This is a genomic window from Pseudomonas sp. TWP3-2 (assembly GCF_049897765.1).
Lineage (GTDB): Bacteria > Pseudomonadota > Gammaproteobacteria > Pseudomonadales > Pseudomonadaceae > Aquipseudomonas.
Map to the genome: position 1 here is coordinate 74,722 of NZ_JAFCWW010000003.1, position 402,501 is coordinate 477,222.

364 protein-coding genes, 9 tRNA genes, 2 pseudogenes and 1 riboswitch are annotated in these 402,501 nt (G+C 59.4%); of the genes and pseudogenes, 243 read left to right on the top strand and 132 right to left on the bottom strand.

What is annotated here, in order from left to right:
* Window positions 1-169: 169 nt before the first annotated feature.
* From acs to argR, 7 genes are all read left to right on the top strand, one after another.
* On the top strand, window positions 170-2,125 hold the full coding sequence (gene acs, locus ACP7EE_RS05810; protein ID WP_420646403.1) for an acetate--CoA ligase: 1,956 nt from the start codon (window positions 170-172) through the stop codon (window positions 2,123-2,125).
* Between the two features lie 769 nt (window positions 2,126-2,894).
* Window positions 2,895-3,668, top strand: coding sequence for an ABC transporter substrate-binding protein (locus tag ACP7EE_RS05815; protein WP_426233893.1), 774 nt, complete (start codon window positions 2,895-2,897; stop codon window positions 3,666-3,668).
* A gap of 92 nt (window positions 3,669-3,760) precedes the next feature.
* On the top strand, window positions 3,761-4,450 hold the full coding sequence (locus ACP7EE_RS05820) for an ABC transporter permease (RefSeq protein WP_045057456.1): 690 nt from the start codon (window positions 3,761-3,763) through the stop codon (window positions 4,448-4,450).
* Entirely contained in the window at window positions 4,447-5,145 is a 699-nt protein-coding gene (locus ACP7EE_RS05825) for an ABC transporter permease (protein WP_420646405.1), read from the top strand. Before ACP7EE_RS05820 ends, ACP7EE_RS05825 begins: the two co-directional genes overlap by 4 nt.
* Window position 5,146: 1 nt before the next feature.
* Window positions 5,147-6,259 carry a succinylglutamate desuccinylase/aspartoacylase family protein gene (locus tag ACP7EE_RS05830; RefSeq protein ID WP_426233894.1) on the top strand — a complete coding sequence of 371 codons (1,113 nt, stop codon included), beginning with the start codon at window positions 5,147-5,149 and terminating at the stop codon, window positions 6,257-6,259.
* Window positions 6,260-6,282: 23 nt separating this feature from the next.
* On the top strand, window positions 6,283-7,047 hold the full coding sequence (locus ACP7EE_RS05835) for an ABC transporter ATP-binding protein (RefSeq protein ID WP_426202796.1): 765 nt from the start codon (window positions 6,283-6,285) through the stop codon (window positions 7,045-7,047).
* Between the two features lie 245 nt (window positions 7,048-7,292).
* On the top strand, window positions 7,293-8,273 hold the full coding sequence (gene argR, locus ACP7EE_RS05840; RefSeq protein WP_426233895.1) for a transcriptional regulator ArgR: 981 nt from the start codon (window positions 7,293-7,295) through the stop codon (window positions 8,271-8,273).
* On the opposite strand, the gene ACP7EE_RS05845 is transcribed toward argR, so the two are convergent.
* Window positions 8,274-16,019, bottom strand: a complete 7,746-nt coding sequence (locus ACP7EE_RS05845) for a dermonecrotic toxin domain-containing protein (protein ID WP_426233896.1) — start codon at window positions 16,017-16,019, stop codon at window positions 8,274-8,276.
* A 306-nt stretch (window positions 16,020-16,325) separates the two neighbouring features.
* Between ACP7EE_RS05845 and ACP7EE_RS05850 the strand changes: the two genes are divergently transcribed.
* The 7 genes from ACP7EE_RS05850 (at window position 16,326) to astE (ending at window position 24,277) form a co-directional block, all read left to right on the top strand.
* A complete protein-coding gene (locus ACP7EE_RS05850; protein ID WP_426233897.1) occupies window positions 16,326-17,546 on the top strand; it encodes an aspartate aminotransferase family protein in 1,221 nt (406 codons plus the stop codon).
* Between the two features lie 284 nt (window positions 17,547-17,830).
* Window positions 17,831-18,850: an arginine/ornithine succinyltransferase subunit alpha gene (aruF, locus tag ACP7EE_RS05855; RefSeq protein ID WP_042560545.1), complete on the top strand. Its 1,020-nt coding sequence runs from the start codon at window positions 17,831-17,833 to the stop codon at window positions 18,848-18,850.
* A gap of 52 nt (window positions 18,851-18,902) precedes the next feature.
* On the top strand, window positions 18,903-19,928 hold the full coding sequence (astA, locus tag ACP7EE_RS05860) for an arginine N-succinyltransferase (RefSeq protein ID WP_426202804.1): 1,026 nt from the start codon (window positions 18,903-18,905) through the stop codon (window positions 19,926-19,928).
* Window positions 19,925-21,394, top strand: coding sequence for a succinylglutamate-semialdehyde dehydrogenase (astD, locus tag ACP7EE_RS05865; RefSeq protein WP_426234089.1), 1,470 nt, complete (start codon window positions 19,925-19,927; stop codon window positions 21,392-21,394). The genes astA and astD overlap by 4 nt, the downstream gene beginning before the upstream one ends.
* 162 nt (window positions 21,395-21,556) lie before the next feature.
* A complete protein-coding gene (astB, locus tag ACP7EE_RS05870; RefSeq protein WP_426233898.1) occupies window positions 21,557-22,903 on the top strand; it encodes an N-succinylarginine dihydrolase in 1,347 nt (448 codons plus the stop codon).
* Window positions 22,904-22,963: 60 nt separating this feature from the next.
* Complete coding sequence (locus tag ACP7EE_RS05875; protein WP_420646414.1) at window positions 22,964-23,254, top strand: topoisomerase II; 291 nt, start codon at window positions 22,964-22,966, stop codon at window positions 23,252-23,254.
* A 12-nt stretch (window positions 23,255-23,266) separates the two neighbouring features.
* Entirely contained in the window at window positions 23,267-24,277 is a 1,011-nt protein-coding gene (gene astE / locus ACP7EE_RS05880; protein ID WP_426233899.1) for a succinylglutamate desuccinylase, read from the top strand.
* A 72-nt stretch (window positions 24,278-24,349) separates the two neighbouring features.
* On the opposite strand, the gene ACP7EE_RS05885 is transcribed toward astE, so the two are convergent.
* Window positions 24,350-24,859 carry a 6,7-dimethyl-8-ribityllumazine synthase gene (locus ACP7EE_RS05885; protein WP_426233900.1) on the bottom strand — a complete coding sequence of 170 codons (510 nt, stop codon included), beginning with the start codon at window positions 24,857-24,859 and terminating at the stop codon, window positions 24,350-24,352.
* Window positions 24,860-24,962: 103 nt separating this feature from the next.
* Window positions 24,963-25,134: riboswitch (FMN riboswitch) on the bottom strand.
* Between the two features lie 198 nt (window positions 25,135-25,332).
* Here ACP7EE_RS05885 and ltaE point away from each other — a divergent pair.
* The 8 genes from ltaE (at window position 25,333) to ACP7EE_RS05925 (ending at window position 31,442) form a co-directional block, all read left to right on the top strand.
* Window positions 25,333-26,337: a low-specificity L-threonine aldolase gene (ltaE, locus tag ACP7EE_RS05890; protein WP_426233901.1), complete on the top strand. Its 1,005-nt coding sequence runs from the start codon at window positions 25,333-25,335 to the stop codon at window positions 26,335-26,337.
* Window positions 26,338-26,483: 146 nt separating this feature from the next.
* On the top strand, window positions 26,484-29,102 hold the full coding sequence (alaS, locus tag ACP7EE_RS05895; protein WP_426233902.1) for an alanine--tRNA ligase: 2,619 nt from the start codon (window positions 26,484-26,486) through the stop codon (window positions 29,100-29,102).
* A 90-nt stretch (window positions 29,103-29,192) separates the two neighbouring features.
* Window positions 29,193-30,434 carry an aspartate kinase gene (locus ACP7EE_RS05900; protein ID WP_420646419.1) on the top strand — a complete coding sequence of 414 codons (1,242 nt, stop codon included), beginning with the start codon at window positions 29,193-29,195 and terminating at the stop codon, window positions 30,432-30,434.
* A 185-nt stretch (window positions 30,435-30,619) separates the two neighbouring features.
* Window positions 30,620-30,808, top strand: coding sequence for a carbon storage regulator CsrA (gene csrA / locus ACP7EE_RS05905; protein WP_002554426.1), 189 nt, complete (start codon window positions 30,620-30,622; stop codon window positions 30,806-30,808).
* Between the two features lie 62 nt (window positions 30,809-30,870).
* Window positions 30,871-30,961: transfer RNA gene (locus ACP7EE_RS05910), tRNA-Ser, on the top strand.
* Window positions 30,962-31,068: 107 nt separating this feature from the next.
* Window positions 31,069-31,145 (top strand) — tRNA-Arg (locus tag ACP7EE_RS05915).
* 72 nt (window positions 31,146-31,217) lie between these two features.
* Window positions 31,218-31,294 (top strand) — tRNA-Arg (locus ACP7EE_RS05920).
* A gap of 71 nt (window positions 31,295-31,365) precedes the next feature.
* A tRNA-Arg gene (locus ACP7EE_RS05925) sits at window positions 31,366-31,442 on the top strand.
* A gap of 19 nt (window positions 31,443-31,461) precedes the next feature.
* On the opposite strand, the gene ACP7EE_RS05930 is transcribed toward ACP7EE_RS05925, so the two are convergent.
* Window positions 31,462-31,980 (bottom strand): cell envelope protein SmpA, encoded by a 519-nt coding sequence (locus ACP7EE_RS05930; RefSeq protein WP_426233903.1) that lies wholly within the window; start codon window positions 31,978-31,980, stop codon window positions 31,462-31,464.
* A 321-nt stretch (window positions 31,981-32,301) separates the two neighbouring features.
* Here ACP7EE_RS05930 and mgtE point away from each other — a divergent pair, with 321 nt between their 5' ends.
* Window positions 32,302-33,744, top strand: a complete 1,443-nt coding sequence (gene mgtE, locus ACP7EE_RS05935) for a magnesium transporter (protein ID WP_426202817.1) — start codon at window positions 32,302-32,304, stop codon at window positions 33,742-33,744.
* A 123-nt stretch (window positions 33,745-33,867) separates the two neighbouring features.
* Here mgtE and ACP7EE_RS05940 read toward each other — a convergent pair whose 3' ends face one another.
* Together ACP7EE_RS05940 and ACP7EE_RS05945 are read right to left on the bottom strand one after the other, a co-directional pair.
* Entirely contained in the window at window positions 33,868-34,194 is a 327-nt protein-coding gene (locus ACP7EE_RS05940; protein ID WP_003178899.1) for an Arc family DNA-binding protein, read from the bottom strand.
* A gap of 12 nt (window positions 34,195-34,206) precedes the next feature.
* Window positions 34,207-34,500 (bottom strand): hypothetical protein, encoded by a 294-nt coding sequence (locus ACP7EE_RS05945; protein WP_420646423.1) that lies wholly within the window; start codon window positions 34,498-34,500, stop codon window positions 34,207-34,209.
* A gap of 82 nt (window positions 34,501-34,582) precedes the next feature.
* Here ACP7EE_RS05945 and phnN point away from each other — a divergent pair, with 82 nt between their 5' ends.
* Window positions 34,583-35,155 carry a phosphonate metabolism protein/1,5-bisphosphokinase (PRPP-forming) PhnN gene (gene phnN / locus ACP7EE_RS05950; RefSeq protein ID WP_426233904.1) on the top strand — a complete coding sequence of 191 codons (573 nt, stop codon included), beginning with the start codon at window positions 34,583-34,585 and terminating at the stop codon, window positions 35,153-35,155.
* Here the strand turns inward: phnN and ACP7EE_RS05955 are convergent.
* Entirely contained in the window at window positions 35,130-35,309 is a 180-nt protein-coding gene (locus tag ACP7EE_RS05955) for a PA3371 family protein (protein ID WP_426233905.1), read from the bottom strand. The two genes, phnN and ACP7EE_RS05955, sit on opposite strands and share 26 nt — an antisense overlap.
* A 21-nt stretch (window positions 35,310-35,330) precedes the next feature.
* Window positions 35,331-35,561, bottom strand: coding sequence for a hypothetical protein (locus ACP7EE_RS05960; protein WP_420646426.1), 231 nt, complete (start codon window positions 35,559-35,561; stop codon window positions 35,331-35,333).
* A 283-nt stretch (window positions 35,562-35,844) separates the two neighbouring features.
* On the opposite strand from ACP7EE_RS05960, the gene ACP7EE_RS05965 reads away from it, so the two are divergent.
* Window positions 35,845-35,921 (top strand) — tRNA-Arg (locus ACP7EE_RS05965).
* 72 nt (window positions 35,922-35,993) lie between these two features.
* Here the strand turns inward: ACP7EE_RS05965 and ACP7EE_RS05970 are convergent.
* The gene (locus tag ACP7EE_RS05970) at window positions 35,994-37,373 is read right to left on the bottom strand and encodes a lysozyme inhibitor LprI family protein (RefSeq protein ID WP_426233906.1); all 1,380 of its coding nucleotides are present in this window, start codon (window positions 37,371-37,373) and stop codon (window positions 35,994-35,996) included.
* A 222-nt stretch (window positions 37,374-37,595) separates the two neighbouring features.
* Between ACP7EE_RS05970 and ACP7EE_RS05975 the strand changes: the two genes are divergently transcribed.
* From ACP7EE_RS05975 to ACP7EE_RS05990, 4 genes are all read left to right on the top strand, one after another.
* Window positions 37,596-39,200 carry a response regulator gene (locus tag ACP7EE_RS05975; RefSeq protein WP_426202822.1) on the top strand — a complete coding sequence of 535 codons (1,605 nt, stop codon included), beginning with the start codon at window positions 37,596-37,598 and terminating at the stop codon, window positions 39,198-39,200.
* A complete protein-coding gene (locus ACP7EE_RS05980) occupies window positions 39,197-39,889 on the top strand; it encodes a sensor histidine kinase (protein ID WP_420646429.1) in 693 nt (230 codons plus the stop codon). The genes ACP7EE_RS05975 and ACP7EE_RS05980 overlap by 4 nt, the downstream gene beginning before the upstream one ends.
* A 202-nt stretch (window positions 39,890-40,091) precedes the next feature.
* A complete protein-coding gene (locus tag ACP7EE_RS05985; RefSeq protein WP_426234090.1) occupies window positions 40,092-41,333 on the top strand; it encodes a glutamine synthetase family protein in 1,242 nt (413 codons plus the stop codon).
* A 71-nt stretch (window positions 41,334-41,404) separates the two neighbouring features.
* Entirely contained in the window at window positions 41,405-42,772 is a 1,368-nt protein-coding gene (locus tag ACP7EE_RS05990; protein WP_420646430.1) for an MFS transporter, read from the top strand.
* Between the two features lie 64 nt (window positions 42,773-42,836).
* Here ACP7EE_RS05990 and ACP7EE_RS05995 read toward each other — a convergent pair whose 3' ends face one another.
* The 4 genes from ACP7EE_RS05995 to flgA form a co-directional block, all read right to left on the bottom strand.
* Window positions 42,837-43,571, bottom strand: coding sequence for a flagellar brake protein (locus ACP7EE_RS05995; protein WP_420646431.1), 735 nt, complete (start codon window positions 43,569-43,571; stop codon window positions 42,837-42,839).
* Window positions 43,572-43,663: 92 nt separating this feature from the next.
* A complete protein-coding gene (locus ACP7EE_RS06000; protein ID WP_420646432.1) occupies window positions 43,664-44,131 on the bottom strand; it encodes a flagella synthesis protein FlgN in 468 nt (155 codons plus the stop codon).
* Window positions 44,132-44,179: 48 nt separating this feature from the next.
* Window positions 44,180-44,506 carry a flagellar biosynthesis anti-sigma factor FlgM gene (flgM, locus tag ACP7EE_RS06005; protein ID WP_420646433.1) on the bottom strand — a complete coding sequence of 109 codons (327 nt, stop codon included), beginning with the start codon at window positions 44,504-44,506 and terminating at the stop codon, window positions 44,180-44,182.
* A 147-nt stretch (window positions 44,507-44,653) separates the two neighbouring features.
* The gene (gene flgA, locus ACP7EE_RS06010) at window positions 44,654-45,415 is read right to left on the bottom strand and encodes a flagellar basal body P-ring formation chaperone FlgA (RefSeq protein ID WP_426202831.1); all 762 of its coding nucleotides are present in this window, start codon (window positions 45,413-45,415) and stop codon (window positions 44,654-44,656) included.
* Window positions 45,416-45,497: 82 nt separating this feature from the next.
* On the opposite strand from flgA, the gene ACP7EE_RS06015 reads away from it, so the two are divergent.
* The 7 genes from ACP7EE_RS06015 (at window position 45,498) to ACP7EE_RS06045 (ending at window position 55,275) form a co-directional block, all read left to right on the top strand.
* Window positions 45,498-46,430 (top strand): chemotaxis protein CheV, encoded by a 933-nt coding sequence (locus ACP7EE_RS06015; RefSeq protein ID WP_420646435.1) that lies wholly within the window; start codon window positions 45,498-45,500, stop codon window positions 46,428-46,430.
* 46 nt (window positions 46,431-46,476) lie between these two features.
* Window positions 46,477-47,304, top strand: a complete 828-nt coding sequence (gene cheR, locus ACP7EE_RS06020; protein WP_426202833.1) for a protein-glutamate O-methyltransferase CheR — start codon at window positions 46,477-46,479, stop codon at window positions 47,302-47,304.
* Between the two features lie 235 nt (window positions 47,305-47,539).
* Entirely contained in the window at window positions 47,540-47,947 is a 408-nt protein-coding gene (flgB, locus tag ACP7EE_RS06025) for a flagellar basal body rod protein FlgB (protein ID WP_426233907.1), read from the top strand.
* A gap of 3 nt (window positions 47,948-47,950) precedes the next feature.
* A complete protein-coding gene (gene flgC, locus ACP7EE_RS06030) occupies window positions 47,951-48,394 on the top strand; it encodes a flagellar basal body rod protein FlgC (RefSeq protein WP_420646438.1) in 444 nt (147 codons plus the stop codon).
* A gap of 15 nt (window positions 48,395-48,409) precedes the next feature.
* A complete protein-coding gene (gene flgD, locus ACP7EE_RS06035) occupies window positions 48,410-49,138 on the top strand; it encodes a flagellar hook assembly protein FlgD (RefSeq protein WP_426202837.1) in 729 nt (242 codons plus the stop codon).
* A gap of 30 nt (window positions 49,139-49,168) precedes the next feature.
* Window positions 49,169-50,503 carry a flagellar hook protein FlgE gene (gene flgE, locus ACP7EE_RS06040; RefSeq protein ID WP_426202840.1) on the top strand — a complete coding sequence of 445 codons (1,335 nt, stop codon included), beginning with the start codon at window positions 49,169-49,171 and terminating at the stop codon, window positions 50,501-50,503.
* A gap of 251 nt (window positions 50,504-50,754) precedes the next feature.
* Window positions 50,755-55,275: a beta strand repeat-containing protein gene (locus ACP7EE_RS06045; RefSeq protein ID WP_426233908.1), complete on the top strand. Its 4,521-nt coding sequence runs from the start codon at window positions 50,755-50,757 to the stop codon at window positions 55,273-55,275.
* A gap of 157 nt (window positions 55,276-55,432) precedes the next feature.
* Here ACP7EE_RS06045 and ACP7EE_RS06050 read toward each other — a convergent pair whose 3' ends face one another.
* The gene (locus tag ACP7EE_RS06050) at window positions 55,433-58,327 is read right to left on the bottom strand and encodes a ribonucleoside-diphosphate reductase subunit alpha (RefSeq protein WP_426202846.1); all 2,895 of its coding nucleotides are present in this window, start codon (window positions 58,325-58,327) and stop codon (window positions 55,433-55,435) included.
* A 731-nt stretch (window positions 58,328-59,058) separates the two neighbouring features.
* On the opposite strand from ACP7EE_RS06050, the gene ACP7EE_RS06055 reads away from it, so the two are divergent.
* Both ACP7EE_RS06055 and ACP7EE_RS06060 read left to right on the top strand, forming a co-directional pair.
* Window positions 59,059-59,781 carry a response regulator gene (locus tag ACP7EE_RS06055; RefSeq protein WP_426202848.1) on the top strand — a complete coding sequence of 241 codons (723 nt, stop codon included), beginning with the start codon at window positions 59,059-59,061 and terminating at the stop codon, window positions 59,779-59,781.
* Window positions 59,778-61,388, top strand: a complete 1,611-nt coding sequence (locus ACP7EE_RS06060; RefSeq protein WP_426233909.1) for an ATP-binding protein — start codon at window positions 59,778-59,780, stop codon at window positions 61,386-61,388. Before ACP7EE_RS06055 ends, ACP7EE_RS06060 begins: the two co-directional genes overlap by 4 nt.
* Before the next feature lie 141 nt (window positions 61,389-61,529).
* Here the strand turns inward: ACP7EE_RS06060 and ACP7EE_RS06065 are convergent, their stop codons facing one another.
* Both ACP7EE_RS06065 and ACP7EE_RS06070 read right to left on the bottom strand, forming a co-directional pair.
* On the bottom strand, window positions 61,530-62,255 hold the full coding sequence (locus tag ACP7EE_RS06065) for a 4'-phosphopantetheinyl transferase family protein (RefSeq protein ID WP_426233910.1): 726 nt from the start codon (window positions 62,253-62,255) through the stop codon (window positions 61,530-61,532).
* Window positions 62,256-62,406: 151 nt separating this feature from the next.
* Window positions 62,407-63,198 (bottom strand): dienelactone hydrolase family protein, encoded by a 792-nt coding sequence (locus tag ACP7EE_RS06070; RefSeq protein WP_426233911.1) that lies wholly within the window; start codon window positions 63,196-63,198, stop codon window positions 62,407-62,409.
* Window positions 63,199-63,338: 140 nt separating this feature from the next.
* On the opposite strand from ACP7EE_RS06070, the gene ACP7EE_RS06075 reads away from it, so the two are divergent.
* From ACP7EE_RS06075 to ACP7EE_RS06085, 3 genes are all read left to right on the top strand, one after another.
* The gene (locus tag ACP7EE_RS06075; protein WP_426233912.1) at window positions 63,339-63,944 is read left to right on the top strand and encodes a hypothetical protein; all 606 of its coding nucleotides are present in this window, start codon (window positions 63,339-63,341) and stop codon (window positions 63,942-63,944) included.
* A gap of 190 nt (window positions 63,945-64,134) precedes the next feature.
* Window positions 64,135-64,812: a response regulator gene (locus ACP7EE_RS06080; protein ID WP_420646447.1), complete on the top strand. Its 678-nt coding sequence runs from the start codon at window positions 64,135-64,137 to the stop codon at window positions 64,810-64,812.
* Window positions 64,809-66,155, top strand: a complete 1,347-nt coding sequence (locus ACP7EE_RS06085) for an ATP-binding protein (protein WP_426202859.1) — start codon at window positions 64,809-64,811, stop codon at window positions 66,153-66,155. Before ACP7EE_RS06080 ends, ACP7EE_RS06085 begins: the two co-directional genes overlap by 4 nt.
* A gap of 9 nt (window positions 66,156-66,164) precedes the next feature.
* Here ACP7EE_RS06085 and ACP7EE_RS06090 read toward each other — a convergent pair whose 3' ends face one another.
* Window positions 66,165-67,163, bottom strand: a complete 999-nt coding sequence (locus ACP7EE_RS06090; RefSeq protein WP_426233913.1) for an AraC family transcriptional regulator — start codon at window positions 67,161-67,163, stop codon at window positions 66,165-66,167.
* A gap of 354 nt (window positions 67,164-67,517) precedes the next feature.
* On the opposite strand from ACP7EE_RS06090, the gene ACP7EE_RS06095 reads away from it, so the two are divergent.
* Window positions 67,518-68,852 carry a dicarboxylate/amino acid:cation symporter gene (locus tag ACP7EE_RS06095; protein WP_420646450.1) on the top strand — a complete coding sequence of 445 codons (1,335 nt, stop codon included), beginning with the start codon at window positions 67,518-67,520 and terminating at the stop codon, window positions 68,850-68,852.
* Window positions 68,853-69,113: 261 nt separating this feature from the next.
* A complete protein-coding gene (locus ACP7EE_RS06100) occupies window positions 69,114-70,295 on the top strand; it encodes a CaiB/BaiF CoA transferase family protein (protein ID WP_426233914.1) in 1,182 nt (393 codons plus the stop codon).
* 151 nt (window positions 70,296-70,446) lie between these two features.
* Here ACP7EE_RS06100 and ACP7EE_RS06105 read toward each other — a convergent pair whose 3' ends face one another.
* Both ACP7EE_RS06105 and ACP7EE_RS06110 read right to left on the bottom strand, forming a co-directional pair.
* Entirely contained in the window at window positions 70,447-70,941 is a 495-nt protein-coding gene (locus ACP7EE_RS06105) for a SprT family zinc-dependent metalloprotease (RefSeq protein WP_426233915.1), read from the bottom strand.
* A gap of 150 nt (window positions 70,942-71,091) precedes the next feature.
* On the bottom strand, window positions 71,092-71,694 hold the full coding sequence (locus tag ACP7EE_RS06110) for a Yip1 family protein (protein ID WP_426202868.1): 603 nt from the start codon (window positions 71,692-71,694) through the stop codon (window positions 71,092-71,094).
* A 279-nt stretch (window positions 71,695-71,973) separates the two neighbouring features.
* Here ACP7EE_RS06110 and ttcA point away from each other — a divergent pair, with 279 nt between their 5' ends.
* Entirely contained in the window at window positions 71,974-72,798 is an 825-nt protein-coding gene (gene ttcA, locus ACP7EE_RS06115; protein ID WP_008051493.1) for a tRNA 2-thiocytidine(32) synthetase TtcA, read from the top strand.
* Between the two features lie 68 nt (window positions 72,799-72,866).
* Window positions 72,867-73,541: a DNA-3-methyladenine glycosylase I gene (locus tag ACP7EE_RS06120; protein ID WP_426233916.1), complete on the top strand. Its 675-nt coding sequence runs from the start codon at window positions 72,867-72,869 to the stop codon at window positions 73,539-73,541.
* Window positions 73,542-73,655: 114 nt separating this feature from the next.
* On the opposite strand, the gene ACP7EE_RS06125 is transcribed toward ACP7EE_RS06120, so the two are convergent.
* Genes ACP7EE_RS06125 through arsC form a run of 3 tightly spaced genes read right to left on the bottom strand, consistent with a single transcriptional unit; the run spans window position 73,656 to window position 75,029 of the window.
* Window positions 73,656-74,081: a DUF2069 domain-containing protein gene (locus ACP7EE_RS06125; protein ID WP_426202873.1), complete on the bottom strand. Its 426-nt coding sequence runs from the start codon at window positions 74,079-74,081 to the stop codon at window positions 73,656-73,658.
* A 1-nt stretch (window position 74,082) separates the two neighbouring features.
* On the bottom strand, window positions 74,083-74,679 hold the full coding sequence (wrbA, locus tag ACP7EE_RS06130) for an NAD(P)H:quinone oxidoreductase (protein WP_426233917.1): 597 nt from the start codon (window positions 74,677-74,679) through the stop codon (window positions 74,083-74,085).
* Window positions 74,676-75,029, bottom strand: a complete 354-nt coding sequence (arsC, locus tag ACP7EE_RS06135) for an arsenate reductase (glutaredoxin) (protein ID WP_426202876.1) — start codon at window positions 75,027-75,029, stop codon at window positions 74,676-74,678. The genes wrbA and arsC overlap by 4 nt, the downstream gene beginning before the upstream one ends.
* Window positions 75,030-75,143: 114 nt before the next feature.
* Here arsC and ACP7EE_RS06140 point away from each other — a divergent pair, with 114 nt between their 5' ends.
* Window positions 75,144-75,611, top strand: coding sequence for a TlpA disulfide reductase family protein (locus tag ACP7EE_RS06140; protein WP_426202878.1), 468 nt, complete (start codon window positions 75,144-75,146; stop codon window positions 75,609-75,611).
* Between the two features lie 175 nt (window positions 75,612-75,786).
* Here the strand turns inward: ACP7EE_RS06140 and ACP7EE_RS06145 are convergent, their stop codons facing one another.
* The 4 genes from ACP7EE_RS06145 to ACP7EE_RS06160 form a co-directional block, all read right to left on the bottom strand.
* On the bottom strand, window positions 75,787-76,191 hold the full coding sequence (locus tag ACP7EE_RS06145; protein WP_426233918.1) for an META domain-containing protein: 405 nt from the start codon (window positions 76,189-76,191) through the stop codon (window positions 75,787-75,789).
* Window positions 76,191-76,625 (bottom strand): hypothetical protein, encoded by a 435-nt coding sequence (locus ACP7EE_RS06150; protein ID WP_420646461.1) that lies wholly within the window; start codon window positions 76,623-76,625, stop codon window positions 76,191-76,193. Before ACP7EE_RS06150 ends, ACP7EE_RS06145 begins: the two co-directional genes overlap by 1 nt.
* Before the next feature lie 94 nt (window positions 76,626-76,719).
* Complete coding sequence (locus tag ACP7EE_RS06155; RefSeq protein ID WP_426233919.1) at window positions 76,720-77,709, bottom strand: 2-hydroxyacid dehydrogenase; 990 nt, start codon at window positions 77,707-77,709, stop codon at window positions 76,720-76,722.
* Between the two features lie 82 nt (window positions 77,710-77,791).
* Window positions 77,792-80,545, bottom strand: coding sequence for a response regulator (locus tag ACP7EE_RS06160; protein ID WP_420646463.1), 2,754 nt, complete (start codon window positions 80,543-80,545; stop codon window positions 77,792-77,794).
* Between the two features lie 217 nt (window positions 80,546-80,762).
* On the opposite strand from ACP7EE_RS06160, the gene ACP7EE_RS06165 reads away from it, so the two are divergent.
* From ACP7EE_RS06165 to ACP7EE_RS06195, 7 genes are all read left to right on the top strand, one after another.
* Entirely contained in the window at window positions 80,763-81,485 is a 723-nt protein-coding gene (locus ACP7EE_RS06165) for a response regulator transcription factor (RefSeq protein WP_426233920.1), read from the top strand.
* Window positions 81,472-82,896 carry a histidine kinase sensor domain-containing protein gene (locus tag ACP7EE_RS06170; protein WP_426233921.1) on the top strand — a complete coding sequence of 475 codons (1,425 nt, stop codon included), beginning with the start codon at window positions 81,472-81,474 and terminating at the stop codon, window positions 82,894-82,896. Before ACP7EE_RS06165 ends, ACP7EE_RS06170 begins: the two co-directional genes overlap by 14 nt.
* A gap of 236 nt (window positions 82,897-83,132) precedes the next feature.
* On the top strand, window positions 83,133-84,035 hold the full coding sequence (cysM, locus tag ACP7EE_RS06175) for a cysteine synthase CysM (RefSeq protein ID WP_426234091.1): 903 nt from the start codon (window positions 83,133-83,135) through the stop codon (window positions 84,033-84,035).
* A complete protein-coding gene (gene rlmD, locus ACP7EE_RS06180; protein ID WP_426233922.1) occupies window positions 84,035-85,387 on the top strand; it encodes a 23S rRNA (uracil(1939)-C(5))-methyltransferase RlmD in 1,353 nt (450 codons plus the stop codon). Before cysM ends, rlmD begins: the two co-directional genes overlap by 1 nt.
* A gap of 123 nt (window positions 85,388-85,510) precedes the next feature.
* Entirely contained in the window at window positions 85,511-87,754 is a 2,244-nt protein-coding gene (gene relA / locus ACP7EE_RS06185) for a GTP diphosphokinase (RefSeq protein ID WP_420646467.1), read from the top strand.
* Between the two features lie 124 nt (window positions 87,755-87,878).
* Window positions 87,879-88,712: a nucleoside triphosphate pyrophosphohydrolase gene (gene mazG / locus ACP7EE_RS06190; protein WP_426233923.1), complete on the top strand. Its 834-nt coding sequence runs from the start codon at window positions 87,879-87,881 to the stop codon at window positions 88,710-88,712.
* A 25-nt stretch (window positions 88,713-88,737) separates the two neighbouring features.
* The gene (locus tag ACP7EE_RS06195; RefSeq protein WP_426233924.1) at window positions 88,738-89,280 is read left to right on the top strand and encodes a DUF2058 domain-containing protein; all 543 of its coding nucleotides are present in this window, start codon (window positions 88,738-88,740) and stop codon (window positions 89,278-89,280) included.
* Between the two features lie 61 nt (window positions 89,281-89,341).
* Here ACP7EE_RS06195 and ACP7EE_RS06200 read toward each other — a convergent pair whose 3' ends face one another.
* The 6 genes from ACP7EE_RS06200 to ACP7EE_RS06225 form a co-directional block, all read right to left on the bottom strand.
* The gene (locus ACP7EE_RS06200) at window positions 89,342-89,530 is read right to left on the bottom strand and encodes a hypothetical protein (protein WP_426202896.1); all 189 of its coding nucleotides are present in this window, start codon (window positions 89,528-89,530) and stop codon (window positions 89,342-89,344) included.
* 387 nt (window positions 89,531-89,917) lie between these two features.
* Window positions 89,918-91,138 (bottom strand): beta-ketoacyl-ACP synthase I, encoded by a 1,221-nt coding sequence (gene fabB, locus ACP7EE_RS06205; protein ID WP_420646470.1) that lies wholly within the window; start codon window positions 91,136-91,138, stop codon window positions 89,918-89,920.
* 11 nt (window positions 91,139-91,149) lie between these two features.
* Window positions 91,150-91,665, bottom strand: a complete 516-nt coding sequence (fabA, locus tag ACP7EE_RS06210) for a 3-hydroxyacyl-[acyl-carrier-protein] dehydratase FabA (protein WP_042560484.1) — start codon at window positions 91,663-91,665, stop codon at window positions 91,150-91,152.
* A 246-nt stretch (window positions 91,666-91,911) separates the two neighbouring features.
* Window positions 91,912-93,816: an ATP-binding protein gene (locus ACP7EE_RS06215; protein WP_420646471.1), complete on the bottom strand. Its 1,905-nt coding sequence runs from the start codon at window positions 93,814-93,816 to the stop codon at window positions 91,912-91,914.
* Window positions 93,813-94,733: an ABC transporter substrate-binding protein gene (locus ACP7EE_RS06220; RefSeq protein WP_426233925.1), complete on the bottom strand. Its 921-nt coding sequence runs from the start codon at window positions 94,731-94,733 to the stop codon at window positions 93,813-93,815. The genes ACP7EE_RS06215 and ACP7EE_RS06220 overlap by 4 nt, the downstream gene beginning before the upstream one ends.
* 13 nt (window positions 94,734-94,746) lie before the next feature.
* Window positions 94,747-96,870, bottom strand: a complete 2,124-nt coding sequence (locus ACP7EE_RS06225) for a TonB-dependent receptor plug domain-containing protein (RefSeq protein ID WP_426233926.1) — start codon at window positions 96,868-96,870, stop codon at window positions 94,747-94,749.
* Window positions 96,871-97,066: 196 nt separating this feature from the next.
* Between ACP7EE_RS06225 and ACP7EE_RS06230 the strand changes: the two genes are divergently transcribed.
* From ACP7EE_RS06230 to ACP7EE_RS06270, 9 genes are all read left to right on the top strand, one after another.
* Window positions 97,067-98,092 (top strand): NAD(P)H-dependent glycerol-3-phosphate dehydrogenase, encoded by a 1,026-nt coding sequence (locus tag ACP7EE_RS06230; RefSeq protein ID WP_426233927.1) that lies wholly within the window; start codon window positions 97,067-97,069, stop codon window positions 98,090-98,092.
* A gap of 32 nt (window positions 98,093-98,124) precedes the next feature.
* Complete coding sequence (locus ACP7EE_RS06235; protein WP_420646475.1) at window positions 98,125-98,472, top strand: DUF4389 domain-containing protein; 348 nt, start codon at window positions 98,125-98,127, stop codon at window positions 98,470-98,472.
* The gene (gene sixA, locus ACP7EE_RS06240; RefSeq protein WP_426233928.1) at window positions 98,469-98,921 is read left to right on the top strand and encodes a phosphohistidine phosphatase SixA; all 453 of its coding nucleotides are present in this window, start codon (window positions 98,469-98,471) and stop codon (window positions 98,919-98,921) included. Before ACP7EE_RS06235 ends, sixA begins: the two co-directional genes overlap by 4 nt.
* Before the next feature lie 87 nt (window positions 98,922-99,008).
* Window positions 99,009-100,664 carry an AMP-binding protein gene (locus tag ACP7EE_RS06245; RefSeq protein WP_426233929.1) on the top strand — a complete coding sequence of 552 codons (1,656 nt, stop codon included), beginning with the start codon at window positions 99,009-99,011 and terminating at the stop codon, window positions 100,662-100,664.
* Between the two features lie 31 nt (window positions 100,665-100,695).
* Window positions 100,696-101,139 carry a hotdog fold thioesterase gene (locus ACP7EE_RS06250; protein ID WP_426233930.1) on the top strand — a complete coding sequence of 148 codons (444 nt, stop codon included), beginning with the start codon at window positions 100,696-100,698 and terminating at the stop codon, window positions 101,137-101,139.
* A gap of 117 nt (window positions 101,140-101,256) precedes the next feature.
* Window positions 101,257-102,063, top strand: coding sequence for an alpha/beta fold hydrolase (locus tag ACP7EE_RS06255; protein WP_426202913.1), 807 nt, complete (start codon window positions 101,257-101,259; stop codon window positions 102,061-102,063).
* Entirely contained in the window at window positions 102,060-102,914 is an 855-nt protein-coding gene (locus ACP7EE_RS06260; protein ID WP_426233931.1) for an alpha/beta hydrolase, read from the top strand. The genes ACP7EE_RS06255 and ACP7EE_RS06260 overlap by 4 nt, the downstream gene beginning before the upstream one ends.
* Window positions 102,915-103,029: 115 nt before the next feature.
* Window positions 103,030-103,848, top strand: coding sequence for a DUF4892 domain-containing protein (locus ACP7EE_RS06265; protein WP_426233932.1), 819 nt, complete (start codon window positions 103,030-103,032; stop codon window positions 103,846-103,848).
* Between the two features lie 67 nt (window positions 103,849-103,915).
* A complete protein-coding gene (locus ACP7EE_RS06270) occupies window positions 103,916-104,962 on the top strand; it encodes an AI-2E family transporter (protein ID WP_420646482.1) in 1,047 nt (348 codons plus the stop codon).
* 549 nt (window positions 104,963-105,511) lie between these two features.
* On the opposite strand, the gene xopAW is transcribed toward ACP7EE_RS06270, so the two are convergent.
* The 3 genes from xopAW to ACP7EE_RS06285 all read right to left on the bottom strand — a co-directional run bounded on the left by xopAW (window position 105,512) and on the right by ACP7EE_RS06285 (window position 108,074).
* On the bottom strand, window positions 105,512-106,168 hold the full coding sequence (gene xopAW, locus ACP7EE_RS06275; RefSeq protein WP_426233933.1) for a XopAW family type III secretion system calcium-binding effector: 657 nt from the start codon (window positions 106,166-106,168) through the stop codon (window positions 105,512-105,514).
* Window positions 106,169-106,272: 104 nt separating this feature from the next.
* Window positions 106,273-107,325: a sensor histidine kinase gene (locus tag ACP7EE_RS06280; protein ID WP_426233934.1), complete on the bottom strand. Its 1,053-nt coding sequence runs from the start codon at window positions 107,323-107,325 to the stop codon at window positions 106,273-106,275.
* Window positions 107,325-108,074 (bottom strand): response regulator, encoded by a 750-nt coding sequence (locus ACP7EE_RS06285; RefSeq protein ID WP_420646485.1) that lies wholly within the window; start codon window positions 108,072-108,074, stop codon window positions 107,325-107,327. The genes ACP7EE_RS06280 and ACP7EE_RS06285 overlap by 1 nt, the downstream gene beginning before the upstream one ends.
* A gap of 295 nt (window positions 108,075-108,369) precedes the next feature.
* On the opposite strand from ACP7EE_RS06285, the gene pyrF reads away from it, so the two are divergent.
* Complete coding sequence (gene pyrF, locus ACP7EE_RS06290; protein ID WP_426233935.1) at window positions 108,370-109,068, top strand: orotidine-5'-phosphate decarboxylase; 699 nt, start codon at window positions 108,370-108,372, stop codon at window positions 109,066-109,068.
* A 69-nt stretch (window positions 109,069-109,137) separates the two neighbouring features.
* Here the strand turns inward: pyrF and ACP7EE_RS06295 are convergent, their stop codons facing one another.
* Window positions 109,138-110,142 carry an NADP-dependent oxidoreductase gene (locus tag ACP7EE_RS06295; protein WP_426233936.1) on the bottom strand — a complete coding sequence of 335 codons (1,005 nt, stop codon included), beginning with the start codon at window positions 110,140-110,142 and terminating at the stop codon, window positions 109,138-109,140.
* Between the two features lie 228 nt (window positions 110,143-110,370).
* On the opposite strand from ACP7EE_RS06295, the gene ACP7EE_RS06300 reads away from it, so the two are divergent.
* From ACP7EE_RS06300 to ACP7EE_RS06315, 4 genes and pseudogenes are all read left to right on the top strand, one after another.
* The gene (locus ACP7EE_RS06300; protein ID WP_426233937.1) at window positions 110,371-111,132 is read left to right on the top strand and encodes an SDR family oxidoreductase; all 762 of its coding nucleotides are present in this window, start codon (window positions 110,371-110,373) and stop codon (window positions 111,130-111,132) included.
* A gap of 200 nt (window positions 111,133-111,332) precedes the next feature.
* On the top strand, window positions 111,333-112,733 hold the full coding sequence (locus ACP7EE_RS06305) for a PLP-dependent aminotransferase family protein (protein ID WP_426233938.1): 1,401 nt from the start codon (window positions 111,333-111,335) through the stop codon (window positions 112,731-112,733).
* A 147-nt stretch (window positions 112,734-112,880) separates the two neighbouring features.
* Window positions 112,881-113,945, top strand: a pseudogene (locus ACP7EE_RS06310) (HAMP domain-containing protein); the annotation flags it as partial.
* Window positions 113,943-114,806 carry a methyl-accepting chemotaxis protein gene (locus tag ACP7EE_RS06315; RefSeq protein WP_426234092.1) on the top strand — a complete coding sequence of 288 codons (864 nt, stop codon included), beginning with the start codon at window positions 113,943-113,945 and terminating at the stop codon, window positions 114,804-114,806. The pseudogene ACP7EE_RS06310 and the gene ACP7EE_RS06315, both read left to right, overlap by 3 nt.
* 557 nt (window positions 114,807-115,363) lie before the next feature.
* Here the strand turns inward: ACP7EE_RS06315 and ACP7EE_RS06320 are convergent.
* Window positions 115,364-116,122 carry a hypothetical protein gene (locus tag ACP7EE_RS06320; RefSeq protein ID WP_420646490.1) on the bottom strand — a complete coding sequence of 253 codons (759 nt, stop codon included), beginning with the start codon at window positions 116,120-116,122 and terminating at the stop codon, window positions 115,364-115,366.
* Between the two features lie 395 nt (window positions 116,123-116,517).
* Here ACP7EE_RS06320 and ACP7EE_RS06325 point away from each other — a divergent pair.
* The 4 genes from ACP7EE_RS06325 (at window position 116,518) to ACP7EE_RS06340 (ending at window position 116,930) form a co-directional block, all read left to right on the top strand.
* A tRNA-Glu gene (locus ACP7EE_RS06325) sits at window positions 116,518-116,593 on the top strand.
* Window positions 116,594-116,595: 2 nt separating this feature from the next.
* Window positions 116,596-116,671: transfer RNA gene (locus tag ACP7EE_RS06330), tRNA-Gly, on the top strand.
* Between the two features lie 105 nt (window positions 116,672-116,776).
* A tRNA-Glu gene (locus tag ACP7EE_RS06335) sits at window positions 116,777-116,852 on the top strand.
* Between the two features lie 2 nt (window positions 116,853-116,854).
* Window positions 116,855-116,930 (top strand) — tRNA-Gly (locus tag ACP7EE_RS06340).
* Window positions 116,931-117,054: 124 nt separating this feature from the next.
* Here the strand turns inward: ACP7EE_RS06340 and ACP7EE_RS06345 are convergent.
* The 4 genes from ACP7EE_RS06345 to ACP7EE_RS06360 form a co-directional block, all read right to left on the bottom strand.
* Complete coding sequence (locus ACP7EE_RS06345) at window positions 117,055-118,794, bottom strand: dipeptidase (RefSeq protein WP_426233939.1); 1,740 nt, start codon at window positions 118,792-118,794, stop codon at window positions 117,055-117,057.
* Between the two features lie 195 nt (window positions 118,795-118,989).
* Window positions 118,990-119,628 carry a LysE family translocator gene (locus tag ACP7EE_RS06350; protein WP_420646492.1) on the bottom strand — a complete coding sequence of 213 codons (639 nt, stop codon included), beginning with the start codon at window positions 119,626-119,628 and terminating at the stop codon, window positions 118,990-118,992.
* A gap of 1 nt (window position 119,629) precedes the next feature.
* The gene (locus ACP7EE_RS06355; protein WP_426203292.1) at window positions 119,630-120,400 is read right to left on the bottom strand and encodes a 2OG-Fe(II) oxygenase; all 771 of its coding nucleotides are present in this window, start codon (window positions 120,398-120,400) and stop codon (window positions 119,630-119,632) included.
* A gap of 90 nt (window positions 120,401-120,490) precedes the next feature.
* Window positions 120,491-121,117 carry an alanyl-tRNA editing protein gene (locus ACP7EE_RS06360; RefSeq protein WP_426233940.1) on the bottom strand — a complete coding sequence of 209 codons (627 nt, stop codon included), beginning with the start codon at window positions 121,115-121,117 and terminating at the stop codon, window positions 120,491-120,493.
* 89 nt (window positions 121,118-121,206) lie between these two features.
* Between ACP7EE_RS06360 and ACP7EE_RS06365 the strand changes: the two genes are divergently transcribed.
* Window positions 121,207-122,205 carry a LysR substrate-binding domain-containing protein gene (locus ACP7EE_RS06365; protein WP_420646494.1) on the top strand — a complete coding sequence of 333 codons (999 nt, stop codon included), beginning with the start codon at window positions 121,207-121,209 and terminating at the stop codon, window positions 122,203-122,205.
* Window positions 122,206-122,265: 60 nt separating this feature from the next.
* On the opposite strand, the gene ACP7EE_RS06370 is transcribed toward ACP7EE_RS06365, so the two are convergent.
* On the bottom strand, window positions 122,266-122,673 hold the full coding sequence (locus tag ACP7EE_RS06370; RefSeq protein WP_426233941.1) for a PA2817 family protein: 408 nt from the start codon (window positions 122,671-122,673) through the stop codon (window positions 122,266-122,268).
* Window positions 122,674-122,747: 74 nt separating this feature from the next.
* On the bottom strand, window positions 122,748-125,195 hold the full coding sequence (locus ACP7EE_RS06375; RefSeq protein ID WP_426233942.1) for an acyl-CoA dehydrogenase: 2,448 nt from the start codon (window positions 125,193-125,195) through the stop codon (window positions 122,748-122,750).
* A gap of 246 nt (window positions 125,196-125,441) precedes the next feature.
* Here ACP7EE_RS06375 and ACP7EE_RS06380 point away from each other — a divergent pair, with 246 nt between their 5' ends.
* The 4 genes from ACP7EE_RS06380 (at window position 125,442) to ACP7EE_RS06395 (ending at window position 128,602) form a co-directional block, all read left to right on the top strand.
* Entirely contained in the window at window positions 125,442-126,101 is a 660-nt protein-coding gene (locus ACP7EE_RS06380; RefSeq protein ID WP_426233943.1) for a transglutaminase-like domain-containing protein, read from the top strand.
* Window positions 126,102-126,144: 43 nt separating this feature from the next.
* Window positions 126,145-126,768, top strand: a complete 624-nt coding sequence (locus ACP7EE_RS06385) for a glutathione S-transferase family protein (RefSeq protein WP_426233944.1) — start codon at window positions 126,145-126,147, stop codon at window positions 126,766-126,768.
* Between the two features lie 125 nt (window positions 126,769-126,893).
* Window positions 126,894-127,826 carry an ABC transporter ATP-binding protein gene (locus ACP7EE_RS06390; protein WP_426233945.1) on the top strand — a complete coding sequence of 311 codons (933 nt, stop codon included), beginning with the start codon at window positions 126,894-126,896 and terminating at the stop codon, window positions 127,824-127,826.
* Window positions 127,823-128,602, top strand: coding sequence for an ABC transporter permease (locus tag ACP7EE_RS06395; protein WP_426233946.1), 780 nt, complete (start codon window positions 127,823-127,825; stop codon window positions 128,600-128,602). The genes ACP7EE_RS06390 and ACP7EE_RS06395 overlap by 4 nt, the downstream gene beginning before the upstream one ends.
* 86 nt (window positions 128,603-128,688) lie before the next feature.
* Here ACP7EE_RS06395 and ACP7EE_RS06400 read toward each other — a convergent pair whose 3' ends face one another.
* The gene (locus ACP7EE_RS06400; RefSeq protein ID WP_426202943.1) at window positions 128,689-129,207 is read right to left on the bottom strand and encodes a DUF2062 domain-containing protein; all 519 of its coding nucleotides are present in this window, start codon (window positions 129,205-129,207) and stop codon (window positions 128,689-128,691) included.
* Between the two features lie 136 nt (window positions 129,208-129,343).
* Here ACP7EE_RS06400 and ACP7EE_RS06405 point away from each other — a divergent pair, with 136 nt between their 5' ends.
* The 12 genes from ACP7EE_RS06405 (at window position 129,344) to ACP7EE_RS06460 (ending at window position 140,786) form a co-directional block, all read left to right on the top strand.
* Entirely contained in the window at window positions 129,344-131,575 is a 2,232-nt protein-coding gene (locus ACP7EE_RS06405; protein ID WP_426233947.1) for a DNA internalization-related competence protein ComEC/Rec2, read from the top strand.
* An 83-nt stretch (window positions 131,576-131,658) separates the two neighbouring features.
* On the top strand, window positions 131,659-132,294 hold the full coding sequence (locus ACP7EE_RS06410) for a MotA/TolQ/ExbB proton channel family protein (RefSeq protein WP_163976130.1): 636 nt from the start codon (window positions 131,659-131,661) through the stop codon (window positions 132,292-132,294).
* The gene (locus ACP7EE_RS06415) at window positions 132,291-132,719 is read left to right on the top strand and encodes an ExbD/TolR family protein (RefSeq protein WP_426233948.1); all 429 of its coding nucleotides are present in this window, start codon (window positions 132,291-132,293) and stop codon (window positions 132,717-132,719) included. Before ACP7EE_RS06410 ends, ACP7EE_RS06415 begins: the two co-directional genes overlap by 4 nt.
* Window positions 132,719-133,729 (top strand): tetraacyldisaccharide 4'-kinase, encoded by a 1,011-nt coding sequence (lpxK, locus tag ACP7EE_RS06420; protein ID WP_426233949.1) that lies wholly within the window; start codon window positions 132,719-132,721, stop codon window positions 133,727-133,729. Before ACP7EE_RS06415 ends, lpxK begins: the two co-directional genes overlap by 1 nt.
* Window positions 133,730-133,754: 25 nt before the next feature.
* Entirely contained in the window at window positions 133,755-133,940 is a 186-nt protein-coding gene (locus ACP7EE_RS06425; RefSeq protein ID WP_003174668.1) for a Trm112 family protein, read from the top strand.
* Entirely contained in the window at window positions 133,937-134,701 is a 765-nt protein-coding gene (gene kdsB / locus ACP7EE_RS06430; protein WP_426233950.1) for a 3-deoxy-manno-octulosonate cytidylyltransferase, read from the top strand. The genes ACP7EE_RS06425 and kdsB overlap by 4 nt, the downstream gene beginning before the upstream one ends.
* Entirely contained in the window at window positions 134,701-135,165 is a 465-nt protein-coding gene (locus ACP7EE_RS06435; protein ID WP_426233951.1) for a low molecular weight protein-tyrosine-phosphatase, read from the top strand. The genes kdsB and ACP7EE_RS06435 overlap by 1 nt, the downstream gene beginning before the upstream one ends.
* Window positions 135,162-136,181 carry a UDP-N-acetylmuramate dehydrogenase gene (gene murB / locus ACP7EE_RS06440; RefSeq protein WP_426233952.1) on the top strand — a complete coding sequence of 340 codons (1,020 nt, stop codon included), beginning with the start codon at window positions 135,162-135,164 and terminating at the stop codon, window positions 136,179-136,181. The genes ACP7EE_RS06435 and murB overlap by 4 nt, the downstream gene beginning before the upstream one ends.
* Window positions 136,182-136,424: 243 nt before the next feature.
* Window positions 136,425-136,895: a (2Fe-2S)-binding protein gene (locus tag ACP7EE_RS06445; RefSeq protein WP_426233953.1), complete on the top strand. Its 471-nt coding sequence runs from the start codon at window positions 136,425-136,427 to the stop codon at window positions 136,893-136,895.
* Entirely contained in the window at window positions 136,892-139,213 is a 2,322-nt protein-coding gene (locus ACP7EE_RS06450; RefSeq protein ID WP_426233954.1) for a molybdopterin cofactor-binding domain-containing protein, read from the top strand. The genes ACP7EE_RS06445 and ACP7EE_RS06450 overlap by 4 nt, the downstream gene beginning before the upstream one ends.
* Entirely contained in the window at window positions 139,213-140,193 is a 981-nt protein-coding gene (locus ACP7EE_RS06455) for an XdhC family protein (protein ID WP_426202957.1), read from the top strand. The genes ACP7EE_RS06450 and ACP7EE_RS06455 overlap by 1 nt, the downstream gene beginning before the upstream one ends.
* Window positions 140,190-140,786 (top strand): nucleotidyltransferase family protein, encoded by a 597-nt coding sequence (locus ACP7EE_RS06460; RefSeq protein ID WP_426233955.1) that lies wholly within the window; start codon window positions 140,190-140,192, stop codon window positions 140,784-140,786. Before ACP7EE_RS06455 ends, ACP7EE_RS06460 begins: the two co-directional genes overlap by 4 nt.
* Before the next feature lie 229 nt (window positions 140,787-141,015).
* Here ACP7EE_RS06460 and rne read toward each other — a convergent pair whose 3' ends face one another.
* A complete protein-coding gene (rne, locus tag ACP7EE_RS06465; protein WP_426233956.1) occupies window positions 141,016-144,294 on the bottom strand; it encodes a ribonuclease E in 3,279 nt (1,092 codons plus the stop codon).
* A 696-nt stretch (window positions 144,295-144,990) separates the two neighbouring features.
* On the opposite strand from rne, the gene rluC reads away from it, so the two are divergent.
* Genes rluC through sppA form a run of 3 tightly spaced genes read left to right on the top strand, consistent with a single transcriptional unit; the run spans window position 144,991 to window position 147,610 of the window.
* Entirely contained in the window at window positions 144,991-145,950 is a 960-nt protein-coding gene (gene rluC / locus ACP7EE_RS06470) for a 23S rRNA pseudouridine(955/2504/2580) synthase RluC (protein WP_420646514.1), read from the top strand.
* Window positions 145,937-146,599, top strand: a complete 663-nt coding sequence (locus ACP7EE_RS06475) for an HAD-IA family hydrolase (protein ID WP_426233957.1) — start codon at window positions 145,937-145,939, stop codon at window positions 146,597-146,599. Before rluC ends, ACP7EE_RS06475 begins: the two co-directional genes overlap by 14 nt.
* Window positions 146,600-146,620: 21 nt before the next feature.
* On the top strand, window positions 146,621-147,610 hold the full coding sequence (gene sppA, locus ACP7EE_RS06480; RefSeq protein ID WP_426202965.1) for a signal peptide peptidase SppA: 990 nt from the start codon (window positions 146,621-146,623) through the stop codon (window positions 147,608-147,610).
* A 48-nt stretch (window positions 147,611-147,658) separates the two neighbouring features.
* On the opposite strand, the gene ACP7EE_RS06485 is transcribed toward sppA, so the two are convergent.
* Entirely contained in the window at window positions 147,659-148,237 is a 579-nt protein-coding gene (locus ACP7EE_RS06485; protein WP_426233958.1) for a Maf family protein, read from the bottom strand.
* 105 nt (window positions 148,238-148,342) lie between these two features.
* On the opposite strand from ACP7EE_RS06485, the gene ACP7EE_RS06490 reads away from it, so the two are divergent.
* From ACP7EE_RS06490 to ACP7EE_RS06580, 19 genes are all read left to right on the top strand, one after another.
* A complete protein-coding gene (locus ACP7EE_RS06490) occupies window positions 148,343-148,873 on the top strand; it encodes a YceD family protein (RefSeq protein ID WP_420646518.1) in 531 nt (176 codons plus the stop codon).
* A gap of 13 nt (window positions 148,874-148,886) precedes the next feature.
* Window positions 148,887-149,069: a 50S ribosomal protein L32 gene (gene rpmF, locus ACP7EE_RS06495; protein WP_008152339.1), complete on the top strand. Its 183-nt coding sequence runs from the start codon at window positions 148,887-148,889 to the stop codon at window positions 149,067-149,069.
* A gap of 4 nt (window positions 149,070-149,073) precedes the next feature.
* On the top strand, window positions 149,074-150,084 hold the full coding sequence (gene plsX / locus ACP7EE_RS06500; RefSeq protein WP_426233959.1) for a phosphate acyltransferase PlsX: 1,011 nt from the start codon (window positions 149,074-149,076) through the stop codon (window positions 150,082-150,084).
* Window positions 150,085-150,210: 126 nt separating this feature from the next.
* Window positions 150,211-151,149 carry an ACP S-malonyltransferase gene (fabD, locus tag ACP7EE_RS06505; protein WP_426233960.1) on the top strand — a complete coding sequence of 313 codons (939 nt, stop codon included), beginning with the start codon at window positions 150,211-150,213 and terminating at the stop codon, window positions 151,147-151,149.
* Window positions 151,150-151,165: 16 nt separating this feature from the next.
* Window positions 151,166-151,906, top strand: coding sequence for a 3-oxoacyl-ACP reductase FabG (gene fabG, locus ACP7EE_RS06510; protein ID WP_420646521.1), 741 nt, complete (start codon window positions 151,166-151,168; stop codon window positions 151,904-151,906).
* A gap of 196 nt (window positions 151,907-152,102) precedes the next feature.
* Window positions 152,103-152,339, top strand: a complete 237-nt coding sequence (gene acpP / locus ACP7EE_RS06515; RefSeq protein ID WP_003442511.1) for an acyl carrier protein — start codon at window positions 152,103-152,105, stop codon at window positions 152,337-152,339.
* A gap of 108 nt (window positions 152,340-152,447) precedes the next feature.
* Window positions 152,448-153,692: a beta-ketoacyl-ACP synthase II gene (gene fabF, locus ACP7EE_RS06520; RefSeq protein WP_426202970.1), complete on the top strand. Its 1,245-nt coding sequence runs from the start codon at window positions 152,448-152,450 to the stop codon at window positions 153,690-153,692.
* Window positions 153,692-154,507, top strand: coding sequence for an aminodeoxychorismate lyase (pabC, locus tag ACP7EE_RS06525; protein WP_426233961.1), 816 nt, complete (start codon window positions 153,692-153,694; stop codon window positions 154,505-154,507). Before fabF (ACP7EE_RS06520) ends, pabC begins: the two co-directional genes overlap by 1 nt.
* Before the next feature lie 3 nt (window positions 154,508-154,510).
* A complete protein-coding gene (gene mltG / locus ACP7EE_RS06530) occupies window positions 154,511-155,656 on the top strand; it encodes an endolytic transglycosylase MltG (protein WP_426233962.1) in 1,146 nt (381 codons plus the stop codon).
* Between the two features lie 19 nt (window positions 155,657-155,675).
* Window positions 155,676-156,308 (top strand): dTMP kinase, encoded by a 633-nt coding sequence (tmk, locus tag ACP7EE_RS06535; RefSeq protein WP_426233963.1) that lies wholly within the window; start codon window positions 155,676-155,678, stop codon window positions 156,306-156,308.
* Window positions 156,301-157,287, top strand: a complete 987-nt coding sequence (locus ACP7EE_RS06540; RefSeq protein ID WP_426202979.1) for a DNA polymerase III subunit delta' — start codon at window positions 156,301-156,303, stop codon at window positions 157,285-157,287. The genes tmk and ACP7EE_RS06540 overlap by 8 nt, the downstream gene beginning before the upstream one ends.
* Window positions 157,288-157,329: 42 nt before the next feature.
* Window positions 157,330-157,686, top strand: a complete 357-nt coding sequence (locus tag ACP7EE_RS06545) for a PilZ domain-containing protein (protein ID WP_420651193.1) — start codon at window positions 157,330-157,332, stop codon at window positions 157,684-157,686.
* 14 nt (window positions 157,687-157,700) lie between these two features.
* Window positions 157,701-158,486: a TatD family hydrolase gene (locus tag ACP7EE_RS06550; RefSeq protein ID WP_426233964.1), complete on the top strand. Its 786-nt coding sequence runs from the start codon at window positions 157,701-157,703 to the stop codon at window positions 158,484-158,486.
* A gap of 341 nt (window positions 158,487-158,827) precedes the next feature.
* A complete protein-coding gene (locus tag ACP7EE_RS06555) occupies window positions 158,828-159,466 on the top strand; it encodes a TetR/AcrR family transcriptional regulator (protein ID WP_007908276.1) in 639 nt (212 codons plus the stop codon).
* A 138-nt stretch (window positions 159,467-159,604) separates the two neighbouring features.
* Window positions 159,605-160,573, top strand: a complete 969-nt coding sequence (locus ACP7EE_RS06560) for a GTP 3',8-cyclase MoaA (RefSeq protein WP_426233965.1) — start codon at window positions 159,605-159,607, stop codon at window positions 160,571-160,573.
* A 125-nt stretch (window positions 160,574-160,698) separates the two neighbouring features.
* A complete protein-coding gene (locus ACP7EE_RS06565; RefSeq protein ID WP_420646530.1) occupies window positions 160,699-161,304 on the top strand; it encodes a DUF4823 domain-containing protein in 606 nt (201 codons plus the stop codon).
* A 15-nt stretch (window positions 161,305-161,319) separates the two neighbouring features.
* Window positions 161,320-161,880, top strand: a complete 561-nt coding sequence (locus tag ACP7EE_RS06570; protein ID WP_426233966.1) for a DUF1285 domain-containing protein — start codon at window positions 161,320-161,322, stop codon at window positions 161,878-161,880.
* Window positions 161,881-161,956: 76 nt separating this feature from the next.
* Entirely contained in the window at window positions 161,957-162,673 is a 717-nt protein-coding gene (locus tag ACP7EE_RS06575; protein WP_426233967.1) for a FadR/GntR family transcriptional regulator, read from the top strand.
* 30 nt (window positions 162,674-162,703) lie between these two features.
* A complete protein-coding gene (locus tag ACP7EE_RS06580) occupies window positions 162,704-163,579 on the top strand; it encodes an SMP-30/gluconolactonase/LRE family protein (protein ID WP_426233968.1) in 876 nt (291 codons plus the stop codon).
* A gap of 36 nt (window positions 163,580-163,615) precedes the next feature.
* Here ACP7EE_RS06580 and ACP7EE_RS06585 read toward each other — a convergent pair whose 3' ends face one another.
* Window positions 163,616-163,903 (bottom strand): hypothetical protein, encoded by a 288-nt coding sequence (locus ACP7EE_RS06585; RefSeq protein WP_426233969.1) that lies wholly within the window; start codon window positions 163,901-163,903, stop codon window positions 163,616-163,618.
* A 95-nt stretch (window positions 163,904-163,998) separates the two neighbouring features.
* Here ACP7EE_RS06585 and ACP7EE_RS06590 point away from each other — a divergent pair, with 95 nt between their 5' ends.
* From ACP7EE_RS06590 to ACP7EE_RS06620, 7 genes are all read left to right on the top strand, one after another.
* Window positions 163,999-165,003 carry a substrate-binding domain-containing protein gene (locus ACP7EE_RS06590; protein ID WP_426233970.1) on the top strand — a complete coding sequence of 335 codons (1,005 nt, stop codon included), beginning with the start codon at window positions 163,999-164,001 and terminating at the stop codon, window positions 165,001-165,003.
* Window positions 165,004-165,050: 47 nt separating this feature from the next.
* Window positions 165,051-166,595 (top strand): L-arabinose ABC transporter ATP-binding protein AraG, encoded by a 1,545-nt coding sequence (gene araG, locus ACP7EE_RS06595; RefSeq protein ID WP_426233971.1) that lies wholly within the window; start codon window positions 165,051-165,053, stop codon window positions 166,593-166,595.
* A gap of 12 nt (window positions 166,596-166,607) precedes the next feature.
* Window positions 166,608-167,576 carry an L-arabinose ABC transporter permease AraH gene (gene araH / locus ACP7EE_RS06600; protein ID WP_420646537.1) on the top strand — a complete coding sequence of 323 codons (969 nt, stop codon included), beginning with the start codon at window positions 166,608-166,610 and terminating at the stop codon, window positions 167,574-167,576.
* A 257-nt stretch (window positions 167,577-167,833) separates the two neighbouring features.
* Window positions 167,834-168,547, top strand: coding sequence for a GntR family transcriptional regulator (locus ACP7EE_RS06605; protein ID WP_426233972.1), 714 nt, complete (start codon window positions 167,834-167,836; stop codon window positions 168,545-168,547).
* A complete protein-coding gene (locus ACP7EE_RS06610) occupies window positions 168,544-169,542 on the top strand; it encodes an ADP-ribosylglycohydrolase family protein (RefSeq protein ID WP_426233973.1) in 999 nt (332 codons plus the stop codon). Before ACP7EE_RS06605 ends, ACP7EE_RS06610 begins: the two co-directional genes overlap by 4 nt.
* 66 nt (window positions 169,543-169,608) lie before the next feature.
* On the top strand, window positions 169,609-171,075 hold the full coding sequence (locus ACP7EE_RS06615; protein ID WP_426233974.1) for a purine-cytosine permease family protein: 1,467 nt from the start codon (window positions 169,609-169,611) through the stop codon (window positions 171,073-171,075).
* Window positions 171,068-171,997, top strand: a complete 930-nt coding sequence (locus ACP7EE_RS06620) for a PfkB family carbohydrate kinase (RefSeq protein WP_426233975.1) — start codon at window positions 171,068-171,070, stop codon at window positions 171,995-171,997. The genes ACP7EE_RS06615 and ACP7EE_RS06620 overlap by 8 nt, the downstream gene beginning before the upstream one ends.
* A gap of 149 nt (window positions 171,998-172,146) precedes the next feature.
* Here the strand turns inward: ACP7EE_RS06620 and ACP7EE_RS06625 are convergent, their stop codons facing one another.
* The 3 genes from ACP7EE_RS06625 to ACP7EE_RS06635 form a co-directional block, all read right to left on the bottom strand.
* Window positions 172,147-172,401, bottom strand: a complete 255-nt coding sequence (locus ACP7EE_RS06625) for a hypothetical protein (RefSeq protein ID WP_420646542.1) — start codon at window positions 172,399-172,401, stop codon at window positions 172,147-172,149.
* Between the two features lie 47 nt (window positions 172,402-172,448).
* Window positions 172,449-172,793 carry a hypothetical protein gene (locus ACP7EE_RS06630; protein ID WP_426233976.1) on the bottom strand — a complete coding sequence of 115 codons (345 nt, stop codon included), beginning with the start codon at window positions 172,791-172,793 and terminating at the stop codon, window positions 172,449-172,451.
* Between the two features lie 82 nt (window positions 172,794-172,875).
* Entirely contained in the window at window positions 172,876-173,544 is a 669-nt protein-coding gene (locus ACP7EE_RS06635; protein ID WP_426233977.1) for an HD domain-containing protein, read from the bottom strand.
* A 111-nt stretch (window positions 173,545-173,655) separates the two neighbouring features.
* Between ACP7EE_RS06635 and ACP7EE_RS06640 the strand changes: the two genes are divergently transcribed.
* The 11 genes from ACP7EE_RS06640 (at window position 173,656) to ACP7EE_RS06690 (ending at window position 182,321) form a co-directional block, all read left to right on the top strand.
* The gene (locus ACP7EE_RS06640) at window positions 173,656-174,138 is read left to right on the top strand and encodes a GNAT family N-acetyltransferase (protein ID WP_042562173.1); all 483 of its coding nucleotides are present in this window, start codon (window positions 173,656-173,658) and stop codon (window positions 174,136-174,138) included.
* Between the two features lie 157 nt (window positions 174,139-174,295).
* Complete coding sequence (locus ACP7EE_RS06645; RefSeq protein ID WP_426233978.1) at window positions 174,296-174,955, top strand: hypothetical protein; 660 nt, start codon at window positions 174,296-174,298, stop codon at window positions 174,953-174,955.
* Complete coding sequence (locus tag ACP7EE_RS06650; RefSeq protein WP_426233979.1) at window positions 174,952-175,446, top strand: PAAR domain-containing protein; 495 nt, start codon at window positions 174,952-174,954, stop codon at window positions 175,444-175,446. Before ACP7EE_RS06645 ends, ACP7EE_RS06650 begins: the two co-directional genes overlap by 4 nt.
* A gap of 5 nt (window positions 175,447-175,451) precedes the next feature.
* Window positions 175,452-176,189: an alpha/beta hydrolase gene (locus ACP7EE_RS06655; protein ID WP_426233980.1), complete on the top strand. Its 738-nt coding sequence runs from the start codon at window positions 175,452-175,454 to the stop codon at window positions 176,187-176,189.
* Entirely contained in the window at window positions 176,190-176,693 is a 504-nt protein-coding gene (locus ACP7EE_RS06660; protein ID WP_426233981.1) for a hypothetical protein, read from the top strand.
* A gap of 196 nt (window positions 176,694-176,889) precedes the next feature.
* Entirely contained in the window at window positions 176,890-177,390 is a 501-nt protein-coding gene (locus tag ACP7EE_RS06665; protein WP_426233982.1) for a hypothetical protein, read from the top strand.
* 66 nt (window positions 177,391-177,456) lie between these two features.
* On the top strand, window positions 177,457-178,383 hold the full coding sequence (locus ACP7EE_RS06670; protein ID WP_426233983.1) for a hypothetical protein: 927 nt from the start codon (window positions 177,457-177,459) through the stop codon (window positions 178,381-178,383).
* Between the two features lie 89 nt (window positions 178,384-178,472).
* Window positions 178,473-179,462 (top strand): 2-dehydro-3-deoxygalactonokinase, encoded by a 990-nt coding sequence (locus tag ACP7EE_RS06675; RefSeq protein WP_426233984.1) that lies wholly within the window; start codon window positions 178,473-178,475, stop codon window positions 179,460-179,462.
* A gap of 19 nt (window positions 179,463-179,481) precedes the next feature.
* Window positions 179,482-180,102 carry a 2-dehydro-3-deoxy-6-phosphogalactonate aldolase gene (locus ACP7EE_RS06680; RefSeq protein WP_420646552.1) on the top strand — a complete coding sequence of 207 codons (621 nt, stop codon included), beginning with the start codon at window positions 179,482-179,484 and terminating at the stop codon, window positions 180,100-180,102.
* Window positions 180,103-180,162: 60 nt separating this feature from the next.
* Window positions 180,163-181,311, top strand: a complete 1,149-nt coding sequence (gene dgoD, locus ACP7EE_RS06685) for a galactonate dehydratase (protein WP_426233985.1) — start codon at window positions 180,163-180,165, stop codon at window positions 181,309-181,311.
* A gap of 206 nt (window positions 181,312-181,517) precedes the next feature.
* Complete coding sequence (locus tag ACP7EE_RS06690; RefSeq protein ID WP_426233986.1) at window positions 181,518-182,321, top strand: IclR family transcriptional regulator; 804 nt, start codon at window positions 181,518-181,520, stop codon at window positions 182,319-182,321.
* Window positions 182,322-182,325: 4 nt separating this feature from the next.
* Here ACP7EE_RS06690 and ACP7EE_RS06695 read toward each other — a convergent pair whose 3' ends face one another.
* Entirely contained in the window at window positions 182,326-183,378 is a 1,053-nt protein-coding gene (locus ACP7EE_RS06695) for an NAD(P)-dependent alcohol dehydrogenase (RefSeq protein ID WP_426233987.1), read from the bottom strand.
* Window positions 183,379-183,568: 190 nt separating this feature from the next.
* Between ACP7EE_RS06695 and ACP7EE_RS06700 the strand changes: the two genes are divergently transcribed.
* Window positions 183,569-184,459: an AraC family transcriptional regulator N-terminal domain-containing protein gene (locus ACP7EE_RS06700; RefSeq protein ID WP_426233988.1), complete on the top strand. Its 891-nt coding sequence runs from the start codon at window positions 183,569-183,571 to the stop codon at window positions 184,457-184,459.
* A gap of 94 nt (window positions 184,460-184,553) precedes the next feature.
* On the opposite strand, the gene ACP7EE_RS06705 is transcribed toward ACP7EE_RS06700, so the two are convergent.
* On the bottom strand, window positions 184,554-186,218 hold the full coding sequence (locus ACP7EE_RS06705; RefSeq protein WP_426233989.1) for an electron transfer flavoprotein-ubiquinone oxidoreductase: 1,665 nt from the start codon (window positions 186,216-186,218) through the stop codon (window positions 184,554-184,556).
* A gap of 550 nt (window positions 186,219-186,768) precedes the next feature.
* On the opposite strand from ACP7EE_RS06705, the gene ACP7EE_RS06710 reads away from it, so the two are divergent.
* From ACP7EE_RS06710 to ACP7EE_RS06755, 10 genes are all read left to right on the top strand, one after another.
* Window positions 186,769-187,518: an electron transfer flavoprotein subunit beta/FixA family protein gene (locus ACP7EE_RS06710; RefSeq protein WP_024776877.1), complete on the top strand. Its 750-nt coding sequence runs from the start codon at window positions 186,769-186,771 to the stop codon at window positions 187,516-187,518.
* Between the two features lie 2 nt (window positions 187,519-187,520).
* A complete protein-coding gene (locus ACP7EE_RS06715; protein ID WP_426203032.1) occupies window positions 187,521-188,450 on the top strand; it encodes an electron transfer flavoprotein subunit alpha/FixB family protein in 930 nt (309 codons plus the stop codon).
* A gap of 80 nt (window positions 188,451-188,530) precedes the next feature.
* Entirely contained in the window at window positions 188,531-189,352 is an 822-nt protein-coding gene (locus ACP7EE_RS06720; RefSeq protein WP_426233990.1) for a substrate-binding periplasmic protein, read from the top strand.
* Between the two features lie 9 nt (window positions 189,353-189,361).
* Entirely contained in the window at window positions 189,362-189,718 is a 357-nt protein-coding gene (locus tag ACP7EE_RS06725; RefSeq protein ID WP_426203035.1) for a DUF4398 domain-containing protein, read from the top strand.
* The gene (locus tag ACP7EE_RS06730) at window positions 189,715-190,527 is read left to right on the top strand and encodes an OmpA family protein (RefSeq protein ID WP_420646561.1); all 813 of its coding nucleotides are present in this window, start codon (window positions 189,715-189,717) and stop codon (window positions 190,525-190,527) included. Before ACP7EE_RS06725 ends, ACP7EE_RS06730 begins: the two co-directional genes overlap by 4 nt.
* 202 nt (window positions 190,528-190,729) lie before the next feature.
* The gene (locus ACP7EE_RS06735) at window positions 190,730-192,169 is read left to right on the top strand and encodes a PLP-dependent aminotransferase family protein (protein WP_420646562.1); all 1,440 of its coding nucleotides are present in this window, start codon (window positions 190,730-190,732) and stop codon (window positions 192,167-192,169) included.
* Window positions 192,170-192,243: 74 nt separating this feature from the next.
* Complete coding sequence (locus ACP7EE_RS06740; RefSeq protein ID WP_426203043.1) at window positions 192,244-192,690, top strand: translation initiation factor 2; 447 nt, start codon at window positions 192,244-192,246, stop codon at window positions 192,688-192,690.
* A gap of 166 nt (window positions 192,691-192,856) precedes the next feature.
* Window positions 192,857-193,111 carry a YkgJ family cysteine cluster protein gene (locus ACP7EE_RS06745; protein ID WP_420646564.1) on the top strand — a complete coding sequence of 85 codons (255 nt, stop codon included), beginning with the start codon at window positions 192,857-192,859 and terminating at the stop codon, window positions 193,109-193,111.
* 41 nt (window positions 193,112-193,152) lie between these two features.
* Window positions 193,153-193,758 (top strand): START domain-containing protein, encoded by a 606-nt coding sequence (locus ACP7EE_RS06750; protein ID WP_426203046.1) that lies wholly within the window; start codon window positions 193,153-193,155, stop codon window positions 193,756-193,758.
* 315 nt (window positions 193,759-194,073) lie between these two features.
* The gene (locus ACP7EE_RS06755) at window positions 194,074-196,167 is read left to right on the top strand and encodes an LTA synthase family protein (RefSeq protein WP_420646566.1); all 2,094 of its coding nucleotides are present in this window, start codon (window positions 194,074-194,076) and stop codon (window positions 196,165-196,167) included.
* 62 nt (window positions 196,168-196,229) lie between these two features.
* Here the strand turns inward: ACP7EE_RS06755 and ACP7EE_RS06760 are convergent, their stop codons facing one another.
* On the bottom strand, window positions 196,230-196,388 hold the full coding sequence (locus tag ACP7EE_RS06760; RefSeq protein WP_191626519.1) for a DUF3309 family protein: 159 nt from the start codon (window positions 196,386-196,388) through the stop codon (window positions 196,230-196,232).
* A 268-nt stretch (window positions 196,389-196,656) separates the two neighbouring features.
* Between ACP7EE_RS06760 and ACP7EE_RS06765 the strand changes: the two genes are divergently transcribed.
* The 3 genes from ACP7EE_RS06765 to csrA (ACP7EE_RS06775) all read left to right on the top strand — a co-directional run bounded on the left by ACP7EE_RS06765 (window position 196,657) and on the right by csrA (ACP7EE_RS06775) (window position 198,206).
* Complete coding sequence (locus ACP7EE_RS06765; RefSeq protein ID WP_426233991.1) at window positions 196,657-197,472, top strand: SDR family oxidoreductase; 816 nt, start codon at window positions 196,657-196,659, stop codon at window positions 197,470-197,472.
* Between the two features lie 63 nt (window positions 197,473-197,535).
* Window positions 197,536-197,868 carry a YnfA family protein gene (locus ACP7EE_RS06770; protein ID WP_420646568.1) on the top strand — a complete coding sequence of 111 codons (333 nt, stop codon included), beginning with the start codon at window positions 197,536-197,538 and terminating at the stop codon, window positions 197,866-197,868.
* Between the two features lie 149 nt (window positions 197,869-198,017).
* Entirely contained in the window at window positions 198,018-198,206 is a 189-nt protein-coding gene (gene csrA / locus ACP7EE_RS06775; RefSeq protein ID WP_426203052.1) for a carbon storage regulator CsrA, read from the top strand.
* Between the two features lie 5 nt (window positions 198,207-198,211).
* On the opposite strand, the gene ACP7EE_RS06780 is transcribed toward csrA (ACP7EE_RS06775), so the two are convergent.
* The 5 genes from ACP7EE_RS06780 to mnmC form a co-directional block, all read right to left on the bottom strand.
* The gene (locus ACP7EE_RS06780; protein WP_205892131.1) at window positions 198,212-198,439 is read right to left on the bottom strand and encodes a YheU family protein; all 228 of its coding nucleotides are present in this window, start codon (window positions 198,437-198,439) and stop codon (window positions 198,212-198,214) included.
* Window positions 198,440-198,498: 59 nt separating this feature from the next.
* Window positions 198,499-199,689 (bottom strand): osmoprotectant NAGGN system M42 family peptidase, encoded by a 1,191-nt coding sequence (locus tag ACP7EE_RS06785; protein ID WP_426233992.1) that lies wholly within the window; start codon window positions 199,687-199,689, stop codon window positions 198,499-198,501.
* Between the two features lie 169 nt (window positions 199,690-199,858).
* A complete protein-coding gene (gene ngg / locus ACP7EE_RS06790) occupies window positions 199,859-201,607 on the bottom strand; it encodes an N-acetylglutaminylglutamine synthetase (protein WP_426233993.1) in 1,749 nt (582 codons plus the stop codon).
* A 3-nt stretch (window positions 201,608-201,610) separates the two neighbouring features.
* Window positions 201,611-203,383, bottom strand: a complete 1,773-nt coding sequence (locus ACP7EE_RS06795; RefSeq protein WP_420646573.1) for an N-acetylglutaminylglutamine amidotransferase — start codon at window positions 203,381-203,383, stop codon at window positions 201,611-201,613.
* Between the two features lie 158 nt (window positions 203,384-203,541).
* The gene (mnmC, locus tag ACP7EE_RS06800) at window positions 203,542-205,521 is read right to left on the bottom strand and encodes a bifunctional tRNA (5-methylaminomethyl-2-thiouridine)(34)-methyltransferase MnmD/FAD-dependent 5-carboxymethylaminomethyl-2-thiouridine(34) oxidoreductase MnmC (protein ID WP_426233994.1); all 1,980 of its coding nucleotides are present in this window, start codon (window positions 205,519-205,521) and stop codon (window positions 203,542-203,544) included.
* 349 nt (window positions 205,522-205,870) lie between these two features.
* Here mnmC and pap point away from each other — a divergent pair, with 349 nt between their 5' ends.
* Both pap and ACP7EE_RS06810 read left to right on the top strand, forming a co-directional pair.
* On the top strand, window positions 205,871-207,385 hold the full coding sequence (pap, locus tag ACP7EE_RS06805; RefSeq protein WP_426203064.1) for a polyphosphate:AMP phosphotransferase: 1,515 nt from the start codon (window positions 205,871-205,873) through the stop codon (window positions 207,383-207,385).
* A 103-nt stretch (window positions 207,386-207,488) separates the two neighbouring features.
* Window positions 207,489-208,673 (top strand): thiolase family protein, encoded by a 1,185-nt coding sequence (locus tag ACP7EE_RS06810; RefSeq protein WP_426233995.1) that lies wholly within the window; start codon window positions 207,489-207,491, stop codon window positions 208,671-208,673.
* Between the two features lie 137 nt (window positions 208,674-208,810).
* Here the strand turns inward: ACP7EE_RS06810 and ACP7EE_RS06815 are convergent, their stop codons facing one another.
* The gene (locus ACP7EE_RS06815; protein WP_426203069.1) at window positions 208,811-209,005 is read right to left on the bottom strand and encodes a DUF6316 family protein; all 195 of its coding nucleotides are present in this window, start codon (window positions 209,003-209,005) and stop codon (window positions 208,811-208,813) included.
* 207 nt (window positions 209,006-209,212) lie between these two features.
* On the opposite strand from ACP7EE_RS06815, the gene ACP7EE_RS06820 reads away from it, so the two are divergent.
* Window positions 209,213-210,172: a DMT family transporter gene (locus tag ACP7EE_RS06820; protein ID WP_426233996.1), complete on the top strand. Its 960-nt coding sequence runs from the start codon at window positions 209,213-209,215 to the stop codon at window positions 210,170-210,172.
* 105 nt (window positions 210,173-210,277) lie between these two features.
* On the opposite strand, the gene ACP7EE_RS06825 is transcribed toward ACP7EE_RS06820, so the two are convergent.
* Window positions 210,278-211,672 carry a class II fumarate hydratase gene (locus ACP7EE_RS06825; RefSeq protein ID WP_426233997.1) on the bottom strand — a complete coding sequence of 465 codons (1,395 nt, stop codon included), beginning with the start codon at window positions 211,670-211,672 and terminating at the stop codon, window positions 210,278-210,280.
* Window positions 211,673-211,865: 193 nt separating this feature from the next.
* Between ACP7EE_RS06825 and ACP7EE_RS06830 the strand changes: the two genes are divergently transcribed.
* From ACP7EE_RS06830 to ACP7EE_RS06850, 5 genes are all read left to right on the top strand, one after another.
* Window positions 211,866-212,387, top strand: coding sequence for a DUF2059 domain-containing protein (locus tag ACP7EE_RS06830; protein WP_064676461.1), 522 nt, complete (start codon window positions 211,866-211,868; stop codon window positions 212,385-212,387).
* A gap of 12 nt (window positions 212,388-212,399) precedes the next feature.
* Window positions 212,400-212,699, top strand: a complete 300-nt coding sequence (locus ACP7EE_RS06835; RefSeq protein WP_426233998.1) for a BolA family protein — start codon at window positions 212,400-212,402, stop codon at window positions 212,697-212,699.
* Window positions 212,700-212,973: 274 nt separating this feature from the next.
* Window positions 212,974-213,915: a rhodanese-related sulfurtransferase gene (locus ACP7EE_RS06840; protein ID WP_426233999.1), complete on the top strand. Its 942-nt coding sequence runs from the start codon at window positions 212,974-212,976 to the stop codon at window positions 213,913-213,915.
* Between the two features lie 36 nt (window positions 213,916-213,951).
* A complete protein-coding gene (locus ACP7EE_RS06845) occupies window positions 213,952-214,554 on the top strand; it encodes a DsbA family protein (RefSeq protein ID WP_426234093.1) in 603 nt (200 codons plus the stop codon).
* Window positions 214,547-216,364 (top strand): ABC transporter ATP-binding protein, encoded by a 1,818-nt coding sequence (locus tag ACP7EE_RS06850; protein WP_426234000.1) that lies wholly within the window; start codon window positions 214,547-214,549, stop codon window positions 216,362-216,364. The genes ACP7EE_RS06845 and ACP7EE_RS06850 overlap by 8 nt, the downstream gene beginning before the upstream one ends.
* A gap of 1 nt (window position 216,365) precedes the next feature.
* On the opposite strand, the gene ACP7EE_RS06855 is transcribed toward ACP7EE_RS06850, so the two are convergent.
* Window positions 216,366-220,763, bottom strand: a complete 4,398-nt coding sequence (locus ACP7EE_RS06855) for a hypothetical protein (RefSeq protein WP_426234001.1) — start codon at window positions 220,761-220,763, stop codon at window positions 216,366-216,368.
* A gap of 293 nt (window positions 220,764-221,056) precedes the next feature.
* Here ACP7EE_RS06855 and ACP7EE_RS06860 point away from each other — a divergent pair, with 293 nt between their 5' ends.
* Both ACP7EE_RS06860 and ACP7EE_RS06865 read left to right on the top strand, forming a co-directional pair.
* Window positions 221,057-223,516 (top strand): EAL domain-containing protein, encoded by a 2,460-nt coding sequence (locus ACP7EE_RS06860; RefSeq protein WP_426203083.1) that lies wholly within the window; start codon window positions 221,057-221,059, stop codon window positions 223,514-223,516.
* A 46-nt stretch (window positions 223,517-223,562) separates the two neighbouring features.
* Window positions 223,563-224,357 (top strand): TenA family transcriptional regulator, encoded by a 795-nt coding sequence (locus tag ACP7EE_RS06865; protein ID WP_420646585.1) that lies wholly within the window; start codon window positions 223,563-223,565, stop codon window positions 224,355-224,357.
* 55 nt (window positions 224,358-224,412) lie between these two features.
* Here ACP7EE_RS06865 and ACP7EE_RS06870 read toward each other — a convergent pair whose 3' ends face one another.
* The 5 genes from ACP7EE_RS06870 to ACP7EE_RS06890 form a co-directional block, all read right to left on the bottom strand.
* Window positions 224,413-225,339 (bottom strand): GGDEF domain-containing protein, encoded by a 927-nt coding sequence (locus ACP7EE_RS06870; protein ID WP_420646586.1) that lies wholly within the window; start codon window positions 225,337-225,339, stop codon window positions 224,413-224,415.
* 361 nt (window positions 225,340-225,700) lie between these two features.
* On the bottom strand, window positions 225,701-226,441 hold the full coding sequence (locus ACP7EE_RS06875; protein ID WP_420646587.1) for a YciK family oxidoreductase: 741 nt from the start codon (window positions 226,439-226,441) through the stop codon (window positions 225,701-225,703).
* Window positions 226,442-226,474: 33 nt separating this feature from the next.
* Window positions 226,475-227,146, bottom strand: a complete 672-nt coding sequence (gene mupP / locus ACP7EE_RS06880; protein ID WP_426234002.1) for an N-acetylmuramic acid 6-phosphate phosphatase MupP — start codon at window positions 227,144-227,146, stop codon at window positions 226,475-226,477.
* Window positions 227,147-227,150: 4 nt separating this feature from the next.
* Entirely contained in the window at window positions 227,151-227,849 is a 699-nt protein-coding gene (ubiG, locus tag ACP7EE_RS06885) for a bifunctional 2-polyprenyl-6-hydroxyphenol methylase/3-demethylubiquinol 3-O-methyltransferase UbiG (protein WP_420646589.1), read from the bottom strand.
* 57 nt (window positions 227,850-227,906) lie between these two features.
* Entirely contained in the window at window positions 227,907-229,241 is a 1,335-nt protein-coding gene (locus ACP7EE_RS06890; RefSeq protein WP_426234003.1) for a TRZ/ATZ family hydrolase, read from the bottom strand.
* Window positions 229,242-229,349: 108 nt separating this feature from the next.
* Between ACP7EE_RS06890 and mtnA the strand changes: the two genes are divergently transcribed.
* The 30 genes from mtnA (at window position 229,350) to ACP7EE_RS07040 (ending at window position 265,530) form a co-directional block, all read left to right on the top strand.
* Window positions 229,350-230,426 (top strand): S-methyl-5-thioribose-1-phosphate isomerase, encoded by a 1,077-nt coding sequence (gene mtnA, locus ACP7EE_RS06895; RefSeq protein ID WP_426234004.1) that lies wholly within the window; start codon window positions 229,350-229,352, stop codon window positions 230,424-230,426.
* 424 nt (window positions 230,427-230,850) lie between these two features.
* Window positions 230,851-233,640 carry a DNA gyrase subunit A gene (gene gyrA, locus ACP7EE_RS06900; protein WP_426203092.1) on the top strand — a complete coding sequence of 930 codons (2,790 nt, stop codon included), beginning with the start codon at window positions 230,851-230,853 and terminating at the stop codon, window positions 233,638-233,640.
* Between the two features lie 103 nt (window positions 233,641-233,743).
* Window positions 233,744-234,829: a 3-phosphoserine/phosphohydroxythreonine transaminase gene (serC, locus tag ACP7EE_RS06905; protein ID WP_426203093.1), complete on the top strand. Its 1,086-nt coding sequence runs from the start codon at window positions 233,744-233,746 to the stop codon at window positions 234,827-234,829.
* The gene (gene pheA / locus ACP7EE_RS06910) at window positions 234,829-235,923 is read left to right on the top strand and encodes a prephenate dehydratase (RefSeq protein ID WP_426234005.1); all 1,095 of its coding nucleotides are present in this window, start codon (window positions 234,829-234,831) and stop codon (window positions 235,921-235,923) included. Before serC ends, pheA begins: the two co-directional genes overlap by 1 nt.
* A 13-nt stretch (window positions 235,924-235,936) precedes the next feature.
* The gene (gene hisC / locus ACP7EE_RS06915) at window positions 235,937-237,049 is read left to right on the top strand and encodes a histidinol-phosphate transaminase (protein WP_426234006.1); all 1,113 of its coding nucleotides are present in this window, start codon (window positions 235,937-235,939) and stop codon (window positions 237,047-237,049) included.
* 28 nt (window positions 237,050-237,077) lie between these two features.
* Window positions 237,078-239,285 carry a bifunctional prephenate dehydrogenase/3-phosphoshikimate 1-carboxyvinyltransferase gene (locus ACP7EE_RS06920; RefSeq protein ID WP_426234094.1) on the top strand — a complete coding sequence of 736 codons (2,208 nt, stop codon included), beginning with the start codon at window positions 237,078-237,080 and terminating at the stop codon, window positions 239,283-239,285.
* Window positions 239,282-239,971, top strand: coding sequence for a (d)CMP kinase (gene cmk, locus ACP7EE_RS06925; protein ID WP_426203099.1), 690 nt, complete (start codon window positions 239,282-239,284; stop codon window positions 239,969-239,971). The genes ACP7EE_RS06920 and cmk overlap by 4 nt, the downstream gene beginning before the upstream one ends.
* A 119-nt stretch (window positions 239,972-240,090) precedes the next feature.
* A complete protein-coding gene (gene rpsA / locus ACP7EE_RS06930) occupies window positions 240,091-241,782 on the top strand; it encodes a 30S ribosomal protein S1 (RefSeq protein ID WP_420646596.1) in 1,692 nt (563 codons plus the stop codon).
* Between the two features lie 212 nt (window positions 241,783-241,994).
* Complete coding sequence (locus ACP7EE_RS06935) at window positions 241,995-242,273, top strand: hypothetical protein (protein WP_420646597.1); 279 nt, start codon at window positions 241,995-241,997, stop codon at window positions 242,271-242,273.
* A gap of 149 nt (window positions 242,274-242,422) precedes the next feature.
* The gene (ihfB, locus tag ACP7EE_RS06940; RefSeq protein ID WP_003189779.1) at window positions 242,423-242,719 is read left to right on the top strand and encodes an integration host factor subunit beta; all 297 of its coding nucleotides are present in this window, start codon (window positions 242,423-242,425) and stop codon (window positions 242,717-242,719) included.
* A 27-nt stretch (window positions 242,720-242,746) separates the two neighbouring features.
* Window positions 242,747-242,986: a lipopolysaccharide assembly protein LapA domain-containing protein gene (locus ACP7EE_RS06945; protein ID WP_426203101.1), complete on the top strand. Its 240-nt coding sequence runs from the start codon at window positions 242,747-242,749 to the stop codon at window positions 242,984-242,986.
* 230 nt (window positions 242,987-243,216) lie between these two features.
* Window positions 243,217-244,293: a dTDP-glucose 4,6-dehydratase gene (gene rfbB / locus ACP7EE_RS06950; RefSeq protein WP_426234007.1), complete on the top strand. Its 1,077-nt coding sequence runs from the start codon at window positions 243,217-243,219 to the stop codon at window positions 244,291-244,293.
* Entirely contained in the window at window positions 244,290-245,183 is an 894-nt protein-coding gene (gene rfbD / locus ACP7EE_RS06955) for a dTDP-4-dehydrorhamnose reductase (protein ID WP_426234008.1), read from the top strand. Before rfbB ends, rfbD begins: the two co-directional genes overlap by 4 nt.
* On the top strand, window positions 245,180-246,070 hold the full coding sequence (rfbA, locus tag ACP7EE_RS06960; protein ID WP_426234009.1) for a glucose-1-phosphate thymidylyltransferase RfbA: 891 nt from the start codon (window positions 245,180-245,182) through the stop codon (window positions 246,068-246,070). Before rfbD ends, rfbA begins: the two co-directional genes overlap by 4 nt.
* Window positions 246,071-246,126: 56 nt before the next feature.
* Window positions 246,127-247,047 carry a glycosyltransferase gene (locus tag ACP7EE_RS06965; protein WP_426234010.1) on the top strand — a complete coding sequence of 307 codons (921 nt, stop codon included), beginning with the start codon at window positions 246,127-246,129 and terminating at the stop codon, window positions 247,045-247,047.
* Between the two features lie 178 nt (window positions 247,048-247,225).
* Complete coding sequence (locus tag ACP7EE_RS06970) at window positions 247,226-248,212, top strand: glycosyltransferase family 2 protein (protein WP_426234011.1); 987 nt, start codon at window positions 247,226-247,228, stop codon at window positions 248,210-248,212.
* Between the two features lie 53 nt (window positions 248,213-248,265).
* Window positions 248,266-249,084: an ABC transporter permease gene (locus ACP7EE_RS06975; protein WP_426234012.1), complete on the top strand. Its 819-nt coding sequence runs from the start codon at window positions 248,266-248,268 to the stop codon at window positions 249,082-249,084.
* Window positions 249,074-250,399, top strand: a complete 1,326-nt coding sequence (locus tag ACP7EE_RS06980) for an ABC transporter ATP-binding protein (RefSeq protein ID WP_426234013.1) — start codon at window positions 249,074-249,076, stop codon at window positions 250,397-250,399. Before ACP7EE_RS06975 ends, ACP7EE_RS06980 begins: the two co-directional genes overlap by 11 nt.
* 79 nt (window positions 250,400-250,478) lie before the next feature.
* Window positions 250,479-251,699: a sulfotransferase family 2 domain-containing protein gene (locus ACP7EE_RS06985; protein WP_426234014.1), complete on the top strand. Its 1,221-nt coding sequence runs from the start codon at window positions 250,479-250,481 to the stop codon at window positions 251,697-251,699.
* Between the two features lies 1 nt (window position 251,700).
* Window positions 251,701-252,762 (top strand): glycosyltransferase family 2 protein, encoded by a 1,062-nt coding sequence (locus tag ACP7EE_RS06990; RefSeq protein ID WP_426234015.1) that lies wholly within the window; start codon window positions 251,701-251,703, stop codon window positions 252,760-252,762.
* A gap of 128 nt (window positions 252,763-252,890) precedes the next feature.
* On the top strand, window positions 252,891-253,358 hold the full coding sequence (locus ACP7EE_RS06995) for a hypothetical protein (protein WP_426234016.1): 468 nt from the start codon (window positions 252,891-252,893) through the stop codon (window positions 253,356-253,358).
* Window positions 253,351-254,514: an acyltransferase family protein gene (locus tag ACP7EE_RS07000; protein ID WP_426234017.1), complete on the top strand. Its 1,164-nt coding sequence runs from the start codon at window positions 253,351-253,353 to the stop codon at window positions 254,512-254,514. Before ACP7EE_RS06995 ends, ACP7EE_RS07000 begins: the two co-directional genes overlap by 8 nt.
* Window positions 254,515-254,523: 9 nt before the next feature.
* Window positions 254,524-256,737, top strand: a complete 2,214-nt coding sequence (locus ACP7EE_RS07005; protein WP_426234018.1) for a glycosyltransferase — start codon at window positions 254,524-254,526, stop codon at window positions 256,735-256,737.
* Window positions 256,738-256,832: 95 nt separating this feature from the next.
* Window positions 256,833-257,765 carry an NAD-dependent epimerase/dehydratase family protein gene (locus ACP7EE_RS07010; RefSeq protein ID WP_426234019.1) on the top strand — a complete coding sequence of 311 codons (933 nt, stop codon included), beginning with the start codon at window positions 256,833-256,835 and terminating at the stop codon, window positions 257,763-257,765.
* A gap of 48 nt (window positions 257,766-257,813) precedes the next feature.
* Complete coding sequence (locus tag ACP7EE_RS07015; protein ID WP_426234020.1) at window positions 257,814-259,160, top strand: glycosyltransferase; 1,347 nt, start codon at window positions 257,814-257,816, stop codon at window positions 259,158-259,160.
* Between the two features lie 170 nt (window positions 259,161-259,330).
* Window positions 259,331-259,924 carry an adenylyl-sulfate kinase gene (cysC, locus tag ACP7EE_RS07020; protein ID WP_426234021.1) on the top strand — a complete coding sequence of 198 codons (594 nt, stop codon included), beginning with the start codon at window positions 259,331-259,333 and terminating at the stop codon, window positions 259,922-259,924.
* Window positions 259,921-261,297, top strand: coding sequence for an FAD/NAD(P)-binding protein (locus tag ACP7EE_RS07025; RefSeq protein WP_426234022.1), 1,377 nt, complete (start codon window positions 259,921-259,923; stop codon window positions 261,295-261,297). Before cysC ends, ACP7EE_RS07025 begins: the two co-directional genes overlap by 4 nt.
* 166 nt (window positions 261,298-261,463) lie before the next feature.
* A complete protein-coding gene (locus ACP7EE_RS07030) occupies window positions 261,464-262,438 on the top strand; it encodes a UDP-glucose 4-epimerase family protein (protein ID WP_426234023.1) in 975 nt (324 codons plus the stop codon).
* The gene (locus ACP7EE_RS07035; RefSeq protein ID WP_426234024.1) at window positions 262,435-263,454 is read left to right on the top strand and encodes an MraY family glycosyltransferase; all 1,020 of its coding nucleotides are present in this window, start codon (window positions 262,435-262,437) and stop codon (window positions 263,452-263,454) included. Before ACP7EE_RS07030 ends, ACP7EE_RS07035 begins: the two co-directional genes overlap by 4 nt.
* A gap of 282 nt (window positions 263,455-263,736) precedes the next feature.
* Window positions 263,737-265,530: a glycosyltransferase gene (locus ACP7EE_RS07040; RefSeq protein ID WP_426234025.1), complete on the top strand. Its 1,794-nt coding sequence runs from the start codon at window positions 263,737-263,739 to the stop codon at window positions 265,528-265,530.
* Between the two features lie 5 nt (window positions 265,531-265,535).
* Here the strand turns inward: ACP7EE_RS07040 and ACP7EE_RS07045 are convergent, their stop codons facing one another.
* Window positions 265,536-266,300: an SGNH/GDSL hydrolase family protein gene (locus ACP7EE_RS07045; protein WP_426234026.1), complete on the bottom strand. Its 765-nt coding sequence runs from the start codon at window positions 266,298-266,300 to the stop codon at window positions 265,536-265,538.
* Between the two features lie 187 nt (window positions 266,301-266,487).
* On the opposite strand from ACP7EE_RS07045, the gene ACP7EE_RS07050 reads away from it, so the two are divergent.
* The 4 genes from ACP7EE_RS07050 to fabF (ACP7EE_RS07065) all read left to right on the top strand — a co-directional run bounded on the left by ACP7EE_RS07050 (window position 266,488) and on the right by fabF (ACP7EE_RS07065) (window position 271,245).
* Window positions 266,488-268,482 (top strand): polysaccharide biosynthesis protein, encoded by a 1,995-nt coding sequence (locus tag ACP7EE_RS07050; protein WP_426234027.1) that lies wholly within the window; start codon window positions 266,488-266,490, stop codon window positions 268,480-268,482.
* Between the two features lie 110 nt (window positions 268,483-268,592).
* Entirely contained in the window at window positions 268,593-268,928 is a 336-nt protein-coding gene (locus tag ACP7EE_RS07055) for a ComEA family DNA-binding protein (protein ID WP_426234028.1), read from the top strand.
* A gap of 214 nt (window positions 268,929-269,142) precedes the next feature.
* Window positions 269,143-269,937, top strand: coding sequence for an SDR family NAD(P)-dependent oxidoreductase (locus tag ACP7EE_RS07060; protein WP_426234029.1), 795 nt, complete (start codon window positions 269,143-269,145; stop codon window positions 269,935-269,937).
* 33 nt (window positions 269,938-269,970) lie between these two features.
* On the top strand, window positions 269,971-271,245 hold the full coding sequence (gene fabF, locus ACP7EE_RS07065) for a beta-ketoacyl-ACP synthase II (protein ID WP_426234030.1): 1,275 nt from the start codon (window positions 269,971-269,973) through the stop codon (window positions 271,243-271,245).
* On the opposite strand, the gene ACP7EE_RS07070 is transcribed toward fabF (ACP7EE_RS07065), so the two are convergent.
* From ACP7EE_RS07070 to eat, 3 genes are all read right to left on the bottom strand, one after another.
* A complete protein-coding gene (locus ACP7EE_RS07070; protein WP_426234031.1) occupies window positions 271,242-271,799 on the bottom strand; it encodes a TetR/AcrR family transcriptional regulator in 558 nt (185 codons plus the stop codon). The genes fabF (ACP7EE_RS07065) and ACP7EE_RS07070 overlap by 4 nt on opposite strands.
* 166 nt (window positions 271,800-271,965) lie before the next feature.
* Window positions 271,966-272,133: a DUF2897 family protein gene (locus ACP7EE_RS07075; RefSeq protein WP_426203139.1), complete on the bottom strand. Its 168-nt coding sequence runs from the start codon at window positions 272,131-272,133 to the stop codon at window positions 271,966-271,968.
* 130 nt (window positions 272,134-272,263) lie between these two features.
* Window positions 272,264-273,628 (bottom strand): ethanolamine permease, encoded by a 1,365-nt coding sequence (gene eat / locus ACP7EE_RS07080; RefSeq protein WP_426234032.1) that lies wholly within the window; start codon window positions 273,626-273,628, stop codon window positions 272,264-272,266.
* 414 nt (window positions 273,629-274,042) lie between these two features.
* On the opposite strand from eat, the gene kdpF reads away from it, so the two are divergent.
* From kdpF to ACP7EE_RS07110, 6 genes are all read left to right on the top strand, one after another.
* Window positions 274,043-274,132, top strand: coding sequence for a K(+)-transporting ATPase subunit F (kdpF, locus tag ACP7EE_RS07085; protein WP_007899818.1), 90 nt, complete (start codon window positions 274,043-274,045; stop codon window positions 274,130-274,132).
* Between the two features lie 8 nt (window positions 274,133-274,140).
* Window positions 274,141-275,835: a potassium-transporting ATPase subunit KdpA gene (gene kdpA / locus ACP7EE_RS07090; RefSeq protein ID WP_426203145.1), complete on the top strand. Its 1,695-nt coding sequence runs from the start codon at window positions 274,141-274,143 to the stop codon at window positions 275,833-275,835.
* Window positions 275,836-275,845: 10 nt separating this feature from the next.
* Window positions 275,846-277,912 (top strand): potassium-transporting ATPase subunit KdpB, encoded by a 2,067-nt coding sequence (gene kdpB, locus ACP7EE_RS07095; RefSeq protein WP_426203148.1) that lies wholly within the window; start codon window positions 275,846-275,848, stop codon window positions 277,910-277,912.
* A gap of 295 nt (window positions 277,913-278,207) precedes the next feature.
* The gene (gene kdpC, locus ACP7EE_RS07100) at window positions 278,208-278,753 is read left to right on the top strand and encodes a potassium-transporting ATPase subunit KdpC (protein WP_426203151.1); all 546 of its coding nucleotides are present in this window, start codon (window positions 278,208-278,210) and stop codon (window positions 278,751-278,753) included.
* A 29-nt stretch (window positions 278,754-278,782) separates the two neighbouring features.
* Window positions 278,783-281,434: a DUF4118 domain-containing protein gene (locus ACP7EE_RS07105; RefSeq protein ID WP_426234033.1), complete on the top strand. Its 2,652-nt coding sequence runs from the start codon at window positions 278,783-278,785 to the stop codon at window positions 281,432-281,434.
* Between the two features lie 48 nt (window positions 281,435-281,482).
* Entirely contained in the window at window positions 281,483-282,181 is a 699-nt protein-coding gene (locus tag ACP7EE_RS07110; RefSeq protein WP_426234034.1) for a response regulator, read from the top strand.
* A gap of 250 nt (window positions 282,182-282,431) precedes the next feature.
* On the opposite strand, the gene ACP7EE_RS07115 is transcribed toward ACP7EE_RS07110, so the two are convergent.
* The gene (locus tag ACP7EE_RS07115; protein WP_420646628.1) at window positions 282,432-283,478 is read right to left on the bottom strand and encodes a patatin-like phospholipase family protein; all 1,047 of its coding nucleotides are present in this window, start codon (window positions 283,476-283,478) and stop codon (window positions 282,432-282,434) included.
* A gap of 215 nt (window positions 283,479-283,693) precedes the next feature.
* On the opposite strand from ACP7EE_RS07115, the gene ACP7EE_RS07120 reads away from it, so the two are divergent.
* The 3 genes from ACP7EE_RS07120 (at window position 283,694) to ACP7EE_RS07130 (ending at window position 285,729) form a co-directional block, all read left to right on the top strand.
* A complete protein-coding gene (locus tag ACP7EE_RS07120; RefSeq protein WP_401269573.1) occupies window positions 283,694-283,972 on the top strand; it encodes a hypothetical protein in 279 nt (92 codons plus the stop codon).
* 77 nt (window positions 283,973-284,049) lie between these two features.
* Window positions 284,050-284,814, top strand: a complete 765-nt coding sequence (locus ACP7EE_RS07125; RefSeq protein ID WP_426234035.1) for a CHAD domain-containing protein — start codon at window positions 284,050-284,052, stop codon at window positions 284,812-284,814.
* 120 nt (window positions 284,815-284,934) lie between these two features.
* Window positions 284,935-285,729 carry an acyl-CoA thioesterase gene (locus ACP7EE_RS07130; protein ID WP_426234036.1) on the top strand — a complete coding sequence of 265 codons (795 nt, stop codon included), beginning with the start codon at window positions 284,935-284,937 and terminating at the stop codon, window positions 285,727-285,729.
* A 44-nt stretch (window positions 285,730-285,773) separates the two neighbouring features.
* Here ACP7EE_RS07130 and ACP7EE_RS07135 read toward each other — a convergent pair.
* From ACP7EE_RS07135 to ACP7EE_RS07145, 3 genes and pseudogenes are all read right to left on the bottom strand, one after another.
* Window positions 285,774-285,992: pseudogene (locus ACP7EE_RS07135) on the bottom strand (terminase); the annotation flags it as partial.
* Window positions 285,993-286,227: 235 nt separating this feature from the next.
* On the bottom strand, window positions 286,228-287,709 hold the full coding sequence (locus ACP7EE_RS07140) for a methyl-accepting chemotaxis protein (protein ID WP_426234037.1): 1,482 nt from the start codon (window positions 287,707-287,709) through the stop codon (window positions 286,228-286,230).
* A gap of 97 nt (window positions 287,710-287,806) precedes the next feature.
* A complete protein-coding gene (locus ACP7EE_RS07145; protein WP_426234038.1) occupies window positions 287,807-288,613 on the bottom strand; it encodes a TatD family hydrolase in 807 nt (268 codons plus the stop codon).
* A gap of 235 nt (window positions 288,614-288,848) precedes the next feature.
* Here ACP7EE_RS07145 and ACP7EE_RS07150 point away from each other — a divergent pair, with 235 nt between their 5' ends.
* The 3 genes from ACP7EE_RS07150 to ACP7EE_RS07160 all read left to right on the top strand — a co-directional run bounded on the left by ACP7EE_RS07150 (window position 288,849) and on the right by ACP7EE_RS07160 (window position 291,372).
* Window positions 288,849-290,270, top strand: coding sequence for a transglycosylase SLT domain-containing protein (locus ACP7EE_RS07150; protein ID WP_426234039.1), 1,422 nt, complete (start codon window positions 288,849-288,851; stop codon window positions 290,268-290,270).
* 107 nt (window positions 290,271-290,377) lie between these two features.
* On the top strand, window positions 290,378-290,812 hold the full coding sequence (locus ACP7EE_RS07155; RefSeq protein WP_420646634.1) for a DoxX family protein: 435 nt from the start codon (window positions 290,378-290,380) through the stop codon (window positions 290,810-290,812).
* A gap of 251 nt (window positions 290,813-291,063) precedes the next feature.
* Window positions 291,064-291,372 (top strand): class I SAM-dependent methyltransferase, encoded by a 309-nt coding sequence (locus ACP7EE_RS07160; protein WP_420646635.1) that lies wholly within the window; start codon window positions 291,064-291,066, stop codon window positions 291,370-291,372.
* A 3-nt stretch (window positions 291,373-291,375) separates the two neighbouring features.
* Here ACP7EE_RS07160 and greB read toward each other — a convergent pair whose 3' ends face one another.
* Genes greB through ACP7EE_RS07175 form a run of 3 tightly spaced genes read right to left on the bottom strand, consistent with a single transcriptional unit; the run spans window position 291,376 to window position 295,095 of the window.
* A complete protein-coding gene (greB, locus tag ACP7EE_RS07165; RefSeq protein ID WP_426234040.1) occupies window positions 291,376-291,873 on the bottom strand; it encodes a transcription elongation factor GreB in 498 nt (165 codons plus the stop codon).
* A 34-nt stretch (window positions 291,874-291,907) separates the two neighbouring features.
* A complete protein-coding gene (locus tag ACP7EE_RS07170) occupies window positions 291,908-294,412 on the bottom strand; it encodes an ABC transporter permease (RefSeq protein ID WP_426234041.1) in 2,505 nt (834 codons plus the stop codon).
* A complete protein-coding gene (locus ACP7EE_RS07175) occupies window positions 294,412-295,095 on the bottom strand; it encodes an ABC transporter ATP-binding protein (protein ID WP_420646638.1) in 684 nt (227 codons plus the stop codon). The genes ACP7EE_RS07170 and ACP7EE_RS07175 overlap by 1 nt, the downstream gene beginning before the upstream one ends.
* 10 nt (window positions 295,096-295,105) lie before the next feature.
* Here ACP7EE_RS07175 and ACP7EE_RS07180 point away from each other — a divergent pair, with 10 nt between their 5' ends.
* From ACP7EE_RS07180 to ACP7EE_RS07190, 3 genes are all read left to right on the top strand, one after another.
* Window positions 295,106-295,711: an arylesterase gene (locus ACP7EE_RS07180; RefSeq protein WP_426234042.1), complete on the top strand. Its 606-nt coding sequence runs from the start codon at window positions 295,106-295,108 to the stop codon at window positions 295,709-295,711.
* A 57-nt stretch (window positions 295,712-295,768) separates the two neighbouring features.
* Window positions 295,769-296,062: a hypothetical protein gene (locus ACP7EE_RS07185; RefSeq protein ID WP_420646640.1), complete on the top strand. Its 294-nt coding sequence runs from the start codon at window positions 295,769-295,771 to the stop codon at window positions 296,060-296,062.
* 137 nt (window positions 296,063-296,199) lie between these two features.
* A complete protein-coding gene (locus tag ACP7EE_RS07190; protein WP_420646641.1) occupies window positions 296,200-297,171 on the top strand; it encodes a L,D-transpeptidase family protein in 972 nt (323 codons plus the stop codon).
* 123 nt (window positions 297,172-297,294) lie between these two features.
* On the opposite strand, the gene oprI is transcribed toward ACP7EE_RS07190, so the two are convergent.
* Window positions 297,295-297,546 (bottom strand): outer membrane lipoprotei OprI, encoded by a 252-nt coding sequence (gene oprI, locus ACP7EE_RS07195; RefSeq protein ID WP_003199355.1) that lies wholly within the window; start codon window positions 297,544-297,546, stop codon window positions 297,295-297,297.
* Between the two features lie 638 nt (window positions 297,547-298,184).
* Between oprI and ACP7EE_RS07200 the strand changes: the two genes are divergently transcribed.
* Entirely contained in the window at window positions 298,185-298,466 is a 282-nt protein-coding gene (locus ACP7EE_RS07200; protein ID WP_420646642.1) for a GNAT family N-acetyltransferase, read from the top strand.
* Between the two features lie 69 nt (window positions 298,467-298,535).
* Here the strand turns inward: ACP7EE_RS07200 and ACP7EE_RS07205 are convergent, their stop codons facing one another.
* Together ACP7EE_RS07205 and ACP7EE_RS07210 are read right to left on the bottom strand one after the other, a co-directional pair.
* Window positions 298,536-299,612: a 3-deoxy-7-phosphoheptulonate synthase gene (locus ACP7EE_RS07205; RefSeq protein ID WP_042560279.1), complete on the bottom strand. Its 1,077-nt coding sequence runs from the start codon at window positions 299,610-299,612 to the stop codon at window positions 298,536-298,538.
* A gap of 141 nt (window positions 299,613-299,753) precedes the next feature.
* Window positions 299,754-300,197 (bottom strand): PilZ domain-containing protein, encoded by a 444-nt coding sequence (locus ACP7EE_RS07210; RefSeq protein WP_426203184.1) that lies wholly within the window; start codon window positions 300,195-300,197, stop codon window positions 299,754-299,756.
* Between ACP7EE_RS07210 and ACP7EE_RS07215 the strand changes: the two genes are divergently transcribed.
* The 5 genes from ACP7EE_RS07215 to cysB all read left to right on the top strand — a co-directional run bounded on the left by ACP7EE_RS07215 (window position 300,196) and on the right by cysB (window position 304,155).
* Entirely contained in the window at window positions 300,196-300,582 is a 387-nt protein-coding gene (locus ACP7EE_RS07215; protein WP_426234043.1) for a thioredoxin family protein, read from the top strand. The genes ACP7EE_RS07210 and ACP7EE_RS07215 overlap by 2 nt on opposite strands.
* Window positions 300,579-301,535 (top strand): putative 2-dehydropantoate 2-reductase, encoded by a 957-nt coding sequence (locus ACP7EE_RS07220; RefSeq protein WP_426234044.1) that lies wholly within the window; start codon window positions 300,579-300,581, stop codon window positions 301,533-301,535. The genes ACP7EE_RS07215 and ACP7EE_RS07220 overlap by 4 nt, the downstream gene beginning before the upstream one ends.
* A 23-nt stretch (window positions 301,536-301,558) precedes the next feature.
* On the top strand, window positions 301,559-302,464 hold the full coding sequence (locus tag ACP7EE_RS07225; protein ID WP_420646647.1) for a 5'-nucleotidase: 906 nt from the start codon (window positions 301,559-301,561) through the stop codon (window positions 302,462-302,464).
* Between the two features lie 99 nt (window positions 302,465-302,563).
* On the top strand, window positions 302,564-303,067 hold the full coding sequence (locus ACP7EE_RS07230) for a universal stress protein (RefSeq protein ID WP_426234045.1): 504 nt from the start codon (window positions 302,564-302,566) through the stop codon (window positions 303,065-303,067).
* 113 nt (window positions 303,068-303,180) lie between these two features.
* Window positions 303,181-304,155 (top strand): HTH-type transcriptional regulator CysB, encoded by a 975-nt coding sequence (gene cysB, locus ACP7EE_RS07235; protein WP_093224933.1) that lies wholly within the window; start codon window positions 303,181-303,183, stop codon window positions 304,153-304,155.
* Between the two features lie 8 nt (window positions 304,156-304,163).
* On the opposite strand, the gene ACP7EE_RS07240 is transcribed toward cysB, so the two are convergent.
* Together ACP7EE_RS07240 and ACP7EE_RS07245 are read right to left on the bottom strand one after the other, a co-directional pair.
* Window positions 304,164-304,646 (bottom strand): GreA/GreB family elongation factor, encoded by a 483-nt coding sequence (locus ACP7EE_RS07240; RefSeq protein ID WP_426234046.1) that lies wholly within the window; start codon window positions 304,644-304,646, stop codon window positions 304,164-304,166.
* A 2-nt stretch (window positions 304,647-304,648) separates the two neighbouring features.
* Window positions 304,649-305,062 (bottom strand): hypothetical protein, encoded by a 414-nt coding sequence (locus ACP7EE_RS07245; protein ID WP_426203197.1) that lies wholly within the window; start codon window positions 305,060-305,062, stop codon window positions 304,649-304,651.
* A 124-nt stretch (window positions 305,063-305,186) separates the two neighbouring features.
* On the opposite strand from ACP7EE_RS07245, the gene earP reads away from it, so the two are divergent.
* Entirely contained in the window at window positions 305,187-306,329 is a 1,143-nt protein-coding gene (earP, locus tag ACP7EE_RS07250) for an elongation factor P maturation arginine rhamnosyltransferase EarP (RefSeq protein ID WP_426234047.1), read from the top strand.
* A 48-nt stretch (window positions 306,330-306,377) separates the two neighbouring features.
* Window positions 306,378-306,947, top strand: coding sequence for an elongation factor P (locus ACP7EE_RS07255; RefSeq protein ID WP_223483792.1), 570 nt, complete (start codon window positions 306,378-306,380; stop codon window positions 306,945-306,947).
* 68 nt (window positions 306,948-307,015) lie between these two features.
* Here ACP7EE_RS07255 and ACP7EE_RS07260 read toward each other — a convergent pair whose 3' ends face one another.
* The 3 genes from ACP7EE_RS07260 to ACP7EE_RS07270 form a co-directional block, all read right to left on the bottom strand.
* Complete coding sequence (locus ACP7EE_RS07260; RefSeq protein WP_420646652.1) at window positions 307,016-307,435, bottom strand: organic hydroperoxide resistance protein; 420 nt, start codon at window positions 307,433-307,435, stop codon at window positions 307,016-307,018.
* A gap of 578 nt (window positions 307,436-308,013) precedes the next feature.
* Window positions 308,014-308,478, bottom strand: a complete 465-nt coding sequence (locus tag ACP7EE_RS07265) for a MarR family winged helix-turn-helix transcriptional regulator (RefSeq protein WP_426234048.1) — start codon at window positions 308,476-308,478, stop codon at window positions 308,014-308,016.
* Window positions 308,479-308,541: 63 nt separating this feature from the next.
* On the bottom strand, window positions 308,542-309,504 hold the full coding sequence (locus ACP7EE_RS07270; RefSeq protein ID WP_426203205.1) for a LysR family transcriptional regulator: 963 nt from the start codon (window positions 309,502-309,504) through the stop codon (window positions 308,542-308,544).
* A gap of 111 nt (window positions 309,505-309,615) precedes the next feature.
* Here ACP7EE_RS07270 and ACP7EE_RS07275 point away from each other — a divergent pair, with 111 nt between their 5' ends.
* On the top strand, window positions 309,616-310,365 hold the full coding sequence (locus ACP7EE_RS07275; protein WP_426234049.1) for a sulfite exporter TauE/SafE family protein: 750 nt from the start codon (window positions 309,616-309,618) through the stop codon (window positions 310,363-310,365).
* On the opposite strand, the gene ACP7EE_RS07280 is transcribed toward ACP7EE_RS07275, so the two are convergent.
* Window positions 310,355-311,209, bottom strand: coding sequence for a LysR substrate-binding domain-containing protein (locus ACP7EE_RS07280; RefSeq protein ID WP_025113145.1), 855 nt, complete (start codon window positions 311,207-311,209; stop codon window positions 310,355-310,357). The two genes, ACP7EE_RS07275 and ACP7EE_RS07280, sit on opposite strands and share 11 nt — an antisense overlap.
* Before the next feature lie 97 nt (window positions 311,210-311,306).
* Between ACP7EE_RS07280 and ACP7EE_RS07285 the strand changes: the two genes are divergently transcribed.
* Entirely contained in the window at window positions 311,307-311,522 is a 216-nt protein-coding gene (locus tag ACP7EE_RS07285; protein WP_420646656.1) for a DUF1127 domain-containing protein, read from the top strand.
* A gap of 64 nt (window positions 311,523-311,586) precedes the next feature.
* Window positions 311,587-312,813: a winged helix-turn-helix domain-containing protein gene (locus ACP7EE_RS07290; RefSeq protein WP_426234050.1), complete on the top strand. Its 1,227-nt coding sequence runs from the start codon at window positions 311,587-311,589 to the stop codon at window positions 312,811-312,813.
* Between the two features lie 130 nt (window positions 312,814-312,943).
* Here ACP7EE_RS07290 and ACP7EE_RS07295 read toward each other — a convergent pair whose 3' ends face one another.
* Window positions 312,944-314,290 carry a class II 3-deoxy-7-phosphoheptulonate synthase gene (locus ACP7EE_RS07295; protein ID WP_007964815.1) on the bottom strand — a complete coding sequence of 449 codons (1,347 nt, stop codon included), beginning with the start codon at window positions 314,288-314,290 and terminating at the stop codon, window positions 312,944-312,946.
* 152 nt (window positions 314,291-314,442) lie between these two features.
* Between ACP7EE_RS07295 and ACP7EE_RS07300 the strand changes: the two genes are divergently transcribed.
* Window positions 314,443-315,198, top strand: a complete 756-nt coding sequence (locus ACP7EE_RS07300; RefSeq protein ID WP_420646658.1) for a spermidine synthase — start codon at window positions 314,443-314,445, stop codon at window positions 315,196-315,198.
* A 109-nt stretch (window positions 315,199-315,307) separates the two neighbouring features.
* Here ACP7EE_RS07300 and ACP7EE_RS07305 read toward each other — a convergent pair whose 3' ends face one another.
* The gene (locus ACP7EE_RS07305; RefSeq protein ID WP_426234051.1) at window positions 315,308-316,099 is read right to left on the bottom strand and encodes a crotonase/enoyl-CoA hydratase family protein; all 792 of its coding nucleotides are present in this window, start codon (window positions 316,097-316,099) and stop codon (window positions 315,308-315,310) included.
* Window positions 316,100-316,520: 421 nt separating this feature from the next.
* Here ACP7EE_RS07305 and ACP7EE_RS07310 point away from each other — a divergent pair, with 421 nt between their 5' ends.
* Window positions 316,521-318,194: a DEAD/DEAH box helicase gene (locus tag ACP7EE_RS07310; RefSeq protein WP_420646660.1), complete on the top strand. Its 1,674-nt coding sequence runs from the start codon at window positions 316,521-316,523 to the stop codon at window positions 318,192-318,194.
* Between the two features lie 76 nt (window positions 318,195-318,270).
* Here the strand turns inward: ACP7EE_RS07310 and ACP7EE_RS07315 are convergent, their stop codons facing one another.
* Window positions 318,271-319,038: a DODA-type extradiol aromatic ring-opening family dioxygenase gene (locus ACP7EE_RS07315; RefSeq protein WP_426234052.1), complete on the bottom strand. Its 768-nt coding sequence runs from the start codon at window positions 319,036-319,038 to the stop codon at window positions 318,271-318,273.
* Window positions 319,039-319,140: 102 nt separating this feature from the next.
* Here ACP7EE_RS07315 and ACP7EE_RS07320 point away from each other — a divergent pair, with 102 nt between their 5' ends.
* Entirely contained in the window at window positions 319,141-319,797 is a 657-nt protein-coding gene (locus ACP7EE_RS07320; RefSeq protein ID WP_426234053.1) for a thiopurine S-methyltransferase, read from the top strand.
* A gap of 55 nt (window positions 319,798-319,852) precedes the next feature.
* On the opposite strand, the gene htpX is transcribed toward ACP7EE_RS07320, so the two are convergent.
* Together htpX and ACP7EE_RS07330 are read right to left on the bottom strand one after the other, a co-directional pair.
* Window positions 319,853-320,740: a protease HtpX gene (htpX, locus tag ACP7EE_RS07325; RefSeq protein ID WP_420646663.1), complete on the bottom strand. Its 888-nt coding sequence runs from the start codon at window positions 320,738-320,740 to the stop codon at window positions 319,853-319,855.
* A gap of 304 nt (window positions 320,741-321,044) precedes the next feature.
* Window positions 321,045-322,256 carry a pyridoxal phosphate-dependent aminotransferase gene (locus tag ACP7EE_RS07330; protein WP_420646664.1) on the bottom strand — a complete coding sequence of 404 codons (1,212 nt, stop codon included), beginning with the start codon at window positions 322,254-322,256 and terminating at the stop codon, window positions 321,045-321,047.
* Between the two features lie 224 nt (window positions 322,257-322,480).
* On the opposite strand from ACP7EE_RS07330, the gene msrB reads away from it, so the two are divergent.
* From msrB to ACP7EE_RS07345, 3 genes are all read left to right on the top strand, one after another.
* Entirely contained in the window at window positions 322,481-322,876 is a 396-nt protein-coding gene (gene msrB / locus ACP7EE_RS07335; protein WP_426203222.1) for a peptide-methionine (R)-S-oxide reductase MsrB, read from the top strand.
* Window positions 322,877-322,977: 101 nt separating this feature from the next.
* Window positions 322,978-323,463, top strand: a complete 486-nt coding sequence (locus tag ACP7EE_RS07340) for a glutathione peroxidase (protein WP_426203225.1) — start codon at window positions 322,978-322,980, stop codon at window positions 323,461-323,463.
* Entirely contained in the window at window positions 323,460-323,921 is a 462-nt protein-coding gene (locus ACP7EE_RS07345) for a MarR family winged helix-turn-helix transcriptional regulator (RefSeq protein WP_420646667.1), read from the top strand. Before ACP7EE_RS07340 ends, ACP7EE_RS07345 begins: the two co-directional genes overlap by 4 nt.
* On the opposite strand, the gene ACP7EE_RS07350 is transcribed toward ACP7EE_RS07345, so the two are convergent.
* The gene (locus ACP7EE_RS07350; RefSeq protein ID WP_426234054.1) at window positions 323,905-326,226 is read right to left on the bottom strand and encodes a response regulator; all 2,322 of its coding nucleotides are present in this window, start codon (window positions 326,224-326,226) and stop codon (window positions 323,905-323,907) included. The two genes, ACP7EE_RS07345 and ACP7EE_RS07350, sit on opposite strands and share 17 nt — an antisense overlap.
* Before the next feature lie 165 nt (window positions 326,227-326,391).
* On the opposite strand from ACP7EE_RS07350, the gene ACP7EE_RS07355 reads away from it, so the two are divergent.
* Together ACP7EE_RS07355 and ACP7EE_RS07360 are read left to right on the top strand one after the other, a co-directional pair.
* Window positions 326,392-327,282 (top strand): ATP-binding protein, encoded by an 891-nt coding sequence (locus ACP7EE_RS07355; RefSeq protein WP_420646669.1) that lies wholly within the window; start codon window positions 326,392-326,394, stop codon window positions 327,280-327,282.
* Window positions 327,279-327,761, top strand: a complete 483-nt coding sequence (locus ACP7EE_RS07360; protein ID WP_426234055.1) for a GAF domain-containing protein — start codon at window positions 327,279-327,281, stop codon at window positions 327,759-327,761. Before ACP7EE_RS07355 ends, ACP7EE_RS07360 begins: the two co-directional genes overlap by 4 nt.
* Here the strand turns inward: ACP7EE_RS07360 and ACP7EE_RS07365 are convergent, their stop codons facing one another.
* The 9 genes from ACP7EE_RS07365 to ACP7EE_RS07405 all read right to left on the bottom strand — a co-directional run bounded on the left by ACP7EE_RS07365 (window position 327,762) and on the right by ACP7EE_RS07405 (window position 341,039).
* A complete protein-coding gene (locus tag ACP7EE_RS07365) occupies window positions 327,762-330,707 on the bottom strand; it encodes an HD domain-containing phosphohydrolase (protein ID WP_426234056.1) in 2,946 nt (981 codons plus the stop codon). It abuts the gene before it with no gap.
* Between the two features lie 48 nt (window positions 330,708-330,755).
* Window positions 330,756-334,400 carry a transporter substrate-binding domain-containing protein gene (locus ACP7EE_RS07370; RefSeq protein WP_426234057.1) on the bottom strand — a complete coding sequence of 1,215 codons (3,645 nt, stop codon included), beginning with the start codon at window positions 334,398-334,400 and terminating at the stop codon, window positions 330,756-330,758.
* Between the two features lie 8 nt (window positions 334,401-334,408).
* On the bottom strand, window positions 334,409-335,035 hold the full coding sequence (locus ACP7EE_RS07375; RefSeq protein ID WP_426203239.1) for a response regulator: 627 nt from the start codon (window positions 335,033-335,035) through the stop codon (window positions 334,409-334,411).
* A 313-nt stretch (window positions 335,036-335,348) separates the two neighbouring features.
* Window positions 335,349-336,677, bottom strand: coding sequence for a deoxyguanosinetriphosphate triphosphohydrolase (locus tag ACP7EE_RS07380; protein ID WP_420651173.1), 1,329 nt, complete (start codon window positions 336,675-336,677; stop codon window positions 335,349-335,351).
* Between the two features lie 68 nt (window positions 336,678-336,745).
* Window positions 336,746-337,909, bottom strand: coding sequence for an EAL domain-containing protein (locus ACP7EE_RS07385; RefSeq protein ID WP_420650494.1), 1,164 nt, complete (start codon window positions 337,907-337,909; stop codon window positions 336,746-336,748).
* 123 nt (window positions 337,910-338,032) lie between these two features.
* Window positions 338,033-338,371, bottom strand: a complete 339-nt coding sequence (locus ACP7EE_RS07390) for a hypothetical protein (protein ID WP_420651172.1) — start codon at window positions 338,369-338,371, stop codon at window positions 338,033-338,035.
* A complete protein-coding gene (locus tag ACP7EE_RS07395; protein ID WP_420650496.1) occupies window positions 338,368-338,757 on the bottom strand; it encodes a phage holin family protein in 390 nt (129 codons plus the stop codon). The genes ACP7EE_RS07390 and ACP7EE_RS07395 overlap by 4 nt, the downstream gene beginning before the upstream one ends.
* A 2-nt stretch (window positions 338,758-338,759) precedes the next feature.
* Window positions 338,760-339,074: a DUF883 family protein gene (locus ACP7EE_RS07400; RefSeq protein ID WP_420650497.1), complete on the bottom strand. Its 315-nt coding sequence runs from the start codon at window positions 339,072-339,074 to the stop codon at window positions 338,760-338,762.
* A 252-nt stretch (window positions 339,075-339,326) separates the two neighbouring features.
* The gene (locus tag ACP7EE_RS07405; RefSeq protein ID WP_426234058.1) at window positions 339,327-341,039 is read right to left on the bottom strand and encodes a cation:proton antiporter; all 1,713 of its coding nucleotides are present in this window, start codon (window positions 341,037-341,039) and stop codon (window positions 339,327-339,329) included.
* 192 nt (window positions 341,040-341,231) lie between these two features.
* Here ACP7EE_RS07405 and ACP7EE_RS07410 point away from each other — a divergent pair, with 192 nt between their 5' ends.
* The 3 genes from ACP7EE_RS07410 to ACP7EE_RS07420 all read left to right on the top strand — a co-directional run bounded on the left by ACP7EE_RS07410 (window position 341,232) and on the right by ACP7EE_RS07420 (window position 342,929).
* Complete coding sequence (locus ACP7EE_RS07410) at window positions 341,232-341,468, top strand: glutaredoxin family protein (protein WP_426234059.1); 237 nt, start codon at window positions 341,232-341,234, stop codon at window positions 341,466-341,468.
* 172 nt (window positions 341,469-341,640) lie between these two features.
* Window positions 341,641-341,958 (top strand): transcriptional regulator, encoded by a 318-nt coding sequence (locus ACP7EE_RS07415; protein WP_420650500.1) that lies wholly within the window; start codon window positions 341,641-341,643, stop codon window positions 341,956-341,958.
* Window positions 341,959-342,038: 80 nt separating this feature from the next.
* Window positions 342,039-342,929 carry a pseudouridine synthase gene (locus ACP7EE_RS07420; protein WP_426234060.1) on the top strand — a complete coding sequence of 297 codons (891 nt, stop codon included), beginning with the start codon at window positions 342,039-342,041 and terminating at the stop codon, window positions 342,927-342,929.
* Window positions 342,930-343,003: 74 nt separating this feature from the next.
* Here the strand turns inward: ACP7EE_RS07420 and ACP7EE_RS07425 are convergent, their stop codons facing one another.
* A complete protein-coding gene (locus ACP7EE_RS07425; RefSeq protein ID WP_420650502.1) occupies window positions 343,004-343,225 on the bottom strand; it encodes a YgdI/YgdR family lipoprotein in 222 nt (73 codons plus the stop codon).
* Window positions 343,226-343,304: 79 nt separating this feature from the next.
* A complete protein-coding gene (gene mobA / locus ACP7EE_RS07430) occupies window positions 343,305-343,907 on the bottom strand; it encodes a molybdenum cofactor guanylyltransferase MobA (RefSeq protein WP_426234061.1) in 603 nt (200 codons plus the stop codon).
* Window positions 343,908-343,986: 79 nt separating this feature from the next.
* On the opposite strand from mobA, the gene moaB reads away from it, so the two are divergent.
* Both moaB and glp read left to right on the top strand, forming a co-directional pair.
* Window positions 343,987-344,526: a molybdenum cofactor biosynthesis protein B gene (moaB, locus tag ACP7EE_RS07435; RefSeq protein ID WP_420650504.1), complete on the top strand. Its 540-nt coding sequence runs from the start codon at window positions 343,987-343,989 to the stop codon at window positions 344,524-344,526.
* Window positions 344,510-345,736 (top strand): gephyrin-like molybdotransferase Glp, encoded by a 1,227-nt coding sequence (glp, locus tag ACP7EE_RS07440; protein ID WP_426234062.1) that lies wholly within the window; start codon window positions 344,510-344,512, stop codon window positions 345,734-345,736. The genes moaB and glp overlap by 17 nt, the downstream gene beginning before the upstream one ends.
* A gap of 57 nt (window positions 345,737-345,793) precedes the next feature.
* On the opposite strand, the gene ACP7EE_RS07445 is transcribed toward glp, so the two are convergent.
* Window positions 345,794-346,102, bottom strand: a complete 309-nt coding sequence (locus ACP7EE_RS07445) for a hypothetical protein (protein ID WP_426203255.1) — start codon at window positions 346,100-346,102, stop codon at window positions 345,794-345,796.
* Between the two features lie 313 nt (window positions 346,103-346,415).
* Between ACP7EE_RS07445 and yegS the strand changes: the two genes are divergently transcribed.
* Window positions 346,416-347,333 (top strand): lipid kinase YegS, encoded by a 918-nt coding sequence (gene yegS / locus ACP7EE_RS07450; protein WP_426203257.1) that lies wholly within the window; start codon window positions 346,416-346,418, stop codon window positions 347,331-347,333.
* Here yegS and ACP7EE_RS07455 read toward each other — a convergent pair.
* From ACP7EE_RS07455 to ACP7EE_RS07465, 3 genes are all read right to left on the bottom strand, one after another.
* Window positions 347,317-347,976, bottom strand: coding sequence for a response regulator (locus tag ACP7EE_RS07455; protein ID WP_420650507.1), 660 nt, complete (start codon window positions 347,974-347,976; stop codon window positions 347,317-347,319). The genes yegS and ACP7EE_RS07455 overlap by 17 nt on opposite strands.
* Window positions 347,973-348,866 carry a sensor histidine kinase gene (locus ACP7EE_RS07460; protein ID WP_420650552.1) on the bottom strand — a complete coding sequence of 298 codons (894 nt, stop codon included), beginning with the start codon at window positions 348,864-348,866 and terminating at the stop codon, window positions 347,973-347,975. The genes ACP7EE_RS07455 and ACP7EE_RS07460 overlap by 4 nt, the downstream gene beginning before the upstream one ends.
* Window positions 348,867-349,334: 468 nt before the next feature.
* Complete coding sequence (locus ACP7EE_RS07465; protein WP_426234063.1) at window positions 349,335-349,790, bottom strand: hypothetical protein; 456 nt, start codon at window positions 349,788-349,790, stop codon at window positions 349,335-349,337.
* A gap of 456 nt (window positions 349,791-350,246) precedes the next feature.
* Between ACP7EE_RS07465 and ACP7EE_RS07470 the strand changes: the two genes are divergently transcribed.
* Together ACP7EE_RS07470 and ACP7EE_RS07475 are read left to right on the top strand one after the other, a co-directional pair.
* Window positions 350,247-351,182, top strand: coding sequence for a chemotaxis protein CheV (locus ACP7EE_RS07470; RefSeq protein ID WP_420650509.1), 936 nt, complete (start codon window positions 350,247-350,249; stop codon window positions 351,180-351,182).
* 89 nt (window positions 351,183-351,271) lie between these two features.
* Window positions 351,272-352,078, top strand: a complete 807-nt coding sequence (locus ACP7EE_RS07475) for an MOSC domain-containing protein (RefSeq protein ID WP_426234064.1) — start codon at window positions 351,272-351,274, stop codon at window positions 352,076-352,078.
* 72 nt (window positions 352,079-352,150) lie between these two features.
* Here the strand turns inward: ACP7EE_RS07475 and ACP7EE_RS07480 are convergent, their stop codons facing one another.
* The 8 genes from ACP7EE_RS07480 to ACP7EE_RS07515 form a co-directional block, all read right to left on the bottom strand.
* A complete protein-coding gene (locus ACP7EE_RS07480) occupies window positions 352,151-352,435 on the bottom strand; it encodes a pyrimidine/purine nucleoside phosphorylase (RefSeq protein ID WP_426234065.1) in 285 nt (94 codons plus the stop codon).
* A gap of 81 nt (window positions 352,436-352,516) precedes the next feature.
* Window positions 352,517-353,059: an exonuclease domain-containing protein gene (locus ACP7EE_RS07485; protein ID WP_426234066.1), complete on the bottom strand. Its 543-nt coding sequence runs from the start codon at window positions 353,057-353,059 to the stop codon at window positions 352,517-352,519.
* 69 nt (window positions 353,060-353,128) lie between these two features.
* Window positions 353,129-355,090, bottom strand: a complete 1,962-nt coding sequence (locus tag ACP7EE_RS07490) for an acetyl/propionyl/methylcrotonyl-CoA carboxylase subunit alpha (protein WP_426234067.1) — start codon at window positions 355,088-355,090, stop codon at window positions 353,129-353,131.
* 68 nt (window positions 355,091-355,158) lie between these two features.
* On the bottom strand, window positions 355,159-355,956 hold the full coding sequence (locus tag ACP7EE_RS07495) for an enoyl-CoA hydratase/isomerase family protein (protein WP_426234068.1): 798 nt from the start codon (window positions 355,954-355,956) through the stop codon (window positions 355,159-355,161).
* Complete coding sequence (gene atuD / locus ACP7EE_RS07500) at window positions 355,953-357,110, bottom strand: citronellyl-CoA dehydrogenase (protein WP_426234069.1); 1,158 nt, start codon at window positions 357,108-357,110, stop codon at window positions 355,953-355,955. Before atuD ends, ACP7EE_RS07495 begins: the two co-directional genes overlap by 4 nt.
* Window positions 357,111-357,137: 27 nt before the next feature.
* Complete coding sequence (gene atuC, locus ACP7EE_RS07505) at window positions 357,138-358,754, bottom strand: geranyl-CoA carboxylase subunit beta (RefSeq protein ID WP_426234070.1); 1,617 nt, start codon at window positions 358,752-358,754, stop codon at window positions 357,138-357,140.
* A gap of 3 nt (window positions 358,755-358,757) precedes the next feature.
* Window positions 358,758-359,627 (bottom strand): SDR family oxidoreductase, encoded by an 870-nt coding sequence (locus ACP7EE_RS07510; protein WP_426234071.1) that lies wholly within the window; start codon window positions 359,625-359,627, stop codon window positions 358,758-358,760.
* A 12-nt stretch (window positions 359,628-359,639) separates the two neighbouring features.
* The gene (locus ACP7EE_RS07515; RefSeq protein WP_426234072.1) at window positions 359,640-361,430 is read right to left on the bottom strand and encodes an acyclic terpene utilization AtuA family protein; all 1,791 of its coding nucleotides are present in this window, start codon (window positions 361,428-361,430) and stop codon (window positions 359,640-359,642) included.
* A gap of 187 nt (window positions 361,431-361,617) precedes the next feature.
* Here ACP7EE_RS07515 and ACP7EE_RS07520 point away from each other — a divergent pair, with 187 nt between their 5' ends.
* The 3 genes from ACP7EE_RS07520 (at window position 361,618) to ACP7EE_RS07530 (ending at window position 364,231) form a co-directional block, all read left to right on the top strand.
* Window positions 361,618-362,241, top strand: a complete 624-nt coding sequence (locus ACP7EE_RS07520) for a TetR/AcrR family transcriptional regulator (RefSeq protein ID WP_426203279.1) — start codon at window positions 361,618-361,620, stop codon at window positions 362,239-362,241.
* 91 nt (window positions 362,242-362,332) lie between these two features.
* Window positions 362,333-363,130: a substrate-binding periplasmic protein gene (locus ACP7EE_RS07525; protein WP_426203282.1), complete on the top strand. Its 798-nt coding sequence runs from the start codon at window positions 362,333-362,335 to the stop codon at window positions 363,128-363,130.
* Window positions 363,131-363,217: 87 nt separating this feature from the next.
* Window positions 363,218-364,231, top strand: a complete 1,014-nt coding sequence (locus ACP7EE_RS07530; RefSeq protein WP_426234073.1) for a GNAT family N-acetyltransferase — start codon at window positions 363,218-363,220, stop codon at window positions 364,229-364,231.
* Between the two features lie 108 nt (window positions 364,232-364,339).
* Here ACP7EE_RS07530 and ACP7EE_RS07535 read toward each other — a convergent pair whose 3' ends face one another.
* Window positions 364,340-364,894: an RNA polymerase factor sigma-70 gene (locus ACP7EE_RS07535; protein ID WP_420650520.1), complete on the bottom strand. Its 555-nt coding sequence runs from the start codon at window positions 364,892-364,894 to the stop codon at window positions 364,340-364,342.
* A gap of 369 nt (window positions 364,895-365,263) precedes the next feature.
* Here ACP7EE_RS07535 and ACP7EE_RS07540 point away from each other — a divergent pair, with 369 nt between their 5' ends.
* Window positions 365,264-378,262 (top strand): non-ribosomal peptide synthetase, encoded by a 12,999-nt coding sequence (locus tag ACP7EE_RS07540; protein WP_426234074.1) that lies wholly within the window; start codon window positions 365,264-365,266, stop codon window positions 378,260-378,262.
* 143 nt (window positions 378,263-378,405) lie between these two features.
* Here the strand turns inward: ACP7EE_RS07540 and dsbG are convergent, their stop codons facing one another.
* From dsbG to dsbD, 3 genes are read right to left on the bottom strand one after another with little or no spacing between them, the layout of a single operon-like run.
* Window positions 378,406-379,176 carry a thiol:disulfide interchange protein DsbG gene (gene dsbG / locus ACP7EE_RS07545; RefSeq protein ID WP_426206839.1) on the bottom strand — a complete coding sequence of 257 codons (771 nt, stop codon included), beginning with the start codon at window positions 379,174-379,176 and terminating at the stop codon, window positions 378,406-378,408.
* On the bottom strand, window positions 379,152-380,024 hold the full coding sequence (locus tag ACP7EE_RS07550) for a prolipoprotein diacylglyceryl transferase family protein (protein ID WP_426206838.1): 873 nt from the start codon (window positions 380,022-380,024) through the stop codon (window positions 379,152-379,154). The genes dsbG and ACP7EE_RS07550 overlap by 25 nt, the downstream gene beginning before the upstream one ends.
* Window positions 380,024-381,757 (bottom strand): protein-disulfide reductase DsbD, encoded by a 1,734-nt coding sequence (gene dsbD / locus ACP7EE_RS07555; protein WP_426234075.1) that lies wholly within the window; start codon window positions 381,755-381,757, stop codon window positions 380,024-380,026. The genes ACP7EE_RS07550 and dsbD overlap by 1 nt, the downstream gene beginning before the upstream one ends.
* 153 nt (window positions 381,758-381,910) lie before the next feature.
* Here dsbD and ACP7EE_RS07560 point away from each other — a divergent pair, with 153 nt between their 5' ends.
* From ACP7EE_RS07560 to ACP7EE_RS07580, 5 genes are all read left to right on the top strand, one after another.
* The gene (locus ACP7EE_RS07560) at window positions 381,911-382,591 is read left to right on the top strand and encodes a response regulator (protein WP_420650526.1); all 681 of its coding nucleotides are present in this window, start codon (window positions 381,911-381,913) and stop codon (window positions 382,589-382,591) included.
* Window positions 382,591-383,913 (top strand): ATP-binding protein, encoded by a 1,323-nt coding sequence (locus ACP7EE_RS07565; RefSeq protein WP_426234076.1) that lies wholly within the window; start codon window positions 382,591-382,593, stop codon window positions 383,911-383,913. Before ACP7EE_RS07560 ends, ACP7EE_RS07565 begins: the two co-directional genes overlap by 1 nt.
* Window positions 383,914-384,037: 124 nt before the next feature.
* Window positions 384,038-384,523, top strand: a complete 486-nt coding sequence (locus ACP7EE_RS07570) for a GNAT family N-acetyltransferase (protein WP_420650528.1) — start codon at window positions 384,038-384,040, stop codon at window positions 384,521-384,523.
* 141 nt (window positions 384,524-384,664) lie between these two features.
* The gene (locus tag ACP7EE_RS07575) at window positions 384,665-386,077 is read left to right on the top strand and encodes an aspartate aminotransferase family protein (protein ID WP_426234077.1); all 1,413 of its coding nucleotides are present in this window, start codon (window positions 384,665-384,667) and stop codon (window positions 386,075-386,077) included.
* An 82-nt stretch (window positions 386,078-386,159) separates the two neighbouring features.
* A complete protein-coding gene (locus ACP7EE_RS07580) occupies window positions 386,160-386,384 on the top strand; it encodes an MbtH family protein (protein WP_426206833.1) in 225 nt (74 codons plus the stop codon).
* Window positions 386,385-386,448: 64 nt separating this feature from the next.
* On the opposite strand, the gene ACP7EE_RS07585 is transcribed toward ACP7EE_RS07580, so the two are convergent.
* From ACP7EE_RS07585 to soxR, 10 genes are all read right to left on the bottom strand, one after another.
* Window positions 386,449-387,354 (bottom strand): metal ABC transporter substrate-binding protein, encoded by a 906-nt coding sequence (locus tag ACP7EE_RS07585; protein ID WP_426234078.1) that lies wholly within the window; start codon window positions 387,352-387,354, stop codon window positions 386,449-386,451.
* A complete protein-coding gene (locus tag ACP7EE_RS07590) occupies window positions 387,355-388,254 on the bottom strand; it encodes a metal ABC transporter permease (protein ID WP_420650532.1) in 900 nt (299 codons plus the stop codon).
* Entirely contained in the window at window positions 388,254-388,997 is a 744-nt protein-coding gene (locus ACP7EE_RS07595) for a metal ABC transporter ATP-binding protein (RefSeq protein WP_426234079.1), read from the bottom strand. The genes ACP7EE_RS07590 and ACP7EE_RS07595 overlap by 1 nt, the downstream gene beginning before the upstream one ends.
* Window positions 388,994-389,923, bottom strand: a complete 930-nt coding sequence (locus ACP7EE_RS07600) for a metal ABC transporter substrate-binding protein (RefSeq protein ID WP_420650534.1) — start codon at window positions 389,921-389,923, stop codon at window positions 388,994-388,996. The genes ACP7EE_RS07595 and ACP7EE_RS07600 overlap by 4 nt, the downstream gene beginning before the upstream one ends.
* Window positions 389,924-389,958: 35 nt before the next feature.
* Window positions 389,959-390,534, bottom strand: coding sequence for a DUF6162 family protein (locus ACP7EE_RS07605; RefSeq protein WP_426234080.1), 576 nt, complete (start codon window positions 390,532-390,534; stop codon window positions 389,959-389,961).
* Window positions 390,531-390,872, bottom strand: a complete 342-nt coding sequence (locus ACP7EE_RS07610) for a hypothetical protein (RefSeq protein WP_426206828.1) — start codon at window positions 390,870-390,872, stop codon at window positions 390,531-390,533. The genes ACP7EE_RS07605 and ACP7EE_RS07610 overlap by 4 nt, the downstream gene beginning before the upstream one ends.
* Complete coding sequence (locus ACP7EE_RS07615) at window positions 390,869-391,411, bottom strand: thiamine pyrophosphate-binding protein (RefSeq protein WP_426206827.1); 543 nt, start codon at window positions 391,409-391,411, stop codon at window positions 390,869-390,871. The genes ACP7EE_RS07610 and ACP7EE_RS07615 overlap by 4 nt, the downstream gene beginning before the upstream one ends.
* Complete coding sequence (locus tag ACP7EE_RS07620) at window positions 391,408-392,610, bottom strand: PepSY-associated TM helix domain-containing protein (RefSeq protein WP_426206825.1); 1,203 nt, start codon at window positions 392,608-392,610, stop codon at window positions 391,408-391,410. The genes ACP7EE_RS07615 and ACP7EE_RS07620 overlap by 4 nt, the downstream gene beginning before the upstream one ends.
* 260 nt (window positions 392,611-392,870) lie before the next feature.
* The gene (locus ACP7EE_RS07625; RefSeq protein ID WP_426234081.1) at window positions 392,871-393,329 is read right to left on the bottom strand and encodes a VOC family protein; all 459 of its coding nucleotides are present in this window, start codon (window positions 393,327-393,329) and stop codon (window positions 392,871-392,873) included.
* 119 nt (window positions 393,330-393,448) lie between these two features.
* A complete protein-coding gene (gene soxR, locus ACP7EE_RS07630; RefSeq protein ID WP_420650540.1) occupies window positions 393,449-393,907 on the bottom strand; it encodes a redox-sensitive transcriptional activator SoxR in 459 nt (152 codons plus the stop codon).
* 93 nt (window positions 393,908-394,000) lie between these two features.
* On the opposite strand from soxR, the gene ACP7EE_RS07635 reads away from it, so the two are divergent.
* From ACP7EE_RS07635 to ACP7EE_RS07655, 5 genes are all read left to right on the top strand, one after another.
* Window positions 394,001-394,366, top strand: a complete 366-nt coding sequence (locus ACP7EE_RS07635) for an antibiotic biosynthesis monooxygenase (protein WP_426206821.1) — start codon at window positions 394,001-394,003, stop codon at window positions 394,364-394,366.
* A 121-nt stretch (window positions 394,367-394,487) separates the two neighbouring features.
* Complete coding sequence (locus ACP7EE_RS07640) at window positions 394,488-394,757, top strand: hypothetical protein (protein WP_420650542.1); 270 nt, start codon at window positions 394,488-394,490, stop codon at window positions 394,755-394,757.
* A 101-nt stretch (window positions 394,758-394,858) separates the two neighbouring features.
* Window positions 394,859-395,473, top strand: coding sequence for a LysE family translocator (locus ACP7EE_RS07645; protein WP_426234082.1), 615 nt, complete (start codon window positions 394,859-394,861; stop codon window positions 395,471-395,473).
* A 206-nt stretch (window positions 395,474-395,679) separates the two neighbouring features.
* Window positions 395,680-396,846, top strand: a complete 1,167-nt coding sequence (locus ACP7EE_RS07650; protein ID WP_426234083.1) for an aminotransferase class V-fold PLP-dependent enzyme — start codon at window positions 395,680-395,682, stop codon at window positions 396,844-396,846.
* Between the two features lie 57 nt (window positions 396,847-396,903).
* Window positions 396,904-398,712, top strand: coding sequence for an aminopeptidase P family protein (locus tag ACP7EE_RS07655; RefSeq protein ID WP_426234084.1), 1,809 nt, complete (start codon window positions 396,904-396,906; stop codon window positions 398,710-398,712).
* 61 nt (window positions 398,713-398,773) lie between these two features.
* On the opposite strand, the gene ACP7EE_RS07660 is transcribed toward ACP7EE_RS07655, so the two are convergent.
* Complete coding sequence (locus tag ACP7EE_RS07660) at window positions 398,774-399,364, bottom strand: 2-hydroxychromene-2-carboxylate isomerase (RefSeq protein ID WP_426234085.1); 591 nt, start codon at window positions 399,362-399,364, stop codon at window positions 398,774-398,776.
* A gap of 29 nt (window positions 399,365-399,393) precedes the next feature.
* Window positions 399,394-400,122: an SDR family oxidoreductase gene (locus ACP7EE_RS07665; RefSeq protein ID WP_426234086.1), complete on the bottom strand. Its 729-nt coding sequence runs from the start codon at window positions 400,120-400,122 to the stop codon at window positions 399,394-399,396.
* 93 nt (window positions 400,123-400,215) lie between these two features.
* Between ACP7EE_RS07665 and ACP7EE_RS07670 the strand changes: the two genes are divergently transcribed.
* Window positions 400,216-400,785: a TetR/AcrR family transcriptional regulator gene (locus tag ACP7EE_RS07670; protein ID WP_426234087.1), complete on the top strand. Its 570-nt coding sequence runs from the start codon at window positions 400,216-400,218 to the stop codon at window positions 400,783-400,785.
* A gap of 10 nt (window positions 400,786-400,795) precedes the next feature.
* Here ACP7EE_RS07670 and ACP7EE_RS07675 read toward each other — a convergent pair whose 3' ends face one another.
* Both ACP7EE_RS07675 and rhtA read right to left on the bottom strand, forming a co-directional pair.
* Window positions 400,796-401,077 carry a hypothetical protein gene (locus tag ACP7EE_RS07675; protein ID WP_426234088.1) on the bottom strand — a complete coding sequence of 94 codons (282 nt, stop codon included), beginning with the start codon at window positions 401,075-401,077 and terminating at the stop codon, window positions 400,796-400,798.
* A gap of 169 nt (window positions 401,078-401,246) precedes the next feature.
* On the bottom strand, window positions 401,247-402,134 hold the full coding sequence (rhtA, locus tag ACP7EE_RS07680) for a threonine/homoserine exporter RhtA (RefSeq protein ID WP_426206812.1): 888 nt from the start codon (window positions 402,132-402,134) through the stop codon (window positions 401,247-401,249).
* Window positions 402,135-402,501 lie beyond the last annotated feature (367 nt).

Genomic DNA, 402,501 nt, shown 5'->3' on the forward strand with positions numbered 1-402,501 from the left:
GTAAACAGAGCGGGTTTTGATAAACACCTTTGACAGTTTTCGTAACAATCCCCGCACGACCGGTTTGGGAGGCGCAGGGCTTGTTACTACCATCGTCGAATGGTTCTATGGCCCCGGCCCGGCTACAACAGGGTCATACAAAAACAACTATTACACCGAGGTAGGAAAGATGAGTGCGGCTTCCCTGTATCCCGTTCGTCCCGAGGTTCTGGCCAATACGCTGACCGACGAGGCGACCTACAAGGCCATGTACCAGCAGTCGGTCGTCAACCCTGACGGCTTCTGGCGCGAGCAAGCCAAGCGTCTTGACTGGATCAAGCCTTTCACCACGGTGAAGCAGACTTCGTTCGACGATCACCATGTCGACATCAAGTGGTTCGCCGACGGCACCCTGAACGTTTCCTACAACTGCCTCGACCGTCATCTGGCCGAGCGCGGCGACCAAGTCGCAATCATCTGGGAAGGCGACGACCCGGCCGAGAGCCGCAATATCACCTACCGCGAATTGCACGAACAAGTCTGCAAACTGGCCAACGCCTTGCGTGGTCAGGATGTGCATCGCGGCGACGTGGTGACCATTTACATGCCGATGATTCCCGAAGCCGTGGTCGCCATGCTGGCCTGCACCCGGATCGGCGCGATTCACTCGGTAGTGTTCGGCGGGTTCTCGCCGGAAGCGCTGGCCGGTCGCATCATCGACTGCAAATCCAAAGTGGTGATCACCGCTGACGAAGGCATCCGCGCCGGCAAGAAGATCCCGCTCAAGGCCAACGTCGACGACGCGCTGACCAACCCGGAAACCAGCAGCATCCAGAAAGTCATCGTGTGCAAACGCACCGGTGGCGACATCAAGTGGAACCAGCATCGCGATATCTGGTACGAAGACCTGATGAAAGTGGCCGGCACCGTGTGCGCGCCGAAAGAGATGGGCGCTGAAGAAGCGCTGTTCATCCTTTATACCTCCGGTTCGACCGGCAAGCCGAAGGGCGTGCAGCACACCACCGGCGGTTACTTGCTGTACGCGGCGATGACCCACGAGCGTGTGTTCGATTACCGTCCGGGCGAAGTCTACTGGTGCACCGCCGACGTCGGCTGGGTCACTGGCCACAGCTACATCGTCTACGGCCCGCTGGCCAATGGCGCGACTACGCTGCTGTTCGAAGGCGTGCCGAACTACCCGGACATCACTCGGGTGGCGAAGATCATCGACAAGCACAAGGTCAACATCCTCTACACCGCGCCGACCGCGATCCGCGCGATGATGGCTGCCGGCCAAGCCGCTGTTGAAGGCGCCGATGGCAGCAGCCTGCGTCTGCTCGGGTCGGTCGGCGAGCCGATCAACCCGGAAGCTTGGGACTGGTATTACAAGAACGTCGGCAAATCGCGTTGCCCGATTGTTGATACCTGGTGGCAGACCGAAACTGGCGGCAACATGATGAGCCCGCTGCCGGGCGCGCATGCGCTGAAACCGGGTTCGGCGGCACGTCCGTTCTTCGGCGTGGTACCGGCGCTGGTCGACAACCTTGGCAACATTATCGAAGGCGAGGCCGAGGGCAATCTGGTGATTCTCGATTCGTGGCCGGGCCAGGCGCGCACGCTGTATGGCGATCATGATCGCTTCGTCGATACCTACTTCAAGACTTTCCGTGGCATGTATTTCACCGGTGACGGCGCGCGTCGTGACGCCGATGGTTATTACTGGATCACCGGGCGTGTGGACGACGTGCTCAACGTGTCCGGCCACCGCATGGGGACGGCCGAGATCGAAAGCGCGATGGTGGCGCACCCGAAAGTCGCTGAGGCTGCGGTGGTTGGTGTGCCGCATGACATCAAAGGGCAGGGCATTTATGTGTATGTCACGTTGATTGGTGGCGAGGAGCCGAGCGAGCAACTGCGTCTGGAATTGAAAAACTGGGTGCGCAAAGAGATCGGGCCGATTGCTTCGCCGGACGTGATCCAGTGGGCGCCGGGGCTGCCGAAAACCCGTTCGGGCAAGATCATGCGCCGGATTCTGCGCAAGATTGCTACGGCGGAATATGACGGGTTGGGGGATATCTCGACTCTGGCCGATCCGGGTGTGGTGCAGCATTTGATTGATACGCACAAGACCATGAATGTTGCGTAAGCGCAGGGTCTGAACTGCTGAAAGCCCTGTTCGGTGTATGCCGGGCGGGGCTTTTTTGTATCTGGGTTTTTGTGTGGGCTGAGCCGGCCCCATCGCTGGCAAGCCAGCTCCCACAGGATCTATGTGTTCTCGAATATCTCCGGCATTCCCCAAATTTTGTGAGTTGTCGAATTATCCGGCACACCACAAAACCCTGTGGGAGCTGGCTTGCCAGCGATAGCAATCTGTCAGACACCGCAGCAGCCGGCTGTCAGAACCGATAACCCCCCAGCCAATAATTATCGGTTTCCCCTGTAAGCCATTTCCCGCTGTTACCCGGCATCCTTCAAGTAACCGAATGTGTAACCGCCCGCCCCGCGACGGGGCAATGGGAAACGTATCGCCCCATTCCAGAGCCTCAAAACACCCGGTGAAAAATAAGACATAACCCCGCGCTTGCCGGATTAGAAGGGTTTGCGAATAATAGGCCCGCAATTTGCAGCATAGATCGGTTTAATGTCTTTTGCTCCTGCATGAAATTGCAGGGCTGTCAATGAGCTCGAGCGGGTTTCTTGGTGCATCTGTAATTAGTTGTCGCATTGAAGAAATATCGGCTTCGGGCCTGTCGTTAGAATGCCGATCACTCGCTCATCGTGGCTCGTGTTGAAATCGCTTCAGATTTCAATGGGAAATTTCCCACAGATGCAGCCACCGATTTTCAGTACCACCCATTGCATATTGGGCTGTCGCTCACTCTGCCGTTTTTGCCCTTTACCGATGGAGTTCCAAGATGAAGAAACTTGTGCTGCTTGGCGCCCTGGCACTGTCCGTGCTGTCCCTGCCGACTTTCGCCGACGAAAAACCTGTAAAGATCGGTATTGAAGCGGCTTACCCTCCGTTCGCGTCCAAAGCACCGGACGGCAGCATCGTCGGTTTCGACTACGACATCGGCAACGCCATCTGCGAAGAGATGAAAGTGAAGTGCGTGTGGGTCGAGCAAGAGTTCGACGGTCTGATCCCGGCACTCAAAGTGCGCAAGATCGACGCGATCCTGTCGTCGATGTCGATCACCGAAGACCGCAAGAAGTCCGTCGACTTCACCAACAAGTACTACAACACCCCGGCCCGCCTCGTCATGAAGGAAGGCACTCAGGTCAGCGAAGGTCTGGCTGAACTGAAAGGCAAGAACATCGGCGTGCAGCGTGGTTCGATCCACGAGCGTTTCGCCCGCGAAGTCCTGGCCCCACTGGGTGCCGAGATCAAGCCGTACGGTTCGCAGAACGAAATCTACCTCGACGTGGCCGCTGGTCGTCTCGACGGCACCGTGGCTGACGCTACGCTGTTGAATGACGGCTTCCTGAAAACCGATTCCGGCAAAGGCTTCGCCTTCGTTGGTCCGGCGTTCACCGACGTCAAATACTTCGGCGACGGCGTAGGCATCGCGGTACGCAAGGGCGACGCCCTGAAAGAAAAGATCAACACGGCCATCGCGGCTCTGCGCGAAAACGGCAAGTACAAAGCAATCCAGGACAAGTACTTCGACTTCGATATTTACGGCAAGTAAACACGTCGCAGCGACAAGTCAGAAATGGCGCAAGCAACAGGATCTCTGCGGTTTGCGCCATTTTTTCATCCCAACTTTCGAGGACCTGAATCATGTTGAAAGGCTACGGGGCTGTCATCCTCGATGGCGCATGGCTGACGCTTCAGCTCGCCTTGTCGTCCATGGCTCTGGCCATCGTTCTCGGGCTGATCGGTGTCGCATTGCGCCTGTCGCCGGTGCGCTGGCTGGCGTGGCTGGGCGATCTGTATTCCACGGTGATCCGCGGGATTCCCGATCTGGTGCTGATCCTGCTGATCTTCTACGGCGGTCAGGATTTGCTCAACCGTGTGGCGCCGATGCTCGGTTATGACGACTACATCGACCTGAATCCGCTGGCGGCCGGTATCGGCACCCTCGGTTTCATCTTCGGTGCGTACTTGTCCGAGACCTTCCGTGGCGCGTTCATGGCGATTCCCAAAGGTCAGGCCGAAGCCGGCATGGCGTACGGCATGAGCAGTTTTCAGGTGTTTTTCCGGGTGCTGGTGCCGCAGATGATTCGTCTGGCGATTCCGGGCTTCACCAACAACTGGCTGGTACTGACCAAGGCCACCGCGCTGATTTCGGTGGTCGGTCTGCAAGACATGATGTTCAAGGCCAAGCAGGCGGCAGATGCCACTCGCGAGCCTTTCACCTTCTTCCTCGCAGTGGCGGCCATGTACCTGGTGATCACCAGTGTTTCGTTGCTGATTCTGCGTCAACTTGAGAAGCGCTACTCGGTAGGCGTAAGGGCGGCTGATCTATGATCTTCGACTACAACGTCATCTGGGAGGCTCTGCCGCTGTACTTCGGCGGTTTGTTGACCACCCTCAAATTGCTCGCGCTGTCGCTGTTTTTCGGTCTGCTGGCGGCACTGCCGCTGGGGCTGATGCGCGTATCGAAGAATGCCGCCGTGAACATGTCGGCCTGGCTCTTCACCTACGTGATTCGTGGCACGCCGATGCTGGTGCAGCTGTTTTTGATCTACTACGGTCTGGCCCAGTTCGAAGCGGTGCGTGAAAGCTTCCTCTGGCCGTGGCTGTCCAGCGCAACGTTCTGTGCGTGCCTGGCGTTCGCGATCAACACCAGCGCCTACACCGCTGAAATCATCGCCGGTAGCCTGAAAGCCACGCCGAACGGCGAGATCGAAGCCGCCAAGGCCATGGGCATGTCGCGCTACAAGATGTATAAGCGCATCCTGCTGCCGTCGGCCCTGCGCCGGGCCCTGCCGCAGTACAGCAACGAAGTGATCATGATGCTGCAGACCACCAGTCTGGCGTCCATCGTGACCCTGATCGACATCACCGGCGCGGCGCGTACGGTCAACGCGCAGTTCTATTTGCCGTTCGAGGCGTACATCACCGCTGGCGTGTTCTACCTGTGCCTGACGTTCATTCTGGTGCGCCTGTTCAAGTTGGCCGAGCGTCGCTGGCTGAGCTACCTGGCCCCGAGGAAGCACTGATATGGAACGCATCGACCACGTTTTGCCGTGGAGTCATCTGGGCAGCGAGCGCAAGATTTCGGTATTCCGCTTCGGCAAGGGCGAGCGCAAGGCCTATATTCAGGCCAGCCTGCACGCTGACGAATTACCCGGCATGCGTACTGCCTGGGAGCTGAAAAAGCGCCTCGGCGAACTCGAAGCCAAAGGCTTGCTCAACGGTGTCATCGAGTTGGTCCCGGTGGCCAACCCGATCGGCCTGAACCAGTTGCTGCAAGGCAATCACCAAGGGCGTTTCGAGGCCGGCAGCAGCAAGAATTTCAACCGTGACTTCGTCGAGCTCAGCGCGCCTGTCGCTGCTGCGCTGGAAGGGCGTCTGGGGGATGATCCGCACGCCAACATCCGTCTGATCCGTCAGGCCATGAGCGATCACCTCGCTGCATTGCCGGACGCGAGCAGCCAGTTGCAAGGCATGCAGCGAATCTTGCTCAGCCACGCGGCGACCGCTGATGTGGTGCTCGATCTGCATTGCGACTGTGAAGCCGCGCTGCACATGTACGCCTTGCCGCAGCACTGGCCGCAGTGGCGCTCGCTGGCCGCGCATCTGGATGTGAAGGTCGGTTTGCTCGCTGAAGACTCTGGCGGCAGTTCGTTCGATGAAGCCTGTTCGCTGCCGTGGTTGCGTTTGTCGCGGCTGTTCCCGGACGCGCAGATTCCGTTGGCGTGCCTGGCGACTACCATCGAACTGGGCGGTCAGGCCGATACTCGCCGCGATCAGGCTGAGTCGTGGGCTGAAGGCATTCTGGCGTTCCTCGCCGAGCAGGGCCTGATCACCGGTGAGTGGCCGCAAGCGGCGCACGAGCCTTGCGAAGGCATGCCGTTCGAAGGCACCGAAATGCTCTTCCCGCCGCATCCGGGCGTAGTGAGTTTTCTGCGTCAACCGGGTGAGTGGGTTGAGGCCGGTGACGAGATTTTTGAAGTGATCGATCCGCTGTCGGATCGGGTCAGCACGGTGTGTGCTGGTACCTCTGGAGTGCTGTTTGCCATTGAACGGCTGCGCTACGCCCAATCCGGTTTCTGGCTGGCCAAAGTAGCGGGGCGCGATGCGCTGCGCGACGGCCCTTTGCTCAACGACTGACTGCTTTTGTGAGAACCGACCGCATGTACAAACTTGAAGTCCAAGACCTGCATAAACGCTATGGCAGTCACGAAGTGCTCAAGGGCGTTTCCCTGAAAGCGGCCGCCGGCGATGTGATCAGCATCATCGGCTCCAGTGGCTCCGGTAAAAGTACTTTCCTGCGCTGCATCAATCTGCTCGAGCAGCCGCACGCGGGCAGGATTCTGCTCAACAACGAAGAGCTGAAACTGGTGGCGAACAAGGACGGCGCGCTGAAAGCCGCTGATCCGAAACAGCTGCAACGCATGCGTTCGCGCCTGTCGATGGTGTTCCAGCATTTCAACCTGTGGTCGCACATGACCGCGATTGAAAACATCATGGAAGCACCGGTGCACGTACTTGGCATGTCCAAGGCTGAAGCGCGCGACAAAGCTGAGCATTACCTGAACAAGGTTGGCGTGGCGCATCGTAAAGACGCTTATCCTGGGCACATGTCCGGTGGCGAGCAGCAGCGTGTGGCGATTGCCCGTGCGCTGGCGATGGAGCCGGAAGTGATGCTGTTCGACGAACCGACCTCGGCCCTCGACCCGGAACTGGTCGGCGACGTGCTGAAAGTCATGCAGGCGCTGGCGCAAGAAGGCCGCACCATGGTGGTGGTAACCCACGAAATGGGTTTCGCCCGTGAAGTGTCGAACCAGTTGGTGTTCCTGCACAAAGGCGTCGTCGAAGAAAGCGGCGACCCGCGCGAAGTGCTGGTCAATCCGCAATCGGAACGCCTGCAACAATTCCTCTCGGGCAGCCTCAAGTAATCAGGACTGCCGTTGTGCACCGGGATAGTGCATGCTTCGCGGCTTGGAAGCCGGCCCGATCCCTGTGGGAGCTGGCTTGCCAGCGATGGCGTCGTGTCAGATTGCATTTATGGGACAGACACACCGCTATCGCTGGCAAGCCAGCTCCCACAATTGATCTTTGCCAGTTTCGCGATTTGTGTTCATTTTCGGGCTAGCATTGGCCCTTGCCTTCATCACTGTTTTTCGCTTCGGATTGCCCGCCCATGACTGCCCATCGAATTGGTTTCCTGATTTGGCCCAGCACTAAAGCTATGACTTTGGCGCTGGCGGAGGAGGCCTTGCGCGTTGCTCAGCGGGTGCACCCGGACGTGGTTTACGAACTATCGTTCCTGCAAGCCGAAGCACCGCCCGAAGGTGCCTGGCAATTGCCCGGCGAACCTTGGGCGGGCAAGCTGGAAAACTTCCAGAAGCTGTTTCTGCTCGCCGATGAGCCGCCAACGTCTCTGGCGCCGCCACTCAGCAGCGCACTCAAGCAACTGGTGCGTGCCGGTTGTGTGATCGGTGGTCTGTCGGCGGGTGTTTATCCGTTGGCGCAACTCGGCTTGCTCGATGGATACCGCGCTGCCGTGCACTGGCGCTGGCAGGACGATTTCGCTGAGCGTTTCCCGAAAGTCATCGCCACCAGCCATTTGTTCGACTGGGATCGTGATCGCCTGACCGCGTGCGGCGGCATGTCGGTGCTCGACTTGCTGCTGGCGGTACTGGCCCGTGACCACGGCGCCGAACTGGCCGGCGCCGTTTCGGAAGAACTGGTGGTCGAGCGCATCCGCGAAGGCGGCGAGCGTCAGCGCATTCCGTTGCAGAACCGTCTCGGTTCCAGCCATCCGAAGCTCACCCAGGCGGTGTTGCTGATGGAAGCCAACATCGAAGAACCGCTGACCACCGACGAAATCGCGCAACACGTGTGCGTATCCCGTCGGCAACTGGAGCGGATCTTCAAGCAATACCTCAACCGCGTGCCGAGCCAGTACTACCTGGAACTGCGCCTGAACAAGGCCCGGCAGATGTTGATGCAGACCAGCAAGTCGATCATTCAGATCGGCCTGTCGTGTGGCTTCTCCTCGGGGCCGCATTTCTCCAGCGCCTATCGCAACTTCTTCGGTGCCACGCCGCGTGAAGATCGCAATCAGCGGCGCAGCAGCAGCCCGTTCGAACTGTCGTCGGTACCGCCCGAGCGCGGTTGATCAGTCCTCGATTTGCAGATCCGGCCGCATCTCCGGTGGTCGCTGGGTTGCGGCGATTCCGGCAACGTTCAGATCGTTTCCCGTCTCGTGGTAATAAGCACGGATCCGCGCCAGGCCTGCTTCGGAAAGCGGGTTGTTGCGCAAGTCGTAGCTGTCACTGACGGACGCGGGCACGTCCATGAGTTCCTCCGGTACTTCGGTGATCGCGTTGTCGGCCAGGTCAACCTCGTTCCAGTGTTGATTTCGCAGCATGCCTTTGGGGATCTCGGTGATGCCGGTGCCGCTCAAATCGAGGTCGGTCAGGCGTTGCAGGTTACTCAGGTCGGGGATGAGTCCCAAAGGGTTGTCACTCAGGTTAAGTGCTTCAAGTTTGTCCATGCCGGCCAGTGCAGCCACGGACGTTGGCGTCAGGGTGATCTGGCACTCGGGCAGGCTTAACGCCGTCAAACGTTTTATCGTGAAAATCGCCTCGGGCAGATCGCCCAGATTGAAATCGCGAATAGTCAGGCTGTCGAGGTCGGTGAAGGCTTCGAGAAAACGCCCGATGCGCGTCGAGTCGCCGTTTCCAATCAAGAACAGATCGGGTACGTAGGGAAAATTGCTGCTGAGCGTAGGCAATTCCCCGATGAAGTTGACTGTGGAGGTGAAGCCGTAGCCGTCGAGCATCGAGTCTTCCAGCGGAATGCGGCGCCAGCAGGTCAGCAGCGCTGCGCTGAATTGCTCGCGCAACTGCTCTTGCTGCAAACGTGCGTCTTCGCCGAGCACCTCTGCCGGAATGTCGCTGGCCCAGCGGGTGAGTGTTGCGGTCAGATGACTCAGCGCACCTTCCTGGCGCGCCACCTCGTTGCGGCCATCGGCCAAGGTGCCGGCCAGCCGATAGATCAACGTGCTCGCCTGTTCATTGTCCAGCGTCGGATACAGCGTTTGCACCCGTGCCCGATCCGCTTCCTCGGCCAGCACGCCGAGGTCTGTGCCGGTCTTGCGGTAGTAGTTCTTGACCCGCTCGCGGGTGGCGGCGCTCAGCGGATTATTGCCGAAGTCGTAACCGTTGCCGGCTTCCGCCGACAAGTTGAACAGCTCCTCGGGAATTTCGGTGATGCGGTTATTGCTGAGGACGACGATGTCCAGTTGTGGATGGTCGATCAGCCCGGCTGGAACCTCGGCAATCGCGGTGCCGGCCAGATCGAGAAAATCCAGCGCCGCGAGCGGACGCAAATCGGGTGCCATGCCCAGCGGGTTGTTGTACAGGTCAAGTTTGTTCAGCCGCGTCAGCAAGGAGAGCGTCGCGCTGCCCTCGGCGTCGAGCACCATTGCGCAGTTGCTCAAGACCAGTACTTGAAGATCTGTCATGCGCCTGAATGACAGCGGCATTTGTTGCAGGCCCAGATCGCGCAGTTCGAGGGTCTTCAGACCGCTGAAGCAGTTGAAGAAACCGTCACCGGCGCGCAGTTGGGCGTTGCCGGTAATCGACAGCGTGGTGACGTGGCTGAAGTCTGTGCTCAACGTGGGAAGTTCGCCGATGAATGCCAGATCAAGGCTCAGCGAGTTGGACCTGAACTCGGGGCGGTCAGCTATTCTCGCGCACCACAGCACCTCGAGGTTTTCGCGAAACTGCTGGCGTGCAACGAGCTCGACGATTTTTTCTTCGGCGCTGAGCAGGATGCTGCCGGAGGGGTGTTGTGCGGGGATATCACTGACCCACTGCGCGAGGTCTGCAGTCAGTTGCCGCCACTCTGCTTCCCACTCGGTAATTCGCAACCGGCCTGTGTCAAGGGTGCCCGGCAACAGGTACAGAAGCCGGTTGGCGTCTGCTGCATCGAGTGCAGGAAACAGCGCGCGAACCCGGCTGATATCTGCCAATGGCATGGCAATCCCGAAATTGTTGCGAGTGCGTGGGTAGTCGCTCTTGATCCGTTCGCGGGTTTGCGCAGTCAGCGGGTTGTCAGTCAGGCTGAATTGTTTAAGGGACGTGGCAGGCAACTCGAACAGGCTGTCGGGCAGTTCGCTGATGCTGTTGTGATCGAGGCTGGCAAACGTCAGGTTCGGCAGATCGATCAGGCCATCAGGCAAGCTGGAAATGCCACTGTCGATCATGCGCACATGGGTCAGCTCCGCCAACGTCTGCAAGTCCGGTGCGGCGCCCAGCGGGTTATGGCTGAGGTTGAGGAACTTGAGCCGCGTCAGCGCAGACAGCCGGGTCTGGGTCAGCGCGGTCAGCTTTACCTCACAATATTCCAGCACCAGGCGTTCCAGTGCCGGCATCCGCTCGCACGCCGCTGGCAGCTCGCCGAGATTGAACTCATGCAGTTCCAGATGACGCACCCCGCTAAAAGCTGCAAGGAAGGCGTCGATGCCGGTCAGCGTCAGGTTGCCATCCAGGGTCACGCCGGCGAGATGGCTGAAGTCTGCCGACAGCACGGGCAACTCGCCCAGGAAGGACACCTCCGTGATCAGTAAGTCGCCTCTGTGCGTGGGTTTTTCCGGATACCTGAAGCGCCATAGCTGTTCAATGCGCTCGGCGAACGATTGCCGGTTCGCCTGCATCAGCATCTGCTGGCGTGGACTCAGCGCCACGCCTGTGGTTGGGTGAATCGCCGGGCCTGCCGTGACCCATTGCGCAAGATCGGTAGTCAGTTGCTGCAACTCCGCCTGCCAGTGTCGGAGTTGCCGGCGGCCATGCTCCAGCGTGCCGGGCAAACTGTAAAACACGTCGCTGGCATCCTGAGCGTCGAGGCTTGGAAACAACTGTTGGGTGGCCTCGATATCGGCCAGATCGGCAAGCACTGCGAAGTCTTGACCGGTCTCACGGTTGTAAGTCTTGATGCGTTCGCGGGTGGCGGCGCTCAGTGGATTGCTCGACAGGTCGTAGCCATCGCCGGCCAGCGCCGACAGTTGGTAAAAGCCTTCGGGTAGCTCGGTGATCAGGTTGTCGCTGAGGATCGCAGTCGCCAGTTTCGGGTGACCGATCAGACCGGGCGGCGTTTCAGTGATGCCTGTGCGCGAAAGATCAATATAGGTCAACTCGCTCAGCGTCAGCAGGTCAGGCACCAGACCCAGCGGGTTACCGGGCAGTTCCAGTGATTCGAGTTTTGCCATTGCGCCCAGCGCCACCAGCGATTCGGCGGTGAAAATAACGCCGCAGTTGTCCAGCACCAGTGATTCGAGCATCGGCAGGCCGGCGAATGTCTGGGCGAGTTGATCGAGTTCGAAATTACGCAGAAACAGGCGTTTGATCCGTCCAAAGCTTTTGAGAAAGGGCGCGGTGCCGCGGATGCCTTTGTTGCCGGTGAGGGTCAGCGCGCTGATGTGGCTGAAATCCGCGCTCAGCACCGGCAGCTCCCCGATGAACGACATCTCGGCGGTGAGGATATCCGCTCGCGGTTGCGGATGGACAGTTGAACGATGGCGCCAAAGCCACTGCAGATTACCGGCGAAGGTCTCGCGCGCGGCTTGTTCGGTAAAGCGCTCGTCGGCTTCGAGGAGTATTCCGCTCACGGGGTCGCGGTCGGGAATGTCCTTGCTCCAGCGCCCCAGGTCGGCAGTCATTGTGGCAATTTCGCTTTCCCACGCCGTGAGCTGCAAGCGGCCCTGGATCAGTGAACCGGGCAAACGGTAGATCAGCCCGCTGGCCTGGCCGTCATCAATGTTGGGGAACAGCGCTCGGGTGCGCAGAATATCGGCTTGCTCGGCGCGTACTCCCAGATTGCCGCCGGTACGGGTGAAATAAGTCTTTACCTGTTCGCGCGTGGCAGCGGACAGCGGATTGCCGGAGAAGTCGTAGCCCGCGCCAGTAGCGGGCGAGAGGTCAAACAGCCCATCAGGCAAGGTGCGGATCTGGTTATCGGCCAGCCAGGCGCTGCGGATTTGCGGGTGATCGGTGAGCCCGGCAGGGACTTCGCCAATCCCGGTGCGGGACAGATTGAGGTAGGTCAGCGAAGGCAGGAAATTGAGATTGAAGCTGGTGCCCAGCGGATTGTCCTTCAGATCGAGTTCGACCAGCTCGTTGAGCGAAGTCAGCAGGCTCTGGTTTTCCGGTGTGAGCACCACCGCGCATTTGCGCAACCGCAACTGGCGCAGTGTGGACATTGTCCCCAGCGAACGCGGTAATGCATGCAGGTCGAAGTTTTGCAGATCCAGACGCGCCAGGCGCGGGAACCTCTGAATGAACGGTTCGATGCCGCCGGAAATTCCACTGCCGCTCAATTCCAGGCTGATGACATGGCTGAAGTCTGCCGTCAGCACGGGCAGGTCGCCCATGACCGGCTCGGTGAAACGCATGCGGAAGCCGAAGCGTTCCGCGGTTTCCCGGCGCCAGCAACTGAGCAGCGCGCGGGCGAACAGGTCGCGATCGCGCCCGGCCGCCGCCCGACGTGCGGGGGGCAGTGCCAGGCCGGTGGCGGGGTCGACCCGTACCTCTCTGATTCGCCATTGATCGAGGTCGGTTTCCAGTTGCGCGTATTCAAGACGCAGGCGCGCCAATGCGGCGATTGGATTGCCGGGCAGGCTTTGCAGGTGTTGCACCATGGCTTGCACGCCGTCCGGCGCGATGCCGGGGAATACGCCCCGAACGCGGGTCTCCAGCGGTTGTGGCAACTGCGGCCCGGCGGTGTGGCGCGGATAACCTTCGGCACCCAGCAGGCGCAGGGTGTCGATGACCGGCGCTGGCGCAGGTGCGATGTTCAGTGTCAGCCGCAGGTTATCGCGGGGCAGGGGATTGTTGCGAATCAGTTGCTGGAGTTTTTGCCCTTCGCCGATCTGCAGGTTCAAGGCTTGGCGCTGTGCATCGGGCAAGGCTTGCAACACGCTGGTGTAGAAATCGCTCGGAGCGTGCAGTTGCCGTCCCGCTTGATCGAACGCTTGCCAAAGATGATCGGCCTGGCGCACCAGCACTTTTTCGATTGGCGTGCCTCGCACGCCAGTGGTGTCGAGCAGGGTGCCGCTGAACGTTTGATCTCGGACCACCAGGCACACATCTGTCGACCAGCCGGGCAACAGCGGCAAGCTGTGCAACGCCAGGGTGTCGGAATCCGTGTTGTGCAGCGAGTCCAGTTCCAGACCTTCGTAGGCGCGGGTGATGCGCAATTCGTGCTCGGCCATCTGCGACAGTTGCTGTTGACGCGCGGGCCATTGTCCTTCGCCGATTTGCAACAGCTCCGCGCCGGTGGCGGTCTGCAGCAACTCTTCGGTGATACGCACGGGGAGTTGCGGTACATGCTCTGCGAGTTTTGTCTGCAGGGGCGAATTGTGCTGCTGCAGTGTCTGGTAGCGCTGCTCGAACAAGGCCGGGCGGCGCTGTGTGGCGAGCTGCGCAAGTCTGGCACGAAGCTGACGCGTGCGCGCATCGATGGCCAGCATCGTGCCGAACTCCTCCTCGAGCATGCTGTTGATTTCATCTTCGCTGAGGGACTGCAGCAGGGTGTTGAGCAGGTCGCCACGGGTGAGCCGGTCCTCGCGCAGTTCGGTCAGGGGCAGTTGTGCATTGCTGGACGACTGCCACAGGGTTTCTCCCTGGGCGCTGCTCAGGCGCAGCCTTTTAGTGTTCGGCCACAGACCCTGTTCGTTGAGCAATTGCAGCTGGATCAGCGGATCGGCTCGCAGGTAAATCGCCGGATCGTCACTGCCAATCTGCTGGATGAAGTTGTGCAGGTCCTGATCGATCCCGAAGCGCTGGATGCTGTCGGCCAGCAGCGGCGGCACGCGCTCCTGATTGACGTGCATTTTGCGCAGCCCGTCTTCGGTAAAGCCGCTGACCCGCAGAATGCGCTCGCGCCGCGTCGGGGTGAACGCGTCCATGCGGTGGCCGATGCGCCCCAGCGCAGTGGCGGCGTCCCATTCCAGCGGCTGCTCGAGTTCGGTATGAAATGCACCCTCACCGTTATGCCGCACGAGTGGCTGATAGGCCTCTGTGCGCGTCGGGTGTTCGATGCGCAGTTTGCCGGGCAACTCATGTTCGTTGACGGCGTAATGCGTCTGGTCGATGGGCATCAGACGTTTGCCCTGATGCGCGTGCAGACCCAGCGCGTCAGGTCTGGAGTCCGCCGCTGGCACACTTCGGCGGGCGTAGGGTTTCAGATCGGGTTTCCAGTACAGCGTCTTGCCGTTGCGTAACTGCACCGGCCTGAATCGATCGATAAACGCCACCACTTCTGCAGGCAAAACCCTTGGCAGCTCGGCCATGGCGATCCCCGCGCCGATCCCGAAAGCGCCGAGCTGGATCAGCGATTCCACTGCGGCGAAAAAGTGTTCGGTGGCTTGAGTGGTCTGGTCTTCAGCCCAATCGATCACGGCCTCGAAGACTTCGTCCAGAAGCTGATAAGCGATGTACGCCATCATCATTTCGCCGAGAAACGGCACGAAAGGCAGGACGACGAACGAGGCAATTTCAATCACCTCGGCAGCGACTTTGACAAATGCATCCCAGCGCGCCCAGCGGGTATTGCGGTCGACCATGGCGGTGGGAATCGCGATCACCGCGGCATCGTTGAGGATCTTGTTCAGCTTGCGTTGGTAAAGGTGCTCCCACAATTCGCCGCCGATGGGCGTCACGGTGAATTGCAGGTTGGGTTTCTCGACGGGCGCCTCGCGCCATGGCGGCAATTGGCTGCCGGCCTGTGGCGGGTGATATTTCACCTGGCTCAGACGCTGGTTGAGCTGGGTAAAGAAATGTCCGCGCTGCTCATGGGCGACGAAACGGCTGAAAAAACGTTGGTAATCCTTTAAGCGCAATTGCCGGATCAGCTCTTGCTCCATTGCGGCTGTGGAACTGTATTCCTTGATCGGGTGTTCGGGGTCTTCCGGGACGTACGCCACGACATTCACGGCTGCGCGAGCCTGTTCCGGATCCGCGGCGAAAATCACGATCCCGGTCAGCGCAACCGCTGCCACGGTGTGATCGTTGGCCAGGACGCTCAAGTCATGACACCGCAGTGGCCGCCCGCTCATTTGCACGTTGGATTTGCCATCGAGGAAGTCTTCGATGGAGCGCCGACTGGCATCGCTGATATCGCCGGTTATCCGCGCCATGCTCAGCGCTGTGCGCAGGGCGGCTTTCTGTGCAGTATCGACCTTGTGGCGCAACACCGCTGCCGCCACCGGGGTGGACAGTGCGAGGCTCTGTTCCAAATAGGTTTTATAGCGCGCGCCGATATCCAGTTCCCGACACAGGGCGGCAAAAGTCGCAATGCCGGGGGTGGTATTGAGCGGCGCCAGCGTCGTGAATTGCCCGGTAGCCGACGGTCGAGTGATGAACGAGGAGCCGCTGGCATAGGCATCGGTTGCGGTTTCTCCAGCCTCGAAGTTATGCAGGGCTGCATCCAGCAACGACACCGTCCAGGTGCGGGTGCCGGTGGTAATGCCTGCCACGGTCACCGGGAGATACAGCTGGAGGAAGGTTTGCTTGACGTCCAGTTCCAGTCCGAAGCGCGTTTTCAACGCCTCGGTCAGCAGTGGTTCGGCAAAGGCACTGGCGTTCTGCACGCGCTCGAGCATTTGATCGACGGCGTTTTGCGCGGTCATCTGGCTGGCGATGGCGCTTCTGAGCTCGGCTTGCTGCGTTAGCGGGGCTGACTTGAGTTGATCGCTGAGGGTTGGGCGGTGGTTCTTCAGCGCGGCGCGCCGTGTGGGTGAGGCTTTGCCCAGCCATTCGGGAATGGCGTTGACCAGCGGCTCATAGTGCGACGCGGGGTTGAGCGCATTCGCACCGGGGGTGGAGGTGATGGCGGGCGATTGCGCGGTCGGTGAAGGCATCGGTTGCGTCCTTGAACGTCGATAAAGACCTCAAGCAGACCAAAATGCAGCGCTCGCCAGGTGGTACATATGTATGACCGACAAACGCTTTGCAGTTGATAGCCTCATAGCGCTGCTGCATTTGTCGGCAGCAGTTTAAACTGCGCCTTTGCGACGCTATATGTCGCATTGCCGTAAACCCGGGAAAATCCGGGGTTTGCGCTATAAGAAGTTGTCGCCTGGCGGCAAGGCCAAGCTGAAAACTGTCCTTACAATCCTCACCAAGCTCGCCAGTTCCAGGCGAGCGTTCCTCTTCAGGAGACTCCGATGTCCGTTGAGCACGCTGCGGTACAACGCGCCGATTTCGACCAGGTTATGGTTCCCAACTACGCGCCTGCCGCTTTCATTCCTGTGCGTGGTGCCGGTTCCCGCGTCTGGGACCAGTCTGGCCGCGAGCTGATCGACTTCGCCGGCGGCATTGCGGTCAACGTATTGGGCCACGCACATCCTGCGCTGGTCGGTGCATTGACCGAGCAAGCGAACAAGCTGTGGCACGTGTCCAACGTGTTCACCAACGAACCGGCTCTGCGCCTGGCGCACAAGCTGATCGACGCCACGTTCGCCGAGCGCGTGTTCTTCTGCAACTCCGGCGCTGAAGCCAACGAGGCCGCGTTCAAACTGGCGCGTCGTGTTGCGTTCGACCGGTTCGGCACCGAGAAGTACGAAATCATCGCCGCGCTCAACAGCTTCCACGGCCGTACTCTGTTCACCGTCAATGTCGGTGGCCAGTCGAAGTACTCCGACGGTTTCGGTCCGAAAATCACTGGTATCACCCATGTGCCGTTCAACGATCTGGAAGCGCTGAAAGCGGCGATTTCCGACAAGACCTGCGCCGTGGTCCTGGAGCCGATTCAGGGTGAGGGCGGCGTACTGCCGGCCGAACTGGCTTACCTGCAAGGCGCCCGTGAACTGTGCGACGCGAACAACGCGCTGCTGGTGTTCGACGAAGTGCAAACCGGCATGGGCCGCAGCGGCAAGCTGTTCGCCTATCAGCATTACGGCGTGACCCCGGACATCCTGACCAGCGCCAAGAGCCTGGGCGGCGGTTTCCCGATCGCGGCCATGCTCACCACCGAAGCGCTGGCCAAGCACCTGGTCGTCGGCACCCACGGCACCACTTACGGCGGCAACCCGCTGGCGTGTGCGGTCGCAGAAGCGGTGATCGACGTGATCAACACCCCTGAGGTGTTGAACGGCGTTAACAGCAAGCACGATAAATTCAAGACTCGTCTTGAGCAGATCGGCGAGAAATACGGCCTGTTCACTCAGGTGCGTGGTCTCGGTCTGTTGCTCGGTTGCGTGCTCAGCGATGCCTGGAAAGGCAAGGCCAAAGACATCTTCAACGCCGCTGAAAAAGAAGGCCTGATGATTCTGCAAGCCGGCCCGGACGTGATCCGTTTCGCCCCGAGCCTGGTAGTTGAAGACGCCGATATCGATGCCGGTCTCGACCGCTTCGAACGTGCCGCAGCAAAACTGACACAAGCCTGATAGACCCTTCGGCGCCTGACCCTTCAGGCGCCGATCAAAATTTTTGTTTCGTGCCGAATCGATGTGGAATGAGCCCCCGTGGCGAGGGGATTTATCCCCGTTGGGTGGCGAAGCCGCCCCAAATCCAGTTGCCGCGCACTCAATTTCGCGCTGACTGGTTTCGGGGGCGCTGCGCACCCCAACGGGGATAAATCCCCTCACCACAAAAGCTTGTTCCCCTGCTTCCTGAGGGACGGCCCGGAATTTCATCTTCTGTGAATTTATAAGAGAAAAGGAGTGACACCATGCTGGTGATGCGCCCTGCGCAAATGGCTGATCTGGGCGAGGTACAGCGTCTGGCTGCGGACAGCCCGATTGGTGTCACTTCCTTGCCGGATGACGTGGAACGGCTGAGCGACAAGATCGCCGCGAGCGAAGCGTCGTTTTCCGCCGAAGTCAGCTTCAACGGTGAAGAGAGCTACTTCTTCGTCCTCGAAGACACCGCCACCGGGAAACTGGTCGGCTGCTCGGCCATCGTTGCCTCGGCCGGTTACTCCGAGCCGTTCTACAGCTTTCGCAACGAGACCTTCGTGCACGCCTCCCGCGAGCTGAAGATCCACAACAAGATCCACGTGCTTTCGCAGTGCCACGACCTGACCGGCAACAGCTTGCTGACCAGTTTCTACGTGCAGCGCGAGCTGGTCGGATCGCCGTGGTCGGAACTCAATTCCCGTGGTCGCTTGCTGTTCGTCGCCAGCCATCCGGAGCGGTTCGCTGATTCGGTGGTGACCGAGATCGTCGGTTACAGCGACGAGAACGGCGACTCGCCGTTCTGGGATGCGATTGGCCGTAATTTCTTCGACCTCAACTACGCCGCCGCCGAGCGCCTGTGTGGCCTGAAAAGCCGTACGTTCCTCGCCGAGCTGATGCCGCATTACCCGATCTACGTGCCGCTGCTGCCGGATTCCGCTCAAGAAGCGATGGGCCAGGTGCATCCGCGTGCGCAGATCACCTTCGACATCCTGATGCGCGAAGGCTTCGAGACCGATCACTACATCGACATTTTCGACGGCGGCCCGACCCTGCATGCGCGCGTTTCGGGGATCCGTTCGATCGCCCAGAGCCGCGTGGTGCCGGTGAAGATCGGTGAGCCGGTCAAAGGTGCCGGGCGCCAGTATCTGGTGGCCAACGCCCAGTTGCAGGATTACCGCGCCGTGTTGCTGGAGCTGGATTACGCGCCGGGCAAACCGGTGACCCTGGATCTGGAAGCGGCCGAAGCCCTGGGCGTCGGCGAAGGTGCCAGCGTGCGCCTGGTGGCGGTTTAACGCCTTAGCGAGTTTCACGGGTGGCCGCAGGCGGCCCGTTTGAGGAGATAGCATGATTGTTCGTCCCGTACGCAGCAGCGATTTATCCGCTCTGATCGACCTGGCCCGCAGCACCGGCACCGGCCTGACCACTTTGCCGGCCAACGAAGAACGTCTGGCCCATCGGGTCGGCTGGGCCGAGAAGACCTTTCGCGGCGAAGCCGGCCGTGGCGACGCGGACTACCTGTTCGTGCTCGAAGATGACGACGGCCGCGTGGTGGGGATTTCCGCCATTGCCGGCGCTGTCGGTCTGCGCGAGCCTTGGTACAACTTCCGTGTCGGCCTGACCGTCAGCGCCTCGCAAGAGCTGAACATCTACCGCGAGATTCCGACGCTGTTTCTGGCCAACGACCTGACCGGCAATTCGGAACTGTGCTCGCTGTTTTTGCACGCTGATTACCGCACCGGCCTCAACGGCCGCATGCTGGCCAAGGCGCGGATGCTGTTCATTGCTGAATTCCCGCAACTGTTCGGCAACAAGATCATCGCCGAAATGCGCGGTGTATCGGATGACGCCGGGCGCTCTCCGTTCTGGGAAAGTCTCGGTCGGCACTTCTTCAAAATGGAATTCAGCCAGGCCGATTACCTGACCGGCGTCGGCAACAAGGCGTTCATCGCCGAACTGATGCCGAAATTTCCGCTGTACACCTGCTTCCTCTCGCCGGACGCGCGCAACGTCATCGGCCAGGTGCATCCGGACACCGAGCCGGCACTGGCAATGCTCAAAAGCGAAGGTTTCAGCTATCAGGGCTACGTCGATATTTTCGACGCCGGCCCGGCAGTCGAGTGTGAAACCGCGAAGATCCGCGCGGTACGTGACAGCGAAGCGCTGGTGTTGGCGATCGGCACGCCCGGCGATGACGCCACGCCGTTCATCATCCACAACCGCAAACGCGAAGACTGCCGCATCACCGCCGCGCCGGCACGTCTGGCCGCCGGCACGCTGGTGGTCGATCCGCAGACCGCCAAACGTCTTCAACTCAACGCGGGCGATCAAGTGCGCGCCGTGGCGTTGTCCGCTGCTCGGGAGTCGAAATAATGAATTCGCTATACATCGCAGGTGAATGGCTGGCCGGTCAGGGCGAAGCGTTCCAGTCGCTGAACCCGGTGAGCCAGCAAGTTTTGTGGGCGGGCGAGGGCGCCACTGCCGCGCAGGTCGAGTCGGCCGTGCAAGCGGCGCGTCAGGCCTTTCCGGGCTGGGCACGCCGTACGCTGGAAGAGCGCATCAGCGTGCTCGAAGCGTTTGCCGCCGCGCTGAAAAATCACAGTGAAGAACTGGCCCGCACCATCGGTGAGGAAACCGGCAAACCGCTGTGGGAAGCCGCGACCGAAGTCACCAGCATGGTCAACAAGATCGCGATTTCGGTACAAAGCTACCGCGAACGTACCGGCGAGAAGAGCGGCCCGCTGGGCGACGCCACTGCCGTGCTGCGCCACAAACCACATGGTGTAGTTGCAGTGTTCGGCCCTTATAACTTCCCCGGCCACTTGCCGAATGGCCACATCGTGCCGGCGCTGCTGGCCGGTAACAGTGTGCTGTTCAAGCCAAGCGAGCTGACGCCGAAAGTCGCCGAGCTCACGGTCAAGTGCTGGATCGAAGCCGGTCTGCCGGCTGGCGTTCTGAACCTGCTGCAAGGCGCTCGCGAAACCGGCATTGCGCTGGCGGCGAACCCTGGGATCGACGGTCTGTTCTTCACCGGTTCCAGCCGCACCGGCAATCACCTGCATCAGCAATTCGCGGGTCGCCCGGACAAAATCCTGGCGCTGGAAATGGGTGGCAACAACCCGCTGGTGGTCGATCAGGTGGCTGACCTCGACGCGGCGGTTTACACGATTATTCAGTCGGCATTCATTTCTGCCGGTCAGCGCTGCACTTGCGCCCGGCGTCTGCTGGTACCGCAAGGCGCATGGGGCGACAGCCTGTTGAAGCGTCTGGTTGAAGTCAGTGCGACCATCGAAGTCGGCGCGTTCGATCAACAACCGGCACCGTTCATGGGCTCGGTGATTTCCTTGGGCGCGGCCAAAGCGCTGATGGATGCTCAGGCGCATCTGCTGGCCAACGGCGCGGTATCGCTGCTGGCAATGACTCAGCCGCAAGCGCAAGCCGCGCTGCTGACGCCGGGTATTGTTGATGTGACCGCAGTGGCTGAGCGTCCGGACGAAGAATTGTTCGGCCCGTTGCTGCAAGTGATTCGCTACGCCGATTTCGCAGCGGCGATCAGCGAAGCCAACGATACCGCTTACGGTCTGGCCGCAGGTTTGCTGTCGGATTCGGAAGATCGCTATCAGCAGTTCTGGCTGGAAAGCCGCGCCGGGATCGTCAACTGGAACAAACAACTGACGGGGGCTGCGAGCAGCGCACCGTTCGGCGGTGTCGGCGCTTCGGGCAACCATCGCGCCAGCGCCTACTACGCGGCGGATTACTGTGCGTACCCGGTGGCTTCGCTGGAAACCCCGAGCCTGGTGATGCCTGCCACATTGACGCCTGGCGTGAAGATGGGGTGATGCCAATCGCTGGCAAGCCAGCTCCCACAGGAATTGCGTCGTGCACAGAATCTGTGAACACCACTAACCCTGTGGGAGCTGGCTTGCCAGCGATAGCCTCACCGCAGTCTTACTGAACAGTTACTGAAGCCTATAACAACAGATTCTCGTGGAGCCTCGCTGATGAAATCCTATGAAGTCAATTTTGACGGTCTAGTGGGGCCGACCCATAACTACGGCGGTCTGTCCTACGGTAACGTTGCGTCCCAGAGCAACAGCCAGCAGTCTTCCAACCCGAAAGAAGCCGCGCTGCAAGGCCTGGCGAAAATGAAAGCGCTGATGGAAATGGGCTTTCAGCAGGGCGTTCTGGCGCCACAGGAACGTCCGGACGTGGCCGCTTTGCGCCGTCTGGGTTTCGGTGGCACTGACGCGCAAGTGATCGAACGCGCTGCCAAGGAAGCCATGCCGTTGCTGGTCGCCAGTTGCTCGGCGTCGAGCATGTGGGTGGCCAACGCCGCCACCGTCAGCCCGAGCGCCGACACTGCGGATGGCCGCGTGCATTTCACCGCCGCCAACCTCAACTGCAAATACCACCGCAGCATCGAACACCCGACTACCAGCCGCGTGCTCGGTGCAATGTTCGCCGATCAGCAGCACTTCGCCCATCACGCCGCATTGCCGGCAGTGGCGCAGTTCGGCGACGAGGGCGCGGCCAACCACACGCGTTTCTGCCGTGAATACGGTGAGGCCGGCGTCGAGTTTTTCGTCTTTGGTCGCAGTGCGTTCGACACCCGTTACCCGGCGCCGCAGAAATACCCGGCGCGGCAGACCCTCGAAGCGTCGCAAGCGGTTGCTCGTTTGCACGGTCTGAGCGAGGACGGCGTGGTCTTTGCCCAGCAGAATCCGGCAGTCATTGATCAGGGCGTGTTCCACAACGATGTGATCGCCGTCGGCAATGGCGAGGTGCTGTTCTATCACGAGGACGCGTTCCTCGACACCGAACAGATGCTTGCCGAGCTACAAGGAAAGCTCGCCAAAGTCGGTGGGAAATTTCAGTCAGTGTGTGTTCCGCGTTCCGCGGTAACCGTGGATGACGCGGTGCGTTCCTACTTGTTCAATAGCCAGCTTCTGTCGCGTCCTGACGGCTCGATGCTGTTGATTGTTCCGGAAGAATGCCGTGGCAACGAACGCGTGTGGAACTACCTGCAAGGTTTGACCAGCTCCGGCGGGCTGATCCGCGAAGTGAAAGTTTTCGATCTCAAGCAAAGCATGCAGAACGGCGGTGGCCCTGCTTGCCTGAGGTTGCGCGTGGCGCTCAACGAAACCGAGCTGGCGGCGGTCAATCCAGGCGTTATCATGACTGCGCCGTTGTATGGTTCCTTGACCGAATGGGTCGAGAAGCACTATCGCGACAGCCTGCGCGAAAGCGACCTGGCCGATCCGCAATTGCTGCTTGAATGCCGGACGGCACTGGATGAACTGACGCAAATCCTTAAACTGGGCTCGGTTTATCCATTCCAGATCAATTGATGGCCGGCGCGCCGCCTCGAAACGGCGCGCGGCTGCATCTCCCGAAGAGAGCGTAAAGACATGAGCGATACCCTGCAACTGATCCTTGAAGACACCGACGGCACGCAACTGGAAACGTCCTGCACCCGCGTCGCGGTACTGTGGCAAGGCAAAGAGCTGTGGATCCAGCAGGACGGCCGTGGCCAGTTGCTGATCGGCGTGGACGTCGAAGAAGGCGACGCCGAATATGCCAACCTGCTGCTGCGCCCATTGGCGACTAATCTGGTAAGTCTGCAACTGGAAATGGAACCGGCCGACGTCGGCGACGACGAAGACCATGTGCACGGCCCGGATTGCAACCACGACCATTAAGGAAAACGCTCTATGCTCGCCCTCGGCAAACTGCTTGAACTGACCCTCGCCGGCCGCGAACCGGCGGAGAAGACTCAACTGACTGTCGAAGGCGTGCGGATGCGCTGGTTGAGCGAAGGTGCGCTGGAAGTGCGGCCACCCGAAGCACGCGACAATGGCCTGGACCTGCTGCTGTCAGCCGGGATCCACGGCAACGAAACTGCACCGATCGAGCTGCTGGATCGGTTGCTGCATGGCATCGCTCGCGGCGACTTGAAGCCGCGCGCACGCATTCTGTTCCTGTTCGGCAATCCGGAAGCGATTCGCAAAGGCGAGCGTTTCATCGAGCAGGACGTCAATCGGCTGTTCAACGGCCGTCACGAACAAAGCAGCGGCTCCGAAGCGCTGCGTGCCTGTGAACTGGAAAGGCTGGCCGCGAGTTTCTTCAGTCTGCCTGATCGTCAGCGTCTGCATTACGACCTGCACACGGCGATCCGTGGTTCGAAGATCGAACAGTTCGCTTTGTATCCGTGGAAAGACGGGCGTCAGCATTCCCGCCGTGAACTGGCGCGGCTGCGTGCGGCGGGCATGGAGGCGGTGCTGTTGCAGAACAAACCGTCAATCGTGTTCAGTTCTTACACCTACGACAAGCTGGATGCCGAGGCTTTCACCCTGGAGCTGGGCAAGGCGCGGCCGTTCGGGCACAACGACGGCGTCAACGTGTCGCTGCTGGAGACCCGCCTGCAACAGATCATCGAAGGCAACGAGCCGCCGCTGGCCGAGGAAGGGCTGGACGGTTTGCAGCTGTTCAGCGTGGCGCGCGAGATCATCAAGCACAGCGACAGCTTCCGCTTGAATCTGCCGGCGGACGTCGAGAACTTTTCTGAACTGGAAGTGGGTTACGTACTGGCGGAAGACATCGCCCAGACCCGCTGGGTCATTGAAGAGCCGGGTGCGCGGATCATCTTCCCCAATCCCAAGGTCAAGAACGGCTTGCGCGCGGGCATCCTGATCGTGCCGAGCACCGACGAAAACCTCGCCTGATTCAATCTTTGGGCAAGCCTGTTCCCACAGTGGTTTGAGTGAAGTCCAAGACCTCACTCAACTTGGGTTTAATCAGACCGCTACAGCACGCGGCTCAGTGCGGCGCAACGCGCGCACTTTCATCAGCGTATCCGCGCACGTCTTCGCCGCTTCCTGACCCTTGTGCACGAAATGCTCGAAGAAGAACTTTTGATGTTCTTCGCCGGCATGGAAGTGGTGCGGGGTGAGGGACACCGAGAATACCGGCACTTCAGTTTCCAGCTGCACCTGCATCAGGCCGCTGACGACCGACTGGGCGACGAACTCGTGACGGTAGATTCCACCGTCCACCACCAAGGCTGCCGCAACGATACCGGCGTAACGACCGGTTTTCGCCAGCAGTTTGGCGTGCAGGGGCATTTCGAATGCGCCGCCAACTTCGAAAAAGTCGATGTCCGATTCCTGATAACCCTGAGCGAGCATTTCGCTGAGAAAGCCTTTACGGCTCTGATCAACGATTTCCTTGTGCCAGCAAGCCTGGATGAACGCTACGCGCTCGCCGTGAGAGTGTTTGCTTTTGCTGTCGATTGCGGTGGGTTGCATGTTCTGACTCCTGTTTTGTATGAAAAACAGGGCGATATGAATCGAAAGGGATTCAAGGGTGCGCACACTCGCACGAATGCGGCAGGCGGCCCTTTGGCGTTAATCCCGTTCTCTCTTCATCCGGACTATGACCGTCGGCCCCGGGATCACACCGGGTCTGCTGACCTTGCCGTCGAGCACAGCCATTGCCGTGTCCGTCGCCAAGCGCTCGCGGGCTATGCGCGTTGCGCGCAATTACCGCCGGTGGGGAATTGCACCCCGCCCTGAGAACGTTTGTGCCGCCCTTTGTCGGGCGGCGCAGCGTTTTTAACACAGATTCGCGGGCCGTGCATTGCGCCTTTGTGATGATTGCTATCGAGATTTTCGTTGTCGAGAAACGACTTTTCCTGAGCGTGGGCTTGATTAATCCGCGCCATGCCCGCAGTAATCCTCCTTGGTAAAGGGATTTCCCCTGCTGAATTGAGGCCAGGTTCATGAGCGTTATCGATCTTCGCAGCGACACCGTCACCCAACCGACCGCCGCCATGCTCGAGGCGATGACCGCTGCGGACACCGGCGACGACGTTTATGGCGAAGATCCGACGGTCAATCGTCTGGAAGCCGAACTGACAAAACGGCTGGGTTTCGCCGCTGCGCTGTTCGTCCCGACCGGCACCATGAGCAACCTGTTGGGCCTCATGGCGCACTGTGAGCGCGGCGACGAATACATCGTCGGTCAGCAGGCGCACACCTACAAATACGAGGGTGGTGGGGCGGCGGTGCTTGGCTCGATTCAGCCACAGCCACTGGAAGTGCAGGCCGACGGTTCGCTGGACCTGGATCAGGTGGCGGCGGCGATCAAGCCTGATGACTTCCATTTCGCCCGCACGCGGCTGTTGGCGCTGGAAAACACCATGCAGGGCAAAGTGCTGCCGCTGGAATATCTGCTCCGGGCGCGCAAATTCACTCGGGACAACGGCCTCCAGCTGCATCTGGACGGTGCGCGGTTGTACAACGCGGCGGTCAAGCTGGGCGTTGATGCGCGGGACATCACCCAGCATTTCGATTCGGTCTCGGTGTGCCTGTCCAAAGGTCTCGGTGCGCCGGTCGGTTCGGTGCTGTGTGGCTCGGCCGAGCTGATCGGCAAGGCCCGGCGCCTGCGCAAAATGGTCGGCGGCGGTATGCGTCAGGCGGGATTGTTGGCGGCGGCGGGGCTGTATGCGCTGGATCACAACGTCGAACGTCTGGCCGATGATCATGCCAACGCACAGTTTCTCGCAGACGGACTGCGCGAGGCCGGTTATGCCGTTGAACCCGTACAGACCAACATGGTTTACCTGCAGATCGGCGACCAGGCCGAAGCGTTCAAGCGGTTTGCCGCCGAGCGCGGGATCAAATTGAGCGCTGCCGGTCGTCTGCGCATGGTCACGCACATGGACGTCAGTCGCGCGCAAATCGAGCAAGTGATCGCGACATTCGTCGAGTTTTCGCGCAACTGACAGCGTTAGCCGTCCAATTGACCGTTTCTATCGTATAAACACGCTGTACCCCGCGCGCAGGGCCGATATAATGCGGCCCTTTGCCGTCGCTTCGTCTGTTGACGTTTCGCACAGGCCTTTGGCCGCAGCCTCCGTGGAAGAACCTAATGAAAAGCGCAGAAATCCGTGAAGCCTTCCTTCGCTTCTTCGAAGAACAAGGTCACACCCGTGTAGCCTCCAGCTCTTTGATTCCGGGCAACGACCCAACCCTGCTGTTCACTAACGCGGGGATGAACCAGTTCAAGGACTGCTTCCTGGGCCAGGAAAAACGTGCGTACACCCGTGCGACCAGCAGCCAGAAATGCGTGCGTGCCGGTGGCAAGAACAGTGACCTGGAAAACGTCGGTTATACCGCTCGTCACCACACGTTCTTCGAAATGCTCGGCAACTTCAGCTTTGGTGATTATTTCAAGCACGACGCAATCACCTACGCCTGGACTTTCCTGACCGGCGTTCTGCAACTGCCGAAAGAAAAACTCTGGGTCACCGTCTACGCCTCGGATGACGAAGCGTATGACATCTGGACCCAGAAAATCGGCGTGCCGGCCGAGCGCATGATCCGCATCGGCGACAACAAAGGCGCGCCATACGCGTCCGACAATTTCTGGACCATGGGCGATACCGGCCCGTGCGGCCCATGCACCGAGATTTTCTACGATCACGGCGACCACATCTGGGGCGGCCCACCGGGCTCGCCGGAAGAAGACGGCGACCGTTACATCGAGATCTGGAACAACGTGTTCATGCAATTCAACCGCACCGCCGATGGCGTGTTGCATCCGTTGCCAGCGCCGTCGGTGGATACCGGCATGGGCCTGGAGCGGATCAGTGCGGTGATGCAGCACGTCAATTCCAATTACGACATCGATCTGTTCAAGAACCTGCTGAAAGCTTCGGCCGAAGCCATCGGCTGCGAGAATGGCGATCAGTCGTCGCTCAAGGTTGTGTCCGACCACATTCGTTCGTGCGGTTTCCTGATCGCTGACGGCGTGTTGCCGTCCAACGAGGGTCGCGGCTACGTGCTGCGCCGGATCATCCGTCGCGCCTGCCGTCACGGTAACAAACTCGGCGCTACCGGCAGCTTCTTCTACAAGATCGTCGCGGCACTGGTTGCCGAGATGGGCGAAGCCTTCCCGGAACTGAAGAAGCAGCAGAGCAACATCGAGCGCGTACTCAAGGCCGAAGAAGAGCAGTTCTCCAAGACCCTGGAGCACGGCCTGAAGATTCTCGAGCAGGATCTGCTGGAACTCAAAGGCACCGTGGTGCCGGGCGACGTGGTGTTCAAACTCTACGACACCTACGGTTTCCCGATGGACCTGACCGCGGACATCGCCCGCGAGCGCAGCCTGACCGTCGACGAAGCCGGTTTCGAACGTGAAATGGAAGCCCAGCGCGTCCGTGCACGTTCGGCCAGCTCGTTTGGTCTGGACTACAACACGCTGGTCAAGGTCGACGTGGCCACCGAGTTCACTGGCTACAAGGCCACCAGCGGTTCGGCGAAAATTGTCGCCATCTATAAAGAAGGCCAGTCGGTCGACGTATTGAGTGAAGGCGAGGAGGGCGTGATCGTTCTCAACCAGACGCCTTTCTATGCTGAGTCCGGCGGCCAGATCGGCGACTGCGGTTTCCTTCAGGCCGGTAATGCACGGTTCGACGTCCGCGACACCACCAAGACTGGTGGCGCATTCCTGCACCACGGCGTGTTGGCCTCGGGCAGCCTGACCATCGGCGCGCCGGTTGAAACCCATGTCGATGCCGAAGTGCGTCACGCCACTGCGCTGAACCACTCGGCCACGCACTTGCTGCATGCTGCATTGCGTCAGGTGCTGGGCGAACACGTTCAGCAGAAAGGTTCGTTGGTCGACAGTCAGCGCCTGCGCTTCGACTTCAGCCATTTCGAGTCGATCAAGCCTGAGCAGATAAAGGCGCTGGAAGACATCGTCAACGCCGAGATTCGCAAGAACTCCGCTGTTGAAACCGAAGAAACCGACATCGAAACCGCCAAGCAGAAAGGCGCGATGGCGCTGTTCGGCGAGAAGTACGGCGACAACGTGCGCGTGCTGAGCATGGGCGGCGATTTCTCCGTCGAGCTGTGCGGCGGCATCCACGCCAACCGTACCGGCGACATCGGCCTGCTGAAAATCATCAGCGAAGGCGGTGTGGCTTCGGGCGTGCGTCGTATCGAAGCGGTGACCGGCGCTGCGGCGCTGGCCTACCTGAACGCAGCAGAAGAACAACTCAAGGAAGCGGCCACTCTCGTCAAGGGCAGCCGCGACAACCTGATCGACAAGCTGTCGGCTGTGCTGGAGCGCAACCGGCTGCTGGAGAAGCAACTCGAGCAGTTGCAAGCCAAGGCTGCCAGCGCTGCGGGCGACGATCTGTCGGCTTCGGCTCTGGATGTCAAAGGCGTGAAAGTGCTGGCCGTGCGTTTGGACGGTCAGGACGCCAAGGCGCTGCTGGCGCTGGTCGATCAACTGAAAAACAAACTCGGCCGCGCAGTGATCCTGCTCGGCAGTGTCCATGAGGAAAAGGTCGTTCTGGTTGCAGGTGTAACCAAAGACCTGACTGGCCAACTCAAAGCCGGTGATTTGATGAAGCAGGCTGCTGCGGCAGTGGGCGGCAAGGGCGGCGGTCGTCCGGACATGGCGCAGGGCGGTGGTATTGACGCCGGCGCACTGGATGGCGCACTGGCGCTGACCGTTCCATTCGTCGAGCAGGGTTTATAAGACGGCCCGTCGGCCCCGCTGTCTAGTGGCGGGACCGACGGCTGTTCGAGTGATTATTGGGCGCCCTTCATGGGCAGAGGCGGCTTTGAAATGGCTTTGATCGTACAGAAATTTGGAGGCACCTCGGTCGGTACTGTCGAGAGAATCGAGCAGGTCGCCGACAAGGTTAAGAAATTCCGCGATGCCGGCGATGACCTGGTGGTTGTGCTGTCTGCAATGAGCGGCGAGACCAACCGTCTGATCGATCTGGCCAAGCAAATCAGTGGCGACGAGCAACCGGTTCCGCGTGAACTGGACGTCATCGTTTCCACTGGCGAGCAGGTGACCATCGCACTGTTGGCCATGGCGCTGATCAAGCGCGGTGTGCCGGCGGTGTCGTACACCGGCAATCAGGTGCGGATCCTGACGGACAGCGCGCACAATAAAGCGCGTATCTTGCAGATCGATGACCAGAAGATTCGTGGTGACCTGAAGGCTGGCCGCGTTGTGGTTGTTGCTGGTTTCCAGGGCGTCGACGAGCACGGCAATATCACCACGTTGGGTCGTGGCGGCTCGGATACTACCGGTGTGGCGCTCGCCGCTGCGCTGAAGGCTGACGAGTGCCAGATCTACACCGACGTCGATGGTGTCTACACCACCGACCCGCGAGTGGTGTCCGTCGCTCAGCGTCTGGACAAGATTACCTTCGAAGAGATGCTGGAAATGGCCAGCCTCGGTTCCAAGGTGCTGCAGATCCGCGCGGTCGAATTCGCCGGCAAGTACAACGTCCCGCTGCGCGTACTGCACAGCTTCAAGGAGGGTCCGGGTACCCTCATTACTATTGATGAAGAGGAAACCATGGAACAGCCGATCATTTCCGGCATCGCTTTCAATCGCGATGAAGCCAAGCTGACCATCCGTGGTGTGCCAGACACCCCGGGCGTCGCATTCAAGATTCTCGGCCCGATCAGTGGCGCGAACATCGAAGTCGACATGATCGTGCAGAACGTTGCGCACGATAACACCACCGACTTCACGTTCACCGTGCACCGCAATGACTTCCAGGCCGCACAGACCGTGCTGGAAAACACCGCTCGCGAGATCGGTGCCCGTGAAGTGGTTGGCGACATCAAGATCGCCAAGGTCTCGATCGTCGGCGTCGGCATGCGTTCCCACGCAGGCGTGGCCAGCCGCATGTTCGAATCCCTGGCAAAAGAAAGCATCAATATCCAGATGATCTCGACTTCGGAAATCAAGGTTTCCGTAGTGATCGAAGAGAAATACCTGGAACTGGCTGTGCGCGCCCTGCACACGGCTTTCGAACTCGACGCTCCGGCCCGTCAGGGCGAGTGATGCGTTGTCTGAAGGGCGCGGTCTGACCGCGCCCATTATTTTTTGAATGGCGCGCCGCTGGATCTGTTCTTTTGCGCGCGCTGGTCAATACTCAGGCATGTAGGGCTGCGATCGCTCCGGTTGTAGGTCGGGTGCCTTTTTTTCCAGACTGTTGTCCCTGAACTGAATTGCGTGAGGATAAAGGTATGCTGATTCTGACCCGTCGGTGCGCGGAAAGCCTGATCATTGGTGATGGCGAAATCACCGTGACGGTGCTCGGCGTTAAAGGAAATCAAGTGCGTATCGGCGTCAACGCCCCGAAAGAGGTTGCCGTGCACCGTGAAGAAATTTACCTGCGTATAAAGAAAGAGAAGGACGAAGAACCAAGCCATTAATTTTTATCGTTTTTTATGTTTGCAAACGGGGAAAAGGTTGGTTAAGATACGCCCCGTGTTGCGGAGAGCTGGCCGAGTGGCCGAAGGCGCTCCCCTGCTAAGGGAGTACACCTCAAAAGGGTGTCGGGGGTTCGAATCCCCCGTTCTCCGCCATTATTTGCTTAGTACGTCGTAATCTGGCTTTTTCGGTAAGTTGTTGAAATTACAAGAAAAAGTGGTTGGAATAGAGATTAGACGGGCTATAATGCGGCGCAACAAATGCACTCGTAGCTCAGCTGGATAGAGTACTCGGCTACGAACCGAGCGGTCACAGGTTCGAATCCTGTCGAGTGCACCATTTAAGAGTTAATTGCAGCGATGCAAATGACTTGGCTTCAACCAGATGTGATCTGGTCTATCAAACACAAATGCACTCGTAGCTCAGCTGGATAGAGTACTCGGCTACGAACCGAGCGGTCACAGGTTCGAATCCTGTCGAGTGCACCATTTAAGAGTTAATTGCAGTAATGCGATCAACTTGGTTTCAACCAGTTGTGATCTGGTCTAAAAACACAAATGCACTCGTAGCTCAGCTGGATAGAGTACTCGGCTACGAACCGAGCGGTCACAGGTTCGAATCCTGTCGAGTGCACCATATACCGAAAAGCCCGCGTTTAACGCGGGCTTTTTGCTGTCCGGGATTTGGCTTTTCCGGACACGCAGCCTTTCTCATCAAAATCAATTTGTGCACTTCGGCCTTTCTTGAGGTCGTAGCGATAGGTCGTGGTCGAATTGCGAATGCCGACTTTGTCCGGTTTGCCGAGTGCGCTCTCTACATCCTGCTGACTCATGCCGACAACCACGCGCTGATTGATGATCGCTTCGCGCCGCTGTCGGGCGTCGATCAGATCTCCGCATTTGTCATGGTTGCGTCCGACAACGCCCAACTGTCGGGTTCTGCTATTCATACCGGATGTTTCTTCGTGGCGGGCTTCGGGTAGCAAGGTCACGGTAGAGCCGGGCGAATAGGGCCGAACTTCCTGTAGCGACAGCTGCTCGTCACTCGCGCAACTGAGGGTGGTGAACGTGATGCTGCCGTCAGGCGTTTCGCAGCGGTGCAGGGTGGCCGCATTCGCGGCGGCAGGCAGGCAGAGCAGGCTGGTCAGTACAAAACGAGCTGTTTTCAATGGCATTCGACGTCCTCCATGACGTTACGCGGTCAAGGTTAGTCGCTGCGCCGTCTGCCGCGAGTGTGCTTTCTTTTCAGGATGAGTCGTCGCACTTGCATGGATCAGCGCGGCGCTCAGGTTTGTCTCGCAAGCGCTTGTTTCAAGCTGGATTTTTTAACGTTTAAAACCGTCAGGCGGTGTATCATTGCGCCCGTCAGCCCCGCCGGGGCTTATGGAAAACCTCCATGGACTTACCCAGTAGTTGTTCAGTATCCCGTTTTTCCAATCATGAATTGACTGATTGATCCTTCCGGCGTGCCCCGCTGCTGGGAGTGGAGTTCGCCTATGTCTCAAATCGAAGTAAAGAAAACACAGGAAAGCCTGCAGGATCGCCTGGCTCAAGTCGTTGAGCTGCTGCAGCGCCAGCGGGTCGTCGAAGACCTGACGCATCGCCAGGAAGGCGCACATCATGACCGGGTCGAGAACCTGGTCCACCGGCAGAACCTCGTCGAGTTGCAACGCAAGCTCGATGATCTGCACTCCGCCGACGTCGCCTACATTCTTGAAGCCTTGCCGCTGGACGATCGTCTGACGCTCTGGCAACTGGTCAAGGCCGATCGTGACGGCGACATCCTTCTCGAAGTATCCGATTCCGTACGTGAAACGCTGATCGCCGACATGGACGATCACGAGCTCCTGGCTGCCGCCAAGGACATGGACGCCGACGAACTCGCTGACCTGGCTTCCGAGCTGCCGCGAGACGTCGTCCATGAGCTGATGGAGACCCTGGATAACCAACAACGTGAGCGCGTGCGGTCGGCCCTGTCCTACGACGAGGAGCAGGTCGGTGCGCTGATGGACTTCGAGATGGTGACCATCCGTGAGGACGTCAGTCTCGAAGTGGTTCTGCGTTACCTGCGCCGTCTCAAAGAGCTGCCGGGGCATACCGACAAACTGTTTGTGGTCGATTACGACGGCGTGCTCAAAGGCGTGCTGCCGATCAAGCGTCTGCTGGTCAACGACCCGGACAAGCAGGTGGCGGAAGTCATGGCCAGCGATCCGGTGAGTTTCCACCCGGATGAGGACGCCTACGACGCCGCTCAGGCGTTCGAGCGTTACGACTTGATCTCGGCCCCGGTGGTCGACAAGAACGGCAAGCTGATCGGCCGTCTGACCATCGATGAAATGGTCGACCTGATCCGTGAGGAGAGCGAAAGCGAAGTCCTCAACATGGCCGGTCTGCGCGAAGAGGAAGATATCTTCGCCTCCGTGTGGAAATCCCTGCGCAACCGTTGGGCGTGGCTGGCGGTCAACCTGATCACCGCATTTATCGCTTCGCGAGTGATTGGCCTGTTTGAAGGCTCGATCGAGAAGCTGGTAGCCCTCGCAGCGCTGATGCCGATCGTGGCGGGCATTGGCGGTAACTCGGGTAACCAGACGATCACCATGATCGTACGCGCGATGGCGCTCGATCAGGTCAGTACCGGCAACACCTCGCGTCTGATGCGCAAGGAGCTGGCAGTTGGCTTGATCAACGGTCTGGTGTGGGGCGGGGTGATCGGTGTGGTCGCCTATCTGCTGTATGGCAGCTGGTCGCTGGGTGTGGTGATGACAGCGGCGATGACGCTCAACTTGCTGCTGGCGGCGCTGATGGGCGTGTTGATCCCGATGACGCTGGCGAAGATGGGGCGCGACCCGGCAATGGGCGCGAGTGTGATGATCACGGCCATGACCGACAGTGGTGGCTTCTTCATCTTCCTCGGGCTGGCGACAATCTTCCTGCTCTGACCTCGCTGCACCGAAACAGCCCGCCGAAATGGCGGGCTTTTTCATGCCGGCGCAAAAGCCAAGAAGCCAAATCGCGGGCAAAAAAAGCCAGCAATCATGCTGGCTTGAGATGTTTGGTGTGAATCAGGAAGCGTCGGCAGCCATTTCAGCGTCGTGAGCGATCAGCGACACCAAGGCGTTCTGCTGGCGGTGTGACAGTTGGCGGAAGCGTTGCAGCAGTTCGCGTTCGTGCAGTGACAGCTCCGGGCTGTCCAGACGCATGCTCAGCTCTTCGCCCAGTGCGCCTTCCTGAATAAGACTCTGCTCAAGGCGCGCGATGATCTCGGAGTTCATGCTGCGATGATGGTTGCGAGCCACTTCGGCAATGCGTTCACGCATTCCGTCTGGCAGACGTACGACAAACTTGTCAGCCGTACGGCTGGAATAAATTGCCTGTTTCAATGGGCGCATATATTTAACCGGTTAGTTCAGGGGAGCGGTTTCGGGAATGGCCGCAGGATGTGTGGTAGGACAAGCATCCGCGCCAAATGGTTCAACCTGAATTGCTAAGAGGCGGGCATCATGCCTCAAAATTGCCAGATCATTGGCGCCAATTCTGTGACAAATATTGATCCGGGTAAAGGCGTAATGCCAGCACCAATTATCAGAAATGCGGACTGGTTTGAAAAGATTGCTCTGGCCCGCATGGTTGACCGCATCCTGAAACACGCCGAGTGGTGCCCAAAGGCCTCGGAACGTGCATGCTGTGCGGTTCAAACCCCTCGTTCCCTACCTTGTACAGGATAGTGGCAATTTGCCGATTTACTAGGGCTAACACCCACTGGAGGGCGTTTTCAGGATGGATGGCAGGGTTATTTACCTGATGGGACCTTCGGGTTCTGGCAAAGACAGTCTGATCGAAGCCGCGCGTGATGGGTTGCGCGAGCTGAAGTGCGAGGTGGTGCGCAGAGTCATCACTCGTTCGGCAGAGTCGGTGGGCGAAGACGCTATCGGCGTGTCGTCTGCGGAGTTCGCGAAACGCCAGGAGGCAGGAGAGTTTGCGTTGGCATGGTGCGCCAATGGCTTGCAGTACGGCATTCCGGCTGAGATGAACCGGTGGCTGCAATCCGGTCAGCATGTGCTGGTGAACGGCTCTCGTGGATATCTGTCGCAGGCGTTGGAACGCTATCCGACGCTGCTGCCAGTGCTGTTGACGGTCAAGGATGAGGTGCTGCGTCAGCGCCTGCTCAAGCGCGGAAGAGAAGGGCTGGCGGAGATTGATGCACGTCTGGGTCGCAATGCGCTGTTCGTTGCGCAAGAAACACTTGGAAAAACACCCATTCATCTGTTGGATAACTCGGGCGATCTGGCTGAAACCGTCGCCCGGTTGCTGGATTGGATCAGACTTAACGTAGAACAGGATCGAATTTGATTCTGCGGCCAATAACCAAAGCCAGGATGAACCCCACTACAAACACGGCGCAACTGATCAGAGGCGGGGAAATCTTCGCCTCATCGAACAGCGAAAAATGCAAAACGCCGCTCAAGAGCGCGAGGATTAACAATCCCGTGGCTGATTTGGACATGCTTAACTCCAGAAAAATGATTCAAAACACCAGACGTTCGGTCGACTGCGCAAGCGGTGTGTGTAGCGTCTCGCTGACATCCTGCGGCGCAAAACCACGCTGATCGCTCAACACCGCCAGTTGCGGCGCCCGCTGCACTTGCAGGTAATGGGGCATGCGCTGCGCCACCTGCTCATTGCTCTCGGGGGCAAAATGAAATCCCACCAGAACCGCCAGGGCGGTTGCGTTTGCAAGCAAGAGGGCGCTGTTCATCAGGCGAGTCTCCGAACGTTCTTTGTAAGAACACACAAAGCAGCCAGCGTGCCAACAGTCTAACCGCTGTTAAGTCCTTTAAAAACAAGGTTTTATCTTGGATTTGCAGAGGTCGCACATTGCAATCTGCAATGCCGGGTTTTTGCGGGGATGCAAATTGCACGGTAAAACTTCCGTCAGCCTTGCAATGCGCCTGCCTACACTTAAAAAGCACGTTGGACGACATGACAAATAAGGGCCTGGCCGTTACCATGCACGCCGTCTGTCGTATCGGCTGACTTGTGTCTCAGTAGCTCAATTGGATAGAGCATCCCCCTCCTAAGGGGAAGGTTGGCAGTTCGAACCTGCCCTGGGACACCATATATTCGAAAGCCCCGCGCAGAGCGATCTGGTGGGGCTTTTTTGTGGCTCTCAATCGCGCAGAGCCAGCAGCTAAAACAACTCAGCCCCGCGCGTGCTTACTTGCGAACTAACTTGCGTCACATGCCTACGCCCGTTGATCGAGTAACTCTGTTCCGGATCTGCAGAACCTGGCTTGCGCAGCATCAGCAGTGCATTCAGCCCGTCTTTTTCGCCGTAACGTCCATACCAGTTGATCAACCTTGCGATGTAGCAATCGTTGCCGATGATCACCGTCATGTCCGTGACGGGCTCTACTGCGTAGTAACTTGCACCGTAACTGGAATAGTTGTCGTCGCCTTCTCCCGACGCGGGAATGGGGCATAGCGGCGCTGTACTTTCGCTCGGTTGCTGAGGTTTGCCAGCGTTCGATTTGATCAACGCTCGGCTGAGTGTCTTCCGCAAGCCTGGATCAAGCTTGTATGTGGTGTTGTCTGCCTCGCGATATTGACTGCGAGGCACCGTCAGTCGGTAGTCATACCGAACCGTAATCGTCGGGATCTGACGGTTGATCTTCGAAGGATTGATCAAGTACAGCTCATCAACACCGTAAGAGCCGTCGCGGAAGGCCAGATACGTTCTCCCGTGGGACTTGATCCAGCTGGCCCACTGGTCGGCGCCGCGATCACTTATGGAGAACAGTGAGCTGCCTGCGCCTGCTTCAGGATCGTAGGGTGTCAATCGGCGAGTAAACCGCCCTCCATCACGACGCAGGGTGTCATAAAACGTAAACAGCCCAGTACCGCCGGTATAGGTTGCAATGAGCAAGTCGCGCTGTCCGTCGCCATCCAGATCCATCAATGTATAAGTGGCCCCGCCTTGCGCCGCATCCGCGTCGAGGCCAGAGGCGGTTAGCGCCCTCCATTCATCCTGGGTGACGCCCTTGGGAATTGTTTTCGGAAACAGTGTGTGATCCTCGCTCGGGTCGTCATTCGGATCGCCATCGAATGAGGTTTGACCCTTGCTGATCGTGAGAGAGCCCACTGCCCGCTCCAAGGCAAACTCCGGATACACCTTGCTCATATCGCGAATGCGTTGTTGCAGATCCTCCGTGACCTGTTTGTCGATATCGTCAGGTTGATACGCGACCGCATCGGTCCACTGCGCGTGCAATGCCTGCAAGCGATCCGTATAGCGCTGATTCAAGCAACTGACATCCTCGCCGCACGCATCGCGCGTCTTCAGCCACTGCCGCTGGGCGCTCTTCACCTCAGGCTGTCCCTTCGCAGCAGCCTTAGTCAGCCGCCCATAAACCGCCCCCATCTGCGCATCCAGCTCATACAACGGCTTGTTCGCACAAATAGCGATTTCCACAACACTCGCCGCTTTCGCACAGTCCATTCCGGCGGCCGTGGCGAGCTGGGTAAACAGCAGCGCACAAGCCGACACGATGTAGCGTCCTTTGATGTACACGATCCAAACCTTCAAGTGAGAAAGACAGAACACCGGCGCAGGGTAATCGTCCGGAAAGGAATCTTGAAGCCCCGCTTCAAGGGAATGCCACTTGTGGCCGATAACCCCAACGGTAACTTCAGATTTGCACGAAATCGCTTGATAGCATTTCGCCGCCAGCTATGATCTGCGCGCCTGAAAAATGCCCCCCGGTTCATCCTCTCAATTGCCTGGAAATCGTTGATGTCGTCGTATCACCAAAAGAGTTTTCTGATCGTCGATGATTTTTCGGATTTCCGCAGTTCCGTGCGCTCGATGCTGCGCGAGCTGGGGGTCAAGGACGTGGACACCGCCGACACCGGCGAGCAGGCACTGAAAATGTGCTCGCAGAAGTCCTACGATTTCATCCTGCAGGATTTCCACCTCGGCGACGGCAAGAAGAACGGCCAGCAGGTGCTCGAAGACTTGATGATGGAAAAGCTGATCAGCCACGAAGCGGTATTCGTGATGGTCACCGCCGAGACCAGTCAGGCGATGGTGCTCAGTGCCTTGGAGCACGAGCCGGACGCGTACCTGACCAAGCCGTTCAACCGCTCCGGGCTGGCTCAGCGTCTGGAGCGTCTGGAGCAGCGCAAGACCCTGCTCAAACCGATTCTGCAAGCGCTTGATCGCGGCAAACCGGTCGAGGTGCTCAACGCCTGCATCGCCCTGTGCAAGCAGGACATCCGCTATTCGCCGCTGTGCCTGCGCTATCGCGCCGATGCCCTGCGTGATCTCAATCAGAACGAAGCACTTGAGCGTCTGTACGACAGCATCATTGCTGATCGGCCGCTGCCGTGGGCGTTCGCCGGGTTGGGCAAGTTGTTGTTCAAGCGCGGTCAGGTCGCACAGGCCAAAGGCGTGTACGAAAAAGCTCTGAAGGTCTTTCCGATGATGCCATCGTTGTACGACGGCATGGCCGATGTGCTGATCGCCGAAGGCGACAGCAAGGGCGCGCAAAAAGTATTGGAAGAAGCCATTCGCCTGTCGCCGCTCGCGGTGCGGCGTCAGGCGCTGCTGGGCAAACTGGCGATGGCCAACGAAGACTTCGACACTGCTTCGAAGGCTTATCGCCAGGCTGTGGCGCAAGGTGCGCAGTCGCGCTTCAAGGATGCGGAAAGCAACCTCGGACTCGCCCATGCGCTGATCAGCAAGGGCAGTGAAAAGGGCCTCGATACGCGCACGCGGCTGGAAATCAACACTACGCTCAGCGCTGTGGCCAAGGAAAATCCCAGCGATCCGGGTTTGCAGATCCGCGCGCGCCTGATGAAGGCCACCAGCCTGTTGCTCAACGACGCCGAAACCGCCGAGAAGCTCACCGAGCAGGCGATGCTGCGCCTCGACGGCATGGAGCAGTTCATGAGTCCGGAGGCGGCGCTGCTGGTGGCCAAGCAATTGCAGATGCTCGGTCAGGCCGAGGCGGGCACCTCGATGCTCAAGAGCTGCGCGGAAATCTACGGTGACGATCCGGCGGTGATGAAAGACATCGCCAAGCTCACCGATGACCCGAGCATTCTCAGTTCGAGTAATGCCGCTGCCGATCTCAACCGGCAGGGCGTGCGCGTGTACAAGACCGGCAATCTGGTGGAGGCCCGCGAGGTATTCCGCAAGGCGCTGAAGATGCAGCCGAAGAACATCAGTATCGCGCTGAACATGGCGCAGTCGCTGCTGCACGGCACCGACACCAGCGTGCCGTCGGCGGAGCTGGAAGAATGTCGGGCCTGCCTGAAACTGGTGGGCATGATGCCCGACACCGACGCGCGTTTTTCGCGCTATCAGAAGCTGAAAAGCAAGGCGTTTGGCGAATGAACCACGACGAGCAGGCACTGGATTTTTCCACGGTGATCGCATCCACCGTGCACGACATGAAGAACTCGCTGGCGATGCTTATGCAGACCCACAGCCAGTGGCTGTCACGTTTGCCCGAAGCACAGCGGCACAGCCCGGAGCAGGGTGTGATGGACTTCGAGTTCGCGCACCTGAACGGCATGCTGGTGCAACTGCTCGGGCTATATAAGCTCGGCGTCAATCAGATGCCGTTGCAGCCGGCGTATCACGAGCTGGATGATTTCATCGAAGCGCAACTGGCGGCGCATCAAGAGGTGTTCGCCAGTCGCGGGATTCTCGCGACGTATGAAGTCGATCCGCTGAGTCCGCTGGGTTTCTTTGATCGCGAGCTGATCGCTTCGGTGCTCGGCAACTGCATCAACAACGCCATTCGTTATGCCCGCGAATCACTGCTGATCACCGTCAGCGACGAAGCCGGGCAACTGGTGCTGAGCATCAATGATGACGGCGAGGGTTACCCGGCCGAGATGCTCGAACGTCAGGCCGATTACGTGCAAGGCATCAACCACAGCAGCGGCAGCACCGGGCTGGGTCTGTATTTCGCCGGGCGCATTGCCGCGCTGCATCAGCGCAATGGCGTTAGCGGGCATACCGAATTGCGCAATGGCGGACCGTTGGGCGGCGGTGTGTTCAGCATCTATCTGCCCTGACTCAGAGCTTTTTGTTTGACGCTGCTTGATATTCCGAACAGCCGGAGCCTATTTTGTTCGGGTCGCCGTTCGCGGCTCGCACAATAACAAGGATTGCGTCATGACAACCGATGGCCAGCGCTCACTCGCACAGCGATTGACGGGCATTGATGAGATTGAATGTGTCACGCCGGATTTGAACGGCGTACCACGCGGCAAGGTGATGACCGCCGAGGGTTTCCTCGAAGGGCGGCGTCTGCAACTGGCGCGCGGGGTGCTGCTGCAATGCATCATGGGTGGCTATCCGCCGGCGCGCTTTTACGGCAGCGACGACGGCGATCTGGCGCTGGTCGCCGATCCTGCGCAGATTCACCGTTTGCCGTGGAGCGATGAGCCACGCGCCTTGGCGATCTGCGATGCGGATGAGCTGACCGGCGAAGGCTCCAACCTGTCGACTCGTGGCCAGCTGAAAAAGGTGATTGCCCGCTACGCAGCGCGAGGCCTGGCGCCAGTGGTGGCGACCGAGCTGGAATTCTTCGTGTTCGTGCCAAACACCGATCCGACCCAACCGTTTCAGCCACCAGTCGGCCTCGACGGTAGGCGCGAGGATGGCCACTCGGCGTTCAGCATCAGCTCGAACAACGGGCTGCGGCCGTTCTTCAGCGAAGTCTATAAATGCATGGCCGCGCTGGATCTGCCGCGAGACACCTTCATGCATGAGATGGGCGTCAGCCAGTTCGAGATCAACCTGCTGCACGGTGATCCGCTGCTGCTGGCCGACCAGACTTTCCTGTTCAAACACCTGCTCAAAGAAGTTGCGCTCAAGCATGGCCTGACCGTGGTGTGCATGGCTAAACCGCTGGCGCATACGCCGGGCAGTTCGATGCACATTCACCAGAGCGTCGTTGACATCAACAGTGGCAAGAATGTGTTCAGCGACGCCGATGGCCAGCCGACCGCAATGTTCCGCCATTTCATCGGCGGCCAGCAGGCGGGCATGGCGGACTTCACCGCGCTGTTTGCGCCGAACGTCAATTCCTACCAGCGCCTGTGCCATCCGTTCGCTTCGCCGAACAACGCCTGCTGGTCGCACGACAATCGCGCTGCCGGGCTGCGTATTCCGGCCAGTTCGCCGGTCGCCCGTCGGGTGGAAAACCGTTTGCCGGGCGCCGACGCCAACCCGTATCTGGCGATTGCTGCGAGCCTGGCTGCCGGTCTGTACGGCATCGAACACGAGCTGGAACCCACCGCCGCGATCCAGGGCGAATTCGAAGTGCCGGACAATCTTTCGCTGCCATGTACCTTGCACGCCGCTCTCGAACGTCTGAAACGCAGTCAACTTGCCAAGGAACTGTTCGGCAAGGAGTTCATCGAAGGCTACATCGCATCGAAAACCATGGAGTTGACCAGTTTCTTTGACGAAATAACTCCCTGGGAACGCCGTGTTCTAGCAGCCCAGGCCTGACGTAATGTCGCCATCGGGCTATCTTTTTTCGATAGCCCGATAATCACTGCAAGGAGCCGCTCGGAACGCCGATGCGCCAAATCTGGAAATCCTTTCGAGCATTGTATTTCGCCTCGCTGATGATGTTGATCGGCTCGGGTCTTTTAAGCACTTACCTGGCTTTGCGCCTGGCTGCGGATAATGTCGACGGTCTGTGGGTCGGTGCGCTGATGGCGGCCAACTATTTCGGTCTGGTGCTGGGCGGCAAGATCGGCCACCGCCTGATCGCCCGCGTCGGGCATATCCGCGCGTATTCAGCGTGCGCGGGGATCGTCGGTGCGGCGGTGCTCGGTCATGGGTTGGTGGACTGGCTGCCGGCGTGGCTGGTGCTGCGGACCATCGTCGGTCTGGGCATGATGTGCCAATACATGGTCATCGAAAGCTGGCTCAACGAACAGGCTGACGCCAATCAGCGCGGTCTGGTGTTCAGCGGCTACATGATTGCCTCGTATCTGGGGCTGGTGCTCGGGCAGTTGATTCTGGTCATGCACCCGGGCCTCGGTCTGGAACTGCTGATGGTGGTTGCCCTGTGCTTCGCGCTGTGTCTGGTGCCGGTGACTTTGACCCGACGTATTCACCCGGCACCGCTACACCCGGCGCCGATGGAGCCGCGCTTCTTTATCAAGCGCGTGCCGCAGTCATTGAGTACGGTGCTCGGTGCCGGTCTGATCATCGGTTCGTTTTATGGTCTGGCGCCGTTGTATGCGTCGCAGCAAGGGCTGTCGACCGAACAGGTCGGTCTGTTCATGGGTAGCTGTATTTTCGCCGGGCTGCTGGTGCAGTGGCCGCTGGGCTGGTTGTCCGACCGCTATGACCGGGCGCTGCTGATTCGTTGTTTTGCGATGTTTCTGGCAGTGGCCGCGTTGCCGTTGGCGATCATGCCAAGCGTGCCGCTGGAAGTGCTGTTTATCGTCGGCTTCCTGTGTTCGCTGGTGCAGTTCTGTCTGTATCCGCTGGCTGTGGCGTTTTCCAACGACCACGTCGAGGGCGATCGGCGCGTTTCGCTGACGGCGATGCTGCTGGTGACCTATGGCGTCGGTGCGAGTATCGGGCCGTTGGCGGCAGGCGTGCTGATGAAGCTGTTCGGGCCGCAAAGCCTGTACGCGTTCTTCACCTTCTTTGCGCTGGTACTGGTGTGGCGCATCCGGCCGAAAGCCGTGACCAACATGCATCAGGTCGAGGATGCGCCGCTGCACCACGTTGCAATGCCGGACAGCATGTCCAGTTCGCCGCTGGTGGCAGCGCTCGATCCGCGGGTCGATGAGCACGTGGTGCAGGAGCAGATGCAGAATCCGGTTGATCCCGAGCCGGAACCCGAGCCCGAAACCGAGCAGGATGCGCACACCGTCCCACCTGAGGATGATCCCCAAGGCCCAAGCTTCACCCAGGCCCGTCCTTAAATCTCAGGCACAAAAAAACGGGCAGTCACCGCAAGGGACTGCCCGTTTTTCATTGCGTATTCGATCACATATCGTCTTTGTCGAAACGTCGTGCTTCACGTTGCAACTGATAGACGAAGCGCTCGACATTGCGCGCGGCCGGACCACTGATGTTGTGGAAACGCAGGCCGGCGAAGGTAATGTTGAGTTTTTCTTCGAAGTGCAGATAACGCAACTCGACCGAGACCGGTTGGTTGCCAAACAGCGGCGCGGCAGCGAGGCGGTCATAGACCTGGCCCAGTTGCAGGCGATCGGTGATGTCGCCTTCGAAGCGCAGTTTGCAACCGGTAGCGGAGATGTCCAGCAACTTGCCGTCGATCGGTGCCTTGAGCTTTTCGCCACCGAGCACGACGCTGACCAGGTCGGCCAGTTTCAGGGCAGCGCGAAAGGCATTGCGGCGCTGGTGGTAAACCACTTCTTCGGGCAAGTCGCCGACGTAAAAGCGGTCGCCATCAGAATCCTTGATGCTCAGCGTGCCGGTGCATTCCCAGGCAATGCGTACACCGTCATGGAAGCCCTCGACCTTGAACGGTTCGCCAGCTTCGAGAAAGCGCTCGCCGTCGCGCGGGATCATTTCATCGAACTTGATGGTGGCGGATTCCCGATCAACTTCGATCAGGTAGCTCTGGAAGCGCTGACTGCGCTCGTGAAAGGTGATGATCAGTGGATCATGGCTTTCTTGCAGCTGGCGCAGGTTGCTGGAGATTTCCAGGGGCGTGGTGAGCACCTTTGGGGGCTGCGGAGCGTCATCATTGGACACGTTAGATCAATCTCCAGACAAAATTTGACTACGGCTAGCCAGCATTTTGCCAGCATGTAACGCGTGTTGATAGGGCGCAAGCATAGAACAGCTTATGCCTGACTGAGTGCGCGCGGCTTCTGCAGCTTGGAGAAGGTGCCGGTGGCATCGTAAAGCGCCGGAGGCTCGCCGCCGGTGAGGATTTTCAGCTGATTGGCCGTGGCGGCCTGCTGGATCACGATCGACTGGCCGTTTTGCACATTAGCCGCCTGGCATTGGGCAATCAGATCGGTGAGGACATCGCTCTCAGCCATCAACTGCGCGCCGATGCTCGACTGGCTGGCAAGTTGCTCCAGGCCTTCGCGCGTGGCGGGCAGATTGAGGCTGACGAGGATTTCGCTGCGCTTGCGGCCATGCTGTTCAAGCAGAATGATCAGCGCCTGTTTGCGCGCCAGAATTTCTTCCAGCACCGGCATGTCGCGACCGTGCAAGGCGAGGGACTCGGATTGCAATAACTCCAGCAACTGTTGAGCTGGAGCAAAGTCGTCGGTGATCAGTTGCAGTAAATTAGTGTCGTGCATGGCTGGCCTTGGGTTTTAAGCGTCCAAAAGCCTGGCGCCGGCGAAAGCCTAGCGCTGGGCTTCGAAGTTGAGCAGTTTGCTGGCTACACGGTTGCTGTCGACTTTATAGCTGCCATCGGCAATCGCTGCTTTCAACTCGGCCACACGGGCATTGTCGACGGCAGGCTGATCGCGCAGCTTGTCAGTGACCTTCTGCAACTGTTGAGCCTCATTGCTGAGGTGTACCGATTCCCCGGCTTTAGCGGTACTGGCCTGTTCGGCCGGGGTATTCAGCGGCGCGGAGGTGCCGGTTTCGGCGGTTTCCCTGGCGTTGCTGGTACGTGTACTGCCGGTAAGTGGCGAGGAGCTGTTCAAACGGCTGAAATCGATGACCATGATAAAAACCTCTGGGAATTTGGACGCTTGCCATGTTTTCGGCCATCCCCTGGAAAACTTTAGACTCATTTACCCATGAGTTTGCATGCAGGTCCGATGCGCCACAGTTTAGGGAACAGCTCGGCCCAGCGCCAGTTTTCCATCTCGCTACATCGCCACTTCCACCTGGCCAGGCGCGACCACCTGCGCCTTGATGACCCGTTGCGAATTGAGGTTTTTCACGCGGATCTGTTCTTTCAGGCCGCCGTTGGCCAGGGCTTCACCCGGCATGCGCACGGCCATCGTGCCGCTGCGCGCGGTGATTACCACTTGATCGCCCTTGCGTACCACTTCGGCTTGTTCCAGATGCACCAGAGTAATGACCTGATCGGCTACCGTTGGTCGGGTCAATTTCTGCCCGATCGCTTCATCCACCGACGTCAAAAAACCTTGGTTGATCAGGCTGATATCACGCTCACGCAAGGTCACGTCCTGAGGCTCGATGATGCCTGCGCGTCTGAGCGGGCGCGTGGTCGTCACAATCTCGCGAAACAGGCGGACTTGAGCGGGTACGAACACCGTCCAGGGCGATCCGCCCTCGCAGCGAACCTTGACCGTAACCCGCCCCAGAGGGCGTGCCGGACTCTCCAGAGTGGCTGTCAATTCCTTGTCGCACATAGGCATGCGCATACGAGGATCGAGCTGGTTGACCTCGATCTCGTAGCGGCCTTCGGTTTGACTGCTGGCCAGATAGTCTTCTACGGTGAATTCAAGAAAGCCCTGAGTCACGCCGATAAGCATGTCAGGCATGGTAACCGTATCAGCAACGGCAGGGCTGCCAGCGTAAAAGCAGCAAATGGCGGACATCGCGCAAAGCCCTCTGCGGAGGGGAGATGTCAGGTGTCGGAATAATGTCGTTTGAGCGTTCATACGAGTTAAAAAGCAAGCGCCGTGCCGTTTAGCAATGAATGTGCGTCGCAACAACACTTGGCGTTGGTGTAGGAGTCTGGACATGGCTGGTGTAATGGATTCGGTGAACCAGCGCACGCAACTGGTAGGGCAGAATCGCCTGGAGCTGTTGTTGTTCCGTCTCGACGGCCAACAGCTATACGGGATCAACGTGTTCAAAGTGCGCGAGGTGCTGCAATGCCCCAAGCTGACACTGATGCCCAAGTCCAGTCCTGTCGTGTGCGGGGTGGCGAATATCCGGGGGGCAACCATTCCGATCCTTGATCTGGCAATGGCGACCGGCTCGGGTGCTTTGAAAGACAAGAACAACCCGTTCGTGATCATCACGGAGTACAACACCAAGACCCAGGGTTTCCTGGTGCGCTCGGTGGAACGCATCGTGAACATGAACTGGGAAGAGATTCATCCACCACCGAAGGGGACGGGGCGCGATCATTACCTGACCGCTGTGACTCGAGTGGACAATCAGTTAGTCGAAATCATCGACGTCGAAAAAGTGCTGGCGGAAGTCGCACCGACGCCGGAAGCGATTTCGGTCGGCGTGGTCGATGTCGAGACGCAGACCAAAGCGTTGTCGTTGCGGGTACTGACGGTCGATGACTCGTCGGTGGCGCGCAAGCAGGTGACGCGTTGTCTGCAGACGATTGGTGTCGAAGTGGTGGCGTTGAACGACGGTCGGCAAGCGCTGGATTACCTGCGCAAACTGGTCGACGAAGGCAAGAAGCCGGAAGAAGAGTTCCTGATGATGATCTCCGACATCGAGATGCCGGAGATGGACGGGTACACCCTGACGGCCGAGATCCGCGGCGACTCGCGCATGCAAAAGCTCCATATCATCCTGCATACTTCGTTGTCGGGAGTGTTCAATCAGGCGATGGTCAAGAAAGTCGGTGCCGATGACTTTCTGGCCAAATTCCGCCCTGATGACCTGGCATCCCGGGTAGTCGACCGGATCAAAGCAGCAGATATCAGCTAGGAGCCTTTTGCTCCTGGCGGTCAACACGATTTAAGAGGCGGCATCTTTGTCTACGGGTAATTTGGATTTCGAACAGTTCCGGGTCTTCCTGGAAAAAGCCTGTGGCATTTTGCTCGGTGAAAACAAGCAGTATCTGGTCTCGAGCCGTCTCAACAAACTGATGGAAGTGCAAGGCATCAAGTCCCTGGGTGAGCTGGTACAGCGCATCCAGACCCAGCCGCGCAGCGGTTTGCGCGAGCAGGTGGTCGATGCCATGACGACCAACGAAACCTTGTGGTTTCGTGACACCTATCCGTTTGAAGTCTTGAAGAACAAGGTACTGCCGGAAGCGATCAAGGCTGCTCCCAACCAGCGTCTGCGGATCTGGTCGGCGGCTTGCTCGTCGGGTCAGGAACCGTACTCGCTGTCGATGTCGATCGACGAGTTCGAGCGCAGCAACCTCGGTCAGCTGAAAATGGGCGTGCAGATTGTTGCCACCGATCTGTCTGGCAGCATGCTCAACAACTGCAAGACCGGCGAGTACGACAGCCTGGCCATCGGCCGCGGTTTGTCGCCTGATCGCCTGCAACGCTACTTCGACCCGAAAGGGCCGGGTCGCTGGGCAATCAAGGCGCCGATCAAGAGCCGGGTTGAGTTCCGCTCGTTCAACCTGCTCGACAGCTACGCCAGCCTGGGCAAGTTCGACATCGTGTTCTGCCGCAACGTGCTGATCTACTTCTCCGCCGAGGTGAAGAAAGACATCCTGTTGCGCATCCACAGCACGCTGAAGCCGGGCGGATATCTGTTCCTTGGCGCTTCCGAAGCGCTGAACGGTTTGCCCGATCATTACCAGATGGTTCAGTGCAGCCCGGGGATCATCTACCAGGCGAAATGATCAACACCGGCAACACCAGAACGGGAGTCCTCAGGGGCTCCCGTTTTTTTTGCCCGGCGTTTATGCGGTGACGGCAAGCGGCAGAAAAGCGGCATCTGGCGGAAACCGGTTGCCGCTTTTCTGGCATTGCCGCTTTGCCACTGCCCGCAAAGCCCCGGAATCCGGGCTTTTGCAAACTGGCACGCGGCTTGCTAAAGCTCAGTTACGAAAAATCCGGTTACCTGAAGGTCCCGACATGAGCATCAGCTTCGATAAAGCGCTCGGCATTCACGAAAAGGCATTGGGCTTCCGCGCCCAGCGCGCTGAAGTGTTGGCCAATAACATCGCCAACGCCGATACCCCGAACTACAAGGCTCGGGATCTGGAATTCTCCAAAGTGCTCGAAGCACAGACGCAGAAAAACCAGAACGGCACCATCGCCCTGAACAAGACCAACACCCGTCACATCGAAGCTGAAGGCCTGGGCAATGGCGACGAATCGCTGATGTATCGCACGCCGATGCAACCGTCGATCGACCAGAACACCGTGGACGCTCAACTTGAGCAGTCCAATTATGCGGAAAACGCGGTTGGCTTCCAGGCCAGCTTCACCCTGCTCAACAGCAAATTCAAAGGGCTGGTTTCAGCCCTGCGCGGAGAGTAATCCATGTCCTTGTCCAGCGTTTTCAACATTGCCGGCAGCGGCATGAGCGCCCAGACCACGCGTCTGAACACCGTGGCTTCGAACATCGCCAACGCCGAAACCGTCTCGTCGAGCATCGACCAGACCTATCGCGCCCGTCACCCGGTGTTCGCCACCATGTTCCAGGGCGGTCAGAGCGGCGGCAGCGACTCGCTGTTCCAGAACCAGGACGCTGCCGGTCAGGGCGTGCAGGTGATGGGCGTGGTTGAAGACCAGAGCAACCTCGAAGCGCGCTACGAGCCGAATCACCCGGCTGCCGACGCCAAGGGTTACGTCTTTTACCCGAACGTCAACGTGGTGGAAGAAATGGCTGACATGATTTCCGCGAGCCGGTCCTTCCAGACCAACGCCGAAATGATGAACACCGCCAAAACCATGATGCAGAAAGTACTGACCCTCGGTCAGTAACAAGGGGCGACTGCCATGAGCGTTACCGATTCCACCAGCACCCTGAGCATGAAGGATCTACTGGCCAACTCTGCGAAGAAGACCAGTAGCACGACCTCTGACGGGATTGCTTCTGCGACCAACAGCACTACGGGTGGCCAGGCCCTGGGCAAGGATGCGTTCCTGCAATTGCTGGTTACCCAGCTGAAAAACCAGAATCCGCTCGACCCGCAAGACAACAGTGCATTCGTTGCACAGTTGGCCCAGTTCAGCAGCCTTGAAGGCATCACCACCCTGAACTCCACCGTGACCGGTCTTGCCGGCAACTACAACTCTTCGCAAGCGTTGCAGGCGTCGTCTCTGGTTGGCCGCAACGTGATCGTGCAGACCAACTCGGTGCAGATGGACGATCCGAGCAAAGGCATGACCGGCTCGGTCAACGTGACCTCGTCGATCGCTGGCGGCACGGTGACCATCACCGACAAGGACGGCAAGGCCGTTCGCACCATCGATCTGGGCAGCCGCGCAGTCGGCAGTGCCTCCTTTACCTGGGATGGCAAGGACAACAACGGCGTTCAGGTTGCCGCCGGCACTTACACCGTCAAGGCCAGCGCGCCGATCAACGGCACGGCGACGGATCTGGCGACCTACCTGCCAGCCACGGTCAACAGCGTCACGATCAGCCAGACCGGCGGCGAGCTGATGCTCAACCTGGCAGGCAAGGGCAGCGTTGCCCTGTCCAAAGTACAAACCATTGGTATATAGAGCCGACTAACCGGCACAAAGGAGTGGAATATGTCTTTCAATATCGGCCTTAGCGGTCTCTATGCAGCCAATAAACAACTGGACGTGACCGGCAACAACATCGCCAACGTCGCGACTGCCGGTTTCAAATCTTCCCGTGCAGAGTTTGAAGACGTCTATTCGGCGACCCGACTCGGCACCGGCAGCAAGGTCATCGGTAACGGTGTGCGCCTGGCTAACGTATCGCAGCAGTTCACCCAGGGTGACATCAGCAATACCGGCAACGTGTTGGACATGGGTATCAACGGTTCGGGCTTCTTCACTATGAGCAACAACGGTTCGATTTCCTATACCCGTGCCGGTACGTTCAAAGTCGACGACCAGGGTTTCATCACTAACACCGACTACACCTCACATCTGCAAGGTTACGGTGTGGACTCCAATGGCCGCGTCATCAAAGGCGTTCTGACCGACCTGAAGATCGACACTTCGAACCTGGCGCCGAAGTCGACCTCGGCCGTGGGCTCGAGCATCAACCTGAACTCTTCGGCCCCGGTGATCGTCGATACCGGCGCCACCGGCGTCAAATTCGATCCGACCAAGGTCGAGAGTTACACCGAGTCTTTCAGCACCCCGATCTATGATTCGCAGGGCAACAAGCACGACATGGATCAGTATGTTGTGAAGACCGGCCAAAACACCTGGAAGGTTTATACCTTGGTGGATGGGCGTAACCCGGATGCAACGGGCAGCGATCCAAAAACCACTCCGCCAACGGCCTCGACTCTGACCTTTGACTCTGCTGGCAAGTTGACTCAGATCAGCACGCCTGATCCAGCGAATCCTGCGACCCCGATCATCAGCAGCGACCTGACCCTGAAAAACTGGAAGCCGGGCACAGTGACCGGCGGTGTCTTTACGCCTAACGGCGCAGCTGCCAACCCGGCCGGCGTGACCATTTCGATGGCCAAGACCACCCAGTACAACGCTGATACTTCGCGTACGATTCCGACTCAGGATGGTTACGCCACCGGCCAGATCACCAACCTGACCATCGACGGCACCGGTACTCTGTTCGCCAACTTCAGCAACAACCAGAACAAGGCCATCGGCCAGGTTGCGCTGGCCAGCTTCACCAACGAGCAAGGCCTGCAAGCAGTCGGCGGCACCAGCTGGAAGGAAACCTTCGCATCGGGTATCCCGGGTTATGACGCTCCGGAGACCGGTACTCTGGGTTCCATCCAGTCCAACTCTTTGGAAGAGTCCAACGTTAACCTGACCAATGAGTTGGTTGATCTGATCAAGGGTCAATCGAACTATCAGGCGAACGCGAAGACGATTTCGACTCAGAGCACGATTATGCAGACCATTATTCAAATGGCTTGATGTGATCTGATAGCTGCACTGAAAACCGATGCCTGGTGCGTCGGTTTTTTTATGCGCGTTATTTGGGACGAGTGTTCAGTTTTGTACCGTTCGTCGGTCGCTGTGGTGCGGAACTTGCACTCTCCTGGAGCAGCAGCGGCGCGCGTCAAACTTTCATCCGCACCGCATATATTCAAGCCGGACTCAGGTCGGGGCAGTACTGCGCTTCTACGTAGTTTTCAACACAAACACACTCACACAAGGAAGATGAAATGGCGGTAATTTACGGGTCCAATGGTGCCGATACGCTGGTAGGCACCGCAGGCGATGATCAAATACGCGGTTTGGCGGGTGATGATGTGTTGAATGGTGGGGATGGCAACGACCTTCTCATCGGCGGCGAAGGTGCTGATCAACTGATCGGCGGCGCAGGTTTTGACACCGCCAGCTACGAAGACGCCAATCAGGGTGTCGGTGTGACGATCAATCTGAAAACCGGCGTGCACACCGGCCTCGCGGCGGGCGATACATTCAATGGTATCGAGGCGTTTCGCGGCACTGGCTACACCGACAACTTTGTCGCCGATGCTTCGGCCAACTCGTTTGATGGCGCCAGTGGCTATGACAGCCTGAGTTATGCCACCTCGGAGCAGGCGATCAATCTGACGCTCACGGGCGTCAACGGCAGCGGTCTGGGCGGCGATGCTCAGGGCGATACATTCAGCAACCTGGAATCAGTTACCGGCACAGCGTTCGATGACGTGTTCACTTTGAACTCCGGCAACACCAGCGTCAGCGGTGGCGCCGGCAACGATGTCTACATCATCAACGGTCCCTGGATGGGCGGCATTGGTGAAGCTGCGGGCGGCGGCTTCGACGAAATTCGTACCAACCAGCTCAATATAACCATGAGCGGCGGAGTCGAGCGCCTGACCTACACCGGCACCGGCAACTTCACCGGTCGCGGCAGCGCCAGCGACGACATCATCGTCGGCGGCAGCGGCAACGACATACTGATCGGTGGCGTGGGCGCCGACACGCTGATCGGCGGCGCAGGTTTTGACACCGCCAGCTACGAAGACGCCTATCAGGGTGTCGGTGTGACGATCAATCTGAAAACCGGCGTGCACACCGGCCTCGCGGCGGGCGATACATTCAATGGTATCGAGGCGTTTCGTGGCACTGGCTACACCGACAACTTTGTCGCCGATGCCTCGGCCAACTCGTTTGATGGCGCCAGTGGCTATGACAGCCTGAGTTATGTCACCTCGGAGCAGGCGATCAATCTGACGCTTACAGGCGTCAACGGCAGCGGTCTGGGCGGCGATGCTCAGGGCGATACATTCAGCAACCTGGAATCAGTTACCGGCACAGCGTTCGATGACGTGTTCACTTTGAACTCCGGCAACACCAGCGTCAGCGGTGGCGCCGGCAACGACGTCTATATCATCAATGGTCCCTGGGCGGGCGGCATCGGAGAGGCTGCGGGCGGAGGAGATGACGAAATTCGGACTAACCAGCTCACCATGGGCATGAGTGGCGAAGTCGAGCGCCTGACCTACACCGGCACCGGCAACTTCACCGGTACTGGCAACACGGGCGACAACATCATCACCGGTGGCGTCGGCAATGATGTGCTGATGGGTGGTGCGGGTGCCGATCAATTGATTGGCGGCGCCGGTATCGACATTGCCAGCTATGAAGACAGCGTCGCTGCCGGTGTCACGGTTAACCTGAAAACCGGTGTCCACACTGGTTTCGCCACGGGCGATACCTTCTCCGGTATCGAAATCATTCGTGGCAGCAAGAACGGTGACACGTTCTTCAGCGGCGCGGAGGCCAACATCTTTGATGGCGGCGCTGTGGGTGGGGTCGATACCGTCGATTACTCGTTGTCGGCGCAGGCTGTGAACATCACCATGACCACACTCGGTGCAGGCAGTGGCCAGAGCGGCGATGCCCAGGGTGATACCTTTACCAACATCGAGAAAATCGTTGGTTCGGCCCAGAACGATGTGTTTACCAGCGGATCCGCCGCTTCCATTTTTCAGGGCGGGGCGGGTAACGATCTGTACATCATCAACGGCTCGCCCAACCAATCGGTGATTGAAGTGGCGGGTGGCGGTGACGACGAAATACGTACCTCGCTGACCCACATGACCTTGAGTGCCGAAGTCGAACGCCTGACCTACACCGGCACCGGTAACTTCACCGGCAGCGGCAACGCCGGCGACAACATCATCACCGGTGGCGTCGCTAACGACCTGCTTATGGGTGGCGCGGGCGCTGATACCTTCATCGGTGGAGCAGGCATCGATACCGTCAGCTACGACGATTCCACTGTCGGCGTGACCATCAACCAGAAAACCGGCGTTCACACGGGCATTGCAGCCGGCGATACCTTTGACGGTATCGAGGTCATCCGCGGCTCCAAATTCAGCGACACGTTCCTGGCCGGCGCCGGCATCGACAAGTTCGAGGGCGGCACGACCGGCGTGGACAACATCGACGTCGTCGATTACTCGCAGTCAGGTGCTGCGATCAATCTGACGCTGGCGTCCGGAGCGGGCACCGGGACTGGTGGTGATGCCGAAGGCGATTCGTTCTCCGGTATCGAGAAGGTCATCGGCTCGGCGTATGACGATGTGTTCAACTCATCCACGGCAGGTTCCTTCAACTTGCAGGGTGGCGCGGGTAACGACATCTACATCGTCAACAACGCTGCCTCGGCGGTGATCGTCGAAGCACTGGGCGGCGGTGACGACGAAGTGCGTACCAGCCAGGCCAGCCTGGGGCTGTACAACAACGTAGAGCGGCTGACCTACACTGGTACCGGCAACTTTACCGGTCGCGGCAATGCCTCGGATAACATCATCACCGGCGGCGCGGGCAACGATACCTTGTTGGGCGGCGGCGGTGCCGACACCTTCATCGGTGGTGCCGGAACCGACACCGTCAGTTATGACGACAGTACCGTTGCCGTCACGCTCAACTTCAAGACCAGCGTGCACAGCGGGATTGCGGCGGGCGACACTTACGCCGACATCGAACTGATTCGCGGCACGCAGTTCGCAGACACCTTCATCGCCGGGAGCACCGCGGATGCATTCGATGGTGGCTTGGGGATTGACGTAGCAGACTACTCGCAGTCGATCCAGGGTGTGACTTTGACAATGGGCGCGGCCGGTGTCGGCTCTGGAGTCGGCAGTGGTGGTGACGCCGAGGGCGACAGCTTTGCCGGGATCGAGAAGATCATCGGCTCGGCGTACAACGATGTGTTCATTGCCAACACCAACTCTACCGGTTTCACCGTGCAGGGCGGGGCGGGCGATGATGTCTATGTTCTCAACAACGCGACCTATGCCGCGATTGTCGAACTGGCGGATGGTGGCAATGATGAAGTGCGCACCAATCAGAGCTATTACCAGCTCAATGCCGGCATCGAGCGCTTGACCTACACCGGCACTGGCACCTTCCAATCGTTTGGTAACGCGCTGGATAACATCATCACCGGCGGGGCGGGCAACGATATCCTGATGGGCGGCGATGGCGGCGACACCTTTATCGGTGGCGCCGGTTTCGATACCGTCAGCTACAACGACATCGGGCCAGTGGGCGTGGTCATCAACTTGAAAACCGGTGAGCACACCGCGATTGCCAAGGGCGATACCTTCGACAGCATCGAGAAAATTGTGGGTTCGGGTCGGGATGACACCTTCATCGGCAACGAACAGGCTAACAATTTCGACGGTGGCTTCGGTCGTAACACTGTCAGCTTTGCCTTCGAAGGCGCGGCGATCACACTGGATCTGAGCCAGCCATTGACCGGCGCTGCAGCAGGCGACACTTACACCAATATCCAGAACTGGGAAGGCACGGCGTTCAACGATACGTTGATCGGTACGGCCGGTGTCGAAACGTTCATCGGTGGCCAAGGCGCGGACTACATCGATGGCGGTGCAGGTGTCACCGACGCAGCCTGGTACACCGGCAGTTTGGCGGCGGTGCAAATCAGTCTGCTGACCAATAGCGTTACCGGCGGCGACGCTACCGGCGATGTGCTGGTCAACATAGAAGGCCTCCATGGTTCGGACTTCAATGACATCCTGACCGGTAACACCGTTCAAAACGAGATCTACGGTGGCGCAGGTGACGATGTGATCTCCGGTGGCGACGGCACCGACTACCTGCACGGCGGCAAGTACGAACCCTACGCCTTTAATGGTCCGGACCGCAGCGGCCCTGCCGAAGCGGATCAGATCTCGGGTGGTAACGGCAACGACACGCTGTTCAGTGCCAACAACGATGTTGGCAGTGTCCTGCACGGCGATGCTGGCAACGACAGCATCTCGGTTTACGCCGGCACTGCTTACGGTGACGACGGCAGTGACTCGCTGGTGGGCACCGGGCCCGAGTATCAATTGTTTGGCGGGGCGGGTTCCGACACCTTGATCATGGCCGGTGGCGGCTATGGTTACGGTGGCGAGGGCAGTGATATCTACAAGGTGAACTCGTCGACCACGGTGATGATCAAGGATGACGGCACCTCCGGTGGTGACCGGGTCGAACTGCAGAACATCCAGTCGTATGCGAATGTGCTTATCAAAACCGACGGCACCAATGCCTTCATCTTCAATGCGGTGGAGTGGAACGCCGGCAAGCAGGACAATGCCGTGATTCTTGCGGACTGGTACAAGGGCGGCAACACCATCGAGAGCTTCACCACCATCAATGGTGATTCCTTCACCATTCCGGTCGTAGGGCAGGCGATGGTGGAGTCGTTCATGGTCTGACGTAGCGAAGTTGTAGTGAAAACGGCGGGCCTGTGATCCAGGCTCGCCGTTTTTTTTTGCCGTGACTTTTCGCGGGCAAAAAGAAACCCCCGCCAAACCAGAGGTCTGTCGGGGGTTTCTTCATTCAGGCATCTCGCGACACCTGATTCAGCTCAGCTTATTGGCAAGCTTCGCAATCCGGCTCGTCAATCGCGCAAGCCTTTGGCACTGGAGCCGGGCCGGCAGGAGCTGCCAGGACCGAATCTTCACCGTGGTTGCCGCCGCTGGAAACAGCGTTCAGCTTGCCGGTGTTGATGGTCGACTTCTCGGTGCTGGTCGCGGCCAGGGCGCGGAGGTAGTAAGTGGTTTTCAGACCACGGTACCAGGCCATGCGGTAGGTCACGTCGAGTTTCTTGCCCGATGCGCCAGCGATGTACAGGTTCAGCGATTGAGCCTGGTCGATCCACTTCTGACGACGGCTGGCGGCGTCAACGATCCACTTGGTGTCCACTTCGAAGGCCGTCGCGTAGAGCTCTTTGAGTTCTTGCGGGATGCGCTCGATCTGCTGCACCGAACCGTCGTAGTACTTCAGGTCGTTGATCATGACCGAGTCCCACAGACCGCGAGCCTTGAGGTCGCGAACCAGGTACGGGTTGATCACGGTGAATTCGCCCGACAGGTTCGATTTCACATACAGGTTCTGGTAGGTCGGTTCGATCGACTGCGATACGCCAGTGATGTTGGCGATGGTCGCGGTCGGTGCGATGGCCATGATGTTGGAGTTACGAATGCCTTTCTGTACACGGGCGCGAACCGGTGCCCAGTCGAGGGATTCGTTCAGGTCAACGTCGATGTACTTCTGGCCGCGCTGCTCGATCAGGATCTGTTGCGAATCCAGTGGCAGTACGCCTTTGGACCACAGCGAACCCTGGAACGTCTCGTAAGCACCGCGCTCGTCGGCCAGGTCGCAAGAGGCCTGGATCGCGTAGTAGCTGACGGCTTCCATCGACTTGTCGGCGAATTCGACGGCAGCGTCGGAACCGTAAGGGATGTGCTGCAGGTACAGAGCGTCCTGGAAGCCCATGATGCCCAGACCGACCGGACGGTGACGGAAGTTGGAGTTCTTGGCCTGCGGAACCGAGTAGTAGTTGATGTCGATAACGTTATCGAGCATGCGCACGGCTACATCGATGCTGCGCTTGAGCTTGGCGGTGTCGAGCTTGCCGTTGACGATGTGGTTCGGCAGGTTGATCGAGCCCAGGTTGCAGACCGCGATCTCGTCCTTGTTGGTGTTCAAAGTGATCTCGGTGCACAGGTTCGAGCTGTGTACCACACCCACGTGCTGCTGCGGGCTACGCAGGTTGCACGGGTCTTTGAAGGTCAACCAAGGGTGGCCGGTTTCGAACAGCATCGACAGCATCTTGCGCCACAGGTCTTTGGCCTGAATGGTCTTGAACAGCTTGATCTTGCCCGGGTACTCGGAAAGGGCTTCGTAGTACTCGTAACGCTCTTCGAAGGCCTTGCCGGTCAGGTCGTGCAGATCCGGTACTTCGGACGGCGAGAACAGGGTCCATTTGCCGTCATCGAAGACGCGCTTCATGAACAGGTCAGGGATCCAGTTGGCAGTGTTCATGTCGTGGGTACGACGACGATCATCACCGGTGTTCTTGCGGAGTTCGATGAACTCCTCGATGTCCATGTGCCAGGTTTCCAGGTAAGCGCAGACTGCGCCTTTGCGTTTGCCACCCTGGTTAACGGCAACGGCGGTGTCGTTCACAACCTTGAGGAAAGGAACAACGCCTTGCGACTTGCCGTTGGTGCCTTTGATGTACGAACCCAGTGCGCGCACCGGCGTCCAGTCATTGCCTAGGCCACCGGCGAATTTCGACAACATGGCGTTGTCGTGGATCGCGTGGTAAATGCCCGACAGGTCGTCCGGAACGGTGGTCAGGTAGCAACTCGACAGCTGTGGACGCAGGGTGCCGGCGTTGAACAGGGTCGGGGTCGAAGCCATGTAGTCGAACGAGGACAGCAGGTTGTAGAACTCGATCGCACGGTCTTCTTTGTTCTTTTCTTCGATGGCCAGGCCCATGGCCACGCGCATGAAGAAGATCTGCGGCAGTTCGAAGCGCACGCCATCCTTGTGGATGAAGTAACGGTCGTACAGGGTTTGCAGACCCAGGTAAGTGAATTGCTGATCGCGCTCGTGGTTGATCGCCTTGCCCAGTTTTTCCAGGTCGAAGGTGGCCAGCACAGGGTTCAGCAGTTCGAACTCGATACCTTTGGCAACGTAGGCCGGCAGGGCCTTGGCGTACAGGTCGGCCATCTCGTGATGGGTGGCGCTTTCGGCGACTTCGAGGAAGTTCAGGCCTTCGGCACGCAGGGTGTCCATCAGCAGGCGCGCGGTCACGAACGAGTAGTTCGGCTCACGCTCGACCAAGGTACGGGCGGTCATCACCAAAGCGGTGTTGACGTCGGTCAGGGCCACGCCGTCGTACAGGTTTTTCAGGGTTTCGCGCTGGATCAGGTCGCCATCGACTTCAGCCAGACCTTCACAGGCCTCGGTGACGATGGTGTTCAGGCGGCCCATGTCGAGCGGCGCGAAGCTGCCGTCGGCGCGGGTGATGCGGATCGATGGGTGAGCGTTGACTGCTTCTTCGGCCGGAGCGTGGGCAGCGCGTTCTTTCGAACGGCCGTCACGGTAGATCACGTAGTCGCGCGCAACTTTCTGCTCGCCGGCACGCATCAGGGCCAGTTCGACCTGGTCCTGGATTTCTTCGATGTGGATGGTGCCGCCCGAAGGCATGCGACGCTTGAAGGTCGCGGTGACTTGTTCGGTCAGACGGGCAACGGTGTCATGGATTCGCGACGAAGCGGCAGCGGTGCCGCCCTCAACTGCGAGGAACGCTTTGGTGATAGCGACGGTGATCTTGTCATCGGTGTAAGGAACGACAGTGCCATTGCGCTTGATCACGCGCAGTTGACCAGGCGCGGTGGCTGCCAGATCCGAATTCGAATCAGCGGCCTGCGGCAAGGTGCCCTGCGGGTTCTCGCGAGTTGTGTCGGTTTGCATGGGGGATCGTCTCCACATTCTCTATGTTTGTTTGGGCACCATCATGGTGCTCACCGTTCTGTCCCGAAGCACTGCAACCGACGAGCGTCGGCTTAATAACTTCGGAGCAGTAGGAAAAAGGCTACAACGCCGCGTCCGTGCCGAAGTTTTGGTTGCGAGCCTGCGCTCGCACCGGATTCCTTTCAGAGTGGCAGTCAACACTGCAACACCCGTACCGTTTTGACCGCTCTGGTCTGAAAAAACGGTGCCATCCGCCAGCGCGGTTTTGGCTATGAAAAACTTGCTTGGTTCAACCCTGAATCGGCAATAAAGCACTTGAGTTCAAGGTCTGAAATGTGGTTGGGCGTTTTAGGCAAAAACCCCATATGTAGGGTCTCTGTTTTCGCCGTGCTACAAGATAATGCGTTTTAAGGGGTCTTGCAACGTACTGCTTGTGGATAAGGCTGTGGGTAAATTGTGTGCGAAATGTCTAATTCACTTGTAGGCCGCGGACCTGCTGAGCTAGACCGTTTGTCACTGTTTTTTCGCTGGGAAAAACGCTTCAGCGGTTTTTTAAGGGCGCGAACCCTATCACAGAATTTCGCCTCGTCCGAACGCATTTACCGACTTGTGTTCTGGCTGTACGCCGTTTATACAATCGCCCCGGACGCACGCATTCTTATCCTCCCCAAACATGACAAAAAGACCGGGGGGCTCTTCCTTTATCGCAGCAATTGGCAGCAGAGGTATCCGTGGAGCAAGAAGCCTGGCAGGTATTGATAGTCGAGGACGACCAGCGTCTGGCCGACCTGACCCGCGAATACCTGCAAGCCAATGGGCTGCGCGTCGAGATCGAAGGCAACGGCGCACTGGCGGCGGAGCGGATTATCCGGGAGCAGCCGGATCTGGTGATTCTCGACTTGATGCTGCCCGGTGAAGACGGCTTGAGCATCTGCCGCAAGGTTCGCGACCGCTACGATGGGCCGATCCTGATGCTCACCGCGCGCACCGACGACGCCGATCAGATCCTCGGCCTCGATCTGGGCGCCGACGATTACGTGTGCAAACCGGTGCGCCCGCGTCTATTGCTGGCGCGGATTCAGGCGCTGCTGCGACGCAGTGACTCACCCGAGCCTGCCGCAGAAAAATCCCGCCGCCTGCAATTCGGCCCGCTGGTGGTGGACAACGCCCTGCGCGAAGCCTGGCTGAGTGACAACGGCATCGAGCTGACCAGCGCCGAGTTCGACCTGCTCTGGCTGCTGGTGTCGAACGCCGGGCGCATTCTGTCGCGCGAAGAAATCTTCACCGCACTGCGCGGCATTGGCTACGACGGTCAGGATCGTTCGATTGACGTACGCATCTCGCGCATTCGGCCGAAGATCGGCGACGATCCCGATCACCCGCGCCTAATCAAGACCATCCGCAGCAAGGGTTATCTGTTCGTCCCCGAAGCCTGCACAGACTTGCCGCTGTGAACTCGATCTTCCTGCGCATCTATGGCGGCATGTGCGCGGCGCTGATTCTGGTGGCGGTGCTTGGCGTGCTGGCGCTGCACCTGCTCAATCAGGTGCGCAGCGAGCAATACCGCGAGCGCCTGGCCCACGGCACGTTCTCGCTGATGGCTGACAACCTGCAACCGATGAACCAGACCGAGCGCCATCGAGCCTTATTGGTCTGGGAGCGCTTGCTGGGTATTCCGCTGGCATTGAAGACCTTTCCCCAGACCGACCTCGACCTGACCCAGCGCACCCGCGTGCAGCGTGGCCAAGCGTTGGTAGAACAGACCGGCCCGCACGCGGCCAAGGTCTATCGACTGGTCAGCGACAAAGAACAGCTGGTGCTGGTCGGCGAAGTGCAGCAGATCAGCGAGCAACTGGCCCGCGCGACTATTTATCTGCTGGCGGATGAATTGGTACGCGTCCCGGTGGCCGACCAGCCGAAACGCCTGGCGCAGTTAAAGGAAGAAAAGGGGTTCGGTTTCGACCTGCGCCTGGTCACGGTCAACGACGCAGATATGGACGAAGACCAGAGCCGCCGCGTGTCCGAGGGCGATACGGTGATGGCACTGGGCAAGGGCGGTGACTCGATCCGGGTCTTCGCCGGCATGGTCGGCACACCGTGGGTGCTGGAAATCGGGCCGCTGTATCAGATGAATCCGTACCCGCCGGAGTGGCTGGTGTTGATCGCCGCGCTCGGTCTGACGCTGATTGGCCTGATCGTCTATTTACTGGTGCGCCAGCTCGAACGGCGTTTGCGTGGTCTCGAAGCCGCCGCCACGCGCATCGCCAAGGGCAGCCTGGAAACCCGCGTGCCGGCGCGCGGGGCCGACTCGGTGGGCAAATTGGCGGCGGCGTTCAATGGCATGGCCGAACATCTGCAGCAGTTGCTGGCGATCCAGCGTGAACTGGTGCGCGCGGTGTCCCATGAGTTGCGCACGCCGGTGGCGCGCCTGCGTTTCGGGCTGGAAATGATCGGCTCGGCTACCACCCCGCAAGCGCTGGAGAAGTACCGCGAGGGCATGGATCACGATATCGAGGATCTGGATAAGCTGGTCGACGAAATGCTCACCTACGCGCGGCTGGAGCAAGGTTCTCCAGCGCTGACCTTTCAGCGCATCGACCTCGATGCACTGGTGAATCAGGTGATCGCCGAACTGGCGCCGTTACGTGCCGAAGTCACCGTGCAGCGTGGCATGTGCCTGTCGGCGGCCGATTGCGATGACGCGTGGGTCGAGGCTGAGCCGCGTTATCTGCATCGCGCCTTGCAGAATCTGGTGGGCAACGCCATGCGCCACGCGCGCTCGAAGGTGACGGTGAGTTATCAGGTCGGGCAATTGCGCTGCCGGGTCGATGTTGAAGACGACGGCCCCGGCGTGCCGGAAGCGGCGTGGGAGAAAATATTCACGCCGTTCCTGCGTCTGGACGACAGCCGCACCCGAGCGTCGGGTGGGCATGGCTTGGGCTTGTCGATTGTGCGGCGGATCATTCACTGGCATGACGGCCGGGCGTTGATCGGCAAGAGCAAAAGCCTGGGCGGAGCTTGCTTCAGCCTGAGTTGGCCGCGCAATCAGGAACGCCGCTAAAAGTTGTGTTGAACCCACTGGCCCCATCGCTGGCAAGCCAGCTCCCACAGGTTTCTGGGGTGTACTTACAGTTTGTGCTCACCACCGACACTGTGGGAGCTGGCTTGCCAGCGATGAGGCCCGAACAGGCACTAGAGCACTTCAGGCAGCAATACTGACCAGACTCAACAACTGCCCATCATGAATCCCGAACTGCGCATCCAGCTCCGTCCCATGGCGCCACTCACTGGACAGATCCGTCAGCAGTCGCAGGCGTACCGCACCATCAAGCGTCCATTCCAGCACTTCGGCATGCTCGAAATAAAAGCGTTTCTGCACGATTGGGTACAACGCCTTGAACAGGCTTTCCTTCACCGAAAACGTCAGCGTCACCCAGAGTGCCAATTGATCGCGCGCACTTGCGGCCATGCGCTGCATTTCCGGAGGGGTCAAAATCTCCCCGGCCAATCGCTCGGCTCGCTCAGGGTTAAGCAGGTTTTCCAGATCCATGCCCAAACCGCGCCAGTGTTGCTTGTTGGCGACGATCGCCGCTGCACGCCCAGTGCTGTGAGTGATCGAACCGCAGATATGCGTCGGCCACACCGGCGCGCGATCTTCACCGATGGCCGGAATCACGTTCGAACCTTCCAGCTGTTGCAATGCAGCGCGCGCGCAAAAGCGACCGGCGAGAAACTCGGCCTGACGCTTGGCCACCGAGCGCTGAATACTTGGCGGCGGCTCGATTGCACTGCGACGGAAGTCGTCGGCCAGTAATTGAGACGGATCGAAATGCGTGCTCAACAGCACCGTGTCCGGCAACACGGTTGGCAACGGCCAATGCGCGTCGAGCGGGGTGCAGCAGGCTGGGAGGAGGGGGCTGGAATTCATGACGGGCATTTTGCCGGGTTGCCTTGAAACTGTCTCCCCCTGTAGGAGCTGCCGGAGGCTGCGATCTTTTGATCTTGTCCTTTTAAAAGAAAAGTCAAAAGATCGCAGCCTCGTTGCACGAGACAGCTCCTACAGGAAATGCGGTGTCTGCTTAACCGAAGATTTTCTTGAAGAAAGCCTGCATGTCCGCCCAGGATTTTTCATCGGCGGCTTTGTTGTAGCCGATATCCGGGCCACCGTGCTCGCCGTGGCTCAGGCGATCGGCGTCGGGATTGCTGAAGCCGTGCTTGGCGCCATCGAGGCTGACGAACTGGTAGTCGGCGCCGGCCTTGTCCATTTCCGACTTGAACGCGGTGACGTTATCCGGCGTGACCATGCTGTCCAACGCACCATGCTCGACGAGGATTTTCGCCTTCACACTGCCCGGTGTCGCCGGAGTCTTGGTCGCGAGCGCGCCATGGAAACTCACCACGCCCGCCAGCGGCACACCCTGGCGCGCCGCGTTCAACACCACAGCCCCGCCGAAGCAATAACCGATGGCGCCCAATTTACTGGTGTCGGTCTGCGGTTGTTTCTTCAACAACTCCAGCCCGGCGTCAAAGCGCTTGCTCGCTGCGGCGGCATCAGCGGTGGCTGCCTGCATGAACGCCATCGCGTCTTTCGGGTGTTCGGTGTTCTTGCCTTCGCCGTACATGTCGATCGCCAGCGCGCTGTAGCCGAGGCCGGCCAGATCACGGGCGCGACGCTTGGCGTAATCGTTCAGCCCCCACCATTCATGCACCACGACGATGCCGGGACGTGCGCCTTTGATCGCATCGTCATACGCGTAATAGCCGATCAGTTTGCTGCCATCGGCGCTCTGGTAAGGGATTTCCTGCGTCTTGATTGCAGCCTGGCTGAGGCTGCTGAGGGCCAGCAGGGTGAGGGCGAGTAACAGGCGCATGGTCGGGTCTCCTGACAATAAAGGGTCAAGACAGCCTAGTTCATTTGGTTCAGGTGAGGTTCAGAGAGCGTTCAGGGTCGGTACAGGGGCACCTCAGTAACCTTGCGCCATACCCGAAGAGCACAACTGAGGAACACTCAATGACTCGTTTGAACAAACTGCTGCTGGCTTTCACTGTGATGGGCGCAAGCCTCGCTGCCCACGCCGACACCACCACCAACTTCGCCGGTCTGACCTTGGGCCAGACCAGTGACAAGGTGAAAAAATCCCACGCACTGAACGACAACCTCGACCACCCGAACGCCGACGGCGTGATCGGCAAGGACACCACTTACGGTATTCGTCTCGGCCAGCAAAACAGCCAGGGTCGCTACTACGCCACCTACGACAACGTGTCCGGTTCGCACAATGGCATTAAACTGCGTCAGGAAAACCTGCTGGGCAGCTACGATCTGTTCTATCCGGTGGGTGGCAGCACCAAACTGTTCGGCGGTGCGACTGCCGGTTTGACCAAGTTGACGCAGGAATCGCCAGGCTTCAGCCGTGACAGCGACATCGGTTACGCCGTCGGCGGCCAGTTCGGTGTGTTGCAGCAAGTCTCGCAGAACACTTCGGTGGAACTCGGTTACCGTTACCTGCGCAGCAACGCCAGCACCGAGATGAGCGAGCGCGGCGGCAGCAAACAAGGCTCGCTGGATTTGACCAGCAGCGCCCAGACGTACCTGTCGGCCAACTACGCTTTCTGATAAATGGATGCGCGAATGCAAGACAGTTAAGCGCAACCCCTGTGGGAGCGGGCTTGCCCGCGATAGCGGCGGCACATTCACAATTAATGTGTCAGCCAGATTGCTATCGCGGGCAAGCCCGCTCCCACAGGTTCTGCGGCCTGACTGAAAGATGTGCTGCTGGAGATAACGATTTGCCCGGGAGAAAGTCATGAAACTGTTGGTCGTCGAAGATGAAGCGCTGTTGCGCCATCACCTGCAAACCCGTCTCACGGAGAGCGGCCACGTGGTCGAGTCCGTGGCCAATGCCGAGGAGGCGTTGTACCAGACCGGTCAGTTCAATTTTGATCTGGCGGTGATCGACCTCGGCCTGCCGGGCATGAGCGGGCTCGAACTGATCCGCCAGTTGCGTTCGGGCGGCAAGACCTTCCCGATCCTGATCCTCACCGCGCGGGGCAACTGGCAGGACAAGGTTGAAGGCCTGGCCGCCGGTGCCGATGATTATCTGGTCAAACCGTTCCAGTTCGAAGAACTCGAAGCGCGCCTCAACGCGTTGCTGCGCCGCTCCAGCGGTTTCACCCAGTCGACCATCGTCGCCGGCCCGCTGTTGCTGGATATCAATCGCAAGCAAGCGACCCTCGACGAACAACCGCTGGCGCTGACCGCTTACGAATACCGCATCCTCGAATACCTCATGCGCCACCATCAACAAGTGGTGCCCAAGGATCGTTTGATGGAGCAGTTGTACCCGGATGACGACGAGCGCGATCCGAACGTGATCGAAGTGCTGGTCGGTCGCCTGCGACGCAAACTCGAAGGCCCGGCCGGGTTCAAGCCGATCGACACCGTGCGCGGCCTTGGCTACCTGTTCAATGAGCGCTGCACTTGATCCGTTCGCTCCGCGTCCGGCTGATGCTCGCCGCCACCACGTTGGCGGTGTTGTTCATGCTCGCCTTGCTCCCGGCGATGCAGGGCGCGTTCAGTCTCGCGTTGCAGGATTCGATCGAACAACGCCTCGCCTCGGACGTCACTACGTTGATCTCCGCCGCGCGGATTGAAAACGGCAAACTGGTGATGCCTTCGCAGTTGCCGGACGAGCGCTTCAACCTCACCGACTTTCGTTTGCTCGGTTACATCTACGACCGCGAAGGGCATCTGGTCTGGCGCTCGAAAGCCACCCAGGAAGAGCAGATCAACTACAAGCCGCGTTACGACGGACTGGGTAACGAGTTCGCACGGATTCGCGAGGCCAGCGGCCAGGAATTCTTCGTTTACGACGTCGAAGTGAAACTGCTTGGCGGCAAAAGCGCTGCGTTCAGCATCGTTGCGCTGCAACCGGTGCGCGAGTACGAAACCACCCTTGAGGGGCTGCGCGAGAATCTTTATCTGGGCTTCGGCGCCGCGTTGCTGGTGCTCTTGGCTCTGTTGTGGATCGGTTTGACCTGGGGCTTGAAAGCCTTGCGTCAACTCAGTCAGGAACTCGATGAAATCGAGGGCGGCACCCGCGAAAGCCTCAGCGAACAACACCCGCGCGAATTGCTGCGCCTGACCGGCTCGCTCAACCGCTTGCTGCTGAGCGAACGCCAGCAGCGCAGCCGCTATCGTGATTCCCTCGACGACTTGGCGCACAGCCTGAAAACTCCGCTGGCGGTGCTGCAGGGCGTCAGCGAAGACATGGCTCAGCGCCCGGAAGATATTGATCAGGCCTGGGTGCTGCAAACCCAGATCGAACGCATGAGCCAGCAGATCAGCTACCAGTTACAACGCGCCAGCCTGCGCAAAAGCGGTCTGGTCCGGCATCAGGTGCGCCTGCGCCCGGTGCTGCAAAGCCTGTGCGACACCCTCGACAAGGTCTACCGCGACAAACATGTGCGCGTAGCCTTCGACCTGCCAGAGCATTGTTACGTGCCGATCGAACAGGGCGCCTTGCTGGAAATGATGGGCAACCTGCTGGAAAACGCCTATCGCCTGTGCTTGAGCGAAGTGCGCATCAGCGTGCGCGAAAGCCTGGCCGGGGTTGAATTGTGTGTCGAGGATGACGGGCCGGGGGTGCCGCAGCATCAACGTGCGCGGATTCTCGAGCGTGGGGAGCGACTGGATCGTCAGCATCCGGGGCAGGGGATCGGGTTGGCGGTGGTCAAGGACATCATTGAAAGTTACGGCGCGAAACTGGCGTTGGGGGATTCGCCGATGGGCGGGGCGGCGTTCAGGATTCATTTTCCTGTGGTGTGATCTTAAACCTCAAAACTCCTGCGCCCGATAAGCCCCCGGCGTCACCCCCGTCCATTTCTTGAACGCCCGATGAAACGCCGACGGCTCGGAAAATCCGAGTTGTTCGGCGATCTGTTGCAATGACAGATCCGCGCGCCCCAGATGATAAATCGCTATGTCCCGCCGCAACTGATCCTTCAATTCCTGAAAACTCGTGCCTTCCTCACGCAAGTGCCGGCGCAAGGTCTGTGGGCTGATGTGCAGATGCGCTGCCACTGCTTCCAGATCCGGCCAGCGCTCGCTGTCCTGGCTGAGCAGGCGGCGCAAGCGACTGCTCAGGCTGTTGCCGTCATCCGGGCGTGACAGCAAATCAACAGGGGAGCGTTCGAGGAAATGTTTTAGCGTGCGCTCGTCCTGCAACAGCGGCATGTGCAGGTAGCGGCTGTGAAACAGCAGGCTGCTTTGCCCTGCGGAAAATTCCAGCGGGCAGGAAAACAGCAAATCGTATTCAGCCGCGTGCGCAGGTTTCGGGTAGCTGAAACTCGCGCTCTCCAGACGAATCCGCTGGCCGATCATCCAGCTGCCGAGGCGGTGCCAGATCACCAGCAGGCTCTCGCTGAGAAAGTGATCCGGATCCCACAGTTGCGCATCATCGAGGCTCAGGCGCACCCATTCGTCTTCGCGGCTCAGGGTCAGACGCGGCGCGTCCGGGAACAGGCTGTAAAACAATAAGCCGCGTTGCAGAGCCTTTTCCAGATTGCGGCAATGGATCGCGGCGTGGCACATCATGGCGAAGGTGCCGGGCTTGCTCGGTGCTCGGCCAAAGCCCAGGTATTCGTCGTCCAGCGCCAGCCACAGGCTCTGGATCAGCCGGGTGAATTGCTCAGGAGGAATACGCGCGCGCGGCTCGTCGAGCAGTTCGGGACTGATGCCGAGTTGCTGCAACAGGTTCGTGTAATCGAACCCCGAACGCCGCGCGCCACCGAGGGCGGCGCGGGCGAAATGACTTGCAATGGTGCGTTCGCGCATGAGCGAAAATCCTTCCTCTGGCCACGGATGGTAGTCGGTGCGTCCGAGCGGCAACAAGGCGGATTTCCGCCAAATTGTAGGACGAAGCCTGAGTAGGTGGCGGAAACCCGCCAACGTCGGGTAACCAACCGGTGACACAAAAATCCCCGTGACCCCTGATATCAAAAGGCTTGCAGGCATTTGCCGCAAGGTGGCACGCGGTTTGCGATAGACAACCTCAGAGGTCTGCGCCAGAGCCGGTAGGAACGGCGCAGCTCGCCACAACAAATCCCTCCAGTGCAGGAGGGTTCGCAATTGAGGTGTCGCGGAACAACAGTCGGATGTTGCCACGCGGGACACTTGAGGAATTTTGCAATGACGACTCGTCAGCCACTCTACAAATCCCTGTATTTCCAGGTGATCGTTGCCATCGCCATCGGCATCCTGCTCGGTCACTTCTACCCGCAGACCGGTGTGGCGCTCAAGCCGCTGGGTGACGGGTTCATCAAGCTGATCAAAATGGTCATCGCGCCGATCATCTTCTGTACCGTGGTCAGCGGCATCGCCGGCATGCAGAACATGAAGTCGGTGGGCAAGACCGGTGGCTACGCGCTGCTGTACTTCGAAGTCGTTTCCACCATCGCTCTGTTGATCGGCCTGATCGTGGTCAACGTCGTGCAGCCGGGCGCCGGCATGCACATCGACGTGACGACCCTGGACGCCTCGAAAATCGCCACCTATGTGACGGCCAGTAAAGACCAGAGCATCGTCGGCTTCCTGCTCAATGTGATCCCGAACACCATCGTTGGCGCGTTCGCCACTGGCGATATCCTGCAAGTATTGATGTTCTCGGTGATCTTCGGCTACGCCCTGCATCGCCTGGGTTCGTACGGTCGTCCGCTGCTGGACATGATCGATCGCTTCGCCCATGTGATGTTCAACATCATCAACATGATCATGAAACTGGCGCCGCTCGGTGCGTTCGGTGCCATGGCGTTCACCATCGGTGCCTACGGTGTCGGCTCGCTGGTGCAGTTGGGTCAGTTGATGATCTGCTTCTACATCACCTGCGTGCTGTTCGTGGTTGTGGTGCTGGGCGGGATCTGCCGCGCCCACGGTTTCAGCGTGTTCAAACTGGTGCGCTACATCCGTGAAGAACTGCTGATCGTGCTGGGTACTTCTTCGTCCGAATCGGCACTGCCACGCATGCTGATCAAGATGGAGCGTCTGGGCGCGAAGAAATCGGTTGTGGGTCTGGTGATCCCGACCGGTTACTCGTTCAACCTCGACGGTACTTCGATCTACCTGACCATGGCTGCCGTGTTCATCGCTCAGGCGACTGACACCCACATGGACATCACCCACCAGATCACTCTGTTGCTGGTGCTGCTGCTGTCCTCCAAGGGCGCTGCCGGTGTGACCGGTTCGGGCTTCATCGTGCTGGCTGCCACCCTGTCGGCGGTAGGTCACTTGCCGGTGGCCGGTCTGGCGCTGATCCTCGGTATCGACCGCTTCATGTCCGAAGCCCGCGCGCTGACCAACCTGGTGGGTAACGCCGTTGCCACCCTCGTTGTGGCCAAGTGGGTCAAAGAGCTGGACACCGACGTGCTGCAAGCCGAGCTGGCCTCGGGCGGTCGCGGTATCTCTGACGAGCGTGAAGAAGACGACCTGGGTGTCGCCGAAGGCCCAACCCCGAGCAACGTTAAATAAGCGATTGGAAATCCTGTGTGGCGAGGGAGCTTGCTCCCGCTGGGGCGCGCAGCGGCCCTTGCTCTTAATTGAAGAGCAAGGGGCCTGCTTCGCAGTCCAGCGGGAGCAAGCTCCCTCGCCACAACAGCTTTAAAAACCTGCTTCGGCGGGTTTTTTATTGCCTGCGATTTGAGCGCAACGGTCATCGCCTCTGATGCATCCGGTGATTGCTGCATTGCCCGTGGCTGCCTAGGCTGCAAGCATCGTTCACGGAGATCGCCCATGCCTGCACCTCTGGCCTCACTGAAGATTCTGGATTTCTCGACCCTGCTGCCGGGACCGTTCGCCTCGCTGTTACTGGCGGACATGGGCGCCGAAGTGCTGCGCATCGAATCGCCCACTCGCCTCGATCTGCTGCGAGTGCTGCCGCCGCACGATCAGGGTGTCTCGGCCAGTCATGCCTATCTGAATCGCAACAAGCGCAGTCTGGCGCTGGATCTCAAACAACCTGAGGCGCTGGAAGTGATCAAGCAATTGCTGACTGATTACGACATCGTCCTCGAACAATTTCGCCCCGGTGTGATGGAGCGGCTGGGGTTGGGTTATGAAGCATTGAAGGCGCTCAACCCCAAGCTGATTTACGTGTCGATCACCGGTTACGGCCAGAGCGGTCCGTACAAGGATCGCGCCGGTCACGACATCAACTACCTCGCACTCGCCGGACTTGCCAGCTACACCGGCCGCGCCGACAACGGGCCGTTGCCGCTGGGCATGCAAGTCGCGGACATCGCCGGTGGTTCGTTACACGGCGTGATTGGCTTGCTGGCAGCGGTCATCGCACGCCAGCAAACCGGGCAGGGCACGCATCTGGACGTGAGCATGACCGACTGCGCATTCAGCCTGAATGCCATGGTCGGCGCCGGATATCTGGCCTGTGGCGAGGAGCCTGGCCGGGAAGACCAGATGCTCAATGGTGGCAGCTTTTACGACTACTACCGCTCGCGTGATGGACGCTGGATGTCGGTCGGCAGTCTGGAACCGGCGTTTATGCAGCAACTGTGTGGCGTGCTTGGGCGGCCGGAATTGGCGGCGCAGGGGCTGTCACCCAAGCCCGAGCAGCAGCGGGCGTTGAAGGAAGCGCTGAGGGTTGAATTCGAAAAGCATGACTTCGCCGAGTTGTGCGAGATGTTTGCCGGGGTGGATGCGTGTGTCGAGCCGGTGTTGAGCCTGGGCGAGGCTGTGCGGCATCCGCAGTTGCAGGCGCGGGAAGTGGTGACGCAGGTGCCGCGTGGGAATGGCACGACTCAGACGCAGATCGCTTGTCCGCTGAAGTTTTCCGAAGAGTTGCCTGAGCCACGGCATGTGGGTGCGGCGTTGGGGCAGCATACGGATCAGGTGTTGCGGGAGTTGGGGTTTAGTCCTGCGAAAATTGCAGCGTTGCGTGCATCCAAGGTAATTCTCTAGCGTCTGTGCCGGCGCCATCGCTGGCAAGCCAGCTCCCACAGTTTTCTGTGTCGTACACAGAATTTGTGAACACCTCGAACACTGTGGGAGCTGCGGTGCGACGACTCGACTTGCCAGCGATTTGGCCAGTCCAGACGCCGATAAGTTCTGGCTACTCCACCCGCATCTCACCACTGAACACCAACGTCCCACGACAGCTGCGACACAGATACCGCCGCCCCTGTCTGACCAGGCTATGGCGCTGCGCTGAAAACGGAAAATCACTCTGCGCACACGGGCATTTGTAGATATAGCGCGTCACGCTACGGCGTTTGATTGCGTAGGTATGGCAGCGATCCGGCGGCAGTTCGTAAACCCCGCGCATGATCAGTTGCCACTCCTCGCCATGCGGCTGGATGCGCTCGCCGAACAGTTGATGAGCGATGAGGTGCGCAACCTCGTGGGCCACGGTCTGCTTGAGAAAGTGCTCGGTATTTTCCCGGTACAGCTGCGGATTGAAGCGCAGCAGATTCTCGTGCAGGTGCGCGACCCCGGCTTTTTGCCCGCGCAGCTTGAGGCTCACCACGGGGCGTTTGAAAGGACGTTTGAAAAAGGATTCAGCGAGTTGGTAACAGTCTTCGACGCGGGTATTGAGTGGCTCGGGCATGCTTGATGGATCTCCAGAGACGGCGAGTATGCCGCAACCTTTTGCACTTGCGAATCGGCAAACTGCCGAATGGTCATCCTGCAAAACCAGAAGGCCGCCTTGCGGCGGCCTGTATTGGCAGAACATGTTTTTATCAGGAGGAAACGCTGTCTAGTTGGTATAGACCGGGCCAACGCCCAGCCCCCAGACGATCACGGTGAACGCCATGATGGCCACCAGCACCACCAGACCCACCGCCAGCACTGAGCTGGAAAACAGAAAACCTTCGTCCGACGGAATGTTCATGAACGTCGGCAGCCCCACATAGAGCAGATACACCGTGTAGCAGATCGCCGCCGTACCCACGATCATCCCCAGCCACATGTGCGGATACAACGCCGCCAGTCCGCCGACAAACAACGGCGTCGCGGTGTAAGTAGCGAACGCCACGCACCGCGCCAGACTCGGGTTGGCGTCATAGGTGCGGGCCATCCAGTGCACAAAGGCACCCATGACCGCCACGCCGCCGAGCATTGCCAGGTACGACATCACCGTCATCCAGATTGCGCTATCGACGGTGAGCATCACCGGCGCGCGGTTGCCGATCACCCAGCCGACCTGGGTCGTGCCGATAAACGCCGACACCGCAGGGATCGCCGCCAGAATCAGCGTATGCGTGAGGTACATGTGGCTGATGCTTTCTTCCTGGTCGCCACGGATTTCCTTCCATTCCTGATCGGGGTGGGTAAAAAGTCCCACTACGTGATGGATCATGCCAGTCACTCCTCTCGTTATTGCCATCGCCCCCCAGCGGAGCGCCTACGGGCCAATGCGGCCGAGCAAAATTCAGGTCTTTGGATGTGTGCGACCTTATGTCGCAGTATAGAAAGGTCTTAACCACACAGGTGATACGGGCTTAGAGCAAATTGCGCTGTAAAAAGGTGGGGTAATCGCGTCGAGGTCTGTGCAATCGGTGGCGACAACCTGTGGTCACAAGGCTCGGGTTTTTGCGTAAAATGCCGGCCTTTGGTCACACCTCACGGATTTCGCGTCATGGGCACTCTTACGGTCAATCAGAACAAACTGCAAAAGCGCCTGCGCCGCCTGGCCGGCGAAGCGGTTGCCGACTTCAACATGATCGAAGACGGCGACAAGGTGATGGTCTGCCTGTCGGGCGGCAAAGACAGCTACACCATGCTCGACGTGCTGATGCATTTGCAGAAAGTCGCGCCGATCAAGTTCGAGATCGTCGCGGTGAACATGGATCAGAAGCAGCCGGGGTTCCCCGAGCATGTGCTGCCGGCCTATCTCAAAGAACTGGGCATCGAATACCACATCGTTGAGAAAGACACGTATTCGGTGGTCAAGGAACTGATTCCGGAGGGCAAGACCACCTGTTCGCTGTGCTCGCGCCTGCGTCGCGGCACCTTGTACACCTTCGCCGACGAAATCGGCGCAACCAAAATGGCCCTCGGGCATCATCGTGACGATATCGTCGAGACGTTCTTCCTTAACATGTTCTTCAACGGCAGCCTCAAGGCCATGCCGCCGAAACTGCGTGCCGACGACGGGCGCAACGTGGTGATCCGGCCGCTGGCCTACTGCAACGAGAAAGACATCCAGGCCTACTCGGACTTCAAGCAATTCCCGATCATCCCGTGCAACCTCTGCGGTTCGCAGGAAAACCTGCAGCGTCAGGTGGTCAAGGAGATGCTGCTGGACTGGGAACGCAAGACCCCGGGCCGTACCGAAAGCATCTTCCGCAGTCTGCAGAACGTGATTCCGTCGCAACTGGCGGATCGCAACCTGTTCGACTTCACCAGCCTGAAGATCGACGAATCGGCGGCTTCGCGCTTCGTCAATGTTGTGAACCTCTGACGGGTTTATCAGCTCTGAAAACACGGCGCTCGCGGGCGCCGTTTTTATTTCATTGAATAGGAGAGGGCATGCGCGACTATAAGTGGCTGCACGAATTCTGTCTGAACCGCTTCGGTTCGGCGGCTGAACTGGAAGCCCATCTGCCCGTTCCCAAGACCCCGGCGCAACTGCGCAAGATCAGCGATGACCGTTACCTGTCGACCATGGCCCTGCGGGTATTTCGTGCCGGGCTCAAGCACAGTCTGGTGGACGCCAAATGGCCGGCTTTCGAAGAAGTGTTCTTCAAATTCGATCCGGAAAAAGTCGTGCTGATGAGCGCCGAACACCTTGAACGCCTGATGCAGGACGCGCGAATCATCCGCCATCTGGGCAAGCTCAAGAGCGTGCCGCGCAATGCGCAGTTCATTCTCGATGTCGAGAAAGACAAAGGCAGTTTTGGCGCGCTGATCGCCGATTGGCCGGTGACCGATATCGTCGGTCTGTGGACGTACCTGAAGAAGCACGGCCATCAATTGGGCGGTCTGTCGGCGCCACGCTTTTTACGTATGGTGGGCAAGGACACGTTCGTGCCGAGCTATGACGTGGTTGCAGCGCTGAATGCGCAGAAGCTGGTGGACAAGGCGCCGACCAGTCAGCGTGATCTGGCGGTGGTACAGAATGCGTTCAATCAGTGGCATGAAGAGAGCGGTGGGCGGCCGATGAGCCAGATATCGATGATGCTCGCTTACACTGTGAATCATTAAAACCGCGTCGCTCCAATCGCTGGCAAGCCAGCTCCCACAGGGTTTTGTGTCGAAAACAGAGTTGTGTTTCAACGAAAATCCTGTGGGAGCTGGCTTGCCAGCGATAGCGGTCTGTCAGGCGACTGAGATCTGTCCTTCACCTGCCAGTTTGCGATCCAGCTGATAGCGCCAGCGCACATACAACAGCGCCGAGCAGAACACCGCCAGACTCACCACCATCTCCAGCACACCAAACAGCTGCCGGTTCGGGTCATACGCGGCCAATGCGCCTTTGATGAAATACAGATTCACCACAAAACACATCCACGAATGCCCGCGTGCGCTGCCCATGATCATGCCCGGTGCGAGCACGAGCCACGGGATCAACTCGACCAGCAGGATCACCCACGGTCGCGCGCCATGCAGGTCGGCGAATATCAGGTAGTAGGCGGCGAGCAATCCAGCCAGGCCGAAAAAGCACAGCAGACTGATCACGCGCATTGCCCGCACACGCGGCTCGAGCCATTCAACGGCGGGCAGGACTTTCGGCTTCTTCGCCACTTCAGCTCTCCAGTTTCTGCGCGGTTTTCGCCAGACGCAGACCGAGTGCGCGACACAGCGCCACTTCGTGCTGATCAAGGCCTTTTTTGCCATCCGCCCCTGCGTGATGGCTGGCGCCGTAAGGCGTGCCGCCGCCCTGGGTTTCCAGCAGCGCCGACTCGCTGTACGGCAGGCCGGTAATCAACATGCCGTGGTGCAGCAGCGGCAGCATCATCGACAACAGCGTGGATTCCTGACCGCCGTGCAGGCTGGCGGTGGAGGTGAACACCCCGGCCGGTTTACCCACCAGCGCGCCGGTCAGCCACAGGTTGCTGGTGCCGTCGAGGAAGTACTTGAGCGGCGCGGCCATGTTGCCGAAACGCGTCGGGCTGCCGAGGGCCAGGCCGGCGCAGTTCTTCAGATCATCCAGCGTCGCGTACAGCGCGCCTTCGTCAGGAATGTCCGGTGATACGGCTTCGCACTCGGTGGAAATCGCCGGCACGGTGCGCAGGCGCGCTTCGAACCCGGCCTGCTCGACGCCACGGGCAATTTGCCGGGCCATCTCGTTGGTCGAGCCGCTGCGGCTGTAATACAGAACCAGAATGTACGGCGCGCTCACGGCAACAACTCCAGAATCTGCTCCGGTGGACGGCCGATCACCGCTTTGTCGCCGACTTCGAGGATCGGCCGCTCCATCAGTTTTGGATGGGCCGCAATCGCTTCGATCAATTGTTTCTCGCCGAGACTGGCGTCGGCCAGATTGAGGGTTTTGTATTCGTCTTCGCCGGTGCGCAGCAGTTGTCGCGCGCTGATGCCAAGCTTGCCGAGCAACGCCTTGATCTGCGTGGCGTCCAGCGGAGTTTCGAGGTAGCGCACCACGGTTGGCGTCAGGCCACGGGCCTCAAGCAGTTCGAGCGCACCACGGGATTTCGAGCAGCGCGGATTGTGATAAAGCGTCAGATCGGTCATGGGCGGGTCGCTTCTTGCGTGGAGTGGCGGCTATTCTAACTGTGCAGCGCGCAATCCAGAACCTCGGGAGGCGATGGGTCGCAGGCGCATTCAATTTTTTACAAGGAACACGACATGACACGGCGACTGGCAGCGGCATTGACGATTATCGGGGCGTTGATGCTGGGGGGCTGCGGCAATGATTACGGGATTGACCAGAACGGGCAGAAGGTCGCGTCCGAGCGTCTCGACAAGCAGTGGGTAGTGCTCAACTATTGGGCCGAATGGTGTGGCCCGTGCCGTACGGAAATCCCGGAACTCAACCATTTGGCTGATGAGCTGAAGAGCAAGAATGTCGGGGTGTTCGGGGTCAATTTCGACAATGTGCAGGGGCAGGAACTGAAGGACGCCAGCGAGAAACTGGGCATCAAGTTCACCGTGCTGGCGCAGGATCCGGCGGAGCTGTTCGAACTGCCGCGCAGTGAGGCGCTGCCGGTGACTTACATCATCGACAACAAAGGCAAGGTGCGTGAGCAGTTGATGGGTGAGCAGACGGCGGCGGGGGTGCTGGCCAAGCTTGAGGCGTTGCAGGCGACCAAATAAACTCGGCTAACCGGGATTATGTGGCGAGGGGATTTATCCCCGTTGGGCCGCGAAGCGGCCCCCTGCGGAGTGTCTGGCGAACTGCAATCTCAGGTTTCAGGGCTGCTACGCAGCCCAACGGGGATAAATCCCCTCGCCACAGTAGCCCCCCCTCATTCAGAGGGCTCTTAAGACATCAACCCTCTTCCAGCCACCAACGCAAAGGTTTGCCTTGCGCCGGCCAGAAGCGCATCTGTTCAATCGGCGAAATATCCCAACGCTCCACATGCTCCAGCGCCTGCAGGAAGCGTTGCTCCTGCTCCATCAGCGCCGGTGCGCACATTTTGCGGGTCTTGCCGATCTTGCCGAAACTCAGCTTGGCGCCATCCAGCGTGTACGGTGCAAACCAATGGTTGCAGCCGCCATTGCCATAGGCGCGGCCATCATCGCCGAGGGTCACGGTCAGGTGGCTGTAATCCATCAGCGGTCGCTCGCCGATCCATTCCAGAATGTAGCTGCGGTTCTGTTGCAGTTGCACCGGTTCAGCGGCGCAGCCCATCAGTCCGGCGCCGACCACAGCGGTCAGGGCGAGGCGTTTCATCACGCAGGCTCCTGGCATTTCGGGCACAGATGCTTGTCGGCGACGGCGTTCCAGCCCAGCTCGGCAATCCGCGCAGTGGCGGCGATTTTTTCTGCCGGTTTGCCGAGTTTGGCGTCTACCGCGAACTCGAAGCTCAGCTCTTTGGCGCAGCTGTCGCAGTTGACCTGCCAGGTGTGAATCGCCAGTTCGCCGAACACCGGGCCAGTGGTCATCGCCGTCCATTGGCCGGGCGGGTTGATCAGGTGGCGGACGGTTTCGACGTTCAGGCGCATGGACAAATCCTTGCTGCCTTTCAGGGTGACGATCAACACATCACCGATGCGAATCGAGCCACCGTTGCCGGTGACCTGATAGCGGCCCGGGACAAGGGCGCGGCATTCGGTGAGGGTGTGTTGCGGGTTCATCAGGGTGTAGCGGAAATCGTGTTCGACCATGGGTCCTCCAAATATGCGCGACATGCTAGCACGGGCGAGATTGCACAATGGAGCGCGCTGGCGACCTTCGATCCGGTTCAAACCGCTGGCTGATTCAACCCTCGACCTGATTCTGCGGCGTTCCCGCCGCCCAGGTTGCGATGTTGTGCAGAGTAGTAGCGGCGATTGCGCCCAACGCCTCGCGGGTCAGGAACGCCTGATGCGCAGTGACGATCACGTTTGGGAAAGTCAGCAGTCGCGCCAGTACATCGTCCTGTAGCGGCAGGTCGGAGCGATCTTCGAAGAACAGCTGTGCTTCTTCTTCATACACATCCAGCCCCAGATAACCCAGTTGCCCATCCTTCAACGCATCGATCAGCGCTGGCGTGTCGACCAGACCACCGCGCCCGGTGTTGATCAGCATCGCCCCCGGCTGCATGTGCGCCAGCGAATCCTGGTTGATCAGATGTTTGCTCTGCTCATTGAGCGGGCAGTGCAGGCTGATGATCTGCGACTGCGCGAGCAGGTCCGGCAGGCTCAGATAACGCGCGCCCAGCGCTTCAACCTGAGGATTGGGATACGGATCGAACGCCAGCAACTGGCAGCCGAAACCGTGCATGATTTTCGCGAACGTGGCGCCGATCTGTCCGGTGCCGACAATGCCCACTGTTTTGCCGTGCAGGTCGAAACCGGTCAGACCGTGCAGGCTGAAATCACCTTCGCGCGTGCGGTTGTACGCGCGGTGCAGGCGCCGGTTAAGCGCGAGGATCAGCGCCACCGCATGCTCGGCCACCGCGTGCGGCGAATACGCCGGCACCCGCACCACCGCGAGACCCAGGCGTTTGGCCGCTGGCAAGTCAACATGGTTGTAACCGGCCGAGCGCAGAGCGATCAGGCGCGTGCCGCCAGCGGCCAACCGTTCGAGCACTGGCGCACTCAGGTCGTCATTGATGAAGGCGCAGACCACTTCATGCTGTTCGGCCAGCGCGGCGGTGTCGAGGCTGAGCCGGGCCGGCTGAAAGTGCAGCTCGATATCCGCCGGACACTCGGCACCGAGGAAACTGTCGCGGTCGTAGGTCTGGCTGCTGAAAACGATCGTGCGCATGCTCATCTCCTGAAACGTCGTTGCGGGGCACAGCGCCCGCGACCACTTTAGCTGGCTCGACGCTCTGCGGCATTGCCGTGGATCAGGCGCTGATCTTCGCTTGCGTGGCCAGGCGATTGATCGCTCGTTCCAGCTCGTCGAGCGCGGTCGCGGCTTTCGGGTCGGACTGTTTGAGCAAGGTTTCGCTGCGCTGGCACGCCGAACGCAGTTGCGGCACGCCACAGTAACGCGTGGCGCCATGCAGGCGATGTACACGTTCGATCAATGCGTTCTGGTCGTGGCTGTCGCGGGCCACGCGGATTGCTTCGCGGTCAGCCTCAAGCGAGGCGAGCAGCATCGCCAGCATGTCGGCCGCCAGATCGGCTTTGCCGGCAGCGAGGCGCAGGCCTTCTTCGTGATCGAGCACTGGCAGCTCATGGTTGGCCGTCGCACTTTCGCTGGCGCGATCCGGCGCCTGATTGCGCAAGGCCAGACCGGTCCACTTCAGCACCACTTGCGCCAGTTGCCGCTCGCTGATCGGTTTAGTCAGGTAATCGTCCATGCCGCTTTGCAGCAGCGCGCGTTTTTCGTTGGCCATGGCGTGGGCGGTGAGGGCGACAATCGGCAGCGGCGTGCAGTGCCGTTCGCTTTCCCACTGGCGGATGGTCTCGGTACTTTGCCGACCGTCCATACCGGGCATCTGCACATCCATCAGCACCAGATCGAATGTTTCACTTTGCACAGCCTTGACCGCTGCGTAGCCACTTTCCACGGCCAGCACTTTGGCGCCCATGTCTTCCAGCAGCGTCTGCACCAGCAACAAGTTGGCCGGATTGTCGTCGACACACAGCACTTTCGGCGCACGGCTCGACAACGGTTCGCCAGGTTCGCTGCGGGTCTGGCGCGGGTTGACCATGTCCGACAGCGCGCGGCGCAATTTGCGTGTGCAGGCCGGTTTCGACTGCAACTGACTGTGAGGGTTGGGCACCGACAGGTGGAACAGCGTCAGCTCAGTAGTCGGACACAGCACCAGCACCCGGCAGCCGAGGTGTTCAAGGTCCCAGATGTGCTGGTTGAGGCGCTCCGGCGGCATGTCGTTACTGGTGATGCCGAGCACCGCAAGGTCGATCGCCTGATCGGTCTGATGCGCGCCGGTGACGCCATTGGTCAGGCTTTCCAGAGTATTGAACGGCGTGACGTCGAGGCCGCAGTCTTCCAGTTGGTGCTGCAACGCCTGGCGTGCCAGTTCGTGATTCTCCACCACGGCCACGCGACGTCCGAGCAGCGGCGCGGAGGGCAGGTCTTCGGCATCGTCGCGGGTCTTCGGCAGGCTCAGGCTGATCCAGAATTCCGAGCCTTCGCCCGGCGTGCTGTCGACGCCGATTTCGCCGCCCATCTGCTCGATCAGACGCTTGGAAATCACCAGCCCGAGCCCGGTACCGCCGGGTTGCCGTGACAGTGAATTGTCCGCTTGGCTAAACGCTTGAAACAGCGCGCGCACGTCCTGGTTCGACAGGCCGATCCCGGTGTCCTGAATGCTGATGCGCAGTTGCACGCTTTCTTCGTGTTCTTCTTCAAGCATGGCGCGGGCGACGATCGTGCCCTCGCGGGTGAACTTGATCGCGTTGCTCACCAGATTGGTGAGAATCTGCTTGAGCCGCAGCGGATCGCCGACCAGCGACAGCGGCGTGTCGCGGTACACCAGACTCACCAGTTCCAGCTGCTTGGCGTGGGCGGCCGGGGCGAGGATGTTCAGGGTGTCCTGCAACAGGTCGCGCAAGTTGAACGGGATGTGGTCGAGCACCAGTTTGCCGGCCTCGATTTTCGAGAAGTCGAGAATCTCGTTGATGATCCCCAGCAGGCTGTCGGCGGATTTTTCGATGGTGCCCAGATAGTCGAGCTGGCGCGGGGTCAGTTCGCTTTTCTGCAACAAGTGCGTGAAACCGAGAATGCCGTTGAGCGGCGTGCGGATCTCGTGGCTCATGTTGGCGAGGAATTCGGATTTGATCCGGCTGGCTTCCAGCGCTTCTTTGCGCGCCAGATCGAGTTCGATGTTCTGAATCTCGATGGTTTCCAGATTCTGGCGCACGTCCTCGGTGGCCTGATCGACGCTGTGCTGCAATTCTTCGCGAGCGTTCTGCAGGGTGCCGGCCATGCGGTTGATGCCGGACGCCAGTTCATCCAGTTCCTGACTGCCGAGTGGCGGCAGACGGGTTTCCAGATGACCGTCCTTGAGCTGCGCCACGGCCTGTTTGATCTGGCTCAGCGGGCCGTTGATCGTGCGGCCCATGCGCAACGCGAGCAGTGCAGCACCGGCCAGCCCCGCCGCGATCAGCAGCAGACTGGCGAACAGGCTGCGATAACCGCGCAGCAACATGCCGTTGTGCGACAGCTCCAGCTCGACCCAGCCGAGCAGGCGGTCGGATTCTTCCGGGATCAGCTCGCCGGCCAAGTTGCGATGTTTGCCGAACACCGGCAGCAGATAACGCGTGGCGTCATTGCCGCTGCGCCGCAGCAGATGCGCGCTATCACCGCTGGGTGGCTGGTTGAGCATGGTCGGGCCGGCATGTGCCAGCGGCGAACGGTCGGGGGCGAGGAAAGTCACCGCGCGCACGTCAGGTTGTTCCAGCGACTGGGTGGCGATGCGCTCGAGCAATTCGCTGTTGCCGTGGCCCATGGCGGGCGCAACCAGCGGTGCGAGTTGCTCGGCGATCATTTCGCCGCGCTGCATCAGTTGGCTTTGCAGGTCGGACTGCTGCATCCAGGTGAAATAGCCGCCGAGCACCAGCGCCATCAGGCTGGTCGGCAGCAGGGTCAGTAAGAGCACCCGACCTTTTATTCCCAGTTTCTTGAGCACGCCTGTCTCCTGCATCCAGCTGATCTGTTGACTCTCACGTGCGTCCGGCACGCGGCATGGGCGCAGTGTAGCGATTTGCTTGCGGGCAATCTTCGGAAAAATCATGTCGTCATCGGTCGGTGCAGGCGCACTCGTTGGTCCGATAGCTCAACCTTGGGTTGCTCGCTGTCGGACAATCTTGAATAATCGCCCAACTGAGAATTATTTGCAGATAGTCATGACTCCTGTTTCTGTTGGCCAGCCGCGCATTCTTTCCATCGAAGACGATCCCGTGCTCGGGGCGTATGTCCACGAGCATCTGGGCCGCAGCGGTTTTCAGGTGACCTGGTGCCAGAACGGCAGCGAAGGCCTGAGCATCGCCCGCCGCCAGCCATTCGATGTGGTGTTGATGGATATTCTGCTGCCGGGGCTGGACGGCCTCAATCTGCTGACGCAGTTGCGCCAGAGCCATTCGACGCCGGTGCTGTTGATGTCGGCGCTGGGGGCCGAGGCCGATCGCATCAGCGGTTTCCGCCTCGGGGCTGACGACTATCTGCCCAAACCGTTCAGCATGGCCGAACTGCATGTGCGCATCGAAGCGATCCTGCGCCGCGTCGCGCTCGACCGGCATCCGGCTGCCGTGGCCATCCCGGAAGCCGTGGGCGGCCTGCATTTCGACGATGAACAATGCGAGGTGTTTTTCCGTGAACAGCCTGCCGGCCTGACTCGCAGCGAATACCGTCTGCTGGAAACCCTCAATCGCAACGATGAAGAAGTGCTGAGCAAGGCCTTCCTTTATCAGCACGTTCTGCAACGCGGCTACGCGGCCCACGACCGCAGCCTCGACATGCACATCAGCCAGATCCGCCGCAAACTCAAGGCGCTCGGCTACACCGAACGCGAAGTACGCACAGTGTGGGGCAAGGGCTACGTATTGAGCGCCGTTGATGAAAGTGTCTGACCTGCCGGGGCGGCACTCGCTGTTCTGGAAACTCGCCTGTTTGCTGGTGGCGTTCTGTCTGCTGATGATCTGGCTGAGCTGGTCGTGGGGCCGGCACATGGAGAAGCGTAATCAGTTCCTCTCGGACGAAGCGCGCGGCACGCTGGCGCGTTATGCCGCCGACGCCGAGCGGGCCTGGAAGGAAGGTGAGCGCGAGGGCGTTGATAGCTGGTTGCGCAGCATGCACTGGCGTGAGGCTGTCTGGATCGGTGTGATCGACGGGCAATTGCAGTCGTTGAGCACTCGGCCGCTGACAGACGCTGAAATCCAGCGCCTGACGTTCCTTCGCGGTCCCGACTGGCCGATTCACAAGAAAGGCCAGCCGTGGCTGCGCGTGCCGTTCCCCGGCGATCCGACTGCCGGCAGTCTGATCATCGAGCTGCCCGAACGCTTCCTGCCCGGTCGCTACAAGTTGTTCTGGCGCGTGATCACCAATGGCGTAATTCCCGGGCTCTTCACTTTATTGCTGTGCGTCGGCCTGTACCGTCTGCTGGTGGTGCCGCTGAACCATCTGCGCGAACAGGCCAACGCCTGGCGCGCCGACCAATTGAATGTGCGGCTGTCGAGCGGCATCACCCAGCGCCCGGACGAACTCGGTGAACTGGCGCGGGCCTTCGACTCGATGTCCGAGCGCCTGCAAACCACCGTCAGCCTGCAACAGCAATTGCTGCGCGACTTGTCCCACGAATTGCGTACGCCATTGAGCCGTTTGCGCGTGGCCAGCGAAAGCGAGCAGGGCCTGCTGCCACTGCGCGAACGCATCGGCCGCGAAGTCGATGTCATGCAACGGCTGGTCGAAGACACCCTGCAACTGGCCTGGCTCGACACCGAACGCGCACCGCTGCCGGACGAAGCGATCCAGATTCAGGCGCTGTGGGAAATGCTCACGGAGAACGCCTGTTACGAAAGCGCTTGCCCGCCGGGGCAGTTGGTCTGTGAACTGGATTCAACCTGCTGGGTGCGCGGCAATCTGAATACCCTGGCGCAGGCGTTGGAGAACATTCTGCGTAACGCGATCCGGCATTCGCCCGAGGGCGGCGTAGTACGGCTGGATGGCAGGCGCGATGGGGATTACTGGCATTTGTGGCTGGAGGATCAGGGCGGCGGGGTGGCTGAGGAGGATTTGCAGCGGATTTTCGATCCGTTCATTCGACTCGACGGCTCGCGTCCGGGGGATGGCGGGTTCGGGTTGGGGTTGAGCATTGCGAGGAATGCTGTGCAGCGGCAGGGCGGGCGTTTGTGGGCGGAGAATGCCGGGGGCGGTTTGCGGCTGAATCTGCGACTGGTTGCTGATGACAACGCCGTGAGTCCCGACGCCATCGCTGGCAGGCCAGCTCCCACAGTGGATATGTGTCGCCCACAGATTGTGTGAGCGACTCGAAAAAATGTCAGCACTGATTACCCCACTCTATGAGCGACACATTCCCTGTGGGAGCTGGCTTGCCAGCGATGAAGCCCTCTGCATCACTGAATATCAAAAGTCGCGCCACCGGCGCGACTTTTAATGCTTATTCCTATAAACCATAAGCACCGCACTTTGCGTGATATGGGCCGCGGGGGTTTGCCGGTATGATAGGCGCCCCCGCACGTCTGGATTGCGAATACGCCATGACCTTGCAGTACCCCACCATCGCCGATTGCGTCGGCAACACTCCGCTGGTTCGTTTGCAACGCTTGCCCGGTGCCACCAGCAATACCCTTTTGCTCAAGCTGGAGGGGAACAACCCGGCGGGTTCGGTCAAGGATCGTCCGGCGCTGTCGATGATTACCCGTGCCGAATTGCGCGGGCAGATCCACGCTGGCGATACGCTGATCGAAGCGACCTCGGGCAATACCGGGATCGCCCTGGCCATGGCGGCCGCGATCAAGGGTTACAAGATGATCCTGATCATGCCGGACAATTCCAGCGCCGAACGCAAAGCGGCGATGACCGCATATGGCGCCGAGCTGATTCTGGTCAGTCAGGAAGAAGGCATGGAAGGCGCGCGCGACCTCGCGCAGCGTATGGAAGCCGAAGGCCGGGGCAAGGTGCTGGATCAGTTCGCCAATGGTGATAACCCTGAGGCGCATTACACCACCACCGGCCCGGAAATCTGGCGCCAGACTCAGGGCACCATTACCCATTTCGTCAGCTCCATGGGCACCACCGGCACCATCATGGGCGTGTCGCGCTACTTGAAAGAGCAGAGCGACAGCGTGCAGATCGTCGGTCTGCAACCGATGGAAGGCTCGGCCATTCCGGGTATTCGCCGCTGGCCGCAGGAATATCTGCCGAAGATCTATCAGGCGGATCGCGTCGACCGCATCGTCGACATGGCGCAAAGCGAGGCCGAAGACGTCACCCGGCGTCTGGCCCGTGAAGAAGGCATCTTTTGTGGCGTGTCCTCGGGCGGTGCAGTGGCAGCGATGCTGCGTCTGTCTCGAGAAGTTGAAAACGCGGTGATCGTCGCGATCATTTGCGACCGTGGCGACCGTTACTTGTCGACCGGCATTTTCGACGCGCCCAACTGATGGCCAAGCATGAGAGAGGCTTGCGCTTCCAGCCCACCGGCGGGAGCAAGGCACCGCAAATCCCGACCGGCAAAAAACAGCGCTTGAGCATCGAGCGTCTGGCCAATGACGGTCGCGGCATCGCGTTCTTCGAAGGTCGTACATGGTTCGTCCTCGGCGCCCTGGCGGGTGAAGAAGTCGAAGCACGAGTGCTCGGCGCCCACGGCAAAGTGGTCGAGGCACGCACCGAACGCGTATTCACGGCCAGCGAACTACGCCGCCCCGCACCTTGCCAACACGCCGGACGCTGCGGCGGTTGCAGCGTGCAACATCTGCCGCACAGTGAACAACTTGCCCTGAAACAGCGCATGCTCGCCGAGCAATTGTCACGGGTTGCCGGGGTCGAACCGCAAGAGTGGGCCGCACCGTTGACCGGCCCGGAGTTCGGCTATCGCCGCCGCGCGCGGATCGCCGTGCGCTGGGACATCAAGGCGAAAAATCTCGAAGTCGGTTTCCGTGCTGCCGGTAGCCAGGACATTGTCGCAATCAGCGAATGCCCGGTGCTGGTACAGCCCTTGCAACCGATCATGACCCGCTTGCCGGAGATGCTCCGGCGCCTGAGCAAACCGCAGGCGCTCGGTCACGTCGAGCTGTTCAGTGGTTCGTCACTGGCCGTGCTGCTGCGGCACATGGCGCCATTGTCCGAGGCTGACCTGACGATCCTCAAGGACTTCTGCGCCTTCCATCAGGCGCAGCTGTGGCTGCATGGCGAAGACGGCCCGCAACCGGTCGATGCCACGCAAGCGCTTGGCTATCGACTGGAGCAGTGGGATCTGGATCTGGCCTATCGGCCGGGGGACTTCATTCAGGTCAACGCCGGGGTCAATGAAGCAATGGTCGCCCAGGCGCTGGATTGGCTGAAGCCGACCGCCGAGGAACGCGTGCTGGATCTGTTCTGCGGTCTCGGCAACTTCGCTTTGCCGCTGGCTAAAACCGTGCGTGAAGTGGTGGCGGTCGAGGGCGTGCAAACCATGGTCGAGCGCGCAGAGGCGAATGCCGCCAGTAACAATTTGCATAACACAAAGTTTTTTCAGGCCGATTTATCCCAGCCTTTGACCGATGCCGAGTGGATCGGAAACGGCTTTTCTGCGGTACTCTTGGACCCGCCGCGTGACGGTGCTTTCGAGGTGGTGCGCAAGCTGGCGACCCTCGGTGCCAAGCGGTTGGTGTACGTGTCGTGCAATCCGGCAACTCTGGCGCGCGATACGGTCGAATTGATCAAGCAGGGCTACCGGTTAAAACGTGCCGGGATTCTCGATATGTTTCCTCAGACGGCACATGTCGAGGCCATGGCGTTATTTGAAGCGAGCTAGGATGGCTCGTCTGATCCGACTGGTCCGCCCGTGCAGTGCTCGCCTTAGCCCCGCGAGCGTAAACGGGCAATGAAGGTCAGCGATTTGACGCATTGAATCTGCGTCGTAGGGAAGGTAAGCAACATGGTACAGGTGAGAGCACACCAGCCGATCAACACCGACGGCAGTATCAATCTCGAGGCTTGGCTCGATCATGCGGTCAGTGTCGATCTGGCACTGGATCGCGAAGCCTTGAAGGAAGCCTGTGAGTTCGCTCGACAGGCCGAACAGCAATCCAATGCAGCGAAGAATCTCTGGGCTGAAGGCAGTGGCAGTTTCAGCGCCGGCCTTGAGATCGCCGAGATTCTCGCTGACCTCAAACTTGACCAGGATTCGCTGGTCGCCGCCGTGCTGTATCGCGGCGTGCGCGAAGGCCAGATCGAACTCGCGGCAGTCAGCCAGCGCTTCGGCCCGGTGGTGGCCAAGCTGATCGACGGCGTGCTGCGCATGGCGGCGATCAGTGCCAGCCTGAGCCCGCGTCAATCGCTGGTGCTGGGCACGCAGGGCCAGGTGGAAAACCTGCGCAAGATGCTGGTGGCGATGGTCGATGACGTACGCGTTGCATTGATCAAACTCGCCGAACGCACCTGCGCGATCCGTGCGGTAAAAACCGCCGACGACGAGAAGCGCAACCGCGTCGCCCGTGAAGTTTTCGACATCTATGCGCCACTCGCGCACCGGCTCGGCATCGGCCATATCAAATGGGAACTGGAGGACTTGTCCTTCCGGTATCTCGAGCCCGACCAATACAAACAGATTGCCAAGTTGCTGCACGAGCGGCGGCTCGACCGTGAGCGGTTCATCGCCGATGTGATGACCCAGCTCAAGGACGAACTGCAGGCCACCGGCGTTGACGCCGACATCAGCGGCCGCGCCAAACACATCTATTCAATCTGGCGCAAAATGCAGCGCAAGGGTCTGGAGTTCAGCCAGATCTACGACGTGCGTGCGGTGCGCGTGCTGGTGCCGGAAATGCGCGACTGCTACACCGCGCTCGGCATTGTGCACACCTTGTGGCGGCACATCCCGAAAGAGTTCGACGACTACATCGCCAACCCGAAAGAGAACGGCTATCGCTCGCTGCACACAGCGGTAATCGGCCCGGAAGGCAAGGTCCTCGAAGTGCAGATCCGTACGCATTCGATGCACGAAGAAGCCGAACTCGGCGTCTGCGCGCATTGGCGCTACAAAGGCACCGACGTCAAATCCGGCTCCAACCACTACGAAGAGAAAATCTCCTGGCTGCGTCAGGTGCTCGAGTGGCACGAAGAACTGGGCGACATCGGCGGTCTGGCCGAACAGTTGCGCGTCGATATCGAGCCGGATCGGGTGTACATCTTTACCCCTGACGGTCACGCCATCGACTTGCCGAAAGGCTCGACGCCGCTCGACTTCGCCTACCGCGTGCACACCGAAATCGGTCACAACTGCCGGGGCGCCAAGATCAACGGGCGCATCGTGCCGCTCAACTACAGCCTGCAAACCGGTGAGCAGGTCGAGATCATCACCAGCAAGCACGGTACGCCGAGCCGCGACTGGCTGAACTCGAACCTGGGTTACGTCACCACCTCGCGGGCGCGGGCGAAGATCGTTCACTGGTTCAAATTGCAGGCCCGTGATCAGAACGTCGCGGCCGGTAAAACCTTGCTTGAGCGCGAACTTGCGCGTCTCGGTCTGCCGGCGGTGGATTTCGACAAGCTGGCCGACAAGGCCAACATGAAAACCGCCGAAGACATGTTCGCCGCCCTCGGTGCCGGCGACCTGCGTCTGGCGCAACTGGTCAATCTGGCGCAACAACTGGTCGAGCCGGAACGTGGCAACGAACAGCTGGAGCTGATCCCGCGCAAGGCCACCGGTTATAAGCCGGGCAAGCGTGGCGACATTCAGATTCAGGGCGTCGGCAACCTGATGACGCAAATGGCCGGTTGCTGCCAGCCGTTGCCCGGCGACGCGATCGTCGGTTACATCACCCAGGGCCGTGGCGTGAGCATTCACCGTCAGGACTGCGCCTCGGTGCTGCAACTGTCGGGGCGCGAGCCAGAGCGGATCATTCAGGTCAGCTGGGGCCCGGTGCCGGTGCTCACCTACCCGGTGGACATCATCATCCGCGCCTACGATCGTTCCGGTCTGCTGCGTGACGTGTCGCAAGTGCTGCTCAACGAGCGGATCAACGTGCTGGCGGTCAACACCCGCTCGAACAAGGAAGACAACACCGCGCTGATGTCGCTGACCATCGAGATTCCGGGTCTTGACGCACTGGGGCGGTTGCTGGGGCGGATTTCCCAGTTGCCGAACATCATCGAAACGCGGCGTAACCGCACCCCTTGAAGGCGCACCGAGCCTTTGTGGGAGCTGGCTTGCCAGCGATTGCATCACCTCGATTGTCCTGAAACACCGAGGTGGCCGCATCGCTGGCAAGCCAGCTCCCACAGGGTTTTGCAGAGTTAGATAAATGTATTCACTTGAAGACCTGTTGCACTTGATGAACCGGCTGCGTGACCCGCAGTTCGGTTGCCCGTGGGACATCAAGCAGACTTACGCGACCATCGTCCCGCACACCCTCGAAGAAGCCTACGAAGTCGCCGACGCCATCGAGCGCGGTGACTTCGATCACTTGCAGGGTGAGCTGGGCGATCTGCTGTTTCAGGTGGTTTATTACAGCCAGATCGCGAAAGAAGAAGGGCGCTTCGAATTCGCCGGGGTGATCGACAGCATCACCCGCAAGCTGATTCGTCGTCATCCGCACGTGTTTCCTACCGGCGATCTGTATGCGCCGCTGGACGTGCCGCGTTTGAGCGAAGAACAAGTCAAGCAGCGCTGGGAAGAGATCAAGGCCGAAGAGCGCGCCGAGAAATCTGCCGCGCCAGAACAACTGTCATTGCTCGACGATGTGCCTGCCACGTTGCCGGCGCTGTCGCGCTCGGCCAAGTTGCAGAAGCGCGCCGGGCAGGTCGGTTTCGATTGGCCGGACGCCTTGCCGGTGCTCGACAAGGTGCGTGAAGAGCTCGATGAAGTGCTCGAAGCCATGTCCGAAAACGACCCGGATGCGGTGGCCGACGAGATTGGCGACTTGCTGTTTTCCGTAGTCAATCTGGCGCGGCATCTGAAGGTCGATCCGGAAACCGCCTTACGCGCGGCCAACGGCAAATTCGAACGACGCTTCCGTTTTATCGAACAGGCATTGCGCGACACCCACCGTCCCATGGAAGATTGCACCCTCGAAGAGTTGGACGCCCTGTGGGGTGAAGCCAAACGTCAGGAAAAGAATGCGCCCAGCTGCGGTTGAGCCGTTGCCCAAGTGAGAAAGCCCCATGAGTATTTCCCTACGCGACCAGTTGCTCAAAGCAGGCCTGGTCAACCAGAAGCAGGCCAAACAGGTCAGCAAAGACAAGCAGAAGCAGCAACGTCTGGCGCACAAAGGTCAGGCCGAACTGGATGACTCGCAGCAGCGCGCTGCGCAGGAAGCGCAGGCCGAGAAGGTCAAGCGCGACCAGGAGCTGAACCGCCAGCAGCAAGAGAAGGTCGAGGCCAAGGCCCGTGCCGCGCAGGTCAAGCAATTGATCGAAGTCTCGCGTCTGCCGAAGCTGACGACTGAGGACTACTACAACTTCGTCGACGACAAGAAGGTCAAGCGCATCTCGGTCAACGCGCTGATGCGCAACAAGCTCAGCAGCGGCTGGCTGGCGATCGTGCATCACGCCGGTGGTTACGAGGTGATCCCGCGTGACGCGGCGCTGAAGATCCAGGAACGCGATCCGCAGCGTATCGTGCAGCTCAATGTGCAGACCGAAGAAGTCGCCGCTGAAGATGATCCGTACGCGGCCTATCAGATCCCTGACGATCTGATGTGGTAAGCATTTTGTGGCGAGGGAGCAAGCTCCCTCGCTATATCTAAGGTTGCCCGTAAACCTTGATTCAGGCGGATTTCAGATCTCGCTGTTGCTCCAACACTTCCAGTTCGGCCTTGTAGTTGTGGGCGTCGATTTCGTTATGGAACATCCCGACCAGCAAGTCCTGTTGATGCACATCCCAGATCCGTACGCCGGCGGCTACGCCTTCATGGGACATATGTGAATCGTCGCGTTCAGTTACTTTTACAGTCATCTGCTAGCTCCAATCTCTGTTATCTGCAGCAAGGCGTGTGCAGGACTCTTTTATAGAATTTGTTAGCCTGCTAAGTAAACTGCCGATTCGTGCAATGTATTGTTGCGAAATCAGCAACAGCGCTACAGCCCACGGAATGCGCGACATTCGGTCGCAGGGCGAAAAGTTTCATGACAGAACTTTCATCTCCAGAGCGACTGAGAACCCTGTGGGAGCTGGCTTGCCAGCGATAGCGGAGTGTCAGTCGACATGGATGTTTGCTGTGCCGACGTCATCGCTGGCAAGCCAGCTCCCACAGGGAAATACATTGTTTCAACAATTTCATGCAGACAAAAAAACGCCCCGAACCAGTCGGGGCGTTTTCATGTGCGGCTCAGCAGCGGGTAATTACTTACCAGCCCAACGCTTCAGGACCAGCGTGGCATTGGTGCCACCGAAACCGAAGCTGTTGCTCATCACGGTGTTGATGGTCGCGTCTTCGCGAGTCTTGGTCAGGATCGGCATGTCAGCCACTTCCGGGTCCAGCTCGTCGATGTTGGCGGAACCGGCAATGAAGTTGCCTTCCATCATCAGCATGCAGTAGATCGCTTCGTGAACGCCGGCAGCGCCCAGGGAGTGACCGGACAGGCTCTTGGTCGAGCTGATGGCCGGAGCCTTGTCGCCGAACACTTCACGCACACCTTTCATTTCCGCAACGTCACCGACCGGAGTCGAGGTGCCGTGGGTGTTCAGGTAGTCGATAGGGGTGTCGACGGTGGACATTGCCATCTGCATGCAGCGGATCGCGCCTTCGCCGCTTGGAGCAACCATGTCGTAGCCGTCGGAAGTCGCGCCGTAGCCAACGATTTCCGCGTAAATTTTTGCGCCACGGGCCAGAGCGTGTTCCAGCTCTTCAACCACGACCATGCCGCCACCGCCGGCAATGACGAAACCGTCACGGTCAGCATCGTAGGCGCGGGAGGCTTGTTCCGGGGTGTCGTTACGCTTGCTGGACAGAGCGCCCATCGCGTCGAACAGGAACGACTGGCTCCAATGCTCTTCTTCACCGCCACCGGCGAACACGATGTCCTGCTTGCCCATCTGGATCTGTTCCATGGCGGTACCGATGCAGTGAGCACTGGTGGCGCAGGCAGAAGCGATGGAGTAGTTCAGGCCTTTGATCTTGAACGGCGTGGCCAGGCAAGCGGAAACGGTGCTGCTCATGGTCCGCGTTACACGGTATGGGCCGACGCGCTTCACGCCTTTCTCGCGCAGAATATCCAGCGCTTCCATCTGGTTCAGCGTGGACGCACCACCGGAACCGGCGATCAGGCCGGTACGCGGGTTGGACACTTGCTCTTCGGTCAGACCGGAGTCAGTGATCGCGTCTTTCATGGCCAGGTAGGCGTAAGCCGCTGCGTGGCCGACGAAGCGAAAGATCTTGCGATCGATCAGTTCTTCGAGGGGAAGGTCAATGGAGCCGGAAACCTGGCTACGCAGACCCATTTCGGCATATTCCGGGTTGAACCGGATGCCAGGGCGGCTTGCACGCAGGTTAGCGGAGACGGTCTCTTTGTCATTGCCCAGGCAAGAAACGATACCCAGACCAGTGATAACGACGCGGCGCATGCGGATAACCCTTAGAAGTTTTCAGTGGAGGTGAACACGCCGACCCGGAGGCCTTCGGCGGTGTAGATTTCGCGACCGTCCACAGAGACCGAACCGTCGGCGATGGCCAGGTTCAGCTTGCCCTTGAGGACGCGCTTGATTTGAATGTTATAGGTGACTTTCTTCGCAGTCGGGAGAACCTGGCCGAAGAATTTCACTTCGCCCGAACCCAGTGCACGACCGCGGCCCGGCAGACCCTGCCAGCCGAGGAAGAAGCCGACCAGTTGCCACATGGCATCCAGACCGAGGCAGCCCGGCATCACCGGATCACCTTCGAAGTGGCAAGCGAAGAACCACAGGTCAGGGGTGATATCCAGCTCGGCGACCAATTCACCTTTGCCGTACTTGCCGCCTTCTTCGCTGATATGGGTGATGCGATCCACCATCAGCATATTCGGGGCGGGCAATTGCGCGTTACCTGGGCCGAACAGCTCACCGCGACTGCAGCGCAGCAGGTCTTCCCGAGTAAAGGCGTTTTGTTTGGTCATGCGAGCTCCTCAATAATCCCATGCGGCAGGTGGGGCAATCTTCCCGGCCGATCGACGCGTTGATGCCTCGTACCGGTAGCCTACTCATAGACTATTGCGTTGTGGTGAAAGTCACAGCACCAAGGACATGAATGTACACTTGTGCACTGAAATTTTTATTCAAGCCCCTTTTGAGGCTCGTTCGGGTGCCTAAGACTGCCGCACTTTCGCGTCTCACGCCAGTCGCAGATGGTCGAAAGGCCGTTACTACTGCACCCAACGCTGCAGAATTTGCTGCAGGTCATGGCGTTTGAACGGCTTGGCCAGATAATCGTTCATCCCCGCCGACAGACAGTTTTCCCGGTCGCCCTGCAAGGCATTGGCGGTCAGGGCGATGATCGGCACCTCGGCGCAGCCGGGCAGGCGGCGAATCTGTCGGGTCGCCTCGTAGCCGTCGATGATCGGCAAGCGGCAGTCCATCAAAATCGCCTCAAAACTTTCGCCGCCAGCACTGCGTACGGCTTGCGCGCCGTCAGTAGCGACGCTGACCGTAAAACCCAGACTGCGCAGCATGGCTTCGATTACGGTCTGATTAACCGGGTTGTCCTCCACCAGTAACACGTTGCGTCCTTCACCGTGCGCCTCGCCGTTGATCGCCCGTGGCGCAGCCAGCCTCGGTACGACTTGCTGAGTCAGCGCGAGGGGGATTTCCAGCGTAAACACTGAACCGCGACCTTCCTCACTCTGCGCGCGCAAGGTGCCACCCATGCGTTCGGCGAGCGTCCGCGCGATCGGCAAGCCCAGACCCGTGCCACCGTAACGCCGTGAGATCGAACTGTCGGCCTGCTGGAATGCATTGAACATCAGCTCCAGGCGTTCTGACGAGATGCCGATGCCGCTGTCGCGCACTGAACAGGTGAACCACAGCAACTCGTGATCCAGCGACTGCCACTGCGCCTCGATACTCACGCGACCTTGCTCGGTGAACTTCAACGCATTGCCGACCAGGTTGACCAGAATCTGCCGAATGCGCGTCGGATCGCCTTGCACCTGCAAGCTGCGCATGTCCTGCGGAATGCGCAGTTGCAAATCCAGACCACGTTGCGCGGCGCTGTGCTGGAACGACTGCGCGCAGGCACTGATCAAGTCCGCAAGATTGAAGGCAATGTGTTCCAGCTCCAGCTCCGAACGTTCTATGCGCGAGAAATCCAGAATGTCGTTGATCACCTTGAGCAAATGCTCGGTGGACTCGGAGGCCAGCGCCGCGTACTCGATCTGCTCCTCGGTCATATCAGTGGTTTCGAGCAATTGCAGCATGCCCAGTACGCCATTCATTGGCGTGCGCAGTTCATGGCTCATCATCGCCAGAAAGTCGGATTTGGCGCTGTTGGCCTTTTCCGCTTCTTCACGGGTCTGGATCAGTTGCGCCATCGCCTGATGCTGCTCGCGGCTGGCCTGTTCCAGCGCCTGCGCGAGGTTGTTGATGTGCTGCGACAGGGCGCCGAGTTCGGTGTCGTCGACAATCGGCAGCGGCGTTTTGTAATCGCCTTCCTGAATCGCCTTGACCGCATCGCCGATGTCGCGGATCGGCTGCGACAGACTGCCGGCCAGACGCCGTGCCACGACGAAGGTAAACAGCAGCGCAAACAACGCCAGAATCGCAGCCTTGAGCAGGATCTCCTTCTGCCGCTGGCTGAAGGCATCGTTGGACAGACCGACGATCACCCGCCCCAGATAGTCCTCAGTCGCCGCGCCACTGCTGGTCTTGCCGTCCTGGAAGAAATCATTGTGCAGGGCGATGCGTTGCAGACGCACCGGCGCCTGGAACACCTCGACCTGATGCGGGCGCGAATGCGTGTCCGCCGGTTGTTCGACGTACACCAGAATCCGGTTGGCGCTGTCCTGCACTTCAAGAAAGCGCACGTTCGGCGTGGCCAGCGTGGCTTTGAGCAGACTTTCCAGCACTTCATTGTTGCCGGAAATCACCCCGTACTCGGTGGCGGGGGCGAGCTGATTGGCGATGAGTTGACCGGTATGGTTCAGCTCCTGACGCAAATCCTGAATGCGCACGAAGGTGAAAAAACTGATTAGCAGCAAGGTCAGCAACAGCGCCGGGCCCAGACTGATCAGTTGGGTACGGGTGTTGATGTCCCAGCGACGACGGAAAATCATGGGCGGCGCTCTCCTTCGGCCAGCTCGGTGGCGACAGACACTTCATTCAGCGGTTCGATACCTAAGGAACGAGCCACCTGCGCATTACTCAAGACTTTAAAACGTGCGGGGTAGAGGGTTTTCGGCCAGGTCGCCGCAGGCTTGTCGAGCACTTCGTCGAGAATCGCCAGCCAGTCACTCTGGTCGCTGTAGGTGCTGGCCAGACTGCCGGCGCGCACGAACGAGGCGTTCGGCCCGATCAATGCCACCTGTCGCGAGTAGCTGCTCAGCAGCAGGTTTTTCGCGGTCTTCGGGTTGTACAGGTCGGGGTCGTCGAGGCCCAGTAGCACGTCGCTGTCTTTCAGCACGGCCTGCAACGGGCGGCTGTCGTGGGTGTTGTCCCAGCGCTGGCTGACGATTTGCAGATTCATGACTTGTGCCGCGACGTGCAGTTCCTTGAGCAGGAATTCGCTGTGTTGATCGAACAGCACGCCAATCCGCCGGGCCTGCGGCAGAATCCGCCGGATTAACTGCAACTGGCGGCTCAGCGGCGGATCGCTCCATAACAGACTCAAGTGCGGCGGTTGCAGCGCGCCGAAGCGTTGTTGCGCTTGCAAGCGGCTGATGCGCAGCACCAGCGTCGCCGGGCCGGCGGATTCTTGCAGGCGCCAGTCGAGGCTCGGCAAGTCGAGCAGAATCAGGCGCAGGCTGGCGGGTAATTTACCCGGCGCCGGCAGGCTCGCCAGCGGCTGGAAGCGCACGCTGTCGGTCGGACGCAGTTCGCTCAAGGCTTGCACGAAGGATTGCACGCCGGGGCTTTCCTCGGCGCCGGTCAACAGAATGTCGGCAGCCTGCACCGCCACACCATGCAGCCACGCGGCCAGGAACAGAAACAGGCCAGCCAGCCATTGGCCGACCGTCGGCACCTTCCGTGACATGGCGTTGCGCACCCTAGAACTCCAGCTCGGCGCTGAAGTACATCACCCGGCGTTGGTCATAATTGTTGTCAACGAAGGTGGTCGGCTCGTTATCGAGACGCTGTTGCAACACGCCGGCCAGTTGCAGTTGGGCTTTGCCGATGGCGATGCGCTTGGCGATGCGCGTGTCGACCCGCTCGAAGCGGTAGCCGTTGAGCGCATTGTCACCATAGTAGAAGAGGGCGCTGTTCCAGCCCTGTCCCCAGTCGCGCAGCCAACCGGCCGAGCCGCTGTTGCGCGCGGTGAATTGTTGATCGAGCGGATTGCTCGCCTCGGCGTCGACGAAAGCGTAGGTCAGGCGCAACCGGTCTTTCGCACTCAGGCGCCAGTCCAGTTGCGTTTCCGTGCCGCGAAAGCGCGAGCTGTTGGCGTTGCTGGCGATGTATTGATTGTTGCGCAGCGGCTCGCTGATCATCCCGGTGATTTCGTCGTAGAACAGCTTCACGTCCAGCGCCAGACCGAGTTCGGCGAAGTAGCCGTTGTAGCCCAGTTCGCGCGAGCGCATGTGTTCCTGATCGAGATCGCCGGGGCCACGGGTCTTGACGAAGTAGCGCGCCGAATTCTGCCCGTAGGCCGAAGGCCGCAGCTTGGTCACCTGATAGCTCCAGTTGACGTTGTTCTCGAACATGTCCGGCGAGCGGATCGCCTCCGAGTACACCGCGCGCAGGCTGTGACGCGGGTTGATCAGGTAGTTGACGGCAAAGCGTGGTGTCAGCGAACTGCCGATCAGTTGCGTGTCTTCGAACATCGCACCGCCCTGCACCAGCCAGTGTTCACTGGCGCGCCATTCGAGTTGGCCGAACGCGCGCCAAGTGGTGTCGTCCAGCGTGCCGTTGAAGTAGGTCTGGGAATCGGCCCGGTCGTAACGATAGTTCAGGCCGCTGACCAGTCGCAGGCTATCGGACAGGCTGAGGGTGTCTTGCAGCTCGAGGTCGTAACGCGACTCGCGGGCGCTCTGGTCGATGTCGCCGCACAAGGTCTGGCGGGCGCCGTTGCGCCATTGATTGAGCACCTGATTGGCCAGGCCCATTTGCTGCGGGGTTCCCGCCGGCGCGCCGGGGCCGGTGAACAACAGCATGTTGCGCGCCAGGCGCTCGGTGTAATTCGGGTTGAGCTGCCACAGTTCGGCCAGCTGCGGGCTGAACGACACTTCGGCATCACAGGCGCGCCAGGTCTGCTGGCGATCCCAATGCTGCGCCGAGCCCTGGATATACAGGCTGTGCTCCGGATTGATGTCGAGGTTCCAGCGCAGCGAGCCGGCGTAGTCCTTGGCGATCACGTCGGAATTGTTCCCGGCAGCAGTAATCCCCGAGAACACCGGTTTGTAGGTGTAGGGGCGTTGATTGCTGCCGTCCTTGGCGTTGAGTTGCCAGTCGATGCTCTGGTTGTCGCTAAGGGTCTGGCTGACGGCGAGGCTGAAGCGGTTCAAGCGGCGGCTGTCACGGTAATCGGCGCCAGAACTGTTGTAGTCGAAACCGTCGTCTTCCTGACCAGAAAGGGACAAGCGCAGATCGCCGCTGCTCCAGCCGACATTCTGGCTGGCGTAGAAGTCGTTGATGCCGCGTTGGCCGCGGGTGATTTTCAGCCGCGTGCCGTGGCTGTCCACCGGGTTGCGCGTAATGATGTTGACCACTGCCATCAGCGCATTGGCGCCGTAGCTGACGGTGTTCGGCCCGCGAAAGACTTCGATGCGTTCGATGTCTTCCATGGCCACCGGAATATCGCTCCAGTCCACCGTCGCCAGGCCTGCGCGATACACCGAGCGGCCGTCGATCAACACCTGCATGCGGCGTGCTTCGCTGGCGTTGGTCCCGTGATAATTGACCGCTGCCTGATTGCCGCTGATGTTGCCGACCATCATCCCCGGTACCAGCCGCAGCAGCTCGCTGATGTCGCGCGCGCCGCTGGCCGAGATCAGTTCGCTGTCGAGCACGGTCATGCTGCCCGGCACTTCCGCTGGCGACTGCTTGAGGCGCGTGGCGGTCAATACTTGCGGCAGGGCTTGGCTGTCTAGAAACAGGTCGTCCGCCAGCAATACCGGGCTGAACAGCAGCGCCAGCAGCAGTGGTGAGCGCGAAGGGAGAGGGCCAACAGACACGACACAGCCTTGATCGCAGAGAATTGGCGCGCATGGTAACCGAGCGCAGTGACTTTTCCAGTCACGATGCGGGCATTTTCCTAGGTTTTATTGGTCTTCTTCCTACAAGTGTCGGTAATTGTTGCCGGGGCTGTCCGATGCCGGGCCGCTCCGTATAATGCCGCCATCGCCACTGGTATGGATTAACGGATTACATATGACTGAACAGCGCCCGATTGCGGTCCTGGGAGGCGGAAGTTTTGGTACCGCCGTGGCCAATCTGCTGGCCGAGAACGGCCACCAAGTCCTGCAGTGGATGCGTGACCCCGAACAGGCCGAAGCCATCCGGGTCAATCGCGAAAACCCGCGTTACCTCAAGGGCATCAAGATTCTGCCCGGTGTGACTGCCGTCACCGACCTGCAAGCAACGCTCGACCCTTGCGATTTGTGCTTCGTCGCGCTGCCGTCGAGCGCGTTGCGCACGGTTCTGGCCGCTCACGCCGAGCGTCTGAGCGGCAAAATGCTGGTCAGTCTGACCAAAGGCATCGAGGCGCAGACCTTCAAACTGATGAGTCAGATCCTCGAAGAGATCGCCCCACAGGCGCGCATCGGCGTGCTGTCCGGGCCGAACCTTGCGCGGGAGATCGCCGAACACGCACTGACCGCCACCGTGGTCGCCAGCGAAGACGAAGAACTGTGCAAACAGGTGCAAGCCGCGCTGCATGGCCGGACTTTCCGTGTCTACGCCAGTGCCGACCGTTTCGGCGTGGAGTTGGGCGGGGCGCTGAAAAACGTCTACGCGATCATCGCCGGGATGGCCGTTGCGCTGGAGATGGGCGAGAACACCAAGAGCATGCTGATCACCCGCGCGCTGGCCGAGATGACCCGCTTTGCGGTGAATCAGGGCGCCAACCCGATGACCTTCCTCGGTCTGGCCGGCGTGGGAGATTTGATCGTCACTTGCTCGTCACCGAAGAGTCGCAACTACCAAGTCGGCTTCGCCCTCGGCCAAGGCCTGAGCCTCGACGAAGCGGTGTCGCGCCTTGGCGAAGTGGCCGAAGGCGTCAACACTTTGAAGGTGCTCAAGGCCAAATCCCAGGAGGCGGGCGTGTACATGCCGCTGGTCGCCGGGCTGCACGCGATTCTGTTTGAAGGGCGCACGCTGGAGCAGGTGATAGGTCTGTTGATGCGCGCCGAGCCGAAAACCGACGTCGACTTTATTTCCACCAGCGGTTTCAACTGATTGCTGTTAATTGACAGGCAGGGGAACGAGATATGAACGATCCGAAAACCGAAGCCAAGTACGAATCCATTCTCCTGCGGGTGATGTGGATGATCATCTACCTGCTGGTCTGGCAAGTAGCGCAATTCGTCCTCGGCGGCGTGGTGCTGGTGCAGCTTATCTATCGCCTGATCTATGGCGCGCCGAACGCTGGCCTGATGAATTTTGGCGACAGCCTCAGCCAGTTCCTCGCGCAGATCGGTCGCTTCGGCACTTTCCACAGCGACCAGAAGCCTTGGCCGTTCGCCGACTGGCCGACGCCGCGTACTCCGGAAGGCGAAGCGCCACACGCGGTGCCGCCGACAGCACATCCGGTACGTGATGAGGAGCCCAAGCTATGAAACTCTGGGTGTTGCGTCATGGTGAGGCCGTGGCTTACGGCTCTTGCCCGGACTCCGAGCGCGAGCTGACCGCGCTGGGTCGCGAAGAAGCGCTGCGTAGCGCCGCGCAATTGATCGGGCAGCCGATCACCGCGATCTACGCCAGCCCGTATTTGCGTGCCCAGCAGACCGCGCAAGTGGTGCGTGAAGCGCTGGGTTTCGAGCCGGAGATCCGCACGGTCGAATGGCTGACGCCGGAAATCGATCCGGACCGGGTCGCCGAACAACTGGTCTCAGTGAGCAATGTGCTGCTGGTCAGCCATAACCCGCTGGTGGGTCATCTGCTGAGCTATCTGCAACACGGCGCCGGATATCCGCCGGAGAAGGTCGGCACTGCTGGCCTGGCGGAGCTTGAGCACAGTGAACTGCTGATCGGCTCGATGACCCTCAACAGCCTGAAGCATCCGTAGATCTTGTTTCCGTTCGTAAAATAGTCAACCAAGCACTTGCTTGGTTGACTACGCTTGCTCCAGACCAAAAAAACAGGAGCGAGTCGCATGTCTGCCGCCTTCCGTTTACCGCTGGACGTGTTTTACGAACGCGAGGCCCGGCACCCGCGCCAGCGCTTCATGGTGCAGCCTACCGGTGGCGGGCAGGTCGAAACCCTGAGCTGGGCCGACGTCGGTCATCAAGCCCGCTGCGCCGCACACTGGTTGCGCGCCCGCGAACTGCCGCAAGGCAGCCACATCGCCCTGATCTCGAAAAACTGTGCGCACTGGATCATCGCCGACCTGGCGATCTGGATGGCCGGGCATGTCTCGGTGCCGCTGTATCCGAACCTCACCGCCGACTCGGTGAATCAGGTGCTCACGCACTCGGAAAGCGTGCTGGCGTTTATCGGCAAACTCGATGACTGGTCGGGCATGGCGGTCGGCATGCCGGCGAATCTGCCGACCATCAGCCTGCCGCTGCATCCGCCGGGCACTTTCGATTTCAGCTGGGACGACCTGCAACGCAGCTCGCCGATCCAGGACGATCCGCGCCCCGCGGCCGAGCAACTGGCGACCATCATCTACACCTCCGGCACCACCGGTCTGCCCAAAGGCGTGATGCACAGCTTCGCCAACCTCGGCTTCGCCACCACTCATGGCACGCAGTTATTCGGCCTCAACGAAAACGATCGGCTGCTTTCCTATCTGCCGCTGTGCCACGTAGCCGAACGCATGTTTGTCGAGATGGCCTCGATCTATACCGGGCAGACCGTGTTCTTTGCCGAGAGCCTGGATACCTTCATGACCGATCTGCAGCGGGCACGGCCTACGGCAATGTTTGGCGTGCCACGGATCTGGACCAAATTCCAGATGGGCGTGTACGGCAAGATCCCGGCCAAACGCCTGGATTTCCTGCTCGGCCTGCCATTCATTGGCAAACGCGTCGGGCACAAAGTGCTGGCGGGTTTGGGGCTGGATGCGTTGCGCGTGGCGCTGTCCGGCGCCGCGCCGGTGCCGCAGGCGTTGCTCGCCTGGTATCAGAAACTCGGGCTGGATGTACTCGAGGTCTACGGCATGACCGAGGGCTGCGGTTACTCGCACATCTGCCTGCCGGGCGAATACAAACAGGGCTGGATCGGCAAGCCGTGCCCGCAAGTCGAGGTGCGCATTGATCAGTCCGGCGAAGTGCAGGTGCGCAGTCAGGCGAACATGCTGGGCTATTTCAAGGAACCGCAGAAAACCGCCGAAACCCTGACCGAGGATGGTTTCCTGCGCACCGGTGACAAGGGCGAGCAAGACGCCGAAGGGCGCTTGCGTCTGACGGGTCGCCTCAAGGAAATCTTCAAGACCAGCAAAGGCAAATACGTCGCCCCTGCACCGATTGAAAATCGTCTGGCGGTGCACACGCGGATCGAACAGGTGTGTGTGGTCGGCGATGGCTTGAGTGCGCCACTGGGGCTGTGCGTATTGTCGGTGGCCGGCCGTGACGAGGCGCGCGCCAGTCTGCATTCGAGCCTGGAAAAACTGCTGGAGGAGGTCAACGCCGCGCTCGACAAGCATGAGCGCCTGCGCCGGTTGGTGGTGGTCAAGGACAGTTGGGCGGTGGAAAACGGTTTTCTCACGCCGACCCTGAAAATCAAACGCAACGTCATCGAATCCACTTACGGCGCACGCTTCGAAGAATGGAGCGAGCGCAGCGAGGCGGTGCTGTGGCAGGATTGAGCGACGATTAAAACAACAAAGGAAGTCTGCGATGAGCCTGTGGCGCACCACTCCGAACATCGAGCAGTTGAACGCAATCCAGAAAAACACCATCGGCGAAGTGCTGGATATCCGCTTCGAGTCCTTCGACGATGAGTCTCTGAGCGCGAGCATGGTGATCGACCATCGCACCCATCAGCCTTACGGCTTGCTGCATGGTGGCGCGTCGGTGGTACTGGCGGAAACCGTGGGTTCGATGGCCAGCTATTTGTGCATCGACGCCAGCAAGTTTTATTGCGTAGGCCTGGAGATCAACGCCAACCATTTGCGCGGTCTGCGCAGCGGGCGGGTGACGGCGGTGGCCAAGGCGATTCATATCGGGCGTACCACACATGTCTGGGATATTCGGCTGACCAGTGATGAGGGCAAGGCGAGTTGTGTGTCGCGACTGACCATGGCGGTGGTGCCTTTGGGGGAGAATCCGCCGGTGCGTTGAGCTCCGGCCTTCATAGTTCTGACCTGACTGTCATCATTCCTGGCAGTTACGGTCATTGCTGTCGTAAGCGGTCTTACGGACAATCAACCCCTGTCCCCCGCCCATGGATTCACCCGCATGTCGCAACCGATCTTTTTCGCCCACGCCAACGGTTTCCCTTCGGGTACCTACGGCAAGCTGTTTGCCGCGCTGGCGCCGGAGTTCCGTGTGACGCATCTGGAGCAGCATGCCCACGACCCGCGTTTCCCGGCGGGCGACAATTGGTACAACCTGGTCGACGAACTGATCCATCACCTGCGACAGCAAGACGAGCCGGTGTGGGGCGTCGGCCATTCGTTTGGCGGGATGCTGCATCTGCACGCGGCGCTGCGTTGCCCTGAGTTGTATCGCGGCGTGGTCATGCTCGATTCGCCAGTGCTGACCCGCACCGATCAATGGGTAATTCGCGCCGCCAAGCGTTTTGGTTTCATCGACAAGCTGACTCCGGCCGGGCGCACGCTGGGTCGGCGCGAAGAGTTTGCCGATCTGGACAGTGCGCGTGGCTACTTCGCCGGCAAAACCCTGTTCCGCAGCTTCGACCCGGAATGCTTCGACGCTTACCTGCAACACGGTCTGCACCGGGTCGGCGACAAGCTGCGTCTGCGCTTCGATCCGGCCACCGAGATCAGCATCTATCGCGGCGTGCCCCACACCAGCCCTGCGCATACCCGGCAATTGCAGGTGCCGCTGGCGATGGTGCGCGGGCTCAAGAGCCAAGTGGTGATGCGTCATCACACGCGCTTTGTCGCGCGTCTGCCACAAGGCGAAGCGCTGAGCATGCCTGGCGGGCACATGTTTCCGCTTGAGCGTCCACAAGACACGGCGCTGCTGCTGAAAAACCTGTTCACCCGCTGGGAAAATCGCCAGCACAAGGATTGCGCATGAGCCATGCCGTCGAAGAAGTCCGCCTCAGCCTGCCGCATATCGAACTGGCGGCCCATCTGTTCGGGCCGGAAGGCGGTTTGCCGGTGATTGCTTTGCATGGCTGGCTGGACAACGCCAATAGCTTCGCGCGGCTGGCACCGAAGCTCAAAGGCTTGCGCATTGTTGCGCTGGACATGGCCGGACACGGGCATTCCGGGCATCGTCCGAACGGCGCCGGGTATGCGCTGTGGGACTACGCGCATGATGTGCTGCAAGTTGCCGAACAACTCGGCTGGAAGCGTTTCGCTCTGCTCGGGCATTCGATGGGCGCGATCGTTTCGCTGGTGCTGGCGGGATCGTTGCCGGAAAAGATCACGCATTTGGCGTTGATCGACGGCGTGATTCCTCCTACCGACAAAGGTGAAAACGCCGCCGAGCGCATGGGCATGGCCCTACAGGCGCAACTCGATCTGCGCGAGAAACGCAAACCGGTTTACAGCACCCTTGATCGCGCCATCGAAGCACGCATGAAAGGCTTGGTCGCGGTCAGTCGTGAAGCCGCCGAACTGCTGGCGCAACGCGGGCTGATGCCGGTGCCCGGCGGTTACACCTGGCGCACCGACAATCGCCTGACCCTGCCTTCGCCGCTGCGTCTGACCCAGGAACAGGCGATGGCCTTCGTCCAGCGCATCACATGTCCTACGCAATTGGTGGTAGCGGCCGACGGCATGCTGGCCAAACATCCTGAGTTGCTGGAGCGTCTACCCTTCAGCTGTGAACAGCTGCCGGGCGGGCACCATTTGCACCTGAACGATGAGGCCGGTGCCGACCTTGTCGCAGACTGTTTCAATCGCTTCTTCGCCATTCCTTGACTTGCACCGGGCAACTGTCGAGGCTGGGCGGGTTGAAATGGGAGACAAACAAGATGGATTTCTACACCGCTGCGACCCCGAATAGCCCAAGAGGCGCCCAGGCCATGCCTGTCCGATGAGCCTGCCCAAGCGTTGCCTCAGTCTGCTGGCGCTGTGTTTTTTCAGTCCCTTGTCATCTGCCGCCGACGTGCCGGGCAGTCAGGATCTGCCGATCGTGCCGCGTCTGGCCGATGCGCAGATCGTCGACTATCGCCCTCCGGTGGAGCTGGAGCGAATCTATCCGCTGGGTTCGATCCGCAAGATCAGCGGCCAATTACGCTTCGACGGTCAAATCACCGCCCGTGGGCAAACCACCTCGGTGACTTACGAACTGCCGCCGGAACACTCCGCGACCCAAGCCTTCACCGCTGCGCGCGAATCCCTGCAAAAACAGGACGCCGAGTTGCTGTTCTGGTGCCAGGCGCGCGATTGCGGCGAAAGCAGCCTGTGGGCCAATGAAGTGTTCGGTAACGCCAAGCTGTACGGCTCCGATGAACAACAAGCCTATCTGCTGCTGAGACTGGCAGAACCGCGCGACAACACGCTGGTGGCGCTGTACAGCATCACGCGCGGCAATCGCAAAGCCTATCTGCATGTCGAACAATTCGAGGCTGCTGCGCCGCTCGGCGACTTGCTGCCGACCTCCGCGACTTTGCTTCGACAACTGAAAAGCACCGGTGAACTCGACTTGCCGAAACTCGTCAGCGAACCGGATGACACCTGGCTGCGTTTGCTCTCGCGGGGTCTGAACCTCGACACCACGTTGCGCGTGAGCGTCTCCGGGCCGAAGGCCGAGACCTGGCGTCAGGCATTGATCGGGCAGGGCGTACGCGCCGCACGCATGGAAGCGGGCAGCGTCGATGGCGCCGGTCTGCGTATCGATCTGTTGCGCTAGGCGTCTGGGACGGGCACGCTTGGCCTGTTCGCCTACTCTTCGCTGACTGACTTCTTCGAGAACCTGCATGCTCAATAATGATCGGCTGTTGGTGCAAATCCTCCTGCTGGTGCTGTTCGGCGCCAGCCTGTGGGTGATGGCGCCGTTCTGGTCGGCGCTGTTCTGGGGCGCCGTGCTGGCGTTCGCCAGTTGGCCGCTGATGCGCCTGCTGACCCGCTTGCTCAATGGCCGTGAGTCGCTGGCGGCGCTGGTGCTGACGCTCGGCTGGATGTTGCTGGTGGCGGGGCCGTTGGTGTGGCTGGGTTTCAACCTGGCCGATCACGTGCGCGATGCCACGGCGTTGATCAAGGACGTGCAGGTCGACGGTCTGCCGGCGGCGCCCGACTGGCTTGGCAGCGTGCCACTGGTGGGCGAACGACTGGTGGCAATCTGGAACAGCATCGATCAGCAGGGTGCGGCGATGATGGTCGCGATCAAGCCTTATCTGGGGCAGGTCGGTAACTGGTTGCTGGCGCGCAGTGCGCAGATCGGCGGCGGGATTCTCGAACTGACGTTGAGCATTGTCTTCGTATTCTTTTTCTATCGCGACGGGCCGCGGCTGGCGGCGTTTGTTCATGGCTTGCTGCAGCGACTGATCGGCGACCGCGCCGGATATTACATCGATCTGGTTGCCGGCACCGTGCAGCGGGTGGTCAACGGGGTGATTGGTACGGCGGCGGCGCAGGCAGTTCTGGCGCTGATCGGCTTCTTTATTGCCGGGGTGCCGGGGGCGCTGGTGTTGGGGATCGTGACCTTTCTGCTGAGTCTGATTCCGATGGGGCCGCCGTTGGTGTGGATTCCGGCTACGGCGTGGCTCGCCTGGAAGGGTGATTATGGGATGGCGATTTTTCTCGGGATCTGGGGGACGTTCATCATCAGTGGCGTGGACAATGTGCTCAAGCCGTATCTGATCAGCCGTGGCGGGAATTTGCCGTTGGTGATTGTCTTGCTTGGGGTGTTTGGCGGGCTGATTGCGTTTGGGTTTATCGGGTTGTTTATCGGGCCTACGCTTTTGGCGGTTGCTTATAGTTTGTTGACGGATTGGAGTAAGAGTCAGGCTCGGATTGAACGCTGATTGAGAACATATCCGTTTTTGGGGTGATGGCCTCTTATGGTTTCGCCCTGACGGTCGACTCCCTTTGGCAGACGCCCCAAAGGAAGCAAAGGTCTTTACCCTGACGTTCGGCCCGCTCGCTGGGGCTCGGGGTTCCTTCCTTCCGGGTTTCATCCGGGGGCATCGCCTCCGGTTTGCTGCGCTGCACCTCCTCTCGATGTGTTCGACTTCGTCGAACGGCGCTTCGCGCCAACCCCGGATGAACCCCTCCACTCAGCCTGCCGACGGGCGCTTGAGATCAAAAGCGGTACTCGAGCTAACGCTCATCGTGTTGAGTGGTGGCGAGGCAACATCTGGAGCGGATTGGGTGGCTTTTGAAAATTCGAATTCACCTCGGTATCCCACGTCGGCGTATTTTTCGTCGGCACCTCGGTCAGTCCCCTCTACCTCTGGGAGAGGGCTAGGGTGAGGGCAGCTTTGATTGGCACACTAAAAATCGAAAGCAACCAACTCACCCAGCAGCTTTAATCGCTCCGAAAAGTCGAACCCGGGAGCGATCCTCCCATCACCTCAAGTCGCCACATTCAAATACTTGCCCAACGGCGCCGCATTATCCAGTGAGTACTGCTTGCTCAAATTCGCGATCATGCGGTTCAACGCTTCAGCGGTGGTCTGAGCACTGGCAGTCTGGTCCTCCGCCGGACGCTCGCGCCCAGCCTGTAACGCAGCTTCCAGCTCATCACTGCTCACGCCGCCACTGCTGTCGCTGTCCAGCACTTTCAGCAACGCCGCGCCGTCGTCGTTGCTGGTCGATGAGGTGCTGTCGCTGGTCTGCAACGCGCTGTTCAATTCAGCGGCGGTTATGCTGCCGTCACCGTCGGCGTCCAGTGCGCTGATCAGGGCGTCGGCGAGGTCGGTGTTGGGTGGCTGATTGGCGGGTGGCGGCGGTGGTGGTGCTATTGCGGCCATTTCTTCGGAGCTGAGGCTGCCGCTGGTGTCGCTGTCCAGATCGCCGAATTGTTGGCTCAGGTTGACCAGCAAGCCGTCGTCGGATTTCTGCGACAACGCGCTGCTCAGTTCATCCTGATCCACCGCGCCGTCGCCATTGCTGTCGAGCTTAGTGAACAGTTCTTTTTGCAGTTGCTGGCTGCGGGCGTTTTGCGTGGCGGTGTTGGTGTTGGTGTTGGTGTTGCTATAGCTCGTGTAGTTGCTGACGCTACCGATCATCGGGCTCACTCCTTGGGCTGAAAAACCGGTGGGCGTACCGGCTTATGCAGCCTCAAGGGGCGAGTTGTCTTGGGTATGTAGAGTTTGTACCGGACGGTACACAGTCAGGCTGGAAGGCGCGGCAGGATTATCACGGCAGTCAGGCCACCGCCGGGGGTTTCTTCCAGGTTGAGTTGTCCGCCCAAGCGCAGCGCTGCCTCACGGGCGATGGTCATGCCCAGACCGACGCCGCCGGAGTTGCGATTGCGCGAACCTTCCAGCCGATAGAACGGCTCGAACACGGCTTCGCGTTTGTCCGCCGCGATGCCCGGGCCATGATCAACTACGCGAATCAGCAATTGCTCGCGCTGATCCTGCAACTCGATGCGCACTTGTCCCGCATATCGCAAAGCGTTGTCGAGCAGGTTGTTGAGGCATGAGCGTAAAGCCATTGGCTGTACCGGCAGCGGTGCGCAGTGACCGCTGACCTGCGCGTCAGCGCCCTGATCCTGAGCGTTTTCGCACAGCGATTCGACCAGCGCCTGCACGTCCATCAGTTGCAAGGCTTCGCTGGTGCGCTGTTCGTGCAGGTAGGTGAGGGTGGCGTCGAGCATGCTGATCATGTCGTCCAGATCCTGACGCATCTGGCCTTGCAGCTTGTCGTCGCTGATGTTTTCCAGGCGCAGTTTCAGTCGCGACAGCGGTGTGCGCAGGTCGTGGGACACGGCGCCGAGCATGCGGGCGCGGGCCTGCACTTGTTCGCGAATGCGCTGTTGCATCAGGTTGAAGGTGTGCGCCGCTTGCCGCGCCTCACGAGGGCCGGACTCGTCCAGCGGCGGGCTGTCGAGATCTTCGCTGAGTCGTTCGGCGGCGTCGCTCAGGCGCTGGATGGGCCGGGTCAGCAGTTTGGCGCCGTACCACGCGGCGATGATCAGCGAAACGAACTGGAATGTAAGAGGCACCAATGGTCCGCCGAACCAGGGTCGCGGCGGTCGCTGAGCGAAACGCGGATCCTGCGGCGCCGGTTGCCCTTCGTGCATTTGGGAAAATGGCGGCGGGGGCGGAGGTGGCGGACCGTAGAGGCGAAACCACGCAAAAGCCAGCAAGTGCGCGAGGACGATCGCAATGAACAGCATGCCAAACAGGCGGCCGAACAGCGTGTCGAAGCGCGCTCGCATCAGCCGATGTCTCGCGCGTCGAACAGATAACCTTCACCGCGCACGGTTTTGATCAACTGCGGGGCTTTCGGGTCGTCGCCGAGTTTCTGGCGCAGACGCGATACCAGCAGGTCGATGCTGCGGTCGAAGGCTTCGATCGAGCGGCCACGGGCGGCGTCGAGCAACTGTTCGCGGCTGAGCACCCGGCGCGGGCGTTCGATGAACACCCAGAGCAGGCGGAATTCGGCATTGGACAGTGGCACCACCAGCCCATCGTCAGCTATCAATTGGCGCAACACGCTGTTCAGCCGCCAGTTGTCGAAGCGAATGTTCGCGCGCTGTTCGGAACGGTCGTCGCGCACCCGACGCAGAATGGTCTGAATCCGCGCCACCAGTTCGCGTGGCTCGAACGGTTTGGCCATGTAGTCATCGGCGCCCAGTTCGAGGCCAATGATGCGGTCGGTGGGTTCGCAACGAGCGGTGAGCATCAGTATCGGAATGTCGGATTCGGCACGCAGCCAACGGCACAGCGACAGACCGTCTTCGCCGGGCAACATCAAGTCGAGCACCACCACGTCGAAATGTTCAGCTTGCATGGCCTGACGCATGGCAGTGCCATCGGTGACGCCGCTGGCGTGGATGTTGAAGCGCGCCAGGTAGTCGATCATCAGTTCGCGGATCGGCACATCATCGTCGACGATCAGCGCACGAATGCTCCAGCGCTTGTCGTCTTTTTGCTCATCGTTCACGGTGGCTTGAGTGTTGTGCATGAGGCTCTTGATCTGCCAGTAGGCCGCCAACCACAAAGATAGGCTGCGAGGTTGTGGTTTCAGCATAGGCGTCCGGCCGTGAGGCGGGAAGGGCTGCTGTAAGTGCATGTTGCGGCTGGCGAGGCTAGCGCGGGGGCGTATTGCCGGCGTGTCGTCTGTGTATCAGGCTCGACACAATAACGCCGAACGCTATGCTGATCACGGCGCAAGCGATGAATTACCGATCATCGGGTGCCGCGCAGCCGCGGGTTCCGCTACAATGCGCGCCGATTTCGTCCTGCCTGAGAGCCCCTCCATGTCCGTCTGCCAGACTCCTATCATCGTCGCCCTGGATTTCCCCACCCGTGACGCCGCACTGAAGCTGGCCGACCAGTTGGACCCGAAGCTGTGCCGGGTCAAAGTGGGCAAGGAACTGTTCACCAGTTGTGCCGCAGAAATCGTCGGCACCCTGCGCGACAAGGGTTTTGAGGTGTTCCTCGACCTGAAATTCCACGACATTCCCAACACCACCGCAATGGCGGTCAAGGCTGCTGCGGAAATGGGCGTGTGGATGGTCAACGTGCACTGCTCCGGCGGCCTGCGCATGATGTCGGCCTGCCGCGAAGTGCTCGACAAGCGCACTGGCCCGCAGCCGTTGCTGATCGGCGTGACCGTGCTGACCAGCATGGAACGCGAAGATCTGGCCGGGATCGGTCTGGACATCGAGCCGCAGGAACAAGTGCTGCGTCTGGCGGCACTGGCTCAGAAGGCCGGGATGGACGGTCTGGTGTGTTCGGCGATGGAAGCTCAAGCGCTGAAAACCGCACATCCGTCGCTGCAACTGGTGACCCCGGGGATTCGTCCGGCGGGCAGTGCGCAGGACGACCAGCGCCGTATTCTGACCCCGCGCCAGGCGCTGGATGCCGGCTCTGATTATCTGGTGATTGGCCGTCCGATCAGCCAGGCGGCTGATCCGGCCAAGGCGTTGGCTGCGGTGGTTGCCGAAATCGCCTAAGCGCTCGCACCGGATGCAAACACGGGAGCCAATTGGCTCCCGTGTTTTTGATCTGCGCGAAACTGTCGGTTAAACCTTCAACACCAACTTGCCAAAGTTCTCACCGCTGAACAATTTCATCAGCGTCTCCGGGAACGTCTCCAGTCCGTCGACGATATCCTCTTTGCTCTTGAGCTGCCCCTTGGCCATCCACCCGGCCATTTCCTGCCCGGCGGCGGCGAATTGTGCGGCGTAGTCCATTACCACAAAGCCTTCCATGCGTGCCCGGTTGACCAGCAATGACAGGTAATTGGCCGGACCTTTCACCGCTTCTTTATTGTTGTACTGGCTGATCGCACCGCAGATCACCACGCGCGCTTTCAGGTTCAGTCGGCTGAGCACGGCGTCGAGGATGTCGCCGCCGACGTTGTCGAAATACACGTCCACGCCTTTCGGGCATTCGCGTTTGAGGCCGGCCACCACGTCCTCGCTCTTGTAATCGATGGCGCCGTCGAAACCCAGTTCGTCGATGAGGAATTTGCACTTGTCCGCACCGCCAGCGATGCCGACCACGCGGCAGCCCTTGAGCTTGGCAATCTGCCCGGCAATGCTGCCGACCGCACCGGCGGCGCCGGACAGCACCACGGTGTCACCTTCTTTCGGTGCGCCAACATCCAGCAGAGCAAAGTAGGCGGTCATACCGGTCATGCCCAGTGCGGATAAATAGCGCGGTAGCGGCGCCAGTTTCGGATCGACCTTGTAGAAGCCTCTAGGCTCGCCAAGGAAATAATCCTGCACGCCCAAGGCACCGTTGACGTAGTCCCCGACGGCGAAGCCCGGATTGTTCGAAGCGACGACTTTGCCTACGCCCAAGGCGCGCATGACTTCACCGAGACCGACCGGCGGGATGTAGGACTTGCCCTCGTTCATCCAGCCGCGCATGGCCGGGTCGACGGACAGGTATTCGTTCTTGACCAGAATCTGCCCCGCCGCCGGCTCGCCGACCGGGACTTCCTGATAAGTAAAAGTCTCACGGGTCGCAGGACCCACCGGGCGTTTGGCTAGCAGGAACTGGCGATTGGTCTGGTTAGTCATGACAGGCACTCAAACTGAATGAAGTCTTGTTGATAGACCCTCGCCGGCAATGACGCAAGGTTGGCTGACGCGGCGAATGCAGTCTGATCCAGTGCAGTGATAGTGGCGGGCGGGTATTCATCACTGCGATTCATGAGCGCATACACAGCGTTTGGATAGTGCTGCCGCCGCCCAAGTCGCTGTGGCTATGCTGCCACTGAATCAATCCGCGCATTCGAGGGCAGCACAATGAGCATGACGTTTTCCGGCCAGGTTGTCGTAGTCACGGGCGCCGCCAACGGCATCGGCCGCGCAACCGCTCAGGCGTTTGCCGCCGAAGGCTTGAAAGTGGTGGTGGCCGATCTGGATGCTGCCGGGGGCGAAGGCACGGTAGCGCTGATTCGTACGGCCGGTGGCGAAGCGACCTTCGTGCGCTGCAACGTTACTGTCGAAAGCGAAGTGAAAAATCTGATGGACGAGGTGATCAATACCTACGGTCGCCTCGACTACGCGTTCAATAACGCCGGCATCGAAATCGAGAAGGGCAAGCTTGCCGACGGCTCGATCGACGAGTTCGACGCGATCATCGGCGTCAACGTCAAAGGCGTCTGGCTGTGCATGAAGTACCAATTGCCCTTGCTGCTGGCGCAGGGCGGCGGGGCGATTGTCAACACTGCTTCGGTGGCCGGGTTGGGCGCCGCGCCGAAGATGAGCATCTATGCAGCGTCCAAACACGCGGTGATCGGTCTGACCAAGTCCGCCGCCATTGAGTACGCCAAGAAGAAAATTCGTGTCAACGCCGTGTGCCCGGCAGTGATCGACACCGACATGTTCCGTCGCGCGTATGAAGCCGACCCGAAGAAAGGCGAGTTTGCCAGCGCCATGCACCCGGTCGGGCGCATCGGTACGGTCGAGGAAATCGCCAGCGCGGTGCTGTATTTGTGCAGCGATGGCGCGGCGTTCACCACCGGCCATTCGCTGGCGGTGGACGGGGGCGTTACCGCGTTCTGAAACGCTGGTCGACATCGCAGGAAAAAACCCGCACGCATGCATGCGGGTTTTTTGTGGGCGCGTGTTTAGTTCCCGGGTCAAACATACACAATGTGTATCAAGCAGTTAATGCAGGACGTTTTGACGGCTTTGTCGCACAGCCTGATCGACGCGGCTGTGATTTACTGCCGCCAGCAAAACGGACAGGAGTTTGCGTGCTCATGGAATTGAGAATTGACCGACAGGCAATGGTGCCGGTTGTGCAGCAGATTGTTGATGGATTGACCGACTGGATCACCCAGGATCAGGTACCGCCCGCCACCCGACTGCCGTCCGTGAGGCAAATCGCGCGATGCAATTTGCTCAGCCAGTCGTGTGTTCTGGAAGCCTGCGAACGTCTGGTGGCGCAGGGGCTGCTGGCTTCGCGTCAGGGGGCGGGTTTCATGGTGGCAGCCGCGTTGCCGGTATGTTGCAAAGCGCTTGGAGCCTGCGGGGGCGACGCGGAGTCGCACTGGCGCGTTGCAGGTGTCGAACGAGCCAGTGGTTTGACGCTCGGCAGTGGTGTTCTGCCGCAAAGCTGGCGCGAACCGGATGATCTCAGCTACGCGATTCGCGAGGTGGCCCGCACCGACATGGCCAGCCTGTTCAGCTACGGCACGCCACTGGGATTGCCGGCGTTGCGTGAGCAGATCATCAAGCGCCTCAAACTGCTCGGGATCGAAGCGGGCGAGGATCAGGTGCTGACCACCGCCGGGGCCAGTCACGGCCTGGATCTGATTGTGCGCACGCTGTTCAAGGCCGGCGATTGTGTGGTCGTCGAAACACCGGGTTACGCGCCGCTGTTCGATCTGTTGCGCCTGCACGGTGTGCGCATGCTAGAAGTGCGCCGTACGCCGAGCGGCCCGGACACCGAGGCGCTCGAGGCATTGCTGGGGCAGTTCCGGCCCAAAGCGCTGTTCATCAACAGTCATCATCACAATCCCACGGGCAGTTGCCTGCTGCCGGTTGTCGCCCAGCGGATTTTGCAATTGAGTAAAACCTACGATCTGCAGTTGATCGAGGACGATGTCTACGCGGATTTGCACAACGGCAGCGGTACGCGTCTGGCTGCTCTGGATGACGATGAGCGAGTGATTTACGTCGGGAGTTTTTCCAAGACGCTGAGCAGCTCGTTACGTGCCGGTTATGTCGTGGCCGGGAGCGCGCTGATCGCGCGGCTGGCGCGGGTCAAAATGATTACTTGCGTGGGGACTTCGCGGTTTAGTGAGGCAGTTCTGGCCAGTCTGTTGGCCAGTGGCGCCTATCGCAAACTGGTGCAGCGTCAACGCCAGCGGCTGAATGTCGACCGTGCGGCGGCTTTGCAGATACTGGAGGACGCGGAATGGGAGGTGTTCGGCAAGCCAACCAGTGGCCTGTTTATCTGGGCGCGTTCGCCACTGGCCGACGATGCGCGGGTGCGCAGTCAGGCGCAGCGCTACGGAGTGCAGTTGTCCCACGCCACGGCGTTCAGCCCCAGCGGTGAAACCTCTGACTGGCAGCGCATCAACGTGGCATATGCCTGTGATTCACGCGCACGGCAGTTTTTTCGCAGCACCGCTGTGGATCGACCTCAAGCGTTCTGAAAACGACGCGGGCGTAGCTTTTTGCCATTATTCCGACGCCAGAGCCTTGTGCTGCCGGGTGGCCGTTGCGAATCTTCGGCTACAGACAATGGCAGGGGGCTACGCGCAATGATTTCGGCCGTGCAAGGACGTTTTGCCAACCTCGGTATGGCGAAAAAACTGGGTGTCGGGTTTGTCCTGGTGTTGCTGCTGACCGCGCTGGTGGCGGCCATCGGTGTCTGGTCCCTGCAAACCGTCAGCCAGCGGTTTGACGGCCTCAAGCAGATGTCGACGCTCAACAGCGACTTGCTCAAGGTGCGGTTGCTCGAGCAGGACTACGCCTTGCACGGCAACCCGAAGACTGCCGATGCCCTGCGTGAAGGCGTGGATGCGCTGGTGGTGCTGGCCAATCAGCTCAAGGCGCAATCACCGGCCAACGTGCCGGTAATGAACGATGTCGAGCAGTCGCTGGGCGCCTATAGAAAGGCGTTCGATGAGTTTGTCTCGCTGAGCCAGGCCAAGGATCTGGCACTGGAAATGGCCAGTTGGTCGGTGTCCAGCGTCGCCAATAATCTCGATGTCTTGCAGGCCGGGCTGGCCGATGACGGTGCTTACACCCTCAAGGAAAGTGAAGGCAAGGATGGCGCGCAGTTCATCGAACAGGCCAACCAGGTTAGTCAGGTGTCGCGGCTGATGCTGCAAGCCATGAACGAAGCGCGCGTGCGGCTGGATCAGAGTCGCAAGGGCGACGACAGTGGCGCCAAAGGTAACATCGAGCAGGCGGCTCAGGCCCAGACTCAGGCCGAACAGCTCAAATCCACCGTCAAGGATGACGGCTATCTGACAGTGCTCAATGAGGTGTCCGGGCACATCGCCGGGTTCAACGACAAGCTGGCCGAATACACCGGGCTGCTGGCGCAGGAGAAAACTGTCTATGAACAATTGCACCAGCGCGCCGCGCAGGTGGTCGAGCGGGTCGATCAGGCGTATGTGGCTGAAGATGCTGCGATGCAGAGCGAGCTGAAGAAGAATTCGGTTTTGATCATTGGTTCATCGGCACTGGCGCTGCTGGTGGGGCTGATTGCGGCATGGGTGATTACCCGGTTGATCGTCGCGCCGTTACGCAGCGTTATTCAGGTCGCTCAGCGCATTGCCGCCGGTGATCTGAGTGGCTCGGTGCCGGTGACTCGCCGCGACGAGATCGGACAGTTGATGCTGGCGATGCAGCAGATGGGCGCCGGGCTTAGCGCGATTGTCAGTGGGTTGCAGGCTGGTATCGAGCAGTTGGCCAGTTCGGCGCAATCGCTGTCGGCGGTGACCGAGCAGACCAATCTTGAGGTCAGCAGCCAGAAAGAGGAAACCGAACAGGTCGCCACGGCGATGAACCAGATGACGGCCACCGTGCATGACGTGGCGCGAAACGCCGAAGAAGCGGCGCAGGCCGCGCAGACGGCGGATGACAAGGTCGAGAGCGGTCAGCAGGTGGTGCGTCAGAGTATGGCGCGCATCGAGCAGTTGGCGGATTCGGCGACCTCGGCCAGTTCCAGCATCGAAAGTCTGAGCGCGGAAATCCAGAACATCGGCACGGTGTTGGGTGTGATCAAGAGCGTCGCTGAGCAGACCAATCTGCTTGCGCTCAACGCTGCCATTGAAGCGGCGCGGGCGGGGGAGCAGGGCAGGGGCTTTGCGGTGGTGGCTGATGAAGTGCGCGCGTTGGCGCGGCGTACGCAGCAATCGACCGAGGAGATCGAGCGTCTGGTCAGCTCGTTGCGGGCGGCGGCGCATGCTTCGGTGCAGGAGATTCAGAGCAGTGGCGAGTTGGTGAAACTGGCGGTCAGTGATGCGCTGCAGACTGAGAGCGCGCTGGGCAGTATTGCGGCGGCGGTTTCGTTGATTCAGCAGATGAATCAGCAGATTGCGGCGGCGGCCGAGGAACAGAGTTCGGTGGCTGAGGAGATAAATCGCAGTGTCACGAGTATTCGCGCGAGTGCGGATCAGTCTTCGATTGCGATGCGGGGGAATGCGCTGTCGAGTGTTGAGTTGGCGCAGTTGGGTGGGGAATTGCGGGGGATGGTGGGGCATTTTCGGCTTTGACCTTGGCGGCCTTTGGGCCGACCAGGCTCTGGCTTTATAGCGTATATATCCGTTTCTGCGGTTGTGGCTGCTAAGGGTTCCGCCCTTACGGCGGGTCACTTTGGCAAACGCCCCAAAGTAACCAAAGGTCTTTTACCCTGACGTTCGGCCCCTCGCTGGGGCTCGGGGTTCCTTCGCTCCGGCATTCATCCGGGGGCATCGCCTCCGGTTTGCTGCGCTGCACCTCCTCTCGATGTATTTGGCTGCGCCAAACGGTCGCTGCGCTCCCACCCCCGGATGAATCCCTCCACTCAGCCTGCCGATGGGCGCTTGAGATCAAGAGCGGTACTTGAGCTAACGCTCATCGTGTTGAGTGGTGGTGGGGCAGAGGCAGGAGCGGGTTTTTGGGGTTTTTGAATCTGTATTCACCTCGGTATTTCACGTCGGCGTATTTCTTGTGGGCACCTCGGTCAGTCCCCTCTCCCCCCGGGAGAGGGTTAGGGTGAGGGGCTCTTGATCTTCCCCACACACCCAACAAAAAAGCCACCTTGCGGTGGCTTCTTCCAATCAACAACCCATCAGTCGTAGATCACTTTCTTCTTCCAGTCTGCATCGGCCTCTACTTCTTTGAGGCCGGATGTCAGTTGGTTCTCTTCACCTTCAACCGGCGCAATCTTGTCCATCACTTGGGCGTTGGCACGCGCCAGCAGTTTTTCCAGGTATTCCAGCTGTTCCGCGTAGATCCGCGGATCTTGCTGTTTGCGCAGGTATTGCACGCCGCGTTCGAAGGCGAGGCGGGCCTGGCCTGGCTGGTTTTGTTGCAGGGCGTGCTGGCCGAGGTTGTTGAAGAATTCGATGTGCAGCAGCACCAGGATGTGGCGCACTTCGCGGATCCAGTGTTTGGCTTCGTTCGGTGGCAGGAAGCCGTCCTGGGCGGCACGGGTGATCTGGCCGTGCAGGGCTTCGAGGAGGAAGCGTACGTCTTTGGCTTTGGCTTCGGTCTGGATCGGCGCCGGTGGGTTGTTGACCGGAATCGATTCGCCCTGGGCTACCAGTGCGTTCAGTTCGCCGATGCGTGCCTTGGTGGTGGCGCTGGTTTTTTCCAGGTTGAGCAGGCGCTGGCAGACGTTGAGTTCGAGACGCGTCAGCAGCAGCTTCAGCCCGGGCGTCATGAACTGGCCGGGAAAGGTCTCGGTGAGTTCGCCGCAGCGGCGCAGGCGGTCGTTGAGTTCGACCTTGGTGCGGGCCTTCTCCAGCTTGGTGTTTTCCACCACATGGTTCATGTAACCAATGGCGATCAAGATTGCGATCCCGACTATGACTAGCAGGGTGATCATGAGTGGTGTCACCGGTAAGACCTCTTTATAGGATTCGCGTGCGAGTTGCGAGTGTAGTGGCTTGGTATATAGCCGCCTAGCGCCGCTCGACGATTTGGATCGGCGTAGTTGAATCTGTATCGGCCACAGAGCTGCTTATATAAATGCTGGCCCTTGGGGTGCAGATTGCCATCATTCGTGGCGTGGACTATAACGCCTTGGCGGGTGGCGGAATATAGGCGTCAATCGCCGGGCGACGGAAAACCCTGGAACGGCCCGTAAAGCAGGTCGAAGTCATTGATTTAAATAAATTTATATCAGGGGGTTGACGACCCCCCAATCCATCCATAGAATGCGCGCCACTTACAGCGTAAAGCACACAGCGAAACGCGGTAGGGAGTGAATGTTGTACGTGTGTCCCCTTCGTCTAGTGGCCTAGGACACCGCCCTTTCACGGCGGTAACAGGGGTTCGAGTCCCCTAGGGGACGCCAATGCGGGAATAGCTCAGTTGGTAGAGCACGACCTTGCCAAGGTCGGGGTCGCGAGTTCGAGTCTCGTTTCCCGCTCCATTTTTAAACGGCAGTGCCTTCGGGCGGTGCTGAGTGAAACCAGAACCAAGTCTTCGGATGCGGATCTGGAACACCGAAACACACACCATGTGTTCCGGGTAGCGTGTCCCCTTCGTCTAGTGGCCTAGGACACCGCCCTTTCACGGCGGTAACAGGGGTTCGAGTCCCCTAGGGGACGCCATTGCGGGAATAGCTCAGTTGGTAGAGCACGACCTTGCCAAGGTCGGGGTCGCGAGTTCGAGTCTCGTTTCCCGCTCCATATTTAACGAAAACGCCGCTCAGTGATGAGCGGCGTTTTTGTTTGTGCGCGATTTGCGGCGCAATAAAAAAGGACCTCGCGGTCCTTTTTTGTGGCCTGCCGAAATGGCGGGCCGGTGATGCGATCAGAGCTTCGGCAGCTGCCCGATACGGCCCATCATTTCGGTGACGATCTGCAGATCCAGCAGGAACTGGTCAACCGTCTTGAACTCACCGTCGGTGTGCCCGGTGTATTTGGCCTCAGGCCGGGCCAAGCCGAATTGCACGCCGTTCGGCAATTCATGCACCGAGGTAGCGCCAGCGGAAGTGCCGAATTCGTGTTTCATGCCGAGGTTTTCGCTGGCCACGGCCAACAGTGCCTTGACCCACTCGCCTTCAGGGTTGCGGTACATCGGTTCGGCGATCGAGTAGTCGAAGGTCGCTGCTACCTTGGTTTGCTTGCTCCAGGCTGAAATTTTCTCGGCGATTTCTGCCTTGAGTGCTTCCGGCGACTTGCCTTTCGGCACGCGCAGGTTGACTGCAAGTTTGAAGGCTTTTTCATCCATGCCGACGTAGGTCAGCGAGGTGGTCAGCGGGCCCATGAACGCGTCGGAGAAACCCACACCCAGCTTGGCACCCTTGTAATCCAGGCCCCAGTTCTCGGCGGCGTAGCGTGCAGCATCGGTGATGTGGTTGTGCTTGAACGCGATCTTGCCATCCACGCTGTGGATGAAGTCGAGCATGCGCGCGACCGGGTTGACCCCGGATTCTGGCTCGGAGGAGTGCGCGGAAACGCCGGTCACGGTGAGTTTGACGTCTTTGCCATCGACCTTGGCGTTGACTTCGAAGTCGCCGCCGTTGCGTTTGGCGTACTCGGCGCCGGCCTTTTGCAGGCTGGCGGCCAGTTCTGCGGGCTTGTCAGTCAGCAGCGTTACGACCGAGGCCGACGGAATCTGGTTGGTGGCGAGGCCGCCGGTCATCGAGATCAGTTCCGCGCCTTTGCCTTCAGCCTTGCGCTTGGGGAAATGCCCCATCACGGTGCCGTAGCCTTTCTCGGCAATCACCACCGGGTAGCCGCCATCCAGCGCCATGTTGTAGTTCGGTGTCGGGTTGCGTTCGAAATAATAAGGAATGGCGTCGCCAGTGGTTTCTTCCGTGGTGTCGACCAACAGCTTGAAGTTGCGCGCCAGTGGCAGTTTTTCTTCCTTGATCACTTTCATCGCGTACAGCGCGACAACGATGCCGTTCTTGTCATCCTCGGTGCCACGGCCGTACATGCGGTCGCCGATCAGCGTGACCTTGAAGGGGTCGAGTTTGGTGCCATCCTTCAGCACCCAGTTTTCCGGGGTTACTGGCACCACGTCGGCGTGGGCGTGAATGCCGACGACTTCTTCGCCAGCGCCATCCAGGGAGATTTCATAAACCCGGTTGTCGACATTGCGGTACTTCAGGCCGAACGACTCGGCGAGGTCCTTGATCTTCGCCGCAATTTTGATGAACTGCGGATTTTCGTGCTGTTCGACGCCTTCTTTGCGGTCGGTCGGAATCTCTACCAGTTCGCGCAGGGTCTCGAGCGCGTCCTTGCCGTACTTCACTCGCGTGTACAGACCGAGCAAACGATGGATTTCGTTTTGCTGCTCGGCGGTCAGCGTCTTGTTGGCGAGAAACGCGCTGATGGCCGGGCGCAGATTATCGCTCTTACTCAGGTCATTTTTGGCCAAATCACCGAGGAATTGTTTGAAGTCGCTGATCTTGGTTTCACTGAATGTCTTGAGAATAGTCGCGCTTTGTTCTGGTGTGATGTTGGCTTGTGCGGACAGCGGGACGGATGAAAGGCTGGCCAGAATCAGGGTCGAAGCGGCCAGTTGCTTGAATGAAAAATCCATTGCTGGGGGCATTCCTTCGCAGGTAGTGAGTAGGAAATGTCTGAGCGAGATGTCAGACCGTTTCGCAAGCTAACACCACACGAGCGGGATAGGGGAGTCCCTGAAGTGGGATGCGTCGCACAAAAATGCAAAAGCGACGCACAATCGAAAAACCCTGTCCCCTCGCTCTGGACCGGGCTTTTCCACGTGGCATGCTTACATCGACAGCACCAAACGCCCGGCGAACAGGATCAGAATCACACCCATGCTGCGCTCGAACCAGTGCCCCATGCGCATGAACAGCAGGCGCACTTTGCTGCTGGAGAAGAACAGCGCAACGATCACGAACCACAACGCGTTTACGCCGCACATCCACAGGCCGTACAGCGCCTGAATTTCCAATGGCGTAGTGGCGCTGATGATCGTGGTGAAGATCGCCAGGAAAAACAGCGTGGCCTTGGGGTTGGTGGCGTTGGTCAGGAAACCGGTGCTGAACGCCTTGAGCAGCGACTGCTCGCCCGGCGGCTCATCCGCTGCTTTCTCGCCTTCCAGTGTCGATTTGGGTTTGCTGCGGATCAGGCTGATACCGAGATAAAAAATGTAAGCGCCGCCCACCACTTTGGCCACGGTCAATAGCCAGGGCGTGGTGTGCATCAACGCGCCGACGCCGAGCAGGGTATACAGCACATGCACGGAAATTCCCGCACCGATGCCGAGTGCCGTGCAGATCCCCACCAGCCGACCGAAGCGCACACTCTGGCGGATGGTCACGGCGAAATCCGGGCCGGGTGCGACCACGGCCAGGAAGTGAATGGTGGCCAGCGCCAGAAACTCGCCCAGGTAATTCGATAACATCTCAGCTCCAGAAAGTCAGGGGTGAAGCATTGCCGCGATAGCCGACAAAGAACGACAGGCTCAAGCGCGGATCCGCCACGCCCGGGGTCACCGAGTGCATGCGCCGCGAATTGAACATGATGAAGTCGCCAGGCTCGGGCCGAATTTCCAGCGTCGGCGGGCCGAGCAGGGCCGGGTCGATGCCGTAGCTGTCGCCACGCATCTCGTCGAATTGATCGGGGGTAACATCGTCGTCCCACATCTGCAGTGCGCCACCTTCGGTGGGCATGTTCAGGTAGACGTTGCAGGCGAATTGCGCGGCCAGGCTGCGCGCCTGAAAACTCTCCGGCGCATCCTTGGCGAAAATGTCGTGGTGGGCGAGAAAGCACACACCGGGTTTCACCACCCGCGACAGGCCGACGTACATTTTGCGCCCGTAGAGGTTTTCCAGGTGCGCGCCGGCCGGCCACGATTCGTCGAGCATGCAGCGCAAAGTGTCGACCGGCGACGAATAGGGCGCACAGCGATTGCGTAACTCGGCAATGTTGCTGGTGGCGCGCTCGAAATAATCCTCGATCAGCAGCGGTTGGTTTTCTGCCTCGTAGAACGCCATGCCGATGCGGCCGATGCTCGGCGCGTTGATATAACCCTCGAAACCGGGTGCGAGAATTTTGTCACCAATCTGAATCGCCAGCGGCTTGGGTAAAAAGCCTTTGACGCGGATGGCGAGGATTTCTTCGTTGGCCAGTTTTTTTATGCACGTCTCATCGAGACGCTCGACGTCAAGCATCATGTCATTCAGGTCCATCTATCGAAAGTCCATGGAACCGGCGAATGCGGTTCCCCCGGCGTCGGACGATGCGCGGGGCATCGTCCGAAATCCTCAATCCACGGTGTAGTGGACGGACAACGTGCCCTTTTTCTGTGAAAGGGACGCGATCGTGACTGTGCCCAAATCCTTCAGGCTGCGTACATGGGTGCCACCGCAGCCATAGGCCGGCAGTTCACCAAAACCGATTTCCCGCGCGCCTTCGCGTAGGGAGGTCAGTCGGGGCAGGTCGTGTTCGATCCATTGCCCGATGCCGTATTCAACGGTTTGTGCTTCGACTTCCTGGGCTGAATCGCCCGGCTTGAATTGCACGCGACCTTCATCCGGCCAGTGATGCGCCTTGATCGGCATCCAGCCCATGGCTTGCACGAAGTGGCCGATCAAATGCCCAGCGGAATGCATGCGCGTATTGAAGCGCCGGCGTTCTTCGTCGACGCGAATCTGCGTCATGCCCAACGGCACCGGGCGGTCGACGAAATGGATGATCCGCTCCGGTTCCTGCGCCACGCGAAGTACCTGGCTCTCACCGATCCAGCCGGTATCGCAGGGCTGACCGCCACCTTGCGGGTGAAACAATGTGGCGCGCAGCACCACGGCGAATTCGTTCTCGTGGGGCGTACAGTCGAGGACTTCTACACTGGCCTTGAGGTCATCACTATGGAAAAAGAGGCGAAGCGTCATATTCCATGCCCTTATTAAGTTTCTGTTTTTATTATATGAATCGTGCAATAACGTGATAATCCGTTCAAACATCAAAGGACTGTTGCGCTGTGAGCATAAATCTACCGCTGCCGCTGCTGGGTGAAATGGCGATTTTCGTCAAGGTTGTGGAGACCGGCAGTTTCTCCGAAGCAGCGCGGCAGATGGGTTCATCGCCGTCAGCCGTGAGTCGCAGCATTTCAAGGCTGGAGAAAGCGCTGGCCACGCGGTTGCTGCAGCGCACTACGCGCAAACTGCGCCTGAGCGATGGCGGCGAAGAGGTGTTCAAGCGCTGCCAGGAAATGGTCAGCGCTGCGCGTTCGGTGATGGAAATCAGCGGCCAGTTCAACCATGAGGCGGAAGGCTTGGTGCGGGTCAGCGTGCCGAAAGCGGTCGGGCGTTTCGTGATTCATCCGCACATGCCGGAGTTCTTGCGCCGCTATCCGAAGGTCGATGTGGAGTTGCTGCTGGAAGATCGGCAAGTCGATTTGATCGACGATCATGTCGATCTGGCGATCCGTATCACTGATCGGCCACCGGCCGGGCTGGTCGGGCGGCAGTTGCTGACCATCGACCATTTGCTCTGCGCCACCCCGCAATATCTGGCCGAGCATGGCACCCCGACGCATCCCCACGACTTGCTCAATCACAGCTGCATTTATCTCGGTGAAACCCCGAGCGATGCGCGCTGGAAATTCAAGAAGGGCACTAAAGCCGTGACTGTCGGCGTGCGCGGACGCTATGCCGCCAATCACACTGGCGTGCGCTTGGGAGCGGTGTTGCAGCACATCGGCATCGGCAGCCTGCCGTACTTCACCGCGCGTTATGCGCTGGAGCAGAAGTTGATCGTACAGGTGTTGCCGGACTGGTCGTTTCTCGCCTCTTATCACGGTGGGCTGTGGTTGCTGCATTCGCCGACGCGCTATCTGCCGCCGAAGTTGCGGGTGTTCATCGACTATCTGGTGGAGTGTCTTGAGAAGGAGCCGACCCTGAGCAAACCGGCGAAATCCGGCGGCGCGACTAATGCAGCGGTGGCGTATGAACTGCCGGAAGGCGAGGGGTTGCTGTAATGGAACAATAAAAAGGCCCGCATGGTTTTCCATGCGGGCCTTTTCATTTGCGGACGAAGATCAGTGCTTGCTGTCCTGATTGGACATCGCCAGCAGTTGTTTTTCCTGATTCCAGTCGAACGGTTCGTCGTTCTGTTCAGCATCGAAACGACGTTCTTCCAGTGCCTGATACAGGTCGATTTCTTCATCGGACAAATAGTGCAGGCAGTCGCCAGCGAAGTACCACAGCAGATCGCGCGGGATCAGATGGGCGATCTGCGGGTAACGCGAAATCACTTGAGTCAGGATGTCCTGGCCCAGGTATTGGCTTTCGATCGGGTCAATGGGCAGCGAAGCCAGTAGTTCGTCGAAACGCTCCATAAACAAGGCATGGCTTTCTTCGGGAACCTGTTCGGCCTCACCTACGGCGACCAGGATACTGCGCAGGTGGTCGAGTAACACCAGATGATCGGCAACGACGTTGGACACGAGATAAGTCCTCAAGAGCAAAACGGGCGCAGGAGTATAAAGCGCCCGCGCCCGTTTTTCACTGATTGAAGGGATCAGCGGACTTTGCCTTGCGCCAGCGTCAGTTCCTCTTTGTCGAAATCATCGACATCGATCACTTTGCGCCGCGCCGCTTCGGCATCACGCAGGGTCTGCGCTTCCAGCGCTTGCAGCACCCCGGCCTCCAGTGCCGCATCAATTGCGTGTTCACCCGCAGCCGGTTTGACCTGGCCGCTTTTCAGCGAACTGTGCAGTTTTTTGTGCAGCGGTTGCGCGGCGCTCAGCAGGTCGCTGGCATGTTGCAACGCGCCGACTGCGTCGTCTGCCGATTGTGGGCGGTAGCAACCGGCAAGCAGTTCTTCGAGTGCCGGATCGCCCTTGGCACGGCCGATGACTGCCGCGACTTCAGCACCGAGTTTGTCCGACGGACCTTTGTGACGACGACCGAACGGGAACACGATCACGCGCAGCAGGCAGCCGAAGATCTTGTTCGGGAAGTTGGTAAGCAGCTCATCCAAAGCTTTTTCCGATTGGCCGAGGCTTTCTTCCATGGCCCAGGTGAACAGCGGCGCCATGTAATCCGGGGAATCGAGGTCGTGATAACGCTTGAGCGCTGCCGAGGCCAGATACAGATTGCTCAACACATCGCCGAGACGCGCCGAGAGTCGCTCGCGACGTTTCAGTTCGCCGCCCAGCAGCATCATGCTCAAGTCGGCGAGCATGGCGAAAGCTGCGGCCTGACGGTTGAGTGCGCGGAAGTAGCCCTGACTTAACTTGTTGCCCGGTGCATGTTCGAAGTGGCCGAAACCAAGGTTCAGCACCAGCGTGCTGGCCGCGTTACTCACGGCAAAACCGATGTGTTTCAGCAACAGACCATCAAACTCTTTGAGTGCCTGATCCTTGTCCTCGCGGCCGGCCAATGCCATTTCCTTGAGTACGAACGGATGGCAGCGGATCGCACCCTGACCGAAGATCATCAGGTTACGCGAGAGAATGTTCGCGCCTTCCACGGTGATGAAGATCGGCGCACCGTTCCAGCTGCGGCCCAGATAGTTTTTCGGGCCCATGATGATTGCCTTGCCACCGTGCACATCCATCGCGTGGCTGATGCATTCGCGACCACGTTCGGTCAGGTGGTACTTGAGAATCGCCGACAGTACCGACGGTTTCTCGCCCAGATCCACCGCATTGGCGGTGAGCATGCGTGCGGCGTCCATCATCCACGCGTTGCCGCCGATGCGCGCCATGGCTTCCTGAATACCTTCGAACGCCGACAGCGGTACGTTGAACTGCTCGCGAATCTGCGCGTATTGGCCGGTTACCAGACTGGTGAACTTGGCCGCGCCAGTGCCGACCGCAGGCAACGAGATCGAACGCCCGACCGACAGGCAGTTCATCAGCATCATCCAGCCTTTGCCGAGCATTTCCTGGCCACCGATCAGGTAATCCAGCGGGATGAATACGTCTATGCCCGAGTTCGGGCCGTTCATGAACGCAGCGCCCAGCGGCAAGTGACGACGGCCGATTTCCACGCCAGCGGTATCGGTCGGGATCAGCGCGAGGCTGATGCCCAGATCGGTCTTGTCGCCGAGCAAATGGTCCGGGTCATACGCCTTGAACGCCAGACCAAGCAGGGTGGCCACCGGGCCAAGGGTGATGTAACGCTTTTCCCAGTTCAGGCGCAGGCCCAGGGTTTCCTGACCTTCCCATTGGCCTTTGCAGATGATCCCGGTGTCAGGCATCGCGCCCGCATCGGAACCGGCGAGCGGGCCGGTGAGGGCGAAGCACGGAATATCGTCGCCGCGCGCCAGGCGTGGCAGGTAATGGTTGCGTTGTTCATCGGTGCCGTAATGCAACAGCAGTTCGGCCGGGCCTAGGGAGTTCGGCACCATCACGGTGGAGGCGAGGTCGCCGCTGCGGGTGGCGAGTTTCATCGCCACTTGCGAGTGGGCGTAGGCCGAGAAGCCCTTGCCGCCGTATTCCTTCGGAATGATCAAGGCGAAGAAGCCATGCTCTTTTATGTGAGTCCAGGCTTCGGCCGGCAGGTCCATTTCCTGGCCGATCTGCCAGTCGGTGACCATGGCGCACAGTTCTTCGGTCGGGCCGTCGATGAACGCCTGTTCCTCTTCGGTCAGTTGCACCTTGGGATAGGCCAGCAACTTGTCCCAGTCCGGGCGGCCGCTGAACAGCTCGCCGTCCCACCACACCGTGCCGGCATCGATCGCGTCGCGTTCGGTTTGCGACATCGGTGGCAGAGTTTTCTGGAACCAGTTGAACAGCGGCGCGCTGAAATGTTTACGGCGCAGGTCGGGCAACAGGAGCGGCGCGGCGGCCACGGCCAGCAGCACCCAGAAGATCAGCAGCAGCCAGCCCGGTGCATGGCTGAAAATCCCCATCGCCAGCAAATAGACCGCGACGATACCCAACGCAGGCAGCGGGGCGATGCGTCGGTGGGCCAGGTACGCCACTCCGACGATCAGAACCAGTATCCACAACAACAGCATATTTAATCCTCCGTGAACCAGGGCGAACCGACCTTCAGAGCTTAGACGGCATCCGTAAAACAGGCGGGTCAGAACAACGTGATTGAATTCGTGGGAAAGCCCGGACGGCTTTTGTAGTTTCGGTGGGCAACAGCTGTAGGAAATCGTTCGGTCGTCCCGCAGCTTTGCGTCCAAGTTTGGCCGATATGCCGTTATCTCTGTGCTCAAGCCCTCGCTAGACTCGGGGTTCACTCAGGAGAAACCGTCATGCGCGAGTATTTGAGCCCCGGCCGCTTCATCGATAGTGACCACCCGGCAGTGGTGGAGTTCGCCGAGCAGCACCGAGGCCCGAGCCGCGATCCGCTCGCGCAGGCGATCAGCCTGTATTACGCGGCGCGCGAGGCGGTGCGCTATAACCCCTACACCTTCAGCCGTGACCCTGAGACCTTGCGCGGCAGTTATGCCTTGGCCACGGGCGAGAGCTATTGCGTGCCCAAAGCCACGTTACTGGCCGGTTGCGCGCGGCACTGTGGGATCCCCGCGCGGATCGGTCTGGCAGATGTGCGCAATCATTTGTCGACCCCGCGTCTGCTCGAGTTGCTGCGCAGTGATGTGTTCGCCATGCACGGTTATACCGAGCTGTTCCTGAACGACCGCTGGGTCAAAGCCACACCGGCCTTCAACCAGAAACTCTGCGAGCTGTTCAACGTCGCGCCGCTGGATTTCGACGGGATCAATGACAGTGTTTTCCACCCGTTCAACCGCGATGGTGCGCAGTTGATGGAGTACCTGGTGGATCACGGGCAGTTCACCGATGTACCGGAAAGGTTCTTTTTCGAGCACATTGAGAAGTGCTATCCGCACCTGTTCGGCGATGACCAACCGCAGCTGTTGGGCGACATGCACAGTGATGTCAGCCGCGTCTGATCCGGCGTATGCTGCCCGCCCACTCAATGGAAAAGAGGCGGTCATGCTGAAGATCTGGGGTCGCAAGAATTCGTCGAATGTCAGAAAACCGTTGTGGGCCGCCGAAGAGCTGAGCCTTGCCTACGAGGCCATCGATGCCGGCGGCGCGTTCGGTGTGGTCGACACGCCGGAGTACCGCGCAATGAACCCGAATGGCCGGGTGCCGGTGATTCAGGACGACGGCTTTGTGCTGTGGGAATCCAACACCATCGTGCGTTACCTGCTGGCCAAGCACGCGGCCAATACCCCGTGGTTTCCGGCGGATCTGCAAGCGCGCGCCATTGCCGACAAATGGATGGACTGGACCACCTCGAGTTTTGCCGGGCCGTTCCGGACAGTGTTCTGGGGTGTGGTGCGTACATCGGCAGACCAGCAGGACTGGCCGGCCATTCATGCGGCGATCAAAGAATGCGAAGGCTTGCTGGCGATGGCGGATCAGGCGCTGAGCAGCCAGCCGTACTTGTCCGGTAACGAAATCGGCATGGGCGACATTCCGCTCGGCAGTTTCATTTACGCCTGGTTCGAAATGCCCATCGAGCGCGCTGCGCTGCCACATCTCGAGGCTTGGTACGCGCGGCTCAAGCAGCGTCCGGCGTATCAAAAAGCAGTCATGACCGCGTTGACTTAATACCTACTATCGACACACTTGACTGTACTTGTGCGGCGACGGCAAGCAACATTGCGCTCTTGCGCCGCGGTTGGATCCATCGCCGCCGTGTCCTTTTATCCCCTTCAATGGTGCGTAAATCAGATATGAGTTCCGCTCTGTCCATCCGGCAGCTAACCAAAACCTACGGCAACGGGTTCCAGGCCTTGAGTGGTATCGATCTGGACGTCGCTGAAGGTGACTTTTTCGCGTTGCTCGGCCCTAACGGCGCCGGCAAATCCACTACCATCGGTATCCTCTCGACCCTGGTCAACAAGACCAGCGGCACGGTGAATATCTTCGGTCACGACCTGGACAAGAACCCTGCGCAGCTCAAGCGCTCAATCGGCGTTGTGCCGCAGGAATTCAACTTCAACCAGTTCGAAAAGACTTTCGACATTGTCGTGACCCAGGCCGGTTACTACGGCATTCCCGCGAAAATCGCCAAGGAACGCGCCGAGCAATACCTGACCCAGCTCGGGCTGTGGGACAAGCGCGATGTGCCGTCGCGTTCCTTGTCCGGCGGCATGAAGCGCCGTCTGATGATTGCCCGCGCGCTGGTGCATGAGCCACGCTTGCTGATCCTCGACGAACCAACTGCCGGGGTCGATATCGAACTGCGTCGCTCGATGTGGACGTTCCTCACCGAGCTGAATCAGAAAGGCATCACCATCATCCTCACCACCCACTATCTGGAGGAGGCTGAGCAGCTGTGCCGCAACATCGGCATCATCGACCACGGCACCATTGTCGAAAACACCAGCATGCGTCAGTTGCTGGGTCAGTTGCATGTGGAAACTTTCCTGCTGGATATCAAGGGTGATCTGACGGTTGCGCCGCAACTGCTCGGCTACCCGTCGCGTCTGCTGGATTCGCATACTCTTGAAGTCCAGGTCGACAAGTCGATGGGCATCACTGCGTTGTTCGGCCAACTGGCTTTGCAGAACATCGAAGTGTTGAGCCTGCGTAACAAAACCAATCGCCTCGAGGAGTTGTTCGTGTCCCTGGTGGAGAAAAATCTGTCGAAGGTGGCGGTATGAGTTCCGAACTGCGCCCCAACCTGGTCGCGCTGCAAACCATCGTTTACCGCGAGGTCAAACGCTTCACGCGGATCTGGCCGCAGACCTTGCTGCCGCCAGCGATCACCATGGTTCTGTACTTTGTGATTTTCGGCAATCTGATCGGCCGGCAGATCGGCGAGATGGGTGGCTTCACTTACATGGAGTACATCGTGCCGGGGCTGATCATGATGTCGGTGATCACCAACTCCTACGGCAACGTGGTGTCGAGTTTCTTCGGCAGCAAGTTCCAGCGCTCCATCGAGGAGCTGATGGTCTCGCCGGTTTCACCACACACAATTCTGATCGGATACACCTGTGGTGGCGTGCTGCGCGGTTTGATGGTCGGCGTGATCGTGACCATTCTGTCGCTGTTCTTCACCGATTTGCAGGTGCATCACCTCGGCGTGACCATTCTGGTGGTGGTGCTGACGGCGACGATCTTCTCGCTGCTGGGTTTCATCAACGCGGTGTTTGCGCGCAACTTCGATGACATCTCGATCATTCCGACCTTCGTCCTGACCCCGCTGACCTACCTCGGTGGCGTGTTCTATTCGATCACGTTGCTGCCGCCGTTCTGGCAGACCGTGTCGCTGGCCAACCCGGTGCTGCACATGGTCAATGCCTTCCGTTACGGTATTCTCGGCGTGTCGGATATCCGCATCGGCATCGCGATCACCTTCATGCTGGTGGCGACGGTGGTGCTGTATCTCGGATGTGCGCGGTTGCTGGTGAGTGGGCGCGGGATGCGTACCTGATCCAGAACCGAGTTGCCTGCAAGCGATAGCGTCAGCCCAGACCCTGCAATAAAAAACGGCCTCCCATTGCGGAGGCCGTTTTGCATTCAGGGAAGTCGACTTTTCTTGCGCCGCGCCCATTGCCGGGCTACCCACCAGCGCCAGTACATCATCACCAGAAAATAGGCGAGGGCGCCGAGCACCAGCCCGACCACTACCGAACCGAGCAGGAACGGTTGCCACAACGTCGACAGTTCACCGCTGATCCATTCCCAGGTCAGCTCATCCGGCATGTGTCGCGCGGGAACGTCCATCAGCCACGCACCGGTCTGGTAGGTGCAGAAAAACACTGCCGGCATGGTAATCGGATTGGTCAGCCACACCAGGCTGACAGCAATCGGCATGTTGCCGCGCACCATGATCGCCAGCACCGCGGCTACCAGCATCTGCGCCGGAATCGGCAAGAACGCCGCGAACAAACCGACCGCCATAGCCCGCGCCACCGAGTGGCGGTTGAGGTGCCACAAGTTCGGGTCATGCAGCAATTTGCCGAGAAAGCGTAAGGATTTGTGTTCCCTGATGCTCGTCGGATCGGGCATGTAACGTTTGAATAAGCGCCGGGGCATAAGGCTTCTCGGTCGGTTAAGGCGGCAAGTATGTCTGGATTCTACGAACCGCCCATCCAGACTTTGTGACAATTGATAACCGCGTACGTGCCCAGCGTCCGCTATGCCTAGGGAGGGAACTCTCAAGGACGGGCTTATGCGCACAGGGATGATGGCGCTGGCGGCCGGTCTGCTGACACCGGTTTTTTTGCCAGCGTTGCCACCGGTCGGGTTGCTGCTGGTGCTACCGGTGGTGGGATTGATGTTGCTGCCGTTTCGCAGCTATCCGCTGGCGTTTTTGCTGTTCGGCTTCACTTGGGCTTGCGTCAGCGCGCAGTGGGCGCTGGATGATCGGCTACCTGCGGCGCTGGACGGCGAGACGCGTTGGGTCGAAGGCCGGGTGGTTGGCCTGCCGCAAAACAGCGACGGCGTGGTGCGTTTCGAACTGGCTGATGCGCGCTCGCGTCACGAAAAACTCCCGTCGGTGATGCGTCTGGCGTGGTACGCCGGGCCGCCGGTCAACAGCGGCGAGCGCTGGCGGCTGGCGGTAAAACTCAAGCGTCCGGGCGGGTTGCTCAATCCGGACGCGTTCGACTACGAAGCCTGGCTGCTGGCGCAACGGGTCGGTGCCACGGGCACGATAAAGGACGGTCAGCGTCTGGCGGCTGCGCAGTGGGCCTGGCGCGACAGCATTCGCCAGCGCTTGCTGGAAGTGAATGCGCAGGGGCGAAGCGCGGCGCTGGCGGCATTGGTGCTCGGCGATGGCTCGGGACTCAGTCGCGAGGATTGGCAGATTTTGCAGGCCACCGGCACCGTGCATTTGCTGGTGATTTCCGGGCAACACATCGGCATGTTGGCGGCGGTGATGTATCTACTGATTGCCGGCCTCGCACGCTACGGCTTGTGGCCAGTGCGCTTGCCCTGGCTGCCATGCGCCTGCGGATCGGCATTTGCTGCGGCGCTGGGCTACGGATTGCTGGCCGGTTTCGACGTGCCAGTGCAGCGTGCCTGCGTAATGGTCGCACTGGTGCTTTTATGGCGCTTGCGATTCAGGCACCTCGGGGCATGGTGGCCGCTGCTGCTGGCGTTTAACGGCGTGTTGTTGCTCGATCCGCTGGCCAGCCTGCGCCCCGGTTTGTGGCTGTCTTTCGCTGCCGTGGCAATCCTGGTCCTGACCTTCGGTGGTCGGCTGGGGCCGTGGCGCTGGTGGCAGACCTGGACCCGCGCGCAGTGGTTGATCGCAATCGGTCTGTGCCCTGTGCTGCTGGCGCTGAGCCTGCCGATCAGCCTCAGCGGGCCGCTGGCCAATCTGCTGGCGGTGCCGTGGATCAGTTTCGCAGTCCTGCCAGCCGCGCTGCTAGGCACTTTGCTGTTGCCGATCCCGCATGTCGGCGAGAACCTGTTGTGGCTGGCCGGCGGCTTGATCGATTGGCTGTTTCACGCACTGGCGCTGATCGCCGGGCATTGGCCCGCATGGGTTGCGGAGACGATCCCGTGGTGGGTCTGGGCGCTGGGTTGTCTCGGCACGGTGCTTTTATTGCTGCCGCGCGGCGTACCGTTACGACCATTGGGCTGGCCGATGTTGCTGCTGCTGGCGCTGCCACCCCGTGAACGGCTGGCCGAAGGCATGGCAGATGTCTGGCAACTGGATGTCGGCCAAGGGCTGGCGATTTTGATCCGCACCCGTCATCACACACTTCTGTACGACGCCGGCCCGCGCTTCGGCGACTTCGATATCGGCGAACGGGTGGTGGTGCCGACGATGAAAAAACTTGGCGTGGAGAAACTCGACCTGATGCTGCTCAGCCATGCCGACGCCGATCACGCTGGCGGCGCACCAGCGGTGGCAAAAGGCTTTGCGGTGAAGCAGGTTATCAGTGGTGATCCTCCGGGAATCCCCGGCGAACTGAATGCTCAAGCCTGCGTCAGCGGCCAGCAATGGAGTTGGGACGGCGTGATTTTTCGGCTATGGCAATGGACCGACGCCCACGACAGCAATCAGCGCTCCTGCGTGTTGCAGATTGAAGCCAACGGCGAACGCCTGCTGCTGACCGGCGATATCGACAGCGCCGCCGAACGCGTGCTGCTGGACAGTCCGCTGGCAGTGCACACGCACTGGCTGCAAGCGCCGCACCACGGCAGTCGCAGTTCTTCCTCGATGGCGCTGCTCAAGGGACTGCGCCCGCATTCAGTACTGATCTCCCGAGGCCAGGGCAACTCCTTCGGTCACCCGCACCCGACAGTCATCGCCCGCTACCGCAAGCAGGGCCTGCATCTATATGACAGCGCCGAGCAGGGCGCCATTCATCTGCAATTGGGCCGGCATCAGCCACCGCGCACGATGCGCCAGCAGCGGCGGTTCTGGCGAGATCCGCCTGAACCTCAGTAAGCAGGCGCAAGTCGTCGGAGCGGCCGGTCGTTATCCCGAACCGGTATGGTAAAGTGGCGCACTTTTTCGAGGGGGCTTTCACTGTGTGGGAATTGGTCAAATCCGGCGGCTGGATGATGTTGCCGATCATTCTGAGTTCCATCGCGGCCATGGCGATTGTCGCTGAGCGCCTGTGGACCCTGCGTGCCAGCCGCGTCACCCCCGAGCATCTGCTGGGTCAGGTCTGGGTATGGATCAAGGACAAGCAGCTCAATAAAGAAAAACTCAAGGAATTGCGCGCCAATTCGCCGCTGGGGGAAATCCTCGCGGCGGGCCTGGCCAACTCCAAGCATGGTCGCGAGATCATGAAAGAGTGCATCGAAGAGGCCGCCGCCCGGGTCATCCACGAGCTGGAACGCTATGTCAACGCGCTGGGCACCATCGCCGCGATGTCGCCGTTGCTCGGCCTGCTGGGTACGGTGCTCGGCATGATCGATATCTTCAGTGCGTTCACCGGTTCCGGCATGACCACCAACGCTGCGGTACTGGCCGGCGGCATTTCCAAGGCGCTGATCACCACGGCTGCGGGCCTGATGGTCGGTATCCCGGCGGTGTTCTTCCACCGGTTCCTGCAACGCCGCATCGATGAGCTGGTGGTCGGCATGGAGCAGGAAGCGATCAAACTGGTCGAAGTGGTGCAGGGTGACCGTGACGTCGATCTGGCCGGGGGCAAAGCGTGAAATTCCGTCGCAAGCCCCGGGAAACGATTGATATCAACCTCGCGTCGCTGATCGACGTGGTGTTTATCTTGCTGCTGTTTTTCGTCGTGACCACTACCTTTACCCGCGAAACCCAGTTGCGCGTCGATCTGCCGGAAGCGGTCAGCGGTTCACCTGCCGAAGACCAGCAGCTCAAGCAAATCGATGTGGCCATCAGCGCTGAAGGCGTGTTCTCGGTGAACAACAAGATTCTGCCGAAGAACGATCTGGCAACGCTGATGGAGGCCTTACAGAAAGAGTCCAACGGCGATACCAGCATGCCGTTGTCGATCAGTGCCGATGGCAAGACTCAACATCAATCCGTGATCACCGCCATGGATGCGGCCGGCAAGCTCGGTTTCAGCCATCTGCGCATGACCACGGTCGAGGCGGCGCCTAAATCCTGATGGCCATGTCTGATCGTCTGCTCGCCGCGTGGTATCAGGGCCATCCCGCTCTGACACTGCTGCGGCCGCTGGAGTGGCTGTATCGCCGCGTGGTGGTTGGCAAGCGCCAACGCTTTCTTGATGGCGATGGTGAAATCTATAAGTCTCCGGTGCCGCTGATCGTGGTCGGCAACATCACCGTTGGCGGCACCGGCAAGACGCCGATGATCCTCTGGCTGATCGAGCATTGTCGCAGTCGCGGCCTGCGGGTCGGCGTGGTCAGTCGCGGTTACGGCGCCAAGCCACCGCAGTTTCCGTGGCGGGTTGGAGCCGAGCAGAGCGCTGAAATCGCTGGCGACGAACCGTTGCTGATCGTGCAGCGCACCGGCGTGCCGCTGATGATCGACCCCAACCGCAGCGCCGCCGTCAAAGCCTTGCTCGAAAGCGAGCCTCTGGACCTGATCCTCTCCGATGACGGCATGCAGCATTACCGCCTCGCGCGCGATCTGGAGCTGGTGCTGATCGATGCCGCGCGCGGCTTGGGCAATAAACGTTGCCTGCCTGCCGGGCCGCTGCGTGAGCCGGTCGAACGTCTGCAAAGCGTCGACGGCGTGTTGTTCAACGGTGCTACGGCTGATCGCACCGACGGTTTTGCGTTCCACTTGCAACCCACTGCTTTAATCAATCTGCGCAGCGGCGAACGCCAGCCGCTCGATCACTTTCCAGCCGGGCAGCAGGTGCACGCGGTGGCCGGGATCGGCAACCCGCAACGTTTCTTCAATACCCTCGAAGCGCTAGACTGGCGCCCAGTGCCGCACCCCTTTGCCGACCACGCCGAGTACAGCGTGCAGGCCTTGAGTTTCAACCCGTCATTGCCGCTGGTGATGACTGAAAAGGACGCGGTCAAGTGCCGCGCCTTTGCCACCGCCGACTGGTGGTATCTGGCAGTCGATGCCGTACCGTCGCCAGCCTTTGTGGCCTGGTTCGACACCCAGTTGCTGCGCCTGTTGCCGGATCGTCTTTTGCCTTAAAACCGTATTTATCCAGGGAATGTTCATGGACACCAAATTGCTCGACATCCTCGCTTGCCCGATCTGCAAAGGCCCGCTCAAGCTCAGCGCTGACAAAACCGAGCTGATCAGCAAAGGCGCCGGCCTGGCGTACCCGATTCGCGACGGCATCCCGGTGATGCTCGAAAGCGAAGCCCGTACCTTGACCACCGACGAGCGTCTGGATAAATGACCACTGCTTTTACCGTTGTCATCCCGTCGCGCTACGCCTCCACGCGTCTGCCGGGCAAACCGCTGCTGGATATCGCCGGCAAGCCGATGATCCAGCACGTCTGGGAACAGGCGAGCAAAAGCAGCGCCAGCCGCGTGGTCGTGGCGACTGACGATGCGCGCATCGTCGAGGCCTGCAAGGCGTTCGGTGCCGAAGTGGTGCTGACCCGTGAAGACCACAATTCCGGCACTGATCGTCTGGCCGAAGTTGCGGCGAAACTCGGTCTGGAGCCAGACGCCATCGTGGTCAATGTGCAGGGCGATGAGCCGCTGATCCCGCCGAGCGTGATTGATCAGGTGGCGGCCAACCTCGCTGCTCACACCGAAGCGCGCATGGCCACACTGGCCGAGCCGATCGAAGACGTCGAAACCCTGTTCAACCCGAACGTGGTCAAGGTCGTCAGCGACCTCAACGGTCTGGCCCTGACCTTCAGCCGCGCGACCCTGCCATGGGCGCGCGATGCGTTCGCCACCAATCGCGAAGTGTTGCCGCAAGGCGTGCCCTATCGCCGTCACATCGGCATTTATGCCTACCGCGCCGGGTTCCTTCAGGATTTCGTGAGCTGGGGCCCGTGCTGGCTGGAAAACACTGAAGCGCTCGAACAGTTGCGTGCCCTGTGGCACGGCGTGCGCATTCATGTCGCCGATGCGTTGATCGCACCGCCGACCGGGGTCGATACCGTCGAAGACCTCGAGCGCGTTCGTCGCCTGTTGGGGGCCTGATGCGCGTTCTGTTCGTGTGCCTGGGCAACATCTGCCGTTCGCCGACCGCTGAAGGTGTGTTGCGCAACAAGTTGCGTGCAGCCGGCCTGGCGGATCAGGTCGAAGTGGCCTCCGCCGGCACTGGCGACTGGCACGTTGGCAACCCGCCGGACAAGCGCAGTCAGGCGGCGGCCAAATTGCGCGGCTACGATCTGTCGGCGCAACGTGCACAGCAGGTCAGCCGCGCGGATTTCGCCAGTTACGATCTTATCCTCGCCATGGACAACAGCAATCTGCGCCACCTCAAGGCCATGCAGCCATCCACCGGCAAGGCTGAGCTGGATCTGTTCCTGCGCCGCTATGCCGGTGTAGTCGATGACGTGCCAGATCCGTATTACGACGGCGATCAGGGTTTCGAGCAGGTGCTGGATCTGATCGAGCGCGCCTGCGATCAACTGTTGATCGAAGTGAAGGGCCGGTTATGAGTTTGCAGATTCAGTCGCAGGTTTCGCTTAAGCCGTTCAACACCTTTGGCGTCGACGTGCGTGCGCAGTTGTTTGCCGAGGCCCACGATGACGCCGACGTGCGCGAAGCCCTGGCTTACGCCTCTGCTAGCGATGTGCCGTTGCTGGTGATCGGTGGCGGCAGCAATCTGCTTCTGACCGCTGATATTCCGGCGCTGGTGCTGCGCATGGCCAGTCGCGGCATTCGCGTGATCAGCGACGACGGCAACCGTGTGGTGCTGGAGGCCGAGGCCGGTGAGCCGTGGCATCCGTTTGTGCAGCACACGCTGGCGCTAGGTTTGGCTGGATTGGAAAATCTCAGCCTGATCCCCGGCACGGTTGGCGCTGCGCCGATGCAGAACATCGGTGCCTACGGCGTCGAGATCAAGGACGTGTTCGCCGGTCTGACCGCGCTGGATCGCCTCAGCGGTGAACTGCGCGACTTCAACCTGCAAGAGTGCAACTTCGCCTACCGCGACAGCCTGTTCAAGCAAGAGCCGGGGCGTTGGCTGATTCTGCGGGTGCGTTTCAGTCTGGCACGCACCGCGCATCTACATCTGGAATACGGCCCGGTGAGTCAGCGTCTGACCGAGCAGGGCATCGAGCAACCGACACCCAGCGACGTCAGCCGCGCGATCTGCAGCATTCGCAGTGAAAAATTGCCTGATCCCGCAGTGCTGGGCAATGCCGGCAGTTTCTTCAAGAATCCGCTGGTTTCGGCCGCCGTAGTCGCAGAGATCAAGCAACAGCACCCGGATCTGGTGGCCTACGCGCAACCGGACGGGCAGATGAAGCTCGCCGCTGGCTGGCTGATTGAACGGGCGGGCTGGAAAGGTTTCCGTGAGGCCGATGCCGGCGTGCATAAATTGCAGGCGCTGGTATTGGTCAATTACGGCAGCGCAACCGGCCTGCAATTGTTCGAGTTGGCACAGCGTATTCAGAAAGACATTGCACAACGTTTCAATGTCGATCTGGAAATGGAGCCGAACCGTTATTGAGGCTACGCTCAAGGCTGCACCCAAAGCCCTGCACTATTGAAAAAGTGCAGGGCTTTTTTGTTAATCGCGGGTTAACGTAGCCAGCTAACGATGCAAGTCATTTGCTCCACCAAAGGCCCGGCGCAGAGGTTGCCGTCTGCGCAAGAGAGCCGATTAGCCTGAGTCGATCTGCGTGAACCAGCGTCGTCCCTGCGGCGGCAGATTGCTCGACCCCATGACCACTAGAACTATGCGGGCGTGCCCATGATTACCCTGAAACTCAATGGCCAGGATCAACAACTCGACGTTACCGAGGACATGCCGCTGCTCTGGGCGATTCGCGACGTCGCCGGTTACAACGGCACCAAATTCGGCTGCGGCATGGGCCTGTGTGGTGCGTGCACCATTCACATCGATGGCTTGCCGGCGCGCAGTTGCATCACGCCGATCGGCTCGGTGGTCGGACAGAACGTGACCACCATCGACAACCTGCACGCCGATCCGGTCGGGCAGATCGTCCAGCAAGCCTGGCTTGATACCGCCGTGGCGCAGTGCGGTTTCTGTCAGGGCGGGCAAATCATGTCCGCTACGGCATTACTCAAGACCAATCCGAACCCGAGCGATGAGCAAATCGAAGAAGCCATGGTCGGCAACATTTGCCGTTGCGGCACCTACAACCGCATCAAAACCGCGATCCGCCAAGCCTCCACTCATCTGAAGGAGGCCAAGGCATGAGCCGCGTACCGAACGATTTCGCCCTGAGCAACCTCAGCCGGCGCGGCTTTCTCAAAGGCGTCGGCGCCACCGGTGCATTGGTGCTGGCCGCGAGCTGGGGCTGGCAGGATGCGCTGGCTGAAGACAAACCGAAGAAGTTCGGTGCCGATGGCATGCCCAACGGCTGGATCGACGATCCGAAGGTTTACGTGAGCATTGCCGCCGACGGCACGGTAACCGTGGTGTGCAACCGTTCGGAAATGGGTCAGGGCGTACGCACCAGTCTGAGCATGGTGGTTGCCGATGAACTGGACGCTGATTGGGCGCAAGTCAAAGTGCAGCAGGCGCCGGGTGATGAAGTGCGCTTCGGCAATCAGGACACCGACGGCTCGCGCAGCATGCGGCACTGGTACGAGCCGATGCGCCGTTGCGGTGCCGCGGCCCGGACCATGCTTGAACAAGCTGCTGCCGAACAGTGGAAAGTTCCGGCCTCCGAGTGCCGTGCGCAACTGCACAAAGTTATTCATACGCCGTCGGGGCGTGAATTGGGATATGGCGCGCTCGCCGCTGCTGCCAGTGCGTTGGCGGTGCCGGCGCGTGACAGTCTGCGACTCAAGCAGCCGTCGGAATTTCGCTATATCGGCAAGGAAGGCACCAAAGCCATCGACGGCGCCGACATCGTCAACGGGCGTGCGGTATTTGGTGCTGACGTGCATTTCGACGGCATGTTGTACGCGGTGATCGCGCGTCCGGCGGTGTACGGCGGCAAGGTCAAGTCGCTGGACGACAGCGCCGCACTGAAAGTCCCGGGCGTGCTCAAGGTCATGCAGATCGAAGGTCGTCCGTTGCCATCGGAGTTCCAGCCATTGGGTGGCGTGGCGGTTGTGGCGAGCAACACTTGGGCGGCAATCAAGGGCCGCGAAGCGCTGAAGATCGAGTGGGACGACGGCCCGAATGCCAGTTACGACTCGATTGCCTATCGCAAGGAACTGGAAGCCGCCGCGCTGAAACCGGGCAAAGTGGTGCGCAATACTGGCGACACTGACAAAGCCATCGGCGCAGCCACCAGCACCCTGGAAGCGTCCTACTATTTGCCGCACTTGTCGCAATCGCCGATGGAGCCGATGGTCGCCATCGCCCGCTTCAAAGATGGCATGTGCGAGGCGTGGGCTCCGAGCCAGGCGCCGCAAGTCACCCGCGAGCGCATCGGCGAACGTCTGGGTCTGCCATTCGATAACGTCACCCTGAATGTGACGCTGCTCGGCGGTGGTTTCGGCCGTAAATCGAAACCGGATTTCGTCATTGAAGCCGCGATCCTCGCCAAGGAATTCCCTGGCAAAGCCGTGCGCGTGCAGTGGACGCGCGAAGACGATATCCATAACTCGTATTTCCACACCGTGTCCGCCGAATATCTCAAGGCTGGCGTGGGCAAGGACGGCATGCCATCGGCGTGGCTGCACCGCACGGTAGCGCCGAGCATCACCGCGTTGTTCGCGCCGGGCATGAACCACGAAGCGGCGTTCGAACTGGGCATGGGTTTCACCAACATGGCTTACGCGATTCCCAATGTGCGCCTGGAAAACCCTGAGGCCACCGTGCACACGCGAGTCGGCTGGTATCGCTCGGTGTCGAACATTCCTCATGGTTTCGCAATCCAGAGTTTTGTCGACGAGCTGGCGCACAAGGCCGGTGAAGATCCGCTCAAGTACCAGATCAAACTGCTCGGCCCGGACCGTCAGATCGATCCGCGTACCCTGAGCGAAGAGTGGAACTACGGCGAATCTCCCGAGCGTTATCCAATCGACACCGGGCGCATGCGCACCGTGCTGGAAACTGCCGCGAAGGCCGCCGGTTGGGGTCGCAAATTGCCCAAGGGCCGTGGACTGGGGCTTGCGGTGCATTACAGCTTCGTCACCTATGTGGCGGCGGTGATTGAAGTCGAGGTCAAGGACGACGGCACGTTGATCGTGCACAAGGCCGACATCGCCGTGGATTGCGGCCCGCAGATCAACCCTGAACGCATCCGTTCACAGTTCGAAGGCGCTTGTGTGATGGGCCTGGGTAATGCAGTGCTCGGCGAGATCAGTTTCAAGGACGGCAAGGTCCAGCAGGACAACTTCCATATGTATGAAGTGGCGCGCATGTCGCTGGCGCCGAAGGAAGTCGCGGTGCATCTGGTGACGCCTCCGGGCGACGTGCCATTGGGTGGTGTCGGTGAGCCGGGCGTGCCGCCGATTGCCCCGGCGCTGTGCAACGCGATCTTCGCCGCCACCGGCCAGCGTATTCGCAACTTGCCGGTGCGTTACCAGTTGCAGGGCTGGCAGAAGGCGCAAGCCTGATGGACAGCGTCGATCTGAATGTCCTGCGCAGCGTGCTGGAATGGCGCCGCGCCGGACAGCGGGTGGTGTTGTTCAGCGTGGTGCAAACCTGGGGAACCGCCCCGCGCGCACCCGGCGCGATGTTGGCGCTGCGCGAGGATGGCGTGGTGATTGGCTCGGTGTCGGGCGGCTGCGTCGAGGATGATTTGATCGCACGGCTGCACGATGGTCGGATCGCCACTGACGGGCCCCCAGTGCAATTGATCACTTACGGCGTGACGCGCGAGGAGGCCGCACGTTTCGGCCTGCCTTGCGGTGGCACTTTGCGTCTGACCGAGGAACGGGTCGGCGATCCCGCGTGGGTCGCCGAGTTGCTGGCGCGTTGCGAAGCGCATGAAATCGTTGCGCGTGAGCTGAATATCGCTACGGGCGAAGTGCGTTTGCAGCCAGCGAGCAAGACCGATTCATTGGTGTTTGATGGCCAGACCTTGCGCGCGATCTACGGGCCGCGCTGGCGTCTGCTGTTGATCGGTGCCGGGCAGTTGTCGCGCTATGTGGCGGAGATGGCGCGGCTGCTGGATTTCGAAGTGCTGATCTGCGATCCGCGCACCGAGTTTGTGTATGGCTGGGAAGAGCAGCATGGGCGATTCGTGCCGGGCATGCCGGATGATGCAGTGCTCGAAATCCAGACCGATGAGCGCACGGCGATTGTCGCGCTGACACACGATCCGCGTCTGGACGATATGGCGCTGCTCACTGCGCTCGATTCCAAAGCGTTTTATGTCGGCGCACTCGGCTCGCGGGTCAACAGCCAGAAGCGCCGGGAAAACCTGGCTCAGCTAGGCTTGTCTGAACAGGCCATCGCGCGTTTGCATGGGCCGATTGGTTTGCATATTGGCAGCCACACTCCGGCGGAAATCGCCTTGTCGCTGCTGGCAGAAATTGTCGCGATCAAGAACGGCGTCGAGCTGAAACAGAAGAAGGCACTGGAGGGCGTATGAGTGGTTCCATCGGCGTGGTCGTATTGGCGGCGGGCGAGGGCAGTCGTTTTCGTGAAGTGGCGGGTGCCGACAAGGACAAGCTGCTGGCTGACTGCACCGGGCGCGATGGCGCGGTGCGTTCGGTGATCGAGCAGGTGTTGGTCAATCTGCCGACGAGTCTCGACAAGCGCGTTCTGGTGACCACCGAGGCGCGACCGCAAGTGATGCGCATGGCCCAGGCTTATGGTTGTGAGGTTGTGTCGGTCGAACCCACCGGAATGGGCGACAGCATCGCGGCGGGTGTTGCGGCGTGTGCGGATCTGGATGGCTGGCTGATTGTGCTGGGGGATATGCCGTTTATCTTGCCGTCGAGTATTGAACGCGTGGCGGCGGCGATGGCTGAGGATGCGGTGAGTGTGCCGGTGTTGAGCGGTGAGTATGGGCATCCGGTGGGGTTTGGTCGTTCTTTTGCTGCGGGGTTGATGGCGTTGTCCGGGGATCGCGGGGCTCGGCCGTTGTTTGCGCAGGGGCGGGTGGTTGAGGTGTTTGTGGATGATGCCGGGGTGGTTTGGGATGTTGATGTGCCGGAGGCGCTGGCCTTTGTACAGTCTTGAGTTTTGTGTGGGGCCTTGAGATTGCGGCCCTCACCCTAACCCTCTCCCAGAGGTAGAGGGGACTGACCGAGTTGGATGTTCGAGTTACGCCGACGTGAAATATCGAGGCGAACTCAGGTTTTGAAGAGCATGGAGATCTGCTCCCTTGATCTAAAGCATGGCGCAAAAACCACTGCATAAAAAAGCCCCGCCTGGATTACCAGGCGGGGCTTTTTGTTAGCTGTCGGAATCAGACCAGAGGTTTAGGCTCGTGTTCTTTTTCCTGAGCTGCTTCGTGATGCTCGACCGCGTCCTGAACGGAACGTGGTGCTTCGGCAATCACTGCTTCAACTGCGGCTTCTTCAGCAACCGGGGCAGGAGCTGCCTCGACCGCTTCGGCAGCAACCGGAGCGGCAGCCTGTTCGGCCAGCAGACGCTCGGCTTCACGCTTGCGGCGACGCACTTCACGTGGGTCGTTCGGCGCACGGCCATTTTCGGTCAGGGCGCTGGCCGGAGCCACTGGAGCAGGTGCTTCGGCAACGACTGGCGCTTCGACCACTGGGGTTTCAACAACAGCAGCTTCTACCACCGGTGCTTCAACGACTGGAGCAGCCGCTTCAACCACTGGTTCGGCAACAACCGGAGCAGCTTGAACCGGCGCAGCTTCGAAGGCTGGCGCTGGGGTTTCGGCTACGGCTGGTTCGGCAACCCAGTTGAATGCGGTCTGTTCTTCGCGAACCTCACGCACGGTTTCGGTTACGGTTTCGCTGACTGTTTCAGGCGCGGCCTCAACAACCGGTTCTGCAACAAACGCTGGCGCTTCGGCGATCACGGCAGGCTCGGCAACGACTTCAACCTGAGGCTGATATTCGCGAACCGGCGCTACTTCGACTTCCGGCGCAGCCACTGCTTCAACTGGCGAGGTCGCTTCAACAACCGGCGCTTCTACTGGAGCAGTTTCCAGAGTAGCGGTGGCGCGTTCGGCTTGCTCGTGAGCTTGAGCTTCGGCCGGAGCACTGATCACGCTGCTGGCAACAGCGGCGGTCACGGCCAGGCCAGCGGCCAGTTCGGCAGTGCTCGGCTCGGCGCGTTCAGCGCCTTCAGGATTTTCAGAAGACTCTTCCGAACCCTCGATCTCGTTGCCGTTGGCATCACGCTGACGCTCACGACGGTTGCTGCGACGACGCTGACCGCGCGAGCGACGACGTGGACGATCGCCTTCGGCGCCTTCCGAGCCATCATCCGGCAGTTGCTCTTCGTTGCTGTTCAGATCGGTAGTCAGATCGGTGTTGAGCTCTTCTTGAACAACGGCTGCGGCTTGTTCGGCACGCGGCTGACGCTCTTCACGCGGAGGGCGTGGAGCACGTTCTTCGCGCGGCTGACGGGCCGGACGCTCTTCAGCGGTGGCAGCCACAGCGACACCAGCAGCGGCAACGGCCGGAGCGGCATCCAGTGGCTCGCGCAGTTCACGCACACGTTCTTCACGCTCGCCACGCGGCTTGCGATCTTCGCGTGGAGCACGCGGTGGACGTGGCGCACGTTCTTCGCGTGGTGCGCGTTCTTCACGGGCTACCGGTGCTTCTTCACGTGGCTCGCGGACTTCACGGGCTTCGCGTGGCTGACGCTCTTCACGCGGCTCGCGTGGCGCACGTTCTTCACGAGGAGCACGTTCTTCGCGCGGCTTGCGTTCTTCATCACGGCGACCGTTACGGTTGCGGCTTTGCTGACGACCGTTACGACGCTCTTCGTTGCGCGCAGGACGCTCGGTGGCTGGTTTCTCAACCACAACCGGAGCAACTGGTTCTTCTTTGGTCGCGAACAGGCTGACCAGGGACTTCACCAGACCTTTGAACAGGCTTGGTTCTGGCAGGGCAACCGGAGCAGGTGCAGGTGCCGGTGCAGCCACTTCGGCCGGGACCGGAGCATTGGCACGGGCCGGAGCAGTTTTCACTGCGGCTTCCTGGCGAACCAGAGTGCGGGTCGCGGCGGCTGGCTGAACTTCTTCGACTTCGGCAGCAGCGGCGGCAATTTCATAGCTCGACTGGCCGGTAGCGGCTTCCGGGCTGTCATCGCGCAGACGCTGAACTTCGAAGTGCGGCGTTTCGAGGTGGTCGTTCGGCAGAATGACGATGCGCGCACGGGTGCGCAGTTCGATCTTGGTGATCGAGTTGCGTTTTTCGTTGAGCAGGAACGCAGCAACCGGGATCGGCACCTGAGCGCGGACTTCGGCAGTGCGGTCTTTCAGGGCTTCTTCTTCGATCAGGCGCAGGATCGCCAGCGACAGCGATTCAACGTCACGGATGATGCCGGTGCCGCTGCAGCGCGGGCAAACGATACCGCTGCTTTCGCCGAGCGATGGACGCAGACGCTGACGGGACATTTCCAGCAGGCCGAAGCGCGAGATACGGCCGATCTGTACACGGGCGCGGTCGGCTTCCAGGCATTCGCGGACTTTCTCTTCCACGGCGCGCTGGTTCTTGGCAGGGGTCATGTCGATGAAGTCGATGACGATCAGGCCGCCGATGTCGCGCAGGCGCAACTGACGGGCGATTTCTTCGGCGGCTTCAAGGTTGGTCTGCAGAGCGGTTTCTTCGATGTCGCTGCCTTTAGTGGCGCGCGCCGAGTTGATGTCGATGGACACCAGGGCTTCGGTCGGATCGATAACGATGGAGCCGCCGGAAGGCAGTTCGACGACGCGCTGGAAAGCGGTCTCGATCTGGCTTTCGATCTGGAAACGGTTGAACAGCGGAACGCTGTCTTCGTACAGCTTGATCTTGCTCGCGTACTGCGGCATCACCTGGCGGATGAAGGTCAGGGCTTCGTCCTGAGCTTCAACGCTGTCGATCAGCACTTCGCCGATGTCCTGGCGCAGGTAATCGCGGATGGCGCGGATGATCACGTTGCTCTCCTGATAGATCAGGAATGGCGCGGAGCGATCCAGCGAAGCTTCTTTGATGGCGGTCCAGAGTTGCAGCAGGTAATCGAGGTCCCACTGCATTTCTTCGCTGCTGCGGCCAAGGCCGGCAGTGCGCACGATCAGACCCATGTCGGCCGGTGCAACCAGACCGTTCAGGGCTTCACGCAGTTCGTTGCGCTCTTCACCTTCGATGCGACGGGAGATACCACCGGCACGCGGGTTGTTCGGCATCAGAACGAGGTAACGACCGGCCAGGCTGATGAAGGTGGTCAGGGCTGCGCCCTTGTTGCCACGTTCTTCTTTTTCGACCTGAACGATGACTTCCTGGCCTTCGCTCAGGACGTCCTTGATGTTGACGCGGCCTTCAGGAGCTTTCTTGAAGTATTCGCGGGAGATTTCTTTGAGGGGCAGGAAGCCGTGGCGCTCGGAGCCGAAATCGACAAAGGCAGCCTCAAGGCTTGGTTCGATGCGAGTGATCTTGCCTTTATAGATATTGGCTTTTTTCTGCTCGCGTGCACCGGATTCGATGTCCAGGTCGTAGAGGCGCTGGCCATCTACCAGTGCAACACGCAACTCTTCGGGTTGAGTTGCGTTAATCAGCATTCTTTTCATGTAGTACCGTCGGTTTCCGGGCTGCCGGAAACGGCGTTCGGCACACACGACTTCTCACGGTCGGTGTCAGGTGCGTCGGGAGTGGTTGGCCATTCCCGTGTCCAGCGATGTTGGCCAATTGGGCCGTTATCGCGACGTACGCGTCCTGCTTGCTGTGGCTACTTAAGCACTCAGTCAGGAGGAGGAATCAACCGTGGCTGTGGACGAGATGAAGCGTCTTGAAAAACCTGTAGCTACACAGGCCAGCGGTTGTGCATCTCCACCCTACACGTATCCCTGATAATTCGGGTGCTGCCGCGCGCAGAATCCGCAGCGGGTTGGCATTTACCGTGAGCTCCGAAAGGGGAGGTCACGCATCATGGCTAATTTAGGCAACGTTTCCGAAGCTATTGCTCGGGGTCATTCGTAGCTGACTGCACTTTGTGAACTGGCCGTGAATATGGCTCGCAGAGCGAGTGAGAACTCTGCTTTGCGGCGTGATTCAGGCCTCATGTCACCTGCGCTCGTTACAGCTGCAAACTCCACCGTTACGTAGCAAAAGCTCCGTAGGACGGCCTCGCGTCCTGGTGAATTGCGTTGGTCAGGGCCGGTTTTTGACCGTGATTCCTCTGTCCAGGCCGCTTTTGGCGGCGTTCGCGACTATAGCAGCAATGATTAAGTGCTTCAATTCCATAAAAAATTGATATCATCCGCGCCATGACGACTACTGCCCCTGTGACTCCAAGCGTTCAATTGCTTGAGGTCTCGCCGGAATATGCCGGCCAACGAATTGACAACTTCCTCCTCGCCCGGCTCAAAGGCGTGCCCAAGACCCTGATTTACCGCATTTTGCGTAAAGGCGAAGTGCGCGTGAACAAAGGTCGGATCAAGCCCGAGTACAAGCTGCAGGCTGGCGACATCGTGCGCGTGCCGCCCGTGCGCGTGCCCGAGCGCGATGAGCCGGTGCCACTCGCACAAGGCTTGTTGCAGCGTCTCGAAGCGTCGATCGTGCATGAAGACAAAGCCCTGATCGTGATCAACAAGCCTGCGGGCATTGCGGTTCACGGCGGCAGCGGCTTGAACTTCGGCGTGATCGAAGCCTTCCGTCAGTTGCGTCCCGACGCCAAAGAGCTGGAGCTGGTGCATCGCCTCGACCGCGACACCTCCGGCCTGCTGATGATCGCCAAGAAGCGCAGCATGCTCCGCCATTTGCACGAGCAACTGCGTGGCGACGGCATCGACAAGCGCTATATGGCGCTGGTGCGCGGCAACTGGGCAACTTCGATCAAGCAAGTCCGCGCGCCGTTGCTCAAGAGCAATCTGCGTTCCGGCGAGCGCATGGTCGAAGTCAACGAGGAGGGCAAAGAAGCCCTGACCCTGTTCAAAGTGCTGCGGCGCTTCGGTGATTTTGCAACCATGGTCGAGGCCAAGCCTGTTACCGGCCGGACGCACCAGATTCGCGTCCACACCCTGCACGCCGGGCATTGTATTGCTGGCGACAGCAAGTACGGCGATGAAGGTTTCACCAAGGAAATCCGCGATCTGGGCGGCAAGCGCCTGTTCCTGCATGCCTACATGCTGACCGTGCCTTTGCCGGATGGCGGAAAACTCACCTTGCAGGCACCTGTCGATGAAATGTGGGCCAAGACCGTGGAGCGACTGAGTGCGGCACCCTGATTACAAACTGCTGATTTTCGATTGGGATGGCACGCTGGCCGACTCCATTGGTCGGATTGTCGAGGCCATGCATGTGGCCTCCGAGCGATCCGGCTTCGAATTGCGCGATGACTTTGCGGTGAAGGGCATCATCGGTCTTGGCTTGCCCGAGGCTATTCGTACTCTTTATCCCGCGATCACCGATGCCGAGATGGTGCTGTTCCGTGAGCATTATGCGGATCGCTATATAGAAGCCGAAGCGGTGCCTTCGCCGTTGTTCGAAGGGGTAGTCGAGTCGCTGGCCTCATTTCGTGAAGACGGCTATCACTTGGCGGTGGCTACCGGCAAGAGTCGGCGCGGGCTGGATCGAGTGCTCAAGGCGCATGGCTGGGAAGATTATTTCGAGATCACCCGGGCTGCCGATGAAACCGCGAGCAAGCCGCATCCATTGATGCTCGAGCAGATCCTCGCCCATTGTGGTGTGCGGGCCGAGCAGGCATTGATGGTCGGCGACTCGTCGTTCGATCTGCAGATGGCGCGCAATGCCGGCATGGGTTCGGTGGCCGTCAGTTATGGGGCGCAATCGATTGAAGCATTGCAGGCTTTCGAGCCGCTGCTCTCGGTTGACCGTTTTTCCGAATTGCACGCCTGGCTGGGCAAGCAGGCTTAATACGTTTTTGGGGTGGATGGCATGACCGACGAATGGAAAGCACCGGCCAAGGCAACTGCCGACGACGGTGACGCAAAAAGCTGGAAGTTGCTGGAAAAGACTCTGCTGGCCGGTGTGCAGGAACAGCGTCGCTCGCGCCGCTGGGGCATCTTCTTCAAGTTGCTGACGTTTGTTTACCTGGTTGTCGCGCTGATTCTGTTCACGCCGCTGATGGACATGGAAAAAAGCGCCACTCGCGGCTCCAACTACACCGCGTTGATCGACGTCACTGGCGTGATCGCCGATAAAGAGCCGGCGAGTGCTGACAACATTGTCGGCAGCCTGCGCGCAGCCTTCGAGGACAAAAAGGTCAAGGGCGTGGTCCTGCGCATCAACAGCCCTGGCGGCAGTCCGGTGCAATCGGGTTATGTGTATGACGAAATCAAGCGTCTGCGTGGCCTGCACCCGGAAACCAAGCTGTATGCGGTGATTTCCGATCTAGGGGCGTCCGGTGCCTATTACATCGCCAGTGCGGCGGATCAGATCTATGCCGACAAGGCCAGTCTGGTCGGTTCCATCGGTGTGACGGCGGCTGGTTACGGCTTTGTCGGTACCATGGAGAAGCTCGGTGTCGAGCGTCGGACCTACACCTCCGGCGAGCACAAATCGTTTCTCGATCCGTTCCAGCCGCAAAAGCCTGAAGAGACTGCGTTCTGGCAGAGCGTGCTGGACACCACGCACAAGCAGTTCATCAATAGCGTGAAGCAGGGGCGTGGCGATCGCCTGAAGGATAAGGAGCATCCGGAGCTGTTCTCCGGGCTGGTCTGGTCGGGTGAGCAGGCGTTGCCGCTGGGGCTGATCGATGGGCTGGGCAATGCCAGTTCGGTTGCGCGCGATGTGATCGGCGAAAAAGAGCTGGTGGATTTTACCGTTCAGGAATCGCCGTTCGATCGCTTCTCGAAGAAGCTCGGTGCGAGCGTGGCGGAGCAGTTGGCGATGTGGATGGGTTTCCACGGGCCGTCGTTGCGTTAAGCAATTGATGCATGGGAAAACCGGCTCTTGTGGCCGGTTTTTTGTGGCTCAGGGAATCTGCACGCCTTCGGCTAATAGCATGTCGATCAGGCGGATCAGCGGCAATCCGATCAGGCTGGTCGCATCCGGCCCTTCAGTGGATTGAAACAGGCTCACACCCAATCCCTCGGCTTTGAAGCTGCCAGCGCAGTCATAGGGCTGTTCGGCGTGCAGGTAGCGTTCGATGCGCTCTTGGTCCAGCGTGCGCATGTGTACGGTGAATGGCACGTAGTCGACCTGGCACAGGCCTGTCTGGCTGTTGAGCAGTGCCAGGCCGGTCAGAAAGGTGACGCTGGTGCCGCTGGCGGCCAGCAACTGCTCGCGAGCTTTCTCGAAAGTGTGCGGCTTGCCGATGATCTGTTCGCCAAGCACCGCGACCTGATCCGAACCGATGATCAGATGATCGGGATGACTGACGGCCAGGGCGCGGGCTTTTTGCTCGGCGAGGCGTTTGACCAGCTCGATGGCTGACTCGCCCGGGCGATGACTTTCATCGATGTCCGGCGAGCTGCAGACGAACGGCAGGCGCAGGCGGGCGAGCAGTTCACGGCGATATGGCGAGCTTGAAGCGAGTAATAAAGGCAGCATTCGCATCTCCTGAGGCAGGCGCGAATTCTAGCCGAGGCACGTAAGTGACGGACAGGGCGCAATTTCCTTTGACATGGCCGGGTGCATCCCTATAATGCTGCGCCTATGTTGAATGACCCGATTCCACCTCACGTTGACCCGCGCAAATTGGCTGATCGTGGCACTTCCCTTCAAGGTGAAATGCTGCTGGCCGATTTGGAGAGACTCTGCGACCCGCTTTCCGACAATGTCGGTACGGTGCAGGCGAAATTCGTTTTTGAACGAGATGAACGTAAATCTGTGGTAATCCACAGCTTTATCGACACCGAGGTCAAAATGGTTTGCCAGCGTTGTCTTGAGCTGGTCACCCTGCCGATTCACAGCGAATGCAGTTACGCTGTGGTGAAGGAGGGTGCGAATACCCAGTCGTTACCGAAAGGTTATGACGTGCTGGAACTGGGCGAAGATCCTTTGGATCTGCATGCACTGATCGAGGAGGAGCTTTTGCTCGCCTTGCCCATTGTGCCTGCTCATCATCCGGAAGAATGCCAGCAGCCGGAAGGGCTCGATGAAGAGCCTGAACCGAGCGAGGACGAGGTAACGCGGTCCAACCCGTTCAGTGTATTGGCGCAGTTAAAGCGTGACCCAAACGTTTAGGAGTTAATCAATTATGGCTGTTCAGCAGAACAAAAAATCCCGCTCTGCCCGTGACATGCGTCGTTCGCACGACGCCCTGACGGCGAGCACTCTGTCTGTAGAAAAAACCACTGGTGAAATTCACCTGCGTCACCACGTATCGCCAGAAGGCGTATACCGTGGCCGTAAAGTGATCGACAAGGGCGCTGACGAGTAATCACTTGTCTGCTCAAGTCATCGCGATTGACGCAATGGGCGGGGACTTCGGTCCCCGCAGCATTGTTCAGGCCAGTCTCGCTTGCCTGTCTGCTACGCCCTCGCTGCACCTGACCCTCGTCGGTCAACCCTCCCTTCTTGAAGAATTGATCGCTGGCCAATCGGCTGCGGATCGCACGCGCCTGACGATTGTCGCGGCGTCCGAAGTCATCACCATGGACGAAAAACCTGCCCAGGCCCTGCGTGGCAAGCCGGACTCGTCGATGCGTGTCGCACTTGAGCTGTTGCGTGATGGCAAGGTTCAGGCGTGTGTCAGTTCGGGTAATACCGGTGCGCTGATGGCGTTGTCGCGATTTGTCCTGAAGACGGTGCCGGGTATTGATCGGCCGGCGATGGTCGCGGCGATTCCTACGCAGACCGGCTATTGCCAGTTGCTCGATCTGGGCGCCAACGTCGATTGCAGCGCCGAACAACTGCTGCAATTTGCGGTGATGGGTTCGGTGGCGGCGCAGGCGCTGGGTGTCGCCCGGCCGCGCGTGGCGCTGCTGAATATCGGCACCGAAGACATCAAGGGCAATCAGCAGGTCAAGCTGGCGGCGACGCTTCTGCAAGGCGCGCGCGGCATTAATTACATCGGCTTCATCGAGGGCGACGGTTTGTATCGCGGCGAAGCAGATGTGGTGGTGTGTGACGGGTTTGTCGGCAATATCCTGCTCAAGTCCAGCGAAGGCCTGGCGACGATGATTGCTGCGCGCATCGAGGCCTTGTTCAAGAAAAACTTCGCCTCGCGTGCGGTCGGTGCCTTGGCGTTGCCGCTGATGAGGCGCTTGCAGGCTGATCTGGCGCCGGCCAGGCACAACGGCGCGAGTTTTCTCGGGTTGCAGGGGATCGTGGTGAAAAGTCACGGTTCAGCCGGGGTGCAGGGTTTTCAGAGTGCAATTCAACGCGCGCTGATCGAGATTCAGGAGAATCTGCCCGAGCGCCTGCACGGTCGTCTGGAGGATTTGTTGTCTTAGGCGTTTTCGTCTGACAATGCTTAAATGTGACCGCCCGGTTCAAAGGGCCATCCAACTGTCAGTTTCTGGCGTCCCTCTGTCGGGGCGTCAATATTTCCGACGACAAGATCATTAGGGGCTTGTTACATGTCTGCTTCCCTCGCATTCGTCTTTCCAGGACAGGGTTCGCAGTCCCTCGGCATGCTGGCCGAGCTGGGCGCGCAATACCCGCTGATCCTCGATACTTTCCAAGAAGCCTCCGCTGCTCTGGGCTACGACCTGTGGGCACTGACTCAGCAGGGTCCGGAAGAGCTGCTCAATCAAACCGACAAAACCCAACCGGCCATTCTGACCGCTTCGATCGCCCTGTGGCGTCTGTGGCTGGCTGAAGGTGGCGCGCGTCCGGCTTTTGTTGCCGGTCACAGTCTGGGTGAATACAGCGCGCTGGTCGCGGCCGGGAGCCTGACGCTGGCGGACGCGGTGAAGCTCGTCGAGCGCCGTGGCCAGTTGATGCAGGAAGCGGTTCCGGCCGGGCAGGGCGGCATGGCTGCCATCCTCGGTCTGGAAGATGCCGACGTGTTGGCTGCCTGCGCCGAAGCTGCGCAAGGCGAAGTGGTCAGCGCGGTGAACTTCAATTCCCCGGGCCAAGTGGTCATCGCTGGTGCCAAGGCTGCGGTCGAGCGCGCCATTGAAGGCTGCAAGGCGCGTGGCGCCAAGCGTGCCATGCCGCTGCCGGTCAGCGTGCCGTCGCACTGTGAACTGATGCGTCCGGCGGCCGAGCGCTTTGCCGAGTCCATCGCTGCCATCAACTGGCAGGCGCCGCAGATCCCTGTGGTACAGAATGTCAGCGCACAAGTGCCGGCGGATCTGGAAACCCTCAAGCGTGATCTGCTCGAACAGCTTTACAAGCCAGTGCGCTGGGTCGAATCGGTCCAGACCCTTGCCGCCCAAGGCGCGACCACGCTGGTCGAATGCGGTCCAGGCAAAGTACTGGCCGGTCTGAACAAACGTTGCGCTGAAGGCGTAGCGACTTCCAACCTCAATACCCCAGACGCTTTCGCTGCCGCCCGCGCAGCGATTGCCTGAATCAGGAGAAACTTGCATGAGTCTGCAAGGTAAAGTTGCACTGGTCACCGGCGCAAGCCGTGGCATCGGCCAGGCTATCGCACTGGAACTGGGTCGTCAGGGCGCCATCGTCGTCGGTACTGCGACCTCCGCCAAGGGTGCCGAGGCCATTGCCGCCACGCTGAAAGAGCATGGCATTCAAGGCACCGGTCTGGAACTTAACGTCACCAGCGACGAATCGGTGACCTCGGTACTGGCGAGCATCCAGGAGCAGTTCGGCGCCCCGGCGATTTTGGTCAACAATGCCGGCATCACCCGCGATAATTTGCTGATGCGCATGAAAGATGACGAATGGCATGATGTCATCGATACCAACCTGAACAGTCTGTTTCGCCTGTCCAAGGGCGTTTTGCGCGGCATGACCAAAGCGCGTTGGGGCCGAATCATCAGTATTGGTTCTGTTGTGGGTGCCATGGGCAACGCAGGCCAAGTAAACTATGCAGCCGCCAAGGCCGGTCTGGAAGGTTTCAGCCGTGCCATGGCGCGTGAAGTCGGTTCGCGTTCGATTACGGTCAACTCGGTAACCCCAGGGTTCATCGATACCGATATGACCCGCGAGCTGCCTGAAGCACAGCGTGAAGCCTTGCAGACGCAGATTCCGCTGGGCCGTCTGGGACAAGCTCAAGAGATCGCGTCCGTGGTCGCTTTTCTTGCATCCGACGGTGCGGCATACGTGACCGGGGCTACAATCCCGGTAAACGGCGGGATGTACATGTAAGTAAAATGTGACGGATTGCTTCAAAAAAATGTCATACGAGCTGTCTAAAATCCGTTATAAAGCTGCAATCTATTTATAGGCAGAGGGTCGTCGGGTTTGAGGAGTGAAGCTTTCAGTTGAAAAACTGAAATGGCTTTCTATACACTTACCCACTGGCCAGCTGCCTGAATTTGTCCATTAGGAGTGAAAACAAGGTATGAGCACCATCGAAGAGCGCGTCAAGAAAATCGTTGCCGAGCAACTGGGCGTTAAAGAAGAAGAAGTGGTCAACACTGCTTCCTTCGTTGAAGACCTGGGTGCCGACTCCCTTGACACCGTTGAGCTGGTGATGGCTCTGGAAGAGGAATTCGAGACCGAAATCCCTGACGAAGAAGCTGAGAAGATCACTACTGTACAAGCTGCAATCGATTACGTTACAAACCACCAGGCTTAATAGCTTGTAATCGTTGCTTGCTGTCATGGAAAAACCGCACTGCCATCACGGCGTGCGGTTTTTTCTTTAGGTCTGATGCAAAGTCGTCATTTGAAAAAGGAGAGTGCTGTGTCGCGTAGACGCGTCGTAGTCACCGGTATGGGTATGTTGTCGCCACTGGGCACGGATGTGCCGAGCAGCTGGCAGGGCATTCTGGCTGGCCGCAGTGGCATTGGTCTGATCGAACACACCGACCTTTCTGCCTATTCCACCCGTTTTGGCGGCTCGGTAAAGGGCTTCAATGTCGAGGAATACCTGTCGGTCAAGGAAGCGCGCAAGCTCGACCTGTTCATTCAGTACGGTTTGGCAGCAGGCTTTCAAGCCGTGCGCAACTCCGGTCTGGAAGTCACCGACGCCAACCGTGAACGCATTGGCGTGGCCATGGGTTCGGGTATCGGCGGTCTGACCAACATCGAAGAAACCAGCCGTATACTGCACGAGACTGGCCCGCGCCGGATTTCTCCGTTCTTTGTGCCCGGCTCGATCATCAATATGATTTCCGGGTTCCTGTCCATCCACTTGGGTGCCCAGGGGCCTAATTACGCCATCGCCACGGCGTGTACTACCGGTACGCACTGCATCGGCATGGCGGCACGCAACATCATGTACGACGAAGCCGACGTGATGATTGCCGGCGGCGCTGAAATGGCCGCGTGCGGACTGGGTATGGGCGGCTTCGGCGCCTCGCGTGCGTTGTCGACGCGCAACGATGAACCGACCCGCGCCAGCCGTCCGTGGGACAAGGGTCGTGACGGTTTCGTGCTGTCCGACGGCGCCGGCGCGCTGGTGCTCGAAGAACTCGAGCACGCCAAGGCGCGCGGCGCGACCATTTACGCCGAGCTGATCGGTTTCGGCACCAGTGGCGATGCATTCCACATGACTTCGCCACCTGCCGACGGCGCCGGTGCTGCACGCTGCATCACCAATGCGTTGCGCGACGCGAAGATCAACGTCGACCAAGTGCAATACATCAACGCCCACGGCACCTCGACGCCGGCCGGCGATCTGGCTGAAGCCAATGCGATCAAATCGGTGTTCGGTGAGCACGCCTACAAGTTGGCAGTCAGCTCGACCAAGTCCATGACTGGTCACCTGTTGGGTGCGGCCGGCGCGGTCGAGGCGATCTTCAGCGTGCTGGCGATCAACAGCCAAGTGGCGCCGCCGACCATCAACCTCGATGAGCCGGACGAAGGCTGCGACCTCGACTTCGTGCCGCACACTGCGCGCAACATGGACATCGATGTCGTGCTGTCCAACTCGTTCGGGTTTGGCGGCACCAATGGCACCTTGGCGTTCCGTCGGTTCGCCGGCTGATGGATTGCTGGGTCGACGGTCAACCGGCTGACGCACTGTCGCTGAAAGATCGCGGCCTGGCTTACGGCGACGGTCTGTTCGAGACCATCGCCGTGCGTGGCGGCCAGCCGTTGCTGCTGGATCGCCACCTGGCGCGCTTGGCCGATGGCTGCGCGCGTCTGGCCATCGCTGCCGATATCGAGTTGATTCGCAGCGAACTGCACAGCTATTCCACTGCCATGGGCGAGGGTGTGCTCAAACTCATCCTCACCCGTGGCGACGGTTTGCGCGGTTATGCGCCAGATCCTGCGGCGCCCGGCCGACGCATTCTGCAAGGCAATCCACCTGCTGCTTATCCTGCCGCCCATGGCGAGCGAGGCGTGCGTCTGTTTCCGTGCGTTACGCGCTTGTCCCATCAGCCATTGCTGGCGGGTCTCAAGCACCTCAATCGTTTGGAGCAGGTGCTGGCCCGCGCTGAATGGTCGGACAGCGAACACGCCGAAGGCTTGATGCTCGACCAGTCCGGTCGCGTGATCGAGGGCGTTTACAGCAATCTGTTCATGGTGCGCGACGGGGTGTTGATCACCGCCGATCTGACGCGCTGCGGTGTGGCCGGCGTGATGCGCGCCGAAATATTGTTTCAGGCCGAGTCACTCGGCATCCCCACGCAAATCACTGATATCCGCCTGGAGCAGCTGCAATGGGCCGATGAAGTGTTTGTCTGCAACAGTGTGTATGGCGTCTGGCCGGTATGTGCCTACGCTGCACTGAGCTGGCCGGTTGGCCCGCTCACCCGTAAACTGCAAACCATTGCCCGCGCGCTACTGGATGCTTGATTCGTGAGACGTAAATTATTGCTGCTGCTGGAAACCGGACTGGTTCTGGCAGGGCTGCTGTTGGGCGCCAGCGCCTGGAAGATCCATTCGGCGCTGGAACAGCCGCTGAACATCACGCAGGAAGAGCTGCTGGATGTGCCTAAGGGGTCAACTCCGACCCGAACTTTCATAGGGCTCGAAACCGATGGCGTGATCAAGGACGCTTTCTGGCTGCGGGTCTATTGGCGCTTCAACCTCGCCGGCACGCCGATCCACAGTGGCGAATACCGCATGCAGCCGGGCATGACCGTCAACGGTCTGATCGACCTGTGGAAGCGCGGAGATGTGGTTCAGTACAGCCTGACGCTGGTCGAGGGCTGGAATTTCCATCAGGTCCGCGCCGCGTTGGCCAAGGATGACAAGATCGAACAGACCCTCAATGGTCTGAGCGACAGCGAGGTGATGGAGAAGATCGGCCATCGCGGATTGTTTCCTGAAGGGCGTTTCTTCCCGGATACCTATCGTTTCGTGCGCGGCGTGTCCGATGCCGAGCTGCTGAAGAAATCCTTCGAGCGTCTTGATGAAGTGCTGGCCAAGGAGTGGGAGAAACGCTCCGCCGACGCGCCTTACAAGGAGCCTTATCAAGCGCTGATCATGGCCTCGCTGGTGGAGAAGGAAACCGGCGTGCCGCAAGAGCGCGGCGAGATTGCCGGCGTGTTCGTTCGGCGCATGGCCCTTGGCATGCAGTTGCAGACCGATCCGACCGTGATCTACGGCTTGGGTGATCGCTACACCGGCAAGCTGACCCGCGCGCATCTGAAGGAGCCGACCGCCTACAACACTTATGTGATTCCCGGTCTGCCGCCGACGCCGATTGCCATGGTTGGCCGCGAGGCGATTCATGCCGCGTTGAACCCGGTGGGCGGCACCAGCCTGTACTTTGTAGCGCGTGGCGATGGCAGCCATGTGTTCTCCGACGATCTGGATGCGCACAACAACGCAGTTCGGGAGTTCCAGCTCAAGCGGCGCGCGGATTACCGGTCCAGTCCGGCGCCGGCCTCAGAAGCGGCTCCGGCGACGCAGGACCCAACTCCGGCTGCATCACCGGATACTGCGCCAGAGCAACCCGCACCGGAACCCGAAGCTGCCGCTCCGCAAAACGCGCAATGACTTTGATTAAGGACTGCCTGTGACTGGCTTGTTTATTACCCTGGAAGGCCCGGAAGGCGCCGGCAAGAGCACCAACCGCGAATACCTCGCCGAGCGCCTGCGCGCCGCCGGGATCGAAGTGCTGCTGACCCGCGAGCCGGGTGGCACGCCGCTGGCCGAACGCATTCGCGAAGTGTTGCTGGCGCCGGTCGACGAAGTCATGAACCCGGACGCCGAGCTGTTGCTGGTATTCGCCGCGCGTGCGCAGCATCTGGCCGAGGTGATTCGCCCGGCGCTGGCGCGTGGCGCAGTGGTGTTGTGCGATCGCTTCACTGATTCGACTTATGCTTATCAGGGTGGCGGTCGTGGGTTGTCGCTGGAACGCATCGCCGCGCTGGAAACTTTCGTTCAGGGCGATCTGCGCCCACATCTGACGCTGATTTTCGATCTGCCGGTGGAAATCGGTCTGGCCCGTGCCAGTGCCCGTGGTCGCCTGGATCGCTTTGAGCTGGAAGGCCGGGCGTTTTTCGAGGCGGTGCGTGGCGCGTTTCTCCAGCGTGCCGCGGCCGATCCCGCACGTTATGTGACGCTGGATGCCGGACAACCGCTGGCGAAGGTCCAGCAGGCGCTCGACGCTCTGCTGCCGCGTCTGCTGGAGCTGGCTCGTGGCTGAGGCCTATCCATGGCAGGACAGCCTCTGGCAGCAACTCGCCGGACGTAGCCAGCACGCGCACGCTTATTTGCTGCACGGGCCGGGCGGCATCGGCAAGCGCGCCTTGGCCGAACGGCTGATGGCTAACTTGCTGTGTCAGCGCCCGGTGGCGCTGGAAGCCTGTGGAGAATGCAAATCCTGCATGCTGCTCAAGGCTGGCAGCCACCCGGACAACTACATTCTGGAACCGGAAGAAGCCGACAAGGCGATCAAGGTCGATCAGGTGCGCGATCTGGTCAGTTTCGTGGTGCAGACCGCGCAAATGGGCGGGCGCAAGGTGGTGCTGATCGAGCCGGTCGAGTCGATGAACATCAACGCCGCCAACGCCTTGCTCAAAAGTCTTGAAGAGCCATCGGGCGATACCGTGCTGTTGCTGGTAAGCCACCAGCCGAGCCGCTTGCTGCCGACCATCAAGAGCCGCTGTGTGCAGCAGGCCTGTCCGCTCCCGGGCGAGGCCATGAGTCTGCAATGGCTGGCGCAGGCGCTGCCGGAATGTTCGGCAGACGAACGTGTCGAACTGCTGACGCTGGCCGCCGGTTCGCCGCTGGCAGCGGTCAAACTGCACGGCCAGGGCGTACGCGAGCAGCGCGCGCAGGTCGTCGAAGGCGTGAAAAAGTTGCTCAAGCAGCAGCAGTCGCCGACGCAACTGGCCGAGGAGTGGAAAAACATTCCGATGCTGCGCCTGTTCGACTGGTTCTGCGACTGGTCGAGCCTGATCCTGCGATATCAGTTGACCCAGGATGAGGCCGGCCTCGGTCTGACCGACATGCGCAAGGTCGTGCAGTACCTGGCGCAGAAAAGCGCGCAGGGCAAAGTCCTTGAAATTCAGGACTGGATTCTCGCCCAGCGGCAGAAAGTTTTGAGCAAGGCCAACCTCAATCCGGTGTTGCTGCTGGAAGCGCTGTTGGTGCAATGGGTGGGGTTGCCTGCCCAAAGATAGCCGTGTGTGCCTAGACTCTGAACATCAGCAGTGGAGGTCAACATGAATGAACTCGTCAGCCCGGGGCCGCGCAACGGCATTTTGTCCCTGACCATCAAGGACAAATCGGTGCTTTACGCGGCGTACATGCCGTTCATCAAGAACGGCGGCTTGTTCATCCCGACCAACAAGAGCTACAAGTTGGGCGATGAGGTGTTCATGCTGCTCAATCTGATGGACGAGGCCGAGAAAATTCCGGTGGCCGGCAAAGTCGCCTGGATCACTCCCAAAGGCGCCCAGGGCAATCGCGCGGCCGGGGTCGGCGTGCAGTTCAACGATGGCGACAACACCGCGCGCAGTCGCATCGAAACCCATCTGGCCGGAGCGCTGAAGTCCGACCGTCCCACTCATACCATGTAAGTTGCCGTGTTTTTATGCTCGTAGATTCCCATTGCCACCTTGATCGCCTCGACCTCGCCGCCCACGACGGTTCGCTGGATGCCGCGCTGGATGCGGCCCGCGCGCGCGGAGTCGGGCATTTTCTGTGCATCGGCGTGAGTGCCGACAACGCTGCCGACGTCAAAGCCCTCGCCGAACGTTATGACGATGTCGATTGTTCGGTCGGCGTGCATCCGCTGGACGTCCAGCCGGGTGCCGCGCCTGCGCTGGATTGGCTGTTGCATGAGCTCGATCACCCGAAAGTCGTGGCGATTGGCGAAACCGGTCTGGACTATCACTACGAGCCGGAAGCCGCCGAGTTGCAGCAGGAGTCGTTCCGCCTGCATCTGCAAGCCGCGCAGCAGACCGGCAAACCGGTGATCATCCACACCCGTGGTGCGCGCGCCGACACCCTTGAGCTGCTGCGCGAAGCTGCGTTGCCCCAGGCCGGTGTGCTGCATTGCTTCACCGAAGACTGGGACATGGCCAAGGCTGCGCTGGACATGGGGTATTACATTTCCCTGTCCGGCATCGTCACCTTCCGCAATGCCGATGCGCTGCGCGATGTGGCGAGCAAAGTCCCGGCGGATCGTCTGTTGGTGGAAACCGATTCGCCTTATCTCGCGCCGATTCCCTATCGCGGCAAGCCGAACCTGCCGCAGTACGTACGCGAAGTGGCAGAGTTTCTGGCGATGCTGCGCGGCGAATCCTACGAGCGCTTTGCCGAGCAGACCACTGCCAACTTCAAGCGGCTGTTTCCGTTGGCCCATGTAAAAGCCTGAATCGCAGGCAAAAAAAACCCGGGTTCTGGGGGGTGAATCCGGGTTAAGACCATTAGGAGTAAAACAAAGGCACGCGGTCCCTTGGTACCTTTATCGGCGCGACACTTGGGGGAGATGCCGCCCGACATTTGAAGTATTGATCACTCTGGCGCCTAGTCCAGTTGGCCGGCCGGGGTTTTTAAACATATTTGGAATACGTTCGCTTCGGTTGAGTTCTCATTCACCGCAAAACGTTCTCGAAATGAACAAGAAACACAGATATGGTCGGATGATCCGTGCATTTTGGCGCAAGTTAGGCATAATACGCGGCTTCGAATTTTGACCCTTCAGACCTTTTTCTTATGCACAAAGAACCTCGTAAGGTCCGTGAGTTTCGTCGCCGCGAGCAAGAAATTCTCGATACCGCGCTCAAGCTGTTCCTCGACCAGGGTGAAGACAGCGTCACCGTCGAGATGATTGCTGATGCCGTGGGTATCGGCAAAGGCACGATCTACAAGCACTTCAAATCCAAGGCCGAGATCTATCTGCGGCTGATGCTCGATTACGAGCGCGATTTGAACGAGCTGCTGCACTCGGCCGATGTCGACAAGGACAAGGAAGCGCTGTCCCGCGCCTACTTCGAATTCCGCATGCGCGACCCGCAGCGTTATCGCCTGTTCGACCGCCTGGAAGAAAAAGTGGTCAAGGGCAATCAGGTGCCGGAAATGGTCGAGGAACTGCACAAGATCCGTGCCTCGAACTTTGAACGCCTGACCCTGCTGATCAAGGGCCGCATCAGCGAAGGCAAGCTCGAAGACGTGCCGCCCTATTTCCACTATTGCGCGTCCTGGGCGCTGGTGCACGGCGCGGTGGCGCTGTATCACTCGCCGTTCTGGAGCAATGTGCTGGAAGATCAGGAAGGCTTCTTCCAGTTCCTGATGGATATCGGCGTGCGCATGGGCAACAAGCGCAAGCGCGACCCGGAAACCCCGAGCAGCTGAATCATTCAGCCGCCTGATTGCGCCATGTTTTCGCTACATGGCGCAGTACCGCAGGAATATACTCAGGCATAGGGCTTGCGAAAACTTGAATTCTGAGTCAAGTTTTAGCGGCTCGATTCCCTTCCGCCGGAGTGCTTCATGATCGTTGACCGTCAAGGCAGGCGTTTTCGCAATTTGCGGATCAGTCTGACCTCAGCCTGCAATTACGCTTGTACCTACTGCGTGCCCAACGGCAAGCGGCTGGTGGCTGCGCAGGATGAACTGTCGGCCGAGGCCATGGCGCGCGGCGTGGCCTATCTGATCGAAGCCGCTGGCATTGATCGCCTGCGCATCACCGGCGGCGAGCCGCTGGTCAGTCCCAAACTCGAAACCTTCATGACCGCCGTCGGGCAAATGGGTCTGGAAGACATCAGTCTGACCACCAACGGCCAATTGCTCGCGAAAAAACTTCCGTTGCTGGTGGATGCCGGTCTGCGCCGGATCAACGTTTCCCTCGATACCCTGGATGCCGGCGCGTTCCGCAGCATCGCCCGTGGCGGTGATCTGGCGACTGTGCTGGATGGCATGGACCAGGCTGCAGCGGCCGGGCTGAAGATCAAGGTCAACATGGTGCCGTTGCGCGGGCAGAACCTCGACCAGGTGATGCCGCTGCTCGAGTACTGCCTTGAGCGCGGTTACGAGTTGCGCTTCATCGAGTTGATGCGCATGGGCCATCTGGCCAGCGATTCCAATGCGTTCCTGCAACAGTTCGTCAGCCTCCAGCAATTGCTCAGCCTGATCGGCGAGCGCTACGAGTATGCGCAAGCCGATGCGCCGGTGGATGCGACGGCGGTGCGTTATGCGATCCCGGGTGTCGGCCATTTTGGCGTGATTGCCAATGAGAGCGTGCCGTTCTGCCGGACGTGCTCACGACTGCGTCTGTCGTCTACCGGTTGGTTGCATGGCTGTCTGTCGTCGAGCAATCGTCACTATGTCGGCGATCTGCTCGACAAGCCGCGCCATCAGGCGTTGCCAGCCTTGCAGCGGTTGCTGGTCAAGGCGTTGGGCGACAAGCAGGAAGTGGCGTTCTCGGGCGGCGCGACTGTCATGAAAATCATCGGCGGCTGAACTTGCCCAATCGCTAGCCTGCTAGCGATTGCGATCTATAAAGACACGACTTGTTCGAGCTGGCGCGGAAGCTGCATCCAACGCCCATTCGCCGGTTTTCCGTCACCGGCCTCTGGAGGATTAGGATGCGTAGTCTGGTTTTGCTGCTGGCCGTTTTGGCGCTTGGCGGCTGCATGACTGTCAGTGATATGGCCGAAGGTACCCGCTACCAGATGAGCGACGCCGGTCTGCTCGATCATAGCGATAGCCGCCGCGTGAACAATTTCCGCATTCAGGCGGACTCGTTCATCTACATCGCTCAAGGTGCGTTCGCGCCGCCGGGTGGTTCCTACCCGCGGCCTAACGTGGTCGCCGAAGAAGCCTTCAAAGGCTTTGTCGAATACTTCCCTATGGTGCGTCGCGCGCGAGCACCGGAAGGCCTCGACCAAGCGATGGGCGAAGCCCGTGATGCTGGCGCGCACTATCTGCTGTACACGCGTTTCGCCAAGGCTGACGACCGTATCGGCAATTCCGATGAGTGGCTCGATCAAGAGGCGGTGGATCGTCTCGGTATCGATGGCGGCGTGATTCAAATCATGTTGATCGAGACCAGCACCCAGTATTTGATCGATACTGCACGGATCAAGAGTCGTGGCGGTTTACTGACGTTCCACGACAGCAAGCCGGAAGACCTGATCGGCCCGCCTCTGGCGCAATACGCGCGTAGTCTGCTGGGTATCGGCAACCAATAAACCAAGGAGAACGCCATGAGTGGCCCGCAAAAAGCCAATGACCTGCTGGGACAGATTCCCAAGACCAAAGGCTTGCCGCCGGTGCATTTGTGGAACCCGGACTTCTGCGGCAACATCGACATGCGCATCGCCCGCGACGGCACCTGGTATTACCTCGGCACGCCGATCGGGCGCAAGCCGATGGTCAAGCTGTTCTCCACCATCATCCGCCGCGATGGCGATGACTATTTCCTGATTACTCCGGTGGAGAAAGTCGGGATCAAGGTCGACGATGCGCCGTTTGTGGCGGTTACCGTCGAGGTGGAAGGCGAGGGTGAGGCGCAGCTGTTGCGCTTCACCACCAACGTCGATGAAACCACCGAGGCCGGACCTGAGCATCCGATCCGTGTCGAAATCGATCCGACCACTCAAGAGCCTGCCCCCTACGTGCATGTGCGCAGCAACCTCGAAGCGCTGATCCACCGCAACGTGTTCTACCAATTGGTGGAACTGGCGGTCAGCCGCGAGATCGACGGTCAGCGCTGGCTCGGCGTGTGGAGCGGCGGTGAGTTTTTCCCTATCGGTCTTGAGCCGTAAACGCAAAAATCCAATTTGACTCTCAATCGTATGATGATTAGCGTGGACAGCAATCGCATACGGTTTTGAGGTGTCCATGTCCAACAGCTTCCACGCTTCGACGGTCGATTGGCTCGGCGCATGGATTGCTGCGGGCCAGGTGAAACCCGGGCAGGCGATCAAGGTCGAGGCGGATCTGGGCGAACAGCTCGGCGTCAGTCGCACCGTGATCCGCGAAGCCATCAAAACCCTGGTGGCCAAAGGCATGCTTGAAGTCGGGCCGAAAGTCGGCACCCGCGTGCTGCCGATCAAGCGCTGGAACCTGTTCGACCCGCAAGTGGTGGGCTGGTTGTCACGCAGCGGTCTGCCGGAAAATTTCGTCGATGACCTGCTCGACCTGCGCCGCACCATCGAACCGATGGCGGTGCGCTGGGCCTGCGAGCGCGCCACTGCCGAACAGGTCCAAGCCGTGCAGCAAGCCTATAACGCGCTGGAGCGGGCGGTGGACAGCGGCGTTGATTACAACCGCGCCGACCAGTTCTTCCACGAATGCATCCTTGCCGCCAGCCACAATCAATTCATCGAACAAATGGTCCCGGCCCTCGGTGCGCTGCTGGCGGTGTCCTTCGAAGTCTCCGCCGCCGACCCCGACGAACTACGCCGCACCCTGCCAATCCACAAAGACATGGCCGACGCCATTGCCGCCCGTGATGCCGCGCGCGGGGTTTGGGCGTGCATGACCCTGATCGACAACGCCGACCTGGCGATCAAACGCTTCTACCCACAAGTGATGGCCGACAAAAAAGCCAGCTGACTTGCCTAAAACAACAAAAGAGGACATTGCATGACGTGGACTGCCGTTACCCAGCACCGGGCGCAACTCGGTGAAGGCCCGTTCTGGGACGCGCCTACTCAGGCGCTGTACTGGGTGGATATCGCCGGCCAGCAAGCGCTGCGCCTGATCGGTCAGAACGTGCAGATCTGGCAGATGCCCGAGCACGTTTCGGCGTTCATTCCGTGCGCCAGTGGCGATGCGCTGGTCACGCTGAGCAGCGGCGTGTATCGCCTCGATCTCGACTCGCCTGGCCTCGAACCACAGCTGACACTGTTGTGCGTCGCCGACCCGCAACCCGGCAACCGTGCCAACGAGGCGCGCTGCGATCCGCTAGGTCGGCTGTGGCTGGGCACCATGCAAAACAACATCGGCGATGACGGCGAAGATCTGCCGATCATCCGTCGCTCCGGTGGTCTGTTCCGCATTGATCCGGACGCGCGCGTCACGCCGTTGCTGCGCAATCTGGGCATTCCCAACACGCTGCTGTGGAGCGACGACGGCACCACGCTGCTGTTCGGCGACAGTCTCGACAGCACCTTGTACCGCTATTTCATTCACACCGACGGCAACCTCGATACGCCTGAAATCTGGTACGGCCCTGATGAACAGGGCGGTCCGGACGGTTCGGCGATCGATACCGAGGGCTACGTGTGGAACGCGCGTTGGGACGGCAGTTGCCTGCTGCGGCTGACGCCGGATGGCCAGGTCGACCGCAAGATCGATCTGCCGGTCAGCCGTCCAACCAGTTGTGTTTTCGGTGGCGAAGACCTGAAAACCCTGTACATCACCAGTGCAAAAAGTCCGCACAACCATCCATTGGACGGCGCAGTGCTGTCGATGCGGGTCGATGTTGCAGGAAAACTCTGTACACGCTTTGCAGGCTAGATCCCAAAATATGGGATGGAAAATTATATATTGAGATTATTTGGTGGTCGGGTTTATAGTCGGCTCCAGCAGTAACACGCACTCACACTTAAAAAGAACAAAACAGGTGAAGTGATGCAGCAGATCTTCAACGCACTCCGTAGCGGAGTCAGCGTTCCATGCCAGTGCCGTGCCGCGTTTGCCTCGCTTGTCGCGTGGCATGTTTGTCTGTTCCTTCGCAAAATCCCTAAAACCGGACATCGACAGATGCCCGGTTTTTGTCGTTCTCTGGACTGAAACAAAGCGGTTTCCGGCGCAAAAATCCGCCTGAAATCCAATCATCATACGATATGACTATTGTCCTGATGATCCATAGAAACAGCTCAACCGCTTTAACGCTTTTCAAATAACGCTCAAAAAAAATAACAAGGAGTCTGCTTATGAAACGTCGTTTCGGGATTCGTACCCTGTGCAGCACCGCGCTGGCGGTCACTGCGTTCAGCCTGAGCAGTTCGCTGCTGGCAGCCGATGCAGTGAAGATCGGTTTTCTGGTCAAGCAGGCGGAAGAGCCGTGGTTCCAGACCGAGTGGGCCTTCGCCGAGAAAGCCGCCAAGGACAGGGGCTTCGAACTGATCAAGATTGCCGTGCCTGACGGCGAGAAAACCCTGTCGGCCATCGACAGCCTTGCGGCCAACGGCGCCAAAGGCTTCGTGATCTGCCCGCCGGACGTGTCTCTCGGCCCGGCAATCATGGCCAAAGCCAAACTCAACGACCTGAAAGTGATCGCCGTCGATGACCGTTTCGTCGACGCCAACGGCAAGTTCATGGAAGACGTGCCGTATCTCGGCATGGCGGCGTATGAAGTCGGCCAGAAGCAGGGCGCCGCCATGGCTGCCGAAGCGAAAAAGCGTAACTGGGACTGGAAAGACACCTATGCCGTGGTCAACACCTACAACGAACTCGACACCGGCAAAAAGCGCACCGACGGCTCGGTGAAAGCGCTGGAAGAAGCCGGCATGCCGAAAGAGCACATTCTGTTCGCCGCCCTGAAAACCCTCGATGTGCCGGGCAGCATGGATGCCACCAACTCGGCGCTGGTGAAACTGCCGAGCGCCGCGAAAAACCTGATCATCGGCGGCATGAACGACAACACCGTGCTCGGCGGCGTGCGCGCCACTGAAGCGGCCGGGTTCGCTGCGGCCAACGTGATCGGCATTGGCATCAACGGCACCGACGCCATCGGCGAGTTGAAAAAGCCTAACAGCGGCTTCTTCGGTTCGATGCTGCCAAGCCCGCACATCGAAGGCTACAAGACTGCCGAAATGATGTACGAGTGGGTCACCACCGGTAAAGAGCCACCGAAATACACCGCGATGGACGACGTCACCCTGATCACCCGCGAGAACTTCAAGCAAGAGCTGGAAAAAATCGGCTTGTGGAACTGACGCAATAACAGCCCGGGCAACCGGGCCGTTTGATTGAGGTGGCTTAAATGCACGCGCAAGTAAAAGTACAACAACACAACGCGGCCGGCAGTCTGCGCTTCAACGGGATCGGCAAGAGCTTTCCCGGCGTGAAAGCGCTGGACGGCATCAGCTTTGTCGCGCATCCGGGGCAGGTGCACGCCTTGATGGGCGAGAACGGCGCCGGCAAATCGACCCTGCTGAAAATCCTCGGCGGCGCTTACATTCCAAGCACCGGCGAGTTGCAGATCGGCGAGCAGACCATGGCCTTCAAATCCACCGCTGACAGCATCGGCAGCGGCGTGGCGGTGATTCACCAGGAGCTGCATCTGGTGCCGGAAATGACCGTGGCGGAGAACCTGTTTCTCGGTCACTTGCCGGCGAGTTTCGGCCTGATCAATCGCGGCTTGCTGCGCCAGCAAGCCTTGGACTGTCTTGAAGGTTTGGCTGATGAAATCGATCCGCAGACCAAAGTCGGGCGCCTGTCGCTCGGCCAGCGCCAGTTGGTAGAAATCGCCAAGGCTCTGTCGCGTGGCGCGCATGTGATCGCCTTCGACGAGCCGACCAGCAGCCTTTCGGCGCGAGAAATCGATCGGTTGATGGCGATCATCGGCCGCCTGCGTGACGAAGGCAAAGTCGTGCTCTACGTCTCGCATCGCATGGAAGAAGTGTTCCGCATCTGCGACGCGGTGACGGTGTTCAAGGACGGGCGTTACGTGCGCACCTTCGACGACATGAGCCAGTTGACCCACGATCAACTGGTGACTTACATGGTCGGCCGCGACATTCAGGACATCTACGATTACCGCAGCCGTCCGCGCGGCGCCGTTGCACTGCGGGTCGACGGATTGCTTGGGCCAGGCCTGCGCAAACCGATCAGCTTTGACGCACACAAAGGCGAGATTCTTGGCCTGTTCGGACTGGTCGGGGCCGGGCGCACCGAGCTGTTTCGCCTGCTCAGTGGCCTCGAACGCCACAGCGCCGGACGCCTCGAACTGCGCGGGCATGAACTGAAGCTGCGGTCACCGCGTGATGCGATTGCCGCCGGAATCCTACTGTGCCCCGAAGATCGCAAAAAGGAAGGGATTATTCCGCTGGCGAGTGTCGCCGAGAACATCAACATCAGTGCGCGCGGAGCGCATTCCGGCCTCGGTTGTCTGCTGCGTGGACTTTGGGAAAAGACCAACGCCGACAAGCAGATCAAAGCGCTGAAAGTCAAAACCCCGCATGCCGGACAGCAGATCAAATTCCTTTCCGGCGGCAATCAGCAGAAGGCCATTCTCGGTCGCTGGCTGTCGATGCCGATGAAGGTTCTGCTGCTCGACGAACCGACGCGCGGCATCGATATCGGTGCCAAAGCCGAGATTTACCAGATCATCCATAACCTGGCCGCCGACGGTATTTCGGTGATCGTGGTGTCCAGCGACCTGATGGAAGTCATGGGCATCTCCGACCGCATTCTGGTGCTGTGCGAAGGCGCCCTGAGCGGCGAAGTCAGCCGCGACCAGGCCAACGAATCCAACCTGCTGCAACTGGCTTTGCCGCGCCACCGCGCTGACGGCGTGGCGAACTGAGAGGTGACTATGATGACAACCCAAAACGAAACCCTGCCGACCGAACGCAAGCCTCTGGACATGCGCCGCTTCCTCGATGACTGGGTGATGTTGCTGGCGGCCGTCGGCATCTTTGTCGCCTGCACCTTGCTGATCGACAACTTCCTCTCGCCGCTGAACATGCGCGGTTTGGGTCTGGCGATTTCCACCACCGGCATCGCTGCGTGCACCATGTTGTATTGCCTGGCATCGGGGCATTTCGACTTGTCGGTGGGTTCGGTGATTGCCTGTGCCGGCGTGGTCGCGGCAGTGGTGATGCGCGACACCGACAGCGTGTTTCTCGGCGTCAGCGCAGCGCTGGCGATGGGCCTGATTGTCGGGCTGATCAACGGGATTGTGATCGCCAAATTGCGGGTCAATGCGCTGATCACCACGTTGGCGACCATGCAGATCGTGCGTGGTCTGGCTTACATCTTCGCTAACGGCAAAGCAGTCGGCGTGTCGCAGGAATCGTTTTTCGTGTTTGGTAACGGCCAGTTGTTTGGTGTACCGGTGCCGATTTTGATCACCATTGTGTGCTTCCTGTTTTTCGGCTGGCTGCTGAATTACACCACCTACGGGCGCAACACCATGGCCATCGGCGGTAACCAGGAAGCTGCGTTGCTGGCGGGGGTGAACGTTGATCGGACCAAGATCATCATCTTCGCCGTGCATGGCCTGATCGGTGCGTTGGCGGGGGTGATTCTGGCGTCGCGCATGACCTCCGGGCAGCCGATGATTGGTCAGGGCTTCGAACTGACGGTGATTTCCGCTTGCGTGTTGGGTGGGGTGTCGCTGAGCGGCGGGATCGGCATGATCCGGCACGTGATTGCCGGGGTGTTGATTCTGGCGATCATCGAGAATGCGATGAATTTGAAGAACATTGATACGTTTTATCAGTATGTGATTCGTGGGTCGATTTTGTTGTTGGCGGTGGTTATTGACCGTCTCAAGCAACGCTAAAGTCAAAAGCTACCCTCACCCCCAGCCCTCTCCCAAAGGGAGAGGGGGAAAGGGAGAGGGGGAAAGGGAGAGGGGGAAAGGGAGCAGATCTCCATGCTGTTCAAAGCCTGAGTTCGACTCGATATTTCAGGTCGATGTAGCTCAAAAGAACTCCGCGGTCAGTCCCCTCTCCCACTGGGAGAGGGCTAGGGTGAGGGTGATCACTCCCAAAAAATATCACTTGCCCAAACAACCCCGTTTCAGTTATCACTTTGTACATGATTAGACAGGTACGATTTGACAAGAAACAACGGGTGGTCGACGAACTCGTCCGGCGCATCGAAAGCGGCCTCATGGAGGACGGTTTTCTGTTGCCCGGCGAGCATCAGTTGGCTCAAGAATTCAAGGTCAGCCGTGGCACCTTGCGCGAAGCGCTGGCCGAGCTGAAGCGGCGCAAGTACATCGCCACGCAAAGTGGCGTGGGCTCGATTGTCACCTTCGACGGCGTGGTGCTCGACCAGCAAAGTGGTTGGGCGCAAGCGCTGGCCGATACCGGGGTGCTGATCAACACCGAGGTGCTGCGGCTCGAAGCCGTGACTCGCAGCGATCTGTCGGCGGTGTTCGGCTCCGACCAATTCATTCTTCTAGAACGTCGCCGCCGTTCGAACGACGGCACGCTGGTGTCCCTCGAACGCTCTTTGATGCCGGCGACTGGCGGCCTGGAAAGCCTGCCACGCGTTGGCCTGATCGACAATTCTCTGACCATCACCCTGGCCGCTTACGGCTACGTTGGCGAACGCGGCGATCAATGGATCAGCGCCGAGCCGCTGAACTCCGAAGATGCGCAACTGCTTGGTCGCGCGCAAGGCACGGTGTTCCTTAAAACGCTACGCACAACTTATGACCGGCAAAACCGCTTCATGGAGCAGGTCGAAAGCCTGCTCGACCCGGTGCATTTCCGCATGCACCTGCAATTCGGAGAATCGAGATGACTGCGCTCAACCGTGCCCTCGGTGCGTTTTATGGCCTGGCCCTCGGTGATGCGCTGGGCATGCCGACCCAATCGCTAAGCCGTGAAACCATCAAACAGCGCTTCGGCCAGATCACCGATCTGCAAGACGCAGGTCCCTTGCAACCGATCGCCGCGAACATGCCCAAAGGCTCGATCACCGACGATACCGAACAGGCGATTCTGGTTGGCCAGTTGCTGGTTGAAGGCAATGGGCAGATCGAACCGGCGATCCTCGCGCAACGGCTGATCGAATGGGAAGCCGCGATGCAGGCCAAAGGATCGCAGGATTTGCTCGGCCCCTCGACCAAACGTGCCATCGAAATGATCCTCGCCGGCCACTCGCCGCAAGAGGCCGGGCGCTATGGCACTACCAACGGCGCGGCGATGCGCATCACCCCGGTGGGCATCGCGGCGGACGTTGCCGATCCCGAGCGCTTCATTGCTGCCGTGGTGCAGGCCTGCCAGGTCACCCATAACACTACGCTGGGCATTTCCAGTGCGGCGGCGGTGGCGGCAGTGGTCTCGGCCGGCATCAACGGCATGGATCTGGGCGAAGCGCTGAACCTCGGTCAGCAGATTGCTCAGCAAGCCGAAACTCACGGGCATTGGGTTGCCGGTGGGCGCATCGCTTCGCGCATCAGTTGGGCGCGCACTATCAGCGTCGATAGTGATCAGGCCTTGCTGGCGGATCTGCTCTACAACGTGATCGGCACGTCGGTGGCGTCGCAGGAATCGGTAGTCGTTTCGTTTGCCTTGGCGCAGCAAGTCGCAGTCGGTGAGATGAGCGCGTTCGAGGCGCTGTGCATGGCCGCCAATCTAGGGGGCGACACCGACACCATCGCGGCGATTCTCGGCGCAATGCTTGGGGCCTGCCTGGGTCTTGAGAGTTGGCCTGCCGAGATGCTCGACACGGTGAAAACCGTAAACGATCTGGACCTGGAACCCTTGGTGAGAGGACTCCTCACGCTGCGTTGAGCGCAGCCCGCCACATGGCAAATCTGTCTTGCCCACAACCACAAAAATGGCAACAGGAGCATTTTCATGAGTTCATCGAACGCCGGGCAAAGCGCCGGGCAACTGGAAACCCGTGGCATCGAACCGGTGCCGGAAAACGAGTGCAACGGGCATCCGCTGCAATTGTTTTGGGTCTGGTTTGCAGCGAACATTTCCATCCTCGGCCTGCCGCTGGGTGCCACGCTGGTGGCGTTTCGCGGGCTGGCGATCTGGCAGGCGATCATCGTCGCGATCATCGGTGCTGCCGGTTCGTTTGCGGTGGTCGGCATCATCTCGATTGCCGGTCGTCGTGGCCGTGCGCCGAGCCTGACCCTGTCGCGAGCAATCTTCGGCGTGCGCGGCAATATCGGCCCGACACTGGTCTCGCTGATGTCGCGCCTGGGCTGGGAAACCGTCAACACCACCACCGCCGCGTTCGTGCTGCTGTCGCTGTGCTCGATCCTGTTCGGCTCGCCGGTGGAAGCGAAAAGTGCGCCGGCCTTGACGCTGCTGTTCATCGCGATTTTCGTGCTGCTGACGTTGGCCGTTTCCGGCCTCGGCCACGCGACTTTGCTGGTGATCCAGAAGTGGGCGACCTACGTGTTCGGCGCGCTGAACCTGTTGGTCGGCGGATTCCTCTGCGCGACCATCGACTGGAGCGCGGTATTCAACGCCACCCCGGCACCGCTGAGCGCGATGATCATCGGCATCGGCACCATGGCTGCCGGCACCGGGATCGGTTGGGCCAACGCTGGCGCCGACATGTCGCGCTATCAGCATCGCAGCGTCAAGGCTGTGCGGCTGGTGGCTTCGGCCGCGTTCGGCGCGGGGATTCCGCTGGTGTTGTTGATCACCCTCGGCGGTTTGTTGTCGGTGGGCAACAACGATCTGGCGTCGGCCACCGATCCGATCGTGGCAATCCGCGACATGCTGCCGACGTGGATGGCGGTGCCGTATCTGATCACCGCATTCGGTGGCCTGCTGCTGTCGAACAACCTGTCGGTCTACTCCGCCGGTTTGACCACGCTGACCCTCGGTTTGAAAGTTAAACGGGTGTACGCAGTGGTGGTCGACATCGTTGCGATTTTCGCCGGTTCGATTTATTTCATGCTGATCGCTGACAGTTTCTACGGCCCGTTCATTACCTTCATTTCGCTGCTGGCGGTGCCGATCACCGCGTGGGTCGGGATCTTCGTCGTCGACCTGATTCACCGCCATTACTACAGCCCGAAAGACTTGCTCGACGTCAGCCCGAGCAGCGCCTATTGGTATCGCGGCGGCATCGAGTGGCGCGCATTCGGCGCGTGGGCGATTGCGATCGTGCTTGGTTTCAGTTTCACCACCATCGGCACCACTGCCGAGAACGTCTGGTTCAAAGGTTTTCTGTCCGACTCGTGGCTTGGGCATAACGGCCTCGGCTGGATCGTGACCTTCGTGGTCGCCGGCGGACTTTATTGGGTACTCGGCGGCGCGAAAGATCGCCGCGCCGCGCAGGTCGAGAACGCTCATGCCTAAGATGTTGCATACCGGCCAGGTCATCATAGACCTGGTCATGGCGGTGGATGCACTGCCGCAGATCGGCGGCGATGTGCTCGCGCAATCAGCCAGTTTCGAAGCCGGCGGCGGTTTTAATGTGATGGCGGCAGCGGTGCGCAACGGCTTGTCGGTGGTCTATCTGGGCCGCCATGGCAATGGCCGTTTCGGCGATTTGGCGCGCGAGGCGATGATCGCTGAGGGCATCCACATCGGCATCGCAGCACCTGCGCAGCGCGACACCGGTTTGTGCGTGGCGCTGACCGATGCGTCGGCCGAGCGCAGCTTCATTTCCTACATCGGCGCCGAGGGTGAGGTCAGCGTCGCAGACTTGAACAGTGTGCCGGCCGAGGCGGGGGATTATGTTTACCTCAGCGGTTACAGCCTGCTGCACAGCGGCAAGGCTCAGCCGTTGATCGACTGGACGTTGGCGCTGCCATCCTCGATCAACGTGGTGTTCGATCCGGGGCCGTTGGTGGAATCTCCCGATTCACCGTTGATGCAGGCTTTGTTGCCGCGCATCGATGTGTGGACGAGTAATAGTGTTGAGGCGCTGCGCTTTACCGGAGCGGCGGACATTGCGAGCGCGCTGGATCGACTGGCTGATCATCTAGCGGAAAATGTTTTGATGGTGGTGCGTGACGGGCCGCAGGGTTGCTGGATTCAGCGGCGTGGCGAGCGCACGCATGTGCCGGGTTTTGCGGTGAAAGCGGTGGACAGCAATGGCGCCGGTGACGCGCATGCCGGGGTGTTTGTAGTCGGGTTGGCGCACGGGTTGTCGGCGGTAGATGCGGCGCGGCGGGCGAATGCTGCTGCGGCGTTGGCGGTGACTCGCTGGGGGCCTGCGACTTCGCCGGCAACGGCTGAAGTCGATGCGTTGATCCGTGAGTCTTCTGGCGCCTGAACCATCGCTATCGTCGGAACGCCGCCCGGGGCAAGCCCGTTCCCACAGGTTTTTGCGTGAACACAAATGAAGTGAACACCGCAAATCCTGTGGGAGCGGGCTTGCCCCGGGCGGCGTTCCGACGATGAGGCCATCAGCCCATCAAAAAATTAACTGTCGAGCTTTCGCGCAGCTTCAACCCCAGCCGCACTCAACTTGATCGGCAAATTCAACGAGTGCTCACCGGCCTCATTGCAGGTCACATGCCCGTGGTGAATCAGTCCGCGATCCTGCAGCGAGGCGAGGGCGCTGGCCACGACTTTCTCGCCGCGGTAATTGTCCAGCACTTCCTTGCCCAGCCCACTTGGGTGAGCGTGCAGCAGACGGGTGAGCACTTCTTTTTCCAGGTTTTTATCGACGTTCATGGTTACCTCTTTCATGGCTGTGGATAAGGACTTCGTGCGTGTTGCAACTACTGACTGCCGCCTTCGGAACCCGAACCACCGGTGGTGGTTTTCGAACCAATGCCGGGGCCGGCGTTATCCGGAGTCGCTGGGGAGTCGGGCGTATTCATGCCGCCCTGTCGGCCCGGGTCGGCACCTTGCGTGCGCGGATCGGTGCCAGTGGACGGCGGCTGATTGAGCACCGGCACGCCTGCACCATCGGTGTTCATACCGGGAGCACTATTGATGGCGGGGGCACGTGGCGTGGTCACCGGGTCGGTAGGCCCGGTGCCGGCAGCGGTGGTGGAGGCGGCAAATACCGCGGGGGTGAGCAGTGTGGCGAATACGAGGGCAGTCAACCTTGACGAGATCATAGGGTGTCTCCAGTGATTGGAATCCTTACCCTTGATTGGTCAGCCCTCGCGCGGAATTGGTGCCGGATGAGCGACGAACGGTCTATTGCGGTGGTGTCGGTGTGATGCCGATTTCTTCCTTGAACTGCTCCATGAAACCCTTCAAACGCTGATGGCGGACCTGCGCCAGACGCCGGCCGGCATCGGTCTGAAAACCCTCGGCGAGGTGCAGCAATTTGGTCTGGAAATGATCGAGGCAAAAGCGCTGGTCGTCGTAGTCGCGTTGCGTGGCTTCGGGATCAACCGGGTCGTACAGCGCGCTGCCCATACGCCCGGCAATGTAAAAGGTGCGCGCTACGCCGAGCATCCCCAGCGAGTCGAGGCGGTCGGCGTCCTGCATCAGTCGCGCTTCGAGCGTGGTCGGGGTGATGTTGGCGGAGAAGCTGTGGGCTTCGATGGCGTGGGTCACTGCGCTGATTTTTGCCGAAGACCAGTCCAACTCCGCGAGAACGACGGCCGCTTTTTCCGCTGCCAGCCGCGATGCCTGTGAGCGCAGCGGCGAGTTTTTCTCCACCGCCACACAGTCATGCAGCAATACCGCCGCCAGCAGCACCTGAAGGTCGCCACCTTCTTCGGCCTGCAAAGTGCGCACGTTGTGCCACACCCGTTGCAGATGCGACAGATCGTGCGCGCCATCCTCGGAAGGCTCCAAAGCATGCGGCAGCAACTCGGCAGCGAGGCTCTCCAGTGGCGCGAAGGCGGAAGTGTTCATGTGCATCCTTTCAAATTGTCGACGGCGCTAGCCTAATCTGTGCGTTGCCATGTGACGAGCACCGCGCGCGGCCTTAGTATGGCGTTTTCCATTTTCCGACAAGGCCCGTCCATGACGATCGAGATCCGCCCGGCGACCCCTAGCGATGCACCGCAAATCCTCGCCTTCATCACTGAACTGGCGGATTTCGAAAAGGCACGTCACGAAGTCATCGCCAGCGTCGCCGACATCGAACGCAGCCTGTTCGGCGAAGGCGCCACCGCTCACGGCCTGATCTGCCTGCGCGATGGTTTGCCGATCGGTTTTGCGGTGTTCTTCTTCAGCTATTCGACGTGGCTTGGCAGCAACTGCCTGTACCTCGAAGACCTGTACATCACCCCCGAACAACGCGGCGGCGGTGCCGGCAAAACCCTGCTGCGGCAACTGGCGAAAATCGCCTGCGCCAACGACTGCGGGCGCTTCGAATGGAGTGTGCTGGACTGGAACACCCCGGCCATCGAATTCTACAAATCCCTCGGCGCCCAACCGCAGGAAGAATGGGTGCGCTATCGCATGGACGGCAAGGTGTTGCGCGAGTTCGCCGAGGGCCAGTGACGATGATGGCACTCTGAGATTTATTCGATTGTCGGCGAGGCTCTAGTCCGGCATTCTACGCGCGCATTTTTGCGCGCTCATGGACGACACCTGCAATGCCTCTGGCAACAATTCTCCACGCCCGTGGAGCCTTCGCCGCGTCAACGAGTGACCGGCGATGAGCGGACTCCGGGCGACAATGCGTCTGTACGGCCTGGTGAAAAACCTCGGCTCGAGCGACAACCCCAGTCGCCAACCGGTGGATATTCTGTGTACGGTCAATCGTATGGGCGGCATAGCCATTCGCGCGTTTGTCTCGCGGCTCGACGCCGAGTTGATGGCACGCGGCGCCGGGTTCGAAGCTTATCGCGTGATTCCGCTGCGCACCTTCGACCCCAATCCGTTTCTCGACGCCCATCAAGGCTGGCTGACCCTGCACGTGTGCTGCGGATTTGTTGCGCCAGCAGGTCAATCGTTATTGCACAAAGGCGCGCTGTCGCCGATGGGCTGGTACGTCTATTCCGAGATTGGACGCTGGACGCCTGAGCATCATCTGGATCTCGGCGCGCAAATGGCCGAGCTGTTGCAAACCACCTACGAGCGCAATCACCTGATCAGCTACAACACCTGGCTCAACCAACTCGACGATGCCGCGCCTGCCGAACTGGCGTGGCATGCCGAGCAAGCCTGGCAACAACTGCAACTCAACCCATCCCCGAACAGCGAGCATCGTCACGCGCTGTTCGACCCTGTCGACAACCGCTGGCGCTTCGCCGCGACCGACGTCGACATCTACCAGCCGTCCCCGGAACCTCTGAAGCAAGGAGCTTTGAATTGAGTGGTAAACCCGCTGCACGCGTCACCGACCCGACCGCATGCCCATTGCCAGGCCATGGCAACAACCCGATCGTCTCAGGCTCGCCCGACGTATTCTTCGACGGCCTCGCCGCCGCGCGCATGACCGATAAATCGGCCTGCGGCAGCCCGATCACCGGCGCCGTCTCCGGCACCGTATTCATCAACGGCCTGAACGCCGCCATGCTCGACAGCACCGGAGGCCACGGCAACGTCGTGGTCGGTGGTTCCGGGACGGTGATTATTGGCCAGAGTGGCGGAGGGGCGGCGTTTAGTGGGTTGTTGCCGATGCCGGTGCATTTTACGGACAGGTTGCAGGTGGTGAATGAAGTCGATGGCGAGCCTGTACCGTACCACCCGTACACTATTCAGCGCGGTGACGGCAGTGAAGAACATGGCATTACCGATGCGCACGGGTTTACTCATACGGTCAGTTCGCACTTGGCTGAAACCATTAAATTGTTTGTGGAGTAATTGCTGTGACTGAGCAAGGTGCGGCGGTAAGGCAAAGTTTGCCAAAAAGAGAAATGTGCGATCACGCGTTGACAGATCCGAAAGATACCTGTGCCAAGAAGGTGTCGATCTGTGTAAAAAATATATATGTGTTTTTTGTCGGTGGTGCCGGAGATCAGGAGCGCTACTATGTCAGTGGTCCCAACTGGAACGTCAATTATGTGCGTGATTTGGTTGTCGACGATGCCGAAAGTTTAGGTTATCTGTATCGTTGCCCTGTTTTTCCGCTGGCCTATAATAAATTTATTACCGACGAAGATTTGAATAGCAATATTCTCAGTAAGATTCCCGATATGGCGACGGCTATCTATATTGTTGGTCATAGTTTGGGTGGGTGGAATGGTGCGCATCTTTCTAGCGTTTTGACCGATAAAGGATACAACGTGCGAATGTTGATTACCCTGGATCCTGTAGGGCAAGGAAAAATTGTTTACGGTCTTTCCAATATCTACAAACAGACGCCCAAACCTAAAGCGGATTTTTGGGTGAATGTACGAGCTGCGAAGGTCGAGGATCGTAATTTTTCTGACTTCATTGCAGACATGGGAGAGCAATGGGAGATTACGTCGGGACCCAATGTTAATGGCACCGTTGATGTGAATCATGCATTCGCCAACGTGATGTTCACGAAGCCGCTGGCAGGCGGGAAATCGGCGCGCCAACTAATGGCAGAGTCAATACTCAGTTTTTTTAGAGAAAAGTAAATGAAACGTTTATTGATAATTTTATTTTTAACAGCTTTCTCTGTGTCATGTTCTACCGAGCGTCAGCGGCCGGTCGCCACCCTGAGTTATGATCGTGTCGAAGTTACCAAAAGTGGCTTTGGTTTTCTGATAAGTTTTACAAGTGATACCGATCTCTTGGCGTTGTTCGGTCCTGCTATTGGAGAAGGTGTTGTTTGTGCGCTAGAAGATGATCTTGATTTTTCGATTGGACATTATCTGACGCGCTCCGGACGCGGTAGCGTTAATTTTGTTAACGACGCTACGGGAGGGCACTACGAATCGAAAGTCATTTTTCGCGAGGTAGGAGATGTGCAGGGGCAGGAGGTGATTCTGGGTGGGACAGCGCTACGTGAAGTATTGTTGAGAAAAGAGTATATAACGTGCGTTTTTAGAGTTCGCACTACCTCTAATCGAACGTATGTGTCTAACCTCATGCAAGTACCAGTCGCCGATATCGTAAACGCGATTGATACAAATCAATAAGTAATAATTGAGGCGATTTCGCTGATTGCCTCAATTGCTCATCACTTCATATGACCGAGGGGCCGGATGTAATGGGGCGGGTTGATATCAATCACGCAGATGCCAATTTTATGTTCGCTCGAGCGTTGCCTGGCGGGAAGTCGGCTCGACAGCTTTTGAGAGAATCAATTTTGAAACGGACTAAAGGGTGATTCTGGTGAGAGTTCTGATTTTGGCTGTCTTCATACTCATGACTTCTGCATGCTCTTTAAATCATGGTAGGCCTATCGCCAATCTACAATACTTAAAGACGGAGCGGCTTCGCACTACGGGGATTTATCAGATTTATTTTAAATCGGATGTAGATCTTCTTGGTCTATTCAAATCTTCGATAGGGCAGGGGCTTGTATGTTCGTTGACGGATGATTTGGATTTTTCTCAGGCGCATAAAATAAAACAGTCCGGGTTCGGTTTTATTGAAAGGGTGTCTGCTGACTCACTGCTATATCGAGCGGATGTTATTTTCGATGAGTTAGTAGATGGTAAGGGCGAAGAAAAACGTCTCAAGGGAACAACGCTGATCCCGTTTTTAAAAGTTAGAGACTCTATCTCATGCGTGTTTAGAGTTCATTCCACGACGTATAAAACGTATTTTTCAAAAATCATGCAAGTCCCTAGTGCTGAACTGCTGGCGCCGGCACCGGCTAATGAGCTGTAAGTAAGCTAAACCGATGGGCGTTCCCGCGTCCGCGGTTGTCCTTGTTATGCCGAAGGAAGATGGACATTGAATTTGCATATTTCGAGGTGGCTGCTGCTGGGAGGGTTTTTATTATGTTCGTCGTGCCTGCATCTCGACGTTCCGCCGGCCCGACTTGAGTTTGTCTCCGTCAATAACACTTTTTCCTCTTACTACGATCTGCGGTTCACGGCAGACCGGAACCTGATCAACTTGTATAGCGATCACGGACGACAAGGTCAGATTGGGACCTCGATCCACTGCTCATTGAATGGTGATCTGGACTTTTCCGTCGAACACAAAATCGCTTTGCAAGCTTCGGGATCAGTCAGCAGCATGCGTTTGATCGAAGGCGACCGTCGGTATGAGATGTTCGCGAGTATCAGGGTTGAGAATCGCTCTACCAACGACGGCCATAATGACGTGAGACCGGTTGAACTGGTGCAACTTCTCAAGCCGCAGCAATACATTCCCTGCAAAGTGGTGATTACTGCATTTCCGTTCGTGGCTTATTACTCGAAAGTTATGTACATGCCTACGTCGAGATTTATCGCTGCGGTGGAGAATCCTCGGGTGGCGCCTGCACGGGTATTACTCAAACCTTCCGATCAACCGCGCTTGTGGGTGCCATTTGCTCCGCTGTGCGTTGTGCGCTGGCGATATGAAGCGTCTCCGGCCTATGACCAGATCGATAGTCTAGGTCTGTGCAGTGATGTGCCCTACGCCGGGATGCTGGCCTCATTTGCGCCGAGCAAGACGAAATTGCGGCTTGTTTCCGAGGTAGATGAAACACCTGCACCTCTGGCGGCGTACACCATCATCAGGGGAGATGGGCGTCTGGAGCCTGGAATAACTGATCAGGAAGGTCGCACCCATGAGGTCGGAGCCAGCGAGCATGAAGTGCTGCGAGTCATCCTCAACAAGAATCTGCAACCAGTGGAACGCTGGACCCCATGGATTGAAAGCATCCCATAATATGAGATGCAAAATTACATATTGAGATTTCGTCCCTGAGAGGTCTATAGTCCATCGCACTCACTGCCAATAACAAAACAGGTGAAGCGATGCTGGCGCAATTGATCGCGCTCGATTGGGGGACGACCTCATTACGTGCTTACAAACTCGCGGCGGGTGGTCGGGTGCTGGAGCAGCGCTCGCTGTCGTCCGGGATCATGCAGTTGCCGACAACCCCGCGCATCATCAACGATCGCGAATGTGCCGACGGGTTCGAGTTGGCGTTTGACCAGGCGTGCGGCGACTGGCTCGATGCGCAGCCGGGTCTGCCGGTGATTGCCTGTGGCATGGTCGGCAGCGCTCAGGGCTGGTGCGAAGCGTCCTACCGCGATACGCCGGCCAACGTGGCCGATCTCGGAAACTCCCTACAAATCGTGCGCAGTCTTCGCGGTGTCGATGTGCATATCGTGCCGGGCGTGATTCAGCGTTCGGCGCTGCCGAATGTGATGCGCGGTGAAGAGACTCAAGTGCTCGGCGTCCTGCAGAGTCTGCCGGTCGAAGAGGGCGCCGATCTGCTGATCGGCCTGCCGGGCAGCCACTCGAAATGGGTGGAAGTTGACGACGGCCGCATCACCCGTTTCGACACCTTCATGACCGGTGAAGTGTTTGCCGTGCTCAGCGAACACAGCATTCTTGGCCGCACCCAACAGCACAGCTCAACGTTCGATGCGCAGGCATTCGACCGTGGCGTGCAAGTGGCGCTGTCGCCGGACGGCGAGATCGGCGTGCTTTCGACCCTGTTCAGCTCCCGCAGTCTTGGCCTGACCGGCGAGCTCAGCCCCAGCGCACAGCCGGATTATCTGTCTGGCCTGTTGATCGGCCATGAATTGGCGGCGCTTGCCGCTGTGCAACGGCGCCGACGCAACAACCCGAATCTGCCTTCGATCATCCTTATCGGCAACGCGCAATTGTGCGCCCGCTACAGCCGCGCGCTCGACGCTTGCGGCTTCGCTCGCGTGACGCTGGCCGAACAAGCCACCGAGCGTGGTTTGTGGCAACTGGCGGTTGCCGCCGGACTGATCGATTCCTCATCCCGTTAACCCTGACTGGAGGCCTGACATGCTCAAGCAAGCATTGGCGCAAAACGGTCTGATCGCAATTCTGCGTGGCCTGCATCCGCAGGAAGCCGCCGCTATCGGAGAAGTCCTTTACGCCGCCGGATTTCGCGTCATCGAAGTGCCGCTGAATTCCCCTGCGCCGTACGAAAGTATCCGCATCCTGCGTAGTACCTTGCCTGCCGATTGCCTGATCGGGGCCGGCACGGTGTTGACGCCGGAACAGGTCGAACTGGTCAAGGAGGCGGGCGGTCAGGTGATCGTCATGCCGCACAGCGATGCCAAGGTATTGCGCGCGGCGAAAGCGGCGGGATTGTTTCTGTCGCCGGGTGTTGCTACGCCGACCGAAGCCTTCGCGGCGCTGGAGGAGGGCGCGGACATTCTCAAGCTGTTCCCGGCCGAGCAGATGGGCCCGGCAGTCGTTAAAGCCTGGCTCGCGGTGTTGCCCAGCGGGACGATTCTGGCGCCGGTCGGCGGCATTACCCCGGACAACATGCAGGTGTTTATCGACGCTGGCGTCAAGGGTTTCGGCCTCGGTTCCGGGCTGTTCAAACCGGGCATGAGCGTTGAGCAAGTGGCAGCCAATGCCAAGGCCTATGTCGCTGCCTGGAAAGCGCTTCGCTAAGACTTTTTGGCGCCGCGAGCGCTGCATCTACAAAAGCTGCATTACAAAAAGAGAGCAGAGATGAAAATCACCAAACTCACTACCTTCATCGTGCCGCCGCGCTGGTGCTTCCTCAAGATTGAAACCGACGAGGGCGTGACCGGTTGGGGCGAGCCCGTGGTCGAAGGCCGCGCACACACCGTGGCGGCGGCGGTCGAGGAATTGTCCGACTACCTGATCGGCAAAGACCCACGCAACATCGAGGACATCTGGACAGTTTTGTATCGCGGCGGCTTCTACCGTGGAGGCGCGATCCACATGAGTGCGCTGGCGGGGATCGATCAGGCGCTGTGGGACATCAAGGGCAAGGCACTCGGGGTGTCGGTCAGCGATCTGCTGGGTGGGCAGCTGCGCGACAAGATTCGCGTGTATTCGTGGATCGGCGGCGACCGGCCGGCAGACACTGCGCGCGCCGCGAAAGAAGCGGTCAGCCGTGGCTTCACCGCCGTGAAAATGAACGGCACTGAAGAGCTGCAGTTCCTCGATTCCTTCGACAAAGTCGAGCTGGCGCTGGCCAATGTTGCGGCCGTGCGCGATGCGGTCGGGCCGAACGTCGGCATCGGTGTCGACTTCCATGGCCGGGTGCACAAACCAATGGCCAAGGTGCTGATGAAGGAGCTTGATCAGTTCAAGTTGATGTTCATCGAAGAGCCAGTACTCAGCGAAAACTACGAAGCGCTGAAAGAACTCGCGCCGCTGACCAGCACACCGATTGCTCTTGGCGAGCGACTGTTCTCGCGTTGGGACTTTAAACGCGTGTTGAGCGAAGGCTACGTCGACATCATTCAGCCGGATGCGTCGCACGCTGGCGGCATCACCGAAACCCGCAAAATCGCCAACATGGCCGAAGCCTACGACGTGGCGCTGGCGTTGCACTGCCCATTGGGGCCGATTGCGCTGGCGGCGTGTTTGCAACTGGACGCGGTTTGTTACAACGCGTTTATCCAGGAACAGAGCCTGGGCATCCATTACAACGAGAGCAACGATTTGCTCGACTATGTGAAGGATCCGCGGGTGTTCGATTACGACAAGGGCTTCGTCAAGATCCCCAATGGCCCGGGGCTGGGCATCGAGATCAACGAGGAATACGTGATTGAACGCGCGGCGGTGGGCCATCGTTGGCGCAACCCGATCTGGCGCCATGCTGATGGCAGTTTTGCCGAGTGGTGAGTTTGCTCTGACTCCCCATGCACCCGACCTACGCTGCGATGCAGATCCCCGGCAGCTGGCTGGCGGATCGCGTGCCGCCACGGATTCTCTATAGCGTCGCGCTGGTGCTGCTGCTGGTGGGCTAGGTCGAACGCATCAAGTTGTAGTCGTGCGCATCGGGCGACCATAATGCCGCCCGTTCCCTCGCTCAACGCTAAAGGCTGGATATGCAGGAAGACGCCGCAAAAACTGCCAAGGACGCCGCGCCCACCGGCACTCAGACCCTGCTTCGCGGGTTGGGTGTGGTGCAGGCCGTCGCCAGTGGCGCCCGCGATCTCAAGGAAATCGCCCGCCTGAACGGCACCACGCGGAGCACGACCCATCGTCTGGCCAGTTGCCTGGTGGACGAGCGTTACCTGCGCGTGGTGCCGCAAGTCGGTTATCTGCTGGGGCCGAAACTGATCGAACTGGGTTTTCAGGCGCGCGAAGAATTGCCGCTGGTGAACCTGGCCGGGCCGTATCTGGACGAGTTGTCGGCGTTGACCGGCGACACCGTGCATCTGGGCATTCGCGAAGGCGACGAGGTGTTGTACCTGCTGAAGAATCCGGGGCGCAATGGCCCGGAAATGCGCTCGCGGGTCGGCCATCGTATGCCGCTGGCGCGCACCGGGATCGGCAAGGCATTGATGCTGGATGACACCCCGCACGATTGGCAGCGGCTGTACGACATCAGTCTGCCGGCGGGTGGGAAAAGTCAGTTCTGGCCGCAGCATCCCCAGCAGTCGTGGGAACAGCTTGAACAGCGCATGACCGAGTACGTGGCCGGTGGCTACGCGTTCGATCTGGAAGATAACGAACCGTCGATCCGCTGCGTGGCGGCGCCGATTCGTGACGCGAGCAAGCGCATCGTTGCGGCGATCAGCATCGCCAGCACCGTGCCGTACATGCCGCTGGAAAAAATGGCCGAGCTGATCCCCCTGATCAAAGGGGTCACAGCCCGGCTGTCGGCGGAGCTTGGCTTGAAGGTCTGAGGAATCAGACTTTCAGGGTCGCCATGTCGATCACGAAACGGTACTTCACGTCACCGGCAATCATCCGGGCGTAGGCTTCGTTGATCTGGCGGATGTCGAGCATTTCGATGTCGCAGGTGATGTTGTGCTCGGCGCAGAAATCCAGCACTTCCTGGGTTTCGGCAACGCCACCGATCAACGAACCGGCAAGTACGCGACGGCCCAAGACCAGTTTGGCGGCGTGTACCGGCGGATCGATCGGCTCGATCAGGCCCACCAGAATGTGCACGCCATCGAAGCGCAGAGTGTCGAGGTACGGGTTGAGATCGTGCTGCACCGGAATGGTGTCGAGCAGGAAATCGAAGTAGCCCGCAGCGGCTTTCATCTGCTCGGCGTCGGTGGACACGATCACGTGGTCGGCACCTTGGCGACGGCCTTCTTCAGCCTTGCTCGCGGAACGGGTGAACAGCGTCACCTCGGCGCCCATGGCCTTGGCGAACTTGATGCCCATGTGGCCGAGGCCGCCCATGCCGAGAATCCCGACCTTGTCGCCAGCCTTGACGCCGTAGTGCTTGAGCGGCGAGTAAGTGGTGATGCCGGCGCAAAGAATCGGCGCGGCCGCCGCCAGATCGAGTTTTTTCGGGATGCGTACCACGAAGTGCTCGCTGACCACGATGCTGTCGGAATAACCGCCCATGGTGTTGCTGCCGTCGACCCGGTCCGGGGTGGCGTAAGTCATGGTCGGACCTTCGAGGCAGTATTGCTCGAGGTTGGCCTGACAGGCTTCGCAGCTGCGGCACGAGTCGACCATGCAGCCGACGCCGACCAGATCGCCGACTTTATGCTTGGTGACATTCGTACCGATGGCGGTAACTTTGCCGACGATCTCGTGGCCGGGCATTAACGGGTAAACCGCGATACCCCATTCGTTGCGTGCCTGGTGAATGTCGGAGTGGCAGACGCCGCAGTACATGATTTCGATGGCGACGTCGTCGGCGCGCGGGCTGCGGCGTTCGAATTTCATCGGGGCGAGGGGAGTGGTGGCCGATTGAGCGGCGTATCCGATAGCGGTGTACATGGTGAACCTCGCAAAAGCAGTGACAGGTGAGGCGGTGCATTTTGGGCGTCGTGCGCGCGTGCGGCCATGACGATTCCTCCGGGTCTCATGCCTAATCCTCCGGCGTGCGGGTTTGCACGGTCGCATCGGCGCAGGGATCTGCGATGATGCTTTCGTGCCTTTTTCCGTAACTTTTTTGTGAAGACTTTCGATGCAGTTAACCCGTCACCTTGATGCCAATGCCACGCTGGTTTCGTTGATCGAACCGCTGGCTCTGCGCGATGGTTACAGTCCGACCGGAGTGCCGGGCGTGCAAGTGTTGCGCGCCAGCAGCGACGTCGCGCGTGGCCCGCATATGTACGAGCCGAGCCTGATGATTGTCGCGCAGGGCAGCAAACTCGCGTATCTGGGGCCGCGCACCATGGAATATGGTGCCGGACATTACTTGATCCAGGCGCTGCCGGTGCCGTTCGAATGCGAGACCTTCGCCTTGCCGGATGCGCCATTGTTTGCGGTTTCGGTGGCGATTGATCGGGTGTTGCTCGGCGAGTTGGTATTGGCCATGGGCCTGGCGCCGGGGCGGCATATTCCGGCGCAGACACCGGAGTCGATGACCTCGGTGGTGCTCGACGATGATATGCGCGGTTGTGTCGAGCGGTTGTTGCGCTGTCTGCACGATCCGCTGGAATGCCAGATTCTCGGGCCGGCGCGAGTGCGTGAATTGTTGTTCGTCGCATTGCGCGGGCCGCAGGCGGATGTGTTGCGCGCCTTGGTCGAGCAGCAGGGCCAGTTCGCGCGGGTGGCCGCGTCGATCAGCCATCTGCATGCGCATTACACCGAGCCGTTGAATGTCGAGACGCTGGCCAGTTGCGCGAACATGAGCGTTTCGACCTTTCACGAGCATTTCAAGCGCAGCACGTTGTTGTCGCCGGTGCAGTATCTGAAGCGCTTGCGCTTGCTCAAGGCGCAGACACTGCTGGTCGCAGAAGGACTGGGTGTGGCGCAGGTGGCGCATCGGGTCGGGTATCAGAGCACGTCGCAGTTCAGTCGCGAGTACAAGCGCTACTTTGAGCGTAGCCCGGGAGATGAGCGCGCGGCCTGATCTGCCAGCTCCCACAGGGATTGAGGTGATGTACCGAATCGCGGGCAAAAAAAAAGGCCCCCATTTCGGGAGCCTTGATGGTCAACGGTTCAACTTACATATTCGGGTAAGTCGGGCCGCCAGCGCCTTCCGGCGTAACCCAGGTGATGTTCTGCGAAGGGTCCTTGATGTCACAGGTCTTGCAGTGCACGCAGTTCTGGGCGTTGATCTGGAAGCGCTTCTCGCCGTCTTCCTTGGTGATCACTTCGTACACGCCGGCCGGGCAGTAACGCTGCGCCGGTTCATCGTACAGCGGCAGGTTCTTGCTGATCGGGATGCTCGGGTCGGTCAGCTTCAGGTGGCACGGCTGTTCTTCTTCATGGTTGGTACCGGAGATGAACACCGAGCTGAGTTTGTCGAAGCTGAGTTTGCCGTCGGGTTTCGGGTAGTCGATCTTCTTGCAGTCGGCCGCGAGCTTGAGGCAGGCGTAATCCGGCTTGGTGTCGTGCAGGGTGAACGGCAGTTTGCCGCCGAAGATGTTCTGATCGAGCCAGTTGAAACCGCCGCCGACAATAGCGCCGAACTTGTGGATCGCCGGGCCGAAGTTGCGGCTGGCGAACAGTTCGTCGTAGAGCCAGCTCTTTTTGAACGCGTCGACGTAAGCGGTCAGTTCTTCAGTGCCGTCCTTTTCAGCGAATAGCGCTTCAGCCACCGACTCAGCAGCGAGCATGCCCGACTTCATCGCGGTGTGGCTGCCTTTGATCTTGGCGAAGTTCAGCGTGCCGAGGTCGCAACCGATCAGCGCGCCGCCCTTGAATACCATCTTCGGCAGCGAGTTCAGGCCACCCTTGCAGATGGCGCGCGCGCCGTAGCTGATGCGCTTGCCGCCTTCCAGATATTGCTTGAGCACCGGGTGGTGCTTGAGGCGCTGGAATTCGTCGAACGGCGACAGGTAGGTGTTGCTGTAGGACAGATCGACGATCAGACCAACCACCACCTGATTGTTTTCCAGGTGATAAAGGAACGAGCCGCCGGTGTTCTCGGTGCCCATGATGTCCAGCGGCCAGCCGGCGGTGTGCACCACCAGGCCCGGCTGGTGTTTGGCCGGATCGATTTCCCAGATTTCTTTCAGGCCGATGCCGTAGTGCTGGGCGTCGGCCTCGCTGTCGAGGTTGAAACGCTTGATCAGTTGCTTGCCGATGTGGCCACGGCAGCCTTCGGCGAACAGCGTGTACTTGCCACGCAATTCCATGCCGGGGGTGTACAGGCCGTCTTTCGGATGGCCTTCGCGATCGACGCCGAGGTCACCGGTGATGATCCCGCGTACGATGCCGTTTTCGTCGATCAGCGCTTCCTGAGCGGCGAAGCCTGGGTAGATTTCCACGCCGAGGTTCTCGGCCTGCTGGGCCAGCCAGCGGCACAGGTTGCCGAGGGAAATAATGTAGTTGCCTTCGTTGTGCATGGTCTTGGGCACAAAGAGGTCAGGGATTTTCTGCGCACTTTCGGCGTTTTTTAGCACGAAAATGTCATCGCGGGTGACTGGCGTGTTCAGCGGCGCGCCGAGTTCTTTCCAGTCCGGGAACAGTTCGTTCAGCGCCCGTGGTTCGAATACCGCGCCAGACAGGATGTGTGCGCCGACTTCGGAGCCTTTTTCGACCACGCAGACGCTGATTTCCTTACCGGCTTCGGCGGCCTTCTGCTTCAGACGGCAGGCGGCGGACAGGCCAGCGGGGCCGGCACCGACGATGACCACGTCGAATTCCATAAATTCGCGTTCCACAGGCTATCTCCTACTCAAGGCTCAACAGTTTTTTTTCTAATTTGGAGGTTTGATGTCGCATCCTTTATTGCCTTTACGTTAACGTCAAAGGGAATATAGGAGAAACCACCGTTCTCTCTAGGCGGCGCATTATATCTACACCACTCCTAGCGTCCAATACAAACGTTTGTTTGAATTGCCTCCAGCCCAGAGAAATCAAAGAAGCGCGGCTTATGACAGGGCATTTTGGCGTATTGACCAGAATGGGCGTTCCGGTCAAGATACGGTCGGTTTTGCGTTCGCCGTAGGCTGAATGGTGGTTTCAAGAGCACCTCTAAAGACAGGGCGCAGGCGGTACCCGGTGATGCGTAGCGCAAGTCTGGCGCGCAGTTTACACACCGCAAAGATGCATGACTTGTCGGTCACCACTGACGAACGGTCACACTCCTTTGCGACGTGAGATCACCCTGTACACAAGCCGGCGTTTTTAGAGGTGCCCTTGTGCCCGATGAGCATCAACCGCCAGGTTCGCCTAGGCGACTTCTTTTCACCGGAGAGTAACGAGGAATCCATGAAGGTTCTTGTAGCTGTCAAACGTGTTGTGGATTACAACGTCAAGGTTCGCGTCAAGGCGGACAATTCCGGCGTAGACCTCGCCAACGTCAAGATGTCGATGAACCCGTTCTGCGAAATCGCAGTGGAAGAAGCCGTACGCCTGAAAGAGAAGGGTGTTGCGACTGAAATCGTCGTCGTCTCCATCGGCCCGACCACCGCTCAGGAACAGCTGCGTACCGCACTGGCTCTGGGTGCCGACCGCGCCATCCTCGTCGAATCCGCTGAAGAGCTGACTTCGCTGGCCGTGGCCAAGCTGCTCAAGGCCGTTGTCGACAAGGAACAACCGCAGTTGGTGATCCTTGGCAAACAAGCCATCGACAGCGACAACAACCAGACCGGCCAGATGCTCGCTGCACTGAGCGGCTACGGTCAGGGCACGTTCGCCTCGAAAGTCGAAGTTTCCGGCGACAGCGTTGCCGTGACTCGCGAAATCGACGGCGGCGCGCAGACTGTTTCCCTGAAACTGCCGGCCATCGTCACCACCGACCTGCGTTTGAACGAGCCGCGCTATGCGTCCCTGCCAAACATCATGAAAGCCAAGAAGAAGCCTCTCGAAGTGCTGACTCCGGACGCTTTGGGCGTTTCCACCGCCTCCACCAACAAGACCCTGAAAGTCGAAGCGCCGGCTGCACGCAGCGCAGGCATCAAGGTCAAGTCGGTGGCTGAACTGGTCGAGAAACTGAAAAACGAAGCGAAGGTAATCTGATCATGACTATCTTGGTAATCGCTGAACACGACAACAAAGTGCTGGCTCCGGCCACGCTGAACACCGTGGCTGCTGCTGCCAAAATCGGCGGCGACATCCACGTTCTGGTTGCAGGTCTTGGCGCTGGCGCCGTGGCTGAAGCCGCTGCGAAAATCGCTGGCGTGGCTAAAGTGCTGGTGGCCGACAACGCTGCTTACGCTCACCAACTGCCAGAAAACGTTGCTCCGCTGGTTGCAGAGCTTGGCGCTGGTTACAGCCACATCCTGGCTGCCGCCACGTCCAACGGCAAAAACATCCTGCCGCGCGTTGCCGCTCAGCTGGACGTTGACCAGATCTCCGAGATCATCTCGGTAGAAAGCGCCGACACCTTCAAGCGTCCGATCTACGCCGGTAACGCGATTGCCACCGTGCAATCGACCGCCGCTGTGAAAGTGATCACCGTGCGTGCCACCGGTTTCGACCCGGTTGCTGCTGAAGGTGGTTCGGCTGCTGTTGAAGCCGTTGGCGCGGCACACGACGCGGGCACTTCGAGCTTCGTTGGCGAAGAACTGGCCAAGTCTGATCGTCCAGAGCTGACCGCTGCCAAGATCGTCGTTTCCGGCGGTCGCGGCATGCAGAACGGCGACAACTTCAAGCACCTGTACGCTCTGGCCGACAAGCTGGGCGCTGCTGTTGGCGCCTCGCGCGCTGCGGTCGACGCAGGTTTCGTACCGAACGACATGCAGGTCGGTCAGACCGGCAAAATCGTTGCGCCACAGCTGTACATCGCCGTCGGTATCTCCGGCGCGATCCAGCATCTGGCCGGCATGAAAGACTCCAAAGTGATCGTAGCGATCAACAAGGACGAAGAAGCGCCGATCTTCCAGGTAGCCGATTACGGTCTGGTAGCTGATCTGTTCGAAGCAATCCCCGAGTTCGAGAAGCTGGTCTAAACCAGCGGCTTAAACTATAAAGAGCCCGGCCTTTTGGTCGGGCTTTTTTTTGTCTCGGATTTGAGTGGGAGCGTTTTGCCATGGATCTGCGCTGCGGATTGTTGTTCGGATTGGCCCTGTTGCCAGGTTTGGCCACGGCCGCAGGCAAGTGCGAGCGGCTGATTGTCACCGGCAGCCCGGATGCACCGCCGTATTTGTGGCAGGACCCGCAGAATCCCAAACAGTTGATCGGTGCCAGCGCTGATCTGTTGCAGCAAGTGGCCAAGGATCTGGGGATCAAAGTCGAATTGCTCTACGCCGGCAAACGCGCGCAGGCGCTGGATGAAGTGCGCAGCGGACGCATGGACATGCTGGCCGACGCGTCACTGACCCTCAATGAGCTGGAAAACCTCGACTACATCCATCCGCCACTGCTGGAAAACGACTATCTGGTGTGGACGCGAAAAGGCTCGACGCTGGTCTACAGCGCAGCGCAGGATCTGCATGGTCATAGCGGTGCGGTGTCGGAAAAGTCTCGAATGACCCAGGCATTTTTCACTTTCGCCGAGCAGCAATTGACCCTCACGCGGACAGCAAACCTCACTCAGGCCCTGCAGAAACTTCTGTTGGGCGAGGTGGAATATGTACTCGCTGGCCGCTACTCAGGCATGGCCGCCGCGCAGGCATTGGGCATGGCCAACGACTTGCTCGCCTTCGAACAACCGGTCGACCGGCCCGGCCTGTTTCTCGCGCTTTCGCATAACTCGGCCTGCAACGACCCGTGGTTGCGCGGACAGCTGGCCAAAAAGATGACAGAATTGCCCGCGTCCGGACTGACGGAAGCCGCGCTGCAGCGCAATATCGAGCGCTGGAAGGCGCAGCAGCAACAGCCGCAACAACCCGTCAGTGCCCCAAAACAGTAGGGATCCTTAGTGAGTAATCGACTTCTTTTCGCGGCCCTGGCCGTTCTGGCTCTGGCCGGTTGCGCCAGCGATCCGGCACCCAATGAACAAATGCGCCTGACCGAACAGGCCCTCGAACAAGCCAAAGCTGTCGGCGCCACCGCTGACGAAGTACCGGAAATGAAACTGGCCGAAGACAAGTTCAACCGCGCCAAAGGCAGCATGGCCGGCGAATCCTTCAAGAACGCGCGCATGCGTCTTGAGCAGGCCGAGCTGGATGCACGTCTGGCCGAAGCCAAAGTCCTGACCCAGAAAAGTGAAGCGCAACTGAACGTACTCAACACCCGCATCGTCCGCCTGCGCAAGCAACTGGGAGATGCCCAATGAGCCTCCAATCCAGAATCCTTGGCGGCGTGATCCTCACCGGTTGCGTCGGCCTGTTCGGCTGCGCCGGTCAGCACAGCGAATCTGCCTTGCAAGAGGCGAGTGCCGATTTCCAGAAGGTCAAGGAAGATTCCAACGTGCTGCGTATCGCGCCGAAAGACGTGATCCGCGCGGGTGAATCCCTGGCCCGCGCCGATCGTTTGTCCACCTATTGGGGCAGCGGTTCGGACGTGGTGCATTACTCCTACCTGAGCCAGCGCTACAGCGCGATTGCCCGCGAGCACACCAATCAAGTGCTCAACGAGGAGCGCGCGGCGAAACTGGAACTCGAGCGTCAACGCCTGCAACTGGCCTTGCGCGAATCCAAACTGCTCAGCGTGCAGCAGCAGGGCAAGTGGCTGGAAGAGCAGATCGTTGCACTGGCCACCACCCAGACTGATCGCGGTCTGGTGATGACCCTCGGCGATGTGTTGTTCGACACCGGCGAAGCCGAGCTGAAAAACTCCGCGAACCGTGTGGTGTTGAAGATTGTGCAATTCCTGCAACTCAACCCTAAACGCGTGGTGCGCATCGAAGGCTATGCCGACAGCACCGGCGGCAAGCAGGAAAATCTCAAATTGTCGCGCGATCGTGCGCAGTCAGTGGCTGACGTGCTGACTGACCTGGGCATTGACGAAAAACGCATTCAGGTCGAAGGCTATGGCGATGAATACCCGGTAGACGCCAATGCTTCCGAACGTGGGCGTGCGCAGAACCGTCGAGTGGAAATTGTGTTCTCCGACGAAAAAGGCCAGCTCGGCGCCGCCCGCTAAGGGCTGCGTCTCTGGAAAGCCCGGCCTGTCATGCAGTGCCGGGCTTTTTTACGTCTGTCGAATGACTGGCAAAAACAGTACAGCTGTGGCTGACACTGCACTGTATGGTCGAGTATTGTGGCAACTGTCCCAGTACACTTCTAAACTGTTCCGGTATTGTTTCACACAAGAATAAAATGCCCGTGAAATCGAGTGCTGCGTCATGACCAATCTCTTGCTCTACCAACGTATTGCTCAGCAACTGGCCGAGGACATCCGCCGTGGTGTCTATCAACCGGGGGAGCGCGTGCCTTCGGTGCGCAAGATGAGTTCGCAGCTCAACGTCAGCCATGCCACGGTGTTGCAGGCTTACGCCAATCTCGAGGATCAGGGCCTGATTCGCGCGCGGCCGCAGTCCGGCTATTACGTGCACCAGACGCCTGCGCTGACCGCACCGACCCCGGACATCGCCCGGGTCGAGCGGCCCGGTCTGGTTACGCGCAGCAGCATCATTCAGCAAGTATTGGTCGAATCGCGCCGCGAAGGCGTGTTTCCGCTGGGCGCTGCGGTGCCGAGTGTCGATTACCTGCCGGTGCGTGCGCTGCACCAGCAACTGGCCAAGGTCACCCGGTTTCATAGCCCACGCGCATTCAGCTACATGTTCAGCCCAGGGTTCGAACCGCTGCGCCGGCAAGTGGCGATCCGCATGCGTGATGCCGGCGTGGTGGTCGATCCGTCGGAAGTGGTGATCACTCACGGTTGTGTCGATGCGTTGCAGATGTCGTTGCGCGTACTCACGCGGCCGGGTGATCTGATCGCCGCCGAATCGCCGACCTATTACGGCTTGCTGCAACTGGCCGATCTGCTTGGCCTGAAAGTCATCGAAATCCCCAGTGATCCCGCCACCGGCATGAGCCTCGAAGCCTTGCAACTGGCGGCCAACCAATGGTCGATCAAGGCACTGGTGCTGACTACACGCCTGAGCAATCCACTCGGCGGCACCATGCCCGAGGAGCGCCAGAAACAGCTGCTGCGGCTGGCCTCGGATTTCGATATCCAGATTGTCGAAGACGACATCTACGGCGAGTTGATGTTCGAGCAGGGCCGCACCAAAGCGCTCAAGGCTTACGACCGGCTCGACCGGGTGATCTACTGCTCGAGTTTTTCCAAGACCCTGTCGCCGGGCGTGCGCATCGGCTGGATGCTCGCCGGCAAGTACCAGCAGGAAATCCAGCGCTTGCAGACCTTCAGCACGCACTCCGCGTGCAGCGTCACGCAGATGGCCATTGCCGCGTATCTGGAAAACGGCGGCTATGACCGGCATTTACGGTACATCCGCCAGGAATACCGAAAAAATCTCAGCGCATTCCAGCTGGCGGTTCAGCAGTACTTCCCCGAAGGTACACAGATGACCCGGCCCACTGGCGGCTTCATTCTGTGGGTGAGCCTCCCGGGGCGGGTCAACACTCAGGAACTGCACGTGCGCGCCCTGCAACAAGGCATCAGCATTGCACCGGGGCTGATCTTCAGTAACACCGAGCAATTCAATCACTGCATCCGTTTGAACTGCGGAATCCCGTGGAATCGCGAGGCAGAGCGGGCGCTGATGACCCTCGGCATGTTGGCCACCCAACTCTGCCAGGAGACGGCCAGCGGTTTCTGAACACAAGGCAGAGCTTGTCATGTGCCGCCCAAAAGGCGAGCATATGGCCCTCTGCCGTTAGCCGCGTTGGGTTCATGAAAGCGATTTTTCCTGCCGCCTGGGTTGTGATCTGCCTGTTGATGATGGGCCAAGTGCCCGGTGTCATGGCGGCTTCCGTTCAGGAAAAGACCCCGACAGCCACAACGGCAAAAAAACCGGTAGCCAGCAAAAAAGCTGCTCCAGCGAAGAAACGGGCACCGATCGCCTCGAAGTCCAAGTCCGCCAAACAAATCGCCAAAACTCCATTGCCGCCGGCCAGGCTCGACTTGAGCCTGCCCAAGGAACTGGTTCAGGAATTGAAACCGCCGGGCACGGTGATCATGCCCAAGCGCGAGCCGATCCTGCCGCAGATGTTCGGTGACAAGAACACCGGATTCCAGCTCAACGGCCGTCTGCTCAGCAACGAAATGCAGTTGCAACTGCGCAACGAGGAGCGTCGCGAAGTTGAAGGCGCGGCGCTGGATTTCGAGTTCAAACAGTAAATCACTGCGATCCGAGACCCGCGGGCCAGACACTTTGTCGGAGACTGGTCAGTCACATTGGTTTAAGCGCAAAAACCCCGCCTGAAGCAATTTGAAACAACCGTCTTAGCGGTTACTCTGTGCCGCGTCCCTTTCACAAATCACCCGCCGCGAGGAACTCGCCGAAATGAAATGCCGCGAAGGCTGTGGCGCATGCTGCATTGCCCCTTCCATCAGTTCACCGATTCCCGGCATGCCCGAGGGCAAACCGGCGGGCGAACGTTGTGTGCAGCTTTCGGTCGAAAACCTGTGCAACATTTTCGGTCGGGCCGAGCGTCCGGCCGTCTGTTCCGGATTCAAGGCGGATGTCGAAGTCTGTGGCAGCAGCCAGCAAGACGCGATCAGATTGATCGGCTGGTGGGAAGAAATGACGGCGGCGTGATGAGTCGAACGAACGGAACTTCAACAATAAGGAATAAGACTATGGGTTCGCTGCATCGTATTGCTGTGTTGGTTGGTTTGACTGCTGTATTGGCCACCTCGGCCGCGCAGGCTGAAGACTGGAAAGTCGCCAAGAACGAAGACGGGATCAAGGTTTCCCTGAGCGAAATTCCGGGTTCGGACTACAAGTCGTATCAGGGCGTTGCCATGATGAAGACCACTGTCGCCAAACTGCGTGCATTGCAGGAAGACGTTGCTGGCGCCTGTGCCTGGATTCACGAGTGCAAATCGCAGAAGTTGCTCAAGCATGAAGGCGATCAGAGCTGGACTTACAGTCAGTTCAACACGCCATGGCCGGTTACACCGCGCGATTCCGTGATCCATGTCACCACGGTCGAAGGCGCCGATGGCAGCTTGACGCGCAATCTCGAAGGCGTGCCGAAATACTTACCTGAAGAAAAGGGTTTCGTGCGAGTTACTCAGGTCAAAGGCTTCTGGAAGTTCGTGCCAAAAGGTGATCAGGTTGAAGTCACCTATCAAGTGCACACCGAGCCAGGTGGCAGCGTGCCGTCGATGATCGCCAACAAGTTCGTGGTCGATGCACCGTTCAAAACCCTGCAAGCTTTGAAAGAACGCGCCGAGAAGTAATCGTCTGGTTCAATGCACAAACGCCCCGAGTGATTCGGGGCGTTTTGTTTTGTGGGTAAATTGTGTTTCCGGATATGCGTTGCACGAAATTTTCACAAAGCCTCCAAGACAATCCGCCCGCGCTGATTGCACCTGTCCCGCTAATGCATGGCCTGGATGAAACAGTCGAGCGCCGAGACAGTAATCAATGGCATTGGCGCGATTGATCGTGCAACATTTGCGCACCGCGCAAGCCCCGGGGCCTGGATTGGCCAACAGAGGGCAAAGCGCAGCTGTATTTTTGCAACTTAAACTTCCAATGGGTCCTAAAACGACATGGCAAACCCGGACGCCCTGAATCAGCAGCGATCTTCCAGTCGCCTGCTGCAACCGACCGTCAAATCGCATCTGGCCTACACACTGTTGTGTGCGCTGGTCATGATGGTGATGTTTTCCGTGCTGCGCCTCGCGCTGCTGGTCTACAACCGCGAGATGATCCTCGATACCCCGGCTTCGACGTTCCTCGAAGCTTTCTTCAACGGCCTGCGTTTCGACCTGCGCCTGGTGGTTTACCTGTGCATTCCGCTGGTGCTGGCACTGTTCAGTGCCCGCGCGATGGCTGCGCGCGGTTTCTTCCGTCTGTGGCTGACCATTGCCTCGAGCATCGCGCTGTTCCTCGGCCTGATGGAGATGGACTTCTACCGCGAGTTTCACCAGCGCCTCAACGGCCTGGTGTTCCAGTACGTGAGGGAAGACCCGAAAACCGTGATGAGCATGCTCTGGTACGGTTTCCCGGTGGTGCGTTACCTGCTGGCCTGGGCCGTTGGCACGCTGATCCTCACCCTTGCATTCAAAGGCGCCGACCGCGCGACCCGTCCACGCGGCCCGTTCAGCGGCGGCAGCGTCGGCACGCGGCAGATTGCTCCGTGGTATGCACGTGCGGCAGTGTTCGTGGTTTGCCTGCTGATCTGTGTGGTTGCCGCGCGTGGCACCCTGCGTCAAGGCCCGCCACTGCGTTGGGGTGACGTCTACACCACCGATTCGAACTTCGCCAACCAGCTCGGCCTCAACGGCACGCTGTCGCTGATCGCCGCCGCCAAGAGCCGATTGGGTGAGGATCGCGACAACATCTGGAAAGCCACCATCGAGCAACCCGTGGCGCAGCAGACCGTGCGTGACATGCTGCTGACCCCGAGCGACAAACTGGTCGATGCCGAGACTGCCGCCGTTCGCCGTAACTACACGCCGAATGCCGACAAAACCCTGCCGATCAAGAACGTCGTAGTGATCCTGATGGAAAGCTTCGCCGGTCACTCGGTTGGCGCGCTCGGCCGTCCGGGCAACATCACGCCGTACTTCGACCAACTGTCCAAAGAAGGCCTGTTGTTCGATCGCTTCTTCTCCAACGGCACGCACACCCACCAGGGCATGTTCGCCACGATGGCGTGCTTCCCCAATCTGCCGGGCTTCGAATACCTGATGCAGACCCCGGAAGGCAGCCACAAACTGTCCGGCCTGCCGCAGTTGCTCAGCGCGCGTGACTACGACGACGTGTATGTCTACAACGGCGATTTCGCCTGGGACAACCAGTCGGGTTTCTTCAGCAACCAGGGCATGACCAACTTTATCGGGCGTAACGATTTCGTTAACCCGGTGTTCTCCGACCCGACGTGGGGTGTGTCCGATCAGGACATGTTCGACCGTGGTCTGGAAGAGTTGAAAGCGCGTGATGGCAAGGACAAGAAACCGTTCTATGCCTTGCTGCAAACCCTGTCCAACCACACGCCGTACGCACTGCCGACGCCTTTGCCGGTCGAGCGCGTGACCGACCGTGGCAGCCTCAACGAACACTTGACCGCCATGCGCTACTCCGACTGGGCACTCGGTCAGTTCTTCGAGAAGGCCCGCAAGGAGCCGTACTTCAAGGAAACCCTGTTCGTTGTTGTCGGCGACCATGGTTTTGGCAACGAGCAGCAGATCACCGAAATGGACCTCGGTCGTTTCAACGTGCCGATGCTGCTGATCGGGCCGGGCGTGCAGGAGAAATTCGGTCAGCGTGACCATACCGTGGGCACCCAGATCGACATCGTGCCGACGATCATGGGTCGCATCGGTGGCGAAGTCCTGCACCAGTGCTGGGGTCGTGACCTGCTGAACCTGCCGGAAGGCGACAAGGGTTTCGGCGTGATCAAACCGTCTGGCAGCGACCAGACCGTGGCGTTGCTCACCGCTGACCGCGTGCTGGTATTGCCCAAGGAAATGCCGCCGAAACTCTACCGTTACGAACTCGGCGCCAATCCGAAAGGCGAAGTGATCCCGGCATCGGAAGATGAAGCTGCCCTGAAGCAGAAACTCGAGTCGTTCATTCAGACTGCGACCAAAAGCCTGATCGACAACACCGCTGGTGTAGTTGATGGCAAGCCGGACTGATTAGTCCGCGCAATAAAAAAGAGGCCCTTTTTCAAGGGCCTCTTTTTTTGCCTGTCAGATCGTTATATCCGACCGAGTAACAGCAGCACCAACAGTACTACCAATACCACGCCGATGATGCCCGACGGACCATAACCCCAACTTCTGGAGTGCGGGAAGACCGGCAGACCACCGATCAGCAACAGGATCAGGATGATGATTAGAATTGTGCCCATGGCGATTTTCCTTGTTTATAGCGTTCGAGAAGTCTTGATGTTCTAGAGGCAGCTGGATGTGAACTAGATCCAGCGGGCTTACAAATTCCGACCGGTGCCAGTGAAAGAAAATTCAATGTTTTTTTAATGTATTTGGAACGCAGGCTTATTTCGTTTCGGCGAAAAAGAGCGCCCCGGTTTTTCCGCACCATTCAGCAACTTGATGAAGCGTGGTCCAGCGCATGTCCTTCGCTACACTGCGGGCAACTTCTCCAGAACAACAAGGCTGTCCGCTATGCAAAATCGCATGATGATCACTGGTGCAGGCTCAGGCCTGGGTCGCGAAATCGCGCTGCGCTGGGCGCGTGAAGGCTGGCGGCTGGCCTTGTCCGATGTCAGCGAAGCCGGTTTGCAGGAAACCCTGAAACTGGTGCGCGAGGCCGGTGGTGACGGCTTCACTCAGCGCTGCGATGTGCGCGATTACAGCCAGCTCACCGCGTTCGCTCAATCGTGTGAAGAGAAACTCGGCGGCATCGACATCATCGTCAATAACGCCGGTGTGGCCTCGGGCGGTTTCTTCGGCGAGTTGTCGCTGGAGGACTGGGACTGGCAGATCGCGATCAACCTGATGGGCGTGGTCAAGGGCTGCAAGGCGTTCCTGCCGCTGCTCGAGCAAAGCAAGGGCAAGATCATCAACATCGCCTCGATGGCCGCGCTGATGCAGGGGCCGGCGATGAGTAACTACAACGTGGCCAAGGCCGGCGTAGTTGCATTGTCCGAGAGCCTGTTGATCGAACTGGCGCAGCAGGAAGTCGCGGTACATGTGGTCTGCCCGTCGTTCTTCCAGACCAACTTGCTCGACTCGTTCCGCGGCCCGACCCCGGCGATGAAAGCTCAGGTCGGCAAGTTGCTGGAAAGCTCGCCGATTTCCGCTGCGGACATTGCCGACTACATCTACCAGCAAGTAGCCGCTGGCGAGTTCATGATTCTGCCCCACGAACAAGGACGCATGGCCTGGGCGATCAAACAGAAAAATCCACAACTGCTCTACAACGAAATGATTTCCATGGCCGAGAAAATGCGCGCCAAGGCCAAGCACAGCCCCAGCTGAACTTGCTCTGCTGTAGTTGCATCGTCAGGATGGCCGCAACGGTCACCCTGACGAGACGTGTACATGCTTAATTACTTATGGTTTTTCCTCGCCGCGCTGTTTGAAATCGCCGGTTGCTTCGCGTTCTGGATGTGGTTGCGTCAGGGCAAAAGTGCCTTGTGGGTGATCCCGGCACTACTCAGCCTGACGTTGTTTGCGCTGCTGTTGACCCGGGTTGAAGCGACCTACGCCGGGCGTGCCTATGCCGCCTACGGTGGCATCTACATCATTGCTTCGATTGGCTGGCTGGCGGTGGTCGAGCGCATTCGTCCGCTGGGTTCGGACTGGATCGGCGTGGCGTTGTGCGTGATCGGCGCCAGTGTGATTCTGTTCGGGCCGAAGTTTTCCGCCAGCTGACTCGCGGGAAAATTTACCGGGCTTGCAGGAAACGTCTGAAGGCTATCGCGCGAGCCTGTGTAGGGCATGACTGATTTGCCCGCAGCGCATTGTAGAGCGGCCGCAAGCCGCGCATCTTCAAGGCTGGCAAACCTTGAAGGACGATCCCCATGCTTGTACTCAGTCGGGTTGTAGGCGAACTGATTTCCATCGGCGACAACATCACTCTGCGCGTGCTCGCGGTCAACGGCTCCAGCGTGCGCTTCGGGGTCGAAGCGCCGCAGCATGTCAACGTGCACCGCGCCGAAGTCTATGAACGCATCCAGCGCAAAAACGCCGCCAGCGCCAAAAGCAGCTGACAGTTTCAGTCGAACAGATGCTTGGGCACGTCGTGCTTGAGCATCAACTGGCACTGCTCGCTTTCGGGGTCGAACACGATCAGTGCCTGGCCTTTGCTCAGCGCCTGGCGAACCCGCAGCACGCGGGTTTCCAGCGGGGTGTCGTCACCGTTGTCGGTACCGTCGCGGGTGACGAAATCCTCGATCAGACGGGTCAGGGTGTCGACTTCAAGTTGGTCGTGGGGAATGAGCATGGGCACCTCGGTCAAATCAATGTCGCGATGCTACGGCGAATGAACGCCGAGGGCCAGACTCAACTGTCTGACCGCTGCCCGACCAGACTGTCCACCGGCGGCACGCGGGTCTCGCTCTCCATCTGCGTGTCATGTTCGATCTGATGACTGAAGCGATCCAGTGAAGCATTCGCCGGCTGTGCGTCGCTGGCGAATACCGGCGGGCTGAGGATGTACGCGCCCAACAGGCGACTCAGCGCCGCGAGACTGTCGATGTGCGTGCGCTCATAGCCGTGAGTCGCGTCGCAGCCGAAGGCGAGCAGGGCGGTGCGAATGTCGTGGCCGGCGGTGACTGCCGAGTGCGCATCGCTGAAGTAGTAGCGGAACAGGTCACGCCGCACCGGCAGTTCATGTTCACCGGCCAGGCGCAGCAAGTGCCGCGACAGGTGATAGTCGTACGGCCCGCCCGAATCCTGCATCGCCACACTCACTGCGTGTTCGCTGGAGTGTTGACCCGGTGCGACCGGTGCGATGTCGATGCCGACGAATTCGCTGACATCCCACGGCAATGCCGCCGCCGCGCCGCTGCCGGTTTCTTCGGTGATGGTGAACAGCGGATGGCAATCGATCATCAATTCCTGACCACTGTCGACAATCGCTTTCAACGCCGCCAGCAGTGCTGCAACCCCGGCCTTGTCATCCAGATGGCGGGCGCTGATGTGGCCGCTTTCGGTGAACTCCGGCAGTGGATCGAATGCCACCACGTCGCCGACGTTGATGCCCATCGACTCGCAATCGGCCTTGGTCGCGCAATAGGCATCCAGGCGCAGTTCGACGTGATCCCAACTGATCGGCATTTCATCGACAGCTGTGTTGAACGCATGCCCGGATGCCATCAATGGCAACACGCTGCCGCGAATCACACCGTTGTCGGTAAACAGACTGACGCGGCTACCCTCGGCGAAACGGCTCGACCAGCAGCCAACCGGGGCGAGGGTCAGGCGACCATTGTCCTTGATCGCCCGCACCGCGGCGCCAATGGTATCGAGGTGCGCCGACACCGCGCGGTCAGGGCTGTTCTTGCGGCCCTTGAGCGTGGCGCGAATGGTCCCGCGTCGAGTCATTTCGAACGGAATGCCGAGTTCTTCAAGCCGCTCGGCGACGTAACGCACGATGGTGTCGGTGAAGCCGGTAGGGCTGGGAATGGCGAGCATTTCCAGCAGGACTTTTTGCAGGTAGACGAGATCCGGTTCGGGAATTTGGGTGGTCATGGAAACTCCTGATGGGTTGGGCACATCGATGGTTTCGATGAGGCGGGAGGATTTGTCGCGGCTGTCAGGGCCTCATCGCTGGCAAGCCAGCTCCCACAGGTTCGGCGGCGGCCACAAATCCTGTGGGAGCAGGCTTGCCCGCGATGAGGCCATAACGAGCACTACATGATTACGAGACTGCCGGTTGACTGTGCGGAAACAATAAATCCACAAAGCGCTCAGCCGTCGGCTGCGGTTCATGGTTGGCCAGTCCGGCGCGTTCGTTGGCTTCGATGAACACGTACTCCGGCTGATCCGCCGCTGGCACCAGCAAATCGAGGCCGACCATTGGAATATCCAGCGCTCGTGCCGCGCGTACTGCGGCGTCGATCAGCGTCGGATGCAGAATCGCCGTGACATCTTCCAGGGTGCCGCCAGTGTGCAGATTCGCCGTGCGCCGCACGAACAGATGCTCGCCGGCCGGCAGGATGCTGCTGTAGTCGTAACCCGCTGCGTGCAGGGTGCGCTGGGTTTCATGATCCAGCGGAATCTTGCTCTCGCCGCCGGTGGCCGCTTGCCGACGCCGGCTCTGCGCTTCGATCAGCGCACCGATCGAATGCTGACCGTCGCCGACCACTTCCGCCGGACGCCGAATGGCGGCAGCGACTACCTCAAAGCCAATCACCAGAATCCGCAGATCGAGGCCTTCGTGGAAGCTTTCCAGCAGCACGCGGCTGTCGAACTGCCTGGCCGCTTCGATGGCCTGCTGTACGTCTTCGATGCTTCGCAAATCGACCGCCACGCCCTGGCCCTGTTCACCGTCGAGTGGCTTGACCACCACTCGTTGGTGCTCATCGAGAAACGCCAGATTGTCGTCGGCATTGCCCGCCAATTGCTGCGACGGCAGTTGCAGTCCGGCAGCCTTCAGTACCTTGTGCGTCAGGCTCTTGTCCTGACACAAGCTCATGCTGATCGCGCTGGTCAGGTCGCTCAGCGATTCGCGGCAACGCACGCGGCGTCCACCGTGGCTCAGCGTGAACAGCCCGGCATCGGCGTCGTCCACCTGCACATCGATACCGCGCCGATGCGCCTCTTCAACGATGATCCGCGCATACGGATTGAAGTTGGCTTCCGGCCCCGGCCCGAGAAACAGCGTCTGGTTGATGCCGTTCTTGCGCTTGACGGCGAACGTCGAGAGCGTGCGAAAGCCGAGCTTGTTGTAGAGGTTTTTAGCCTGTTTGTTGTCGTGCAAAACCGACAGGTCGAGATAGCTCAGACCACGGCTCATGAAGTGCTCAATCAAATGGCGGACCAACACTTCGCCGACACCCGGCCGCGAGCACACAGGATCAACTGCCAGGCACCACAGACTGCTGCCGCGTTCCGGGTCGTTGAACGCCTTGTCATGATTCAGGCCCATGACGCTGCCAATCACCGCGCCGCTGTCTTCATCCTCTGCGAGCCAGTACACCGGCCCGCCCTGATGCCGAGGCGTCAGGAGGGCAGGGTCGATCGGCAACATGCCGCGCGCCTGATACAGCTGATTGATCGCTTGCCAGTCGGCTTCGCTTTGCGCACGACGGATGCGGAAACCACGAAATACCCGGGTGGCCTGACGATAATCGCTGAACCACAGGCGCAGGGTGTCCGACGGATCGAGGAATAATTGCGTCGGTTCGAGGCCGAGAATCTGTTGCGGCGCGGCGACGTACAGCGCGATATCACGCTCGCCTTGCTGCTCGTTGAGCAGCTCCTGAGCCAGACTCGCCGGGTCGGGAAAGGTATGCCCGATCAGCAACCGGCCCCAGCCGCAGTGGACGGCAATCGGCTCGGCACTCAGCGCGCTGCCGTCTTCGGCCAGACGCGCCTGCAAGCGTTCGTAGGACGGTGTCTGACCGCGCAGCAGGCGTTGGTTGATCGCCGTGGCGTGAGGTTTCATCGATCAGATTCCTTGTTCGCTGAGCCACAGGTTCAACGCCGCCAGTTGCCACAACTTGGAGCCGCGCAACGGGGTCAGTTGACCTTGTGGATCGGTCAGCAGTTTGTCGAGCATGGTCGGGTTGAACAGGCCGCGATCCTGACTCGGATCGAGCAGCAGGTCGCGTACCCAATTCAACGTGTCGCCCTGCAAATGCTTGAGACCCGGCACCGGGAAATAACCTTTCTTGCGGTCGATCACTTCGCTTGGAATCACCAGCCGCGCGGCTTCTTTCAACACTTGCTTGCCGCCATCGGGCAGTTTGAACTGGCCGGGAATGCGTGCCGAAAGCTCGACCAGGCGATAGTCGAGAAACGGCGTGCGCGCTTCCAGGCCCCAGGCCATGGTCATGTTGTCGACGCGTTTTACCGGGTCATCGACCAGCATCACCGTGCTGTCCAGACGCAGGGCTTTGTCGACCGCTGCGCTGGCGCCGGGTTGGGCGAAATGTTCCTTCACGAAGTCGCCGGCAGCGTCATTCGCGGTCAGCCATTTCGGTTGCACAGTGGCTGCGTAGTCGTCGTAGCTGCGATCAAAAAACGCATCGCGATAAGCCGCATATGGATCGGCCGCGCCGTCGACCTGCGGGTACCAGTGATAACCGGCGAACAACTCGTCGGCGCCCTGGCCGCTCTGCACAACTTTGCAGTGCTTGGCCACTTCGCGCGACAGCAGATAGAAGGCGATGCAGTCGTGGCTGACCATCGGCTCGCTCATCGCGCGGAACGCGGCGGGAAGTTGCTCGATGATTTCTTTTTCGTCGATACGCAGTTGATGATGCTGAGTGCCGTAGTGCTTGGCGATCAGATCCGAGTACTGGAACTCGTCACCGCGCTCGCCGCCGGCATCCTGAAAACCGATGGAGAAGGTCGACAGATTTTCTACGCCGACTTCGCGCAACAAACCGACGAGCATGCTCGAATCGACACCGCCCGAGAGCAGCACGCCGACGTCCACTGCCGCACGTTGACGGATTGCTACCGCTTCACGAGTGCTGTCGAGCACGCGGTCGCGCCAGTCTTCCAGCGTCAGGTTTTTCTCGTCGTCATGCGGGCCGTACGGCAGGGTCCACCAGGTTTTCTGCTCGGTGCGGCCATCCGCTTCTACGCGCATCCAGGTGGCTGGCGGCAGTTTCTCGATACCGGCCAGCAGGGTGCGCGGCGCAGGCACCACAGCGTGAAAATTCAGGTAATGGTTGAGCGCCACCGGATCGAGGATCGGGTTGATGTCGCCACCCTTGAGCAGCGCCGGCAAAGCCGAGGCAAAGCGCAGGCGCTGGCCGGTGCGCGACAGGTACAACGGCTTCACGCCGAGGCGGTCGCGGGCGATGAACAGCCGCTGCGCATCACGCTCCCAGATCGCGAAAGCAAACATGCCGTTGAGCTTGGGCAGCAGTGCTTCGCCCCAGGCGTGGTAGCCCTTGAGCAGCACTTCGGTGTCGCCACCGGAATAGAACGCGTAACCGAGCGCTTCGAGTTCGGCGCGCAGTTCAGGGAAGTTGTAGATCGCGCCGTTGAAGGCCAGGGACAAGCCCAATTGACTGTCGATCATCGGCTGCGCCGAGCCGTCCGACAGGTCCATGATTTTCAGCCGCCGATGGCCCAGGGCAATCGGCCCTTGAGCATGGAAGCCCCACGCGTCAGGCCCGCGAGGCGCCAGGTGATGGGTGATTCGTTCTACTGCTGCAAGGTCTGCAGGTTGATGATCAAAACGTAACTCGCCAGCTAATCCGCACATAAATTCCTTACCGGTTTTTCCGTTGGGGAGGGTCAATCGTTTCTGCGCCAGAAGGGCGCGCACTCAGAAACTGACCCGGTGCGGATGTGGGAGTTTTAGAACGATAAGTTATAAGCCGCAGTGGCTGACGGGCGGAAGGGCCATCCGCCGCGCTGGATTTATTTGCCTCGAATAAGCTGGCGCAAGGCGAAACGGTTGGGATGACAGGCCTCGGCGACGGCGCGCGGCAGTGGCAGCGGCTCGTTGTCCAGCCACGCTGCGAGCAATTCGCCGGACAGCGGCGCGGTGATCAAACCGCGCGAACCGTGGCCGCTGTTGACGTACAAACCGCCGAGCCACGGGCAGGCGATGTCTGGCACTTGGCGGGCGTCTTTGCCCAGCGCGGCGTACGCTTCGGCGAAGGCTTCACGATCGGCGAGCGGGCCGACGATCGGCAGATAATCCGGACTGGTGCAACGAAATGCGGCGCGGCCCTGAAGGCTGTCGGCGTCGAGTTCGCTGATGTGTAGACGGCTGACCAGGTCCGAGGAAATTTCTTCAAGCATTGCCAGATTGCCCTGGTGCTCGGCAGTGGTCGGGGTCAGGTCATCGCTGTTGAAATCGAAACTCGCGCCAAGCGTGTGTTCACCCAGACGCGCCGGGGCGACGTAGCCTTCGGCGCACACCACGGTAGTCAGAGCCTGACTCTGGTCGGTCTGCGCGAGACGGGTGATTTGTCCGCGAATGCGCTTGAGTGGCAAGTCAGCGCTTTGCGCAAAGCGCTTGATCTCGGCAGCGCCAGCCAAAATCACCACGGGTGCTTCGGCTATCAACCGTTCGCCATCGAACGCCTGCCACTGATCGCCGACTTTGCGCAGTTCCACGGCTTCTTGATGGCTGAGCAATTCAATCCCCGGTCGCGCGGCTTGTGCCTGACACAACGCCGGCGGATGCACCCAGCCACCTTCCGGGTAGAACAGACCACCGTGGGCCAGCGCGACACCGGCGCGGGCTTGCGCCGCAGGTTGGTCGAGCCAGTGCACCAGATCCGCGGGGAACGCCGCCGCGATTTGCGCATGACGCTCGGCTTCCTTGGCATTGAACGCCAGTTGCAGCACCCCGCAATCGTCCCAGTCGGTGCCGCGTTGCAGACTTTCGAGCAGGCGGCGGGTGTAACCGAAACCGCTGACAATCATTTGCGAAAGCGCCGTGCCATGCGCGGACAATTTCAGATAGAGCACGCCTTGCGGATTGCCCGAGGCCTCCTGCGCCACCGCATCGTGACGCTCCAGCAGGCTGACCTGCCAACCGCGTGCGGCGAGACTGGCAGCGCTGGCGCAACCCGCCAGACCAGCGCCGATCACCAGCGCGCGGCGTTCACCGCTTAGAGGCGCAGGGCGGGCGAACCATGGTTTGGCCGCGAGCGGTGGCGCTGCATCTTCTGGCCAGCCAAGAAACGCGCCACGCAGGATTTCCCATTTATGGCCAATGCCCGGTGTGCGCTTCATCTTGAAACCGGCAGCGTTGAGCAAGCGCCGCACCCAACCGGTGCTGGTGAAGGTGCTGATGGTCGAGCCAGGCGCTGCCAGTCGCGCCAGTTCGGCGAACAGTTCAGCCGTCCACATGTCGGGGTTTTTCGCCGGGGCGAAACCGTCGAGAAACCATGCGTCGATCTGCGCGTCGAGTTGCGGCAGTTGCTCCAGCGCATCGCCGATCAGTAGCGTTAAAGTCACGCGCCCGCCCGCCAGTACCAGCCGCTGAAAGCCTTGATGGATCGCCACATACTGCGTCAGCAACTGATCGGCCATCGGCTTGAGTTCTGGCCACAGTGCCAATGCGCGTTGCAGATCCGCAGGACTCAGTGGGTACTTTTCCACGCTGACAAAATGCAGCCGCGCACCGGCTACCGCGTGCTGTTCGAACAGTTGCCACGCGCAGAGAAAATTCAGCCCGGTGCCAAACCCGGTTTCGCCAATCACCAGCCGCCCGTTCGGCCCCAGTTCAGCGAAGCGCTCGGCCAAGCGGTTCTGTTCGAGGAACACATAACGGGTTTCATCCAGCCCCGACAGGTCGGAAAAATACACATCATCGAACACCCGCGAACGCGGGAGTCCCTGGTCATCCCAGTCGAGTTGGGCGTGGGGCAATACAGGTTTCATGGCAGGCTCGGCAACGGCAAGGGCGCCATTCTAGCCGATCAGGCGGGCGGCGCTTGATCCATGGCAAGCGGCGGGTTCACCAGTTCAAGCACAATCACCGATTTGATGCCACGGCAGATACCCCTGTGGTGAGGGGATTTATCCCCGTTGGGTTGCGAAGCAGCCCCGAAACCATTCAACACTGTTTCCTCAGATAAACCTCGTTTGACGGATTACGACTGCTGCGCAGCCGAACGGGGATAAATCCCCTCGCCACAGGTTTTATATTCACAAAGCCCCTCCGGGTAATTTCCGCCCTGCATCGGTGCCCAATCCGCTAGTCTTGCTGCATTCTGAAAAGGAGTCGCCCATGTTCGAATCCGCTGAAATCGGTCACGCCATCGACAAAGAAACTTACGAGGCCGCAGTCCCTGCGCTGCGTGAAGCGCTGCTCGAAGCGCAGTTCGAGTTGCAGCAGCAAAAGCGTTTTCCGGTGATCATTTTGATCAACGGCATCGAAGGCGCCGGCAAGGGCGAGACGGTCAAACTGCTCAACGAGTGGATGGACCCGCGTCTGATCGAAGTGCGCACCTTCGACCAGCAGACCGATGAAGAACTGGCGCGACCACCGGCCTGGCGCTACTGGCGGATGCTCCCGGCCAAGGGGCGCATGGGGATTTTCTTCGGCAACTGGTACAGCCAGATGCTGCAGGCGCGAGTGCACGGGATGTTCAAGGACCCGAGACTCGATCAGGCCATCGCGGGTGCCGAGCGCCTGGAAAAGATGCTCTGCGACGAAGGCGCGCTGATCTTCAAATTCTGGTTCCACCTGTCCAAGAAGCAGATGAAGGCACGCCTCAAGGCACTCGCCGACGACCCGCTGCACAGCTGGCGCATCAGCCCGCTGGACTGGCAGCAATCGGCAACTTACGACAAGTTCGTCAAATTCGGCGAGCGCGTGTTGCGCCGCACCAGTCGTGATTACGCGCCGTGGCATGTGATTGAAGGCATGGACGCGCATTACCGCAGCCTCGCAGTCGGGAAGATTTTGCTCGAAGGGCTGCAAGCGGCGCTGAAGCGTCCGGATGTCCGTCCAAAAGATGTCAGCGCGCAGCCGCTGGGTATCGCTGTCGATCAGTTGAACCTGCTCGACAGCCTCAAACTGACCCAGCATCTGGACAAGAAAGACTACGAAGAACAACTGATCACCGAGCAGGCGCGGCTGTCGGGTCTGATGCGCGACAAACGCATGCGTCGCCACGCTTTGATTGCGGTGTTCGAGGGCAATGATGCGGCGGGCAAGGGCGGGGCGATTCGCCGGGTGGCGGCGGCGCTCGATCCGCGTCAGTACAACATCGTGCCGATTGCCGCGCCGACTGAAGAAGAACGTGCGCAGCCCTATCTGTGGCGTTTCTGGCGACACATTCCGGCACGCGGCAAGTTCACCGTGTTCGACCGCTCGTGGTACGGCCGGGTGCTGGTCGAGCGCGTCGAAGGCTTTTGCAGCACCGCCGACTGGATGCGTGCCTACGGTGAAATCAACGACTTCGAAGAGCAGATCGCCGATGCCGGGGTGATCGTGGTCAAGTTCTGGCTGGCGATCGACAAGGACACGCAAATGGAGCGTTTCCAGGAGCGCGAGGAAATCCCGTTCAAGCGCTTCAAGATCACCGAAGACGACTGGCGCAACCGCGACAAGTGGGACGCGTATCGCTCGGCAGTCGGCGACATGGTCGACCGCACCAGCACCGAAATTTCGCCGTGGACGCTGGTCGAGGCCAATGACAAGCGCTGGGCGCGGGTCAAAGTCTTGCGCACCATCAACCAGGCGCTGGAAGAGGCATTCGAGAAATCCGACAAGAAGGCCAAAAAACACAAAGACTGAAAACGATGAACACGCATACGCGAGGTGAATGATTGTCGCGGTCGGGAATCGGGTGGACTTATGCTCGGTCCACTCTCAACCGACAACAACAATGAGGTATGCCATGCGTGAAGTGGTGATCGTAGACAGCGTACGGACCGGCCTGGCCAAATCCTTTCGCGGCAAGTTCAACCAGACCCGCCCCGATGACATGGCCGCGCATTGCGTCAACGCGCTGCTCTCGCGCAATGACATCGACCCGGCCAGCGTCGAGGATTGCATCGTCGGCGCCGGTTCCAACGAGGGCGCGCAGGGCTACAACATCGGCCGCAATGTGGCGGTGCTCTCGCAATTGGGCACTGGCACGGCGGGCATGACCCTCAACCGTTTCTGTTCGTCGGGCTTGCAGGCGATTGCGATTGCCGCCAACCAGATTGCCTCGGGCTGCAGCGAGATCATTGTCGCGGGTGGCGTCGAGTCGATCAGCCTGACCATGAAGAGCGTAAACACCGATCACCTGATCAACCCGCTGCTCAAGCAGCAGGCGCCGGGCATCTATTACACCATGGGCCAGACTGCCGAAATCGTCGCACGTCGCTATGACGTCAGCCGTGAGGCGCAGGATCGTTATGCGCTGCAAAGTCAGATTCGCACCGCACAGGCGCAGGCGGCGGGTTTGTTCAACGATGAAATCGTGCCGATGGCGGTGAAATACCGGGTCGAGGACAAGAACACTGGCGTCGTGCAGATTCTCGACGGCATCGTTGATCGCGACGACTGCAACCGGCCTGACACTACTTACGAAAGCCTTGCCGGACTGAAACCGGTATTCGCCGAGGACGGTTCGGTGACCGCTGGTAATTCATCGCAACTGTCCGACGGTGCGTCGATGACGTTGGTGATGAGCCTGGAAAAAGCCCTGCAATTGGGACTCAAGCCGAAAGCGTTTTTCCGTGGTTTCACCGTGGCCGGTTGCGCGCCGGATGAAATGGGCATCGGTCCGGTGTTCTCGGTGCCGAAACTGCTCAAGGCCAAAGGTTTGCAAGTGGCGGATATCGACTTGTGGGAACTGAACGAAGCGTTCGCTTCGCAGTGCCTGTACAGCCGTGATCGGCTGGAGATCGACAACGAGAAGTACAACGTCAATGGCGGCTCGATTTCAATTGGTCACCCATTCGGCATGACCGGATCGCGGCAGGTCGGACATCTGGTGCGCGAGTTGCAGCGGCGCAATTTGCGTTATGGGATTGTGACCATGTGCGTGGGGGGCGGGATGGGGGCGACGGGGTTGTTTGAGGCGGTTCGTTAAGCTCTGAGATATTTTTTGTCAGTTGGATAGTCATCGCTGGCAAGCCAGCTCCCACAGGTTTTCGGGGTAGACACCGATATTGTGTACACCAGCGAACACTGTGGGAGCTGGCTTGCCAGCAATTGGATCACCACAACTTACCTGTTGGAATCCAGCAGTTGCATCCGCGCGACATAGGCGCGGATCTCTTGCTCGGCTTTTTCGGGACTGTCAAACGGCCCCTCAAGCGTATTCTCCCGCGTACTGAAAAACAGTTCACCATTCACCCGGCACAGGCGATCGCTGCGAAAACGCGTGGCTGGGGCAGGATCCTGGGCGCGCATGCCGAACATGATGGGTCTCCTTGGTCTGGTTGCAATGAATCCATCGAGCTTATGCCTGAACCACTTACCACGCCCGGTCAGCCGATCAACGGCGATCCGTCAAATTTGCGCTGCGACCTGCACAGTTGCGTTTGCGGCTGGAGCGCAACTGTCTCTGTGTCGCCTGTGCCGCTGCGCCTAGAATGGCCGCTCTGATGGTATTCATTTGGAGTTCTCATGCACGTTTCATCGGGTCGCTGGGTCTACGGAATGTTCCTTGCCTTGCTGACCGCGGTGCTGTGGGGAGTTCTGCCGATCAAACTCAAACAGGTGCTGCTGGTGATGGACCCGGTCACCGTGACCTGGTTTCGTTTGTTGGTGTCAGGCGGCTGTCTGTTCATTTATCTGGCGGCTACCCGACGTTTGCCGAGTCGCAAGGTGCTCGGGCCGAAGGGCGGCTGGCTGGTGCTGATGGCGGTGCTCGGGCTGGTTGGCAACTACGTGTTGTACCTGATGGGCCTCAACCTGCTCAGCCCCGGCACCGCGCAACTGGTGGTGCAGATGGGGCCGATCATGCTGCTGATCGCCAGTCTGTTCGTGTTCAAGGAGCGCTTCAGCATCGGCCAGGGCATCGGCCTGCTGGTGCTGTTGCTTGGCTTTGCGCTGTTCTTCAATCAGCGCCTGGCTGAGCTGCTGACCTCGTTGTCCGATTACACCGCAGGCGTGCTGCTGGTGCTGCTGGCTTCGACGGTGTGGACGTTTTATGCGTTGGGCCAGAAGCAGTTGCTGACGGTGTGGAATTCGCTGCAAGTGATGATGGTGATCTACCTGTTTTGCGCGCTGTTACTGACGCCGTGGGTGCATCCGCTCGAGGCCTTGGAACTGAGCCCATTGCAAGGCTGGCTGCTGCTGGCGTGCTGCATGAATACCTTGATCGCATACGGCGCGTTTGCCGAAGCGCTGGCGCATTGGGAGGCATCAAGAGTCAGCGCAACGCTGGCGATCACACCATTGGTGACGTTCGGTGCGGTGGCGATTGCGGCGCGGGTATGGCCGGAATATGTGCATGCCGAGCAGATCAATGCGCTGGGCTACGGCGGGGCTGTGTTGGTGGTGGTTGGCTCGGCGCTGGTGGCGTTGGGGCCTTCGTTGATTGCCGGATTACGCGCGCGGCGGTTACGGATGGCTGCCGGTTAACCGCGTCATCGTTCATCGCGGGCAAGCCACGCTCCCACAGGGTTATGCAATTTCCTGTGGGAGCGTGGCTTGCCCGCGATGGCGGACTATAAATCACTACAAATTTCAGCCCTTGGCACCAGCCTCGATCATGTTCTCCGGCCGCACCCACGTATCAAACTCGGCATCGGTCAGATAACCCAATTGCAACGCCGCTTCACGCAAGGTCAGCCCCTCGCTGTAAGCCTTTTTGGCAATCTCCGCCGATTTGTCATAACCGATATGCGGATTGAGTGCCGTCACCAGCATCAAGCCACGTTCCAGATGCTTGGCCATGACTTCGGCATCCGGTTCCAGCCCGGCAATGCAGTGCTGCTGGAAGTTGCTGCAGCCATCGGCCAGCAGGCGAATCGATTGCAGCAGGTTATGGATGATCACCGGTTTGAACACATTCAATTGCAGGTGACCCTGACTCGCGGCGAAACCGATTGCCACGTCATTGCCCATGACCTGGCAGGCGAGCATCGACAGCGCTTCACACTGCGTCGGGTTGACCTTGCCGGGCATGATCGAGCTGCCCGGTTCGTTGGCCGGCAGCCGCACTTCGGCAAAACCCGCGCGGGGACCTGAGCCGAGCAGACGCAGGTCGTTGGCGATTTTCATCAGCGCCACGGCGAGGGTTTTCAGCGCGCCGGAGAGGGTGGTCAGCGGCTCGTGACCGGCCAGCGCGGCAAACTTGTTCGGCGCCGTGACGAACGGCAAACCGGACAACGCCGCCAGTTCTGCGGCAATCGCTTCACCAAAACCATGCGGCGAATTCAGCCCGGTGCCGACCGCGGTGCCGCCCTGCGCCAGCTCACACACTGCCGGCAATGCCGCACGAATCGCGCGTTCGGCGTAATCCAGTTGGGCGATGTACGCCGAAATTTCCTGGCCGAAGGTGATCGGCGTCGCGTCCATCATGTGCGTGCGCCCGGTTTTCACCAGTTTCATATGGCGCGCCGCCAGTTCAGCCAGACCGCCGGACAGCTCGGCGATGGCCGGCAACAGTTGCGCCTGCACCGCTTGCACGGTGGCGATGCTCATGGCGGTCGGGAAACAATCGTTGGAACTTTGCGAGCGGTTGACGTGATCGTTCGGGTGCACCGGCGACTTGCCGCCGCGCGGTTTGCCGGCCAGTTCGTTGGCGCGTCCGGCAATCACCTCGTTGACGTTCATATTGCTTTGCGTGCCGCTGCCGGTCTGCCACACCACCAGCGGAAAGTGCTCGTCGTGCTGGCCGTCGAGGATTTCGTCGGCAGCCTGTTCGATCAGCCGGGCGATATCCGCCGGCAGGTCACCGTTGCGGTCGTTGACCCGGGCTGCGGCTTTCTTGATCAGGGCCAGCGCGTGCAGCACCGGCAGCGGCATTTTTTCCTGGCCGATGGCGAAATTGATCAGCGAGCGTTGCGTCTGAGCGCCCCAGTAGGCGTCGTCCGGGACATCGATCTGGCCCAGGCTGTCGGTTTCGATACGGCTCATCGTGCACACTCCTGTTGGTCTGTTTGCGCTGTTTAGGCCGGACTCGACCCAAGTGGTTCCATCGATCCGATTGTTGACCGCCAACGCCGGGCAATCAAGCGCGGCAAGGCTCGGGGGGTTGAGCCGCAGCGTTATTCAGGCGCAGAATGGTCGCCCTTGGGGTATTACCTCGCCTGCTAGAAAAGGAAACTCGATGACTCGTCTTCGTGCCATCTGTACCGCGGTAGCTCTGGTTTGCGCCAGCGGCCCGGTTTTTGCCGATACCGCCAGCCATAACGCCAGTGCCGAAGCTTTCCTGACCCTGGCACACGCTGACAAACTGGGCACTCCGGTGTACATGCAAGTTCAGCAAATGTTCGCTCAGCGCTTCGAGCAGACCAAAGCCCCGGAATCCAAGAAAGCCCTTCTGGAAACCTATCAGGCCAAGGCCAACGCCGCGCTGGATCAGGCCATTGGCTGGAACAAGCTCAAGCCGGACATGGTCAAGCTCTACACCACCAACTTCAGCGAATCCGAGCTGAAAGACCTGGTCGCGTTCTACAAGTCGCCACTGGGCAAGAAAGTCCTGGAAAAAATGCCGCAGCTGACTCAGCAATCGGCCCAGATGACTCAGGCCAAGCTGGAAAGCGCGGTGCCTGTGGTCAACAAACTGCTGGCTGACATGACCGCCGAGCTGGAGCCTAAAGGCGCCGCTCCGGCCAAGAAAAAGCCATAAGCGGAGTTCGTGATGAGCATGCAACAACGCATCGAATCGACGCTGGGCCTGCTACAGCCCGAGCATCTGCAAGTGCTGGATGAGAGCCACATGCACAGTCGCGGGTTACAGACCCACTACAAGGCTGTGGTAGTCAGCGCGCAGTTCGAGGGCCTGAGCCGGGTCAAGCGCCACCAGAAAGTCTACGGCACGCTCGGCGAGCTGATGGGCGAGTTTCATGCGTTGGCGCTGCACACCTACACCCCGCAGGAATGGGTAGACGTTGGCGCCGCTCCGGCATCGCCAACGTGTGCCGGCGGCAGCAAGCACTAAAGACGTATGGAGGGCTTCTGTGGCGAGGGAGCTTGCTCCCGCTGGAGTGCGCAGCACTCCCAAAACCTGCAACGATGTTGTGACTGAAGCAGCGCGATTGCTGATTTTACGACTGCTTCGCAGCCGAGCGGGAGCAAGCTCCCTCGCCACATAGAGAACTGTGCATCCTAAAATCTTCGTGTTTTTGCTAGAATCCGCAACGCGCCGCTCACCCGGCGCGTTTTTTTTCGCATCCGGTTCACCCTTTACGAGGGTAGCCACCTGGAGAATTACCATGACACAACCGATTGTCGTGGCGGCACTGTATAAGTTCGTCACCCTCGAAGATTACGTCAACCTGCGCGAGCCACTGCTGCAAGCGATGGTCGACAACGGCATCAAAGGCACGCTGCTGATCGCCGAAGAAGGCATCAACGGCACCGTTTCCGGCAGCCGCGAAGGCATTGATGGCCTGCTCACCTGGCTGCGCAGCGATCCGCGTATGGTCGACATCGATCACAAGGAATCGTACTGCGACGACCAGCCGTTCTACCGCACCAAGGTCAAACTCAAGAAAGAGATCGTGACCCTCGGTGTCGAAGGCGTTGACCCGAACAAAAAGGTTGGCACCTACGTTGATCCGCAAGACTGGAACGCGTTGATCAGCGACCCGGAAGTGCTGTTGATCGACACGCGCAACGACTACGAAGTGTCGATCGGCACCTTCGAAGGCGCCATCGATCCGAAAACCACCAGTTTTCGCGAATTCCCTGATTACATCAAAGCTCACTTCAACCCGGCCGTGCACAAGAAGGTCGCGATGTTCTGCACCGGTGGCATCCGCTGCGAGAAGGCCTCGAGCTACATGCTCGGCGAGGGCTACGAAGAGGTCTACCACCTCAAGGGCGGCATCCTGAAGTACCTCGAAGAAGTGCCGCAGGAAGAAACCAAGTGGCAGGGCGACTGCTTCGTGTTCGACAACCGCGTGACCGTGCGCCACGACCTCAGCGAAGGCGACTACGATCAATGTCATGCCTGCCGCACGCCGGTCAGCGTTGAAGATCGCGCCTCCGAGCACTACGTGGCCGGCATTAGTTGCCCACATTGCTGGGACACGCTGAGCGAGAAGACTCGCCGCAGTGCGATCGACCGCCAGAAGCAGATCGAACTGGCCAAGGCCCGCAACATGCCGCACCCGATCGGCTACAACTATAAGCAAGCATCCACCGAGGCCTGAACCATGTCTGCGCGCCTGCTCTATGTGATGGATCCGATGTGTTCCTGGTGCTGGGGGTTCGCTCCGGTGGCCAAGGCACTGGTCGAGCAGGCGCAGGCAGCCGGGGTCGAGCTGCACCTGGTGGTCGGCGGCTTGCGCACCGGCAGTGGTTCGGCGCTGGAGCCGACCACCCGGCGCTATATCCTCGAGCACTGGCAAGCAGTCACCGACACCACCGGTCAGCCGTTCAATTTCGACGGTGCGTTGCCGGATGGTTTTGTCTACGACACCGAGCCTGCCTGTCGCGCCATCGTCACCGCGCGCAGCCTGGCGCCGGATTGCGCATGGATTCTGCTCGGCCTGATTCAGCAAGCGTTCTACGTGGAAGGCCGCGATGTCACCCGCGCCAGCGTGCTGGTGGAATTAGCGGAACAGGCCGGCGTACCGCGTATCGAGTTCGCAGCGGCGTTCGACCGTGCCGATCAACACGTTGCTACCGAAGCGGATTTCACTTGGGTGCAGGATCTGGGTATCGCCGGATTCCCGACGCTGCTCGCCGAGCGCAATGGCCAACTGGCGCTGTTGACCAACGGTTATCAGCCGCTCAGCGAACTGTCGCCGCTGCTCGGCCGATGGCTGGAGCGCGCCGCCTGTGTCTGACCCGGCCGATGACACGCCAGCCGTAAAGCGTGTCGACCGGCTGAGCTGGGCAGAAGTCCGGCGACTGGCACTGCATCACAAAAAATCCCTGTGGATCGCCAACGGCGTGGCCGTACTGGCGACGCTGTGCAGCGTGCCGATTCCGTTGCTGCTGCCGTTGCTGGTGGACGAAGTCCTGCTCGGCCACGGCGATTCCGCACTGAAAGTCATGAACCATCTGCTGCCATCGATGTGGCAGCAAGCGGCGGGCTATATCGGCCTGATGCTACTGGTCACACTGACCCTGCGCTGCGGCTCGCTATGCTTTGGCGTCCTGCAGTCGCGGCTATTTGCGCGGCTGGCCAAGGACATCGTCTACCGCATTCGCGTGCGTCTGATTGATCGTCTGAAACGCATTTCCCTCGCCGAGTACGAAAGCCTTGGCAGCGGCACGGTGACCACGCATCTGGTCACCGATCTCGACACGCTGGACAAGTTTGTCGGCGAAACCCTCAGCCGGTTTCTGGTGGCGATGCTGACGCTGGTCGGCACCGCGAGCATTCTGATGTGGATGCACTGGAAACTCGCGCTGCTGATTCTGCTGTTCAATCCACTGGTGATCTACGCCACGGTGCAGTTGGGCAAACGGGTCAAACATCTTAAGAAACTCGAGAACGACAGCACCGCGCGCTTCACCCAGGCGCTGAGCGAAACCCTCGATGCGATTCAGGAAGTGCGCGCCGGCAACCGTCAGGGATTCTTCCTCGGACGGCTTGGTTTGCGCGCGCAGGAAGTGCGCAACTACGCGGTCAATTCGCAGTGGAAGACTGATGCTTCCAACCGCGCCAGCGGTCTGTTGTTTCAGTTCGGCATCGATATCTTTCGCGCGGCGGCCATGCTGACCGTGCTGTTTTCCGACCTGTCGATCGGGCAGATGTTGGCGGTGTTCAGTTACCTGTGGTTCATGATCGGCCCGGTCGAACAACTGCTCAATCTGCAATATGCCTACTACGCGGCCGGCGGTGCGCTGACGCGGATCAACGAGCTGTTGGCGCGGGCCGACGAGCCGCAATATCCGGGCGGCGTCGATCCGTTCAAGGGCCGCGAAACCGTGGGCATTCAGGTGCAAGGACTGAGCTTCGGGTATGGCGATGAGCTGGTGCTGGATCAGCTCGATCTGTCGATTGCACCGGGCGAGAAAGTCGCGATTGTCGGGGCCAGCGGCGGTGGCAAAAGTACTCTGGTGCAATTGCTGCTCGGGCTGTACACGCCGTTGTCCGGGACCATCCGTTTTGGCGGTTCGACCCAGCAGGAAATCGGCCTCGACACCGTGCGCGAAAACGTCGCCGTGGTGCTGCAACATCCGGCGCTGTTCAACGACACAGTACGCGCGAACCTGACCATGGGCCGCACGCGCAGTGACGAAGCGTGCTGGCAGGCGCTGGAAATTGCCCAGCTCGAAGCGACCATTCGCGCGCTGCCGGAAGGGCTCGACAGCATCGTCGGCCGCTCCGGCGTGCGCCTTTCCGGCGGCCAGCGCCAACGCCTGGCGATTGCGCGGATGATCCTCGCCGAGCCGAAAGTGGTGATCCTCGACGAAGCCACCTCGGCCCTCGACGCCGCCACCGAATACAACCTGCATCAGGCCATGGCGCGCTTTCTCCATGGCCGCACCACGCTGATCATTGCCCATCGCCTGTCAGCGGTGAAGCAGGCTGATCGGGTACTGGTGTTTGATGGCGGGCAAGTGGCCGAGGATGGCGACCATCAGCAACTGATTGCCGATGGCGGGTTGTACGCCAAGCTTTATGGGCATTTGCAGCGGTTGTAAATCACGACCAAACGACGTTGAGAAAATCTTGTCCTCCATCATGACCAAAGGCTTTCATCACCACCGCGCATGATTGGCACGGTGCCATGGTGGTGGCGATGTTCACCGATTGGATCGATTGTTTATCGGGATACGCCCTTCCGATAGCGCTGATCAACTTGCTTTCGCTGTCCAGTGAGGTGGGCATTACGGGCAATTGCGCCGGCGTTCTCGGGATCGCCAGCAGATTATCCGAGCCGTCCACGCGCAACGCGGTGGTGGGTGGGCGTGGTCCCCAATCAGCATTGATGTAGAGCGTGCCGTCCTTCACGACTCGATCCGATCCGGGGTTGTTCTTGAATAGCGGCAGCTTCGCGGTGACCTTCTGCCCGCCGGAAACGCTGACGTAGACCTCGCGCGCACCGTCTGCTTTTATCACTTCGGCATAGGCGATATTTCTAGGGTTGGGCCTGCGCAGGTGACCCAGCGAATTATTAAGTCTCTGCATTGTGTTGTTGATTCGATAAACACTGCCCGCGGTCTGATTGATCGCCGGCCCATCGAACAGCGTGTCGAACACCTCGGCTGTTCTTTGTTTCAGAACGTCCGAGGCATCACGGCTGCGCGACCAGGTGGTCGAACCTGCCGGTAGTTGCGTCACGATCATGCGAGTCGAATTGTCGAACATCAATGCCTCGCCCGGACTTGTGTCGACTTTGAGCCATTTCATGTTGGCGGGCGGATTGGCAGTGGTGCCGATTGGGATGGCAATCCGCTCCATGGTGGTCATTGCTCGATTGATTGCCGGAACGCCGTAAATGGCCGCGACGTTATTGGCCGTGACGGAACCGTCATAGACGCGTTGCAGTTCTCCTCCGAGTTGGCTTTCGTGCAGTTCGGCAGCTGTCAGTTTTTTCATGAGCAGGGTGTTATGGGCGTTGAGTGTTTCGCCTGCGGGCAGAGTTGCGAGATAGCACGTATCAGAATTCGGACGGGCGAAAATATGCGTCGTGGTCTCGTCAAGGTTCGGCACTATGATCGCTCCGACCCGATGTAATTCATTACTCCCCTCGTACGCGCCTTGAATCTCGATGCGCACATAAATGCCTTTGCGAAATTGCATATTGGCCAGAAGTTGCTGTTTGGGGACCAGCAATCGGGTGGGAAAACCCGCGGTCACAAGGTCACCTGTCCACTGCTTCGCAGCACCGTTCAATACTTGGTAGAGCCTGCCATCTCGCACGTAAAACTCTCCCGGCAGTCCACTGCGCGCCCCCGGAGTGCATTGACGCTCGCCGAACCATGGTGCGTAATCCTTTGCTTCATCGAATGACCCGAGTGCGGGCGTATCGGCGTGGGGCGTGTGGGTGACGTATTGATTGATACAGACCGCTCCCCCCGGCATGCGTTTGATCCGGCACGGGATGCGCTTCATCCGCGTGGTGTCATCTATCAATTCGATCCGCCGTAGCGCATCACCGTCCAGCCGGTAGGGCACGTCGTTGATAAAGACCGTAGTGCGACCGTCGATCTCGAGCACCTCGCGCACCTTGGCATGCTCGGCCAGTTCTACCGTTACATGGTTGTCTGCAACCTCCAGGGATTTATAACTGGAGCGTCCGACCGACAGCCGGGAAATCTTGTCAGGCAATGCCGGGCCGTAGGGTTTATTGGAAAGCGGGTCGATCATTCGATACTCGGGTACATCGGGGTTACCCATCCGGCGTACCGGAATATCGTTGATGCCACGAGTCATGGCCAAATCGTCGGAGGCCGCGAGAGCTCTATAGGTACCCGGATCCGATATCTGAGGTAATCCCTTGATGAGGTCATACTGTCCCGAGCGGCCAAGGGCTTTGTAGGTTTGTCTCCCTGCAGCCCTCAAAGCAATCTTGTTGATCGTATATACGCCGCGCAAAGACATCTTCAATAGCGAAGGTACGCCGTCCAGCGGGTTCATATTCCTCAGGGATGCGGTCAAAAAATTCCGCGATATAGAGGCGAATTTCGGCAGGGCCGCTCTGAAGCCCGACCGAATGATCACCGCTGCCAGCTTCACTATTCCCGAGATAAACTTTCCAATCGGAAAAGCGAAGGACACGATGTCGACAATCAGCCCGAATATGCCCCATGCCCTGCGGGTGGAGTCGTCGGATTGCAGGTCTTCGATGCTGCCGAAAAACGGTAGGAAGCTTTTGACTGAATGCAGCCAGTGCGGGCGTGCAATTCTGCGATCCAGATCGGTTTCCGCCCTGGCAAATTCCAATAGTTTGTCTTCATGGTAATAGAAGAAGTTTTTGGCAATAAATGCCGCTAATTCAGTGGCGCGGCCGCAGGATATCGGTACTGGATAGCCAGTAGGAGCAATAGGTTCGAAGGTTTGCCCAAGTTGCTCGATTATCGCCTCGCATGTCGCGTTGCTCTTCGGCAGGCTACCGGATTCATACGCTGCCCAATCGAATGGCACCTTGATCCCGACTCGCATGTGCCGCTTGGTCACGGTTGGAAAACTTTTGAAGACTTGCGAGTCAACCCTGCCGCCAAGCATATCCAGTGAAATATCTGCACATTTGCGAATGAGCCCGGCGCGGGCATGGCATTCATAACTGCAAGTCTGACCCTTGTAAGTCAGGTGGAGGATGAACCCCATGCGCAGTTTGAGTGCGTCGGTAATAGTCGATGTGTCTTCACTTTTGTCTTTGCCGCTGCTCCCTCTCAGGGTGTAGATCCGGACCTCGCCATGTTCAATGGCTTCTCGATCAAGCTGAGGAATCGAGCAAAACAGACTGTGCAGCAATGTCTGGTAGGCGAGTTTGCTTGAGGACAGATAGGCGCTGTACTCCGAGGAGAACAATGCTTCCACATCGGGCAGTGCTGTCTGTTTCATCTCCTCCGTGATCCAGCCTGCCGTGGAAACAATTCGGCGGTTGGCGTCCAGACCGATTTTTGCCGTACTTGGAGTAACGCCGTCGCGCAGCGTGATGGACCATGTCTTGTGGCTTAGTTGTCCCGCCATGTAGACGTCCCGAAACGAATAGCTCTTGTCGTTGAACTGGCCTGGCGCAGAGCGGGTGGAGTCACCACCAGATTCCTCGAAATGCCGCTTCAATTTGTGTCCGCCAGAGCTGAACAGCTGATTCTGGAAGATGCGGGTGTATTCCCGATCCGCAATCAACGGTCGCTGCGGTACATCTACGTCGAGCTCGGCGATGGCTTTCTTCAACGCGTCGTTATGTTTGTCCAGTGCGGTCAGGGCGCGTGTCTGTTCTTCATCCGAGTAATCAGAGTCGATTCGTTCTTGTAGGATGCCATGGGCGACGGCCCATTCGAGAGTGGGCGGGATCCGGCACGCGGCAACCAGTTGTGTTTCCGCCTCGGCAGCATTGGCCAATGTTTCGATAGGAAATTCGAGCAGCTGCTGGAAACTCATTTGCGCAATACTTTCCGGCTCAAGAACTTGCGCAAGGCTCACGCCGTGGGCGAAGTTGACCCAGACGGCCGAGCCTCGGTAGGACAGTTCTGGCGCAACATCAGGGATCTGGAAGTCACCCGGAAACTGATGCTGGTATAAACGCGCCAGAAAGATCGCGTCCATCTCCGTGGTGGCTTGCCCGGACTCGAGTAGATGATCCTCGAATTTTTTCCAGATGGCCTGATAACTCTCCCCGTAGTTGGAGCGCTGGTGCCAGGCATATCCGGCTATATCTCTGGCGCTATGCGATTTCGATCGTGCCTCCCACAGGCGGATGGCGTGGCTCAATAGTTTGATGCGTATGTGCGGAGATGCAGCTTCATCGGCTTTTGCACCGTACCAATTCAGCTTTTCCAGCAACGCCTTGGCCAACTGAGCGGATTGAGGCGTGTTAAGGATTTTCTCCAGATAGGCCATCGGTGTTGCGCGCACATTTTGGGTGTTGATGTACAGCCGGCTGGTGGTGACGAGATATTCGAGCAGCGACGTTTCCCCCTCGGGCAAAAACTGCTGCACAGCTTCGTGTATTTTTCGTTGGGTCAAGTCGGCCAGCAATTGCGCGGTGGTCCATCCACGTTTTTCCGGCGTGCGCCGCGCGGCTCTGATGGCTGTGCGATCAGCATCCGTCAGCGCAGAGCTCAAGTCTTCGACGCTAACGCCATTGTTCAATTGCAAGATGTGACTGGCGCGTCTTTCTGCCAGTGCGTTGATAGCTGCGCGATGTTCGTTGGCATCCTCGGTGTTCCACGGTGACATCCCCAGGCGCCTGGCAAGTTCCAGTGGTGATGAGGGTGCGGGTCTGAAGGATGTCTTCGCCAACACAGCAGATGATTTTTTCGTGTCGCGCAGGAGCGACAGCAGGATGTCGTAGTCGTTGAGCAGACCCTGATAACGCGACGCGGGCGTCGACGGTGATGTTGTCAGTAGTTGAGATGAAGCTTCGTGCATAGCGGACTACCTGTAGAGGAGGAGTACTGGGGGAGCTTCTGTCCGAGCTGAGCGGGCAAGTCATGGAAGCTGATCGCAGTAAACCGAGAACGCGGGTCTCTACGGCGGTACATATATATGCAGTGTCGATGGGGGGCGAGATCCGCTGTGCTGGACGGTGTTGGCTGCAGGCTGGCGATTCTGTGGCTGAAGACTGACCAAAGTGCCGCTTGCCTAGACCCTGAACCCCACCTAGTCTCCTCCTAGCGATTTCGTCCGGATGACGAGCGGACAGTGCTCATGCAAGGAAAACCATGAAGCAAAAGCGCACTCTCGGGACCCCACGGTTGTTGGGCATCGTCTGGCCATTTATTGCCGTCGTGTTGTTTCAAGCGTTGTTGGGCGGTGTGAGCCTCTATGTTCTTTCCGCCGTGCGCGGGTATGTGGCGGGCGAGAGCCTCTGGTCCAAGGGCCAGAAGGACGCCATCTATTACCTCAACCTGTACGCCGACAGTCGCGATGAAGAGATTTTCCTCAAGTACCAGAGTGCGATTGCCGTGCCGCAGGGCGGTCATCAGTTGCGTCTGGCGCTGGATCGGCAACCGCCGGATCTGCAAGCGGCGCGTGAGGGCATCCTCAAGGGCGGCAACCATCCCGACGATGTCTCCAGCCTGATCTGGCTGTATCTGAATTTTCGTCACTTCAGTTATCTGGAAACCGCCATCGAGCGCTGGACCGTCGGTGATGCTTATCTGGTGGAGCTTGATAACGTCGCGCAGGAGATGCATCAGCGCATCAGCACGAATGCTGCCAGCGCAGGCGATATCCGGCGCTGGAAAGACCGCATCTTCGCCATCAATGACAGCGTGACCCCGGCCGCCAAGGGTTTCAGCGATGCATTGGGTGAAGGCTCACGGATGATCCTGCGCCTGCTGCTCTTGACCAATCTGGCCACGGCGCTCGGGCTGATCGTGCTGGCGCTGTGGCGCACCGACAAATTGCTCAAGCAGCGGCATGCGTTTGCCGAGGCGCTGCAGATGGAAAAGGATCGCGCGCACGTCACGCTGCAATCGATCGGCGATGGCGTCATCACCACCGATGTCGACGGCGCGATCGACTACATGAACCCCGCCGCCGAGGCCATGACTCACTGGAAAGCCGAGCAGGCTGCCGGCCTGCCACTGGCTGCGTTATTCAACTTGCTGGATGACAACGCCCAGACCGAGGGGCTGACGCTGATCGAGCACATTCTCAGCGGTCAGCTCAGCGGTGGTAGCGAGCATTCGAAACTGATCCAGCGCCTCGATGGCAGCACGGTTTCGGTGACGCTGGTCGGCGCGCCGATCCGCAACGCCGGCAAGGTCAGCGGCACCGTGCTGGTGTTGCATGACATGACTCAAGAACGGCAGTACATCGCCAACCTGTCGTGGCAGGCGACTCACGATGCTTTGACCGGGCTGGCCAACCGCCGCGAGTTCGAATATCGCCTCGAGCAGGCACTGCACAATCTCACGCGCCAGCCCGGGCGCCATGCGCTGATGTTCCTCGATCTGGATCAATTCAAACTGGTCAACGACACCTGCGGGCATGCGGCGGGCGATGAACTGCTGCGGCATATCTGTGCTCTTTTGCAATCGGGCCTGCGCGAGGGCGACACGCTGGCGCGCCTGGGTGGCGACGAGTTCGGCATTCTGCTGGAGAACTGCGCGCCAGAAGCGGCCGAGAAGATTGCCGACAGCCTGCGGCAGACCGTACAGAACCTGCACTTCGTCTGGAAGGGCCGGCCGTTTCTGACCACCGTGAGCATCGGCCTGGTGCACGTTGCGCAGGCCCCGACCACCCTTGAAGCCTCACTGCGCGCGGCCGATATGGCCTGCTATATGGCCAAGGAAAAGGGGCGGAATCGAGTGCAGGTGTATCACGCCGACGATTCCGAGTTGTCGCTGCGCTTCGGCGAGATGGCCTGGGTCCAGCGTCTGCACATGGCCCTGGAAGAAAACCGTTTCTGTCTCTACGCCCAGGAAATAGCCCCGTTGGGATCTGGCGCCGGTGGTCGCGGGCACATCGAGATTCTGTTGCGTCTGCATGACGAGGCGGGGCGCATGATTCTTCCGGACAGCTTCATACCGGCAGCCGAACGTTACGGCTTGATGACTTCGCTGGATCGCTGGGTAGTTACTAACGTATTCAAGTTAATTGCTCAATGTATTAAAGAGCAGCACGAAGGTCCATTGGCGATGTGTGCGATTAATCTTTCAGGCATTACTATAGGAGATGACGCGTTTTTGCACTTCCTGCGCGAACAGTTTGATAACTACTGCATACCTCCTGAAATGATTTGTTTTGAAATTACTGAAACCAGCGCTATTGCGAATTTGGGTAGTGCAATCCGTTTTATCAATGAACTCAAAGGCTTGGGTTGTTACTTTTCGCTTGATGACTTTTGCGCCGGAATGTCTTCATTCGCTTATCTGAAACATTTGCCTGTAGACTTCCTGAAGATCGACGGGAGTTTCGTAAAGGATATGCTGGACGACCCGATTAACCGCGCAATGGTCGAAGTGATCAATCACATTGGGCATGTCATGGGTAAACAGACAATTGCCGAGTTTGTCGAAACAGCGCAGATCGAGCAGGCATTGCTTGAGATCGGTGTGGATTACGCTCAGGGTTATGTGATTGAACGCCCGCAGTTGTTTACCTGCGACAGTTTGCAAAGTCGCCCCGCCAGACCGCAACCGCTGTTATTCAAAGCGCCTGGCACGTTCCGTTGAAGTCTCTCGCCGATCCGTATAATCACAAATCAAAAGGAGCCGAACAGTGATCGACACATTCAACCGAACCGGACCACTCATGGAAGCTGCAAGTTACCCCGCCTGGGCACAACAGTTGATCCAGGATTGCAGCGAGAGCAAACGCCGGGTTGTCGAACATGAACTTTATCTGCGCATGCGTGATAACAAGCTCAGCGCCAAAACCATGCGCCAGTACCTGATCGGGGGCTGGCCCGTCGTTGAGCAATTCGCGTTGTACATGGCGCAGAATCTGACTAAAACCAAGTTCGCCCGGCATCCGGGCGAAGACATGGCGCGGCGCTGGTTGATGCGCAATATCCGCGTCGAACTCAACCACGCCGATTACTGGGTGCATTGGAGTCGGGCGCACGGCGTGAGCCTCGAAGACTTGCAGGCGCAACAAGTGCCACCGGAACTGCATGCGCTGAGTCATTGGTGCTGGCACACCAGTTCGGCGGATTCGCTGATCGTGGCGATCGCTGCGACCAACTATGCAATCGAGGGCGCGACCGGGGAGTGGTCAGCGGTGGTCTGTTCCACCGGGGTATACGCTGCTGCGTTCCCGGAAGAGGATCGAAAGCGTGCGATGAAGTGGCTGAAGATGCACGCCCAGTACGACGATGCGCATCCTTGGGAAGCGCTGGAAATCATCTGCACGCTGGCCGGGATGAACCCGAGCAGGGCATTGCAGGCGGAACTGCGTCAGGCCGTGTGCAAGAGCTACGACTACATGTTCCTGTTTCTCGAGCGTTGCATGCAGCTCGAGTTGTCGGAGCGAGTAATGGTCGGGCGCGAACGCCGAGCGCTGGTTGAAAGCTGATTTCAGCTGATAAAAAAACGGGAGCCGCAAGGCTCCCGTTTTGGTTGGTGTGGATCTAACCGGCCATCGCCAGGCGATTACGGCCCTCGCGCTTGGCGACATACAGCGCGCTGTCGGCGCGGCGCAACAGACTGTCGGCCGACTCGCCCGGCAGCAGCGTCGAACAGCCGAGGCTCACGGTCAGCTCGATCAACTGATCATTGGCGTAATATTCCTGAGCCTGTGCGGCGCTGCGCAAGCGCTCGCCGACCATCGCTGCAGCATCGCGGCTGGTGTTCGACAGCAAGATCAAAAACTCTTCGCCACCGTAACGGAACACCATGTCGACATTGCGCAACTGGCCCTTGATCGACGCGGCCACGGCTTTGAGTACATCGTCGCCGGCGCTGTGACCGTGACTGTCGTTGACCCGTTTGAAATGGTCGATATCGAGCATCAGCAGCGATAGCGGTTGCTGATGCCGGCGTGACATCTCGATTTCGCGCTGCAGGGTCTGCTCCATGGCGATGCGGTTGCCGGTGCCGGTCAACGGATCGCGCAGGGCGCTCTGAGTCGCCGCGCGGTACAGCAGCGCATTGCGCATCGGGAACAGCAGCGATGACAGCAATGATTCGAGATTGCCTTGTTCTTGCTCGCTGAATCGCTGATTGCGGCGGAACACCAGCTCGCCCATGTGCTCGCCTTCATGGCTGAGGCTGTAGCTGAGCGAGTGATGACCGCGGGTGCCGAGCTCCAGGCGCAAATCACTGCCCTGATGCACATAGCTCAAGGCATCAAGCGGCACAAGGCGTTGAATTTCGCGAAAAAACAGACCGAGGATCCGTTGCGGCTCAAGACTGGTTTGCAGCTGCAAGCTCAGTTGTTGGCGCAGTTGCGCCAGACTGACCGGGCGTTGCAAAAGCGCAAGCTGCTGACCGAAGCCCAGGCGTTGCAATTTGGCACTGTCGAAGTCAATTGCATTGGTCTGGGAAGGTGATTTCATATGGCGTGAGCCCCTAAGCAGTAAGTCTGTCTTACAGGCTGGGTGAGAGCGGCTATGGGCTGCGCGTCATACTGATCCATCAGTCCCGTAGGACGTATGGCGTAAGTTTAGTCTGCCTGATGTCGATTAGTAAGCTATCGAATCAAGTCATGCCCCAGTGCCTTCACACGGCGTGCTTCGTGGGAAATTAGAGCGAAAGTCATGCCATTCGGTTCATGTTTATTAAAACCGTTTTGAATCAATGGCTTGAAGGTTGTTGGCGAGATGCAGCGCTGGTTATTTGACTGAATTAGCTCGGCTGATAGCGGCAAATGTATGCCGCGACGGGAAACCGCCACGGCAACAAATGCGACGTATGGCACTACTGGGCGTTGAAAGCCTGGCCGTTGATGCCGGTACTGTCTGGACCCATGAGGTACAGATAGACCGGCATGATCTCTTCCGGCGTCGGGTTGTTCAGCGGGTTTTCCCCCGGATACGCCTGGGCACGCATGCTGGTGCGAGTCGCGCCCGGGTTGATGCTGTTGGAACGCACCGGCGCGACGGTCTCGACCTCGTCAGCCAGAGTTTGCATCAGCCCTTCGGTGGCGAACTTGGAAACGCCATAGGCGCCCCAGTACGCGCGGCCCTTGCGCCCGACACTGCTGGAGGTGAACACCACCGAAGCGTCCTGCGACAGCTTGAGCAGTGGCAGCAGCGTGCTGGTCAGCATGAACATCGCGTTGACGTTGACCTGCATGACGCGCATGAAGTTTTCGCCGGACAGCTGCTCAATCGGCGTGCGCGGGCCAATGATCGATGCGTTGTGCAGCAGGCCGTCGAGGTGGCCGAACTCGGTTTCGATCATCGCTGCCAGTTCATCGTATTGATGGGGCAGGGCGGTTTCCAGATTGAACGGGATCACCGCGGGTTGCGGATGGCCGGCGGCTTCGATTTCGTCGTAGACCTGCGACAGATTGGCTTCGGTCTTGCCCAGCAGCAGCACGGTCGCACCATGCGCGGCGTAGGTTTTCGCCGCAGCCGCACCAATGCCACGACCGGCACCGGTGACCAGAATGACCCGATCCTTGAGCAATTCGGGACGAGCGGAATAATCAAACATAAAAACCTCTACACAAATCCATTTTGATTTCGGTCAGCAGCTGCAGAGCGCGTTATCGAGGACTTTGCGCAACTCCAGCGGATGATCCACCACCACGTCCGCGCCCCAATGCCGCGGGTTGTCGTCCGGGTGAATGTAGCCATAGGTCACGGCGCAGGTCTTGGTCCCGGCATCGCGGCCGGACTCGATATCGCGCAGATCATCGCCCACAAACAGAACCGTCGCCGGATCCAGATCAAGCATCTTGCACGCGAGGATCAATGGCTCAGGATCCGGCTTGCTGTTCTTCACATGATCCGGGCAGATCAGCAGCGCCGAACGCTCGGCCAGCCCCAGTTGTTGCATGATCGGCTCGGCAAAACGCAGCGGTTTGTTGGTGACCACGCCCCAGATCAGATTGGCTTTTTCGATATCGGCCAGCAGTTCGCCCATGCCGTCGAACAGCTTGCTGTGCACCGCGCAGCCGACGACGTAGCGCTCGAGAAACTCCAGGCGCAGCTCCTCGAAGCCTGGCGATTCCGGGTCCATCGAGAAGGTCACCGCGACCATGGCTTTGGCGCCACCGGAAATTTCGTCGCGAATGTGTTGGTCGTTGATCGGCGGCAAACCACGGTCCGCGCGCATCGCCTGGCAAATCGCGATGAAATCCGGCGCGGTGTCGAGCAGGGTGCCGTCCATGTCGAAAAGGACTGCTCTGATGGCCATCGATTTACTCCTCGCGCAGGGTCTGGATCATGTAGTTGACGTCAACGTCCGCCGCCAGCTTGTAGTGCTTGGTCAGCGGGTTGTAGGTCAAACCGATGATGTCCTTGACGGTCAGGCCAGCCATACGGCTCCACGCGCCGAGCTCGGACGGGCGGATGAATTTCTTGAAGTCGTGAGTGCCGCGCGGCAGCAGCTTCATGATGTATTCGGCGCCGACAATGGCGAACAGATACGCCTTCGGGTTGCGGTTGATGGTCGAGAAGAACACTTGGCCGCCAGGCTTGACCATGCGGAAGCAGGCGCGGATCACCGAAGATGGATCGGGTACGTGTTCAAGCATTTCCAGACAGGTCACGACGTCGAACTGCTCAGGCATTTCTTCAGCGAGATCTTCGGCAGTGATCTGGCGGTATTCGACGCTGACGCCGGATTCCAGTTGATGCAATTGCGCGACCGCCAGCGGCGCTTCGCCCATGTCGATGCCCATCACGGTCGCGCCGCGCTGGGCCATGGCTTCGCTGAGGATGCCGCCGCCGCAACCGACGTCGAGCACCTTCTTGCCGGCCAGATTGACCCGTTCGTCGATCCAGTTGACGCGCAGCGGGTTGATGTCGTGCAGCGGTTTGAATTCGCTTTCACGGTCCCACCAGCGATGGGCCAGGGCTTCGAATTTGGCGATTTCGGCGTGGTCGACGTTGCTCATGGTGCAATCCTCTAAAACTTGAAAAAGGCTGTAGCTGCGGAGTTTGCTCCGCAGTGTTTACGATTCGGTGTGGCCGCTGATGCGCTGGCCCCAGGCTCTGGCGGTGGCGCCGAGCTGTTGTTCGTCCATGCGCGTCAGGCGACGATCGTCGAGCAATTGTTTGCCGGCGACCCACAGGTGTTTCACGCAGTCGCGGCCAGTGGCGTAGATCAGTTGCGAAACCGGGTCGTACACCGGTTGCTGCGCCAGTCCGGACAGGTCAAAAGCCACGATGTCGGCAGCTTTGCCGATTTCCAGCGAGCCGGTTTCAGCTTCGATCCCCAGCGCCCGCGCACCGTTCAACGTAGCCATGCGCAACGCGCGGTGGGCGTCGAGGGCGGTGGCCGAGCCGGCGACGGCCTTGGCCAGCAGTGCGGCGGTGCGGGTTTCGCCGAGCAGATCGAGATCATTGTTGCTCGCCGCGCCATCGGTGCCGACCGCGACGTTGACGCCAGCCTGCCACAGACGCTCGACGGGGCAGAAGCCGCTGGCGAGTTTCAGGTTGGATTCCGGGCAATGGATCACATTGGTGTTGCTTTCTACCAGCAACGCCAGGTCTTCATCGCTGATCTGGGTCATGTGCACGGCCTGGAAACGCGGCCCGAGCAAGCCCAGGCGGCCGAGACGCGCCAGTGGGCGCTCGCCGGTTTGCTCGACGGCTTGCTGCACTTCGAATGCAGTCTCGTGGACGTGCATGTGGATCGCGGCGTCCAGCTCCTCGGCGATCACGCGGATTTTCTCCAGGTTCTCATCGCCCACGGTGTAGGGTGCGTGAGGGCCGAAAGTGATCTTGATCCGCTCGTGGTGCTTGAGATCGCCGAACAGTTCGACGCCCTGGCGAATGGCTTCATCGGCGCTGCTGGCGCCCGGGATCGGGAAATCGAGGATCGGAATCGCGATCTGCGCGCGGATGCCGCTGTTGTGCACGCGCTCGCTGGCAACCTTGGGGAAGAAATACATGTCCGAGAAGCAGGTAATGCCGCCTTTTATCTGCTCGGCGATGGCCAGATCGGTGCCGTCACGGACGAAATCTTCATCGACCCACTTGGCCTCGGCCGGCCAGATGTGCTTTTCCAGCCAGGTCATCAACGGCAGATCGTCAGCCAGACCGCGGAACAGTGTCATCGCCGCGTGGCCGTGGGCATTGATCAGGCCGGGGCTTAGCAGCACGTCCGGCAATTCGCGCACTTCGGTGGCGTTACACTTCAGCGCTTCGGCACGCGGGCCGATAAACACGATGCGACCGTCGCGGATGCCCAGACCATGCTCCTTGAGCACCACGCCTGCGGGTTCGACGGGTACCAGCCAGGTCGGCAGCAATAATAAGTCGAGCGCAATGGCAGGTTTCGGCATCGAGGGTCGGTTCCAGTGCTTTTGTAAAGGATGGCGAAGTATACCCGAGCGTCTTCGCGGGGGGATCGCTATAATCGGCGGCTTTTGTTCATGAGTGCGGGGTGTGGGATGCGCGATCGACTGTTGGCTGCGGAGAAAGTTAAGGCCATCGATTGGCGCGATGGCGCGCTCTACCTGCTGGATCAGCGTGTTTTGCCGTTCGAGGAAAACTGGATCGCCTACACCAGCGCCGCGGGCGTGGCCGAAGCGATTCGCTCTATGGTCGTGCGCGGCGCGCCAGCCATCGGCATCAGCGCGGCCTATGGCATCGTGCTCGCCGCGCGTGCTCGGGTTGCCGAAGGTGGCGACTGGTACGCGGCGCTGGAAGAGGATTTCGCGCTGCTGGCCGACTCCCGCCCGACCGCCGTCAACCTGTTCTGGGCGCTGGGGCGCATGCACGACCGGCTCGATCGCCTGAAACAAAACGCCGATCCGCTGGCCGCACTTGAGGCCGAAGCCATCGCGATTCATGAAAGTGATCGCGAGGCCAACCTGACCATGGCGCAACTCGGTGTCGACCTGATCCGCAAGCATCAGGGCAATGCGCAGGCGATTTTGACCCACTGCAACACTGGCGCACTCGCCACCGGCGGTTTCGGCACGGCGCTGGGGGTGATCCGCGCAGCGTTCCTCGAAGGCATGGTCGAACGTGTCTACGCCGACGAAACCCGGCCGTGGCTGCAAGGCTCGCGCCTGACTGCGTGGGAACTGGCCAATGAAGGCATTCCGGTGACCCTCAACGCTGACTCTGCAGCCGCGCACATCATGAAAACCAAGGGCGTGACCTGGGTGATCGTCGGCGCCGACCGCATCACTGCCAATGGCGACGTAGCCAACAAGATCGGTACCTATCAACTGGCGGTCAACGCCATGCACCACGGCGTGCGCTTCATGGTGGTGGCGCCAAGTTCGACCATCGACATGAACCTTGTCAGCGGCGATGACATTCCTATCGAAGAACGTGACGGTGCCGAATTGCTCGAAGTCGGCGGCAAACGCGTCGGCGCGGATGTCGAGGCGTTCAACCCGGTGTTCGACGTGACCCCGGCGGATCTGATCGATGCGATCGTCACCGAGAAAGGCATCGTCGAGCGCCCGGATACCGCGAAAATGGCGCAACTGATGTGCCGCAAGCGCCTGCATTGATTGCCATTGGCGCCTGAAAGGACGCCATCGCTGGCAAGCCAGCTCCCACACGATTCGTGAGTACCGCAAATCCTGTGGGAGCTGGCTTGCCAGCGATGAGGCCCTAAAAGTCAATAAACATCCCTAAACCAAACCAGAATTTTGCATTCGCAGAGTCTCTAAGCCTCTCTCGTCCCCCTTTCAGACGAATACCGCTCAACTAACTATGCTCCATGCGCTTGTGGGGGATAGGTGCGTGGCGGCGTTTGTGGTAGCATCCGGCGTTTTCCGAGGCAGTCCCACGGGGTTGTCTTCACTGCGCAAATCCAGGGTTCAACTTGTTGATTTGTCGTAAGTCGGCGCGTGGCACTCGGCCTGCATCGACGAGCTTCGTGATCCCTATGGATATGACGAAGTTTCACCAGAAAAAGGAATCAGGCTTCTCATGGGCGAACTGGCCAAAGAAATCCTCCCGGTCAATATCGAAGACGAGCTGAAACAGTCCTACCTCGACTACGCGATGAGCGTGATCGTGGGCCGTGCACTGCCGGATGCGCGCGATGGCTTGAAGCCCGTGCACCGTCGCGTGCTGTTCGCGATGAGCGAGCTGGGCAACGACTACAACAAGCCGTACAAGAAATCTGCCCGTGTTGTCGGTGACGTGATCGGTAAGTATCACCCGCACGGTGATACCGCGGTGTACGACACCATCGTCCGCATGGCGCAGCCATTCTCGCTGCGTTACTTGCTGGTTGACGGTCAGGGCAACTTCGGTTCGGTGGACGGCGACAACGCCGCGGCCATGCGATACACCGAAGTGCGCATGACCAAGCTGGCGCACGAGCTGCTGGCCGACCTGCACAAAGAAACCGTGGACTGGGTGCCGAACTACGACGGCACCGAAATGATCCCGGCGGTCATGCCAACGCGTATTCCCAACCTGCTGGTCAACGGCTCCAGCGGTATCGCCGTGGGCATGGCGACCAACATTCCGCCGCACAACCTCGGTGAAGTCATCGACGGTTGCCTGGCCCTTATCGACAATCCCGAGCTGACTGTCGATGAGCTGATGCAATACATCCCCGGTCCGGACTTCCCGACTGCGGCGATCATCAACGGTCGCGCCGGCATCATCGAGGCCTACCGTACCGGCCGTGGCCGCATTTATATGCGCGCCCGCTCGATCATTGAAGACATCGACAAGGTCGGTGGCCGTCAGCAGATCGTCATCACCGAGCTGCCGTACCAGCTGAACAAGGCGCGTCTGATCGAGAAGATCGCCGAGCTGGTCAAAGAGAAGAAGCTCGAAGGCATCACCGAACTGCGCGACGAGTCCGACAAGGACGGTATGCGCGTTGTGATCGAGCTGCGTCGCGGCGAAGTGCCTGAGGTGATCCTCAACAACCTCTACGCCCAGACCCAGCTGCAAAGCGTGTTCGGCATCAACATCGTTGCACTGATCGACGGCCGTCCACGGATTCTGAATCTCAAGGATCTGCTGGAAGCCTTCGTTCGTCACCGTCGCGAAGTGGTGACCCGCCGTACCGTGTTCGAGCTGCGTAAAGCGCGCGAGCGTGGTCACATCCTTGAAGGTCAAGCGGTTGCCCTGTCGAACATCGACCCGGTCATCGCCCTGATCAAGGCTTCGCCGACGCCGTCGGAAGCCAAGGAAGCGCTGATCAAGACTGCGTGGGAATCCTCCGCTGTGGTCGCGATGGTTGAGCGTGCCGGTGCCGACTCTTGCCGTCCAGAGACCCTGGATCCGCAATACGGTCTGCGCGAAGGCAAGTACTTCCTGTCGCCAGAACAGGCGCAAGCCATTCTCGAACTGCGTCTGCACCGTCTGACCGGTCTGGAACACGAGAAGCTGCTGGCCGAGTATCAAGAGATCCTCAACCAGATCGGCGAGCTGATCCGCATCCTCAACAGCGCTGTGCGCCTGATGGAAGTGATCCGCGAAGAGCTGGAAGTGATCCGCGCCGAATACGGCGACGTGCGCCGCACCGAGATTCTCGATGCGCGTCTCGATCTGACCCTGGGTGACATGATCCCGGAAGAAGAGCGCGTCGTGACCATTTCCAACGGCGGCTATGCCAAGACCCAGCCATTGGCTGCGTACCAGGCTCAGCGTCGTGGCGGCAAAGGCAAATCGGCAACCGGCGTCAAGGATGAGGACTACATCGCTCACCTGCTGGTCGCCAACAGCCACACCACGCTCCTGCTGTTCTCCAGCAAAGGCAAGGTGTACTGGCTGAAGACCTACGAGATTCCTGAAGCCTCGCGCGCTGCCCGTGGTCGTCCACTGGTCAACCTGTTGCCGTTGGACAAGGACGAGACCATCACCGCGATGCTGCCGGTAGATCTCGAAGCGCTGCAAAAACGCGCTGGCGCCGAAGATGAAGATGACGCCGACGATGCAATCATCGAAGGTGAACTGGTTGAAGCTGAAGAAGTCGCCGAGCTGGAAGAAGTCGACGGCGAAACGTCCGAGCTGGTGGCTGAGCCGACTGGCGAGTTCATCTTCATGGCCACCGCTTCCGGTACCGTCAAGAAGACCCCGCTGGCACGCTTCGCTCGTCCGCGCTCCAACGGCCTGATCGCCTTGAAGCTGAAAGAAGGCGACACGCTGATCGCGGCGGCCATCACCGATGGCTCGAAAGAAATCATGCTGTTCTCCGACGCTGGCAAGGTGATTCGTTTCGCTGAAGCGGCCGTGCGTGAAATGGGTCGTGGTGCTCGCGGTATTCGCGGCATGCGTATCCTCAAGGATCAGAAGCTGATCTCCATGCTGATTCCTGAGTCGGGGGCGCAGATTCTGACCGCTTCCGAGCGTGGTTTCGGCAAACGCACCGCGCTGAACAAGTTCCCACGCCGCGGTCGCGGTGGTCAGGGTGTGATCGCGATGGTCACCAAAGACCGCAACGGCAAGCTGGTCGGTGCGATCCAGGTGCAGGAAGGCGAGGAAGTCATGCTGATTTCCGACCAGGGCACGCTGGTGCGTACCCGGGTTGATGAAGTGTCGAGCCTGGGTCGTAACACCCAAGGCGTGACGCTGATCAAACTGGCCACTGATGAAACCTTGGTCGGGCTGGAGCGGGTTCAGGAGCCATCGGAAGTCGAAGGCGAAGAGCTTGAAGGTGAAGAAGGGCTGGTGACCGGTGCGGACGTCGTGATCGACGACGTTGCCGAGGACCAGCAACTCGACGCCGCAGCTGACGAAGAACCGCAGGAATAAGCGGACAAACAGGGGGCGGATGAGAATTCGCCCCCTTGTTGTTTGTCCCGTATGAATTGTTTGAAGCAGCGTTGATTACCAACAGATCAGAGCGAGATTGGATGTGAGCAAGCGAGCCTATAACTTCTGTGCCGGTCCCGCGGCGCTTCCCGAAGCTGTCCTCAAACGCGCCCAGGGCGAATTGCTTGACTGGCACGGCAAAGGCCTGTCGGTCATGGAAATGAGCCATCGCAGCGATGAGTTCGTGTCCATTGCGACCCAGGCCGAGCAGGATCTGCGTGACCTGCTGGATATCCCTTCGAACTACAAAGTGCTGTTTCTGCAAGGTGGCGCCAGCCAGCAATTTGCGCAGATCCCGCTGAACCTGTTGCCTGAAGGCGCCAGCGCCGACTACATCGACACCGGTATCTGGTCGCAGAAAGCTATCGAAGAAGCTTCGCGCTACGGTCACGTCAATGTGGCTGCTACCTCCAAGCCTTACGACTATTTCGCTATTCCCGGCCAGAATGAATGGAGCCTGTCGAAAGACGCGGCCTACGTTCACTACGCGCCGAACGAAACCATCGGCGGTCTGGAATTCCAGTGGATCCCGGAAACCGGTGATGTACCGCTGGTGGCCGACATGTCTTCCGACATTCTCTCGCGTCCGGTGGATATCTCGCGTTTCGGCATGATCTACGCCGGCGCGCAGAAGAACATCGGCCCGAGCGGCATCGTCGTCAACATCATCCGCGAAGATCTCCTGGGCAAGGCGCGCTCGTTCTGCCCGACCATGCTCGACTATAAAGTCGCAGCGGATAACGGCTCGATGTACAACACGCCTCCGACCCTGGCCTGGTATCTGTCCGGTCTGGTGTTCCAGTGGCTGAAAGAGCAGGGTGGCGTAGAAGCCATCGGCAAGCTCAACGAAGTCAAGCAGCGCACGCTGTATGACTTCATCGACGCCAGCGGTCTCTACAGCAACCCGATCAACAAGTCGGATCGCTCGTGGATGAACGTGCCGTTCCGTCTGGCTGACGATCGTCTGGACAAGCCGTTTCTGGTCGGTGCCGAAGAGCGCGGTCTGCTCAACCTCAAGGGCCATCGCTCCGTGGGCGGCATGCGCGCCTCCATCTATAACGCCGTCGACATCAACGCCGTCAACGCGCTGGTGGCGTACATGGCAGAGTTCGAGAAGGAACACGGCTAATGTCTGAGCAAGAACTCAAGGCGCTGCGCGTACGCATTGACGCTCTGGACACCAAGGTCATGGAGCTGATCAGTGAGCGCGCGCGCTGCGCCCAGGAAGTCGCGCGCGTAAAAATGGCCTCGCTGGCCGAAGGCGAAGTGCCGGTGTTCTATCGCCCCGAGCGTGAAGCTCAGGTGCTCAAGCGAGTGATGGAGCGCAATCAGGGGCCGCTGGGCAACGAAGAAATGGCGCGGTTGTTCCGCGAAATCATGTCCTCGTGCCTGGCGCTGGAGCAGCCGCTGAAAGTGGCGTATCTCGGCCCGGAAGGCACCTTCACGCAAGCGGCGGCCATGAAGCACTTCGGTCACGCGGTGATCAGCAAGCCGATGGCAGCGATCGATGAAGTGTTCCGTGAAGTCGCTGCCGGTGCGGTGAATTTCGGCGTGGTGCCGGTGGAGAACTCCACCGAAGGCGCGGTCAACCACACCCTCGACAGCTTCCTCGAGCACGACATGGTGATCTGCGGCGAAGTCGAGCTGCGCATCCACCATCACCTGTTGGTTGGCGAGAACACCAAGACCGACAGCATCAGCCGTATCTACTCCCACGCGCAGTCGCTGGCCCAGTGCCGCAAGTGGCTGGACGCGCATTACCCGAATGTCGAGCGCGTGGCGGTTTCGAGCAACGCCGAAGCGGCCAAGCGGGTCAAGGGTGAGTGGAATTCGGCGGCGATTGCCGGCGACATGGCGGCCGGTCTGTATGGCCTGACGCGTCTGGCCGAGAAGATCGAAGATCGCCCGGACAACTCGACGCGCTTCCTGATGATCGGTAACCAGGAAGTGCCGCCGACTGGCGACGACAAGACCTCGATCATCGTCTCCATGAGCAACAAGCCCGGTGCGCTGCATGAGCTGCTGGTGCCGTTCCATGAAAACGGCATCGACCTGACCCGGATCGAAACCCGTCCGTCGCGCAGCGGCAAGTGGACTTATGTGTTCTTCATCGATTTCGTCGGCCACCACCGTGATCCGCTGATCAAGGGTGTGCTGGAGAAGATCAGTCAGGAAGCAGTCGCACTCAAAGTGCTGGGTTCTTACCCGAAAGCAGTTCTCTAAGGGGCAGTAGCAAATGAGTGGCAACTTCCTCGCTCTGGCACAGCCGGGCGTGCAACAACTTTCGCCATACGTTCCGGGCAAGCCTGTGGACGAACTGGCGCGCGAGCTGGATCTGGATCCGGCGAGCATCGTCAAACTGGCGAGTAACGAAAATCCGCTGGGCGCGAGCCCGAAGGTGCTTGAGGCGATCCGTAATGAGTTGGCCGAGCTGACCCGTTATCCGGACGGCAATGGCTTCGCGCTGAAGTCATTGCTGGCCGAACAGTGCCGCGTCGAGCTCAATCAAGTGACGCTGGGCAATGGCTCTAACGACATTCTCGAGTTGGTCGCGCGTGCCTACCTGGCGCCGGGTCTGAATGCGGTGTTCAGCGAGCACGCGTTTGCGGTCTATCCGATCGCCACGCAAGCTGTCGGCGCGCAGGCCAAAGTGGTTCCGGCCAAGGATTGGGGGCATGACCTACCGGCGATGCTGGCGGCTATCGACGCCAACACCCGCGTGGTGTTCATCGCCAACCCGAACAACCCGACCGGCACCTGGTTCGGCGCTGAAGCGCTGGACGATTTCCTGCAAGACGTGCCTGAGCATGTGTTGGTAGTGCTCGATGAGGCCTATATCGAATACGCCGAAGGCAGCGATCTGCCGGACGGTCTGGATTTCCTCGCGGCCTATCCGAACCTGCTGGTCTCGCGCACTTTCTCCAAGGCCTACGGTCTGGCAGCGCTGCGCGTTGGTTACGGTTTGTCCACCCCGGTGGTGGCGGACGTATTGAACCGTGTTCGCCAGCCATTCAACGTCAACAGCCTGGCTCTGGCTGCGGCGTGTGCGGCGTTGAAGGACGAGGAATATCTGGCGCAAAGCCGTGCGCTCAACGAAGCCGGCATGCAGCAATTGCAAGCGGGTTTCCGTGAGTTGGGGCTGGGCTGGATCGAATCCAAAGGCAATTTCATCTGCGTCGATCTCGCTCAGGTCGCAGCCCCGGTGTTTGAGGGTTTGCTGCGCGAAGGCGTAATCGTGCGTCCGGTGGCCAACTACGGCATGCCGAACCACCTGCGAGTGACCATTGGTCTGCCAGCGGAAAACAGCCGCTTCCTTGAAGCGCTGCGCAAGGTTCTGGCCCGTGGTTGATGTCACTGCACTGCAATCTGCTGCACCTATGATCGGTCGCCTTGTAGTGGTCGGTCTGGGATTGATCGGTGGTTCGTTTGCCAAAGGCTTGCGTGAAAGCGGCGTGTGCCGCGAAGTGGTCGGCGTCGATCTCGATCCGCAATCGCGCAAGCTGGCGGTCGAGTTGGGTGTGGTTGACCGTTGCGAAGAAGATCTGGTGGCTGCTTGCCAGGGCGCGGACGTGATTCAACTGGCGGTGCCGATCCTGGCCATGGAGAAAGTGCTGGCGCGGTTGGCGAGCATGGAACTGGGGCAGGCGATTCTGACTGACGTCGGCAGCGCCAAGGGCAATGTGGTGCGCGCAGCAACTGAAGCGTTCGGCGGCATGCCGGCGCGCTTCGTGCCGGGGCATCCGATTGCCGGCTCCGAGCAGAGCGGGGTGGAAGCTTCCAATTCCGAGCTGTTCCGTCGGCACAAAGTGATCCTCACGCCGCTGGCGCAAACCGATCCGCAGGCACTGGCAGTGGTAGATCGCTTGTGGCGCGAACTGGGTGCCGATGTCGAGCACATGCAGGTCGAGCGTCACGACGAAGTGCTGGCTGCGACCAGTCATTTGCCGCACCTGCTGGCATTCGGTCTGGTCGATTCGTTGGCCAAGCGCAATGAAAACCTTGAGATCTTCCGGTACGCTGCGGGCGGTTTTCGCGATTTCACAAGAATCGCCGGAAGCGACCCGGTCATGTGGCACGACATCTTTCTCGCCAACCGCGAGGCTGTTCTGCGCACACTTGATACATTTCGCAGCGATCTCGACGCCTTGCGCGACGCGGTCGATGCAGGGGATGGGCACCAATTGTTGGGCGTCTTCACGCGCGCCCGGGTTGCCCGCGAGCATTTCAGTAAAATCCTGGCCCGCCGGGCCTATGTGGACGCTATGAATTCCAACGATCTGATTTTCCTGGCTCAACCTGGTGGACGCCTCTCCGGTCGGATTCGCGTACCGGGTGACAAATCGATTTCCCACCGTTCGATCATGCTTGGTTCCCTCGCTGAGGGCGTCACAGAAGTCGAAGGTTTCCTCGAGGGCGAAGACGCTCTGGCAACCTTGCAGGCGTTCCGCGACATGGGCGTGGTCATCGAAGGCCCGCACCACGGCCGCGTGACCATTCACGGTGTCGGCCTGCATGGTCTGAAGCCTGCGCCGGGCCCGATCTATCTGGGCAACTCCGGCACGTCGATGCGTCTGCTCTCCGGTCTGTTGGCCGCGCAGAACTTCGACAGCACTTTGACCGGCGATGCTTCGCTGTCCAAGCGTCCGATGAATCGCGTGGCCAATCCGCTGCGCGAAATGGGCGCAGTGATCGAGACCGCCGCCGAAGGTCGTCCGCCGATGGTCATTCGCGGTGGTCACAAGCTCAAAGGCCTGACCTACACCATGCCGATGGCCAGTGCCCAGGTGAAATCCTGCCTGCTGCTCGCCGGTCTGTACGCCGAAGGCAAAACCACCGTCACCGAGCCTGCACCCACTCGCGATCACACCGAGCGCATGCTGCGCGGCTTCGGCTACCCGGTCAGCGTCGATGGCGCGACGGCCTCGGTCGAGTCCGGTAGCAAGCTGACCGCAACCCACATCGAAGTACCGGGCGATATCTCTTCGTCGGCGTTCTTCCTTGTGGCGGCATCGATTGCCGAGGGTTCAGAGCTGGTACTGGAGCATGTCGGCATCAATCCGACCCGTACTGGTGTGATCGACATCCTGCGTCTGATGGGTGCAGATATCACGCTGGAAAACCAGCGTGAAGTCGGCGGCGAGCCGGTAGCCGACCTGCGCGTGCGGGCAGCTAAACTCAAAGGTATCGAAATCCCGGAAGCACTGGTTCCGCTGGCTATCGACGAATTCCCGGTGCTGTTCGTGGCGGCTGCTTGCGCCGAGGGCCGTACCGTTTTGACTGGCGCCGAAGAGCTGCGGGTCAAGGAATCGGATCGCATCCAGGTCATGGCCGACGGTTTGCTGGCGCTGGGTGTCAAGTGCGAGCCGACTCCGGACGGCATCATTATTGATGGCGGGCAGATCGGCGGCGGTGAAGTGCATGGTCACGGCGATCACCGGATTGCCATGGCATTCAGCGTGGCTTCGCTGCGCGCCACTGCGCCGATCCGCATCCATGATTGTGCCAACGTCGCGACGTCGTTCCCGAACTTCCTCGCGCTGTGCGCGCAGGTCGGCATTCGTGTGGCACAAGAGGCTCAGTCGTGAACAACATTGCACCGGTCATCACCATCGATGGGCCAAGCGGTTCGGGCAAAGGCACGATAGCCGGAATTCTGGCCAAGCGTCTGGGCTGGAATCTGCTGGATTCCGGTGCGCTGTATCGCCTGCTGGCATTCGCTGCGCATAACCATGGTGTCGATCTGACCAATGAAGAGCTGCTGAAAAAACTTGCCGCTCATCTGGATGTTCAGTTCATCGCGGCGACCGAAGGTCAACTGCAGCGGATCATTCTGGAAGGTGATGAGGTCAGCGATGTGATCCGCACCGAGACCGTCGGTTCGGGGGCCTCGCAAGTGGCTGCATTGCCCGCTGTGCGCGAGGCGCTGCTGCAGCGTCAGCGTGCTTTTCAGGAAGCGCCGGGCCTGGTGGCGGATGGTCGTGACATGGGTACCGTGGTTTTTCCAGGTGCGCCGCTGAAGATTTTCCTCACCGCCAGTGCCGAGGAGCGAGCGCGCCGCCGATATTTGCAGTTGAAGGGCAAAGTCGAGGGTGTTAGTCTGTCGAGTCTGCTAGATGAGATCCGTGCACGCGATGAGCGTGATACCCAGCGCGCAGTAGCCCCGCTCAAGCCGGCGGCTGATGCCATACAGCTGGATTCCACGGAGTTGTCCATCGATCAGGTGCTTGCACGCATCATGAGCGAGATCGCAATCCGCGATATCGCCGGGTGACCAAGAAGCGACGCAGGGGACCAGTCATAGTCCTGCGCTGCTTCTTTAAATGAACGTAACCCACGTCGTCTGGGATGTGGAGATGGGCGTATTCTTCGCCCTTATACTCAGGAATTAAAATGAGCGAAAGCTTTGCGGAACTCTTTGAAGAAAGCCTAAAAACCCTGAACCTTCAGGCAGGCTCCATCATCACCGGTGTTATCGTTGATATCGATTACCAGGCTCGCTGGGTAACCGTTCACGCTGGTCTGAAGTCTGAAGCTCTGATCCCGCTGGAACAGTTCTACAACGATGCTGGCGATCTGACTATCAATGTCGGTGACGAAGTTCACGTTGCTCTGGACTCGGTTGAAGATGGCTTTGGTGAAACCAAGCTGTCCCGTGAGAAAGCCAAGCGCGCTGAGTGCTGGATCGTTCTGGAAGCAGCCTTCGCAGCTGAGGAAGTGGTCAAGGGCGTTATCAACGGTAAGGTTAAAGGCGGCTTCACTGTCGACGTTAACGGCATCCGTGCGTTCCTGCCAGGTTCCCTGGTTGACGTCCGTCCAGTGCGCGACACCACGCACCTGGAAGGCAAAGAGCTGGAATTCAAGGTCATCAAGCTGGACCAGAAGCGCAACAACGTTGTCGTTTCCCGTCGCAGTGTCCTGGAAGCCGAGAACTCCGCCGAGCGTGAAGCTCTGCTGGAATCCCTGCAGGAAGGCCAGCAAGTCAAAGGTATCGTCAAAAACCTCACCGATTACGGCGCATTCGTCGATCTGGGTGGCGTGGACGGCCTGCTGCACATCACCGACATGGCCTGGAAGCGCATCAAGCATCCTTCCGAGATCGTTAATGTTGGCGACGAAATCGACGTTAAGGTTCTGAAGTACGATCGCGAACGCAATCGTGTTTCCCTGGGCCTGAAGCAACTGGGCGAAGATCCATGGGTTGCTATCAAAGCCCGTTACCCAGAAAGCACTCGCGTTACCGCTCGTGTAACCAACCTGACCGACTACGGCTGCTTCGCTGAGCTGGAAGAAGGCGTTGAAGGTCTGGTACACGTTTCGGAAATGGACTGGACCAACAAGAACATCCACCCTTCGAAAGTCGTACAAGTCGGCGACGAAGTGGAAGTTATGGTTCTGGACATCGACGAAGAGCGTCGTCGTATCTCCCTGGGCATCAAGCAGTGCAAATCTAACCCGTGGGAAGATTTCTCTGGCCAGTTCAACAAGGGCGATAAAATCTCCGGCACCATCAAGTCGATCACCGATTTCGGTATCTTCATTGGTCTGGACGGCGGCATCGACGGTCTGGTTCACCTGTCCGACATCTCCTGGAACGAAGTGGGCGAAGAAGCCGTTCGCCGCTTCAAGAAGGGCGACGAGCTGGACACCGTTATCCTGTCGGTTGACCCAGAGCGCGAGCGTATCTCCCTGGGTATCAAGCAACTGGAAAGCGATCCGTTCTCCGAGTACGTCTCGGTTAACGACAAAGGCGCAATCGTTACTGGCACCGTGAAAGAAGTTGACGCCAAAGGCGCCATCATCGTTCTGGCCGACGATATCGAAGCGACTCTGAAAGCCTCCGAAATCAGCCGTGACCGCGTTGAAGACGCGCGCAACGTTCTGAAAGAAGGCCAGGAAGTAGAAGCCAAGATCATCAGCGTTGATCGCAAGAGCCGCGTAATCCAACTCTCCATCAAGTCGAAAGATGATGCTGAAGAGAAAGAAGCTATCCAGAGCCTGAAACAAGCTCCGGAAGCTGAAGGCGCAGCTGACACCACCATGGCTGGCCTTCTGCGCCAGGCAATGGCGGCCAAACAGAACTAAGTTCTGATTGGGCTGTAAAAAGGGCGACTTCGGTCGCCCTTTTTTGTGCCTGCGATTTGGTGTTTGTGCCATGGATGGCTTGCCTGGATTGTGAATGAAACCAATCACTTCGCCGGACTGTCTGTTCTTTAGTCGGAACAAATGTCTATTCGCGACTAGGCTTAGGCTGAAGATCGCAGTAGTCGGGCAGTGCGCCTGGCATAAGGAAGTGAATGAACAAGTTTATAGTTCTGATCGCAGTCATGCTGTTGGCAGGGTGTACCACCAGCGCCAAAACCCATGCGGTGCGTGGTGTAAGTGGTATCGAAGTCGACTGTTCAGGTTTGGGCTCTGGCTGGGAAAAATGCCAGAAGCGTGCCGCGAAAGAATGCAAAGGGGCAGGTTACAAGGTCGTAGTGCGATCCGATGACGCCAAGGAGGAGGATGATTTTCCATTTGGTTTCAATCCGGCCGGTTATCTCACGCGCAACATGTTGGTGATTTGTCGTTGAAAGGGCAAATATCCAAACGTTGTGCCGCCCTGAAAAAGTGCGCTCCGACGACGAAGAAGATATGTCAATCCCTGGGCTGTTCAAATTCTTCCGGGCGTGCTAAAACCTTTCAAGCGCTGATCTAGCTGCTTGAAAAAGAAGGGAAAAATATGACGAAGTCGGAGTTGATCGAACGAATTGTCACCCATCAAGGGCTGCTCTCATCCAAGGATGTGGAGTTGGCCATCAAGACCATGCTTGAACAAATGTCCCAATGTCTGGCCACCGGCGATCGCATCGAGATCCGTGGGTTTGGCAGCTTCTCCCTGCACTATCGCGCGCCGCGCGTAGGTCGCAATCCGAAAACCGGTCAGTCCGTCAGTCTGGACGGCAAGTTCGTTCCGCATTTCAAGCCTGGAAAGGAACTGCGAGATCGGGTCAACGAAGAAGAGGAGGAGGGGGTTTGATTGTTACCGTACTCAAAGGGACTGCGCATGCGTAATCTAAAACGCATCCTGTTGGCCGTGCTTATTCTCGTGCTGGTAATGGCAGTGCTCGCCTTCGTTCTGGAGAACCAGCAATCGGTTTCATTGCTGTTTCTTGGTTGGGCGGGGCCGCAACTTCCGGTGTCAGTGGTTCTCGTGCTGGCGTTGCTGATCGGTATGTTGATCGGACCGGTTCTTGGCTGGTTCCTGGGGCGTACGTCCAGAGCTAACCGCAAGCGCCTGGTCTGACATCGGCGTAAAGCAAACCGCGATCCAGACTTTGGCCACTGCTTGTCTATATCCATTAGTAAAACGTTCATTAAGCTGTAAAATGCTGCGCTTATCCGATACTGGCAGATTTCCATATCGGTTCAGACTGACATCGTCAGAAGCCACAGCTGAAATGATGGCTTTTGCATTCATGGATTAGACAGCGCTCGCTCGACGGCCCTGTCAGCAACTCAAGGGTATGGTTTCGCGTGAAAATTCTAGTAACCGGCGGCGCCGGGTTTATCGGTTCCGCAGTGATCCGTCACATCATCTCCAATACTTCCGACGCAGTCATCAACGTCGATAAGCTGACGTATGCTGGTAACCTTGAGTCGCTAGCCGAAGTCAGCGGTGATTCACGCTACGTATTTGAGCGCGTTGACATCTGTGATCGTGACCAAGTCGACCGTGTCCTGCGTGAGCACCAACCGGATGCAATCATGCACCTGGCCGCAGAATCGCATGTCGATCGCTCGATCACTGGTCCGTCCGAGTTTATCCAGACCAATATCATCGGTACTTACACTCTGCTGGAAGCAGCCCGCCAGTACTGGTCGGCGCTGGATGACACCCGCAAAGCTGCTTTCCGCTTTCACCATATTTCGACTGACGAAGTTTACGGCGACCTTGAAGGTCCGGAAGATCTCTTCACCGAAACCACGCCTTATCAGCCAAGCTCGCCATACTCGGCCAGCAAGGCAAGTTCCGATCATCTGGTTCGCGCGTGGGCTCGTACCTACGGTCTGCCAACTCTGGTGACGAACTGCTCGAACAACTATGGCCCTTGCCACTTCCCTGAGAAGTTGATCCCGCTGATCATTCTCAATGCGCTGGAAGGCAAGCCGCTGCCGGTCTATGGCAAAGGCAATCAGGTTCGTGACTGGCTGTATGTCGAAGATCACGCTCGTGCGTTGTACAAAGTCGTAACCGAGGGCGTCATCGGCGAGACCTACAACATCGGTGGCCACAACGAGAAGCAAAACATCGAAGTCGTGCACACACTGTGCGCCTTGCTTGATGAACTGCGTCCGGATTCTGCTCACCGTCCGCATGCCAGCCTGATCACTTATGTTCAGGATCGTCCGGGCCATGACCAGCGCTATGCAATCGACGCGAGCAAAATCCAGCGTGAGCTGGGCTGGACGCCGGAGGAAACCTTTGAGACTGGTATTCGCAAAACCGTCGAGTGGTACCTAACCAACACTGAATGGGTAGAGCACGTCAAAAGCGGTAGCTATCAGCAGTGGATTGATCAGAACTACGCAGATCGCTCGAACAAGGCATGAGGATTCTGCTGCTGGGTAAAAACGGTCAGGTGGGGTGGGAGTTACAACGCTCCCTTGCTCCGCTTGGAGAGTTGGTCGCGTTGGATCGGCACACTGTGAACGGTTTGTGTGGCGATCTGGCTGATCTATCGGTCTTGCGTGAAACCATTGCCCGGGTTCAGCCAGACGTAATCGTCAATGCGGCTGCTTACAATGCAGTCGACAAAGCCGAGTCGGAATCCGAGCTGGCGCTGCGAGTCAATGGTTTGGCGACCCAAGTGATGGCAGAACAAGCCGCGCGTTTGGGCGCTTGGCTGATTCACTATTCGAGCGACTATGTCTTCGACGGTCATGGCCAAACCCCTTGGCGGGAAACCGACACTGCTGCTCCGTTGAATCGCTACGGCGAAAGCAAGTTGGCTGGAGAGCAAGCGATCCAGGCTTCAGGTTGTAAGCACCTGATTTTTCGTACCAGCTGGGTTTATGCAGCTCGCGGCCAGAACTTCGCCATGACCATGCTGCGTCTGGCAAGGGAGCGCCAGGAGTTGAATGTCATCGCTGACCAGGTGGGAGCGCCTACAGGAGCCGAACTGATTGCAGATGTCACTGGACTAGCGTTGCAGCAGGCATTGCTTCGGCCGGAGCTTGCGGGCGTGTACCACCTTGCTGCAAGTGGTGAGGTTTCCTGGCACGGTTATGCTAGCCATGTACTTGGTTTTGCCGAAGCTAGTGGCGAAAAGCTAGCTGTTGTGGCAATCAATCCGATAGAGGCAGTTGCCTACCCAACCCCCGCGCGTCGCCCTCAGAATTCACGTTTGAATACTCAGAAGCTGCGCGACAATTTTTCTCTACACTTGCCGGATTGGCAAAGTGGTGTAACTCGAATGCTTAGGGAAGTTCTGAACAAATGACCACGACAAATCGTAAAGGCATCATCCTCGCTGGCGGCTCGGGCACTCGTCTGCACCCTCTTACTCTTGGTGTTTCCAAGCAGATGTTGCCGATTTACGACAAGCCAATGATTTTCTATCCGCTGTCGGTACTCATGCTAGCTGGCATGCGTGAAATACTGATTATTTCCACCCCTGAAGACCTTCCATGCTTCCGTAAATTGCTCGGTGACGGCAGTTTGTACGGCATCAAGCTTACCTATGCCGAACAGCCGACGCCGGACGGATTGGCGCAGGCGTTCATCATTGGTGAAGAGTTCATTGGCAAGGATCCTTGCTGCCTGATTCTGGGAGACAACATCTTCTACGGTCAGCACTTTTCGGACAATCTGCGATCCGCCAGCTCGCAACAACATGGCGCCACCGTGTTTGGCTACCACGTCTCCGATCCAGAGCGTTTCGGTGTGGTCGAGTTCGACTCTACCGGCCGTGCCTTGAGCATCGAAGAAAAGCCACTTAAGCCAAAGTCCAACTATGCCGTTACCGGGCTGTATTTCTACGACAATCAGGTTGTTGAAATTGCCAAGAACATCAAGCCGTCCGAACGGGGCGAACTGGAAATCACCGATGTAAATAGCGCCTACCTCAATCAGAAGTCGCTTAATGTAGAAATGCTTGGTCGTGGCTTCGCATGGCTGGACACCGGTACTCATGACTCGCTGCTGGAGGCCAGTCATTTTGTACACACAATCGAGCAGCGCCAAGGCTTGAAAGTGGCATGCCTGGAAGAAATTGCCTACAACAATGGCTGGATCACCGCCGAGCAACTCGCTTCTCAAGCGCATGCCTTGAAGAAAACCGGTTATGGTCAGTATCTGCAAAAGTTGCTGGACTCGCCTTCTCGCTGATTCGAAGGCTACAGCGTTTACACTCGGTGAGTTCCACCGCCGCTAGCAGGAATGGCATGCCAGTAAAACATCCCAAGATTGCGGTTTTGCTGGCTGCCTACAATGGCATGCAGTGGATCGAGGAGCAGGTAGCCTCGATCCTCGGCCAGCGGTCCGTCGATGTCACTATTCATATCAGCGTTGACCCGTCCGATGACGGCACCGAGGTCTGGTGCGAGGCCCTCGGCGCTGGCGACGATCGCGTTGTGCTCCTGCCTCCAGCCGGGCGTTTCGGTGGTGCGGCACGGAACTTTTTTCGTTTGATCCGCGATGTTGATCTGACTGGTTACGATGCTGTGGCCTTCGCAGATCAAGATGATATCTGGCAGTCCGACAAGCTGCTGCGTGCCACTCAAATGATCGACTCGCTGGGTGTTGATGCTTATTCGAGTAATGTCACAGCCTTTTGGCCAGACGGCAGGAAAGTTCTGCTCGACAAGAGCCAGCCTCAAGTTGCCTGGGACTTTTTGTTCGAGGCGGCGGGACCCGGCTGCACGTATGTGCTGAGTTCGGTACTTGCCCAGTCGCTGCGCCAGCAGGTTAGTCATGATTGGGAGCAGGTGCAGCAAGTCACTCTGCATGACTGGTATTGCTATGCGTTCGCTCGTAGTCATGGCTTTCATTGGTACATTGATTCGCGCCCAAGCATGCTCTATCGGCAGCACGAAAGTAATCAGGTGGGTGCCAATACCGGAATTTCCTCGCTGTTCCAGCGCTACGTCACCATTCATGAAGGGTGGTGGTTCAAGCAAGTCAGGACAATCGCTTTACTCGTCGGTGCAGGTAACGCTCCATTTGTCAGGGGTTGGTTGAATTTGAGGCGGCGCGATTTACTGTTGCTTTCGGTACGAGGCGGGCAGTGCCGTCGTCGGCTTCGGGACAAGTATCTGTTCTTTTTCGTTTGCTGTCTGACGGCTGCTATTGGAAGGAAGCCCTGATCGAGACTGGAGTGGGCATTGCGATTCTGCCCGGCACGTTCGAAGCCTAACAACCGGGGATGAAAGTTCTCTATAATCCCCCCCGTCTTGTGAAGGGAGCGAATCAAGCCGGTACGACCGAAGCACTGGAATAGTTCTTCAAGCTCTCGGCCGACGTTTAATTGCAGTGGAGCATATAGTGTCAAGCCCATTATCAGCGGATTCCGCGAACTTCCGCCTGACTGATGCTGTCGAAGCGGCGGAACGGGACGCGTCGGTCGCTATATTGATGTGCTCTTTCAACGGTGAGCGGTTTCTCTCCGAGCAATTGGCATCTATCGAGCGACAGGACCATACGCGTTGGCAGTTGTTCGTCTCCGATGATGGATCAACGGATTCTACCGTGGATATTCTCAGTTCCTTTCAAGCGCGCGTAGGGGGAGAGCGAGTCACGCTGCTTGCCGGTCCGCGATCGGGGTTTGCAAATAACTTTATGTCGGTTACTTGCCTGGAAAGCATCAGTGCGGATTTTTACGCCTGGTCAGACCAGGATGATATCTGGGCGGCGGATAAGTTGAGCGCTGCGTTGAGTTGGTTGCGTCAAGTGCCCACGGATATTCCTGCGCTATATGCTTCCCGAACGACAGTGGTCGATGAGGGCGGTGTCGACGTAGGGATGACTCCCGGGTATCGCGGCATTTTCAGTTTTTCCAATGCTCTGGTTCAGAATGTCGCCGCCGGAAACACGATGGTGTTTAATCGCGCCGCGCGTGAATTACTTCGGGCCGGCCCGACTCTGGGCGTCGTAGCTCATGATTGGTGGGCTTACTTGCTTGTCACCGGGGTCGGCGGGCAGTTTTATTTCGATCAAGAACCGCATCTTTTCTATCGTCAGCATCAAGCGAACTCGATTGGCGCCAACGCGGGCTTCAAAGCGGCCCTGACGCGCATTCGTAAGTTGTTTCAGGGGCGTTTGAGGCATTGGATCGATCGCAATATCAGCGACCTGGAAACCGTAGAGCGCCTTCTGGCGGAGGAGAATCGCGAGGTGCTTCGCCGCTTCGCGCAAGCTCGCAATCGAGGCGTGGCAGGTCGAGTGGCGGGAATATGGCGCTCGGGTGTATATCGCCAGACGCTTCTCGGAAATCTGGGTCTTGCAGTCGCGATCATTTTCAAAGGAATTTGACAATGAACGCTTTCAAATGGAATGAATATGAGTTTTTTTGAGGTTGCAGGTTAATGCAGAAGTTTTCAGCGGCGCCTGGCGTCATGTTTTCCAGCGTCTGGCGCAATCGAGCGCTTATAGTTGCGTTGATCAAGCGGGAGGTTATCGGTCGGTACCGAGGCTCCTTCATGGGGATCCTCTGGTCGTTTTTCAATCCGATCGTGATGCTCTCCATCTATACATTCGTTTTCAGCTTCATTTTCAATTCCCGTTGGACAGGGGCCGGTGATTCCAAATCGGAGTTTGCATTGATTCTGTTTGCGGGGCTGATGGTTTTCAACCTCTTTTCAGAGTGCGTAACCAGAGCGCCCAATCTGATCATTTCAAATGCCAATTACGTCAAAAAGGTGGTGTTTCCGCTGGAAATATTGCCCTGTGTGATAGCAGGGTCCTCCTTGTTTCATGCGTTGGTCAGCTTGGTCGTCTGGTTGTTGGCATACTTTGTATTTTTTGGCGTGCCGCCGGTTACGGTGTTTTACTTGCCGCTGGTCATCGCGCCTCTGCTGCTGGTCATCCTTGGTCTTTCCTGGGGGCTTGCCTCGATAGGTGTCTACTTGCGAGATGTTGCACATTTCATTGGTCTGGTGACGAGCGGCCTGATGTTTCTCGCGCCGATTTTTTATCCTGCAACCGCTGTGCCGGAGGAGTATCGAGGTCTCTTGGTACTCAATCCTCTTACCGTCGTCGTGGAAAATGTAAGGGCTGTATTGTTTTTCGGGCATCAGCCGGACTGGCAGGCGCTCGGCGTGTATGCATGCATTGCTATTGCAGTGGCTTACCTGGGGTTCGCCTTTTTCCAGAAGACTAGAAAGGGGTTCGCCGATGTCATCTGAAATCGCAATCAATCTTCAGAATGTCAGCAAGTGCTATCACATTTATGACAAGCCCCGTGACCGCCTCTTGCAAATGTTCGCCGGTCAGCGCAAACAATATTTTCGCGAGTTCTGGGCGCTCAAGGATGTCTCGTTCGATATCAGGAAGGGCGAGACCGTAGGCATCGTTGGTCGTAACGGTAGTGGCAAGTCGACGCTCCTCCAGGTCATTTGCGGCACGCTCAATCAAAGCATGGGTGATGTTCAGACCATGGGGCGAATCGGTGCTCTGCTTGAACTGGGATCGGGATTCAATCCAGAGTTCACCGGGCATGAAAACGTCTATATGAATGCGGCAATTCTTGGCTTGAGCCGAGAGGAGGTGGACGCGCGCTATGACGACATTGCCGCTTTTGCCGATATTGGCGAGTTCATTCATCAACCGACCAAGACGTACTCGAGCGGTATGATTGTGCGCCTCGCATTTGCCGTTCAGGCGATGGTTGACCCTGACATCCTGATCGTCGATGAGGCCCTGGCTGTCGGGGATGAACGTTTTCAGCGCAAGTGCTTCGCCAGGCTGGATGAGTTAAAGGCCAAAGGCACTTCGATTCTGTTTGTATCCCACTCGGGGCCTCAGGTCGTCGAGCTTTGTGACCGGGCAATTTTGATGGAGCGCGGCGAGCGCATCTGCACAGGGTCGCCGATGGAAGTGGTGCGTGCCTATCAGAAGCTGATCTACGCCCCCGTCGAAGAGCAGCCTCGCCTGATTGAAGAATTCAGGAATATTGGAACAGACAAAGTTGTAATTGAAACTGAACAGGTCGAGGCTTCTCAGGATGCTTCACCGCAAGACCAGTACTTCGACGCCGGGATGGTGCCCGAATCGACTACGGTGTATCCGGAACAGGGTGCCCGAATTGATTCTTTCGAGATATTCGACAAGGAAGGACGGCGCTGTAACGTCCTGAAGGCCGGTGGCGAATACGATATCGTCATGCGAGGCATACTCACTGAAGCGGTCTCGCGAATATTTCTGGCGATGCATGTCCGAACTGTTTCGGGGGTGGTCGTGACAGGTCAGCGCTATCCCGACGAGGGTAAATATTTCGACTGCGAGGGTGATTCGCGCGAGTTCAGAATCGCTTTCAGCATCAAGATGGTGATGCTTCCGGGGGTATACTTCGTCGGCGGCGGTGTGTGGTCGGAGAGCGAACCTACCTTGTGCCACCGGATCCTGGACGCGCTGATGTTCCGGGTGGTATCGGATCAGGGGGCGAGATCCTTCGGTTATATGGACGCCTCCATCAATGAGCCAGCTTTGGAACTGTTCTGAAATAATTTTTTGATCTGCTAGGGGATGTGCCGATGCCTTGCACGAGCGAGACTCAAAAAGGCCGGGCGTCGGATCAGACATGCCGTTGCATGTCGGAACAATATTCCTTCGCATGAAAATCAATGAGATTGAGAAGAAAGTAATGACGAGCAGTGATAAGCAGCGTTTGTTGGACTATTTTTCCTGGAATAGCTGCGCATCGGACCGGCGAAAGTTGTTCTATGTGGCTACACCGAAGGTAGCCTGTACATCATTAAAGTGGTGGTTCGCGGAACTCGAAGGTGTTGCACAGGCTGTTCAGGAGCAAAAAAGCAGTTCCGAAACCGATCCAGAACTGGCTATTCATGACACGTTGCTGAGCGTTGCTCCGGATCTGTTTGTCAGTACACCCGAGCGGTTGGTACAGATCGAGGAAGACGGGTATTTCAGCTTCGCGTTAGTGAGGAACCCCTACAAGCGGATCTTTTCCGCTTGGCAATCTAAAATACTTTTGCGCGAGCCTTTGCAGATTGGTCCTTATCAAGGGCAGGATTTCGTCGAATATCCGATTGAACTCATGTCCGATGTAGCTGGTGCATTCGAGAGTTTCCTGGAATACATCCATGCCTATGAGCGGGATGGGTTCAAGGATTGTCATTGGACTCCACAGTATGATTTGCTTCGACCTGATCTGTTTTCCTACAGTGTCATTTCAAAGATAGAAGATACGTCAGCGCTTGACGCAGCGCTGCGGGTTCATCTTGCCGATGCTTATGTAAGTCCTTTTACGATGACAAAAGCAAACGAAAGCATGATCCCCTACCTTCCGGAGTTCATCAGCTCGCGATCCAAAGAGCTGATAGAGGACCTGTATTCCCAAGATTTCGAGGAGTATGGTTACTCAAGAGTCATTCCGCCCGCGAAGGAGCGATTCACCCAAGACCAGTTGACGGTGGCGCTCAAAGGTATCGAACTGCTGCGCGGCCGGCATCAGCGCATGGGTGAAATGCGGCAATCCTCAATTGAGCAGATGTCCGATCTGCAGAAGGATAAGGATTGGCTAATCAAAGAGTGCGAAACCTGGAAGGCATTCGGGAAAAGTAAGGAAGACCAAGTGTACGCTCTTGAGGCTCACTGTGGCGCCCAACAAACGCACTTCGACGCTCTTGATAGTCGTTGTAATGCACAAGAGGTCCAGATAGCTGCGGAACGTGAAGAGTGCCAGATTCTAAGGCTCGCGTTGGAGCAGTCGAGGAATGAGGTTGTTCAGTTGAAGGTTGAGCTTGATCAGCTGAAGGTTAATGAGCTTAAAGGAGCGTAAGGTGGCGAAGGTTTCAGTTGTACTTACTTCCTATAATCACGAGAAGTTTATTGGGCAGGCGATCGAGTCTGTCATTAATCAAACATTTACTGATTGGGAACTGATCATCGTTGATGATGTTTCGCCGGATGGCTCTTGGGCTGTTATCGAAAGTTACAATGATCCCAGAATCATAAAGATTCAGAATGATAGAACGCGTCGTTATATCTACAATATTAATCGTGCTATCGAGTCGCAAAGCACCGGTGAATACATTGCTATTCACCACTCGGACGATGCTTGGGAGCCGGAGAAACTGGAGAAACAAGTATCTGTGCTGGAGGCGAATCCCGGCGTAGGCGCTGTATTTTCGCATGTTCAATGTATTGACGAAAACAATCGTCCACTCGTTGTCGAATGGTTCAATCAGCCGAACAAGCCGCGTACCGCGTGGTTGCGCTCGCTGTTTTTCAACGAAAACCAGCTGTGCCATCCGAGTGCGCTGGTCAGACGTACTGCGTATGAGCAGGCCGGTCTGTACAGAAGCGCTCACGCACAGACAGACGATGCTGAAATGTGGACCCGGTTACTGAAGATAGCCGACATACATGTGGTACAGGAACGCCTGACCTTGCACCGGATTTTCTCGGATCAGTCCAACGAAAGCGGAGAGCGGCCGGACAGGCGTGCCCGGATGTGGTTGGAATGGTACTTGCAGAAGAAACACTACATTGGTATGTCACTGGCTGACATTGTTGAAGCGTTTCCCGAAAGTGAGAGGTGGGTAACTCCTAACGGAGCCAATAGCGGATACCTGCTAGCCATGTTCGCCATTCAGATCGGCGGCTGCCCGGGCACGCGGCTTTTCGGTGTCGAACTGCTTTATGAGTTGATGAACAACTCTGAAGAGCGCGCGGATATCGAAGCTATTCATGGCTTCACTTATCTGGATTTCATTGCGCTCACTGGCCAGGAAGATTTTTTCAACCCGGCGGCTGTAGCGCCTGTGGCGCCCAAACCAATTGCCAGCAATCCGCTGCGGCGTTTTACCGGTAAGGTGTTGCGCAAGCTTCGCGTGTTGTAATTGGTCAATTTGCATCAACAACCGACCAAGCGTTGAGTCTGGGTCAGGCCGGTGCTTCGTGTTCGAAAGACTTGAGCGCAGCGCCGATTTTGTCGTAAGTGAAGTAATCTGTGACGTTGAGGCAGTAAGTGAAGGTCGATCTGAAGATAGTGAGTAGTGTCCTTTTTTTCGTCTTGATTGCGATCGGCGTGTTGTCCTTCGCTCGCTGGGCAGGCGTCGGGAAGATGGTGGCCCCCCCCGCACCGCCAGTGGCATCGGCGATTCTTCCACAAGGGTTGGAAGTGACAGTAACTCCTGCTGGAGTCTCGCTTGAAGTAAAGGCTTGTGATATCTCCATGTTGGAGGATGAGTTCTTCCTGCACCGGTATCCGGCGGACACTTCGAACGCAGGAGCCGAGGGATTTATCAATCAGCAGTTCAATCTGAAGGCCCTGACACCAGACAAAACCCTAAATCAGGAAGGCATTGCTTCTTGTCGCTACCGCGTTGAGTTTTCTCCTGTCGCAATTACACGTGTTGCAATTGGCCAGTTCAGGATGCCGGAAGGGCGTTGCTGCGACATTTTGTGGACTCAAGAAGTGAAACTTGATGAATAGCCTCCAAGCTACAAGTACGGCTCCCAGTGTCCATCGTTCGTTTGGTCTTGACGTCTGTCGGACCATTGCCTGCCTGCTTGTCGTTTTCGGCCATATGCTGGGGCATTCGACACCTCATCCCGTATTGGCAGGGTTCGCATTTCTTGCGACGTTCGGCGTGGACCTGTTCTTTTGTCTGAGTGGCTTCCTGATCGGCAGAATCCTTCTGAAAGAAGCGGGGCATTGGCGCGAGCAGAAGGTAAGCGGGCTGACAGGTTTCTGGTATCGGCGGTGGATGAGGACTTTGCCGCTTTATCTCTTTTTCTTTTTCGTTTCACTGCGCTTTGACTGGGCGGGTGCAACCACGTTTGTCGAGCAGTTTCACTATCTGGTGTTCGCGCAGAACTTTGCCTGGAATATGACGGATTTCTATCGTTTGTCATGGAGCCTTGCGGTTGAGGAATGGTTTTATTACACCTTTCCACTTGTCATGATGTTGATGATCGGCCTGGGAGCAGGTGTCAGGCGTGCGGCGATGATCGCTATCGTGGTCTTCATGCTTGTACCTTTCTTGGCCCGTATGGGGCTGCCGATTCAATCAGTGCGATATGACGACGCCCGATATGTTGTTCTGTATCGACTGGATGCCATCGGGTTCGGGGTGTTGATCGCCTATGTCTATACTTGGCACCGACCAATTTTTGAGCGTCTTGCAACGTTCTGGTATGTGCCATTTGCGTTCGCTGTCGCGCTGATTGTCTTGACCCGACAGGGGCTTCCATGGACGGCTGGTAGCAAGCTCGAGCAATCCTTGTTTTTTACGTGCTCCGCCATGTTTTTCGCGGCTTTGATCCCCGGATTTTTCAGTTTGCGTGCATCCCGTTCAAATGTGCTTAACCGGTTTGTTAAATATACTAGTCTGATTTCCTATTCTATTTATCTTGGTCATATTTTCGCTTTTATATTAGTGATAAATGTGCTGAATCGATATGGATTGCATGAAAGTATCTACACTAATCCATGGTTGGCCTATCCGATTTTCATTGCGTGTGTTTATGCGCTCGCTCATCTGACGTATACCTTTGTCGAGAGACCATTTTTAAGGCTTCGTGACGTGAATGGTTTGTCGATACTAAAGTATTTGAAAAGTCTTCAGCGTTTTGGCGCAGGGAAGTGAGTCACCGTTATGTCAAACTCCGTACACATTGATCTCCCCCTTGCTTCTGGTTCGCGCGAAATGACCAACAGGTATAAAGCAAGTATTGAGCGTCCTGCTGCCCTAGAGCAAAGTCACGTCCTCGTGGTCAGCTGTTCGACTGCAGCCCTGCCTGATTTTTCAGGTCTGTACCGGTCACTGCTAGACCAGACATTCCAAGCCTGGAGGTGGTTGATTTGCTGTGATGTAAGAGAGGAGGATTCAATCAGCCCTGCCTTTCTTCAGGCAGTAGCCGTCGATAAGCGAGTGCTTGTTGTCAGTGGCTCAGATTGCGCTGTCGCGAATGATGTATGGGCGCATCCTGAATACGTTGTTTTGGCTGATGCAGCGACGGTGTTCGATCCGACCTTCATCGAGAAGGCAATCTGGTGTCTTGAGTCGAACCCTGAATTTGCCTTTTGCAATTCCTTCGGTGAGGTCCCGGGGGAGGAGGGTGGAGAGATTCGGCAGAACTTGAGTGAGGGCAAATATTATCTTGAACACCCTCATGCCAAGGTCAGAGGCATCGTTGTCCGCAAGTCGGCCATTTTGGAGGTGTCTGACGAAGTAGCGCTCTTGGCTGACGGTCGAGAGCCTACTTCGCTGCTTGTTCGCTTGGCAGCTGCCGGTCATTGGGGTTTCACCATCGCTGAGTTCCTGCAGACCTGCGGCAGAGTGCCGTTGCGTCAAGGTGTTGAAGTCTCACCTGCCGTATCTTTCAAGCATGTTCCGAACCCTCACCGGCGTTATCCATCGGCTTATGAAACGCTTCCAGAGGGCGTTGTTTTCAACAATCCGTTGGAGCGCAATACGCACGGTAGAAGAGTTATGTTCTTACTTCCGTGGATGGTTGAAGGTGGGGCTGATCGAGTCAACATCGATCTCATCCAGGGATTGGTGGCAGATGGGGCCCGCGTGACGGTCTGCGCCACGCTTGAGGCCGATCATCGCTGGCAGGACAGGTTTGCGGAGCTGACTCCGGATATTTTTATCCTGCCGAATATTCTCTCACTGTCTGATTTCCCTCGATTCCTGCTATATCTCATTGCCTCCAGGGACATTGATACGGTGTTGGTTGCCGGGAGTACGTTGGGTTACCAACTCCTTCCTTATTTGCGAACTGCGGCACCGAAAACAACGTTTGTGGACTTGAGCCACACCGAGGAAATGCACTGGCTCAACGGTGGGCATCCGCGGTTCGGAGTGGGCTATCAGGATGCGCTGGACATGAATGTGGTCAGTACGGGCCATTTAGCGGAATGGATGGTGCAGCGTAACGCTGACTCCGAGAAGATCCGGGTCATGTACACAGGGATCAAGTCACACCCGGTTTCGCTCTCTCTGGCTGAGCGCGCTGAGAAGCAACGTGATTTAGGGTTGGATGATCAGGCGTTGACGATCATTTTCGCCGGTCGTATGTGTAACCAGAAGCGACCGCTAAAGTTGGCTGAGATTCTGAATGCATTGAAGCAGGCAGGCATTCGCTTTAATGCATTGATCATCGGTGAGGGTGAGTTGCGTCCGGCGTTTGAGGACATGATCAAGCAGTATGGCCTGGATGCAGAAGTTCACGTGATGGGCTCGAAGTCGCATGCCGATTGGCTTTCGTTACTGGCGATTTCCGATGTCTTGTTGATGCCTTCGGAATATGAGGGGATTTCGGTTGCTCTTCTTGAGTCCATGGCGGCGGGTGTTGTGCCAGTAGTCGCAGATGTTGGCGGGCAGGATGAGCTGGTGGGGGAAGAAACCGGATATCTGATTCCCCACGGCGAGGACGAGGTTCGGCACTATGTCGGCGTAATACAAACGCTCTCGAATTATGCGGTAATGCGTGAACAAAAGGCGCAAGCGTGCCGACGACTGATCGAGGCGCAGTACACAGCGGCGGCCACTAATCGTAAATGGCTGCAAATACTGGATGAGGCTCAAGCCAACCGGGCACGATCGTCGCACCCGTTTTTGCCGCTTGGTCTGGCGAAAGAGTTGGCAACGACGGCATTGGAAAGTCGGCGTGTAACATCCTATCTGGATTATCTCTATAGTACCCATTGTCTGACAAACGAAGCTCAAACCGTAGCGCCAATCAAGGGTGGAATTTTACGTTCGCTGTTTGCGCAAGTTCGCCAGCATCGATTGGGTGAATACTTTTTTGAAAAGCCGGTGATAAGAAAAATCCTGCGAAAGTTGAAAGCGCTGGTTTCTTGACGCTTTGTAGCTTTTGTGTTACTTTTTTTGTCATTTTTATTGACTGATTGACGTCAATTTATTTGCCATGGATTCGATGTTAGTCGAGAATTTTTATGAAAATTACAGTGTTTGGTGGCGGCGGTTTTATTGGGTCAACTATTGTTGACCGCTTGTTGTTAGACGGCCATTCAATTCGAGTGTTTGAACGACCGCGTGTAGTTGAATATCGTAAGTTTTTACCTCATGAATGTGTCGAATGGATGACAGGCGACCTGTCGTCGACCAGTGATTTAAATAAAGCGGTGGAAGGGGTAGACGCTGTTTTTCACCTCGTCTCTACCACGCTGCCGAAAAGCTCGAACGAAGACCCGGTTTATGATGTGCAGAGCAATGTGGTCGCAAGTTTGCAATTGCTCAATGCGATGGTTGCGCACAACGTTGGCAGAATTGTTTTTATTTCTTCGGGGGGCACAGTCTATGGTGCACCGAAGTATCTGCCTATCGACGAAAAGCACCCGACAGATCCGGAAGTTTCTTATGGTATTACGAAGCTGACCATCGAGAAATATCTGCAAATGTACAACCATCTGTACGGCATCAAACCCGTGGTTCTGCGGGTTGCCAATCCTTATGGTGAGCGACAGCGCGTGGAGACAGCTCAGGGGGCGGTGGGCGTATTCATCCATAACGTATTGAAGGCGTTGCCCATAGAAATCTGGGGGGATGGCAGCGTTGAGCGCGACTTCCTGCATGTCAGTGATGTGGCAGAGGCATTTGCCAAAGCCGCTACATATTCTGGTAGCGCCAGCGTCTTTAATATCAGCTCAGGTGTTGGCACCAGCCTTAACAGCCTCATGTCCATGATTGAAGAAGTCAGTGGTGAGCCAGTTGCCAGGAACTATAAGCCTGGACGGTCTTTTGATGTTCCAGTCAGTGTGCTGAGCAACGATCTGGCGCGGGACGAGTTGGGGTGGGAACCCAAGGTGTCGATGAGGGAAGGGATAGTCAGAACCTTTGAGTGGGCCAAGAACGAACTGCAGAAATGAGGGTAACCGGGTGAGTTACCGTCTGCTCGCTGATAGCGTTGGTTGAGAATGAAAGTACTACTCACGGTTCATCAGTTTTTCCCGGAGTTTTCTGCGGGTACTGAAGTTTTGACCCTGTCCGTTGCGCGGGCGCTGAAATCCCGCGGGCATGATGTCAGGATCTTTACTGGCTATCCGACTAGCGAGACCCTCGCGGATGAGAATCGCTTCGATCAATATCGTTACGACTCAATCCTGGTGGATCGCTTCCGGCATTCTTATGTAGCCATGGGTGGTCAGACTTCAAAAATCGAGATCGGTTATGACAATCATCTCGCGGCTGATTTCTTTGAGCAATTGCTGGAAGAATTCAAGCCGGATGTCGTTCATTTCTTTCACCTCAATCGCCTCGGCACAGGCTTGATCGAAAAAGCGGTTAATGCCGGTGTCCCGGCTTATTACACGCCCACGGACTTCTGGAGTATTTGTCCCTCCGGGCAATTGCTGCGTTGTGGGGGGCGGGCCTGTGCCGGGCCTAGCGCGGATGCGGGTAATTGTGTCGTGCATTTTGCCGCCAGTCAGCTTCCTGTCCGGATTGGAGCGCTTGTTACAGCGGTTCCGGATGGGATCAGCGACCTGCTGGTACGAGTGCTGGGCTCCGCCCGCATGCCCTCCAGGTCTCTGCTCGGTGAGGTGCGCGCGCTGAATGGTCGCCTTGAACGCAATGTACGACGGCTGAATCTTTTGCAAGGGATCATTGCACCGAACCAGATGATCGAAGCATTGTTGGTGCGCAATGGTGTGCAGTCAGACATCGTCGTCAGATCGTCCTACGGAATCAATCTTGAGCCGAAAATTGTGCTGCGAGATCGTACGTTGGATGAGCGTCCCTTGGTGTTGGGGTTCATTGGCACTCTGGCGTCACACAAAGGTTGTCATGTGCTTCTGGAAGCTCTGCAGTGCTTCTCTACTCGGGTTATACAACTCGAAATATATGGCAAGGAAACTGACTTTCCCGACTATGTGGCCCGCTTGCGTCGATTGGCCAGTGGCAATGCCTCGGTAAAATTTTGTGGCACATTCGCCAACGAAGAAATATTCGATGTCTTGGGTAGATTGGATGCCCTCGTAGTGCCATCTGTATGGAATGAAAATACGCCCCTGGTCGTGTATTCGGCCCAAGCTGCCGGTTGTCCGGTTGTGGCTTCCGATGTGCCTGGAATCGCAGAGGCTGTCACGCACGATGTCGACGGATTGCTGTTTGAGCCGGGGAGTGTGAAGGGGCTTGAAGGCGCCTTGAGACGATTGCTTGCCGAGCCCGGTTTATTGGCGAGTCTGGCCTCGAATTCTACCCCTCCAAAATCTGTTTCTGTTTATGTAGACGAGTTGTTGCAGATATGGAAATTATCCATGTAGTCAACTCGGGTATGGTTCTCGTTCCGAGGTTTTCCTTGGCTCGGAGAGTCGCTGGGTTTATTCTTCACGCTTAATTCTGAATCCGGGTTCGGGGTCTGCACATCATGGTTTTTGTTGGCCTTGCAAATCCGAATATAAGTCAATATGCATTTAGCTGCGGTGTGGTTTAGATGACCGAAAATCTTGTCGCTCATCACATGGTCGTCGATCGGGGGCAGCGTAGTGCTCTCAAGCAGCAACGACCTGTGGTTCTGTGGTTTACCGGGCTCAGCGGTGCCGGCAAGTCGACGATAGCAAACGCTCTGGAGCAGGCATTGCTCGAGCATAATCGTCATACATATTTGCTGGATGGAGACAATATGCGTCTCGGTCTGTGTAAGGATCTTGGGTTCAATGATTATGATCGGGCGGAAAATATCCGTCGAATTGCCGAAGTTGCCAAACTGCTGGTTGACGCGGGGCTGATAGTAGTCAGTGCATTCATTTCGCCTTTTCGGCTTGATCGGGAACTGGCCCGGAAAGTGATCGGTGATGAATTCTTTGTCGAGGTCTACATCAGCACGCCATTGCTTGAGTGTGAGCGTAGGGATCCAAAGGGGCTTTATGGCAAAGCTCGTTCGGGCATGATAAAAAATTTCACCGGCATTGATTCTTTGTATGAGCACCCCCTGAATCCGGACATATCTATCAATACACTTGAAGAAGATGTGTCCACTTCGGTGGCGAAAATCATGCAGTATCTAGTCGGGCGAATCGAGTCTTGAAAACGCTGATCATCATTGGTGCAGGGTTCAGTGGCGCGGTCACGGCCGTTCAATTCTTGCAAGTGTGCAAACCTGGCACGCGAGTGGTTTTACTCAACCGTTCCGGAGAGATGGCGCGTGGATTGGCCTACGGAACTAACAGTTCCAAGCACTTGCTGAATGTGCCTGCGGGGAACATGTCGGCACTGGTGGATCAGCCAGATCACTTTCTGCGCTTTTGCGAGACGCGCTTGCCGGGTACTTCATCGGCATCTTTCGTCCCGCGTAAGCTCTATGGCGAGTACCTTTCGGGTTTGCTTGCAGACGCTGGGCGCAACTGTCGTGAAGGTGTGAGTTTCGAGCGGATCACTGCCGAAGCACACAGCATCGAAGAGATGAACGGCAAGGCGAGGATACAAATTGCGGATGGTCGGGAGATGATTGCCGATCACGTGATTCTTGCATTCGGAAATTTTTCGCCATTCAACCCTGACATTACTTCCATTCCCCGCGAAGCAGGCCGCTATCTGGCAGACCCCTGGTCCGGTGAAATCGAGGTGCCGATCGATTCGCAGTCTCCCGTCCTTCTGCTTGGCGCAGGACTCACTGCGCTGGATGTGGCGTTGACGCTGGATCAGCAGGGGCACAGCGGCCCGGTTTACATGCTTTCACGACGGGGCGTTCAGCCGTTGTCGCATCGGAGCTCGCGGCATGTGGATGCGGTCGCGGGAGACGTGGTTCAGACTCTATCGTCTTCTGCTCCGACAGTATTGAGCTACTTGCGTCACATGCGTTCACTGGTTCGCGTTGCTGCCAGGGATGATGTCGACTGGCGCGATATCGTCGCGGCCGTGCGCCCGATCACAGCGCAATTATGGGAGCGCTTGAGCGAGGCAGAAAAACGACGGTTTCTGCGTCATCTGCAAGTGTATTGGGATGCCCATCGCCATCGAGTCGCCCCGGCTTCGTATGCAGGTTTTTCGGCGCTCATTGAACAGGGTCGGCTTAAGCCTATGGCGGGGCGAATCCACAATATTGAAGTTTTGCCTGGCGGTCTACGAGTTCACATCGGAGTGCGGGGTTCCACGGCGGTCGAGTCGGTGGAGGTATCGCATATCATCAATTGCACAGGTCCGAATTCAAATCTTGCTCGGGTCGATGATCGTTTAATCGTTCAGTTGCGTCAGGCAGGGCTGATTCGCTTGGATAGACTCGGTCTGGGCATTTGTGTGGATCAGTCGCTTTCTGTACTCAACCAGCATGCAGCACCTCTCAGTTGGTTGAGTTATGTCGGGCCGATGCTCAAGGCTCAATTCTGGGAAGCTACCGCTGTGCCAGAACTCAGAAAATATGCCCGGGACCTAGCCGTACGCGTTGCTGAAAAAGTCGGTTGAGGCTGAATCAGTCGATCGACGCCTGGATTTGCATTCACGCATTGTCGTTTTCACGTCACATGCATGAACCCGTTGTCTACAAGGCGCTAACCATGGGCTTCGATTGCCTGGTGAATAGTCGTGATGCAATACCAAGCAGTCAATTTTCATTTGCCGAGCCCGATCAATGAAAGTTGAAAAGATATTTGTAACCGGTGGCTCAGGTTTTTTGGGTGGAGCTTTGCTACGGCATCTTGCGAAGGGTGATCAATATTCATTGATTGCCGCTTTGCGCAAAGAGTGTCGCGAGCTTCCTGAATCAATCCGCCGCTTTGCGTTTGCGGACCTGACGGCTGATGACATCAACTGGCATGATGCGCTGAACCAGGTTGATGTCGTGGTGCATTCAGCTGCCCGGGTTCATGTCATGGAAGAGTCTGCCGTTGACCCTCTGGCCGAATTTCGGCGAGTGAATGTCGATGCCACATTGAACCTTGCTCTGCAGGCTGCCCGTGCTGGGGTCAAGCGCTTTATCTTCATCAGTTCGATCAAGGTCAACGGCGAATCTACCAGGCCAGGATGCGTATTTACTGCAGACGACGTTCCTGCTCCAGTCGACCCTTATGGCATATCCAAACTTGAGGCAGAGCTTGGGCTGCAGGCTCTCTCCACAACTACCGGCATGGAGGTAGTGATCCTTCGCCCCGTACTGGTCTATGGGGTGGGTGTGAAAGCCAACTTCCTTAGTATGATCCGTTGGTTGCAGCGCGGTGTTCCTCTACCTTTTGGCGCTGTACATAACAAGCGAAGCCTGGTCAGTCTGGACAATCTGATTGATTTTATCGTTGCCTGTATTGATCATCCAGCGGCGGCGAACCAGACATTTCTGGTCAGCGACGGGCCTGCGGTTTCTACAACCGAGCTGTTACGCGGCATAGCTGCGGCTCTGCACAGTTCATCCATTCTATTGCCGATGCCGGTGAACCTGATGATTACAGTGGCGAACGTGGTGGGCAAAGGTGCCGTTGCACAGCGCATCTTTGGATCGCTCGAGGTCGATATCAGTAAGAATCAACGGCTGTTAGGCTGGGTGCCCCCGGTCAGTTTTCAATGCGCTCTTGACGCTACAGTGAAACCATTTCTGGAATCTTGTAAAAAATGAAAGACTGGTGGCTTATCCCGGTTGTCGCGGTGTTTTCTTTCGCTTTGACTGCGTTTTTACGGCGCTATGCGTTATCGCGAAGTTTGATCGATATTCCCAATCAGCGCAGCTCTCATACTATCCCGACTCCTCGCGGTGGAGGCGTAGCTATTGTCCTGACATTTCTTTGTGGATTGTCTGTCTTGTTCTATCAAGGACAAACGACAGTAACCGCGTTGATTGCTCTGGCTGGTGCTGGTGGCATTACTGCAGTTATAGGTTTTTTGGATGACCATGGCCACATCGCCGCGCGTTGGCGTCTTTTGGCCCATTTTCTTGCAGCTGGCTGGGGTGTGTACTGGATCGGAGGCCTGCCTCCGCTGATGGTCGGCGGTATCAGTATTGAGTTGAGCTGGTTCGGGCATTTATTAGCGCTGGTCTATCTGGTCTGGATGCTTAATCTTTATAACTTCATGGATGGTATAGACGGTATCGCTGGCGTCGAAGCCGTAACGATTTGTGCAGGCGCCTGTTTGATCTACTGGCTAGGAGGAATCTCGGAAATGGCGTGGCTGCCGGGGTTACTGGCAATTTGCGCTGCCGGTTTTCTGTGCTGGAATTTTCCACCAGCGAAGATATTCATGGGGGATGCAGGTAGCGGGTTTCTAGGCATCATTCTTGGACTGCTGGCGCTTCAGGCTGCCTGGATCGATCCCGGGTTGATCTGGGTCTGGCTGATATTGCTGGGTGTGTTTATCGTTGATTCGACCTTCACATTGATGCGCCGATTGCTTCGCGGAGACAGGATTTACGAAGCGCATCGTAGTCACGCCTATCAGTTTGCATCCCGAAAGTTTGGCAAGCATTTACCTGTCACTTCAATGGTTGGGGTGATCAATGTGTTGTGGCTGCTCCCAATTGCGCTTTGTGTGAACCGCTTTAAGGTAGACGGCGCGCTGGCGTTGGTGATCGCGTATTTGCCGCTCATTTGGTTGGCAGTCAAATTTCGAGCGGGAGAGCTTGAGGAAATCAGATAGCTGGCAACGGTGTACCTGTAACTCCAGGGATCTTGTTGCGGCTGTCCGCTCCCCCGCGGAGACGTGCCCGGAGAGGCTAAAAACCTGCCTAAAATGTGTATCATGCACAACAGATGGAAGTTTGCTGCGCCCAGTTGACGACGAGATCGAGTTGACGTCCAGCACGCTTCAGCAGTCTGAAGATTTTCACCATCATTGTGATGTCGAATAGCATCGAACCTGCAATCAATGGAAGTCTCCAGGCGCGTATGTCTTTTTTTGCCCAATTAGAAGGATTAGATTTTGGCTGGCGTTAGCTTTTTTTCCAAGCTGTTCAAATCGTGTACTGACCGGTCAGAAAACCTGAAAAGTACTAAATCACCTCAGGAGCAGGCAGGCGAGCCAGAAATTTCCTCAGAGCAGGTGTTTGTTGAGGCAAGCTTGGTTGATACCAGTCATAGCGTTGCTGACGTTACTGAAATTGGCGTGGTGGAAGAACCGTTGAACGTTCCTATTGGATATGATTTAAGTCTGCTGCCTGAAAATTTTGATCCCGAACTCTATCTCAAACTTAATCCTGATCTTGGCACATCAATTGATCCTGTTGCGCATTACTTGAATCACGGATATCAGGAAAGCTGGCGGATTGTAACCTTGCCAGCGATCAAGCTGTCCAACAGTCGAACTTTTGATCCCGCGCGAGACACGATCATGGTTGTAAGCCATGAAGCATCACGATCAGGAGCGCCGATACTTGCTCTTAACTTGGTAGAGCGTTTGTCCAGTCGTTACAACGTAGTTGCGCTTTTGTTAGGTCATGGATCACTTATTGAAGCCTTTGAAGAGGCTGCTGTCGCCACAATGGCAAGCTCGCAACTGAAAAACAATGTTGCCTATTCGCATCCAGCGGTCGATTTTCTGTGCACCAAATTCAACTTTAAATTTGCGCTGGTCAACAGTATGGAATGCCGCGTGGTTCTGGAACCGCTGGCCCGTAATTTCGTGCCCGCTATACCGTTGATCCATGAGTTCGCGTCTGCTTACCCGAATTGTAGCGCAGTGTTCTCCGATGCCCGACTGTGGTCGGCTGATCAGGTGTTTTCCGCAGACATTACGTGGGAAAGCGCCAAGGATTCATGTCCTGCCTTGAAGTCCCTTACGGCGCATGTCATCCCGCAAGGGCGTTGCGTACTGCCCGCACAAGTTGTCTGTGAAGAGAATGCGAAGAAGGAGTCCGAATACTTGCGCGGCCGGATGCGGCCTGCTGCTGATGCTGACCGAAAATTCGTAGTCCTGGGCGCAGGTTACGTTAACTTTCGTAAAGGTGCTGACCTCTTCATTCAATGCGCCATCAAAACTATGCTTGCACCGGGCGGCGACAGGTTTCGCTATGTCTGGATCGGCAAGGGCTATAACCCTGACGCCGAAGACGGTTATTCGGTGTATCTCGCAGATCAGATCAAACGGTCAGGATTACAGGATCGCTTTGTCATGCTTGATGAGACTTCCGTCATCGAAACGGCTTATGAAGAAGCTGATCTTCTATTTATTTCATCTCGACTTGACCCATTGCCCAACGTGGCTATCGACGCCTTCGATGCACAATTGCCAGTGCTCTGCTTCGACAAGGCTACAGGTATTTCTGACTTCCTTTCCACCTGTGGACTACGCCAGTCCTGTGTTGCAGATTATCTCGACGTTGACAGCGCCGTTCACAAAATATTCGCGCTAGCCAATTCCAGTGATTTGTATGAGCAGGCTGTCAATGATAGTTATCAGGCGTCGAAAGTTTATTTCAATATGGACAAATATGTCGCGCAACTAGAGTCTGTCGGAATAAACGCCGCAAAGTTTGCCGAACAGGAAAAGCGGGATGTTGAAACCATTCGTGACTCTGGCTTGTTCAATGCTACTGAGCAGGATGCACGGCTCTACGTGCGGTCATGGGCCAGCGGTATAAACCCACGGTCACCGCGTAGCGACTTTCAACCAGATATATATGCCGAACAGCATGGCGTCGAGATTCCCGGCTGCGATCCATTTGCCGACTACATTCGGATGGGGTGTCCGCAGGGTTCCTGGAACCAGGGCAAATAAGTTTTTCAGTTTCTGTGAAATATTTGCCGCCACAATCTGCTAAAAAGAGTGCGCTTCCCCAAGGTCAAGTGATTTTCGACCTTGAGGGGGGCATCGCACGACTGTTGCGTGGGCACCCATCGATCAAGTATCGGAGCCAGTAATGGCGCAATCATTGACGCATGCGCAGATGGATCATAATGATGGTCGCTGGGATCGGGGTTGCGCAGGGATTCTTTAAGGTTGCCCGATGCGTCCATCGACAGGCTGTCCATATCCAGGTAGCTGATTCCTTCACTGGCACAAAATTTTCCCATCAGGTTGTTGAACTCAAGAGTCAGTCGGGTTCTTTCGGCGAGGGAAGCTTTTACCTCTTTTCGCAAGTTCGCGACCTCCCCCCAGTCCATTCCATCCCTGATAGTCGGGAGGGGAGTGCTAACGCAGATTACATGGTGCGTCCGATTGATATCTCGGAGAAGTTTCTGGTAATTATCAACTGCCATTTGCAGCATTTGATATATGGAACTGCCATGTTTTTGCGCTCGATACCAGATCACGAAGCCGGTATCGACTTCACCTAACATGACAATCACACGCGTGGCAGTCGTTGCTTCCAGCGCCGAGGTGAACTGCGGCATGGCCTGAGTCGCTGCATTAGGGTTTTTTAATCCGGATACGGTTGCACCTCCTACGGAGGTGACTTCAAACGAGTACTTGGGAAACAGCTCTCTCATTTTTTCAGAGTTGAATACCGATGCATGAGAGTCGCCGAGTACAACTACTGGAGTCATTGTCTAAAGATTTCCTGGTGCATTGAGGGCGAGAACGCGCTGCTGAAATTCTATAGGGTCGCGGCGTTCGCGCCGAGGGTGGATTCAATTTTTTTGCAGGCAATAATTCAGATTGGCGCTCATGCATTGAGGTTACAATGTTGTCCATCGACTGCTAATGGAGGGAGCCACGTGCTCCAACGGCTGAATGGATAGAGTGCGGATGGTCTTGCTGGGGTTGCCTCGCAAACAAAAACGTTTGCTTCAGGTGGCTACTGACGTCGTTCTGGTATGGGGTGCCCTCTGGTTATCCTTCATCGTTCGCTTGGGCATTGATGATATGTACAACCCCATCAAAGCTCACATCTGGCTCTTTGCTTGCGCACCGATCATCGCCATTCCACTGTTCATCCGCTTTGGCATGTATCGAGCGGTCATGCGTTATTTCGGCAACGATGCGCTGATCGCGATCGTCAAAGCGGTTAGCCTCTCCTCGCTCATTCTGGCCGTTGTCGTCTACTGGTACAGCAATCACGAAGCGGTGGTGCCGCGATCTATCATCTTCAATTACTGGTGGTTGAGCATGATGATCATTGGTGGATTGCGGCTGTGCATGCGCCAGTTTTTCATGGGGGACTGGTTTACGGCCACTCAGCACGTGCCCTTTACCAGTCGTGATGACGGCATGACCAAGGTCGCCATTTATGGGGCCGGGGTTGCCGGCAACCAGCTGGTCGCCGCCCTGCGGATGGGGCGTGTCATGCGTCCTGTGGCATTCATCGACGATGATCCAGGCATTTCCGACCGTTCGATTTCGGGGCTGCAGGTTTACAAGCCCAAACACATACAACAAATGATCGATGTGACCGGAGCGCAGGAGATTCTTCTGGCGCTGCCATCCTCTACCCGGGCAAGGCGTCGAGAAATTCTAAATCTGCTGGAAGGTTTCCCGCTTCACGTTCGCAGCGTCCCCAACTTCACTGATCTCGCCAGTGGACGGGTCAAGGTTGAGGATATTCAAGAAGTGGACATCGCCGATCTTCTGGGACGCGACTCGGTGCCGGCCCAGCCTGATCTGCTGTCGCGTTGCGTCACCGGGAAAGTTGTCATGGTCACTGGCGCAGGTGGTTCGATCGGCTCGGAGCTGTGCCGGCAGATTTTCACTCTTGGCCCGACCACGCTGCTGTTGTATGAGCACAGCGAGTTCAACCTTTACAGTATTCTGTCGGAGCTGGAACATCGCGGTTGCCGGGAGTCGGTTCCCGTGCGTCTTCTGCCTATCCTTGGTTCGATACGGCACCAGGACAAATTGCTCGATGTGATGAAAACCTGGAAGGTCGACACCGTTTACCATGCGGCAGCTTATAAGCATGTACCGATGGTCGAGCACAACATCGCTGAAGGTATACTCAATAACGTCATTGGAACTCTGAACACAGCACAAGCAGCGCTGCAGTCAGGGGTCTCGAATTTTGTCCTTATTTCCACCGATAAGGCCGTGCGTCCTACGAACATCATGGGTAGCACAAAGCGTCTTGCGGAACTGACGCTGCAGGCTCTCAGTCGCGAACTGGCTCCGGTATTGCTCGGCGACAAGTCCAATGTTTCCCGCGTCAACAAAACCCGTTTCACCATGGTGCGGTTCGGTAATGTGCTGGGTTCGTCCGGCTCTGTGATTCCGTTATTTCACAGTCAGATCAAGTCCGGTGGACCGCTGACGGTGACGCATCCGAAGATCACGCGCTATTTCATGACCATCCCTGAAGCCGCGCAATTGGTCATTCAGGCAGGCTCAATGGGGCAGGGTGGCGATGTGTTCGTTCTGGATATGGGCGAGCCGGTGCGGATTGTCGAATTGGCAGAGAAAATGATCCACCTGTCAGGTCTTAGTATTCGGTCTGAACGTAATCCTCAAGGCGACATATCCATCGAGTTCACCGGATTGCGGCCGGGTGAAAAGCTCTACGAAGAGCTGTTGATCGGTGACAACGTGGCGGCGACCTCCCATCCGATGATCATGTCCGCCAATGAAGATCACCTGCCCTGGGAAGTATTGAAGGCAAGGTTGAGCGATCTGCTGAGTGCGGTCGAACAAGATGACTATTCGCGCGTCCGCCAGCTACTCCGGGAAACCGTCAGCGGCTACACCCCCGATGGCGAGATCGTAGACTGGATCTACCAACAGCGCCGCCTCGAACCCTGATTGTTTCACATTCTGTAACGCACGCATTTTTGACATGCCTCCCCCATGGCCTACTTTTGAAGAGCAGCTTCGGAAAAGCTGCTTTCTCAAATGATGATGGAGCGTCACTTATGCGTACTGGTTACTTCTATTCCCTGATTTTTGCCTTGCTCACCAGCGCTTCGATTGCCGCAATTGCGGCGCCCGAGCCGACCCAAGGTGTGACGAAGGCGCCCCTGGTGATGGGGCAGGCCGCTCCTGCACAAACTGCAAAAGTAGATCTCAACGGCGCTGATGCGGCAACTTTGCAGAAGGAGCTGGCGGGTGTGGGTGAGGCGAAAGCTCAGGCGATTGTTGCATATAGAGATACAAACGGTCCGTTTAGCTCAGTGGATGAGCTGTTAGAGGTCAAAGGTATCGGCAAAGCGATCCTGGATCGCAATCGCGACAAGCTGGAAGTGAACTAAGCTGATTGTTCAACGCCAAGAGGCCGGTCATTGACCGGCCTTTTTTATTTGCTGGCTGTTATGAAAGGAGGCTGCGATTCAGGACCTTTCGTCTTGTGCTTAAAAATTACGGCTATCATATAGTCGTGAGATTATGCCTATAATAAATTCCGCAGCCTGCGAGCCTTGTAGGTCCGGTATCCATTTATTTCTCAAGCATTGCAGGAGTATCGCCATGAATTCCGCTCAGTCCCAAGGTACGGCCCTCGTCACTGGTGCTTCGTCTGGAATCGGCGCGGTTTACGCTGACCGGTTGGCCGCTCGGGGTTTTGATCTATTGCTGGTGGCCCGCGATCAAGAACGTTTGGAGACCGCCGCAAGCAAACTTCGCGAGTCTCACGGCGTGCAGGTGGAAGTACTGAAAGCCGACCTGACGCAAAAGGACGATGTTCTCAAACTCGAGCAACGTCTGCGCAGTGATTCCACCATCACGTTGTTATTGAACAACGCCGGTGTCGCCGCCGACGGTCTGTTGGCCAACGCGGATCTGGACCAACTCGAGCGGCTCATCCAGCTCAACATCACTACTGTCACCCGGCTGGCTTCAGCGGCCGCAGCGAGTTTCGCCAAGGCCGGCCGCGGCACGATCATCAATATTGCTTCGGTAGTCGCGTTGTTTCCCGAGCGCTTCAATGCAACCTATAGCGCGAGCAAGGCCTATGTCTTGAGCCTCACGCAATCGCTCAATGCCGAACTCGAAGGCACTGGTGTTCGGTTGCAAGCGGTGTTGCCGGGTGTAACCCGTACTGAAATCTGGGAGCGCTCCGGCATCGATGCCAGTGGGATACCGGCCGAGATGGTTATGGAAGCCGGGGAAATGGTTGACGCCTCGCTGGCGGGGCTGGATCAGGGCGAACTGGTCACCATTCCATCACTTCCCGATGCGGGCGAGTGGCATGCCTTCGTTGCCGCTCGGCATGTAATGGCGCCGAATCTGTCGCGCAGTTCCGCGGCCGATCGCTACAAGTAATACCTCTTTGAAATTGTCAGAAGGATCAGCAGGATGAGCCAGCGTCGAGTAGTAGTCACGGGCATGGGCCTGGTGTCACCTTTGGGAACTGGCGTCGAGCAAGTCTGGCAACGTTTGCTGGCCGGGCGTTCGGGGCTGCGCAATTTGCCAGACGCGGTGATCGCGGATCTGCCGACCCGCGTCGGTGGTGTGGTGCCGACGCTCGCAGAAGATGCCGAGGCCGGATTTGATCCGGATCGCGCCACGCCGCCCAAGGAACAGAAGAAGATGGACCGCTTCATCATGTTCGCCATGGAAGCGGCTCGCCAGGCAGTGGAACAAGCGGGCTGGAAGCCTGAAGACGCTCACGCGCAAGAACGCACGGCGACCATTATCGGCTCGGGTGTCGGTGGTTTCGGTGCGATTGCCGATGCCGTGCGCACCACCGACAGCCGAGGCCCAAGGCGCTTGTCACCGTTCACCATTCCTTCGTTTCTGGTGAATCTCGCGGCCGGTCACGTCTCGATCCAGCATGGCTTCAAAGGCCCGTTGGGCGCTCCGGTTACCGCGTGTGCGGCGGGTGTCCAAGCGATTGGCGATGCTGCGCGGTTGATTCGCAGTGGTGAAGCCGACATCGCGGTGTGTGGCGGCGCCGAGGCTGCGATTGACCGGGTGAGTCTGGCCGGTTTCGCGGCGGCGCGGGCGTTGTCCAGCGGCTACAACGACACCCCTGAACGCGCTTCGCGACCGTTCGACAGCGGCCGTGACGGTTTTGTCATGGGCGAGGGCGCTGGCCTGCTGGTCATTGAGTCGCTGGAGCATGCCTTGGCACGCGGTGCACAGCCGTTGGCGGAGTTGGTCGGCTACGGCACCAGCGCCGATGCTTATCACCTGACCGCCGGGCCGGAGGATGGCAGCGGTGCACGGCGTGCGATGGCATTGGCGCTGGCCCAGGCCGGGATTACTCCCGATCAGGTGCAACATCTGAACGCGCATGCAACCTCCACCCCCGTCGGTGATCTGGGCGAGTTGGCAGCAATCAAAGCCTTGTTCGGTACCGAGAACAAGATCGCCGTGACCTCGACCAAATCCGCCACCGGACATTTGCTTGGCGCGGCGGGCGGACTTGAAGCGATCTTCGCCTTGCTGGCGATCCGCGATCAAAACGTGCCGCCCACGCTCAACTTCGAAAACCCCGATCCGGCAAGCGTTGGCGTGGACATCGTCCATGGTCAGGCGCGCTCGATGCCAATCGAATATGCGCTGTCCAATGGTTTCGGCTTCGGTGGGGTGAATGCCAGCGTGCTGTTCAAGCGTTGGCAGGACTAGTCGTCAGAGTGTTTCAGGTGATCGCGGGTGACATCGAGAATGCGTTGGGCAAGCCCCGCATCCGCGACACTGCGGGAGAGCAGGAGTGCGCCGACCAGCGTCGACATGATGACGATGCTCCGGTCGGCGGTATGTTCGCCATCGAGAGTATTCTCGATCTGATCCAGGCGAGCGTTGAGCACTTGATCGCTGGTCGGGCTCGCTTGACCGCGCAGCCCCAGCTCCGAAGAAATGGTCGGCAACGGGCAGCCCTCATGCGGCGAGGTCTGGTGCCATTCGGACAGATAGGCGTCGATGAACGCTTGCAGCGGCTTTTCCTGTGCAAAGATTTGCTCGCACAACCCTGCGACTTGTTCGCCGGCCGCTTGCAGAGCCTTTTCCACAAGCTCGTCTTTGGATTTGAAATGCGAATAGAACCCGCCATGAGTCAACCCTAGCGCCTTCATCAGCGGCTGCAGGCCGGTCGCACCAATGCCATCCTTGCGAAAGCGCGCGGATGCTTCGTCGATGATGCGTTGATGGGTCTGGGCTTTGTGATCCTGCGAGTAACGCATTTAAACTCTCCGCAACTTGGACCCCATCTTAACCAATGAAGATTGAATGGTGACCGTACTTCTACTTCTTAGAAGCGTGCAGATGAGTCCAATGCGATCTGAAGCCGACCGAAAAACATGTAATGCGACATAAGCAAACCCCGTCATTTCTGGCGGGGTTTTTTATTCAACGATCCTGCGCATCCTTGACGTCCGCTTCAGCATTGCGCTCAGCGATACGTTTGCGTTGTTCGTCGGTCAGCTCGACCTTGGTGGCAGTGTCGCGCAGCATCATCAAACCGCCAACGATCGAGCCGATTGCAACGACCAGAATCAACCAGGCATACCAGGGCATAACGGCTCTCCTTAAGGGCAGATCGACGGGCGAGGATTTCGCCGTGCGACGCTGCATATTACGTTTGAGCGATGCTGATTCGCAGTGGTTCCATTCTAGGCCGCTTACACCCGGTATATCCGATTTGCCTTCACACGCCCGTCAACATCGCATCGGCCGGTGCATTCGCACGCGATTGTCCGGTCAGCATGAAGTAAACGAAACCGGCCGCCATGAACCCCAGGAAGATCAGCCCGATCAGCGTGTTGAACCAAACCATCGCCACCAGGCACACCACAGCCAATACCAGCGCAATCATCGGAATCAACGGATAGCACGGTGCGCGGAAGGTGCGCTCCAGATTCGGCTCCGACTTACGCAGCTTGAACAGACTGAGCATGCTCATGATGTACATGACGATGGCGCCGAACACGGCCATGGTGATCATCGCGGCGGTCAAGGTCATACCGCCGAGGTTGATCAATCCGTCGCTGTAAATCGCCGCGATGCCGATCACGCCGCCGGCAATGATCGCTCGGTGCGGCGTCTGGAAGCGCGACAGTTTGGCCAGCGAGCTCGGCAGATAGCCAGCGCGGGCGAGGGCGAAGAACTGGCGCGAATAGCCAAGAATGATGCCGTGGAAACTCGCCACCAGTCCGAACAGGCCAATCCAGACCAGCATGTGCAGCCAACCGGAATTGTCGCCGACCACGGTTTTCATCGCCTGTGGCAGCGGGTCGTTGATGTTTGACAGGGTGCGCCAGTCGCCGACGCCGCCAGCGAAGAACATCACGCCCATCGCCAACAACACCAACGTAAGGATGCCGCTGATGTAAGCCTTGGGAATCGTGCGTTTCGGATCCTTGGCTTCTTCGGCAGCCATCGCCGCGCCTTCGATGGCGAGGAAAAACCAGATCGCAAACGGAATCGCCGCGAACATTCCGGCTATCGCAGGTGCACCAAAAACATCCGAACCGGCCCAGCCATTCAGGGCGAAGTTGCTGAAGCTGAAGGCCGGCGCGACCACCCCCATGAACACCAGCAACTCAGCGACAGCCAGTACGCAGACCACCAGCTCGAAGGTCGCCGCGAGTTTCACGCCGAGGATGTTCAGCCCCATGAATACGATGTAAGCGCCGACCGCCGCATGCTTCGGATCGAGCGCCGGAAACTGCACATTCAGGTAGGCGCCAATCGCCAGCGCGATGGCCGGTGGGGCGAAGACGAATTCGATCAGCGTCGCCAGCCCGGCGATCAATCCACCTTTTTCGCCGAATGCCCGGCGGCTATAGGCAAATGGACCACCAGCATGGGGAATTGCGGTGGTCAGTTCGGTGAAGCTGAAGATGAAGCAGGTGTACATGGTCGCAACCATGAACGAGGTCACCAGAAAACCCAGCGTCCCGGCCACGCCCCAGCCGTAACTCCAGCCGAAATATTCCCCGGAAATCACCAGCCCGACGGCGATACCCCACAAGTGCAGCGTGCCCAGTGTGGGTTTGAGTTGTGTGTTCATGCGCTTGCTCCCTGAACGGTTTGGAAAGCTCGGGGGAGGGCGCGTGCAGTGGGCGTGCCATTTTGTATTTGTGCGTCGTAATGCGTTGAATGCCGTCGTATCTGGGATGTTTACCGGTGTAGGGCGGATTTTCATGCGCCAGTCGGGTGCGATATTGACAGTACCGCCGTCATCGCGGGCAAGCCCGCTCCCACAGTGACCCGTGTTGTGCACAAATATTATGTTCTCCCGAGAAACCTGTGGGAGCTGGCTTGCCAGCGATGAGGCCCGTGCAAACACCGCCGTAAACCGCGCGTAAACCCACTCTTTACGCTTTCTTTATGTCCCGCCGCACCCCTCGCTCTCGTTCCTTTACAGCCTCCTTTCCGACAATGCCCCCACACGCGGCAATACGCCGTAACACGGAGATCTTCCATGAGCGTTCTGGACGGGGTGTCACTGCTGCTTGCAGTGGGGCTGTTCATTTATCTGTTGGTTGCGCTGTTGCGCGCGGATCGGAACTAGGAGCGGCTATGCACAGTTATGACTATTGGCTGATCATCGCGTTCTTCGCGCTGGTTTTGCTGCCGGCGCCGTTCCTCGGGCGCTTTTACTACAAGGTGATGGAAGGTCAGCGCACGTGGCTGTCGCCAATCCTCGGGCCGGTCGAGCGTGGTTGCTATCGCGTCGCCGGGGTCAATCCGCAGGATGAACAGAGCTGGCAGAAATACACGCTGGCGCTGCTGGCGTTCAACCTGGCGGGTTTCCTGCTGTTGTTCACTATTTTGCTGTTCCAGGATCACCTGCCGCTGAACCCGCAAAACCTTCCGGGTCAGGAATGGACGCAGGCGTTCAACACCGCCGTCAGTTTCATGACCAACACCAACTGGCAGTCCTACAGTGGTGAAGCGACGCTCAGCTATCTGAGCCAGATGGTCGGCCTCACCGTGCAGAACTTCGTCAGCGCCGCTACCGGTCTGGCCGTGCTGGTCGCGCTGTGCCGTGGCATTGGTCGCAAATCGACCAAAACTCTGGGCAATTTCTGGGTCGACATGACCCGCGCCACGCTCTATGGATTGCTGCCGCTGTGTCTGCTGCTGGCGCTGTATCTGGTGTGGCAGGGCGTGCCGCAAACCTTCGCGCAATATGTGAACGCAGTGACCATGCAGGGCGTCGATCAAGTAATCCCGCTCGGCCCGGCAGCGAGTCAGATTGCGATCAAGCAACTGGGCACCAACGGTGGTGGTTTCTTCGGCGTCAACTCGGCGCATCCGTTCGAGAACCCGACGGCGTGGAGCAACCTGTTTGAAGTGGGCTCGATCATTCTGATCCCGGTGGCGCTGGTGTTCACCTTCGGTCACTACGTCAAAGACCTGCGTCAGAGCCGCGCGATCCTCGCTTGCATGCTCGCGCTGTTCATCATCGGCGGCGCGACTTCGCTGTGGGCCGAATCTCAGCCAAACCCGACACTGAACAACGTCGCCGTCGAACAGACTGCGCCGCTGGAAGGTAAAGAAGCACGCTTCGGCACCACCGCTACCGTGTTGTGGTCGGTGACCACCACGGCGGCGTCGAACGGCTCGGTCAACGGCATGCACGACAGCCTCAACCCGCTGAGCGGCATGGTCGCGCTGGTCAACATGATGGTCGGCGAAGTGATCTTCGGCGGCGTCGGTGCCGGGCTGTACGGCATGTTGCTCAACGTGTTGATTGCGGTGTTCCTTGCCGGTTTGATGATCGGCCGTACCCCGGAATACCTCGGCAAGAAACTCCAGGCGCGTGAAGTGCAACTGCTGGTGGTGACCTTGCTGGTGATGCCGGTCGGTGTGCTGGTGCTCGGCGCGATAGCCGCCAGTCTGCCCGGCCCGGCCGCAGCCATCAGCAACCCCGGCCCGCACGGTTTCAGTCAGTTGCTCTATGCCTACACCTCGGCCAGCGCCAACAACGGCTCGGCGTTCGGTGGCCTGGGTGCTAACACGCCGTTCCACAACCTGATGTTGGGCTTGGGCATGTTGATCGGTCGCTTCGGTTACATCCTCCCGGTACTGGCTCTGGCCGGCAGCCTGGCGATGAAGAAAACCGCGCCGATTGGCCAGAACAGCTTCCCGACCCACGGCGCACTGTTCGTGACGTTGCTGACCGTGACCATTTTGCTGGTGGGCGGCCTGACCTTTTTGCCGACGCTGGCGCTGGGTCCGATTGCTGAACACTTGAGCATGGGCTTCTAAGGAAACCATCATGAATATGCATGTTCCTGCTTCAAAACCAGTGGCGCCTGCCAAGTCGGCCGAAGCCCCTAAAACCGCGATCAGCGCCCTGTGGCGCCCGGCGCTGGTGCAAGCCTTCGTCAAACTCGATCCGCGCCAGCTGAAGCGTTCGCCAGTGATGCTGGTGGTCGAACTGACGGCGATTCTGACCACCGTGCTGTGCTTCATTCCCGACGAAACTGTGCCGGCTTTTGTCGCGGCACAAATCGCGTTGTGGCTGTGGTTCACCGTGCTGTTCGCCAACTTCGCCGAAGCCTTGGCCGAAGGTCGTGGCAAGGCCCGCGCCGACAGCCTCAAGGCTGGCAGCGAAGGCCTCAGTGCTCGTCGTAAATTGGCCAATGGCAGCTTTCAAGTGGTGCCGGCGACCAGTCTGCGCAAAGGCGATGTGGTGCGCGTCGAAGCCGGGGAAATGATCCCTGGTGACGGTGAAGTCATCGAGGGTATCGCGGCAGTCAACGAAGCAGCGATCACTGGCGAATCGGCTCCGGTGATTCGTGAATCCGGCGGCGACCGCTCGGCCGTGACCGGCAACACGCGACTGGTGTCTGACTGGCTGCTGGTGCAGATCACCGCCAACCCCGGTGAGTCGACCCTCGACCGCATGATCGCGCTGGTCGAAGGCGCGAAACGCCAGAAAACCCCGAACGAAGTGGCGCTGGATATTCTGCTGATCGGCCTGACGTTGATCTTCCTGCTGGTGGTCGTGACCCTGCAACCGTTCGCCCACTTCGCCAATGGCAGCCTGCCGCTGGTGTTTCTGGTGGCACTGTTGGTGACGTTGATTCCGACCACCATTGGCGGCCTGCTGTCGGCCATCGGTATCGCCGGGATGGATCGTCTGGTGCGCCTGAACGTGATCGCCAAATCCGGCCGTGCAGTCGAGGCCGCGGGTGATGTGCACGTACTGCTGCTGGACAAGACTGGCACTATCACCTTCGGTAACCGTCGCTGCAGCGCGGTGTATGCCGCGCCGGGTGTGAGCGGTCGTGATCTGGCCGAAGGCGCGCTGTTTGCCTCTCTGGCGGATGAAACCGCCGAAGGCAAATCAATCGTCGAGTTTCTGCGTGGTCTGCATCCGCAACCGGAACCGTCGCCGGAAACCCTGACCGCGGTGCCGTTCAGCGCTGAAACCCGGCTGTCCGGTGTCGATTATCAGGGCCGCGTGTACCGCAAAGGCGCGGTGGATTCGCTGCTGGCATTTATCGGTCAGACCCGTGCCGATCTGGCTGCGCCACTGTCGCGGGAAATCGACAAGATTGCGCAGAGCGGCGGCACGCCGTTGCTGGTGTGCGTCGACGGCAAACTGCTCGGCGCGATCCATCTGAAAGACGTGGTCAAACCGGGTATTCGCGAGCGGTTTGCCGAGCTGCGCAAGCTGGGAATTCGCACGGTGATGGTCACCGGCGACAACCCGCTGACCGCTGCGGCGATTGCCGCTGAAGCCGGTGTCGATGATGTGTTGGCTGAAGCCACGCCGGAGAAAAAACTCGCACGGATTCGTCTCGAGCAGAACGACGGTCGTCTGGTCGCAATGTGCGGCGACGGCGCCAACGACGCTCCGGCGTTGGCCCAGGCTGACGTCGGCATGGCAATGAACGACGGCACCCAGGCGGCGCGCGAAGCGGCGAACATGGTCGACCTCGACAGCGACCCCACCAAGTTGCTGGACGTGGTGCAGATCGGCAAGGAATTGCTGGTCACCCGTGGTGCGCTGACGACCTTTTCCATCGCCAACGACGTCGCCAAATACTTTGCGATTCTGCCGGCGCTGTTTGCCGCGATTTATCCGCAGCTCGGCGTGTTGAACATCATGCATTTGAGCAGCCCGCAGAGCGCGATTCTTTCGGCCATCGTGTTTAACGCGCTGATCATCGTGGTGCTGATTCCGCTGGCGCTGCGCGGTGTTCGAGTGCAGGCAGCGAGTGCGGCGGCGTTGTTGCGACGCAATCTGTTGATCTATGGGGTGGGCGGGTTGCTGGTGCCGTTTGTGGGGATCAAGGCGATCGACATGCTGTTGACGGCGTTGCATCTGGTTTAGGTGATGTGGCGTTCGCGAGGTCTGGGTAAGGCATGAGATCTTTTCCCCTCACCCTAGCCCTCTCCCGGAGGGAGAGGGGACTGACCGGGGTGTATGGACGAGCTACATCGACCTGAGAGATCGAGCTGATCTCAGGCCTTGCAAAAAAACACAATTTCCTCAAGCCGAATGCGGATTTTGAAAAGCATGCAGATCGGCTCCCTTTCCCCCTCTCCCCCTTGGGGGAGAGGGCTGGGGTGAGGGGGAAACGATCTCCCTGACACCCCACCCACTAACGAATTCGAGGATTCAAAAAATGTCCACAATGATACGTCCGGCCCTGAGCCTGCTGGTGCTGATGACCCTGGTTACCGGCGTTGCCTATCCGCTGGTGGTCACCGGTGTCGCGCAGGTCGCGTTCCCCGAGCAGGCCAATGGCAGCCTTGTCCACGATGCTCAAGGCAAAGTGCGCGGCTCTGCCCTGATCGCTCAGGATTTTGTCGGCGATGCGTGGTTCCACCCACGTCCTTCGGCCGGTGCCTTTGCTACGGTCTCCAGCAGCGCGAGCAACCTGGCACCGAGCAACCCGGCACTGGCCACGCGGGTGATCGATGACGCCAACAAGTTGCAGGTTCCCGGTCAAGGCCCGGTGCCGCTGGCACTGTTGACCACCTCCGGCAGCGGCCTCGATCCGCACTTGCCACCGGCCGCGATTGCCTATCAACTGGCGCGTGTTGCGGCGGCGCGCAATATGCCGGTGTCGACCTTGCAGCAGTTGCTGGATGCGCATATCGAACAGCCGCTGGTGGGACCACCGGTGGTCAATGTGCTGGCGCTGAACATGGCGCTGGAAAAGCTCTAACCGATGATCAATGACAGAGAACTTCAAGCATGAGTGACTCCGGCCGCGCCGATGCGCTGTTAGCTGACCTGCCCCGCGACGGTCGTGGCCGGCTCAAGGTATTCCTCGGCGCCGCGCCGGGCGTGGGCAAGACCTACGCCATGCTGCAAGCGGCCCACAGCCAGTTGCGCCAAGGCGTGAAAGTCATCGCCGGAGTGGTCGAAACCCATGGCCGCGCCGAGACCGAAGCGCTGCTCGGCGGTCTGCCGCAGCAACCGCTGGTGCGCTCGGAATACCGTGGCGTGACCCTCGAAGAAATGGACCTCGACGGCCTGCTCGCCGCCAAACCAAAACTCGTGCTGGTCGACGAGCTGGCTCACAGCAACGCCCCCGGCAGTCGCCACGCCAAACGCTGGCAAGACATTCAGGAACTGCTGTCCGCCGGCATCGACGTGTTCACCACGGTCAACGTTCAGCATCTGGAAAGTCTCAACGATCAGGTGCGCGGCATCACTGGCGTACAGGTACGCGAAACCCTGCCGGACTGGGTACTGCAGGAAGCCTTCGAGCTGCTGCTGATCGACCTGCCGCCGCGCGAATTGCTCGAGCGTCTGCGCGAAGGCAAGGTCTATGTGCCGGAGCAGGCGCGTGCAGCCATCGATGCCTTTTTCACTCAGACCAACCTCACCGCATTGCGCGAACTGGCGATGCAAACCGCTGCGGCGCAAGTCGATAACGATCTGGCGCAAGGTTATCGTCAACTCGGTCAGGCGGCGCCAGCGGTGCGCGGTCGCTTGCTGGTCGGGGTCGATGGCGATGCGCATGCCGAGCGCCTGGTTCGGCATGCCAGTCGCGTCGCTCAGCGTCGACATCTGCCGTGGAGTCTGGTGCACGTCGACAACGGAACCGTACGCGACGAGCAATCGCGCCTGCGCTTGCAGAGCGCTCAACAACTGGCCGAACGCCTCGGCGGTGAAGTGGTTTTACTGCGCGCCGGTGAGGTGGCAAAAACCCTGATCCAGCACGCTGCCGAACGCCGCGCGAGTCTGGTACTGGTCGGCCAGTCGCGCCCGAGTTTGCGTCGGCGCTTGTTCGGCGGAGGTTTGGCTGCGCGACTGTTGCGACAGGCGCATGGCCTGGAAATCAACGTCCTCGACAGTGATCACGAGCAGCATCAACCGCGTGCGCGATCCGCGCCGACGCTGGTGTGGTTCGACTACGCGCTGGCGCTGCTGGCGACAGTGTTGGCCACTGCGCTGGCGTGGGCGGTATCGAGTGTGTTGCCGCTGCCGAACATCTCGCTGGTGTTCCTCGCCGCCGTGCTTTTGGTGGCGGTGCGCAGCAGTCTGGGGCCGGCGCTGGCGTGTGCCGCGTTGTCGTTTCTGACCTACGATTTTCTGTTCATTCCGCCGAATTTCTCCTTCAGCATTCAGCGCGAAGAAGACGTGCTGACCTTGCTGTTTTTCCTGCTGATGGCGGCGCTCACCGGCAACCTCGCGGCGCGTCAGCGGCGGCAGTTGCAGGCGTTGCGCGACACCCAGGAAGAGACCACCGAGTTGCTTGATCTGTCGCGCAAACTCACCGCCGCCACTGACCGCCAGGCTGTGGTCAGCGCCGCCGCGCAGCACCTCAACGGCTGGAGCGATCTGCAGCTGTGCCTGCTCAATCGCGACGGGCAGGGCGGCTGGAAAGTCGAAACCGGTGGGCCGCTGCAATTCAGCGAATCGGAACGCGCCGCCGCTGACTGGGCCTGGCAACACGATCAACCGGCGGGCATGGGCACCGGCACGCTGCCGCTTGGTCGCTGGTGGTGGTGGCCGCTGTCGGTCGAGGACGGGCCGCTGGCGCTGCTTGGCGTTTGCGCCAAAGAAGGCCAGACGCTCAGCGGTCAGCGTCGCCGTCTGCTTACCGCGCTGAGTCAGCCGCTGGCGCAAGCCCTGGCGCGGGCGCAACTGGCGGATGATCTGGAAGCCGCACGTCTGCACGGCGAAACCGAGCAATTGCGCAGTGCATTGCTCGCGTCCGTTTCCCACGATTTGCGCACGCCGTTGACTTCGATGCGCGGCAGCATCGACAGCCTGCTCGCACTGGGTGAAGCAATCCCGCTGGAAGATCGCCGCGAACTCCTCGAAGGCACTCGCGACGAAGCCGAGCGCCTCGACCGCTACATTCAAAACCTGCTGGACATGACCCGACTTGGCCACGGAGCGCTGAAACTGGCGCGCGATTGGGTGTCGCCGGCAGACATCGTCGGCAGTGCACTCAATCGTCTGCGCGCGGTGTTGGCGTCGTTGCAGGTCAGCACCGATGTGCCGGCCGAGTTGCCGCTGCTGTTTGTCCACGCCGCCCTGATCGAGCAGGCGCTGGTCAATGTGCTGGAAAACGCCGCACGTTTCTCGCCGCTCAATGGCCGTCTGCAACTGCGCGCAGGAGCCGATGACAGCGAAGTGTTTTTCTCGGTCAGCGACGAAGGTCCGGGCATTCCCGCCGATGAACGCGCGAAGATTTTCGATATGTTCTACACCGCTGCGCGCGGTGATCGTGGCGGGCAGGGCACCGGTCTCGGGTTGGCAATCTGTCAGGGCATGGTCGGCGCGCATGGCGGCCGGATCAGCGTCGATGACGGCATCGACGGCCACGGCACCTGCATCACCTTGCACCTGCCGCTGCCGACACAACCGGGAATGGACGATGAAGCCTGATCGCGCCTGCGCTACTCTCTTGCCAATCTTTTGCATTGATGTGAATTCATGAGCCAGACCGCGACCATTTTGGTCATCGATGACGAACCGCAGATTCGCAAATTTCTGCGCATCAGCCTCGTGTCCCAAGGCTACAAAGTGCTCGAAGCCGGCACCGGTACCGAAGGCCTGGCACAAGCTGCGCTGAACAAACCGGATTTGCTGGTGCTCGACCTCGGCTTGCCGGACATGGACGGCCAGCAAGTGTTGCGCGAGTTTCGCGAATGGGCCACGGCGCCAGTGCTGGTGCTGTCGGTGCGCGCCAGCGAAGGGCAGAAAGTCCAGGCACTGGATGGCGGCGCCAATGACTACGTGACCAAGCCGTTCGGCATTCAAGAATTTCTCGCCCGAGTGCGCGCGTTGTTGCGCCAGGCACCGGCCGGCGAGGCGCAGCAAGCGGCGCTGAATTTTGGCCCGTTGACGGTGGATCTGGCGTATAGGCGGGTGCTGCTCGATGGCGTCGAAGTGGCCCTGACGCGCAAGGAATATGCGGTACTGGCGCAACTGGCGCGGCATCCGGGACGGGTGATTACCCAGCAGCAACTGCTCAAGGATATCTGGGGGCCGACGCACACCGAAGACAGCCATTACCTGCGCATCGTGGTCGGGCATTTGCGCCAGAAACTCGCCGACGACCCGACCCGGCCGCGGTTTATCGTGACCGAGGCGGGGGTTGGTTATCGCTTGATGAGTGAGAACCACCTGTAGTTATGGGTTGACCAGACTGACGCCATCGCTGGCAAGCCAGCTCCCACAGGTATCTCGGGTGTGAATGAAATTTGTGTAACACACCGATCACTGTGGGAGCTGGCTTGCCAGCGATGAGGCCCTTCCAGGCGATAGAGAACTTCAGGGCTCTCCCACAGGTATCTCGGGTGTGAATGAAATTTGTGTACCACACCGATCCCTGTGGGAGCTGGCTTGCCAGCGATGAGGCCCTTACAGGCGATAAAGAACTTCAGGGCTCTCTGCTCTGCTCACTCTCGTACCGATCCATCGTATCGCGGGCAATCTCGCGTCCCAGCGCGATCAACTCCGGCGCTTTGTAGAACTCGAAAAACCGGCACACGCGCTTCGGCACGTTGATCAGTATGTCCGGCGGATACCCGGCAATCTTGTACTGCGCCAGCGAGGTTTGCATCACCTCGAAACTCTGGTTGATCAAGTCCAGCAACGATGCCGGCCCGACGTTATCGATGATGAACGAACCGGTTGCGGATTTTGGTGCGCCTTCACGTTCAGGTGCGGCGGCGGGTTGCTGACTTTCCGGCTCCGCGCCTTCGACCCACGGATTGACCTCGGCTGATTGCGCGCGCAGAGCTTCCCGTTCCAGCTCCAGCAATTTCTCGGCCTGAGTGCGGCGAAACGGCATCTTCGAACCCAGCGAACTGATCAGGTTGTCGAAGCGGCTGCGAAACGCCGGCGGACGTTGAATGACCGGCAATTTGTAATGACGCTGGTTGGTCGAGTTCAGATTCACCGCAATGATCAAATCGCAATGGCTCGACACCACCGGCACAATAGGCAACGGATTGAGAATACCGCCGTCCACCAGCATTCGATTGCCTTGCATCACCGGAGTGAACAGGCTGGGAATCGCCGCCGAGGCGCGCATCGCTTGATGCAGACAGCCTTCCTGGAACCAGATTTCCTGCTGATTGGTCAGGTCGGCGGCGACTGCTGTGTAGGGGATGCGCAGTTCTTCGATGTTGATCTCGCCGACGATCTTGCGGATCTGCCCGAAGACTTTTTCGCCACGAATCGCACCGAGGCGAAAGCTCACATCGACCAGGCGCAATACGTCGAGGTAGTCGAGGCTTTCGATCCAGTTTTTGTATTCGTCGAGTTTCCCGGCAGCATAGATACCGCCAACTACCGCGCCCATTGAACAGCCGGCGATACAGGCGATTTCGTAACCACGACTTTCGATTTCTTCAATGACGCCGATATGGGCATAGCCCCGGGCGCCACCCGAACCCAGAACCAGTGCAACACGCTTTTTCATCAAACTTCCTCCGACAAGCTTGCACAATGCACCCATCGAGGGCGGGGCTTCAATCGCCGAGGTCGCTCGGGGCAGGGGCGGCGTCGTTTTTTCGATACTTCATGACCCGCTGGCGCTATCTTTGCGCTGCGGCGGATTAGCGGGGCACAAGGCACTTTTTGCGCGCCAGACCGTCTTACCTGCACGACTGTTGACCTATCTTTGAGGTGTGAGTGATGAAAGCCTGGATCTGTGTGCCGTTGATGGCTTTGGCCTTGGCCGGTTGCGCCGGTAAAACCGCGTACCGCGACAGCTGCGGCAGCCAACTGGATACCGCGTGGCATGAGCTGGACCTGGCCAAGGCCGAAGGTTTCGCCGGCACCGTCAGCTACTCCAAAGCCCTGTCGTTGCTGACGGCGGCCAAGACTCAGCAGCAATTCGAAGGTTTCGAAGGTTGTGCGAGCAAGGCCGAGAAGGCGCGGTTCTACATTCGCGAATCGCGCGCCGGACGCTAAGCTGCTGACATGGCGCAAGTGCCGAAGGCTTGCGCCAGCGCATATTCGTGCCGAGTCATTGGATCGAGGAGCAAGTGATGTCTGCGTTGGTTGACCGGTTGGTGGCTCAGGTGCTGAGCATTGAAGTGCGGCTGCTGGCCTGTCAGGCACGTCTGACGGCGCGCACCGATCCCGAAGCGCTGCACGATTTGCGTACCACGGTGCGGCGCTTGCGCAGCCTGCTGCGGCCATTGCGTGGCTTGCCGGGTGTCGAACAGCTGGAAACGGCGGCCGCCAGCGTCGGCCAACTGACTACGCCGTGGCGCGACCGCGAAGTGTTGGCGGCCTATCTGCTGGAGCATGATCAACCCGAGGCTGCACGTCGGCGCATGGCGCAAATGGCCGAGGCGTATCCGGCGTTGGCGGCGAGCGGCGAAGTGGCTGCGCTGCTGATGATCCTCGACGCGTTTCCGCGTTTTCTGCGCGCGGCCCAGCGTCAGGGGCTGCTGAATGGTCTGGGTAAACGCATCGAAAAACGTCTGAGCAAACAATGGAAGAATCTCGACGTGGCGCTGCACGACCCGGCGCACGACCGCCATCGTCTGCGGCTGCTGATCAAGCGTGTGCGTTATGGCATCGAGGCCTATCCCGAACTTGATCGTCTGCCTGAGCCGGCGCTGGAGCGGTTGAAGTCGGCACAGGCTGCATTGGGCGACTGGCACGATTGCTGGCAATGGCTGGCCAAAGCTGAACTGGAAAGCGATCTGCAACCCTGCGTTGCGACTTGGCAGGCGACCATGATCAAGGCCGAAGCCAAGGCAGACCGAGTCCTCGAAAAACTCAGCTCGACCTGCTTCAAATAATCTTCAAATCAAATGCGGCGCGCGGCCTATCTGTCAGTCTCTTTGACCGGAATAGACGCTGCGCCGCTCTGCCATGCTGGTTAAGATCCCTGCATTCCCTTTCCAGTGTCCGAGGTTTCCATGCGCTTTAGCGATCTGCTCGATGCCGTCCGCGTTAAACCGGAGGTCACTATCCCGGCTGAATGGGGTCAGGGCCGCGCCAGTTTCGGCGGGTTGGTTGCCGCGCTGCAATACGAGGCCATGCGTGCCAAGGTGCCAGCGGAGCGGCCGGTGCGCTCGCTGGCGATCACCTTTGTCGGCCCGGTCGAACCGGAAGTGCCGGTGAGCTTCGAAGTCGAAATCCTGCGTGAAGGCAAAGCCGTCATCCAGGTACTTGGTCGAGCCATGCAGAACGGTCAGGTGGTGACGATGGTGCAAGGCAGCTTCGGCGCCTCGCGCACGTCCGAGGTGGCTGTAGATGCGCAACCTGCGCCCGAAATGAAGCACTTTGATGAATGTCAGGAACTGCCCTACATCAAAGGCGTGACGCCGGAATTCATGCGTCACTTGGCGATGCGCTGGAGCGTCGGCGGCATGCCGTTCACCGGCACCAAGTCGCGACAAATGGGCGGCTGGGTGCGCTTGCGTGGGGATGTCAAAGAAGAGCCGGTCAGCGAAGCGCACCTGCTGGCTCTGGTCGATGCCTGGCCTCCGGCATTGTTGCCGTATCTGAAGAAGCCGGCGCCGGGCAGTACGCTGACCTGGACCATCGAATTCGTTCAGCCGCTACGCGATTTGAGCACGCTGGACTGGTGCAAGTATCTGGCGGAAATCGAGTACGCGGCCGACGGTTACGGCCACGTCGCCGCCAAGCTGTGGAGCGAGCAGGGTGAGCTGATCGCCATGAGTCGGCAGACCGTGACCATTTTCGCCTGACTCACTGCCAGCACTGGCGCTCACGCCCGGTACGAATCTTCGCGGTTGCCGTGGCGATGCAGCGCCAGTGCGGCAACGATGCCGATCACGCCGATGGCGACGCTTGCCAGACTTGTGCTGAACACGCCGGAAACAATCAGCAGAAATGCGACGATGAACAGTGGCACGGCGATCAGGTGCAGGCCCAGATTGGTCGGGTGCTGATGATTGCCCAGGTCCGTGCGCCATTGCCACGCGGGAAGGTTGGGATGACGTTTGCCCATGATGCTGCTCCTCAATCCAGGTTCGATTCCATGGTTGAAGAATAGGCCCGGGCGGGAAGGGCGGCGAATCGAGGTTGGCTATGGAAGCGATAGGCCAAATCTGATGTCGCTGCGGCTGACGCCATCGCGGGCAAGCCCGCTCCCACAGGATTTCAGGTGCTCACAAAATCCTTGTTCACTGCAAATCCCTGTGGGAGCGGCGGTTCGACGATTCGACTTGCTGGCGATGAGGCCCTCAGAGTTTCAACTGGCCTATAGCCTTGCTCAACTCCCCGGCCAACGTCGCCAGTTCATTACTGGTAGTCGCCGAATCCACCGTCTGCTGCACGGTGTTCTCGGTCACATCACGAATGCTCACCACCGCGCGATTCATCTCCTCGGCAACCTGGCTCTGCTGCTCGGCCGCGACGGCAATCTGCGTGTTGCTCTCGCGCATCTGCGCCACCGCTCCGGTGATCTCCGCCAATGCCTCGCCAGCCTCCTGCGCCTGTTGCACACAGTCATCGGCCTTGTACGAACTCTCCTGCATGAAATCCACCGCATCGCGCGTCCCGGCCTGCAACGCCGAGACCATAGTGGTGATTTCATCGGTTGAAGCCTGCACACGCTTGGCGAGGTTGCGCACCTCATCGGCAACCACTGCAAAACCGCGTCCCATCTCACCGGCGCGAGCGGCTTCGATGGCGGCATTCAGCGCGAGCAGATTGGTCTGCTCGGCAATGCTGTGAATCACGCTGACTACGCCGTTGATTTTCTGACTGTCCTCGGCCAGCCGTTGAATCATCTCGGCCGTCTGCTGCACGCCGCTGGACAGGCTGGCAATCGAAGTCTGCACGCGACTCACGACTTGCTGGCCGCTGCCGGCCAGACCATTGGCGGTCTGCGACAGGTCGCGGGTGGCGCCGGCATGTTGGGCGATGTGGTAAACGGTGGCGGTCATCTCGTTGATCGCAGTCGCTGCTTGATCGGTTTCGCTCTGCTGGCCAAGCATGCCGTGACGTACCTCGTTCATGCTCGCCGCCAGTCGCGCAGCGCCGACATCCAGTTGCCGCGCGGTGTTGGCCACCGTGGTGACCACCCGCTGATAACCGGCCTGCATCGCGTTGAAGGCATTGGCCATCTGCCCGACTTCATCCGTGCAGGCCAACGGCACGCGCGCGGCGAGGTCGCCGGTTTTCTCGACGTGCAGCATCACGTCTTTCAAGGTGTTGAGTTGGCTGAGCAGGAAGCGAATCAGCAGTTGCGAAGCGCCGAGCATCGCCAGCATCAGGATCAACACCGCGACCGCGTAATTGGTGAAGCGCTCGCCGAACACCTGGCTCAGGCTCGGGCCGTAGGCAATCACTGCGACCTGCTGACCATCGGCACGGCCGAATACTTCGGCGCCGATCAGCAGGTTGTCACCGAACAGCGGCAGGTGATTGATCTCGATCCAGCCCGTGCTGTCGCTGATTTCCAGCAACGGTTGATCGTTGAGACGCGGTGCTTCGCCGCGTTTGAAAGTCAGTACCTGATCCGCTTTGGGCAACGCCTGATCGACCGGCCAGGCCTTTAACAATTGCGCCTGAGCTTGCGCAGAAACCTGCGAAGCATGGCTGCGTGCCTGCTGTTCGAGTTGCACGGCGTACAACACCAGCAGCAGCGTGGTGACGAAGGCGACCGCGTTGACCGCCCAGAATTTGTATTTCAGCGAGATGTTGCTAAGCCAGGCACCCATGGAAGGTCTTCTCTGATAGCGGAAACAGCATTGGCAAGGTGCCAGCATTGTGCCGCTATGCAGAGGTTCGAATCTTGATATGCATCAATGGCGCGTATCAGGGGAGATTCGGCAGCCCAAAAAACGCCCGGGCACACGCGGTGCTATGCGTCGCCAGATCTACCTCGGTTTCACCGCGATGCAACGCCACCTCGCGCAGCACTTCGGTCAGATACGCCGGCTCGTTGCGCCCGTTCTTCGGTTTGGGCCGCAACGTGCGCGGCAGCAAGTACGGCGCATCGCTTTCCAGCATCAGCCGTCCGCGTTTGATCTCTTTCACCAGTGGATGCAGATGCGTACCGCGCCGCTCGTCACAGATCCAGCCAGTGATGCCGATGTGCAAATCCATATCCAGATAACTGAACAGCGCCTTCTGCTCGCCAGTGAAGCAATGCACCACGGCGGCGGGCAATTGATCACGATAGTCGCGCAGGATTTCCAGCAAACGCTGGCTGGCATCACGCTCATGCAAGAACACCGGCAATTGCAGTTCGACCGCCAGCGCCAGATGTTCTTCGAGGACTTTTTCCTGCTGCGGACGCGGCGAGAAATCGCGGTTGAAATCCAGACCGCATTCGCCGACCGCAACCACGTTCGTTTCCTTCAGCAGACTGCGCAAACGGCGTGCGCTGTCAGCATTCCAGTCACTGGCCGAATGCGGATGAATGCCGGCGGTAGCGAACAGTCGCTGGCCAGTTTCATCCAATTTTTGGCACAGCTCGAAGGCCTGCTCGCTGCCCTCGACACTGGTGCCGGTGAGCACCAGTTGGCAGACCCCGGCGGCATAGGCGCGCTCGAGGACTGCCTGGTGTTTGTCGGCGAAACTCGGGTTGGTCAGGTTGACGCCGATATCGATGAGTTGCATGGTGCTACCTCGGGCCGAAGGCCGGAAAGCATATCAGAGCTGTCGGATTATAAAAAAATCCAAGAACTACAAAGACTTATGGCTGTCTGTTGAGGCCGCGTGACAGGTTGGGGTGACAGCGATGCCATCACTGTGCCAGTCTGCCGCGCTTTGCCAGCGCTCAGGCGCTCTGTTTTCGTCGGTGTTTTTGCCGCTTTCAACGGTAATTTCGCCCCGTATTCTTTCCGGAGAGTGGATGGTTCGTCCCTCGGTTTTGCTCCTGTTGTGTGGTTCGTTGCTGCTGCCGATGACGGCGGTCGCGCGCCTGCCCGGGCCGCTGCAAGCCGTGCCGGCCAGCAAGGTGCGCGACCTGGCAGAAATTCGCAGCAGTCGCGTGCTCAAAGTGCTGGTCAACCAGAGCCGCAACAGCTCTGGCGAAGTCCAGGGCCAGTCGATCGGCGTCGAATACCATCGCCTGCGCGCCTTCGAGCAATACCTCAACGGCCATGCCCGCGACGGCCAGGAAGTCACCCTCAAGATCATTCCCAAAGCCAAGGATCAACTGCTAGGCGCGTTACGGCGTGGCGAGGGGGATCTGGTGGCGCCGGGAGAATTGATTGATCTGCAACCGGGCCTCGCCGTCGCCAGCAGCGAGCCGATTGCCAGCAACGTGCCGCTGGTGTTGGTCGGAATCAAAGGTGAACGGCGCTACAACAAGGTGGAACAACTCGCCGGTAAAACCGTGGCACTGCCGACCGGCAGCGTAGCGGGGGAGGCGGTCAACCAGATCAACCAGAAACTCGCGTTGCACAAACTCGCGCCGATCAAGATCGAATGGGTCGATCCGACGCTGGCGGTCGAGGACGTGCTGGAAATGGTCCAGGGCGGGATTTTCCACCTGACCATCGTCGAGCAACCGATAGCCGAGCGCTGGGGCAAGATCCTGCCCAAGCTGCGCGTCGACCGGCAAGTGATGATCAGCGAGCTGGGCGAGGAATACTGGTTTGTGCGCCGTGATGCATCGATGCTGCGCGCGAGCATCGACCGCTTTCTGACCGGCTACAAAAAACCGTCCAATGAAGATGCAGCATTCCTGCGCATCTACCGCCGTCTCTATCAAGTCCACTATCCGTTGGCCAAGGCTGATCGCCAGCGTCTGGAAAAACTCCGTCCGACCCTGCAAAAGCACGCCGATGCGCAGAACATGGACTGGCTCAACCTGGCGGCGCTGGCCTTCAAGGAGTCGAGGCTGCAACCCAACGCGCGCAGCGGCAGCGGCCCGACCGGACTGATGCAGATCACGCCGTCTGCGGCGCAGCGGGTCGGCGTCAACAATATCCAGAATCTCGATGCGAATGTGCAGGCTGGGGCCAAGTATCTGGCGATGATCCGCCGCAAGTTCTTCAACAGCCCCAAGCTCAACGAGCGCGAACGCATGGCCTTCACCCTGGCGGCGTACAACATCGGCCCCGAGCGTGTGCAAGGCATGCGTGCCGAAGCGCGGCGCCGCGGCTTGAATCCCAATCAGTGGTTCTTCCAGGTCGAGCGCGTGGCCATGGAGCAGGTGGGAATGGGCCCGGTCAGCTATGTTAATAGCGTGAACAAGTATTACTTGGCGTTTGATCGGGAGCGGGAGTCGCTGGAGCCCCGTGCGCAAAAAGTAGCTTCACGCAAATGATCTAATAAATCGATTGTTATGGCGGAATATTTGCGCTTTTAACATGAAATTAACTGATTAATATAGCGGCCAACCAACAAGCACTTCTCACAACAAGGAAACGCAACATGAGCTCTCTGATCAACAAGGTACTGTTCACCCGCGCCGGTTACGGCCTGACCATTCTGCGTATTGCCGTCGGCGTGATCTTCGCCGCTCACGGTGCGCAGAAACTCTTCGGTCTGTTTGGTGGCTACGGCCTTGCTGGCACAGCGCAGTACATGGAAAGCCTCGGCCTGACCCCTGGCTACCTGATGGCCACACTGGCTGGCGGCACCGAATTCTTCGCCGGTCTGGCGCTGATCATCGGCCTGCTGGTTCGTCCGGCAGCACTCGGCCTGACCTTCCTGTCGCTGGTAGCGATCTTCACCGTGCACATCAGCAACGGTCTGTTCATGGCCAACAATGGTTATGAGTTCGCGCTGGCGCTGCTTGGTGGCAGCCTGGCAGTCATGATCGAAGGTGCAGGCAAGTTGTCGGTGGACCGCGCCATCGCCGGTTGACCGCTCTGGCTCAAGCCAAAGGCCCGCATTGTGCGGGCCTTTTTTGTTGCCGCTGATTCTTGACACTGGCCAGTCACGTTCTCTAGGATGCCGCTCATGCGCCGATTTAAACAGCTACTTGCGGGGCGCCAGGTGACTACACTTCAGTTGCCGTCAGAAGCCGGAACACTGGCTTCGAAATACCGCTAAAGCGCTGGTTCGGTGTTGCCTCTCACCTGCCATGCAGACTTTTGAGGCAGAGACACGACACGATGAATGCACTACGCCCTCCAGCACGTCCAGCGCCGATCACGGCACACGCCACTCAGCGCAATCCGAAAATCCTGCTTGGCGGTAAACACCAGCCGACCCTGTTGCGTTATCTCGATGGCTGGCCACGTCGCAGCGGCGGTCCTGCCGCGTTCCTGATCCAGTTTGTCGAAGACGGCGAGTCGCTGGCGCGGTTTGCCACAGACAGTTTTGATCTGGCGGTAATTCAGTCGCCGAGCACCGAAGATGCTCCGGAAATGATCAGGCAGCTGACGCGCGTCGCCCGCCAAGGCTTGATTACCCGGCGCTAAATGTCAGGGATACTCGATTGCGACGATGTAGACGAACTGCTCGCCAGTTGGCGTCTCGACCCGAACTTCGGCGTCGAGCGCCTTGCCGATCAAGGCGCGGGCCAGCGGTGAGTCGATGCTGATCAAGCCGAGTTTCAGATCCAGCTCATCCGGGCCGACAATGCGGTAGCGCGACTGCTTGGCGTCTTCATCTTCGATGGTCACCCATGCGCCGAAATACACCTTGTTCGGATCGCTGGGTTTTTCGCTGACCACCTTCAACGCTTCCAGACGTTTAGTCAGAAAGCGCACGCGACTGTCGATCTCGCGCAGCATTTTTTTGCCGTAGGTGTACTCGGCGTTTTCCGAGCGATCCCCCTGAGCCGCTGCTTCACTGACCGATTGCGTCACTTGCGGGCGGCGCACATGCCACAGCTCATGGAATTCGGCACGCATCCGCGCTTCACCTTCAGGGGTGATCAGCGCGGTGCCGGCGGTGCGGGGAGGGCGATAACGGCTCATGGCGATTTCTTGTGATAGAGACGGCGGGAGTCTATCAACCCTCGCGCAACACTGTCAGTGGACTTGCATTCAGTGCCCGGCGCGTGCCGAACACTCCGGCGCCACCGATCAGCGCCGCACCGATCAACGGCAGCACCAACAGCCACGGATGTGGATGCCACGGCAGGTCGAAGGCGTAGCGATACAACACCAGACTCACCACTTCCGAACCGATAGCCGCGAGCAATCCGCTGACCGCGCCCAGCAGTCCGAACTCGATCCGTCGCGCCTTGACCAGCAACTTGCGCTCGGCACCCAGTGCACGCAACAGCGCGCCTTGGCGAATGCGTTCATCCAGCGTTGCCTGCAACCCGGAGAACAGCACCGCCATGCCCGCCGCCAGTACAAACAACAACACATATTCCACCGCCAGCGTGACCTGGGCGAGGATGCTGCGCAGCTGTTCGAGCAAGGCTTCGACCTGCAGGATGGTCACGGCCGGGAACGCGCGCGACAGTTCGACGATCTGCTGATCGTGACCGGGTGCCAGATAAAAACTGGTCAGGTACGTCGCCGGCAGATCCTTCAATGTGCCGGGCTGGAAGATCATGAAGAAGTTCGGCTGGAAGTTATCCCAGTTGATCTCCCTCAGGCTGGTGACCCTGGCTTCGCGATTGACCCCGCCGACGGTGAACACCATGTGGTCGCCAAGTTTGAGCTTGAGGCTTTCGGCAACCTTGCCTTCGACCGATACGCCGGGAACAGCGTCCGGCGCTTGCTCGGTCCACCAGGAACCGGCGGTGAGCTTGTTGCCATTCGGCAAATCGGCGGCCCAGGTCAGGCTCAGGTCACGTTGAATCGCGCGGTCGCCAGCCGAATCCTTGCTGACCAGTTGCTGCACCGGTTCGCCATTGATGCTGATCAGGCGTCCCGGCACCACCGGATACAGCGGCGCCGCTTGCGCCGAAACTTTGATCAGATGATCAGTGAACGGCTGTTTGTCTGCCGGCAGGATATTCAGGGCGAAGTAGTTCGGCGCATTTTTTGGCAACTGGTTCTGCCAGGTGTCGAGCAGTTCGCCGCGCAGTAACGCGATCAGCGCCATGGACAGCAGGATCAGCCCGAATGCCAGCGCCTGACCCGCCGCTGCCAGTGGATGGCGCAGCAATTGCCCCAGACCCAGACGCCAAGGCAATGGCGCGCGAGCCAGAAGGCGGCGCAGGCTGTTGAGCAGCAACAGCAGCAGGCCGCCCAAAACCACAGCGGCAACCACGCCACCGCCGAGCAGGGCGAAAGTCAGCAACAGATCCAGGCTCAAGCGCCACATGATCAGGCCCAGCGCGCCGAGTGCCGCGCCGTAGACCATCCAGGTGCTCGAAGGAATCGGCAGCATGTCTCGACGTAATACCCGCAGTGGCGGCACGCGCCCCAGTGCCGCTAACGGTGGCAAGGCGAAACCGGCCAGCGCCACCAGCCCCGTGCCGATCCCGGCTACCGCGGGCAGCAAACCTCCAGGAGGCACCGCAGTCGGCAGCAGGTCATGCAGCAGCGCGAATAAACCCAACTGGGCCAGCCAGCCGAGTACAGCGCCGCTCACGCTGGCGAACAATCCCAGCACCGTCAGTTGCAGACTGAAGAGCACCATCGTCTCGCGTCGCGACAAACCGAGGCAGCGCAAGAGGGCGCTTGCATCGAAGCGACGGCTGGCGAACCGGTTCGCCGACAGTGCCACTGCGACACCGGCCAACAGCACCGCGACCAGACTCGCCATATTCAGATAACGCTCAGCCTTGCCCAATGCGCCGCCAATCTGTTGGTTGCCATCACGGGCATCCTGAATTCGCTGATTCGCCGCCAGTCCCGGTTTGATCAATTGACGATAGGTCTCCAGCGCCTGCGGTTCACCTCGCCACAGCTCACGGAAGCTCACCCGGCTGCCGGGCTGCACCACGCCAGTGGCGGCAAGGTCATCGAGGTTGATCAGCACCCGCGGGGTCAGGCTGTAGAAATTGCCGGCGCGATCCGGTTCGTAAGTCAGCACCCGCGTCAGTTTCAGCGTCTTTGAGCCGACGTCGATGCTGTCGCCGATCTTCAGATCCAGTGCGACCAGCAGACGCGATTCCACCCAGGCTTCTCCGGGTTGCGGTTCCCCGCCAGATTCTTCGGCAGCGAATGGCGCCGGGGCGCTCTTCAGTTCTCCGCGCAGAGGATAGGCGCGGTCGACTGCTTTGATGCTCGACAGTTGAATGCCGTTGTCAGTGGCGACCACGCTGGAAAACTCGACGATCCGCGCATGATCAAGACGCAGCTCGGTGCCGCTTTTTATCTGTTCCTCGCGGGCCGGTGAGCTGCCTTCGAGCACCAGATCGGCGCCGAGAAATTCGGTGGCGCGCAAGGTCATCGCGCCGTTGAGGCGAGCACCGAAGTAACCGATGGCGGTACTCGCCGCCACAGCCACCAACAGGGCAAAAAACAACACGCGCAATTCGCCGGCGCGGGCATCGCGCATCAGTTGGCGCAGGGCGAGACTGAACAGACGCAACAGCGGCAGACGTGCCATCAAGGCTCCAGAGGGGCGACCAACAGGCCGGCTTCAAGACGGATCAGGCGCCGGCAGCGATGTGCAAGGCGTTCGTCGTGGGTCACCAGTACCAGGGTGGTGCCGCGTTCCTTGTTCAATTCGAACAGCAGGTCGCTGATGCGCTCGCCGGTGTGGCTATCGAGGTTGCCGGTGGGTTCGTCGGCGAACAGCACATCCGGCTCGGCGGCAAACGCCCGGGCAATCGCCACGCGCTGCTGTTCACCGCCGGAGAGCTGGCGCGGCGAGTGCGTCAGGCGTTGGCCGAGGCCGACACGCTCGAGCAACTGGGTGGCGCGTTGGCGCGCGTCTTTGCGGCCGTCGAGTTCCAGCGGCAGCATGACGTTTTCGAGTGCGTTGAGACTGTCGAGCAATTGGAAGGACTGAAAAACGAAACCGACGTGCTCGGCGCGAATGCGTGCGCGCTGATCTTCGTCGAGACCGCTCAGGCCCTGGCCAGCGAGGGTGACTTCGCCGCTGCTCGGCAGATCGAGGCCGGCGAGCAACCCGAGCAGGGTGGATTTGCCGGAACCGGACGCGCCAACGATGGCCAGGCTGTCGCCCTTGTTCAGTTCCAGGCTGAGTTCGTGCAGGATGGTCAGTTCACCTTCCGCGCTGGGAACCACTTTGCTAAGGTTCTTCGCGGTGAGAATACTTGCGCCCATGGAGAATCCGATGCGTGTGTGGTTTTTGAGTGCTGGCCTGGCCTTGATGTGCATGGCCCAGAACGCAGCGGCGGGTACTGTCCTGATCGTTGGCGATAGTATCAGCGCCGGTTTCGGACTGGATACCCGCTTGGGGTGGGTATCGCTGCTTGAGCAACGGCTCAAGGCCGAAGGTTTCGACGACAAAGTGGTCAATGCGTCCATCAGCGGCGACACCAGTGCCGGAGGCCAGGCGCGCCTGCCCGCGCTGCTTGCAGAGCATAAACCCGAGTTGGTAATCCTCGAATTGGGCGGCAACGATGGCCTGCGCGGAATGCCGCCAGCGCAATTGCAACAAAATCTTGCCTCGATGATCGACAGCTCGCGCAAGCAAGGCGCCAAGGTGTTATTGCTCGGCATGCAACTGCCGCCCAATTACGGCAAGCGTTACACCGATGCTTTTGCGCAGGTCTATGGCCAGCTCGCCGAGGATAAAAAGATCCCGCTGGTGCCGTTTTTCCTCGACGGCGTCGGCGGCCATCCGGACTTGATGCAGGCCGATGGTCTGCACCCGGCGGTCGGGGCGCAGGGCAAGTTGCTGGAAAATGTCTGGCCGACGCTAAAACCGCTGCTTTGAGGCTTTTCTAGCGGCAGGCTTTCGGCTAATGTGGCGCCCCCCTGATCGGAGGCCCCGATGTCGCGTTCTGCCTGGTCCCTTTTTGCCTATCAACTGATCGAGCCTGACGAGCAGCTGGATCTGTTCGCCTGCCAGGAAGTGCGGGTGCATCTGGTAACCCGTCAGCTGGAGCTCGGCGGCTCGGCCGATCGCACTCTGTGCGGCAGTCTGCTGCCGGCGCAACCGCGTTTGTCGAGCGTGGATCGCCGGGTGTTTCAGGATCAGCGCCTGTGTTCGCTGTGCCGGGCTATTCTCGAATCGCAGAAGCGCGGGACTTCGCCGATCTGGCCTGAGTTGCGTTTCGAGCTGTAGTTGGGGTGACGAGGGCCGCTGCGCTCCCCAACGGGGGCAAGCCCCCTCGCCACAGGTCTTGTGGCTCCCCGAATATCCGAAGTGCGGTGTACAATCGCGCTCTTATACCCTTGTTGATCATGCGAAGGATGTTCCGGATGTTGCCGCGCTTGCCTGCCGTCACCCGCTGCCTGTCTCTTGCCGCCCTGTGTGTGGCCGGTCCCGTTGCTGCATTGGAGTTGCCCCTGCCACCGCCCGGTGAAGACATCATCGGCCAGGTGCAGGTGATCAAGGCCAAGTACGAAGATACCTTCGCGGACCTTGGCACCACCTACGATCTGGGCTATTCGGAAATGGTCGCGGCCAACCCGGGCGTCGATGCCTGGTTGCCGGGCGCCGGTACCGAGATCGTGCTGCCGACGCGTTTCATTTTGCCGCCCGGCCCGCGTGAAGGCATCGTGATCAACCTTGCCGAATACCGCCTCTACTATTTCCCGAAAGGCCGGAACGTGGTTTACACCTTCCCGCTGGGTATCGGTCGCGAGGGCTGGGGCTCGCCAATCGCCCACACCACCATCACCGCAAAAACGCCGAATCCGACCTGGACTCCGCCAGCCTCGATCAAGGCTGAACACGCCGCCGACGGCGATCCGCTGCCGAACGTTGTGCCGGCCGGTCCGGATAACCCGCTGGGTCCGTTCAAGTTCACCCTGGGCACGCCGGGCTACCTGATCCACGGCTCGAACAAGAAGTTCGGCATCGGCATGCGCACCAGCCACGGTTGCTTCCGCATGTTCAACAACAATGTGCTGGAAATGGCCGGCATGGTTCCGGTGGGCACCTCGGTACGGATCATCAACGATGCGTACAAGTTTGGTCGCAGTGGCGGCAAGGTCTATCTGGAAGCGCACACGCCAATCGACGACAAGGGCAACCCGTCGGTGGTCGACAAGCACACCGCGGTGATCAACGCGATGCTCAAGCGTGAAGACATCACCAACAACCTGCGCATGGACTGGAATGTGGTCCGTGACGTGGTAGCGGCCGAAGATGGTCTGCCAACTGAAATTGGCACGCCAGGCACGGCGGCACCGATGGTTTCCAGCGCACCGCTCGATCTGCAGCAGTAAGCGCAGACAAAAAACCCGCCGATGCGTGATGCGTCGGCGGGTTTTTTATTGCATGAAGAAAATTTCAGGCAAAAAAAAGCCGACCCAAAAATGGGTCGGCTTGATAACAATCCCGAAGGACTATTACTTGCGGCTAGCTTTGTCCAGCATGCGCAGAGCACGCTCGTTAGCTTCGTCAGCAGTCTGTTGTGCTTTTTGAGCAGCAGCCAGAGCTTCATCAGCTTTACGGTAAGCTTCGTCTGCACGAGCCTGGGAGCGAGCAGCTGCGTCTTCAGTAGCGGTCAGACGTGCTTCAGTTTCTTTCGATGCGCTGCTGCAACCGGTAGCCAGAACTGCGGCCAATGCCAGAGCAGAGAATTTCAGAACGTTGTTCATCGTGTTCCCCTTCAAGGACTTTCAATTAAGTGGCTGTCTCCTCCGATTGAGGAAATAGCCGGCGTACATACTACCCATTACTTGTAGTAAGTAAACTGACGTATGGCAAGAAGCAAAAAAATTGTAGGCGTTGATTCTTTTTCGAGCAACTTTTAACTGCATTGTTTAAAAAATAAACAGCTGCAAGCCCCGAGCTGAGCGAGTCAAGGCAAAAAAGTTCCCGCTGTCGCAGACTGCTTTACCCAGTCTTGGCTAAAGTCTGTCTACATGGATTCGTCCATACTTTTGTTGTGAAATTGCGGGCTGCCTCGCACATCTTTGTCCATGTTGAGGTGACTTTAAAACAGGTCGCACGTCTTAAGTCTCAACATCCGGCAATGTTCAGGCTTTGGCTTCGGGAGGATATTTCCCCCCGGCCGCCCCTGCGTCCACCGGAGCAGCCCGTCGCGGGCGAGCACGATGACGAGTGCACCTTGAGCAATTATGCCAATGGTGCCTACTATTTATAACGTGCTCGGGTTCGCGAGATCGGTGTGGCTCTTCTCGGTGACCAGCAGGCACGGGGTGGCGTAGATGTTCCTTCGCCGGGAAAACATCGGTAAGGTAGGGGTCGAATCCAAGACCCGCGAGGAGTAGTGATGAGCGAGGCGTTGTCCATCCACCATGACCAGGCTGGTCATCAGTTCGAGACCAATGTGGACGGTCATCGTGCCTATCTGACCTATATGGATCTGGGGAAACAGACCCTGGATATCTATCGCACCTTCGTGCCTAACGCCCTGCGTGGCCGAGGCATTGCAGCGGCCCTGACCGAACAGGCGCTGCAATATGCCGACGAAATGGGCTACACCGTTATTCCGTCGTGCTCCTACGTCGAGCGCTACATGGAGCGTCACCAGCGCCGCGCTGCCAAGATCTGACGCAGACAAAACGAACACACAAAAACGCCGGGCAATGCCCGGCGTTTTTTTATACGTGCGAAACGCCGATCAGCTGCGCTGACGCTTCGGCAGTACATCCTTGAGCTTGGCGTGCATGCTGCGCAAGGTGTTTTCGGTGGCGGACCAGTCGATGCAGGCATCGGTGATCGACACGCCGTACTGCAAATCGGCGAGGTCTTTCGGGATCGCCTGGCAGCCCCAGTTCAGGTGACTCTCGACCATCAGACCGATGATCGACTGGTTGCCTTCGAGGATCTGGTTGGCGACGTTCTCCATCACCAGCGGTTGCAGCGCCGGGTCCTTGTTGGAGTTGGCGTGGCTGCAATCGACCATGATGTTCGGCTTGATCTTCGCCTTGTTTAGTGCTTGCTCGCACAGGGCGACGCTGACCGAATCGTAGTTCGGCTTGCCGTTGCCGCCGCGCAGCACCACGTGACCGTAGGCATTGCCCTTGGTGGTGACGATCGACACGCCACCTTCCTGGTTGATGCCGAGGAAACGGTGCGGGCTGGAGACCGACTGCAAGGCGTTGATCGCCACGGTCAGGCCGCCGTCAGTGCCGTTCTTGAAGCCGACTGCCGAGGACAGGCCGGAAGCCATTTCGCGGTGAGTCTGGGATTCGGTGGTACGCGCGCCGATGGCCGACCAACTGATCAGATCCTGCAAGTATTGCGGGGAGATCGGGTCGAGCGCTTCGGTGGCGGTCGGCAGGCCTTTCTCGGCCAGATCCAGCAACAACTGGCGACCGATGTGCAGACCGTCCTGAATCTTGAACGAGTCATCCAGGTACGGATCGTTGATCAGACCTTTCCAGCCGACGGTGGTACGCGGCTTCTCGAAGTACACGCGCATCACCAGATACAAGGTGTCGGAGACTTCCGCCGCCAGCACTTTGAGGCGCTCGGCGTATTCGTGGGCAGCCTTGATGTCGTGGATCGAGCATGGGCCAATCACCACGAACAGACGGTGGTCGGTGCCATCGAGAATGTTGCGGATGACTTCGCGGCCCTTGGTCACGGTGCGCAAGGCAGCGTCGCTCAGAGGGATATCGCGCTTGAGCTGATCGGGAGTGATCAGCGTCTCGTTGGAAGCGACGTTTAGGTCGTTGATCGGTAAATCAGCCATCGTTTACTCGTCAGGTCACGGGTGCCGGCCGCCAGCGATCCCCGCGCGGCGGAGCACAGCGAATTTAAGCGCGTCGGGGGAGCAGAACCTTAGCGCGTTAGACGCCCGCTCGACAATGGGCAAACCGCGCTTTGCAGCCAGTTAATCCGGCGTTTGCTCGGCAAAAGCCTTGCGCACGTTGTCGTGGGAGAACTCATCGGCGTGCTGCTCGACCCATTGCAGCGCCCGCGCCTGAATATCCTGCAAGTCTTCGTGGGCTTCGTTGATGCGGCAAAAACGCTCGATCTGACACACCTGCTCACCCATTCGCGCGCTGAACAGCGTCTGTTCATCAGTGAAGGCAATCCCCAGCAGATAGCCCTTTTTACGGCGCAGGCACCAGGCGACATAGCCCGGATAGGCGAAGTCGGCATTCAGCGTCGGCATGCGCACTTGCAGCGCCGTGCCATGGCGCCAGGCGCGGTGGTAATTGCAAGCGATGCCGCCGAGGCTGATAGTGTGCAGCCGTTGTCGCGAAATACACTCAGGTGTGAGCAAAGTCAGTTCGACTGGCACATCTTCCGGATGAGGAATGAAACGTCCCATGAGCACAGACTCCCTGTGTCGGCCATTTGACATTGTTTCCCCCGGTATAGTGGTCGAATTGCACCTGACCGATTTCGACGCCGACCAACGGCTGCTGGCGATGGATGGCGTTTCGCTGGTGATTTTCACCAGTGTTGGCTGCGCCAGTTGCCGCTTTGCCCGCGAAGTTTTGCCGGGGCTCGAACTGGCCGTCGATCGCCTGTGCTGGATCGATGCCGGTGACAACGGTGGGCTGGTCGAGCGTTATCAGGTGTTTCATTTGCCGGCGCTGTTTGTGGTGCGCGACGGCGAGTTCTTTGGGGCATTGCACACGCGCCTGAGCGCTGACGAGCTGAACACAGCCGTGGCCCAGGCGCTGAGTCGAACTGCAGAGGAGTTGCCATGATGGGGGCAGTCAATAAACCGGTGGTCGGGATAATCGGCACCGGGGCAATCGGTGGTTTCTACGGCGTGATGCTGGCGCGCGCCGGTTTCGATGTGCACTTTCTGTTACGCAGCGAATTTGCCGCCGTGGCCGAGCGCGGCTTGCAGGTGGATAGCGCGGTGCACGGTTTGCTCACGTTGAATCCTGCGCAGGCCTATTCCAAGGCCGACGATATGCCAGCCTGCGACTGGCTGCTGGTGGGCGCCAAGACCCATAGCAATGCTGATCTGGCGCCTGCAATCATTCATGCGGCCAAGCCCGACGCGAAAGTGCTGTTGCTGCAAAACGGTCTGGATGTTGAAGACAGTCTGCGTGAGTTGTTGCCCGACTCCCTGCATCTGCTCGGCGGCTTGTGCCTGATTTGCGTACACCGCGAAGGTCCGGGTTTGATCACTCATCAAGCTTTGGGCTCGGTGAATGTCGGCTACCACAGCGGCCCGGAGCTGGATGACGCAGCACGCATGGCAATCGTCGAGGAGGGCGCCGGACTGTTCCGCAGTGCTGGCATCGACTCGCAGGCCATGGCCAATCTGCATCAGGCGCGCTGGCAGAAACTGGTGTGGAACATCCCTTACAACGGACTTTCGGTGCTGCTCGGCGCCAGCACCACGCCACTGATGGCCGATGCCGACAGCCGCGTGCTTATCAAGGATCTGATGGCCGAAGTGGTGCAGGGCGCCAAGGCTTGTGGTCACGAAATCCCGGCGGGTTACGCTGATTTTCTATTCGGCATGACCGAGAAATTGCCCGACTATTGGCCGAGCATGCACCACGATTTACTGCACAAACGACCGCTGGAACTGGCAGCCATTTACGCTCGGCCACTGGCAGCGGCGAAGGCGGCCGGTTGTGAGTTGCCGGGGATTGAAGCGCTGTATCGCAGTTTGAGTTTTATCGACCGGCGCAACGTTTAAGCCGGTCGCTTTGGGGGAAATGCATGGCCAAGAATATCGATGACAAACTGGTGCTGGCGATTTCCTCGCGAGCGCTGTTCGACCTGAGTGAGAGCCACAAGATTTATCTGGCGAGCGGCGTCGAGGCCTACCGGCAATATCAGATCGAGCACGAGGACGAAATTCTCGCGCCGGGTGATGCGTTCCCGCTGGTGGAAAAACTGCTGAACCTCAACAGCCGTCTCGGTCGCGCGCGGGTCGAGGTGATTCTGGTATCGCGCAACAGCGCCGATACCGGGTTGCGCGTATTCAACTCGATCACTCATTACGGCCTGGCGATTTCCCGCGCGGCGTTCGTTGGCGGGCGCAGTCCTTATCCGTATCTGAAGGCGTTCGGCTGCGATCTGTTTCTCTCCACGCACGCCGAAGATGTGCGCGCCGCGCTTGACGCTGGTTTCGCCGCGGCGACGATCTTGTCCGGTGGCGCCAGTCGTGCGGCGAGTGACGAATTGCGCATCGCTTTCGACGGCGATGCGGTGCTGTTTTCCGATGAGTCGGAGCGGGTCTATCAGTCCGGCGGACTCGAAGCGTTTCAGGCCAAAGAACGCGAATCGGCACGCGAGCCATTACGCGGAGGCCCGTTCAAAGGCTTTCTGGCGGCGCTCAATCTGTTGCAGCGCGAGTTTCCGGATGAGGACTGCCCGATCCGCACAGCGCTGGTTACCGCACGTTCGGCACCTGCGCATGAGCGGGTAATTCGCACTTTGCGCGAATGGGATATTCGTCTGGATGAGTCACTGTTTCTTGGCGGACTAACCAAATCGGCATTTCTCGAAGCGTTCGCCGCTGACGTGTTTTTCGACGATCAGGCCGGTCACTGTGAGCTTGCGCGCGAAGTGGTCGCCACCGGCCACGTGCCTCACGGCATCAGCAACGAACCCGCGACCTAAAGCCCACATTGTTCAAGACGTTGCGTCACACGTCGTACTCGCCAAGGCACTGCTAAGCTGAATCAAATCTCCGCCAATCTTGGCTTGCGAGGAGGTCATATGATTCGTTCGATGCTGTATGCCACTGACCTCGGTCTGTACGCACCGTTAGTGATGCAGCATGCCTTGGCGATGGCGCGAACGTTCAATGCCGACTTGTATGTGGTGCACGCGGTCGAGCCGATGGGCTTGTTCGCCGAGTCGGTGTTGCAGAGCTATCTCGACGAGCAGGCGTTGAACGAATTTCACAGCCAGGGTCTGAAAACTGTGATCGCCAATATCGAGCAGCGGGTGCTCGACAGCTTTCGTGAAGAGCTGGGGGGCGAGGGCGAGCAAGACCTGCTGCGGATTCGCGCGGTACGCGTGCTGCAAGGCGATCCGGCGCAGGTGATTCTTGATCAGGCGCAGAAACTCTCTGTCGATTTGCTGATCGTAGGCAGTCATAGCCATGGAGTCGGTGCGCAGACACCACTGGGGCGTACGGCAGCGCGGGTGCTGCAAATGGCCCCGGTGCCGGTTTACATGGTTCCGCTGGTGGAGCGTCGGCGCCGGGAGGATCGCTGAAGCAGCAATAATGGCGCTTTGATAAAAAAGTTCTAGATTTATTCTTCAAACCATTAATATAGTTATATACCGTCGCTGATGCCCGTGGCGTCTACCTGCTTTGAGGGATTCATATGAAGCTTCAACAACTGCGCTACATCTGGGAAGTGGCGCACCACGACCTCAACGTTTCCGCTACAGCCCAAAGCCTCTATACCTCTCAACCGGGCATCAGTAAGCAAATCCGCCTTCTCGAAGACGAACTCGGCGTCGAAGTATTTGCCCGCAGCGGCAAGCACCTGACCCGCGTCACGCCGGCCGGCGAGCGCATCATCACCACCGCAGGTGAGATTCTGCGCAAAGTCGAAAGCATCAAGCAGATAGCCCAGGAATTCTCCAACGAGAAGAAGGGCACCCTGTCGATCGCTACCACCCACACCCAGGCACGTTATGCATTGCCGCCGGTGATCAGCAATTTCATCAAGCAATACCCGGACGTGGCGCTGCACATGCACCAGGGTTCGCCGATGCAGATCGCCGAAATGGCCGCTGACGGCACCGTCGATTTCGCCATCGCCACTGAAGCGCTGGAGCTGTTCGGCGATCTGGTGATGATGCCGTGCTACCGCTGGAACCGCTGCGTGGTCGTGCCGCAGGGCCACCCGCTGACCAAACTGCCGAAGCTGACGCTCGAAGCATTGGCCGAATACCCGATCGTAACTTACGTGTTCGGCTTCACCGGCCGTTCGAAACTCGACGAAGCGTTCAGCCATCGCGGCCTGACGCCGAAAGTCGTGTTCACTGCGGCCGACGCCGACGTGATCAAAACCTACGTGCGTCTGGGTCTGGGTGTTGGCATCGTGGCGAAAATGGCCGTCGATACCAAACTCGATAATGACCTGGTGGTGCTCGATGCCAGCGAACTGTTCGAATCCAGTGTGACCAAGATCGGTTTCCGTCGCGGGACCTTTCTGCGTGGCTTCATGTGCGACTTCATAGAGAAATTCGCGCCGCACCTGACTCGTGAAGTCATGGCCAAAGCCATTGCCTGCCACAACAAGCAGGAACTGGAAGAGCTGTTCGACGGCGTCGAACTGCCAGTTCACTAAGCAACTTTCTACAGCACCTCGGTGACAGCAAACTGTTGCCGAGCGCCCGCCACCAGAATCTCCACCTCATCACCCTCGAACTTGCCCAGCAGGCTTTTGCCCAGCGGTGAGCGCGGGGTGATGACGGTAATCGGCTGACCGACCATGTCGATCTTCAGGCCCGCCGCATCCGGCGCCAGAAACAGCCATTGTTCGCGACCCTTTTCGTCTTCCAGACCGAGCAGGGCACCGATTTCGATTCCCCGCTGATCGTCATAGGCGCGTAGAACCATGTTCTGGCACAGCGCCAGTGACTGGCGAATTTCCTCGACGCGCTTGGCCTGACCGGCTGCCAGATACGATGCTTCCAGACCTAAAGTGTCGTACTTGTTTTCGGCGATGTTCTCTTCGTGGGTCGCGGTTTCGTAAGCGGTCTGTGCGGCGCGCTCGGCGATGTCGAGGTCAAGCCGCAGTTTGTCGAGAATCAATTGGTGCACGGTTTGCTTGTTCATGATCAATCGCAGAATTGCAGGACGTTGGCGCGACTTTTTTCGCTCGGGGCATTCTTGTCCTGTTGCAACCAGAACTGACATTTCGGATTCGCCTGATTACGGCTGCTGGCGCGTGCTGCATCCAGACGCTGCGCCTGTTCATTCTTGCGCAGGTTTTCTTCGTACTGCTCGAACATGCGGTTTTGCGGCTCCGGTTGCGGCGCGGGTTCCGGCTGAATTACCACGGGTGGTTTGCTCAACTGCTGCACGGCTTCGGCGACTGGCGCGAGTTGCTTGCTGAACAGCATCGAGGCCAGCCAGCAGGTCAGTGCGATCGCCAGGAAACCCAGCCACAGTCCCAAGGCAATGCTGCCGGTCAATTGCAGCGCGCTAAGCTGAACAGGCAAGGGGCGACGCGGGTTGGGACGGTAGGGCATGACTGCCTCCTGGCGGATGAATGCGGGCAAGTGGCGATTGTCGCAGAAAGATTAATCGCCGTCGGCTCTTCTGCACCGACAGATTTATGCGGACAATCAGCGCTTTTGCCAACGGGAGTCAGGAATGCCGCAAGTGAACACCCGCTGGGACATCTTTTGCACCGTGGTCGACAACTTCGGTGACATCGGCGTGACCTGGCGACTGGCCCGGCAACTGGTGGCCGAGCATGTAGTGAACGTGCGGTTATGGGTCGATGACTTGCGCGCGTTCGAGAAGATCTGCCCGCAGATCGACGCCAGTCTTCAACAGCAAACCCAACAAGGCGTGGAGGTTCGCCACTGGCCAAGCGAGTGGCCGCAAGCAGATTCTGCCGACGTAGTGATCGCCGCGTTCGCCTGCCAATTGCCCGGCGCCTACATGGACGCCATGGCCGCGCGGGACAAGCCACCGTTGTGGCTCAATCTCGATTACCTCAGCGCCGAAGACTGGGTAGTCGGTTGCCATGGCCTGCCGTCGGTGAAGTACAAGTCGGTGCAGAAGATCTTCTTCTTTCCTGGCTTTCATCCAGACACTGGCGGGTTGTTGCGTGAGCACGGATTGCTGGAACGGCGTCAGGCATTTCAGCAAGATCCGGAAGCGCAGCGACAATTCCTGCAAGAGCTGGGGATCGACCCTGCCCCCGGATCACAGCTGATTTCGCTGTTTGCCTACGAAAATGCCGGGCTGGCCAGTTGGCTGGATGTGCTGGCCGCCGATGCCATGCCAACGCATTTGCTGGTGCCGGAAGGGCGGATTCTCGGCGATGTAGCGCGCTGGCTCGGCGTGGACTCGCTGGCGGCGGGTGCATTGCACGTGCGTCAGTCTCTTACCGTGCAGGTGCTGCCATTCGTGCGTCAGGATCAATACGATCAATTGCTCTGGTGCTGCGATTTCAACGCGGTGCGCGGCGAAGATTCGTTCGTGCGCGCGCAATGGGCCGCACGACCGATGCTCTGGCACATCTATCAGCAAGACGAAGACATCCATCTGGACAAGCTCGACGCCTTCCTGAATATCTATACAAAAAGCCTTTCCCCGGCGGCGGCCGAGGCGATAAACGGTCTGTGGCGCGCATGGAGTGCCGGCCAACCGATCGGCGCGCACTGGCTCGCGGCCCGCGAACATTGGCCCGAGCTGCAAAAGCATGCCGAACAATGGTGTCTGGAACAGGCCTTGCAGGCTGATCTTGCCGCAGCGCTGGTAAGCTTTTACCTAAATTGGATATGATACGCGGCCTAGATTTTTGTAAATCCCATCCAAATTCGGATATTCGTAATGAAAACTGGTAAAGAACTGAAACCCGGGATGGTGATCCGTCTCGAAAACGATCCTTGGCTGGTGCAGAAAGCTGAGTTCACCAAGTCGGGCCGTAACAGCGCGATCATGAAGACCAAGCTGAAAAACCTGCTGACCGGTTACAAGACCGAGATCGTTTACAGCGCCGACGACAAACTGGACGACGTGATCCTCGACCGCAAAGAAGCGACCCTGTCCTTCATCAGCGGCGACTCCTACACGTTCATGGACACCACTGACTACACCATGTACGAGCTGAACGCTGAAGACATCGAAGCCGTTCTGCCTTTCGTTGAAGAAGGCATGACCGATGTTTGCGAAGCGATCTTCTTCGAAGAGCGTCTGGTTTCGGTAGAACTGCCGACCACCATCGTACGTGTAGTTGATTACACCGAAGGTTCGGCTCGCGGCGACACTTCCGGCAAAGTAATGAAGCCAGCCAAGCTGAGCAACGGTACCGAGCTGCAAGTTGCTGACTTCATCGAAATCGGTGACAAGATCGAGATCGACACCCGCGAAGGCGGTTCCTACAAAGGCCGTGCTAAATAAGCACCGTTTTTTACGGAAAGAAAAAGCCCGACCATTGAGTCGGGCTTTTTTGTGCCTGCGATTTGCCGTCAGACGGTGACGTGCAGGCGTACTTCGACATTGCCGCGAGTGGCGTTGGAGTACGGGCAAACCTGGTGGGCGGCGTCGACCAGACTTTGCGCGTCGGCTTGTTCCAGACCCGGCAGGCTGATGTGCAGGTCGATGTCCAGACCGAAACCGCCAGGGATCTGGCCGATGCCGACATGCGCAGTGATCGCGGCGTCGTTCGGGATAGTGCGCTTGGTCTGGCTGGCAACGAATTTCAGCGCGCCGATAAAGCAGGCCGAATAGCCCGCAGCGAACAGTTGCTCAGGGTTGGTCGCTGCACCGCCGGCACCACCGAGCTCTTTCGGAGTGGCGAGTTTGACGTCGAGCACGTTGTCGCTGGAAATCGCACGACCGTCACGGCCGCCGGTGGAGGTTGCGATTGCGGTGTAGAGAGTTTGCATGGTCTGAGCCTCGAACGATGTGGGTTATGTGCGCTAATTGTTTGCGCGTTAACTAAGTGCGAGGCGAATGTATCGCGCTAATGTTTAGTGCGCAATATAAATATTCAGATTTTTCTGTCTCGTGGGAAATCATGTGGAAGCCAGCTACCACAGGGCTGGGATACACCCGAGAACCGCACTTCGCTTTTCACCACTCAACACAATGAGCGTTAGCTCGAGTAAAGCTCTTGATCTCAAACGCCCATCGGCAGGCTGAGTGGAGGGATTGATCCGGGGGAGGGAGCGAAGCGACGTTTGGCGCAGCCAAACACATCGAGAGGAGGTGCAGCGAAGCAAACCGGAGGCGATGCCCCCGGATCGATCCCGGAGCGAAGGAACCCGAGCCACAGCGAGGGCCGAACGTCAGGGAAAAGCCTTTTGGGTTACCTTTTCGGCGTCTGGAAAAGGTGACCCGCCGTAAGGGCGGACCCCTAGGAAGCCGTTACCGCAGCAAAGGATATGTACTCAGCCAAAAAAACCATCGCCTGATCCGACGCCATCGCTGGCAAGCCAGCTCCCACAGGAGTCAGGTGCAGGCCTTAGATCAGGCTTTCCTGCAGATGACCGCGCAACGCCTGCAATTCGCTCTGTAGATTCTGCAACCGTTCCAGGCTGAAACCGCTCGCCCCAAGGATGCACGGAGGAACACTCCGCGCCTGCTCTTGTAGCGCCCGGCCCTTGGCGGTCAACTCGACAATCACCACCCGCTCATCCTCACGGCTGCGAGTGCGACTGAGCAGACCTTCAACCTCCAGACGTTTAAGCAACGGCGTCAGCGATCCCGGATCGGTCAGCAGACGGGTGCTGATTTCTCCGACAGTCAAACCATCCTTCTCCCACAGCACCATCATTGCCAGATACTGCGGATAGGTCAGGCCCAGCGCTTGCAACAGCGGCTTGTAGACCTTGGTCATCATCAGCGAAGTCGAATGCAGCGCGAAGCACGCCTGGTTGTCCAGTAACAGTTCTGCGCAATGGTCGGTGGTGGTACGGTCGGTGGTCATGTCAAAGCCTTGATCAGTAATGGGATGAATCTAGCGTCCGAATCTTTAACGCGCCAGATAATTCTAGCCGGCGTGCCGCTGCAGATCCCGTTGCAGCGCCAGGTCCCATGGCGGTACCGGGCTGAAGCGGGTTTTCAGATATTCCAGCAACAAACGGCTGCGCGAACTGGCTTGTTGCTCAAGACGCAGTGCATAAATACCGGTGGATTCCGGCTTCGGCAGGCCGTTCTCGCAAAACAACGGCAGCAATTCGCCACGCAACAGGTATTCGCTGGCCAGCCACGTCGGCAAGTGCGCGATGCCCAGCCCCGCGAGCGCGCCACAGACCAGCGCTTCGGCATTATTGGCGCTCATGCGGATCCGCGCTGGACGCTGCAATTGCATCTGTCCGTCGCGTTCGAAGCGCCAGGCGAAGGGCGGGGCGAGGCCTTCCCAGTCGAGGCCGTCATGCTCGCCGAGTTGCGCCGGATCGCTCGGTACGCCACGCCGATGCAGGTATTCGGGGCTGGCGCAGGCGATGCGCACCATGCTCGCCAGCGGCGTGGCGACCAGTCGCGTGTCAGCCAGTTGTCCGGCACGCAGCACCAGATCGACCTTGCCCAGGTTCGAGCCGCCCATGTCGACGAAACTGTCGATCAGATGCAACTGCACATCGAGCCCCGGGTACAGCACCAGAAAATCGGCAATCACCGGCGCCAGATGCCGGCGGCCGAACGCGGCGGGAGCATCGACCCGAATCAAGCCTTCCGGTGCACTGCTCAGCGACACGGCTTCCGCTCGAGCCAGTTGCAGCTCGGCAACAATCCGCCGCGCCCGTTCAGCAAATGCCAGACCGGCCGGTGTGGCGCGCACCGCATGAGTGCTGCGGATAAACAACTGACTGCCGACTGCCGCTTCGAGACTGTCGATACGCCGTGCGACCGCCGAAGGTGTCAGCGGATGGCGGCGCGATGCGGCGGAAAAGCTGCCGCTCTCAAGAACATCGAGAAACAAGCCGAGCTGGTCGGTCAGTTGATTGGGATTCATGGCTATAACCGCTGCTTGTGCGAAGTTGGCACAGCCATTGTGCGTTGCTGTGCGTTTCCGTGCCAGCGTCGACTGCGTAGGATGACTCGCCTGACATATGAGGATGGTGCTGTGATCGAGTTCTTGTTGTACCTGTTGTTTGGCGCCGCCCTCGGCACCCTGGGTGGCATCTTCGGTATCGGCGGTGGCCTGATCGCGATTCCATTGCTCGGCGTGTGGTTCGGCCTCGATCAACAACTCGCGCAAGGTACGGCGCTGGTGATGGTGGTGCCCAATGTGATGCTGGCGCTGTGGCGTTATCACCAGCGCAATCGCATCGAACTGCGCCACGCGTTGCCATTGGCGTTGATGGGTTTCTGTTTTGCCTGGCTCGGTTCGATCTGGGCGGTGGGCATCGACGCACAAACCATGCGCATTGGCTTCGTCGCGTTTCTGGTGGTGCTGTCGGCGTACAACCTGATCCGCATGTTCGGCGCGCGGCCGTCGAGCACTTCCGAAATGCGCTACTCATGGCCGTGGCTTGGCGTGCTGGGCGCGGCGTCCGGCACCATGGGCGGTTTGTTCGGAGTGGGCGGGGCGGTGGTGGCGACGCCGGTTTTGACCAGCCTGTTCGGCACCACGCAAGTGGTCGCGCAAGGCCTGTCACTGGCGCTGGCATTGCCGAGCACCGGCGTCACGCTGGTGACCTACGCGGTGCATCACGAGGTGGACTGGATGATCGGCCTGCCGTTGGCGGTTGGCGGTTTACTGAGCATCAGTTGGGGCGTGAAGATCGCCCACGCGATGCCGGAAAAACTCCTGCGTGGGCTGTTCTGCGGTTTTCTGGTGCTGTGCGCGGTGATGCTCGCCTTTAAAGTTTGAAGCCTTCGACGATGTGCTCGGCCAGGCACTCGGTGATCGGCGACGGGTTGTTCAAGTTGCGGATCAACATGATGCTCGCCTCGGGCAGCAGCGGCAGATCTTCGGCAGCGCCGAGAATGCGCATGTCCGGGGTGATCAGGCTTTCCAGTTGCGCGGTGATCGCCAGACCCGCGCTGACCACTGCCATCAGCGCCGACAGGCTGGTGCTGTTGTAGGCGATGCGGTAATCGCGGCCCATTGCGTCCAGCGCATTGCACGCCCACAAGCGGCAGAAACAGTCACTGTTGAACATCGCCAGCGGCAACGGCGTCTGTTCGTGGGCACTGAAATTCTGCGCCTCGGCCCAGACGAAACGCTCCTTGCGCAGTAACTGACCAATCTCGTTGCCCGGTTCGCGGGTCACGATCGACAAATCCAGATCGGTACGTTGCAGCAACTGTTTGCTCGATTCGCAATGCACTTCAATCTGGATCAGCGGATAGAACTGGGCGAAGCGCGACAGAATCCCCGGCAGGAAGCGCATCACATAGTCGTCCGGCGTACCGATGCGCACCGTGCCGACCATGTGCGGCTCGCGCAAGGTGTTGAACACCTCACTGTGCAGCTTGAGGATGCGCCGTGCGTAACCCAACAAAACCTGGCCTTCGGCAGTCAGCCGCACCTGGCGCCCGTCGCGCTCGAACAATTGGCGCTGCAACACGTCTTCTTCCAGACGCTTCATCTGCATGCTCACTGCCGACTGCGTGCGGTTGACCATTTCGCCGGCGCGGGTGAACCCGCCCTGATCGGCAATCGCGACAAAGGTGCGCAGAACATCGGTATCGATACTGGGGTAGGCGGACAATTGATGAATCTCCGTGATGCTTGCCATCAGAAACATTCGTTGGATTGATCGTAGTCCTGGCGCGAGACTGAAGCCATCCCTAAAGGAGGGCGACACGATGAAAGGTCAAAAAGCGTATGTAAGTGATGAGCGCGTTTCGGTCCATCTCATTTCCGATCTGTTGCATAAATTCAACCGCTGGTACGAACTGCACCGCGAACGCGAGTTGCTCGCCAGCCTCAGCGACGAAGCGCTGAAGGATATCGGCGTTAGCCGTGCCGATGTCGAGCATGAGTCAGTGCGGCCGTTCTGGGACGATCCGATGCATAAATGATGAGGGCAGCGCTACACAAACCCCTTTCCGGTGAGGTAGGTTGCGAGCAGACACGGAGATGCTCATGCCCGCGACATTGTCCTTTTCCATCAAACAGGCTCGACGTCTGGCACTGGCCGCCCAAGGGTTCAACGGGCGCCAGCCGCCGGTCGTCAAAGCGCCGCATCTCAACCGGCTGATCGAACGGCTCGGTCTGCTGCAAATCGATTCCGTCAACGCGGTGGTGCGCTCGCACTACTTGCCGCTGTTTTCCCGCCTTGGTTCCTACTCTTCTGAATTGCTCGACCAGGCTGCCTGGAGTTCGGGCCGGCGTCGTACTTTGTTCGAATACTGGGGCCACGAAGCGTCGTTGCTGCCGCTGTCGATGTACCCGTTGATGCATTGGCGCATGCAGCGCGCCAAACAAGGTGCGGACATTTATCAGCAATTGGCGCGGTTTGGTCGTGAGCAGCAGGAAACCATTCGCCGCGTGCTGGGATTGGTCGAGGAGCGGGGCGCGTTAGGGGCGGGCAGTGTCTCGACCCGTCAGGACAAGGCCGGGCCTTGGTGGGACTGGAGCGCCGAGAAGCATGCGCTGGAATGGCTGTTCGCGGCGGGCGAAGTCACCGTCGCCGGGCGCCGTGGTTTTGAGCGTTTGTATGACTTGCCGGAGCGCGTGCTGCCAGCGTCAATCCTGCAACAGCCGTTGCCGGATGAGGCCGAGGCGCAACGCGGTTTGTTGCTGCACGCGGCAACGGCGTTGGGCGTCGGCACCGAGAAAGATCTGCGTGATTACTTCCGCTTGAACCCCAGCGATGCTCGCCCGCGTCTGGCTGAGCTGGTCGAGGATGGGCAATTGCTGACTTGTGAAGTCGCCGGTTGGCGGCAAATCGCCTATTGCCTGCCCGAGTCGAAAATCCCGCGCAAGGTCGAGGCCAGTGCGCTGTTGTCACCGTTCGATTCGCTAATTTGGGAGCGTAGCCGCACTGAGCGCTTGTTTGATTTCCGCTATCGGCTGGAGATCTACACGCCGCAGGACAAACGGGTTTTCGGCTATTACGTGTTGCCGTTTCTGCACAACGAGCGGATCGCCGCGCGAGTAGATTTGCGGGCGGAGCGGGCGTTGGGGCGGTTGGCGGTGCATGCGGTGCATGAGGAAGATCAAGGGCTTGATGACGAGGGAATGCATGCGTTGGCGCTGAATCTGCGGCGGATGGCCGATTGGCTGGGGCTGGAGCGGGTGCAGCTCAATTGTCAGCGCGAGAGTGCCAGTCGGCTCCGGGTGGCTATGATTCACATCGGCTGCGACTGATCGGGCCTCATCGCTGGCAAGCCAGCTCCCACAGTGTCCGTGTCGTTCACAAAATAAATGTACGACACCAATCCTGTGGGAGCGGGCTTGCCCGCGATGAGGCCAGTTCAATCAGTGAAGATTTCGGAACTCAGCGTCGAACCTGTTTCAAGGTTTCAGCAATCAAAAACGCCAATTCCAGAGACTGATCAGCATTCATCCGCGGATCACAGTGGGTGTGATAGCGATCCGACAAGCCGTCTTCAGTAATTGGCCGCGCACCGCCAATGCATTCGGTCACGTTCTGCCCGGTCATCTCGATATGAATGCCGCCGGCGTAAGTGCCTTCCGCTTCGTGCACCTGGAAGAACTGCTTGACCTCGCCAAGGATCTGCGCGAAGTCGCGGGTCTTGTAACCGCTGCTGGCCTTGATCGTGTTGCCGTGCATCGGATCGGAACTCCACAGCACTTGCTTGCCTTCGCGCTGCACGGCGCGGATCAACGCTGGCAGATGATCGCCGACCTTGTTTGCACCCATCCGCGCAATCAGGTTCAAGCGCCCCGGATCGTTGTCCGGGTTCAGCACGTCGATCAGGCGGATCAAGTCGTCCGGGTTCATGCTCGGGCCGACTTTGACGCCGATCGGGTTGTTCACCCCACGCAAAAACTCGACGTGAGCACCGTCGAGCTGACGAGTACGGTCGCCGATCCACAGCATGTGCGCCGAGCAATCGTAGTAATCGTTGGTCAGGCTGTCGCGGCGCACGAAGGCTTCTTCGTAATTCAGCAGCAGCGCTTCGTGGGCGGTGAAGAAGCTGGTTTCGCGCAATTGCGGCGAGCTGTCCATGCCGCAGGCGCGCATGAATGCCAGGGTTTCATCGATGCGGTCGGCGAGGTGGCTGTATTTCTCGGCCAGCGCCGAGTTGGCGATGAAGTCGAGGTTCCACTTGTGCACCTGATGCAGATCAGCGAACCCGCCCTGAGCGAACGCGCGCAGCAGGTTCAGAGTGGCGGTGGACTGGTGATACGACTGCAACAGGCGTTCCGGATCCGGCACGCGGCTCTTTTCATCGAAGCCGATGCCGTTGACGATGTCGCCACGGTAGGCCGGCAAGGTCACGCCGTCGATGGTCTCGTCGTTGGCCGAACGCGGCTTGGCGAACTGACCGGCCATGCGCCCGACTTTGACCACCGGGCAACCAGCGGCGAAGGTCATGACGATGGCCATTTGCAACAGCACTTTGAACGTGTCGCGAATCTTTGCGGCGGAGAACTCGGCGAAGCTCTCGGCGCAATCGCCGCCCTGCAACAGGAACGCGCGGCCTTGGGTCACTTCGGCAAACTGACGGCGCAACTCCCGGGCTTCACCGGCAAACACCAGCGGCGGATAGCTGGCCAGCGTCTGCTCGACCTGGCGCAGGTGCGCGGCGTCGGGGTATTGGGGTTGTTGCTGGATCGGCAAGGCGCGCCAGCTGTCAGGGCTCCAGGGTTGGCTCATCATGTTCTCTAAAAGGTTCTACGCACGGACGGCCATGTTAGCAGCAATTAGTGCGTGACCTGCTCGCGCCGCATCGCCGACAATCGCCGCTTTGCCACGGCGCCATAGCCGCGCCATCGCGTCACCGCGCCCGGTGACCATCAGGAGACGAAATGACTGAGGAGCGCGTCGAGCTGTTGCTCGCCGAAGTACAGGATGAGTTCGGCGTGATTCGCGTGCTGGAAGTCGCCGACTACCGTTTTCTGGAATTTGGCGACGCCATCGAACAAAGCTGCGTGTTCACCGCCGATCCGAGCTGGCTGGAGTACGACTACACCCGTGCGATGTTGATCGGCGCGTTGTGCCACGAACATCCGGAGAGCGCGCTGTTTCTGGGGCTGGGGGCGGGAACGCTGACTCAGGCATGCCTGAAGTTTCTGCCGCTGGAAGACGTCGAAGCCATCGAGTTGCGCCCCGACGTGCCGCGTCTGGCGATCGAATACCTTGGGCTGGATGATGACCCGCGGCTTTATATACGCGTTGGCGATGCGCTGGATCTGCTGCCGACTGCCGAGCCTGCGGATCTGATCTTCGTCGACCTGTATACCGACGTCGGCCCCGGCGCTGCGCATCTGGCGTGGAATTTCCTCGGCGATTGTCAGAAACGTCTGAATCCGGGTGGCTGGCTGGTGATCAACCAATGGGCGACCGATGACGGCAAACCGCTAGGCGCGGCGTTGCTGCGCGGGCTCTATCACCGGCATTATTGGGAATTGCCGGTGAAGGAGGGCAACGTGATTCTAATTGTGCCGGCGGACCTTGATCAGGAACTGGATATGGATGCGCTTAGCGCCCGAGCTGAAGCGCTGGCGCCGAAGTTGGGTTACTCGTTGCAGTCACTGATCAAGGCAATTCGCCCCGCCACCTGAACATGGCGATACCCCCCTGTAGGAGCTGCCGAAGGCTGCGATCTTTTGACTTTGACCTTAAAAACAAGATCAAAAGATCGCAGCCTTCGGCAGCTCCTACAGGGAGTGTTTAAATGCCTTTGAAAACCCCGGGCCGGCGCTCCACCATCGAGCGCACACCTTCTTTGGCATCTTCACTGGCGAGCAACTTCTTCACCAGCGGCGGCAAACCTTGCGCGGCTGCCGTCTCGCCTTCATAGCGCGCCTGACGCGCAGACTCCAGCGTCGCCTGCACCCCCAACGGCGCCTGTCGGGCAATCCGTTCGGCCAGTTCAATCGCGCGCGGCAGCAAGTCTTCGCTGGCCATCACCTCCTGCACAAGCCCCAGTCTTAAAGCATCATGTGCATCGAACTCATCACCGGTGAGCAACCAGCGCATCGCATTGCCCCAACCCGCAACTTGGTGAAAGCGCAATGTCGCACCGCCAAACGGAAAAATCCCACGCTGCACTTCCATCTGCGCAAAGCGCGTATTGCTCGCGCACAGGTTAATGTCAGCGGCCAACATCAACTCGATACCGATGGTCAGGCAATAACCCTGCGCCGCGACGATCACCGGTTTGCTCACCCGTGGCCCGACGAACACGCCCCACGGATCGCAACCGCCGGTCGGCACTTGCCAGCCGTCGGCGAGGGCGGCGCTGGCGTTTAGCAGATCCAGCCCGGCGGTGAAGTGCTCGCCATGCGCGAACACCACCGCTACACGCGCCTCGCTGTCGGCCTCGAACTCGCCATAAGCCAGGCTGAGTTCGTTCAGCAGGTCGAGGTCGAAGGCATTGCGTTTGGCCGCTCGATCCAGCCCGATCAGATGGACGTGACCACGACGTTCACGGCTGACGCGGCCGGGGCAGGGCTGATTCATGGGAGTTTCCTCGAGCGGGAAGGGAAAGTGCAGCGACCACATGCCGCACGTCGGTGAATCGTTTAAGCGCCATCGCCAGCAGGGCCGGGCCTGTGAAAAATAGTCCTTTGCGCGATTATCCGCAAAAGCCCGTGACACAGCGGTGACAGACGGATTCAGGCGATAAAAAAAGCTCCCTTTTTCGGTAATTTCCGGTATAGTGCGCGCCGGCCTTTAGCCGGGCCGCGTCAAGGTAGCGCAATTACCGAAGTCAGCTTCGGCTGCATGTCCGCACTGCGGGCTCTTCCAGGACGTTTCTTTTTTTCTTTCATTCGTTTTCGCAAATCCCCGCCGACAAAGCTGCCAGGGCGACTCTTGAGTCTTACACGGCATGCGCAGCTTTGGAGCATGGGTCTTTGCGGATGCACTTAGAGGCAGACCCATGACCCAGGAAACCGGCGGATTCGCCGCTTTTAATCTTAATCCGAACATTCTTGCAGCCGTCATCGCGACTGGCTACGAAGAGCCTTCGGCTATTCAGCAGCAATCGATCCCGATCATCATGGCCGGCCAGGACATGATCGGTCAGGCGCAAACCGGTACGGGTAAAACCGCCGCGTTCGCACTGCCAATTCTCCATTGCATCGATCCTGCAAAGCGCGAACCGCAAGCCCTGATCCTGGCGCCAACCCGTGAGTTGGCGCTGCAAGTAGCAACCGCTTTCGAAACCTACGCCAAGCAAATGCCGGGCGTTACCGTTGTGGCCGTTTACGGCGGCGCGCCTATGGGCCCACAACTGAAAGCAATCCGTAATGGCGCACAGATCGTTGTCGCCACTCCGGGCCGTCTGTGCGACCACCTGCGTCGTGACGAAAAAGTCCTGTCGACCGTGAACCACCTGGTTCTCGACGAAGCGGACGAAATGCTCAAACTCGGTTTCATGGACGACCTGGAAGTTATCTTCAAGGCTCTGCCAGCTACCCGTCAGACCGTTTTGTTCTCGGCGACCCTGCCGCAGTCGATCCGCGCCATTGCCGAACGCCATCTGCGCGATCCGCAACACGTGAAGATCCAGACCAAGACCCAGACCGTTACCGCGATCGAACAGGCTCACCTGTTGGTTCACGCTGACCAGAAGACTTCGGCCGTTCTCAGCTTGCTGGAAGTGGAAGATTTCGACGCACTGATCATGTTCGTACGCACCAAGCAAGCGACCCTGGATCTGGCAAGCGCCCTTGACGCCAAAGGCTACAAAGCCGCTGCGCTGAACGGTGACATCGCCCAGAACCAGCGTGAGCGCGTAATCGACTCGCTGAAAGATGGCCGTCTGGACATCGTTGTTGCGACCGACGTAGCTGCTCGTGGTCTCGACGTTCCACGTATCACTCACGTGTTCAACGTTGACATGCCGTACGATCCAGAGTCCTACGTGCACCGTATCGGCCGTACCGGCCGTGCTGGTCGCGAAGGTCGTGCACTGTTGCTGGTGACTCCGCGTGAGCGCCGCATGCTGCAAGTGATCGAGCGTGTAACCGGCCAGAAAGTTGCTGAAGTCCGTCTGCCGGACGCTCAGGCCGTTCTCGATGCGCGCATCAAGAAACTGACCAACAGCCTGTCGCCGCTGGTTGCTGATGCTGAAGCGACTCACGGTGATCTGCTCGATCGCCTGACCGCTGACATCGGTTGCACCCCGCGTGCACTGGCCGCTGCTCTGCTGCGCAAGGCCACCAATGGCCAGGCGCTGACTCTGGCTGCGATCGAGAAGGAACGTCCACTGGTGCCGAACAACGCACCGCGTGGCGACCGTCCTGAGCGTACCGGTGATCGTCCTGATCGTGGCGAGCGTGAGCGTCGTGCGCCAATGCCTTTGGGCGAAGGCCGTGCTCGTTGCCGTACCGCGCTGGGTGCGCGTGACGGTATCGCTGCGAAAAACCTGCTGGGCGCCATTCTCAACGAAGGCGGTCTGGCCCGTGAAGCGATCGGTCGCATCCAGGTGCGTGACAGCTTCAGCCTCGTCGAGCTGCCGGAAGATGGTCTGGAGAAACTCCTGGCCAAGCTGAAGGACACTCGCGTTGCCGGTAAGCAGTTGAAACTGCGTCGCTACCGCGAAGATTGATCCGCCCTTGGGCTGATTGATCGAACATAAAAAATCCCCGACTGGTTCGGGGATTTTTTTTGCCTGCGATTCAGGCTTAGCCGAAGCGATAGATATCCATACCCAGCGCCCCCATGGTGAAGCCTTGGTGCGCGACGCTGAACTCACCCCCTGCGCCTCGGGCGAAGTACAGCGGCAGCAGATGTTCGTCGCTCGGATGGCTGCGCACGGCATTCGGCGCCTGCTGACGATAGTCGTGCAGCGCCGCTTCATCATTGGCTGCGAGTTTCTCGATCATCCAGTCACGGAAGTCCCGCGCCCATGGCTCGACGCTTTCCGGACCGGCGTGCCAGTCCAGTTCACGCAGATTGTGGGTGATGCTACCGGAACCGATCAGCAGATAGCCCTGAGCGCGCAAGCTGCCGAGTGCCTGGCCGACGCGCGTCTGTAGCGCCGGGCCACCACGAGTCGGCAGCGAAACCTGCACCACCGGGATGTCCGCTTGCGGGTACATCAGCGACAGCGGCACCCACACGCCATGGTCGAACGGCCGTTGCGGGTCGAGGCGTGCCGGCAGGTTGTTGGCGGTCAGCAGCTCGGCGACTTGCGCGGCCAGTCGCGGATTACCCGGCGCCGGATATTGCACTTCAAACAGGGCGCGGGGGAAACCGCCGAAGTCATGCCAGGTTTCCGGCTGCGCATGGCTGCTGACCAGCAGCTCGTGGCTTTCCCAGTGAGCGGAAACGATAACGATGGCTTGCGGTCTGGGCAATTCGGCCGCCAGTCGCGCCAGAGCCGGGCCGCTGGCCCCGGGTTCCAGCGCGAGCATCGGTGAACCGTGAGAGATAAACAGGCTGGGAAACATGGAAGGGTTCCTGAGCGTTAAGATGACCCATCTTCAGTCAGATCATTGATCGCAATCTAATATAAGTTTTAACGCCTTTTGATCGAATTTTTGGGGGTATGCATGCAACCGGAGTTTTGGCACAAGAAGTGGGAAGCGAATCAGATCGGCTTTCACCAGCCTGAAGTGAACCCGTATCTGGCGCGGCACTGGCCAGAGCTGAATATCCCGCCGCAGGCGCGCGTGTTGGTGCCTTTGTGTGGGAAAAGTCTGGATTTGCTGTGGCTGGCCGGGCGCGGGCATCAGGTTCTCGGCGTTGAGCTGACGCAAAAAGCCGTCGAGGATTTCTTTCGCGAGCAACAGTTAGAGCCGGAAATCAGCGAGGAGGGTGCGTTCAAGGTTTATCGCGCCGGTGCCATCGAACTGCGCTGCGGGGATTTCTTTGCGCTGACGGCTGACGACGTTGCCGGTTGCTCGGCGTTGTACGACCGAGCCGCGATCATTGCCCTGCCGGCACCGATGCGTGAGCGCTATGTGGCGCATCTGCGCGCGATTCTGCCAGCGGCATGCCGAGGACTGCTGGTTACGCTGGATTACGATCAAACGCAAATCCCGGGGCCGCCGTTTTCGGTGGATGATGCCGAGGTGCGGCGCTTGTTTGCCGGTGCATGGCCGGTTGAAGTTGTGGAAGAGCAGGACGTACTCGCCGAAAGCGAAAAATTCCTTCAGGCCGGGGCGACGCGACTGGCGGAGCGGGTGTATCGGATCGGCAGCAAGTAAGCGACCAACAAAAAGGCCCGCATCGCTGCGGGCCTTCTTGTTATTGCCTGTTCACTTAGCCGCGACGACGCAGGGCGTCAATACGCTCTTCCAGCGGCGGGTGGCTCATGAACATGCGGGCGAAGCCCTGTTTGATGCCACCGTTGATGCCGAAGGCGTTCAGGGTGTCAGGCATATGCACCGGCAGGCCCTGTTCCGCACGCAGGCGTTGCAACGCACCGATCATCGCGCTGGTGCCAGCCAGGCGGGCACCGGCTTCGTCCGCGCGGAACTCGCGTTTGCGCGAGAACCACATCACGATCGAGCTGGCCAGGATACCCAATACCAGTTCGGCGAAAATGGTCGCCACGTAGTAGGCAATGCCCTGGCCGCCTTCGTTCTTGAAGATCACCTTGTCGACGAAGTTGCCGATGATCCGTGCGAAGAACATCACAAAGGTGTTCACCACGCCCTGGATCAGCGCCAGGGTGACCATGTCACCGTTGGCCACGTGACCGATTTCGTGGGCCAGAACCGCTTTCACCTCATCTGGCGAGAAACGCTCCAGCAGACCCTGGCTGACCGCGACCAGTGCGTCGTTCTTGTTCCAGCCAGTGGCGAAGGCGTTTGCTTCGTAGGCCGGGAAAATACCCACTTCGGGCATCTTGATCCCGGCTTCGCGGGACAGTTGCTCGACGGTTTGCAGCAGCCATTGCTCATGCCGCGTGCGCGGCTGAGTAATGATCTGGGTGCTGGTGCTCATCTTCGCCATCCACTTGGAGATGAACAGCGAAATCAGTGAACCGGCGAAACCAAAGACCGCACAGAAAACCAGCAGCTGACTGAGGTTGAGATCAACCCCGTTGGCCGCCATGAACCCGTTGAAGCCGAACAGGCTCAGGGTGATGCTGGCTATCAGCACGACCGCCAGGTTAGTGGCCAAAAACAGCAGGATGCGCATCATGGTTGTAGAAATCTCCTCGAGCTAAAGATGTAGCGTACTGCGGGGTATATAAGGTGCGGCACCGGGCTATTCAACCGGGTGACTATTTCAAACTGTGTCCTACAGCGAATTCCGTGCTCCGCAGGCATTTCCCACGAGCAATAGCGACATGGACGACGCACAGGCATTCCCCGTCGGCATTACGTCACACGCATGCAGTGCAGACGCAGCGCAAGTGTAGAAGGCATCTGAAGATGGGTGGCGCAGAAGTGTTGCTGAATCAGACAGTGCGCAACGTCCGGGGCCGTTGCGCACTGATGGCCAGTTACTGGCGGTAGGACTTGAGGAAGTTGCCGATGCGTCCGATGGCCATGTCGAGGTCATCAACGCGTGGCAGGGTCACGACGCGGAAGTGATCCGGCCACGGCCAGTTGAACGCCGTGCCTTGCACCACCAGCAGCTTCTCGGACAGCAGCAGGTCGAGGACAAATTTCTCGTCGTTGAAGATCGGGCAGACCTTCGGATCGATGCGCGGGAACGCGTACAGCGCGCCCATCGGCTTGACGCAGCTGACGCCGGGAATGTCGTTGAGCAATTCCCATGTGCGGTTGCGCTGCTCCAGCAGACGACCTTGCGGCAACACCAGATCGTTGATGCTCTGATAGCCGCCGAGGGCAGTCTGGATTGCGTGTTGGCTGGGCACGTTGGCGCACAGGCGCATGTTGGCCAGCATGTCGATGCCTTCGATGTAGCTCTGGGCGTTGTGCTTGGGACCGGAAATCGCGATCCAGCCGGAGCGGAAGCCCGCCACGCGATACGACTTCGACAGACCGTTGAAGGTCAGGCACAGCAGATCCGGGGCCAGTGAAGCGGTGCAGATGTGCACGGCGTCGTCGTAGAGAATCTTGTCGTAGATCTCGTCGGAGAACACCACCAGATTGTGCTGACGCGCCAGCTCGAGCATGCCCAGCAATACTTCTTTGGAATACACGGCGCCGGTCGGGTTGTTCGGGTTGATGATGACCATGGCCTTGGTGTTCGGGGTGATCTTGGCTTTCATGTCGGCCAGATCCGGGAACCAGGCGGCACCCTCGTCGCACAGGTAATGCACCGCGTTGCCGCCAGCCAGGCTCACCGCAGCGGTCCACAGCGGGTAGTCCGGCGCCGGCACCAGCACTTCGTCACCGTTGTTGAGCAGTGCCTGCAACGACATCACGATCAGCTCGGACACACCGTTGCCGAGGTAGATGTCTTCGATGCCGACACCTTCAACCTGCTTCTGTTGGTAGTACTGCATCACCGCCTTGCGCGCGCTGAACAGGCCTTTGGAGTCGCTGTAGCCTTGAGCGGTCGGCAGGTTGCGGATCACATCCTGAAGAATTTCGTCCGGCGCTTCGAAACCAAAAGGCGCCGGGTTGCCGATGTTCAGCTTGAGGATACGATGGCCTTCCTCTTCCAGACGTTTGGCGTGCTTGAGCACCGGGCCGCGAATGTCGTAGCAGACGTTGGCGAGCTTGTTCGATTTGCTGAACTGCATGGCGATGTGATCCCGAAAATGAACGATCCAGGCGGCGGATGGACTACCGTGCTGGGATTGCTGCGTCTTCACACAGGCAAGTGTCTTGAGTGGCGGTTACCAGAATCCGTTTGAATGCGCAGGATCCCGCTGCCAGACTGGCGTATGACGAGGCGCAATCATACGTGCCACCCGATCCGTGGAAAAGGTACAGATCGGGCTTTTTCAGCCGCTGAGGTGTGATGATGGAAAAGTTGCAGAAAACCCTGGAAGAATGGAAAGCCATGCTCGATCCGGAGCAGTACAACGTCTGCCGTCTGAGTGCGACCGAGCGACCGTTTTCCGGCAAATACAACGACACCAAGACTGACGGCGTCTATCACTGCATCTGCTGCAATGAGCCGCTGTTCGATTCGAAGACCAAGTTTGATTCGGGCTGCGGCTGGCCGAGCTTCTACGCGCCGATCGGCGACAATGCGATGAGCGAAATCCGTGATACCACCCACGGCATGATCCGCACCGAAGTGAAGTGCGCGCGCTGCGATGCGCATCTGGGTCACGTATTCCCCGACGGCCCGGCGCCGACGGGCCTGCGTTACTGCATCAATTCGGTATGCCTGGATCTGGTGCCGCGCGAATAGGGTGTCCGGGCGATCCACGGGTCGCCTTTCGGATAATTAAATTGCACACAATTCAATTGATCGCTACTTTTAGCGCTTCTCAACTATTTCGAGTGCGCACCATGAGCGATAACCTGCTGAGCATCCCGTGCACCACCATCAAGGGTGAGCAGAAGACCCTCGCCGATTTCGCCGGCAAGGCGGTGCTGGTGGTCAACACCGCGAGCAAGTGCGGGTTTACCCCGCAATACAAAGGTCTTGAAGAGTTGTGGCAGACCTACAAGGACCAAGGGCTGGTGGTGCTGGGCTTTCCGTGCAATCAGTTCGGCAAGCAGGAGCCGGGCAATGAGGGCGCGATCAGCGAGTTCTGCGAGATCAACTACGGCGTGAGCTTCCCGCTGTTCAAGAAGATCGACGTCAATGGCTCCGACGCGCATCCGCTGTTCGTGCAGTTGAAGAAACGCGCACCCGGTCTGCTCGGGTCGCAGGGCATCAAGTGGAACTTCACCAAGTTCCTGATCGGCAAGGACGGCAAGTTGGTCAAGCGGTTCGCCCCGACCACCAAGCCGCAGGATCTGAGCAGCGAGATCGAAGCCCTGCTCAAATGAGCAAGCTGTCGGTTGATTCGCTGCAGCTCGATAACCAGCTGTGTTTCAAGCTGTATGCCGCATCGCGCGCGGTGATCCGTGCCTATAAACCCATGCTCAATCAGCTCGGCCTGACCTACCCGCAATACCTCGCAATGCTGGTGTTGTGGGAGTGGCAGGTCGCGGCGCCGGAGCAACCGACGGTCAAGGCGCTGGGCGAACGTCTGGCACTGGACTCCGGAACGCTGACGCCGCTGCTAAAACGTCTGGAACAGCTGCAATTGGTGCAGCGCCAGCGTTCGGCGCGGGACGAGCGCGAGGTGCATCTGAGCCTCACGCCCGATGGTCAGGCATTGCGCGAGCAAGTCGGGCCGATCAAGGCCCGTTTGCTGTGTGACAGCGGGGTCGATCTGGACCAGCTCAACGATTTGCGCAACGGCCTCGATCACCTGTTGGGGCAGATCAAAGCGCTGGCGTAGCGGGAATCCACTGATCGAGCAGCGCGGCCAGTTCTTCGCGGCGAAACGGCTTGGCCAGGTAGTCGCTCATGCCCGCCTGGCGGCAGCGTTCGCGTTCTTCGGACATCGCGTTAGCGGTCAGGGCGACGATCGGCAAGGCTGGCCAGCGGCCGCTCTGGCGGATCTGCCGGCTCGCCTCGTAGCCATCCATCACCGGCATGTTGCAGTCCATCAGCACCAGATCGAATTCGTCATGTTCCAGCTGATCCAGCGCTTCAGCGCCGTGGGCGGCCACCACCACCTCACAACCGAGTTTGCCGAGCATGCCTTTGGCCACCAACTGGTTGACCGGATTGTCTTCGACCAATAGCACGCGCCCGCGTCGTCGCGATGGCGGCGCTACCAGGCGCGTGTCGTCGATCGTGGCGATGTCCGGTTGCAGGGTGCGGCGCAGATTCTGATACAGCGCATTGCGCGCCAGCGGCCGTGCCTGCTGCTGCAACGGCGCCAGTGCAGCGGCTTCTTCGCTGGGCAGAAAGCTGCCGTAGGCCGTCACCAGCAGAATCGGCGCAGTCAGCGTCGGGCGCAGGCCGAACAGGCATTCCGGGCAATCGGTTATCAGCACATCCGGCGCCAGACCCAGTAGCGAGTCATCGATCGTGCGTTGTTCATAACTCAGCCCCCAGACCGGCAGCTGGGTTTTCAACATTTCTGCCAGACCGCTGCTGGTGCCTGTGATGGCGAGGATTTTGCCGTTCAACGGCGGGGGCGTTACCGCGCGGGTGTGGCAGGGCAGCGGCAGCTCAGCGCAGAACTGACTGCCGAACCCGGCCTCGGAGCTGATGGTCAGGCGCCCCTGCATCGCTTCGCACAGGTTGTAGGTCAGCGCCAGACCCAACCCGGTGCCGCCGTACTGACGAGTGATGCCGGCGCCGGCCTGGGTGAATGGCTGGAAGATCTTCACCTGCGCGTCCTGCGCAATACCGATGCCGGTATCGCAGACTTCAATGCGCACGCCGTCCTTGCAGGTCGACAGGCGCACGTCGACCCGGCCGAAGCGGGTGAATTTCAGCGCGTTGGACAGCAGGTTGCTGACGATCTGCCGCACCCGCGTGGGGTCGCCGAGTACCAGTGCGGGAAAATGCGGATCGATCAAACAGGTCAGCTCGACGCTCGGTGCGGCGTTCTGCGACAGCAGGTTGGCGGTGTCTTCGATCAGCGAACCGAGGTCGAACGGGATGTGCTCAAGCTCCAGTTGCCCGGCGTCGAATTTCGACAGGTCGAGAATATCGTTGAGCAACTCCACCAGGACCTTGCCCGAGTCGTGGGCAATCGACAGTTGCTGTTGCTGTTCGGCGTTGAGCGGGCCGTCGAGCGACAGCGCAATCATTCCCAGCAAGCCATTCAGCGGCGTGCGGATTTCATGGCTCATGTTGGCGAGAAATGCCGAGCGCGCTTCGGCCATGTCCAGCGCAGTGCTGCGCGCGACTTCCAGTTCCTGATTGGATTGGCTGAGCCGGGCGTTGATCGCTTTGAGTTCAGCGGTGCGCGCCGAGACGATGTCTTCCAGTCGCGCGAGGTATTCGGTCAGGCGATTTTCGGCGTTGCGCCGTTGCTGGATTTCCGTGGCGATGTTTTCAAACTGTTGATTGGCGACTTTGACCAGTACGCCGATTTCGTCATTGGCGTGCCCGGCCGGGCATTCCAGTGTGGTCGGTTCGGCGCTGCGCGGATCGCGGCCGCTGAGTTCGCGAATCACCCGCACGAAAGGTTTGGTCAGCATCACGTAGAACAACGCCAGCAGAATCCCGGTGAGGATCAGACTGCGGGCGAAGCCGTTGAGCAGGGTGATCTCGGCGCGGCGCAGGAAGCGGCTGCCAAACGCGTAAGTGTCGACTTCAAGGCTGAGGATGCCGAGTGATTCGTTGGGTAAGTGATCGAGGTACAGGCGGTCCTCGAACTGGCGTTTGGCACCGAACAGGAAGTCGCTGATCATCCGGTAACCGCTTTGCAGCTCCGGGCGTTTGACGCTGGCCAGCACCGTCTGGTTGTTGTCGGTCAACTGCGCGGAGATGATTGCGGGCGAGCGCAGCAGGCCCAGTGTCAGCTCTTGCGCCAGTTCGGCGTCGATGTTGTAGGCGATGCGCGATGCCGGGTTATGGCTGATTTCCAGCAACGAGAGGATTTCCCGGTTGATGGAGGCGTCTTCGCTGGCATAATCGATGCCGATTTGCAGCAGGCTGAGCAGCGTGCCCAGAATGAACCCGACCAGCACGGTAAGCCGGGCCTGTTTGTATGACAGCCGGTGGGTGAATTTGATATCCATGGGGTGTTGAACCACTTCCGTTTCCCTTCGCTGCTCAAGCATAGTCGATCACGTACGGATAACGGGGTTCCCGAATCGCCTTGTAACAAGGGTCGGGCCGGTGTCGAACGCTGTACATCATCGCCGCATCGCCATCATCACTGTGAACGAGCCCGAGGAGAAGACGTGGATTCCCGATTGAATGCTTTTCTTGAGCGCGCCGAGTCGGTTCTGGCACGTATCGAACCGTTGCTGCCGGCAACACGCCCGGTCATCGACTGGAACACCTGCCTCGCCGCCCGCTGGCAGCGTGACGGCCGCACCGGCTATCTGCTGCCGCTGGACGTCAGCCTCGACATGCGCCTGTCCGACCTGATCGGCGTGGATCGGCAGTTGGAGCAGCTGGGGCGCAACACCCGGCAGTTCCTCGATGGCATGCCGGCCAACCACGCTTTGCTCTGGGGTTCGCGCGGCACCGGAAAATCCTCGCTGGTGCGCGCGCTGCTGGCGGAACATGCCAGCGCCGGCCTGCGTTTGATCGAGATCGAGCGCGATCACCTGGCAGACTTGCCGCGCGTGGTCGAGCAGATCGGCAAGCTGCCGCAACGTTTCGTGTTGTTTTGCGACGACTTGTCGTTCGAGTCTGGCGAAGGCGATTACCGCGTACTCAAAAGCGTGCTCGATGGCTCGCTGGAACAGGCGCCGGACAACGTGCTGCTGTACGCCACCTCCAACCGTCGCCATCTGGTGCCGGAGAAAGAAAGTGACAATGAAAACTGGAAACGCGTGGACGGCGAGTTGCACCCAAGCGAAGCGGTGGAAGACAAGATCGCGCTGTCGGATCGCTTCGGCCTGTGGCTGTCGTTTTATCCGTTTACCCAAGAACATTTCCTCAACGTCGTTGAACACTGGATCGGCCAGTTGGCGGCCAAGGCCAATCTGAGCTGGCAGCGCGACGAAGCGCTGGACATCCTCGCCGTGCGCTGGGCCACTGGCCGCGGCAATCGCAACGGACGCTGCGCGTACCAATTCGCCCGATATTGGGTGGGACTGAAATTGCTGGAGCACAAGGCATGATTGATTTGCAACAGAGCGGCCAGGGCCTGGAAGGTTATGGCATGTTGGCCGCGCAACTGGAGTCGCTGCTGGCGGACGAGCGCGATTTTATCGCCAACGCGGCGCAGTTTTCAGCGTTCCTGTTTAACCAGCTCGATGATCTGAACTGGGCCGGGTTCTACCTCAACCGCAACGAAGAGCTGGTGCTCGGCCCGTTTCAGGGCCAGATCGCTTGCGTGCGCATTCCGTTCGGTCGTGGTGTGTGCGGTGCGGCAGCTGCAACCTTGCAGACGCAGCGAGTGGAAGACGTTCACGCGTTCCCCGGCCATATCGCGTGCGACAGTGCGTCGAACAGTGAATTGGTCGTGCCGTTGGTCAAGGATGGTCGCCTGATCGGCGTGCTCGATCTCGACAGCCCGAAAATTGCCCGTTTCGGTGCTGCTGATCAGGCCGGTATCGAGCAACTGGCGGCGATCTTTCTGCGTCTGACCGACTGCTGATCAAGGCTTGATCCCGGCCTTGAGCAACACGGCGTCGGGGTCGACTGCATCGATCTGCTTTGGATCGAGAAAACGCAGGGCGTATTGCAGGTACACGCCGTCGCTGATGAACAGCCCGAACAATTCGGCATCGATATGTGCCTCGCGGCACATGGTGGCCATGATTCCCAGCGCCTCACTGAGGGTCTTGGCCTTCTTGTACGGGCGGTCGGCGGCGGTCAGCGCTTCGAAGATGTCGGCGATCGCCATCATCCGCGCCGGCAGGCTCATCTCTTCGCGCTTGAGACGTTTCGGATAACCGCTGCCGTCCATTTTTTCGTGATGCCCACCGGCGATTTCCGCGACGCTGTCCAAGTGGCCGGGGAAGGGCAGGTGGCTGAGCATCAGGATCGTCTGCACCATGTGATGGTTGATGATGTAACGCTCCTCGCGGGTCAGCGTGCCGCGGGTAATGCTCAGGTTGTACAGCTCGCCGCGGTTGTATTTATAACGCGGCACGTCGAGTTTGAAACCCCACGGATTGTCCGCCGGAATCAGTTCGCTGTCGGCGCGCTCGAGCAGATGTTCGGGCTTGTCCGCCAACAACGATTCGCTGACCGGCAAGATCGGTGGCGGTGTTTGCGCCTGACGCCGGTTCTCTTCCCAGGACACGCCCAGGCGGTCGTCCAGCGTGCGGCTCCAGGTGCGCTGAGCGATTTGTGCGAGGCGTTGCAGATCGGCTTCCGCCATGGCTTCGCTGCCCAGATTGCAGCGCGCGACGAAGGCGAAGTCATCGTCCAGACCGGCGAGAAGTTCGTCACGTAATTTGGCCAGCTGCGTTTCATCGCCGCCACGGGCCAATGCCTGCCAGTAACTGATCCAGGCATCGCGTTTAAGCACTTCGAAGCGGGTGCGGATTTCATGGATACGATCGTTGATGGTTTCCAGCTTGGTGGCTTTATCCACCACGTATTCCGGCGTGGTGACCTTGCCGCAGTCGTGCAGCCACGCAGCGATGTGCAAGGCTTCCCACTCATCCTCGCTGGGGTGGTAGTCACGAAATTGGGTTTTCTGACTGGCAGCGGCGGCATGCGCGAGCATCAGCGTCAGTTCCGGTACGCGCTGACAGTGCCCGCCGGTGTAAGGACTTTTGGCGTCGATCGCCCCGGCCAACAATTGAATGAACGCATCCAGCAGTTGTTTCTGTCTGGCTTGCAGGCGCTGGCTTTCGATACTCACCGCCGCCGCGCCGGACACCGCTTGCAGGAAGGCGATGCGGTCAGGACGCAGCTTCTCCAGATCGGCCTGAGCGCCGCTGTCATTGATCAACAGAATCAGCAGGCCAACGGTTTCATTGTGGCGATTGCGCAGTCGGATGCCGATCAGGTGCACACGCGGCGCAGCCATGGCCAGCAGGATTTTTTGCAGATCGGCGGCCTGTTCGAAGCCGAGGTTGCTCACCACATTGTCGGCGTTCGTCAGTTGCTCAAACCATGCCGGACTCTGCGCGGCGTCGAGGCTCTGGCCTTGGATATCGAACGACGCCAGCGCTTGCGAAGTCCCGTCGATCACCAATCCGGAAGGCTCCATGCGATTGCCGTCGCTCTCGCGCAGGTAGATCAGGCCGGCCTGGGCCTGAGCAATCTGCACCGTTTCGAACAGCACCCGTTGCAGCAGCGGGGCGAAGCGGGTTTCGGCGGTCAGGCTGTCGGTGATGCGGAAGAAGCTCGAGAGTGTCTCCTTCATGCGCGCCATCGACACGCTCAACTGATCGACCTCCAGCACCGGGGAGCGGCGGGTCACGGGAAAATTGAAATCGAAACTGCGGATCGCATCGGCTTCCTTGACCAGTGCGTGCAGTGGTTTGACCAGAATGCGCGAAATCAGCCAACCGAGTGGCAGGCACAGGAGCAAGGTCGCGAGGGTGATCAGCGCGCCTTGCCAGCGCATGCGGTAAGCGTCGACCAGCAATTCGTCTTCGGGCACCAGCAATGCCATCTGCAGACCTTGCGGCCCGCCTTCCTGCAGGCTGCTGCGGGCGACGATCCATTGCCGACCCTCGGCTTCCAGGCGGTTGCCGGTATGTTCACCAGTCAGCAGTGCATGCAGGCTCGGACTCAGGTCGGCAGCCTTGGCCAGGCGCGCAGTGCGATCATCGACGATCAGTCGGCTGCTATCGGGGTAGGCCACGGCATTGCCGTCGGCATCGAACAGGACGATCTCCGTCGCTGGCGTCACCACGTGTTTGGTCAGGGTTGCGGAAAGGGTATCAAGGGTCAGGTCGGCGCCGATGACGGCATGGTCGCCGCTGCGGCGGGCGAGGGTGGTGCCGACGTTGTGCGTGGAAAAAAACACGTAGGGTTCGGTGGTGATCTGCTCGGTTTGTTGCCGCGCGTTGCTGTACCAGGCGCGACTGCGCGGATCATAGGCGTCGTCAGGATTGTCCTGGCGGCCCAGCGGCACTAGCAGTTGATCAAAGAACAAGGATTGAGAACGCGATTCGCCGGTGGCGTCATGCTCGATGCTCCACACCTGATACGCCGCGGTTTCTGGCGCCTTGAGCAAGCTTTTCAGTGCTGCGCTGCGCAAGGGCCGCACCATGAAAAAATCACCGTTGGCATAACCGAGGTAGAGCGACGCCAGATCCGGGTTGTCGGTGAGTGAGCGGGCAAAGGGTTTGAGCAACGCCAGCCGTTGTTCGAGGCCGGACGCCTCGGTGGCCGGGTTATCCGCCAGCAGGCTCAGCAGATGGCGGATCGGTGCGTAAGTGGCCTGCAAGTCAACGCGCACATCCTGCTCGATGCGGTTGAACAGCTTTTCGCTGCTCGACAGGATGATCTGCGTGGTCTGCCGGTAATTGAACAGCCCGAGCACGATCCCGGTGAGCAGCAGCAGAAAGGTGAACATGACGCTGATGTGTACGTGCAGAGGAAACCGGCGTTGATCCGGGCGCAGTGGGCTGGGCATTGCGGTCGCTCCGTGATGTTAAACACACTGCTCAGCGCCCAAGCATAGTTAACCCGGGCTCATTTCGCTTTGCTCACTCAGCACAAGTTGTTGTTCGAGTGCCCGCTCGAGTTCGAGGATAGCCAGGCTGCTTGCTTTGCAGCGCCGTTCGATTTCTTCCAGCGGCATTGCTTGCAGGCAGGCTTCTTCGAGTGCATCGCAACTGTCGATCAGGCGCGTCGCCTGAGCAATGCGCGCGGCGCCCTTGATTTTGTGGGCAATCGCCGCAAGCGCCTGACGATCATGCTCGGCGGACAGTGCCAGCAGGTCTTGCCGATCGATCCGGCTGCTGTTGAGCAACTCGGCCAGCAAGCGCCGCGCCTGGAGTGGGTTGCCGCCCGTGAGCAGGTTGAGGCCCTGCACATTGAATGCCGGGGTCTGAAACAGCGGCTGGATGCTGTTGACCCACTCGCTCAGGACACTCAGGCTCAGCGGCTTGAACAGGCAATCGTTCATGCCGGCCTGCTTGCAACGCAAAATCTCCTCGGGTTGAGCGTTGGCGGTAAAGCCCAGCACGGTGCACGGCGGGCGTCGAGTGTGCTGTTCATGTCGGCGAATCGCGCGGGTCAGCTCGTAGCCGTTCATCACCGGCATGTTGCAGTCTGCGATGACCAGGTCGAACGAGCCGTTCTTCCATTTTTCCAGCCCGCTGCCGCCTTCTTCGGCGATGCAGAAGTGATGCCCGAGAAACTCCAGTTGCTGACACATCAACAGGCGATTGGCCGGATGATCGTCGACCACGAGCACGCTCAGGGGCGCAGCGGCAGGCTGGATTTCAGGTTGGCTGGTTGCTGATTTGACCTCGGCGGGCAGAATGTTCAGGGGCAGGGAAACGCTTACTTGCGTGCCGATTCCGGGCTGACTGCTCAGCTGCAGTTTGCCGCCCATCATTTCGCACAGGTTGCGGCTGATGACCAGGCCAAGGCCCGCGCCGCCTCCGGTTTTCAGTCCGGGATTGTGCGCCTGGGTAAAAGGCTGGAACAGTTGGCGCTGGTCTTCGGCGCTGATACCAACGCCGCTGTCCTGGACGGTCAACTGCACCAGAGAGCAACTCGGGGAATCACTGGCCAGAAGATCCAGCGTGACCCGCACATGCCCGCTTTCGGTGAACTTGATGGCATTGCTGATCAGGTTCGACAGTACCTGCTTGAAGCGCAACGGGTCGAGGCAGACGTCAACGTTCAACTCCGCCGGCGAGACGCTCAGAAGCAGGGTGAGCCTTTTTTGTCGGGCCAGACCTTCGAAAATTCTGATCACCGAGCCAATGGTGTCGATCAGATTGATCCGCTCCGGGCTCAGGCTCAGGCGCCCGGATTCGATCCGCGCAATATCCAGAATATCGCCGATCAGGCCCAGCAGGTCTTTGGCCGAGTGGTAGGCGGTTTCAATGCTGGAGCGGTCCGGATGCTCCTGATCCATACGCTTGAGTGTCAGCTCAAGCATGCCGATCACGGCATTCATCGGGGTGCGGATTTCATGACTCATGGTGGCCAGGAAGGTACTTTTGGCCCGATTGGCATCGTCCGCGCGCTCTTTCGCGCTACGTAGCTCGTCCAGTAGTTCGCGGCGTTCACTGATATCGATCCAGCCACCGATGATCCCTTGCACTTCGCCGCTGGAGTCGCGATACGGCAGGATCCAGTGATAGATCGTCAACCGGCGATTGCCGATATGCAGTGGCCGGTCGAGCACCAGCGCCTTGCCCTCGGCCACCACCCGCTGATAGTCCGCCTGATAAACCCTGGCTTCGAAAGCGTTGTTCATTGCGCCCTGCATCACGCTTTTGCCGATCACGTCTTCGCGGCGGGCATTGAACGCCTGGAGATAGCTGTCGTTGCAACTTTGCAGCAAACCCTGGCGGTCACGCACGTAGATCGGGTGCGGCGTGCCATTGACCAGCGAACCCATGAACTCCAGCTGGTCGTTCAGCGCCCGCTCGGCGGCCTTGCGCTGATTGATCTGGCGGCGCATGTAGGCATTCCACAGCAGTGACAGCAGCAACAGCAGACAGCCCGTGCCGATCACTTGATAGAACAGGCGCTGGTAATGGCGCCAGGTGCCTTGCGAAAGGCTCGAATAACCGCGCCAGCGACCGTTGATGATGCCCAGCTCTTCAGGCGTGATGCTCATCAAAGTCTTGTCGATGATCGAAGCCAGCTCGGTGCTGTCCTTGGCGGTCGCCAGCGAGAAAGCCGCTTGGCGCGTGCCTATCGTGGTGGTGATCTGCAAAGGATGTTCAAAGATCCGTGAGCCGATGAAATAGTTGGCAATGACCAACGAATTGACCGCGCCTTCGACCTGGCCTTCGTCAAGCATTGCCACTGCGCTGAAGGTGTCAGGTGTTTCGATCAACTGAATCCGCGGAAACTCGCGGCGCAGGTACGCGATCATCGGGTTGCCCTGGGCAATCGCCAGCCGCTTGCGTTTGAGCTGTCCCAGATGGGTTGGACTGTCGGCCGATTTGCGGGTCAACAGCACGTAGGAATTCTCGAGGTAGGGACGACTGAAATTCAGGGTTTCCTCACGCTGATCGGTTGGCAGCAAGGCTGCGATCAAATCGGCCTGATGACTTTCAACCTGTTTGATCATTTCTGCATCGCTGCGGCTGCGACGGATTTCGAAGCGCAGCCCAGTGCGCAGGCGGATCAATTCGAGCAAGTCAGCGCTGATGCCGCGGAAGTTGTCCTCGCTGTCGAAGAACGTCAGCGGCGCGAACGCCTCGTTGACCACTACGCTGGCCACCGGGTTCTTTTTCAGCCATTGCTCTTCGCGTGTGGTCAGTTGCAGTTTTTGATCGGTGAGCAATATGTCGCTGCCGGCGCTCCAGCGCTTGGCGATGTTTTCCCGTTCGTTGCCCGACACAGCCTTGAGCGCTGCGTTGATGACGCCCAGCAGTTGCACGTTGCTGCGCAGCACTGCGAAGCTGAATCCGTGCGCCTCGTGCTTGCCGAAGTTGGCCATCCGCACGTTGTTCAGGTAACCCTTGTTGATCATGTAGTGAGTGGAAATGGTATCGCCGAGGAATACGTCGGCCTGATCGAAGGCGACCGCATTGATCGCGTTCTGATAGGACGGCCAGGAGGTGATCAGGGCTTTGGGGTATAAAGTCCTGACCTCGTTCAGCGGGAGATAGTGATAAACCATGCTCAGGCGCAAGCCGGCCAACCCCTCCGACAGGGCGCGGGTTTCGCCTTCTCGGGTCACCAGCACCGGCTGGTCGATGGCGTAGGGCCGCGACAGGACGATATTCGCGTTGCTGGCCTCGAAGCCGTTGGCGGTACCGAGCATGTCGATATTGCCATCGATCAATGCACGAATTGCAGCATCGCGCGAGGCAAAGCGTTTGACCTTGATGGGTAGCCCCGTCGCCTGGCCAACGAGGCCGGCATAGTCCGCGGTATAACCTTCGTAATCGTTGCCACCGGCGGTCATGTCGAACGGTGGGTAGTCTGGAGCTGACGTGCCCAGAATCAACTCGTTGCGCGTGCGCAGCCATTCCTGTTGCGAAGGTTCAAGCAAGAGCGGTATTGATCCCTTCATTGAGCGACTGAGCAAAGTGAGCTCTTGCGCACTATTGGGCGTGGCGGTCGCAAAAGTGCTGAAACAAACACCAGCGCCAAGTGCAATCAGGAAATTCTTTAAACCGCGGGGCATGTTGGCTCTCACACAAGTGCGTTACGTTTGGCCATTTCGATAAGTTCTACCAGGGACCTGGCCTTGAGCTTCTGCATCAGACGTTTTTTATAAGTGCTTACGGTCTTGTTGCTCAGAAACATGCCTTTGGCAATTTCCTTGTTGGTACGTCCTTGGGCGAATAGTTGCAAGACCATGAGTTCGCGGTCATTGACGGATTTGAATAGCTCCAGTTCTGCATAACGCACATCATCATTGCGAACAGGGTTCAAGGCTTGACTCGGGAAGTAGTTATAACCGGAAAGTACGGCTTTTATTGCGCTGACCAGTTCGCTCAAGTCTTCCTGTTTGCACACATAACCCGACGCCCCGGATTGCATGCAGCGAATTCCGAACAAGGTCGGGCACTGCGCGGTGAGTACCAGAGTCTTGAATGGCGAGCTCATGGCGTTGAAGCGGGCGAGGACTTCCAGGCCGTCCAGCTTGGGAATGCTGATATCGAGAATGATCAGGTCGGGCAAGCATTCGCGAACCATCTGCATGGCATCGACCCCGTTATCGGTTTCTCCGACGACTTTATAACCTTCATGTTCCAGTAACATTCGAACCGCGAGGCGAATGACCGGGTGATCGTCGACAATAAAAACGGAGTTCATAATCAAATCCCATACGAGCGCAAATAAAGGGCGCACCTTAGCTCAGATGGACGAGTGGTCGCATGGACTGACAGGCCTTCAGCTGCAATCTAGGATTAATCCTACAAGTAATGAAGAATGTGACTACGCGCGAACTAGGTATGACGTAGGTAGAGAAGTGGCTTCGGCAGTTGTGATATTTCGATGTGGGCGGCGTGTATTGCTGAAAGTCTGTTTGTTTAATCTCAAATAACAGCTGGAGATTAATCTTCAGTTGTTATTTGAGGTTTTATTATGCTTGGGCCGGTCAATCACTGGCGGCCCGGGCAGTGTTTCAATGGCTGGAGCGTCCAGTCATCTCCAGCGCCATATCACTGGCGTAGCTGTCGGTCATGCCGGCGATGAAGTCGATCATGCGCAAGAACGAAGCGTGCAACGGACCTTGCGGGTCTGGCGCATTGTTGCCGAGCAGGTCGAGGATCCTGCGACTCTTGAACGAGGGCGTTCGACCATTGTGTTGTTCCAGGGCTGCGCCACAGAACGCATTGAGCAGAATCTCCAGCGTGGTGTAGGCGCCGATCTCATGCAGAGTCTTGCGTTTGTCCTGGAAGATTTTCCTGCGGGCGATGTCCTTGGCGTTCAACACGCAACGTTTGGCCGGGCCATGCATATGCTCCACCAGGTCGCCGGACAAGGTACCCGCGAGCAACGCATCCTGTTGCTCGACGAACGCTCGGGCGGCGGCGTTGGTCAAGTGTTCGATGGCCTTGCCACGCAGGATCGCCAGTTTGCGCCGGCGCGAATCCTCCGGCCCGAGCAGGCGATAGGTTTCCGGCAGATCGTCGCCGACCAGGCCGAGCAGCAAGGCTTCGACTTCGGAATACTCGAGCAGCTCCATTTCGACGCCGTCTTCCAGATCGATCAGCGCATAGCAGATGTCATCCGCCGCTTCCATCAGGTACACCAACGGATGGCGCGCCCAACGCTGGTCTTCGATCTGCGGCAGGCCGAGCTTGTGGGCGATCTGTTCGAGCAACGGCAACTCGCTCTGATAGCAACCGAACTTGTGTTTCTTGTAGCCGAGGGCGTCGGCGTGGCGCGCAGTCCACGGGTACTTGAGGTAAGTGCCGAGGGTCGCGTAGGTCAGCCGGGTGCCACCGTCGAACTGGTGATATTCGAGCTGGGTGAGCACGCGAAAGCCTTGGGCGTTGCCTTCGAAATTGAGAAAGTCGCCGCGTTCGGCCTCGCTCATCGCATCGAGCCAGCCGCGTCCGGCCGCTTGCTGAAACCAGTGACGAATCGCATCTTCGCCGGAGTGGCCGAATGGCGGGTTGCCGATGTCGTGCGCCAGGCAGGCCGATTGCACGACCATGCCCAGGTCGCTCGGGTCACACCAGTCGGGCAGGGCGCTGCGCAAGGTTTCGCCGACACGCATGCCCAGCGAGCGGCCGACACAGCTGACTTCCAGCGAATGGGTCAGGCGTGTGTGGATATGGTCGTTGCTCGACACCGGATGCACTTGGGTCTTGCGTCCCAAACGGCGAAAGGCGCCGGAGAAAATGATCCGGTCATGGTCTTTGTGGAAGGGGCTGCGGCCGAGTTCTTGCGGGCTGTGCAGCGGTTTTCCGAGGCGTTCGCGGTTGAGCAGGGTCTGCCAATCCAAGGCTGATTCTCTCCGTCAGGTGACTGATGCCGTAGCTTCCCGGTTCGCGCTGGCATCCGCAAGCGCAACTACAGCCCGGCAGCGTCGATGTCGATCAGCAGCAGGCGTTCGCCGTTGTCGAAAAACTGTCCGGCAGTCAGGCAGTACTGGTTGCTGGTGGCGTCGCGGTAGGTGTTGGACAGCGTCAGTCGACGCTCTTCCCAGCCCTCTGCCAGCAGATGATAGAAGTACGGTCGCCACGACCAGTTGTGGCCCAGATAACGGTTGTCGGCGATCCAGCCGCTCGCGCGCCATTCCAGATTCGGCGTCAGTTGCGTGCCATGCCGATCGCACTGGTAGAAACGCAACAGCCACGGAAAGGCGTCCAGTTGCGGCAGGGCGCTGAGTGGCGCGCGCGCTTGAGCCCAGGTTTGCAGAATGCTCATCAGCTCGCCGAGTTGGCGGCGCATGCTCATCAATTGACCGCGTTCGGCCAGTTTCTGTTTTACATAGCGCTGACGCAGTTCGGCGAAGCGCGGGACGAATGCGTCGGTGGAGAAAAACGCTTCCTCCGCCCGTGCAAAAAGAAAGCCTTGCACGTAGCGCGATCCGCATTCGAGTGCGAAATTCAGCTGCGCTTCGGTTTCCACGCCTTCGGCAATGATCCAGCAGCCGGTTTTCTCGGCCATTTGCGCCAGTGCCTTGACCACATCGCTGCTCGGCCCGCCGAGGGCTGCCGCCTGAAACAGACGCATGTCGAGCTTGAGGATGTCCGGTTGCAAGGCCAGTACGCGGTCCAGTTGCGAATAGCCGGCGCCGAAATCGTCGATGGCAATCCGCGCCCCGGCATCGCGGTAGCGCTTGACCACCTCGACCAGACGCTGGCTGTTGCCGCCCAACTCAGTGATTTCGAAGACGATGCGCTGCGGATCGACGCCGTGTCGGGCGATTTGCTTGAGGCTCGGCAAATCCTGATCGGCGCGCAGGCGGCTGATCCAGCGCGGCGATATGTTCAGGCTGAGAAACCAGTCGGGCGGCGCTTCATGCAGGCGACTCAAGGCGTTGTCACGAATCTGTCGGTCGAGGCGTCGCAATGCAATTGCCGGAGTGTGCGGGACGGCGAACAGCGGGCCGACCGAGGTCAGTTGACCATCGGCCTGACGCAGCCGCCCCAGTGCTTCAACGCCGGCAATGCGTCCGGTAGCGGTGTCGATGAAAGGTTGAAAGCAGGCGAGCGGTTGCCCGTCGATCACGGGGCCTCCTTAGTCATTCTTGTTCTGGATGTTCCAGTCGGCCGGATAGGCGCGCGGGATTGAACCTCCGGATAAGAGATTCAATCCCGCAGCCTTTGCAAGAATGCAGCCAGATGCTCGGCGTCAGCGTTTGCCCGAGCTCTGCATGACCAGTTTGATCAGCGGCCCGAGGCTGGTGCCCAGGCGAACCAATCGGGTCAGACCACCGACACCGCCGCTTTTCGCGCCTTTGCCGGTGATGAAACCGAGCAGTGTGACAGCGGCTACGCCCCAGAGCGGCGCGTGCTTGATGCCGAAACCACCTTGCAGGTTTTGTGTCATGCCGCGCATGCGCTGCAAGGGTTGCAGCACTTGCGCGGTTTCATGACGAATTTCCTGGCGGTGCATTTCCATGCGCAGACGGATCAACGCCTTGCGCATTTCCCGGCGTGAGCCGTTGTGTGGAAGTTCAGGCAGACTCATGGCAGCAGGCGCTCCCGGTCGTTGGCCAGCTCTTCCAAAGTACCGTGGAAGGGCGAGGACTCATCGAAGATCGCCGCCTTGAGGCGCAATCCACAGAAAATTGCCGCCAGGGTGTAGAACACGCACAGCCCGATGATCGCGGCCAGACGATAGGTGTCCCAGAACACGATCAACACCAGAGTCGACAAACCTACCAGCAGTAGCAAGCCAAACACTAAAGCCAGGCCTGCGAACAACAGCAGGCTGACGGTGCGGGCTTTCTGCTCCTGCAATTCGATGCCGAACAATTCCACATGACTGTGCAGCAAGCCGAGGACGGCGGCGCCCAGACGCCGCGTGGAGGAACTGGTGCCCGCTGCAAACGGGCCGGATTCGCCGATCGACATAATCAGCGCCGAGTGGCCAACAGGCCGATCAGAAAGCCCACGCCAGCGGCGATGCCCACCGATTGCCAAGGATTGGCCGACACGTAGTCCTCGGTGGCGGTAACCGCGGCCTGACCGCGATCGCGCAAGGTGTCCTCGGTCAACTTCAGCGTTTCGCGCGCGCGCAGCAGGCTGTCGTGGATCTGATCGCGCAACTCGTCGGCCTGATCGCCGGCGATAGCTGCCGTGTGTTCAAGCAGACGTTCGGTGTCGCTGACCAGAGTCTGGAAGTCGTTCATCAGGATTTCTTGAGCAGTCTTTGCCTTGATGCTGGCCATGGGTGATCTCCGTAATTGGCTGTTCATAGCTTCGGTAAAAAGCCGCGTTCTGAAGCGTTCGAGTATGAGCCATGCGTGAAGGTTCATTACAAGTCGCAGGTACAATTTTTGCTGTGTCGTGGTGCGTTGACCGACTGCCATGCGCTGTTGCCGGGCGTGCAGCCGGACAAATTCCGGTCTGGATAATAGCGGCGGCTTCGCGGTTTCCGGTGCTGATCTGTCGCTGCGCACGATCGGCGCGGTAAGGCAGGATTAACTTTCTTCATCCTCAGCCCCCGGGTAAAAGCCGTGTAGCAAGCGATAGCGGTCAATGCGCACCTGATCGACTTTCTCCTGCACTTGATGCGCGGGCAACCCGAGCAGGATCAAGGCGTGAGACGCGAGCATCAGGCTCGATTCCAGCAGCTCCGGCACCACTTCAGTGGCGCCGGCAGCTTTGAGTTCCGCCCATTGACCGTCATCGCGGGTGCGTACCAGAATCGGCACGCGCGGATTGAGTTGCCGCGCTTCCTTGAGCACGCGCAAGGCGATATCGCTCTGATCTACGGCAATCACCAAAAGCCTTGCGCGTAGCAGGCCGACAGCTGTCAGCAGCTCGCCGCGCGTGGAGTCGCCGTAGTGCACGTCGCTTTCGGCAGCCGCGGCTTCCTGCACGCGCACCGGATCACTGTCCAGGGCAATGAAAGGTTGGCCGGCGTTGCGCATGAAGCGGCCGATGGATTGACCGACACGGCCATAGCCACATATGACCACGTGCTGATTGAGCCCGGCATTGAGTGCGCTGATCTGTTCGATCTGCGCTTCCTGATTCGGTTTTCGGTGCAGTGCGCCGGCAACGCGCGGGGCGGCACGCAACAGTAACGGCGTCAGCAGCATCGAACAGAAGGTTGCGGCGAGGAGCAGGGGGCCGAGATCGTCGGGCAACAAGCGGTTCTGTTGCATCTGCGCCATCAAGGCGAAACAGAATTCGCCGCCTTGAGCCAGCGCCAGACCGCTGCGCCAGGCGGTTTCACTGTCGCTGCCGCGCCACTTCACCAACAACGCCACTACAGTGCCCTTGATCAACAGCAGGCCGAGGGTCAGACCGACGATCAACAGGCTGTGGCTGACGAACAAATGCACGTCGATCAGCATGCCGATGCTGACGAAAAACAGTCCGAGCAGGATGTCGCGAAACGGTCGGATATCGGCCTCGATCTGATGCCGATAATGGCTTTCTCCCAGCAACATGCCGGCAAGGAATGCGCCGAGAGCCGGGGACAGGCCGAGCAGGTGCGTCAGCCATGCGGTCAGCAACACAATCACCAGCGCCAACAGCACGAACAGCTCCGCCGACTTCGACGCCGCCACTTCCTGAAACAAACGCGGCAACAGCCAGCGACTGGCCAGCAGCAGGCCGAGAAACAACACCACGGTTTTCCCCAGCGTCAGCGGCAACGCCCAATACCAGGCTTGCTCACTGCTGCCGGCGAACACTGGCACCAGCGTCAGCAGCAGAACCGCCACTACATCCTGAAACAGCAGAACACCGACGGCATTCTGGCCGTGGCTGCTGAATATCTCGCCCAGACTGCCCAGTTCCTTGGTCACAATGGCGGTAGATGACAGCGACAGGCCTGCCCCGAGCAGCAGCGCAGGGGTGAGCGGCATGCCCAGCAGCATCAACACGCCACCGAGCAGGATCGCGCTGATAAACACCTGCTGGCTGCCCAGACGAAACACCACCTTGCGCAGGGCAATCATTTTCGACAGCGAAAATTCCAGCCCGAGGGAAAACAGCAGAAACACCACCCCCAGCTCAGCCAGATCCGGCAGGTGTTCACTTTCGTTGATCCAGTTGAACGCGGTCGGCCCGACCATCAGGCCCACGCACAGGTAACCGAGCACCGGCGGCAGGCGCAGGCGGCGGAACAGGGCAATCATCACCAGGGATGACGCAAGAATGATCAACAGGTTGGCAAACACAAAACACTCCGCAGGCAGGGTCAAGCATTTCAAGCGTAGAAGTAAAAAACACCGAAGCATGCTGCAAATCGCAATTCGGCTGACTGATGTGCGTCAGGATTTTGCGTGGAGCGGGATCGAGCTGCCTGGGCGGGTCGACGGACTTTCGACGCAGGCCTAGAATGGGGCACTCGAATTTTTGGATGAGCAATCATGCCTCCTGAATGCCAACTGTTCGGCACCTTGGGGTGTCATCTGTGTGAAGTCGCCGAAGCCGAGCTGATGCCTTTCGTCGAGCATGGTCTGCTGGTGGAATTGGTGGACATTGCTGAAGACGAACGCTGGTTCGAGGCCTATAGCTTGCGGATTCCGGTGCTACGCCGGGTCGATACCGGTGCGGAACTGGGTTGGCCGTTCAGTGCCGATGAGGTCGTGGCGTTTCTCAGTTAAGCGTTCCTTGCCCCTGATCGCTTACTACTCCGCTCATCGCAATCGGTCGTCCCTTGGTTGGCACTCTCGGGTTTATTCGGTTACTGTATGTGCATACAGTAATTGGGTTGGCCTGCTCGGATCGTTGCTTTTTTGCGGCAGGCAGGCGAATCGGAAGTCAGAGGGCAGCACCGTGGTCAATGTCGAACAGTTGAAGAGCAGCGTGAACCGGATGTCGGCGGAAGTGGTGCGCGAGGCCGTCATCGAATTGCGCCTGGACGGCTTGGTCACGGAAGGCAAGACCCCGTTCAACAAATTGCATTTCAACACCTGCTTTGCCGAGATCGAGGCGCTGTTCCAGCGTGCCGGCTACCACAAGCAGCTCGACGTGGTCGGGTATCAGGGTTTGCTGTATGCCTTGTACGATCCGGTGCGTTGGGAAGCCGTCGATGTGTTGCGCTGGCTCAAGGAGTTCACTGAAGCCGCAGCGCTCAAATCGATTCCGGCCTGAATCACGCAGAGGAATCGGCGCTAGGTTCGTTTCACGGCGTGCTGGATAATGCCCGTCTGCATTGAGGGTTCGAATTTCATATGTCCAGTTCAACATTTTCCGCGGCCCACAATCAGGCCAGCACGCTTTATCTGCCACCGGGTACCTGGCTTACGGTGCTTGATTGTCTGTGCGAACATTTTCGAGCGATCAGCCGCGAGCAGTGGCTGGACAGAATTGCCCGCGGCCGGGTGCTGAACGCCGAAGGGCAACCTATAGCGCTGGACTTGCCATACAAGGAAGGCCTGCGCATTCACTACTTCCGCGAAGTGCCGGATGAAAAACCGATCCCGGTGCTCGAGTCGATTCTCTACGCCGATGAGCATCTTGTGGTGGCGGACAAACCGCATTTCCTGCCGGTGACCCCGGCGGGTGAATACGTCGAGCAGACCCTGCTACGCAGGCTGATCCGGCGTTTGGATAATCCGCATCTGGTGCCTTTGCACAGGATTGACCGGCACACGGCGGGGTTGGTGATTTTCTCGGCCAATCCGCAGACGCGTTCGGCATATCAGTCGTTGTTTCCGACGCGGCAGATCGAAAAACGCTATGAGGCGATTGCCGCTGCGCTGCCCGAACTGAACTTCCCGTTGGTGCACAAGAGCCGTCTGGTCGATGGCGAACCGTTTTTCCGCATGCAGGAAGGGCCGGGGGTCAGCAACACTGAAACGGCAGTGGAAGTGCGGGAAATGAATGGCGATCTGTGGCGTTACGGGCTGTATCCGGTGACCGGCAAGAAGCATCAGTTACGCGTGCACATGACAGCGCTGGGCGCGAGTATCTGCAACGATCCGTTTTATCCGCACGTCTTGAAAGGCATCGAGGATGATTACGCCAATCCGCTCAAGTTGCTGGCGCAAGGGTTACGATTTGTTGATCCGGTGACGAAGCAGCAACGTGAATTCGCGAGTGAAATCACCTTGCACTGGTGATCACGTTTTTCTTTCGCCCATGAAAAAGCCCGCAAGAATGCGGGCTTTTCTGTATCAAATGCGAACCTGAGAGCTTACAGCTCTTTAACGGTGCGGACCTGATCCTTGTTGATGCGAGTCTGCTTGCCGTCCAGCTGTTCGAACTCGTAGAAGCCCGAATCTTCGTCGTACTTAGGCGCGTCGACAGCCTGGATTTCGCGACCGTCATTCAAGGTGATCACTGTTGGCGAAGCGCAACCGGCGAGGGAAGCGAGGCCCAGTGCGAGCATGAAAGTGGCGAGAGTCCGTTGAGTCATGAGTGTGTCTCCGAAGGAATAATTCTTTTGGTTACTGAGCTTGAGACGTATCCGAAGCGTGCAAGTTCCTTGCATGGTGTCAGTCTGACACAGACTTGTGCGCACTTAACAGTTCGGGGGTATTGAGATTGGCCAGCCGCGGGTCGTGGTCCGGGCATTCCAGCGCGCTGGCGCCGAGGCTGCGCATGATCCGCCCGGGGCTACGCTCGCCGGCGTTCCAGGCCTCTTCAAATATCGGCAACAGCGCCTTCGGTATTACGCAAAGCAGTGGTTCCCAATGCGCGTCATGGCGCAACATTAAAGGTTTTTCACGATGCTGATTGGCGGTTTCGCGCATGTCGCGCAACAGCGGCTCATCAATGCTCGGTACATCGCACGGCAGAACCAGCAGGTGGCTGTGACGTGCAGCTTTGAGTCCCGCAAGAATCCCGGCCAACGGGCCGGGAAAGTCAGCCTCTCCATCCGCTACCAACTGGTCAGCGAACGGCGCATACAGTTCACGATTGCGGTTGCAGGAGATGATCAGATCGTCGGTGAGCGGACGCACTTTGCGCTGCAGATGTGCAATCAGCGGTTCACCCTGCCACTCGATCAGGCCTTTGTCCTGGCCACCCATGCGCTGGCCGCGTCCGCCTGCCAAGAGCAAGATGGAGCAGGGCGGCAATGGCGGATTCGAGGTCATGGCAACTCTCCCGGGGCGGCGAAAAAATGCAGCGCTGTGATATAACACCGGGCTGTTTTTCCTACAACTGGACGAGCCTATGAAAGCCAAGGCTGATGTACCTTTCGTACCGCTGAATATCGCGGTGCTGACAGTCAGCGACACCCGCACCCTGGAAACCGACACCTCGGGCCAGGTCTTTGTCGACCGCCTCAGCGCTGCTGGCCACAATCTGGCCGAGCGGGTTTTGCTCAAGGATGATCTGTATAAAATTCGCGCCCAGGTTGCCAACTGGATTGCCGACGATGTGGTGCAGGTGGTGTTGATCACCGGCGGCACCGGCTTTACCGGCCGAGATAGCACCCCGGAAGCGGTTGCCTGTTTGCTCGACAAACAGGTTGATGGTTTCGGCGAACTGTTCCGCCAGATTTCAGTGGCCGATATCGGCACCTCAACCGTGCAGTCCCGTGCGTTGGCCGGGTTGGCCAATGGCACGCTGGTCTGCTGCCTGCCGGGCTCGACGAACGCGGTACGCACCGGGTGGGACGGCATTCTCGCCGAGCAACTGGATTCGCGGCATCGCCCGTGCAATTTCGTGCCTCATCTGAAACAGGCGGCGCCTTGTGAATCCCGCGGGTAAGCCGGGCAAAACCGGGGCGTTGATGCCGGTGGAAGCGGCATTGGCACGGTTGCTGGAAATAGCCGAAGCTGCGCCGATTCGCGAGCGTGAGCATCTGCCATTGGCCGAGGTTGAAGGGCGGGTGCTGGCGCAGGATCTGATTGCTACGCTAGACCTGCCTCCCTGGCCGAACAGTGCCATGGACGGTTACGCCCTGAACCTGGCGGACTGGAGTGGCGAGCCGATGTTCGTCAGCCAGAAAATCTTTGCCGGACAGGCGCCAGAACCATTGCAGCCCGGAACCTGCGCGCGAATCTTCACGGGGGCGCCGGTGCCTGCGGGTGCTGACTGCGTTGAAATGCAGGAAAACGTTCAGGTGCTGGCCGACGAGCGCGTGGTGTTTACTGAGCCGATGATCGTGGGGCAAAACATTCGCCCGCAGGGCCAGGAAACCACGGTTGGGGAATTGGTCTTGCCCGCAGGCACCCGACTGGGACCGATCGAGCAGGGTCTGGCCGCGTCCTTGGGCTGTGCCGCGCTGGATGTGGTGCGCAAGGTTCGCGTGGCTGTTCTGTCAACTGGCGATGAGTTGGTCGAGCCGGGTACAGCGCTGGGCCCGGGGCAGATTTACAACAGTAATCGCGTGTTGCTGTGCAGCTGGTTGCAGCGCCTGGGTTGTGAGGTGATCGATGCCGGGATTCTTCCGGATGATTTGCCGACCACCCGCGCGAAGCTTGGCGAATTGCAGGACGTCGATCTGATTCTGTCGACCGGTGGCGTTTCGGTAGGCGAAGCGGATTTCCTTGGCATTGCGCTCAGGGAAGAAGGTGAGCTGACTCTGTGGAAACTCGCGATCAAACCGGGCAAGCCACTGACTGTAGGCCATTTTCGTGGGGTTCCGGTCATCGGCCTGCCTGGCAATCCTGCGTCGACTCTGGTGACCTTTGCCTTGCTGACGCGGCCGTATCTGTTACGCCGCCAGGGCGTGCAGGATCTGCAGCCGCTGAAGTTTTCGGTACCGGCAGGGTTCGCTTGGCCCCAGGCCGGCAATCGCCGTGAATACTTGCGCGGACGTCTGGAGCAGGGCAAGGCCACCATCTACCGGAACCAGAGTTCGGGCGTCCTGCGCAGTGCTGCGTGGGCAGACGGGTTAGTGGAAGTGCTTGAGGGGCGTACGTTGACCGCAGGGGATGAGGTGACTTTCATCCCGCTGACCGAGTTGCTGGGCTGACGCTGTACGTGAGTGTGCAGGCGCGGCTCGCCACAGCCATCGCCTGCACTCATGCATTCAACGGGCCAGCAGCGCAACCAATTGGTCGAATCGACTGTTGGCCACCCAGCCTACCAGACCCATTACCACAGCAGCCGCACCAGCCGAATAGGCGAGGCGATGCTTGATGGCTTTTACATCGCCCCGCACCTCGTCCATGTCCCGACGGATGTACTTCAGATGGGTTTCCAGTTCGGTAACGCGAGGTTCCATTCCGGTATCTCCAGCGTTTTTGGCAGTACCTTTGAATTCGCTTTGATGATTGGCGCGACTATCGGCAAGTGGGATAAATGCACTTGCGGTTGCTTTGGTTTCATGACTTGGCATGGACGTCTCCATGCAGTGCTATTGATGCCGGTTGGCTACCGCCGTTTTTCGAGCAGTCGAAAGTACTAAGAGTGTATCCATTCATTACATGCACATCCTTGTGTGGTCGGGTCGGAAATTGATACCGCCGAGCCACGTTGAAGCAAACACTGCACCCGGTCAATTGAGCCAATTCCTGTTATTTCGTAAGAAAAGATACCGTCCTGTAGGACGAGCCGCCCGGAAATCAGAATTAAATGTTATTCGTGCGACTTTTTTGCGTGTCTGAGTGGTCAAGATGTCCCGAACTGATTCAATTTTAGGAGCTACCTTGATGAGTGAACGCAGGGCATTGTTAATTCTGCATGGCAAGCAGGCACTCAACGAGGCGGTGCGTGCTGCCGTCGAAAGCAAGCGTGAACAAGGTTGGGAGCTCGCAGTGCGGGTGACTTGGGAGGCCGGTGATGCGCAACGTCTGGTAGAGGAGGCGCTGGCAGCGGGATACACGAAAATTATCGCCGGCGGTGGTGATGGGACATTGCGCGATATCGCCGAAGCCTTGGCCGCGCACCCGGACAAGGCCAGTCTGGTGTTGTTACCACTGGGCACGGCCAATGACTTTTCCCGCGCTGCCGGCATCCCTCTTGAACCCGAAGAGGCTCTCGATTTGCTGGACGCGCCACCTCGCAAGATTGACCTGGGGGAAGTCGGCGGGCAGATTTTCCTGAACATGGCCACCGGCGGATTTGGCAGTCAGGTCACCGCCAATACTTCCGAGGATCTGAAAAAGGTGCTCGGTGGCGCAGCCTATCTGTTCACCGGGTTATCACGCTTCAGTGAATTGCATGCTGCTTACGGAGAATTGCAGGGGCCGGATTTTCATTGGAGTGGGGAGATGCTGGCGCTGGGTATCGGCAACGGTCGGCAGGCGGGCGGCGGTCACGTGCTATGCCCCGAGGCATTGGCCGATGACGGATTGCTGGATGTCAGCATTTTGCCAGCGCCACAGGAATTGGTCGGCACGCTGAAAACCTTGCTCAGCGATGGTTTCGGTCTGGACAACATGTTCGTGCGAGCGCGGTTGCCGTGGGTTGAGATCAAGGCTGCGGAGGGCCTTTACATCAATCTCGACGGCGAACCGCTGGAAGGCGAGAACATGCGTTTTACTGCGCGCCCGGCGGCGCTGCAGGTGCACTTGCCGCAAGACTCGCCGTTGTTGAGTTCAGCGCAGGCGATCAGTCATCAAGGCTGATGATCTGCTCACGTACGGCAAATAGAACGAGGCCCGCCACGTCGTAGATCTGCAGACGCTTCATGATCTGCGAGCGGTGGGTTTCGACAGTCTTGATACTGAGGCCGAGGCCGTTGGCGATTTCGCGGGTGGATTTTCCGCGTACGATCAGACGCAGGATTTCCAGCTGGCGCGCCGTCAGGTTGTGCGATTCGGCGACTTCCGGCTGATGCTTCTGATTGCGGGTCAATGCCTGGTTGATCACCGTGTGAGCGATGGCCGGACTCAGGTAGCGTTCATTATTGCGCAGGGCTTCCAGTGCATGCTCGAGCTCGGTGGCGGTGGTGTCCTTGAGCAGATAGCCATGCGCACCGGATTCGAGTGCCTGCATGATCAGCGCAGGATCGGTGTGCATCGACAGAATCAGCACTTTGCTCTGCGGACGCACGCGTCGTAGTCGTTGCAAGGCTTCAAGGCCGCCGGTTTCTCTCATCGAGATATCGAGCAAGACAATATCGGGATTCAGTTGCTCGACCATTTCGAGCAACTGCGAGCCATCGTTGGCCTCGCCGATTACCGCATAACCCGGAATATCCAGCACCAGAGCGCGTACGCCAGCCCTGATCAGCGAGTGGTCATCCACCAGAAGTAAGTTACAAGTCAACGCATAACCTTATTCGTACTGGCCCGCTCGAGTGCCCGTGGCGCCCAGGGGAAAAGTGCTTCGATTTGAGTGCCTTTGCCCGGTTCGCTCGTGACGTTCAGGGTGCCACCCAGTTGCTCGATCCGTTCGGCCATCCCGGCCATGCCACGTTGTCCTTCGCGACCGGGATCGGCGGCAGGCGCAAATCCCTGGCCGTCATCGCTGATCAGCAAGGTCAGACCCTTGGGCAGACGCTGGACCCGGATCAACAGATTGTTCGCCTGCGCATGGCGCAAGATATTGGTGACTGCCTCTTGAGCAATGCGAAACGCCGCAACCGCCATTTCTTCCGGCAATCCGTTCAGACGCTGCTGGCAGTCGAGGCTCCAGTGCAGCGAAGTGTTGGTCAATGTCTTGAGCAGGTGCGCACGCAGACTCGCCTCCAGCCCCAGACTGGTCAGCTGTCGCGGATTAAGAATGGCCGATACGTCGCGCACTTTATCGAGTGTTTCATCCAGCGTCGTACTCAGCAGTGCGCAGTGCTCCTGCAAGTCATCGGGCAAGCGGCGTTTGAGCCAGTCGCTTTGCAGTTTGGCGGCGGTCAGCAACTGGCCGATATCATCGTGCAACTCACGGCTGAGCCGATGACGCTCGTTTTCCTGGACTTCCAGTAAACGGTCGGCAAGCTCCTGCGGCTGGAATTTGATCGACTTGCGCGACAAGCGATGGTGGACGAAGACGCAAACGGCAGCGCTCACATTGAGCACCAGCAGACCGAACGACAGCGGAGCGGACAGGCCAAAGGTGAGCACGCTGCCGAGCGCTGAGCCGACGCACAGCAACAGCGTGAAGCGGCGTGCGTTTGCTCGCGAGGGCGGCCATGTGGTGATTGACTTGAGGCTGGCGTACATAGCGGATGGAGCCAATGAATGTTCGCTGCGGGTAGATCGTGCAGCGAGGCTGGCCGATCTCTGTCTGAAACTGCTGTCGTTCATGTGGCGCTTTCGAAGGGCTCTTTAACTGCCAATCGGCCGAAAACTTTTATGGAAAACATATCGCTGAAGTCACAGTGCCATTAACCGCGAGCAACTAACGGGCGGGATAATACCACTTAACATACCGCTGGTCGCGTTCGCGCTATATGTTCAAAGAGTCAGGAATGCCTCTGCATTGGACGTCGGTTCCATAATGGAAAGTTATTAGCCGGACTCTATAGATATCGACGCTGTACAAGTTGGGCTTGTTGTACACAGGAAAACCCTGACACCGGCGGAAGAGCTTCGCGCCGCTCAAGAGTGATATTTAATTTTTGATTGTCGCTGGCAGGCATGAAAGATGTATTTGCGACATCGCCAGCTCAAGCTATCTGCGCCGCGCTCCTAACAGGAGACGAGCGACAGTGGTTTGGCGTGCATCGGCGGTTGGAACTGGCTCTGTCCTACCTGAAAGGCGAACGCTTCAATCAGGGAAGTCTGTTCGCTGTCATCCAGACTCAACTGACCGGTGCTCAGATCGACCAGTTCCAGTTGCCAGGCGATCAACGTGAAGCAGTCTTTCAGTGCCTCAAGCGCTTGGGCGTGCAGATCAACATGGTCTTGTGCCTGAGTGAGCAGCCCGTGCAGATGCAGCGAAAACTCGGAGACCGGCTCCAGCGCCAAGGCATCGGCCTTGCTCGCCAGTTTGAGCAGGGTGCTGAGCATGCAATCGACGGCATCCTTGTCGTTGCGGATCAGTTGCAAGTGGCTCAGGCACTCTTCGGACTTGGCCAGGAGCGTTTCAGCCTCGACGAGAAACTCGGCGAATTGCTGCGCCCACTCGTTACGGTCGTTCGGCATGCTTATCTCCACAACGTCATGTCTGATGAACGAATGTCGTGTGTGTCGACGATCATGAATCGTCGTGAGATCGCGCCCCACAGTGCCATGGCTCTGGCCGGGATTTTCGTGAGGGTGGATATCCACTGACCTGCGATCGCACACAAAAGCCTGACTCCGTTCATGCAATGAGAATGGCGTCACATTAATGGCTATTGGATATTGCGAACATCAGGTTGGGCCTGATGATTCCTAGGGGAAACCCTTAGGCGCGGGAACCTGTTGCGCAAACCGAGGTCGCGCCGGAGAGGAATGCAGCAGATGAATTCAGCAGCCTCAGTAAACCATGATGTTAATGTGACATCAATGCTTTGGCGTGGCATTTTGATAGCGCTTTTCGCGGCTATCAAGAATCGCGCGATACAGCCGATAAACCACCCAATAGTGAATTCATCAGTACAAGCCCAGGAGTCATTGATGGCCGGCATTCTCGACACGGTAGACCAACGCACGCAACTGGTGGGTGAGAATCGCCTGGAAATCCTCATGTTCCGCCTGGCCGGACGTCAGTTGTTCGCGATCAACGTGTTCAAGGTTCAGGAAGTCCTGCAACTGCCGAAGCTGACCCTGATGCCTCAGCGACACCCGTTCGTCTGCGGTGTGGTCAACCTGCGCGGGCAGACGCTGCCGGTGATCGACCTGTCGCAGGCGATCGGCATGCGCCCATTGGTGCCGAGCCCGACCAGTACAATCATCGTCACCGAGTACAACCGTTCGGTGCAGGCGTTCCTCGTCGGTGGCGTGGACCGCATCGTCAACATGAACTGGGAAGCCATCCTGCCGCCGCCGACCAGCGCCGGTCGCCAGCACTACCTCACGGCAATCAGCAAGGTCGACGATCAACTGGTGGAAATCATCGACGTCGAGAAAGTCCTCGCCGAAATCGTCCCGTACAACGCCAAAGTATCGCGCGAGAAACTCGAAGACCCGGTACTCGAGCGCGCCGCTGGCCGCGAAGTGCTGCTGGTGGACGACTCGAAAGTGGCACTGTCGCAGTTGCGCGACACCCTCGGCCAGTTGGGCGTGAAGATGCACATCGCCAGCGACGGTTTGAAAGCCCTGAACATGCTCAAGGCGTGGGCCGATACCGGCGTGAACATGACCGAAAAACTGCTGATGATCTTCACCGACGCCGAAATGCCGGAAATGGACGGCTATCGCCTGACCACCGAAATTCGCAACGATCCGCGTCTGCGCAGTTTGTACGTGGTGCTGCACACCTCGCTGTCCGGCAGTTTCAACGATTCGATGGTGAAGAAGGTCGGTTGCGACAACTTCCTCTCCAAGTTCCAGCCGGACAAGCTGGTCGACGTGGTGCGCCAGCGCCTGATGCTCGACGAAGTACCGGCCTGACACACCGGATGAGGCTGATCTCGCGTCAGCCTTTGATTCGCCGCTCAGCTCGTATAGGGTGGCTTTTTTTGCCCACCAGGGAGCTGGCCATGCTGCGTCTGAGCGCGCTTTATCGTTACCCGTTGAAATCCGCCAAGGGCGAGACTCTGCAAGAGATCGCTCTGGACAAGCTCGGGCTGGCTGGCGACCGACGCTGGATGCTGGTGGACGAGGCGAGCGGGCGCTTCCTGACCCAGCGTGCCGTGGCGCAGATGAGTCAGTTGTCGGCGTTGTGGAATGCCAGCGGTGGCCTGACCCTGGCTGCACCCGGCCGTTCGCCGATCAATATCGACTTGCCCGGCGCCAACGCCGAGCTGCGTGGCGTGACGATCTGGCGTGACACTCTGCGCGTGCCGGATGCCGGCAATGAGGCTGCGCATTGGCTCAGCGAGTTCATCGGCAAACCGACGCGACTGGTGCAAGTGCCGCTGGATCGCGCCCGCAGCACGCAATCCGGTTACGGCAAAGATGACGACCAAGTGGCATTCGCCGATGGTTTTCCGCTGCTGTTGATTGGCGCAGCGTCGTTGCAGGATCTGTCGCAGAAAGTCGGACGTCCGCTGGAAATGCTGCGTTTCCGGCCGAATCTGGTGATCGAAGGCAGCGAGGCTTATGCCGAGGACAGCTGGAAACGCATCCGTATCGGCGATGTCGAGTTCCGCGTGGTCAAGCCCTGCTCGCGGTGCGTCCTGACCACCATCGACCCGCAGAGCGGCGAGCGCAGTGCTGATCGCGAACCGCTGGCGACCTTGCAGAAATACCGCTCCGAGGCCGATGGCGCGATGTTTGGGCAGAACCTGGTCAACGACAGCAATGGTCGACTTGAAGTCGGCATGCCGGTGGAAGTTCTCGAATAACCTGGCGCCATAACGAAAAATGCCCGTGTCCTTGGACACGGGCATTTTTTATGGCTGTGAAAACCTGCGGGTTTAGCCGCGGTATTCGCACAGGTAAGCGGTATCAACCGCGACTTTCAGCTGGAACTTGCTGTCGGCCGGAACGTTGAACTGGCTGCCGGCGGCGAAGGTTTCCCAGTCGGTGCTGTCTGGCAGTTTTACAGTCAGTGCGCCGGAAACCACGTGCATGATTTCACGCTGGCTGGTGCCGAATTCGTATTCGCCCGGGGCCATGACGCCGATGGTCGCCGGACCTTCAGCAGTGCCAAAGGCGATCGACTTGACGGTGCCGTCGAAGTACTCGTTGACTTTAAACATGGGCGATTCCTCTCGAAAAGGGCATAAAAGGGCTGAAAATGGCCGGCCAGTATGCACAAGGCTCTCGGCGTCGTCATCTGTCTAAAGTGGCAAGACCAGCGGCAGTAATCGCGCGGTGTTGCGCGCATCTTCCAGCGCGCGATGCTGCTGACCGCTGAATTGCATGCCGGCCAGTTGCAGCGCGCCGTTGAGTCCCAGCGGACGCTCAAGGCGCCGGGCCTTGGCAAAGCGCTGTTTGAGGTTCATGTGCGGCACGCGGCCCAGCGCGCTGTCGATTTGCAGCCGTTGCCATTCCTGAAGTAATTGCTTGCGGTCGTAATCGCCCCAGCTGACCCAGCCTTCAAGACGGGTCTGATGCTGGCGGAGCCAGCGCTCGAACGCCGGCCACACCTCTTCCAACGGCTGTGCTGCGTCGATATTTGCCTGAGTGATGTGCGTCAGCTCGCGACAGAACGGCGTCAGCAACGGCCGCCGCGTCGGTTTGACGAAGCGCTGGAAGTGATCCTGCTCGCGGCCGGCGCGATCCACCAGGGTCGCACCGATCTCGATGATTTCCATCTCCGTAACCGGCCAGCCACCGTCATCGGTGGTGGCTTCCAGATCTATGACCAGCCAATGGGGCATCGCAGGGTTCCTGATTTACGCGTTCTGATGTTCAGAGCGTAGTCAAACCTTGCGGATGCGCCCGGTGACTCACTCGACCTGCAACAGAACCTGACGATTTTTTACCTGATCGCCGACTTTCACCTGCACCCGTTTGAGCACGCCGTCGATGCCGGCCTTGAGCGGGTGCTCCATTTTCATTGCCTCCAGCACCACCAGCAATTGTCCTTTGCTGACTGGGCTGCCTTCGCAGACCAACACATCAATGATCGCGCCGTCCATCGGTGCCTTGAGGGTGCCGGAACTGACGCTGGTCTGACTGTCGATTACCGCGTGAGTTCGATCCTCCAGTCGCAGGCTGCCGGGGTGGGTGAACAGCCAGAGCTGGTCGGCTTCGAGTCGATAGGCGTGGCGTTGGCGCAGGCCGTTGATCTCCAGGGTTACGGCGCGGTCGCTGTGTTCAATAAGCTTCACGGTGCAGCTATGTTCAGCAACCTGTACGAAAAAGGTGCCATCCGCAGCAGCGCGTAATTGCACATGCCAATCCTGCCCCTCCAGACCGAGGCGGTAATCCAGCGGCACACTGGCGTTGTTGCGCCAGCCGGCCAGTGGCGCGCGATGTCGTTGCGCCGTGGATTGATAAAACAGCAGCGCCGCGATGGCCAGTTGTTCGGTACTCGGAACACGCTTTTGCAGACACGAGTGATCGGCAAACTGCTGCGCAATAAACGCCGTGCTGAATTCGCCCGCAATGAATTGCGGATGCTGCAACAGTTCGACCAGCAGCCGCTGATTGGTCTGCACGCCCAGCAATACGCTGTCCTGCACCGCACGCAGCAATTTGCGCCGCGCCTCTTCGCGGGTAGCGCCGTGGGCGATCAGTTTTCCGAGCATCGGGTCGTAGAACGGACTGACGGTCTGACCTTCGAGCAGACCGTGATCAATCCGCGTGCCCGCGTGCAGGGCCGGTTGCCACGCCTCGATGCGCCCGGTCTGCGGCAGAAATCCTTGAGCGGGGTCTTCGGCGTACAGCCGCACTTCCATGGCATGTCCGTTGAGCTGTACTTGATCCTGGGTCAGCGGCAGCGGCTGGCCTTCGGCGACCAGCAACTGCCAGGCGACCAGATCCAGCCCGGTGATCAACTCGGTCACCGGATGCTCGACTTGCAACCGGGTGTTCATCTCCAGAAAGTAGAACTGGCCACGCGCATCCAGCAGAAACTCCACGGTGCCGGCGCCGACGTAGTTCACCGCGCGCCCGGCCTTGAGCGCCGCTGCGCCCATCGCCTGGCGCAGCTCGGCGGTCATCACCGGGCAGGGCGCTTCTTCGATGACTTTCTGATGGCGGCGCTGGATCGAGCAGTCGCGCTCGCCAAGGTAAATCAGGTTGCCGTGTTGATCGCCGAACAGCTGCACTTCGACGTGGCGCGGTTCGATCAGCGCCTGTTCGAGGATCAGTTCATCGCTGCCGAAGCCGTTCAATGCCTCCGAGCGCGCCGTGCGCAACTGCGCTGGCAGATCATCGCCGCTGTGCAGCAGGCGCATGCCGCGACCACCGCCGCCGGCGCTGGCCTTGATCATCAGCGGATAACCGATGCGCTCGGCTTCGCGCAGCAACGTTGCGTCATCTTGCTCGGCGCCTTGATAGCCAGCGATGCACGGCACTCCGGCAGCGAGCATGGCAATTTTCGAGCGGCGTTTGCTGCCCATGAGTTCGATGGCCTCGACGCTGGGGCCGATGAAGGTCAGGCCAGCCTGCTTGCAGGCGCGGGCGAATTCGGCGTTTTCCGAGAGGAAACCGTAGCCGGGATGAATCGCGTCGGCGCCGCTGCGCCGGGCGGCGTCGAGGATTGCCGGGATGTTCAGGTAAGACTGTTGTACGGGCGCCGGGCCGATGTTGACGGCTTGATCGGCGATTTGTACATGCAGGGCGTTGGCGTCGGCGTCGCTGAATACGGCGACGGTGCGATAGCCCAGGGCTTGCGCGGTGCGCTGGATACGGCAGGCGATTTCACCGCGGTTGGCGATCAGGATTTTGTGGATGGCGGGCATGGTGGGTTTCCTGAAGATTTGCGGTGAAAGTGATGGCCTCATCGCGGGCAAGCCCGCTCCCACAGGGGTCAGTTGGCCCACCGTGGTTTACGCTTTTGCATGAAGGCCATCGTGCCTTCAATTCCCTCGGCGCCAGTCACTGCCGCGCTGAACCACTGCGCCGCTTCATCGAGCAATGCACTCGAAGGCTGGCCGGCACTGGCCAGCAGCAGTTTTTTGGTCGCGGCATTCGCCTCGGGCGCGCAACACAAAACATGATCCAGCACTTCGTCCAGCCGTTCCGCCAGCGCCTGCGGATCATGTTCGACAAAATGCACCAGGCCCATGCGTCTGGCCTGTGTGCCGTCGAAGCGCGCGGCAGTCAGCGCCCGTCTGCGGGTTTCAGTCAGGCCGATGCGTTGCACCACAAACGGCGCAATTTGCGCCGGCAGCAAGCCAAGACTGGTTTCCGGCAAGCCGAACTGCGCCTGATGATCGGCCATCGCGATATCGCTGACACACGCCAGACCCAATCCACCACCCAGCACCGCGCCTTGCAACACGGTGATCAGCACTTGCGGCGCGTGCTGCGCCTCTTCCAGCAAAGCGCCAAAAGCGCGGTTCAAGTCGCGGTAAGCGTCTGCGCCTTGCGAGCGGGCGTTGGCCATGTCCTTGATGTCGCCGCCAGCGCAGAAATGCCCGCCGGCACCACTGATCACCAACGCGCGAACGCTGCGATCATCACGCACCGCCGCCAGCACCGCGCGCAATTCGGCAACCATTTGCAGGCTCATCGCATTGCGGCTGTCGGGGCGATTGAGGGTTATATGCAGCACACCGTTATGGGCCTCAAGTAACAGCGTCTGGCAATCGGGCAGGGCGCTCATTTCTTTTTCCCCGGCAGAATGCCCATCAGTTTGCAGATGATCCCGAGCATGATTTCGTCGGCGCCGCCGCCAATCGACACCAGCCGCACATCGCGGTAGGCGCGGGCCACCGGGTTGTCCCACATGAAGCCCATACCGCCCCAATATTGCAGGCAACTGTCGCTGACTTCGCGGCCGAGACGTCCGGCCTTGAGCTTGGCCATGGACGCCAGTCGAGTCACGTCCTGGCCTTTCACATATTGCTCGGTGGCCTGATACACCAGGGCGCGCAGGCATTCGATTTCGGTCTGCAATTCGGCCAGGCGGAAGTGGATCACCTGATTGTCGATCAGTGCGTTGCCGAAGGTTTTGCGTTCCTTGCAGTATTCGATGGTGCTGTCGACGCAGTATTCCAGGCCCTTGATCATGTTCGCCGCGCCGAACAGCCGTTCTTCCTGAAACTGCAGCATCTGCATCATGAAACCCGCGCCTTCGTGCCCGATGCGATTGCGCTGCGGCACCCGCACATCGTCAAAAAAAACCTGGGCGGTTTCCGAGCTGCGCATGCCGAGTTTGTCCAGGTGCGAACTGAGGCTGATCCCCGGCGTGGTCATCGGCACCATGATCAGCGACTTGTTGATGTGCGGCTTGTCGTCCGAAGTATTGGCCAGCAAGCAGATGAAGTCGGCGCTCGGCGAGTTGGTGATCCACATCTTGCTGCCGTTGATCACGTAGTCGTCGCCGTCCTTGCGCGCGGTGGTCTTGAGACCGGCGACGTCAGAGCCGGCGCCGACTTCCGAGACGCCGATGCAGCCAACCTGCTCACCAGTGATCGCTGGCCGCAGAAATTCTTCGCGCAATTCATCGGAGCCGAAGCGGGCGAGGGCCGGGGTGCACATGTCGGTCTGCACGCCGATCGACATCGGAATACCGCCGCAATGAATGGTGCCGAACTCTTCGGCGGCGACAATCGAATAGCTGTAATCCAGGCCCATGCCGCCGAATTTTTCCGGCTTGGAGATGCCCAGCAGTCCGAGGTCGCCAGCCTTGCGGAAGATCTCGTGAATCGGAAAACGCCCGGCCTTTTCCCATTCGTCGACGTGCGGATTGATCTCGTGTTCGACGAATTGGCGGACGGTGCGGCGCAGTGCTTCGTGTTCCTGGGTGAAGATCATTTTTATTGTTCTCCTGAAATCGAGGCGTTAGAAGCGACTGACGCCGAAGCTGTTGGGCTGAAGATTGCGCACGTCGGCTTCGTGACAGATGTCCAGCAGGTAACCGAGCAGCGTGCGCGTATCGCGTGGATCGATCAGGCCGTCATCCCACAGGTTGGCGCTGCCGTAGAGCGCGGTCGATTGGCTGTCGAGTTTCTGCGCGGTGACCTGCTCAAGCATGTCGAGCATTTTCGGATCCGGCACCAGACCATCCTTGAGCTGTTTGGCCTCGGTGACGATGCGCAGGACCTTGCCCGCCTGGGCGCCGCCCATCACCGCCGTGCGGCTGTTGGGCCAGGCGAAGATGAAGCGCGGATCGAGACCGCGCCCGCACATCGCATAGTTGCCGGCGCCATAGGAACCGCCGACCACAATCGTCAGCTTCGGCACCCGCGCATTAGCCACTGCTTGAATCAGTTTCGAGCCGTGTTTGATCACGCCGTGCTGTTCCGACTCGGTGCCAACCATGAAGCCGGTGGTGTTGTGAAAAAACAGCAGCGGCGTCTGGCTCTGGTCGCAGAGCTGAATGAATTGCGCAGCCTTGCTCGCGCCGTTGGGCGTGATCGGGCCGTTGTTGCCGATGAAGCCGCAAGCGCGACCCTGAATTTTCAGGTGGCCGCAAATGGTCTGCTGATCGAACTCGCCCTTGAACTCAAGGAAGCGCGATTCATCAGCAATGCGCGCAATGATCTCGCGCACGTCGTAGGGCTTTTTCGCATCGTCCGGGATCAGGCCGAGCAATTCGTCGATGGGATACAACGGCTCTTTGTATTGCGGCTCGGGCAGCCACGGCAGTTGCTCGTTCCAGTTCAGCAGGCTGACGATCTCGCGCACCTGACGCACGCCATCGGCATCGTTTTCGGCCAGGTATTCAGCAGTGCCGGCGACTTGCGCATGCATCTCGGCGCCGCCCAGTTCTTCGTCAGTCGCGACTTCACCGGTCGCGGCTTTGAGCAATGGCGGGCCAGCCAGAAACAGCTTGGCCTTGCCGCGCACCACCACCACGTAATCCGACAACCCCGGCTGATACGCGCCGCCAGCGGTGGCCGAGCCATGCACCACGGTGATCTGCGGCAGACCCATGGCCGACATCCGCGCCTGGTTGGCGAAACTGCGCGCGCCTTCGACGAAAATCTCCGCCGCGTAATTGAGGTTGGCGCCGCCGCTTTCGGCGAGGGTGATCACCGGCAATTTGTTGTCTTGCGCGATCTGTTGCAGGCGCAGGGATTTTTTCAGGCCAGAAGGCGAAATGGTTCCGCCCTTGATCGCACTGTTGTTCGCCACCACCAACGCGCGCACGCCGGACACATAACCGATGCCGGCGATCAGACCGCCTCCAGCCGAGCTGCCGTCCTTGTCGTCGTGCAATTTGTAGCCGGCGAGGCTGGCCAGTTCGAGGAACGGCGAACCGGGGTCGAGCAACAAATTCAGGCGCTCACGCGGCAGCAATTGGCCGCGCTTGTCGAATTTCGGTTTAGCCTCGGCGGCTTTGTTCAACAGGTTCTGTTCGAGTTGCTGCACATGCTCGATGGCCGCGAGCATCGCCGTGCGATTGCGCGCAAAGCTTTCGCTGTGCGGGTCGAGTTCGGACTGGATCTGCGGCATGATTTATTCCTTGTCCTTGAGCACATCTGGCAAATACGCGCGGTGAAAACCGTTGAACGATTCGCTGTGGGTCGCCTTGTGCAACGGCCAGGCGCGACTGCCCAGACTCGCCGCGCCATCGATGCGCAGCGTGCTGCCACTGACGAACGCCGCTGCCGGACTGAGCAGAAACACAATCGCTGCACTGACTTCCGATTCGGTGCCGATGCGTTTCAACGGCACGTGTTCACGCAAGGTCGGGATCACTGCTTTGAACGCGCCTTCATAGGTGTCCATGCCGCTGGAGGCGATCCAGCCCGGCGCCACTGCGTTGACTCGCACCCCGGCGTAACCCCACTCGAACGCGGCAGTCTTGGTGAAGTTGTCCATGCCCGCACGCGCCGCACCGGAGTGGCCCATGCCGGGCATGCCGCCCCACATGTCGGCGAGCATGTTGACGATGTTGCCGCCGTGTTTGCTCATCGACTGGTTGAACACTTCGCGCGCCATCAGAAAACCGCCGACCAGATTGGTACGCAGCACGGTTTCGAAGCCTTTCTGATTGATCGAGGCCAGTGGCGACGGGTATTGGCCGCCGGCATTGTTGACCAGTCCGTGGATCGGCCCATGTTCGTCAATCAGTTCGCGGATCAGTGCCTTGACTGCTTCTTCATCGCGGATATCGCAGGCCTTCCAATGCGCAAGGCCGCCGTCCTCGGCAATTTCCGCGGCGACGCTTTGCAGCTTTTCTGGTTTGCGTCCGACCAACACCACGCTGGCGCCGAGTGCCGCCAGTTCATGCGCGGTGCATCGGCCGATGCCGCTGCCGCCCCCGGTGACGATGATGGTCTGGCCGCTGAACAGATCAGCCCGGAAAATCGACTCGTATGCCATGGCGACAATCCTCTAATCGAACTGTTCGGCGATGCTCTGCGGCACCGGGATCTGGATTTCCAGCAGTTGCTGGGCGAACGCCTTGCCCTGCGGATCAATGCGCAGGCTCGCCACGCCACCGCCGCCCAAGGCGTTTTCCAGCAAGAAGTTCAGGCTGTGGGTGCCGGGCAGATACCAGCGTTCAACGCGCCCGTGAATCGGGTCGAGGACATGGCTCATCCACTCGACCATCACCTCCGGCGTCAGCGCCTCGGCGATCCACGGCAAGTATTCCGGACGCCGTGGCAGCACGCCGATGTTGCTGTGATTGCCCTTGTCGCCGGAACGCGCCACCGCCAGTTTGACCAACGCGACACTGGCGTCGGCGCGGCCATCGGGTTTGGGCGGTTCGTGAGGGATCGGCAGATCGTCGCTTTCAAGTGCTGTGAGGGCGGGCAGGGCACAGGTATAGCGTTCCCCGGCGAAATCGATGTGCAACGTGCAGGCGCCTTTGTCGATCAGGAACGAGAACAGCCGAATCAGCGGATACACCGTCGGCCGTCCGCCAACGATGCCGGTCAGCCCCGGCGCCATACCGGTGGCGGCCTGGGCAATTTCCCGCGAGAACAGCACCAGCGCCTGTTTATTCGGATGGCGCACCGCCAGTTTGATCACCACTTCACGGCTGTCGCGACGCTGGCCATGAGGGCCGTAAGTGGCTTCGCTGCCGAGCAATTCGACATGGGTTTCGCTGTAGGGCGCCCAGCCGCGCTGGCTGAACATCTCGCCGGTCTTGTCGATGATCGCCTGACTGACGCGACGCGCCTTGTCTACCGCATCGATACCGGCAATCAGGCAACTGGCGGTGCAGCGGAAGCCGTCGAGATACGTCGCACTGACCTTGTATTTGTCGCTGGGTGGCAGGCCTTTGGCGCCGTGTACCTGCACGGCGTTTTTGCCCTGCTGCTGAAGTTTGACCTGACTGAAATCGCAGACCACATCGGGCAGCAGATAGCCCTGAGGATCGCCAATTTCGTAGAGCATCTGTTCGCCGACGGTCAGCGGCGTGATCAATCCGCCAGAGCCTTCGGGTTTGCTGACGATGAACTGGCCGTCGGCGCTGACTTCGACGATCGGGAAACCGATGTGCTCGTAGTCCGGCACCTCACGCCAATCGGTGAAGTTGCCGCCAGTGCACTGCGCGCCACACTCGATGATGTGTCCGGCCAATGCCGCTTGTGCAAGTTTGTCGTAGTCGTGCCACGACCAGCCGAATTCATGCACCAGTGCCGCGCTGACCACGGCGCTGTCGACCACGCGCCCGGTGATAACAATGTCGGCGCCCAGGCGCAGCGCTTCAACGATGCCCGGCGCGCCGAGATAGGCGTTGGTCGAGATGCACATCGGCGGCAGCGGTGCGCCGCTGAACATTTCCGTGATGCCTTGGGCTTGCAGCTGTTTGAACTGCGGTTGCAGGTCATCACCGAGCAGCACGGCGATTTTCAGCGCGACGCCGGCCTTGTCGCACGCCGTTTGCAACGCGGCGGCGCAGGCTTGCGGGTTGATCCCGCCGGCATTGCTGATCACGCGGATTTTTTGTTCCGCAAGTTGCGGCAGCAGCGGGGCGAGGACTTCGATGAAGTCGCTGGCGAAACCGGCTTGCGGATCTTTCAGGCGTGCGCCGGCCATGATCGACATGGTGATCTCGGCCAGGTAGTCGAACACCAGATAGTCCAGTTGCCCACCTTCCACCAACTGCGCGGCGGCGGTCGAGGTGTCGCCCCAGAACGCGCTGGCACAACCGATGCGGATTGTTGTTGGCATTGTTGTCTCCGACTCAGAAACCTGCGACAGAAGTGCGACGAGGCTACCAAGCAAGCGCTTGGTTTGTAAACAGCTGAAATTATCTTCTGCCCAAGCGCTTGCTTGGTCGCGGCCGGCGGCTTAAATTGCCCGCGCCAGCCTGTGGTTTCGGGGCGGCAGCCGACTGATCGACTGTAGGAGAGAATGGGTGGACGAGCAAAAAGCCCTGCGGGTAATGCGCGAACTGGTGGACGCCGGCCAGTTGACCGACCCGGACAGCGCGCGCGGCAAATTGCTGCAAGTCGCGGCCCATCTGTTCCGCAACAAAGGCTATGAACGCACCACCGTGCGCGATCTGGCGGGTGCCGTGGGCATTCAGTCGGGAAGCATTTTCCATCACTTCAAAAGCAAGGACGAAATCCTCCGCGCGGTGATGGAAGAAACCATCCGCTACAACACTGCACTGATGCGTGCGGCACTCGCCGACGCCGGCAGCGTGCGCGAACGGGTGCTGGCGCTGATCCGCTGTGAATTGCAGTCGATCATGGGGGGCAGCGGCGAAGCCATGGCCGTGCTGGTCTACGAATGGCGTTCGCTGTCCGAAGAAGGGCAGGCCCAGGTGCTGGCGTTGCGCGACATTTATGAGGACCTGTGGCTGCAAGTGCTCGGCGAGGCCAAGGCCGCCGGGTTCATCCGTGGCGATGTGTTCGTAACCCGACGCTTTCTAACCGGGGCGTTGTCGTGGACCACCACCTGGTTCCGCGCGGGCGGCAGTTTGAGCCTCGATCAGCTGGCCGATGAGGCGTTGATTCTGGTACTCGAGGAGCGTTAGACGCTTTCTATCGTGCGGCGAAACTGGCTAACTGGGCGAAACCGCCTAGCTTGAGTAGATTGATCGGTATTTTTTCGGGGAGTGGGGTGTTTTGAAGTCTTCGCCAATTCGGACAGCCGCGGGGCTGATGCTCGCAGCGCTGGCTGCAATATGGGTACAGCCCGCTCCAGCGGCGCAAGTTGTCCGGGTGGGCGCTGCGCATTTTCCGCCGTACACCATTCGCCCGGAAAACGGCGCCGACACCGGTCTGTTGCCGGAGCTGGTCGCCGCGTTGAACGACCTGCAGAGCGACTATCGTTTCGAGCTGGTGCCAACCTCTATTCCGCGCCGCTTCGGTGACTTCAAGGATGGTCGCACCGACATGGCGATCTTCGAAAATCCCGAATGGGGCTGGAAAGACATTCCCCACACCACCGTCGATATGGGCCTGGAAGACGCGGAAATCTTTGTCGCGCAGAACCAGCCTGGTCGGCAGCAAGCCTACTTCGCCGACCTCAAGGGCAAACGCCTGGCGCTTTACAGCGGTTATCACTATGAGTTCGCCAACTTCAAGGCCGACCCCAAATACCTCGCGGAAACCTACAGCGCGACGCTGACCTATTCCCACGACAGCAACCTGCTGATGGTGCTGCGTGGGCGCGCCGACATTGCGCTGGTGACACGTTCATATCTGTTCGATTACCTGCTGCGTAACGAAAAGGTTCGCGACGAATTGCTGGTGTCGCAGCGCATCGATCAGATCTATCACCACTACGCGATTCTGCGTCCGGCCGCGCCGATCACCGGCGAGGCGTTTGGCGCGATGCTCAAACGCCTGCGCGACAACGGCCAGATGTTGAAGATTTTTGATCCGTACAAGATTGCCGTGGTGCCGGTGCCCGGCAATTGAAGGACGGATTTACCCGGGCAGCCTAAATTTTGCCCTGCGGATCACGTCACATCGTTGAACTGTCGACGATTATCGTGAGCCCGACCCATGTCCAATCTGAATGACCTGACTGCCCTGGCCCTGCCATCGGGTAGTCAATTGCAAGCCGATGCCACCGAGAGCCGTCTGAGCCTGAGCCTGGACGGGCAACCGTTGATCCGCCTGCGCCTTGATCGTGAGGCGCAAGGGCCGATCCAGATTGACGAACGCTATGCACTGCCGCCAGGCCAGGCGCTGTGGGCGGCATGTTATTGGTTGTTCAGCCGCGATCCGGCGCGTCAGCAATTGGTCTGGCAGCTCGATCAGCCGCCGACCGAAGCCTTGCTCAGCGGCTTGCTGGTGAGCACGGAGGTGGCTGGCGAATATCGTTGCGAGCGCACCCTGTTCTGGCAATTGCCCCAGCCATGGCTCGGCACTTCGTTGACCGGCAGCTATCCGCAGCAGATGGTCATCAGCAATGGAAAACGCCATCCCTTGCGCCCGGTCAAACCGCGCGGTGAGGTTTATCGGCGTTTCGATTCGCGTCTTGGTGCGTGGATTTCCTTGCGCACGGTAGAGATCGAAGAAGATCTGCCGCGCTTCAACCGCTGGCAGAACAGTCCGCGCGTCGCCAGTTTCTGGCAGGAAGAAGGCAGCATCGAAAAGCATCGCGAATACCTGAGCAAGCTCGAGGCTGACCCGCACACACTGACGTTGATCGGCTGTTTCGACGATCAGCCGTTTGCCTATTTCGAAGCCTATTGGGCCAAGGAAGATCGCATCGCGCCGTTCTACGATGCCGACACTTACGACCGTGGCATCCACATGCTGGTGGGGGAGGAGAGCCATCGTGGCCCGCACAAGGTTGCGAGCTGGCTGTCGGCGTTGGTGCATTATCTGTTTCTGGACGATCCGCGTACGCAACGTGTGGTCGCCGAACCACGTGCGGACAACACGAAGATGATCGGCCACATGCACAATCAGTGTTTCCACTGCGAGAAAGAGTTCGACTTCCCGCATAAGCGCGCGGCGCTGATGATGCTCGGGCGTGAGCGGTTTTTTGATCGGTGCACGTTGGGTTGAAATACCGTTAAAACCAAAAGCTCGCAGCCTTCGGCAGCTCCTACATTGGAATGCGTTCCTTGTAGGAGCTGCCGAAGGCTGCGAGCTTTTTTTGCGGGCGATTCGGTCTTAACGACGACCCATCGCCACCGCATCCCCACGACTGCCCGACACCTTGCGGCAGTGCACCAGCGCATCGCGGATCATGAAGTTGACCAGGGTCGGCGAGACGCCAAGTTCTTTGGCGATGTCTTTTTGCGGCACACCGTGCAGGCGATACATCTCGAACGCGTAACGGGTGCGGCTCGGCAGCTCGGTGAGCGCGTCGGCGATGTGTTCCAGGGTCGAGAAGTTGATGTGCGAAGTTTCCGGCGAAGCACCTTGAATGACCACGTTCAGGCCTTCCTCTTCAGGGCCGGAATACTTCATCTCCAGTGCCTGTTTACGGTAGTGATCGATGGCGAGGTTGCGCACGATCTGGAACAGATAACTCAATTGCGCCTTGATCGACGAAGTGATCGGCGGCGCCGATTGCAACCGGAAAAACGCATCCTGCACCACGTCTTCGGCACGTGAGCGGCAGCCGGTAATGCGCGCTGCGATCTTGACCAGAATCAGTCGATTGTCGACGAATGCCTGAAGTAGCGGTGAATCGCACCTGCTTGTGGATACTTGTTCCGTCATGGAAATCACCTTGCTGCCAATAGGTTTGTGGGAGGCCTCGGGGGCGGCCGTCCTACACATCGAGCGACAAATTATGTTGAATGATAATGATTGTCAAATGAGAAAGAGAAGTAATGCTCCGGTTCGGTGCGATTTGAGAACTGCGACGCACTGCCGCACCCCGGCCCTGTTGGCGATCCAGCCTGCCGACTAATTATTTCAAGACGTCATCCGTTCTCATTGGTGAATGGTTTCGGGCGCAAACCCCGGCCATACAGCATTCCAGTGCCTTGCGCGGTCGGCGTAGACCGCGCCCTGCATGCCCTGCGAAAGGGCGTGACGCAGCAAACCCGATTCCACTAGCAAGCCGAATTTCAGGCAGGAAACCTCATGACCGACGCGTTCGAACTCCCCAGCACTCTGGTCCAAGCCCTCCAGCGCCGCGCGGCCCTGACGCCGGATCGGCTGGCCTTGCGCTTCTTGGCTGAAAGCGCGGAGCAGGCGGTGGTGCTCAGTTACCGCGAACTCGATCAACGTGCGCGCAGCATTGCCGCCGCGTTGCAGGCCGAGGCCGAATTCGGTGATCGCGCGGTGTTGCTGTTTCCTAGCGGGCCGGACTATGTCGCGGCGTTTTTTGGCTGCCTGTACGCGGGCGTGATCGCCGTGCCGGCCTATCCGCCGGAGTCGACCAAGCGTCATCATCAGGAACGTCTGCTGTCGATCATTGCCGACGCCGAGCCACGACTGCTGCTGACCAGCGCCGACCTGCGCGACGCCTTGCAGCAGATCGAAGGCGCGCCGCCGCTGTTGTGCGTCGATACCCTCGACAGCGCACTGGCCGAACGCTGGGTCGAACCGACTTTGCCGCAGGATCACATCGCGTTCCTGCAATACACCTCAGGCTCCACCGCGCTGCCCAAAGGCGTGCAGGTCAGCCACGGCAATCTGGTCGCAAACGAGCTGCTGATCCGCCACGGTTTCGGCATCGACGTCAATCCGGATGACGTGATCGTCAGTTGGCTGCCGCTGTATCACGACATGGGCCTGATCGGCGGTCTGCTGCAACCGATCTTCAGCGGCGTGCCGTGCATTCTGATGTCGCCGGCGTACTTCCTCGGCCGGCCGTTGCGCTGGCTTGAAGCGATCAGCCAATACGGCGGCACCATCAGCGGCGGGCCGGATTTTGCTTACCGTCTGTGCAGCGAACGAGTCAGCGAATCGGCGCTGGAACGACTCGATCTGAGCCGCTGGCGCGTGGCCTATTCCGGCTCCGAGCCGATCCGCCTCGACACCCTCGAGCGCTTCGCCGACAAATTCGCCGCCAGCGGATTCAGCGACAGCAGTTTCATGGCCTCGTACGGTCTGGCCGAAGCCACGCTGTTCGTCGCCGGTACCCCGCGCGGCAAGGGCATTCCGAACTTGCGCGTCGATGATCAGGCGCTGGCGCAAAACCGCGCCGAGCCGGGCGCGGGCAGCCCGATCATGAGTTGCGGCATCAGCCAGCCTGATCACGCGGTACTGATCGTCGAACCGAATACGCTGCAAGAACTTGCTGACAATGCCGTCGGCGAAGTCTGGGCTGCCGGGCCGAGCATCGCGCTCGGTTACTGGCGCAACCCCGAAGCCAGCGCCAAAACCTTCGTCGAGCACGCCGGCCGTACCTGGCTGCGCACCGGTGACTTGGGCTTCATGCGTGACGGCGAACTGTTCATCACCGGTCGCCTGAAAGACATGCTGATCGTGCGCGGACACAACCTGTATCCGCAGGACATCGAAAAAACGGTCGAGAATGAAGTCGAGGTGGTGCGCAAGGGCCGCGTCGCGGCGTTCGCGGTCAATCAGAATGGTGAGGAAGGCATCGGCATCGCCGCAGAGATCAGCCGCAGTGTGCAGAAAATCCTCCCGCCCGAAGCGCTGATCAAAGCCATCCGTCAAGCCGTGGCCGAGGCGTATCAAGAAGCGCCGAGCGTGGTGGTGTTGCTCAATCCGGGTGCGCTGCCGAAGACCTCCAGCGGCAAACTGCAACGTTCGGCGTGCCGCAATCGTCTGGCTGACGGTAGCCTCGACAGCTACGCGGTGTTCCCGTCGAACGAAGTTGAACACGTCGACTCGACAGCCTCTGCCGGCGAACTCGAAACCCTGATCGGCACGATCTGGGCCGAGCAACTCGGCGTCAAACAAGTCGCTGCGGATGATCACTTCTTCCTGCTCGGCGGCAACTCGATTGCCGCAACACAAGTGATCGCCAAGGTGCGCGAAGAGCTCGGTCTTGAGCTGAACCTGCGCCTGCTGTTCGAAGCGCCGACGCTGTCCGCGTTCGCCGCAGCAGTTGCCCGTCAGCAACAGGACGGCGGCAGCGCCCAAGGCCAGATCAGCACATTAGGGCGCAACGACGCACTGCCGCAATCGCTGGCGCAAAACCGTCTGTGGATCACCTGGCAACTTGACCCGCAAAGCAGCGCCTACAACATTCCCGGTGCCCTGCGTTTGCGCGGCGAACTCGACGAAGACGCCTTGCGCGCAAGCTTCGAGCAACTGATCGAACGCCACGAATCGCTGCGCACGCGCTTCTTCGAACGCGATGGTGTAGCGCTGCAGCAGATCGTTGCCGCGGGCAAATTCAATCTGCAACTGATCGACATCAGCGACCTGCCAATCGCCGAACGTGAAATCCGTGCGCAGCAAATCCGTGAAGACGCAGCGCGTACCCGGTTCGATCTGGAGAAAGGCCCGCTGCTGCGAGTAACGCTGATCCGCCTCGACGATGAAGATCACCAGTTGCTGGTGACCATGCACCACATCATCGCTGACGGCTGGTCGCTCAACGTGTTGATCGACGAGTTCTCGCGCCTGTACGCCGCCGCTTCGCAAGGTCAGCGCGCCGAGCTGGCGCCGCTGCCAACGCAATACGCCGACTACGGCAGTTGGCAGCGCCAATGGTTGGCGCAAGGCGAGGGCGAGCGGCAACTCGCGTACTGGAAAGTGCAGTTGGGTGACGAGCATCCGACGCTGGAGCTGGCCACCGATCACCCGCGTTCGGTCAAACAAAAACACAGTGCAGCGCGGCACAGCGTGCGTCTGGACAGCAGCCTCAGCCAAGCGATTCGCCAGACCGCGCAGGCGCACGAAGCCACGCCATTCATGCTGTTGCTCTCGGCATTTCAAAGCCTGCTGCATCGCTACAGCGGTCAGCGCGATATCCGCATCGGCGTGCCCAACGCCAACCGCCCACGCCTGGAAACCCAAGGCCTGATCGGCTTCTTCATCAACACCCAGGTGCTGCGCGCCGAACTCGATTCGCGTCTGCCGTTCACTGAGTTGCTGGCGCAGACCCGTCAGGCCGCACTCGGTGCGCAGGCGCATCAGGATCTGCCGTTTGAACAACTGCTCGAAGCCTTCCCGCAGGCTCGTGAGCAGGGTCTGTTTCAGGTCATGTTCAACCATCAGCAACGCGACTTGAGCGCGCTCAAACGTCTGCCGGGACTGCTCGCCGAAGAACTGCCGTGGCACAGCCGCGAAGCCAAGTTCGACCTGCAACTGCACAGCGAAGAAGACAGGAATGGTCGCCTGACGCTGTCGTTCGACTACGCCGACGAACTGTTCGACGCCGCGACCATCGCGCGTCTGGCCGAGCATTTCAGCAACCTGTTGCGCAACGTCTGCGAACATCCACAACAAGCCATTGGCGACCTGCAACTGTTAGCGGCCACCGAACACGAGCAGCAAAAACACTGGAGCATTGCTCCGTGCGCCGCCGCGCAACAATGGCTGCCGGAACTGCTCAACGAACAAGTACGCCATACCCCTGAACGCACCGCGCTGGTGTGGGACGGCGGCAGCCTCGATTTCGCTGAACTGCATGCCCAGGCCAACCGTCTCGCGCATTACCTGCGCGACAAAGGCGTCGGCCCGGATGTGTGCGTGGCGATCGCCGCCGAGCGCTCGCCGCAATTGCTGATCGGCTTGCTGGCGATCATCAAGGCGGGTGGCGCCTACGTGCCGCTCGATCCGGATTACCCGGCCGAACGTCTGGCCTACATGCTCGGCGACAGCGGCGTCGACTTGTTGCTGACCCAGACTTCGTTACTCGATCGTCTACCGGCCAGTGATGGCGTCAGCGTGATCGCCATGGACACTTTGCACCTGGAAAACTGGCCGAGCCAGGCGCCGGGTCTGCACCTTCACGGCGACAACCTCGCCTATGTGATTTACACCTCCGGCTCCACCGGCCAACCGAAAGGCGTTGGCAACACCCACGCGGCATTGGCCGAACGTCTGCAATGGATGCAGAACACTTATCGTCTCGACGAAAGCGACGTGCTGATGCAAAAGGCGCCGATCAGTTTCGACGTGTCGGTGTGGGAATGCTTCTGGCCGCTGATCACTGGCGCACGCCTGCTGATCGCAGGCCCCGGCGAACACCGCGACCCGCATCGCATCGCGCAGCTAATTCAGCAGTACGGCGTGACCACGCTGCACTTCGTGCCGCCGCTGCTCTCGCTATTCATCGACGAACCTTTGAGCGCCGAATGCACCAGCCTGCGCCGAGTGTTCTCCGGTGGTGAAGCGTTGCCGGCAGAGCTGCGCAACCGCGTGTTGGCGCAACTGCCGGCGGTGCAATTGCACAACCGTTATGGTCCGACCGAAACCGCGATCAACGTCACCCACTGGCACTGCACGACTGCCGATGGCGAACGTTCGCCGATTGGCCGGCCACTGGGCAACGTGGTCTGCCGCGTGCTCGACAGCGATCTCAATCCGGTTCCGGCCGGGGTGCCGGGTGAGCTGTGCATCAGCGGTATCGGTCTGGCCCGTGGATATCTGGGGCGCCCGGCGCTGACTGCCGAGCGTTTCGTGGTCGATCCACTCGGTGAGCACGGCGCGCGCTTGTACCGCACCGGCGACCGTGCACGCTGGACCAGCGATGGCGTGATCGAATACCTCGGCCGTCTCGATCAGCAGGTCAAACTGCGCGGCTTCCGCGTCGAGCCGGAAGAAATTCAGGCACGTCTGCTGGCTCAGGATGGCGTCGCCCAAGCCGTGGTACTGGTGCGCGAAACGGCTGCCGGCGCGCAACTGATCGGTTACTTCACCGCGACCGATGCCAGCGAAGATCAGGACGCACAAATCGCACGCCTGAAAACCGCACTCGCTGCCGAGCTGCCGGAATACATGGTCCCGGCGCAACTCATGCGCCTCGACCAAATGCCCCTCAGCCCAAGCGGCAAACTCGACCGTCGCGCCTTGCCCGAGCCGCAATGGCAAGTGCGCGAGCACGTCGAGCCGGTCACCGCGCTTGAGCAGCAGATCGCCGCGATCTGGCGCCAGGTGCTGGGTCTGACGCAAGTTGGCCTGCGCGACGACTTTTTCGCCCTCGGCGGTCACTCACTGCTGGCCACGCAAATCATCTCGCGCACCCGTCAGGCCTGCGACGTCGAGCTGCCGTTGCGTGCGTTGTTCGAGCACAGTGAACTGGGCGATTTCGCCGAGCAGATCCGCCTGATTCAGGCCAGCGGTCGCACTAACAAACAGCCGCCCATCGACAAGGTCGACCGCAGCCAACCGGTGCCGCTGTCCTATTCGCAGCAGCGCATGTGGTTCCTCTGGCAGATGGAGCCGGACAGCCCGGCGTACAACGTCGGCGGCATGGCGCGTTTGCGCGGGGTGATGGATGTCGGGCGTTTCGAAGCGGCGTTGCAAGCGCTGATCCTGCGTCACGAGACCCTGCGCACTACATTCCCGAGTGTCGACGGCGTGGCCCGTCAGCAAGTGCATGCCGAGACGGGCGTGCGCATGGACTGGAAGGATTTCTCCAGCTTCGCGGCTGACCTGCGAGAGCAAAAAGTCCAGCAACTGGCCGACGCGGAAGCGCACCTGCCATTCGATCTGGAAACAGGTCCGTTGCTGCGCGCCTGTCTGGTGAAGACCGCCGAGCAAGAGCACTACTTCGTCCTGACCCTGCACCACATCGTCACCGAAGGCTGGGCGATGGACATCTTCGCCCGCGAACTCAGCGCGCTGTACGAAGCGTTTGTCGATGACCGCGAATCGCCGCTCGAACCGCTGCCAGTGCAGTACCTTGATTACAGCGTGTGGCAGCGCAACTGGCTGGAGTCCGGCGAGCGTCAGCGTCAGCTCGACTACTGGACTGCGCAACTCGGTCGCGAACATCCGCTGCTGGAATTGCCCGGCGACCGTCCGCGTCCTCCCGTGCAAAGCCATCAGGGTGAACTGTTCCGTTTCGATCTGAGCGATGAACTCGCCGCCCGCGTCCGCGCGTTCAATGCGCAAAACGGTCTGACGTTGTTCATGACCATGACCGCCGCACTGTCCGTGCTGCTTTACCGCTACAGCGGCCAGACCGATCTGCGCATCGGCGCGCCGGTGGCCAACCGCATTCGCCCGGAAAGTGAAGGGCTGATCGGTGCGTTCCTCAACACCCAAGTGCTGCGCTGCCAGCTCGACGGCCAGATGTCGGTCGGCGCGTTGTTCGAGCAGGTGCGCCACACGGTGATCGAAGGTCAGTCGCATCAGGATCTGCCGTTCGACCATTTGGTTGAAGCCCTGCAACCACCGCGTAGCGCTGCCTACAACCCGCTGTTCCAGGTGATGTGCAACGTGCAGCGTTGGGAATTCCAGCAGAGCCGCATGCTTGCCGGCATGACCGTCGAGTACCTGGCCAACGATGCGCGGGCGACCAAATTCGACCTCAATCTGGAAGTCACCGACCTCGATCATCGCCTCGGTTGCTGCCTGACTTACAGCACCGATCTGTTTGACGAGCCGACCATTGCACGCATGGCCAGACATTGGCGAAATCTGCTCGAAGCGCTGATCGCCGATCCGCAACAGCGCCTCAGCGAATTGCCGCTGCTCGACAAGCCTGAGCAACAGCAACTGCTGGAAAGCCTTGGCGTCGAGCCGGGCGAGCAGCGTCTCGATCAGTGCATTCATCACCTGTTCGCCGAGCAGGCATTGCTGCGCAAAGACGCGCCGGCCCTGACTTTCGCCGGTCAGACCCTGAGCTACGCCGAACTCGACGCCCGCGCCAATCGCCTGGCCTGGGCGCTGCGTGAGCGCGGAGTCGGCCCGCAAGTGCGCGTGGGTCTGGCGCTGGAGCGTTCGCTGGAAATGGTTGTCGGCCTGCTGGCGATTCTCAAGGCTGGTGGCGCCTATGTGCCGCTGGACCCGGAATACCCGCTCGACCGTCTGCATTACATGATCGAAGACAGCCGCATCGGCCTGCTGCTCAGCGACCGCGCGATGTTCAAAGCCCTAGGCGATTTGCCGCCGAGCGTGGCGCGCTGGTGCCTGGAAGACGACAGCGCCGCGTTGGCCAATTACCCGGCAACCGAGCTGCCATTGATCAGCCTGCCGCAGCATCAGGCCTACCTGATCTACACCTCGGGTTCGACCGGCAAGCCGAAAGGCGTGGTGGTTTCTCACGGTGAAATCGCCATGCATTGCCAAGCCGTGATCAAGCGCTTCGGCATGCGCCCGGACGATTGCGAACTGCACTTCTATTCGATCAACTTCGACGCCGCCACCGAGCGTTTGCTGGTGCCGCTGCTCAGCGGCGCGCAAGTGGTGTTGCGCGCGCAGGGTCAGTGGGATGCTGAAGAAATCTGCGGTCTGATTCGCGATCATCAAATCAACGTTCTCGGCTTCACCCCAAGCTACGGCAGCCAGTTGGCGCAATGGCTAGCGACGCAGAACGGGATTCTGCCGGTGCGGATGATCATCACCGGTGGCGAAGCGCTGACCGGCGAACACTTGCAACGGATTCGTGCGGCGTTCAAACCGAGCCTGTTTTTCAACGCCTACGGCCCGACCGAAACCGTGGTCATGCCGCTGGCCAGTCTGGCACCGGAAGTATTGGAAGAGGGCGCGGGCAGCGTGCCGATCGGCAGCGTGATCGGCGCTCGCGTGGCTTACATTCTCGACGCCGATCTGGCGTTGGTGCCGCAAGGCGCGACCGGTGAATTGTTCGTCGGCGGCGCCGGTCTGGCACAGGGTTATCACGACCGCGCGGGCATCACTGCCGAACGTTTCGTCGCTGATCCGTTTGCCGCTGATGGCGGACGCATGTACCGCACCGGCGACCTGGTGCGCCAGCGTGCCGATGGCCTGGTGGAATACCTCGGGCGCATCGACCATCAGGTGAAGATCCGTGGTTTCCGCATCGAGCTGGGTGAAATCGAAACTCGCCTGCTCGATCACGCATCGGTCCGCGAAGCTGTAGTCCTGGCACTGGACGCGCCAAGCGGCAAGCAATTGGTTGGCTATCTGGTCAGCGAAGTCGCCGAACAGAATGAAGCCAACCAAGCCGAGTTGCGCGACGCACTCAAGTTGCATCTCAAAGCGCAGTTGCCGGATTACATGGTGCCGACGCACCTGATTTTGCTGGCGAGCATGCCGCTGACCGCCAACGGCAAACTCGACCGCCGCGCGCTGCCGGCGCCGGATCCTGAACTCAATCGTCAGGATTATGTGGCACCAAGCAATGAGCTTGAGCAAACCCTGGCGCAGATCTGGTGCGACGTGCTCAACGTTCAGCAGGTTGGGCTGAACGACAACTTCTTCGAACTTGGCGGCGATTCGATTCTGTCGATTCAAGTGGTCAGCCGTGCGCGCCAGCAGGGCATTCATTTCAGCCCGCGTGATCTGTTCCAGCATCAGACTGTGCAGACTCTGGCTGCTGTCGCCAGTCGCAGCGAAAGCGTGACGGCCGAACAAGGTTTGGTGACCGGTGAATCGCGCCTGACGCCGATTCAGCACTGGTTCTTCGACACTGATATTCCCGAGCGTCAGCACTGGAATCAGGCCTTGTTGCTGGAGCCAACCGTAGCGCTGGAACCACATCGTCTGGAGCAAGCGCTGCTGGCGGTGATCGAGCAACATGACGCCTTGCGCCTGCGTTTCACCGAGGTTGATGGCGAGTGGCAAGCGGCGCATCAAGCGGTGTCCGATGCGCCGGTGCTGTGGCAAGTGCGCGTGGCCTCGATGGACAAGTGCGCTGCACTGTTCGCCGATGCCCAGCGCAGCCTCGATCTTGCACAAGGCCCACTGGTGCGCGCCTTGCTGGTCGATGGTCCTGAAGGGCAGCAACAGCTGTTTATCGCCATCCATCACTTGGTGGTTGACGGTGTGTCGTGGCGGGTTTTGCTCGACGATTTGCAAACCGTGTATCGCCAACTCGATAGCGAGCAATCGGTGAAACTGCCGGCGAAAACCAGTGCCTTCAAAGACTGGACCGCGCGCTTGCAGGCTTACGCTGGCAGCGAATCCCTGCGCGAAGAACTCAACTGGTGGCAAACGCAACTGGCCGGGCCGAACGCTGATCTGCCTTGCGAAAACCCGCAGGGCGGCCAGCAGAATCGTCATGCAAAAACCGTCAGCGTGCGTCTGGATGCCGAGCGCACCAAACAACTGCTGCAACAGGCGCCGAGCGCTTACCGCACGCAGGTCAACGACTTGCTGCTGACCGCACTGGCGCGGGTTTTGTGTCGCTGGAGCGGTCAGCCATCCGCGCTGATTCAACTGGAGGGCCACGGCCGCGAAACCCTGTTCGATGAGATCGACCTGACCCGCACCGTCGGCTGGTTCACCAGCGCTTACCCGCTGCGCCTGACCCCGCACAACATTGAAGAAGCCGCCGGGCAGGGCGCTTCGATCAAGGCGATCAAAGAGCAACTGCGCGCCGTACCGCACAAAGGTCTGGGTTATGGCGTGCTGCGTTATCTGGCGGATGACCTCAGCCAGCGCAGCATGGCAGCGTTGCCGCATGCGCCGATCACCTTCAACTACCTCGGTCAGTTCGACCAGAGTTTTGGCAGCGATGCGCTGTTCCGTCCGCTGGATGAAGCGGTCGGCGCCGCTCATGATCCACAAGCGCCGTTGCCTAACGAACTGAGCGTCGACAGTCAGGTTTACGGCGGGGAACTGCTGCTGCGCTGGACCTTCAGCGCCGAGCGTTACGACGCGCAGACCATCAATGATCTGGCGGATGCTTACGTCGGTGAGTTGCAGAGCCTGATCGAACATTGCCTGCAAGATGAGGCGGGTGGTTTGACACCTTCGGACTTCCCGCTGGCCAGGCTGACTCAGGCGCAACTCGATGCCTTGCCGGTGCCGGCCGCGCATATCGAAGATGTGTATCCGCTGACGCCGATGCAGGAAGGCATGTTGCTGCACACCCTGCTCGAACCGGGCACCGGTCTGTACTACATGCAGGATCGCTACCGCATCAACAGCGAACTCGACCCGCAGCGTTTTGCTCAGGCCTGGCAAGCGGTGATCGCCCGTCACGAAGCGTTGCGTGCCTCGTTCTGCTGGAACGTCGGCGAAGACATGCTGCAAGTGATTCATACGCCGGGGCACACGCCGATCGAGTATCTCGACTGGACCGCCATCGCCGACGCCGAGCAGGAACCGAAGCTTCAAGCGCTGCTCAAGGCCGAGCGCGAAGCCGGGTTCGATCTGCTCCATCAGGCACCGTTCCACCTGCGCCTGATCAAGGTCGGCGCGGCGCGCTACTGGTTCATGATGAGCAACCACCACATCCTGATCGACGCCTGGTGCCGTTCGCTGCTGATGAACGATTTCTTCGAGATCTACAGCGCACTGGGCGAGGGGCGCGATGCACAACTGTCGGTGCCGCCACGCTACCGCGATTACATCGGTTGGCTGCAACGCCAGAACCTCGCCGAGGCGCGGCAGTGGTGGCAACAGAATCTGCAAGGTTTCGAGCGCACCACGCCGATCCCGAGCGACCGGCCATTCCTGCGCGAACACGCGGGCGAAAGCGGCGGCATGATCGTCGGCGACCGCTACACCCGACTGAATGTCGAGGATGGCGCTCGCCTGCGCGAGTTGGCTCAGGCGCATCAACTGACCATCAACACCTTTGCCCAAGCGGCGTGGGCACTGGTGCTGCGGCGCTTGAGCGGGGATCGCGACGTGTTGTTCGGCGTGACCGTGGCCGGACGCCCGGTGGAAATGCCTGAGATGCAGCGCACCGTCGGCCTGTTCATCAACAGCATCGCACTGCGGGTGCAGATGCCTGAGGACGATCAGCGCTCCAGCGTACGTCAGTGGCTCAGCGCTTTGCTCGACAGCAACATGCAGCTGCGCGAGTACGAATACCTGCCGCTGGTGAACATTCAGGAACAGAGCGAACTGCCCAAAGGCCAGCCGCTGTTCGACAGCCTGTTCGTGTTCGAGAACGCTCCGGTTGAAGTCTCGGTGCTGGATCGCGCGCAGAGCCTCAATGCAACTTCGGATTCAGGCCGCACCCACACCAACTTCCCGCTGACGGCGGTCTGCTATCCGGGTGATGACCTCGGCTTGCACCTGTCTTACGACCAGCGTTACTTCGACGAATCGACCATCGAGCGCATGCTCGGCGAGTTCAAGCGTTTGCTGCTGGCGCTGGTCGACGGCTTCCATGGCGACATGGCCGATCTGCCGCTGCTGGGTTCTGAAGAGCAGGATTTCCTGCTGCACGGTTGCAACCAGAGTGCGCACGACTATCCACTGGAGCAAAGCTACGTCGAGTTGTTTGAAGCACAAGTGGCGGCGCATCCACAGCGCATTGCCGCGAGTTGCCTTGATCAGCAGTTGAGCTATCAACAGTTGAACCAGCGCGCCAACCGTCTCGGCCATGCACTGGTTGCGGCCGGCGTGCAGATGGATCAACCGGTGGCGCTGCTGGCTGAGCGTAACCTCGATCTGCTGGGCATGATCATCGGCAGCTTCAAGGCTGGGGCGGGTTATCTGCCGCTGGATCCAGGGCTGCCGGGTTCGCGTCTGCATCGGATCATCGACATGAGCCGCACACCGATTCTAGTGTGCAGCGAGGCTTGCCGTGAGCAGGCGCGGACCTTGCTCGATGAGTTCGGCTGCGCCAATCGTCCCAAGTTGCTGGTGTGGGAAGAAGTGCAGGCTGGCGTGGCCTCGTCTGAAAACCCTGGCATCTATAGCGGGCCGGACAACCTCGCCTACGTGATCTACACCTCGGGCTCTACCGGTCTGCCGAAAGGCGTGATGGTCGAACAGCGGGGCATGCTCAACAACCAATTGAGCAAAGTGCCTTACCTGAACCTGAGCGAGGCGGACGTGATCGCGCAGACCGCGTCGCAAAGCTTCGATATTTCGGTCTGGCAGTTCCTTGCCGCGCCGCTGTTCGGCGCGCGAGTGGACATTGTGCCGAACACCATCGCCCACGATCCGCAAGGCTTGCTGGTGCATGTGCAGCAGCAGGGCATCACTGTGCTGGAGAGCGTGCCGTCACTGATTCAGGGCATGCTCGCCTCGGAGCGTCTGAGACTCGATGGCTTGCGCTGGATGCTGCCGACCGGCGAAGCGATGCCGCCGGAACTGGCGCACCAATGGCTGCTGCGTTATCCAGAGATTGGCCTGGTCAACGCTTACGGCCCGGCGGAATGCTCGGATGACGTGGCGTTCTTCCGCGTGGATATGCAATCGACGCGCGGCAGCTATCTGCCGATTGGTACGCCCACCGACAATAATTTGCTCTACCTGCTCGATGGTGCGCTGGAGTTGGTGCCGTTGGGTGCCGTGGGCGAATTGTGTGTGGCCGGGACCGGGGTTGGGCGCGGTTATGTCAGCGACCCGCTGCGTACTGCGCCGGTGTTCGTGCCCAATCCGTTCGGCACGCCGGGCGAGCGTCTGTATCGCACCGGCGACCTGGCGCGACGTCGCAGCGATGGCGTGCTGGAGTATGTTGGTCGGGTCGATCATCAAGTGAAGATTCGCGGTTACCGCATCGAACTCGGTGAAATCGAAGCGCGTCTGCACGAACAACCGGAAGTGCGCGACGCCGCAGTCGGCGTGCAGGAAGGCGTCAACGGCAAACACTTGGTTGGCTACCTGGTTGCATCCGACTCTGCGCTGAATCAAAGCGAACGTCTGGAGCGCATCAAACAGCGTCTGCGCACTGAGCTGCCGGAATACATGGTGCCGCTGCACTGGTTGTGGCTCGACCGGATGCCGCTCAACGCCAACGGCAAACTTGATCGCAAAGCCTTGCCCGTCCTGGAGATCGGTCAGTTACAGAGTCAGGATTACCTGGCTCCACGTAACGAACTGGAGCAAACCCTGGCCGAGATCTGGGCCGAGGTGCTCAAGGTCGACAAGGTGGGCGTGCGCGACAACTTCTTCGAGCTGGGTGGACATTCATTGCTGGCGACGCAGATCGCCTCGCGGGTACAGAAAACCCTGCACCGCGACGTGCCACTGCGAGCGATGTTTGAATGCAGCACGGTGGCGGAACTGGCCGAATACATCGAAGGGTTGGCGGCGAGTGACATCACCGAGGACAAGGTGGATCGCCTGAATGATCTGATGGCGGAGCTGGAGGGTCTGTAATCTTCAGCGCCTATGCTGGCCTCATCGCTGGCAAGCCAGCTCCCACAGGATCAATGGCGTACACAACATTTGTGTTCACCGCAGAAACTGTGGGAGCGGGCTTGCCCGCGATGGGGCCGGTTCAGGCACCATAAAATCCCGGATTATTTCGGCCCAAGAATCTTGGCCAGTTTCTCCGCCGTCGGCGCGCCTTGCTGTTGTTGCAGTTCGCCTTTGTCGTCCATGTAGAAGATCGCCGGGGTGGCTTGCAGGTCGAGGTCTTCCATCAACTGCATGTTCGCCGCGAGTTTGGTCTGCACGGCGACCGGAATCTCTTTCAATGCTTTCAGCGTACTGGCCTTGCCGGCCTTCTCGTGATCTTCGAGGGCTTTGCTCGGGTCCTTGGCGGCCAGCAGGGCGGCGGATTTGGCCGGGCTGTCTTCGCGGATGATACCGACCATGATGTGGCGCAGTTGCACCTTGCCGGACTTGACCCATGGCCGCGCCTGCTCCCAGAACATGTTGCAGTACGGGCAGTTCGGATCACTGAACAGGTACACCGTGCGCGGTGCATCCTTGTTGCCGTCCTGAATCCAGTTGCTCGCCTCGAACTTGGCCCAGACTTCCTTGGCCATCGGCGCGTAGACGAGTTTTTGCAGCGGTTCGCTGCTCAAGTCCTTGCCGTCGGCGTCGTACAGATTGCCCAGCAGCACATGCTTGCCGTCCGGCGTCAGGTACAGCGCCATGCCGCGATTCTGATATTGCGCCGCATAGCCGCGCAGACCGTCCGGGGCGTCGAACTGGCCGACGATTTTTGCGCCTTTGGCTTCGATCTTCTTGATTGCTTCTGGCAGTTCTTCAGCGGCCTGCACCGCCGGCAAGTGCAGCAGAGCAGCGCCGAGGGACAGCGTCAGCAGGTGGCGGAAGCGGGGCATGGCAGTTTCCTTGAAGAAGAGGTGGCCGGATTCGGATTGGCGGCCGGGGTATCAAAATTTTCCAGTGCGCGCGCCAGGCTGGCGTTCGACAGTTCGCCCAGATGGCTCGACAGCAAGCGACCGTCAGGGCTATAGAACAGCGTAGTCGGCAATGCCATGGAACCCACGGCTTGACCGAGATGACCGCCGCGATCAAACAGCACGTTGCTCAGGCTCAGGCCCTGGGTTTCGAGATAGGTCGCGACGCTTTGCATGCTCTCGGCCTGATTGACGAACAGGAAGGTCAGGTCCGGGCGTTGCAGTTGTGCGTTCTCCAGCACTGGCATTTCCCGGCGGCACGGCGGGCACCAGGTCGCCCACAGGTTGATCACCAACGGGCCGCCCTGATAGTCGCTGAGTTTTATGGTTTCCCCGGCGGCATTGCGCAGGCTGATGTCCGGAAGACGTGTGCCTTGTTCGTAGATGTTCAGTGACAAGGTCGCGAGCAGCCAGAACGCCACGCCACTGACCACGCCAAAACCCAATGGGCGGCGCAATCCGGGTCGGCGCCAGCCGCGATACAGCGCCACCAGCAGCAGCACGATCACGCCCGGCCAGGCGAGAAAACCGCCATCGCGCAGGTCGATGATCTGCCACGGATCGCTGCGGTAATGTCCCCAGTACAGCGCGACAAACGCCACGCGCGCCGCGAGCATGCCGATCAGAAACAGACTGAACAGCGCCGACTCAGGGTTGTCGCCCCCACGCTTGGCCACCCGCCAGCCGACGAAAGTCGCCAGCGCCAACGCACTGATCAGCAGTAGATGATTGAGCGCGATGGCAAAGGTGCCGAGGGTGAACGTCAGCATTAACGGGCGTCCCGAGTGGTGGTCCAGCGTTGCAGGAAAGTGTCGGCATCGACTTCGCCGGTGATGCGCTGGCTGCGGCGCTCTTCACCGTCGGTGCCGATCCACACGAAACTCGGTGGCCCCGGCACTTTGTAACGGCCGAGCAGCTCGCGGCTGGCAGCGTTGTCGGCGGTGACGTCGAGGCGCAGCAGACGCACATCACTCAGCGCTTGCATGACCCGCGCCTGGCCGAATACCTGTTTTTCCATGACTTTGCACGACACACACCAGTCGGCGTAGTAGTCGAGCAATACCCATTGGCCTTGCGCCTGGGCCGCGTCGAGTTCGCGTTGCAGGGCGGCGGGTTCCTTGATCGTGGTGAATGCTTCATGGCCGTTCGGCGCGGCACTGGCGCTGCGGCCTGCGCTGTACACCTGCAATGGCTGATACGGATCGTCACTACCGCCCGCCGCACCGATCACCAGCAAACTGCCCCACAAGCCAAGCAGCAGCGAAAGGGCGCCAAACATCTGCGCGACGCGGCCGAAACCTTCGGCCTGTTTCCAGGCGCAGTAGGCTGCGATCAACAGCAGCGCGCCGCACAGGCCGAGCCACAAACTCGGATCGAGCACCGGGCGTAACATCAGCACCGCGGTGGCAAGGAACAGGAAACCGAACACGCCTTTGAGCAGGTTCATCCATGCGCCGGGTTTGGGCAGGAAACGATTACCAACGGTGACCAGCAAGAGCAGCGGCACACCGATGCCGATGCCCAGTGCAAACAGAATCAACCCACCGTGCACGGCGTTGCCGCTTTGCGCGATATACAGCAGCGCACCGGCCAGCGGCGCGGTCATGCACGGCCCGACCAGCAAACCGGACAACGCGCCCAGCACACCGGCACCGATCAAACTGCCGCCACTGCGACTGCGCGAGACGTGTTCCAGCCGATCACGCAGCGCCACCGGCAATTGCAACTCAAAGAAGCCGAACATCGGCAGCGCCAGAATCACGAACACCGCCGCGAACGAACCCAGCAGCCACGGGTTCTGCAACCACGCCTGAAGGTTGGCCCCAAGCATCGCCGCAATCACACCCATTGCCGCGTAGACCAGCGCCATGCAGATCACATAACTGCTGGCCAGCGCGAAACCGCGACGCGGGGTAGCGCCGCTGCCGACAACCATACCTGCGAGGATCGGCAGCATCGGCAACGTGCAGGGGGTGAACGCCAGCAATAGACCGAGGCCGAAGAACACCAGCAGGCTCCAGCCCAGCGAGCGCTGTTGCAGATTGCTCGCCAGCGCTTGATCGGGTGCTTCAGCGCTGTTCGTCGCAGTCGCTTTGCCGCCGAGATCAATCACGCGGGTTTGCGGCGGATAGCACAGGCCGGCATCGGCGCAGCCTTGATAACCGACCTTGATCTGGCCGCTGGCGCCTGCCGGAATCTTCAGCTCCAGGCCTTGGCGATACACCGGTTGTTCGCCGAAGAATTCATCACTGTGGGATTCGCCCGCGGGCAGCACTGGCGCATGCTCTGCGGCGAGTCCATCGAATTTCAGGCGTTTCTGATACAGGTAATAGCCGTCGGCGATCTGCCAGAACAGCTGGGTCTCGCCGGACTCCAGACGCTCGGAGGTCAGGACGAACGCCTTGTCCACCGGCAAAAAGTCCGGTTTTGCTGCAAACGGATCGTTGCCTGCCTGGGCCAGGCCCGAGATCAACAGTGCAAACATCAAAAATAAATGACGCATTAAGGTGCCTTGTCCATGTGCAATTGAGGTGCACAATGTGCGGCGGCGATTAACCGTGGATTAACCGTGACGCCCTTGTCGGTGCGGTGTTCGGGGCATAATGTCGGCTTAATCGGCCAGCGGCCTAATCAGCGTTTTTATACGGGACTCACCATGCACGTACTGGTTTGCGAAGACGATGAGTTGATCGCCAGTGGCATCGTTGCCGGTCTGACGGCGCAAGGCCTGACTGTCGAGCACGTTAACACTGCCTCGAAGGCGCGGGCGATCCTCAAGGTCGCTGAATTCGACGTGATGGTACTCGACCTCGGTTTGCCCGACGAGGACGGCCTCAAGCTGTTGCAGCAACTGCGCCAGCACGGCCTGGAGATTCCGGTGCTGATCCTCACCGCGCGCGATTCGGTCACCGACCGCGTCGACGGCTTGCAGTCGGGTGCTGATGATTACCTGCTCAAACCCTTCGACCTGCGTGAACTGTTCGCCCGTCTGCAAACGCTATTGCGACGAGTGGCCGGGCGCAGCGTCAATCTGATCGAACATGGCGCGCTGACTTATGACCCGAGCAGCCGCGAAACCATGCTCGCCGGGCGCTCGATAGATTTGTCGCGCCGTGAGCAGTCGCTGTTGCAAGCCTTGCTGCATAACCGTGGCCGAGTGCTGTCCACCGAGCAGTTGAAGGACAGCGTCTACGGTTTCAACGACGAACTGGAGAGCAACGCGCTCAACGTGCACATTCATCACCTGCGCAGCAAACTCGGCAAAGGCATCGTTGAAACCGTGCGTGGTCTGGGCTATCGCCTCGGCCCGGCGGATGGCGGAGAACCACCGAAGTGATGAGTCTGCGTCTGCGTCTGAGTCTGACCCTCGGCGCCGCGTTTGCGCTGATCTGGGCGCTTGCGGCGGCCTGGATGCTCAGTGATCTGCGCAATCAGATGATGTTCTCCCTCGACCAGCGTCTGGTGGCTTCGGCGCGCATGGTGGCCGGGCTGCTCGAGCAGTTGCCAACCTTGCCGAGCAAGGGCGAGGGTACGCATTTCAGTGCCGAACAATTGAACATTCCCGGCGGTATGGCCTGTCAGGTCAGCTCGTTGCGCGGGGAAATTCTCGCCCGCAGCCACAACAACCCCGAGGAAACGCTGGAAGCCGAGAAAATGGGCTTCCACGACCAGATGATCGACGGCGCGCCGTGGCGCAGTTTTACTCTGGCGCGCGGTGATGTGCGCATCACCACAGCGGATCGGGTGATTGAGCGCGAAGCACTGAATATGTCGATTCTGCTGGCGGCGTCGGTGCCGGTCGGCGTGGCGTTGCTCGGTTGCTTGTGTCTGCTGTGGCTGGGGATCGGCCAAGGCTTGGCGCCGCTCAATCGACTGCGCGAAGCCTTGATGCGGCGCAATGCCGATTCGCTCGAACCACTGCAGTTGCAGGCGTTTCCCAGCGAACTGAAACCGTTGCTCGACACCCAGAATCAACTGTTCCAGCGCATCGGCAAAACCATTGAGCGCGAACGCCGACTGACCGGCGACGCCGCGCATGAATTGCGCAGCCCGCTGACGGCGATCAAGACCCACCTGCAGGTCGCGCGCATGACCGAGGGCAGCGCTCGCGATCAGTCATTGGCGCGGGCCGAAGAGGGCGCCGACCGTCTGCATCGCACGCTTGAGCAATTGCTGTTGCTGGCGCGGGTCGAGGGCAGTCTTTCATTCGATGACGGCGTGCAGTGCAGCGCCGAGCAAGTGGCGCGGCTGGCAATTCAGGACTCGGCCAGCGGCGAGCGGCAACGCATCAAGCTGCACCTGCCCGAGGTTTTATCCAACGCGCCGCTGCAAATGCCCGCAGTGCTGTCGATTGCCGCGCTGCGCAATTTGCTCGACAACGCCTTGCGCCATACCCCGGCGGAAGGTGCGGTGGAGCTGAGTCTGGAAACCACCGGCAACCGCGTGCGCTTTCTGGTGCGTGATCACGGGCCGGGAATTGCCGCGGATGATCTGCAACACCTGACCCAGCGTTTCTGGCGCAATGGTCAGAGCACCGGTTGCGGTCTGGGGCTGGCGATTGTCCAAGCGATCGTCCAGCGTTGCGCCTGCACCCTGCATTTCGACAGCCGCCCGGATGGCTTGCGGGTTGAACTGACGATGCCGTTGCAGCCGGTCTGAGTTCAGCGCCGGCCCTCGCCAATGGCCGGCACATCAAATGTAACCTCTCTCCATTGGCCATCCGCGCGCTGCGCCGTTATCTTCGGCGCAGCCATTTGACTCAATGGATTGAGGAAACAGCGCCATGGAAGCAGCCGTCTACATTCAGCCCGCGACACCCGCCGATGCGGGCATCATCAGTCGCATCGTCGAGCGCTCGATCCGCGTCGGTTGCGCACTCGATCACCGCAATGACCCCCGCGTCGTCGAGAGCTGGATACGCCAGCAATCGACCGAACACATCAGCGTCTGGCTTGCCGATCCGCACCTTTATCTGAATCTCGCGCTGCTGCATGACAAGCCGGTCGGCGTCGGCATGGCTGCCGCCAATGGTGCTGTCATGTTCTGCCACGTGCAGCCGGAGTGGTTTCGTCGCGGAGTCGGACGGGCGCTGATGTCAGATCTTGAAGGCTGGCTGCGAATCCGTGGCATGGCGCATTCCAGACTCAAAAGCACGCGCACCGGCGAAGCGTTTTATCGGCGTCTGGGATACCGCGAAACCGCCTCAGCGGTTTTCCAGCAAGGCGTTCATAGCCTTCCCATGTACAAACCTTTGGAGCAATCGACCTGACATCTCGATCAAGGGTGTAAATCCTCGACCCGCTGGTGCGTTTCCAGAACAGGAAAACCTGCATGTGCGCCCCGACCGGAACGCGCACCTGTGCAGTGTGCCGTTTTGGTCACTACCCATAGCGTATAGAGGGGTCGAGAGATGTCAGTCGCCACCAGCCTTATCGAACAGTCGTCGGCGCGGATCAGCCCTGCGCCAGCGGAAACCTTGTATCAGTTCAACGAATCGCCACTGCTCGCTCGGCAGAGCCAGCAGGAATCCAACGCTCGCAGTTATCCGCGACGTATTCCGCTCGCGCTCAAGCGCGCCAAAGGTCTGTATGTCGAAGACGTCGAGGGTCGCACGTTCATCGATTGCCTGGCCGGTGCCGGCACGCTGGCGCTGGGGCATAACCACCCGGTGGTGATCGAAGCGATCCAGCAGGTGCTGGCCGATGAACTGCCGCTGCACACGCTTGATCTGACCACGCCGGTAAAGGATCAATTCGTGCAGGACCTGTTCGGCCTGCTGCCGCCAGCCCTGGCGGGCGAGGCAAAAATCCAGTTTTGCGGCCCGACCGGCACCGACGCCGTAGAAGCCGCGCTGAAACTGGTGCGCACCGCCACCGGGCGCAGCACCGTGCTGTCGTTCTCCGGCGGTTATCACGGCATGAGCCAGGGCGCGCTGAGTCTGATGGGTAGCTTGGGGCCGAAGAAACCGCTGGGCGCTTTGCTCAGCAACGGTGTGCAATTCATGCCGTTCCCATACGACTATCGCTGCCCGTTCGGCATTGGTGGCGCTGCCGGGGTGAAAGCCAACCTGAGCTATTTGGAAAACCTGCTGAACGATCCCGAGGCCGGCGTGCAATTGCCCGCAGCAGTGATCGTCGAAGCGGTGCAGGGCGAGGGCGGCGTGATTCCTGCCGATATCGAGTGGCTGCGCGGTCTGCGCCGCATTACCGAGCAGGCTGGCGTGGCGCTGATCGTCGATGAAATTCAGAGCGGCTTTGCGCGGACCGGCAAGATGTTTGCCTTCGAACACGCCGACATCATTCCGGATGTCGTGGTGCTGTCGAAAGCCATCGGCGGCAGCCTGCCGCTGGCGGTAGTGGTTTATCGCGACTGGCTCGACACCTGGCAGCCGGGCGCGCACGCCGGTACGTTCCGTGGCAATCAGATGGCGATGGCTGCCGGTTCCGCAGTGATGCGTTATCTGGTTGAGCACAAGGTTTGCGAGCACGCGCTGGCCATGGGCGATCGGTTGAGCGAACACCTGCGCATCCTGCAACGGGACTTCCCGCAACTGGGTGACATTCGCGGCCGCGGGCTAATGCTAGGTGTCGAACTGGTCGACCCGAACGGTGCCAAGGACGCGCTGGGTCATCCGCCAGCCTTTGCACGTCTCGCACCACTGATACAGCGCGAATGCCTCAAGCGTGGCTTGATTCTAGAGCTGGGCGGTCGCCATGGCGCCGTGGTGCGCTTTCTGCCGCCGCTGGTGATCACCGCCGCTGAAATCGACCGGGTGGCCGAAATCTTCGGCCGTGCCTTGGTCGCCGCGACCGCCGCCGTGTAAATTTTTCAGCGCGCCGAACGTTCCTTCTACATACCCGGCTGCACCCCTCGTGCAGCCCACCTTACAGCGATGGAGACACAGCATGACGTCAGTATTCGACCGCGAGGACATCCTCTTTCAGGTCGTGGTCAACCACGAAGAGCAGTACTCGATCTGGCCGGATTACAAGGCTGTGCCAGAGGGCTGGCGCACCGTGGGCAAGAGCGGCATGAAGAAGGAATGCCTGGCCTACATCGAAGAAGTCTGGACTGACATGCGTCCGCTGAGTTTGCGTCAGAAGATGGAAGCGCAGGCTGCGGCACAGTAATTCGCCGGACAATAAAAAACCCGCTGAACCGGTGACGGTCAGCGGGTTTTTTTACAGCTGGACTTTATGCCCCTTTCAAACCCTTGAGCAGCAAATCGACATTGCCTTCGAGTTCCGCCACCGGGTCTGCCGCATCAGTGCTCAACACCAGCAACTGACTGCCGGACTCGGTAATTGCCGCTTTCACGGCGTCTGAAGGCTGGCGATGATGCAGCACCAGCGCCACGTCATTGTCTTTGAGTGTCGCCGTGAGCTTTTTCAAATCCTCTGGCGTCCACTCCGCATCTGCCCGCGCATCCTCGCCGATCAGTTCCAGATTGAGGCTGCCGATCAGATAGCCGAAATGATCGCTCAGGCTCAGCACACTCAGATTGTCGGCTTTGGCCAGACGCGCCTCGCTGTCGGCACTGAGTTTCAGCAGACGCTGTTTCAGCGCCGCCAGATTGGCCTCGATTTGCGGTTTGGACGTCGGCGCCAGGCGCACCAGATCTGCCGCCATCACATCGGCCATGCGTCCCATGTTGTTGCTCGACAGCCACGGCTGGCTGTTCAGGCCGTCAATCTTCAGCCCCGGTTGCACGGCAATGCCGGGCAGGGCGCCGTCGACCGGGCGCGCGGCGTCGACTTCGACGATGCGGATGTTGCTGCGGCGCGAGATCGGGTACAGCGGATCATCGGCCCACAACGAGCGCACGCCGATCACGGCGTCGGCATCGGTCGCCAGTTTGCTCAGCGCCGGAGCGCCGCGACCGGTGAAGTATGCAGTCTGACGGCTGCCCGGCAGATTCGCTGGCGCCGCGCGTTCAAGGTTGATGTCGGTGCCTTTGAGCAGCACTTCACCGAGGCCGTAAGTGATCGGCAGCGAAGCCAATACTCGCAGCGGCTTTGCGCTTTCGGCGGCCAACGCAGTGGTGGATGCCACGCCGCACAGGGCGATGGCCAGGGTCAGTTGTCGCAATGAAAAAGACATTTATCCAAGATTCCCTTTCAGGCTGGGGACCACGCCCCGGGCAATGGCGGCGAGGGCGAAGCCGATACCGGCAACCAGAATGATCGCGGCGCCGGACGGAATCGGCAGATCAAACACGATTGGCGCGAGAATCCCGCACAGCGTGCTCACCGTGGCAATCGCTACCGAACACCAGAAAAACCCCTTCAGTGACTGGCTCAGCAAGCGTGCCGCCGCGGCCGGAATCACCAGCAGTGCACCGACCAGAATCGCGCCGATGACTTTCACCGCAGCAACGGTGATCAGCGTCACCAGAATCACGAACAGGTAATCCAGCGTTTTCACCGCGACCCCGCGCACCGCCGCCAGTTGCGGGTTGAAACTGGCGAGCATGATGCGGTTGTACAGCGGCAGGGCCAGCGCCATCACCAGCGAGCCGACGATGGCTAGCACCGCCAAGTCATTGCCATTGACCGTCAGCACCGAGCCGAACAGCACGTTTTCCAGAATGTGTACGTTGATCTTGCCGGCGAGAATCAGCAGCAGGCTCGCACCCAATGCCAGCGACACCGAGAGGAATACGCCGATCAATGTGTCAGGCGCCAGACCCGTGCGGTTGCGCAGGTAGTTGAGCAGAATGCCGAACAGCAGGCAGTAACCGAACAGGCTGCCGTAAGGCCCGGTGTAGGGTTCGCCGAGCAGAATGCCGATGGCCACGCCGGTCAGTGCCGCATGGCCGACCGCTTCGGAGAAAAATGCGAAGCGTTTGACCACCACCAGCGTGCCGAGGCCGCCGAGCACCGGGCCGATCAACAGACCGGCAAGTAGCGCGTTGACCACAAACCCATAGGCCAGCGCTTCCGGCAGGTAACCGGACGAGGCCCAACCCTGAATCATCAAACGAAAGGCTTCGTAGCTCATCAGGCAGCGCTCCGTGGATGGGTCGAGAACAGTGTCAGCAAACGTTCCGGGGTCAGCGCCTGTTGTGGCGTGGCGTCGAACAGTACCCGGCGATTGAGGCCGGTGACCCGATTGGCGAGACGTCCGACCGCTTCCAGGTCGTGCTCGATCCACAGCACCGTGATGCCCGCCGCGCGCCAGTCGCCGAGCAGGCGTTCAAACACCTGAATCCCGGCTTCGTCGAGCGCTGACATCGGCTCGTCCAGCACCAGCAATTGCGGGGCGGGGATCAAGCCTTGCGCGAGCAATACGCGCTGACGTTCTCCTCCGGACAGCGCACCCATCCGGCGTTTGCGCTTGTCCTGCATGCCCACCCGCTCCAGCGCCTCGCCAATGGCGGCGGCGTAGTGCTTGCTCAGGCCGAGAAACGCCGGACGCCGCTGACACATCGCCGCCATGAAATCGTCGACGGTCATCGGCAAGCCACGGTCGAATTCCAGCGCCTGCGGCACGTAGCCGATGGTCCCGGGTTCGCCGGGCCATTGCAGGCTCAGTTGGCCTTGATGCGGCATCTGGCCGAGCAGGGTCTTGATCAGCGAACTCTTGCCGCCGCCATTCGGGCCGACCAGCGCATGCACGGTGCCGGGTTGCACTTGAAAGGTGACTTTGTCGAGAATCACCGTGCGGCCGAGGGTCAGGCTGACATCGGCAAAATCCAGAGTCGGGCCGCTGTGTTTGACTGCAATGTTTTCCTGGGCCGTCATGCACCGGACTCCTGAATCGCCCGGACCACGGTGTTGAGGTTGCCGGTCATTTCCTTTTCGTACTTGTCGGCGGTGTATTCGCCGTAGGAAATGTGCGACAGCGGATACAGCTTCACCCCGGATTCACGCTGAATGGTTTCGACATAAGTCGAGGGGAAATCCATCTCGGAGAAGATCACTTTCACGTCGAGTTCACGCAGTTGATCGATGGTCTTCTTCAACTGACTCGGGCTCGGCTCGATACCGTGAGCAGGTTCCACCACGGCGGTCACTTCGAGGCCGAATTCGCGCAGCAGATAATCGTAAGCCGCGTGTACCGTGGCCACGCGCAGTTCGGCGTTGGGTGCCTGAGTCAGTTTGGCCAAGGCATCGGCGCGCATCTGCCGCAGGCGTTTGCCGTAAGCGCGGGCGTTCTGCGTGTAGGTCTTGGCGTTGTCCGGGTCGAGTTTGCCCAGCTCGCGAGCGATGTTGTTGACCTGGGCAATCGAAGCGCTGATCGACAGGAACGTGTGCGGGTTGACCACTTTGCCGGCGCCGCGGGCAGCAACCCCGGTGGCGGCGAGCAGCGGCACGTTTTCGTTGGCTTCGATGGTCTTGATGTCGGGTGTTTCGCTGGCGGCGATCATGCGGTCGGCGAAGTCATCGTGGCCGACGCCGTTGAGCACGATCACATCGAGACCGCCGATGCGTTTGATGTCTTCGGCGCGTGGCTCGTAGGCGTGCGGGTTGAAACCGGCCGGGATCAGCGGCACGACTTCGGCCTTGTCACCGACGATGTTCGCGACGTAGCTGTAATAAGGGTGCAGGGTGATGCCGATGCGCAGGCGTTTGGCCTGATCGGCGCTGGCCAGCGGGCTGAGCAGGCAGGCGCACAGGCCGAGCAGGAGCATGCGCAACAAGGGACGGCTTTTAAATGAACTGGACATGGGCAAGCGGTCTTCTCTCGAGTGAAGGCGAGGGTTCAATGACGATGCTCGCGGGTTACCCCGGCATCGAATTGCGCGACGATCTGCTTCCAGCCGGCAGCGGACAGTGCTGCATCTGACAGATTCGGCGGCGTCTGCAGGTCAGTGCTGCGATTGAGCCAGATGTCCGGCGCCGCTTTCGCGTCGGCGCTCAGGCGCATCAGAAACGACCCCGCCACCTTAGGCGCCTGGCTGTGGCCGAAGTAGGCCGAGTCTGCGAGCAGTTGCCAGGCATGCGCGCCACGGCTGACCGAGCTGGCGTCCTGCGCGAACGGGGCGAAACCTTCGTCGGCGAGCGCATTCGGCGTCGGCACCGCCTGTTGTTCTTCACGCAACAAGCGGATTTCGTCGAGGGTCACCCGCAGGTCGGCATAGATGCCTTGCTCGCTGGCGCCGAGGTCGCGACGGGCGTCGAGCTGATGGCTGGACACCGGCTCCGGCTCATGAGACACACCGCGCCACGCGACCACCGAACCGGCCACCGCGAGGATCAGCAGGCACAGCAGCAACACGTAGAGGGTTTCATGGCCGGCACCTGCCGGGCGCACGACTTGAGTGGTGGGCGTGGTCATGGTGCCTCGATATCCGCTTGGTCGATTTCGACCACATGGCCGGGGCCCGCGTCGAACAGCACGTAGAACTCGGCGCCGGGTTTCTTGAAAGTCAGCGTCGAGTCAGCGCCAAGCTTGCCTGGCACGAGAATGGTTTCGTCATAGCCGATTACGTCCAGGGTCACCCCCGGTGCACCGCTGCCGTCGGAGAAACCGCCGGTGCATTTGATCTGTTCGGCATCAACCGCTTTGCATTCACACATCGGGTTATGCGCGAGGGCGTTGGCGCTGAAGCCCGCGCAGAGCACCAGCAATACAGTGCTCAAACGCAGGCGGAGAGGGCGGTGAGCAATGCTCATGGTTTGGCTCCTTGTTTGTTCAGCCAGTCAACGGTGGCGGGGGAGGCCTGGCTCAGGGGAATCGAGGCTTGATGCATGCTGCCGTCCCAGCCTTCCATGGTGATCCACAGCTCGGCGTCGGCTTTGGTTTTTTCCGGCACCGGCATCTGCGTTCCCATGCGGTATGGCGTGCCGAAGAAGATCGAACCGGCGGCACGCAGGCTGCGTGGCTTGCCGATGCGCAGGTAAGTAGCTTTGACGTGATCGACGCAGGCATCGCACAGGGCGGCGCTGAAGTCCTTCATGTAACCGGCGGGTCCGCTGAGCAGCGGTGCATCTTTGCGCAGTTCGGCGAGGCGCAGGCTCCACGGTCCGACCTGAATTTCGCCGATTTCCCGCTCGCCCAAGCCGACGTCGCCGCGAAACAGTGAAGCATCGGCGAAGTATTTGGGCATGAAACCGAGCGGGATCAGCAGCAAAAAGACATTCAGATGGAAGCGCCATTTGCGCCAGAGTCGGCTTAGGCGCGAAGGTGCTGGCGTCGCTTTGGTCTGGCTCACGGGCGGGCCTCCGAAGTTTCATGCCGGGCGGCCGTGCGACTGGCGTGCGTACGGTTTTTCTTGTCCTCACGCTTGAGCGCGTTGAGTGTCGCCAGAGCAGTGCGCTTGCTCCAGATCAGCAGGCCGCTAAGGACCATCATGCTCAGCAGGAGACCGAAGAAAAACCACACCAGCTTGATCCATATCCCACCGAAATCGCCGGTGTGCAGAGGGCGCATGGATTCAGTCACAAACTCGAGGGCCGAGCGATCGGACAACAGGCGCGAGGCAGCAATGTCACCGTTGTATGGATTAAGCGTGGCGGTCTGGAACATCAGCGGATACCAACCGCGGCCGCCGACGCTCATGTGGCTGTAGGCATTGCCCGGCAGACTGACAAAGCTGGCTTCGAGGCTGGGGATTCGCTGTCGGGCGATTTCGACCGCCGAGTCCAGGCTGATCAGGGGCGGTGGCGTGCCATCGGCGGAAATCGGCACACTTTCGCGGGACATTGCCGGAATGATTGGCTCACTGGAAATGGAAATCTGGTTGTCGAACAGCAGGGCACGAATCAGGAACCACACACCGGTGATGGAAATCACCGCGATGAACCAGATGGACCAGATCCCGCTGAGCCGGTGAAAGTCGCCCCAGAAAATCCGCGCGCCGTGGCGAATACGCAACGTCGGGCGAAAAAAGCCTTTCCAGAAACGCTTGTAGACCACCAGACCGGTTACCAGTGAAGCAAGCATCGGCACACCGAGGAATGACACCAGGTACCAGCCCCAACTGAAACCGTTGGTAAACGGCACCAGCCACCAGCCGTGCAGCGCGCGGGTAAACGCCTTGAAGTTGAAATCGGGCGCCGCACCCTGGATGACGCCGGTATACGGATTGACGTACACCGTCAGCGAGCGCCCGTCGGGATAGCTGACTTCAACATCGAGGGCGAAATGCGATTCGTCCGGCCGGCTGATGCTTTGCACCAGGGTTTGTGGTTCGGCCTGTTTTATCGCGGCGAGAATCTGGTCATAACTGAGCAGCGGCGCGTCATCCGACGGTTGGCTGGCTCGCATCTGCGGGTTGGCCAGCCAGACGATTTCCTGGCTGACCACCGCCAAAGTGCCAGTGACACACACGATCAACACAAAAAACCAGATCGGTAATGCCAGCCAGCTGTGTACCAGGAACCACAGTTTGGAGCGGGATTTCTTCGACATGTCTGAAGGTCTTGATTCAATGGGAGGAGTCGGTACTACGGGCTTCGCAGCACAGGAGTCCCTGAAAGTCCGGCCGTGGCTGTTGCCGACGCGGCCGATCCGCATCTCTATAAGACGGATGAGCGAAGCAAATCCTGATGAGGGATATGAAAGTAAATGTTTCGCGATCGCAATCTCACTATCGTGGACGGCGCAAATACGTAAGTGGTGCGGGGCAAATCGAAACTGGCGGCGTCGCCGCCAGTACTGACGCAGAACGATCAGCCTTGCTTGAACATCTCCTGTGCCCGCTGCTCGATCTGCTCCTGGGTGAGATCTTCTTTGCGCGTGGCGAGAAACCACAGATGTCCGTACGGATCTTTCAACGTCCCGCTGCGGTCGCCATAAAATTGATCCTTGGGTTCAGAAACCGCGGTGGCTCCAGCGTCCAGAGCTCTCTGAAAGGATTTGTCGACATCGGTCACATATAGATGCAAGCCGACCGAGACTGAACTGTCGGGGTTGCTCAGCGGCCCCTGATCGCAGGGCGATCCGAGCATGATCGCGCTGTCGCCGATGCGCAGTTCGGCATGGCCGATGCCGCCGTCGGGCATCGTCAGGCGCATCACTTCAGTCGCGCCGAAGGCGGTTTTGTAGAAGTCGATGGCTTCGGCTGCCTTGTGGATGCCGAGATACGGGGTAATGCTGTGATACCCCTCGGGAATGGGTTTGACGCTCATGACGTTTCTCCCTGTGGTTATTGTGGGATGAGGGTGGAGCTGAACCGGGTTTCCGGTCGGTTCACTATAGATCCAGCCTCGCACCACAATCGGGCAACCGACGAGCAACCACTTCGACCTCAGACCGGCTTGTCGAGAAAATGCGCCCCCGGGCCTTGCTCGCCGAGCACATCGCCCTGATTGCGCAGCGGACAGGCCTCCATCGACAGACAGCCGCAGCCGATGCAGCCATTCAGTCGATCACGCAGCACCATCAATTGGTTGATGCGATCATCGAGTTCCCGGCTCCATTGCTCGGACAACACCTTCCAGTCCGCCGCGGTCGGTGCGCGGTTGTCTGGCAACTGCTGCAACGCCTGGCCAATCTCCGCCAGCGGAATTCCCAGCCGCTGCGCGACTTTGATCAACGCCACCCGCCGCAACACTTCCCGTGGATAGCGCCGCTGGTTACCGGCATTGCGCTGGCTCTTGATCAAACCTTTGCTTTCATAAAAGTGCAGGGCGGTGACCGCGACGCCGCTGCGCGCCGCAACTTCGCCGACGCTGAGCTGCTTGTGCAGGTTTTCCGGGGTGATCATTGGAAAATGTCTCTTGACCTTTACTTAACTAGAGGTTTTACCCTGCACGCCTTCGAGTCGCAAGATTCGTCCTACAGATTAGCGGGGGCTTTCATGCAAGCATTGGCGAAAAACAGCAGCTTTACCCAATTGATCGAGTTCGAGATCGAACCAAGGCAACAACCGGCGCTGGTGTCTGCGCTGTCGATCCAGACCGAACGTCTGGCTCAGCGCTACGCCGGTTTCGTCAGCGCCAGCGTTCAGGCGAGCGACGATGGCCGACGGGTGCTGAGTTTTCTGCAATGGCAATCACGCGAAGCGGGGGAGGCGGCGTTCGAGGGTTTCGAAACTGGCGAGCAGGATTTCTGGCAACTGATCCGTGCGCATCACGCCAGAACCGTGACCTTCGGTTCATTTCAGGTGCTGAGCAGCATCGCGCGCAATCAGGACGACGGTCTGCATTGCCAACTGGTCGGCTAGACGAGAACTGGAGCGACGTTCCTGAATCCTGATAGCCACTATCGAGAGCGTTGATTTCTGCGCAAGCGAGCGCGGGCGTAGCCTTGCTCCATCGACTAACGCTGCTCGCCAGGACGCTCCCATGAATCATTTACTGACTGTTTCGCTAATGCTCGCTGTCTCCGTTCTCGCCGGATGTGCGAGTCACGTTTCTCCGGAATTGCGCCCTTATTCGGCGGAGGAATCCCGCGAACTGGCGCTGGAAACGCTGAATCGTCGCGGCCTCTCTTTCGAGGAATACCACGCGAAAAAAGCCGAATTGCTCGGCCAGCCGCAGAAGGTTTTTGGTTTCGACAACAACGGTGAAATGAGCGCCGAGCGTGCCGTACAGCTGCACGGTCGTCCCAGCTGATCAGCAACTGTACTGCTCGAATTTTTCCGCAACTGTCCGTGGGTTTGCGCCGTCTCGTGCGATAGGGTCATTACCTGAATGACCCCGACGGATTGCCTGCCATGACCCTCTCGCTTGATCTGCTGCTGGGCTTTGCCCTGTTTGCCCTTGTCACCTCGATTACACCGGGGCCGAACAACACCATGTTGCTGGCATCGGGCGTGAACTTCGGCTTTAACCGCACCATCCCACACATGCTCGGCATAACCTGCGGCTTCTTCGTATTGGTAGTGGCAGTAGGCTTTGGCCTGGGTGCGGTGTTCCAGACTTATCCACTTCTATATACCGTGCTGCGTTACGTCGGCGCGGCGTACTTGTTGTATCTGGCTTGGAAAATCGCGCACTCGGGGCCGGTCAACGACAGCGAGCAGGGCGATGCCAAGCCGATCAGCTATCTGAGTGCGGCGGCGTTTCAATGGGTCAATCCCAAGGCGTGGATCATGGCCATCGGTGCCATCAGCACTTACACGCCGATGCAGGGTTATTTCACTAACGTGGTGGTGATCGCCGCCGTATTCGCCATCATCAATCTGCCGAGCGTCGGCGTCTGGGCGGCGTGCGGCACGCTGCTGCGCAATGTGCTCAAGGATCGCCGCTGGTTGCGCGTGTTCAACTGGGGTATGGCGGCGTTGCTGGTGATTTCGCTGTATCCGTTACTTCTCGAAAGCTTTAGCTGACGCATTGCTTCAACCGCCGGCCCGATGCCTGTTAAAGTCGCGTTCAGGAGCGTTCCTACGCACTTTTAAATGAAGTTGTCCTTCTTTAACGGCATCCGATCAGGTATTGATGACGCTCTCGAACCCGGGCGCAGCTCATGAGGCTGTGCTTTGCCGTTTGCAGACACGAGCCTCCTGATCCCGGAACACGCTCTGCGAGTCTTTTTATGAACCAACGTCCGCTGTATTTCGATTACGCCGCCACCACTCCGGTCGACGAGCGGGTCATCCAGGTGATGATCGAGTGTCTTGGCTTCAACGCCAATTTCGGCAACCCGGCATCCAGCTCCCACGCGTTCGGCCAGCAGGCCCGGCAAACGGTCGAGCACGCCCGGCGGCAAGTCGCTGAACTGGTCGGCGCTCAAGCTGAACAGATCGTCTGGACGTCCGGTGCCACTGAATCCAACAACCTCGCCCTCAAAGGTGTGGCGCAGGCGCGAGGTGTGTCCGGCGGGCACATCATCACCAGCCAGATCGAACACAAAGCCATCCTCGATACCGCCCGGCAATTGCAGGACGCCGGCATCGCCGTGACCTATCTGGTACCGGATGCCGAGGGTCTGATCACTGCGCAAGCGGTCAGCGAAGCCATGCGCGAGGACACGTTTATGGTGTCGCTGATGCTGGTCAATAATGAACTCGGCACGCTCAACGACATTCAGGCCATTGGCGAAGTGGTTCGCGGCCGCGAAGCGTTGTTCCATGTCGATGCGGCGCAGGGTGCAGGCAAGGTGGCGATTGATCTGGCGCAATGGCCGGTGGATCTGATGTCGTTCTCGGCGCACAAACTCTACGGTCCCAAAGGCATCGGCGCGCTATATGTAGGGCCGCGCGCGCAGCAACGTTTGCAGGCGCAGATTCATGGGGGCGGTCACGAGGGCGGTTTGCGCTCCGGTACGCTGGCGACGCATCAGATCGCAGCGATGGGCGCGGCATTCGCGCTGGCGGGTGCCGAGTTCGATCAAGAGAAGCGCACCATCGTTGCATTGCGCGAACGTCTGCTCGAGCAGCTTTTGCGCCTGCCGGGTGTGCGCCTCAACGGCAGCTCGACTCAGCGTATTCCACACACCTTGAGCCTGACCTTCAGCGAAGGTGAATTCAATTCGGCGGCGTTGATCCATTCGATTGCATTCTCCGCAACCTCGGCCTGCAATTCGGCGAGCAATGCGCCGTCCCACGTGTTGTTGGCGCTGGGGCATGACGCGCAGCTGGCCGGCCGCACCATCCGCCTGAGTCTCGGCCGTTTCACCACCGCCGAAGATATCGATCAGGCCATTCAACTGATTAAAACCGCCTGCACCAGTGCTCCGGCATTCTGGGCGACCGGGCTGTAACGCGCCGATTTTGCACGGCACCGAACAATAACGAAAAAGTGATTAGCAGGAGACACGATGAGTATCCAGACCCTGACCGAAGGATCGGTTCCCCAGCGCTTGGCGCAAACCCGCGAAGCGATGCGTCGCGAAGGCATTCATGCGCTGTTGGTGCCGTCCGCCGACCCGCACCTGTCGGAATACCTGCCGGGTTACTGGCAGGGCCGGCAATGGCTGTCGGGTTTTCATGGTTCGGTCGGTACTTTGATTGTCACCAGCGATTTCGCCGGTGTCTGGGCTGACAGCCGTTATTGGGAACAGGCGACCAAGGAACTCAACGGCAGCGGCATCGAACTGGTCAAGCTGCAACCGGGTCAGCCGAGCCCGCTGGACTGGCTGGCCGAGCAAACCCCGGAAGGTGGGGTGGTCGCGGTCGATGGCGCGGTCATGGCCGTGGCTTCGGCGCGCACCTTGAGCGGCAAACTGGAAGCGCGGGGCGCAAGTCTGCGCACTGATACCGACTTGCTCAAGCAAGTCTGGAGCGACCGTCCGAGCTTGCCGAACGCGCCGATCTATCAGCATCTTCCGCCACAAGCGACCGTCAGTCGTGGCGCGAAACTCGCGGCATTGCGCGAGACTTTGCAGGAACGCGGTGCTGACTGGCACTTCATCGCTACTCTCGATGACATTGCCTGGCTGTTTAACCTGCGCGGCGGCGATGTGTCGTTCAACCCGGTGTTCGTTTCTTTTGCACTGATCAGTCAGCAGCAAGCCACGTTGTTCGTGGCGCTCAGCAAAGTCGATGCGCAATTGCGCGCGGTGCTGGAGCAGGACGGCGTGACGCTGCGCGATTACAGCGAAGTGGCTGACGCCTTACGTGCGATTCCGGCCGGTGCGAGTCTGCTGGTGGACCCTGCGCGCGTCACTTCCGGTTTACTGGAAAGCCTCGATAGCAGCGTGAAACTCGTCGAAGGACTCAATCCGACCACGTTGGCCAAATCGCAAAAAAGCCAGGCTGATGCCGGGCACATCCGTCAGGCGATGGAGCAGGATGGCGCTGCGCTGTGCGAGTTCTTCACTTGGCTGGATTCGGCGTTGGGCAAAGAACGCGTCACCGAACTGACCATCGACGAAAAACTCACTGCTGCGCGTGAGCGTCGTCCCGATTACGTGTCGCTGAGTTTCAACACGATTGCCGCGTTTAACGCCAACGGCGCAATGCCGCATTACCACGCCACCGAGGAAGAGCACGCGGTGATCGAGGGTGACGGCTTGCTGCTGATCGACTCCGGCGGCCAGTATCTGGGCGGCACCACCGACATCACGCGCATGGTGCCGGTGGGTACGCCGACCGCTGAGCAGAAACGTGATTGCACACGCGTGTTGAAAGGCGTGATCGCATTGTCCCGCGCGCAGTTTCCGAAAGGCATTCTGTCGCCGCTGCTCGACGCCATTGCGCGCGCGCCGATCTGGGCCGAAAGTGTGGATTACGGTCATGGCACCGGTCATGGCGTCGGTTATTTCCTCAATGTTCACGAAGGCCCGCAGGTGATTGCCTATCAGGCGGCTGCGGCGCCGCAAACGGCGATGCAGTTGGGGATGATCACTTCGATCGAGCCGGGTACTTACCGTCCGGGTCGCTGGGGCGTGCGTATCGAGAACCTGGCAATGAACGTTGCCGCTGGCAGCAGTGAGTTCGGTGAGTTCCTCAAGTTCGAAACTCTGACCTTGTGCCCGATCGACACTCGCTGCCTTGAACCGTCATTGCTGACTCAGGAAGAGAAACAGTGGTTCAACGCTTATCACGCCGAAGTGCGCGAGCGCCTGAGCCCGCTGCTCGACGGAGCGGCGCTGGAGTGGTTGAACGCGCGCACGGTCGCTATCTAATAGCTTGAAGCTCGGGCGCTGCTGCCAGCGCCCGAGCCTTTTGGTTTAGGGCGCCCCCCGTTCAGCGCAGGGCTTGTTCGACGAAATCCAGTCGATCCTGGCCGAAAAACATCTGATTGCCGATAAACATGCTCGGCGCCCCGAAAACACCGCGTTTAATGGCTGTTTCGGTATTTTCCTTGAGTGCGCTTTTGACGGCATCGTCGTTGCTCAGGGCCAGCACTTCTTCAGGGTTGAAGCCGTGTTCGCTCAATACCGCTGCGACGGTCGCCGGGTCATCGAGACTACGGCCGTCGACCCAAAGCGCTTTGAACAGGCAGTCGATGAATGCGAGGAAGCGCTCTGGCTGCCGCAATTGAATGCCGGTGACGGCGCGCATCAGCAGCAACGTATTGATCGGGAAATGCGGATTGAATCTGAGCGGCACGCCGTAGCGTTTGGCGTAACGATCCAGATCCTGAAACATGTAACGGCCCTTGGCTGGAATCATCGCCGGTGAGGCATTGCCGGTGGCTTTGAAAACGCCGCCGAGCAGCATTGGAATGTAGACCAACTGACTGTCGGTGTCGGCGCAGATCTTCGGCAATTGCGTGTAAGCCAGGTAAGTGGCGGGACTGCCGAGATCGAAATAGAACTCTACGGTTTTGCTCATGTTCGCTGCTCTTTTTGTTATGGGAAGGATTACCAGCGTTCGTTCCACGGGCGCAGATCCAGCTCGAACGTCCAGGCGTCCCGTGGCTGGCTGTGCAGATACCAGTAGTTTTCGGCGATGTGTTCAGGGTTGAGAATGCCGTCCTCATCCTTGGTCGCGTATTTCTCGGGAAAACTGTTGCGGATGAAGTCTGTATCGATGGCGCCGTCGACCACTACATGAGCGACGTGGATGTTCAGTGGTCCAAGTTCGCGGGCCATGCTTTGCGCCAAAGCGCGGATGCCATGCTTTGCGCCGGCGAACGCGGCAAATCCCGAAGCGCCGCGCAGGCCGGCGGTGGCACCGGTGAACAGGATGGTGCCGCGATTGCGCGTGACCATGCGTCTGGCCACTTCGCGTGCATTGAGGAAGCCTGAGAAACAGGCCATTTCCCAAATCTTGAAATACTTGCGCGCGGTTTCCTCGAGGATGCTGCAAGGCACGTTGGCGCCTATGTTGAAGACGAACGCTTCGATCGGGCCGATGCGGGTTTCGATGTCTTCGATCAGCGCGATAACGTCTTCTTCCTTGCGTGCATCGCAGGCAAAGCCGTGAGCTTCACCTCCTTCAGCCTCAATCGAGTCCACCAGCGGTTGCAGCTTGTCGGCGCTGCGTCGCGTGACGCATGCCACGAAACCTTCCTTGGCAAACCGCTTGGCGATGGCACCACCCGTGGCATCCCCCGCACCTACAACGAGTACGACCTTCTTGTTATTCATGGGCAAAACCCCTTTGGTTAACGATCGTTAAGTGAACGAACGTTATGCTAGGATTCGCTCAGCGTCAAGGCAGTCAAATTTGAGGTCATACGTATGCGTTACTCCACCAGTCACAAGCTGGAAACCAGAGAAAAATTGCTGCAAAGCAGTTCCCTGTCGGCGAAAAAGGCTGGCTTCTCTACGGTAGGCGTTGATGGGCTGATGAAGGCTATCGGGTTGAGTGGTGCAGCGTTCTATAGCCACTTTTCATCGAAGGATGATTTGTTCGCGGCCATTGTCGAGCGTGAGTTGAGCCAAAGTCTTGAGCGTCTTGGCGGGCAGGGAACGCAGGATCGTGATCGGCTGGAGCGTTGTCTGAAAAAGTATCTGAGCATGGCGCATGTCGAGAGCCCTGAACTGGGCTGCGCGTTACCTGCGCTGGGAGCGGAGATCGCACGTTCGGATGAAGTGGTGCGGGAGCAGGCGGAGCTGTGGATTTGTCGGCTGCAGGAGAGCTGGGCGCAGATTCTGCAGAGTGACAGCCTGGCTTGGGCCATCCTGTCGCAGTGTGTAGGCGCCTTGGTGGTTGCGCGAATGCTCGCCACGCCGAAGATTCAGCGCCAGGTGTTGCAGGCCAGTCACGAGGAAATCGGCCGCCAGCTCGCTATTCGACGAGTACCTTAGCGGCCGCAACTTACTTGCAGATGACGATCATGCTGCGGCTGGTGTAACCGGCAGGATTGAGACCAAATGGGTAATCCCCCGGTTCTTCCACCGAGTCACCTGATTTGGCGATGACCTTGTAACCCTTCGGCGCGCAGGAGTTGGCGGCGCGGGTGTAGCACTTGTCCCAAGAGGACGAAAGGCCCGAGCAGTTGATGTGCAGGCCCTTTTTACCGTGTTTCACTTTGGGGCTGGAGGTTGCCGCGCAACCCGCAACGGCGAGCATGGCGATCAGTAGCAAAATTCGTTTCATTCCCGTCCTTATGACAGCCTCGAGTCTTGTGCTCGGGTCCGCCTGCATGCGCTCTCGCTTGAAGCGTTTCTGATATCCCTATCCGAAAAAATCCATGTCTGGCATTGGGTTGCGAGGCTAAACATGGCCTAAATGCGCGCCAATTGCCAGACCTTCGTCAAATCCTGTTTCAATCCGCCGCAATTGCAGGTTTGGCGCCACTACTCATGGTCAGAGTTGCGCCGACCGAGGCCAGAATAATGCACAGAATGGCCATCCATTGTGACAAGGAAAGGTATTCCTGCAGGAACAGCAGGCCCGACAGTGCACCGAATGCCGGTTCGATACTCATCAGGGTGCCGAATGTTCGCGCGGGCATGCGGGTCAGTGCGACCATCTCCAGTGTGTAGGGCAGGGCGGTGGACAGGATCGCGACGCCAATCGCGATCGGGATCAGAGAGGGTGTCAGTAGAGCGGCGCCAGCGTGGACGATGCCGATGGGAGCGACAAACAGCGCGGCGATCATCACGCCCAGCGCGGCAGTCGTTACGCCATTGTCCGCGCCGGCCTTCTGACCGAACAGAATATACAAGGCCCAGCACACGCCTGCTCCCAGTGCATAGCCGGCGCCGACCAGATCAATGCCGGCGCTCGTCGCACCCGTAGGTATGAGCAGTAGAAGTCCTACCGCTGCCAGCGCGATCCAGAGAAAGTCGATCGCTCGCCGGGACGCGTAAATAGCAACTGCCAATGGGCCAGTGAACTCCAGCGCCACGGCGATTCCCAAGGGTACTGTGCGCAATGACATATAGAAGAGGAAGTTCATGCCACCCAACGCCATTCCGTAGACGATCACCGTGCGCAGGGATTTCGCGGTGAGCTTGGCTCTCCAGGGTCTGAGCAATATCAGCATGATCACGCTGGCGAAGATCAGCCGTAGAGTAGTGGTGCCCTGGGCGCCAATGATGGGGAACATACTTTTGGCCAGAGAGGCACCGGACTGGATTGATGCCATCGCTATTAATAGCAGGCCGACCGGGAACAGAATCGAGGCAAGGCTGCGTGGGTGGTCATTCATGGAATGGCGTCATCCGAGGTGAGGCAGTGGAAAGTGTTGTTTTTGGTGTTGGGCAATATAGTGCGCATTCGCGCTGGAGACGTCTATATATAAGCAGTGTTTTACGCGCGCTGATAGAAAAACTGAATTAGGGGTTGACGACAGATTCTGGAAGTCTATAATTCGCCCCACTTCCGGCGCAGTCGAAACGGAAAACTTCTTGAGATTCAATGAGTTATGTAGGTTTAGGCAGTGCAGGGCTTCAGTTTATCGAAGTCTGGAAGTAGCTGAAAAAGAGGTGTTGACAGCAGCGTGTAACGCTGTAGAATTCGCCTCCCGCTGACGAGAGATCGGAAGCGCAAGTGGTTGAAGTTGTTGAAGAATTCTT

Bases quoted from the DNA above. Each gene is read 5' to 3' on its own strand.
- acs (WP_420646403.1), top strand. From the start codon at position 170: ATGAGTGCGGCTTCCCTGTATCCCGTTCGTCCCGAGGTTCTGGCCAAT.
- ACP7EE_RS05815 (WP_426233893.1), top strand. From the start codon at position 2,895: ATGAAGAAACTTGTGCTGCTTGGCGCCCTGGCACTGTCCGTGCTGTCC.
- ACP7EE_RS05820 (WP_045057456.1), top strand. From the start codon at position 3,761: ATGTTGAAAGGCTACGGGGCTGTCATCCTCGATGGCGCATGGCTGACG.
- ACP7EE_RS05825 (WP_420646405.1), top strand. From the start codon at position 4,447: ATGATCTTCGACTACAACGTCATCTGGGAGGCTCTGCCGCTGTACTTC.
- ACP7EE_RS05830 (WP_426233894.1), top strand. From the start codon at position 5,147: ATGGAACGCATCGACCACGTTTTGCCGTGGAGTCATCTGGGCAGCGAG.
- ACP7EE_RS05835 (WP_426202796.1), top strand. From the start codon at position 6,283: ATGTACAAACTTGAAGTCCAAGACCTGCATAAACGCTATGGCAGTCAC.
- argR (WP_426233895.1), top strand. From the start codon at position 7,293: ATGACTGCCCATCGAATTGGTTTCCTGATTTGGCCCAGCACTAAAGCT.
- ACP7EE_RS05845 (WP_426233896.1), bottom strand. From the start codon at position 16,019: ATGCCTTCACCGACCGCGCAATCGCCCGCCATCACCTCCACCCCCGGT.
- ACP7EE_RS05850 (WP_426233897.1), top strand. From the start codon at position 16,326: ATGTCCGTTGAGCACGCTGCGGTACAACGCGCCGATTTCGACCAGGTT.
- aruF (WP_042560545.1), top strand. From the start codon at position 17,831: ATGCTGGTGATGCGCCCTGCGCAAATGGCTGATCTGGGCGAGGTACAG.
- astA (WP_426202804.1), top strand. From the start codon at position 18,903: ATGATTGTTCGTCCCGTACGCAGCAGCGATTTATCCGCTCTGATCGAC.
- astB (WP_426233898.1), top strand. From the start codon at position 21,557: ATGAAATCCTATGAAGTCAATTTTGACGGTCTAGTGGGGCCGACCCAT.
- ACP7EE_RS05875 (WP_420646414.1), top strand. From the start codon at position 22,964: ATGAGCGATACCCTGCAACTGATCCTTGAAGACACCGACGGCACGCAA.
- astE (WP_426233899.1), top strand. From the start codon at position 23,267: ATGCTCGCCCTCGGCAAACTGCTTGAACTGACCCTCGCCGGCCGCGAA.
- ACP7EE_RS05885 (WP_426233900.1), bottom strand. From the start codon at position 24,859: ATGCAACCCACCGCAATCGACAGCAAAAGCAAACACTCTCACGGCGAG.
- ltaE (WP_426233901.1), top strand. From the start codon at position 25,333: ATGAGCGTTATCGATCTTCGCAGCGACACCGTCACCCAACCGACCGCC.
- alaS (WP_426233902.1), top strand. From the start codon at position 26,484: ATGAAAAGCGCAGAAATCCGTGAAGCCTTCCTTCGCTTCTTCGAAGAA.
- ACP7EE_RS05900 (WP_420646419.1), top strand. From the start codon at position 29,193: ATGGCTTTGATCGTACAGAAATTTGGAGGCACCTCGGTCGGTACTGTC.
- csrA (WP_002554426.1), top strand. From the start codon at position 30,620: ATGCTGATTCTGACCCGTCGGTGCGCGGAAAGCCTGATCATTGGTGAT.
- ACP7EE_RS05930 (WP_426233903.1), bottom strand. From the start codon at position 31,980: ATGCCATTGAAAACAGCTCGTTTTGTACTGACCAGCCTGCTCTGCCTG.
- mgtE (WP_426202817.1), top strand. From the start codon at position 32,302: ATGTCTCAAATCGAAGTAAAGAAAACACAGGAAAGCCTGCAGGATCGC.
- ACP7EE_RS05940 (WP_003178899.1), bottom strand. From the start codon at position 34,194: ATGCGCCCATTGAAACAGGCAATTTATTCCAGCCGTACGGCTGACAAG.
- phnN (WP_426233904.1), top strand. From the start codon at position 34,583: ATGGATGGCAGGGTTATTTACCTGATGGGACCTTCGGGTTCTGGCAAA.
- ACP7EE_RS05955 (WP_426233905.1), bottom strand. From the start codon at position 35,309: ATGTCCAAATCAGCCACGGGATTGTTAATCCTCGCGCTCTTGAGCGGC.
- ACP7EE_RS05960 (WP_420646426.1), bottom strand. From the start codon at position 35,561: ATGAACAGCGCCCTCTTGCTTGCAAACGCAACCGCCCTGGCGGTTCTG.
- ACP7EE_RS05975 (WP_426202822.1), top strand. From the start codon at position 37,596: ATGTCGTCGTATCACCAAAAGAGTTTTCTGATCGTCGATGATTTTTCG.
- ACP7EE_RS05980 (WP_420646429.1), top strand. From the start codon at position 39,197: ATGAACCACGACGAGCAGGCACTGGATTTTTCCACGGTGATCGCATCC.
- ACP7EE_RS05985 (WP_426234090.1), top strand. From the start codon at position 40,092: ATGACCGCCGAGGGTTTCCTCGAAGGGCGGCGTCTGCAACTGGCGCGC.
- ACP7EE_RS05990 (WP_420646430.1), top strand. From the start codon at position 41,405: ATGCGCCAAATCTGGAAATCCTTTCGAGCATTGTATTTCGCCTCGCTG.
- ACP7EE_RS06000 (WP_420646432.1), bottom strand. From the start codon at position 44,131: ATGCACGACACTAATTTACTGCAACTGATCACCGACGACTTTGCTCCA.
- flgM (WP_420646433.1), bottom strand. From the start codon at position 44,506: ATGGTCATCGATTTCAGCCGTTTGAACAGCTCCTCGCCACTTACCGGC.
- flgA (WP_426202831.1), bottom strand. From the start codon at position 45,415: ATGAACGCTCAAACGACATTATTCCGACACCTGACATCTCCCCTCCGC.
- ACP7EE_RS06015 (WP_420646435.1), top strand. From the start codon at position 45,498: ATGGCTGGTGTAATGGATTCGGTGAACCAGCGCACGCAACTGGTAGGG.
- flgB (WP_426233907.1), top strand. From the start codon at position 47,540: ATGAGCATCAGCTTCGATAAAGCGCTCGGCATTCACGAAAAGGCATTG.
- flgC (WP_420646438.1), top strand. From the start codon at position 47,951: ATGTCCTTGTCCAGCGTTTTCAACATTGCCGGCAGCGGCATGAGCGCC.
- flgD (WP_426202837.1), top strand. From the start codon at position 48,410: ATGAGCGTTACCGATTCCACCAGCACCCTGAGCATGAAGGATCTACTG.
- flgE (WP_426202840.1), top strand. From the start codon at position 49,169: ATGTCTTTCAATATCGGCCTTAGCGGTCTCTATGCAGCCAATAAACAA.
- ACP7EE_RS06045 (WP_426233908.1), top strand. From the start codon at position 50,755: ATGGCGGTAATTTACGGGTCCAATGGTGCCGATACGCTGGTAGGCACC.
- ACP7EE_RS06050 (WP_426202846.1), bottom strand. From the start codon at position 58,327: ATGCAAACCGACACAACTCGCGAGAACCCGCAGGGCACCTTGCCGCAG.
- ACP7EE_RS06065 (WP_426233910.1), bottom strand. From the start codon at position 62,255: ATGAATTCCAGCCCCCTCCTCCCAGCCTGCTGCACCCCGCTCGACGCG.
- ACP7EE_RS06070 (WP_426233911.1), bottom strand. From the start codon at position 63,198: ATGCGCCTGTTACTCGCCCTCACCCTGCTGGCCCTCAGCAGCCTCAGC.
- ACP7EE_RS06075 (WP_426233912.1), top strand. From the start codon at position 63,339: ATGACTCGTTTGAACAAACTGCTGCTGGCTTTCACTGTGATGGGCGCA.
- ACP7EE_RS06080 (WP_420646447.1), top strand. From the start codon at position 64,135: ATGAAACTGTTGGTCGTCGAAGATGAAGCGCTGTTGCGCCATCACCTG.
- ACP7EE_RS06090 (WP_426233913.1), bottom strand. From the start codon at position 67,163: ATGCGCGAACGCACCATTGCAAGTCATTTCGCCCGCGCCGCCCTCGGT.
- ACP7EE_RS06095 (WP_420646450.1), top strand. From the start codon at position 67,518: ATGACGACTCGTCAGCCACTCTACAAATCCCTGTATTTCCAGGTGATC.
- ACP7EE_RS06100 (WP_426233914.1), top strand. From the start codon at position 69,114: ATGCCTGCACCTCTGGCCTCACTGAAGATTCTGGATTTCTCGACCCTG.
- ACP7EE_RS06105 (WP_426233915.1), bottom strand. From the start codon at position 70,941: ATGCCCGAGCCACTCAATACCCGCGTCGAAGACTGTTACCAACTCGCT.
- ACP7EE_RS06110 (WP_426202868.1), bottom strand. From the start codon at position 71,694: ATGATCCATCACGTAGTGGGACTTTTTACCCACCCCGATCAGGAATGG.
- ttcA (WP_008051493.1), top strand. From the start codon at position 71,974: ATGGGCACTCTTACGGTCAATCAGAACAAACTGCAAAAGCGCCTGCGC.
- ACP7EE_RS06120 (WP_426233916.1), top strand. From the start codon at position 72,867: ATGCGCGACTATAAGTGGCTGCACGAATTCTGTCTGAACCGCTTCGGT.
- arsC (WP_426202876.1), bottom strand. From the start codon at position 75,029: ATGACCGATCTGACGCTTTATCACAATCCGCGCTGCTCGAAATCCCGT.
- ACP7EE_RS06140 (WP_426202878.1), top strand. From the start codon at position 75,144: ATGACACGGCGACTGGCAGCGGCATTGACGATTATCGGGGCGTTGATG.
- ACP7EE_RS06145 (WP_426233918.1), bottom strand. From the start codon at position 76,191: ATGAAACGCCTCGCCCTGACCGCTGTGGTCGGCGCCGGACTGATGGGC.
- ACP7EE_RS06150 (WP_420646461.1), bottom strand. From the start codon at position 76,625: ATGGTCGAACACGATTTCCGCTACACCCTGATGAACCCGCAACACACC.
- ACP7EE_RS06155 (WP_426233919.1), bottom strand. From the start codon at position 77,709: ATGCGCACGATCGTTTTCAGCAGCCAGACCTACGACCGCGACAGTTTC.
- ACP7EE_RS06165 (WP_426233920.1), top strand. From the start codon at position 80,763: ATGACTCCTGTTTCTGTTGGCCAGCCGCGCATTCTTTCCATCGAAGAC.
- ACP7EE_RS06170 (WP_426233921.1), top strand. From the start codon at position 81,472: ATGAAAGTGTCTGACCTGCCGGGGCGGCACTCGCTGTTCTGGAAACTC.
- cysM (WP_426234091.1), top strand. From the start codon at position 83,133: ATGACCTTGCAGTACCCCACCATCGCCGATTGCGTCGGCAACACTCCG.
- rlmD (WP_426233922.1), top strand. From the start codon at position 84,035: ATGGCCAAGCATGAGAGAGGCTTGCGCTTCCAGCCCACCGGCGGGAGC.
- relA (WP_420646467.1), top strand. From the start codon at position 85,511: ATGGTACAGGTGAGAGCACACCAGCCGATCAACACCGACGGCAGTATC.
- mazG (WP_426233923.1), top strand. From the start codon at position 87,879: ATGTATTCACTTGAAGACCTGTTGCACTTGATGAACCGGCTGCGTGAC.
- ACP7EE_RS06195 (WP_426233924.1), top strand. From the start codon at position 88,738: ATGAGTATTTCCCTACGCGACCAGTTGCTCAAAGCAGGCCTGGTCAAC.
- ACP7EE_RS06200 (WP_426202896.1), bottom strand. From the start codon at position 89,530: ATGACTGTAAAAGTAACTGAACGCGACGATTCACATATGTCCCATGAA.
- fabB (WP_420646470.1), bottom strand. From the start codon at position 91,138: ATGCGCCGCGTCGTTATCACTGGTCTGGGTATCGTTTCTTGCCTGGGC.
- fabA (WP_042560484.1), bottom strand. From the start codon at position 91,665: ATGACCAAACAAAACGCCTTTACTCGGGAAGACCTGCTGCGCTGCAGT.
- ACP7EE_RS06215 (WP_420646471.1), bottom strand. From the start codon at position 93,816: ATGATTTTCCGTCGTCGCTGGGACATCAACACCCGTACCCAACTGATC.
- ACP7EE_RS06220 (WP_426233925.1), bottom strand. From the start codon at position 94,733: ATGTCACGGAAGGTGCCGACGGTCGGCCAATGGCTGGCTGGCCTGTTT.
- ACP7EE_RS06230 (WP_426233927.1), top strand. From the start codon at position 97,067: ATGACTGAACAGCGCCCGATTGCGGTCCTGGGAGGCGGAAGTTTTGGT.
- ACP7EE_RS06235 (WP_420646475.1), top strand. From the start codon at position 98,125: ATGAACGATCCGAAAACCGAAGCCAAGTACGAATCCATTCTCCTGCGG.
- sixA (WP_426233928.1), top strand. From the start codon at position 98,469: ATGAAACTCTGGGTGTTGCGTCATGGTGAGGCCGTGGCTTACGGCTCT.
- ACP7EE_RS06245 (WP_426233929.1), top strand. From the start codon at position 99,009: ATGTCTGCCGCCTTCCGTTTACCGCTGGACGTGTTTTACGAACGCGAG.
- ACP7EE_RS06250 (WP_426233930.1), top strand. From the start codon at position 100,696: ATGAGCCTGTGGCGCACCACTCCGAACATCGAGCAGTTGAACGCAATC.
- ACP7EE_RS06255 (WP_426202913.1), top strand. From the start codon at position 101,257: ATGTCGCAACCGATCTTTTTCGCCCACGCCAACGGTTTCCCTTCGGGT.
- ACP7EE_RS06260 (WP_426233931.1), top strand. From the start codon at position 102,060: ATGAGCCATGCCGTCGAAGAAGTCCGCCTCAGCCTGCCGCATATCGAA.
- ACP7EE_RS06265 (WP_426233932.1), top strand. From the start codon at position 103,030: ATGAGCCTGCCCAAGCGTTGCCTCAGTCTGCTGGCGCTGTGTTTTTTC.
- ACP7EE_RS06270 (WP_420646482.1), top strand. From the start codon at position 103,916: ATGCTCAATAATGATCGGCTGTTGGTGCAAATCCTCCTGCTGGTGCTG.
- xopAW (WP_426233933.1), bottom strand. From the start codon at position 106,168: ATGATCGGTAGCGTCAGCAACTACACGAGCTATAGCAACACCAACACC.
- ACP7EE_RS06280 (WP_426233934.1), bottom strand. From the start codon at position 107,325: ATGCGAGCGCGCTTCGACACGCTGTTCGGCCGCCTGTTTGGCATGCTG.
- ACP7EE_RS06285 (WP_420646485.1), bottom strand. From the start codon at position 108,074: ATGCACAACACTCAAGCCACCGTGAACGATGAGCAAAAAGACGACAAG.
- pyrF (WP_426233935.1), top strand. From the start codon at position 108,370: ATGTCCGTCTGCCAGACTCCTATCATCGTCGCCCTGGATTTCCCCACC.
- ACP7EE_RS06295 (WP_426233936.1), bottom strand. From the start codon at position 110,142: ATGACTAACCAGACCAATCGCCAGTTCCTGCTAGCCAAACGCCCGGTG.
- ACP7EE_RS06300 (WP_426233937.1), top strand. From the start codon at position 110,371: ATGAGCATGACGTTTTCCGGCCAGGTTGTCGTAGTCACGGGCGCCGCC.
- ACP7EE_RS06305 (WP_426233938.1), top strand. From the start codon at position 111,333: ATGGAATTGAGAATTGACCGACAGGCAATGGTGCCGGTTGTGCAGCAG.
- ACP7EE_RS06315 (WP_426234092.1), top strand. From the start codon at position 113,943: ATGGGCGCCGGGCTTAGCGCGATTGTCAGTGGGTTGCAGGCTGGTATC.
- ACP7EE_RS06320 (WP_420646490.1), bottom strand. From the start codon at position 116,122: ATGATCACCCTGCTAGTCATAGTCGGGATCGCAATCTTGATCGCCATT.
- ACP7EE_RS06345 (WP_426233939.1), bottom strand. From the start codon at position 118,794: ATGGATTTTTCATTCAAGCAACTGGCCGCTTCGACCCTGATTCTGGCC.
- ACP7EE_RS06350 (WP_420646492.1), bottom strand. From the start codon at position 119,628: ATGTTATCGAATTACCTGGGCGAGTTTCTGGCGCTGGCCACCATTCAC.
- ACP7EE_RS06355 (WP_426203292.1), bottom strand. From the start codon at position 120,400: ATGATGCTTGACGTCGAGCGTCTCGATGAGACGTGCATAAAAAAACTG.
- ACP7EE_RS06360 (WP_426233940.1), bottom strand. From the start codon at position 121,117: ATGACGCTTCGCCTCTTTTTCCATAGTGATGACCTCAAGGCCAGTGTA.
- ACP7EE_RS06375 (WP_426233942.1), bottom strand. From the start codon at position 125,195: ATGCTGTTGTTGTGGATACTGGTTCTGATCGTCGGAGTGGCGTACCTG.
- ACP7EE_RS06380 (WP_426233943.1), top strand. From the start codon at position 125,442: ATGCGCGAGTATTTGAGCCCCGGCCGCTTCATCGATAGTGACCACCCG.
- ACP7EE_RS06385 (WP_426233944.1), top strand. From the start codon at position 126,145: ATGCTGAAGATCTGGGGTCGCAAGAATTCGTCGAATGTCAGAAAACCG.
- ACP7EE_RS06390 (WP_426233945.1), top strand. From the start codon at position 126,894: ATGAGTTCCGCTCTGTCCATCCGGCAGCTAACCAAAACCTACGGCAAC.
- ACP7EE_RS06395 (WP_426233946.1), top strand. From the start codon at position 127,823: ATGAGTTCCGAACTGCGCCCCAACCTGGTCGCGCTGCAAACCATCGTT.
- ACP7EE_RS06400 (WP_426202943.1), bottom strand. From the start codon at position 129,207: ATGCCCCGGCGCTTATTCAAACGTTACATGCCCGATCCGACGAGCATC.
- ACP7EE_RS06405 (WP_426233947.1), top strand. From the start codon at position 129,344: ATGCGCACAGGGATGATGGCGCTGGCGGCCGGTCTGCTGACACCGGTT.
- lpxK (WP_426233949.1), top strand. From the start codon at position 132,719: ATGGCCATGTCTGATCGTCTGCTCGCCGCGTGGTATCAGGGCCATCCC.
- ACP7EE_RS06425 (WP_003174668.1), top strand. From the start codon at position 133,755: ATGGACACCAAATTGCTCGACATCCTCGCTTGCCCGATCTGCAAAGGC.
- kdsB (WP_426233950.1), top strand. From the start codon at position 133,937: ATGACCACTGCTTTTACCGTTGTCATCCCGTCGCGCTACGCCTCCACG.
- ACP7EE_RS06435 (WP_426233951.1), top strand. From the start codon at position 134,701: ATGCGCGTTCTGTTCGTGTGCCTGGGCAACATCTGCCGTTCGCCGACC.
- murB (WP_426233952.1), top strand. From the start codon at position 135,162: ATGAGTTTGCAGATTCAGTCGCAGGTTTCGCTTAAGCCGTTCAACACC.
- ACP7EE_RS06445 (WP_426233953.1), top strand. From the start codon at position 136,425: ATGATTACCCTGAAACTCAATGGCCAGGATCAACAACTCGACGTTACC.
- ACP7EE_RS06450 (WP_426233954.1), top strand. From the start codon at position 136,892: ATGAGCCGCGTACCGAACGATTTCGCCCTGAGCAACCTCAGCCGGCGC.
- ACP7EE_RS06455 (WP_426202957.1), top strand. From the start codon at position 139,213: ATGGACAGCGTCGATCTGAATGTCCTGCGCAGCGTGCTGGAATGGCGC.
- ACP7EE_RS06460 (WP_426233955.1), top strand. From the start codon at position 140,190: ATGAGTGGTTCCATCGGCGTGGTCGTATTGGCGGCGGGCGAGGGCAGT.
- rne (WP_426233956.1), bottom strand. From the start codon at position 144,294: ATGAAAAGAATGCTGATTAACGCAACTCAACCCGAAGAGTTGCGTGTT.
- rluC (WP_420646514.1), top strand. From the start codon at position 144,991: ATGACGACTACTGCCCCTGTGACTCCAAGCGTTCAATTGCTTGAGGTC.
- sppA (WP_426202965.1), top strand. From the start codon at position 146,621: ATGACCGACGAATGGAAAGCACCGGCCAAGGCAACTGCCGACGACGGT.
- ACP7EE_RS06485 (WP_426233958.1), bottom strand. From the start codon at position 148,237: ATGCTGCCTTTATTACTCGCTTCAAGCTCGCCATATCGCCGTGAACTG.
- ACP7EE_RS06490 (WP_420646518.1), top strand. From the start codon at position 148,343: ATGTTGAATGACCCGATTCCACCTCACGTTGACCCGCGCAAATTGGCT.
- rpmF (WP_008152339.1), top strand. From the start codon at position 148,887: ATGGCTGTTCAGCAGAACAAAAAATCCCGCTCTGCCCGTGACATGCGT.
- fabD (WP_426233960.1), top strand. From the start codon at position 150,211: ATGTCTGCTTCCCTCGCATTCGTCTTTCCAGGACAGGGTTCGCAGTCC.
- fabG (WP_420646521.1), top strand. From the start codon at position 151,166: ATGAGTCTGCAAGGTAAAGTTGCACTGGTCACCGGCGCAAGCCGTGGC.
- acpP (WP_003442511.1), top strand. From the start codon at position 152,103: ATGAGCACCATCGAAGAGCGCGTCAAGAAAATCGTTGCCGAGCAACTG.
- pabC (WP_426233961.1), top strand. From the start codon at position 153,692: ATGGATTGCTGGGTCGACGGTCAACCGGCTGACGCACTGTCGCTGAAA.
- ACP7EE_RS06545 (WP_420651193.1), top strand. From the start codon at position 157,330: ATGAATGAACTCGTCAGCCCGGGGCCGCGCAACGGCATTTTGTCCCTG.
- ACP7EE_RS06550 (WP_426233964.1), top strand. From the start codon at position 157,701: ATGCTCGTAGATTCCCATTGCCACCTTGATCGCCTCGACCTCGCCGCC.
- ACP7EE_RS06555 (WP_007908276.1), top strand. From the start codon at position 158,828: ATGCACAAAGAACCTCGTAAGGTCCGTGAGTTTCGTCGCCGCGAGCAA.
- ACP7EE_RS06560 (WP_426233965.1), top strand. From the start codon at position 159,605: ATGATCGTTGACCGTCAAGGCAGGCGTTTTCGCAATTTGCGGATCAGT.
- ACP7EE_RS06565 (WP_420646530.1), top strand. From the start codon at position 160,699: ATGCGTAGTCTGGTTTTGCTGCTGGCCGTTTTGGCGCTTGGCGGCTGC.
- ACP7EE_RS06570 (WP_426233966.1), top strand. From the start codon at position 161,320: ATGAGTGGCCCGCAAAAAGCCAATGACCTGCTGGGACAGATTCCCAAG.
- ACP7EE_RS06575 (WP_426233967.1), top strand. From the start codon at position 161,957: ATGTCCAACAGCTTCCACGCTTCGACGGTCGATTGGCTCGGCGCATGG.
- ACP7EE_RS06580 (WP_426233968.1), top strand. From the start codon at position 162,704: ATGACGTGGACTGCCGTTACCCAGCACCGGGCGCAACTCGGTGAAGGC.
- ACP7EE_RS06585 (WP_426233969.1), bottom strand. From the start codon at position 163,903: ATGATGATTGGATTTCAGGCGGATTTTTGCGCCGGAAACCGCTTTGTT.
- ACP7EE_RS06590 (WP_426233970.1), top strand. From the start codon at position 163,999: ATGAAACGTCGTTTCGGGATTCGTACCCTGTGCAGCACCGCGCTGGCG.
- araG (WP_426233971.1), top strand. From the start codon at position 165,051: ATGCACGCGCAAGTAAAAGTACAACAACACAACGCGGCCGGCAGTCTG.
- araH (WP_420646537.1), top strand. From the start codon at position 166,608: ATGACAACCCAAAACGAAACCCTGCCGACCGAACGCAAGCCTCTGGAC.
- ACP7EE_RS06605 (WP_426233972.1), top strand. From the start codon at position 167,834: ATGATTAGACAGGTACGATTTGACAAGAAACAACGGGTGGTCGACGAA.
- ACP7EE_RS06610 (WP_426233973.1), top strand. From the start codon at position 168,544: ATGACTGCGCTCAACCGTGCCCTCGGTGCGTTTTATGGCCTGGCCCTC.
- ACP7EE_RS06615 (WP_426233974.1), top strand. From the start codon at position 169,609: ATGAGTTCATCGAACGCCGGGCAAAGCGCCGGGCAACTGGAAACCCGT.
- ACP7EE_RS06620 (WP_426233975.1), top strand. From the start codon at position 171,068: ATGCCTAAGATGTTGCATACCGGCCAGGTCATCATAGACCTGGTCATG.
- ACP7EE_RS06625 (WP_420646542.1), bottom strand. From the start codon at position 172,401: ATGAACGTCGATAAAAACCTGGAAAAAGAAGTGCTCACCCGTCTGCTG.
- ACP7EE_RS06630 (WP_426233976.1), bottom strand. From the start codon at position 172,793: ATGATCTCGTCAAGGTTGACTGCCCTCGTATTCGCCACACTGCTCACC.
- ACP7EE_RS06635 (WP_426233977.1), bottom strand. From the start codon at position 173,544: ATGAACACTTCCGCCTTCGCGCCACTGGAGAGCCTCGCTGCCGAGTTG.
- ACP7EE_RS06640 (WP_042562173.1), top strand. From the start codon at position 173,656: ATGACGATCGAGATCCGCCCGGCGACCCCTAGCGATGCACCGCAAATC.
- ACP7EE_RS06645 (WP_426233978.1), top strand. From the start codon at position 174,296: ATGAGCGGACTCCGGGCGACAATGCGTCTGTACGGCCTGGTGAAAAAC.
- ACP7EE_RS06660 (WP_426233981.1), top strand. From the start codon at position 176,190: ATGAAACGTTTATTGATAATTTTATTTTTAACAGCTTTCTCTGTGTCA.
- ACP7EE_RS06675 (WP_426233984.1), top strand. From the start codon at position 178,473: ATGCTGGCGCAATTGATCGCGCTCGATTGGGGGACGACCTCATTACGT.
- ACP7EE_RS06680 (WP_420646552.1), top strand. From the start codon at position 179,482: ATGCTCAAGCAAGCATTGGCGCAAAACGGTCTGATCGCAATTCTGCGT.
- dgoD (WP_426233985.1), top strand. From the start codon at position 180,163: ATGAAAATCACCAAACTCACTACCTTCATCGTGCCGCCGCGCTGGTGC.
- ACP7EE_RS06690 (WP_426233986.1), top strand. From the start codon at position 181,518: ATGCAGGAAGACGCCGCAAAAACTGCCAAGGACGCCGCGCCCACCGGC.
- ACP7EE_RS06695 (WP_426233987.1), bottom strand. From the start codon at position 183,378: ATGTACACCGCTATCGGATACGCCGCTCAATCGGCCACCACTCCCCTC.
- ACP7EE_RS06700 (WP_426233988.1), top strand. From the start codon at position 183,569: ATGCAGTTAACCCGTCACCTTGATGCCAATGCCACGCTGGTTTCGTTG.
- ACP7EE_RS06710 (WP_024776877.1), top strand. From the start codon at position 186,769: ATGAAGGTTCTTGTAGCTGTCAAACGTGTTGTGGATTACAACGTCAAG.
- ACP7EE_RS06715 (WP_426203032.1), top strand. From the start codon at position 187,521: ATGACTATCTTGGTAATCGCTGAACACGACAACAAAGTGCTGGCTCCG.
- ACP7EE_RS06720 (WP_426233990.1), top strand. From the start codon at position 188,531: ATGGATCTGCGCTGCGGATTGTTGTTCGGATTGGCCCTGTTGCCAGGT.
- ACP7EE_RS06730 (WP_420646561.1), top strand. From the start codon at position 189,715: ATGAGCCTCCAATCCAGAATCCTTGGCGGCGTGATCCTCACCGGTTGC.
- ACP7EE_RS06735 (WP_420646562.1), top strand. From the start codon at position 190,730: ATGACCAATCTCTTGCTCTACCAACGTATTGCTCAGCAACTGGCCGAG.
- ACP7EE_RS06740 (WP_426203043.1), top strand. From the start codon at position 192,244: ATGAAAGCGATTTTTCCTGCCGCCTGGGTTGTGATCTGCCTGTTGATG.
- ACP7EE_RS06745 (WP_420646564.1), top strand. From the start codon at position 192,857: ATGAAATGCCGCGAAGGCTGTGGCGCATGCTGCATTGCCCCTTCCATC.
- ACP7EE_RS06750 (WP_426203046.1), top strand. From the start codon at position 193,153: ATGGGTTCGCTGCATCGTATTGCTGTGTTGGTTGGTTTGACTGCTGTA.
- ACP7EE_RS06755 (WP_420646566.1), top strand. From the start codon at position 194,074: ATGGCAAACCCGGACGCCCTGAATCAGCAGCGATCTTCCAGTCGCCTG.
- ACP7EE_RS06765 (WP_426233991.1), top strand. From the start codon at position 196,657: ATGCAAAATCGCATGATGATCACTGGTGCAGGCTCAGGCCTGGGTCGC.
- ACP7EE_RS06770 (WP_420646568.1), top strand. From the start codon at position 197,536: ATGCTTAATTACTTATGGTTTTTCCTCGCCGCGCTGTTTGAAATCGCC.
- csrA (WP_426203052.1), top strand. From the start codon at position 198,018: ATGCTTGTACTCAGTCGGGTTGTAGGCGAACTGATTTCCATCGGCGAC.
- ACP7EE_RS06780 (WP_205892131.1), bottom strand. From the start codon at position 198,439: ATGCTCATTCCCCACGACCAACTTGAAGTCGACACCCTGACCCGTCTG.
- ACP7EE_RS06785 (WP_426233992.1), bottom strand. From the start codon at position 199,689: ATGACCACCCAAATTCCCGAACCGGATCTCGTCTACCTGCAAAAAGTC.
- ngg (WP_426233993.1), bottom strand. From the start codon at position 201,607: ATGAAACCTCACGCCACGGCGATCAACCAACGCCTGCTGCGCGGTCAG.
- ACP7EE_RS06795 (WP_420646573.1), bottom strand. From the start codon at position 203,383: ATGTGCGGATTAGCTGGCGAGTTACGTTTTGATCATCAACCTGCAGAC.
- mnmC (WP_426233994.1), bottom strand. From the start codon at position 205,521: ATGAAACCTGTATTGCCCCACGCCCAACTCGACTGGGATGACCAGGGA.
- pap (WP_426203064.1), top strand. From the start codon at position 205,871: ATGTTCGAATCCGCTGAAATCGGTCACGCCATCGACAAAGAAACTTAC.
- ACP7EE_RS06810 (WP_426233995.1), top strand. From the start codon at position 207,489: ATGCGTGAAGTGGTGATCGTAGACAGCGTACGGACCGGCCTGGCCAAA.
- ACP7EE_RS06815 (WP_426203069.1), bottom strand. From the start codon at position 209,005: ATGTTCGGCATGCGCGCCCAGGATCCTGCCCCAGCCACGCGTTTTCGC.
- ACP7EE_RS06820 (WP_426233996.1), top strand. From the start codon at position 209,213: ATGCACGTTTCATCGGGTCGCTGGGTCTACGGAATGTTCCTTGCCTTG.
- ACP7EE_RS06825 (WP_426233997.1), bottom strand. From the start codon at position 211,672: ATGAGCCGTATCGAAACCGACAGCCTGGGCCAGATCGATGTCCCGGAC.
- ACP7EE_RS06830 (WP_064676461.1), top strand. From the start codon at position 211,866: ATGACTCGTCTTCGTGCCATCTGTACCGCGGTAGCTCTGGTTTGCGCC.
- ACP7EE_RS06835 (WP_426233998.1), top strand. From the start codon at position 212,400: ATGAGCATGCAACAACGCATCGAATCGACGCTGGGCCTGCTACAGCCC.
- ACP7EE_RS06840 (WP_426233999.1), top strand. From the start codon at position 212,974: ATGACACAACCGATTGTCGTGGCGGCACTGTATAAGTTCGTCACCCTC.
- ACP7EE_RS06845 (WP_426234093.1), top strand. From the start codon at position 213,952: ATGTGTTCCTGGTGCTGGGGGTTCGCTCCGGTGGCCAAGGCACTGGTC.
- ACP7EE_RS06855 (WP_426234001.1), bottom strand. From the start codon at position 220,763: ATGCACGAAGCTTCATCTCAACTACTGACAACATCACCGTCGACGCCC.
- ACP7EE_RS06860 (WP_426203083.1), top strand. From the start codon at position 221,057: ATGAAGCAAAAGCGCACTCTCGGGACCCCACGGTTGTTGGGCATCGTC.
- ACP7EE_RS06870 (WP_420646586.1), bottom strand. From the start codon at position 225,339: ATGAAATCACCTTCCCAGACCAATGCAATTGACTTCGACAGTGCCAAA.
- ACP7EE_RS06875 (WP_420646587.1), bottom strand. From the start codon at position 226,441: ATGTTTGATTATTCCGCTCGTCCCGAATTGCTCAAGGATCGGGTCATT.
- mupP (WP_426234002.1), bottom strand. From the start codon at position 227,146: ATGGCCATCAGAGCAGTCCTTTTCGACATGGACGGCACCCTGCTCGAC.
- ubiG (WP_420646589.1), bottom strand. From the start codon at position 227,849: ATGAGCAACGTCGACCACGCCGAAATCGCCAAATTCGAAGCCCTGGCC.
- ACP7EE_RS06890 (WP_426234003.1), bottom strand. From the start codon at position 229,241: ATGCCGAAACCTGCCATTGCGCTCGACTTATTATTGCTGCCGACCTGG.
- mtnA (WP_426234004.1), top strand. From the start codon at position 229,350: ATGCGCGATCGACTGTTGGCTGCGGAGAAAGTTAAGGCCATCGATTGG.
- gyrA (WP_426203092.1), top strand. From the start codon at position 230,851: ATGGGCGAACTGGCCAAAGAAATCCTCCCGGTCAATATCGAAGACGAG.
- pheA (WP_426234005.1), top strand. From the start codon at position 234,829: ATGTCTGAGCAAGAACTCAAGGCGCTGCGCGTACGCATTGACGCTCTG.
- hisC (WP_426234006.1), top strand. From the start codon at position 235,937: ATGAGTGGCAACTTCCTCGCTCTGGCACAGCCGGGCGTGCAACAACTT.
- ACP7EE_RS06920 (WP_426234094.1), top strand. From the start codon at position 237,078: ATGATCGGTCGCCTTGTAGTGGTCGGTCTGGGATTGATCGGTGGTTCG.
- rpsA (WP_420646596.1), top strand. From the start codon at position 240,091: ATGAGCGAAAGCTTTGCGGAACTCTTTGAAGAAAGCCTAAAAACCCTG.
- ACP7EE_RS06935 (WP_420646597.1), top strand. From the start codon at position 241,995: ATGAACAAGTTTATAGTTCTGATCGCAGTCATGCTGTTGGCAGGGTGT.
- ihfB (WP_003189779.1), top strand. From the start codon at position 242,423: ATGACGAAGTCGGAGTTGATCGAACGAATTGTCACCCATCAAGGGCTG.
- ACP7EE_RS06945 (WP_426203101.1), top strand. From the start codon at position 242,747: ATGCGTAATCTAAAACGCATCCTGTTGGCCGTGCTTATTCTCGTGCTG.
- rfbD (WP_426234008.1), top strand. From the start codon at position 244,290: ATGAGGATTCTGCTGCTGGGTAAAAACGGTCAGGTGGGGTGGGAGTTA.
- rfbA (WP_426234009.1), top strand. From the start codon at position 245,180: ATGACCACGACAAATCGTAAAGGCATCATCCTCGCTGGCGGCTCGGGC.
- ACP7EE_RS06965 (WP_426234010.1), top strand. From the start codon at position 246,127: ATGCCAGTAAAACATCCCAAGATTGCGGTTTTGCTGGCTGCCTACAAT.
- ACP7EE_RS06975 (WP_426234012.1), top strand. From the start codon at position 248,266: ATGCAGAAGTTTTCAGCGGCGCCTGGCGTCATGTTTTCCAGCGTCTGG.
- ACP7EE_RS06980 (WP_426234013.1), top strand. From the start codon at position 249,074: ATGTCATCTGAAATCGCAATCAATCTTCAGAATGTCAGCAAGTGCTAT.
- ACP7EE_RS06985 (WP_426234014.1), top strand. From the start codon at position 250,479: ATGCCGTTGCATGTCGGAACAATATTCCTTCGCATGAAAATCAATGAG.
- ACP7EE_RS07000 (WP_426234017.1), top strand. From the start codon at position 253,351: ATGAATAGCCTCCAAGCTACAAGTACGGCTCCCAGTGTCCATCGTTCG.
- ACP7EE_RS07005 (WP_426234018.1), top strand. From the start codon at position 254,524: ATGTCAAACTCCGTACACATTGATCTCCCCCTTGCTTCTGGTTCGCGC.
- ACP7EE_RS07010 (WP_426234019.1), top strand. From the start codon at position 256,833: ATGAAAATTACAGTGTTTGGTGGCGGCGGTTTTATTGGGTCAACTATT.
- ACP7EE_RS07015 (WP_426234020.1), top strand. From the start codon at position 257,814: ATGAAAGTACTACTCACGGTTCATCAGTTTTTCCCGGAGTTTTCTGCG.
- cysC (WP_426234021.1), top strand. From the start codon at position 259,331: ATGACCGAAAATCTTGTCGCTCATCACATGGTCGTCGATCGGGGGCAG.
- ACP7EE_RS07030 (WP_426234023.1), top strand. From the start codon at position 261,464: ATGAAAGTTGAAAAGATATTTGTAACCGGTGGCTCAGGTTTTTTGGGT.
- ACP7EE_RS07035 (WP_426234024.1), top strand. From the start codon at position 262,435: ATGAAAGACTGGTGGCTTATCCCGGTTGTCGCGGTGTTTTCTTTCGCT.
- ACP7EE_RS07045 (WP_426234026.1), bottom strand. From the start codon at position 266,300: ATGACTCCAGTAGTTGTACTCGGCGACTCTCATGCATCGGTATTCAAC.
- ACP7EE_RS07050 (WP_426234027.1), top strand. From the start codon at position 266,488: ATGGATAGAGTGCGGATGGTCTTGCTGGGGTTGCCTCGCAAACAAAAA.
- ACP7EE_RS07055 (WP_426234028.1), top strand. From the start codon at position 268,593: ATGCGTACTGGTTACTTCTATTCCCTGATTTTTGCCTTGCTCACCAGC.
- ACP7EE_RS07060 (WP_426234029.1), top strand. From the start codon at position 269,143: ATGAATTCCGCTCAGTCCCAAGGTACGGCCCTCGTCACTGGTGCTTCG.
- fabF (WP_426234030.1), top strand. From the start codon at position 269,971: ATGAGCCAGCGTCGAGTAGTAGTCACGGGCATGGGCCTGGTGTCACCT.
- ACP7EE_RS07070 (WP_426234031.1), bottom strand. From the start codon at position 271,799: ATGCGTTACTCGCAGGATCACAAAGCCCAGACCCATCAACGCATCATC.
- ACP7EE_RS07075 (WP_426203139.1), bottom strand. From the start codon at position 272,133: ATGCCCTGGTATGCCTGGTTGATTCTGGTCGTTGCAATCGGCTCGATC.
- eat (WP_426234032.1), bottom strand. From the start codon at position 273,628: ATGAACACACAACTCAAACCCACACTGGGCACGCTGCACTTGTGGGGT.
- kdpF (WP_007899818.1), top strand. From the start codon at position 274,043: ATGAGCGTTCTGGACGGGGTGTCACTGCTGCTTGCAGTGGGGCTGTTC.
- kdpA (WP_426203145.1), top strand. From the start codon at position 274,141: ATGCACAGTTATGACTATTGGCTGATCATCGCGTTCTTCGCGCTGGTT.
- kdpB (WP_426203148.1), top strand. From the start codon at position 275,846: ATGAATATGCATGTTCCTGCTTCAAAACCAGTGGCGCCTGCCAAGTCG.
- kdpC (WP_426203151.1), top strand. From the start codon at position 278,208: ATGTCCACAATGATACGTCCGGCCCTGAGCCTGCTGGTGCTGATGACC.
- ACP7EE_RS07105 (WP_426234033.1), top strand. From the start codon at position 278,783: ATGAGTGACTCCGGCCGCGCCGATGCGCTGTTAGCTGACCTGCCCCGC.
- ACP7EE_RS07110 (WP_426234034.1), top strand. From the start codon at position 281,483: ATGAGCCAGACCGCGACCATTTTGGTCATCGATGACGAACCGCAGATT.
- ACP7EE_RS07115 (WP_420646628.1), bottom strand. From the start codon at position 283,478: ATGAAAAAGCGTGTTGCACTGGTTCTGGGTTCGGGTGGCGCCCGGGGC.
- ACP7EE_RS07120 (WP_401269573.1), top strand. From the start codon at position 283,694: ATGAAAGCCTGGATCTGTGTGCCGTTGATGGCTTTGGCCTTGGCCGGT.
- ACP7EE_RS07125 (WP_426234035.1), top strand. From the start codon at position 284,050: ATGTCTGCGTTGGTTGACCGGTTGGTGGCTCAGGTGCTGAGCATTGAA.
- ACP7EE_RS07130 (WP_426234036.1), top strand. From the start codon at position 284,935: ATGCGCTTTAGCGATCTGCTCGATGCCGTCCGCGTTAAACCGGAGGTC.
- ACP7EE_RS07140 (WP_426234037.1), bottom strand. From the start codon at position 287,709: ATGGGTGCCTGGCTTAGCAACATCTCGCTGAAATACAAATTCTGGGCG.
- ACP7EE_RS07145 (WP_426234038.1), bottom strand. From the start codon at position 288,613: ATGCAACTCATCGATATCGGCGTCAACCTGACCAACCCGAGTTTCGCC.
- ACP7EE_RS07150 (WP_426234039.1), top strand. From the start codon at position 288,849: ATGGTTCGTCCCTCGGTTTTGCTCCTGTTGTGTGGTTCGTTGCTGCTG.
- ACP7EE_RS07155 (WP_420646634.1), top strand. From the start codon at position 290,378: ATGAGCTCTCTGATCAACAAGGTACTGTTCACCCGCGCCGGTTACGGC.
- ACP7EE_RS07160 (WP_420646635.1), top strand. From the start codon at position 291,064: ATGAATGCACTACGCCCTCCAGCACGTCCAGCGCCGATCACGGCACAC.
- greB (WP_426234040.1), bottom strand. From the start codon at position 291,873: ATGAGCCGTTATCGCCCTCCCCGCACCGCCGGCACCGCGCTGATCACC.
- ACP7EE_RS07170 (WP_426234041.1), bottom strand. From the start codon at position 294,412: ATGGCACGTCTGCCGCTGTTGCGTCTGTTCAGTCTCGCCCTGCGCCAA.
- ACP7EE_RS07175 (WP_420646638.1), bottom strand. From the start codon at position 295,095: ATGGGCGCAAGTATTCTCACCGCGAAGAACCTTAGCAAAGTGGTTCCC.
- ACP7EE_RS07180 (WP_426234042.1), top strand. From the start codon at position 295,106: ATGCGTGTGTGGTTTTTGAGTGCTGGCCTGGCCTTGATGTGCATGGCC.
- ACP7EE_RS07185 (WP_420646640.1), top strand. From the start codon at position 295,769: ATGTCGCGTTCTGCCTGGTCCCTTTTTGCCTATCAACTGATCGAGCCT.
- ACP7EE_RS07190 (WP_420646641.1), top strand. From the start codon at position 296,200: ATGTTGCCGCGCTTGCCTGCCGTCACCCGCTGCCTGTCTCTTGCCGCC.
- oprI (WP_003199355.1), bottom strand. From the start codon at position 297,546: ATGAACAACGTTCTGAAATTCTCTGCTCTGGCATTGGCCGCAGTTCTG.
- ACP7EE_RS07200 (WP_420646642.1), top strand. From the start codon at position 298,185: ATGAGCGAGGCGTTGTCCATCCACCATGACCAGGCTGGTCATCAGTTC.
- ACP7EE_RS07205 (WP_042560279.1), bottom strand. From the start codon at position 299,612: ATGGCTGATTTACCGATCAACGACCTAAACGTCGCTTCCAACGAGACG.
- ACP7EE_RS07215 (WP_426234043.1), top strand. From the start codon at position 300,196: ATGAGCACAGACTCCCTGTGTCGGCCATTTGACATTGTTTCCCCCGGT.
- ACP7EE_RS07210 (WP_426203184.1), bottom strand. From the start codon at position 300,197: ATGGGACGTTTCATTCCTCATCCGGAAGATGTGCCAGTCGAACTGACT.
- ACP7EE_RS07220 (WP_426234044.1), top strand. From the start codon at position 300,579: ATGATGGGGGCAGTCAATAAACCGGTGGTCGGGATAATCGGCACCGGG.
- ACP7EE_RS07225 (WP_420646647.1), top strand. From the start codon at position 301,559: ATGGCCAAGAATATCGATGACAAACTGGTGCTGGCGATTTCCTCGCGA.
- ACP7EE_RS07230 (WP_426234045.1), top strand. From the start codon at position 302,564: ATGATTCGTTCGATGCTGTATGCCACTGACCTCGGTCTGTACGCACCG.
- cysB (WP_093224933.1), top strand. From the start codon at position 303,181: ATGAAGCTTCAACAACTGCGCTACATCTGGGAAGTGGCGCACCACGAC.
- ACP7EE_RS07240 (WP_426234046.1), bottom strand. From the start codon at position 304,646: ATGAACAAGCAAACCGTGCACCAATTGATTCTCGACAAACTGCGGCTT.
- ACP7EE_RS07245 (WP_426203197.1), bottom strand. From the start codon at position 305,062: ATGCCCTACCGTCCCAACCCGCGTCGCCCCTTGCCTGTTCAGCTTAGC.
- earP (WP_426234047.1), top strand. From the start codon at position 305,187: ATGCCGCAAGTGAACACCCGCTGGGACATCTTTTGCACCGTGGTCGAC.
- ACP7EE_RS07255 (WP_223483792.1), top strand. From the start codon at position 306,378: ATGAAAACTGGTAAAGAACTGAAACCCGGGATGGTGATCCGTCTCGAA.
- ACP7EE_RS07260 (WP_420646652.1), bottom strand. From the start codon at position 307,435: ATGCAAACTCTCTACACCGCAATCGCAACCTCCACCGGCGGCCGTGAC.
- ACP7EE_RS07265 (WP_426234048.1), bottom strand. From the start codon at position 308,478: ATGACCACCGACCGTACCACCACCGACCATTGCGCAGAACTGTTACTG.
- ACP7EE_RS07270 (WP_426203205.1), bottom strand. From the start codon at position 309,504: ATGAATCCCAATCAACTGACCGACCAGCTCGGCTTGTTTCTCGATGTT.
- ACP7EE_RS07285 (WP_420646656.1), top strand. From the start codon at position 311,307: ATGAAAGGTCAAAAAGCGTATGTAAGTGATGAGCGCGTTTCGGTCCAT.
- ACP7EE_RS07290 (WP_426234050.1), top strand. From the start codon at position 311,587: ATGCCCGCGACATTGTCCTTTTCCATCAAACAGGCTCGACGTCTGGCA.
- ACP7EE_RS07295 (WP_007964815.1), bottom strand. From the start codon at position 314,290: ATGAGCCAACCCTGGAGCCCTGACAGCTGGCGCGCCTTGCCGATCCAG.
- ACP7EE_RS07300 (WP_420646658.1), top strand. From the start codon at position 314,443: ATGACTGAGGAGCGCGTCGAGCTGTTGCTCGCCGAAGTACAGGATGAG.
- ACP7EE_RS07305 (WP_426234051.1), bottom strand. From the start codon at position 316,099: ATGAATCAGCCCTGCCCCGGCCGCGTCAGCCGTGAACGTCGTGGTCAC.
- ACP7EE_RS07310 (WP_420646660.1), top strand. From the start codon at position 316,521: ATGACCCAGGAAACCGGCGGATTCGCCGCTTTTAATCTTAATCCGAAC.
- ACP7EE_RS07315 (WP_426234052.1), bottom strand. From the start codon at position 319,038: ATGTTTCCCAGCCTGTTTATCTCTCACGGTTCACCGATGCTCGCGCTG.
- ACP7EE_RS07320 (WP_426234053.1), top strand. From the start codon at position 319,141: ATGCAACCGGAGTTTTGGCACAAGAAGTGGGAAGCGAATCAGATCGGC.
- htpX (WP_420646663.1), bottom strand. From the start codon at position 320,740: ATGATGCGCATCCTGCTGTTTTTGGCCACTAACCTGGCGGTCGTGCTG.
- ACP7EE_RS07330 (WP_420646664.1), bottom strand. From the start codon at position 322,256: ATGCAGTTCAGCAAATCGAACAAGCTCGCCAACGTCTGCTACGACATT.
- msrB (WP_426203222.1), top strand. From the start codon at position 322,481: ATGGAAAAGTTGCAGAAAACCCTGGAAGAATGGAAAGCCATGCTCGAT.
- ACP7EE_RS07340 (WP_426203225.1), top strand. From the start codon at position 322,978: ATGAGCGATAACCTGCTGAGCATCCCGTGCACCACCATCAAGGGTGAG.
- ACP7EE_RS07345 (WP_420646667.1), top strand. From the start codon at position 323,460: ATGAGCAAGCTGTCGGTTGATTCGCTGCAGCTCGATAACCAGCTGTGT.
- ACP7EE_RS07350 (WP_426234054.1), bottom strand. From the start codon at position 326,226: ATGGATATCAAATTCACCCACCGGCTGTCATACAAACAGGCCCGGCTT.
- ACP7EE_RS07360 (WP_426234055.1), top strand. From the start codon at position 327,279: ATGATTGATTTGCAACAGAGCGGCCAGGGCCTGGAAGGTTATGGCATG.
- ACP7EE_RS07365 (WP_426234056.1), bottom strand. From the start codon at position 330,707: ATGCCCAGCCCACTGCGCCCGGATCAACGCCGGTTTCCTCTGCACGTA.
- ACP7EE_RS07370 (WP_426234057.1), bottom strand. From the start codon at position 334,400: ATGCCCCGCGGTTTAAAGAATTTCCTGATTGCACTTGGCGCTGGTGTT.
- ACP7EE_RS07375 (WP_426203239.1), bottom strand. From the start codon at position 335,035: ATGAACTCCGTTTTTATTGTCGACGATCACCCGGTCATTCGCCTCGCG.
- ACP7EE_RS07390 (WP_420651172.1), bottom strand. From the start codon at position 338,371: ATGAGTCTGCCTGAACTTCCACACAACGGCTCACGCCGGGAAATGCGC.
- ACP7EE_RS07395 (WP_420650496.1), bottom strand. From the start codon at position 338,757: ATGTCGATCGGCGAATCCGGCCCGTTTGCAGCGGGCACCAGTTCCTCC.
- ACP7EE_RS07400 (WP_420650497.1), bottom strand. From the start codon at position 339,074: ATGGCCAGCATCAAGGCAAAGACTGCTCAAGAAATCCTGATGAACGAC.
- ACP7EE_RS07410 (WP_426234059.1), top strand. From the start codon at position 341,232: ATGCCTCCTGAATGCCAACTGTTCGGCACCTTGGGGTGTCATCTGTGT.
- ACP7EE_RS07420 (WP_426234060.1), top strand. From the start codon at position 342,039: ATGTCCAGTTCAACATTTTCCGCGGCCCACAATCAGGCCAGCACGCTT.
- ACP7EE_RS07425 (WP_420650502.1), bottom strand. From the start codon at position 343,225: ATGACTCAACGGACTCTCGCCACTTTCATGCTCGCACTGGGCCTCGCT.
- mobA (WP_426234061.1), bottom strand. From the start codon at position 343,907: ATGACCTCGAATCCGCCATTGCCGCCCTGCTCCATCTTGCTCTTGGCA.
- moaB (WP_420650504.1), top strand. From the start codon at position 343,987: ATGAAAGCCAAGGCTGATGTACCTTTCGTACCGCTGAATATCGCGGTG.
- ACP7EE_RS07445 (WP_426203255.1), bottom strand. From the start codon at position 346,102: ATGCCAAGTCATGAAACCAAAGCAACCGCAAGTGCATTTATCCCACTT.
- yegS (WP_426203257.1), top strand. From the start codon at position 346,416: ATGAGTGAACGCAGGGCATTGTTAATTCTGCATGGCAAGCAGGCACTC.
- ACP7EE_RS07460 (WP_420650552.1), bottom strand. From the start codon at position 348,866: ATGTACGCCAGCCTCAAGTCAATCACCACATGGCCGCCCTCGCGAGCA.
- ACP7EE_RS07465 (WP_426234063.1), bottom strand. From the start codon at position 349,790: ATGCCGAACGACCGTAACGAGTGGGCGCAGCAATTCGCCGAGTTTCTC.
- ACP7EE_RS07470 (WP_420650509.1), top strand. From the start codon at position 350,247: ATGGCCGGCATTCTCGACACGGTAGACCAACGCACGCAACTGGTGGGT.
- ACP7EE_RS07475 (WP_426234064.1), top strand. From the start codon at position 351,272: ATGCTGCGTCTGAGCGCGCTTTATCGTTACCCGTTGAAATCCGCCAAG.
- ACP7EE_RS07480 (WP_426234065.1), bottom strand. From the start codon at position 352,435: ATGTTTAAAGTCAACGAGTACTTCGACGGCACCGTCAAGTCGATCGCC.
- ACP7EE_RS07485 (WP_426234066.1), bottom strand. From the start codon at position 353,059: ATGCCCCATTGGCTGGTCATAGATCTGGAAGCCACCACCGATGACGGT.
- ACP7EE_RS07490 (WP_426234067.1), bottom strand. From the start codon at position 355,090: ATGCCCGCCATCCACAAAATCCTGATCGCCAACCGCGGTGAAATCGCC.
- ACP7EE_RS07495 (WP_426234068.1), bottom strand. From the start codon at position 355,956: ATGAGCGCCCTGCCCGATTGCCAGACGCTGTTACTTGAGGCCCATAAC.
- atuD (WP_426234069.1), bottom strand. From the start codon at position 357,110: ATGATCTTCACCCAGGAACACGAAGCACTGCGCCGCACCGTCCGCCAA.
- atuC (WP_426234070.1), bottom strand. From the start codon at position 358,754: ATGCCGCAGATCCAGTCCGAACTCGACCCGCACAGCGAAAGCTTTGCG.
- ACP7EE_RS07510 (WP_426234071.1), bottom strand. From the start codon at position 359,627: ATGGCATACGAGTCGATTTTCCGGGCTGATCTGTTCAGCGGCCAGACC.
- ACP7EE_RS07515 (WP_426234072.1), bottom strand. From the start codon at position 361,430: ATGCCAACAACAATCCGCATCGGTTGTGCCAGCGCGTTCTGGGGCGAC.
- ACP7EE_RS07530 (WP_426234073.1), top strand. From the start codon at position 363,218: ATGTCCAATCTGAATGACCTGACTGCCCTGGCCCTGCCATCGGGTAGT.
- ACP7EE_RS07535 (WP_420650520.1), bottom strand. From the start codon at position 364,894: ATGACGGAACAAGTATCCACAAGCAGGTGCGATTCACCGCTACTTCAG.
- ACP7EE_RS07540 (WP_426234074.1), top strand. From the start codon at position 365,264: ATGACCGACGCGTTCGAACTCCCCAGCACTCTGGTCCAAGCCCTCCAG.
- dsbG (WP_426206839.1), bottom strand. From the start codon at position 379,176: ATGCCCCGCTTCCGCCACCTGCTGACGCTGTCCCTCGGCGCTGCTCTG.
- ACP7EE_RS07550 (WP_426206838.1), bottom strand. From the start codon at position 380,024: ATGCTGACGTTCACCCTCGGCACCTTTGCCATCGCGCTCAATCATCTA.
- dsbD (WP_426234075.1), bottom strand. From the start codon at position 381,757: ATGCGTCATTTATTTTTGATGTTTGCACTGTTGATCTCGGGCCTGGCC.
- ACP7EE_RS07560 (WP_420650526.1), top strand. From the start codon at position 381,911: ATGCACGTACTGGTTTGCGAAGACGATGAGTTGATCGCCAGTGGCATC.
- ACP7EE_RS07565 (WP_426234076.1), top strand. From the start codon at position 382,591: ATGAGTCTGCGTCTGCGTCTGAGTCTGACCCTCGGCGCCGCGTTTGCG.
- ACP7EE_RS07570 (WP_420650528.1), top strand. From the start codon at position 384,038: ATGGAAGCAGCCGTCTACATTCAGCCCGCGACACCCGCCGATGCGGGC.
- ACP7EE_RS07575 (WP_426234077.1), top strand. From the start codon at position 384,665: ATGTCAGTCGCCACCAGCCTTATCGAACAGTCGTCGGCGCGGATCAGC.
- ACP7EE_RS07580 (WP_426206833.1), top strand. From the start codon at position 386,160: ATGACGTCAGTATTCGACCGCGAGGACATCCTCTTTCAGGTCGTGGTC.
- ACP7EE_RS07585 (WP_426234078.1), bottom strand. From the start codon at position 387,354: ATGTCTTTTTCATTGCGACAACTGACCCTGGCCATCGCCCTGTGCGGC.
- ACP7EE_RS07590 (WP_420650532.1), bottom strand. From the start codon at position 388,254: ATGAGCTACGAAGCCTTTCGTTTGATGATTCAGGGTTGGGCCTCGTCC.
- ACP7EE_RS07595 (WP_426234079.1), bottom strand. From the start codon at position 388,997: ATGACGGCCCAGGAAAACATTGCAGTCAAACACAGCGGCCCGACTCTG.
- ACP7EE_RS07600 (WP_420650534.1), bottom strand. From the start codon at position 389,923: ATGTCCAGTTCATTTAAAAGCCGTCCCTTGTTGCGCATGCTCCTGCTC.
- ACP7EE_RS07605 (WP_426234080.1), bottom strand. From the start codon at position 390,534: ATGACCACGCCCACCACTCAAGTCGTGCGCCCGGCAGGTGCCGGCCAT.
- ACP7EE_RS07610 (WP_426206828.1), bottom strand. From the start codon at position 390,872: ATGAGCATTGCTCACCGCCCTCTCCGCCTGCGTTTGAGCACTGTATTG.
- ACP7EE_RS07620 (WP_426206825.1), bottom strand. From the start codon at position 392,610: ATGTCGAAGAAATCCCGCTCCAAACTGTGGTTCCTGGTACACAGCTGG.
- ACP7EE_RS07625 (WP_426234081.1), bottom strand. From the start codon at position 393,329: ATGAGCGTCAAACCCATTCCCGAGGGGTATCACAGCATTACCCCGTAT.
- soxR (WP_420650540.1), bottom strand. From the start codon at position 393,907: ATGATCACCCCGGAAAACCTGCACAAGCAGCTCAGCGTCGGCGAAGTT.
- ACP7EE_RS07635 (WP_426206821.1), top strand. From the start codon at position 394,001: ATGCAAGCATTGGCGAAAAACAGCAGCTTTACCCAATTGATCGAGTTC.
- ACP7EE_RS07640 (WP_420650542.1), top strand. From the start codon at position 394,488: ATGAATCATTTACTGACTGTTTCGCTAATGCTCGCTGTCTCCGTTCTC.
- ACP7EE_RS07645 (WP_426234082.1), top strand. From the start codon at position 394,859: ATGACCCTCTCGCTTGATCTGCTGCTGGGCTTTGCCCTGTTTGCCCTT.
- ACP7EE_RS07650 (WP_426234083.1), top strand. From the start codon at position 395,680: ATGAACCAACGTCCGCTGTATTTCGATTACGCCGCCACCACTCCGGTC.
- ACP7EE_RS07655 (WP_426234084.1), top strand. From the start codon at position 396,904: ATGAGTATCCAGACCCTGACCGAAGGATCGGTTCCCCAGCGCTTGGCG.
- ACP7EE_RS07660 (WP_426234085.1), bottom strand. From the start codon at position 399,364: ATGAGCAAAACCGTAGAGTTCTATTTCGATCTCGGCAGTCCCGCCACT.
- ACP7EE_RS07665 (WP_426234086.1), bottom strand. From the start codon at position 400,122: ATGAATAACAAGAAGGTCGTACTCGTTGTAGGTGCGGGGGATGCCACG.
- ACP7EE_RS07670 (WP_426234087.1), top strand. From the start codon at position 400,216: ATGCGTTACTCCACCAGTCACAAGCTGGAAACCAGAGAAAAATTGCTG.
- ACP7EE_RS07675 (WP_426234088.1), bottom strand. From the start codon at position 401,077: ATGAAACGAATTTTGCTACTGATCGCCATGCTCGCCGTTGCGGGTTGC.
- rhtA (WP_426206812.1), bottom strand. From the start codon at position 402,134: ATGAATGACCACCCACGCAGCCTTGCCTCGATTCTGTTCCCGGTCGGC.